This is a genomic window from Priestia sp. JNUCC 25, assembly GCF_053667915.1.
The window spans coordinates 3351910-3799717 of record NZ_CM132211.1 but is presented as its reverse complement, the minus strand read 5'-3'; the positions used below and the strand labels follow the sequence as shown (position 1 = coordinate 3799717).

Genomic DNA, 447808 nt, shown 5'->3' with positions numbered 1-447808 from the left:
TTACTCGTTTTTAAACGAGCTAAGGAACTTGATTGGACATATTTAACTTGATTTTACTAGCGGTACTGATTGCATTAACTGCTTTTTTCGTTGCTACCGAGTTTGCGATTATTCGCGTGAGGAGTTCCAAAGTGGATCAGCTTATAGCAGAAGGGAGCAGCAATGCAAAAGCTGCGAAGCAAGTTATTTCAAATTTAGATGAATACTTATCTGCGTGTCAGCTTGGTATTACGATTACTGCGCTGGGAATTGGTTGGTTAGGAGAGCCTACACTTTCGCATCTCCTCTCACCATTACTTGATCAACTAGGGATAAGCGGAGCTTTAACAAAAGTACTATCTGTTGCGATTTCTTTTGCGGTTGTTACATTTATAAACGTTGTGGTCGGAGAGCTTGCTCCGAAAACATTTGCAATTCAAAAAGCAGAGAAAGTCACTTTATTATTTGTTCGTCCGCTTATACTCTTTTATAAAGTAACCTATCCTTTCATTTGGCTATTAAACAGTTCTTCTCGTTTAATAACAGGGTTATTTGGTCTAAAGCCTGCTTCAGAAAATGAGCTTGCACACAGTGAAGAAGAGCTTCGCATCTTGTTATCAGAAAGCTATAAAAGCGGTGAAATCAATCAATCGGAGTTTAAATATGTAAGTAAAATTTTTGACTTTGATGATCGCGTTGCCAAGGAGATTATGGTGCCGCGTACGGAAGTCGTTTCGATTGACCAGGAAGATACAGTCGAATACATCCTTGAGATGGTCCAAGAAGAGCGGTTTACCCGCTATCCGGTCATCGATGGAGATAAAGATCATATTATTGGAATGGTCAATATGAAAGAGATTTTAACCGAGATTGTCATGAACAACAGCAAGGAAAAAATAGATTTAAAACAGTATATCCGTCCTGTTATTGAAGTAATTGAATCGATTCCTATTCATGATTTATTGCTTAAGATGCAGCGTGAACGCATCCATATGGCTATTTTAATTGATGAATACGGTGGAACAGCAGGGATTGTAACAGTAGAGGATATTTTAGAGGAAATTGTCGGTGAAATTCGTGATGAATTTGATGCGGATGAACTTCCATTAATTCAGAAAGTCAAACCCGATCATTATATTGTAGATGGAAAGTTATTAGTAAGTGAGCTTAACGAGCTGCTTGGCACAACAATTGATGATACGGATGTTGATACAATTGGAGGCTGGGTCTTGACGGAAAAATATGACGTCAAGCAAGGAGAAAGCCTTAGCTTTGATCAGTATGACTTTACCGTTACGAAAATGGAAGGCCATCACATTCAATATATTGATGTGATCAAAAAACGTCAGGTGCATCAAAGCACGGATGAAGCGGTTAATGTGTCGGACATGAACCAGTCACAGGCTTTATCTTCGTAACAAAAAGGCGCATTGCAAAAGAGCAGTGCGCCTTTCTTATGAAAAAAGCGTGCTGAGAAGATGATAAAGTCATATGATGGAACTAAGGGATAATATTACCGCTATGAATCTTGAAATCAATTTGCTTTAATAAAAGTATGAAAACTCTATCAAAACTTTTATTAGTAACACTGTTGTCTGTCACTCTAGCTTTTGGTCTTAATAACACTGCGCAAGCAGCAACCGTACATACCGTTCAATCGGGAGATACGATGTGGAAAATAGCAGTAAAATATCAGGTTGGCGTTTCCGAGCTGATTGAAGCGAATTCTGCTATTAAAAATCCTAATTCGATCTATCCGGGACAGAAAATTACTATTCCAACCGATAAAGCAGGAAGTTCATACGAAGAGCAAGTGGTTCAGCTAGTGAATCAAGAACGTGCTAAAGTAGGACTTAAGCCTTTAAAGTCTAATTGGGAAGTAGCTCGCGTTGCGCGCTATAAATCGCAGGATATGATTGATAAAAATTATTTTAGTCATACATCGCCTACATATGGAAGTCCGTTCGACATGATGAAAAACTTTGGTATTACATACAGTACAGCAGGTGAAAATATCGCTGCTGGACAAGCAACTCCAAAAGAAGTGGTTAACGCATGGATGAATAGCGAAGGTCACCGTAAAAACATACTATCGAGTCAATTTACCGAAATCGGAGTAGGTTACGCTAAAGGTGGAAGCTACGGCCATTACTGGACTCAAATGTTCATTTCAAACTAAAAAAGAAAGGAAAAAAAGCTGACTTAGTAGTCAGCTTTTTTTAGCTTCGAGCACTTTCTAGAAATTCTTTTGGATTGCCAGAAAGCTTTCCGTCCTGCTCAACGATGAGTGTGCGCGTAGGGAAAGCAAATTCTACGCCTTCTTCTTCAAGAATATCCATAATTTCGAAGTTTATATTTTCTTTTACATCTAAATAATCAGCAAAAACGGTTGTATTTGTAAAGAAATACAGATAGATATTTAGACTAGATTCATAGAAGCCGTCAAAATTTACAAGAATCGTTTCATTGTGAATTTCTTCGTGCTCCGTCAGCATCTTTTTAATTCTTGTCACTACGGTTTCTAACTTTTCTTTTGGTGTATTATAATTCAAGTTTAAATGAAAGGCAATTTGACGTTTTCCCATCTTAGCCCAGTTGATAATAGGCTCATTAGAAAGAGTAGCATTTGGAACCGTTACGACTGCTTGAGCGAACGTTCGAACTTTGGTGCTTCGAAACGTAATATCTTCTACAACGCCTTCAACACTCGGTGTTTTAATCCAATCTCCAATAGTAAAAGGCTTTTCGGTAATAATCACAATTCCGCCGAATAAATTACTAACAGTGTCTTTTGCGGCTAGGGCAAAAGCAAGACCACCTAACCCAAGCCCCGCTACAAAGCCGTTTACGTTAAAACCCCATTCTTCTGCGATGATGGATATAGAAAGCATAACAACAACGATGCGGATGAACTTTTCAATAAAAGGAATAATGATTCGATCCACTTGGATATCAAAGCTTTTGGCAAACGTTGCAAAAAATAAATTGGTAGAAGCAGCTAAATTATACAAGCCCCATCCTGCAAGGCCAACAGAAGCTGAACGAACTAAATGTCTTTCCGTGTCGGCTGTTAAAACATCAAAGGGAAGATAGGGAAGAGCAAGCTTGAAACCAATAATCACAAAAATCCAGCGCAGCGGCTTTTCAAAAGCTTCTAAAACGCTCGTAATTAAATTGATTTTTTTATTTTTGACAAAACCAATAATAAACTTAAACAAATAAGTCGTGAACAGCTTGCGAAGAATTAAAAAGATCAGAAAGATCCCAATCGCAATCACGATTTTTTTCCAATCATCTAAAGATGACAGAGACTTCAAAAAATCCATACAATCCTCCTAGTTACCAAAACTGTGCTACAGTTCATTTATATCCGTCAATTAAAGCATTTCTATGTAGAGTGTAATGTACCCTAAATTCATGCTTTTTAAAAGCTTCTTCCCTATTAAAATAGCATAAAAATACCCGTAAATCTATTTAAGTGATAATTATGAATATATCTCTTTTTAGTAAAAGAGACAGACAATAGTCTGAAAATAAGTTGTATAATAAATAGGTGATATTATAAACATTAATTTATCTTATTATTTATTTAAAACGTTCGTTGGAGGGAGAAGCTTTGTTAAGTCAATTAAATAGAATGCTAGAAAAATTGATGCCCTTTATTACGCCGGTCAGCTTACTCATAGGAGTGCTTATCGGTTCGTCACTGAGTCAGTATACCTTTTTAATTCCATGGCTTTTTGCATTAATGACGTTTGCTGGAAGTTTAAACTCAAATTTTCAGCAGTTAAACGCCACCATACACCGTCCATTTCCAATCGTTATGGCCCTGTTTGTTTTACATATTTTTATGCCAGCGTGGGCTTGGAGCGTTGGCCAGGTGATTTTTCCGCATGATGTATTTACAAGCACGGGCCTTTTACTAGCAGCGATTATTCCAACCGGAGTGACTAGTTTTATATGGGTCTCTATTTACAAAGGAAGCATTCCTCTTGCGCTGTCCATTATTTTAATTGATACTCTTTTAGCGCCGCTTATCGTTCCTTATACGCTTTTATTGGTGGTTGGAGACACTGTGCATTTGGAAGCGCTAAAGCTAGTCAAAGATTTATGTTTTATGATTGTCCTTCCATCTCTGTTAGGCATGTGCTTAAATCAATATACAAAAGGAACAATTAAGCAGACATTAGGACCAAAGCTGGCACCTGTTTCAAAAATAGGGTTAAGTGTGATGGTCATGGTAAACGGGGGAGTGATTGCCCCTTATTTAAAACATATCGATAAAAAACTCCTGTTTATCATCGTGATCGTCTTTTTAATGAGTTCAGCTGGTTATTTCTTTAGCTGGATGATTGGTAAATGGCTAAGGTGGGACCGAGCAAAAGTTGTGACGCTTACGTTTTGCGGGGGCATGAGAAATATTAGCGCCGGAGCCGTATTAGCGGTATCTTATTTTCCAGCTCCCGTTGCTGTACCCGTCGTACTAGGGATGTTATTTCAGCAGGTATTAGCCGCTTTATCAGGGCGTTTAGTTCAAAACTATTACCAGAAAAAAGACGCTGAATTTGTTTCATTAAAATAAATGGAAGAAGCAAGGGACGAACCACAGTAATCATAAAGTAAGCACTCTGTTTTAATGATGAGAGATAAGGTGCTTTTACGCTTGCTGCATTCAAGATAAAGAGATGATTAGAAAAAGAAACGGTGTGGCATACTAGAAAGAAAAAGGTCGGATATTCTTGCTTATCAATATAGCGCTGGGGTTTGTTTTACCTTGGATCTTTGGCACACTTTATTTACATCCTAAAAATCGTCGTTTAATGCCTTTAGTAGGAACTGCTTTTTGCATTTTAGCAATCATTGTCAATGAATTAGGAAGTTATTATGGCTTTTGGAAACTCCGCACTTCTTTAGAAAATGAAGCATTAGAGGCGCTGCCTTTTAATTTAGGCGTCTATCCTGTATTGGCCAGCTATATGATTTTTTTAATCCAGCGAATCGGAAAACCTTATTTTTTTATTTTTCTTATTGCACTGTTTACAACATTTTTAGAAGGAGCGTATGTGCATATGGAAAGAGTTATATACGGAAACGGGTGGAATCTCGGCTGGACATTTTTTTCCTACTGGATTCCGTACAGCGTGATTTATTTATACTATAGGTATTTGGTTAGTCTTAGACTGCTTCACTAGAAGAAAGAAAAAGAAGTAAATATGCACAATAAAAAAAGCCGTGAATATTCACGGCTTTTTTTGTTAGATCGCTTTTTTCGAGCTGGATTTATCTTTTGAATGATCCCACGCATTAATATTATCAAGTCCAGAAATGCTGTCTTGATAGAAGACAGGGTCTTTTCCAGCTTTCTTTTGGGCAAGATAATCTTTGAGTGCGGCAAAGGCAACTTTTGACAGCAGGAGAATTGCGATTAAGTTGACTACTACCATAAAGCCCATAAACAGATCTGCTAAATCCCATACAAGCTGAATTTGAGAAATAGAACCGAACACAATCATTGCAAGTACAGCAACACGATAAGTCATCAGCCAAGCTTTATTTGTGTTCAAGAATTCAATATTTGTTTCTCCATAGTAGTAGTTACCAATTAATGTACTAAAAGCAAATAAGAAAATCATAATCGCAAGAGCGCCTGCTGCCCAAGAACCAATGTGAGTGCTTAAAGCAGCCTGTGTTAACTCAATACCGCTTAAATTTTTATTTGTGTAAGCACCTGAAAGTAAAATGATAAAGGCAGTACTACTACAAATAATAAGCGTATCCGTTAATACACCAAAGGCTTGAATCAATCCCTGTTTTACCGGGTGGCTTGTTGTTGCAGCAGCTGCAGCGTTTGGCGCGCTACCCATACCCGCTTCGTTTGAGAATAATCCGCGTTTAATTCCTTGCATAAGAGCTGCTCCAAGAGAACCTCCGGCAATTTGCTCGAAACCAAATGCATTTTTTACGATTAACGCAATAAGAGAAGGCATCTCTTGAATGTTCATAATAATAATAAAGAGTGCTACGCCAATGTAGGCAACAGCCAGTACTACCACAATATATTCTGACATTTTTGCAATACGCTTAACTCCACCAAAAATAATGGCAGCGAAAGCCACTGTCATAATAATTCCTAACACTAAACGATTTGTTCCGAACGCATTTTCAAAAGCAAGAGTAATCGTGTTCGATTGTACAGCATTAAAAATTAAGCCGAATGATAAAGTGATTAAGACAGCAAACAGTCCGCCCATCCAGCGCTTCTTTAAACCTTTTTCCATATAGTAAGCCGGTCCGCCTCGGAAGCCGCCGTCTTTGTCTTTTACTTTGTATATTTGTGCTAATGTACTTTCGATAAATGCTGAAGCTGAACCGATAACGGCAAGCACCCACATCCAAAATACAGCACCAGGTCCCCCTAAAGCGATCGCAATCGCAATACCTGTAATGTTCCCCGTACCAACGCGGGCTGCCATACTGATACAAAATGCTTGGAATGGCGAAATTCCGTCTTTAGAAGAGCTATCCGCACCTTCTTTTAATACACGAATCATTTCTCTTAATAACCGAATTTGTAAAAACTTTGACCTGAATGTAAAAAACAAACCAAATGCAATCAGCATCGCAATCAGTAAGTAGGACCAAAGAAATTCGTTGATTGAACTAACAAAACCTTGAACTACTTCTTGCATAGTTTCACCTCTTCATGAATTATAGTAGAATAATAATAAAAAACGTGAATTTATAGAATTTTCCCTCTATTTAGATAGATCTCCCTATTTCCCCGCTGTTTTTCTTCATTATCCTTGTCGAATCTTGTTGCTAAATCTGAACCTTATATATATATAAAATAATAATTTTGGTCTTTTGTCAACTAACCTCACATGGAAAAATAGGGTGATATGACAAATGAAGCGGGTATGAAAAGGCGATAACAGCAGGGATGAAAGAAATTTCATTTTGTTTTACTTAATTGTTGCTAGAAAATAAAAGTTTTAGGCCAAGTACGCCAAAAACCGTTCCTTTTACATATTTTAATGTGTGCTGAAAGATACGGCTTTTTTTGACTTTTTTCCCAAGGCCAGAAGCAAATAGCGCAATAAGTGAAAAGATGATGAGCGTTTCGGCGATAAAGATGATACCAAACAAAATCATCTGCAAACTTACATGTCCAAGAGACGAATTAACAAACTGCGGTAAGAACGTGATGAAGAAAATAGCTACTTTTGGATTGGTTAAGTTGCTAACAAATCCTTTTCTAAAGTGATGGTGCTGCTGAACGTTTTCTGTTAATTCCAATGGACCGCTTTTTTCGCGAAACGATTGGTATGCTAAAAACAGCAGGTACAGAACGCCTACAACCTTTAGAATCGTAAAGGCTATAATTGATTTTTGAAAGATAATAGATAGCCCCACTGCGGCTAAAAGAGTATGTACAAAGGTTCCCGTAATAGATCCCAATACGGTTTTGATGCCTGCTTTGACGCCTGAAGCAATACTTTGTGTCATTACAAAAATCATGTCTTGTCCTGGTATTAAGACAATGATAAGTGACACGGCTATGTAAGGTATAAGCCAAGAAAATGTCATGATGATTCCCTCCCAACAGAATTTTAACCATTTCGACAAAAAGTTCTCAAGAGTGTGTGCTAATGAATTAATAGATTAATGGAGTAAAGTTAAGAAGGCATAAAAGCATAAAAAGAGGTTATTTCTCCTAATAAAAATCAATAAAAGATGTAGGAAAAAAATAGGTGGTGTTGTATAATAATTCGATACACTTAATTTTTATAGAAAGAGGGTAAAATTTATGAAGTACTGTTTAGCACAGCCAGAGGATGCTGCTATAGTTCACGATCTTATGCTGCAAGCCTTCTCCGTCTATCGCGATTCTGTCCCACCGTCCAGTGCTCTTGATGAAACGATAGAATCTATTATGCAATCGTTAAAGCACGGAAAAGAAGCTGTCATTTTATACGTCGAAAATAAGCCGGTAGCGATGGCGCGTTTTACGCTAGAAGAAACGAGCTTATATTTTTACCGCCTGTCTGTTATTCCTACTTTTCAAGGAAAAGGAATGGCTAAACAGCTTATTCAATGGTTAGAAACATACGCCAAAGAGTGTGGCAAGGAAAGTTTATCATGCAAGGTGCGAATGAGTGTTTCTCGTAATATAGCTTTGTATGAATCAATCGGCTTTTACATAGAGGAAAAAGAAATTGTACATAGAGACGGAGTGGATATTCCCGTAGTAAATATGAAAAAAGAGATTCTAAAAGGAGTAATGGCATGAATAAATCAACTCTTCCTTTACCGCCTCCTGTCTTTCTTTTAATCGGTGTAGTAGCCGTTTCTTTTTCTTCTATTTTAATTAAATGGTCGGAGGCGCCTGCTTCTATTTTAGGAATGTATAGACTGCTATTTACGGTCCTTTTATTTTTACCGTTTTTACCATGGAGGGAAATGAAAATTCTTTTTAAAAACAGCACGTTAAAAGAATGGCTAATGCTAGCTGTATCAGGCGTGTTTTTAGGGCTTCACTTTCTGTTTTGGATGGAGTCTTTTTTACATACAACAGTTGCTAGCGCTATGATTTTGACTGCGCTTGAGCCGGTTTTCGTAGCGATAGGAGCTTATTTTTTATTTAAAGAAAAAACAAGCAAAGTAGGAATCATCAGCATTTTAATTGCTGTTAGCGGCTCAGTGATTATCGCATCGGGAGATATCGGAGTATCCAAAACGGCTCTTTACGGAGACTTACTTTCTGTCTTAGGTACAGTAGCTGTTTCTGTTCATATGCTGGCGGGGCAAGAATTATGCAGGAAAATGCCTTCAATCATCTATAGCTTCGCCGTTTTTTTAATCGGTGGCCTGGTTCTATTTGTCTACAATATTTGTACAAACGTATCGCTGATTCAATATGACATAAAAGATTGGTGGATCTTTTTGCTTTTAGCACTTATTCCTAATATTTTTGGTCATGCCTTATTTAACTGGCTGTTAAAGTACGTAGATGCTACAACGATTTCAATGGCTATTTTGGGCGAGCCAATTGGTGCCATCATTCTCGCTTATTTCTTGCTTGGAGAAATGACAACTGTTTCTCAGTTAGTGGGAGGAATGATTGTGATGATTAGTGTGATGATCTTCTTAAAGTACAAAGCAGCAGAGCTAGAAAAAGTCATGGCTCTTCAAGAAAAGTCCAATATCAGCTAATTGGATAGGCAAGCAGCACCGAGTATGATACAGTTTATTTATCATTATTTACCATTTGGCGAAACGGCTTTTATTAAACTATATAAAGCGGGTGTAAATATGCTGAAAAAACTAACGGATTACGTTTATTACTTTCCTCATTCTGAAGAAACGGATCGGCCGGTGCTCGGGCTTATCTGCGGGGAGAAGTATAGTTTCATCGTAGATGCCGGGAATTCTCCTGCGCATGCATCATCATTTTTAGAAGAAGTGGAAAAAATGGGCGTCCCTCCAATCAAAGGAGTAGCTATTACGCATTGGCACTGGGATCATACATTTGGCATTCATGCAATGAATAAGTATACAATCAGCCATCATTTAACAAAGAAAAAGCTGGCCTATTTAAAGACACTGCGCTGGGACGATGATTCCTTGGATAAACGCGTCCAGGAGGGGGAGGAAATTGAATTTTGCCGGGATATGATCAAGAAAGAAATGCCGAGTCGAGAGGCGTTAATTTTACAGGAGCCAGACGTAACGTTTCATCATCATATGGAAGTTGACCTAGGTGGAATCACTTGTTGTATTCAGCATATTGGAGGAGTACACGCGCAGGACTCGTCTATTGTCTACATACCCCAAGAAAAAGTCCTGTTTTTAGGTGATTGTCTATGTCCAGATTTTTATAGCGGTGACTGGAGTTATGATAAAGAAGACTTTGAGCGGATTCAGAGAGAGCTTAAAAAATATGATGCGCAGTATTATCTCTCATCTCATTTTGACCCTGAAACTCCTGAGGAACTTTGGCGAGATTTAAACCAATTGAGTGCGATTGGAGAAATTGTAGGAAATGAAGTCGATTTAGAAAAAGCATGTTTTCAGTTTGAATGTGAAACATATAAAAAGCCGACAAATGAGCAAAAAGAGAGAATACAGTATTTTGTTAATGGAAATATCAAACGCAAAAGCAGAGAACTGTTTTGATAGTTTATCCATAATGATAAATAAGCCCGACTGTTCATACTATGTTATGAGCAGCCGGGCTTATTCAATTGGTTGTGCAGTGATATAAGCTTTAAGTTATGATAGTAAAATAAATAACTTGACGAAATAAAGTTATAAAAATATAATAAGTTACATAAAGTAAGTCAATTAAAAAATGATATATTCAAAAGGAGAAATAATCATGAATTTTCACCGTGCACCTCATGTATTTGTTGGGAAAGTAAATTTAAAAGTAGAAAATTTAGAGCGCTCACTTGCTTTTTATCAGCAAATAATCGGGTTTAAACTTTTAGGGAGAAAAGAGAACAAAGCTCTGTTAACAGCTGATGGACGCACCGCGCTGTTATCGATTGAACAGCCGGAAAACGTTACAGCAAAACAGCCTCGTACAACAGGCTTATATCATTTTGCTCTATTGTTGCCGACTCGTTCTGATTTAGGAAGTATACTGCAGCATTTGTTAAATAGCGGTTATCCGCTTCAAGGGGCGTCTGATCATCTAGTGAGCGAAGCGCTGTACTTGGCAGATCCAGATGGAAACGGCATAGAGATTTATCGAGATCGTCCGTCAAGTACATGGGAATGGAATGACAGTGAAGTAGTAATGGCTACAAAACCTTTAGATGCAGAAGAGATATTAGCTGAAGGAAACGGTAAACCATGGGCAGGATTACCTTCAGCTACCTTAATGGGACATATTCATCTTCACGTTTCTGAATTAGGACAAACGGAAAACTTTTATCGAAATGGATTAGGTTTTGAGGTTGTGAGTAATTACCATAATCAAGCATTGTTTATTTCAACTGGGCGCTATCATCATCACATCGGACTAAACGTTTGGAATGGAATTGGAGCGCCTAGTCCTCTTGAAAGCAGCGTTGGTTTAGAGTCATTTACACTTGTTTTTCCAGTTGAAGAAGCAAGGGAGCAGGCAATAAATCAGCTTCGTGAAATTGGAGCAGCTGTGTCTAAAGAAAACCAAGATTTCATCACAAAAGATCCATCAGGCAATATAATTAGATTAGTCCTTTAAAATAAAAGCTGCCGTAATTGGCAGCTTTTATTTATCGCAATGTTCGTCAAAATAGGAAAGAAATGTACACGTTTTTCTCAAATAGTAAGATGATAATGGCGAAAACGGTGTTATTTTCAGGGAAATAAACGAAGAGTCTTACGTTTAAAAAAGTTTGTAAATAAGCGGGCGTGGGAATAAAATACATATCAAGCATCATTTCTTATCGTTATTGAACCTTTATATAAAGTCTTTTCATATAAAACCTTGAAGGAAGGGAGCGGAAACCTGTGAGATATAAAGTGAAACATTGGCTTAGATTAACTTCAGACGAGCGCTATCTTGTATTGTTTGCTACTGCTGCTTTGCAAAAAGAAAAGCGATAAAAGAGTTGTTAATAGTAAGGAAAGTAGCTTTATATGCTAACGAAAAGGTAATAAAAGGCCTGAAAATAATATATTATTTTCAGGCCTTTTATTGTTTTTAAACCTTTTTTAAGTCAACTGTTGAGAGATAGCTTCAGCCGTTTGTTTACCGTTTGTTATACACGCTGCAATGCCTACTCCATAGTAAGAACAGCCGGCTAATGTAATAGCGGGGTGCTTGTCATGCAATTTTTGAGTCAAGCTGCGTACGAGTTCACCGTGTTTAAGGTGATAGGTAGGCATCAATTTATCCCAATTGGTTACGTCGCTTTCAATGGGCTTCTCTTTGATCCCTAAGCTGTTTTCAATGTCCTTTTGTGCCACTGCTAGCAGCTCTGCTTTTGACATCGGCCGCAGGCTGTCAAAGTAGTGACTCGTGCTTTTATAAAATAAGCGAACTAACAAATTCCCTCGCTTAGAGGTGTGAGCCCATTTTTTGCTCGTCCACGTGCAGGCATTGGCGATTAAGTTGCTTGATTGAGAGGCAATAAACCCGGTGCCTTCAGCGGGAAGGTATTCGTCTGGAACGTCATAGCCGATGTACACGCTAATTAGAGAAGAATCTTTTAACTGCTCAAAGTCTTCGTTTAATTCGGGATCGTTCAACAGGTGCTGAGCAGCCGTGTGCGGTGTAGCTAACACCACGTAATCCGCTGAATGGGCTTGCCCCGGCGTACTGATTTGGTAACGTTCACCGTTCCGTTTTATGCTGGTGGTTGGCGTATCTTTTAAGATCGTTACATCAGAAAGCTCTTCTTCTAAGCGGTGAATAATCGTTGATAAACCTTGTTTAAACGAAATGAATTTTTTATTTCCTGCCGTTTTAAATTTTTTTTCATTGGCTCCCATTCCTTTGATGATGCTGCCGTACGTGTTTTTATAGTCGAGCAGATACGGGAGAGTCGAAGAAATCGTGAGTTTGTCTAAATCGCCAGAGTAGACGCCCGATAAAATAGGTGCAATTTGCTTTTCTACTAGCTCTTCTCCTAAAAAATGTTTTAAAAAGAGTCCAATTGAGCTGTCTTTCGTAAACGTTGTATTTTTAGTAATTAAGTCTTTTAAAGCTGTAATTTTAGCTTTTGAAGAAATCAGCTCGCTTTTAAAAAGAGATTCTACGCTTGTTGGAATACCGAACATGGTATCTTCAGGAATTGGAAGCAGCTCATTAGCAGAGTAAATAAACGATTTGCCCGTTTCGTTATAGACTAAATCGTTTGTTAAGTGCAGCTCTTCTAGCAGGGGCATAACATTTTCTTTTCGAGCTACAATAGAATCCGCCCCTTTTTCCATGATAAATTCCCCAGCTTCACGCGTATTGATTTTCCCTCCTAAATGGGAATGTTTCTCTAGTAATAATAATTTAAGCGGGAGATTACGTTCTCGTTTTAGTTTCTGCAAGTAGTACAGAGTGGTTAAGCCCGTAATTCCTCCTCCAATAACAGCGACCGTTTTCAAAATATTCACTCCTACATTTTCAACAATTAGTCTGTAATATACGAAAATCATACCACTATGACTAGGAAAAGTGTAATGAATTGATTGTGAACATAGTGTGTGCAAACACGAAAAGAAATATTGAAACTATACGATTAGATATTTTGAAATTACATAAAATAAAAGCTCATACACGTAGAGAAAATGACTGAGACGCAGCAGTGAAGAAAGGAGGAAGCATCATGCTCGGCGGTTTTATGGAAACGCTGAAAAAAGACTGGCTCGCTTTAGTATTAATAAGTGTTCTTATATGCGGTATTACCTTAAACGTACGAGCCGAAGAGAAGAGCGGACGAAGCGGATACATCGAACCAAAGCTAGTTTTTCCTGTGATCAGTGATGTTCATATTAAGGAAACAGGAACGCTTGATTTGCGTACTTTTCAACATGCATTAACGCAATTAAATGAACAGGCACCGAAACAAGATGCATTTGTAGTAGTAGGAGATTTGGCTGATACCGGCGCGTTAAAAGAATACGACCGCTTTTTTTCTATTTATAATCAAAATAAACAGCCGCAGGCCGTATCTCTTTTTACAATTGGTAATCATGAATACCGGGACAGCGTAACTAATCAGCAAGCGCAGCAGCGTTTTTTATCTAAAACCAAAATGAAAGCTCTTTATTTTCATCAAGTGATAAAAGGGTATCATTTTATCATGCTTGGAACAGAAAGCCGTCTGACCGCCGGTGATTATTCAATCAAACAAATTAACTGGCTTGGAGAACAGCTGAAGATAGCAAAGCGAGACGATCCTAAAAAACCGATTTTTGTCTTTATTCATCAGCCTATTAACAATACACTGTACGGGAAAAACAGATGGGGGATAGAAGTGAATGAACAGCTTCTTTACAATACGTTAAAACCTTATCCGCAAGTCATTACATTTTCTGGTCATACCCACCATCCGTTGGACGATCCTCGTACTATTTTTCAAAGAGATTTTACATCTCTTGCAACGTCTTCTGTTCGGTATATATGGCCTGGTGCTGGATATTTACAAGGTGAACTTCCTCCTGGCTACCGAGATGTGAGTCAAGGTCTTCTTGTAGAGGTTTATAATCGAAAAGTAGTAGTTAAAAGGCGAGATTTTCACGCAAATAAGTGGACAGGAGAAGCGTGGAAAATTGACATACCTGCAGATTTAAAAAAATTTCACTACACAAATGAACGAGATTTAGTAAAACCGATTTTTCTTCCAAGCTCTACTATTTCTGTTATACAAGAAAAAGCTTCATCGAATCAGCTTTATATCCAGTTTACGCAAGCGGTGGATAATCTGATGGTTCATTCTTATTGCATTACCGTCAAAAATAAAGAAACTGGAGAAGCGGTCAAAACATATAATGCATTTTCTCAATATTACAGCGATCCTGTTCCGGATGTTCTAAGTCTCCCGTTATCAGGTTTGCAGCCTCATACTGCGTATCAAATAGAAGTAGCGGCAGTGGATGCGTTTGACAATCAAAGCGACCAAAAATTAATCATTGAAGGCTCTACTAAATAGCTAAAAGAATCCTGATTTTTATTGATTCTTTTAACTTTTTTTCATCTGTTTTTAATGTTATTTTCATTAGATTTTTAAGTGGAGTTGCTACACTGAAACTGTATTTAAAGTAATAATATGTAATTTTCATGAAAGTATCAAAATCAAAAGGAGTTTGTATGAAAGGATCTTTTGTACGTTTTTTAGTAGTAGGGCTGGTCAATACAGGAGTAGGTCTCTCCATTATGTATGTGCTGCTTCATATCTTTCATCATTACTGGGCAGCAACGTTTGTGGGCAACGCAGCGGGGGCAGTCGTTAGCTACGTATTAAATCGAATATTTACGTTTAAAAGCGGAGTTCATTTATCTAAAAGCATACTGCGTTTTATTTTGGTTATTGGCGTTTGCTACGGTTTATCTTACTATATTGGACTGCAGTTCTCCAGCTGGTTATTGCACCAACTTCCTGCTGCTGTGCGTCCGTTCAAAAAAGACGTCGGTATATTGATTGGAACAGGTCTGTATACGCTTTTAAATTATACGGGTCAAAAATACTTTGTATTTAATGCAAAAAAAGAAGCAGCCGTCATACACGAGTAGCTTCTAGTAATTATGAAATAGAAATAGGTGTTAACAGATGAAGAAAGAAACAGCTATGAATAAAGAAAAAACATTGCTTATTATCGCTTTCCTTTTGCTGCTTGCGTATGTATCCCCTATGTTTTTGCTTGGGGAAAATTCACATATACGCGTGCACGATAATTTAGACTCAAATATTACGTGGTATAAAGTTCTGCATCGAAGCGGAGAGCTGTTTGGCTCCAGTCATGCCGTATTACCTCAAATTATTAACGGATTGCCGAGGAATACGTTTGGAACAGAATTTAGCGGTATTCAGTGGCTGTATGGTTTATTCCCGACCATGCTTGCATACAGCCTGAGTCAAACGATCACGCGCGTATTTGCTTTAATTGGAATGTACTTATTATTAAAAAAGCATTTTATCAAAAGCAAGGATGCTTATGCGATTCGAGTGCTTGTATCACTTGCTTTTGCACTTACTCCTTTTTGGCCTTCGGGGATGCTGAGTACATTAGGACAGCCGCTGGCGCTGTGGGCGTTTTTAACCATTCGAAACCGCGAAGGAACGTGGAAGGAATGGCTTACTCTTTTATTGCTTCCGTTTTACGCGAGCTTTGTGCTAGGGTTTTTCTTCTTTTTAGCAGCGATGGGGCTGCTATGGCTAAGAGATGCAGTAAAAAAACGAGCGTGGAATATGCCTTTTTTAAGCAGTATTGCAGCGATGACCGCTGTCTTTCTGCTCATTGAATACCGGCTTGTTGCTTCTCTTTTGTTTCCGGAGGCCCCGACGAGTCGAAATGAATTTTTAAGCTCTACTCTAAGTTTCGGACATTCCATTCGCCTTACTTTGAAGAACTATACGCTTGGGCATACACATGTAATGACGCTTCATACCTTTATCATTTTACCGCTTTCTTTTATTGTACTGTGGATTGTCGCTCGCAATCAGAAAGGAAAGCTTGAAAAAACGTTTTTGCAGTTATTTGTTCTTAATCTACTACTGTCGATTTGGTATGCGTTTTGGTTTTATAAAGGATGGGAGCCGCTAAAAGAAAAATTTCAGCTTTTAAATACGTTTAACTTTGCTAGATTTCATTTTTTACGCCCGCTCATTATTTATTTGATGTTTGCCGTTGGCGGCTATGTTTTATGGAAGCGGGGCAAAGCGTGGAAAAAGTTTGTGTGGGTGTGTTTGGTTTTACAGCTGCTTGTGTTATTTATAGCGAACCCTGAGCTTTATTATCGCTACAATCACGAGCCGTCAGTCAAAGAATTTTATGCTGTCCATCAATTCGATGAAATCAGCAGATATATAGGGAAACCTAAATCATCTTATCGGGTAGCAAGCATTGGGCTTCATCCATCAATTGCTCAGTATAACGGTTTTTATACGCTAGATACGTATAACAACTTCTATCCGTTAACGTATAAACATGAGTTTCGCAAAATCATTGCCAAAGAGCTTGATAAAAATAAAAAGTTAGAAAGCTACTATGATCACTGGGGCAACCGCTGCTATGTGTTTGTTAGCGAGCTAGGGAAAAAATATGATTACCGAAAAGACTCAACGAAAAAAATCCGTCATTTGCAGCTTAATATCAGCCAATTTAAGAAAATGGGCGGTCGCTATATCTTTTCAGCTGTTCCAATCGAAAATGCTGAAAGTGACGGTTTGCACTTTTTAAAAGCATTTAACGATAAACAGTCCGCTTGGAAAGTGTATGTATATGAAGCAAAGTAAGGGGGCAATAACATGAACAGACCTATTTTAACGATTGTTGTTCCATGTTACAACGAAGAAGAAGTATTCACAGAGACATCTTTTCAATTAACTACTGTAATAAAAGAACTGATAAATGAACGTCTTGTATCGAGTGAAAGCACCATTTTATTTGTCGACGATGGAAGCAAAGACAGCACGTGGTCGCTTATTGAAAAAGAAAGCTGCAGCAATTTATTTGTAAAAGGGTTAAAGCTAGCGCGAAATGTAGGACATCAAAATGCTTTGCTCGCAGGACTAGAAGTAGCCCATAAGCAATCTGATTGCGTCATTTCCATTGACGCAGATTTGCAAGATGATATCAGCGTCATTCGTACCTTTGTGGAGAAATATTGGCTCGGGTATGAAGTCGTATATGGTGTTCGAGACAGCAGAGAAACCGATACATTTTTTAAACGAACCACGGCAGTAGGGTTTTACCGTTTTATGAATAAGCTAGGAATTCAGCTCGTTCAAAATCACGCTGATTTTCGTCTCATGAGCAAACGTGCTCTTGGCGAACTCATGAAATATAAAGAAGGAAACGTCTTTTTACGAGGCCTTGTACCATTAGTAGGATTTCGCTCCACGGAAGTCACATATGACCGAAAAGAACGGACGGCGGGCGAATCAAAATATCCGTTAAAGAAAATGCTTGCTTTTGCATTCGATGGGATTACATCTTTTAGCGTAGCGCCGATACGCTTATTGACGCTGCTTGGAGGGGCTTCTTTTCTCTTTAGTATTGCATTTGGTATTTATGCGCTGATTCAAAAATATTTAGATCATACGCAAATCGGCTGGACGTCTCTTATTTTATCCATTTGGCTTGTAGGCGGCCTGCAGCTAATGGGAATGGGTCTTGTCGGAGAATACATTGGCAAGATTTTTAACGAAGTGAAACAGCGTCCTAAATATGCGATTGAAAGAGATTTATATACAAAACACTCATTAGACAAACAAAAAGATTTGCTTATGCATTAATTTAAGAAGCTTCTCCTAAATGGAGAGGCTTTTTTTTGTTAAAGCGTTTATCATAATTTTTAAGTGAACAGGAAATGCTACTACTAAAATTTCTAAGGAGATCAAAATCTATGAAAAGACTATTTTATACAGTCAGCACTTTTTGTTTTGTCTGGCTTGCTTTTGCAGCCATTCATGTCAGCGCTCTTTCGATTGAGAAGCTTCCAATGAAGAAATCATCTGAACAATGGTCGGTTGAACTGACAAAAGCGAGCATGACGGGAGATAATCAGCTAAAGTGGAAAAATAACGTCTATCATACATATGGATTAACCGTTGAAAACATTGGAAAAGACGTAGAGCGCGTGCAGGTCCAAGCTTTTCGGCACGAAGGAAAAAATAAGGCGAAATACAGCTTGTTTTCTCCTATTGAAAGGTCTAACTTAAGCAAAAGCGGTCAGCGTTTTCGCTATGCGAATTTTGCTGTTCCTGGAAAAGCGGCAAGCTTAGACATCATGATCAACTGGACGGACGAACAAGGTAATCATCAAGAGCATTTTGAATTTAAATAAAAGTCTTCGCCTAGGCGAAGACTTTTATTTTGCAGGAATTTATCCTCGCATGTAGAAAACGAACACGAAAGGAGAGATCGATAATGATTGCAAAAGCTACTGAAGAAGAATTACAGGAAATTCGGACGAAATCTGCTGATGCGCTGTTTGAAGGAACAATGAAGCAGTTTCATCCGTCAGCTGAACGCGTAAATGAACTAGTTGGTAGTGCCTTTGAAAAAGGCTGTTATTATTTAGTTTCAAGACAAGAAAATAAACTCGCAGGCTGGGTTCTTATCGGCCCATCTACCGACTTCTTTTCAAAAGAAGAAATTGGCTTTATCTACGAATTATATGTTGTACCGGAATACCGCGGGCAAGGTTTAGCCAAGCCGTTAATACAAAAAGCAATTGATGAATTGTCTATCAAAGGATACCCTGAAATCAGACTCAGCGTTCATGCTGGGAATTTTGCACAGCATGTGTATCGTGACCTTGGATTTGTAGATAAACAAATATCAATGACCTTACAGATGGTAAAACGTCCGTAACGTTGGTGAATATCAGCGAGTCCATAAAACATAAGATGTTATACACGCGATGAGGTTTGGCAGTGAAAGTAAAAGTAAATAAGTAGCCCAAACGGCTCCTTTATCTAGTACTTCAACGGCTCCTTCACCTGTATTATCTGAGGAAGGGGGATCTTCAAGCGCGTTCATAACTAAAGCTGCCGCAGCTAAAATAATTCCTCCGATGCTTCCCGTTGTTTTGACAATTGCAATATGGAAAGTAGATGAAAAAGCAATAGTAAGAAGCAGCAGCAAGCTTCCCAAAAAAGCAGATAACATATATCGTTTCATGTGCTCACCATCCTTTATGAAATCATACCATATTTTACTTCTTTTTTCTTTTTATTGAAAAGCTATTGACGTAACCTATAAAACATATTAGAATAGTCAGAAATAATTTAAAAACGAAATATTCTTATCTAGAGAGGTGGAGGGACTGGCCCTTTGAAGCCTCAGCAACCACAATTATTGAATGGTGCTAATTCCAGCATAGCCTAGCTCTGACAGATAAGAAGAGGAATCTTTTTCTATGATGAAATCCTCTTCTTAGGAAGAAACATTTCGTATAGAAAAGGTGAGGACATTGAACAGTAGACAAACAGCGTTAAGCACTGATGATTATTTAGATCTATACTTATTAGCCAAAGAAATAAAAGACGAAACGTGGCAGCAGGAAACTTTAGCGGCGCTAAAAACGCAGCAAAATCGTTCATTTGAAGAAAAACAATCCGCCCTAGTTCAAGAGATATGGGAAGATTTTAAACAGTTAAATGAAGATATTTCTTTTACGTATCGCTTGATTCAAAAAGAGCCAACTAACGAACAATTTCAGACTAAATTAAGGCACTTGAGAGAACGGCGGATCACGCTGAGCCGTGAGTTATATTTAGCTAAAAAACAGTATGTTGAACACACGCAATAAAAAGATCCGCTTGATAAACAAGCGGTTTTTTTGCGTGAAAATGTTAGAATCGTTATATTTCGGGTAGTAAATAGATAAGACAAGCAAAGGAGGGATAACAGTGGCCCAAGGTGTATTATGTGAAGTGAATGAGTGCATGTATTGGAAATCCGGAAATAAATGCAGTGCAGAGTCCATTTACGTTGTGAGTCCTGAAAGTAGTCACCATGTTTCTGAAACGGAAGAACCTGGCTGTAAAACTTTTGAACCCGCGAGATAAATGCTAGTTTTTATAAAAAAGCATAAAATGAACGATGCGCTGACGGAGTTGAGTCGGCGTTTTTCTATTTTTTTAAAATACTATTGCTTAAGTGCAATAATAAATACATATTAAAATAGCAGGGTCTATGTCTAATTGTGCGTTTAAACAAAATGATAAGATAATTTTTTTGTTTTTCGACAAAAGAAAAATGAGAGAAAGGTGATAGAATACAAATATACAGCCTAGCTGTCTTTTAGCACAAACTTATATGAAAGCGCTAACAAAAAAGGCTGTGTTCATCTCGTTTTGACAGATTGGAAAAAGGGGAGACGTTTATGCAGGGGAAAACTCAGGGGAAAGAATTGAAACGCGGGTTAGAAGAAAGACATGTGACGCTGATGTCCTTAGGAGCAGCCATAGGGGTAGGACTGTTTCTTGGATCTGCATCTGCTATTAAATTAGCAGGACCGGGAATATTATTGGCGTACGGATTTAGCGGAATGATTATGTTTTTTATTATGAGAGCACTTGGAGAAATGGCGATTCAAAAACCTGTTGCAGGTTCATTCAGTAAGTACGCACGCGACTACTTAGGGCCGCTTGCCGGTTATTTAACAGGTTGGAACTACTGGTTTTTATGGGTTGTAACATGTATGGCTGAAATTACAGCCGTTGGTATTTATATGGGGTATTGGTATCCGGATGTACCAAACTGGATTTGGGCGTTATCGGCGCTTGTTATCATGACAACGGTTAACTTCTTAGCTGTTAAGGCATATGGTGAACTGGAATTTTGGTTTGCACTTATTAAAATTTTAGCGATTGTATTAATGATTGCCGTTGGATTATTAATGATTGTGTTTGGAATCGGCAACGGCGGCGTTGCGACTGGTATCAAAAACTTGTGGGACAACGGCGGACTGTTCCCGAACGGATTTAAAGGCATTTTGCTGTCGCTGCAAATGGTCATGTTTGCATATTTAGGAATTGAAATGATCGGCGTTACCGCGGGAGAAGTGAAAAATCCGGAAAAATCTCTAGCAAGAGCGATTGATTCTGTCTTTTGGCGTATTCTTATTTTCTACGTTGGTGCATTATTTGTCATTATGTCGATTTATCCGTGGCAAGAAATCGGTTCACAGGGAAGCCCTTTTGTATTAACATTTGAAAAAATCGGCATTCCAGCGGCGGCTGGTATTATTAACTTTGTCGTGCTAACAGCAGCTCTTTCTTCTTGTAACAGCGGTATTTTTAGTACAGGCCGTATGCTGTTTAACTTAGCAGAGCACGGAGAAGCACCAAAAGGATACGGCCAGCTTACAAAAGGCGGCGTACCGGGAAAAGCTGTTTTAGCATCAGCGGGTGCTTTATTAGTGGGAGTAGCGTTAAACTACATTGTGCCTGCCAAAGTATTTACGTGGGTAACAAGCATTGCAACATTCGGTGCGATTTGGACATGGGGAATTATTTTGCTTTCTCAAATTAAGTATCGCAAAACGTTAAAAACAGGTGAAGAGGCAAAGCTGAAATATAAAATGCCTTTATTTCCGTTAACATCTTATGTGTCACTTGCGTTCCTAGCGCTGGTGGTGGTTCTCATGGCATATAATCCAGATACTAGAATTGCAGTTGTCATCGGACCATTATGGTTTATCGGTCTTATTATCGCGTACTATGCAAAAGGATTCCACAAACGAAGTCAAGGTTCAGCTGCAGCTGAGCAAAAGCTAGTGAAATAAAAGAAAAGACCTCTTTCTTGGAAAGAGGTCTTTTTTCATTAGTTTATGTGCGAATGATTAGTTTGTTTTAAGGGATCATTGGTACGTATGAATAATGTAGAAAATATTCTATTTATTCTGTACTATTTAGTTAGAGAATTCGTTAATGATTAAGTGGTAATTGAAAGTGGATAAGTATGTTAGTTTTACGCTTTTTAACGCCGTACAGTGCATCGAAAAGTTGGGAGGAAATAGGCAGAAATGATAGAAAGATTTAGTGAAAAAGACATAAAGGATTTGCTAGTGCTATCTAAGTTGGAAAAATGGGATTATAGCGAAGCGGATTTACATACGATTTTTTCATCTGGAGACGTATTTGGTCATAGAAATGAGAAAGGTAACATTGTATCAAGCGTAGCAGTAATTTTGTATAAAAATCAGTCAGCTTTTATAGGAATGGTAATTGTGAGAAAAGATTACCGAAAACAAGGGTTAGCCGGGCAGCTCATGAAGCACTGTTTGCAAACTCTTTCCCCTGAGGTGAATGCCTACTTAATTGCGACAAAAGAAGGTGAGCACTTATATAAAAAAGCAGGGTTTAAAACCGTGGACTATGTAAGTAAATATATAAGCAGTGAATACATACCAAGAGCATTTAAAGCTTCAGGGGTTTATACACGATCCTTAACGAGAAGGGACTTCAAAGAGGTTGTAAAGCTTGATGAAGCAGCATTTGGAGATAATAGAAAGCTATTTTTAAAAAGTAGAATTCAGCAAGCTGAAAAAGCAGTTGTCTTACAAAACGAACAAAATAAAATGACGGGTTATGGTTTAGCGGTTCGTACCCCAAGCAATATCGTGATTGGTCCTGTAGTTGCTCCAAACGCTGAAGCAGCAATGCTAGTCATTGATGAACTAGCGAAGAATTACAAAGAAAAGCTGAGAATTGACCTGTCTTCTCATGAGGAAACGTTAAAGAAACTTATGGAAAATCACGGATTTCAGCTTCAAAATGAGCCTCCTGTTATGGCGTATGGTGTCAATCCCCTACCTGCTAGACAGGGCAATCTTTTTGCTATAGCAGCTCAGGCGTTTGGATAAAAAGAAAGGAGAAGCTCCTTTCTTCGCGTCTACCGAATTCTATCAATTTTAAATCCGTTATCAATTTGATGAAAGCCGACTTTTGGATAGTAGTTCATAGCAGAAGGAGCGGAAAGTAAAATCAGCGCGATTTCTTCGCCGATTTCTGATTGAACGTGTTTGATTAGCTGTGTACCGATTCCTTGATTTTGATAATCTTTTACAACAGCTAAATCCGATAAATAGCAGCAATAGCTAAAATCTGTTAACGCTCTGGCTATGCCAATGAGTTCGCTGTCGTTCCAAGCGGTGATAGTAAGAGAAGCATGATCAAGCATTCTTTGAATTCGATCAAGGTCTTGTGCAGGACGTTTAATACCGGAATGTACAAATACTTCAGCAGCTTGTTCCGCGCGGATTGAGACGTTGGTTTTATAAGTGATAGTCATTGCGTCATCTCCTTGATTTATAAGATATAGTCCAGTATATGAAGAACCTGAACTGAGAGTAAGTGTCAGAAACAGCGAATTTAATAGTATCAGTTAGAAAGGAAAGAACACTATGTTAGAGTTAATGCCTTTGCTTGATAAAAGAAAAGCAGATCCCTTATACATGCAGCTTTATATCTACATAAAGAAACAAATTCAAAAAGGTACCATTCCGCCTCTTGAAAAACTGCCTTCTAAACGAAAGCTAGCTCTTCATTTAAGCATTAGCCAAAATACGGTTGAAGCAGCTTATGTACAGTTAGAAGCAGAGGGCTATATCGAGATACTAGCCAGGAAAGGGGCATTTGTAAAAGAGATAAAAAATGAAGTTGTGCTTCAAGAACTGCCTCCCGCCTATGTCTCTTTACCGCAAGAAGAACGGAAATCAACTGTCATTGACTTTAGCCATGGAAAGGTAGACGTAGAAAAATTTCCGTATAACACGTGGAAAAAGCTAACGGTTCAAACTATTTATCATGATGAAAGCCAGCTTTTTTACAGCGGACATCCACAGGGCGAACTGCTTCTTCGCCAAGAAATTGCAGCGTATCTTTATCATTCAAGAGGAGTGCGCTGCACGGCGGAGCAAATTGTGATAGGTGCAGGTACGCAGTATCTTATGTGGCTGCTTTCTGTCACGTTGGGGAAAGAAAAAATAATTGGGTTTGAAAATCCGGGTTTTCACCGAACGAGGCACGTTTTTCAAGAACAAGGCATGTCAGTTATCCCTATTTCTCTCGATAATTCTGGCTTGAAAGTGAAGGAACTGAAAGAAAGCGGAGCGGATGCGGTGTACATTACGCCGTCTCATCAATTTCCTATTGGGATGGTCATGCCGATAGCAAGAAGACTTGAACTACTAGAGTGGGCGGCAGAAACGAACAGCTATATTATAGAAGATGACTATGACGGAGAATTTCGCTATAAAGGAAAACCGATTCCGGCCCTTCAAGGATTAGATCAAGACGATCGCGTTATTTATACGGGTACGTTTTCAAAATCGTTGATGCCTTCTCTTCGAATAAGTTATGCCGTGCTGCCACACCGGCTTCGTACAAGCTATGTGAAGCACTGTGGACTTTTTAAACAGCCTGTTTCAAGGCTTCATCAGCATACGCTTTTGCTGTTTATGAAAGAAGGGCACTGGGAACGTCACTTGAATAAAATGAGAACAACGTACCGTAAAAAACAAGCGCTGCTGCTAGATTGCTTGACTACTATTATGGGAGATCATGTAGATGTTATTGGAGAACATTCAGGCTTGCATATTCTTCTTGAGGTGAAAAATGGAATGAGTGAGCAGAAACTAATAGAAGCAGCTGCCAAGCAAGGGGTAACGATTTATCCAACGTCTATTTATTATCATAGTGCCGGTGATAACAACACGCCCTATGTATTGCTTGGATTTGCTGGACTGTCTGACGAAGAGATAAAAACGGGCATAGATTCGCTGTTTAAAGCTTGGTTCGTCCAATAAGAAGTGAAATTAAAGAGTTCTTTAAACAAAAAGACTTTAAACGGTCTATTTTAGCGAGAGAAATAGATAAGAACCAGCGCGTTTGATTACACAGACTGCGCCGGTTTTTTGTCTGAAAATCGAGAGTTTGTGAAAATTAGTGAATCTGTAGGTAAAGGAAAGTTTGATAGGAAGAAGATGCTTCTTGTAAGGAAGATACAAATGCATGAAAAAGCGGCGTTACATTCATGCGGTTATTTCTCGACCAGTCGTGGTTTACGAAAAATGATTTTCTTAGTTCGGCTGTGAGTTCAAGCTGTACTCCGGCTTTTAGCAGATTATCGTTTACAATATTTTGCTCGCTTGTTCCGGCTATATCAGAAGGGGCGTCACGGACTGTAAAGCCGTGTTTGCGCAGCGATTGCTTTACCAGCTCTTTATAAAGCTGATTTTTTCCGCCTACATATACGATAGGCTGACTGCCGCTGTAGCCGTGAATCGTCAAAACGGACATGCTTTGCTGAGCCATTCCTCTAGCAGTGGGTTCGTCAAAGTTTTCTGAGGTTATGTGCAGAACTCCGTTGTTAGTTGATTTGATGCCTTCGAATAAATAGTAAGAAGCGGAAAAATGATCGGCGAGTTCTTTGGCGACTTCTGATGTACCCGGTTCAATTCCTCCGCCATGAATGGCCATAATGGATAGGTAGCTAAAGCGCTGCTCGTAGCGAATATCGTAGTCTTGGTGAAGAATTTCGTGCTGCTGCAGTTCGGCATAAGAGGAGTAATAGTCACCGCTTGCATAAGAGGGAGGGAGAATCAAAAAGCAGCACATGAAAGGCAACAAAATGCTTGTACTCCATTTGAATAAACGATTCATCAATAATCACCTCTATTTATCCTATGATAAATAGAGGTGATTATTAGTATTTCCGTCCGATATAGAGTAAATGAGAAGAAAGTCCAAGGTGATAAGAACTTGATGCTTGTTGAATAAGCAGTTGAACGATGCTGTCCATTTCTTCAGGGGACTTTTCTTTCCAATAAGTCCATTCCTCAGAATTAACGGACGAAGCAACGTTAGAGGCAATCAGCTCGATGTATTGAAATCCATGCTTCTTTAAAAAAGGAATAATATCCTCAATATTAGCGTAATAAGCATGAGTAAACCGGCCTTCTTCGGCATGATCAAAGCAGCCTGATTCATAAAAATCATGCAGCGCTTTTGCCGTGTTGTTTGGTTTTAAACGCTCCGGGGATGTTAAAGAAGAAATGACGTGCTGGACGCGCGGCATAAACGAAATAAAGACAGTTCCGCCTGGTTTTGTGACTCGATACAGCTCTCGAACTGCTTGAATACGATCTTGTTTCTTCTGCAAATGATACATTGGTCCAAGCATTAATGCCGCATGAAATTGTTCATCGAAACAACATTGAAGATTCCTGGCATCCGCCACCTGAAAATCATGAAATGCATCATATACCTGCCGTTCTAAAGCTTTTTCTTTGGCTTTCTCAACTAATTGCGGCGTCAAGTCAGTTAAAGTTAATTCGTAGCCGCTTTCCGCTAGTTTCAAAGCATATCTTCCCGGTCCGGCACCGTTATCTAAAATATGTCCGCTGGGAGGAAGGTGCTTTTTGATAAAATGCCAGTTTACTTGAAACTCAATAGGCTCGCGTTCTAATCTTCCCCACTCATCAAATCTGCTGTAATAATTGATGATTTTATCCAATTTGATTAGCCTCCACTTCAAAAATTAGTTATAGTAAATTATAACAAAAATAGAAATAGTTAATAGGTGCGTTTGTGAAAAAATGAAGATGAAGAGAAAGGAGGGGGAAAAATGACCGCAGCTTTTATTAGTCGTCTAGCTCTATCGGGTCTGTTAGGAGCTTTGGTTGGATTAGAAAGAGAATTTAGAGCAAAAGAAGCGGGCTTTCGCACTCATTTTTTAGTTGCTGTCGGTAGCACGCTAATTATGCTAATTTCGAAATACGGCTTTTCGGATGTGCTTCATCAAGATCATATGGCTCTTGATCCGAGCCGGGTTGCCGCACAAGTAGTAAGCGGTATTGGTTTTTTAGGAGCAGGTATGATTATTATTCAAAAGCAGCATATTAGAGGGCTCACAACAGCCGCAGGCGTATGGGCAACGTCGGGAATTGGTTTAACCATTGGGGCGGGTATGTATACAGTCGGCATTAGTGCAACTATACTGGTGCTGATTGGCTTAGAAATATTGAACGTAATGTTTACATCTCTTTCTACGCATTCCATTTTAATTAAGTTTCGTGCAGCGAATCAAGAGGATATTTATGAGCTTCTTGATAAGATTGAAAGGGAAAATATTATGATTTCATCCTATGAAATTCACCGAGATCATCATCAAGGTGAACTGCTCTATTTTGTTGAAATAAAAGGAAAAGCAAAAAAGAAAGGGAATAAAGTAGAATTGATTAAATCAATTCATTCTATGGCTCATGTGTTATTTATTGAAATTGAATAAGTACTTATTTATTTTTTGTCAAAGAGATTAAGACATAACTAAATTAATCTAAAGTCGAACAAATGGATAAAGGGGCCAGTATGGATCGTTTAGTACACCGCAGTTGATTTCCATGCAAGGCTTAGCTTTCCGCGGGCGGCCGGTGAGCCTCCTCGCCGCTTGCGCTCCTGCGGGGTCTCACCTGTTCCGCTTTTCCCGCAGGAGTCTTTGCCTTGCCCTCCAATCAACCGCTAGAAGTACCTACATATATAAAACCTACGTTCGGATCTTCCTTCAACTAGAATACTTTTGCTCCAGTCTCTTTATTTGTTCTCTATCTTGCTTAAACTGTTTCGCCGTGTTTTAGCAAAGCAAAAAAAGGCTATTACCTAAATATAGAGAATTTTACTGGAGGTTATAAAATGAAAATTGGAGTGGTAGGCGCTACAGGAAAAGCAGGAAGTTTTATCGTGAAAGAGGCTTTAAATCGCGGGCATGACGTAACAGCAATTGTACGTGATGCGGGCAAAGTAGAAGAAAAGGATGTTCGTACATTGGAAAAAGATATCTTTGATATTACGGCAAACGATATTGAAGGTTTCGACGCAGTAGTGAATGCGTTTGGAGCTCCTGAAGGAAAAGAACATCTGCATGTAGAAGCGGGGCAGTCGTTAATTCATGTATTTAAACAAGCTCCGGACGTTCGTCTTCTTGTTGTAGGAGGAGCAGGCAGTTTGTTTGTCGATGAAGAGAAGACGACGCGTTTAGCAGATACGCCTGATTTTCCAAAAGAATATAAAGCGACAGCTGACAACCAAGCTCAAAATTTAAAAGACTTAGAAAGTACAAGCGATATTAATTGGACGTTTATTAGCCCAGCAGCATTTTTTAATCCTTCAGGAAAACGAACGGATGCTTATAAAACAGGAAAAGATCATGTTATTTTAAACTCAGAAGGAAACAGCCATGTCAGCTATGCTGATTATGCTATTGCTGTCATTGATGAAATTGAGCGAGGAGAGCATGTAAACGAACGCTTTACCGTTGTATCCGACGCTAGATAAAGGAAAAGCCGCTTTATGCGGCTTTTTTTTGTGAGTGATATACTATGAAAAAAGAAAAGGAGTACAGCAGAAAATGAATAATACAAAAAACGTAACGCTAGCGTGTTATAGTGAAGCGTACGACTCGTCTATACATAGCTATACGCTGCCTGAAGAGCAGCTTATTTATACGGCACTTCCCGCTGAAGCCTTAGCTAATTGTGAGCAGGAAAAGGACAGAACGCCCGTTTTGATTTTGGCAGAAAACAAAGTAGCCGGCTTTTTCGTGCTCGACGCAGGGGAAGCCGTTAAAGAATATACCGAGAGCTCCGGCGCGCTTTTAATACGGTCGTATTCCATTCATCCTGATTATCAAGGAAAGGGAGTTGGCAAAAAGTCATTGAAACTTCTTCCTTCTTTTATCAACCATCACTTTCCGACTAAAAATGAAGTGGTGCTAGGCGTGAACTATAAAAACACGGCCGCGCAGCATCTGTACAAAAGAAGCGGCTTTGTCGATACAGGCCGGCATATTTTTGGAAGCCAAGGAAAGCAGTTTATTTATCAGATGGACATAAAAAAAGCTTGAACAAGAGTTCAAGCTTTTTTCTTATATAACAAGGAGGAAGCTAGAGAAAATAGGCAGCGCTACAAGGGACGTTTTTAATACGGGAGCAGGTACGCGATTTGTAAACTTTGCTCCAATATATGAACCGACCATTGTGCCGACTACTACTTGGATCAACAGCGGAATATCTAAAAAGCCCTGCTGATAATAGCCCATTCCTCCGCCGATGGCAATCGGAATAATAACGAGCATAGTCGTTCCGGCCGACTGACGAATAGACAAGCCTAACACCATCATAAGGCCAAGCTGGATAAATGGAGTTGATCCAATTCCAAACATTCCTGACAGAGCGCCTGTGATTAAGCCGATCAGTAAAGAGTAGACGACAAATTTAGCTCCTGTTGGAATCGTACGTTCTTTTTGCTGACGGGAAAATAAAAACATTCGCAGCCAAAGTAAAACGCCAGATAATAAAAGCATACCGGCTGTTAGCCACTTTAGCTCGCCTTCTGGGATAAAGGATGAAAGGTTAGACCCACTCCAAGCGCCTAATGCACCGAGGATACCAACAGAGATACCGGATTTTAAAGATACGTTACCTTCGCGGTAATGACTGACTGCGCCAGATAAAGAAGAGAAAATCATTGCGGTAAGAGCCGTTGCAAGTGCAACGTGAACAGATACGCCGTACAGCAGCGTTAAAATTGAAATAATAAAACCTGATCCGCCTGCTCCGACAAATCCTAAGATCAGTCCGACGGCTAACATTGTTAAAACAATTGAAACATCCATAAACTAATTCCTTCTTTCAACACTTATTCTATGCAGACACATAACATTTTTAGCAAGTGCTACGTTCTTCATTTAAACATGATTTTTTTATGACGTCCAATGTATAATTTATATGAAATTGATAGTATTATGTAATAAGTAAAGGATGTGAAAAAATGGAATGGCAGCAGCTCGAATATTTTAATGTTGTAGCTCAAACGGAACATTTCACAAAGGCCGCAGAAAAATTATCAATCGCGCAGCCTACGCTCAGCCGCTCAATTTCTAAATTAGAATCAGAGCTTGGCGTGCCGCTATTTGAACGAAAAGGAAGACAAGTCATTTTAAATCGATATGGCCGGCTTTTTTATGAACGAACGGCTAAAGTATTAAACGAAATGGAAGAAGCTAAACGTGAGCTTTCAGATTTAATCCACCCTCACCGCGGCAGTATTTCGTTTGCTTTTTTAAAATCATTAGGCGCTTCGTCGGTCCCAAAACTAGTTCATGCTTTTTTACAAGAGTATCCGAACGTTCAATTTCAAATTTTTGAGAACGCCACGAACATCATGCTCGATCAGCTTCAAACGGGGGAAATTGATTTTTGTATGTCTTCCGTAACGGAATCTAGGGCAGGAATTCAGTGGGAATATTTATGGAAAGACGAGCTGTACGCGTATGTCCCTGATACGCATTCTTTTGCCTCAAAACAAGTGCTTTCGATTTCAGAGTTGGCTCATGAATCGTTTATCGCGTTAAAAAAAGGATACGGAAGCCGAACAATTTTTGATCAGCTGTTTGACGAAGCCGAGATTGTCCCAAATATTACGTTTGAAGGAGAAGAATTTTTGACGGTAATTGGTTTTGTAGCGGCTCATTTAGGGATTGCCTTGCTTCCTGAAATAAAGGGAGTGGACTTACGAGGCATTAAAAAAATAAAGCTCAAAGAAGACACAGCTTCAAGGGTAATTGGGATTGCGTGGAACAAGGATAAATATTTAACTCCTGTTGCGAAAAAGTTCCAGGAATTTTTAATTCAGTATTTCAAAGACCATCATACAGGAGGAAAACGATGAAGAAAATTGCTTGCCTGCACGCTCATCATTCGAACATCTCTTATATAGAAAAAGCGCTGCCGTTTGCGAACTGTATGCATTTCGTAGACCCTGGACTTGTACATCGGGTAACAACCGACCCTAAGTTTGCAGCGGAGTCAGCAGCTGCAAAAGTAGAAAAGCAGTTAAAGTGGATGGAAGAATGTTCAGCGGATGCTATTTTACTTACGTGTACGAATTACATTGCTCTTTTACCAGAAGCATTTACAAGCGATATTCCAATTATTAAAATTGATGAGCCTTATTTTCACCGAATATGTGAAATAGAAGAACCGCAGCTTATCGTGTTTACAAATCCGGAGACCGTAGAAGGAACAATGAAGCGTCTAGACGAATTTGCATTTTATCAAAATGTAAAGATAAAGGTTCGCCCTGTTGTGATAGAAGGTGCTTTTGAACTAGTAATGACTGGAAACCTAAAGAAGTATAAACAGAAGGTAAAACATGTCTTACATGAGCTAATAAAAGAGCATAACACTGTTGTTTCAGTGGCACAGCTCTCAATGGTAGAAGCAGCGGAGGAGGTAAGCGACCGTATTATTACGCCTCTTCAACCGTTAGCGGAAGAAGTAAGAAAAACAATTATTAGGTCATAAGAAATGAAAGGAAGAAAAAATAAATGGTAAAATATTCACTTTATTTTGACAAAAATTTCATTTCTTTATATGATAAGTAGTGTTATAGAAACCACTTATTATAATAGGGGAGGCATCGTTTTGTGAAGAAAGCAAATGCACGCGATAAGATTTTAGAAACAGCATCGCGGCTTTTTCAGCTGCAAGGCTATCATGCAACAGGATTAAATCAAATTATTAAAGAGAGTGGGTCGCCAAAAGGGTCTCTTTATTATTATTTTCCAAAAGGGAAAGAAGAACTGGCGATTCACGCTGTTCAATATACGAATAAATACGTACAAGTTCAAATTAAAGAAAGTCTAAATAAATCTTCTGATGCAGCGCAGGCTATTCAGTATTTTATTGAAGAATTGTCCAAGCAGTTTGAACACGAAGAAAGTATTGCTGGTATGCCTGTTGGACTGCTGGCTGGAGAAACGGCTCTTATTAATGAACCGCTGCGCGAAGTCTGCTACGCAGCGTTTCAAGATTGGGAAAAACTTTTTAGAGAAAAAATGATAGAGAGCGGATTTCAAGAGAAGCAGGCAGGAGAGCTTGCAATTGTGATTAACTGTATGATCGAAGGAGGAATCTTGCGTTCGTTAACAGAGAAAACAAGCGCTCCTTTGCAGCAGATTCAGCAGCAGATTCCAGTGCTTGTTCGTAAATAAAAAGTGAGGCTGGGACATCACAAAATGAATCTAATCTAAAGACTAACAATCGGGATACATGAGCTGAACTGCTTGTGACATCGCTGTTGATTTCCGTGCAAGGCTTCGCTTTCCCCGCAGGAGTCTTCGCCTTGTCCTATAATCAACAGCTAGAAGTAGCTACCTACATGAAACCTACGTTCACTATAATCATAAAAAAACACGAACTATTCATCCTTTTTGATAGATAGTTCGTGTTTCACTTTAACTAAACTATTATGTCCTCGATTCTTTTTTATAGATTGACGGAATTTGGCATATATTGATAAAATTTAAAGGTATATTTTCTGAAAATTCTATTTCTTGAAAAGGGAAAGAAAGGAGTAGCTTGTGATTTTTACTATTATTCAAGCTGATGATACGTGGGCACTATGGGGAATTTTAGCAATTTGGGCTTCTGTTAGTATTTTTCTCGAACAAAAGTATAAGTGGGCTTCTTTTCTGTCAGGAGCTATTATTGCGCTAGCAGGAGCGCTTATCCTATCAAATTTAAAAATCATTCCAACAGAGTCGCCGGTTTATGATGCGGTTTGGGCGTATCTAGTACCGCTTGCCATTCCATTATTGTTATTTCAAGTCAATATGAAAGAATTATTTCAAGAAAGCCGGAAACTGCTTTTTATTTTCTTAATCTGTGCAGTAGGAACGGTCATAGGGAGCACGGTAGGCTTCTTGTTATTAAAAGATTATATTCCTGAACTAGCAAAAATTGCAGCTGCTATCGGCGCTTCTTATGTAGGTGGAGGGGTTAACTTTGCTACCGTTACGGCCAAATTTGAACCATCAAGTCAAATGGTTTCGGCGACGGTGGTTGCTGATAATATGGTCATGGCTTTGCTGTTTGCCGTGTATATGTTTGTTCCTTCTATGAAGTTTTTTAGGAAACATTTTAAGACACCTCATATTCAAGAAGTAGAGGCTGGGCAATATGGAGAAAATGATCGTCATACGCTTGCAGAAAAATATTGGGCGAAAAAAGAAATTTCGTTAAAAGACGTGGCGGCTTCAATTGGTACATCATTTTTTCTAGTGGTTGCATCGTTTAAATTAGCCGAATGGTTTGGAACAATCATTCCAACTGGTCCAAATGTTTCGGTAGTTCAAACGTTATTACATACTATTTTGAGCGAAAAATATTTATTGCTTTCCACACTTACGTTTCTTGTCATTTATCTGTTTCCTTCTTATTTTAAAAACATTAGCGGAAGCCAAGAAATCGGCACGTACTTCATTTATATTTTCTTTGTTGTCATTGGAGTGCCGGCGTCCATTCCATTAATTGTTGAAAAAGCATCGCTTTTGATTCTATTTGTGCTCATTGTGGGAATGAGTAATTTAATTGTGGGGCTGCTTTTAGGAAAAGTATTTAAAATTGATTTAGAACATATTTTACTGGCGAGCAATGCAACGGTAGGGGGACCTACGACAGCAAGTGCAATGGCGATTGCTAAAGGATGGGGAAGTTTGGTTGGTCCTATCTTGGTAGTAGGAACGCTTGGCTATATTATTGGTAACTATATCGGCTTTGCACTTGGCTATTGGTACTTAACATTTTAAATAAAAAAACGCCGCCTCTGATGACTCAAAGGAGGCGTTTTTTTATTTAGCGTGCTTGACTGCTGATGATCGATAAAAGCGGCCTTTAAAGATATACGTAGCTGTAATAAATAAATAGATAGCCAGTGTAATAGTCGTAATAACAACGGAGGTTGTGCAGATAACACCAATTAAAATAGCGCTTAGTGCAATTAGGGCAGCCCACGTCGTATAAGGAAACCATTTAACAGAGTAGCTGCTTGATGCTTCTGGCTGAACTTTGCGGGACTTTAAGTGTGCGATCGCAATAATCAACCAAATAAACAACACGGTATATCCTAAGGATCCCATCAAATAATCAAATGTTTTACTTCCTGCAAATAAGGAAATCAACACGCCCACATAAAGGGATGATGTACACATTAAGATTGCATAGACAGGAACTTTATTAACAGAAAGTTTCGAAAATATCTTCGGCACTCGACCGTCTACTGCTTGCGTATATAAAATACGTGATGAACCGTAAAGTCCTGAGTTCATTGAAGAAATAACGGCTAACAAGATCACGGCATTCATAATATGATCTGCTCCGGGAATTCCAATCATGTTAAATACCATCACAAAAGGACTTTGAGAAACGCCGTTCACTTCATTCCAAGGAATCAAGCTCACGATGATAAAAAACGGGAACAGATAAAAAGCAATGATGCGCGTTAATGTACTGCGCACGGCTTTTGGTACTACTTTTTCAGGGTTTTTTGTTTCAGCTAGCGTCACCCCGATGATTTCAGTTCCACCGTAAGAGTAGATGACAACTAGCATCGCTGTAATTAACCCAGTTGGTCCTTTAGGGAAGAAACCGCCGTGATCACTTAAATTCGAAAAACCCGCTGCGGTATGGTGACCAAATGATACAAATAGTAATAGAAGTCCAGCGATGATAAAGATCACAATGACCGTGATTTTAATTAAGGCTAACCAGTATTCCGTTTCAGCAAATGCTTTAACCGAAAGCAAGTTAATAACTGTGACAATAACGGATACGCCTAAAGCAAGCATCCAAATTGGATAATCAGGAAGCCAGTACTGAATAAAAATAGCTGCTACAACGGCTTCAGCTGCAATGTTTAACACCCACATTTTCCAGTAAATCCAGTCTAAAAAATAAGCGGGGTAGCTTCCTAAAATCGACTGAACTAAATCACGAAACGTTCGTGCGTCACTGTTTCGAACCGCCATTTCAGCAAGACCTTGCATAATGAATAGTAAAATAATTCCGCCAATTAAATAAGCAATGATAACTGATGGTCCTGCCATATCAATAGCTGAGCTGCTTCCTTTAAATAAACCAGCGCCAATTGCTCCACCTAGCGCCATCATCATAATGTGACGTGAAGTCATTGTTCGCTGTAAACCTTGGTTGTCCTTCTTCATGACTTTTCCCTCCACTTTTTTATAAAATAAAAAAAGCTTATCGTCTCCTACCTCATTATCAAATGAGAGAAGAGACGATAAGCTTTAGCTGACCGCGGTACCACTCTTGTTGGCTCTTAAAGAACCCTGCTTAAAACCTGATAACGAAGGTTAGACGTTAAAACTTAGAGAATACTTCTGCATTCTTTCTGAATTACCACTCCTGGGCGAGTTCAAAGTATTATTGGACTACGTTGCACCAACCCGTAGCTCTCTTGACCGAATAATAAGCTTCTACTACTCCCAATCGCTGTGTTTTTGATTAAAATCTGAAAGTTCTTGATGAATAACCATTACTATACGTGCTTCTTTTTTCTTTGTCAACAGCTATTTTTTTAAAAATAAAATGATGGAACTTTGGTTTTTTTAGAACTCAGGACTGGTTATTTTGGTAAAAAAATCAGTCGTTTCACCTAATTTTCACCAACTCTGCTTACATTAAGAAATATGAAAAAGAGGTTGTTTTGACAAATACATAGGTGAGGAGAATGAATAGAGTGAAAAAGATGATGTATGTCCGGTTTGGACTGGATCTTTTAATGGCCGTTACGTTTGTTTTATTTTTTAACAAACAAGTATTGGGAGGGTTAACGTTTCATGAAATTGCGGGGCTAGCGATTGCCGTCGCGTTTTTTACCCACGTGCTGCTAAACTGGCAGTGGGTAAAGAGAGTTACGGTTAAATTATTTGACCGCAAGCTTCCGCGCAGAACAAAGTTCGGTTATTTTTTAAATATCATGCTGTTGATTACGATGTCATTTATTATGATTAGCGGTATTTTTATTTCAAGAGTAGTATTTCCGAATATTAATATTGGTAATGAACAGTGGTTTAAGGTTTCGCATATTTCAGTATCATTTTTAGTGTTAATTTTAGTAGCCGCTCACATAGGTCTTCATTGGCAATGGGTTATAAATGTATGTAAAAATATGACGAAATTCCAAAAGTCAAAGAAAAGCTTGAACATAGCAGCTAAGCTCGCAACCGTTGCACTGTTAGTCGTTGGCATATACGAAATAAATGAGACGGGTTTTCTTGGAAAGCTTGGAGGAGTAACGAGAGTGCTGAATTTAAGTTCCTCAGATATGCCGCAAAAAGGCGGTGGGAAGCCGGATCTTGATCGCCATTCATTTAGCGAGAACAAATCTTCTGCGATGGCATCTGCTGGTCACGAACGTCCGAACTTTGATCACGATGGCGGAGGTTTGGAAAGAGGGATGAAAGGAAAAGAAGGCGGTTTTGAAAGTCCGAATCCTTTTGTTGTAATCGGTACTTATTTTGCTATTATGTCGGTTTTTATTATTGTTATTTATTATATTGAAAAAATATTAGCAGGAGTAAAAAGACGCAAAAAAATGGCGGGTCCGGCTGTGGAAATTTAAAATAAAAAAGCTTTCTATTTCACTGTTTTTTCATCGTACAGAAGTAAAATTATTTATGTAAAAGCGAATGCTTTGCAAAATTAATATGAGATAAACTTAGGTGGTGGAAATGGTGAAACAACACACACAGCCTGAAACGGAACATAAGAAAAATTGGTTTATTAATGCGCTATTGAATTTTGGTATTTATAAAAAAGGAAATCGGCATCTATACGAACTGACACTTCAAGAGTTAGAAGCTCAATATGTAAAAGTAAAAGCATTTATGTATAATCAAGAACCTCTTTCGCAATGATAAAAAGGCACTCAGTGTATGAGTGCTTTTTTATATGAGAAAGTCTTATTCTTTGACAGGCAAAACTGTACAGCTTAAAATAACAGTATATTTTAAAGTTACAGTTTTAAATGACACATATTAGTGGGAAAGAAAACAGTTTCTACCTATAATATGCCAATATTTTTGACCGTATCATTTTTGGAGGGAAATAAAATGACAAATAAAAAGTATGAGCCGCTTTTACAGCCATTTACTTTTTCAAATGGCATCAAATTAGATAACCGCGTTATTCTTGCACCTATGACAAATTTTTCATCAAATGAAGATGGAACAGTATCAAATGCAGAAGTAGACTATTATGTACGACGTTCAAACGGTGTTAGTATGGTCATTACAGCATGTACATACGGAACGCCGAACGGCAAAGGATTTCACGGAGAGTTTGCTGCAGACAGCGATGAAATGATTCCTAGCCTGCGCCGTTTAGCAACAGCAATTAAAGATCAAGGAGCAAAAGCAGTTCTTCAAATTTTCCACGGAGGCCGCATGTGTCCGCCTGAGCTTGTTCCAAATGGAGAGGTTGTTAGCGCAAGTGCTGTTGCTGCAGAACAAGAAGGAGCACCGGTGCCTCGAGAGTTAACAAATGCAGAAATTGAAGGCATTATTCATGATTTTGGTGAGATGACGCGCCGTGCTATTGAAGCAGGATTTGACGGAGTTGAAATCCACGGAGCAAATAACTATTTAATTCAGCAGTTCTTTTCTCCGCATTCTAATCGCCGCGAAGATAAATGGGGTGGCAGCGTGGAAAAACGCTTAACATTCCCGCTAGCAATCGTAGACGAAGTAAAGCAAGCCGTTTCTAAACATGCAAAAGAGCCATTTTTAGTAGGCTATCGCTTCTCGCCAGAAGAGCCTGAAACGCCCGGAATCACAATGGCTGATACGTTGAAGTTAGTTGATGCACTAGCAGAAAAAGACCTTGATTACCTTCACGTATCCCTAATGGAATTCTGGTCAAAACCGCGCCGAGGCGTGGAAGATACTCGTTCACGTATTGAAATTATTCAAGAGCGAGTAGGAAGTCGCGTGCCTGTGATGGGCGTAGGTTCTATTCATACAGCAGACGAAGCAGCAGCAGCTCTTGAAACGGGTATTCCACTGCTTGCGATTGGCCGTGAATTAATTATAGATCCAGACTGGGTTCAAAAAGTCAAAGAAGGCCGCGAAAATGAAATTGTGACAACATTAAGCAAAAAAGATCAGGAAAAGCTTGTCATTCCTGATCCACTGTGGCAAGCCGTTATCAACACGCCAGGCTGGTTCCCGGTTGAAGATTAAAAGAAAGACAGAAAAGCGCAAAGACGATGGGGCTGCCCCCGTGTCTTTGCGCTTTTTGCTTCTTCGTGGAATAGCGCTTTTGAACCATTAATTTACAAATGGGCTTCTTTATGTTTGAATAATAATAGTTTTCTGAAAGTGAGGTAGAAAAATGAAAGCAGGCCCAATGGTAAAAATGATGGTTTCAATGAGTATTTTTGGTTCAATTGGCTTTTTCTCCACACAAACTGGACTGCCTTCGTTTGATTTAGTATTTGTTCGCTGTATTTGTGCAACGCTTTTTCTCGGAATGTGCTGGTTTGTAACGGGTGAATATAAAAGGGAGAAATGGAATGCCAAAGAAATAAAGCAGATTTTACTGTGCGGAATATTTCTTGTGTTTAACTGGGTATTTCTATTTAAAGCATTTGAAATGATGTCCGTTACGGTAGCTATTTCTGTTTATCATCTTGCGCCCGTCTTAGTATTGCTTCTGGGAAGCTTTATCTTTAAGGAGAAATTAACGGTTCTTGGCGTTATGTCTATTTTTATTTGTTTTGTGGGAACAATTCTGATTATTGGGGTGAAGGAACTTACGATTGATGGCTTCATGTCGTCCGGAATACTGTGGGCGCTTTTAGCCGCTTTGTTTTATGCATGCACGACGCTGCTTGGCAAAGGAATTATTCATACGAGTGCTTACGCTGTTACATTTCTTCAGACTTTTTTAGGAATTTTTTTATTATTGCCGTTTGTTCACTTTAATGATTTTCATCTCCTCACAACGGCCAATTGGACAGCGATTTTAGTAACAGGCTTTGTACATACTGGTTTAGTGTATTATTTGTTTTTCGACAGCCTGCGCTACTTAAAAACTCAGGTAATTTCAGTTCTGGTATTTTTAGATCCAGCCGTTGCTATTTTATTAGATACAGCATTCACGGGATTTCGCCCGACGCTTTTTCAGCTTGCAGGCATTGTTTTGATCTTTTTAGGAATGCTTTTTACTTTGAAGCCAAAACCTTCATCTCAAAAAAGTATTTCCAATAGCAAGATTAAAAAGATCACATAGAATTTCTATTTAATCTGCAGGTGCTCATTTATTAGAAAAAGGGGAGCTAGTCATGAAAGTCAGTAAGCAAAACGCAGAACACTATGTGTGGGGAGGAAAATGCGATGGGTGGCACCTAGTGAAAAATAAAGACGTAAGTATTATTCATGAGCGCATGCCCCCTCATACGAAAGAGGTAAGGCATTATCACACGAGAGCACAGCAATTTTTCTTTGTATTAAAAGGAACAGCTGCTCTAGAAGTAGACGGAATCATTTATGATGTAAAAGCACATGAAGGAGTAGAAGTACTTCCATTCATTCTTCATCAAATGATGAATCGTTCGAGCGAGGAGATTGAGTTTCTTGTTATTTCACAGCCTTTTGCACAAGGAGACCGCGTAGCTGTTTATAAAGAGGAAGACTAAGCATAGATAAGTCTATTTTTACTAGTCCTAACAGTAAGCGAAGAATACCGTCCAGTACAATAGTACCTTTTCATTAAGTAAGTGAAATATTATGCGTAATAAATATAAAAATACTTTTATTGCAGAGCAGAAATGTGGTAAATTAATATGTATGCAATATAGGGAGAACAAAATTTACAAATTAACAATTGTGTAATATTAACATCACGATAAAAAATAAGAGATTACAAGTTAATTTGTGAATTTTGTAGATGACTAAAAAAAGAGATGAAGATGATATTGTTTGACAAATTGAATCATTTTCGGGTAATCTTTTGCAGGACGTAACCGTTACGATTTGATGTAGGGGACTTTCCTGAGATTAGCTGAACATGAAATCTCTACTTTTTAGTGAAAGGAATTTGAAAATGAAAAAACTATTTTCAAAGCCGTTGTTTTACTTTTTTATAGCGGTTTTATTCATGTGGATCAAGTCTTACATGTCTTACAAAGTGGAGTTCAACTTAGATATAAGTGACTCAATGCAAAAAACGTTATTGTTTATTAATCCAATTAGTTCAACCCTGATCTTCTTAGGGTTAGCATTGTTTGCAAAAGGAAAAAGATCCATCGTTTGGACGCTTATTCTTAGTACAATCATGACGGTCATTTTGTACAGCAATATTTTATATTATCGATTCTTCAATGACTTTGTGACATTGCCTACTTTAACGCAAACAAGCAATGTGGGTCATATGGGAGGCAGTATCGCTGATTTAGTAAAAGCTCACGATATTTTTTACTTTGTAGATATCATTTTACTGATTGCGCTATTGTTCGTTAGAAAAATCGAATGGCCAAAAGCACGTCTTAAATTCCGCTATACGTTCATGGTACTAGCGGCAGGAGCTATCGCTTTTGCAATTAACTTGCACTATGCTGAAAAAGATCGCCCTGAATTATTAACAAGAACATTTGATCGCAACTACCTAGTGAAATATTTAGGAGCATACAACTACACGGTGTATGATGCAGTTCAAACGTTTAAAAACTCAAAGCAGCGAGCATTCGCAAGCAGTGATGACTTAACAACAGTGAAAAACTTCAGTACAAGTCACTATGCAGCTCCAAATATTGAGTATGCCGGTAAAGCAAAAGGGAAAAATATTATTAAAATTCATCTAGAATCATTTCAGTCATTCCTGATTAACTATAAGTTAAACGGGCAAGAAGTAACGCCGTTTTTAAATTCATTAGCAAATGGAAATGAATTTATGTATTTTGATAACTTCTTCCATCAAACAGGACAAGGTAAAACAGCTGATGCAGAGCTTATGATGGATACGTCATTATACGGCTTGCCTCAAGGATCAGCATTTAGCTTAAAAGGCCGCAACACGTACCAAGCAGCACCAGCGATCTTAGATCAAGAGGGCGGCTATACAAGTGCCGTTTTACACGGAGACTATAAAACGTTCTGGAACCGTAATGAAATTTATAAGCAGTTCGGTGTGGATAAATTCTTTGACGCAAGTTATTACAATATGACTGGTGATAACAAAGTAAACTATGGATTAAAAGATAAGCCATTCTTCAAAGAATCTATGCCAATGCTACAGTCATTGAAGCAGCCGTTCTATGCGCATATGATTACATTAACAAACCATTTCCCATTCGTCCTTGATAAAGGCGATGCTAGCATTGAGCCGGCAAACACAGGAGATGGAACGGTAGACCGTTATTTCCAAACGGCTCGTTATTTGGATGAATCACTGCAAGAATTCTTTACAGAGCTAAAAGCTTCAGGCTTATATGACAACTCGGTTATTATGATTTACGGCGACCACTACGGTATTTCTGAAAATCATAACAAAGCAATGGAAAAAGTTCTTGGCGAGAAAATTACGCCATATAAAAACGCTCAGCTTCAACGCGTACCGTTCTTCCTTCACGTACCAGGTGTAAAAGGTGGAGTGAACCACACGTACGGCGGTGAAATTGACGTAGTGCCTACGCTTCTTCACTTAGTGGGAATTGATAGTAAAGAGTATGTTCAATTCGGTACAGATTTATTATCAAAAGACCACGATCAGGTAGTAGCATTTAGAAACGGTGATTATGTTTCTCCGAAATACACGTCAATTGACGGCAAGTATTACGATACAAACACAGGAGAAAGAATCACAGCAACAGACGAAGCGAAAGCTTATAAAAAGAAAGTTGGAAGAGAGCTAGAACTTTCTGATAAAGTGTTATACGGTGATTTATTACGATTTAATAAATTAGATGACTTTAAAGCGGTCGATCCATCAAAATATATGTATGGAAAAGACCAAGAAACAGAAAAGTAATGTAAGCTTTCACACCATACAATCCAAACAAGCAAGTAGAGGAGCTTTTTAAAAGCTTAGCTACTTGCTTGTTTTATGAGAACTTCATTGAAAAAGAAAGCTGGTGACAGAAACGTGGAGCGAACAAGACGCAAAAGAAGAAGAAGAGTTCGATGGGGCAGAGTGTTCTTTGCTTTGTTGTTTCTTTTTATTATCGTTGGAGGCATATACAGCTATTTCCAATATAAGCAAGGGCTATCGATGGCAAGCGATGGTAAATTTGCGGATGACGGCACGACATTTGAACAGTTTCAAGGCAGTCTCCCAAATAACGGAGAAGTAAATATGCTGCTGTTAGGAAGTGACTCGCGCGGGGAAAAGCATTCTCGTACAGACTCTATTTTAATTGCTCACTACGATTCTAAAAGCAAACACCCGAAAATTGTTTCCCTTATGAGGGATATGTACGTGGATATTCCAGGACACGGCAAGCAAAAGCTGAATGCTGCTTACGCGTTCGGAGGTCCTGAGCTGCTGCGTCAAACGATCAAACAAAATTTTGATATCGATATTAACTATTATGCAGTTGTGGACTTCGAAGGGTTTTCAAAAATTGTAGATACGATTGCACCTGATGGCATTGAAGTAACCGTGCCTCACGATATGTCTTCGGGAATTGGTATGACGCTTCACAAAGGTACCCAAGTTTTACACGGTGAACAACTGCTTGGCTACGTACGTTTTCGCCATGATAACATGAGTGATTTTGGACGCGTTCAGCGCCAGCAAGAAGTCGTTTTAAAGCTTAAAGATGAAGCAGCAAGCCTAAACAGCGTGTTTAAAATACCGAAGCTTCTCGGCGTAATGGATCCTTACATCGATACAAATTTAGATACAAAAAGCATGATGCTTCTAGCTAAAGATGTGGTAACAGGAAACATGAAAGATGTTCAAAGCCTGCGACTGCCGTTAGACGGATCATTTGAAAACAAAACGTATAGCGGTGTTGGTATGGTGCTTGATATTGATTTAGATAAAAATAAAGAAGCGCTGCAAGAATTCTTAAATGACAAATAAAGAAAAGCCTCGAGACGCATGTCTCGAGGCTTTTTCCTTATACATAGACGATGATGCGTTTGAATGACGTAATTAAACTGGTCACTATACCAGAGCATACAACAATGAATAATGAATAAATAGCTGTATCGTTTTGAAGCAGTAAAATACCTGAAATAATAATAGATGCGTCAATCACTAAAATGATGATGCCGGGGTTTAAAGATAACCATTTCGCAAGTATCAGAGAAAATAAGTCGACCCCGCCTTGACTTGCGTGCTGCCGGAGCATGATGCCGGTTCCGATTCCGTTAAAAACACCTCCAAGGCAAGCGCTTAAGATAATGGGAAGGTGAAACATCCCGTGAAGCGGAAACAGCAAATCAATCATAACGGCTGAGAGAACCATGCCATAGATAGCATTTAAAAAATAAGAGCGGTTAAAACCCAAGGCGAGAAGGTAAATCGGCAAGTTTAAGCAAAAAATCATCACACCTACTTTATAGCCAAGTAAATAATTAATGATTAAGCTAATTCCCGTAATGCCTCCTGTTACAAGCTGAAGCGGAAGAATAAAAACGTTAATTCCGATACTAACAAACACACTGCCAATTCCAATTGCAATCAATTTTTTATACATGCTGTCTCATCCTTGTCTATGAATCTCTTTATATGTATATGAAGACAAGCAGAGTTTCAGCACAAAGACCGCTTTAGAAACCATAATGAACGGATTAAATATATGCAAAGGAAGCTGTTTTAAGATGCAAATGTGTTGCATAAACATGGTTCACCATAGACAATAAGAATTAACGAAGAAGGTAAATGGAGGAGAAAAAATTGATCGTTCGAAAAGCTAGAGAAGAAGAAACATCATCTATTGAAACAGTGACGCTTGCTGCTTATGAGCAATATGCAGCTGTAAAATCAGAAGCACACTGGAAAAGATATCGAAAGGGAATTTTACATACCCTGAGTGAAGAAAAGAAATTTGAGTGCATTGTAGCTGAAATCGATGGAGAAATGGCAGGAAGCGTTTTGTTTTATCCCCCAAATACGGATGTATATGGAGGATTGTTAAAACCATTTCCATGGGCTGAAATTCGTCTGCTGGCAGTTGCTCCGTCTCATCGCCGAAAAGGAGTCGCCAATGCGCTTCTTGAAGCGTGTGAAAAAAAATCTCGGGAGCTAGGGTGTTCTTATTTAGGTTTACATACAGATCATTCAATGGAACATGCCATTAAGCTGTACACTAAAAGAGGTTACGTTCGCTTTCCTGATAACGACTTTTATCCGGTAAAAGATTTGCACGTTATGGCATTTAGAAAATCAGTTTAATAAAAAAAGCCTTTGAAATCAATGATTTCAAAGGCTTTTTTGAGATTCTGAATTTAAAATGACAAAAGCGAGAAAAAGAATAGCAGAAGCTAGCCAAACTGCTTTTGTCCCTAGGGTGAAAGTAGAAATAGAACCTAACAATGCGCCGCTCAAAAAAGAGAGGATAATGGCGGTAAAACGAAGGCACTGATAAGCAGCGTTTTCATCGCGTTTGAATATAGCATAGTATGCTGCTTGAGAAGCAGTACGAAGGTTTCCGGTTGTCATGGTTGTATTATATGACCATTTTATCAAAGTTCTAAATGAAGAAACTTGAAGAGCAGCAACAAATGAAATTGTTACTGTAACCAACATATTAGGAACACTAGACGGTAAAAAACCAACGATAATGAGTACGACAATTTCTAAAAGCAATACGATACGAGAAGTATCAGGGAGTACAGATACAAATCGCGGTTGCTTAAATGTTTCGGTTACAGCAACGCCTAGGATAAAGGCTACAATAGGGGGAATATGAAGAAAAGCTTCTGTCCATTGACCTTGCGCTGCCTTTACACCTAATAAGACGATATTTCCACTTTGTGCATTTGCGAATACTCCGTTTCTGCTTATATACGTATAAGCATCAAGAAAACCTCCCACAATAGCTAACAAAATTCCAAGAATAACTGAATTTGCCGTTGCAGCTTTTTTGAATCGTTTCGTTAATTGTAAAAAGTAAGATGATTTGTTTGTGAGCATGTCTTCCTTCTGCCTCCTGAAAATCTAAGATGCATTATCTAGTATAAGCAAAAGAGAAGCTTTTCTTCAATTACTGCGATTTCATATAAAAAAGATAGGGTAGGTCCCTATCTTTTTTGTAATTTATATAACGTGACGATTCCAGTGGCGGTGAGCTGAAATAGCTTCAATAAATTCATCTGTAAAGAGTGTAGTTTCTCCAGTTACGACGCCGGGACTACTATCTAATCCAGCAGCTTGCAGCCACTTAACACCTTCATCCGTCGCCCCAATTGGTTTAAAATGCTTGAATGCTTCTTGAGCAAACGTCAGTGCTTCTTTACGAAACTTCTCATCAGCTGACGAACTTCCGACAACATAAACCGCATCGAATAAGACAGAGTCACTTGTTAAGAAGGTGTGCTGTACTTCAAGCTCTGACCCGTCTGTTCCTTTTACGTTTTGGAGGGTTGTGCTTACAATTTCAGGCTGAATGCCCTGTTGTTTTAAACTGTTTAACACCTGTGGTAGGTCACTGCTAAAGTCATTAGCTACAATGACAGCTACTTTACGCGTATTCGGCTTTTTAATCGTTTGCTCCTGACTAAGAGCCGGAGATGACTTGGTCACTGGCGCGTCTTCTCCAGATGGAGGCGTTGCACCAATCGCTTGTGCTACTTGTTTAGCTAGCGCTGTACTGACGTTGGCAAACATATCAACGACCTGCTGCTGAACAGACTTGCTTTTTACTTTTCCAAGTTCAAAGCTAAAAGCACTGATAATATGCTCTTTTTCAGGGGCGCTCATGCTATTCCAAAATAGCGTTGCCTGTGAAAAGTGGTCTTTAAAACTTTCGCTGCGGCTTCGAACTTTTCTTCCTTCCACTTTTTCTTGATAGTGAGCATAACCGCCTTCTGATTCAGGTACAGGAGCCGGCGTGTTGGCTGCAAGAGAGTTTCTGTGATAGCTGACAGGTCCTTTGTTAATCGTTTGACGTCCGTAACCGTCTCGTTGGTTGTTATGAAACGGGCATACTGGACGGTTGATTGGAAGTTCGTGAAAATTCGGACCGCCAAGACGAATAAGCTGGGTATCTGTGTATGAAAACAATCTTCCTTGTAAGAGAGGATCGTTAGAAAAATCAATTCCCGGTACCACATGCCCCGGATGGAATGCGACTTGTTCCGTTTCGGCAAATACGTTGTCCACATTTCGATTTAAGGTCATTTTTCCAACTAGTTTGACGGGAATGTCTTCTTCAGGCCAAAGCTTAGTTGGATCGAGAATGTCAAAGTCAAATTTAAATTCATCTTCCTCATCTATGATTTGAATGCCTAGCTCATATTCAGGATAGTCTCCGTTTTCAATCGATTCCCATAAATCGCGACGATGAAAATCCGGATCTTTCCCAGAAATTGTTTGAGCCTCGTCCCAAACAAGGGAATGCGTTCCAAGCACGGGCTTCCAGTGAAATTTGACAAAATGAGCTTTTCCTTCTGCATTAACTAAGCGAAAAGTATGTACGCCGAAGCCCTCCATCATACGCAAACTGCGTGGAATTGCACGGTCTGACATTGACCACATGACCATGTGAGCAGACTCTTGGTTATTGGCGACAAAATCCCAAAACGTATCATGTGCTGAAGCCGCCTGCGGCATTTCGTTGTGTGGCTCAGGCTTAACAGCGTGAATTAAATCCGGAAATTTAATCGCATCTTGGATAAAGAACACGGGAATGTTATTTCCAACTAAGTCATAGTTTCCTTCTTCTGTATAAAATTTTGTTGCAAAACCACGGGCGTCGCGCACCGTTTCAGCTGAACCTTTAGAACCTGCTACAGTAGAAAAACGGACAAATACAGGTGTTTTTACAGACGGATTCTGTAAAAATTTAGCTTTTGTATATTCACTGAGAGAGTCATACAGTTCAAATTCTCCGTGAGCAGCGAAGCCTCGTGCATGAACGATGCGTTCAGGAATGCGCTCGTGGTCAAAATGCGTCATTTTTTCACGGAAATGAAAGTCTTCCATAAGGGTTGGACCACGTTCACCCGCTTTTAAAGAAAATTCATCTTCGGAAAGCTTTAACCCTTGATTGGTTGTGAGCGCTTGGTTTCGATCATCTGTTTTAAACTGCTCGAGCTGTTCTTGCTTGCTTTTTTCATTTACAGGGTGCTTTTTTGTCATACCTGTCTTCCTCCTTGATCTTCAGTTAATAATCATTACAAAATGTGTACCCTATCAAAAGTTGAAGCAAACAGAAATGTTGGAATTTTTTCGTAGGAAATCCGTTATTTTCTTGTTATGATTATGAATAAGTATTCATAAATACAAAAATAAAAGGAGAGGGGATACATAGATGAAAACACGGGTAACAGATTTATTAGGGATTCAATATCCAATTGTACAAGGAGGTCTTGCGTATTTAGCGTACGCAGAACTTGCCGCTGCTGTCTCAAATGCAGGCGGGCTTGGACAAATCACAGCTATGACGCTCCGAAAACCTGAGAAACTACGAGCTGAAATTAAGAAAGTACGTTCTTTAACTGAGCGTCCTTTTGGCGTTAATTTTGCTGTGGGAGGTCAAACAGAAGGTTCTTATAAAGAACTTCTCGACGTAGCAGTAGAAGAAGGCGTGCCGGTTGTTTCCATAACAGGAGCAAATCCCGCACCTATTTTTGAGAGATTAAAAGGAACGGGAATTAAAACGCTCGTACTGGTAGCCAACGTGCGTCAAGCTCAAAAAGCCGAGAAGCTAGGAGCAGATGCTGTCATGGCAGTTGGGCAAGAAGCAGGAGGACATATCGGACGTGAGGATCTGGGTACAATGGTATTAATTCCTCGAGTAGCTGCGGCTGTGTCAATTCCGGTTTTGGCAAGCGGAGGGATTGGAAACGGACAAGGATTATTAGCAGCGTTATCATTAGGCGCTGAAGGGATAGAAATGGGAACACGTTTTATCGCGACAAAAGAATGTGTAGATGCCCATGATGCATATAAACAAGCTATTGTAGAAGCCAAAGAAACCGATACTGTGGTTATTAAACGTTCGTTCGGGGCACCTGGACGCGTATTGAAGTCCCACTACACTCTTGACATTATCGAGCGTGAGCAGCAAGGAGAGAGGTACGAAGAGTTAAAAGACGTCATTAGCGGAGGGGCAAACTGCCGGTATATTTATGAAAATAAAATCGATGAAGGCTATGGATGGGCAGGCCAAGTCGTTGGACTGATTGATAATATTCCAACGGTGCAAGAGCTTTTTGCCAGTATGATAGAAGAAGTAGAAGTTGGTTCTAAACGACTGCTGAGTATATTGGAAAAGAAGTAGAGATACAAGCCGTCATACCGCAGCAATTATTCGCATATTTATAATCTATATCTCTAAATGAGGTGAGAGAATGAAAAGGATGCGAGCATTTGCTATTATGACGTTTTTAGTAGTAGGTTCAGGGTATGCAGTTTTTACTAAAAAAGAAGAAGTTTTCAAGACTCAGCAAGCACAAGTGTACGAAGAAGCAAAGCCTGTTATTAAACAAATGGACAAACTGGATATTTGGCATAAAATCAGCAGCGGTTTAACTGAAGCGGGCTATGAATCAAGGGGCGTGAATTCTTCCCTTTACTCAAAAGACAGAGTAGAGCTGGATGTGTATATGGAGCCTTCCGTTTCAGCTGATGCCAAAACGCAAGAAACGATTAAACAAATGGTATATAAAATACTCGAAGAAAATAAGTTTCAGCAAAAGGCCTTTCATGTAACAATTAAATTCCTGCCCGAAAAACAAGCAAAATAGACTTGTCTCGGCCAGGAAATTTTTTTGTTAAAATGCTTTTTCATTGGCTGCTGGAATACTCTCTGGGAGAGAAATTTCAGCATTTTTGGGCTGATACGCAATTTTTCCGTCCAGCACATCATTTGCTTTTTGTAGATCTAATAAATTTTCCCATCGTGCGATAATAAAAGCAGCTACCGCATAACCAATAATATTAACTGTAGTCCGGTAATTACCCATAAAGCGATCAGGAGCGAGCATCAGAGCAACGGCTGCTACCGGAATGGATCCGGTTGCTGCTGCGGTAGCAGAGAGAGCAACAAAAGCTGATCCTGGAATACCAGCCATTCCTTTAGACGTAAGAAGAAGAACACCAAGCATTAAAAGCTGATCAGTGAGGCTCAAATCCACGCCCGTTGCTTGTGCTAAAAAGACGAGGGCAAGAGACAAGTAAATGGAAGCACCGTCTAGATTAAACGAATAGCCCGTAGGTACAACAAGGCCGACGACTGCTTTGTTGCATCCTGCTTGTTCGAATTTATCCATGAGCTGCGGCATAACGGCTTCAGTGGAACCCGTAGCAAATGCCAGCATAATTTCTTCTCGTATATATAGAATGACTTTCCACAAACTTAATTTTAAATAGATTCGTAAAATAACAGCTAAAACAAGAACAAATGCTAGACAAGCAATTGTCATAGCGATAAACAGCTTTCCGAATGCAGCAAGTGTTCCAAGACCGTACTGACTAACTGCAAATGCCATGGCACTAAACGTGGCAAGAGCCGTTAATTTCATAATGTATCCCATAATTTTAAACAATACATCATTTACTTTCTCCAATACATTTAAAAGTGTCTCTGCTGTTTTTCCACTTATATGGACAAGCGCGATGCCAAACAAACAAGAAATTAAAAGCACTTGAAGCATGGAGTTGCTTGAAAAAGCACCAACTGCACTGTCTGGAATCATATTAAGAAAAAAATCACCTTCACTCGGAAGTTCGGAGCCGTTAGTTTTCGCGTCCACTTCGCTTGTGCTGAAGCTTGAAGGATCAACATTCATACCGGTGCCGGGATTCATTACGTTTGCTACTAATAGACCAATTAATAGAGCGAATGTTGTGACAATTTCGAAGTAAAGAATGGTTTTTCCGCCGATACGCCCAACTGTTTTAATGTTTCCAACCTTGGCAATTCCAACAACGACTACTCCAAAAATAAGAGGAGCAATCAGCATTTTGATAAGCTTAATAAAACCGTCTCCAATCGGTTTCACAGCATTCCCGAAGCTTGGCCACAGATATCCTACGGCTATGCCAAGTACAATCGCCATCATAATTTGAAAGAAAAGACCTTTATAAAAAGGTTTTTGCTTACTTTTTGCCGCTGTTTGTGTCATGTGTTCTCCCTTCGTCGTACAATTTTTTAGATATCACAATAGATGTTATGTTTTTTTACATTTTAACGTAAGGTTGTTTGAGGTGTCATTGGTCTCTTTGACTAAAATTCAATAAAAATATTAGTTGAAGTGTATAAGAAGGGAAGGGAGTGGTTTAAAACATTATTATTTTTAATATAGATCTTTAAAAAAACTAATAAAAAGCACATGCAAAGGCATGTGCTTTTATTTGTTAAATTAATTTAATTCCGCTAATTAGAATGATGGTTGCCATAATGGCTTGAAGCGGTCTTGAAGGCACTTTCGTTGATAAACGGCTTCCGATTAACACACCTGGAATAGATCCAGTTAATAGGTTAGCAGTCAACATGTAATCCACGCTTCCGAAGCTTGCATTTAAAATACCAGCCACCGTAACGAGAAGAAACGCATGTGCAATATCAGTTCCAACTAGCTCAGATGTTTTTAGCTTAAATAAGTACAGCATCGCAATCGCAAATAATGAGCCCGAACCAATCGATGTTAGTCCGACAATGAATCCAAAGACTACACCAATTCCGATTGTTAATCCTTTTTTCTGATTTAAGTCCATTTCTTGAAAACGATTTGGGCGAATGAATTTATCAAAAAAGACGCGAAAGATAATTGAAATGGCAACCAGTGTCATGACATATCCAAGAGCGTGCTTAATAATCGTTTCTTGATGCTCGTGAAAAGATGGAAATGCATGAAGTGTGACAATGGCAAGAACAGCGCTCGGAATACTTCCGAAGGCTAAATATTTTGCTAATTTAAAGTTAATGGTTCGCTGTTTATAGTGCTGAGCGACTCCAAATAATTTTGTGATAGAATTGTAGACAAGATCTGTTCCTACGGCAATGGAAGGGTTAATGCCGAGTACAATCAGTAAAGGTGTTAATAAAGCGGCGCCTCCAACTCCCGTTAAGCCTACTAGGGTTCCGACGAATAATCCCATTAAGGTAATTGATAGTTCCATGTTTCTTCCTCCTACTCTCAAAACCAAGTACATTGATCTGATTATAGAGCATTGTAGCTCATATGTAAATAAAATTCTGAATATTTTTAGTGGAGTTGAAAAGGTTTTCTTTGCCTTCACTATTTTGGGGAACGGACGATAAAGTCATAGGAAGTTATAAAAAAGTAAATAGAATACGTTTATTTGTCTATGATTACGCTCTAATTTGTGTTACAAATGTAAATGCAATAAAAGAGTTTATTTTTATCTCATTTGAAAGACCGGTGAATACATGAGTTTTGTCACGAAAGATTTGTTAATTAATTTTTTATTTATTTTATTGGCGCTGTTTTTAGTGCAGATGTTTTATTTAATCAAGTATGCTAAAAAAATTCATTGGTGGAAAGATCGTTATATCGCGGTATTTCCGATTTTAGCTATTATCTTTTGCCTTTTGTTTCCGGTTAACGGAGCTTATGTCCCCGATGATTATCGAATGGATTTACGAAGAATTCCTTATATTTTAGGAACGCTATATGGAGGCTGGCCGCTAGGAAGCTTGCTTTTTGTTTTTATTTTACTGCTGCGCTTGCTAATTGGCGGGTACGATGTAGGGTTTTTATCAACACTAATTGCTCTTCCGATTTTATCCATTCCTTTATTTTTCATAACAAAATACTTTTTACATTTCTCATTAAAAAATAGAATTATCGTGAGCACCTGTCTTAGTGTAATCGGTTCTTTATTAGCTATGCTTGTATCTATTTTTGTCTTGCACGTAACAAGCATTCCTATTAGCGTGTGGGTTCAATTCGCGATTTTAGATGTAGCAGGCATGTTTGTCATTACCATACTGTGGGAAGCGATACGGGCAAATTTACTAGTGCTGCAGCGCCTGATGAAAGCAGAGAAACTAGAAATTGTCAGTCATTTAGCTGCCAGCATCTCTCATGAGGTGCGAAATCCTCTAACGGCAAGCAGAGGATTTATGCAAATGCTGCAAGAAGATGAAAAAGAACCTGCTAAAAAACGCTACATTTCCATTGCGATTAATGAACTAGATCGTGCAAAAGAAATCATTGATGATTACTTGCTGTTTGCCAATTCTGCTCCGGAACGAAATGAAAAAATGAATATTTCAGAAGAGATTCATCATGTTACCCATATTATGACGCCTCTTGCCAATATGAATGGAGTCGCTATTGATTTTACATTTGATGAAGAAGTGAAGTTCTTCGTAATGGGAGAAAGAAGAAAGCTTCAGCAGTGCCTAATCAATTTATTTAAAAATAGTATTGAAGCCATGCAAAATGGAGGCACGTTAACCGTTAAAGTAACAAAAGAAGGCGGAGCTGTTATTGTGGATATTATCGATACAGGCTGCGGCATGACGCAAGAACAAATCAACCGGCTAGGCGAACCGTATTTTACAACAAAAGAAAAAGGTACGGGGCTTGGAACGATGGTATCTTTCAGCATTATTCATTATATGAAGGGAAAAGTGAGTGTGTCTAGCGTAAAAGGAAAAGAAACGTGTTTTTCACTTGAATTTCCACTTTGTGAATAAAGAGCAGCCTTAGGGCTGCTTTTTTTATACGCAAAAGTTTTAGAGAAAAAGTAAACTGATTATTAAAAAAGTATTGAATTTAATAAATGAAAGCGTTACAATCTATTTAAAGCTATCCGAAACGTTTTGGAGGAATTTTGAGTGACAACGATTAAAGATATAGCGCGAGTTGCTGGCGTATCTGTAACAACGGTGTCTCGGGCTTTAAATGGTTATTCAGATGTAAATGAAAAAACAAGGCAAAAGATTGCAGACGTAGCAAGAGAGCTGAACTACAGCCCTAATACGTTAGCTCGAGGACTGGTTATGCAAAAGTCAAAGACTATTGGACTACTAGTTTCAGGCATCAGCAGAGAGAGCGTAAAAGATAATTTTACATTTGAAGTGCTGTGCGGTGTAAATGAGCGAGCATCTACTTTAGGGTATGATTTGATTTTATTTAATACAAACACGATGATGCAACGAGAAAAAACGTATACCCAGCTTTGTCGAGAGCGAAGGGTGGATGGGGCAATTATTCAAGGTATTAAAAAAGAAGATCCCTATTTAAAAGAAGTAGTAGAAAGTGATATTCCCTGTGTTTTAGTTGATATTCCAGTTCATTCTAATTCAGTGGGCTATGTCACCACTGATAATGCCTTGGGAGCTAAAAAAGCAGTTGAACACTTAGCGAGTCTTGGCCATAAGCATATTGGGATGATTAACGGACATGAAGACGCATTTGTCAGCCAGGAACGTCTCAACGGATACAGAGAAGCGCTCAAAGAATGCGGTTTGTCGTTTCGTTCTGAGTGGGTTGTAAGCGGGAATTTTGAAGAAAAGAAAGCAGAGAAAGCTGTTCGGGAGCTTATAAATCGACATAAAGAGGTCACGGCTATTTTTTGTGCAAGTGATTTAATGGCACTTGGAGCACTAAAAGCATGCAAAGAACTTGGCCTTCATGTACCTAAAGAGATGTCGATTGTCGGATACGATAACATTGTCCTTGCCTCTTATTCGTCTCCAAATTTGACGACAGTAGGACAGGAAGTATATCAGATTGGCTATGAAGCTGCAGATTTATTAATTGAAATGTTAGAAGGAAAAGAAACAAATATGAAGCGATATCTTGATACAAAGCTAATTATTCGAGAATCAACAGATAAAAACCACAATTAGTGGTTTTTATATAATGCAAAACCGAAACGTTTCGGATATTGTGCGCTTTTTCCAAAACGTTTCGGTAAAACTTAGGGGGATGGAAATGGATTACCGTGTTATTAAAGAAAATGACCTATTTTTACTGACTGATCCAGCAGGAAATATCAATGAAAACCATCAGTATGGTTTAGGGCTATATATGAAAGATACGCGTTTTTTGAGCAAATTTCGTTTGAAGATTAATGATACAGATCCTGTGTTATTGTCCTCAAGTGCAGAGGAGAACCTATTAGCTACAATTCTTCTTACTAATCCGCATATGGAAAAAGAAGGAGAGCTTGTACTATGGCGAGAGTCTATAGAAATAGAGAGAAAGCGCTTTATATATGGAGGAGTTTTCTATGAAAAAATAAAGTTAAAAAGCTATTTTCCTAAAAAAATTGCTTTTACATTAAGTATCCAAGCAGATGTCGATTTTAACGATATGTTCATCGTAAGAGGTTTTCAAACTGGAAATGTCGGAAAACGAACGGGGGAAATAAAAGGAGAAAGCAGCCTAACATATACATACAAAGGAGCAGATGATATCAAGCGGGCGACACGGATTCTCTGGGATAAAGAAGCTTCATATATGGATGAGCAAGGAGAGGTTACATTTTCTTTTGAACTCAATCATCAAGAAGAAGAAGAAATTACATTAATGGTTCAGCCGCAAATGGGTGAAAACATTAATGAAAATATTTTATCAGCTGATGAAGCGCTTAGTTTACTAACGCAGTCATATAAAAAGTGGGAAAAATCTTCTACAAAAGTGACAACTGATCATCCGACAATGCAGCGTCTTATTACAAGAGGGCTTAACGACCTGCGCGTACTGTTAACGGATGTAGGATTCGGTACTTTTCCTGTAGCAGGATTGCCTTGGTTTGGTGTGCCATTTGGAAGGGATAGTCTAATTGCAGCGCTTCAAATGCTTGCTTTTAATCCGGAAGTGGCAAAAGGAACGCTGCGTACGATGGCGGCGTATCAAGGAACAGCAAATGATCCATGGCGTGATGAGCAGCCGGGTAAAATTATGCACGAAATACGTTACGGAGAACTTGCCAACACAAATCAAATTCCTTTTACGCCGTACTATGGAACGGTTGACGCGACGCCATTGTTTTTAATTTTATTAACGGAATATGTAAAATGGACGGGAGACTTGGAGTTTGTACAAGAAATGCACATGACTATTGATAGAGCTTTGACATGGATCAACGATTATGGGGATCGAGACGGCGATTCATTTCTTGAATATCATCAAGAGTCAAGTAAAGGAATTGCTAACCAAGGCTGGAAAGACTCAGGAGATTCTGTTGTCCATCGCACCGGTGAATATGCAAAAACTCCCATTGCTTTAGTGGAAGTACAAGGATATGTATATCAAGCAAAAATGGGTATTGCTTCTTTATATGATCAGTTAAACAAAACAGATGAAGCAAATAATTTACGTAAAGAAGCAAGGCAGCTGCGTAAAAAGTTTAATGAAGCCTTTTGGATGGATGACGTATCATTCTACGCAATTGCACTGGATGAACATAAGAGCCAAGTAGGAACGATTACGTCAAATCCAGGTCATGCGCTTTTAGCAGAGATAATGGATGAGGAGAAATTGCACAAAGTAAGCGAAAGGCTAATATCGGACTCTATGTTTTCGGGATACGGTATCCGCACAATGGCAGAAGGAGAAGCAGGCTATAATCCAATGAGTTACCATGACGGGAGCATTTGGCCGCACGATAATAGTTTAATTGTTCTCGGTTTGAGTAAAGCGAACAAGCAAACAGAAGCCAATAAAGTTATAAAAGGGCTTGTTGATGCAGCAGAACATTTTGAGTACGACCGTCTTCCTGAATTATTCTGCGGCTATTCAAGTAAACTTGACAAACCTGTTAAATATCCTGTTGCCTGCTCACCTCAAGCTTGGGCAGCCGGTACGCCTTTAGCTTTCGTACAGGCGATGCTGAGACTGTTTCCTGATAGCACAGCAGGGACGATACAGATAAATCCTGTGCTCATAGACGATATGAATGAACTCTCTGTAGAAAACCTTGTGATTGGCAGTGGAAAACTGTCATTAACGGTTAAAAAAGAAGAAAGCGAAACTATCATTTACGTGAAAGAAAATACGACAAAATACGAGCTTCTATCTCAATGTAAAGTAAGAAATTATGTAGGTTAATGTTAATTCGACTGGGGCTTATTAAGCGTCTATTAATAAGCTGCAGGTCAATGAAATGAAAGGAGACAGCTAATGAAGAAGTGGGTACTCGCTTTAAGTTTGCTTCTGGCAGTAGCCGGAGCAGCTTTAACTGGATGTTCAAATGTACAAGAAGTTTCCCGGAAAGATGGTCAAGTCGAAATTGTATTAGCCGGCTGGGGAGGCAACCCAACAGAGACGAAGCTGCTTAATCAAACTATTCAAGATTTTGAAAAGCTCCATCCATCGATTCATGTGAAGCATGAAGTAATCACTGATCAATACATGGATATTCTAAAAACGCGTTTAATAGGTGGAAACGGTCCAGATGTTTTTTATCTTGATGCACTTGAAGCGCCTGGTCTTATTAATACAGGAGTTTTAGAACCTTTGAATTCTTATGTAAAGTCTGATTTTGATGTTCAAGATTTTGAGAAACCATTATTGAAAGCGTTTCAAAAAAATGGAGAGACATATGGTTTTCCAAAAGATTACTCCACGTTAGGCTTATTTTACAACAAAAAGCTATTTAAAGAAGCGGGAGTAGAAGTACCAAAAACATGGGGTGAGTTTGAAGAAGTTTCAAAAGTATTTAAAAAGAAAGGGATTCAAGCGTTTGGTGTCACGCCGGAATTAGCACGTATCTTTTATATGGCGCAGGCAAACGGAGGAGACGTGGTAAAGAACAATAAGGCAAATTTTGCTACGAAAGAAGTCGTTGACGCTCTTCAGCCGCTCATCGATCAGCATTTAAAAGATAAAACGTCTGTACAACCCTCTGATGTAGGCGCAAACTCAGGTACGGACATGTTTGCACAACAAAAAGTGGCTATGGTAATTGAAGGGAATTGGATGATTCCGTTTCTACAAGAGTCCTTTCCAAAACTTGATTACGGTACAGCGGAGGTTCCGACAATAAACGGTCATAAAAATACGATGGCATTTACGGTCGCGTATGTAATGAATGCTGACTCGAAAAAGAAAAAAGCGTCTTGGGAGCTCATTCAGTACTTAACTGGTAAAGAAGGAATGGAAACTTGGACAAGTAAGGGGTACGCATTGCCAACAAGAAAATCCGTAGCGGATAAGCTTGGTTTTGCTGAAGATGAAAAACGCGGTCCGTTGGTAAAAGGAGCTGCTTATGCTACTGTCTGGCAAGATGGTCCGTATTTGCCTATTATTATGAATAACTTTAATAACCAGTTTTTAAGCGCCTTTTTAGGACAAAGTGATTTAGAAACAGCTTTGAAAAAAGCACAAAAGCAGGCAAATCAAGAGATTAGTATTTATGAATAAGGCTTGGCGGGGGAGTGGAGGAAATGAAAAACGGAAAAATACGAACGTACAAACCTCGTGATGTAGGGCAAGGGTATGCTTTTATGACACCTACACTGTTTGTACTGTTGCTGTTTGTGATTGCACCTATTTTTTATGCCATCTTTTTATCTTTACATAAAGTTCAATTGTTGGGAGGGACTGAGTTCCATTTTCGAGGGCTTGAGAACTATATGAAGGTTCTTGAAGATGACAAAGCTAAAATTGCTCTTTGGAATACGGTGAAGTATGTAGTAATTGTTGTACCGGTACAAACCGCATTGGCACTTATACTGGCTGCCACATTAAATGCAGGGCTGAAAGCAGAAAAAGTTTTTCGTATTATTTATTTTTTACCTACGCTTACATCATCGGCTGTATTAACGCTTATTTTTATGTGGATGTACAATCAAAATGGAATTGTGAACGAGTTTTTAAAGTTTGTTGGCCTTCCGACTTATAATTGGCTTGGAGATCCGCAGGTCGCTTTGATTGCCATTATGATTATGAACATCTGGGCAACAGCTCCATTTTTTATGGTTATTTATTTGGCAGCTTTGCAGGATGTACCAGATTCGCTGTATGAAGCAGCTCAGTTGGATGGTGCTAATGTGTTTCAACGATTTTGGCATATTACAGTTCCGAATCTGCGTCCGGTTACATCGTTCGTGGTAATCATGGGACTAATTGGTACGTTTCAGCTGTTTGATCAATCGTTTATTTTTTCAGGAGGTTCAGGGGGACCTAATAACTCGACTCTGACTGTTGTTCTTCTTATTTATCAATATGCATTTAAAAATTTAGGAACCATGGGATATGCTGCAGCACTAGCCTTTATGCTGGCGCTCGTGATTTTGGTGGCAACGGTTCTTCAGCGAAAGTTTTCAAAAGAAGAAAGTATGTACTAAGGGGGGAAGAAAAAGATGAAGAAAAAAACGGGAGTCCTCATTTTATATGCTATCTTAAGCATATACGCACTGATTACGCTAATTCCATTTATTTGGGCGCTGTCAGCTTCTTTTAAAACGCTTGAAGAAATTGTGTCAGGTACGGTGAACTTTATTCCGAAACACTTTACGCTAGACAACTATAAACAAATTTTTGTGGAACAAAAGCTGTTCCCTCGCTGGATGTTTAATAGCTTATTTATTGCTGTAGTAGGAACAGCTCTGAATTTGCTATTTAACTCAATGGCTGGTTATGCCCTTGCACGCCTCAGTTTCCCGGGAAAGAAAAGTTTGTTTATTATTATTTTAGCTGTGCTTATGATTCCTGGACAAGTAACCATGATCCCTAATTTTTTAATTTTGAAAGAGTTAGGCTGGTTAAATACCTATCAGGGAATGATTGTACCCGGAATGGTGAATGCGACATTTATATTTATGATGCGTCAATTTTTTATTAATTTCCCAAAAGAGCTTGAAGAAGCAGCGGAGTTGGATGGGTTATCAAAGTTTGGAACATTCTTTAAAATAGTCCTTCCACTTGCAAAACCTGCCCTAGCAGCACAAACGATTTTTGTATTTATGGGATTTTGGAATGATTTTATGAAGCCTTTAATTGTGATGTCTGATGAAAATATGTTTACATTAACTTTAGGGCTTAACACATTTAAAGGTCAGTATATCAGTTATTGGAACTATATTATGGCAGCTTCCATGGTTTTTACACTTCCCATTTTACTCATTTATGCGTTTTTTAATAAATATTTTATTAAAGGAATCTCGTTTACTGGAGGAAAATAAAAAAGAGGCTGGGATAAAAATATTTTAGTTAGAATTATAAACGAACGATTAATTAAAAAATATTAATCGTTCGTTTTTTTGTTATATTGAAGGGCAAGGCGAAGGCTACTGCGGGAAAAGAGGCTCACCGGCCGCCCGCGTAAAGCGAAGCCTTGCACGGAAATCAACAGCGGTGTAACAAGTAACTTATACTAACTCCTTTATTCAATTTGTTCGACTTTAAATTGAAATGATTTAGTTACGTCTTAAACGCTTTTTAATGAAGTTCACTCACATACTGATCAATCATCGTTTGCAGTTCCTCTAGGGGCGTTTTACTGTTGTTAACAGACAGCTGCTTTAACGATTGAAGGGCACTATCCACAACAAACTTGCGGGGATTTGATTGTTTAAACAGCTCTTCTTCAATAAAACTAATAAGCTCTGTGCATTTTTGACGCTCAAATTCATCAGTAAATTGTTTGTGAACTTGTTTTTTTAAATCGATAAGTGCTGCAGAAATGTCCTGTTCTATTTGATTTTTAGTATTCGGGCAAGATGGAAGCCATTCTTTAATCGTTTGCGGATCGAGCAAAATGTCTCCTGCATTTGCTACTTCGTCTACAAGAGGAAGCAGGCGCTTGACACTGTAGCTTATGATCTCATGCGGGTCAGTATTTGTGCCGTTAACCATAAAATTATAGTGAAAGTTGCGATGAAGCATGCCAAGAAACATAATTGCACAATCTAGCAGGTACGGTTTCTTTTCTTGTCCAAATAAATCAATGAACCGCTTGTAAACCCAGTTTACTTCAATAAACTGGGTTTTTTTTATGTATGCTTTTAAATCAGGATCATTGGAAACAAATACTTCTTCAAGTAATGTAAAAAATTTATGTTTATGATGGTTTTTCATCTGTGCATCAATCTGTTTAACAAATACATCTACATCGGTCAGGCTTTTACCAACCAGCAGCTGGTTTCGCTCTTGTTCAATTGTTGTATGAAGCCAGGTAAAAACAGCGATTAATAATTCATTTTTTGAAGAAAAATAGTTGTAGAATGTTCCTTTTGAAATGCCGCTATAATCAATGATGTCTTGAATAGACGTAGCTTGAAATCCTTTTTCAACGAAGAGATGGTGTGCATTTTTTACAACTTGCTGTTTTCGGTTATTCATTATTATCACCTAAATATAAAATTAGACTCATGGTCCAACTTTATGATACATGATTTAAAGCGTTTACACAAATGTTCTTTTTTAAAAAAATGGACGATATCACGACAATATATTGATATAAAAGGGTTATAGGAGTAAAAAAGTCGGTAAAATAAAGGACATGAACACAAGATTTTTCGCTTGCATAAATTGAACTCACAGTATAATATACTCTATGTAGAACATGTGTCTAAAAAAATGAACTTGAAGTATAAGGAGGTACAATAATGAGTCAATCGATAAATCAAATGGAAAAGCCGCCTTATGGCATAATTGCTATTTTGTTAATAGGCGCTTTTATCTCATTGTTGAATGAAACGTTATTAAACGTGGCGCTGCCATCTATTATGAAAGACTTAGATGTGACAACGTCAACTGTCCAGTGGCTTTCTACTGGTTATATGTTAGTGAATGGTATTATGATTCCAACTACCGCTTTTTTAATTCAGCGCTATTCTGTCAGAGGCTTATTTTTAACGGCTATGACTTTATTTACAGCAGGAACAATACTTGCCGGCGCTTCGCCCGTATTTTCAATCTTGTTAACCGCTCGTATTATTCAAGCATCAGGCGCAGCCATTATGATGCCGCTTTTAATGAACGTATTGCTCACAAGTTTTCCATTAGAAAAACGAGGAGCTGCTATGGGGATTTTCGGTTTAGTTATGATTTTTGCTCCGGCAATTGGTCCTACATTATCAGGGTGGCTAATTGAACACTATGAGTGGAGAATGCTGTTCCACCTTGTTACGCCAATCGCGGCAATTGTATTAATAGGCTCTTTCTTCCTATTAAAAGACAAAAAAGAAAAAGTGGAAATCAATTTGGATTTCCTATCACTTGTGTTATCTACGATTGGATTTGGAGGACTTCTATACGGGTTTAGCTCAGCAGGGGATAAAGGCTGGGATTCTGTGGAAGTATACGGCACCATTATCGTAGGAGCTGTGGCGCTGATTTTATTTATTACGCGTCAGTTCAAGCTGAAAACACCTATGCTTGAATTCCGCATTTTTAAATATCCAATGTTTGCTTTATCATCAACGATTTCAATGGTGATCACAATGGCATTATTCTCAGCCATGCTGCTAATGCCAATTTATGTTCAAACGGTACGAGGCATTTCTCCGCTTCATTCAGGATTACTAATGCTTCCGGGTGCGCTGCTAATGGGTGTGATGTCACCGATTACCGGAAAATTATTTGATAAATTCGGAGCGCGTGCACTGGCTGTAACGGGTCTAACGATTACAGCCGTTACGACGTATTTCTTCAGTAACTTAGAGCTTGATACGACGTATACAACGCTCATTACGCTTTACACGCTTCGCATGTTCGGAATGTCTATGGTGATGATGCCGGTTATGACAAACGGGTTAAATCAGCTGCCGCAACGCTTTAATCCGCATGGTACTGCGATGAATAACACGCTTCAACAAGTATCGGGAGCTATTGGTTCGGCTCTTTTAGTAACGGTGATGTCAAACCGTACAGCTACGCATGCAAAAGAGCTCGCTCAAGATGCAATGAGCGGAGCAGGAGCAGCGAATGCAACGGCAGCCGGGGCAGCTCAAATGAAAGAACAGATTGGGATGCAGGCAATGGTACAAGGAATTAACGATGCGTTTGCCGTCTCAGTAGTACTAGTGGTGGTTGCCTTAATTCTTTCATTGTTTATGAAACGCGCCACGCCGGCAAGTGAAGATGAAGTGATAAAGGAAAAAGCAGGACGCGAGCAGTTTGCTAAATAAAAAAGAAATCCCCGCTGAGACAGCGGGGATTTCTTTTAGCTTGTATATCTAAAGCTTAAGCCCATTTTCTTTAATAATTTCCGGTAGCCGATGGACGTTTGATCAGCCATAATATGCGCTTCCATCTGCAGGTCTAAAGGCAAGTCTTCAGGTTTTTGGTTTTCAACCATTTCACGGTCTTCGTCAAAGACGCGAAGGTTAAAGTCATACACACCTTCAACGGGAGAATCTTTGTCAAAGTTTCGAGCGATTGGTGCGAATAAACGTGTTTCGCGGGCTGAAATAGGAGAGACTGCATTCATAATCCACAGCTCTGCGCCTTCTGGGAAGTATACTTTTAGCGTAGCTGTAAACGGCGGATAAACATCAAAGACGCGAAGCCATTTAAAATCAGGTGGATTTAAATGCTGCTGTTCTTTGGAATAATTGCTCACCGTGCTGGTATATTCTACATGAAGCCCATAGTCTGTATCGCTTACTTTATATTTAGGCACAAAGGCGTTGTTTCGATCACCAAATGTGTCCGTGTGCACCCAAGCAAAATGAGCTACGTCTAAAAAGCCTTCCATTTGACGACCGGCCGAACCCATGATATCAAAGCTCGGACAAACAATTTGCTGAAAATCAGGGTCCTCCCAAGCATCGAAGTAAGGCAGGTTATCTTGTTCTCCTGTCAGGGAAGTCCATACTAATCCAAATCGTTCAATAACTGGATAGACGGCCATACACAGGCGGGGAGAAATGTTGGCATCAGGGTGAGCTGGAATCGACGTGCATGCGCCGTCCGTTGCATAGCGGAAGCCGTGGTAAGGACAGACAATTTCATCATCTTCCACCCAGCCCATGCTAAGCGGGGTGCCTCGGTGAACGCATAAATCACGAGCCGCTACTAATTTGTTTGTCGTGCGGTATAGAACTAGATTTACATCTAGTAGTTTTACGGACGTTGGTTTCTCTGTTACATCACTGCAGCGTGCGACCGGGTACCAATACTTGGCGAGCGTCGTCCAATCTTCCAGGCTGAACGTGCAGTCTCTTGGGTAGGGAGTTGCCGTTTTTGATTTGGTCATGGTTGGTTGTTGTTCCATCTATTTTCTTCCCTTCTTTTGTAAGCTCTTTTACTAAGGGTAATATAAAAAAAGAAAATTCACACAATTTATGTAAGGAGTTCTAACATAAAATATGGAACTTTGTAGAAAGTGCGAATTTCAGAAGACGCAAATTAGAGAATATACCAATAAAAAAATTTAAAAAAGCGCTTCCTAAATAAATTTAAACGTGATATAATTTTCCAAGACGCTGGTGTAGCTCAGTAGGTAGAGCACTTGCATGGTAAGCAAGAGGTCGCAGGTTCGATCCCTGTCGCTAGCATAATAAAAAAACCTTCTTTCTTGTTGAAAGAAGGTTTTTTTATTTGTGTTGACTTTAAAATTCTTCTCCGAATTATTCTTCCCCGCCTTGTGAAAACTTTAACAGTTTGATAGCCTTATTAGGAGGCTGTGAGAAAACATGTGTATCTTTTCCACTATGTCTTATGAATCATATTTAGAAATATTCTTAAAAGAATGTTTATTGCCTCTAAGTATTGGGTACACGAAACTAGGGGTTAAATTTCAACAGGGAGTGTGAACGATAATTTGATTACGTTTAAGAATGTGTCAAAGCAATATCCAGACGGTACGACCGCCGTGAAAAATATTAATCTAGAAATTAAAGAAGGGGAGTTTTTCGTTTTAATTGGTCCGAGTGGGTGTGGGAAGACAACCACCTTAAAAATGATTAACCGTCTTCATGATATTACCGAAGGAGAACTATACATAAAAGATAAGCTCGTATCGGCCCACAACATACATAAGTTACGCTGGAACATTGGCTATGTCCTGCAGCAGATTGCTCTTTTTCCTCATATGACCATTGCTGAAAATATAGCCATTGTACCCGAGATGAAGCATTGGAAGAAAAACAAAATCAAAACGCGCATTGATGAACTGCTTACCTTGGTAGGACTAGACCCAAAGCAATATAGAAACCGAAAGCCGTCTGAGCTCTCAGGTGGCCAGCAGCAACGTGTAGGTGTAGCACGTGCCCTCGCAGCCGATCCCCCCGTTATTTTAATGGACGAACCCTTTAGTGCCCTCGATCCGTTAAGCCGCGAACAGCTTCAGCAAGATATTATTAGCTTAAAAGAAAAAATCAAAAAAACATTTGTGTTTGTTACGCATGATATGAGCGAAGCGATGACGCTTGGAGATCGTATCTGCCTGATGAAAGATGGGGAAATTGTTCAAGTTGGAACCCCGGAGGAATTCATTCAAAAGCCTAAAAATGAATTTGTAAAAACATTTATTGGAAATCAAGGCAATGCTTTATTTGAGACATTGGATATGTTTGTCAAAGAAAGTGAACAGCCAGACGTAGAGCCTACTGAAGAGCTAGCTTCAACCGCCACTGTTCAGCAGGCAATGGACGCCCTTTACGACCATGAAGCAATAGCCGTGAAAAAAGGGAGCAAACGCATTGGCGTTGTAACGCGCAAAAACCTATTAGCGTTTCTTTCTGATAAAACGAAAGAAGGAGGAACGCTGTAATGAATGCACTAAGCACATTATTAGATCAACGAGGAGATGCACTGTTTCAAGCTCTTCTTGAACACATTCAAATTTCCGTACTGGCTCTTGTTATCGCCGTATTAATTTCAGTGCCGCTCGGACTGTACTTAACGAGGCATGACCGCATTGCTGAACCGATCATTGGCGTAACAGCCGTACTGCAAACCATTCCTTCACTCGCTTTATTAGGATTACTGATTCCTCTTGTCGGAATTGGAACCTTTCCCGCGGTTATTGCACTGTTTTTATATTCGCTTCTTCCTATTGTACGAAATACATATACCGGAATTAAAGAAGTGGACCCATCTTTAATTGAAGCATCCAAAGCCATGGGGATGAACTCGTGGAGACGATTAATCAAAGTAGAACTTCCTCTAGCACTTCCTGTCATTATGGCCGGAATTCGCACAGCGATGGTACTCATTATTGGTACAGCGACAATCGTGGCTCTTATCGGAGCGGGCGGACTCGGAAGCTTAATTTTGCTTGGTATTGACCGAAGCGATAATAGTTTGATTTTATTAGGAGCCATTCCAGCCGCATTATTAGCGCTTATTTTTGATGGAATTCTGCGAACGATTGAACACTCAGCTAAAAAAGGGTCCAAAAAACGCTCGTTTATTATGATCATCGTATTAATACTCATTCTTGTTTCTCCGTTTGCAGCGATGAGCGCAACAAAACCAGACCTTGTTATCGGAGGGAAGATTGGTGCAGAACAAGATATTTTAATTAATATGTACAAAGAATTAATTGAAGATCAAACCGATATGAAAGTAAATCTACGTTCGTCGCTTGGGAAAACGGTATTTGTATTTGAGGCTCTGCGTAACAAGGAAATTGATTTGTACCCTGAATATACGGGTACAGCCATTGTGACGCATCTAAAGGAACAGCCGGACAGCAAAGATGAAACAGAGGTGTACAAGCAGGCAAAAGAAGGATTTCAAAAGAAATTCGGCCTTGTCTATTTAGATCCAATGAAGTTTAATAATACGTACACATTGACCGTAACAAAAGAATTCGCTAAAGAAAATAATCTAACAACTATTTCAGATTTGGCAAATGCAACAGATAAAGTAAAAGCAGGGTTTACGCTTGAGTTTAAAGATCGCGAAGACGGCTATGTAGGCATTCAAAAAGAATATGGCCTTACCTTCCCGAATATTAAAACGGTGGAGCCGAAGCTTCGCTATCGCGCTGTAGAAAAAGGCGATATTAACGTGCTTGATGCTTACGCAACGGACCCTGAAATCAAACAGTTTGGTTTGAAAGTCTTAAAAGACGATCAGCAGTTCTTCCCTCCGTATCAAGGAGCGCCTGTGCTTCGTGAAGATACGCTAAAAGAGCACCCTGAACTGAAAAAAATCTTAAATCAACTGGGCGGTAAAATCAGTGATGACGAAATGCGTGAAATGAACTATCAAGTAAATGCGAAAGGAAAAACGGCTGAAGAAGTTGCTCATCAATTCTTAGTGAAAAAAGGATTAATTAAGGAGTAAAAACGAAGAAAAAAGCTAGGACAACAGTATGTTAGTTGAAAGAAGATCCGAACGATGAATCGTTCGGATCTTTTTATTTTAGTTGTTTCTAGCAGTTGATTGGAGGGCAACGCGAAGACTCCCGCGGAAAGCGAAGCCTTGCATGGAAATCAACTGCGGTGCAAGAAGTGATCCATACTTGATTATTTACTCCATTCGTCCGTCTTTAGATTGGCGTGATTTCGTTATGTCTCAATCTCTTTTTAATGTGGGAGAAGCATTAATGAAAATGAGGCCTTATGAACAAGCTAAAGGTACCGAATTTGTTTTCTGATGGAAGGGAGGCGCTTTTATGAATTCATTTTTTACGTGTCATCCTGTACAACATTCCTTTCAGCTTTTTTCAGTTGAACATCTTGTAACTTTAGCTATTATCGTGATCATAGGAGCATTTATTTTTTTGTGTCGAAAGCAGCTGCGAAAAAAGATGTTTGTGTTCATTTTGCTTTCACTGATTCTAATTGCTTCAGAAACAGCCTACCAGGCTTGGGAAATCAGCTGCCATCAGTGGTCCGCTGAAACTTCCTTGCCTCTTCAGCTCAGCGATATAGTCGTGCTGCTGGCTGCTGTTATGCTGATAACCAAAAGCAGGCTTCTTTTTTATTTTGTGTACTTCGCAGGAATCAGCAGCTCTGTTCAAGCGATGATTACCCCGGACCTTGGCGGCTATGCGTATGCCCAGTTTCGCTATGTGCAGTTTTATGTATCGCATGGCGGTGTGGTACTTGCTTGCTGTATGCTAATTGCTGTCTGCAGATATGAGCCGACGTTTCGTTCTTTATGGGTAAGCGTAGTATCTGTTAATCTGTACGGAGGTTTTATCTATGCTATGAATCGTTTACTCGGGGCGAATTATTTATATATGATGAAAAAGCCAGAGCACGCTTCCTTACTGGATGTTCTTGGACCTCATCCTTGGTATTTAGTATGGATTGAAGGAATCATGATTCTTAGCTTTCTTGTCCTTTATCTGCCGTTTTGGGTACATAAAAAAATTAAAGGTGATAAAAACAAAGTCAATTTTATTGAAGCAGAATGATAATACTGGTAGTTTATAAGTGTAAACTAACTCAGATTTTCTGAAGGAAAAGGAAAGAATGACTGAACAAGCCGTTAGAGGCAAGCATAAAAATAGAAAAGAATAAAGCAAGCACAAATATCAGAAGGAGAGTATCAAAATGAAAACACTGGTTATTTTAGCGCATCCAAGCTTAGCATCTTCTCGTATTAATAAAGCGTGGGCAGAGCGAGTGAAAAAAGAAGAGAATGTGTACGTTCATGATTTATACGCAAACTATCCCGATTTCAAAATTGATGTAGAAAAAGAGCAGGAGTTAGCTGTTCAATTCGATCGTATTGTTTTTCAATTTCCATTTTACTGGTACAGCTCACCAGCACTCTTAAAAGAGTGGCAAGATGTTGTCTTAACATACGGCTGGGCTTATGGAAGCAAAGGTACTAAACTTCAGGGAAAAGAGTTTGTCGTAGCTACTTCGACAGGGGGCCCTGCAGAAGCTTATCAAGAAGGGGGATACAACCGTTACCCAATGAATCATCTGCTTCTTCCTTTTCAAGCTATGGCAAATTTAACAGGTATGAAGTTTCAAACGCCATTTTTATTTCAAGGAGCAGGCGGTGATCTGAGTGACAAAGTTATTCAAGATAGTGCAGAAAGCTACGCTCGATTACTAAGATAATAAAAAAAGCCGCGTCACAGCGGCTTTTTAATTTGCGTTTGTTCGTGAGAAAGAAGTAAGCAGCTTTTGAGGAGCGATATCTAATCCTTCAATTAGTAGTCCTGTCATAGCCGTTAGACTCCCGACTTCAAAAGATTCCCCGGCTCTCCAAAATGCTGATTCACCTTGTTTGATATAAATTTTCAGTCCGTTATCGCCAGCTACCCAGCCTTCCCCGTGAACGACTAAAAGAAGCTGTGGAATCGTAGCTTCTTGACGAGGGGTATAATCATTTTCTTGAAAAGATAAAAAGCTGATTTTGACATCTCCAGTATGAGAAAGTAATGGGTTTACTTTATAGGTAGAATGAAGAAAGGAACGCTCTTCTTCAGCTTGAAAACCATATAATTTCATCATTTCATCTCCTTAGCTAAAAAATATAAAAAGAAGTCCTTCTCCTTTCATATACGCATGTAACAGCAAAAATAGAACTCCAAAGAAACGGCTGTTTCTAGGAAAATGGCTTCATTTTTTGTCGAAGCTGAAAATTTTTTGAAGGATAGGGAGGAAAAACAGAAGTTTTTTTGAATAGTATAAAAAAGGTGTCCGCTAATGGACACCTTTTCCTAATTTAAAAATGATTGTAACGCTTGTTTGTTTTCTTCAAGGTCGATGCTTAAAACAGCACCAATACCGGATATTCGTTCGTTTGAATAGGAACCTTCAACCGGTAAACGAAGAGATTTTAAATCTGGCTGATTTCCAACTAAAAAATCTTTTCCTATCACAATAAATGTTTTTGGCGGAATATTTGTATCCACATATGGATCAATGACTCCCCATAGCTTAGGAGCTTTCGCCAGCGTCTTTACTTGAAGAGCTTCATCCATTAATTTACCGATCACTTCTTGTTGACGCTTCACGCGCCCGAAATCACTTTGGCTATCATGTCGGAATCGCACGTATCCTAGTAATTTATCTCCGTGAAGAGTTTGTTTTCCAGGTTTTAGCGTCATGCCAATTCCTGATGACATTTCGTGCGGCACGGTAACCGTAATTCCCTCAGGGGCAATCGTATCGGCAACTTTAGAAAAACCTTTAAAATCAACAACGGCATAATAGTTTACATCTATGCCGAAATTTTCTTTAATTGTCTTACGCATTAATTCGGGACCGCCAAATGCATAGGCTGAATTTAATTTGTTTTTGCCATGTCCGGGAATATCCACATATGAATCACGCATCAAAGAAACAATTTTAGGCTGATTGCTGTCTTTGTCATAATGAGCAATCATGATTGTATCGGCACGCGAATGTTCTTCACCTCGAGAGTCAATTCCAAGAAGCAGCACATTCATGCTATCTAAATTGGCACTTGCACCATTAAAATCAAATTGTCCATCTTTCCCAAAAGCTCCGTCTGCTTCTGCTAACCCTTGTTGGTATTGATAATACACATACGCACCAGCGGCGATTACAAGAATGAGAAAGAAAAGAAGTAGCTTTCTAAAGCGTTTCTTTTTTCTTTGCTTTTTTCTTTTATGTTGTTTACGTTCTGTACGTTCTTCCAAATGTCTCACCATCGCATTCAAAAATATTAATACTTTTTTGTTTGAAACCAATTATGCAAAAAATTATAAAACGACATAATAAAATTAACACTAAGGAATTAGATTAGCAAGTACGTTCACTAGTAAATCTGTGAAGACAGCTAAAATAAGAGAAGTGTACAAATAGAAGAAAGAGGAAATAAAGGTTATTTTTTTCGAGGAGATTTGTTATAATCTATCATAGTTAGGGAAAAAGTTCTGTCTTTTAAGAATGGAATAAGAGGAAAGTCTCTGTTTGTGGAGAATCAAATATAGGTCTAAATGTAGAAAAAAGGAGTGAAGCGAATGAGTATATATGTGTCATCTTCGAACCTTGTGCTGATTCCAGAAGCGGCGTTAAGTCATTGGAAACCTTATGGCGCGGGGGAATTGACCGGAGCTATTATTTCAGGTAAAGATAGTGCTGAAATAATTAAAGAGCTTAATCAATCGTCTATTCTGCCTTTTACAAGTTTTTTCTATCGAAAGCATTTTGTTATTCTGTTTGATAAAGAACAAGTAAAAAATCATTTTGAACAGCTGCTTTTATTATATAAATCTCAGGGCTATATTTTTTATTCTTCTACTTTATACGATGATCACTGGTCCCAGGTCCTTGAAGGAACGAAGCAGCTGTTAACGGTAAATGGACAAGTGGTGCCGGTGCTTGAGCTTGAACAAAACGGTGAATTTGATGTTGTTCGTGATGAAGGCGGTCTGCACATTGTGATAGATGATGACGAAGACGAAGAGAAGCAGCTAGAAAAAAAAGTTCATGAGCTTCCGCTTGAAGAAGGTATCTATTTTATTGGCGATCCCGGATTTGTTGAAAACCGAGACATGCTGGTAAAAGAATATTTTCCTAAAGGTACGTACGAATTTATTTATAGATACGGAGAAAATGGCTGGCTGATGAAAGTAAGTATTCAGCGAAAAGCGATTAAAGAGCAGCTTACTACTCTTCACGCGGCTTTGTCTTAACCTCTATTCATTGTACAATATTGCTAAATAACTATGTTATAATAGTAATATTGCACAATGAAAGGGGTTTTTTTAATGGAAGCACGTTTACAAAAAGTCGTATCGTGGCTAGAAGAAAAGAATGTAGAAACGGCCTTTATTTCGTCAACCGAAAACGTATTTTATTTAACTGGATTTCACACGGATCCGCATGAGCGTTTGCTTGGCTTATTTGTGTTTACCGAAGCGGAGCCGATGCTTGTTTGTCCATCAATGGAAGTGGGACAAGCAAAAGAAGCCGGCTGGAAGTTTGATGTGATTGGATATGAAGACCATCAAAATCCTTGGGAACTTATTAAAGAAGCTTTACATAAACGAAACGTAATAGATGTGAAAAAGGTTGCTGTAGAGAAAGAGCAGCTGCTGTATGCGAGAGCCGAAGAACTGCTTAGCCTATATCCAAACGCTGAGCTAGTCGGAGCAGAAGAGAAGTTAAATCAGCTGCGTTTAATTAAAGATGAGCGTGAAGTTGAGATTCTGCAAAAGGCAGCTGCCTTAGCTGATTTTGGTGTAGAAGTAGGCGTAGCTGCTTTAAAAGAAGGCGTTACGGAAATGGATGTTCTGGCTAAAATTGAATACGAGCTAAAGCGAAAAGGAATTCGTGAGATGTCGTTTTCAACGATGGTTTTATTTGGTGAAAAAACGGGAGAAGCGCACGGGAACCCAGGTCTTCGCACGTTAAAGCCAGGAGATATGGTTCTGTTCGATTTAGGTGTAGTGCTAGACGGATACTGTTCAGATATTACGCGTACAGTCGCTTACAAGTCCATTAATGATAAGCAAAAAGAAATCTATGAAACGGTACAGCGCGCCGAGCAGGCAGCTCTTGAAGCTTCCAAGCCCGGCACTCGCATTGGCGACTTGGACATGGTAGCACGCAATATTATTACAGAAGCAGGGTATGGAGAGTATTTCTTGCATCGTCTTGGTCATGGTCTTGGCATCAGCGTGCATGAGTTTCCTTCAATGAGCCGCAACAATGATGATGTGCTTCAAGAAGGCATGGTATATACAATTGAACCGGGTATCTATATTCCAGGACTCGGAGGCGTGCGTATCGAAGATGATGTAATCATTACAAAAGATGGATACGAAACGTTAACGAAGTACCCAAAAGAATTACAAATTATTTCATAATAATGTCATAAAAAATAGAGGCTGCCATGGTGCAGGCTCTATTTTTTATGGGAAAAGAAAAAATTGGTTAAGGTTTCTTATTTGCTTCTTGGTACAATTTCATAGTATGTTACGAAACGATAACATTTCTATCACATTTTCTAAAAACTATATCGTAAGCGAGTGCAGTAGTATATGCTGTACAGTAGGGAGCTTTTTAAGGTCGCAAGCAAGGAGGTTTTTTATGAGTAATTTTACAAAAGATGAAGAATTAATTATACATAAAGCAATAGATGTATTTGGTCAAAAGGATCGAATTGAAGATTATTCAGATGAAAGAAAAAAGCATGGTATTCACGTTGTGGCGTGTGAAAACCATCCGCGTCAAGACGTAACCGCGTATGCAACGCTCGGTGGACATCAATGTCCGACAGGCTATACAGTTGGAGGGATCCCGCTTCGAATTGAAATCGTTGGGGCTTGTCATGAGGAATTCGGTATTTATTCTGCTATTTTAGCAAACTGTATTTTCCATATGATGAAATCTCATGTGTCCATCTTCCCAGGAGCTATTTATAAAGACGTTATTGCAGTCCTTGATGACAGCTTTCATATGCAGCACATTTTGCTGATTCCGCCGTTTTTATGGGATAATTTTTCAACGATTGAACTATCTGATAAAAAAGTAGCGTTCCTGCAGGCCGTTCCGATTTCAGAAAATGAACGTGCTTTTGCACTTGAGTACGGGGTAGATTCGTTGCTAAGCCGCTTTGATGCTGAGCAGGTGAATGTCTTCAATTTAGAAAGAAGATCTGTTGTATAAACAAAAAGAGCGCCGACTGAGACGCTCTTTTTTGTTATTGATTAGTAGGTCAATTCTTTTTGCGGTATAGCTTTTTTATGACTCGTTTGGTAGCTGTGAAGCACCATGCCTGCTATGATAACTCCCATTCCAACCCAAGAAAGAATCGATGGCAAAGGACTTGATAGAAGGAAGACCTCTCCTAGCAGTGCAAATAAAACTTCCATCGATTGTGTAGCTTCAACTGCACCTAACTTTTGAGAATCTTTTTTAACAAGGTCGGTTGCTGCAAAAAATAAAACTGTTGCACATACTCCTGAAAGTAAAGCAACTAAACTGCTTTGATAAATCTGAGTTGTTTTTGGTAGTCCATCGGTCACGTAGGCATAGACAGAAAGAATAATCCAAAACGGCAGGCTTGAAAGCGTCATTCCAAGCACGCGCTGAAACGTATTAAGTGACGACACCTCCATCATTTTACGGTTGCCAAGCGGGTACGCAAAAGAGGCAATCAAAATGGGAATGGTACAAAGCAAGGCAGTAGCGGCCGACAGTTCAGTCGCATGCTCAAGCTGCATGAGCACAACTCCTATTAAAATAATAAACGAAAAACCTAGCTGCTTGAAAGGAATGCCTCCTCGCTTCTTTCCTTCTTTGTAAAACAAAGGAGCTAGGAGAGACCCCGATAAAATTGTGATTTGCCAAGTTCCTGCAATAAGCCAGCCGGGACCGTAGGCTGAAGCAAAACAAAGAGGAGCGTAAAATAAGCCAAATCCAACCGTGCTCCAAAGCAGCCATTTTTGCGGCTGGGCTTTTATTTCTGCCACCACAGGTTTAATACCACCCCAAAAATAAACGAGCACAAGCAAAAGAGGTACCATAAAAAAATAGCGCAGCGACGCGCTCCACGCCCAGCTGCCTCCGGATAAATCCATCGCTCGATTTAAAACGAATGTAAAAGCAAAAAAGAATGATGCAGCAATGCCTAATAAAAGAGGCTTCACTTGGATTCCTCCTCACTTGTCAGCGCTTCACCTAGCGTCAGCCAGTTCGTTTCGACAAGCTGCGTTGTCAGTGCGGCATCTTTTTGACGACAAGCGTTTATGATTTCTTTGTGCTGATCAACGGAAGCAAGACTAGAAAGAGAAGAAAAGCGAGCTATTTCTAAACGCTGGATTTTGGCGCTTGTTTGTTTTACAACACGCTCTAGCTCTATATTGTTCGCCCGTCTTAAAAAGACGGAATGAAATGCTTCATCCGCTTCAATCGCTTTAAGGACATTTCTTGTTTTGATTGCATGTTCTAGAGATTGATTGTGTTTGATTAGTTCGCCCATATCTTCTTCTTGTAACGAAGTACAAGCCAGCTTAGCAGCAAGTGCATGAAGAGCTGCGACGACAATAAAAGATTGTTTTGCCTCCTCAAGGTTTAATGGAGCCACTTTTGTAGAAGAGCCAGGTGCCGTTTGGACAAGGCCTTCATCTTCAAGTCTTTTTAATGCTTCTCGAACAGGAGTGCGGCTAACTCCAAATTGCTCAGCCAGTTCTTTATCCTGAAGCTTTTGTTCCGGCTGAAATTCAAGCATGACAATATTATGTTTAAGTGTTTGATAGACTTCTTCTCTTAAAGAAAGTCGTTTGAGAGGTTGAATGTTATTTTTCATAAAACCAATATATCGCATATTACATTAAATAACAATGTGAAAACTAAAAAAACTTCGTCTAAAAAGCAGACAGCTGCTTTTTAGATGAAGAGCTTAATTACTGCTGCGCAAAGATTTAGATAAAATGCTCGCAATCGCTTTGCTGTGCTCAACCTGCGTTCTTTTGGACTCTTTTCGTTCAAGAGCTACTTTTTGAAGACTTTTTTCTTCTTCAGTTTGAGCAATAACTTGAGGAACGGGGGCAGGTTTCCCGTTTTCTAATGCAACAAAGGTAAGAAAAGAAGTAGCTGCAATACGCTTAATGCCCGTTAACAAATTTTCGGCAATCACTTTAACAAAAATAATCATAGAGCTTTTTCCTGTAACAACAACGAATGCTTCATATGAAATAAAATCTTCTTCGGTGACGGGTTCGATAAAGTCAACGTGATCAATGGAAGCCGTAACACACGACTTTCGGGAATGTTTAGCTGCTGAAAGAGAAGCCGTCATGTCCATGTCAGCGACAATTTTCCCCCCAAAAAGGGTGTGGTGATTATTTAGGTCATTTGGAAAAATGTGCTGTGATTTGACTACTCGTGAGACGCTGCAAAGTACTGCTTTTTCACTCATTGAAAACACTCCTTCAAACTGTTTATATGGTTTAATGTATGTTGACTACTTGTTCTTATGTATACAAGTTATAGAAAGCCTTTTCGTAAAAAGCTCTTCAAAAGCTTCTATATGGTAAAATAGAACAAATATGAAAGAGAGGATGAGAGCATGAACTTAACTCAATTTTCTAGAAGAAAATATACGGATTCCCCTACACCTTTAGAAAAGCTATCGGTTTTATCTCAGCAGTTAAATGGACCTTCAATTTATATGAAGCGCGATGATATGCTTGGACTGACAGAGGGCGGAAATAAGACGCGCAAGCTTGAATATTTAGTAGCTGATGCAAAGGCGCAAGGAGCAGACGTGCTTGTAACGTGCGGTGCGATACAATCCAATCACTGTCGTTTGACGCTCGCTGCGGCTGTAAAAGAGCAAATGAAATGCGTGCTCGTACTGGAAGAAGGGGAAAATAAAGCAAGCGATCAGCCAACAGGAAACTATTTTCTTTATCATTTATTAGGCGCTCATGACATGCGGTTTGTCGCTGAAGGTTCTGATTTGACAGCGGAAATGAAAAAAGTAGAGCGAGAGCTAATTGAAAAAGGTCATAAGCCTTATTTAATTCCAGTAGGAGGTTCGAATGTTATCGGTGCAACCGGATACGCTGCCTGTGCACAAGAGCTGCTTATGCAAAGCTATGAGCAGCAAATAAAGCTTAGCCACGTGGTTTGCACAAGCGGCAGCGGAGGCATGCACGCAGGATTAGTGGCAGGCTTTCAAGGTCTTCAAAGTGACGTATCTGTTATTGGAATGAATGTCAGTCGTGCTAAAGAAGAGCAAGAAGTAAAAGTTGCTAAGCTGACGAGTGAACTTTATGATCATTTGCATAGTAAAACGCCTTTTAAAAAAGAAGAGATTGTGTGTATGGATGAATACGTAGGTCCAGGGTATGCTGTTCCGACAGAAGAGATGGTGGAAGCAGTCAAACTTGTGGCCAGTACGGAAGGGATTTTATTGGATCCTGTGTATACAGGAAAAGCGATGGCTGGTCTAATTGATTTAATTCGAAAAGGTTATTTTAATAAGGATGAAAATGTAGTGTTCGTCCACTCAGGCGGTTCACCGGCTCTTTATGCCTATACATCATTTTTTTCATAAAAAAAGCAAGGGATTCGACTCCCTTGCTTTTTTAGTTTATATAGGAATAGTAAGTGAAAACGTTACTCCGGTGTCTGTATTTTCAGCCGTAATTGCTCCATCGTGCATCGTAACAATACGCTTTACAATGCTTAAGCCAATACCGAATTCACCGTTTGCTCCTTTTTTAAACGGTTCAAACAAGTGTTGAAGCACGCTTTGATCAATCGGCGGACCATCGTTGCTGATTGTACATTGAACGTTCGTTTGGTGTTTAGCAAGTGAAAGTGAAACCTTCGTCTCGGCATAGCGCAGCTGATTGTCGAGTACATTTTCAAGAACTTTTGTCCATAGCTCTTTGTCTCCTTTAATTGTTGCGTTTGCGTCGTCAAATTCCCACTGTATTTCAGGGCGCCTCCACCGCAAGCGATCCACTACTTCATGAAGAAGTGCAGTAAAATCAAAGTCATCTTGTGCAAGCTGATGAGTGGACATATAGTCAAGCTTGGTTAAGTAAAGCAAATCGCGGATTTTTTTCTCAAGATTTTTAGATTCATCCTCAATAACTTTTACCGTTTGAGATAAATCACCTTTTGGATAAATGCCGTCTTGAATCGACTGAGCGTAGCTTTGAATAACCATAACCGGTGTTTTTAAATCATGTGAAATATTTTGAAGCAGCGTTTGCTGTGCTTCATCTTTAGATACGAGCCTTTTGCGCATTTGCTCGATCGAGGCGCCTAGCTTGCCAATTTCATCGGAACGGTTGACTGTAACGGGCTCATGCCAATTTTGTTCGGCAATTTTTTTTACATCTTTTTCAAGCGATACAAGCGGCTTGCTTAAATATCTTGATAGCCAAATAGATGGAAGCCAGCTGAATAGAAATACAATTGAAATTACAAAAAGCAGCTGTTTAAACAGAGTAGAAGTGAGCGCGTTGCGATACGTATCCCACGAAAATGAAAGCAAAAAAGCAGGCTGTCCGTTTACGCTTACTTTTCGAATTACATAAAAAAGCGTCCGGTTGCCGAGATCTTTTTCATAGCGAGCGACGATTTTCCGCTGACTGATTGCATCTTCCTGTGCTTTTCTCAAAAAGTCTTGAGGCAACACCCGTGATGAAAAATAAGAGATATCCGCATGTTCAGGCAATAAAATATGATCCACGGTTCGATTGCCAAGTGTTGGTTCACTGTCTTCATTGCTAAAGTAGTATTCACCTGAGCGGCTTGGCAAGCCGTATTCTTTTAAAATATGCTGTTCATTTTCAATAGTGGTATAAATTTCATTTGTGAAGAACTGCCTGAGCGTCGTTGGGAATAAAATAGCGAGCAAAATTGAAATAAGCAGTAAAATACCGGAGATGACGAGCCAAATTTGAAATGCAAGCGACTTGTTTTTCATGCTTTCATCATCCGGTATCCGTATCCGTAAATCGTTTCAATTCGTGCTTGCGGCATTTTTTTACGCACGCGCCTTACTAAATCATCCACCACTCGGTCTGTGCCGAAATAATCTTCTCCCCAAATGAGATTCAGCAGCTGCTCCCGTGAAAAAGCCTGTCCAAGGTCTTTTGAGATAGTGACAAGAAAATCAAATTCTTTAGACGTTAAATCAATCGGCTTTCCATTTTCACTGACCGTACGGGTATGTAAATCGATTTCATAAGGAGTCAGCGTAATGGTATCGGTTTTCTTTTGATTGGAACCATATACGCGGTTTAGCAGTTTGTTTGCTCGAATAACTAGTTCACGAGGCAAAAAAGGCTTTGATAAATAGTCGTCGCTGCCCATTTCAAGCCCAAGAACCCGGTCAATATCGGCATCGCGGGCTGAGATGAAAATAACAGGCACATGTGGCGTTTGCTGCTTGATTTCGCGAATGAGCTGATACCCGTCAATGTCAGGCAGCATAATATCTAAAATCCACAGATGCGGAGGAGTTGCAATCATTTCTTTGGCGTCCGTGCCGTTAAAAAATGTGTGAACGTCCCAGCCTTCTTTTTGAAGGTAAAGGGTTAAAACTTCGTTTAAATTTTGTTCATCCTCTACTAAATATAGTGTAAAGCTCAAATTTGACACCTTCCTCTGAATATATGAAAATTAAGGTAAATAAAGCATATTACGCCATATATGCGCGTTTCTTTAAAGGTCTATGTACCCGCTATTATACTACGTGTTTGCTGTTATAAAGAAATTTTTCACAATTTCACACATTGTTTTGATACTTATCCCAAACTTTTATTTTATAGTATAGATAACATAAAATTTGCTACGTTAAAAGGAGTGTTTTTCATGGATCCACGTGATTATGAAAGAGAGCAAGAACGAAAAGAAGAATATGAAAACCGCCAGCAGCGCTATGATCAGTATCAGCCTGCGTCATCATCACAGCCTCCAAGAAGACGCTTATTTCCAGTGATTGCATCTTCTATCGCCGGAGCAGTGCTAGGGGGAGGAATTGTGCTATACGGTGCTCCGCAGCTGGGATTAATAGATTCAGCTGATACGCAAACAGCGAATCAAACAACGCAGACTCAAACCGCAACAACAACGAGCACCACGCCTCGAACAGTAAGCACAACCGTGAATCAGTCAGATCTTGTTTCAGTTGTAAATAAAGTATCAGCTGCTGTTGTAGGCGTGAACAATATTCAACAGCAAACAAATCCATTTTCTGGAGATACCCAAACGCAAGAAGCAGGAACGGGTTCCGGTGTTATTTTCAAAAAAGAAAATGGAAAAGCATACGTTGTGACCAATAACCATGTTATTGACGGCGCCAGCGAAGTAGAAGTGTCACTTTCAAACGGACAAAAAGAAAAAGCTAAGATTGTCGGAGCTGATGCGCTAACGGATTTAGCGGTGCTTGAGATGTCTGACAAAAATGTTGAACAAGTGGCGAAGTTCGGGAAATCATCGGATTTAGTAGCGGGTGAAACGGTGCTTGCAATCGGAAATCCTCTTGGTGAACAATTTTCTCGTACGGTCACACAAGGTATCGTGAGCGCAGCAAAACGCTCTGTCCCTATTTCAGAAAATTGGAACGTAGATGCAATTCAAACGGATGCGGCGATTAATCCAGGAAACAGCGGCGGTGCCTTGATCAATTCTTCCGGTGAAGTAGTCGGTATCAACAGTATGAAAATTTCAGAAGACAATGTAGAAGGCATCGGCTTTGCTCTTCCAAGTGATGAAGTGCAGCCGACGATTGAACAGCTGATGAAAAACGGAAAAATAACGCGTCCATATATGGGGGTAGGTCTTCAAGATGTAGGTCAGCTTTCAGCTGCAACAAAACAAAACCAGCTAGGCCTAACCAGCGATACGTCTGAAGGAGTTGTCGTAACGACGGTTGAACCATTCTCTTCTGCTTCTGATGCAGGTTTACAATCAAAAGACGTGATTGTTGCCATCGATGGAAATGAAGTCAAAACATCCAGTGATTTACGTCAATATCTATACACAAAACGTAAAGTAGGAGACACGGTAAAATTAGACGTGTATCGAAATGGAAAAAAACAAACTATTTCTCTGAAGCTTTCAGAGCAGCAGGATAACAATGGATGAGTTCAACACCGTTAAAGCTGCTGCTAGCAGTATTAACAGCGTTAGGATTTTTAACCGGCTGCGAAGGGAAGCATTCAAACACGATGTTTCCTTCTGTAGAAATTAGTCAGCTATCTTCTACCAAAGAACTGGCAGCGTATGAGGGAGGCAAGGTGACAGGAGCTGAATTCAACCGTTTTTTAGCCGTTGAAGGGTTCTTAAATCCAGATGCTCCGCTAAATGATACGAGCTACCGCAAAGAGTTATTGCGGCAGCTTGTTATGCAAAAAATCTTAATTTCGCATCTAAAGACAAGCGATAAAGTACAAAAACAAGTCGAGGATATGTGGAAGCAAATTAAACGCTCATATGACGAGGATACAAGAAAACAAGGTTATGAAGTGTTAAATATTCGTTCCAGTGATGTAACCAACCAGCTAACGAATCAGTTTAAATTAGAAGAATATTTTCGTAAACAAATTACGTCTGATGAACTAACTGCTTACTATAAACGTATTGAAAACGATCTAACGCGCGTATCTTTTACGCAGCTGGCTTTTTCCACTTTACATGATGCCGCTGCCGCTGCGGCTGAACTGCAAAAGGGAACATCGCTTCAGGACGTTCAAAAAAAATATGCTGATGTCCAGACAGTGAGCAAAATAGAGAATGCTGATAATCTAAAGCTTTCAAGTTTATCTCCCTCTTTTATAGATGTTTTAAAAAAACAGCACATCGGAGAGAGTAGTGAGCCCATTAAAATGGGTAAAGTCTATTATATTCTTATTTTAAAACAAAAAGATAAAAAAACGGAATCAGAAGTCAAAGAAGAAATGATGAAAGAACTTGTTTTGAATCATATCAACCGGTATATCCAGGATCAACTGCCAAGGTTTCACGTGACTTTCAACCTTAGGTAGTTCCCTTTTATATAGATTGATTGTTTTCAAAAAACAAGCAGGTAAAAGAGCTTTCTATTAATAGAGAGCTCTTTTACATTTTTAAGTAGACAGAAATGTCGGCACCTGATAAAATGAAGTTGTAAAACTTTCATTATTCGGAAAATTTATACCCTCCAGCTTTGGAGGGTTATTTTTTATGCTGTTGGACGAATAAAAGAGGCTGGGACAAAAGTAGTTTAATGGAAAGAAGATCCGAACGATGAATCGTTCGGATTTTTTCGTTAGTATGGTGAACGTATGTTTAATCTATTTATTTGGTTCTAGCTGTTGATTGGAGGGCAAGGCGAAGACTCCTGCGGAAAGCGAAGCCTGGCACAGAAATCAACAGCGGTGTCAAAAGTGATTCATACGAGCTTATTGATCCCATTGTTCGCTTTTAGATTGGACCGCTTTCGTTAGGTTTCAATCACTTTTCATCTTTTAAATGACTCAATAATGCAGGAGCCATCTCCACGTGAGAAAGGGCGATGTGTGAAATCGTTTTGGCATAAGGTGTAATTTCGTTAATAAATTGTTCGAGTACGTGCAGGTGAGGAAGCTGAAGCTTTGTAATAAAGCAGGCTTGCCCGGCGATTCGTTCACAGAATAAAGCGTAGGGATACTGAGAAATAAATCGTTTAAAACGCTCATGCTCTCCGTTTTTCATGGTTACTTCAATAAAACACGACACAGGCAAATGCAGCTTTTCATAATCAATATCGATCGTATATCCTTTTATAACGCCAAAGCTCTCTAGCTGCCTTACTCGCTCTGCCACCGAAGGAGGAGACAGGTTAATTTGTTTTCCTAGCTCTCGTAAGGAAAGGCGGCTGTTTTGCTGCAGCGCCTGCAAAATCGATAAATCAATTTCATCAATTTTCAATTGAAAACCTTCTTTCTCATTAACGTTTCATTTGATTAGTAATAGTAGATAAGATGTTTTATATGTAATCTGAAATTTCCATTTTTCTTACTATAATAATTAAAAAGGAGTGAGTAAAAAATGGCAAGAGTTTTGTTAGCAAACGAAGAGGGAACAAATTTTGAAAAAGCATTGAATTTAATTCCGCATGTAAAAAGATTGTATGATGAGCTTTACGACACGCTTTGGAACAGCGATATAGTAGAAAAAGAGACTAAGGAAAAAATTAGGCTTTATCTAGCAGGTGTTAACGGCTGTGAGACGTGTATGAGCATGTCATATGTAGGCGATGAGACGCTTAATCAAAAAGTGTTAAGAGAAAAAGAGCTGGAAGAAAAAGATCGATTACTGTTTCGATTTATTGATGTATACCGGGTGCGTCCAAGGGAGTTGACGGATGCTGATATGAATCAATTAAAGAAATTTTACAGTGATACGCAGCTGTTAGAGCTTTTGGCTGTTATTAATTTATTTGATCAATTTCACAAAATGATTGTCAGTTTAGATTTATATGATTTTTGCAGCTTGCAGGGCAAGTGAGATCTTCCCTAAAAATATCTTGACAGACAAAATCCACAGGAGTAAGATAGCTTTCGTGAAGTGAAACGCATCATGAATCGAATCGATTATTCTAAAAAATAGATCATAGACATTTGAATAAAAATCGCTTAATCCATTACGGAGCGGAGGACCCATTATTTACGCACATATTGTGCTCCGGGGTGAATCCTTAAAAAGGTAGGGTTACTCTTAAAACCCGAACCCGACAGCTAACTTCGCAAGCGTTTTGAGGGGGAAGAGTGTGGAAAAACACAGGAGCCTTCCTGTGTTTTTTTGCGCTTTTTTTAAGAAAAGGATGTAATTTTTTAGAAAAAGTATAAGCTAAGAGAACACACAGCAGTTGAAGAAAGGAATAAATACATTATGAAAAAACAGTTTGCTGTATTGGGATTAGGTCGTTTTGGAGGCAGTTTGGTTGAAGAGTTTGCTAATCTGGATGTGGATGTGCTCGCTATTGACCGCAATCAAGAGGTAGTAAATAAATTTAGCAACTCAGCTACATATGTTGTGCAAGCAAACGCGATTGATGAAGCTAGCTTAAAGGGGCTAGGTATCCGCAATGTTGATCATGCGCTTATTTCGTTTGGAGATGATATCGAAGCAAGCGTACTCGCAACCATGCTTTTAAAAGATATGGGCGTTAAGCAAGTATGGGTAAAGGCAGTGAATATGTATCATCAAAAAGTGCTCGAAAAAATAGGAGCGGACAAAGTTATTCATCCAGAGCGCGATATCGCTAAGCGTATTGCTCATCACGTGGTGTCAGAAAAAATCATTGATTACATTGAACTGTCAAAGGATTATAGTATTGTCGAAATTGTCGCCTCTAAGAAACTTCATAATAAAACGCTGTTTGATTTAAACATTCGTGCCAAGTACGGCTGCAATATTATCGGCTTTCAGCGAAAAGACGGGGAAATGGTTATTTCGCCTACCGCACATGAAATAATTGAACAAGGAGATATGCTGATTGTTATCGGACATAATCGCGATTTGAACCGTTTTGAAGAAGAAGGAGTTTAACTCATGAAAAAACAAATCATTAAACTTACCCCTCCGCAGCTGCTTGTCTCTATTTTTGGAGGAGGAATTATTATTGGTGCTTTTCTATTGATGATGCCTTTTTCTACTACTGAGCCAATCCGGTGGGTAGACGCCCTTTTTACATCTACTTCCGCTATGACAGTGACCGGCTTAGCCGTCGTAGATACAGGTACACGTTTTACCGTTATCGGTCAAACGATCATTATGCTGTTAATTCAAATAGGCGGTCTTGGCATTATGTCATTTGCCGTGTTGATTTTTATGATGCTAGGTAAAAAAATTGGATTTAAAGAGCGTATGCTCGTTCAGCAGGCCTTAAATCAGACGAGCGTCGGCGGAGTTGTGCTGCTAGTTAAAAGGCTGTTTATCTTTTCATTTTTAATTGAGTTTGTTGCACTTATCTTCTTAGCAATACGCTGGGTTCCGGAATTCGGATGGTCTAAGGGATTGTTCTTTAGCTTGTTTCATTCGATTTCTGCTTTTAATAACGCAGGGTTTGGACTGCTGTCTGATAACTTAGTTCAGTATGTAGGAGACCCTATTATTAACATAACAATTTCTTTTCTGTTCATTATTGGCGGGTTAGGGTTTACCGTCCTTGCTGATATGTGGGTGAAAAAATCGTACAAAAAACTAACGCTGCATTCAAAAATTATGATTATCAGCACGTTTGCGATTAACGTGACTGCAATGCTTTTTATTTTTTTCTTAGAGTACGGCAATTCACATACGCTTGGAAATTTATCATTAGGGGACAAAGCATGGGCGTCTTATTTTCAAGCAGTAACGACAAGAACCGCTGGATTTAATACGATTGATTTAGCTCACCTGCATGACGCAACGGTGTTTTTAATGGTTTTATTAATGTTTATTGGTGCAGGAAGTGCGTCAACGGGAGGCGGTATCAAACTAACAACGTTTGTGGTAATTATTTTTTCAGTATGGGCATTTTTACGAAGCAGGGAAGATATTGTGCTCCTAAAGAGAAGGCTCCTTCCCCTTCACGTGTTTAAGGCGCTAGCCATCACGATGATTTCAATTATGTTTGTGTTTGGGGCCATTTTCCTGTTAAATATTTCGGAAAACCTGCCGTTTGTAAAAATTATGTTTGAAGTTGTTTCTGCGTTTGGAACAGTAGGTTTATCGATGGGAGCCACTCCTGAACTTTCGTACTTTGGGCGCGTGATTATTATCTTTATCATGTTTTTAGGAAAAGTGGGGCCATTAACGCTTGCATTTTCATTATCAAAACAGAAGAGAGAAGCTGTACGATACCCAAACGAAGATATTATGCTAGGGTAAGAAAAATCGCCTCCAAGGAGGCGGTTTTTTATGTTATTTATATATTCAAGACATATAAGAGGTTACGCACAAAACAGTTGCGATGAATAAAAAGAAGGCAAAGACAAGAACAATGGGCAATTTGGAATGTCGGCGCATTAAAGGTCCCCCTTTTTTATAGTAAAAAATCTCTTACTATATATAACGAAAGAAACAAAAATATGATTCACTTTTTTAGCGAAATTTGAAGGTTTTTCTCATGAAAATCCACACCCCTGTCCTAAACATTTTGCCAAGCTGTTGCATACACTAAAAGCAGATAACAGGAAGTGAGGGATGATACGTGGAAAAACAAAGTTTTGCGTTAATCGTTGTGTTATTTGTTTTACTTGTTATTGTAGGTGCGTCTGGCTTTCACTTTTAAATGTTAGTTCTTTATTTGCGCATAGCCCCTGTTAAGAAGGGCATACTAGGCGGAAGTGAAAACCAAAAATTTCTTCAATATTGCCGAACAATGAGTTCCTCTACTCATTTATCTAATCGGTATGTAGCCATGCGAAAGCATGGTTTTTTTGTCGCAAGAGGATGAATGATGTTCATCCTCTTTAGAAATTAATAGTAGCAAGAACACCCTACGATTACTAATAAAATAAATAAAACAACGATAAATGAAAAACCAAAACCGCCTTTTGCACCCATATGTGTAACCTCCTTTAATAAAATTCTCTATATCCTATGTACTAATTGGGTTAAGTGATTAAGAAATTTGCCTATTTTTTAACGGTAACGATCTTTTGAGAAAAATGAAGAACACTTACTTTTTTCATTTGTGCAGAAATCCTTTATGATAAAGAGGAAAAGGAGGGCAAAGTGGTGGGAATACATGTAGAATACGTCATGAATCAGCTAGAAGAGGGTAAGTGGAAAGAGATCAAACGCGAAATTCAACAAGAAATGAAGAAAAAACCTCAAGCATCTGATTTGTACTGTTACTTAGCAGTTTGTTTAGCAAAGCAAATCGAAGAATCAATTATTTTTGAAAAAATGGTATTGAATTTAGAAATGGACCGAGCTCTTCATCAGGCATTAACATTAGATCCATCTTCAAGCTTGGCGCACTTCGTTCGAGGAATAAAATACCGGGAAACTCCGCTTATGTTTGGAGGGAATTACGAAAAATCGCTGTCTTATTTGCAGCGGGCGCAAGATCTTGGTTTTGGAGGGATTATGCTGCCGCTCGAACTCGCCAAAACCTATATTCAATTAAAAGAAATGGAAAAAGCGAAAGAACAAATCGCCTATGCCAGGGAAATCAATCCTACTCACGCGGATATTAAAAAAGTCGAAGACATGCTGCAAACAGGACGGTGAATCAAAAGTCCTGTTTTATTTTTGGTTTTCAGGAAACATATGCTGATTTTCATAAAGAATTGCTTTTTATATAACAATAAGAATATTTATAGAAATTTTAAGAAGTGCATGTAAGTCCAACGACTTCTTAACTGCTAGATTTTCTACATTATTAGAGCGTTCAGTCTACATAATTCCAAAAATAGTAAGAAACTATCAGCCTATGGATAAATTGTTAGAAAATATAGATAATTGTAGATGGATAGAGAGAAAAGTTAAACATGCGACTAACTAAAAAAGCAAAGGTCTGATTTACTTTGCTTTTTATTTATACACATATGTAAAAAATATCATAATAAACCAATTTATTCTTTGTGAAATCCATCGTTTCAGACGATGTAAAATAATGTATTTGAAGGAGGAGACCCAGATGAAGGTTATGAAGATGTTGGTTATTGCATTATTTAGTTTAAGTTTAGTTGTCACACCAGCTGCTGCTGAAGTTCCGGGTGTCGACCATTCAATGAAACGAGGTGCTACACAAGGAATTGTAGCGGCATCTCACCCGCTGGCTGCTGAAGCGGGAAGGAAAGTTTTAGCTGAAGGCGGAAACGCTGTGGATGCGGCAGCTGCCATTCAATTATCTCTAAACGTTGTGGAACCGATGATGTCAGGTATCGGTGGCGGCGGCTTTATGATGATTTATGAAAAAAAGAAAGATAAAATTACGATGCTAGACAGCCGTGAAATGGCACCAGCTGATGTCACGCCTAAGCTGTTTTTAGATTCAAAAGCAAAAGTCATCCCTTTCAGTAAGCGTCACATAACAGGAAAAGCAGTTGGAGTTCCTGGTACGCTAAAAGGAGTAGAAACAGCCCTTAAAGATTATGGAACAATGGACTTATCAGATATTATTAAACCAGCTATTACTCAAGCAGAACAAGGAATCAAAGTAAATTGGTCGATGGCTCAGTACATTGATGAAAATGTGGACAAGCTTGAAAGATACCAAACGGCCGGTAGTGTATTCGTGCCGAATGGCAAGCCATTAAAAGAAGGAGATAAGCTTGTTCAGCCGGATCTTGCTAAAACATTAAAGCTTATTCAAAAAGAAGGATCAGACGCTCTTTATAAAGGAGAAATTGGAAAAGCGCTTGTTAAAGAAGTTCAAAAACGCGATGGAAGCATGACTATGGATGATTTGAAAAATTACGTTGTAAAAGAACGTGAGCCGGTCAAAACAACTTACCGAGGCTACGATGTGGTTAGTGCGGCTCCTCCTAGCTCCGGCGGATTAACCGTGCAGCAGATTTTAAAGCTAATGGAAGGTTATGATGTAGAAAAAATGGGTTCCAATACGCCTCAGTATTTGCAGCATTTAACGGAAGCGATGCACTTAGCTTTCGCGGACCGCGCGGCGTATATGGCAGATGAAGACTTTTACGAAGTGCCGAAAAAAGGACTGTTAGATGAAGATTATATTAAAGAACGTCGTAAATTAATTAATCCAAACAAAGCAACGCCTAATGTCAAAGAAGGAGACCCTTGGAAATATGAAGGAAAAGAAAACCCAAATAAAGCAACAGTAAAGGAAGAAAATCCAATCGGCCAAACGACTCATTTCTCTGTTGTAGACAAATGGGGAAACATGGTTTCTTACACGACTACCATTGAACAAGTTTTTGGTTCAGGAATTATGGTTCCTGACTACGGATTTATGCTCAACAATGAAATGACGGATTTTGATGCCACTCCGGGAGGCGTGAATCAGGTTGAGCCTAAAAAACGTCCTCGAAGCAGTATGTCTCCAACGATGCTGTTAAAAGACGGAAAGCCGTTCATGGCAATTGGTTCACCGGGAGGCCCAACCATTATTGCGTCTGTAGCAGAAACGATTATGAATGTTATTGACCATAAGATGCCGATTCAAAAAGCGATCTTAACACCTCGTATTTATTCAGGCGGCTATCCAACCGTAAGATGGGAACCTGGCTTTAGCCAAGATACAATTCTTGAAATGATGGCTAAAGGACATGCGTTTGAAGAAAAGCCTGAGCATATTGGAAACGTTCAAGCGGTTATCTATGACTATGAAACAGGGAAAATGTACGGAGGCGCTGATAATACGCGCCAAGGCACGGTATTAGGAGTAGACGCAATTAAATATGTATCCAAACAGCCAAAACCAATTAAAGAAGAGAAAAAAGGAGAGTTTACAGTTGAAGTCAACCGTGCCGTTTATCCATTTACTGATAAGCAAGTGAAGCTGATTGATGGAAAGCCTTACGTTCAGTCCGATCGCCTACTGTTAGGCTTAGGCGTCATTGATTCGAGTGATTTAAAGCTATATAAACCAAATCATCACTCTTATTTATCAGTTATCAAAGTAGCAAAATCCCTTGGCTACAAAGTGAAATGGGACGAAGAAAAGAAAGTGGTCTCATTAGAAAAAGATCCTGGTGAAGACGATGCCGGCGATGATGAAGACGGAGACGTTATTACAAATTAAAAAAGAGACTGGGACAAAAGTATTTTAGGTGAAAGAAAATCCGAACGATGAATTGAGATTCTTGATGGAGAATCCAACTCGTTCGGATTTTTTTTATTGCTATGGTGACCATAGTTTTCGTCTATGTAGTTGCTTCTAGCTGTTGATTAGAGAGCAAGGCTCACCTAGTCCGCGGAAAGCGAAGCCTTGCACTGAAATCAACAGTTGTTCATCTTTAGATTGAATGGATTTTGTTATGTCGCAATCTCTTTTTTATGAAAGCAAATATAATTGGCGATTTTAAACGAAACGACAAAAAAGTTTGCACGTTTTGCCAAAAAGTTGTAGAAATCGACAGTTTTTTTGGCGTATGTAAGAAAACTCGTGATAAAAAGACTGATAGAATGCTACAAACAAAGTTGGCATCATTTTTGCATAAGAAATAGATGAGGGGCTGTATCAATGAAAAAAATACATAGTTAAATAAACACCTATGTTTACTTCACACAAAATAAAATGCAACGGAGGTATAGAAAATGAAAAAAGACATTTCAATTATCGGTGTACCCATGGATTACGGACAAACAAGAAGGGGTGTAGACATGGGGCCGAGCGCGATTCGCTATGCAGGCATGAATACACGCTTAGAAGCTCTTGGCTATACCGTACACGATGAAGGGGATATTAAAGTAGAAATTAAAGAGCGGGCAGACGTAGATAAAAATACGAATTTGAAAAACTTAGCGGCTGTAGCCAGCGGAAATGAACAGCTTGCTGCAAGAGTTGAAGAAGTAAGAGAGCAAGACCGCTTTCCGTTAATATTAGGCGGAGACCACAGCATTGCGATTGGAACGCTTGCAGGAGTCGCGAAAGGTTCAGAAAATTTAGGCGTTATTTGGTATGATGCTCATGGTGATTTAAACACAGCTGAAACATCTCCATCAGGCAACATTCACGGCATGCCGTTAGCGGTGAGCTTGGGTATTGGACATCCTGTACTTTTAAATATTGGAGGGTATACCCCAAAAATTAAACCTGAAAATCTAGTTATTATCGGTGCACGCTCATTGGATGATGGTGAAAAAGAGTTAATTAAAGAAAAAGGAATTAAAGTGTATACCATGCATGAAATTGATCGTTTAGGTATGACGCAAGTGATGAAAGAAACGATTGATTATTTAAGCGGTACAGACGGCGTGCACCTGTCGCTGGACTTAGACGGCTTAGATCCGGATGATGCACCAGGCGTAGGTACACCTGTAAAAGGCGGCATCAGCTACCGAGAAAGTCATTTAGCAATGGAAATGCTAGCGGAAGCAGACATGGTGACATCTGCTGAATTTGTAGAAGTGAACCCCATTTTAGATCAGCATAACAAAACTGCAGAAGTAGCGGTTGCGTTAATGAGTTCATTGTTTGGCGATAAGCTTTTATAAGAAAGAGCTACTTACAGGTATCGTGTAGAAGAAAATCTATTATGATCCAATAAACGGTCATGCAGGGTTAATCGGCTGCCATCCTCGCTACGGGGCTGGCGCCATTTGAAAAACATCCGGCACTAATGGACTTCAGCCATGAAGAGCTACCCAGTAAGCGGCTATAAAAACAAAATAAACCTAAAAAAATGAAAGCGATTTCATTTTTATGCAGCAAAGGGAGGAAATGGGATGAATATTCCACAGGGACAGCCAGGAGAATTAAAAAGAACGATGAAAACAAGGCATCTTTTTATGATATCACTAGGAGGATGTATTGGTACCGGTTTTTTCCTTGGTTCAGGTTATACCATCAATGAAGCAGGTCCGATGGGAGCAATGATTTCCTACTTAGTAGGAGGGATCATTATGTATCTAACGATGCTGTGTCTTGGAGAATTATCCGTTGCTATGCCAGTTGCAGGATCGTTTCAAACATACTCCACTAAATTTATCGGCCCTGCAACCGGTTTTGCGATTGGATGGCTGTACTGGCTAGGATGGGCAGTAACGGTGGCACTTGAGTTCTTAGCTGCCGGACAATTAATGCAAAGATGGTTCCCAGACTCGCCCGTTTGGTTATGGTGCGCCATTTTTGGAGCGTTAATTTTTTCACTAAATGCACTTTCAGCTAAAGCATTTGGTGAAACAGAATTTTGGTTTTCAAGCATTAAAATTTTCGCCATCATTATGTTTATTGTTGTAGGTGGAGCGGCAATGTTTGGACTCATTGATATGAAAAGCGGACAGGAAGCACCCCTTCTATCAAACTTCTTTGCCGAAGGGCTGTTTCCAAATGGCGTAACGGCTTTGCTGATCACAATGATTACGGTGAACTTTTCGTTTCAAGGAACAGAATTGATTGGAATTGCGGCAGGAGAAAGTGAAAATCCGGAAAAAACAATTCCAAAAGCGATCAAGCAAACGGTTTGGCGTACGCTTTTCTTTTTTGTCTTATCCGTGTTTGTCCTAGCAAGCATGATTCCTCGTGAAAAAGCAGGTGTCGTAGAAAGCCCGTTTGTTGTTGTGTTAGACAGTGTAGGTGTACCTTACGCGGCGGATATTATGAACTTTATCATTTTAACAGCTCTTCTTTCAGTCGCAAACTCTGGATTTTACGCGGCTACACGTATGCTTTATTCTCTTTCAAGAGAAGGAATGGCAAGTCCTGCGCTTGGAAAAGTTAACAAAAGAGGAGTTCCATTTAATGCACTATTAATTACGCTTGTGATTTCATGTTTTTCTCTGCTTTCAAGCGTAGTGGCAGCTAAAACCGTTTTTGTGTGGCTGATTTCACTCGCTGGACTCGGCGCTCAAATTGGCTGGATTGCGATTACAGCTTCACTGCTTGCGTTTCGTCGTGCTTACGTGGCTAAAGGTGGAAAAGTGGAAGATCTCAAATTTAGAACACCTCTTTATCCGGTTCTTCCTATCGTAGCGCTTATTACGAACTGTATCGTTATGATCAGTCTTGCGTTTGATCCCGAGCAGCGAATGGCGTTATACTGCGGAGGTATTTTCTTTATAGGCTGCTATGTTTATTATTATTTGAAAATTCGAAAACAAAATCAGTCAAAACAAGAGCAAGAAGTTCAGCTTGCGGAAAATAAACGAATGATTATTTAACATAAAAACCCGGAAAATCACGATTTTCCGGGTTTTTTATATACTCGTTTTTAGCTATCCAGTGTTGTCTCTTCATTTTTACGGCGGCGAAGTCTCCATAGCGTGATAAGGACAGCCAGTGTAAGAACAATACCGCTGCCGAGCAGGATATGACTCACTGTTTTATCCTGCTTTTTTTGGCCTTGTTCAAAATATTTCTTGTACATTGCCACCGCAGCTTTATTTTGCTTGTGTTTTTTCGGAACGCTCATTTCTTTTCCGAGCTTCCAGCCGTCTTTATAAGCTTTTTGCTGCAAAGGTTTCACGTCTTTATTCGAATAAAAGCCTGCTTTGTACCATTTTTCTAGTTCGGGCTTGTCCTGAAGATTTTTAGGCGCTCTATAGGTCTGATAAGTGAAAGCTGAGTCGTACCCGTCTGCTTTTACGTCTTTTTGCTTTTGTTTCTGTCCTTTTTCATATCCTTGCTCAAAGGCTGTTTGCAATTCGCCTTCTGCTTCTGCAGGTACTTCTAATGAAAGGTCGTGATAGCCTTGTACGTAGCCCTGCTTTTCAAACTGCTTTTTTTGCTGCTTCAGCACTTCGGCTTGAGCGGTTTCAAAGCCTTCTGTAAAAGCCTGACGTGTGACATCCTCATCATCATACATGCTCGGAACACTCATTGAATCATTTTCAAGACCTTGGTCATAGCCTTCTTTTTTTGCTTTAACAGATAAGTCCATTAAAGAAATAGCTTTTTTGTAGCCTTGAACATACCCTTTATTCCAGTCGGATGACTTAGAAGGGAAAGGGTCGATTTCTGATTGAATAGTAGCATGTTTGTAATCAAGGACGCCTTGCTGATAGCCTTCCTCTTCGCCGGCAGCCATTTCATTTTCTTGTTCAGTCTTAAGTTCTTCCTCTTTTTGCTGCTGTCCTTTTTTATATCCTACCGTATACCCCATCATAAACCACGTGAATTCTTCAGAAGATTTGTCCAGTCCTGTTGTTTGATCAAACTGTTCAAATTTTTTCTCTGCGTATCCATCTTCTTCTCCAAGCGAATAGCCTTCTTGATAGAGAGAGTCAAAAATAGCTTTTACATCTTCAGCTGTATCCACGTCTGTTGACTGGTCCAAAACGTCGGAAGAGGAATCCGGGGAATCAGGAGTAGCATTAGAAGGGATGGGATCACTTGCAAGAATAAGTAAGCAAGCTGTACTAATAACGGCTAATTTTTTTTTCATCATTTCTTCACCTTTTAGTTCAAAGTCAATGTTTATTTTGTAGTTTAAGCGTACAGCTTTCTATGTAGAAAGGCGTGTAAAAGTTTTTCCAATTATGAAAATTATAACATTTAAATGAGAAGGAGAATAGGTGGTAAAAAGGAGAAATATGTGTTTTTTACGGAGTTTTATTTTTGTCGCTGTTTTGCTTTTTTCACTTTAAATGAACGATAAAACACTTCAGCTACAAAACAGAACAAAAGGAAAAAAAGGACAAATAGTTCAGCGAACTCCATAACACGAAACGGACTGTAGGCATTTTGCAAGGCCATGGAAAAACTAAATCCTTGCATCATATCCACTCCGAGAGAAAATCCCATTAAGCATCCTAACAGCAAAGCTGATATCCAAACGATTTTCATACGTCTCACTCTCCGTTTTTGTTTTTTTCTTAAAAACATTCTACCGATAGTTTTTGTTATTTTTTTTGTCTTACGCTTTGATTGCTCTATTAAAAATTGCATACAAAGCATTTATTTGGAAAAAGCTAAAAAATGAAAAGAAAGGTGTTTTTAATCGTGCCTTCTTTATTTAAAAATAAAAAAAGCAAAGACAATAAAAAGGAAACGGAAGCTTTGTCATCAGAGGAACAAGCGACAGTCCTTTATTTGTAATGAATGTGATGCTGCTGCTGTTAATTATTTATGCGGTGCACAAAGGACTTGAAGTAATAGCTAGAACGGCTAGACGTGTTTTTTATGATTGCATTAGTAATCGTAGGATTTGTTAAAATCAGCGTCTTTTTTTACGCTGTGATTGTTGGACTTTCCCACTGTTTAAGGTGAAACGACCTTCTGCGCTGACATATCCTGTGGGCACGGTGATTTTATTTTTTTCTTGGACAATTGCAAGTAATGTTCAAGAGCATTTAAAAGAAGGGCTAACGATTATGCCGGTGTTGCTTTTTATCCCTTTTCACGTAGTGATTCCGTTTACGCTGCTCTGTATAGCATTTATTAAACATCGCATAAAAAAACAAACGCGCTGCAGCCATCCTAATGGCTGCAGCGCGTTCGTCCGCTATCCGCTACTGCAAATGCAGCTGCTCTCGCTCTTTTTTTACTTGTTCTAGCTGTGAAATCGTAACAAGCTGATACCCTTGTGCATGAAGCTGCTTCATAATTTCAACCGCTGCTTCGGCACTTGTTTGGTAAATATCATGCATTAAAATAACTTTTCCGTCTCCGACTTGGCTCATAACTGCTTGAACGGAGTGAGGAACGTTTTTATATTTCCAGTCTTCGGGATCGATATCCCATAGAGTCACGCCAACATTTCCGATATAACGTCTTACATTTGCGTTGACGGCTCCATAAGGAGGGCGTACATGCAGTGGTTCATAGCCGCTCACTTGTTTAATGAGAGCTTGGGTATCGCCTATTTGGTGTTTGACCTGCGCTTCGTTCAAACGTGTGAGCTGAGGATGATCCCAAGAGTGATTTCCCACTTCGTTTCCTTCCTTGACCATACGTTCGATTGTTTCAGGATAATATTGAACGCGGCTTCCTAACACAAAAAAGGTAGCGTGCCCGTTCACTTCTTTTAATCCATCTAAAATCACATTGGTAGATGAAGGGTTAGGTCCATCATCAAAGGTCATCGCAACGACTTTTTTAGTTGGATCAATAGGCGCTCCTTGCTGCGGCATTTCGTTAACGATATGTTTTGGAGGCGTTTCTTTGACTTTATTTTTATTTGCTGCTTCGTCTTTGTAAGCATCGCTCAGCATGTCTTTAAATAAATCTTTTTGGATAGCGATTGTTTTGGTTTTCGTTTGTTCAGCACCTAGCTGATAAGGCTTAAAATAGATCACAATACTGTTTTCAAGCAGCGCAAACTGACTGAAATTTTGATTAGCTGCCCGAGTTCCTTTTTGAAGGTCCGGGTCAAAATCAGCTGTTTTCATTTGTTTTTTTAATTCAGCATATGAAATAGCCGAAAGGCGATCTAAATAGTTTGCATTTTCTTTAAATAAATTCTTTAACGTCATTTGTTTTTGAGCAGGCAGGTCAAAGGTAAAGGTTTTGAGAGAAGACGTTCCTTTCTCTCCATTTACAGATTCATATTCATCAAAGACAACGCTTAGCGTTTGCTTGCTGTAATGGACGGTTTTATATGTAATCGTTAATTCAGATTTTTTCTTTTTTGACTGCTTCTTCAGCTTTTTTTCATAGTGTGCCACTTGATCTGTTACGTAAGCTTGAATGGACTGATCGATTTCTTTTTTACCAAAGGAAGGGTAGCTAATGGCATAGCCTCCGTCGGTAAGGTCCTTAACTAGCGTTTGAATTTCAACGTTTGGATAGGTTTGATCTGTTTGAATACTTGCCGTTTTTTTCTCTGTACTGTTTGCTTTGACGATATACCCTGCTGTACCAAGAAACAAAATACAGCATCCAAGCAGTGTCAAAATACGTTTGTAGCCCATGGTTTTCATGTAGTAATATTCCCCTTTTTGTATATATCTACCTAATAGACGCATGAGACCATTATTTAGTTTTACTTTTTTTAAAAAAAACCAAACTATTTTTCTACTCATTCCGTCTACCTTATAGATGTACTTCAGCAAGAGAAAATAGAAGGGTATGAAAGACGATGAAAAAACATGATGCACATCAGGTGCTCGTAGCGTGCGTAACCGAGCATAAAGCGGATTTTTACCGGCTTGCTTTTAGCTATGTAAAAAATCAAGAAGATGCGCTTGATATTGTGCAAGAATCGATTAAAAAAGCACTCATTTCAATGGACAGTATCAAGGATATTCAATCGATTAAAAGCTGGCTTTATAAAATTGTTGTACGAACAGCAATCGATTTCCTGCGTAAGCATAAACGTCTAACGCTTATGGATGATGAAGCGCTTGAGTACTTGAGCAGCGGACGTGAAGATCAGTATAAAGATATCGATTTAAAGCAAGCAATGGATCAGCTGCCGGTTAAATATAAAACCATTATTATTCTGAGGTTTTTCGAAGATTTAAAAATGGACGAAATTGCGGAAATCATTGAGGAAAATGTAAACACGGTAAAGACAAGGCTATACAGAGGGTTGAACCTGTTGCGGATTACGATGACGGAGGAGGACTTAGAACAATGAACGAAAAAATAGAAAAGTTAAAGAAGCAGTATCATGACATTCCTATTCCAGACGAATTAGATGATGTTGTTGCACAGGCACTTTCTTCACATTCCCGTAAAAAGAAATCCTATATTTGGCCGAGCGCGATTGCGGCAGCAGCGGTGATTTTTATCACAACGGTGAATGTGAGTCCAGATACGGCAAATGCAATGGCAAAAATTCCTGTGCTTGGAAAAATAGTAGAAGCGATCACATTTGATGAACTAAAGCAAGAAGAAAAGCATTCTCGTATTGACGTGAAAACACCATCGATTTCAGGCTTGGAAAACAAAGGTCTTCAAACAAGCTTGAATGAAAAGTATATAAAAGAAAATGAGCAGCTGTATGAACAGTTTAAAAAAGAGATGAAAACATTACAAAAAGGAGAGAAAGGAAACGTGGCTGTCAGCAGCGGCTATGATATTATGACGGATACCGATGATTTGCTTGTGGTTCATCGATATGTGGAAGAATCGAGAGCTTCAACGTCGAGCGTCAATCAGTACGACACGATTGATAAAAAACACGAAGTGCTCGTTACGCTTCCAAGTTTGTTCAAAGATAAAAGCTATATAAAGGTCATTAGTGAAAATATTAAACAGCAAATGAAAGATCAAATGAAGCATGAAGAGGGCAAAATCTACTGGCTGACTGAAGAAGATATGGATCCTTTTAAAGAGATTGCTGAGAATCAAAGCTTCTATATTACAAAAGATCACAAGCTTAGAATTGTATTTGATAAATATAAAGTCGCCCCAGGATATATGGGAAACATTGAGTTTGAAATTCCGACAGACGTTATTTCAAACCTTCTGGTTGGTAAACGGTATATTCATTAAAAAAACAGGCATGAACGCTGAACGTTCACGCCTGTTTTTTTTACATAAAGAAACGTTAAAATTTATTTTTATGCAAAATAAGTTGAAATATATAAGCAATCATGTATAATATTTTGTATATATTTTCATTCTTTTTGTTTATAAAGTCTTAGGGGAAAATGATGTGAACGGTTGCATTTCTAGAGAGGAAGTGAAGAGGTGAAACGCACGTTAAATCAAGATACGATTAAAGATGCTATGCTGTTTAATCAGCTTGTGATGCAGGTAAGCAAAGCTCTTTGGAAGTCTACTGAAAAGGATTGGGAGCAGTGGGTTAAGCCGTACGATTTGAGCATTAATGAGCATCACATTTTGGGAATTGCATATCAGCTGGAAATTGCGTCGATGACCGACATTTCAAAACTAGGCGTCATGCATTTATCCACAGCTTTTAACTTTGCAAAAAAATTGCACCTGCGGGGCTATCTTACCCTTTCTAAAAATGAGAAAGATAAGCGGAATACATACGTACAGCTCACAGAAGAAGGAAAAAAGATGTTTTTAAAAACGCTCGAGGATTATAATCCTCTTGAAAATCCTTTGTTTCAAGGAGCGATGCCGCTACGAGATGTTTACGGAGAGCTGCCTGACTTTGTTGAGCTGACGGCTCTGATTCGAAGCATATACGGAGAGGATTTTGTCCAGTTTATCGAACGTTCTTCTCAAGAGCCCGCTAGCTTGAAAAAATAAAAAAGCCTTCTTGTGCAAGCTGAGAAGGCTTTTTTGCATATCAACTTTTTTCAGTTAACCGTTCAAGTTCTTCTGAGGAATGGGCCATCTTCTCAATTCGGAGAGACAGCTGCTTCATTACGCCGGCTATTTTTTCAAGCTCTTTTTTTGTTAGAACGGTTTGCTGTTTGTTCTCGGTTGTTATGCTAAGAACGTTTGTGAAAAAAGAAGTAATGTTGTTCATATTGTCAGCCGTATCTTTTGTTAATGTAGCGACTTCTCCACCTAACGCCGAGACGCTTTCGATTTGTTTTTGAATGTCTCCGATAAAAGTTGAAATATTGGAAATAGATTTCTTCGTTTCTTCTGCAAGCTTCCGTACTTCCTGTGCCACCACTGCAAACCCTTTTCCATGCTCGCCTGCTCGAGCAGACTCAATCGAAGCGTTTAATGCTAATAAATTTGTTTGCTCAGCAATAGAAGTAACAATCGAAACAATTTGATGAATTTGCTGTGATGTATGTTCGAGCGTTTTCATTTTGTTTTGAATGAGCGACGTATTTTTTTGTATGCTTCCAAGCATGTTTTGTTCTTCTTTTAATTTTGCTTGACTCGTAACGGATTCCTTCTCAATGACTTCTGCTAGTTCAGAGCTTTTGTTTGCATAAGAAACGACGTCAGAGGATTGACTGTGCATTTGATTCATAAACGTCTTCGTTTCTTCAGATAACGAAGAAAGGATAGATGATGTACGAGAGATTTCTAGCTGAATCTTCTCTTTTTGAGTCTGAAGTCCAGCGCGCTGCTCGTCATATTCAAGCTCATAGGCTTTTAACACAATTTGCTGCTCTAGACTAATAAGCTTTGTCATACTTGCAATAAAAGCCAGACATTCTTCTTTTGATTCCATCGTACGTTCACATACTGAAAGAAGCGACGTAAATAAATTTTGAAATGCGCACAAATACCAGTTTGGCTCAAGTCCAATTTTAACGTGCATCTTGGAAATTTTTTGACGTTTTACCACGAAAGCATCATCTATTTGTCCATCAAACATTTCTAAGATATGCTGTTTTAACGTTTGTTTTAATGCATGGACGCTGCTATGCTTTTCGATAATCTCAACCAAATGGGCCTGTTCTCCAATAGCTTTGTAAAAATCATTCACGATCTCTTCGATGGCGTTCAGCGCGTGAACTTGAAATCTGGCAATCCTTTCGAGATCCTCTGCTGTTAAGGAAATCATGTTAATCTGCTTTTTTATCATCGGGTCCGATACATGAAGCTTTACAGTGATGGATTCGACAGCCGCGGCTTCGGCATGCGCTTTGTTTCGTTTAAACCAATTCATGTTTATCACCTTTATTTGCTAGAATAGTTGTTTTTCTCTTCTTCTTATATTTCGGCGTTTTACATCCAAGAGTTGAGGCTGTTTAAGAAGATTGTTATCAAATTGTTATCTTCTATTAATTGAATTGTTATCCGCAGATGGTATGGTTGTACGGTGCTTAAAACATGATTCGGGGAGGAAACGAAATGAAAAAAATGCTATCGGCGCTTCTTGTAGGAGGAGCTTTATTTGCAAGTCCGGCAATGGGACACGCTGCGTTTGGCGACACGGTTTTAAAACAAGGGATGACAAATGATGATGTTGAACAAGTTAAAACGGTGTTAAAAGATAAAGGATTTTTAAAAGGCGAAGTATCGCGTTATTTTAATTATGAAACAAAAAAAGCGGTTATGGCTTTTCAAGAGAAACATAACCTAGAAGCAGATGGAGTTGTTGGAGAGAATACATACAATGCATTAGGTAAAGGCGGCGTTGTAGAAGGCGAATCAGAAGTGAATACGGATAAAGTAATCAGCAAAGCAAAATCTTTAATGGGCACGCCGTACAAATGGGGCGGCACTACACCTTCAGGATTTGACTGCAGCGGATATCTTCAGTATGTATATAAAGAAAGTGTAGGCGTTGATATTCCCAGAACGGTTGAAGATATCTATAAAGCAGGTGAAAATGTAAGTGAACCGCAGGTAGGAGATCTTGTGTTCTTTGAAACGTACAAAGAAGGCCCTTCTCATGCAGGCATTTATCTTGGAGACGGAAAATTTATTAACGCATCGTCTTCTAAAGGCGTTACGATTAGCGATAAAAATTCAAGCTATTGGAAAGATCGCTATATAGGAGCAAAGCGTATTGCAGCTAACTGATTTATCATTTAATAGATACAAAAAGGCAAAGCCTAAGGGCTTTGTCTTTTTTGTATTGGTTTCAGTAGGTAGGAGGTAGGTAGGGGATTACCCTATACAAAATGGACTAGTCAAGTGCGTATTTGTATGGAAATATGACAAAAGTTCTGTCACCTTTATGATACAGCTTGTATATATTGATAAAGTAATCTCTCAGGTTACGTCAATTGTTGTAGGTAATTTGAAGGGATAACAGTATAAAAAGGAGGAACAAAATTTATGTTTTTTTGTTGTTACCGTCGCTATGTAGAAAAGATAAAACACCTTTTGTTTTCAAATCGATTTGCTGAATTTATTCAGGAAAACACAAAAAAAGCAGTAGAAGACGTTGTTTATTCTGACACGTTTAGAGAATATGTGATCAGTATTATTAAAGAATCTCAAGAATCACCTTTTAAAGAAATTGCCGAGCAGTATATCGGACAGGAAGTTGTGATTGAAACAACCGCTGGTCCACTAGAAGGTGTTGTGACATTTGTAGGAGATGATTATTTGGAATTAGTAGAGTCTCCAACGTCAACGGTATTGCTGCCATTTACAAGCATTGTGACTATTCAAAGCGCTTAAACGAAAGGAGGAAAAAATATGTTTCAAGATGCATTACGAGAAAATGTAGGTTCATTTGTGCAAATCATCACAGCTATTGACGTTATTAATGGAACACTGCTTGCTGTTACGGACGCAGCGGCTGTTGTACGTACATCAAGCTCATATGGCGAGCCCGCGGATGTAACCATTCCACTAGTATCCATTACGTATGTTCGAATTTTCAGCGGAGTTGAGTGAGTTTGAAAGTATCAGTGATTATTCCAGCCTGTAACGAAGCTGATTCTTTGTTACCTGTCATTAAAGAAGTTCAAAAAATGAAGCCGTTTGAGATTATTGTCGTCGTAAATGGATCCAGTGATACAACAAAGGAAATTGCCGAGGATGCAGGCTGCCGCGTCATTTATTATGAGGAAGCTCTTGGTATTAATATTGGAAGAGCCATTGGGGCTAAAAAAGCAAAAGGAGATATTTTGCTTTTTTTGGACGGAGATATAGCGGTTCCTCATGAGGAGCTGATGAAATATACGAAGGCTATAGAAACCGGTCATGATATAGCGTTGAACAACCTTTCATGGATTATGAAGCGGAAGGTGCGTCCGCATCCGGTTTCCGTTGCGAAATACATGCTGAACTTATGCTTGCAGCGTGAAGATTTATCCATTCAAGCATTAACAGCTATTCCCCATGCTATCAAGAAAACATCAGCAGCTAAAATTGGATACGAGAACTTAGCTCACCCGCCTCTTGCTCATACGATTGCTCTTTTAAAAGGAATGTCAATCGTTGCACCGTGTTCTTCAGACGTTATTTATACCAATAAGATTAGAACCACCCACAAAACCATTCCTACCAATTCTCCTTTCCCTATTTCCACTAACTATATTATTGGAGATCATATTAAAGCGTTAGCTCATCTTATCGAAGAAAAAGGAATAAGAGGCGGGCTCACAGATGGTGATCGAAACCGAGAAGTTGTTTCCGCTTATACACCGAATGTAAAACGGAAAACAGGAGTTAAGTACAGTGCTGTTATTCCGGCAGGTGAAGAAAAAGAGACGATTGCAAACGTGATTAAAGAAGTAAAAAAAGCCGGAGTGGAAGAGATCATCGTGGTTGCCAACGGAGCCGATGAAGTAACGGTCAAACGAGCGATCGAAGCCGGAGCTACTGTTCTTCATTACAAGCAGCGCCTTGGACACAATGTACCTCGAGCAATTGGTGCGATGTACAGCAGCGGTGAAGTTTGCTTGTTCGTAGATGGAGATATTGTTATTTCCGCGGAACATTTACGTCCATATTTAGAAGCGGCTGACCAAGGAGTTGATGTAGCGCTTAATAATTTAGAGTGTCTGCTTGACGAAGTGCATCCCATCCACTCTGTAAGTGCGGCGAAATATTTTCTTAATATTGTTTGCAAACGTCCGGATTTAACCATTAATACAACGACGGCGATTCCGCATGCAATTAAACGGGATGTAATGGAGAAAGTAGGCTACGAATCTCTTATTATTCCACCTTTATTTCAATTAAAAAGTATCATGTACGGCTTTATGGTTCAGCCTGTTCATTTTGTGGATGTGGCGCGAACGAACCGGATTCGAAAAGAGCATATGAAAGTCAAAGGTCTAGCAGCATCCACTCAGAGAATTCTAGGAGATTATGTAGAGGCCATGGCGTACTATATTAGCCAAACTAGTGAAAGAGGCGAATTTCTTCCGGACATACGAAGACATGATCTTTTGTTTGAGGTGTTAAACAATGAATAAAAAAGTTGCCGTTATTGGTCTAGGGTATGTGGGACTCCCGCTTGCTCTTTTGTTTGCTAAAAAAAACTACACCGTGATTGGACTTGATATTGACGTTCGGAAAATTGAAGCGCTAAAACAAGGGAAAAGCTATATTCCAGATGTACGTAATGATGTGATTCAAAGTGAGAAAAACTTTCAAGCATATGAATTAAAAAAAGGTATTTCCGCATTTCAAGCATGCGATTATGTAGTGGTGACCGTGCCAACACCTATTACAGAGAATCATAATCCGGACTTAGGACCCGTTATTAGCGCATCTACGTTTTTGAAGGAACATATGGTAAAAGGACAAACAATTATTTATGAAAGCTCTACCTATCCAGGCACGCTTGAAGAAGTCGTTTTACCTATTTTAAAGGAGTCTGATTTGCAAGCAGGAGTTGATTTTTATTTAGCATATTCTCCAGAGCGAGTCGATCCAGCAAACAAGTCGTACGACATTGAGTATATTCCAAAAGTGATTAGCGGCTACAGCAAAGAATGCCTTCATCATATACAGATATTTTACGAAAGCATTTTCCAGCAGGTTGTACCTGTTTCTTCTCCGAAAGTAGCGGAAATGTGCAAGCTGTTTGAAAACATTCAGCGCCTGGTCAATATTTCGTTGGTGAATGAAACAAACGAACTGTGTGGGGAATTAGGGATAGATTTTTATGAGGTCTTACAAGCGGCATCTACCAAGCCGTTTGGGTTTACTCCTTATTATCCAGGTCCCGGAATAGGGGGGCACTGCATACCTGTTGATCCGCTTTATTTCTTATGGAAACTAAAGCAAAATGGGCTAACGAGCGAACTTATTGAAGCGGCTCATCATATTAATGAAGAAATGCCAAATAAAGTGATTAGGCGAGTTGAAAAGCAGCTTGACGCAAATGAAAAGCGCGTGTTCGTGGTAGGCGTTGCGTATAAAAAAGACGTAAATGACATACGTGAATCGCCGGCGCTGACCGTGTGTGAAGGTCTTTTAGAAAAAGGGTATGAATTAACGTATCATGACCCGTATATTGACTCTGCCGTGTTTAATAAGCAAACGTACTTTTCTGTCCCGCTTACAAAAGAGGAAATCGAAAAAAGCGACGTTGTACTGGTATTAACTGACCATAGTCAGGTGGATTGGTCAATCGTAAAAAATGCAAAAAAAGTTGTAGATACAAGAGGTATTTTAAATGAATGAAGCCGCTGAGTTATTCAGTGGTTCTTTTTTTAGGGGTGATATTAATGAAAACTCTTTCTGTCGTGCTGCCTGTTTACAATGAAGAAGACACGCTAAAGACCGTGCTTAAACAAATTAAGAAAGTGAATGTGCTTGAGATTATTGTAATCGCAAATGGCTGTACCGATGCTTCAGTAAAAATAGCAAAAGAAGAAGGGTGCATGGTAAAAGTAGTGGAAAAACGCCTTTCTCCCCATGAAGCAAGAATGGAAGGAGCCAAAGCCGCCAAAGGAGATGCCGTCTTATTTGTAGACGGAGATATTATTCTTTCTGCTTCTGAGATTGAACGTTTTGTGCAGCCGTTGTTATTTGGACATAGCGATGTGGTGCTAAACAAGTGGGAAAAAACAAAGATAAATGCTTTTAACCGCAGCGAAATGACGTGGAGTGCGGTCTTGCATCATGCGCTTGGAAAGCCTCATCGTGCCAACGCTTATTTAAAAGCGCCTTACGGGGTGCTGTTAAGTGTATTGAAGAACTACTGGGAGATGCCGCCTCTTTCTTTATTTGTGACATTGTTAACGCAGTATCGTGTAAGCTCGCACATTACGATTGAAACCCAGGGAAAGGGAAGCTTTCGTCCTTTCGATCGCCCGCTGCGCAGCAGAGAACGAATTCAATCCTACCAGCAGCTTCTTCAAACATACTATACGCTTGCGTCAAATCGTAAAAGGAGAGTGGATATGCTTGCGCAGCCCATTCCAGTTGTTGAGCACGGCTGGGGGAAACTATCATCTTTTTATGGAGGCAAACAGCTGTCTGTTATTGTTCCGGTTTGCAACGAAGAACAAACAATCAAACAAGTGATTGCAGAAGCAAGAAAACTTGAGCCGTTAGAAATCATTGTCGTGATTAACGGTTCCACTGATCAGTCGGAGGCGTATGCCAAAGAACAGGGTGTCAAAACCCTCGTCTACGATGAGCGGTTAGGGCATGATTGCGGAAGAGCTGCGGGGGCCCTTGCAGCAATGGGAGATATACTTCTCTTTATAGACGGGGATTTTGTTCTTTCAGCTCAAGAGTTGTATCCGTTTGCTTCAGCGGTAGCGAGCGGCGTTGATGTAGCTTTAAACGTATGTGAAGATGAAGAAAAGCTCACGCATGTGGTGCAGGGGTGGAAGTACGTATTGAACGAGACAATAGGAAGAAAAGATTTATTAATGAGCTCCATGACGGCTGTTCCTCATGCCATAAGCAGAGAGTGTCTGGAGAAAATTAAGCCCGAATCTCTTGCTGTACCGCCTTTTGCCCAAATAAAAGCCATCATAGAAGGTTTTCATGTGCAGGCCGTTCACCATGTTGATGTAAATAAATTTAACCGATTTCGATATTCTGAACACCTATCATTAAAGAGCCATTCTCCTACGGCAGAACTCATTATTCAGGATCATATTTTTGCATTTCTATCGTATCTTCAGCGCGACTGAGCAGGGAGTATTGCCTTACTTCCAAAAGAAACGTTTAAAATGAGATAAAGAAATTTGCTGATATCTTGTTTTTCTGTTCTAACCCCTTGAATTTGTTCACAGTTGTAACTAAAATTGTTACATGTGCAGACAAAAGTAAAAAAGGAGGAAAAGAAATGAAAAGCTATCAGCTTGGAACGTTTTTACTTCGTCTTATGTTAGGGCTAACGTTTTTTATTCATGGCCTTGGCAAATTCCAAAGCGGTATTGATAATACGGTCGGTTTTTTCCACAGCATGGGCATTCCTGCGTTTTTCGCTTATGCGGTTGCGGTTATTGAATTCGTAGGGGGAGCCGCTATGATTCTTGGATTTCAAACGCGTTTAATCGGTGTCTTGTTTGCGATTGTGATGATTGGCGCTATTTTTACAGCGAAAAGCGGTGCTGGTTTTACAGGCGGCTATGAGCTTGAGGTTGCCCTTTTTGTCGTTTCGCTTCATATGATTCTAGCAGGAAGCGGCGCGTACGCGTTAGACAACCGATTACAAAAACCAGAAGAACATTATTCTTAAAAAGGTAGGCGCTATGCGCCTACCCTTTTTTGTAAAAAATATCCTTCTATCGATTCATTTTTACTAAAATATACAGCTATCATTTTTAAGAAAATTCTTATATATGGTACTATTTGGTCATAGATGACTACACAGTCATTCTATTTGAACGATACGGGGAGGTTTTAACATGAAAACCGAAAGAGAAAACGGAATTGTCCGTCAAGTGAATACGATTCAAACAAAAGAAGAGCGCTTTAATCCTTTTTCATGGTATGAAGAGATGAGAAACAGCGCGCCTGTGCAATGGGATGAAGAAAGGCAGGTATGGGATGTTTTTCACTATGACGGAGTCAAAGAAGTGCTAGAACAAAAGAATATTTTTTCTTCTGATCGAAGACCTCCACAAAACCAAAGACAAACTGCACTAGGAACGAGCCTAATTAATATTGATCCGCCTAAGCATGCTGAAATGAGATCGCTTGTTAATAAAGCTTTTACGCCTAAAGCAATGAAAGCATGGGAGCCTAAAATTGCGCGTATTACAAATGAATTATTACAAGAAGTGGAGCATCTTGAAGATATTGATATAGTCGAGCATCTGTCCTATCCGCTTCCGGTTATGGTAATTGCCGATATTTTAGGCGTGCCGATAGAAGATCAGCGTCAGTTTAAAGATTGGTCGGATATTATCGTAGCCGGTCCTTCTAATAACGAACGTGAAACGCTCGAAAAATTGCAGCAAGAGAAAATGAAAGCAAATGATGAGCTAGAAACTTACTTTTATCGAATCATTGAAGAAAAACGCACGCGTCCAGGAGATGATATTATCTCCGTGCTTCTTCAGGCAAAAGAAGAAGGGAAACAGCTAACGGATGAAGAGATCGTCGGTTTTTCTATTTTGCTGCTGATTGCAGGAAACGAAACAACCACAAATTTAATTTCAAATACGATTTATTGTTTAATGGAAGATAAAGCTTCTTTTGAACGACTCAAACGTGAGAAAGAACTTTTGCCTTCTGCGATTGAAGAAGTTCTTCGCTATCGTTCACCCGTTCAGGCTCTTCACCGAATCGTAAAAGAAGATGTGATTCTTGCAGGTCAGAAACTAAAAGCAGGGGAACACGTCGTTCCATGGATGGGATCTGCGCACCGAGACGCGGAGTATTTTGAAGACCCGGATGTATTTAAAATCGATCGAAAGCCAAATGTGCATATGGCATTTGGAAGAGGCATTCATTTTTGCTTAGGAGCACCGCTTGCTCGAATAGAAGCAAAAATTATGCTGGCCGAGCTGATTGACCGCTATCCGCAGATGGACTGGAGCCCGGCATTTGAGTTAAAGCCGATTGAAAGTACATTTGTATACGGATTAAAAGAATTATTAATTTGGAAAAACGTATAAAAAAAGACTTCCCACAAGTCAATTTCACTGACCTGTGGGAAGTCTTTTTTTATGTAGATTCACTCTAGAGACTATTCTTATAAACTTTTAAATTCTTATCAGCAAATTTCTTATATCCAGTAGGTAGGATACGACCTGTTACTTCGTACGTTATTTATAAGAAGGGCAACGATTACAATTACAATCGATCCTATTAAAACGGGATTGATAATATAATTCCAAGAAGAAGCGCCTAAGATCACAACAATGGGGTCTGCTCCTGCGGGTGGGTGAGTTGTTTTTGTAAGCATCATAAAGAAAATGGCTAGGCCGACTCCTGTTCCTAAAGTGTAAGGGTTATTACCGAATAAATGATAGATGGTTAACCCCACCAAAGTCGCTACTAAATGCCCTCCAATAATATTTCTGGGCTGCGATAGAGGAGCGTTCCAAAGGCCAAATGCTAATACACAGCTGGCTCCAAAAGGGGCCATAAGCCAAGGGCTTGATGTAAGCTGAGTCAGTATAGCTAGAAGTAAAATACTAACCGTTCCACCGACTAAGCCTGTAACTGCATCTTTTACGTCAATTTTTAAAGGGCTTCTCGCGGTTGTTATCATTTTAGAAAAATATGATTGCGTGTATGAAATGTCTTCCTTTGCCGACGCTTTAGGTGAACTATTCATCTTTATATAAAACCTCCTTTATTTTTCAATCATTTTACCTCTTTGTAAATTAACCTGTCAATAATGATTTTAATGGTTAGTTTTTGTGAGGTAAAAAAAGCTTGAATTCATGATTAGAATTCAAGCTTTATTTCACCCCTATCCTTTTTATCTTGAAAACGCGCCGCTTTTTGCCTGTTCCCGCAGATTTTCATCGAGCACCATTTACGTCTTCCAGTTGTATCAATAAATAACAATACACAGTCAGGGTTGCTACATCTTCTTATTTTGTTTAGTTGGCCTTCACTGATTAACTGCAAAGCATCTAATGATAGTAAGGAAAAGAGTTTATTTACGATGCTCCCGATTGGGATTTGTACTAATTGCTGTGCATGAACTTTAAAAACATAAGGAGCTTTTTCAATATTTCTTTCTAAAGATAATATCCACTTATTATCAATGGCATTTCCATCTGCTATTGATTCAAAGTTGTTTCTTAAACACAATCGAAAATCATATATAAGATGTAACACTTCCGTTAATTCACTTTGGGACATACTCAATATTGTTTTATCAAGAGAAGGGATCTCTTCACACATTATATGAAGCCAGTCTAACAAATCTTGGTCTTCACTTAGTAACTCGTGACGACGGCCATGACTGACGACTTCAGTATTTACTAAATTGAGCGAAAGAAAAGGGGAGATTAAAGGGAATTTTTTTCTTTTATTCATATCGTTTCTCATTCCTTACTCTTTTTCTGCTTGAATTCTCGCTTCAGCAATTTTATCGGTATGATCATATCCCCATTTAAACATCAGCTCGATAATAGGGATGAGCGTTTCTCCAAAGGATGTCAAATAATATTCTACTTTAGGCGGAACTTGTTTATAGACTTCGCGGTGGATAATTCCGTCGCGCTCGAGTTCGCGAAGCTGCAGTGTGAGCATTCGCTGCGTCACACCAGGAATGAGTCTGCGCAGTTCATTAAAGCGGCGGCGTTCCTTCGATAATTGATACAAAATGACGCTTTTCCATTTGCCGCCGACTACATCAACGGCTGCTTCCACAGGGCAAGAATAGCCGTGAGGCTCCCATTTTGTTAAGTCGTATTTCATAGTGATTACTCCTTTTATCAGTGAGTTCAGCTGCATTTGTGCTGTTTATACTATAGCACGTCTTATTTGATAAAAACATGGAAATGATTCATGGAATTATTAACGGAAAATTAAAAAATTAATGGAAATAATTATGAGTTTGTTGTATGATGAAACTATGAAAATAACTTTTCTATTAAAAAGCGAAATATTTTGAAAGCGCTTTATTTATAAAGAACGACAGGGGAAAGGGCGGAGGAATGATGAAAAGATTTATCAAAGTAGAAAAAAGAAATCATGTGGCGGTTGTACGAATGAATCAGTCAATGCTTAATCGTTTGAACAGTGAAGTCATGTATGAGCTGCAAGAAACGATGAATGAGCTGCAGCACGATGCGTCGGTTGGATCTATTGTATTTATGGGAGAGTACTATAAGATGAACGGAGATCATAGAACAGCTTCTTTCCTACGTGAAGAAACAGGAAGGCTTTATCAGCCGATTCATGCAGTAGCAGCTCGAGCGATTTTTCAGCGTATTTCATGCAGCTCCAAACAAACGATTGCGCTTCTTACAAACTTTACGTTTGGCGGAGGATATGAGTTAGCTTTAGCATGCGATGTACGAATTGCGGAAGAACCTGTGCAACTAAAGTTAACAAACGGCATGACTGTTAGTGCGCAAGAAGCGTGCAACATGGGCAAAGTGCAGCACGTTGTGCAAAAAGGAAAAGGATTAGAATATTCACTTGCGCTGAACGCATTAGAAAAGGAAGCTTAAAAAACGCTTTCACTTTATTTTTATAAAGTGAAAGCGTTTTTATTTTGCTTTGTTGATAAAAAGGTATTGAAAATTCTGAAAAAAGGAGTAGAATGATAACAAATCTACTTATTTTAAATAAGCAAAGGAGCTGGTATCAATGCCATTCATTTTTAAAGAAGCGGTAGTCGGATTGTTTACAGCGGCAGCAGCAGGTTTACTGGCGTTTCAAGGGGTAGAAGTGGTGTCAGCCATCATTCATCTGCTAACTTTTTGGAAACAGTAATAGCTAATAAGTAGAGGAACGACTTATAAAGATAAGGGGCTTGAGATTTTCTCAGCCCTTTTTGTTGTGGAGTTCATTATTTTTCAGTATACTAACGGTGGAAATTAAGACATAATATGGTTACATAGCAGGGATTTACGAATTCAGTAGGGAAGTATGTAGACTCTGAAAAAAATAAACAACGATCGCTTTTACCCGGTAACAAGTTCTGTTATCGGGTAACGTGTGTAAGGGGTGTGGATAAGTGAAAGACAAAAATTTAACAGAAGAACAGCAGCGAGTTGATTGGGTAGTAGAAGAAATCAGCCAAAAAGCTGAAAAAATAGGCAAAAGCGTAGGAAACGTAAAAGGCGAAATTGTCGATTTGCGAAGCACGTTTTGGGACGATGTCACGGTTAATATGGATGAGCCGGATGATGTGATTGAGACATTTACGAGTATTAAGCAGCAGGCAGAACTTTTAGCTGAACGTGAAATTACCCATAGACAAGCGTATGATCAATTAAAAACATTAAAAAAACTAACGCAATCCCCTTATTTTGGACGTTTTGATTTTATAGAAAATGGCGAAAAAGAAGCGGAAGCTATTTATGTGGGCGTGGGCTCTTTAATGGATCAAAAAGATGAAGAGTTTTTAATTTATGATTGGCGTGCGCCTATTTCGAGTCTTTATTATGATTATTCACCGGGAAAAGCGCAGTACGAAACGCCAGGTGAAGCGATTAAAGGCGAGATGAAGCTAAAGCGTCAGTTTATTATCGAAAATAGCGTAATTAAAAGCATGTTTGATACAGGAATTACCATTCGAGACGAACTGCTTCAAGAAGTGCTCGGACACAATGCAAGCAGTCAAATGAAAAGTATTGTAGCGACTATTCAAAAAGAACAAAACCAAATTATTCGAAATGAAAAAAATAAAGTGCTGATCGTTCAAGGGGTAGCAGGGAGCGGTAAAACGTCTGCAGCTCTTCAGCGCGTGGCTTATCTTCTCTATCATCACCGAAAGCAGCTGACTGCAGAAAACATGATGCTGTTTTCACCAAATCCGCTTTTTAACAGCTACGTCTCAACCGTTCTTCCGGAGCTTGGAGAAGACAATATGAAACAAACAACGTTTCAGCAATATGCCGATGGCCGGTTAGGAAACGAGTTTGAAGTGGAGGACTTGTTCGTGCAAATCGAATATTTGCTAACGGAAAAAGATGCTGCGGCAAAAAAGCAAAAAATGCAGGAAATTCGCTACAAGGCAAGCTGTGAATTTAAAAAGCAGGTAGATGCGTATATTGAAGAACTGTCTACTAAAGACATCATTTTTAAAAACATTAAGTTTCGCGGCGAAATCGTGTTATCTGCTCGGCGTCTGCTGTCTTATTTCTATTCGCTTGATAAGGGAATTTCCATACCTAACAGGATGCAGCTCGTTGCGGAATGGGCGCTTAAACTCATTAATCAGCTTGAAAAACTTGAGCGCAAAAAAGATTGGGTTCAAGAAGAAATTCAGCTTTTAGAAAAAGAAGATTATGTAGAGGCCTATCAGCACTTGCAGAAAAAGGAAGGCTACACGGAAAGTTCATTTGACGACTTTGACCGGGAACAAGCGTATTTAGCCAAAGCGGTTGTAGCTAAAAAAATGAAATTTATTAAGCAAGCCATCAAACAGCTTAAATTTATCGACATTCGCCGTATCTATATGCAGCTGTTTGAAAGAAATCACCTTTTTTCCCACGTAGAGGGATGGGAAGACACTGCTAAAAACACGGTGAAAAGAGTCATGAACATGAAGCTGTCTTATGAAGACGTAACGCCTTACTTATATATAAAAGATCAAATTGAAGGGCGTAAAACCAACCCTGTCATTCGCTATTTGTTTATTGATGAAGCACAGGACTATTCACCGTTTCAGCTGGCGTTTTTAAAAGAGCTGTTTCCGCATGCCAGAATGACGCTGCTTGGAGACTTGAATCAAGCGATCTATGCGCACGCCTTGAACGCACCGACCATTCTTTCAAGCGAACTGTACGAAGAGAAAGAAGCAGAAACGCTGACTCTTACGAGAAGCTACCGATCAACACGTCAAATTGTCGAATTTTCAAGGGATATGGTAGCAAACGGTCATTTAATCGAGCCGTTTAATCGAGACGGAGCGAAACCGACCGTAACGGCTACAGGCGACGTGCAAAAGCTGCATGAGGCAATTATACACAAAATTAATGAATTGAAGCAGCAAAACTATAAAACGATTGCTGTTATTGCCAAAACAGCTGAGGAAAGTCGTCAGGCATTCCAAGCACTGCCTGAAGCGATGTCTGCAAGGCTGCTGACAAAAGAAACAAGTTCATTTGAAAAAGGCATGCTTGTTCTGCCAGCTTACTTAGCAAAAGGAATTGAATTTGATGCCGTCATCATTTACAATGCATCGAGTGAATGTTACCAAGATGAATACGAGCGAAATTTATTTTATACAGCATGTACAAGAGCGATGCATGAGCTGCACTTGTTCTCGCTTGGTGAAATCAGCCCGTTTATATCAAATAAAGAAACTTATGAATACCAAAGTCAATAAAAGAAGGCAGCCAGTAGGCTGCCTTCTTTTATTGACTTTCAAAATGCAGCAAATACTTCACCAAATAAAGGCCTGAGTTTGTTTTTTCTTGAAGAGGAATGGTCAGGCATGTGACGTAATAATACCCGTTTGGAATATCATAGCTTAAGGTTTCAGATAGGACGCTTTTGATTTCAATCCCATCGCTTTCGACGTGAAAAGGAAGGCGAGTGGTCTTTTCAGCCTGTGATACGTCTGGAGTTTCGTTTACCCACACTTCAATAATGGCTTTTGTGTTCGATACGGCTTCAAATGAAATAGCTTTATCGTCTGCGACATATCCTTTTTGAATATCTTCTTCACTCCAGTCGTGATGGGGCTTTGGCTGTCCTTTTTGAAACAGTGTAAACTGATGATAAGACATGGTTAGCTCTTGTTCTTTCCATTTTGTTTTCATGATTTCACCTCTTCAAAGTAAAGCTTGTTCTGCTATTATTGAACGATAAATTGTACGCGTGTACCATCTGGATACTGTTCTAACTGATTTCCAACCCATGAGCCGGCTCCGCGGTTATCAGAAGGTGAAATATAGCGAATGTCAGCTCCTGCTCCGCCTTCTTCGCACATAGCCATTGGCCATTCATCACGGTCATAGCCTGTTTTTGTCGGATATCCTTTCAGCGATTCTTCCCGGTTCGCTTCAGCACCGTCGCGATCAATTGTGCAAACGGAAGAGTGCCCAGCGGCAATCGCGTCACGAATATGATCACCCGTTTCAGGATATCGGTCTAACGGAAAATAAAGCGTCGCATCGTAGTTTACTTCAGCTTCCGTTTTTTCAGGAGCTAAAAACGCCGCATGTCCCATAAACCCTAAAACACATGCCATGATAATGAATAGACTTGCCATTAATTTTTTCCCGTATGTAGCCATTTCAAACCTCCAGTATAAGTCGTTTTTACAGCTTAACTATACTCTCAGATTGCTAAGTTTAGATTACAGGACAATAAATACGGTGTAAACAAGTATTAACATTTATATTAAACTTCCTTTACTTGACATCATACCCTAATAGGTATAAAGTTGTGTATACATTTATTTCTTGCGTACAGCTTAAAAGAAAGAAACGCAATCATGCACGATCGGAGGTAGTAGTATGATGGAATATGATAAGCAAGTTAAAAATCGTTTAAAACGAATTGAAGGTCAGTTAAAAGGCGTCTTAAATATGATGGAACAAGGAAAAGACTGCCGTGACATTGTGACACAGCTCTCAGCAGCTAGAAGCGCAATTGATCGCACAATGGGTGTTATTGTCAGCACCAATCTTGAACAATGCGTAAGAGAAAGTATTGAAAAAGGCGAGAATACCGAAAACTTAGTAAAAGAAGCAGTAGAGCTGTTAGTAAAAAGCAGATGAGACATTCGTTTCATCTGCTTTTTGTTTTAGTATAGGCTGCTTATAAGGATAAAAACGGCTGTTCCTAAACACAATACGGATAGGAACAACCGTTTTTTAGGTTTATCACGTTTTAAGAACAGGAAAGATATATGGAGAGAAAGGAGGAGGTCAAGGTGAGTGATGACAAAAAGTCACCAACATATAATCATACGGAAATTCATCATAAAATTGAGGCTTCTCCAAAAGCGCCGGGAATCAAAGCTGCTTTTCGCTTTAACCACGCTTCTTCTCCGTGGGTAAGAGGAATCAGCTCAGGCTTGTCTTCAAGCCTGCCGATTTTGATAGGAATTTTGTTTGATCATTTGCAGTACGGACTCATTGCAAGCATTGGCGGCTTTACATATCTATATACAAAAGATGAGCCTTACGCGCAGCGTGCCGTTAAGTTATTTTTAGCTTTGCTTGGCGTTACGCTCTGTTTTACACTCGGCTCATTATTTGCTGACGTAGCTTGGATGAAAACTATTTTATTTGGTGTTATTGGAGCTGTATCGGTTTATGTTTTCGGAGCCTTAAAAATTCCAGGACCTTCTGCCATGTTTTTTGTCCTTTCATTTGCTGTGAGTACGAGCATTCCAGCGCCGAATTTGCAGGCTGTTTTTTTGCACGCAGGACTCGTTTTTTTAGGAGGGACACTATCTTGGTGTATTAGCATGAGCGGCTGGCTTATTAACCCGCGCGGACCTGAAACTGCCGCTGTGGCGAAAGCGTACAGGCAGCTAGCTTCGTTTGTCGGGTCTCTTGGTACGGAATCGTTTCACGCCGAGCAGCATAAAACGGTTGTCGAGCTTCGGGCAGCGGAAACAGCGATGAAACAAGCGAAAATTAATCGAAAAAAATCATCGTTTGCGCATCGTCTGTTTTTATTAAATCAAAAAGCCGAAGGGCTGTTTATCTTTGTGATGGCCGCTGCGAACGATTTTAATCCAGCTGTTTCTAAAAAAGCACAGGCAGTGATTGAAACGTTCGCATCCGAAATGGCCACGTTAAAAAAACATAAAAAAATTCGAGACGTTCGAGAAGAAATTGAAGAGCTGTCCATCAAAGAAGAGCTGCGTACATTGCTATTGGATGTAAATGACGTTCTTCAAATGAAAGAATTAAAAGAAACGGAGTATATTCAATTTTCACAAGGCAGCGTAAAAACACGGTTAAAAGCTGCTTTTCACAAACGTTCTTATGTGCTTAAAAACGCTTTGCGCTACGGAATTATTATGATTGTTGCCGCAGCGGTTGCCTACACGACAAATATTCCAAGGTCTTACTGGATTCCGCTTACGTGCGCAGGAGTGATGCTTGGAGCAACCGTTCGTGCAACGGTTCAGCGAGGTATTCAGCGCTCTGTCGGAACCATTTTAGGTATTTTAATTGGAACCGGGATTCTAATGCTTGAACCAACGGGAATCGTCATTGCGCTCATTGTCTTTGTGCTTCAGTCGACGATTGAAATTGTAATTGTCAAAAACTACGCGCTCGGCACGCTCTTTATCACACCGAATGCTCTTTTAATTGCTGAAAGCGGTCATCCTGATAAAGCGATTAGCTACTTTACGTCTGCTCGAGTGATTGATATTGTCATTGGTTCTATTATTGGAGTGGTCGGCACGGTATTAATTTTCAAACGAGCTTCTTCACTTCGTTTGCCATATTTGCTTGGAGATGTGATACGAAAAGAAGGACAGTTTTTAGAAATGCTAAGCACCGAACAAGATGAAGAAAGAATTAAACGAGAAAGAAATAAGCTTCAAGGAGAACTCGTTAATCTTCGGGCGCTGTACGATAATGTGATTGGAGAATATTCTAAAACGGCCGTCAAGCTAGAAGGGTTGTGGCCTGCAGTTGTCGCTACACAGCAGTTAGGTTATATGCTTCTTGCGTCGTTTGAAGGATATGAGCTTTCAGAAACGGAAAAACGAGAGCTTCAAGAAACATTTGCTCAGCTAGCTGCAGCAGCTGAGCAAAAACGAGCGCCAAAGCTTTCAAGTGTTCCGACCCTGAAACACTACCCTATTATTCAAGGAGAACTCGTCGCTTTATATGAAAGTCTTCAGGTAGAAATATAAAAAGCACGGAACCCAGGGGCTCCGTGTTTTTTGTTTTTACATATCCACAACTTCATTTACCGTTTTATTTACATCGTCACGCGTCATTTTTTCTTTTCCTTTCATCAAGGCGTTTAATGTTCCATCAGCAAGCGCTAACGGAATTTTACAGAAATGAAGGATCGGAAGCGATTTGACATCTTCTAAATATTTCTTTCCTAGTGAAAGATTGCGGCGAGCGTAGGCAAACATATCTTCTCTGCTCCAATTGTTAGGAAAGAAGCTGACTCCGCGCTCTGAATCTTCCGAGGTATTACGCAGGATATTAACAGACTGCAAGCCGCGTCCAAACGCAATGGCTAATTCTTTGTCTGTTTCCGTGCCGTCATACCATTTCCAAATGTCATTAAGCATCACACCTACTAGACCAGCTACGTAGAACGTATAGTCATCTAAATCCGCTTCATTTTGAATATGCCAGTCTTTTTCTACCCAATCGGCCATTCCTTTGGCCATAATAGAAGTTGCATCTAATACTTGATCTGCAACCCCAGTCGGACAAAGCGCAATCCAGTTGCCGAGCTGAAGCGTTACGTCAGGTAAATCAGCTTGATAAGGACCTACTAATGCCATGTACTCGTCTTCGTTAAAAGACTTTTTTAACAGGTCACTAATGGCGTAAAGCAAGCGGCTTTTTACACCGGCTTCTAGCTCAGGGTGATCTTCAATTTCATCAATTGCCCTCATACATAAGTAAGCAGATCCTACTGCATCCTGCAATTCTGCCGGCAAGTGGCTAATTGGAATAAAAAATGTTCGGCTTGTCTCTTTTAACATCACCATTGCGTTGTCGCGTAATTTGTTGGGTACACTCATTGATAACTAGCTCCTTTTTACATATCCACATGTCAAATTAGTTTAAGTTTTCATCTTATATACTATAGTAACAAAAAATGAGCATTTAATGGAGTTTAAAGATTACTTATTAACGATATTGTCATTATTTTGTAGTATTTGAACAGAGAAACTTGTAACATATACAAGTTTACACTACGATAATACTCGTTCACTCTTCGTTTTACAGAAATAAATGGTTTATTTTTAAGAAAATTGCTGTCATGCTAATGAATTAGGTGAGCTTTTAAGAGAGTATTCAACAGTGGGTTATACATAATATATAGGACAATACAGAGGTGAATGTATGAAAATTTTAATTGTAGAAGACGATGATAAAATATATGAATTAGTAAAAGAGAAATTTGAACAGTGGTCATTTGAAGTGGCTGGAGTAGAAGACTTTCAAAAGGTAATGGAAGTATTTATTGCAGAAAGCCCAGAGCTTGTTATTTTAGACGTGAATTTGCCTGTATATGACGGGTTTTACTGGTGTCAGCAAATACGTACAGTTTCAAAAACTCCTATCGTCTTTCTTTCCTCTCGTGAACATCCAATGGATATTGTTATGGCAATGAATGTTGGGGCAGATGACTATATTCAAAAGCCGTTTAACTTGGATGTTCTTGTTGCTAAAGTGCAGGCGCTTCTGCGCAGAACGTATTCATATGGAGACACGATTTCAGACGTTATCGATTGGAACGGCGCGGTGCTAGACTTAAAAAAAGGAAGTTTGCATTACAACGATCAAGAAATTCATTTAACGAAAAATGAATTTTTTATTTTACGGCTTCTTTTGGAAGAACGAGGCAAGATTGTATCGCGAGAAGAGCTTATGCGAAGGTTATGGGAAGATGAGAAATTTGTAAGTGACAATACGCTTTCTGTCAACATCACACGCATTCGCACCAAGCTGGAAGACATCGGGCTGAATGATAAAATTGTGACCAAAAAAGGCCAAGGATATTTGGTGAATTAAGATGTGGAAAAGTTTTTTAAGAGAAAGGCTAAGCTGGATTTTATTTGTTCTTATATGGCTGAGTGTAATCGATGCTCTGCTGCTGCTTGAGTATGATATTAAGGTATCGTCCACTTCGTTTTGGTATTTGAATCTTTTAACGCTGTGTCTACTGATTCTGTTTCTTTTATGGAGAGGAATAAAAGAAAGAAGATTTCTAAAAAAGTTAAGCTTAATGCTGCGGCATGATGCGTACGATTTACAAGAAATGCATTCATACGTTAGAACGAAAGCAGATGAAGATATGCTGAGTCTGCTACAGCATATAGATCGTGTGTATCGCAGACAAACTCATGCTCTTCACGTACAGCAGCGAGAGCAGCAGGAATATGTAACGACTTGGATTCATGAGATCAAGACGCCGCTTACTGCGATGAAGCTGCTTATTAATGCTCATCGTACAGAGCTTTATAAATGGCCTTGGCTAAAGGATATTGAAGATGAGTGGATGAAAATTGACGGATTAGTAGATCAGAATTTATATTCTGCACGCCTGCAGTACTTAGAAAAAGATTATCAGGTGCAGGCAGTGTCGCTAAGTGAACTTGTTTTTCCAAACGTTGCGTACTTCTCAAAATGGTGTATTGAAAAGAAACTGCATATTGATGAAAAAAATCTAGACATACTGGTGCACACTGACCCAAAGTGGATGCAGTTTGTTGTGAGGCAAGTGCTGTCTAACTCCATTAAATATAGCCCTCTAGAAGGAAAGCTTTCTTTTTTTAGTGAAGAAACGCCAAAGTACGTAAAGTTATTTATCGCTGATCAAGGGAAAGGGATTCCAACTCAAGATCTTCCCCGGGTTTTTGAAAAAGGATTCACAGGAAATGCGGGAAGAAAAACGAAGGGAGCTACAGGGCTAGGACTGTATTTTTCAAAAAAAATTACAGATGCTCTTGGCCATCAAATAGAGGTGAATTCACTTTTACACGAAGGAACCACGGTGATTCTGACCTTCTACAAACCGAATTCTTTTGATAACCTTTCAAAAATGTAAGATTGCACGCTGAGATTGTCATCTGCTTCAAACGAATCTTTCCTTGTTTCAAAGTAAGATAGAGCTATACACAAGGAGGGAACGTACATGAAGAGAAAGTGGATTAGCCTCTTAGCTCTGCTTTTTGTTGTAGGAGCAGGTATAGGAGGAATAAAGATTTATCAAAAAGCCGCAACGGAGCATCAATACGGGATTATCCCAAAAGAAGCAAAAAAAGTGGATGAGTATGGACGAGTTCAATATACAATTTCAGTGATAAACGAAAAAGGACAAACAACGTTTCAAACATTTACAACGATTAAACAGTTAAAAGAAGGAACGGTTATTGACCTTTTCGTTCGAGGTAATGAAGTTCGGAAATATGACATTATAACAAAAAATGAGCTGCCGCAGCGAGTGAAAAGCGTGTGGCCTACAAAAGAACGAAAGGAGGAGGAAAAGTGAGCATTGTTCTTGAAGGAAAAAATGTAACCAAAACGTTTGGATCAAGAGGAAATGTATACGAAGCGCTAAAAGGAATTGATTTTACAATCGAAGAAGGAGAGTTTGTCGGTATTATGGGACCATCTGGAGCGGGAAAAACGACGCTGATGAACATTCTTTCAACGATTGACCGTCCAACCGATGGCGAGGTATGGATTCAAGGGGAAAACGTGGCGCTCATGAAAGATAAGAAGCTGTCTGCTTTCAGACGCAATCATTTAGGGTTTATTTTTCAAGATTATAATTTATTGGATACGTTAACGGTAAAAGAAAATATTCTTCTGCCGCTTACGGTTACAAAAATGTCTAAGAAAGAGATGGAAGCGAAGCTTAAAGACACCGCAATGCGACTAGGCATCTATGAGCTGGCGGATAAGTACCCGTATGAGATTTCTGGCGGACAAAAACAGCGCGTTGCAGCAGCGAGAGCAATGATTACGAATCCAGCCGTTATTTTCGCCGATGAACCTACCGGAGCTCTTGATTCCAAAGCTGCTTCAAGCCTGCTTGAAAAGCTGTCGCAACTAAATCAAGAAGACCGTGCCACGATTATTATGGTGACGCATGATCCGCTGGCTTCAAGCTACTGCAGCCGCGTGCTGTTTATTAAAGACGGACAAATTTATACGGAGCTGTTTAAAGGCGAACAAACGAGACAAGCATTTTTTAAACGAATTATGAACATTCAAGGCGCATTAGGCGGTGAAGGCTATGACCGTATTTGATCTTGTTAAAAAGAATATGCGCAAAAATATTAGCCGGTACAGCCTTTATTTCTTTTCAATGATTTTTAGCATTATTGTGTACTATGTGTTTGCTACACTTCAGTACGACCAATCGATTTCAAAGGTTATTGGAGAAGAGCTGAGGCTGCAGGGCATTTTTAATGCTTCAAACTACGTTCTGCTTACCTTTATTGTTGTCTTTATTTGGTACACAAACTCATTTTTTATCAGGCAGCGTAAGAGAGAGCTCGGGCTGTATCATTTAGTCGGCATTGAAAAACGTACGATTGGAAAAATGATTTTCTATGAGAATATGCTGCTGGGGATTTCTTCTCTGGTGGTCGGTATTTTACTAGGTACCGTGTTTTCAAGGCTGTTTGTGCTGTTTTTACTAAAGCTTATGGGACTGTCGCTTTCTATTACGCTCACATTTTCTCTTCAAGCGGTTTTAAAAACAGCCGTAGTGTTTTTAATTGTTACCATTTTTATATCGTTTCAAGGCTATTTTATTATGTACCGCTATACGCTATTAGATCTGTTTCAAGCAGAAAGCAAAAGTGAACGCGTAAATAAAATGAATTCAAAGCGATCAATTGTAGTGGGAGGACTTGGTATCTTACTCGTTGGCTACGGGTACTACCTTTCATCAGGAAACATTGTGACGCCTAAGTTTTTTCTAATTGTAGCCGTTGTACTGTTCTCGGTCATTTTCGGTACATTTTTACTTTTTAAAGCCACAATTGAGTGGCTGATGGGACTTTACCGAGAGCATGCAAGCGGATATTATTCGTTTGCAAATATGCTAAGCGTTTCTACTATGATGTATCGAATTAAAGCAAATGCACGAGTGTTAACCCTAATTACGATCTTGTCGGCTACTACACTTGTAGCAGTTGGTGTGACGTATTCCTCGTACTATAACACAAAAGCCGACGCCAGAAGCATGCAGCCTTATGACTATACGCTGCACAGCAAAAAAGCAGCGCAAGAATTTATGGATGTACTGGATGCGCTAGATATCCAATCAAATCAGTATGTGTATCATATCGTGAAGCACTCTGCTGATTTATCGGACTTTCGATTTATTACATCTGGTTATTACGGAGATGGTGAGCGAATCAGTTTTTTAGATGAAGAAGAAGTGCGGAAAAACGGCGTTTCGGTTCCTTCGTTAAGTGCAAACGAAACCGTTGTTTTTGATTCGATGGCAAAAGGAAAAGTGTTTAAGCCTAGTACAGGTAAAACGGCAGTTGTGCAGCTGAACAAATCAGAACAGCTTGCTTTAAAAGTCGTTAAATCAGAACCTTCACTTATTCTTGACCCTGAAAGTGCCGGCTATCAGTTTGTAGTCAATCACGACACGTTTATCAAACTTTCAAAGGCTGGACAAAAGCAAGCGGTGTACGTGTTTAATACGGATGATGAAAACAAACAAAATGAACTTACTAAGAACTATCATCAAATCGCAAAAGTGGCTGGAGAAAGCCGTACTTCATACTATGATGTGTTTCAGGCAGGCTTAATGAGTAAAGGATTGTTTATTTTTATTGGAGGATTTTTAGGGCTCGTCTTTTTGATGGCAACGGGCAGTATTATTTATTTTAAGCAAATCTCAGAAGCTGAACAAGAGCGCAAAAGATTTGAAGTACTGCGTAAGCTTGGGTTTTCAGTGTCTCAAATGATGAGCGCCGTGCGAAAGCAGCAGCTGTTTACGTTTGGTTTGCCTTTAGTAATTGCCATCTTGCACAGTCTATTTGCGCTGAAGGTCATTACAAACTTAATCGGTGAAAGTCTGATAGTTCCTGTTTTAATAGCGGATGCAGTATACGGGATTATTTATTTTCTTTTCTACTGGCTGACAATGAATTACTATCGAATGGTAATAAAGCGACTGTAAAGAAAAGACTGTTTCGATAAATGAAACAGTCTTTTTTTGTTGGGAAAATAAAAGGTATGGAGTAGCGAAAACCTGAATATAAAAAAGGGTATATAAAAACTAGAAAGTTGCAGGGGAGGGGAAAGATGTGAAAGCAGATGCTGTATTTGAAGGGGGAGGCGTTCGAGGAATTGCATTCACGGGTGCGATTGAAGCGATGGAAGAAAGCAACGTAGAATGGCAGCGTCTAGCAGGTACGTCAGCAGGCTCGTTAATTGCGGCTCTTTTGGCGAGCGGCTATAAAAGTGGTGAAATTCGCAAGGAGCTTCAAAACATGGACTATGCCAAGTTTCGCGGGAAAACGATCATTAACCGAATTCCTCTGATTGGGAACTTAATTGAATTAATGATTCATTTAGGTTTTTATAAAAATGATTATTTGGAAAAATGGGTGTACGGTTTGCTGCGTGAAAAAGGAATTGAAACGTTTGCGGATTTGCCGGCAGATAAGCTGAAAATTATTGCCTCAGACATTTCGAACGGACAGATGCTTGTGCTGCCTGACGACTTGCCTCGCTACGGAATGCAGCCAAGCGATATGAAGATTTCACAAGCCGTGATGATGAGTGCGTCCATTCCTTTTTTCTTTCGTCCCGTCATCTGGAAATCCAAAGGGTTCAAGAGGTCATACATTGTCGATGGAGCGCTTTTAAGCAATTTTCCGATTTGGCTGTTTGATACGGAGCATCCGCGTTTCCCGACGTTTGGTTTTCGATTTGTAAAAGAAGAAATTGATACAGCCGCTGTTATTCCAACGCCGGTCCATTTATTTAAAAGTATGTTTACAACGATGCTGCAAGCTCACGATTTGCGGTATTTGAACGCGGAGACAAAAGAACGAACGGTGCAAATTCCAACCGGTGTGATTACGGCAACGGATTTTGCCTTAAAGGAAGAAGAAATCGAATTTTTATATGAATCTGGTTATATATCAGCAAAGCGCTTTTTAGAAAAATGGGATTTTGAACAGCATAAAATGAATCGGACCGGACGTCAGCTGACACGAAGAAAGCTCCCGTAACAGGAGCTTTTCTACGGCTGTTTTAAAATGTGGACTTCAACAGCTTCGCCTTTTGCCGGAACGGAATACTGAACGCTTTTGTCTTTTTTAAGCCAAGCTTTAACGAGCTGTCCTTTTTTGTATGTTTGATTATCCGGAATTTTTACATAAATAGGCTGTACATCGCTAGAACCAAGTATTTCTTTTGTTGTATAGTCAAGCGCGGTATCTCGCGGAATGACGTTTGCAATAAGAATTTCATCCTGTTTCACTTCTAAAATGCGCCCTTGCACTAAATAGCCGGCCGGCTTTTTTGACTGCTCGGCATTATCAGAACAGCCGCTTAAACAAATAAAAAAGAGAAGAAAAAGTGCAGTTGATTGAACGGTAAACTTCATAAAATCTCCTTTCCGTTTCAACATGACTACCATTATAACGCGTTTGACCATTTCTTTTCCAGTTTTCGGAGAAAGCAAGAGGTAATCGTTGACGTTATTTCAGCACGCGTGATATGTTTTAACTCATAAATGCTATTTTTACTAGAAGTCACGCCTAGTACGGGAGGTCCTTATATGGATGTTACCTTTTTAACCAATGTTATTCGACATATATTGGAACGAGATAATTTTGTCATTGACTTTGAAGAATCAGACGAACAAAATATTCACTTTTGGCATCGAGACGAGCCGTTTCGCCTTTTTATTTCAGAACAAACGGAAAGCTATTTAGTATGGACCGTTTTTGAAAATGAAAAAGAACAGTGGAGCGGAAAAACATTTCTTCAAGAAGTGACGAATACGTGTAAAGACTGCAGTGAGCCAATCGCGCACTGGATTTATAAAGACGGAGGCAAAGCAGGTTATTGCGATCATTGTCTGAACACGTTTGGAAATGCGTATTTTACAAATGCTGATGATATCAAGCAAAACCTTCATTTAATTGACGGTTCTATTTGTTTTATTACCGATGAAACCGGAAGCGATTGGTGGATTGCATATGAAGGGTTCAAACGAGTAATTGCAAGATTAGAAGAAAATCCCGATCAGAAAGTAGAAATGTACAAGCCCGAATATCCGGTCTTTAAATGGGAAATACATTTTCTAACGGAAAACAATTCTGCTAGCTTTAAGTTCAAAGATGACTTTGCATCTGGAATTGTACCGAAGGGAAGAATACTCTAACATCCTTGTTATAAGGGTGTTTTTTCTTATAATGGGAAGTTTTTTTGAAAAAAATAATTAATTTAGGTTAAAAAGAAGGAATTAAAGGGTAAAGAGTAGAAGATATATCACTATAGGAAGAATGGGGGAAATAATTATGACAACTACAACAAATTTAACACTGGGGTACAAAATGTACACGATTGATTTTAGCCGTCCAACGCAGTCTAACGAGGCACTGCTTGATTTCTTTAAAGATGTGCAGCACAGACAGGGAAATAACGCAGAAAGCTTTTCTAAAACATTAATGGAAATCGAAGAAATCAAAACAAAATATGTAGATCACGAAATCGTACAGCTGGCTAAATCGCTTGAACAGCAAATAAGCCGCTCAAATGCAGAAAAACTTGAGGTCTGATAATCACCAGAAATGGTCGATTTATCAGACCTTTTTTATATTTTTATCGATGTAGCACTTTATACTTGGCTAAAGGGCAGCCAAGTATAAAGTGCTAGACCTATGCGGAAGTTGCCCTCCCTTGCGGGCTGCCAACTTCCGCATAGGTGAACCTTTTGGGGTGAAGTCAAGGGGACAGGATATCTGGTAGTATAGGTTTTTGGTCGAGGATAAAATTCTGTACATTTCAAAGGATGTTTGATTTCATCAAAAGTTGTAGATGAATAGACTATCAAGTCGTTGGAGGCGTTGTATGGTTGGAATTTGCAGCTGGAAGTGTGCAGTGAGTGGAATAAGTATTGCGAGTGTCTACAGTAAGCAGCCGTCGTGGCAGCGGGAGTGTTATTTGGTGACACCTGGTAAAGTTTATTATGAGTCGTGCTATCAAGGGTACGGAGAGTTTGCGGGAATGGATATTTTTTGTTTGATGAGAGAAAGCGGAGCGGAAAAAGAAGACAGTGAAGGGGTAGCAGCTTTTAAGCCTAAGATTGTGCTGGCGAAGTATTACAGCGGACAGCGTTATGAAGAACTGACGGAATCAGAGCCGTGTCCGTACGGAGGCTATTTTTTTGAAGGGTGGAAGGAAGGATAGCGAATATACATAAAAGCTGTAGAGATATCTCTACAGCTTGTTATTAACGTCTTGTTTCATCGACAGATTGTTCTAAGTCACTTACTTCTTGCGTAATTGTATTTAATTCTTCTTGCACCGCTTCAGCTTCAAGAACAGGATCTTGAACGATTTCTGTCGTTTCAAGCTCTTCTCCTGCAGCCGTTTCTGCAAGCGGCTGTTCTTTAGCAGTGCGCAGAGATTTCACTTTGTTGACAACTTGCGAAGATTGTTCGGAGACTTTTTGTGAAAGACGAGCCGTGCGCTGTTTGAGGTCTTGGCCTTTTGCATATACCGTTTCTTTCACTTGACCTGTTTTAGCAAGTGCTTGATTCGCTCCGTCTTGAATAGAAGCACGCAGCTCTTTTCCTGACTTTGGCGCTACTAGTAAAGCTGTTGTTACACCCACTACGCTGCCTACTAACGTGCCGACTAATAACTCTTTGCTTCCACCTTTTGTTTCTTTACCTACTGTTTCTTTTACGTTTTCTTTTGTCATGACATTTCCTCCTTTTATAATATGTAATATGAAGGGTTTACCATTTTGTTGAATACTTCCTGCAAAACGCAAATGATTCGCTAAAAAAATCTGCAAGTGCCGTCGGACGCTCGTACAGGCTGGTGAAATTTGATTGTATATAGTATTCAACCACCTGACAGAAAAACCTTCTTTTCTGCTATAAAAACCGAAAAAAACTTATCTATAAAATCCGACACAAGAAAACGACAACATTCGTTCTTTGGTAGCATTTTCACTTGAAATTTTATATCATAGAGGGCAAGGAGAATACGTTCTCTTTTTTTAGATGCTGGAGGGATTGAAGAAATGGCTGAATCGAAGTACAAAACGATTTTAGAAGCAAAATCTGGTGAGTTAGAAGAATTAAAAGACAAAGCAATCAAAGACAGCTGGCAGCCGATTTATCATATTCATCCACAGTACGGGCTGATGAATGATCCAAACGGATTGATTCAATTAAATGGTGAATATCACGTGTTTTATCAGTGGTATCCGTACGGTGCGATGCATGGAATGAAGCACTGGGCTCATGTGAAATCTACGGATTTAGTAACGTGGGAACGCCTTCCGGTTGCGTTAACGCCAACGGAAGAATATGAATCGCACGGCGCATACTCAGGCGGCGCGATTGAAAAAGATGGTCAAGGGCTGCTGTTTTATACGGGGAATGTAAAATACGAAGACGGCTCACGTTCAGCTAATCAATGTATCGCGATGCTAAACAGGGATGGAAGTGTGGAAAAATACACGCATAATCCAGCGGTACGAGGCGTTCCTGATGGGTATACAGGACATGTGCGTGATCCGAAAGTATGGAAAGAAAATGATACATATTATATGCTGCTAGGCGCTCAGCGTGAAAACGAAACGGGCGCGTTAATTGTGTATGAATCAAGCGATGCGCTTCAGTGGTCATTTAAAGGCGAAGTTAAAACATCGCTTCCTGACTTTGGCTATATGTGGGAGTGCCCGGATTACTTTAAACTGGACGGAAAAGATGTGTTTGTCTTTTCACCGCAAGGAATCAAAGCGGATGGCCACGATTTTCATAATATTTATAATGTGATTTACGCGGTGGGAACATTCGATGTGGAAAGTTTAACGTTTGAAATGGAGTATTACCGTGAAATTGATAAAGGGTTTGACTTTTATGCACCGCAAACGTTCCAAGATGAAAGCGGACGTCGCTTGCTGTTTGCATGGATTGGAAACCCGGACGTTGACTACCCGTCAGACGAATACGGATGGGCCCATGCCTTAACGCTTCCTCGTGAGCTTTCGCTTGAAGGAAATGAACTTGTTCAAAAGCCTGTAGAAGAGTTAAATAAGCTTCGAGATCAAGCGGTTCATTTTAGAGGAACGCTAAAAAATGAAGAAGTGATCATTGATGAAGCAACAAACAATGCATATGAAATCAATATGAAGTTCCGCGAGATAGCGGCCAAACAGTTTGGTTTAGAGCTGTTTAATAGTAAAGAAGAAGAGCTTCGCCTCGTGTTTGATACAGAAAAGCAAGAAGTGCGACTCGACCGCTCTTCATTCCACCATCAATATGCAACGGAATACGGTGTGGTTCGCTCTGAAAAATGGACAGCGTCAAACGAAGTCGATGTTCGCGTATTTGTCGACAAAAGCATCGTCGAAATTTATATAAACGGCGGCAAGATTGTCTTCACTTCCCGCGTATTTCCGAAAAAAGATTCCAAATCAGCCGTAAATGTATTTGCAGAGGGATCTGTGGATTATCGTATTGATTATTACGGTATGTCGCGCGGTATTTAATATAATAAATAAGAAAAGCCAATGAAGATCATTCATTGGCTTTTTGATTTCTATAAAAATAAGATACAAATACATGAAGCAACTAAATGAGGAACAGCTGCAATGATAAAACGTTTCATCCATTCTGTATCCTCTCGCTGCCGGACCGGGGTAAAGTAAGGTCCTCTCGTTTCAAAACGAAATGCGTCCAGTAAGGTTACGAGTGCAATTGCCGTAAGTAATATGCCAAGAGGGCCTGAAATATAGTAAATATACTGCCAGTTGCCTGCTGTAATAGAAATGATAATCACAATAATTAAAGATATAATGCCAGATATTAATCCTGTTTTCAAACTCAAAATCTCCTTACATCCAGTTTTTGCTTATCTATTTTACCATAACCGAATGAAGGTTTGTATATACGGCTCGGGGCGGATATTTACTTCTTAATTGACCTTCTATGTAAGTATCTTCTCGTATAAAATGAGTTTCCTAGCAAAAGCAGTGTCCCTAGAATCCAGCCAGCTGCAGGGGAATAAGGAAAGATATTTTTTAAAGCCATCCCAAAAGAAATAGAGGCTGCTCCGAGTATAAATAAAAGCAGCGTGATTCCTTGACGTTTTTTCATATGTACCACCTCTCTTACTAATTTTACCATAAAGTGTGAGTGTAGTAGAATGAAATGTAAGGTGTTATACAAAAAAAGAAGTATATGGTAAAAATTAAGAAGTAGGAAGGGGAGAGGGATGCAATGATTAAGAAAGGATTTATAGCAGGTATCGTGATGGTCGGGATTGTTCTTGCTCTTGCTGCTTTTACAGGGAAGTGGAGCTATCTCTATTTTGTGTCAGGCACAATGGGAGCAGTATCACTGGTTTTAGCTTTGGCATACCTTATTGACAGTATTGTGCTAGGAAATACAGGCACATTCTTTTCAGCCAAAAAGACGCGCAAGGTGAGCCGAGTTGAAGATGCAAAACGATTTGGAGCTATTGCAGTACCGAACGTATTAGCTACTTTGATTTATGTAGCCGCTGGTTGATGAACAGGAGTCTATAAAAAACAGCTTGAGGTATAACCTCAAGCTGTTTTTATGCGTCAATCTGAACGTTCCTTTCCCGTTTATCACGCAGCGGCATCAGCATACTCACAAATCCAACGCTTACGATGATGATTGCCGCCGTTAAAAAAGTCGTCTGAGCACCTGCAAGCTTTACGACCATGCCTCCAAGAAGAGGAGCAGTAAGTAAAACGGCACTCGTTAAGGTGTTAATGAATCCGTACACTTTTCCGAAGTGTTTCTTGTCGCTGTACGTTTGAACGATATAGTTAAACAGCAGTAAATTAAGCCCGACTCCGGCCCCTCCAATAGGTGCAGCAATCAAAATGAAAAAGCGTGACATAACGGCTGGATTAAAGCAGCTAATGAAAAATAAAGCCCCTCCAAATAGAAGCAGTCCCAGTGATAAAAGTCTAAATGGATGGTGAACCTGTTTTTTTCTATTAAGATACACTCCAGTTGCTAGCGCTCCCAGCCCGATTCCAGAAAGCAGCCAGCCGAGCATTTCCGGATGGTGAGGCAGCACATCTCGAAGGAAGATGCTAATTTGAGCGTCAACAAGCATGACTACAAAATACGAAAGGTGAAACAAAATAACGACGCGTAAAAGGATTGAGTGCTGAAAAACGATTTTCCAGCCTTTTGAAAGCGATTCTTTTGACTGATGAGCACGAGCAGCTTGCCTTTGTGTTTTGTTACCTGACTTTTTAAGTGAAAACAGCACCCCAATAGAAATTACACAAGCTGCGGCGTTAGCTAAAATACATGCTTTTGGCGTTGTGAACGTCAGTGCGGCGGCTCCGAGAAACGGCCCTACAACTTTGGCAATTTGAAACATAATGTTTTGTAAGGTAGAGGCCTGCAGCAACTGGTCTTCTTTGACCACTTCTCGAACGTAAGCCAGCTGTGCGGGCACTTTCATAACAGAACTCATAGAGCGCAGGGTCAGTACCCCTAGTGCCAAAAGCGGTTCATCTGTGAAAAATAACAGACATGTGAACAGAAGACGGACTAGTTCAGACAGAAACATCAGCTGTACTTTATCGTAGCGGTCCGCTAAATTTCCTGCTGCTTGACTTAGCAGGATGCTAGGCAAAGCGTACGCGACAGGAATAAGCGTAATCCATAAGGAATTTGCGTGCCACACGTATGTAAAAAGCGTCATCACCGCAAACATATCAAATAAATCTCCGAAGCTTGCCGCAGTGCTTGAAATAAATAATTTTTTATAAGAAGAATTAGCAAACAGCTTTTCTTTTTTCAATACCTTCATTCCTTTATATGTTGTTCGTAAAAAATAATCGCATCTTCAATAAATTGAAGGACTTCGCTGTCAATAGGGTAGAGATTAAGTGAACTTGATGCCTCAGGAGATTTGCGAACATCCCAAAAGGCTTTTTCTAAAGCCGTATGATGACCAAACAGTTCACTGGATAAAAGCAGTATATCAGCTGCAACCAGCTGTCCATCTTCAGATTGAGGTGCACGCTGGTGCTTTAAGCAAAGCTGAACTCGTTTTATGATGTTAATCCATTTATCGGCACTCGCATTCTCCATTTTAGGCAAATTATGCTGCAGAATCTCACTTTCTTCTATTGAAAGCGAAAGCAGATCAGTCCAGCTGCTTTTAGTAGTAGACTGATTGTGAACTAAAGGAAGGAGCTGCTTCCAGTTTAATGCACCTTCTATTTTTATACTGTTGCGAAGAGTGTGAGTATGTTCTAAAGCTCGTTGAATTTCTGAAGCTTTTTGCTGAAGTTTTTGTTGGTGAATCGCTAGAAGTTCATCAATACTCACTTGATGAAGAATAAGTTCAATATCTCGCAAAGGAACGGCTAAGTTTTTTAAAAGGGTAATTTTTTCTAATGTGATTAAGTCTGTTTCTGAGTAGGATCGCTTTCCGTTTTCGGCTTTTGACGATGGATGAAGCAAGCCGATTTGATCGTAGTAACGAAGCGTACGCACCGTGAGGCCTAATTTTTTAGCGGCTTGCCCAGTAGAAAAATAAATCATTTTTAACTCCTCCAAAAAAATGCTTGCAGGTAACGTTACGTCACCTTTTACACTGAATATATGTAAAAGGGAGGCGAAGTAAATTGAAACAAAAAAATCAAGGATTATGGACAATAAAATCATTCGTAATAATGCTGGTGGTCACGTTTATTGCTGTGCCTGTTTTCATTGAAGGAGCATTACAGCAAGCTTTACAGTCGCTATTTAAAAGTGAGCTCTATGCTGGAACAGCTACTGGATTTGTCATGGCAGCTGTGTTTTTATCAGCTCTGTATTGGCTGATGGTTCAGGCTGATGATAGAAAAATTGGTTTTCAATCGTTTTCAAAGCGTTACTGGCCGCTCATTCTTTTTTGGCTTTTGGTGCTGATCTTAGGAAGTGTAGCAATTGTTGTGCTCATGGAATGGTTTGGTATGACATATGAAAATAAAAAAACAAACAGTTTACAGCAGGACCTGTCGCTGTTTTCATTTATACTTGCTTTTGTTTCAGCCGCTGTAATCTCACCTTTTTATGAAGAGATAATCTACCGAGGATTTTTTTATACATGGCTGAAACGTAAAGGAGGAATTATGTTTGGATTAATGGGAAGTTCGTTTATCTTTATGCTGGTGCATATTCCAACGTACAATACCTTGCCCGTTAACTTTTTATCAGGTCTCGTGTTTGCCTGGGTGTACGAAAAAACAAAGTCGTTGCTTCCAAGTATGATCATTCATGCTTGTTTTAATGGAATCGCCGTTATTTTAACAGCGGCAGCTTAATGTAGTTTCGATAACGAGTAAGCTATGATTTATCTTACCATATTATGTCTACTGAAGAAGCGAATTGCAAAAAAGTAAGCGAAAAATGAACCGGAAAACTGCTAGAAGCACTGCTGTTTCTAGCAGTTTTTTATATATGCACGCACGCTTAAGGCTTGTCTTAAAGTGGACGTTAAGGTGTATGATAAGAGAGATTAAAGACAGCAATAAAAAGGAGAGGGTATCGATGCAATATCGAAAGCTTGGAGAAACAGGTCTGGAAGTGTCAAATTTATGTCTAGGTACCATGGCGTTCGGACGATGGATTGACGAAAAAGCGTCGGCAGCTATTCTACATAGCGCCATTGAAAATGGCATTAACTTCATTGATACAGCCAATTATTACGGAAAAGGGCAGGATGAAGAGTTTAGATACGGCACAGGGGAATCTGAAGAAATAATTGGACGTGCATTAAAAGGAAAAAGAGATGATGTGGTGCTTGCGACAAAAGTCGGAATTGCCGTAGGAAAAGGCAAAAATGATAAAGGCCTTTCACGCACACATATTATGAGAGAAGTGGACAACCAGCTGCGACGACTGCAGACGGACTACATTGATCTTTATCAAGTTCATCTTTTTGATTCGAATACACCTATGGAAGAAACGCTTCGCGCGCTAGATGATTTAGTTCGCCAAGGCAAAGTTCGTTATATTGGCTGTTCCAATTACGCGGCGTGGCAAATCGCAAAGTCTCATCATATTAGTGACAAAATGAATCTTGAAAAATTCATTTCAGTTCAGCCTCAGTACAATCTTCTCTCTCGTGAAATTGAACAAGAGCTGCTGCCGTTTAGTCAATCTGAAGGTGTAGGCGTCATGGTATACAGTCCGTTAGCGCGCGGCATGCTTTCAGGGAAATATAAAACATCAAATGACGTGCCGCCAGAAAGCCGTGCTGCGCATGGTGAAAAGCTGCTGCGAAACTACTTTACAGACCGAAACTTTCAGCTGGTGGAGCAGTATCGCAAGTTAGCAGAAAAAAATAAAGTCAGTTTGTCTCAGTTTGCTCTTGCGTGGGTGCTAAATCAGCCCGCTGTAACATCAAGCATTATCGGAGCTAGCAAATTGCATCACGTAACAGATGCAGTTGAAATCAGCGATTGGATATGGTCAGAAGAGCTATTAAATACTGTGAATTCACTATATTGATAAAAAGTCCGCAGGTGCTCCTGCGGACTTTTGCGTTTAAATTTTAATTTCTTTTTGCATTATTTTTGCTTCTAGCGAGTCGTACAAAGCGAGCTTATAGTTAATTTGTTCAAGGTATTTAAACGTTTTGGCCATTTCTTCTTCTACCGCTTCTTTATGATGAAGCATCATGTTTTTTCGTTCTTTAATTGTGCTTTCGCCTTGTTTATAGAGCTCTACATAGCGCTTGATTTCTGCAAGCGGCATGCCCGTTGAGCGAAGAGCTAAGATAAAACGGATCCATTCAACATTTGTATCATTATAGAGGCGCTTTCCGTTTTCATCACGTTCTATAAAAGGAAGGATTCCTTCTTTTTCATAGTAGCGTAAAGTTGGTGCGGAAAGCCCGGTTTTTTTATTCATTTCTTTCATGCTATAAGACAAGATTGTTCACTCCCACTTGTGAATCGTAAAGCTTACTTTAAGGTATATGATAATCGATAGTTGAGTGTTTTATCAAATTCTTTTTCGGTTGTTAAAAAAATATGGAACTTTTATACAGTTTGTCCGTAATAACAAGTAGACAATAATAAACTTACTGTAAAAGGTTAAGTAAAGGAGATAGAGTAATGAAAAAAATAAAATGGATTAGTTTTATACTGCTGCTGATTTCAAGCGGAGTCTTTTTTATCAATCATCAGTACGCCATTTTACTAGCGGCTTGGACTGCTTACGGAATGGCTTTATCAATCCTGGTTTATTTCTTTTCATACGGTATTAAGGATTCAAATCAAGAGTAAAAAGCGTATACGCTTTTCTTATTGTTTTCAAAATAAAAACAGAAAATGAAAGGGTGGAAGAAATGGGAGAACTTTTTTGGATGACTTTGTTCGGAGCCTGTATTTGGGTGCCAATAATTTGGAATAAAATTGCGATTGGCAAGCGCATCGCACATGAAGAAAAGAAAGCAGGACGTGATTTAACAGGGGAAATCAATCCGTTTACCGGAGGAAGAATGTAAATAGAGATTAAGACATATCTAAATTAATTCCATTGAAAGACGGACAAATAGGATAAATGAGCTCGTATGAATTACTTGTGACACCGCTGTTGATTTCCGTGCAAGACTTCGCTTTCCGCGGGCGGCCGGTGAGCCTCCTCGTCGCTTACGCTTCTGCGGGGTCTCACCTGTTCCACTTTTCTCGCAGGAGTCTTCGCTTTGCCCTCCAATCAACAGCTAGAAGCAGCTACATACATGAAACTTACATTCAGCCTATCCATAACAAATCCGAACGAATTTAATTCTCTACCAAGAATCTCAATGCATCGTTCAGATTTTCCTACCCTAAAATACTTTTGTCTCAGCCTCTTTATTAGTAAAGAAAACAATAGTTTAATTTTGTTAGTAATAGTATAATTAACCATATTTATTTTGAATAGAAAGGCTGATGAAAAGGTGTTAATATTCTTTTTAGCCGGCACGGTACTTGTGCTGGTGATGATTATTTTTTCGCGTACGCTGTGGGTGCCCAGGGGAATGGCAGAACGTCTCAGCAAGAAAAAGTGGTTTCAAAACCATTGGCTGAGTGGAGGCTATTTGTTTGGCATTAATGCTTTATATTTTGGTACTACGATATTTTTACTCTATCTTCTTATGTTTACAGATATCCCTTATTTACATCTTGTTCTTATGTTTTTAGCGACGATTGTAAGTATTCTCACGTGGCGCGCTCTTAGTACAGCATGGACAGGGTCATTTAAAAACCGTCTTAAAATGTCTTTAACAGGAAGCAGCTTTTATTTAATATTGGCATTGATTATGGTGATCCAGTGGCTAAGCGTTAAGCCTCTGTATCCCAATGAAGATACGTTTATGCGAGCTTTAGGATGGATGCTTGGCTTTTTCGTTTCAGCCGTCGCTTTTAGTATATGTTTTATCTTCACTGCGTTTCTTGGAAAACGTTCAGCACGTGTGTAAGGATATCATCCGTTTATTAACGTTCTTTTCTAGTTAACTACTATTTACGAAAGCAGGGGTAAACGTGATTCGAGAAATTTTAGCTTCCGATGCAGCCGCTTTTTTAGCGTTAAATAAAGCGCTTGATCGAGAAACAGCATATATGCTGTACGAGGAAAATGAGCGTGCGACTACGCTTGAACAGCAGAAAAAAATGATTACAACTTTTTTAAAGATGCCGAACTCGACCATTTTAGTGGCGGAACAAGACGGACAGCTTGTCGGACATTTATCTGTGATTGGCGGAAGCGTTAACCGAAAAAAACACAGCGTATACTTAGCTGTTGGCGTGCTTCAATCTTATGGAAACCGAGGCATCGGCACTGCGTTGTTTGAAGAAATGGAGAAATGGGCAGCGCAGAGCGGCATCAAACGAGTGGAGCTAACGGTTATGACACACAATGAACCGGCCATTTCGCTGTATAAAAAGATGGGTTTTAAAACAGAAGGGAAAAAAATATGTTCGCTCGTTGTAGATGGAAAATCAGTCGATGAATATTATATGGGGAAGGTTTTTGAAAAAACGTGCTTAAAGGAGAAATGAACATGGAAACGACGATTGTTCAGTTAAATGAATGGGTGGTAAAGCTTCCTAAAAAGCTTGAAGTACTCTCTGAAGCAGCGGCGTCAAACCGTCCTGCTCCTAAGAATTGGTCACCAAAAGAAATTGCGGGTCACTTATGCGATTCAGCTATTCACAATTTGCAGCGGTTTATCAACGTGCAGCATGAAAAAACACCTTTAGCCCTGACGCCTTACAAACAAGATGAATGGGTAGAATTGCAGCACTATCAAGCTACGTCCATGGAAGAAATAGTTGCCCTATGGCGCAGTTTAAATAAGCAAATTGCTTCCGTTCTTTCCCATATACCGACAGAAAAGTATATGTATCAATTTGAATTAGAAGGTGGAAAGTTCGTTTCGCTTGAGTGGTTGGCTAAAGATTATATTGCTCATTTAGAGCATCATATTAAGCAAATTGACGCTCAACTGCCGCTAGGAGGCAAAGTGAATGAAAAAAGAACATAAAAAAGAAGAATCTCAGGTGAAAGTCGATTTTAGAGCAGGCCGCGCCTATGGTGATCATGAATACATAGAAAGTTCAAAAAAAGGCGTGCTTCTTGCTTTGTTACCAGTTCTGATCATTGCCGGAGGTATACTGTTTCTGATGGTAAAATGACAAAAGCCGCATTATAGCGGCTTTTTTTCATAGAGGTGCTGGGTTTTGTTTTCTTTGGGATTGTTGCGGCTTTCTAGAGTGGAAAAGCCTGCGTGTTCTGCGACTATTTTAGCTGCGGAAGGAAGCGTTTCGACTCTTTCCCATGATTCTGGATTCCACAGCTTTGATCGCTTGAATGCTTTGCTGCAGTGGAGAAAGCATTCTTGTACTTCGACGCCAATAGCGAGCAGCGGAGCTTTATTGTGAACCGCCATTGTTTCAAGCAGCGCTTTTTCTTTTACAATGCAAGCTTTGCCGTTAATCCGCAGCGTTTCTTCTATGCCTGTAATCAAAAAAAGCAGCCCTATTTGAGGATTAGATAAAATATTTTCCAATGAATCTACTTTTTGATTGCCGCGCCTCTCTGGAATCAACAGCTTTTTCTCATCGACGACTTGTACAAAACCAGGGTGATCACCCCGCGGAGAACTGGCGCAAATTCCTTTATAATCAGCTGTAGCGATGATGACAAAAGGGGAATGTTTAATAAATTCCCGGCAGTGTCGATCTAAATAAGGAATTATTTTTTGATGCGCCAATTTGTTAGGCGCGCCGACTATACGGCGAAGCTCTTCTTTCGTTTTTACTCGTTCTTTAAAGTGACTGTTTTTCATTCCTCTTTTCACTCCTACTGTATGCGTATACTGAAAATACCATTTTTATATATGAAATACTATATTTTTATATTTGAAAAACAGAAAAATCAGTATATTTAAATGAAGTAGAAGTGTTATAACGCTAGCTTCAGTCTTTTTTTAAATTTTTGATTGCGTTATCAAATATGTCATTAACCGTTTTCATATGTTCGCTGACAAGATGATTCGAGTCTTTTTCTCGCTGGCGCATGTCTTTTAACAAATCATCCATATCATCTAGCAAACTTTGAAAATACTCATCTTTTTGTTCTTCTTTCATTGTGGAATCGTCCATTTCATCAAGCTTATCGAGCTTATCTTCAATTTTTTTTAAGTATTCATCTCTCAAGAGTCTCACCTCATTTATAAAGTAGCCTTCTGCTTATTGTATGCAAAATGTTTGTTTGCATGAGTAAGAAGTAGAAAGTACATAAATAAAAAGAGAGTCTGAAGAGCTCATTTACTCCTTAGTAGGTTACTTTTTAGTTCCCATATTACTTTGAAGTGCGTACTTTTTTTTATTGTGTATATGCTTCATAATAAATTTTGTCAGGAGATAATATGACATTTAATGAATAGATCAGTCGTTGAGTTTACCTTCATACTGATCAATTTCTAAAATAGAGGTATAAAAATTTCAGGAGGTTTTATGAATATGAGAGAGATACTGCAAGGAAAACTAGGTTTTGGAACGGCACCACTGGGCAATATGTATCGTAATATTCCAGAAGAAGAGGCCATCGCGACGGTCGATGCTGCTTGGGAAAGCGGCATCCGTTACTTTGACGCAGCTCCTCTTTACGGAGCTGGCTTAGCCGAGATGCGCCTTGGTGAAGCCCTGTCAAAAAGAAATCGCGATGAGTATGTGCTAAGTACGAAAGTAGGTCGCGTTATTTCAGATGAACTAGAAGACACATCTTTACGTGATATGGGAGAAAAAGGCGGGCTTTTTGAATTTGGCCGTAAAAATAAAATTATCAATGACTACAGCGCAGATGCAACTCTTCGTTCGATCGAGCAAAGTTTAAACCGATTGAAAACAGATCGCTTGGACTTTGTGTATATTCATGATGTCGCGCAAGATTTTTATGGAGATGAGTGGGTAGGACAATTTGAGTCTGCTCGAACGGGCGCATTTCGTGTGCTTACACGCTTGCGTGAAGAAGGAGTTATTAAAGGATGGGGACTTGGAGTAAACCGAGTAGAACCAATTGAAATCATGCTGGAGCTGGAAGAAGCAAAGCCGGAGGTCTCGTTGCTAGCTGGCCGTTACACGTTATTAGATCATGAACGTGCGCTGCAGCGAGTGATGCCCGAAGCCGTAAAGCATAATATGGACATTGTTGTCGGCGGACCATACAGCTCAGGCGTTCTTGCTGGAGGTACGCACTTTGAATATCAAAAAGCATCTTCAGACATTATGGCAAAAGTAGAAAAAATCAAAGCTATTGCAGATCGTCATCAGATCAGCATTAAGGCTGCTGCTGTCCAATTTTCACTCGCTAATCCAGCAGTTGCTGCTGTTATCCCCGGCGCTAGTCGTCCAGAGCGTATTGCTGAAGACAAAGCAGCATTAAACACAGTAATTCCGGCAGCCTTCTGGGAAGAAATGCGTGAACAAAAGCTTGTAGCTCCTCATGCACCGCTGCCAATTAACGTTAAGTGAAGTTAGAGGATAAATGTTTAGTAAGTAGAAAAAGTGTCTCAAAGTTCCGATTTTGAGACGCTTTTTTTGTTTTGAGACAGAGGTTTATAAAAGATTTAGTGATGTCCGGCTATAAAAACGAACGTTTTAACGATTTTTCGGATGGAATATTCGTTTTAATGTTGAATAACCATTTTGTATTTGATACATTTAGAAGGTGAAAAATATTACTCGTATATACTTGGAAATATGGTCTGAGTGTCTCTACCTGATTCCCATTCAAAGAACTGGACTACGAGTTAAAGTATAAAAATGTTCGGTTTATCAATACATAAGCGTTACGCCGTGCTTAATTTCTTATACTTTGACTCTAAAACCCTTAGACTATCAAAAATGTTCTAGGTTTTTTTCTTTTGTCCAATCATCGAGTGTATGAAACAGCAAAACGAAATGGAGTGAAAGTAACGATTTATGAAAAACAAGATGTTAAAAACAGGGACTTTACTTACTATTGGTATGGTTTTACTGCTATCTGTACTTGCCGGGTGTAACTCAGCTTCAAAAAAAGAAGCCGGAAATAAACAAAACCAGAAGCCTATCATTGTTCAAGGGCCGATGCCGATAGAAGCGCAGAAATTCGCTAAAAAATTAGAAAATGTAAAAGAAGAAAAGTCAGGGAATTTTGTTTTTTACAAAGGAACTGTCGATAATTATCCGGTCATTGTTGTTAAAACGGGAAAAGGAATGGAAAACACGGCAGCTGCTACAGCGATAGCTATAGAAAAATACCATCCTAAAGCGATTATCAACCAAGGAACATCGGGCGGACATGATGAAAACCTGAACGTATTTGATATTGTATTAGGGAAGAGAACAACAAACATAGGCTCTTTAAAAACAGAAGATAAAAAAGAAGGCGAAGGAATGGATCCTACTGCTTGGAAGCCGATGGATTTAATGGCTTCTGAAGGAAGCGCTGGAGAAGATCCTGATGCTGAAAAAGCTCGCTATTATGAAGGAGATAAGAAGTTACTTGCGGCTGCAAATGCAGTAAAAGATACATACAAAAAAGGTAAAGTAGTTGAAGGAACAATAGGATCAGCGGACACGTGGAATAACGAAGTGGATCGAATTAAGTGGTTCCACACTAAGTATGGGACGTCTGTAGAAGAAATGGAAGGCGCAGCGGCAGCACAAATTGCAGGAAGCTATGACGTTCCATTCTTAGGTATCAGAGTGCTATCTAATAACAAAGTAAACAATGGAAAATATAATCCAAACACAGCAGCCGCTTGTCAAGATTACGTTTATGAAGTAATTAAACGCTATATCAGCGCAAACGCCAAGTAAATCTTTGTTTGAAGTTTTGATGTGTTGCGTTATAATTAAGTGAAAAGAAGCTTATTGATAGAAATTCATTACATATGTTTTTTTATCTTTGGTGACTTGATGATATATAAATATATGGCGGGCTGGATAACAAGTATTGAAAAATGCTGAGTCGTTAACCCATCATAAGGAAATTTGTACAACTATGCACAAATTTCTTTATGATGGGTTTTTTTGTGGAGGAGTGGAGGTACTGGAGACAACTAAAAAAGCAGCAGATTCTCAGACAGGCTACCAAGTTTTGGACGCTTTACGAACATAAATAGAATCAATGTAAGGAAGTTAGATAAAAGGAAGGGATACAAAGATGTTCAAACTATTTTTATGTAAAAAAAGGAAGTATCTAATTACGACATATCAAATTATTTTAAATATATCGCTGATTGTCCTTGGGTTTATACTTGTTTATTTTTTATTAAGAGAGCTTTTTTATATTATGAATGATGCCTTAACGGGAAATAATAACGTTCATAAAATTCTTGGAAAAGTACTGGTTTTCTTTCTATACTTTGCTTTTGTTTCAATGATTATGACTTACTTTAAGGAAAGCTGCCATTTCCCGTTAAGCTATCTTTTATATATTGGAATTACCGCCACAATACGATTTATCATTGTGAATAACAATTATCAAATTGGAAGTTTATTTTTATCGTTAGGAATTATCGCTTTAACAATTAGTTATTTAATGTTAACAAAAAAAGATAAGAAGATAATGAAAGGAGAATTTGAGCATGAGTAGAAATAGAGAGCATGAATTTAGTAATTTGGTGCGCGAAATCCGTAAAGAGCAGGTTGGGAACGGACCTAGAGAAATCACTACTCGTTTTATAGATACATGGGCTGTTAGTGAAATGAAAGGCAATCTTACGAATGTAGAAAAATTTATGATAACTTCTCCTGAAGGCAAAAGGATGGTTCATGAGGCACGTACAGAACTAGTGAAAAAAATTTATGATTGCTCCGAGATACGAGATAAGTTTGAAAAACTTGTTCATGCAAAAATTGTAAGAGTTTTTTCAGACATTAATATTGAAGAAGATGTTGCGATGACTACTTTTGTTTTTGATAGAAAGTTAGATAATTAACTAAGATAAACTCCTTGGCGTACGAAGCAATCGAACTGCAAAAACACCAAAAACATAGCAGATATTTGCTGTTGTGGTTTGGATGGAAAGATTAGTATGACCTTAAAAGGAATACGGTTTATTAACCATAAAAGAAGCTGTCGCTAAGTCAAGCTTTTGGCTTAGCAGCGATAGCTTCTTTTAAACATTTATCTAGAAAGAGTTAAAGTTTATATAACCCTTCATACTTTTTTTTCAAATAATTAATTAACGGCTGAGCATCAATTCTACCTATAGAAAGGTTAGTTAAGATCTCTCTTGGCGTTTTTAGTTTTCCATACTGGTGGATATGCTGTTTTTGCCAGTCTGCTATAAGTGATAGGTTTTGACTCGAAATGATTTCATCAAAGTCAGGATTGTCTTTGATTACGGCTTCTCTTAGCTGAGCTGCATAAATGAAGCCTAGATTGTAGGAAGGGAAGTAGCCAAACGCTCCTCCGTACCAGTGGCCGTCCTGTAACACCCCGTCACGGTCTGTTTCCGGTTTGATTCCTAAGTACGCTTTATATTTTGCATTCCATGCGGAAGGAAGATCCGAAACGCGAAGCTTGTCAGCGAATAAATCTCTTTCTAGCTCGTAGCGAATGATAATATGCAGCAGATAGGTAAGGTCATCTGCTTGCAAACGAATGAGAGAAGGTGTGACTTCATTTAAGGCAAAGTAAAGAGTTTCAAATGAAATATCACCGTAGATCGCAGGTTCTAACTCTTTGAATAAGTGAGCGTGATTTCTCCAGAAGCCTTCGTGTTTTCCAATGATACGTTCCCAAAAAAGAGATTGAGATTCATGCAGTCCCATAGAAGTGTATGCGCCTAACCCTGTGTCAAGCAAGTCGGAGCTAATTTGCTGGTTATAGATAGAATGTCCGCCTTCATGTAAAAACATAAAAGCTGCCAGTTTTACATTGTGTTCGTCGTATCTTACTGCAAGCCGTGCGTCTTGAGGGTGAATGCCTGCACTGAACGGGTGGGCCGTGGTGCCGATTTGGCCAGACTTAAAGTTATAGCCAATAGCAGTGAGAAGGTGTTTTCCGAGCTTCTGCTGATTTTCTATTGAAAACGGCTTGTTGAGAAATGATGTATCATGTGTAACCGAAGAGCGTTTAATTTTTGTCAGCAAAGGAAGAATAGCATCTTTAATTTGTTGAAAAAGCGAATCGATGGTTTCACTAGAAACGTCGGGCTCATATTCTTCTAAAAGCTGTTCGTAAGGAGCGAGGTGAGGATTACGGTACTCCGCAAATCTTTTATGCATATGAATCAGCTGCTGCAGGTTGTCTTCGACGAGCTTAAATTCATTTTGCTCTCTAGCCTGTGACCAAAGAGCATGAGTAGAAGCTTTTAAAACGGAAAATTGATAATAATCCTCTAGCGGTACAGCGGAAAGTTTTTGATAGATGTTCCAATAGTGCTGTACTTGTTTTTGCTGTAGTTGATTTAGATTTTGTTCTTGAAGCTGCTGCAACTCTTTTGCGAAGGCTGGATCTGTTTGGAGCAGGTAAAGCTCTTTGGAAAGCGTGCCTTGAATGGTTGCGTGCTGCTTTTGACTGTTAGGGGGAGCAGATGTTTTTGCGTCCCAGGATAGGAGAGATAAAGCTTGTTTGTAGTGTTCGATCGTTGCAATATGTTCTTTAGTATGAAGACGGATGGCAGAGTTCATAATATCCTCCTTTAGATAAAATACTTTACTTATAAACATACTAAGAATTAAGAATTGAAACAAGACAAATTGAATCAGTAATCGTAAAGAAATAGTTTAATTTTGCTAATTTCACAAACAAATGGAAAGGTGGTAGGATGGTTAATATTCATACTAACCTTACAAAAATAGTGGGTTTTAAAAAGCGATTTTAAACATTGGGGGAATGACGTTGAAACAGGTTAAGGTAAAATGGTTATTATTTATTGTGATTGCTTTATTTGTCGCAGGTTGCAGCAATAATCAAGCGAGCTCAGGGAATAAAAGCACCAGTGCCGCTCAAAAAGACGGAGGTACGCTAAACATTGCGTTTCAAAGCGAGCCAACGACTTTAGATCCTCAAATTACAGGGAATTCTTCGGTTAAAGATGCGGCGCGAAATATTTACGAAGGACTCGTTATTTTTGATAGCAAAGGTAATGTAGAGCCTGATTTAGCAGAAAAGATTGACATAAGCGAAGATAAAAAAGTCTACACGTTTCAGCTGCGAAAAGGGGTAAAGTTTCATAACGGCAAAGAAATGACGGCGGACGATGTAGAAGCTTCGATTAACCGTTGGATCAAGCTATCTTCACTTGGTAAAACAAACTTTGTTGGTGCCCAGGTTAAGAAAACAGGAGACTATACGGTTGAGCTTCATTTGAAAACACCAAATGTGAATACACTGGCACTACTAGCAGATCCAATTCCAGCAGCCGCTATTTTTCCAAAAGAAATCATCGAAAAAGCACCTGCTGAAGGAGCTACTGAGTTCGTTGGTACAGGACCATTTAAAGTGAAGGAATGGAAAAAGAATCAATATATCACGCTAGAGAGGTTTAAAGATTATTCTTCAAAAGGACGAAAAATTAAAAAGACACCTCACGTAGATGAAATTAAAATTAGCTTTTTAAGCGATGAATCTACTAGAATTTCAGGCATTACAGCTGGACAGTTTGACATTGCCTTAGGTGTTTCAAGCGACAATGCGGCTCAAATTGAAAGTACGCAAAACGTTAAGAACAAGCTGGCTCCAGGCGGATTCATTGGTTTATTTTATAATACACAAGAAGGGTTCTTTAGCGATTTAAATGCTAGAAAAGCCGTAAATGCCGCGATTAATGCAAAAGATATTTTATCAAGTTCATACGGCGATTCCGATTATTATGAACTGACTTCATCGATTGTCAATAAAAAGTTTCCGAACTATTACAGTGAAGCAGGAAAAGAAGAGTACAATCAGCATGATGAAAAGAAAGCAAGAAGCTATTTAAAAAAAGCTGGATACAGCGGGCAGGAACTGCGTCTTTTAACTTCACGCGATTATCAAGATCAGTACAATACGGCTGTTATCGTGCAGCAAGAGCTTGAAAAAATCGGTGTGAAAGTAAAGCTAGAAGTGTATGACTGGGCAACGTTTACAGATAAAGTAAATGACCCTAAAGCATGGGATATTTACCCCGTAGACTGGGCGGCGCGTTCAACCATTTTTCAAGGATTTTGGACGTCAGGAGGAGCACCGGTTGAAAAATCAACAAAATACTTAGATAAAATCAAAGCGGCTGCTTCTGTAAAAGATGCACGACCAGCTATTGATGCTACGCAGAAATACGTATGGGAGGAGCTTCCGTTTACGTTAATTGGTCATAAAGTCAACATTAACGCGGTATCTACAAATGTAAAAGGCTATGACTTTAACTTAGGACCTGTATTTTATAACGTGAGCGTGAATAAATAACATAATGTAAGAACGAGTAAAAGTGGTTTTATACAAAAAAAGTTACGAAAGCGGCTGGGACAAAGAGTATTTTAGTTAAAGGAAAATCCGAACGATGAAGATTCTTGGTGGAGAATCTTCATCGTTCGGATTTTTTTGTAATGGGTAGGTTTCATGTATGTAGCAGCATCTAGCTGTTGGTTTCGTCATGTCTCAATTTCTTTCGATTATCTGTTTTTCACGCCGCTCATTAGTAAAAACAAAGGAATACGCATTCGCCGCTCGTAAGTTTCAACATTGTCAAAGTGTTCTTGTTGAGGGCACGCTTCCTTTAAGTTTGTGACCGTAAAGCCGCTTTGCTGCATCAAAGAAAAGTACTCTTCAAGCGTGCGATGATACTTTTGAACGTATCCGCCCATCCAGTGCTGCTGACGGAATCCCATTGAGAAGTAGTTATCCACCGTCCAGTTTGTGCGCAGAGCGGAAGGCTGCAAAGTGGAAGTAATGACTGGGTGTTCAACGGAAAAAATAAATCTTCCTTCAGGTTTGAGTGCTTGATTCACTTTAGTGAAAATGGAGGCTAAGTCTTCCATGTAGTGGAGAGACAGTCTTGCAGTAACCAAATCGTATTCGGTGCGTGGTGGAGTATAATGCTCCATCGATTCATGGAGCACTCTTGCATTTGGATAGTTTAAAAGCTGTTGCTGAGCCGCATTTATCATATTGATCGAGCCGTCTACTCCGGTATAGGAGAAACATCCTTGTTCCAGAAGCTCCGCGCCAAATCCAGCGTTTCCGCACCCTAAATCTAAAACGTTTGCATCTGTAACATCACCTAGAAGCTGTAAAATAGCGGGTTTTTCAATCGTATCGTTGGCATTTTCTTTTTGCTGCCGGTGTTTTGTATAGGCCAAAAACGCCTCGTCATTATCGTAAAATTCAGCTCCTGTTGAGATTTTCAACTAAATCAGCCTCCTCTATGCAAAGTACCTCATTATAATCATATATTCAAATTATTTACAATGATTTTGATAGATGTGGAAATGATGTTTTATTTTGGAGATAGTGCTATCATGTGGAGTAACCGGCTTGTACACGTTTATGGAAGATAAGTCTAAAAGCTAAGAGTTGGGTATAGAAAGGGTCACTCTATGCGTAACTCTTAGCTTTTGCTTTGAAGTCGTAGGGAACCATTTGTTTTGGCGTCGTTCTTATTTCGATAATTTTTCAACAATTGCTGCGTCTATTTGCTGAGATAATACGCTGTTAATCTCTTTTTCGTTCTCCACTTTTTCTAAAATTAGCTGCTTATTACCTGTCTTTATTTTTAACATCGTACCTGAGTGGATGGAGAAATCATCTCGCAGCTTTTTAGGAATAGTAAGTCGAAAACGGTCATCAATTTTTCGAGATTGAGCCGTAAATGTTAAAGTCGTTTTCTTACCAAAACTCATTTCATATTTTTGAATCACAATGTTATTTTCTTTGTTAATAAAAAATTGGACCTCCATGTTTGCATCCAATTCGACTGACGCTAAAAGTTCAGAGGTGAGCTGAATCTGCCGTCCAGTTAATGTTGCATAATAAGGAGGAGACGCCGCAGGTTTTCGTGAAAGCGCTATCGATTTTTCGTCTCTTTTTTTCATAACAATTTGCTGTTCTACCACGTATAGTTCTACATAATCAAAGGGCTTAAGTTCATAGTCATCTCGCAGGGATCTTGGAATGACTATTCTACCTATATGGTCAATTGTTCGAATGAAGATATGAGAAGGAACGGGGACATTTTCATCATGATGATCGATAATAATCCAATCATCACAGCTCCGTAAAAAAACTTTGTCGTTCGTCTCGAGTTCTGTTAGTTGCATAAACAAAGAAGGAAGGGATACTCTTCCCATTTCGTCAATTATACACTCTTCTTTTTTTGTACGCATCTTGCTACTTAATCCTTTCTAAAAACATTTTAGATGGGGTATGTTACTTAAATTACACAGCATTTATTTCTTTGTCAAATGAAGCAAATGAGTATTTATTCATCCTACAGATTGAGAAATACAGGAAGTTTGACCTCATTCAGTAGATGCACAGCTGTCCCGTGTAAATCATCATCATCTGAAGAAAACAGTTAATCTGTTAATTAGAAAAGCATAGAATAAAAGCGTTTTTCTTTCTTTTGATTTTATTGTCGGAAACAAAGGTTTAAAAAGAAGCTTCCTCCCTTTTCTAAAGAGTAGGTTTTTTATTAACAAAATGCAGCCGGATTTATGCTGAATGATGAATAGATTTATGCATATTAAGTCTAGAAAAAAATTTCAAGCGGTGCTTTTTTCACTTTTTTGGGAGAGCAGTTATAGTTGAACAATAAAGAAAAAAGCTCAAAGCAATGAGCTTTGAACCAATTTTTATCGTTTTTCAACCAGCAGTAAGATGAAGGTAGCCAGCGGTCCTAAAGCAAGAGATAATAAGAACCAGTTCAGACCCGTTCGATTTTTACCTTGCGCTAATCCGGCATTAGTTAAAGCCAGCGTTCCCCATTCTGCAGCGTATTGATTATCCATATGACACCCCGCTAATAATTGTTTCTTTATTTGATTAAAAAAATCTATATTAGCATAAATATCCATATTTTTGATTGGAATTCCTTAATTAGGGTGGAGAAACGGTGAATTTCTTCAAGAAGCAAAATTCCTATTCTCCTTAACTTAGTGAAGGTAGTAATGAATAAGAGAAGGGTGTACGTAGTAGACGTGAACGTATTGAGGACGATGATAGTGAAACTGATGCATATATTGATTCATAAGTCTTTGAATGGCGTTATACACATTGGGCGGATAGCCATAATAGCCGTGATGAATACCAACTCGAAACAAGGAAACGGGCGTCGTGTTATTGGTTCTGCACATTGTTCTACACTCTTTTGCGCTTTTAACCTTGCGCAGCTGCTCCACCCGCTGGTGCTCCGCCCGCCGGTGCTCCGCCCGCCGGCGCAGCTTTTCGCTGTCCTAGTTCTTGATCGAGTATAAAAATAGCTGCAGGGTTATTTTGGGCGATTTTTAAGCGGTCTACAATCGTTTGGGCTTGAGCTTCTTCGTCGACTTGTTCTCGTAAAAAGTCCTGCACGATGACTAAAGTTTGAGGGTCGTTCGCTTGGCTGATAAACTGAAACGCTTGACGATAAGAATTCGTGACGAATTTCTCATGCTCCAGTACTTTTTGAAACGTTTCTAACGGTGTCCCAAACTCACTTGGCTGAGCAGGCAAAGAGTTTAATTCCACCGTTCCGCCGCGGTCAACTAAGTAGTCGATGAGTTTTAGCATATGGGTGCGTTCTTCTTCAGACTGCAGACGCAGCCAGCTGCCCATTCCTTTATAGTTTAATCGATTCATATAGTTAGACATAGCTAGGTATAAAGTCGAAGAGACGAGTTCAAGTTGAATTAAGTTATTGAGCAGTTTTTGAATTTGTTCGTTCATATTTGTTATTCCTCCTCAGGGAAAGGATTTCTTTACTATACTTGCTGCAACCATCACACTTTTTCGTGATGAAAGAAATCTACAGTGATACTATATGTCACTTCTTTAAGTAGGTAACTTGCCCATCCTTTATTGATGCTTCTTACTTACATATAAGGGTTGTATAATATAGGAATAAAAGTAGTTTAAAAGTCTCTTTTTTAGATGGTTAAAATTACTATGTTCTATTTAACCAATTTAGTGATAAAATTGTCACTCTATGCAATTTTAATTGGTGTGAAGGAGTCAGAAAAATGAATATGCAACACGTATTAATACCTGGATTTGAAAAGCTTGCGAGCTTTGTTTTCTGGTATCCATTTATTATGTCTTTATTTTGGATTGCAGGCACGCTTATTTACATACGCTATCGTGACCGAGATCCTAAAGTTGATTTTTCAGCAGTTGATTGGCCGTTAGTGAGCTTTTTAGTGCCTTGCTATAATGAAGAAGAGACGATTGAAGAAACGCTTAAGCACCTTTTGGCGTTAGATTATCCGTCTAAAGAAATCATCCTTATTAACGATGGAAGCACGGATGGAACAGCTGATATTTTAAAGGAAATCAGCAGAAATCACCCTGAAGTTCGTGTGATTCAGCTTTATGAAAATAAAGGAAAAGCCAACGCGTTACATTTAGGTGCACACGCATCTAAAGCTGAGTTTTTAATCTGCTTAGATTCCGACGCTATTTTAGATCAAGACGCTCCGTATTATCTAATCCATCATTTTCTTCATAAAGGGGAACGGCTGGGAGCCGTTACCGGAAATCCGCGCATTCGAAACCGTAATACACTGCTGAGTCGCATTCAGCTAGTTGAGTATTCTTCTATTATCGGTTCTATTAAACGAACACAGCGAATTTTAGGAAAAGTAATGACGGTCTCAGGCGTAGTGGTGGCTTTTCGAAAGAAAGCACTTGTGGACGTCGGGCTGTGGGATCGCGACATGATTACGGAAGATATCGCCGTGAGCTGGAAGCTGCAGCAGCGCTTTTGGGATATCCGCTATGAACCCCGGGCATTGTGCTGGATGCTTGTGCCCGAAACCTTAAAAGGAATTTGGAAGCAGCGAGTACGCTGGGCTCAAGGCGGACAAGAGGTAATGCTTCGTCACTGGAAAGTGTTATTAAAATGGAAGCAGCGCAGAATTTGGATTGTATACCTAGAGCAGTGGATCAGTACTTTTTGGTCATTCGCATGGCTGTTTGTGACTCTAATGCTGCTTGTTACCGCGAGCAGTCCTCAAGATATGCTGTTTTGGTTTACGTTTACGTCATTTTCCCTTGTGTTTATGAGCTTAATTCAGCTGTTTATTGCGCTGAAAATTGATTCGAAATACGACAACGTGAAGCGTTATTACGTATGGGCTGCATGGTACCCAGCGCTTTACTGGATTGTGAATACGGTTGTGGTAATAAGTGCATTTCCTCGCGCTATCAGATCTAGAGTGAAAGGAGGCTATGCTACATGGAGCAGTCCAGACCGCGGCTTAACGAAGAGCAAATCATGATTCAAGCCAAACAGCCTCTTGCTCGATTAGTGATAAGTATCATTATTTCATCTGTTTTTTGGCTGTATTGTGCCATTGTTCTTTGGTTTTTCCTTTCAGCTGTTATCGGCGTAAATGACCGTTACAGCGGGGTATTAAAAATTGCGTTCAAAACGACGAACGGCGAAATTCGAACGTTTTTAGTGATTGGACTCGCTATTTTTTGCTTCTTTTTCCTGGCTCTGTTTTTATGGAGATTCTACAACAAAAAGAGATTTGGAAGCTTAAACCGACGGAAAGAGCCGGCGTATACGAGTATAAAAGATTTAGAGCGTCTTGAGCTTTTATCCAAGAAGCAAATTCAAGAACTTCAGCGTGCCCGTTACATCGAGTTTGATGTTAATCCGTTAAAGCATACTGAGGAGAGGAAACACGCATGAAGAAATATGTATTCTTTCTTTTGATAGCGGCAGCGGTAGTTGGCTTTGTTTTCTTTAAAGTAGTGAACTGGGAAGACAAGGCGAAAGCCACAACGACCGTGGAGCCAGCGCTTGAGACGAACGGATGCTTAGGCTTAAATTATCATCGCGTGCGCAAGCATAATTGGTTTAACCGAATTGTCAGCTCAGTTACAAAATCTGATGAACTGACAGAGTACAGCGTTTACAGCAATGATTTCGAACATCAGTTGAAAAAGCTGAAGGAACTTGACGCTACGTTTATTACGCCAAAAGATATTGAAACGTATCAGCAAAAAGGCACGTTTCCAAAACGCTGCGTATGGATTTCATTTGATGATATTGACCTTACTGTTTATCAAAACGCGTTTCCCATTTTAAAAAAGGAAAACATTCCGTTTACGCTATATGTAATCGCAGGACAAGTGGGGGCAACGGATTTTCAAAATTTAAACATGGCTTCGTGGAGTCAGCTAAAAGAAATGAAAGACAGCGGCCTTGCGACAATCGGTTCTCATACATATGACATGCACCGCTTGGAAGAAGACAAGCCTTTATTTCTGACGCCTGCTAAATACAGCGCGTTTGCCCGTGATTTACGACAAAGCAAAGAAACGATTAAGAACCATTTAGGAATAGACCCGGTTTACTTTGCGTATCCATACGGCAACACAAATGATGACGTAGCTAAGATTGTGAAAGATGCTGGATTTCACCAAGCAGCTATCCTAGCGCCGCATCTTATTACAAAAGACAACGATCCTTATTATCTTAACCGAATTGTTGTATACAACAAAACCTTTCAACATCTTATTCTTCCGTGGCTGACACGTACGAGCTCATGAGAAGAAAGTGGAAAAAGAAGCTGAGACAAAAGTATTTAAATCGAAGGAAGATCCGAACGATGAATCGTTCGGATTTTTTTATTGTTAGGGTGAACGTAGGTTTACTGTATGTAATTGCTTCTAGCTGTTGATTGGAGGAAAAGGCAAAGACTCCTGCGGGAAAAGCGGAACAGGTGAGACCCCGCAGGAGCGGAAGCGACGAGGAGGCTCACCGGCCGCCCGCGGAAAGCGAAGTCTTGCACGGAAATCAACAGCGGTGTCTCAAGTAATCCATACTAACTCATTTATCCAATCTATTCACGAAAAGGTATGTCAATTAAGTGAAGAAAGTACACTTTCATTTCTATAAAAATCATTTTAATGTTACCATATAAAAGTTGTGATAACAGACATGGATAAACGAAACGAGCTACCAATTCTTTTACAAACTACGCGTAAGAAGTTTGTGAAGGTGAAAAGAGGAAAAACAGCGATCCTACGCTTGCTATTTTAATAATGTAAGGCAATCGGACAGATTAATTCGTTGTCCGTTGCTGATTAAATTGTATTCATTATTCACGATTCCTCTCTATCATTTCGTCATGGGTTTTGTTTTATCGTTAAAATTTTGATAAAGGTGTATAGGCTATGGAAAACAGGCATTTTGAATATAAATTTAAAGAAGCGCTGAAAAAACTAAATGATATTGAACTTGCGTTAAATGAATCATCGATTGTAGCGATTACGGATAGTCGCGGATTCATCAATCACGTGAACGATAAATTCTGTGAAATTTCTAAGTACGAAAGACATGAGCTTCTCGGTCAGGATCATCGTATTATTAATTCGAAACATCATTCAAGCTTGTTTTTTAAAGAGTTATGGAGCACGATTAGATCCGGTAAGGTATGGCACGGAGAAATAAAAAATAAGGCAAAAGACGGTTCGTACTACTGGGTGGATACAACCATTGTTCCTTTTTTAGATGAACGAGGCAAACCGTATCAGTACGTATCGATTCGCAATGATATTACAAAACGAAAAGCATATGAAGAAAAAATTAAGCAAATGGCTTATTATGATCCTTTAACCAATTTGCCTAATCGCTACTGGTTAAACAAGCAGCTGAAAAAATTACTTTTAGATCGAGAATCTCCTGAACTGCTGGCCATTTTATTTTTGGATTTAGACCGCTTTAAATCAATAAATGATACGCTTGGCCATCATCACGGCGATGTGCTGCTGAGACGCGTAGCAGAAAGATTAAGAAAATGTATTCCTTCCTCTGATTTTATCTCGCGGCACGGGGGAGATGAGTTCATTTTAGTGCTGCATTCACTAAAAAATGTTGAGGAAATTGAAGAAATGACCGAGCAGATTGTAAAAGAAATGTCGCTTCCTTTTTATATAGACGGAGATAAAGTGCTAACCTCTACAAGCGTTGGCATCAGCCTATTTTCAAAGGAATGTCAGCAGCATATTATTCCAAAAGACGCAGATGAACTAATCGACCGGCTGATCAAGCAAGCAGATATTGCGATGTATGTAGCAAAACGGAATGGACGAAACACATATGAAATGAGTTCGTCTTCATCTAATGAACGAATAATTAAAACAATCAGCATGGAGAATGAGTTAAAGTATGCGCTAGAAAGACATGAGTTTCAGCTCGTTTATCAGCCGTTAATCGATTTAAAGACGTCTGGTGTGATAGGGGCGGAAGCGCTTATCCGCTGGGATAGTGCAAAATTTGGTACCGTCTATCCAAATGAATTTTTGCCTATTTTAGAAGAAGTGGGTCTAATTGTGCCAGTTGGCAAGTGGGTGTTAGAAGAAGCGTGTAAGCAGATGAAAGCATGGACGGAGCTGAATTCAAAAGCGAGTAAAATAGGAGTGAACGTATCACCTATTCAGCTGAAGTCCTCACGATTCGTAGCGGAGATGGAACAAATTTTGAAAAAAACGGGCCTTGAGCCGCACTTTCTGGAACTTGAAATCACTGAAAGCGTTATTCAAAACAGTCAAGAATCAAAAAAAGTGTTAAACCGTCTGCGGAGTCTAGGGGTAAAAGTGGCGATGGATGATTTCGGAACGTGCTATTCTTCTCTTAGCTATCTGAAACACTTGCCGATTAATACGTTAAAAATTGATAAATCATTTATTGACGAATTAGACGAAGTCGGAAAAGTGCTGGTGGAAACGATTATTCAAATGGGAAAGAAACTTAACTTTGATCTAACTGCAGAAGGAATCGAAAACGAAGAACAGCTGCAGTTTGTGACGGAACAAGGCTGTCATATCGGTCAAGGGTATCTATTCGATAAGCCGCTTTCTCCTGAGAAAATGAGCCGTTTGTTGAATTGAAGGAAAATCATATGTACGGAAAGAAGCTCTTTAATAGAGCTTTTTTTTTATGGTTTTTAATCGTATGGAAGGAGTGAGAAATTCGTGAAAGAGTACGTTGGAATCTGCACAGTATGTCAAAAAAATGTGTACTGTTTAGAGGGCTTTTTAAACGGTGTGGTTGTTGAAGGGAAGCTTGTGTGCTTGGCGTGTGAAGAAGAGGAGAAGCGTGACTCTCATAAAAACAAAAACTAGCTACCTGGGGTAGCTAGTTTTTGTTTACTGCGCATTCACTTTTTCAGCTTGCCAGTAATACTCGCTGAACACATCTGAAAAGGCTTTGACAGTGTTTGTAAGTTCTTCCATATTGTTATCGACGCCGCCTACTTCAATTAAAATGGAGCGGTCGGATAAGTCTTGATTATATAACCCGTTATTGCCGCTTGTTTTCTTTTTGCTTAATACTCCTCGGCTAAGGCCTGGATATTTTTCCTCTAGCTTTTCATGAATCGCTTTGGCCATTTTAACGTTTTCATCAAATTTCGGGTTTGCTTCACCTAATACAATCATCATTTTAGCGTACGATTTGCCGTTGATAGCGGCCGTTGTTTTTTCTTGGCGCAGTGAATCCCGATGAATATCAATTAAATAATCGACGTCTTTGTTTTGCTGAAGAGCCGTTTCCACCACGCTGCGAGACATCGCATAGGCTCGTCCTGTACCCCAGCCTTTTTCATTCAGCTTTTGCGTCATATTAGTTGTATCTACTTCCGAACCGATTCCGTCTGCTTTTAATTCCATTCCTAGCATTTGACCAACGAGCGTGATGTTGGTTTTGTTATCAACGGCTTTATTTTCGTTCGCTTCACCTTGCATACCAAGTAAAGGGAAATAAGATTCCCAGCTGTGCGTGTGGTAGATGTACACAACTTTTTTGTCTCCCGTACTTTGCTTGGCCTGTGTTTGAGACTGTTTTTTGCTTTCTTCGTACGTTTTGCTTTCAGCAGGATCCAAATCACGCTCGCCTGAAATGCTTTCGAGCGGAGGAGCCGATTCATGAGGAATCGTGGTATAATCCGTTCCTTCACCGGCTAATAGAATATGAGAATCAAAAATAGAAAATCCGGGCAGTTCTGATCCAAATAGACTTCTTGTATCTGCCACGCGAATATTCGTCGCAAGCTGCAGGGCGACAGAAGAGAGAGGAGGCGGGGAGAAGTCTTCTTCAAAGGCATGAGAGAAATGATGGTTTTCCGTATGCATGAAGTAGAACAAGCTTTGGGCTTTATAATTTGATAGTGCTTGATAGACAACGTTTGAGCGCAGCGTATGCTGAAGAGTTGAATACGTGACGGTAAAAATAGCGGCAGATGTTAAGAGAACAAATAGTATAGCGATAATTAATGATTTATAAGAAAGGATCCAAAAAAGCTTTTTAGGCTTTTCAGTGAACTTGTTTTTCATAGAGTAAACCTCCTCTAATAAAATTTTGAAATCAGCGGATGAGAACTCTAAGAGGAGAATGTTATGTATCTACTATTTACTCTATTAAAAAGAAATAGAAATATGATAGAAACCATGATATTTAACACCACATAAAAAAGTTTATATTAGGGCATACTGTAAAAAAACGGTGCGTGTTGGAGCTGGTTAGATGAACGACTCATGGGTTTATCATCATTTTATTAATACATTTTTATTTCCTTTAACAATGTTTGGCGTGGCATTTTGTGTGCTAGGGGTGTTGCTGTACATGCTGTGGAAAGAAAAGCAAAAAGAAGGACCAAAAGAAAACAAGAGCTCTTAAGTAAGAGCTCTTGTTTTGTCGAACATTCAGTTGGAAAAAGGGAGATTCACTTTCTCTAAGAACTCCATTCGGTTGCCAAAAGGATCAGTCACATAAATTCTTTCGACACCGGTAATGTTTTTGTCTTCTATAAAAGAAATACCGAAGCTAGTCAGATGATCTTTGAACGCAGGTAGATTTTTAACGTGAAAGCCTGGATGCGCTTTTTTTGCGGGTGAAAAGGTAGGTTCAACACCAATATGCAGCTGATAAGAACCAAATTCAAACCACACGCCGCCGCGCTTTTTTAGACTTTCCGGCTTTTTGACTTCTGTTAAGCCAAGAACGGTTCCGAAAAAGTGTCGTGCTTCGCTTTCTGAATTCGGGGGTGCAGCTAGCTGAATATGATCAATATGCGTCAGTGTAAAAGTCATAAACATTCCTCCTTAAATAGTAGAGTACTAGTTAAGTTTACGTGATGTATACGTGTAAATAAATGACAAAAAGATGATGCTTTTTATAAGAAAAACTTATTGTTTTATATACATATAACACCAAATGAGGTATATTTTATTTTGTTGTTATTTAGGAGAATTGGAGATTAATATGGAATATCATTATACGTTAACAAAAGATGATTACGTAGCTTTTAACATGCATCACGCTCAACATTCGGAAAGAGTACAAAAAGTGCTGAGAGTTCAGCGATGGATGTCGTTTATTTTTCTTCTTATTCCTTTGCTTGTTTCGTGGGTTGAAGGAGAATTTTTACTTGGCATGTTCGTAGCGTTTGCGCTGCTTGCGGTGCTGTGGTTTTTATTTTATCCGAAGTATTTTTACGGAAGTATTAAAAAGAACATTGTAAAGGTAATAAATGAAGGAGATAACAGCAGTCTGACGGGTGAGTATACTATGATGGTTACGGAAGATGGCTTGGTAGAGAAAAGCTCGAAAGGAGAAGTGAAGACTCCTTGGTCAAGCATCACTCAAATTAAAGAAACAGATGAACATATCTTTATCCTTGTTAGTGCAATGAGCGGATACGTTATTCCTATAAGCGCATTTGCAGATGTAAAAGCGCTACAGCAGTTTAAAGAAACGCTGAATGCTGCAAGAGCCGGAAAAACAGGCTGAGTAGTAATAATAATGTGAAAAAACGCCCTCCTAGATCCTTTTCTAAGAGGGCGTTTTTTTTAACAGCAGTCCCAGTTGTACAAAACATCTCTAAAGTTACGGTTGCGAAGGTCTTCTTCTTTAATGAAAAAATTGGCCACTCCCGCATCACCAAACATAATATCCGCTTCGTCGTCCATGGCGAATTGAAGAAGCAGAATGTTGTATGCCCGCAGCGCTTCATCGTAGTCTCGAGGATCGCTTTGAGTGAAAAAAGCGTATCCGCCCATTTTATGATACTCGCCCGTAAGCTCATCCCAGTAGATTTCTTCCGTTTCTTCATCGTCAAATAAACCGGATTCTATATCATTATATCGATAGTCAGTAGGAGACACAGGTTCGCTTTTTATTTCAAACTGTAAGCCTACTTCTTGAGGAATAGGAAACATACCTCGGTCAATGTCCTCTAGGTATGTGAAATCGGTTGTTAACTTGTTTTCGTCGGTTGTTACATTTTCGTAGAAAACGACGCGAAAGTCTTTTTGAGACGTAGGATGATCAAAGTCAAGTCCGTACATATCGCCGGCGTTTTCATTATCACCTCCGCAAATGAAAAATTGAAGCATGCCTTGAATGGGCATATTTTCATAGGAAGGTACTTCAGAAAAATTGATTTGTGCCATCAGGAGCATCGGCTTGCCCTGAGAATCAAGAGGATGATTTGCTTCTAGAGGAAGGTAGGGGTTGCCGCCAAACTTGCTTTCATATAATTTTGGACCATTCATAACCGTATGGATGTGAATGTAAGGCTTACATGTTTTTTCGATTTCTTTTCGGTAAGGTTCTAGCTTAGGAGGCAGTGCTAATTTTGATAGAGGACTCATATGTACTCTCCTTTTTGTTTGGAATAAAAAGAACGTTTGTTCGTATTTATATTTTATCGCAATACATACTGAAAGGGAAGAGAAATAGGATAAAAAAATCCCTTTGCAGAAGCATCTACAAAGGGTACAAAGAAATGATAGCGTTTTCATTATGATACTTACTGAATAGATTGCTTATTTAGAAAAGAATCCTTTTAAAGCAAATGCGACGTTTTGCGGTCTTTCGGCTAAGCGGCGCATAAAGTAGCCAAACCAGTCGTTGCCAAACGGAACGTATACGCGCATTGTATAGCCTTCTTTTGCAAGGCTAAGCTGCATGTCTGTGCGGAATCCGTACAGCATTTGAAATTCAAACTGCGTGCGCGGGATGTTGTTTTTGTGAGCGAACTCTTTTACTTTTGCAATAATATGGTGGTCGTGAGATGCAATAGCCGTGTATGTTCCGCTCAGCAAGTGCTCTTCAATAATTCGCATATAGTTCTCGTCAATTTGGGCTTTATCTTGAAACGCCACGGTTGGTGATTCTTGATACGCGCCTTTTACCAATCGAAGAGGAATGCCTTTTAGCTCTTTTACGTCTTGTTCAGCGCGGAACAGGTAAGCTTGAATAACCGTTCCAACATTATCAAACGTCTCGCGAAGCTCTCGTAAAATATCTAGCGTCATTTGACAGTGGGCGTAGTCTTCCATGTCGATTCGGACGAAGTTATCGTATTTTTTCGCCGTTTCAAGAATGCGGCGCATGTTCTCAACGCAAAAACTGCGGTCAATATCCAAACCAAGCTGCGTCATTTTGACAGATAAGTTGCACGTTACACCGGCTTGCCCCATAGCTTCCAGCGTTCTGACATTATATTGAGTTGCTTCGATAGCTTCTTCTCTGCTTGAAACAAATTCCCCTAAATGATCAAGCGTACAAACAAGTCCTTTTTCATTCAATTCCCGTACTTTTTTAATCGCATGTTCAATTGTGTCGCCAGCTACCACTTGAGCTGCACCAAAGCGAAGACCCCATTTTTTCGCCGCTTTGTTTAGCGCTTTATTTTGGGAAGCGTGAAGAAACACATTTTTAGATACCTCTGCTAACATAAATATCTCCCCCTATAGAAAAAATCCCTTGTTGTTTTAAGATAGAGCAGCCTAGGGCTGCTCTACTGAGTATTAAAGTGTTGTGCTTGTTGTTTTTGCTTGCAAGTGCAGAATCAAGTAATCAGGACCGCCAGCTTTTGAATCTGTTCCTGACATATTAAATCCGCCAAACGGCTGGTACCCAACGATGGCACCTGTACAACCGCGGTTGAAGTAAAGGTTTCCGACGTGGAACTCTTCTTTTGCACGTTCGATGTGCTCAGGCGTATTTGAAAGAAGGGCACCTGTTAAGCCGTAGTCTGTGTTATTCGCAATTTCCATCATATGATCGAAGTCGCGCGCTTTGCAGAATGCTACGACTGGGCCGAAGATTTCTTCTTGCATTAAACGTGCTTTTTCATCTACATCTGCAATGATCGTAGGCTGAATGAAGTAGCCTTTTGAATCATCTGCTTCTCCGCCCGTCATTAAACGGCCTTCTTCTTTACCGATTTCAATGTACTTTGTAATTTTGTTGAAAGAAGCCTGATCAATAACAGGTCCCATATACGTGTTCACATCTTCAGGACTGCCCATTGTTAATGTTTTTGTCAGCGCAACTGCTTTTTCAAGAACGATATCGTATACGTCTTGGTGAACAACTGCACGAGAGCCTGCTGAACACTTTTGTCCAGAGAAGCCAAATGCTGAATACACAATAGAAGAAGCAGCTAAATCTAAATCAGCATCTTTATCTACAACGACCGTGTCTTTACCGCCCATTTCAGCAATAACGCGTTTTAGCCAGATTTGACCAGGCTGTACTTTTGCTGCGCGTTCATAGATGCGGCAGCCTACTTCACGCGAACCTGTAAATGAAACGAAGCGTGTTTTTGGATGATCTACTAAATAGTCGCCAATTTCGCTTCCGCTTCCCGGCACGTAGTTCAGTACGCCGTCTGGAAGGCCAGCTTCTTTCATTACTTCTACAAATTTTGCTGCGATAACCGGTGTGTTGTTAGCCGGTTTTAATAGAACTGTATTTCCTGCTACGATTGCTGCTGCAGCTGTTCCTGCCATGATCGCTAACGGGAAGTTAAACGGTGAAATAATAACCCCGACACCAAGCGGAATGTAGTTAAATTTATTTTCTTCACCTTCGCGGCTCTCAACAGGCGCACCGTCTTTTAGCTGCACCATTTGGCGAGCGTAGTATTCAAGGAAGTCAATTGCTTCTGCTGTATCAGCATCTGCTTCTTTCCACGGTTTTCCTGCTTCTTTCACAAGGTAAGCTGAAAATTCATGCTTGCGGCGGCGAATGATGTCCGCTGCGCGGAAAAGAATATCTGCTCGTGCTTCCGGCGCTTCTTTTTTCCACGTATTAAAGGTAGAAAGTGCTGCTTGCATTGCTTTTTCAGCCAAGTCTTGATCTGCTTTTGACACGCGGCCGATAATTTCTGCTTTATTTGCCGGGTTAATGGACTGAATTTGATCTTCTGTTGTAATTAATTCTCCGCCAATTACAAGAGGATAGTCCTTGCCAAGCTCTGATTGTACAAGTTCTAATGCAGATTCAAATGCATCTTTGTTTTCTGCAATCGTAAAGTCTGTGAAAGGCTCGTGTTTGTATTGTTTGATTTCGTTGATATTCATTGTGTTCATTTTTATTACCCCTTTTTTAGAAAATTTGCAACATAATTAATATTCCAACACCCTATACCTGTATTATAATCATCTTATTCTCGTTTTGTACATAGTTTTTTAACAAAAATGTTCAAAAAATTTAAAAATAAACACTTTTGTTTAAAGAACCAATGAATCTATGGCTTTTATAGTGATTTTGAACAAAACGAAAAGAAAGGAGTGTTGGTAAAATATAAGAAAAGATGTTTTGAAGTAAAGAATTACGATAGGGGAAAGAGTTTATCGTTAGTAAATTAAAATGATCTTCCTTTCAAAAAAACAATAGACAAAGTTGTTCAATATAAATTATCATATAATTCGAAAAGTAATTTTTGTCGAATGAAGCTATCTTTTTCGTTAAGTGAAGGCTTCATTTGAATGTACAGATAAAAGGAGGGTAGGAAAACGGCAGTTATTTGTCCACATTATTGTAAGGGCTTACATATTTAACGCGCGATGCGAAGAACGTGTAATTCTTTAAATGACGGTTCCTATAAGGAGGATTTTAACATGAGTCATCAACCGCCTGAGTTAAAAAAAGAATTAAAAATTCGACACATAACCATGATTTCTTTAGGGGGAATCATTGGTGCCGGTTTGTTCATTGGAAGCGGATCGCTCATTAACGCAGCGGGTCCTGGTTCCATTTTTTCGTACGCGTTTGCCGGTTTGCTGGTGATTTTAGTTATGCGAATGCTGGGGGAAATGTCTACGGCTAATCCTTCAAGCGGCTCGTTCGCCACATATGCTAGAGAAGCGCTTGGACCGTGGGCTGGCTACACAATCGGCTGGCTGTACTGGTTTTTCTGGGTAATTGTTATTGCAGTTGAAGCGATTGCGGGTTCAACGATTATTCAATATTGGTTTCCGTCTTTACCGTCTTGGGGCGTGAGTCTGATCCTGACGTTTTTACTAACTTTAACGAACTTATACTCTGTTAAATCATTTGGTGAATTTGAATACTGGTTTTCGCTTATTAAAGTAGTTAGTTTAGTACTGTTTTTACTTTTAGGAGGAGCGATCATCCTCGGTTTAATACCGGGAGTAGAGTCTCCGGGAGCGTCGAACCTTCTTCATAGAGGAGGATTTCTTCCAAATGGAATCAGCTCCGTCTTTTTAGGAGTGGCGATTGTCATGTTTTCTTTTATGGGGACAGAAATTGTTGCAACAGCCGCTGGAGAATCGGCTCAGCCTGAGCGAGCGATCACCATCGCAACAAATACCGTTATTTATCGTATTTTAATTTTTTATCTTGGGTCGATTTTAATTTTAGTGACCATTCTTCCGTGGGATTCTTCAAGCTTGATGAAAAGTCCGTTCGTTTCGATATTAGAGCTGGTAAACGTTCCGGCAGCGGCTCAAATTATGAACTTTATCGTACTGACTGCCGTTCTTTCTTGCTTAAATTCAGGTCTATACACGAGTTCTCGTATGCTGTACTCAATGGCGCAAAAAGGAGACGCGCCGCGCATGTTTTTAAAAGTGAATAAAAAAGGCATTCCGTTTAATGCCATTGTAGGATGTACCGTGATTTCTTACATCAGCGTTGGTTTTAACTATCTTTCACCTGATAAAATCTTTTTATTTTTAGTAAACGCATCGGGAGGCGTAGCGCTTCTTGTGTACCTTGTTATTGCTTTTTCACAGCTTCGCATGAGAAAGAAATACGAAAAAGAAAAGCCGGAAGCATTAAAAATCAGAATGTGGCTGTTTCCTTATTTAACGTATGGAACGATTGCGGCGATCACAAGCATCTTTATTGCGATGGCATTTATTGATTCACTTCGCACTCAGTTTTATCTCACGCTGCTGATTGCTGTATTTGTGGTATGTTCGTACTTCTTTATGAAAAAGAAAAAAGATGATAGTTCCCTATCAGGACAGGGAAATAAAAGAATTTCTTAATAGAAGAGAAAATCATCACGAGGGCTAGGAGGAAGTAAATTGGCAAACAAAGAGTTAAAAAGAGGGCTTGAATCTCGTCATATCCAAATGATTGCTCTTGGAGGAACCATTGGGGTAGGGTTATTCATGGGTTCAGCAAGCACCATTAAATGGACGGGGCCATCCGTCCTGCTTGCGTATGCTATTTGCGGCGTTTTTATTTTCTTTATTATGCGTGCAATGGGTGAGATGCTCTATTTAGAGCCAAGTACGGGTTCGTTTGCGACATTTGGTCATAAATATATTCACCCGTTAGCTGGCTATATCACAGCTTGGAGCAACTGGTTTCAATGGGTGATTGTCGGCATGGCAGAAATTATTGCAGTCGGAGCTTATATGCAGTACTGGTTCCCTCATTTACCGGCGTGGGTTCCCGGAATTGTCGCCATGGTCATTCTCGGTGGGGCCAATTTAATTTCAGTGAAATCTTTTGGAGAGTTTGAGTTTTGGTTTGCAATGATTAAAATTGTTACGATTGTTCTCATGATTATTGCTGGTCTTGGCCTTATTTTCTTCGGTCTTGGAAACGGCGGCGAAGCGCTTGGGCTGTCGAATTTGTGGGCAAACGGCGGTTTCTTTACAGGCGGATGGTCAGGCTTTTTCTTTGCCCTGTCGCTTGTTATTGCTGCCTATCAAGGAGTAGAGCTTATTGGAATTACAGCAGGAGAAGCAAAAGATCCTAAAAAAACGTTAACAAGTGCAATTCAAAGCTTAATTTGGCGTATTTTAATTTTTTATATCGGCGCCATCTTTGTGATTGTAACGGTGTATCCGTGGAACGAGCTGGATTCACTCGGCAGTCCGTTTGTTTCTACGTTTGCTAAAGTAGGAATTACAGCAGCGGCGGGCATTATTAACTTTGTTGTCATCACAGCAGCAATGTCTGGATGCAACAGCGGAATTTTCAGTGCAGGACGTATGCTTTACACGCTAGGTATAAACGGTCAGGCTCCAGCCTTTTTTACAAAGGTTTCTCGAAACGGTGTGCCTATTTATAGTACCGTTGCGGTGATGATTGGCTTAGCGGCGGGCGTTGTCTTAAATTATATTGCACCGCCAAACGTTTTTGTGTACGTGTACAGTGCGAGCGTGCTTCCAGGTATGATTCCGTGGTTTGTGATTCTCATCAGTCAAATTCGTTTTCGAAAAGCAAAAGGAGCGGCGATGGATCAACATCCATTTAAAATGCCTTTTGCTCCTGTGACGAACTACGTAACCATTGCGTTTTTACTTATGGTGCTTGTAGGCATGTGGTTTAATGATGAAACGCGCATATCGCTGATTGTCGGCATTATCTTTTTAGCTATTGTCGTACTGAGCTACTATGTACTAGGTATCGGAAAGCGTGCGGAAGTACGGTCTTCTGAAAGACGTAAGCTAGTGAAATAAATGATTTTGTAAGAGAGGCTATAAAGCATTTTAGTTTAAGGAGAAGATCCGAACGATGAATGTAACGCGTTCGGATTTTTTTATTGGTATGGTGAACGTAAGTTTCAGCTCATGTATCTCATTTGTTCGTCTTTAGATTGGATTGATTTCGTTATGCCTTAATCTCTTTTGGACAGAGGGGAAGAACCGAAGTCAGCGCTTTTCTTAGGCTGTTTTCTTCTTTTAATAATGAGGTGCATGGCAAGAAGGAAAAAGAAAAAAGAAAAAAGCAGAGTCAAAACGGCGTGTTCAGGCATAAGATAATCCAACTCAAGCGAAATGCAAACGGCGTTTTTCTTGAGGAAAGAGTAACTAAAGAAAAGGAAGTGTTCGTATGTCTGGAAACGCTGGATATGGTCATGGATCTGGTTTTGCTTTATTAGTTGTATTATTTATTTTATTAGTGATCATCGGCTGCAGCTGCTACGGCGGAGGCTTTGGCTGGTAATTCACTCATTTCAAAAGCCCTATAAGGGCTTTTTCTATGCTTATAAATAACGCTTTTTCCCGTTTTGATAAATGTTTACATGAAAACCGTTTACTTCACTCATAGAGATTTTAGAAGGAAAGTCTGCTGCTTTGACAGAGGAAGTGATTTCGACAGTTTGATACGTCTTTGGTTCCAACGTAACAGTATGAAGCCTAGGCTTATTCATCATAAGTAAAAAAGGGGTATCTTCTTTAAAATAGGAGCGCTCATCCAGTGCTACTTCAAACGTAACGGGTTTTGAGCTGTGATTTTCAAATGAAAGGTCACAGGTGCCCGTTAATACGGTTTCTTCTTTATTTCTCTCAAATGTACAAATGCTGTTTTCTGCATCGTAAGAAACGACATACATACCTGGTAATACGGTTTTTTGCATCGCTTCAACCATATGACCAGGACCCGATATGACAATAAACGCAGCTAAAATCGTTAGTTTTAAACGATGACGATTTAAACTTTTGTAAAGGGCAAAAAGACCAAGTAAAAGTATAATTCCCCATGCATTGCTAGCGTATTGAATTCCCGTCATTGTTTCTTCATCTCCATAGATGGGAAGACCTAAAAAAGAAAAGACAGAATGACTGAGCGGCGTTGAGTTAGGAAAAGGGATGTTTAAAATAAAAACAGCTAGTAAAAAGGTGAGTCCTTTTATCAAAAGTGATCGTTCACGAATTATGTTGTTCCTCCTTAGTTATAAATCACGTATCATTATATACTATTATTATCTTTTTTTGTAATTAATGGTTATTTTATTGCGTGGGTGGAAAGAGAGTAGAAAGTAAATTGATAAAAAATGTGCATGTCCATTTATAAGTGGCATAGTTCTTAGAAAGCAGGATATAAAATATTTATTTTTGTGGAGATGATACATATTGCTGAATGAAAAAACCTTATGCCGCATCACAATCCAGATATGTTGGTATCCTCAAAGCTGCCCGTAGGCTTTTAGCAGATACGTAATTAGTATAAAGTCTGTCTTAGAACAGAAACTTGCTATTTCTAAATTGATATGTTACACTAAGGTTAATTATTTTTGTTCGGTATGAAATTGAAAGAAGAGAAATATTCTTCAATAGAAATTTTTATCTGGAAATAGTACGATTGAGCAAGGGTAGTAATATATGCGTGGAGTAATTCCACCACTGGAGGAAATAGTATGACTGAAGGTACAGTAAAATGGTTTAATGCAGAAAAAGGTTTCGGTTTCATCGAAATTGAAGGCGGAGAAGATGTATTCGTACATTTCAGCGCAATTCAAGGCGACGGATTCAAATCTTTAGATGAAGGTCAAAAAGTGACTTTCGACATCGAGCAAGGTCAACGCGGTGCACAAGCTGCTAACGTTGTAAAAGCATAATTTTATGCAATCCAAAAAAGACTCCGACTTTGGACGGGGTCTTTTTTTATTGTAGCAAACACGCAGGTAACGGAGGAATACGTATGAGTAAAGCAAAAGGTAAAGGCGGCACGGGGCGAGGCACCGGCAAAAAAGGGTGGAACCGCTGGCAGGCGAGTGCAAAAAAGAAGAAAAATGCAAAGCCTTATAAAAGCAAGGGAACAAAAAATGCTGATAAGCCGGAAGGCAACTAATCCTATATGCGCAGTATCATCTGCAACTTCGACTTACTCTGCTTGAGTAAGTTTATTTCATATGGAAGTATTTTTTTATTGCTTTTTTTACAGATTGCCGTCACTATATGAAATAATAAAGTGATTTGCGTGAATTTTCTATAAAAATTGATTTTTTTTGCAAACACTTTCATATTTCGACAACCTTTTTGATTTTTATCGGTTATACTTCTTTATAATAGATTATAGAAAGATGCAGGGGAGCATAAAGTGAGAGAGGAAAGCGACAGTTTACTCTGTACGCTTTTTACGTTTCTGGACCGTATTGCAGTAGCGTCGTAACAAGTAGATCATGCATCAGTTTAGAACACATCAAAACTCAACTAAGTGTAACGGGGGGATATGAGTGAGCGTAGGCATCGTAATTGAAAAAGTTCAAAATTATGCTATGTTAGAAGATCATGTTTTGGTTGAAATGGTTCATAGTGGAGACGAAAAATCATTAGAGTATTTAATCAACAAGTATCAAAATCTTGTGAGGGGTAAAGCAAGAAAATACTTTTTGATTGGTGCTGAAAAAGAAGATATCGTCCAAGAAGGAATGATTGGACTGTACAAAGCAATTCGCGACTTTAACGAAGACAAGCTAACATCTTTTAAAGGGTTTGCGGAGTTATGTATCACAAGACAAATCATTACGGCAATTAAAACGGCTACTCGTCAAAAACACGGTCCGTTAAATTCGTACATTTCATTGGACAAGCCTCTGTATGATGAAGAATCAAACTATACGCTGATGGATATGATTCCTGGCGATCAAATTGCTAACCCGGAAGCGGTGCTGATTCATCAAGAAAAAGTGGAAGACCGCGAGTTAAAAATTGCGGAAACACTTAGTGAATTGGAAAGAAAAGCATTGACGCTGTACATGGACGGCCATTCATACGCTGAAATTTCGAAAGAATTAAATACGCACGTCAAGTCAATTGACAACGCGCTGCAGCGCATCAAAAGAAAGTTAGGTCGAGACGTAGAAAGCAGACAAGCTATTTCATAATAGGTAAAAAACAGCCGGACCTTAAAGGGGGTTCGGCTCTTTTTCACGGTCTTTTAAAATGTCTTGAATAATTTCAATATGAACAGAAGCCCACGATTGTTCACGGAAATGAAGGAACACGCTTGGAATGAGAATAAAAACATACAGCACCACAAAAATAATCCAAAACCAGCTGCCGTCTTTAAATAAAAATTGCTGCAGCCGCTGGGAAAATAAAAAAAAGAGCCAAGGCAAGGCAGAAACAAGGATAGGGATGACGCCGGAGCCATTTTTTTCTTTGATCATTCGGTAATACACTTTTCGCAAAGTAGCGCTGCCGAGCGTAAGGTAAAGCTGCCGAATTTCTTCCATTTCCGCTAATTCATCAATTTCTTCTGCGTTTTGGTTTTGATGAGCCGCTTTTTTCAGTTTAAGGTAGACTTTATGAGCATCGCCGCGCAGTGAAAACATATACCAGCCTCCCGCATATTGTTTCGTCTTCTTTAACAGAGTTTGCAGGTGCATGTAAATATATACAAAAAGTTTCGTGATACGAAAGAATAAGAAAACAGAAGTGAAAGCGTAAATCATTAGTAGAAAATGAGAGAAAAAAGCTGGTTTTCGCTCTGTTTAGACGCCTTTACACATCAAGTAGCAGCACATATACTAATAAAAGAACAATTAGTTACCTAGGTAAATAAAATAGAAAGGTGAGGTGGGAAAAGTGAATAACTTGGTGTTTCATGAACTTCATCAAAAGTCGAGATTGTCTATTAAAGAAGTAAATGAAGTGTTAAAGGCGTACGGGCTATACAGCTCACAGTATTCAATTTTATTTTGTTTAAAGCGATTCGGCTCAATGACGCAAACAGAGATTTGGCAGTATTTAAATGTCGAAGCGCCAACGGTTACCCGCACGTTAACAAGGCTTGAAAAAAGCGGATGGATCGTTCGAAAAGCAGGCAGTGATAAACGAGAGCGCATCGTTTATTTATCTCCTCAAGCGAAGAAAAAGCTTCCGGAAATTCAGCAAGAAATTGAACGTTTAGAAGAAAATTTGCTGATTGCTTTATCCGACAGCGAACAAGATCAGCTTATCTCGTTATTAAAGAAAATTTGTAAATCTACAGAAAAGGGTGAAATGAATGACGAACCAGCAGGAGCCAATCTGGACTAAAAGCTTTATCAGCATTGCGATTACCAACTTTTTTATTTTTGTCGTGTTTTATGCATTGCTGACGCTGCTGCCGATTTATGTATTAGACGCCTTAGACGGCACGAGTACGCAGGCAGGGCTTGTTATTACCATCTTTTTATTATCTGCGATTATTGTTAGACCGTTTTCAGGGAAAGTCATTGAAAACATTGGAAAGAAAAAAACGCTTGTATTTAGTACCCTCATTTTTGCGCTTTCTTCCTTCTTGTATATGCTTATCCACCATTTTAACGTGCTTTTATTACTGCGTTTCTTCCAAGGAATTTCATTCAGCTTAGCGACAACCGTCACCGGAGCGATTGCAGCGGATTTAGTTCCCGCTAAGCGACGAGGAGAAGGACTTGGCTACTTCGGAATGTCAATGAACTTAGCCGTTGTTGCAGGGCCGTTTTTAGCACTAACGCTTCATCAGTACATGGCATACAACATTATTTTCCTTGTATTTGGCGTGATTATGCTCGTTGGCTGGCTGTGCGGAATGATGGTCAAAAATCTTCAAGAAAACGCTGCTCCGTCAGTAAAGAAATCATTTTCACTGAGCGATTTGTTTGAAAAGAAATCCATGCCGATTTCATCTGTAGGTATACTCGTTTCTTTTTCGTATGCAAGTATTATTTCTTTTATTTCTGTGTACGCACAGTCGCTTGGATTGATTAAAACAGCAAGCTTTTTCTTTGTCGTGTTCGCAGCTGCGATGCTGATTTCACGACCGTTTACAGGAAGATTATTTGATAAATCTGGCCCAAACATTGTGATTATTCCATCATGTATTGTCTTTGCGATTGGTCTATTTAGCTTAAGCTTTACACATTCTTCTTGGATGCTGCTGTTTTCAGGTGCGTTAGTAGGACTAGGCTACGGAACGCTGCTTCCTAGCTTCCAAACTCTTGCGATTCAAGCGGCGCCTGCTCACCGAAGCGCATATGCAACTGCTACATTCTTTACGTTTTATGATAGCGGTATTGCGGTTGGTTCATTTGTATTAGGAATTGCAGCAGGTGCTTTAGGGTATTCAAAACTGTACTTTGCGCTTGGGATTTTTGTTCTTTTGATTACACTTTATTACAAGTGGATTGCAAATTTACGTCAAAAACAAAAAGCAGCAAATATCCAGGTGGGCATGAAATAAAAAAACTCGGCGTAATATGCGCCGAGTTTTTTTCTGGATTTTTTACAGGACTTTGGAAGGGAAGCATATTTAAGTCAAAAGGTACTAGCCAATTCCTATCCATCTGCACCATACTTTAACAGGGGAACCATTTACATATAAAACTTCTTGGATGAAATAAAAAACAAAGGAGAACAAATATGAAAGTAATGAAACCTCTTATGGTCACAGCGTTAGGGCTTAGTCTTGCCACTTTTTATGAAGGCGCTTTTCCTGGAGAAAAAGCTGTGCAAGTACAGGCTGCAACAGATGAAAACGTGATTGCTGACAAAGCAAAAACGTATGAAGGAGCGGATTATACGTCTGGAGGAGAGACGCTAAGCGAAGGGTTTGACAGCTCTGGCTTCGTTCAATATGTGTTTAAGCAAGCGCTTGATACAACGCTTCCTCGTTCCGTGAAAGAACAGTCAGAGCTTGGAACAGATATCGATAAAAACGAGCTGCAGGCAGGCGATGTATTGTTTTTTGACACGGATGAAAACGGTGAAGTGAACGTAGCCGCTATTTATATCGGAGACGATGAAATGATTTATGCATCTTCTTCAGATGGAAAAGTTGTGGTGAAAAACATTTCAAGTAGCGCGTATTGGTCATCACATTTCGCCAAAGCAAAGCGCATTACAGGAGCACCGGAAATTGCAAAAGATAATGAAGTCATTGCAGAAGCATTAAAACATCTCGGTACACCATATGTATTCGGAGGCGAGTCGCCAACGGACGGCTTTGACTGTTCTGCATTTGTTGCATATGTATTTCAACACGCATCGGACGTGTACCTTCCGAGATCAACCGATCAGCAGTGGCAAGTTGGAGAAGAAGTTGCTCGCACAGATTTAAAGCCAGGAGACGTTATCTTTTTTAAAGATACGTATCGTGAAGGGATTTCACACGTCGGCATCTACGCAGGCGGCAATCAGTTTATTCATGCCAAGCGCAGCGAAAATGTGACGGTGGATTACCTGACAAGCAGCTACTGGACGTCTAAGTACGCAGGAGCAAGACGCTACGATGACTTATCGCTGTCAAAAGACAATCCATTTGTGACGGAATCTCTTAAATATGTAGGAGAAGTACCTTACGCACAAGGTGGGACAAGTCCTTCTACAGGCTTTGATACGGCTGGTTTTGTTCAATACATTTACAAAGAAGCAGCTGGAAAAGACATTCCGCGCTATGCGAGTCAGCAGTGGGAAACAGGAGAAACCATTTCAAAATCTGACTTGAAGCCAGGAGATCTCGTCTTTTTTGAAGGAAGTTCGCTTATTCCATCTATCTATATTGGAAATGATTACGTCGTTCACGTATCTACATCTGAGGGCGTGAAAATTACAAACTATAAAGTAGACAGCTACTGGGCGCCTAAATACTACGGAGCAAAGCGCATGCCATAAAGGTAAAAAACCAAGACAGTCTGGGGCTGTCTTGGTTTTTTAATACGAAGTCAATTGTTTTTGTATGTCTTTGATTCGCTCTAGCGTTATCCCTTCCCGCTGCTCGACGGCTAAAGGGTGATCGGTCGGCTCTAATTCAATGAGCGGCCGTGTTCCAACAGATCTTGTATGCACTTTTGTTTTTAAATTTAACGTTTCCGGATAGCCTGGAATTGAAACTGAAAACCAGCCGAAATAAGGCGGTTCATTTTCTCTTTTGTCACTTTCCCATAAATCTATCATTCGGCGGAAATTTTCTTCGCTTAAAGAAACCCAAATGTTCCAAATGAAAGGGTCGTCTTCATTAAGAACGGGAATTTCAACGCAGCCTCTGACGAAAAAATGTTCTTGATTCATGATGCAAATCTCTGAATATAGTTCAAAGTCGTTTTGTTTTTCGTCTTCTGACGCCTCATAATAGTAAAAAGGAGCTTCACTTGTATAACTCATAGGCAAAGCGGGCGGAGGGTGTTCACAGGTTAAGTCTTTATAGTGAAGTTTGTTCGTTTTCTTTTTGCCGTATAATCGTCTTCTTCGCATATCATTTTAGACTCCTCAGATAAAAGTATCTTCATTATAATACAAAAAAATGGCTGCTTAAGCGTATAATGTATAAAAAAGTTTGATTCCCCGTATCTTTTGAACTTCCTTTAATCGTTTAGTAAATAGAGAGTGCAAAAGGAGTGAAAACCATGTCACATTCAAAAAAAATTGAAAAACAAACAGAAAGCTTTGATGAGGCTTGCTGGAACGAGCATTACCCAAAACTGCAGCAGTACTGCCGCTTTTTAGCACAAAATGTGTGGGACGGAGATGATATCGCGCAAGAAACGTTTTTAAAAGCTCAGCGATATAAAGGCGAAGAGCACAATTTGTCTTCTGCGCTGTTAAATAAAATTGCGTACCACCACTGGATTGACCTGCTGCGAAAACGAAAGCGTGAAGGAATAGTCGAAGAAAAAGCTTTGGAACAACAAGCCGACAAGCATGCGTTTGATAGTAAGGGACACTCGGTCGAACTGCTGCTTAGTCAATTTACGCCGAAGCAAGCGGTTATCTTTTTCTTAAAAGAAGGCTTTCGCTATCAGCTGAAAGAGATCGCTTCGATTTTACAAACGTCAGAAACAGCGGTGAAAAGCAATTTACATCGTGCTAAGCAGCGGTTAGAAAAAGACAGTGAGCCGTTTTCTACAGACTCTTTTTGGAATGAAAGAGAGCGTAAAAAGCTGTCAGAACTGTTTTATAAAACGTTAGAAGCGCAGGACCCAGCACTTTTGATTCGGGAGTTGCCTTCCTTAAAAAGCGTCATTCAAAAACCAACGTATACTCCGACATGCACTCTCTGCATGGCTGCATAGCCATATTACGTGTGATAGGGAGGATATATATGAGTACCATTCCATATGTAATTGAACAAAGCAACCGCGGTGAACGTTCGTATGATATTTATTCAAGGCTGTTAAAAGACCGAATTATTTTAATTGGTGATGAAATCAATGATCATATTGCCAACAGCGTGGTCGCGCAGCTCTTATTTCTTGCGGCAGATGATCCTAAAAAAGATATTTCACTGTATATTAACAGCCCCGGAGGTTCGACTTCCGCAGGGTTTGCGATTTATGATACGATGCAGTACATCGAGCCGGACGTTCAAACAATTTGCACGGGCATGGCCGCTTCTTTTGGCGCACTGCTTCTCCTAGCAGGAGCAAAAGGAAAGCGCTATGCGCTTCCGAATAGTGAAGTGATGATTCATCAGCCGCTAGGAGGAGCTAGAGGGCAGGCGACTGAAATTGAAATTAGCGCTCGGCGGATTTTAAAATTAAAGCAACATATTAATGAAATCATATCAACACGAACGGGACAGCCGGTTGAAAAAGTGGCAAACGATACGGAACGAGATTATTTTATGAGCGCTGAAGAAGCAATGACTTACGGAATTATTGATGGTATTCTGTTGCCGAAATAAATAGGTGATAAGGAAGCATAGACGGCAGCGTCTATGCTTGCTTGTCTATAGAAATAAGAAAAAAGACCTTAGTATTATCTTTATTTTTCTTTAAAAGGTAGGTATTATATAAAATATAACAGATTTTAGAAAGAAGGTTTTACACATGCAAGAAGTGATTGGAGTAGAGCAGCGGTCTCTGTTTCAAAAAGTATTAGTCACATTTATTTTTTCGTTATTTATTTCAACAGTTGGCTTATACGCAGGTCAATATGTGCCGCCGGCTTATTTCCTTCCATTAGCGATTGCTGAACTTGTGATGCTGGTTGCCGCATTTATGTTACGAAAGAAAAAAAGCGTAGGATATGGCTTTACATATGCTTTTTCATTTATATCAGGCATCACGCTGTTTCCGATTGTCAGCTACTATGCATCAGTAGCGGGGGCGCAAGTCGTTCTTTATGCGTTTGGAAGCACGTTCGTTATTTTTACGGTGATGGGTGTAATTGGCGCAAAAACAAAAAAAGATCTAGGGTTTTTAGGCAGCTTTTTATTAGTGGCGCTGTTAGCATTAGTGTGCATCAGCATTTTCTCGCTGTTTAGTCCATTAACAACGCCTGGACTGATGGCATTTTCAGTGATTGGTACCATCGTTTTCTCACTATATGTGCTGTATGATTTTAATAAAATGAAGCACAGTGAAATCACTGAAGAGCTTGTTCCGATTTTGGCATTGTCTTTGTATTTAGATTTTATTAATCTATTCATCAACTTGCTTCGCTTTTTTGGTATTTTAGGAAGCGACGATTAATAAGAAAGAGGCTGGGACAAAAGTGTTTTAGCTGAAGGAAGATCCGAACGTTGAAGATTCTTGATGGAGAATCTTCAACGTTCGGATTTTTTTATTGGTAGGATGAGCGTAGATTTAATCTACTTAGTTGCTTCTAGCTGTTGATTGGAGGACAAGACGGAGACTCCTGGGGGAGAAGCGGAACAGGTGAGACCCCGCAGGAGCCTATGCGACGAGGAGGCTCAGCGGCCGCCCGCGGAAAGCGAAAGTCTTGCACGGAAATAAACAGCGGTCTAATAAGCAAGCCATAATAGATCATTTGCCCAATTTGTTCGTCTTTAAATTAAAGTGATGTAGTCATGTCTCAACCTTTTTTTGTTTTAGTTATTCTCCGCCATCTCCATCCTCGCTAACGTCATCCTCTGTTTTTTCATAGTTTGGTCCGGTAGCGTAAGGTTCTTTAAAAAACTTGTCAAACCACGTGGAGCTTGTAGCGACCGCGCCGTTTTTAGCGTGAATAAATTCACTGATTGTATATATTTCAACGACTTGCTTTCGATATTTCCGAAATAAAAATGCGCTGGCAACAACGCCAATGCTGATGATTATATACGTATTCATGAAATCCTCCTTATAAAAGGGTTAGTGTTATGTATGCCGGATAAAGAAAGGATATGCGAATCTAAAACAAGTTCGTTTAGTGGTGCGAGTCTTTGAAAAAATGGTAGTATAGAGCGTGCTTAGTACACAGAGAACGTAAACTTTTTTGGAAGGATGCATGCTAGTGGTGAATTTTAAAGAGTTTTTTACTATTTCTTCATATGAAGTAGTTGAATATTGGAGTCGAACAGAAAACGGAAAGAATATAGATGAATACGAAGTGATGTTATATAACGAAAACGTCAGTCAAACAGAAAATGTGATGATTAAGTTTAAAAAGGTGAGCGATGAAATAGTAGTTGAAAAGGTCCAAACTCTCTCTTATTTTGATCAACAGCGTCCTAAACACCCCTGTAAGATTTGCGGCAGCGAAATGATGGTAAAAGAGAACAGTAGCGAAGAAACAGAAGTTTACGTGCATGATTGTTCATTTAACGGTGAGGAAATAGAGGATTGTTTAAGGGAACTAGTACAAAATGAACTTTTGCAGGATGGATTTACTCAAGAAGAATTTGAACGGAACTATGGAGTTAATTATCGTGATGAAAGTAATAAAGAATATGGCTTTTACGATGCTCAGCAACGAAATACTTTTTATACCATCTTTAACGATAGTGTTTATCACACCTCTTACGCAGGACCACAAGAGCTGCGCTGTAAGTTTTGCGGGATGGATGAAGAGCTGCTTGTTGTAGACGGAGCCTTCTATCAGAAATGCGCAGTGTTAACTCCACATACCAATCGAATTATTGATATGATTGAAGCAAGAAAACAAAACGAGCCGAACGTAACAAAACGTCCATGAGAGGAAAGGGGGTTGGCAGCTGCTTTATAACCTTCTTGGTAGGAGTTTGCAAAAAACATAAAAAAAGAAGCTTCCTTTTGAGCGAAAGGAAGCTTATCAAGTTTGTACCTATAGGGCTGAGTGCTGCGTAATTAAATAGCTATCGGAATAACCGACGAATCATTAAAGTAAACAACTTCTGAAAGAATACTGCAGCCTTTCAGCTTTTTTAGCTGAGAGAGCGCTTCTTCTTTACTGTCAAACTCGTACATTCTCATTTCACCTTTTCCTACATAACACGTAATTACATACATTTTAGAAGTACCTCCACCTATCATTTATCAATTTATTAATAAAAAGCCATGACAGCTTTTATTCCCTATTAAAATAGTGTAAGTGCGCCTGTGATGATAGCAAGGACAATCAGAACAAGAGACGTTAAAACGGCCCATTTAAATGCAAAGCGCTGATGTTCACCAAGATCAACACCTACCATACCTACAAGTAAGAAAGTAGACGCAACGAGCGGACTTAACAGATGAACAGGTTGTCCGAGTACTGAAGCTCGCGCAATTTCCATTGGATCAATTCCGTAAGAAGCTGCAGTTTCAGCGAAGATAGGTAAAACACCAAAATAATAGGCATCGTTACTCATCACAAATGTAAACGGCATGCTTGTTAAAGCGACGATTGTCGGTAAAAACGTACCGAGTGAATCAGGGACTAAATGAATTAACAGGCTGGCCATTTCGTCAACCATTTTAGTGCCGGATAGTATTCCTGTAAAAATACCAGCTGCAAAAACAAGCGCTGCAACGGTTAACGCGTTGCCTGCATGAGCCATTAAACGTTCTTTTTGATCCTCGAGTTTTGGATAGTTAATCATAAGAGCAAGCGCAAAACCAATCATAAATAAAACGGAAACAGACCAAATGCCAGAAACTAACACGACCATGAGTGCAATGGTTAAAGCTAAGTTAATCCAGATTTTTTTAGGCTGTGTAATATCTTCTTGAGAAGTTAAGGACGCGTCTTCAGCAAAAGCAAGCGTGCTTTTTAATTCAAACTGCTCGATGTCAATAGCACCAAGTCGTCTTCGCTCTTTTTTCCCAAGGATATAGCCTGTAAAGATTACCCACAAAGCTCCGCCAATTAACGTTGGAAGAAGTGGAATAAAGAACTCTGATGCATCGAGGTGAAGGGAGACAATCGCACGAGTAGCCGGGCCTCCCCAAGGCGTCATACTGCTCATGATACTAAGAGAAAGCATCGCAACTGTCGTTAACACTAACGGACTCATATTCAGGCGTTTATAAAGGGGAAGAAGAGCAGAAACCGTAATCATATAAGTGGTTGTACCGTCTCCGTCTAGTGCAACTAAAAGCGATAAAAGAGCCGTTCCGATGACGATTTTAAGCGGATCGCCTTTTACGATTTTTAACAGCTGCTTAATTAGTGGATCAAACAGTCCGGCATCAATCATAACCCCGAAATATAAGATGGCGAACAGCAGCATCGCAGCTGACGGAGCTACTTGTTTTAACCCTTCTAGCATCATGTCTCCGACGCCTTTACCAAACCCTCCAATCACCGCAAAAAGAAGTGGAATGACCATTAAAGCTACGATAGGAGACATCCTTTTTGACATAATGAGATACGTAAAGACAATAATCATTGTAAAACCTAGTAGTGCTAGCATTCAAACAACCTCCTTTATTTTCCCTCTTTTCTCTGAAAGCGTTTTCTTTTAGAGTAAAAAAACGTGACTAACATCTCTCATCCCCATGTATGAGTAGTAGTTTGATTATTAAGAATTTTTAAAGCCGCTCTTTACTCCCGCTGATGTTTCTTGTTTTCATGTTAGTACATTTTTAAAAATAAAGGAAATATAGGTTTTTTTAGAAAGTTCATAAAAAATTTTTATAATGGTAGTCTAGAAAAAAGCTTGGTCTAAAAGAGAGATTCTTCCAAGACGCAAACTTTTTAGCTTTTGCTTTATTTTTCACTTAGCTTTAAAAAGTCAATAAATGCTTTCACGACCGATAAATTCAAGTAAGAAGGATCATACATGAGCCACGTGTTTCGAAGCAAAGGTGATTCATCTCGGTACGAAAGTCCGTATGTATATAAGTTGTCGCTGGAGTGAAGGCAAATTTCAGGTAAAATTGCAAAGCCTAAATCATTTTTGACCATTTCTTTGGCCGTTTCTTGCCGGTCAACTTCCATTGCCACAAACGGAGGCTCTGAAAACTTGTCATGCCACCAGTCTTGAATGAGATCTTTTAGCGACGTATCGGTTTTATAATTAATATAAGGCAGGTTCGGCAAGTCATCGATCGCAATCTCTTTTTTCGAAATTAAGCAGAGCCGTTCTTTCGTCAGCAGTGATTTTTCTCCGTTCCACGGATAATTGCCTCGTAAAATACCAACGTGCACACGCGAAGAGTCTAATAGATTCATAACTTGCGTACTCCAGCCCGTATTGACGCTGAACTGTACATTTGGGTAGTGAAGAGAGAACTGTTTTAAAATTTTAGGAAGCTTATGCTGTGCAAAGTTACTCGATACCCCTAAGCGAAGCGTTCCCGTAACGGTTTCGCTCATATTACGCATGCTGTCTTTTGTTTCCTGCAGCTGCTTCCACATATTTTCCGCATAGCGAACAAGATGCTCACCTTCAGATGTAAACTCAATTCCTTTTTTCGTTTTGAAGAAAAGCGACACGCCAAATTCTTCTTCAAGATTTTTAAGGCGGTAGCTTAAAGAAGGCTGCGATACGTAGAGCCTTTCAGCCGTTCGCGTAATGTTCTTTTCTTCGTGAAGCGTTTTAATTAATATCCAATCTTTTTGATCCATCCCAATTCCCCCTTGTATTTAGATTATAAAAAAATTTTTAAAAAGACAATAAATTTTATGTATTTTACTTATGACCACCTCTATTATACGATAAATGGCAAATGAACCGGTTCTAAATAGTAAAAAAATAAAATGGTTTGATGAACGCCTCGGCGTTTGTTAGTAGGGGAGAAAGGTGATTAATATGACGCGCATTCCTGTAACGGTTATGAGAGGTGGAACGAGTAAAGGGGTTTTTATCAATCATGAAGAAATGCCTGTGAACAAATCTGATTGGGAACCGTTTTTGCTAGATATAATGGGAAGTCCGGATCAACGTCAAATTGACGGGTTAGGTGGAGCCAATTCGCTGACGAGTAAAATTGCGATTATAAAAAAATCAGATTTAGAGAAAGCTGACGTAGATTACACGTTTGCACAGGTCAGCATCAGCGAATCCCTCGTTGATTTTAAGGGAAACTGCGGCAATATCTCTTCAGCGGTCGGACCTTATGCCATCGAACAAGGAATTGTACAACCTGTGGAACCGGTGACCAAAGTGCGGATTTATAATACGAATACGAAAAAAGTAATCGTAGCGGAAGTAGAAGTAGAAAACGGAAAAGTGAAAACAGAAGGATCGTGTATGATTCCTGGAGTGCCAGGTACGGGTTCACCCATTTATCTTTCGTTTGAAAACGGAGAAGGAGCTGTTACTGGAAAACTGCTTCCGACCGGGAACGCTATTGATCTTCTGCAAACATCCATTGGGACAATAAAAGCATCAATTGTTGATGTAGGAAATCCGCTTGTATTTGTTAAAGCAGGGGATATTGGCCTAAAGGGAACAGAACTTCCGCATGAATACACGGACAAACAGCTGAAGCTATTTGAAGAAATTCGTTCCATTGCAGCGGAAAAAGCGGGGCTTGCACCTCAAAACAAAGCAACTAAACTATCACCAGCGGTTCCAAAAATGACGATTATTGCTCCTCCTATGGACCATCGCGACGGGACTGGCAGAGAAAAAGCTGCTTCTCAAATGGACGTATTAATTCGCATGATGTCGATGCAAAAACCGCATCAAACGCTTGCGATTACAGGAGCAATTTGTACAACGGCGGCTATTTATACAAAAGGCACGCTTCTGTCAGAAATGGTTCAACTAAAAGGCGATACCGTTCGGCTTGCTCATCCAATGGGAATTATGGAAACCAGTGTGGATCTAAAAGATGGACAGGTTAATGGAATCAAAGTAGTGCGTACAGCCCGTCTTATTTTTGAAGGATTTGTTTATACAAAGCACACGTACGATGTATGTTTATCAAGTTAATAATGTTCTCTAAAAAAAGCTCTTTCTAGGAAACTAGGAAGAGCTTTTTTATGTTAGAATATTTTTACTGAATATTGAAAAAGCGGGTGGGAGTATGAAAAAAAGAACGTATATTGATTTAAGCCACATCATTGAAGACGGAGTTATCACACATAAAGGCTTGCCGGCACCAATCATTTGCGACTATTTGAGCCGAGAAGCGTCTAAGAAGCTTTATGAACCAGGGACTGAATTTCAAATCGGTAAAATTGAAATGGTCACGAATACCGGTACGTATATTGACGTGCCGTTTCACAGATACAAAGACGGAGCGGATTTGGCTCAAACGGCTATTGATAAAACAGCCGGACTGGAAGGAATAGTCGTTTCGGTTGACCCGACTTTAACGGCTATTGATGAATCTCATTTTCAACATATAGACGTAAAAGGCAAAGCGGTATTAATTCATACGGGATGGGATCGCTACTGGAATACAGACGATTATTTAGAAAACCATCCATACTTAACGGAAAGCGCGGCAGCTTATTTAGTGTCTCAACAGCCCGCTCTTGTCGGAATTGATTCGATGAATATTGACGACACAAAAGGAAAAGCAAGACCAGCTCATACGCTGCTGTTAGGGGCGGATATTGTGATTGCTGAACACTTATGTCACTTAGATCAACTAACCGAGTCCTTTTTATTTTACGCTGTGCCTCCTAAAATAAAAGGAGCCGGAACGTTTCCGGTAAGAGCATTTGCGGAGGTAGAAAGAAAATGATCCAGTTACATAGATATAGAGAAGTACAGGAATTTAAAAACCAAGTAGAGCTGCTTTTATCAAAAAATGAAGTTCTGCATAACTTAGCGCTTGGCATTTTACACGGCTTAAATGAAAGCAGCAAACCAAATTTTATGGGCGTTATTTTTAAAGATAGCCGTGTTGTGCTTGTGTTACTGCAAACGCATCCTAAGCAAATCATACTTTCTCAAATACAGAAGCTAACGGAGGGTGAACTAAGCGAAGCGGCAGAGCTATTACAAGAAATCGACATACCGGGCTTAGTTGGAGAAAGACAAACGGTTTTATATCTTTCTCAAAAACTAGCAGATTTAAAAAATCAAGAAGCTTCTTTGAAAATGGATCAGCGCATTTACCGGTTAGACAAAGTAAAAAAAGCTGCGGATGCTGAAGGAATGCTGGTAAAAGCAAGGTTGGAGCACCTTTCGCTCGTAACGGAGTGGGTTCGAGAGTTTATGTATATCATTGGGGAGCCTATATCGAAAGAACAAGCTGTCAAAACAGGAGAAGCTTTTATTAAAGCAGGACGGTTATTTTTATGGGAAGTGAATGGCAAGTGTGTGTCGATTGCCAATGCTACGCGTCCAACGGCCCATAACGTTACAATTAACTTTGTGTACACACCTCAAAAAGAACGTAAAAAAGGCTATGCCTCAAGCTGTGTATCCGCGCTTTCTCAGCTTATGCTAGATGAAGGGTTTCAAACAACAAGCCTATACACAGATATGACAAACCCTACGTCTAACAAGATTTATATGGAGATTGGGTATGAACACGTAGCCGATTCAGCACTGGTTTTATTTCATGAAAAAAAGTAGCAGGCTGTCTGCTACTTTTTCTATTACTTAAGGCTTTTCAACTAAGTTTACGTGATTTAACGTTTTGCTATCATCAAAAATAAATTCAAGATCATAGGCGCCGGCATGATACGTGTACTTCGTTTGAGTCGTACCATCACCTTTTACTTTGCTTGTAAAGTTCGGCTGACCTAATTCTTTCTTTAAGTTAGCTTGCGTGATGGACCCTAGATTTGTTTGACGCTCTACATTTGTACCAAAATAGCGGATTTCGTTAATGACATTATTTTGGTCATAGCCAAATGCATATCCAGGGTGACCCATTTCCGCATGATAGTAGTCAAAGTTATTTGATGAACCTTCAGGCGGAGGACCGAACTGATCTCGAACATCTTGACGCAGGCTTTTGCCAATTTTTAAGTCTGCTGTTAAGCGCGGCACTTCGCCTTGCACCGCCGCATTATAAATTTCGTTAATGTTTTTTACAGCTGTTTGATTTTGACTGCTTGTTTCTTGAGATGTAGCTGCGTGTGCTGGGGTATCAAGCTGAGCCACAGGAGCAAATCCAAACGCAGCAATTCCTGTAATCGTTGCAGCGGCAGCTACTTTTGAAAAACGTTGTTTCATTTTCACAATCGTTTCCTCCTTTATTTATATCGATTTAGCAACTCCGACCTACCTAAAGAGCAGGTAGGTCGGAGTTGCTAGACCTAAGCGTCTGCCGCCCCCCTTGCGGGGTAGGCAGCATCCGCCTAGGTGAACCTTTGTGGGAGTAGTCAAGGAGTCTTGGTTGAGTTGGTAACTGATATATATAATGTAACACGCCTTTCAGAATATAAACGTCAGGTAAGGTGAAAAGCAAAAAACGATTCATTTATCATAGGTGAAAAGATTGGTTTCTATTCCTTTATTAGGTAAAAAACGTAGTATAGGGACAATCCTAATTCATTATAAAACATTAGATATTAACCGAGATTACTATATACTAAAGCAGCCAAAAGAAAACACCACTTTACTAATAAACTTTACTAATAAAAGATGGTGCTTTATCTTATCTTAATTTCGCTCTTGCTATACCTGTTACTACCATACTACTAATAAAAATAACTACGATTCCAATATTGGTCGGGGTATCAAAAAAGATTTTTGAAACCGCCAAAGCGATAATGAGTCCAATAGCTACTCCAGATAATTCTTTCATCAATTTCAACGTTAACACCTCTTAAAAAATATCGCTCAGGAAAAGTCTAACATTCTTGGTAAAGTTATTTCAATTGATAGTGGATTAACAAAAGACATGTAATAAAAGTGCTCTGATCCAAATGACTCTTCTAGAAGACTAGCAGACTTACCGTAAGCGCTTTGCTAGGAAGCATACAATAATTAATTTAGAAGAGGAATTGACCTGTATTTTAGTAGACTAAAACCGTATAATCCTATCTGTTTTTAAAGTTTTTTTATGAAAAAGAAAAATAATATTGACAATTATTAAAAAACTATTAATATTGACTATATTACATAAAACAAATAGCTATTGTTTTCCTTATCAAGAGAGGTGGAGGGACTGGCCCTGTGAAACCCGGCAACCGCTGTCTATGACAGAATGGTGCCAAATCCTTAAGAACAGTATGTTCTTGAAGATGAGGAAGAGACGTTTGGTTAACGAGCTCTTCCTTTATATAAAGGAAGAGCTTTTTTATATTATGGGGGGAGTAAGTCAAATGAAGAGATTTCTTGTTTTAGCAGTTGCGCTTGTACTACTCGTAACTGGCTGTCAGTCAAAAAGCACAAAAAGCAGTGGAAGCGAAGAGAAAGGAAAGAAGCGAATAGCTCTTGTTTTACCTGAAAAGATTGGAGTTAACCCGTTTTTTCAACAAATGGATGATGGAGCAAAACGCGCTGGGAAGAAGTATAACATTGATGTAAAAACAATTGAGTCTACGGATCAAGCAGCCATTGAAAGTAACTTGCGTGCTGCCGTAGCAGAAAACTATGACTTGATTATTACATCTTCTTTTGAATCCGAAGATGCGTTGAAAAAAGTAGCTCAAGAAAACCCGCAGCGTCAATTTGCGATTATTGATACAGTGGTCGATTTACCAAATGTAAGAAGCGTTGTATTCCGTGAACAAGAAGCTTCATATTTATTAGGAGCAGCGGCAGGATTGGTTACAAAAACGAATAAAGTAGGAATGGTTGCAGCTGATGATATTCCATTATTAAAAAAATGGACCGTAAGTTTTAAAGAAGGATTACAATCAACAAATCCAAAAGCAGACTTTCTAGTAAACTATGTTGGAAGTTTCTCCGATCCAGCTAAAGCAAAAGAACTTGCTATTTTACAGGCTTCAAAAGGAGCTGACTTTATCGCCGGAGCTTCAGCGGTAGGCGACTTGGGTGTATTTGAAGCAGCAAAAGAAAAGGGTTTTTATACGGCAGGCCAAGATATTGACCGTACGGAAGTAGATCCTGAGCATATCGTTTTATCGCAGTTGAAAGGATCTGATGCGGCTGCTTATGAAACGGTAGAAGCACTCGCAAATGACAAATTTAAATCCGGTGTAGTGACATACGGCTTAAAAGAAAAAGGTGTTGGGTTAACGTATGTGACTCAAGACAGCAAGACGCCTCTTAATGACTTTGTAGGGCAAGATGTAATTGATCAATTAAAAGAAATTAAAGATTCGATTATTGATGGAAAAACAGTGGTAAAAGATCCGTTAGCAAAGTGAGTTGAAAAGAGAAGTCGAGTAAGGCTGGCTTCTCTTTCTTATTTTTGAAAAAATCCTAATGGGGAAAGGAGCAATGAATAGAATGAGTGAGCTGCTGCAGTTAACGAATTTGACGAAGAAATACGGTTCATTTTTAGCAAATAATAACGTGTCCTTTAAACTGAAAAAAGGCGAGGTCCACGCGCTGGTTGGAGAAAATGGCGCTGGAAAAACAACGTTGATGAGGATGCTTTACGGAATGGAAAAGCCGAGTTCAGGAAATATTCAGCTACATGGGAAAACCGTCTCGTTTTCATCTCCTGCAGATGCGATCAAAAATGGAATAGGCATGGTGCATCAGCATTTTATGGTTTTTCCTCATTTTACAGTGGCTGAAAACATTGTCTTGGGGCATGAGCCAAAGAAGGGCCTCTTTTTTAATAGAAGGCAGGCGAAAGCAGATGTACAGCAATTAACCCAAACCTATCAAATTTCAGTAGATGTTCATAAGAAAGTAAAACATTGCTCAATTGGAGAACAGCAAAAAATTGAAATTTTAAAAGTGCTGTATCAAGGAGCAGAAATCATTATTTTAGACGAGCCTACCGCCGTTCTTACTCCTCATGAAGTGAAGGAACTATTAAAAACAATCCGTTTTTTAGCTTCTCAAGGTAAAAGTATCATTATTATTACACATAAGCTGCAAGAAGTGATGGAGGTAGCGGACCGCATTACGGTTCTTCGAAATGGTAAAGTAGCCGGCGTCACAAGTAAAGAAGATACCAATGCTCATCACCTAGCCAGGCTGATGGTAGGGCGAGAATTAAAAGAGCGTCCTGCAAGAATACCATCACAAGGTACCTCTCATTTAAACGTACAAAATCTCTTTTTAAAAGGAAAAGGACAAAAAAACGTATTGCAAAATGTGTCTCTTCACGTTTCTGCAGGCGAAATTGTCGGTATTGCAGGCGTTTCGGGAAATGGACAATCGGAGCTGCTTCAAACAATTTCTGGATTAGTAGAAACAGACAGCGGAAGTATTAAACTTGGAGATGAAGATCTTACAGGGCGATCTGTGCGTGAAAGAAGAGAGGCAGGAATCGCTCATATTCCAGAAGACCGCTATATGTGGGGAGCCTCTAAGGACGATACGATCGAAGAAAATGCACTAATGGGCTATCAGTATAAAGCTTCTTACTCGAAGATGGGCTGGCTGAAAAGAAAGATATTCAAGTCGAGCGTGGAGGAATGGATAAATGAATTTTCGATTAAAGCCATTTCATCTAAGCAAAAAGCTGGAGAACTGTCAGGGGGAAATCTGCAAAAATTGATTGTTGCCAGAGAGCTTGGGCAAAACACTTCTTTTCTACTTGCTGCTGAACCAACGCGAGGAGTGGATATTGGGGCAATGGAACGTATTCATGATGCTTTGATTCAAAAACGGAATAATGGCTCCGCTATTTTACTTGTGTCTTCGGAACTGTCGGAGATTATCTCACTATCAGATCGAATTTTAGTTATGTACGAAGGCAGTATTGTTGGAGAGCTTACAAGGGAAGAAGCAACAGAAGAGAAACTAAGCATATTAATGGCAGGAGGAACGGTAGAAGGTGATACAGTTGCAGAAACTTCTTAAATCATTAATCCAGCCGGTTATTGCAGTCATTTTTGGCTTAGCAATAGGAGGCATTATTATTTCCTTAACTGGTGGTTCGGTTCTTCAAACATATACAGAGCTCTGGAATGGAGCGTTTGGTAATTTTTATTTCTTCAGCACTACGCTGGCTCGCGCTACGCCTATTCTTTTAATTGCGTTAGGTGTCGGGTTTGCTTTTAGAGCAGGTGTGTTTAATTTAGGGGGAGAAGGACAGATGGTCGTTGGAGCGATTAGTGCAGCAATTGTCGCTTATTACCTGCCAGCTCCAGGGATAGTCAAGCTGATAGCGGCTATTGCAGCTGCTGTTGTGGCAGGAGGTTTGCTTTCTGTTTTAGCAGGCTGGATGGAAGCCGCGTTTAAAATTCAGCTCGTCATTTCTACGCTTTTATTAAATTATATCGCTGTTTTATTTGCAAGCTATTTAGCAGGCCATCCGTTTCAAGATAAAACAGGCTCAGCTGCTCTCGCTCAAACGCCTATGATTGAGCAAGGGGCGTGGCTTGGAAAAGTGTTTCAAGGAATGCCTCTTCATATTGGGTTTATCATTGCTCTAGTAGGTGCACTTCTGCTGTGGACGGTGCTTCGCTACTCTGTGTTTGGCTATGAAGTAAACGCATCCGGGAAAAATCCGTTGTTCGGAGCGTACGGAGGTATTCATCAAGTAAAAGTCATGCTGTTTAGCATGTTTATTAGCGGAAGCTTGGCTGGATTAGCCGGAGGGTTTGAAGTTCTTGGTTCACAGTACCGTTTTGTAGACGATGCGCTCACCGTTCCTGGATATGCGTGGACTGGGGTAATGGCTGCTCTGTTAGCAAATTCAAATCCAATCGGTATTATTTTTACGTCTCTTTTACTTGCCGCTTTGCAAACAGGAGCGATGGGGCTAGAGCGTAATACAGACATTCCGTTAGAAATTGCGAGTATTATGCAAGCTGTACTCATTCTATTTATCTCAGCAAAGTTCACAAAGCAGTGGTGGAGAGCAAAAAAGAAAGGAGCTGATATTCGTGGAGCTGCTTGATTGGTCACTGTTAAATGCAACGCTGCGAATGGTTGCGCCTATATTATTAGCGGCCCTTGGCGGAATGCTTTGCGCGCGCGTAGGCATATTTAATGTAGGGCTAGAAGGTCTGATTTTGATTGGAGCTTTTAGCGGGATTGCCGGCAACTATTATACTCACAATGTCTTTTTTGCGATCGTGATTGCTGCTGGAGCAAGCTTACTTTTTGCGTTGCTGTTTGGAGTGATGGTCGTGGTGTTTAAAGCGAATGAAATTGTTGTTGGGGTGTCTATTAATTTTTTAGCACTGGGCTTAACGACATTTTTACTCCGGACTATTTTTCATACAAAAGGTGCCTATTACGATAAAAATATGCAGGGAATAGGCACATGGGATATTCCTTTGATCAAAGACATACCTGTAATCGGCGACATTATTTCAGGACAGTCGCCGCTTGTCTATTTTGCTTTTTTAGCAGCAATTGCTTTTTATATCTTCTTTTATCGAACGATTTTTGGTTTCCGTCTTCTAGCGGTAGGCTACAATAAAGTAGCAGCAAGTACGCTTGGTTTAAAAGCGATCAGATATCAGCTGTTTGCGATTGCAACATGCGGAATCCTGTGTGGGATTGCCGGAGCACAGCTTTCATTAGGACAAGTCACGATGTTCTCAGAAGGCATGACTTCAGGACGTGGATTTATCGCACTTGTGGCGATGATGCTTGGTCAGTCTCATCCGCTTGGTATTTTAGCATCAAGTATACTTTTCGGCTTAATGGATGCTGTGAGTACACGGCTGCAAGGTTTTTCAATACCGACCGAGTTTACGATGATGGTCCCTTACGTGCTGACATTAGCAGCGATGTTTTTCCTGCGAGATAAAGGAGTCGAAACGAATCAAACAAGTCAGCAAAGTGCACGCTGATAAAAAAATAAAGAGGTGGTACCTATGAACAAAGCAGACCGTATTAAACGAATGAAAACACCAGAAATTGATCCAAAGTACAAAGGACGAGTGCCTCCGGGGCAAGTAGTGACGGAGCGCTTTCCGATTTTACATGAAGGAGACGTGCCGGAGTATAACCTAGAGGAGTGGACGCTTCGCGTATTTGGATTAGTAGACAAGGAAGTAACCCTTTCGTATCAAGATATATTAGACATGCCGCAAACAACGGTGAAATGCGATATTCACTGCGTAACGAGATGGACAAGACTTGATAATGAATTTACGGGCGTGCTGTTTACAGACTTTTTAAAAGCAATTGGCGTGAAGTTAAAAAGTGAATATATCATGCTGCACGGAGACAATGACTATACGTCAAACATTGAGGTAGAAGATTTACTGAGAGACGATATTCTTCTTGCTCATTCCTTTAACGGAGAGCCGCTTACAGCTAAGCATGGATATCCGCTACGATTGGTTGTTCCGCATTTGTACTTTTGGAAAAGTGTTAAATGGCTTCGAGGCTTTGAAGTCATTGATGAAAATCATCCTGGCTTTTGGGAGCAAAACGGCTTTCATCTTAGAGGAGATCCGTTTAAAGAAGAGCGTTTTTCTGGAGAAGATTTAGGCATTCCAGAAGATGAGTGGGTACATAAAGACTATGATTAATGAAAATGCCTATGCGTGCGCATAGGCATTTTGTTAGCGCTGGCGTTTTAATTCCCACACAACGTGGCGAAGCTCAGGCAAAATCAGCTTGGTCATGGCTAGACGAACAGCACCGCTTGATCCCGGTGTAGAGAAAACGGCTTTTTCGTTAATCGTCCCGGCAATTGCCCGGCTCATAATTGCTGCGCTGCCAATGTCTTCGATGTAGCTCAGCATGCGAAACAGCTCACCAAATCCAACGATTTCTTTATGAATCAGCGCTTGAACGGCTTCAATTGTGACGTCTCGTTTTGTGATGCCTGTCCCTCCATTTGTCAGAACAACGTCGATGCCATCATCACTGCATCCGGCAAGTATCGCTTGTTGAATCGACGTTTGATCGTCTTTTACAATTTCATAGGAGGCGACTTGCATGTCATGTTCTTTTAGAAGTTCCATCATCAGCGCGCCGCTTTTATCGCTTTCTTTTGTACGCGTGTCTGATACTGTAATAACTTTGCAGCGAACGGGCTGCGTTGCTTTGGATTTATGTTCGTGTACGCTCATTATGTACCTCCTTTACGCTTCTGTGCGTTTGTAGTCACCGTTTTTGCCGCCTGATTTTTCAAACAAATATGTTTCGCCGATAATCATTCCTTTATCAATGGCTTTGCACATATCATAAACGGTTAGTGCACAGGCAGAAGCAGCGGTTAAAGCTTCCATTTCAACACCCGTTGAGCCTTCGGTTTTAACCGTTGCTTCTATTAATAAACGGTACTGATCATTGCTTGTGTCCCAGTCGAATGAAAGGTTTACGCCTTTTAATAGAAGAGGGTGACACATCGGAATAATGTCAGACGTACGTTTTGCTGCCATGATTCCCGCTACTTGCGCGACAGCAAGTACGTCGCCTTTTCCGATTTTATGTTCTACAATGGCTTCGTGAATTTCTTTGTTAACAAGTATACTTGAACGAGCTGTTGCAACGCGGCGAGTAATAGATTTTTCGCTAATATCGACCATATTGGCACGGCCTTGGTCATTAAAATGTGTAAAAGAAGACATCGGTGTTTTCATCCTTTTTCAGTAAATTTTGTTGTATGATAGAAATAGTGAGATATGCTATGATTTTACACCATAGCGTAAAAAGTGAACAGACATAAAGGAAGTGAAGAATGTATGTTAGAAAGCAGAACACCTATTTCAATTCCTGAAGCAATTGAAAAAGTTATGACATATAAAAGAAAAGGCAGCATTGAACGCGTATCAATCACCGAAAGCTACGGACGCTATTTAGGAGAAGATATTATCGCCGACCAAAACGTTCCTCATTTTAATAAATCGCTTTATGACGGCTTTGCAATTCGAGCGCAAGACTGTGTAGAAGTCTCAAGTGAACATCCTGTCGAGTTCGAAGTAGTAGGTGAAATCGGCGCCGGCTCTGTTTTTGAAGGAGAAGTAAAGCCGTTTCAAGCGGTGCGCATTATGACAGGAGCGCAAGTGCCTCATTCATGTGATGCGGTTGTAATGCTTGAAGTAACGAAGTCTTATGAAAAAGAAGGAAAGACGTATATGGCGTTAAGCCGGCGGGCTTCAAAGTGGGAGCACATTGCATTAAAAGGAGAAGAAACGAAAAAAGGAGACGTGCTTGTTTCAAAAGGGACGCGAATCAATCCGGGCGTCACGGCTTTTTTAGCTACGTTTGGCTATGCCGATGTCGCTGTCGTGAAGCAGCCGGTTGTTGGGGTTTTAACAACGGGCAGCGAACTGCTTGATGTGAACGAGCCGTTAGAACCAGGAAAAATCCGCAACAGCAACTCCTATATGGCACTCGCGCAAATTATAAGAAGCGGCGGGGTTCCGAAATACTTAGGAAAGCTTGAAGACGACTTTGACCGCTGCTATGAAGCGGTAGAAAAAGCGCTCGAAGAAGTGGATATTTTACTGACAACCGGTGGGGTATCCGTTGGGGACTATGATTATTTGCCGGCTATTTATGAAAAGCTTGGTGCGAATGTGCTGTTTAACAAAATTGCGATGCGGCCGGGAAGCGTCACAACAGTCGCAGAACGAAACGGGCAGCTGCTGTTTGGACTATCAGGAAACCCATCTGCTTGCTATGTCGGGTTTGAACTGTTTGTACGTCCGATTGTTCGCAGCTTTTTACATTCACCACTGCCCCATTTACATAAAACAAAAGCGGTGTTAAACGGACGTTTTAAAGAGCCTAATGCATTTACGAGAATGGTGCGAGGAGAAATTACAGACGAAGGCGGAAGGCTTGTTGTAACTCCAGTTGGAATGGACAAGTCAGGCGCTATTTCGTCATTAGCTGCAGCAAATGCGCTGGTTGTTCTTCCAGGTGGAGAGCATGGGTATGATAAAGGAACAGAAGTGAACGTGCTGCATCTTGAAAACGAAGGCACGAGTTCGCTTTGGGTATAAATAGCAGTCTGCTTATTGCTTGTCCTTTTTTTCAATAAGAACTTGAAGCAGCTCTGTAATTCGATCTAATTTGCTTTCAATGCGAACAAGTAAGTAAAAAGATAGGGCAATTGGAAAGCCTAAATCTTTAATATAGCTAACTAAGTTTTCCATAATAGCATACCTCCTTCACTTAGAAGATATATTATAATATGTGATTTCTAAGTATTTGTTCGCAGGGCAGACGTCCATTTTTAAGACAAAAGTCCTTAAAAAATAAGAAAAAGCAGCCTCGGCATTGGCAAGCGAGGCTGCTTTTTTGTAAGGGTTCATTTATACGTATTCAAGTATGAACGATTATTGGAATTAAACTATAACATATTTTTAAATATAAATAATACTTTTGATGTGTTCTAACATATGAATAAGAGGTGCACTTTTGATTCATCGATTTAATTGGTCCTCCTAATGAAAAACCAACTAAATTAAGGATGTATAAAAAGCTGCATATTCTATAAAAGTGACTTTTTCAGAACTCTTACTTCCCTAAGGGTTCTCTTTTTTGCTGTGTGTCTAAGAGAGTGGTTGTGTACACAGTTTATATTTTAATCCTGAGATAAATAAATCCAGTTCATTTCATCAAATTCTTCAATACTATAATTTGAACCTATATTCTTTAACATTTTATTGAAGAATTTTAGATTAACCTCATGATCATACAAATCTTCTTGAATGTATTCCTTAATAATAAAGTTTGTTAAATTTGTATTATTAACAAAGTCTGAAAAGAACGACGTTATAAGGTCTGAATCTTCTTCGTTTAATTTTTCATCATTAATGATCGAAATCCTAAAAACGTTTAAAATCGCGTCAATATCTTCTGCATCCATATAACATAATGGATCTAGTTTTTTATCTTCTTCTGTAAATGGATTTCGAGTGTCTTCAATAACTACATAAGATATAATTCTTCCATTCCTTGATACATGGAAGATTTCTAAATCACGCAATTTTAAAATTCTATGAAGCGATATCATAAGTTCCTCCTATTAAAGTGTTGATTTACGATATTTTAATAAATTAGATAATGTTAAATCTAAAGAGTATAGTATTCAGTTTACAGTAAAATAATCTTGTGTGGTATTAATTAACAAATATATAAACGTAAAAAGAGAAGAGGATACGTATATGAGAGAGTATTTCTTGAAAACGGAAAGGTTAGGATTTTCCATTTGGCATAGTGATGATGTTAAATATGCAAACTCTCTTTGGGGAGATGAAAACGTAACGAAATTTATTGTGGCAAATGGAAAAATGTCTGTGGAGGAAGTGCAAAATAGACTTGATAGAGAAATAGATATGTATCGTCAACATAACATTCAGTACTGGCCTGTTTTTTTACTCCAAACGAACATGTAGGTTGCTGTGGTGTGCGACCTTACAATATTCAAGGTAAAACTCTGGAGTTTGGCATACACTTAAAACGTCCTTATTGGGGAAAGGGAATAGCTCAAGAAGCAAGTCAAGCAGTCATAGATTACTCTTTTACTAACCTTGAGGTAAGCAGTTTATTTGCGGGGCATAACCCTAAAAATAGAGACTCTGCAAAATCACTTAATAAATTAGGGTTTAAATACACACATGATGAGTTTTATAAACCTACGGGGTTGCAACATCCTTCTTATTTGCGTACTAAAGAAGGATAGCGGCAGTTAATTTTTTAAATAGCCTATGACATGTTTTGTGTTAACTAGAAAGAAATAGATAAACAAATACTTTATTAAGGAGGGAGATCAAATGCATTGTTTAGAACCAAAAGATTATCATAAGATACACAACATTTTAAAAGCATCATTTAAGACTCCTACATTTGCTTTTTCTGTTGTTAATCGTGTGATTCAAGGGTCTGTGTACGTAAATGATAGTATGAAGCCAACGTCAGGATTTCTTAGAATACGTGCAGGGGACTATTATGTATTTGGTCAAGGAAATGACTTAGTGTTTAATAATTCTCTCTATCGTTACTTCGTTGAGAAGGTTTATGGCATGGAAAAACGTTTTACTGTTTTTACTCCATCGACCGATTGGGAGGCTCTTTTTGACGAGACTTTCAAACCGTACGTAAAGAAAATGATACGTTCTAAGTATAGATTTGTTCCTCCAAAAGTTCCTTCTAAGTATAACCTTCCCGATCTTTATGAGTTAAAAGATTTTAACTCTGATTTTTTAAGGGGAAGTGAGAATTTCAATGAATCATATATAGTCGATTACTGGGGATCAGAAAGTCATTTTTTTAAAAACGGATTAGGAGTTTGTGTTATCCATAAAGAAAATATTGTCGCTGAATGTGTGTCTATCTTTCATAGTGGAACAATAGCTGAAATCGATATTGTGACTAATCCTAGCTATAGAGGACAAGGATTGGGAAAAATAGTGGGTCAAGAGTTTATAAATAAGTGTTTAGAAAAGAATGTTATGCCTGCTTGGGATTGCGATAATAATAATGAAGCGTCAAAAGCATTAGCTAGTAAACTTGGATTTTCTAATGAAGAGAGGTACGCTTTATATGTATTAAAATGAAAAGCCCTAAAAGTAGGGCTTTTTTGTACCGGTTATACTTTTAGAGCAACAAAGTCTAGATAGAATAAGCATGTGTAAGCACTGTTCTAAAAGTATGTTACAATGTAATTATAAGGAATAAGAGGGGGATATAGGGATGTTAACGGCAGCAGTTGTAACTGTTTCAATTTTATCTTTAGCTTGGATTGTTGGGCAAAAAGAGCAGACAGAAAAACAATAATTTAGAAGAAAAAGCAGGTGAGGGGGGCATATATGCAAAGACAGCAAAGCATTACTGTCCTTTTATTAATGCTAGGAGTAGCAGCCATTTCTTTAGGGCTGGCTTTGAAAGATGTATTCGAGCACTCTCCTACGGTGGGCTGGCTTCTAGGAACCGCAATATTAATAGGTAATTCTATTTATACAGGTGTACAGGTAAGAAAGAAAAATCATACATAATGAATTTTCAGAGTGCTTGGATAATGCCTATCCAGGCATTTTTTATATGGAGAAATGGGATTTTATTAGCATTGATAGTGTATCTACTAAATATTTCAGCTCAGGTGGGTACTCATGCAAGTAAGATAGGAGGATCTAAATACTAATGAAGTACGATGAATATGAAATGCTTGAGTTATTTGAAGACGAGCCTGTAGTAATGATTGATAAACAGACTGGTATGTTTATGTACAGCAAGGATGACGATCAGGGATTTCATTTACTATTGACGATGTCGGTACATGAAAGTAAGTGCAGTGTAAGCTTAAGTTATAAACACTTTAAAGGATTAATCTTTAACTTTGATTTAGAAGATATTAGCCAAATTAAAGGAGAAAATGATCGGTTAAATATCTTGGGGAACGATGACAATACGGAAGTGGAAATTAGTTTCAAACCACATTTTTCGTTAAAGAAGGTAAGGCTATAACGTTAACTAAATCTTCAAATAGGATGAAACAAATCGATAAGGTTAATAAAATATTTGAAGGAAGAGGGTAAATGATGAAGAGGGTAGCAAAGGGGTTAGTGCTGATTATTAGCCTAGTAATAATTGTTGTTGTAGGAGCCATTTTTATATTTAATCAGTCGTTAAAGCCAGACGAAGATAAAGAAGAAAAAGTAAAAGTAGAAGCTAAAAAGTATTTGAAGACACATTTTACAGATTCAACTGTTATTTATGATACCTTATACGACAATATGGGGAATTTTCCTTTTGAATATGCAGCAAAGGTAACTAATGAAAAGGATCAGACAAATTTTCTTGTTTACTACAACGATGAAGTAAATGAAATGGAAGATAGCTATATTTCTTCTAAGTGGGAAAGTCAATTAAATAAAAAAGTTCGCCCTTACATTATACAGAAGTTTGAACCGTTAGATGAGCTCATTGTATTTTACGATGCGCAAGTAGGAAAGACATATAATATTAATCCTAATATCGCCACTAGTTATAAGGATTATAATGCTTCGCCTTCAATTACTATCTCCATTGCTCGAAAACCGAAAAAAGAAGATGCAGAGACTTTCAGTGAAATGGTATCTTTCTTAAAAAAAGAAGCTGAACTAAAGCATGGTACAGTTACTTTAAACTATGTAAAGAAAGGTGTACCACAATCAGGTAAGGAGATACGCAAAGAATTTTAAAATTTATATTTTTTAAGAAGAGCGTTTTTATAGCATATTAGGAAAATATAAAAGACCTTTAAAACTATTTGTTTTAAAGGCTTTTGCTGCTTTATAACGGTGGTTATGACAAATAGGCGATATAAGAAATACACTAATTTATCTTCAAATTTATCTTCAAATTTCTTCTTTTTCCATTGCTCTCGCATTAATAATTCTGTTCTTATGCGTTTCTCCCCAGTCTTTCATAAGCAAAATGATTGGTTCGAGAGATCTTCCGAATTCGGTTAGGGAGTACTCTACTTTTGGGGGGATTTCTTTATAGATTTCACGGTGAACAATCCCGTCTTTTTCTAACTCTCTTAATTGTAAAGTCAGCATGCGCTGTGTAATGGCAGGATATAGTTTTCGGAACTCATTAAAACGCTTCTTTCCATCAATGAGATGATAAAGTATAATTCCTTTCCATTTTCCACCTATTACGTCTAATGTGGTTTCGACCGGGCACCCGACTTTACTGGGTGAATAATCGAAGCCTACTTTTTGGTTTCTCATCCATTTTCACTCCCTGTAGTATACGGTTTTATACTATGTTTAATTAATGTGCGTACTTCCTCTAATTTATTACAAAATATACAATATAATCATACCAAAAATAAAAAGGAGGTCTATATTATGAAAACATTAGTACTCATTGCACATCCACATATTGAATCTTCTCGAGTAAATAAAAAATGGAAGGAATCAGCTTTGAATCAAACGGATTTAACGGTTCATGATCTTTATGAAACATATTGTGATCAACCCATTGATGTGAAAGTTGAACAGCAGCTGCTTCTTGCTCATGATCGTATTGTTTTTCAGTTTCCATTATACTGGTACAGCAGCCCGCCACTTTTAAAACAGTGGTTTGATGAAGTGTTTACCTTTGGGTGGGCTCATGGCCCTGGCGGAACGAAGCTTACGGGAAAGGAGTGGGTGTTGGCTATTTCCATCGGTTCGCCTGAACATTCTTATCAAGCGGGTGAGTATAATTTATTTTCAGTAAGCGAAATAACAAAGCCATTCCAGGCATCTGCTAGTTTAGTTGGCATGATTTATCTTCCTCCTTTTATTGAATATCGTTCAAATAAAATCAGTGACTATGATATCACTCAAAGTTCAATTGGCTATGTAAAGCATATTACAAATACAGAATTAAATCCGAAAATTCGTTTTCATAATTATTTAAAACAGCTAGACGAAAGTACCTTGTCTGTTAATGAATAAACAAAGGGAAAAAGAAAGAGCATCTAATGTGGTGATTAGATGCTCTTTTTAATACTTAGAAGCAGCATATGGCATACATTCTATTTTCTGAATAATTGAAGGTTTTGAGAGGACATAATCGTATAAATATCGAACTTAGTAGTAAGTCACTGCCTGTTATATGATTAAAGATTCTTGGTTTACAGTGCAAACGATTGATGATAAAACTTATGCCATTAGCGAATGTGGGCATTGGGAAAAAGTCCATTCTTTTTTGCTTATCGGAGAAAATAAAGCTGTGCTTATAGATACAGGGCTTGGGATTGATAGCATAATGTATTTAGTAGCAATAGAAGGTACTGTAAATAGGTAACTTTCTTTAAGGTTTACGAAAGAATTTACTAAAAAAATCTGTATTTTACACACTAAATATAAGGTGGAATTAACTTTATTTTCCTTTTGGTCGCTATTAACATGAGAGGAATGGTTGTTTTGTCTAATAAATTAGAAATAAATAATGATATTCGAGATAATTTACGTTCCGACTGTTCAAGTTGTTTTGGTTTGTGCTGCGTAGCTTTACCTTATGCACAATCTGCTGATTTCGCATTTAATAAAGATGGCGGGACTCCTTGTCGTCATTTACAGCCAAACTATTCATGTTCCATTCATAAAAACCTTATCACTACGGGATTCAAAGGCTGTGTGGGGTATGAGTGTTTTGGTGCAGGTCAAAGAGTTTCTCAAGTTATATATATAGGAAATGATTGGAGAGCTAACAAAACAAGGGCTAAAGAAATGTTTGAGGTATTTCCTATTGTTCAGCAGCTGCATGAAATGCTGTGGTATTTAAGTGAGGCACTCCAATTTCAAGCTACAAAACCAATTCACAATGATTTAAAAATTTCTTTTGAAGAAACTGAAAGCCTGATCAAACAAAGCCCAGAGGATATTTTAAAAATTGATGTACATGAGCATCGAATGAAAGTGAAGGACTTGCTTGTACGTACAAGTGAATTGGTACGTCCTAAAACATCTAATAAAAAGTTGGGAAAGAAATTCAAGCGTAGTAGTGACTATATCGGTGCTAACCTAAGAAGAGCTAATCTTAGAGGAGCTAATTTAAAGGGAGCGTTATTTATAGCTGCTGATCTTAGAGATGCGGATCTCCGGTTAACTGATCTTATTGGTGCAGACTTTAGGGATGCTGATTTGAGCGGTGCCGACCTGACAGGAAGTATTTTTCTTACTCAGGCACAGGTGAATGCGGCAAAGGGAAATGTACATACAAAGTTGCCGTCTGCTTTAGCAATCCCAGAACATTGGGTAAAAGGAGGAGCTCAAGGACTAGTTCAATAGTTCTTGAGCTCCTTTTTTATGCTTAGAACTGCGCTTATATAAACTGTATTTGTATAAATGGTAAATTTTTAAAAATTTAAGTGATTATCTTTTTAAATAGTGATAACTTTTTCATTGCAGTAAATATTGATGAAAAAGGGGCAGAGTGAGATGAATATGAAGATTGATACTTTACCAAATTACCGAATTGCATATGTGAGGCAAGTTGGGCCATATGGTCCTCATAATGTTAAAGTGATGGAGAAGTTAAAACGTTTGGCTAAAAAGAAGGGATTGTTTACTAAAGATTCAATAATTCTGAGCATCGCATGGGACAATCCTGAAGAAACAGCTCCTGAGAATTGTCGCTATGATGCTGGTATCGTCATTTCTAGTGAATATTACGTTGACGATGATTTTAGTGAAGATCAATTAGTAGGGGACAGTATGCAATATACAAAGTTAAGCATACTGCAGAAGAAATTCAAAAAGCGTGGGCTACCATTTTTTCTGGCTTGTTAGAAGCGGGTTATGAAGTTGATCCAAGGCCAATCTTTGAACGATATTATGGTGACAATAATGAGATTGATTATTGTAATATTTGTGTACCTATAACATTAAAAAAATAAGAGCTTTTTATTTGAAGATCCTGAACTTCCCTAGAATTTTAAGATCTTTTTTCTACTTGTAACGCGTGTTATGATAGCTATTTTGTAGGCTATACAAACTAAAAAATAGATGGGTGATGCTTCTATCCATGCTACGCGAAGATTTATTTGAAAGAATAAGTAAACTTAATTCTGTCATTATTTCTTGTTAGGCTTTAATCGTATTTGAAAAGGGGTATAGTATTCTTTAGTCAAGGCGCCAGAATAATTGCCGCAAACGTTATACCGTTTGCAATCAATATAGCTACACTGCTCTAAAAACAGCTGTACACCCCAAAACAAATGGGAGAACATCCAGTTTTGACAGACAAGAATGCAAAGCGTAGAATTGTTCTAACGAATAGACAATTTACTAGTTTAAGATTCTTGAAATTTAGGTTGATTTTATATAAGGGAGCGTACACACTTGAAAAATCAGTTTGCTCAATTAATACAGAATAATGAAAGCGTTCATATTTACTATAATATTGACGACATGAGAAGTTACTTAGATAATCTTGTGTCTTATATTGTGTCGGGAATTGAACAGGAGAGGCATACGTTAGTTATAGAAAGTGAAAGATTAATTCCATTAATTTTTGAAAAGTTAGAGGGAATTCTAACTGAAGACCAATTAACATATATACATACTATTAATAATTTTGATTATTACTGTTCAAGTGGAAGTTTTCAGCCTGCTATAATCTTTGAACATCTCTCTCGACACTTAGATCCCTTCTATAAAAACAATAGATCTTTTCAAATATGGGCTCATGTAGAATGGGGACAGCAAGAAGGAATTGTACCTATTTTAGAAGAGTTTGAAAATAAAGCAGACAAATTAGTAAATAAAGGCGGATTACATTTAGTATGCGCTTATGATGAAGAGAGAGTACCAGAAGTTCTTAAACTTGCTTTAATGAAGTGCCATCCATACTTAATTTTAGAAAACAAAATTATCCCATCCAATTTATATATAATGACAGATGCAGTGTAATTGATATTTTAGTTGGGATTTACTCATAAAAACCAAGGCAAGTCCACAGGTAAATAGAGAACAAATAAAGAGGCTTATAATTTAAGGCTCTTTATTTGTTGTTTTCTAAAGTTATTATGCTAGCTGAAATTGCATTTTGAATAGCTTGTTTAAGTTTGTAGGAACTTATGAACAGAAGGAAAAAGCCTGCATAACTGTGCATGAAATGTCGGATAGCCTTATTCAAATCCTGCTATTCTGATAATAAGGGAGGTCATACAAATGGATTTGCTTAGAAATATGAATAGAGCTTTACACTATATTGAGGAGAATTTAACCAATGATATCGATTTTAGAGAAGTAGCAAGGCTGGCTCTTTGCTCTGAGTATCACTTTAAAAGGATGTTTTCTTTTCTTGCAGGCATTACTTTATCAGAATATATTCGCCGAAGACGTCTTACACTTGCAGCATTTGAACTTAAAGATAGTAACATCAAAGTCATTGATGTTGCGATCAAGTACAATTACAGCTCACCGGATTCGTTTACAAGGGCTTTTCAAAATCTACACGGTATAACTCCTTCGGAAGCTAAAAAAAATGGGAGTTCACTTAAAGCATTTCCAAAAATGACCTTTCAGTTATCAATTAAAGGAGGAAATGAAATGAATTATCGAATTGAGGAAAAAGAGGCCTTTCATATCGTTGGTATTAAAGAAAGAGTTCCGATAATTTTTCATGGAGTTAACCCAAAGATTGCTGCTATGTGGGAAAGCTTGAACGATGAAACAATACGTAAATTAAAAGAACTTTCTAATGTTACACCATTAGGTTTGCTTAGTGCATCTGTGAACTTTTCTGAAGGGAGAATGGAGGAAAAAGGGCAGCTGGACCATTATATCGGTGTAGCCACAACTAAGGATTGTCCCGATCATTTAGTACAACTTGAAGTGCCCGCTGGAACATGGGCTGTATTCGAAGCAGTCGGGCCATTTCCTGACACATTACAAGATGTATGGGGACGAATTTATTCAGAATGGTTTCCATCCTCAAATTATGAACAAGTAGAAGGACCGGAAATCTTATGGAATGAACATAAAAATGTAACGTCGCCAACCTTTAAAAGTGAAATATGGATACCGGTGTTAAAAAAGTAATGATGACTCCGTAATGGAGAGAAAAGGCAGGTCGCAAATGTGATCTACCTTTTCTCTTTTATAGCTTTCTATAAAATACATTGCGTTGACTAAATCTGTACAAGCCTTACATAAAAAGCAGAAAAAGCTCCCTATTTCCGTAGGGAGCTTTTCTGCTAGGAGAATTATTTCTCACATAGTCGATACGTTGCGGTATCTTGAGTAGTTTAAGTAAAAAGTGGAATATTATTCGCTTTTTAACTTACAGCTTTTAATTTTAATCTTGCTTTAGAGTTCAAGCTCCATAAACTAAATAATACGGTCATTAACCCAAGTACGACGCTAGACCAAAGCACCCCGTCTGTTAATGAATAAATAAAGGGAAAAAGAATAAACCATAATCCGGTAATGAGCGAAATCCAATTTTGCCATAAATTCCATCCGGGTTTAGTAACTCCCCAAAAAGACATAATCACTTGAAGGCTTCCAAATACAATACTTGCTGAAGTAGCCCCTGCATCGTATGAAAACCCAAGCATCCAAGGGGCAATAACAAACCAAATACCGATTACAGCGTTAATAATACCTCTTGTTTTCACCATTATCCCTCCTCGATGTATGACACTCTGTATGATGTCATACTTAAACTACATGTTTGTAAGTAACGTGTGTTGAGTATTCTTCAACGTTTGTTGAGATTTTTTCAACTTTCCATGTAGGAACAAGCACTTCTGTTGATGAGTTCTCATAAGATGTTTCAAAATCAAGTATAAGAAAGAGAGTGAAAAACAAATGTACTATTGTGTTAATTGCTGCAGATTGCAAAATGAAAATTTTATTAAAAGTAAGTTATTTGAAAATGGAGTCTATATAGATCCATTTGTAGGAGAGAAAATTCCTTTAGGTATGTGTGCGCATAGATGTAACCATGAGTCATGCAAATCATGTGAAAAAGAAAAAATCATCAAAAAGATTGTGCCAAAGAAATTATCTAAATTAAAGAAAGCAATAGAGTATTTACCTGCTCATCGTCCAGAAAAAGTTCCGTTTTCACAATAAATAGCGGTATGCCGCGTTCAGTTCCCTTAATAAAACGCAGTCTTTATTCCGTAAGTTGATTCATCACTAGTTGTACAGCTATTGCATCGTCTAGATATCCAATTGGAAAGACGTAGTCTGGGATAATATCGGTAGGCAAAATAAAATACAATAGCGCACTTCCCAAAATAGAGCGCTTGGCAGCCGAGGTTTCTTCGCTGCAATATTCAAGATACATTTGCTTTAATTGATCAATAAAGGTACCAACGCTGCCTACTTGCTCTATTTTGGATTGAAAGTTATCTAGAATCATGCTGTGTCCTTCGTCGGTCTGTGCATATTGCTTGTATTTTGTTAGTTCTTGTTTTACACGTTCAATCGTAAAGTTTGTATCCACTATATCAAAAGATTTAAGTATTTCTTGAATTTTATCAATGGAGTAATGAATGCCTGTTTCTACTTCATTTTCTGTATTGTTTGAAGCAGCTCCAGCAGGGTCAATTAATGCTTCAAGAGGCGTATTTAAATAATGCGCAAACTGCTTTAAATGATGTAGATTTGCTTGCTGCTTTCCATTTATAATCCGTGAAACAGTTGCCGTATCAATCCCCGTAAGTGAGCTGAGCTTCCGCATAGATAAAGCATTTTCCTTTAATAAAGACCTCAATAACAGACCAAGGCTTTGTTCATTTTTGGTGTTAGACATTGTGATTCACCTCTTTATATTTTTCAACGCGCAGTATTTATTTTATTGAAGGTTTATCAACAATATATGCAACAAGTAAGCAAATTTCCTCAATATTATCATCAAAAGGAGGATACAAAATGGAATGGTTATTCATTTTAGGTTTTGCCCTATCATCAAGTATAGATAACTTTGGCGTAGGAATATCTTATGGAGTACGAAAAATCAGGATAAGATGGCTTTCTCATTTACTAATAGCAGCTATTTGTTGATTTCTATGGTAACTACTTTTGAATATCGTGTTCATCCACAAAGTTATGATAAAATGGAAATATAATCAAGGTATTTCTATATATTAGGGGGGTGTAAAGTGGAATATATTGATCAAATAACAAATGCGGCGGTGAATGGAGAAAGTGAAGAGATAAAAGCGTTATTAAATAAAGAGCCATCTTTACTTAGCGCTTTTAATTCAGATGGGTGGACACCTTTACATTTAGCTTGTTATTTTGGGCAAGTGGATAGCGCTAAGTTATTGTTGTCGCTAGGGGCGGATATTCATATTAAGGCTAAAAATTCGAATGAAAACATGCCTCTTCATGCAGCAGTAGCAAATAAGCAAATTCAAGCTGTAGACTTGTTGCTTACAAAAGGCGCAGATGTAAATGCAAAACAAAGCGGTGGATGGACTAGCCTTCATGAGGCCTCGTTGCTAGGAGATGAAAATATGATTAAACTTCTCATCGAAAAAGGTGCAGATATCGAGATACAAAAAGATGATGGGAAAACACCTTTAGAGGTTGCAATAGAGAAAAAACAAGACAGCGCAGTTCATTTACTTACTCAGTATTTAAATAATAAAGCTTAATATATAATAGGAGATTTTATGTTAACTAGAAACATATATAGTATGTATTTTCTATTTCCAATCTTTAATTAATTACTTATCTTTTTTTCATTTTCCATAATAAGTTTGCAATGAATGCACTAAAAAAGCCAATAGCAATTAAACAAAAACCAATTTGATATAAAATGAAATTCCAGCTGTCTCCCAAAGAAAAAAGTGTAATTCTTCCTGATTCTACGATATCAACGATAATAAATAATGAAAGTGTAATAAAATATACTAAAAAGAACTTACTGTAGAAATAGCTTTTATAATTATTGCTCATTTTAATCACCTCACCTTAATTTTACGGAATGTTTATCTATACGGTTATTATTTTAGTTGAAAGTGGCCTTAATTTAGAGGAATATTTATCATGAACCATAGTAAAGGGAGACTACATTATTTTTTATTGGGGATAAACGGCAATATGCTAACTGAAAGTGTACACTGTATTCACAATTTGGAATACTTTATCGGGAAGTATGGATTCTGAATATTTAAACTCATATGCACCTAAAGTTGCTATAATAGATATTGAGAGCAATAGAAAGGGATGAGGGTGTATGTTTAATCAATATCCGATTGGGAAATTTACGGTGAAAGAAGATATTCAAAAAGAGGATATTCAAGGTTGGATTCATGACATTGGAGATGCACCAAAGCAATTAGCTTATGCTGTAGAAGGGCTGACAAACGAGCAGTTAGCTACGCCTTATCGAGAAGGCGGTTGGACATTAAGTCAAGTTGTCCATCATTTAGCTGACTCCCATATGAATGCTTATACCCGTTTTAAATTAGGGTTAACAGAGCAAGAGCCTACTATTAAGGCATATGATGAAGTGGCTTGGTCGAATCTTCCTGATAATGAGTTACCGATAGAAATTTCTCTCCAGCTTTTTTCAGCTTTACATAAGCGTCTTCATAAAGTGTTAAACTCACTTGATGAAATAGATTTAAAGAAAACGATCCACCACCCTGAAAACGGGGAAGTGACGATTGAGCAATTAATAGCCACTTACGCTTGGCATGGAAAGCATCATATTGCTCATATTACCACATTAAGAAATCAAAAAGGATGGTAGAATAACATTTAATATATGTGACTTCTGAAAAGAGGCTGGGACAAAAGTATTTTAGTTGAAGAAAAATCAGAACAGTTAATCAATAGTATCGATTAATTGTTCTGATTTTTTATTGATAGGGTGAACGTAGGTTTCATTTATCCCATTTGTTCGTCTGTAGATTCGATTGATTTAGCTATGTCTCAATCTCTTTTTTTATTAGTACCAATAGCGGTGAGTATGCTAACTAAGAATGTATGAAGTATACAATACAGAAATTTTGTTTTTATGCGTAGAATTGTTACTCAACCTTAATTTTGGAAAATGGTGATTATAAATGAAATACGGTGAGAGAGAATTTACATTACAGCTAAGAAACAGAATCAATAAAATCGAACAAGAATTAAGAGATGTCACGATGAAACTCGAACAAATATATACGCCTTTATTTCAGAAACAAAACTTAGACCTTTTTGTGAAGTTTGAGGTTACGAACGGTGATCATTTTGATGAAGGGTATGAATCTGTAGTCATTATATTTATCAATGATGATATAGAAGGAGATATGCTTGATTTTTATAACGTAGTAGTTTGGAAATGTAGCCGTACGTTTTTAGGTATACCACTCTCGAAAAAAATCTTTGGAAGCAAAGTAATAGGAGAACTAGTTGGTGAGTCACTTAGCGATATAAAAGTTGAGCTTGAAACACACTTAGATGATTTTTTAGAACTTCCCGATTAACAGTGTTTTTTCTTGAAATATTTCAATAGGTTGTCTAAAAGTAGTTTTATAATTTGTTTTTAATCTTTTGATTTTAATTAGAAGGTTGTGAGAAGCAAATGTTATAGAACATGATTAGTTTATTTTTAGACAGAATAAGTCCTCTTTTAGAATTAATTAATACTGTTGCTTTGATATCGATTGTTATTTTATTAAGAAATAAAAGGAAATTGTAATGACATTTAATAAATTCAAATGATATGGGAAAATATGCAGAAGTTAGAGAGTCGCAATCAATAAAATTTTAAACAGAAGACTGCCTGAATAAGATTCTTCATACAGCTTTTTTGGTTCTAATAAATGACATTATGCTAACTAAAGAGTATACAGCTTAAAAACAGAAAAACTTCCTCAATGTGTTAAGGAAGTTATCTCTAATCCTGAATAGTAATTCATTCATCCTGTATCTGGCCATTATATTGTACGGTGATGACTTATTTTTATAAGCCATCAGGTCTAACTTTTGAAACACCTAAGGCAAGATTTTTCCACAAAGTTTGTTCAACCGCTTCGGCGTCCGCAGCATGACAATCAACAATGAGTATGACTTCGGAATGTTTGCCACGTAGAAGCCGTTGATTTTTTCTGATTACTTTAAACATAAATATTTTAATTCCTAATCCTAAGATAAATCCGCTAAAAGCACTAATAATCCCCCAATAAATAGGTCCCCAGCTTAGTTTAAAACCAATACTTGCACCAATGACTGAAAAGGCTGTGGCTAGAGCCATTCCTAAATCAATAAGAGAAACACCATCTGCTCGATGAAGGCTATCAAAAATCCGGCGGTCTTCCGTTCTATTATTAAGAGGAACGATAAATATGTCCTCTTTCTTTATTCCTTTTTTTTCTAGATCGGAAATAGCTAATTCTATGTAACTGGAGTATTCAAATGTAGAAAAGATTTGCATATTTTCACTCCACCTTTTTTCCTTTCACAATACAAAAGCTTGGGTGTTGATACATTTTCTCGAAGAAGTTTTTCTGCACTCTTTCAACAAGTTTATTATTCTCAACGGTATTCATATAGGAATCAAAGGTAGCAAAACCATATAGAGAAGGAAAAAATAACAGCCATTCTTTATTTAAAACGGAAGTAGCCTGTTTTATTTCTCCTAAAAATAGAAGAGAAATACCCTCAAGTAGATGAGAATAATAAAAGAAAACGACTGCCCAAATGATAACAAAGAAAGCACCAATGATCCGATGAATATAGAGTTGTCCTAGACCTGGCATCAACAAGGACCAGATAACGGATAAGATGGGATTCCGTTTATCTAAATAGTTTATTTCCATGGATCCTATACTAAAGGAGTTGAACTGATGATTTTCTCTTTCAGCTAACACGTATATTTTATTTAAATCAACGGTTGTTCGGTAACTATCCCATATAGCAAAAATATAAACGGGAATATAAATAAGAAGCCATTTTGTATCAAGCACGTCTTTGGCCATATCAATGTTTCCTTGAAAAGAATAAATCATGGCTAAATTCACATGAGATTTAAGGTTTATAATGACCTCCCATATAAATAATACAAAGCCGCGAAGGTATTTAGACAGTAGTAAGTGCCCAAACCCTGGAAAAGCTGCTGACCACCAAGCAACAATATAGGGGTTTCTTAAATGAATTTGAGTCGTTCCAAATATACTGACATGAGCAATATAGCGTCTTGCAGTATTGTCATTTTTATAATTATCCATATACAATCTCCCATAATTTGGAATGGATTATACTTTTTATACCTATCATTCATATTTAATTTTATACCTAGTATTCATATTTAATATGGTCTTGTTTACTTATTTTATGCAATCCATTGATATACACTTAATCTTTATCAAAATGGAGGATTCGTTGACGAGAAAAAGCTCTTTATTTTTCCATAGAGAGCTTCTTTACATGTTATTTTTGAAAATTGGTATTATGTTAATAAAGAAGTAGTTAGATGCTTCATAGCGTCTTGACTCGTTTGTTCATGATCTAGCATTATGTTCACTATGTTTTTATATTCTATACAACATAAAAACGGAAAAAACTACTGCTCCTGTGCAGTAGTTTTCCTAGTCGTTGAAATATAGATGTTGTGTTGATAATTCTCTATTGCATCTTGAGTAGTTTGCTCAAGTTATCAATAACTCATGTACTAAAAAGAAAAATACACCTTAAATGAGGATTTCCAAGCAATGTTTCGTAGCATGTGGTATGGTTCACTTAAAGTGAAATCTTCACGTTTTATAGTAATTTCATTATCAACAATCCGTGTTTTTTGACTTGTGAAGAGGTGGTGGAACTAACCAGCCTTTTTCTTTGTTAAGTCGCAAAAACTTTCCACCAAGAGCTACTTTTTGCATGTGAATTTGACCAAACATTGCTGCGATATCTTCACGAATAGATTGGCCAATCAGTTGACTACAAGCAACTAGACCAGCAGCTATATCCAGTGAAATAGCCGCAGCAACTTCGGGATCTTGAACACGTGCACCTACTGGAATATCATCTAAACAAGCTTCTGGACGTTCAGGCGGAGTTGGAGGTAAAGCCACTCCATTTTCTTTTAATAGCTTTTCTACACCTTTCATTTCCTGCTGACATTGTTCAATCGTTTCTTGTACCAACTTATGTAGATCCTTGTCTCCTACATGATTTAGAAACGTTTGATAACCAGCTACTAATCCTTTTGAAGCAGAAAGAAACGACCATGTTCCAAATACTTCACCATAATGCATCGGTTCATCTGTAGGATTTCCACTTAAAATACCCATTGTTATCCTCCTTAACATATTCATAATAATGTGCCACCTTTCTTACTATGCACACACTTAACGTCTCCATATCATGTTTCATTATTCTTCTAGATATAAAAAAAGAATTTTATCAGTGAATACAATCTACTATTTTACGTATACTATTCAAGCTGCCTATAAGGGCATAGTCACAATACCCTTGTTATACAGAGAGCTGCCTTCTTTGGCAGTTTTTTGTTTTGTCATGCTTTATGTGGCTTTCTGCTTATGACGATAAATAGAAAATGTCCATAATAAAAGGAAGAGTGGATACCCACTCTTCCTTCAGCCATCAATTATAAAGTTGTCTTAGAAGCGTCCGCCGCCAAGTTGTTGCTCAGCTAATTGCACAAGACGCTTTGTGATTTCGCCACCTACTGATCCGTTTGCACGTGCAGTTGTATCAGCACCAAGGTTTACACCAAATTCGCTAGCGATTTCATATTTCATTTGATCGATTGCTTGTTCAGCACCGTATACTAATAATTCATTGTTGTTGCTGCTTTTGTTGTTTGCCATGTTGTGTCACCTCCTTGTTTTTCTTAAGTTTCCTAGGGGCCAAGAAGTATATACACGGTAAATTATGGATGTTTATTTCTTGATCAGGGTGACATACTAATTTTTAGAAACAACCGACACTGTAAAAAGTGGGATTAGATGTTTCATTTCCTTGTTATCTAAAAGTTGCCATGTGAGAAGAGGATTGCAATTGCTATTGCAATCCTCTTTAGGTACCGTATCAATGGTTATTTTTATACGAAGCATAAAATTAAAAATGCAAGAGAGGAAGGGGTTATATTGTCAAAGACACGTCAGAAAAAAGAATACTGTAAAAAGTGCAGAAAAGAAACTATACATACCCTCACAGAAGATGCTTTAGAAATTAATTGGTACTGCCATGAATGTCATTCACAACACGATATTGTAAAAACATTTTTTTAATCATTTCTTAAAGTTTCATTCTCCAATAGACGGATAAATAACTATTTTTTAGATATATCCATAACTAAACTCCCTATTCGCCTTCGCTATTGAATTTCATTTTGTACGATTATAGAAGCAGAGAAGAACGGGTAAAGTAACCGGGAAGATTTTTAGTGGAGGTGAACGAAAAGTGAGCAGTAGGGAAAGAGATCTTATAACCATTGAAGATGAAAAAGGTATTGAAAAACAATACGCAGTTGAGGCTTTATTTGATATGAGAAATCAGACTTATGCTTTGCTGCAATCGAACGGGGAAGCGCTGTTGATGCGCGTTGAAGATGAAAAGGGTGAACAATATCTTGTTGGATTGACCGATCCTGAGGAACGTGACTCCATTTTAGATGCTTATCAAATCGCTGTAGAGGCTACGCCTGCTGACGAAGAATTTCGTTAATGTGATGAGGAGTGCGTTATGAAGAAGAAAATTGTAGATGCAGCTCATTTGGAGCAAAAAACGCAGATTGAAAAAGTGATCAACGGAATGACCTTTACGAAAAATTTCCGGTCTGCTACAGCAGAAGAATGGTACGTATTTCTTCCAGGTTATGAAGATCCAAGAACAGGTGGAGCTGCAGGAAAAGCAATGATTCATTATAACCTTTATGGAAATAGAGATGTGTTTATTAACACTACAGTCATCTTAGATGATCCAGCACTATTTAGAACAGAAATCCACCCTCTTGTTTATGCAATTGCAGATGAGCTGGTCAACAGGCTAGTTGGCTATGCTGATACCTTGCTGTCTGTTCATGCCGGTGAAAACTCTTTTGATGCAGAATATAAACAAAAAAATAATTAATCTTGATTTATTCAATATCTTTCCTTAAGTATGTGTTTTTAAAAAGTTGCTCATTTGAGCAGCTTTTTCTTTTTTAGAGGAAATATTAGTATGAAAGCTAACTTGTATGAAAGCTTAAAAGGAGGGGAAGCTAAGAAAAAATGGCTTTGATACGGAGGAACAGAAAATTGCAAAAAAAGAATCGATTAACATCTCCTGAAATGGCAAATTTATGGACACACTATATCCGTGAAACATTATCTATATGTGTAAATAAATATATGCTTCACACGATCCAAGATCCTGAGATACATAGCCTTTTTCAAACAGCTCTTCACTATTCACTTAAACACATAGATACTTTAAAAGCATTATTTAAGAAAGAGAAGTTTCCTATTCCTAAAGGATTTACAGAAGAAGACGTAAACTTAGAAGCTCCTCCTCTATTTACGGACGTTTTGTGTCTTAAATCCCTTTATATGATGAGCACACACGGACATAATGAAATGAGTTTATCTTTTACGACTTCCTTACGTCCAGACATTGTTGATTTTTATTATCAGTGCAACCTTAATGCGATGGAGATTTATAAAAAAACTAAGGATCTTCTTATTTCAAAACAACTTTATCAGCAACCACCTACTTACATAACACCGAACAAGGTGGAAATGATTAAACACTACCACTATGTAACAGATGTGTTCGGTAAACAGAGACCGATAAATACAATAGAAAGTGGACATGCTTATTTTAATTTACACAAAACATTTATTGCGAAAGCGATGATCCTTGGCTTTTCACAAGTTTCAAAAAATCAAAACGTACGAGCATTATTAGAAAAAAGCCTGCAAGTAAAAAACAAACACATTGATGTGTTTTCATCCTTATTAACCAAAGACAACCTTCATCTACCTCAATCATGCGAAACAGAGGTTACAAATTCCAATATTTCTCCTTTTTCAGATCGGCTTATGCTTCTTCAAACAGGTTTCCTTTTTGGTGTAGCAGTTACTTATTATAACGCAGCTCTCATTGCAAGTATGAGAGCTGATATTTCAGCACACTATGAAAAGGCGGCCTTGGATAGCTTGTGGATTTATAGCCGTATTGGGAAAGATATGATTGATAATCACTGGATGGAACAGCCTCCTCAAGCAGATGACCGTAAAAGGTTAGATGATTAGAAAAACGTTCTTAGTAAATAATGTTTCATCCTCTGAGCATGCTACTGAAGGTGTTTTAAAATATTACGTATAAAGAGAAAGAGCTACTGTTCAGGAGCAGTAGTTCTTTTGTGTTTAGGTTGTATGTAGTATTTTAGTTAACATAAAACGGACAGTAATCAAGAAAAGAAAACAAACTATAAGCCTATTTTTCGTACGGTCTATCAAAATTATTTCCGGGGGGATTTTTTTAATTATAAAAAGGATCTAACGTAATAGAAGTAGGTGATGCTCATTATCATATAAGCTACTATAAAAAAATACCACAGATAACAAATGAATATACCTTTAAATAACTTATAAGTATAAGTTTACCATATTAGGATTTTTATATATAATCTATGGAGGTTGTTACTTACACATTTTGAGGAGGAGAAAAGAAATGAAGAAAACGTTTGTCGCATTAATTTTTGCTTTATCCCTGGTTGTATCTGCATTAGGAATTCAGCCTTCGAATGCTAAGGCCGAAGCAAACCACAATCCGGTTGTTCTTGCTCATGGAATCAGCGGTGCGTCCTATAACTTTATTGCTATCAAAAACTATCTAATCGCTCAAGGGTGGGATCGCAATGATCTTTATGCTATTGATTTTATAGATAAGACAGGCAACAATTTGAATAATGGACCTCAGCTTGCTCGATACATTGATCAAGTGTTGAAAGAGACGGGAGCTAAGAAGGTAGATATTGTTGCTCATAGTATGGGGGGAGCAAACACGCTGTACTGTATTAAATATCTAGGGGGAGGGAATAAGATTGAAAATGTCGTGACGTTAGGAGGGGCGAATGGTTTAGTTTCTTCGACAGCACTCCCAGGTACAGATCTTAATCAAAAAATTCTTTATACGTCGATCTACAGCATAAATGATCAAATTGTTGTTAATAGTCTCTCTAGGCTGCAAGGAGCAAGAAATATTCAACTTTATGGCATTGGACATATTGGATTGCTTTCAAATAGTCAGGTTAACGCGTACATAAAAGAAGGGCTGAATGGCGGGGGACAAAATACAAACTAATTATTTTTCAGTTGGACAAGACAGGCTCGACTTTTATATATTGGGGATTACACTGTTTGCCTTTGTTTTTCAACAGCATGTACCCGATAAAACACAACCGAAGTCAAAGCAGCTCCCACGTCGAAATAGAGCAAACTTAAAAAAGTACCTTAGTTAATCGAGGTACTTTTTAAGTTTTTGTACAAAGAATCGAGGATTAAAAACCGCTCAAATTGATTTTCAATCGCGCATTGCGCCTGCTTCTCGAGAAGTCATTGCACCTTGTCCTTCACTTACGTCTCTTTGGATTTCTTGTTTTACTTTTTGTGCATTTGTTGCAGAAGCTGCTGGTTTCTCAGTAAAACCCGCCTTTTCTTTAGCTAATTGATGTTGCTGCATATACTCTCTCCTTCCTTTTTTATTCGTACAAAAAGGAAGAATGGGTCCCCATTCTTCCTTCAGCCATCAATTATAAAGTTGTCTTAGAAACGCCCGCCGCCAAGTTGTTGCTCAGCTAATTGCACAAGACGCTTAGTGATTTCGCCACCTACTGATCCGTTTGCACGTGCAGTTGTATCAGCACCAAGGTTTACACCAAATTCGCTAGCGATTTCATATTTCATTTGATCGATTGCTTGTTCAGCACCGTATACTAATAATTCATTGTTGTTGCTGCTTTTGTTGTTTGCCATGTTGTGTCACCTCCTTGTTTTTCTTAAGTTTCCTATTGTGGAAGAAATGTATTCGTGGTAAATAATGGATGTATATTTCCTTGTTAGGATGACATACTAATTTTTAGAAACAACCGACACTGTAAAAAGTGGGATTAGATGTTTCATTTCCTTGTGACTAAAAACTAAACGCTTGCCATGTGTAGGAGAGAGAATGACAGCTCGTTTGTCATTCTTTTTTCACGTTCATGGGTATACTATTTGAATGACAAAGGACTAACTCTGTAAAGAGTTAGTCTTTGGCTTAATAAAAATGATTGCTATAGCTATTTTAAGAATTGTGTTTAGTTATTCTATCCATTGCTTCTTGAACTGCATTTACAACAAAAGGGTCTTTTTCTTTCAAATCATTCACGCTGATTTCACCTGATTGTAAACCTCTGCAAATTTCATGGATATCTTCTTCAATTGTAATCGGCAGCTTACTTTCTGTAAGCATGTTACTTAATTCATTTGCTAACATTTTTTATTGATCCATGAGACGCCCTCCTCGTCATGTAAAAGTATAAAATGCCCAAACTTATTTATTTTCTCTTCCTTCTTGCTGATTCTGTACTTTTTCAATTCCAGTGTTTGATTCAAATCCGACTCGATAAGTTCCTGATTTTTGTTGCTTTACTGACTCTGGCAGTTGATACTGCTCAAAATCATCCTGAAACTGTCTTGTGCTTGGATTTCTTTCCACTTATATTCCTCCTCAGTAAATTAAATTTTGACGTTTTAGTTTCCCCATTTCGTAAAATAATTAAGCATGTTGTACATGTCTCTTAGCAACAAGTATCTATTTAATTCTCGGGAAATAAAAATATAACTTAACCTTCCACTTATTTTATCTTCAAATTTTCAAACAATATGGCTAGGAGGTGTTTTTATGCCAAAGAAAGACTTTGAAGGCGTTGATAATTCAGGAATTGCAGAAAGAGTTGATTATAACAACTATAAAAATAAAGATAGCAATAATGATCCTACGCTTAACCGTATTGTCGAAGAAGATGGGCGTGCCCTTGACCCGAGGGAAACCTTAGAAAATTTCTTTACTGACCTTGAAGGTGAAGAGCCACAAGAAATTACAACTTAATAAAAAAAGTAGAAAACGGCGGATCTTTTTTAGCGAAAAGACCTACGAAACGTAGATATTTTCATTAGAGAACCTGCTGTAAACGAGTTAACATGGTTTAAAAAATGAGGACTATTAATAGAGGTGAAGTTAATGTCGCATACAGAAACTGAACGAACAACGTATATGTATGATCCTTTCACTATACAAGGTCTTGAAATGAATATACCTAAAGAAGACGAAGGCAGCCAACCGCTAATAAATCGTTCAGGACTGAGTACCTCTACGTTCAAAACAAATATGAATAGAGAACATTTTGAACGTTATATTTATTAGCAGGAGTATCCTGCTGCTTTTTATCTTATAAAAAGATCCTTCTATTTTATATGCTAGAAGGATCTTTCCACTAAATATTCTCATTTCAGTATAGTAAATCAACTGCTTATTCCTAACGTATTGGAGATTTCATCTTGGTTTTAGGTGTGGATAGGTAATAAAAGTGGTTAGTGTTTTTTCATATATACTGTCTGTACATCGATTGTAGAAAGGATTTAACGAAATGCAGAAGCAAACCTTAATTTTTAATTTAGACGATACGCTTGTTCACTGTAATAAATATTTTAGAGACACCATAAATGATTTTGTGGCTCAATTGCAGGAATGGTTTGAGAATCTGACTAAGGAAGAAATAAAACAAAAGCAGTTAGAGATAGATTTAAAAAGTATAGAAAAGTATGGCCTTCACTCTTCTCGTTTTCCAGAATCATTAGTAGCTACTTATTTATTTTTTAGTGAACAAAATCATCAAGATATCCATGAAGATAGAGTCGAAAGAGTCAAGAAAATTGGTCAAAGTGTATTTGAAGTACCGATAGAGCCTTTGCCAAATATGTATGAAGTATTAGATAAGCTTAAAGAACAAGGACATAATCTCTATTTACACACAGGTGGAGACGAGGAAAATCAAGGTAGAAAAATTGTTCAGCTAGAGCTAGCTAAATACTTTGAAAAAAGAGTGTTCATTTCTGAACAAAAAGATACACCTGCATTAAAAGAAATACTAACCCAAATTAAGTACGATCCAAAAAAGACTTGGATGATTGGCAATTCATTAAAAACCGATATAAAACCGGCAGTAGAAGTTGGAATACATGCGATTCACGTACCTTCTGAACTGGAATGGAGCTACAACCAAGTTAAAATTGATATTGCGCCAAAAGGTAAATTGATAACCGTTAATTCATTGCTGGAAGTTCCAGAAATCATCCAAAAGCATGCTCAAGAAACGGTTGTGTCCACCTAATACTAGGTCATATGTAAACACAATGCACAGAAGCAGCTAACCGTTGATATAAATCTAAACCTTACTCAACAATAAGCAGATAAAGTTCTTATGTTTTTCTTAATCAACTCACATAATATACAAAGGAGGTGACTGATATGGCAGATCAATCCAAAGAATCAGAAAAAATGATATGTGAAGATCATAATTCTCCAGTTGATGAAAGAAGTTACGATTTATACGAAGCGACGCGTAATTCACTTTTACGCAATGAATTAGACGATAAAAACAAAACCATTTTAAATAATATTGATAACGCAGCGATGGATGTGAATCTTGAGGAATAATGGACATAAAAAAACCTTCTATTTCTTAATATCATAGCTAACTAAGGATACACATTTCTTTTTCTCTTAGTAAAGAAGACCTTAAATAATTAGGGTCTTTTTTAGGTATTTCCCAAAACATTCTATGGTTGTTTCAGATACAGTAATAGGAGTCTACTAACAGCAAGGAGAAGATTTTTAATATGAGAAACAACTATCCTTATCAGCACTCTAATTACGGTGATTATCAAGGGGCTATGTATCCTCAGCAAGGTAACTGCGGTTATCCTCAATCTAAACCTTGTGGTCAATTGCCTCCTCAAACCATGCCTGCTCAGTATGACCCAGTTAAGCAAAACACATCTTTTACTGGTCAAGATGTGTTTGTTCCAGTGGTGCATCCTAGCCATACCACAAATGTTTATCAAAAAAATTATAAATATATGCACTCATTCCCGCATACAGAATCCGTTGTATATCAGGAAACGCATCAACATTTTTGTGCTCCAAGCTGTCCTCCTAGAACTCGGCCTTGGTGCTAATAGCCAAAAAAGCCCCTTCATTTTAACAATGAAGGGTTTTTACTATGTGAAATTTATGATGTTATTTAGCTGTCGCTAAACAAAGTAGCCTATTTTAGACAAAAATCCAATCGATATGAGCTATGTCTACATATAATACCTTAACCCATGTATATTTAAAGTTTTTTCCTTTAGTTAAATACCACGAAAAGAGGTGTTTGTATGTCTAGTTATGGTGGAGCTGGTTCTGGTTTTGCTTTATTAGTTGTCCTGTTTATTCTTCTTGTCATTATTGGATGCAGCTGTTACGGCCGCGGATTTGGCTATTAATAACAATAAAAAAGTCTTTCTCTAATTTGAGAAAGACTTTTTTATTCTAGGTTGTGCGGGGTTGCTTTTATACGCAATAGAACTGATTGGGCGGAATTCAAACAATCTATTGCAGAGGGAGTAAAACTCATATATGGGATCTGGGGATGCTTCATTGTATGTAAAAGAAACTAAAAGGTTATTATTTTTTATTTATAGTGATATAAAACGTAGTCTATCCACTTCGTGGAGCAAATTTCGTTTTTCATCATATGCTAAATGTATGAACGAGAAGGAGGTGAAGTTTATGTTCTTTGGCGGTTATGGCGGAGGTTGTGGCTATGGTTATGGCGGCGGCTGCGGTTACGGCGGTGGCAGTGGTTTTGCTTTAATTATCGTGCTGTTTATCTTATTAATCATTATTGGCTGTGCTTGTTGGGGAGGATTTGGCGGTTGCTAATTATTAGCCTGCCTTTATCTCTAACTTAAAAAAGTTAGCTTTATGCTAGCTTTTTTTATTTGTTAAATGGGGACATGTATAGTGATTAGTACTCACATCTGCTGCGTTAACCAATGGTTTACAGCTTGTTACTAAGCGTTTATGGAGTTTTTTACATAAAAGAATTGAACATACGATTCCTAAAGTATGAAAGTTATTATACTCAGCATAAGAACCATGAATATTTGAAATAAGTTTAGTTGAAAATTCACCTCTTTGTTTTGGAGAAATCATGTAAAATAATGATAAGAGGAGGGATGGAAATGAATGGAACAGACACAATAGTATTAAATATAAAAGAGATTAGAAGAAGAAGTATAAAGGTTTGGCAAGCAATTCCTGATGATAAACTCGATTGGAAGCCAGATAAAGAAGCTATGACATGCGTAGAAATGGTTCGTCATGTCTTGGAGTCAGAATACTATTATCATCTAGCTATCAAAAATTTGGGCAGCTTAAAGGAATTTGATTCTCCTTTTGAAAAAAGACCATTACAATCTATAAAGGATGAATTGGAGTTTGCAGCATCATACCACCAACAATTTTTAGACATGATTACTACTTTTTCTGAAGAAGATTTAACTAACATTCAAATAGACCGTTCAGGTGTTGGTTATATTCGTTCTTTAGGGGATATGTTGATGCGGATAGGCTATCATGAATCCGTACACGCTGGACAACTCTTACAGTATTTGAGAATCATGGAGGTTGATCGACCTAGAATATGGGATTAAATCAATTAAATAATATGTATATCATAGATAAAGTTAGTTATCGTAATGTCCCTATTTGCTAAGAAATATTTTTTGTATTTATAGAAAGCTCATTGTTTGTAATCTGTGCTTTTTGCATGTCAATTTTACCAAACATCGCTGCAATATCTTTCCGAATAGACGAGCCAATTAATTAGCTATAAAACTATACCAGCAGCTATCTCCATGGAGATAGCCGCTGCGACTTCTGGATCTTGAAAACGTGCTCTGCATAGAATATCATCCAAACCTGCTTCTAAACGTTCAGGCGGAGCTGGGGGGAAAGCTACCTCATTTCCGTTTAATAGCTTTTCTGCGTCTTTCATTCATTAGATGAATCAAAATATGTTTCGGCGCTTATTCTCCGTGCTTTAGTACTATTTATAAATAACCTGGATCCTCTGTAGAGTCCAGGTTATTTAATTGCTTTTAAAAACGCAATAAATTATTCTAAATTCCGATCTAACAATATGCCAGTTTGCTCAGCTATGACATCGGTTGGAACGTGCATGCCATTTTTAAACCACCATTCTACTGTCCCTACAACAGCTGAGGCAAAGAATTGAACAACAACTTCTTTACTTAACCCTTCGTTTTCACCTTTAGTTATATCAACTTCAGGACTATACTCTTGGATGACTAACTCGAGAAAACGGCTGCGGAAATAATGTGCGCCTTTACTTTCTAACATGGTGGAAAAGAACAGGTGGTGGCGCTCAAAGTATTCAAACCAAATATAATTTCCTTCTTGAAACGTCATATCAGCAGCCGAATGGCATAGTTCCTCGAGATTGTTCATATGCTCTTCAATCATCTTATCTAGTAAATCGTATTTATCCATGTAGTGAAGATAAATTGTGCCTCGGTTAACGTTTGCTTTGTCAGCAATGTCCTGAATGGTAATGTCATCAAATCGTTTTTGGGTCATTAACTCAGTAACTGCTTTTTTTATAGCCTCTTGGCTTTTGAGTATTCTTCTATCGACTTTAGCCACTTTAAAACCTCACTTTTTTTAAAGATATTCAACAATATCTCTTCATTTGTTGAGTAATCAACGAATCGCCTTTAATTAGCGATTGAAAGGATCTTATTTGCTTTTATAATTATAGACAGATGTTGATTAATCAATCAATATTGATTTTCAGCAGACAGGTAGATACTTTTAAAACTATAGAAAAATGAACTTCAATAGGAGGAATGTTTGTGAACCGCATTGACAGGAGTATAGAAAAATACAAGCAGCTGTTTGGCGATGGTGTTCCAGCTACACATGTTACCGATCCGGATTTTCAGGACATTCTGAGCCATTTTATTTTTGGAGAAATTTTTTATCAAGGTGAGCTAAATGACAAGGAGCGCGAGCTAATTACATTGGTAGTTCTGGCTACTAACCAGACGTTGCCTCAACTAACAGCACATGTTAGCGCAGCGCTGAGTGTTGGTCTAACACCTGTAGAAATTAAAGAAGCTGTTTACCAGTGTGCACCATACATTGGATTTCCAAAAACGTTAAATGCCATCGATAAAGTTAACGAGGTTTTCAAAGCAAAGGAAATTGTTTTACCGATAGAGAGTCAAAAGACGGTAAATGAACAGAATCGCTCTCAAAAAGGGCTGGCTACTCAAGTAGAGATTTTCGGGGATGTTATTAAAAAAATGCAGAAGAATGCTCCATCGAATCAAACGCATATACAGGAATATCTTTCGGCTTTTTGTTTCGGAGATTTTTACACCCGCAGCGGACTTGATTTGCAAACAAGAGAGCTATTAACTCTCTGTATTGTAAGTGCGTTAGGTGGTGCTGAAGGTCAAGTGAAGGCACATGTACAAGGGAATCTGAATGTGGGAAATGCCAAGGAACAATTGATTGATGCAATCACTCACTGTCTTCCATATATGGGCTTTCCAAGAACACTAAATACATTAGCTTGTATTAATGAAATTAGCCCTGAAAACTAAGAGAAGAAAGTAAAGAATCTCTGTTTTATGTGAAGATTTCCCTGATAAGAAATGGGAAACCAAAGTATATAGGACAAGTTACTACAAAAAATAGAACAATTCAAAGGAGATAAAAAACATGTTTAACGAAACGTATAAATTATCAAACAGTGTAGAAATGCCGCTATTAGGCCTTGGTACTTGGCTGCTTGATGATGAACAGGCAGCGCAGGCAGTGCGTGATGCGGTCTCTAATGGGTACCGTCACATTGATACGGCTCAAGCTTATATGAATGAAGCTGGTATAGGCGAAGGAATCCGTTCTAGCGGTGTTGAAAGAGAAGAACTTTTCATTACAACAAAGGTTGCAGCAGAAGCAAAGACTTATGAGGAAGTTACGGAGTCCATTGATGAGTCTTTAACAAAGATGGGGCTGGATTACATTGATCTTCTCATTATCCACAGTCCACAGCCTTGGACGGAGTTTAGAGAAGAAAATCGCTATTTCGAAGAAAACAAAGAGGCATGGAAAGCAATGGAGGACGCTTATAAAGCAGGAAAGGTAAAGGCAATCGGTCTTTCTAATTTCCTTCAGGATGATATAGAGAATATTCTTTCAAGCTGTGAAATCAAGCCTATGGTCAATCAGGTATTAGTACATGTGAGCAACACGCCTTTAGATTTAATTGAGTTTTGTCAGAAGAATGACATCTTGGTAGAAGCATATTCGCCAATTGCACACGGTGCAGTTCTTGATAATAAAGAAGTTAAGGTAATAGCTGATAAATATGGGGTATCTGTCGCGCAGCTTTGCCTACGCTATGATATTCAGCTTGGTCTTGCAGTAATTCCTAAGACCGCAAACCCAGATCATATGAGAATCAATGCAGAGCTTGATTTTGTGATTAGTGATGCAGATATGGAAATTTTGAAAAATGTCGAACCTATTCAGGATTATGGTGAGCATAGCTACTTCCCGGTATTTGGTGGGAAGTTGAAGTAAACATGTAATAGCAATGAATGAGCCAAGACATACAACTATGAATGATATTATTGGAGGAATCAAAATGGCAAAACATGAAGAAGTAAAAAATGGCGTTATTTTCCCAGTAGGAGAAAAAAACGAAGCGTATGCACAATTTTTTGTTGGACAAAGCTATCTTCAAACATTAATCGCCGATCCCAAAGTGAATGTCGGAGTTGGAAATGTGACCTTTGAACCTGGATGCCGCAATAACTGGCATATTCATCGTGATGGATTTCAGCTTTTATTAGTAACAGGTGGCGAAGGCTGGTACCAAGAAGAAGGAAAACCTGCACAATTCTTAAAAGCTGGAGATGTTGTTGTTACACATGATGGTGTAAAACATTGGCATGGTGCTGCAAAAGACAGCTGGTTTGAACACATTGCCATCACTGCCGGTACGCCGGAATGGTTAGAACCAGTAACGGATGAGGAATATAACAACATAAAATAATAGATTGCATATATGCTAGAAACAAAAAAACCTACGGATTATTGGTAATAATCCGTAGGTTTTTTATTATAAATTCAAAATATCATAGGGGAGGTACTTAAAGCTCTAAACATTCACCAATCGATTTGTTTTTCATCTTTAAAAAAGCCTCCGGAAGGTTCTTCAGTTCCAATCGTTGCTAACCAAAGGATAGAACGAGCAGCTTGCTCTGGAGTTCTTGGAGCTGATGGTCCACCCATATCTGAGCTTACCCATCCTGGATCGACCGCGTTAATTTTGATATCATTGGTGCTTTCTGCAGCTATTAATTGCGTTAAGCCATTTAGAATAAGCTTAGATAACTTATAAGCGCCAACTCCTGGAGATGACATTTCACTCATGGCTCCATATTCTGAGGAAACATTAATAATTCTTCCGTAGGATTGCTGTTCCATGAGGGGTATAAAGGAACGGATTACATGGTAGGCACCGAAGAAGTTCGTTGCCAGCGTTTTCTCTAGAATAGAAGGATCCATATTGACTAATTTTTGGTTTTTATCCAAATATATGCCCGCATTATTAATCAATACATCTAATCGTCCATATTGTTCACTTACTGTAGCTGCAGCTTTGAGGATGCTGGCTTCATTGCTTATATCCATCACCACATATGAAACATCAAGATGAGAGTCTTTAAGTTTTTGCACGGCTTTATGTCCGGTTTCTGAATTACGGCTCGTCAAAATGACCTTAAAACCTTCCATCGCCAATTGTCTCACTAGTTCATATCCAATACCGCGATTTCCGCCGGTGACAAGTGCCACTTTAGTGTATTTTTCCATTTCAAGTCCTCCATTTTTTATATATTAATGCTGTGAGCATTGATTAGAACGGATTGCTGCTTTTCATAGATGTAATAAAAGAAAACAAAGGGAACCTGCTAGGGATCCCGAAAGAAAGTTGCGCTGATGTCTTATTTTGAAAGTTGCCTTACCGGACGCTGCATGTAGCTTCTTGGTAAAATGAATAGTACACTCAATATTAATGACAAGATCCCCACTAGTACAACATATTGTGTACCCATTCCTGATATAAATAGTCCACCCACAGCTGTACCAATTGTTGTTCCTAAGTTAACGGACGCTAAAAATAGTCCGTTTGCGAAATCAGGAGCTTCTGGAGCTGCGGAGGAAATCCAATATTGATTAATATTCGTTCCTATACCAGCGAATATTCCCCAAACTAAAGTCATGATAGCCATAGGCCAAGTAAACTGTCCGATGAAGAATAAAATGATGTAAACGACTCCCAATGCGAAAGGGAAAACGACTACAGTTTTAATGGCATTTTTCGTAAGTAACTTCCCTGCGATAATATTTCCGAGAATATTTGCCCCACCGAATAGAATCAACATGAAACTAATTAATTGTCCAGAGATGTTCGTAACGCTTTTAAGATACTCAGCAAGATAACTGTAAACCCCAAATACTGCTGAATTCAGTAAAAGGACGGCAATAATAGAAAGCCAAGTAATAGGTTTTTTTAATACGCTTAGCTGCGCTCCGTATGAAAGTCTTTCTGTAACAGGCATAGAAGGGAAGAATGCCCACGTAGCAATAAATACAATAGCATTAATAACAGAAAAAAACGTCATTGATAGTTGAAACGAAACTGTGCTTGCAAGAAAACTTGCGATTGGTACACCAAGTACCATGCCTGCAGATACGCCAATAAAGACTTTGGAAACAGCTTTTGGAGCGTCTTCCTTGCTGACTGAGTTCGCTGCCATTGTAAAAGCTGCTGAAAAATAAATTGGATGAAAGATAGCTGGAATCACACGCGCAATTATGGCAATAGCAAAGTTAGTGGTGAATATAGAGATAATGTTACCTAAAACGAAAATACCAAGTACAAGTAACATTGCTTTCTTACGGTTGACTCCTGAAAAGAGTAACGGCATCGTTGGACCAGATATTGATACAGTAAGCGCAAAGAGACTCACCAGCCATCCGGCCTTTGATACACTGATATGAAAGTGATCCGCAATGTAGGGCAGTATCCCTATAACCCCCATTTCGGTATTTATAATCCCGAAAGCTCCTAAGGTTAAGACAAATATAAGTAGCTTATTTTGTTTAGACATAAAATCAATTTCCTTCTTTCTAAAAAGCGTTATGTTCTAGCTGCTTCAAAGCGGGCTGTTTAAAGAGCAATTGTCATGTTTTTACTTAGTCACTTTTTTAATGGTAACTGTAAAATCACCATGAATATTTTCAACGTTTTCTTTTCCAGACTCAATCTGACCTAGTATGATAAGGTCATTTGTGGCATCCTCAAAACCTTTATAAAAAATAGCTACATTGCCCCAAGGAGCGTAATAAGCAAAGTCGCCTTTTTTTGATAGATCTCCAGCTTGTACATCATCTGCTGATAATCTTTTTTGCAAAATACTAATTTTTTCTTTACCTATATAATCTTCAAAAGTTACTGTTAAAGGTAATCGAGCTAGAAAATCCTTACTTATTGGGTTATTGTACATCCTTACTACTACTTCTTTGTTGTCAAATGTTAATTTTATTCTTGCATTTGAAATACTATCTTCTTTTGATTGTTCTGGTTCCCGGTTTAAGTTGTCATTTGCATTATGATTTCTGTCGGTTGCAGATGAATTATTGTTGCCACAAGCGGCAAGGACAACGCTTGTTACTAAGATAGAAGCTAGGCACAACAGCTTTTTCATCTTGTTAGACTCCTTCTATTTTTACCTTTAAATTTTCAAATTCTATTGGCGAAAACGTATGAATTCCGACAATATAGGCCGGAATTCATACAAATTACGATTAAGATGTCATGCTCTTTACGAGCCTTATTGTTTCTTCAAATTTTCTTTGAAGAAGGATTCAAGCTTGTCAAAAGGAATTAAATTCACTCGATCATACAAGTCCACATGCCCGGCGCCTGGAACAATATAGAGTTCTTTTGGTTGAGCTGCTAGCTTGTAGGCGTCTTCGCTGAACTCTCTAGAGTGAGCGTTTTCACCGGTAATGAACAACATTGGACGAGGAGAAATCGTCTCTATGTCTTCAAACGGATAAAAATTCATGAATTTAACGTTGCTGGTAAGCGTTGGGTGAGTCGTCAGCTTTGGCGACGAACCTTTAGGTGTGTATTCACCTCTTGGAGTACGATAAAAATCATAAAACTCACGTTCAACGTCCGTAGAGTTTTCATTTAATTCGTGTACCGTTCCGCCGGTGTACTTAGTTTTACCGCCTTTAAATTCCACATAGCGCTGCTCTGCTGCCTCTTCAAGAATCTTCTTTCTCTGTTCGACAGTCTGAGAGTGTTTAAGCCCGTTGCGGTTAGCAGCCCCCATGTCATACATACTGACTGTCGCAATGGCTTTCATGCGCGGGTCGAGCTTGGCTGCGCTAATGGCAAAGCTCCCGCTGCCACAAATACCAAGAATACCGATTCTGCCTTTATCAACAAATTTTCGAGTGCCTATGAAATCCACTGCAGCACTGAAATCTTCTGCATAGATATCTGGTGAGACAGCGTTGCGAGGCTGGCCTTCACTTTCTCCCCAAAAAGATAAATCTAATGACAGCGTAACGAAACCTTTTTCAGCCATCTTTTGTGCGTATAAATTTGCACTTTGTTCTTTCACAGCACCCATAGGATGCCCGACGATGATTGCTGGGTGCTTCGTTTTTTTATTAAGACCTTTTGGAATGAAAAGATTCCCTGCAACTTTCATATTGTATTGATTTTCAAACGAAACCTTTTTCTTTGTTACCTTCTTGCTTTTGTAAAAATTATCTGCTCCATTGGACATGTCTGGTTTGTATGCAGCGTCGGTCTTCGATGCAGCGCTAACGTCAGTTTTTGATGCAACAATGGTCGTGGATACAAGCAAGCACAGGGCAATCACTTTACATACACGTGTAATCATAGATTTTTTTTTCATTTTAAGCTCCTTTCCACTTTGAATAAGTAAAGGTGTTGTTTTTGTGATATAAACTTCTTTGTTATTTATTCTAACGGCTTCTTTTGAATATAAAAAATACTTATATCTTATATCATGATATGTTTGATAAGCATTTCTGGAGTGTATATACTAAAGCTTATGAAAGGAGGAGGGGGATATGGAAATTCGAGTTTTGCGCTATTTTCTTGCGGTTGCAAGAGAAGGAAACATCACGAGAGCTGCTGATGTTTTGCATGTGACACAGCCAACTTTGTCTAGACAATTAAAAGACCTTGAACAAGAGTTAGGTAAAAAACTATTTATTCGCAGCAGTCACAGTGTCTTTCTGACAGATGAAGGAATGCTTCTGCGAAACAGGGCAGAGGAAATCGTTAATATGGTGGATAAATTAGAGGCAGAATTTAGTTCGATGGAAGAAACAATAGGTGGTGATGTCTATATAGGCGGCGGAGAAACTGAAGCAATGAAACACATTGCACGAGTAGCAAAAGATGTACAGGTACGTTATCCTAATATACGATATCACCTCTACAGCGGAAACGAAGAAGATATAACGGAACGGCTTGACAAGGGATTGCTTGATTTCGGTATTTTAATTCAGCCAGCCGATATTTCAAAATACAATTATCTTAATATGCCTGCCAAAGATGTTTGGGGCGTTGTGATGAGAAAAGACAGTCCTCTTGCCCTCAAAGAAAGCATTCAAGCTGGGGATTTATTAAACGTTCCACTGATTTGTTCACGACAGGCCATGAAACAGACGTTTTCCAAAAATGAATTTGCGGATTGGTTTGGCGAAGACTTTCATAAATTAAACATCGTCACTACATACAATCTTGCATATAATGCGGCCATTATGGTTGAAGAAGGCATCGGATATGCAATAACACTTGATAAAATAGTCAATACGTCTACTGCTAGTAATCTTTGTTTCAGACCCTTACAGCCAAGACTTGAATCAGGCTTAAATATTGTGTGGAAAAAGCATCATGTTCTTTCAGCTGCGGCGAATGCGTTTTTAAAAGAACTGCAGGAAGAATTTGCACACACTCTAAACTGACAGGGTATCGGTCTAGCTCAAACAAATGGAGTAAAGCGGCTGTAATCGCCCAGGATATTTTAAAGAGAGTTAAAGTTGAAAACCGAGGACAGTAAAAAGACTTGTCTATACGGTATGCTAGATAAGTCTTTTTACTGCCGATATAGAGGTGATGTTAAGATCCTTTGAATGTTTTATTAGCATGTATTAACTCCCATTCGCCAGGGTTAGTGTCATCTGGCGATAAACCGTTAATAACATCAAGATAATGATTTGCTTTTTCGTCCATATATTTTACAGTTCTTTTAGCTTCCTCTAATTGAGCTTGAGCGATCTCTTTTTGCTTTAAAATGATTTCATAGCGCTCATGAATAGTACTTCCACCTTCTAAACACAAATCTACGTAGGTTTTAATGTCTTCCACTGTCATCCCACATTGTTTTAAATATTTAACACCTGTCAGCCAATTAATGGATTCTTGATCAAAAAGACGAATATTGTTTTTATCACGCTGTACGCTCGGAACTAATCCTTTATCCGTGTAGAAACGAACGGTATGTTCCGTTATGTCAAGCAGCTTAGCCACATCTTTCACCGTATACATTTTGGCCACTCCCATAAACATTTTTTCTTTATTACTGTTTAAAATCTATCACATTCGTGTAACACGAAGGCAAGAAGATGATTATGGTTCAAGTCAATAAATTTGTTAGTACCATCAAAGTAATCTAAACAAATACCCAGCCGAACATAAAGCTGAAGGTATAGTTTATCCACTTCCTTCACCGTATACGCTTTAATTCATCATTGAAAGATTTAACTTAATTTATGTAAAGTTCTTGACCTCGTGTTACACGAAGGTATTAGGATAATATTTGTGCAAGATTAACGAAACTTACGATGTAAAACAGGAGGAATTTTATATGCAAAAAGTTACTTTAAACAATGGTGTCGAAATGCCAATCTTAGGCTTCGGTGTATTTCAAGTTCCTGATTCAGCTCAATGTGAACAAGCAGTATCCAACGCGCTTGAAGCAGGGTATCGTCTAATTGATACAGCGGCGGCCTATATGAATGAAGAGGCGGTTGGTGCAGCTATCAAAAAAAGTGGTATTCCAAGAGAAGAGCTTTTTATCACAACAAAGCTTTGGGTTCAGGATCAAGGTTATGAAAGTGCTAAAAAAGCCTTTCATGTTTCTTTGGACAAACTAGGGCTTGACTATCTTGATTTGTACTTAATTCACCAGCCGTTTAATGATTATTATGGTTCTTGGCGTGCAATGGAAGAGCTTTATAAAGAAGGGGAAATTCGTGCTATCGGTGTATCCAACTTTTATCCGGATCGTTTAGTTGATTTAATCTTAAATAATGAAGTTGTGCCAGCTGTAAATCAAGTGGAGAATCATCCTTTTTTTCAACAGAAAGCTGCAAAGAAAGTGATGGAAGAATACGGTGTGCAAATACAATCATGGGGACCATTTGCAGAAGGTCAAAATAATATCTTCCAAAATGAATTACTTTCCGGTATTGGAGCGAAATATGGAAAAACAGTGGCACAAGTTATTTTGCGCTGGCATATTCAACGTGGTGTCGTTACCATTCCAAAATCTGTTCGTAAAGAACGTATCGCTGAAAACTTTAACGTCTGGGATTTCACGTTAAGTGATGAAGATATGGCAGCCATTACTGCTATGGACAGCGGGAAAAGTGAAATCATTGATCATTTTACCGCCGATACGGCTAAAGCCTTAAATGGATGGAAAATTCATGAATAATGAAAGGTTTGCACCACCTAGAAAATGAAATTTTTGATAGCACTCTACTTTAAAACAGCCATAAAATTGGCTGTTTTTTATTGTTTGAAAATGTAAAATAACGGTTTCTTTTTTCTTTAATTTATTACAAAAAAATCAAATGTATTTAAGGCATTTCTATCAATTATAGTAACAATTGTTAAATTTTATCTTAAAGGTGATATTCTTATAAATATTCAATCAGTATACTTTCAAAGCTATTTATGGATTTGATTTTACAGTATAAAAAAATATTGAGAGCCACGATTGCTTTATTACTCTTAGACGAAGGATGAGTGATGTATGAACAAACTTATAATACCAGCCATACTAGTGATATTCGCTTTATGGATCTTATTACAATTGGCTTTAGGCGGAGACGTTTTCCAAAACCCGCTAAACTATTTTATCTTAATAACGGTTTTCTTTTTATTTATCAAACAAGCAAAAGAAAAATAGCCTGGCTTGATTGCTGCTATGTAGTCTATAGTTATAGGCTGCTTTTTCTTTTGGCCGCGTTAAAAAAATTCCATATATAAGCTAATTAGAAAAAGAAGGTTGAACCTTGCTTTATAAAAAATACCTTACGATTGTAAAAATAGTTAAAAATTATTAAACAGTACCTTGCAATAAACAATAGCTGGTGATATATTGTAATTATTAGGAAATCATTATGAATCAGTACTATACAATAAACAGTAGTGGACTGTGAAAAGAAAAGGGTGAAGAACAGTGAACGTGCAATTTAAAAAAGGAGTTTTAGAGCTTTGTGTCCTTGTGTTGCTTGATAAGAAAGACCGCTATGGATATGAATTAGTTCAAAAAATCTCCGATCAAATTGAAATATCAGAAGGGTCGGTATATCCTCTTCTGCGCCGATTAACAAAAGAAGAATATTTTACAACGTACTTAAAGGAATCTACAGAAGGTCCCTCAAGGAAGTATTATCAGCTTACAGCTAAAGGCAGGGATTATTTATACGAACTTATCGATGAATGGAACGAGTTTTCAAGAGGTGTTAATCAATTAATTAAAGAAGGTGTGAACAATGTCGAAGAGTAAATTTTTACAGCAATTAAATGAATCCTTAAAACCATTGTCTTCAAAAGAACGTGCAGATATTCTACAAGATTATGAAGAACATTTTTCCATTGGCTTAGAAGAAGGAAAAACAGAAGAAGAAATTGTAACGTCGCTAGGTTCTCCGAATCAAATAGCCAAAGAATTGCTGGCAGATTATCACGTTGAGCAAGCAACAGCTAAGGCAACAACTCAAAATATTTTGAGAGCCACTTGGGCCGTAATTGGTTTAGCTTTTTTTAATGTAGTGATTGTGCTTGGGCCCGCCGTCGCATTAGCCGGCTTCATTTTGTCAGCTTGGGCCATAGGTCTATGTTTCTTGCTATCTCCTATTCTAGTTCTCGGTGAGGCTATTGTACATTCGAGCGGCTTTTTTCTCTTTAATTTATTCATGTCTTTAGCATTTTGCGGAATAGGATATTTTATTATGTTAGGTATGTTCGTTGTAACGAAGCTAGCTATAAAAGGCTTTGTACGTTATCTAAAATACAATGTATCACTGGTGAAAGGCGGTTTAAAACGTGCTGAATAAAAAGAAACTCTCCATTCTTGCAGGTATTCTCATCCTTGTTGGGATTATAGGAAGTCTCCTTACTTATCGTGCGATTGATCCTGAACCTATTTCAAAAGAAAAAACGATCAACAGCAATCAAGTATCCAAGGTAAACATCGATACGGATAATACCCGTGTTCATGTGTACCCTATCAAAGGCGATAATGTCAAAGTAACATTAAAAGGCGAAACATCTCCTAATATAAAAAGAGACTTCACTACTGCCGTTAAAAATTCAACGCTTTTCATCTCCTATAATGAACAGCAGCGCAGCTGGGTCAATTTTGATATTGTTAGTGTATTAAAACCGCTATCCATCAACGTTTATCTGCCTGAAAAACAGTATAATTCATTGGGGATTTCCAGCAACAATGGGTATGTGTCTGTTAAAAAATTACGCGCAGCGGATGTTTCCATTGGCGCAAACAATGGACGTGTAGAATTAGAGGACATTGATTCACAAAACCTGAACACCAGCGTACACAATGGACTTACAAGCATAAAAAATGCTGCAGCAAAAACGGTTCAAGCAAAAGTGAATAATGGAAAAATAACGCTGAGTAACGTGCAAGGTAGTTTAAAAGGGGAAACCCATAACGGAAGTATCGCTTTAGAAACAAAAGAACTTGATCGAGATATTGACTTTAAAACGAACAATGGAAAGATTAAGATTACGACGAAAAAAGAACCAAGTAACGTTCAATTTAATGTTTCCGTGGACAATGGAAAAGTCGATATTTTAAATAAATATGATAGTAGTGCTGTTATTGGAAAAGGAAAGAATATCATTAAACTAGCCACTCATAACGGCAGTATTTCAGTAATAAAGTAACTGTTTGTTATCATAAGCTCCCCTACAAAAAAGCAATGGTACAGCTAGCCTGAGATAATCCAAAAAGGTTTCACTCATTGAACGTTGATGAGTGGAACCTTTTTTAATTTAGTTTATGGCGAAGTAATAGTGGCAGCTAAAAACGAGCCGTATACAAATCTCTCTTGGTTCATGCAATTTGAGCAGGGAAGGCCTATAAAAAATATAACTTCTTTTATTTTTTCTTAAAAAAGGAATATTTCTTAAAGTGGTACGATACTATTTTCTGATACAACCTATCTCCTTAACAGGGATGTTCTTCGCTTTACCTATCAGCCACTATCAGAAAGGAGCAAAAATAAATGAAACGATATGTTGCGTACGGCTTGTTACTCACAGTGTCTTTAGTATTTGCGATTTTTTTAATTGTTGATTGGCGCCAATACGAAACTGGGTCAGAACAGGCTATTAAGCCTGCTGATAAGAACTACGAGAACAGCAAAAACTATGTCTCTGACAAACGTATGATAAATGTCATTGTAAAGCTAACGGAAGAAAGTCCTGCAACATTTGGAACAAGATTAAAAAGTGCGCAAAGAATAGATGAAAGACGTGTCCATGTGAATACCAATAAGCTAGAGGGCATTATCGAGTTAAAGGATATAGAAGGCAAGACTTTAGTGTGGCGTGTACTAGACGGCACCTCAAATCATTTAATTATGGAAAGCAAGAACTGGGGAAATGAATAAGGAACCTGCTGATAGTTTCTTTCATTTTTAAAAGAGGGTGAGGCAAAAGTATGTTAGTGATGTCTCAACCTCTTTATGTTCTTCTTATAAGCTGTCGTTAACGATTGTTTTTAAAAAATTAGTCAAAACAGAGGATGAAAGATATTTTTGATTTAATACTCATTAAAATATTCTTGAATCTTTTGAGGATCCTTCGTTCTCGTTAAGGCAAGCATTAAAAGAATACGGGCTTTTTGTGGATTTAGCGAATCGGATGTAACAAACGTATCTTTAGCATCTGAATCTTCATGTGTCACAACTCCGCTTCCTACCCGGCTAGACCTCACAATAACTACGCCTTTTTTTACCGCATCTCTAGCACCTGCTAGGGCAGCATCCGATAGCAGTCCGTTTCCTGCTCCTGCGACGACTATTCCTTTTGCTCCGGCTTTTACGGCCGTGTCATAAAAGTTCCTAGAGTCGTTTTGGTATCCATATATGATGTCTACTTGAGGAAGCTTATCTAATTTTGATACATCAAATGTTGATTGCGTTGTATGCTTGCGAGTTGGTTTGTTATAAAATAATACCTTATCTCCAGCTATTTCTCCTACATATCCTTGTTCAAGAGATTTAAACGTATCAACTGCCGTTGTATGCGTTTTTGTTATATAGCGAGCTGCGCCAATTCGATCGTTAAGTGCCACTAAAACACCGGTATTTCGTGCGTCCTTTTTAGAAGCAATTTTCACTGCATTATACAAGTTTAGCGGTCCATCTGCACTTATAGCGGTAGCTGGTCTCATTGAACCAACCACAACCACAGGTTTTTTACTTTTTACTACTAAATTTAGAAAATAAGCCGTTTCCTCCATCGTATCAGATCCGTGTGTCACGACAATACCATCAACGTCTTTAGACGCTAATAGCGTATTAATTCGTTTCGCTAACTTTAACAAAATGGTGTTATCTATATTTTGACTTCCGATATTTACGACCTGTTCTCCGCTTACATTCGCTAGTTTTTTCAACTGAGGAACAGCTTTGATAATTGTTTTAATGTTAAGAGCTCCTGATTCATATCCAGTTGTGTCTGTGCTGCTTTCAGAAGAACCTGCAATCGTACCTCCAGTGGCCAAAATTTTTATATTGGGCAGCTCTTCTTTCACTGAATGTTTTACAGTCATTTTAGAATCATTTACCGATGCATTGACCAATGATAAAGGTCCCGAAAATAAGATAACGCTTGATAAAAAGGTGAGGCCTACTATTCTTTTCAGTTCCATCGTTACTTCGCTCCTTTTACGCAAAAGACATGTAACGATATTATGGGTAATTTGAATTTAAAATATCCAAGGTGCTATTTTATTAAGATCTGTATTTGAAACATCTTTCTCCAAACAAATAAATTAGAAGAAAAGGTACACGCTGTATGGTAAAACGAGTCAATAATATCACAAATGAAGAAATTTATGGAACTGAACTATTCTAATAAACTACTCTAACCAGTTTTAATAATTTTTTATAGAGGATGGAAATATCTAAAATACATAAGGGTTAAAAGGGAGCGGTTAAAGTGAAGCCGACCCTTGTAGATGAACTAATAAAGAAGTTTTCCTTATTTGATTCAAAAAAAAGAGTATGTGGAATTAGCAGTTGATTTAAACAACATTTACGAAAGCAGTAATAAAATTGATCGATTAATTAGAGAAACTCTTCGTTCTTCACTAAATCAAGAAAAGCTAATCAAACAATTAATTGAAATAGAGATAGAACTTGATCATATTCATTGGCATTATAAAAGCTTAAAAAAGGAATTAAAACAATTACTTAATACTTAAATTGGAAGAAGGTGAAGTTTTGAAAAAAGAATTTTATCGAGGAGATAGTTTTTGGAGTGACGATAGTGAATATAAGCGTATAGATTATCCGATAAATGATGAAATCATAAAGCAAGCTGAAGCTATTTTAGGTGTTAAGTTACCTAGTTCATTATTGGATTTAATGAAAATAAGAAATGGTGGAGGACTTAACTATCCATACTTTATGTTACCTGATGGAGATACCGAAAGTATTCCTTATGGAGGAAGAGCAAGGATTAGCGATATTGATCCTATACATTTTGAAAAGGAAGATATAAGCATCTTGTCTTCTAAAGAACTATTAAAAGAAGTAAGCCTCACCGGTGAATTTGTGGTATTATGGACAGATTTTCACTATTGGGTCGTGTTGAATTATCACAATAGATCACAAAATCCTGCTGTTATGTATATCGCAGAAAACTTCTCAACTTCAACGTACGACACTATAGAATGGGAGTATATTAAAATAGCAGATACTTTCGATGATTTTTTAAAGCAGCTATTTCGTGTGCCACCATTAGATCCAAAATAATTAAAAAATGGTTATAGCCGTAAATAATGATTAAGCTAAATCAGTATCAAGGCTGTATATTTGATCATAAAAAGGGTTCCTATCTCTAAATGGATGGAACCTTTTTAAATACAATGAATTATTAATGTTTATTTCTTATAATAAAATGAATCCAGCTATTAATAAAACAGCACCAAGCATAATCCGGAATCCTGAAGATGACACTGGATCGGTTGCTATATCTGATGCTACTGCTAAAAAAACTAAAGCTTTTTTAGTTTTTCCTTTTATATTTTTATCCCTTATAATTATAAAAATTCCTGAAACTAACAGATACAAACCAATTATTAAAGATAATATAGGTATAAAAATCATTTTATTTCCACCTTGTTCTAAAGTGCTATAGCATAGTTGTTTTCTATGCTTTTTTGTTACGGTCTAAACTTCTTGACTAAGGCAGTAGTACTTTACACCACTAACTTGTTCAACCATATTAAACCTACCTTTTTCACCAGCCTCTTTAGTTTACCTTCACTATTATAGAATATAAAACTAAAAATTCAATTAAAATCCAAAATTATACTATAAGATCAGTCCATAATGAGATGAAAAGAGTTAAAAACACTCTTATTTAATATTTAAATATTCCTGCCAGAAAACGTGTGCACTTTTGCATAATGTTTTGATTTATTTAGATGCATTATATTAATCTAGCAATTTTATTTGCGTTACTAAACACTTCATATTGATTATCCTCTTTTTCTTAGTTATAATGTAATTGTTACATTTGTAATAATAATGTAATATATTTGTAACTTATATATGTTTTGCGATGTTAGATAGAATGGTAGCTAATTTTAAAAAATGAAAAGCTGTTTATAGATAAGCCCTTAGCGGTTGTGGTAGCATCCGTGAGGGGAAAACTTTGGATAAAAAGGTGAGGACGATGTTGAAAAAAATATTTATTTTAGTTGTTCTAGGATATATATTCTTGAGTAGCAAGTATTTTCTTCAAAATTATGTGTATGCGGGCACGTATGAGCAAGATATAAAGGTTAACGATGACTTGGTGTCGAGTCTTCTTTTAGAAGAAGCTGTTTTTTAACGGCTTTTAAGGCGCTAAATTTTATATAAAGAGGTAATGGGTAGAGTTGTGATTTCTTCATATTGTCAGTCTCTTTCCTTATCTTTAAAGGTAAAAAGCAGGCGGTAGTTAAAATGATTGCAGGACTTCGGATCCTAATAGATTTTTACATTGCCTAGACAACAACTAAGTAGAGAAGAACTATGTAATTGAGAAGAGAAGGCTGAGGGAGTAAGAAGAAAATGAAAAACTATTTAAATGTGGAAGAAGGAAGAAATAGCTGGAAGCGTTATGTAAGTACAACAATCCTTGCTTCTGTGTTTATGCTGTTAGGATCAATTATTTATATTATTGCTGAAATGATAATGGTTGCAGATGATGAAAGTGGAAAATCATATTTTGATTTTGATAGTGGGGTAGCTGTAGGAATCAATGCTAATCTTGATTTTCTGTTGTCTCATATTATGTACATATGCTGGATTTTTGGTTTATGGATCGGGATTCGTCTTATTCACAAACGAAAAATGAAATCATTAATCACTGCTAACAAACGTGTGAATTGGAAGAAAGTAATATGGTCTTTTGGAGCTTTTAGCCTGTTACTAATCGTTTCACAATTAATTGATGTCGTGTTTAACCATTCGGATTATTCATGGAACCATGTAAGTCTGAAAGAGTATGTACTATTAATACTTATTACATTTTTGTTAGTACCTATTCAAACAACAACAGAGGAGCTGTTTTTTAGAGGGCTTCTTCTTCAATGGGTGAGTAAGAAGGTGAAGCGTCCAATTTTACTTGCTATTATTGTTGGACTAATGTTTTCAATAGGTCATTTTGCTAATCCTGAAATGAATAAATCCATTATATTGGTGGGACTAGATTATATTGTAGCTGGTTTTGCTCTTACATATATCGCGATTAAAACAAAAAGCTTAGAAATTACCATTGGCGCACACGCAGCCAACAACATGTTTCTCGCTCTATTCCTTACAACGGACGATTCTGTTTTCGGATCTATACCGAGTTTGTTTAAGGTAGCTAACACTGAGCCAGGAGCTAATCTTATTTGGTCGATTGTTATGTTTAGTGTTTTCTATATCTTATGTAGAGGGAAGATAAAAAAGGAAGAAGCAGCTGACAAAGATCAGCTTATTGCTTAAATTGGCAGAACCAATAACTAAACAGGATAGGAGATGTAACAGAGTGAGTGGAAATCACGATGAAAATAAACCATTGACTCGTGCAGAAATGAAGCGAGGCCACTTAGCTACTCAACATCGCATTTTGAATGTACTTATCGTTCTTGCATCGATTGCTGCAGTGTATCTAGTAATAAAAACCATACTTTAAAAGAGCAGCCTTTATGGCTGCTCTTTTTATTTTGTCCCAACACCTCGCAACTACCAATTGAAAAAAGCTTTTAACGAAATCATTGTACCGGCGTAGACAAGAGATGAGATTAAAAAGGTTGGCAAGTGCGCGTGTTTTTCAAAAGGGAGTTCTTTACTGATCACGTTAAATAACATTGCACCTGAACTAAAAGCAATCATCGACTCGATAAGCAAGCCGGATGAGGGTCCGAAGACGCCCATGATGCACCCAAGAAAAGTTGCCCCGGCAAGCATATAGCGGCCTCTGCTTTTGTGTAAGCGATTATGTTTTTTTCCTAAATGATAGGACCACCCGATAAAATGAAGGCTGATAGCCAGTCCGTAGAATACTGATTCAACTCGCTTAACATCGGTTGAAAATACGACATAAGAAATGATAAAAGAATAAACCATAAAAAAACTAGCCTGTACCATGTACACGGTCAGTTCCGTTAGATGTGTGGCTGCTTTTGTCTGAGCAAATGAATACACCGAAAAATAGACGAGTAAGCCGAGAAGACCAAGAAAATATAGTTCAGTATCAAGGGCTAGCGATCCTCCAAACTCTTCTTGTTTCTTATGAAGCGTGGGTAAGATATAAATAAATACGTAGGCAATAGCTACACCGCCTGATAATGAGAGCAGCTTTTGCTCTCCGATTGGAGAACGTTCGACAATCGTTAATGCGTATAGTTGAATGAGGATAAAAACAATACCTATTATGATTGATTCAATTGTAACCATGATGGTCTCCTTTTAAGGTTCACTTTTAGGGTTTAATTCCCTTTAATAGAAGAAGAGAAACCATGATTTAGATGGAAACATTGTTCAATTATAGATAGATGTTTTTAAACGTAATAGTTTGATATTGGTTTTATTTTACACTATATATATAAAGTGGTAAATTAAAATAGGTGATTGATCATGTACTTAGTTATATTTCTAATCAAGAATTAGGGGTGGTGTATGTATGAAAAAAGTGATGATCTTTATTACAGATGGTTTTGCTGATTGGGAAGCCAGTTATGTGACAGCTGAGTTAAATAAACAGGGAACAGGATTTCAAGTTCAGACAATGGCAATCGACAAACACCCTAAAACTTCAATGGGAGGATTGACCGTTCTTCCAGATTACAGCCTAAAAGACTTTCCTTTTAAACTGGACTTTGCGATGTTAATTATGCCTGGGGGAACGGGATGGAGAGAAGAGAAAAATCATCAGGTAAAGAAACTGGTGAGCTTTTGTTTTGAACATAACATTCCGGTTGCAGCGATTTGTGATGCAACGACCTTTTTAGGGAACTATGGGTTTCTTGATCAGAATAAACATACAGGTAATTCATTACCTTATTTGAAAGAAGGAGCACCTAATTATCGAGGGGATGAAAATTATATAGAAAAACAATCTGTTAGTGATGGCTGTCTAATTACAGCTAATGGAAGCGGTGCATTAGAATTTTCGAAGGACATTTTAAATAAATTAAATGTTTTAAAGAGTAAAGAACTAGAAGAATGGTACGCTTTATTTAAAAATGGTTTTATTAAGATAACAGGAGAACATATTGAAAAATAACTCACTTTAAATTACTTAAAAAAAGGCCAGATAGTAATAAAAATTTACCCAATAGGATATATGGCTGCTTTTTTACCGTGTAGGAGGATTCAAAATTGAAAAGAAATTTGTTGTTTTTAGGATTCATGTCTATTCTTTTATTAGTATTGAGTAGCTGTGGGAGTAAGGAAGAAAGCGTGCGTTTTGAAGGGGAAGGGGATCAGTGGAAAGCTTTGTATCTTTTAAATAAAGGAGAGAATACTGAAAACGGACAAGGCAGTATTATCTATAAAGGAAAAGACAAAGAGAAATTAGGAAAAGTTTCTTATGTCGTGGAAGGGGAAACAAGCAAATTATCAGGTACGGATGACGAGACAGGAGGAAAAATTAATTTAAATGGGGGCTGCAGCGGATGTGCGACTCAAAGCAGCAGCGCTCCTTTTCATGTAACAATAAAATGGAATGGTAAAGAAGATAAATTTGATTTAAAAGCAAAGTAGAACGATAAACTAATAAGTGTCTAGAATGTTTGTTATGTTAGCTTTGCTTTTCACCATACGATCAACACAACAAACGCACTTTATAATTGCTTTCATCATTTACATAACTTGTCCAAAACATTCTATTTATCGTCACTAAGTGCAAGTGTTGAAGCTTCAATAATAACTAAAATACCTTAGTATTTCCAATAAAAAAAGAATCCTTTGCCTACATAGGAAAGGATTTTTTTATGTCCACATTTCCTAAAATACAAACCCTTATAAAATAACTTCCTTTAATTATAATTAATGGTAAAATAATCAATATAAAAGAAGGTTACAATGTATTCACCACAGGAAGCCTTATTGGCTAGTTCTCTTTATTTCGTATTTATTATTCTATCTTTTATAATTAGTTTCTTTATCGGAAGGATACTCATTATAAAATCCGATAGATCAGTAGGGGAAGTTCAGGCAATTTCTCTTTTTATTTATTTTGTTTTGTTCGGAACGGATTTTAGATATTGGTGGTGGGGACACGCTATGTCTATTCTTAACATCTTTGAGTTTTTAGCAACTACGCTTATAAGTTTTCTTATCTTTGTAATCAGCGAATGTATTCTTTATTTCTGGTTGAAACAGCTATATAAGACGAATGTACAAAAAGGTGCTTAAATTTAAAATAACAGGCGCCAAACTAATAATTATTTCGAACAGAAAGTTTAATGCTGTTACAGGTTATAATACTTACCGCGTTTTAAAAATGTCATTGAAAGAAGGGCAGTATGTTGAAAAAAATCGTGACGGTCACCATTGCTGGAATTCTACTAATGGGAGCAGTAATTTTCTATTTTGTTACATTCTTTGCCTATATCCCATTCGCTAAATTTTCTGGATTTCCTGTCCCTAAAAATGCAAAGTTAGTAAAAGAAAAAGAACGTGTAGATATCTATGATTGGTCTAAAGCTTCTGAAGAAAACGGCATCCCGTCAGGATATAAATTAGTAATTAAATCAAAAGGGTGGAAGGAGAGGAGCCAAGAAGGGGCCTCCACTTACTATGAAAAAGGAAATAAGATAATTGATTTAATATCTCAAACTAATGAATTAACTCTAATTAAGGATAAAGATTGAATATACGTAAAAAGGAGTAGATAAATAAATGAGTACAAAAAAAATACACCTTACGCCATTTGAAACAACTCACATTCAATACTTACATAAATGGTTAAACGATGAACGAGCAATACGAATGATAGGCAGGACACCTTTAACTTATGAAGAGGTAGTACAAGAAGTAGAAAAGAAAAGAATGAACAACGATTTAATTTTAGGAATTAAAAGCGATGAAAAAGAATTAGTTGGATGGGTTTTTCTGAAGGATTTAGATTACGCACATGGAAGAGCTAGTATAGGAATTCTTTTATCTTCAGAATCTAGAGGTCACGGGTACGGCCGAATAGCCATGGAGCAAATGATTGATCTAGGGTTTAAACAGCTCCGCTTAAACAAAATCTATTTAACTACAAGAGGAATAAACGAACAGGCAATTGCATTGTATGAAAAAATCGGCTTTGTTACCGAAGGGAAATTAAGAAATCATGCCTATGTGGATGGGAAGTACGTAGATACATATTTTATGGGTATATTAGCTTCGGAATGGAACAAGTAAGCTTACTTCTTCCCCATAAAAAGCTAAGCTTACCGACTATCATGAAATTAAAAAAGCTAGTGCTTGTATTGTACAAAAATCACGATTTCATATATCATCTATTTGCCGCCCGTAAGTGCAAATGATAAAACTGTAATAATATACGAAGTACTTTAGTATTTACTAAATAAACTATGAATCTCAGGTAAGAGAGAATTAGAGTGATTATAACATTTTTAAACTTTGTATGTATATGAAACTACAAATCTGGCCACACTAATAACGTATTCTCTCTATTCTAATAAAGTTAAAAATCCTTTGCCTACATCAGGGAAGGATTATTTTTTTATAAATCCTGCTTTAATTGGTTGTTAATCTAAATAAAGGGGAATTACATATATTAAGAGCACACAAAGGGGATAAATATTAGTGACAAATTATAGGTACTATACGGGAACCCTGTTTGTCAGGGAATTAGAACGTTTAAAAGAAGAATATATTCAACTTGATCTCGACGATGTGAAAAGAATGGTTGAAGAAGATATTTTACTGTTAGAAAAAGCGGTGAATATGTTGTCTACGAATACAGTTTATTAAACTAAGCAACTTAATAAAGCATTATCTAACGACTACTGTTAATTCAATTTTAAAAAAGCTACCTCTTTTGACTGGGAAGAGGTGGTCTTTTTCAATTTCCAGACTGGATAGGGCATACTAAGTAAAAAAACGTTTGAAAGCATTTTATAATATTTCCTAGTTTCTAAGAAATATTGCCCAAACAAAAAAGGACATCTCTTCTATGTCCTGTTCCCTCGTATCAGCCCCGCCTACGCTAAATACTATGACAGCCACTCATGCCATCCAACCTATACTTAGTATAAACGAAAGCGTTTACAAAGTAAAGATATTGATGAAATATTCTGTCTATTTTTATATTAAACTTATCTATTTCGAATAATATCAAACATGATAGGTGACATTTTTAATGTCTAGAGATTAACTCACTCATTAATCTGTTTAAAGCAATGTGTAATATATCATGTTCTGTATACTCTTGTTCAAAGGCTAGACTTCTTTTTTCTTTTTTCTTCAACAACTTTTTAATTTCATCACATAAATAAATTTGAGAATCCAAAAGTTTTATTTCTTTTCTATCCTTTATTTGTTTAGACATGAAATCAACTCCTTTATGATTCTTTAAGGAACTATTCTATCTTAAAAAGTAAAAATCCTTCTTCTATTACATCGGAATAACGTAATAGGGTTTATCAGAAGGAACCACCTTAGATTAGAGAAAAATGGATCCTGTTTTTTGCTTTTCAGAATTGAATATGTTTTTATAATTTGAGCAACCTACTCAAGCTGCCATAAGATATCACATAAGATATCATTAGATAAAGTCGTGAAACAGAAAAACCTACCTTTTTAACTGAAAAGAGGTAGGTCTTTTCTGTTTTCACTCTGTATATCGCGTTCAACCTTAGTTACTATAATCATTTTTAAAGGAACCAATCAAGTAGAAGAACCCTTGGATCAGTTCTGTTCACTGTCCAGGGTTCTTTTTCCGGAATAAGCAGCTTTGCATCATACATTCTTGATATGCAAACGTTCCTCTGAGAAGCGAGTAGTGAGAGACATTACGCTTACAAGCAGCACGAGTGAAATGATATATTTAGAATAATATTATTATTGGTGAAAATGATTTAGGAGAGAAAACTATGGAACTCAAACAGTTAAAAATTTTTCAAGTTGCTGCTCGAGAACTAAACTTTACTCGAACAGCTGAAATCCTTCACTATGCTCAATCAAGTGTAACGGCTCAGGTTAAATCTCTTGAGGAAGAACTTGCTGTCCAACTTTTTGACCGGTTAGGGAAGCGAGTTATCTTAACTGACGCTGGAAAGCGCTTTAAGCTATATACGGACAAGGTGCTTGATTTAACCGAAGAGGCAAAGGAGACTGTAGGTGGGAATGAAGAGCCTAGTGGGACGTTAACAATATGTGCTTCAGAAACCCAATGCACCTATCGCTTACCAGCTTTGCTGAAACTATTTCAAGCTCGTTTTCCTAAAGTGAAACTGATTTTTCGACCTGGAATTTCTGAAAATGATTTTGAGGATTTACTTGCTCAAGGTCTCATAGATGCTGTTTTAATATCTATGACTCGCATTAACTCGGATAAGCTGATTGCCGAGCAGCTTGTCGCGGAACCTATTGTTATAGTAAGTCCGCCGAATCATCCTTTAGCCGATAAATCTGAAGTAAGACCCGCGGACCTGAATAGTCAGTCGCTGCTTTTTACTGAGAAATGCGATTATCGAAATATATTTGAAGCGTCACTTGTTGATGCAGCCGTTCAACCGTTATATGACCTTGAACTTGGTGATATAGAAGCCATCAAAAAATGTGTAATGGCTGGAATTGGAATAGCAGCATTACCTAAGCTAGCAGTGGAGAAGGAAATAGAGGAAGGGAGTATGAGTGTATTAAGATGGAAAGGTCCAGAGTTTCCAATCGTAACTCAGCTGGTCTGGCATAAAGACAAATGGGTATCTCCAGCTTTGAGTGCTTTTTTAGATGTAACTAGAGAAGTAATACTGGATCATTAAGGGGATTAGTATTTGAATCTATTTTTATTGAACACCAAGATTGGTTTACATAAATAAATTGATTACATATTATAGAGATTACTAATCGGTTTTTTAGATAGTAACAATCTAAATATTCATCTGTAATGATTGGGGCGGGGCTTGTATTATATATGATAAGAAGTTTGTTGGATATACATATAGTTTATTTATGTTCTCTACTACATTACTATTCTGTATGTGTATTGTCTAAACTACCATAAATATAAGTTACCCGCAGCCTAACAGTTGAATCTACTAATTGTAGAGGTAGAGAAGGTTAAAATTTAATTAAGATATGTATTTGATTTTAGATAATGGGAGGGGTATAAATGAAATCCTATAACTATTTGTGTTCTACTCAAATTGAGGTAGGGATGGGAAAAGCTCAAGAATTGCCAGAAATGCTAAAATCCCTAAATATTGGTTCATCCATTTTAATTGTGAGTGATCCAGGTGTGGTCCGTACAGGACTAGTTTCACCAATTATAACGGCCCTGGAGGCTTCTGGATATCGAGTATTGTTATTCGACTCCATTGAACAAAATCCTCGAGATAAGAATTGCTTGGAAGGTGCTAAATTATTTCGTGACTTTGGTGCAGATGCAGTTGTTGCCATTGGTGGTGAAGTGCAATGGATACTGGAAAAGCTATTGCACTGTGCGGTCCAAACGGCGGGGAACCATCTGACTATGCAGACGGCCGACTCCTGTATTCAAACATTGCACCAGTTATTTGTATTCCAACTACTTCAGGTACGGGATCAGAAGTTACTCGTTCTGCTGTTATTACAGAAGCATCTACACACCGAAAGATGACACTCAAACATAGTTTGTTAAGACCTGTCTTGGCGATTCTTGATCCTGAACTAACATTCAGTCTTCCGCCTTCTGTTACTGCCGCTACTGGCATTGATGCACTCGTTCATGCGATTGAAGGTTATACATGTAAAGTAACAAATTCTATTTCACAAGCGCTCGGAGCTCAAGCAATGAGAACCATTGTTTCGGCATTGCCTATCGTTTTCCGCGATGGTAAAAATGAAGCGGCTCGTCAAGATATGCTGGAAGGAAGTCTCTTAGCAGGCCTTTGTTTTGGATCTGCAGATGTTGCCTCAGTACACTGCTTAGCAGAAGCGCTTGGAGGACTTTATGATACCCCGCATGGAGTTGCCAACGCAGTGTTTTTACCATATGTATTAAGGTTCAATTCTATGGAGAATAAGCAATTACATGCTACATTAGCAAGGTATATGAACTTTGCCAAGGATTCAGATTCAGATGAAATAGCTGTTGAAAAATTAATTCAAGGAATTATAGAATTAACAGAATCATTAAACATTCCTAAATTGAAAGATTTAGAGGGTGTAAAGAAAGAAGACTTTCCCAGCATTGTAAGGTTGGCCATGCAAAATAACTCAACATCAAGTAACGTCCGTTTAATTACCGAGGGCGATTACATGCAAATTCTTGAACAAGCTTACTTTAACCGTGTAGATCAAAATTGGGATTCTGAAGTAGAGAACTTAAATTAAAAGATAAAGATTAAATACTGGCCCCCAATCATCAGGCTGTGTCTAACGATTGGGGGCCAGTTTATAAATAGTATCTATTTATTTTTAATCAGAAGATACGTAATACCAGTTTTTGTGTACTTTTTTATTGAAAATAAAAAGCCCTACTTTGACTGAGGACTTTTTTTAGGTTTATACTTTTTACTTATTTTCTAAAACATACTTTTTCCTCGTTTCCCTCATGCTCAAAACTACACCCAAAAGTACAATGATTCCACCAATAAATTGGTTTATGCCTACCACTTCATGAAGGAGTAGAACAGAAAATAACACACCAAAAATAGGAACAAGATTCATCAGCGTCATCGCAGAACTAGAAGATAATTTGCGTAATCCAAAATTATATAATAAAAAAGCGATAACCGAGCAGAAAACGCCTAGGTACAATAAGGTTAGAAATGATCGTATATCTGGTGTTTGCCAGCTTGACTTCTCTATAAAGGCTAATGGAATAAACGTAATAGCTCCCGCCAAAGTTTGATAAAAAGAGATAGTAATCATGGAATATTTTTTGACAACTTTACGAGTTGTGAAGTTATAGAGAGCAAAAATAAAACCTGCTACAATTAATATAATATTACCAATTAATTGCTTATCATCTGTCTGAGTTTCAGGACTATAGGATATTTGATATACACCTATCATCGCTACTCCAATTCCTAGGGCCTTTACCCATGATGTCTTTTTTCTAAAAAAAAGAAATTCCATCAAAACCGTTATAGCAGGATACGACGCTACAATAATAGCGGCATTAGATGCTGTTGTTAGTTCAACTCCTATGTTCTCCAGAGAAAAATAAAGGGTAGTGCCTAGTACACCACTCATAGACATTAACCCCATATCTTTGAATGAAGGCTTTGTTTTATCTTTCCTGATTAAGAGAATAAGTCCTAAAATAACAGCAGCTATAACAAAACGAGCCGCTCCTAATGTAAGGGGTGGAAAAGAGGTATAGGCTATTTTTGTTCCAACAAACGATGTACTCCATAAAAGGACGGCTATTACGGAAGCACTTATGTATAAACCATTTCCACTTCTAACCTTTCTTATTTTTAAGCTTTCTTGTTGTTTCGCTATCATTGTATCCATTATTACACCTCCAAGTAGGATTAAAAACTATATAGTAGCTACTTTTGTAGCAACTAGAATTAAATTATAATTTTTAACCCAAACTGTCAAGGGTACTAATGGTATACTTAGTTTAAAATTATTGACTTTATCCGGGTATTATCAAGGAGGACCAATCATGACACTAGATATAATAAAAATTTTGAAAGATGTAAATTTTACTGAATATGAGGCAAAAGCATATTTAGCTTTACTAGAAAAATCTCCTCTTTCAGGGTATGCTATTTCGTTAAATTCCGGAGTGCCAAGATCTAAAATTTATGAAGTATTAGGAGGACTAGTGGATCGAGGAGAAGTCATGATCAGTCATGAAAATCCCGCTCTATATACACCGTTACCTCCTAATGAATTAATCAACTTGAAAAAACGTAAAGCTGAATCCTCGTTTGAAGTAGCTGAAGAAGCTCTCGAAAATTATTCTTATGTATCTTTAAACAGAGAAAACATCTGGAACATTACAGGTTATGAGCCTATACTAAATCGTACAAAGGAAGCTATAAAAGAAGCTACAGGGCGTATTCTATTGGAAATATGGGCAGAAGATGCCCAGGAACTAAAAGAAGAATTACAAGCAGCAGCCAAAAGAGGCGTAGAAATTTTAATTGTATCCTATGGAGATTTAGTATTTGACTTTGCGCAGGTTCATCAGCATGATGCAAGCGAAGAAATAACCAATGAATATGGCGGACGATGGATTGTTCTAAGTGCTGATGATCGAGAAGTAGTTGCAGGTATATTATCACTTGGTAAGGATAGCCGTGCTGCCTGGACGATGCATCCGGGATTAGTTATGCCAATTACAGAAGTTATCATTCACGACTTGTATATCTATGAAATGATGAAAAAACATCGAGAGATCCTAGAGTCAAGCTTTGGACCGAACCTTATTGAACTTCGTAATCGATTTAAATTTAATTCATCAGGCTATAGCGTAGCAGCAAAATTAGGATTGATTAAATAGCCAGTATTAATGCATATATACCAATAATAAAGTTACTTATTATAGTCACTGTTATTGCTAGCTGTAACATGTTTTACGCAAACTAACTTCGTATAGGGGATGTCTTCATGGTTAATAAGGGCATTTATTTCCTGAGATCTTGAATATGACCATAATAACTTATGTTAGACGGTGAAATGAACTCTGTCTTGATATTATCAAATCAGAAACATAATTCTTAATAAAGTGGAAAATGATAGTAGTAATCTTATAAGGAGAATAGATGATGAGAGATCATGATGATCAAACGAACGAGGGATTAAATCAAATATTTGAAATCATCAATGCAAAAGGGGACATACGGGAATTAAATCAAATAGTAAAGAAATCCAAAAAGGAGCTCAATCAGGACAAAGACGATACTAAACCATAAAATTAAATAAGCTTAAGAAATCATTCTTAAAAGAACCGATTAAGTAAAAGAATTCTTGGAGCAGTAAGCTTTTTCCAAGGATTCTTTTTTAGATTATGAGGTTTTTATAGATCGTTGATATGACTAAATTCTTTGGATAGTTAAAAGAAAAGAGCATGTATAAAAAAGCCCGCATTCTATATTAAAAATCCACCTGTCCTGCAAACAATGGGTGGCATTTTAATAATTACTTTAACATCTTATAACTGATTTAAATAGATTGTCCGTAAACGTATAAGAAAGGGCAGCATTCTATTGAGGAAAGTGTCCTTAATGCAACATAACGTGTGTGAAAATTAATTGTATCATGATGTTTCTTTGAAAAAGTTGAAACGATAAATACAAAAAGACTTGCTCAAGGTAAAAAGCAAGTTAAAAGAAAGATAATCACGTGGTAATTCCATTATAATCCACAAATAGTGAGCGTATATTAAAATATAGTTACAATCAAATTAATTCATAAAAAAGATCAATTGATCTTTTTTAATTGGTGGCAATTACATAACGTAAACACTAGCAACCTGAAAGGAGTTAGCTAAAAAATTCTATTACTTCTTTCATAAGAATTATACCTTAAAATAAAAAGCACCCGTGGAGGCGAGCGTTTTTATAAACTTAACGTGTAAAGGAGAAGCAATTCGTCAGCAAAGGGAGGAGGCTTAGTAGTTACAGGACATGCTCGTTTTGTTGTAGTTATACGTATTTAAAGTAATTCAACAAACATCCATTATCAAAGTACTATTTCGTTAATTGATTATACATTTCCTCTAGCTCTGAAAAAGAGATATCTTTAGATGCATAACCTACAGCAGCATCCACAATTCTATCAAAACCTTCAGGTGAGATACTTTCTGCTTTGAGGTATCGCTCATACTGCTCTAGTTGCTCTTGCTGGTTTTCTAAATCCCTCTCTTTCCCTTCGTAATCAGGAGCTTTCATAGTTTCGATATTTTTCTTAACAACATCAACATACCGTCTTAATTCTTCCACGCTTATCATTCTCCTTACATTTTTGAAGTAATACATAGGTCAAAAATATGAAACGCTGGGAAGGTAAAGGGACACTTTCCCTTTATAAATATTGTGTTAACCTTTCAAAATTATACATCCGAAAACTAAAACACCCATAAAAGGGTGCTTTTTGAAAACCTTCTTTATTGAAAGGAGAGACCATTCACCCGCAACGGGAAGGACGGACTGCTTATAGTATGTGTTATTTTCTTAAATTTATATGTCAAATAGAAGAGGCGATTGAGCAAAAAACTATTAAACAAACTAACAGTATGAAGAAGCGTGCTCTTTCACATAGAAATTGATATGAGATGATGCGAGGTTTTATATGAAATACTTTCTTGTATTGAGCTTTTTAATTTAGCTGCAATCCATCACTTCTAGAGAGTAACCAGGGCAGGATTAGCTATTGGTTCTTTTTTGTAACATTAAATATTAAACAATGATAGGTTACTTTTATTCCGTTCTCATTACGATAATCATTTTCATATAGGTTGATTAATTCACGAAAAAAAGAAGGGCGTTGACAGTAGCTTTCCTCGTTACTGTTACTTGCTCCAATCTTTTTTATTGATGTAAAAAATGCCTGAACCGTTGGAAAATATTGAACCTCTAGTTTCTCCATTTTTGATAGTTTAAATGGATGCTCTCTCAATGGAACTAATGCTTGTTCACAAATTTGAGACAACCCTTCGAGAGAAAAAAACGATTGGCCAGGTGAACTGTTACTGAAAAGACCAAGCTTTTGTTTCGCATGACTGTAGCATAAATGAAGCTCTTCAAATGTACGATTACCAAAGGTTGAAAATAGCAGGCTGCCTGTAGGCTTAAGTTGTTTATACAATTTTTTTATTGTCGTATGAAGACTATTAAACCACTGAAATGTTGCATTCGAAATAATAAGGTCATAACGTCTTTCTATACTTATCTCCTCGATATCTCCGCATATGAATGAAACTCGATCTTCCATTACTTTTTTCTTTGCTAACTCAATCATTCCTGATGACAAATCAACTGCTGTAATAGTAGCCTTAGGGAATTTTTTGCACAATAATTGTGTTAAATAACCCGTACCGCAGCCAATTTCAAGAATAGTTATTTCCTGGTTGAAGAAATTGGTAGAAAGCTGGTCTATTAACTGGTTTGCCATACTTTTTTGTACATCGGCATAAGCATCATAAGTTTTAGCATGATTATTGAACCTTTTCTTTAAGAGTTGCTTATTAATCATAAATGAGCTCCTTTTCGAGAAATTTTTCTATAAGTTGCGTACATTGCTGAGGCTTCGTAAAAAAAGGAATATGGCCAGTTTTTTCTAGGATACACAGCTGCACTTTTCCACCAATCCTTTCAGCTATGAAAGAAGAAGACTCAGGTAAACATATTTGATCATCTCTTCCATGGATTAACAAACAAGGAGTTTGAATTTGATTGAGTTGCATTCTAACATCTTTTTGAAGTAAATAATCTAGCCCTTTAAGGAGGGAGTACGTACTGTCTCCTTGATAATCACGCTGAACAACTTCAATAAATTGATGATGAAATTCTTCTTCTTTTTCAGATTTAGTGAACATAGCGTTATAAAATGCAGTAAGGGTTTTTTCTTTATTACGCTGTAGTTGTTTTTTCATACGTTCAACGATACGTTGCTCCCATCCAACTGTATTTGTATTATGCACGTCGTTTGTAAAGCGACTAGTTCCGCCAATTAATATGAGTCCTTCTATCTTGTTAGGGTATAAACTTGCAAGTTCAAGCGTTACAAGGGAACCTAATGACCAACCCATTAAATAAACAGTACCTTGAGTAGAAGTAAGCAATTGAATTGCTCGTTCTCTAAAGTCACTTAGTTCTTTTACACCTCTCCAGTCTGTACACAAAACGTTACATATAGTAGACAATGATTTTATGATTGGGTGAAACGCTGCTTTTTCCATTCCCCATCCGGGAAATATTATAATAGTGGATGGTTTCATTGAATCACACTCATTTCTTTTCCAATTAGAGAAATTCTCTTTATGGCCCAATCTAAATCTTCTTGAGTATGATCGGCTGTTACAGTAAAACGAATTCTTGCTTTATTCTCAGGAACAGTAGGAGGCCTAACTGCAATAGCAGCAATTCCTTCTTTCTGTAAACGCTCTGCAAACTGCATTGTTCTTTTGTTTTCTCCCGTCAAAATTGGAATGATTTGAGATTGACTTTTGCATGTGTTAAATCCTTCGTATGTAAGTGCTTTTCTAAAAAATAGTGCATGTTGTTGAAGAAGTGCGCGACGCTCTGTGTCTTGTTGCACCTTTTCAATCGCAGCCGTTATTGCACCGAGTATAGCAGGGGGAAGAGCAGTTGAATAAATGAATCCTCGCATTCTATTTTTAAAATAATCTATCAGCCACTGTTTTCCGGTAACATAAGCTCCAAATGACCCTAGCGCTTTACTAAACGTTCCCATTTGAATATCAATTTTATCTTGCAGATCAAGAAAATGTGCATATCCTTCACCATTTTTTCCGTATACACCGCTTGCATGAGCTTCATCAACCATTAACAGTGCGTTATACTGCTCTTTTAATTTAACAAGATCCTCGAGCTTGGCAAAATCACCATCCATGCTGAAAACAGTATCTGTTACAATTAACTTCCGTGACTCCAAGGGAACTTTTTTTAATAAATTTTCTAGGTGGTTCATATCGTTATGGCGATAGCGCTGCAGTTTTGCACGGCTCAGTAGGGCGCCATCAATGATACTTGCATGATTTAACTTATCGCTGAAGATGAAACCATTACGCGGAACCAAGGCTGAAATGATTCCTAGGTTTGCATTATAACCACTATTGATAATAAGTCCTGCCTCAGCTTTTTTCCAATTAACAAGTGCTTTTTCTGCTTTCTCATAAAGAGAGTGATTTCCTACTATTAAGCGTGAAGCTGCTGCTCCTATTCCATATGTCATCACAGCATCACTCATTGCTTTCTTCAGCCCCTTATCTCCTGCGTAGCCTAAATAGTTATTAGAGGCAAGGTTTAACATCTTATGTCCATTGAATGTAAGCCATGGTTGTTCAGCAAATTCTGTAGTAACAAGGTGCCGTTTTTGAAAAATTTCATCTAAATAGGCAAGTTCTCTTTTTATATCTTCTTCCCAATACAATGCACTTTCACCACCGAAAACAATATGTGTTAACTTTATTTTATTTAAAGTTAACACATATATCTAATCACGCCTTTAGAACAGTGTCAAGATAAAATAATTTAAAGAAGAGATACTAGATAATTGTCTCCACATAGCCTACTACAGTTCATTTTTTGAATCTCATGAGTACACATGCAGCCTTACTTCGGTACCTAAATAAAACGTAAAGAATCAATGCTTTTTTCAATAATCATTTGAAGGTGTTTTGAAAACAATGAGGAATACCTAATATTGGTCGTGGATTTTAGAATAAGGAGGAATCTCAAGTGAAGGGTCAAGAATTACAGTTTTATAACTACCATGTATGGGCAAATCAAAAGATTTTTAGTCACTTAAAAGGCTTGCCTCAGGATATTTACCACAAGGAGGTTAAGAATGTTTTTTCTTCTGTATCGGAGGTGTTAGGACATATTTATGCTACTGATACTATATGGTTAAGTGTCATGTCAGGTTATAGTTTTGATGAAATTATCAAATCAGGAAAACAACTAAGAGAGAATATAAAAGGCAAAAGCATCGAGGAAATGGAGATGATGTTTCTTAACTTATCTGAGCAATTTAAAACATTTTTTGACCACCAAGATAACCTTAATCAACTCGTTTTCTGCGCACATCCTAATTTTGGCCAGTTAGAAACTAATCTATTTGAATTAATCCAACATGTAGTTAATCATGGAACATATCATCGTGGAAATATAACAGCTATGTTGCGCCAAATGGGATATCCTGGAGTTATGACTGACTATGTTGCTTATTTATATGCAACGAAGGTAAGTAACAGTTAGATATCTTAAAGCGTTCTAAGTTAAAAACTCTCTAAAAATTAATCTTAATAATAAGTTAAGAGGACGATTTGATAACTGCAATTCATCTTACTTCAAAAGTTCTGTAAAGGGTCGCGTATTCTTATAGGAATGTTGAGAATGCGGGCTGAAGAAGAGTATTTGAGTAGAAATGAGAGAGGATTTTACATCATCTAAGTCCCAACATTTGTACTAAAAATCGTATAAAAAACGTAAAAGTCTGAGCATATTCGTACTTATTAATTAAGTTCTTTTCTTAAGAAGAAGCTGCCAAACAGGCAGCTAATAATACAACTCTAATTTTCTTTTAAGGTTTTGCGTTGCCAGGAGGCTTATTAGTTGGAAAAATTGCTTTTCCCACGTCTTCTGCTGCAATTACTGGATCTACCGTATTGCTATTTGGTTTGCCTTTCTGACTATTGCCTTTATCGCGTTTCTGACTCATTTTTAAATCTCCCTTCAAATGTAGTTACATTGTTAAGATGAGTTAATAGAGCGTAGCTTATTCAACCCATTGTCTTTTTTAATTATATTTATTTTAGTGGTGTAAACAGGTGTCTAAGGTTCTAAAGAATCTCCTTTACCACAGTATTATTCCTTTTTTAATACCAATCTAGAACTTAAAAGTCCTTTTACCGGGACTTATCAGACAATAAGCTTCATTAGATAGTTGTTGGATAGGGCATTTGTTTTCTTAAACCGAATATATATTAGATGATTAAAACAAGTTAAGGTGGATTAGACATGGATAAAAGAGTCATTTTTGACTTTGAAGTCGATTTTACTAATGGCGGTGGAATACAAGGACAGGAATTTCGTCTTGATATTGATAGTGATGATATCTCTGATGAAGAATTGGCTAAATATATTGTAAAAGATATGAGACTACTAATGGTGGGTGAGGTAAGGATACTGAACAAGAGAATTATTAGTGAGAAACATAAACGAAAACCTAGCGATGAAGATATTGAAAAATAAAAAACTTATATATTTTTGTTTTAATCACATATGCATAGGAGAAAAAAAGAAGTTACCAAAAGGTGACTTCTTTTTTATTTAACCTTCTATCCTATCACTAACAGTAAGGAGCCGGTTCCTTTTAGCTTAGTCAAATTAAGGGATTTATGGCTGGAAGATCAGCTTGGACATGCTGTTTTGTTTAAAAACCTGCTTGATCCGATTGAGATGATGGTATCTAAACAAGCAGATTCATATATTGGAAAGTTTCAAACATTCATTGTGCAAAATCATTATTTGTTTAATTAGTCTGCTATGTAAAAGCTATCTCAATAGTCCAATCTCCAGCATATAAAAACCAGCACTTCTTACATCGCCAGTTATATCTTTCAGTTCTTTTTCTTTCATTACCAAAGATTTTGCTCTTACGTTCGCGCCATCCATATCTAACAACCAAATGATTCGTTCTTAATCAGTTTTTGATATTGACAGATTGATTATATTTTGTGAGACTTAATATACATAATGTTCATTAGTTTACATCATGTACAGAATGTATGTTGTTGATACAGGGTAGTTTAATTTAAATAGTTAATCATCAGAAAAGGCCTAAATGGCTGCACCTATACAAGTCATAATCATATGCCTGAGACTCAATAAAAGTTATACAAGGAGACGAACAATGTCTAAAAAAGCAAAAGTAGATCCTAGGATAAAAAGAACAAATAAATACTTAAGAGACGCTTTAGTTGAACTTCTTAAAGAGAAAGACGTTACATCCATTACGATTCAAGAAATTACGGAAAAAGCAGAATTAACGCGGGGAACCTTTTATTTGCATTATCAAGATAAGCAAGACTTTCTCATGCAGAGTATGAATGAAGTTCTAGAAGAGCTAATAGAGAAAGTGAAACCAAAACAAAATAATGAGGATTCCTCGAAAGTAGAAGAAAACGATGAATCCGTTTCTTTCTTAAAGCTTTTCGAATTCATCTATGACCATGCCGATTATTTTAAAGTCATGCTAAGTGATCGAGGATTACCTCAATTTAGAAGTCATATGACGGAAATTGTAAAGAAAAGAGTGTATGGAGAGCTAATCTCTTCGATTGGAGAAGCAGAGGATGGACTTGATATCCCTAAAGATATCCTGATTAGCTATATCACATCAGCTCATATAGGTGTCATTTGTTCTTGGTTAGAAAGTGATATGAAATTTAGCCCTGCATTTATGGCTGAAAAATTAACCAGTCTAACACTTTTAGGGCCAATTCGAGTGGCAGGTTTAGAAAATAAAATAAAGCTTCCTTACTGAAGCTTTATTTTTTAGTTTGTTCAAATGCGGATAAATATCTTTCTTCTTTACCATAGCTACTGTGATGGTTTGAAGAAACATGAATGCCGCATTTTTAGTTTTTTACAATCATGAAAGGCAGAAAGGAATTGTAGTATGAAAATAGAAAAACACTGGGGGATTTCCTTACTGGCAGTTTTAGCTATTGGTCCTGGTTTAATGTTAAACACTTCATTAAATTCTATACGTGAAATTCTCCAACAAACGTTTAACGATCAATCTTATATTTCGATAACACCGGTTTTAATAGGGGTTATAAGCTTTGCATTTTGTATTCCGTTTGGACCTATCCTTCGACATAAGATAGGGGAGAGAAGGACTTATGTTCTTTCGATGTGTTTGTTTCTTATAGGAGCTATCGTAAGTATAGCTTCTAACAGCTTCTTAGGAATGGGTATTGGTCGTTTTTTTCAAGGAACAGGAACAGGTTTAGCACTTATGATGATGATTCCAATGCTGGTTCTTTCTTTTCCGATTCAGAAACGGAACTTGGCATTACTGATTCTTATCGGCGGATTTTATGGATCTAGCGTTGTCGGTATTTTTCTGGGAATGTTAGTGAACAGCTACGGCCATTGGAGAGGGTTATTTTATATAGCGGCCGTACTTTCCTTACTGGGAATATGCTTCAGCTACAAATTTTTAACAAATGATCACGCCAATCAACAGCACAAACATCATGAACCATTTGACATCATCGGTGTAGCGTTAATGTTTATGGTTACCGCATTTATTACGTTTACATTACTTAATCTCCAAAAATCAGGATGGACATCTACTTATGTATGGATAGGCATAGTAGGAAGCATCATTTTTTTATGCTTTTTATTCGTAGCAGAATGGCATATTAAAAATCCGTTAATTCCCTTTAGATTAGTGGCTTCTCGAAAACCAGCTCTCGCTATCTTAATTGCTGTTATAGGTAATATTAGTATGAGTTTAACTCTTTTATCTCTACAAGGATTGCTTAAAAGCGGATCTAGTTTTGATAAAGGAGACATTTCACTGATCTATATCGGGCTTTTTGCGGGAATAGTGATTGCGGCCATATTAAGTGCCGTATTATATGATAAAGTTGGACCGGGCGTATTAGGTATTATAGGAGCAGTCATTATTATGGGAGTGAACATACAGTGGATGTATTTAGACGGTCATGCTTCTGCATTCCTCTTTGTTAGCAGCTTTGCCGCTTTAATCGCAGGAGTAGGGTTCACAGTTGCTGCAGGTCTTATGGGTGCTGCTTTAGGCGGACCACTACCAAGTTTAGTCCCTCGGATGGTCACGGTTCAATTTATAAGAGTTACAGTATCTGCAGTCATCCCTGTAATCAGTGGTATCGTCTTTGCAAAGGTGTATAAAGATAACCTTATGACGATAAGTGCAGAGGGCCAGGTTGCTAGTAAAGAAAATTTCACGCAATCTCTACATGTAAAATCTGAAATCATTACTTATCATACCTTTTCTACGTTTTCGTGTGTATTGAGCATTGTGGTATTAATTCTTTCATTTTTGATGTTCCTAACAGGTAAAGGCCACAAGCTGGCTCATAAGCCTCATGACAAAGAAAAAAATAAAGAAAAGCTGAGTATCGAAGAAGTTCACCTTAAAAAAGATACTCCCGTTTTTGAGCGTTCGCCTAAAGAGGCTGTTTCGAATCAAGTCATTGGTGACAGCGAGTATAGAGAAGCTTTAAAAAAATTTGGTCAGCCTAAACCTTCTCCTGATAAAATGCTGCATATGAGAGATCAAGAATATAGAAAAGCTCTTAAAAGGATGAAGGATATAGGACAATAAGTTAAACTGAAGAAATTTGAATAAAGAACAGAAAGAGCAAACTCACGTGCAAGGGAGTTTGCTCTTTTAATTTCTACACGTACTCTTTACACATATGTTTTATGTAAATTAATAACTAATACAAAAATACAGAGGCGAACCTAGATGAATTCCTTCATTTATTAAAATGAAGAGACTGAATTTTAATAATTCTGTTCAGAACTACCAATTATCCACATAAATTTTTAACTATAATATTCTTCTGTTTAGAAGAATATCTTTTTAGTTAGATAAATTTAGTATGTGAATTCGAGCTGGAGAAAAATTTTAGTGACCAGAATGGGGAAAAAGAGACTACCCTATAAGATAGTGTATGGATATAAAAGGACATTACTTTTGTAAATAACGTCCTTTTACATAGCTAATTATTCTTTTTCAACTACCGTAAAGTATTGGACGTTCCTTTTAACAATGACCAAATTATTTGCTAGATCCAATATTTTACTTTTATCTTCAAATCTATACTGGATGTAGTTCTTTGCACGAATAAGTGATTTAGCTTCAACTAAATGACTTATTTCACCATTAATTAGATGAAACGTTACTTCATACTTTTTCATAAGAAAACACCTCCATAGTATCAATTTTTACTATTACTTAATTTCTGATACTATTTCTTTTGACTGATGATTAAAAAGTTAGTTGTGTTCTATTAGGGCAAACAGAACAAAAAGCATATAGCAGAAACAAATTTTAATTGTCACAGGGCACTAAGTTAGGTATATAGCTGTTGTTATTTAGTATATTTTAGATAGAAACAGTACTTATAGCTGTGTTACAATATTCCTGTTATGTAGAGTAAAATTCATTTTATAGTTCTATTTCCTTTTAACTTACTTATTAAAAAGTCCATATTAGGAATGGAAATGAGTTTACATAGGAAGGTTTCTAAAACTGATTTAGAAATGAAATGGAGAGGGATCTGTGGAAAGAAACGAATTTAGAAGACAAAAAGCACTTCGATCAAAAGAGAAGAGAAAGAAAAAGCTTAGTCAACATAATGCCTTAAACCTATCACTAATCTTTATATCAATATGCATTGTTTGTCTGCTAATCAACTTATCATTGAGATAGAAAAACGTTCACTAAAAAGAGTATGTAAAAGAGAGGAAGACAATTTAATATGAGTAATCAACAAACAGTGGCCGAAAGCTCTAACATCAAAGTGCTGCCGATTATTACGTCGTTTCTTATTGCTGGATTTATTGGTTTATTTAGTGAAACAGCTTTAAATATGGCGTTAAAGGAGCTAATTTCTGGCTTTGGTATTCACGAAACAACCGCACAGTGGCTGACAACAGGGTATCTGTTAACATTAGGAATTCTGGTACCTATTTCAGGTTTTATTCTTCAGCGTTTTACGACCAGACAGCTTTTTATAGCATCTCTAATTTGCTCCATCATTGGAACATTTATTGCCGCTATTGCACCAACATTTGGGGTACTAATGATTGCCCGTGTCGTGCAAGCCGTTGGAACTGCTTTACTTTTACCGCTTATGTTTAACACGATTCTTGTTATTATCCCGCCGCATAAACGTGGAAAGTCAATGGGGATTATCGGCCTTGTTATTATGTTTGCGCCAGCTGTTGGACCAACCGTATCAGGCTTAATCTTAAAAACATTAACGTGGCACTGGATTTTCTGGATTTCACTTCCGCTGTTATTTGTTGCCTTAGTGTTTGGAGCTTTCTTTATGCAGAACGTTACCACACCAACGAAGCCAAAAATCGATATAATTTCTGTTGTTCTTTCAACAGTAGGTTTTGGAGGAATTGTGTTTGGATTTAGCAGCGCTGGAGAAGGCGGAGGCTGGGGAAGTCTACAGGTTGTTCTAACTCTTGTGATTGGAACCATTGCATTAGTGGCATTCTCTATTCGTCAAACGAAGATGAAAGAGCCAATGTTAGACCTTAAAGCCTTTAAGTATCCCATGTTTACAATCGGTCTTCTGTTAATTCTAGTCTGCATGATGGTACTGCTGTCTGCGATGATGATTTTACCTTTATACTTACAAACATCATTAGCTTTATCAACCTTTGCCGCTGGCCTAATGCTTCTTCCTGGAGGAGTGATTAACGGAATTCTTTCACCGGTTATGGGCGGATTATTTGACCGTTTTGGTCCCAAATGGTTAGTTATTCCAGGACTTGTGATTGTAGCCGGCACCATGTATGGTTTTTCAACCGTAACGCTGGAAACGTCAACAGGGTTTATCGTTGCTCTGCACATTGCGCTTATGATAGCCATTTCGATGATTATGATGCCGGCTCAAACAAACGGATTAAACCAGCTCCCACCTGAACTGTACCCGCATGGAACAGCGATTATGAACACTTTACAGCAGGTTTCAGGCGCAATTGGAACAGCTGTTGGAATTTCCATTCTTTCATCAGGTTCAAGAAGCTTCCTTGAGACGGTATCAGATAAAATGGATCCATTAAATCAAGTTCTTGCCTTTACCAACGGTGTTCAGCATGCGTTCATCTTTGCGATTATTGTTTCAATTGTTGGATTGGTTATCTCGTTCTTTATCAAGAGAGTTAATGTTGAACAAAAAGCACATTAATAAAAAACACAGACCATTGGATGGTCTGTGTTTTTTTGTAATAGGCGGACACTATAAGAAGAACTAGATAAAGTACATTGAGGTGAGTTCACTTATGATATCAAAAAAAACACTTAGGATTTAACCTATCTATAATAGCGATTCCGTGGTTATCGTTGTTTTTTATAGGAAAACACAGCATAAGACGTTATTCGTTAGCAGGGATTTTTATTATTATCTTTGAGATTATTAATCATTTGTATGGGCATCAGAGGAAGTGGTGGAGATTTTATGATAAAAAAGATTCGTTTATAAAAGATGAACTTCCTTTTAGTATTGGGCCTTATATGCCTCTTTCAATGTGGCTGCTTAAATTTTCGTATGGAAACTTTAAGAAGTTTTTACTGCTGAATATTGTAGTTGATGGAATCTTTGCTTTTTTCTTCATTGATGTTCTTAAAAGGTTGAAAATTGTAAGTCTAAACCGGTTAAATCATTTTCAATTTTTTATCTACCTTCACTACAAAGCATATTTGTTATATGGAGTGCAGTATTTATTTGAAAAGGCAAAAAAATGGAGTTGATTTAAAAACTTAAGTGGGTAGGCACCTTTTTTAAATTTTGCGGATATAGACATCCCCCTTATTATTCAAGCAATTGAACATGAATTTGATGTCCAAATTGTTGAGATCAAATTGTCAAACGGAGATACTGTATCAGTCATGATTGATTAGTGATTTGCTTATGTTATATTTCAATCTTTAATGTAATTTAAAGTTAAATATATAGAAGAGAGCTGTTTTGAAGAATCAGCTCTCTCTTTTTTATGTTCCCATAAATCATTCATATAGATAGTATTCCAAATAATACAGCCACAATCGTCATAACTAACGCTGTTCCAATGGCATACTTGGCAGCAAAGCGAATATGGTCACCTATATCAATGCCAAGGAGTCCTACTAAGACATAAATAGAACCTTGAAGCGGACTTAATAGATGCAAGGGTTGCCCTAGTAAAGAAGCTTGACCAATTTCTAGTGGAGGGATACCAAAGTGAGCAGCCGTTTCAGACATAATAGGAATAATCCCGAAATAGAAGGGAGCATTTGCCATAAAAAATGTGAATGGCATACTTATAAGGGCAACAATTACTGTTAATTTTGGGCCAAGAGCATCAGGAATAACTGCTATTAAAGTATCCGCCATAGCTTTAACAATACCTGTTCCATCTATAATTCCAGTAAATATACCTGCAGCAAATATCATGGAAACCACCGTTAATATATTTCCTGCATGAGCATGCAAGCGTTCCTTTTGATCTTGTAAATTTGGATAATTAACAATCATCACGATAGCAAAACCAATCATAAACAAGGCTGGTAACGGCAAGAACCCTAGAACTAGAGCAGTTAGAAGTAAAAGTGTTAGGATTAAGTTGAACCAAAATAATTTTGGTCGCTTTATTGATGCATCCATTCCTACATCAAGAGCTGCAGCAATTTCATCGTTAAATTCTGTATCTATATTGATAACTCCCAGTCTTTTACGTTCACGTCGTCCAAGAAAATAAGAAACCCCTAAAACCCAAATCGTGCCTGCAATCATAGAAGGAATAAGTGGTAACAGTAAGTCCGTTACATCTGCTTTTACCGCCGCCGTAGCTTGTACAGCAGGACCACCCCACGGAGTCAAATTCATGATACCCATTGCTAGGGCAGGAATACAGGCTAAAATAAGTTTATTCATACCTAATCGATTGTATAGTGGGAGAAATGCAGTTACTACAATTAGATATGTAATGGTACCGTCACCATCTAGAGCAACTATCAGAGAAAGTACTGCAGTACCCATCACGATTTTTAAAGGATCGCCGCCAACCATCTTTATAATCTTCGCTACTAAAGGATCAAATAATCCTGTATCAATTAACACCCCGAAATAGAGAATGGCAAAGATAATCATAATTGCTGTCGGAGCAATGGTTTCAAGACCCTTCATCATCATTGGTCCTAAATCAGTGAAGCCGCCCAATAAAGCAAAAACAATAGGAACTACCGTTAATGCACTAAAGGCAGACAAACGCTTACTCATGATTAAATACATAAATACTACAATCATCGAAAAACCTAAAAATGTTAACATATTATACCCCCTCTAGAACTTTCTTTCATTTTCCCTCTTGTTTATCTTTAATGTCATACTTTTTAAATTCTCATGAAACTATCTAACTATCATTCTTTATTATAAAGCTGCTTTGCACAATCATTCATTAGTAGAAAAAATTGTATTTTTTTTACATATTATTGGTTTAAAACCTGTTATCAGAACTAATGTAAGGGTTTACAAAAAATCTAGCGTGAAATCCCCCCTTAAGCCCACTGTATATATAGAATCATTAATAGATTATTTTCTATTCTCGTGTTTCTTTAACTAATCACTCCTTTACTAAAATCTTTTGTTGATGATTGCTTAGAACCAAAGGTAGTGCTCTCATCATTTGCGTGTTAACAAGCAAAATACAAGTGTTAGGATTAATAAACTTATAGTCACTTTGTAATATCTTAGTAGGGGAGCAGTCAGATATCTCCGGATGATATCTAAAAATGATTTTACAGAACTAACTATATTCATTATTACAACCCATTGTTTGAAGTAATAATTATTACTTTTTATTTAATTGTTGTAATAATTGTGACTATTTAAAAGTATACTATCATGGCTTCTAATGAAAAGTAAATGTTTTTTTATAGAAATGAAAAGTGAAAGGGAAGTATTAGACTTAATTAAAAAAATAAAAAAGTGGTAAAAACATAAAATATCGAATTATTTTATACATTCGATATTTCATGCTTTTACCACATTCGTAAATTTAATCAGTGTAATGATAATTAATTTTTGTAAGGACTGAAGTGATTTTATCGAGACGATCCTTTGTCTTTTCTGGATAATTTATAGCTATCGCACTTACAAGATAATCGGCCACAAGTAGCGACGCTATAGGTGAATTATGAAAAGCGATACTACTCGAGCTACAAGTCAGTACTAAATCTGAGTACTTAACTAAAGGAGAAGAATAACTGTCGGTAATTGAAATGACCTTGGCATCGTTACTTTTGGCAGCTGTTACAAACTCAACAGTTCTTCTAGCGTACCTTGGAAAGGAGGTTGCAATAACTAAATCTTTAGAAGTTAAAGTAATTCCTTTATCCACCCAATCACTTAAGTCAGAGACAATTAGCTCACAGTTTCCGAGTAGTCGATTAAGCCCAAAAGATAGATGCTGTGCCACGGGTAAACCACTTCTAACGCTTGTACAAAATATTCGGTCTGCAGAGACAATCATTTCTAACGCTTTATTTAGACTCTCTGTAGAAATCATTTCTACTGTTGATTGAATGTTATTGAATTGACTTTCTGCACAGCGCATCCACAAATCACTCTCATCTAAGCCCTTCAAATTTGTTTCTAATCTGATTTGAGGAGCAGCATTGTTACGTAAAAGCTCCTGAAGTCCTTTTTGAAACTCTGCATATCCAGAATAACCTAGACTAAAAGTTAATCTCATTATCGTGGTCGTACTAGTTTTTACTGTCAAGGCCAATTGATCAACCGTTAAAAAAGCTACATCGACAGGATTTTTAAGGATGTAGTCTGCTACTCTCCGTTGAGTTTCTGTTAGTTGTGAGATATTATCTTTTAATTTTAATATTGGATTTTCCATACCTTCGCTCCAATTAAACAGATTATATTGTAAATTTTATTTTTTTAAGTATATAAAAAGTATTTATCACAATACTTACTTGAATTTTAGCATGTTTACTTTTTTATGTAAAAATGTTTCTTCTAAGTAATAAGGCTTACGATATGCTTTTCCTGTGTTTTATTTACAAAAATAGATTTACTTTATTAGGCACCGGTGATAAGATACATTTAAGGTTGTTGTAATAAATATTACTAAAATATTAAATGTAGTAATATTTATTACTGTATTTATTTTTTACGATGTTTTTCTATCTTTTTCAAAAATGCAGCAAATAAACTGTAGATATTCTGCGAATAGGGGGGCAATATCTAATTTTACTAAATTAATTTTTGTAAGCGTTATCCTGAGTAGAGCATTGATTAGAATATATTAAAAGAGAAAATATATTAAAAGAGAAGAGGAGTGTATATCAGTGAGTAATTTAGCACCAGTATTATCTGAAGACATTATTAAGAGAGCAAACCTTCTTAATACAACTCTTATATCCGATGCAATGGGGTGTACAGGCTCAATGGATTATAAAATTAAGCCTGTATCTACAGGAATGAAGGTAGTTGGAACTGCTCTAACTGTAAGTTTAAGACCTGGAGATAACTTATTTCTTCATCAGGCAATCTATGATGGTACAGAAGGATATGTACTAGTTGCTGATGGAAAGGGGCATACGGCAAATGCTTACCTTGGAGAATTAATGGCAGCTGCAGCTAAAGCTATTGGACTTGAGGGGATTATTATAGATGGGGCAGTTCGGGACAAAGAGACCCTTAGTCAATCAGGATTTCCTATTTTCTCAAAAGGATTTATTCCAAATGGCCCCTTAAAAGACGGGCCAGGTGAGTTGCATAAGCCTATTTCTTGTGGAGGAGTATCCGTCATTCCAGGAGATCTAATTATAGGTGATGACGATGGAGTTGTTGTAGTTCCAAAAGAAAAGATCGAAGAGGTTCTTTTTAAAGCTGAAAAAAAACTAGAGTATGAGAAAACGCGTTTAGAAACGATCGAAGCATTTGAAAAAGCGCGTCTGCAAGGTGAATCTGGAGGTAACATTCAACCTTCATGGTTAAGAGAACAGATGAAAGCATATGGATTATAAACAGAAGGGGGAGCTTTAAAGTGAAATTAGGTTTTATTGGATTTGGAGAGGCGGCCTTTGAGTTATCAGTTGGCTTAAAAGGCGAAGGTTTAGAAACCATTTTTGCTCATGATGTTATGATAGACCATCCTACATATGGTCCACAAATTAAAGAACGAGCTGCTCAAGCTCAAGTAGAACTTCTTTATAGACCCGAAGAAGTTTTAAAACAAGCAGATATAGTAATAGTAGCAGTACCCGCAGATAAAGCACTTGAAGTTAGTGAGATGCTAAAAGCATTTATAAAGAAAGAATGTATCTATGTAGATGTATCAGCTTCCACTCCTATCGTGAAGCAAAAAATTAACATAAATATACAAGAGAAGAATGCATTCTTTGTAGATGCCGCAATGCTAGGTCCCCTGCCAGTTTATAAACATAAGGTTCCTATTTCAGCAAGTGGTAATGGTGTAGATCGACTGATTTCCTTAATGACTCCGTACAGTATGGACATAACTAAAGTAAGTGAAAAACCTGGTGATGCCTCTGCTGTAAAGCTAATTCGCAGCATTTATATGAAAGGTGTAGTTGCTCTTTATCTAGAGTTATTAGAAGCTTCTCATGAATTTAATGTAGAGCAATTAGTCTTAGATTCTATTAGTGAAACTTTAGATAGTAAGAGCTTTAGAGAAACAATGAACCGATTGGTAACTGGAACCTCTATACATGCATTAAGAAGATCAATTGAGTTAGACGGCTCTATTCAAATGCTAGAGGCTTCTAATTTAAATTCTGTTATGTCTAAAGCAGCAAAAAGTAAGTTAGAAACATTAGCTTCATTTAATTTAAAAGAAAAGTTTAAAGGGCAAAAGCCAGATTATTGGTTGGATGTTATCAAAGCATGTAAAGAAGATGCTACTGTAAACAATTAAATAAACTAATTTATTGTATCAATAGTAAGATACGGGGGGATTTACTTGGGAACATGGAATTTTCAAAGCGGTTCTATTTGGTTAGAAAAGGGGTTCATTCCAAATAAGTCTACAGGTATAACAGTTACTCATAAGAATGCCAGAGATATTCATTTATCAGAATCAAATTTAATTGTAACAACCCTAGGGGGTTTTTAATGTGGGTGGTTACTGTAATCAATGCTTATTCAAGAGAAAATAATATTATCATGTTTGAATTTAAAACAGAAAGGGAGGCAAGAGAAACTTTCGTGAAATTACAAAATCATAAAATTTTTTCTGAAATTATCTGTTGTTATAATCCAGCTTCTCCCCTAGCTGTTAACTGAGTTCTTTTAGGTTTAGGAAATCTACTTAAAAAAGATAGTGAAGAAGACCAAACAAAATGAATGAACAAGCAAATATGGTAATTCTCCAGAGCTTGATAATAAAAGAGATATAAACGTTATGTTTAAAAATAAGATAGTGTTGGTAACCAATGGCAGCACAGGAATTGGAAAGGCTGCTTCCCATGATCAAACTTGTAGAAATTAAAAAATACCTCATATGACACTTATATAAAAGATAATTGCAGGTAAGGAATTGTAAAAGAGGTTACAGGAAGAACTGTAACCTCGATGTTAAACTTCCATTCCTTTAAAAGTGTCGCTAAGGGAGTTATTTAACTCAATAAACTGTTTTTCTATAGGGGTAAATTCATAATTTAGGCGAGAGATGAGATAAAAGTCAGTGTATCTATAGGGTGATGGAACTTCTAAATAATTGTTGATGTTATAACGATTTGCGATACGCTTAGATACTAAGGAAATACCCATACCCATTAATGCAAATTGTACTAATGTTTCTGGATCACCCACTTCAATAATGTCACCTTGTTCAATATTTAAGCTCACATAAATATTATGTAGTATCGTCATGTACAAGCACTTATCAGATAGTACAAGTATATTTTTTTGTCTTACATAATCATCAAATGTTGTGTGTTGATCAATCCCTCGACCAATTACAACCATTTCTTCTACTCCTACTTCTTTATACCTTATCTTTTTGTTGTTTAATGATCCAATTGTATAAGCTACATCAATTTGTCCAAGTAGAACTTGATTTTCAATATATTCGGTTGAACCGGTTTTTAACGTTACTGCTAAATCGGGATATGTGTTATAAAGTTTGTTTAAAGCGCTTGAGAATTCAGTTCCCCCAACTGATATCATGGTACCAATACGGAGTTTTTCGTCTTGTTTTTTCATTTTATTTTCAGTTTCTTCCCAAAGATGCAATATTTTTTTAAATTGATGGTACAATTTTTCTCCTTGTTTTGTTAATTTAACTCCTTTTGAATTTCTGATAAACAGTTCTTGGTTATAATACATTTCAATTTTCTTTATTTTTGCGGTCATATTAGATTGCAGATGGTTCAATTTCATCGCAGCAGCAGATATACTTCTTAATTCCGCCACTGAAACGAAAGCTTTCATGTTTTCAATATCCATTCATTTTCACCATCCATCAAAAAAAGTGATATATCCATCATATTTTAACATTTAAAATGATGATTCATTTTAATTATACTTGATTAAAAGGTAAGATTTTCTACAAAATTTTGGAGGAATGTCTAATGACGGATCAATTAATAAAAGTAGGAATTATAGGAGGATCTTTGAATAATCAATGGGCGAGTAAAACACATATTCCAGTACTTAAAGACAACCCTTTTTATCAAATAACCGCGATTGGAACATCAAAAGCAGAAACCGCAAAGGAAAGTGCGAGGGTACTTCATGCTTCCCATAGTTTCACAGATTATAAGAAATTAGCTAAATCTAAAGATGTTGATTTAGTAGTAGTTAGTGTAAAAGTTCCATTCCATTACAAAGCTTCAATTGCAGCCATAGAGGAAAATAAACATATTTATTGCGAGTGGCCGTTAGGCATAGATACTATGCAGGCTGTTAAACTAGCAAGGTTAGCGGGTCAGGCGAACATTCACCATGCTATTGGATTACAAGCAAGACAATCTCCCGAAGTGAATTATATAAAGGAGGCTATTAAACAAGGAGAAATTGGGAGAATCATTTCCTGCACCATGCAGGTAGCCACACAAGGGAAAGGGGGAGTAACAGATGAAGCAAACAGTTATATTTTGAAAAAAGAAAACGGAGCGAACCTTCTTACCATTAACGGTGGGCACTCGCTTGATGTTCTTTGCTACATCTTAGGTGATTTTAGAGAGTTATCGGCTGTAATGAATACGCATTATACAGAAACTCTCATACAAGGAACAGGAGTTACGATACCAAAAGATACAGCGGACCAAATCTTAATACAAGGGACACTCATCGATGACATTTCGGCTTCTGTCCATATTCAAGGCGGAGTTTATCCAGCTTTTCAATTAGAGATTAGAGGGGAAAAGGGGGTTTTTCGTTTAACACAAAATCATTCCTCAGGCCACGTGCAATTTGGTGATCTCAAAGTCGAAAAAGTTAAATATCCTACTTATTTATTAAGTGCTAAAGGTGTTTATTTTGAAGAAATAAACGTATCTTCAGTAAAAGATAATAATCCAAAAGGCTATGTTGAAAAGGCTTATAATATGTTGGCAAAAGATATATTCGAAAATAGAGGTCAAATTCCCAACTTCAATGATGCCGTTAAGCTTCATCAGCTATTGGATGCGGTTCGGACATCTGCAGAGACTGGTGAAAAAGTAGTACTTGATAGGTAAGGCATATTCATAACAACATGTATATTATGTAAAATAATTTAGGTTTATCACTTCTTGGAACGTATACAATTAAAGGTAAAAGGCAGCTAAAGGTGTTATGTGGCTGCGGTTCGTACAAGGCATCGGAGTAGGTGGTGAAGTTCCTGTTGCTGCAGCTTATATAAATGAACTTTCAGTTGCACAAGGACGGGGACGTTTTTTTATGCTGTATGAGATGATTTTTCCGCTAGGGTTAATGATATCCGCGCAGATTGGTGCTTTAGTTGTACCTAGCTTTGGGTGGAAGTGGATGTTTTTGATCGGTGGTATCGGCGGATTAATTGTCTTTTTATTTTTCTTTAAGCTGCGTGAATCGCCTCGTTGGTTAATTTCAAAGGGCAGGTTTGACGAAGCAGAACGAGTAATTGAAGAAATTGAATCGAGTACGGATAAACGTATAGAAGCAAAAATTAGTGCACCTCAAGCTGTAGTAAAAGGCAATTGGAAAGAATTATTTTCCCCTTTTTACCGCAGTAGAACGCTAATTGTCTGGACACTTTGGTTTTCTTCCTACTTTGTTGCGAATGGACTTAACAACTGGCTCCCAAGTTTATATAAAACAGTTTATAATCTTCCATTAGAGGATTCTCTACACGCAGCGTCACTAACGAATGTGATTCAAACAGTGGCTGTGTTTGCTTGCGCCTTACTTATTGATAGAGTTGGCCGTAAAAGGTGGGCAACTATTGCTTTTCTTGTTGTAGGATTACTTTTAACGACACTTTGGTTTAATGGTGCCAAATCTGCCGAAAGTGTTATGTATTTAGGTTCAGCAGCTTACGGCGTTATGGGAACAATTACGGTTCTACTCTATCTCTACACGCCAGAAATTTATCCAACACGTATGAGAGTACTTGGAATCGCGTTTGCGACAGCATGGCTGCGACTAGCTTCGGCTATTGCTCCTACGATACTTGGCTTTGTGTTAGGCGCTAAGGGAATTACCTCTGTTTTTGTTCTGTTTGCTTGTGTAGCTGCAGTAGGTGCATTTATGGCATTTAAGATGATTGAAACACGTGAAAAGGTTTTAGAAGATATTGCACCATAAAAGAGCAAGTTCCAAGAGGTAAGATTAAGCCAATCTTACCTCTTTTATTAGTGAATGCTGCTATTCATTAATTCTTACAATTTTTAAAACGTTCATTATAAGGAAAGGTTGCTTTTTTGATTGCCGTTATCTTTTATAAGTAATTTTATAAAGAATAGAGGGTAAATCATCAAGTACAAATTAAAAGCCCACCATGTGAAATCGAAATCTTTAATAAATGCCCAATACGCAATAGCTTGTAGCCCTGAGCAAAATGTTAACACTAGAGAAATTAAAGCGTAACCTTTCCATGATTCTCTATGCAGCTTGTATAAATATAGGCTAAACAATCCAGTGAATGAAACAAGAATATCTAGAGGGAAGAACGACCAGTTCCAAGCTATGACTATGGGGTTATCATAATCTTTGAAGGCTGCACTTTTGGGTATCCATTCAAAGTAAGTAACAATCCAATAGATAATAAATCCGATATCTGTGACAAGAAAAAAAGGTTTCAAATATTTCATCTTTTTACCTCGTGTGTTCTTCCAAAGTTGATTTACTAGTATTAGCTTCTTTTTCCCCGGTCATATTTAATGTCACTACGCCGATAATGATTAGAGCTATAGCAACAATTTTTAGCAGGCTTACACTTTCATTAAAGTACATAAATCCAATTAGCGTAATAATTATAATCCCCATCCCTGACCAAATAGCGTAAGCGATTGAAACCTCTAAACTTTTTAAAGTTAACGTTAAAAAGCACAAACTACAAATATAAAAAAGTATAAGTAGCACACTTGGTATAACTTTAGTAAAACCGTCTGATAATTTCATGGACGTTGTACCAGCTACTTCAAAAAGAATAGCTAAACATAGATAAATCCAATGCAAATCTTTTCGCCACCTTATTTTTTTATAGAAATGCCATTCAAAAGAATATCCATAACAGATTTTAATATTTCACTTATTGTTAAGTTAGATTTTAGAGAGAAGCTTGGCTGATAAATTTGATTGATTGCGCCCAGGTATAGCTCTATAAATAGTTGTGAATCAATTTCACGTAGAACTCCTGTTTCTATTCCTTCTTCCATCAGTTTTACCACTAGATCCCACTCTTGCTTTAAAAAGTCATCTATCTTAACCCATTGATTATAGTGAAGCCGTTTTAAATCTGCTAATAGGCGAAAGTCCATTGTACTAAACTCTTCAGGAACACATATAAGGACTTGGGTAATCTTTTCAAGTAAATTGAGACTTTCATCATGAAAGATTTCTTCTTCTTTGTTCTTAATCTGTAGGATGAGATTTTCAATTATTGAGTCAATGATGTCGTCTTTGGAGCTGAAATGTTGGTACATGGTTCGTTTGCTCGTTCCTAAATTCTTAGCCAAATCGCTAATAGTAAAAGACACCCCTTTTTGCTGAATTAAAAAAATGGCTTCTTGTGTAATTCTTTCTTTCATAAAAAACCTCCATTTGGTACCAGGAATAATTTTATAGTACCAAATGTATTTTACAACATATTTTTCTAAAAAATAAACATTTTTATCTTGTGTTTACTTTTTTAGATGTGAAGGATCTGGGCTCTTATTGTTTTGGTTTTAGAGCAATTTATCAATATTTTTAAAATTAAAGTTAATATATTTAATTTTTAATATGAAATTATTTAATTTTGTTGTTTTTAATATTAAATATTTGTTATATAATCAAATTAACTAAAAGAAGGAGATTTGATTATGGCTTATAAAGTAATTACAAATTGTCCTGTTTGCAGTGAAACATTAAAAATTACAAAGCTGCAGTGCACCCATTGTCACACGACGATTGAAAATGAGTTTGAATTATCTAAGCTGGCATCCTTATCAAGTGATCAGCTTCATTTTGTAGAAGTATTTTTAACATGCAGAGGAAATATCAAAGAAGTGGAAAAGGAACTGGGCGTTTCCTATCCAACCGTTCGAGGCAAGCTCACAGACATCATTTCGTCCCTTGGATATGTAGAGAAGAAGAAAAACGAAGTAGATGAGAAAAAAGTTGTGTCCATGTTAGAAAATGGTGAAATTACAGCAGAAGAAGCCATTAAGCTTTTAAAAGGAGAATAGGGAGGGATTTTTTATGAAAGAGGAAATTACAAAAGTGTTAACAATGGTTCAAGAAGGCAAAATTGATGCGGAAAAGGGATCAGAACTGATTCAAGTATTAAAAGAGAAAGAAGAAACAGGAAATACACTTTTGAAGAAACCAAATGTGTATTTAGATAAAACGTTAAAAATTCGAGTTGTGTCAACTGAAAACGATAATGTGAAGGTTAATTTGCCTATCAAACTTGTCAAGCTGGTATTAATGGCTGGACACAGCATCGCAGCGAGTATTCCTCAATCAGAAAAATATGTGAAAGATATAGACATAAACCTTATTGTTGAGGCAATCGAAAACGAGTTAGATGGCCAAATTGTTGATATTAAATCGGCAAACGGAGATACCGTTTCAGTCATCATTGAGTAATGGTTCGCTTATGATTCATGTAAAAGTGAAAACCAAAGAAGCTCGGTTTAACATCCCTATTCCATATGCTCTTTTAAACGTTGTTATCAGCGTTGTTTTTTCGAAATTTATCCAGAAGCATGCAGATAAATGGACAAAAGAACATTTTAAAAGAAAAGAGCTGAATTTTACTTTTCCGATAATAGATAAAAGCATGCTAAAGCCTATTGTTAAGGAACTGAAGAAACATAAGGGAATGGTACTAGTAGATGTCAAAGCTGCTGACGGTACGGAAGTAAGAGTTAAACTATGATGTAGCTTTGCAAAGTGCCTACCCGCGTGTAAAAATAAAACCTTATTCGTCCATATAGATGTAAAAAAGGCTAAAAAAAGAGATCATACAGTTTGCTATCGTGCTGTATGATCTCTTTTTTTCTCTGCTTCTTTCCTTTTCTTATTTAACCTATATCCGGAATATGTGCCCTAAAATATGGCAACAAACATAGCAATCCATATTCCTATCCACACTGACATCGTATTAAAACGCCCCTTTGCTACTTGATTTTATTAAGTATTTCTTTTTATTAAGCAGCTCTGTAGTTGATTTTATCTTTTTAAAAAATCCAAAACTCACTATCATAAGCTATTACTAACAAAATAACAGAATACTAATTTTTATGTAAAAAGCTTTAAAGCCCAGGGACTATATCTATGCGAATTAAACTGGAGTGTATACCAACATCTTCCACTTTCACCTTTAGAAAAAGAAGTGATAAGTCATAGAAGAAATAAGGTTTCCTTCATAAAGTAAATATTTTCGCGTCAAAATGGGTCATTGACAAAGAAAGTTCAGAAAAATATAATACTTATTATATTCTAATATTTTAATGCTTAAATGTTTAAAAGCAGCTAGGAGTTTACATATGACTCATACATTATCCTTAAATTCTTTATGCAGACTTCATACAAATCTAGCAGAAGTCGATATTCAAAAGATTGATGAAGTTGCTAAAAATTTGCCGCTTATTGCTGATTTAAACGGAGCAAATGTGTTTATCGATTGTTTAACAAAAGAAGGACAGCATGCAGTTGTAGTGGCAGAAGCTGCACCAGAAACTGCACCGTCAGTTTATGAACGTCCAGTCGCAGGGAAATTTGTGTACGAAGCGTTTGAACCAGCAGTATTTTACACGCTGCAAAATGGAAAACCGATGTCTTTAAATCGTGCCTTAACACAAGAAGGAAAAACGGTAGAACAAAGTGTGGTTCCTATTAAAGGATTTAATAATCGTGTAATTGCTACATTGATTATGGAGAAAGATATCAGTGAAGTAGTTGAACGTCAAGAAAAAATGAAAACGTTATCAAATACAAATGATACGTTAAGCGAAATTTTAATGGAGATGACAGAAAATGCTTCGCTTATTCCAGAGTTTATTGGAGAGGCACTTTTCTTTATTGATCCTAATTTACACATTCTATATTTTAATTCTGCTGCTTTTAATTTGGTTTCTGAAGTCTGTTCCTCAGAATGTAAGACAGGCAATCAAATCATCGAATATTTTCCTTGTTTAGAAGAGTTATTTTATCATCCAGAAAAGTTGTTTATGCACGAAGTGACCATTTTAAATAAGGTGTTTCAAGTCAAAAAAGTTAGTTTAAAACAAGAAAATCCAACGAATGGCGCTTTTATTACATTTCGAGATATGACTGAACTTAGAGAGAGAGAAAGAGAACTTGTTGTCAAATCAGTCATGATTCAAGAAATTCATCATCGCGTCAAAAATAATTTACAGACTATTGCGAGTTTATTAAGGCTCCAGATGAGAAGGGGCCTTCCTGAAGAAAGCAAGGCTCATTTTGTCGAGAGTCTTAACCGGATTTTAAGTATCGCTTCTGTGTACGAGATTATTCTTTCCAACTCTAGTGTAGACAATGTAGATATTCTTAGTTTGATTGAGAAAATTGGTAATATGCTAGTGTATAGCTCTACGGATGAAAATAAAAATATTTCAATTGAATATTCGGGCACTCAGCTTTTTACAAAGTCGGATAAAGCTGTCTCCATAGCATTAATTATTAATGAGCTCATTCAAAACTGTATGAAACATGCGTTTAAGGGGCGAGAAGAAGGTAAGGTTCACGTTTCTTTTCAACAGAATAACTGTGAGATAGAGGTTACAATTAAAGATAATGGTGTTGGATACTCAAAAGAAGCCAAACCATCTTTAGGATTAGATATAGTTACCATGATGGTCACTCACGATTTATCTGGTCAATTTTCGATTGAGAGAACTGCAAATGGCACCATGGCATCAGCTAGGTTCCCATTAGAAAGAGGCGGACACCGTGACTAAACGAATTATGATTGTTGAAGATGAGTCAATTGTACGGCTAGATTTATCAATGATGCTCTCTGATAATGGTTATGAAATAGTAGGAGAAGCTGGAGATGGAGAAAAAGCGGTTGAATTAGCTTTTGCACTAAAGCCAGATCTGATTATTATGGATATAAAAATGCCTAAGTTAAATGGACTAAAAGCAAGTGAAATTATTTCAAATAAATATAATATTCCTATTCTGCTGTTGACAGCATACAGCCAGAGGGAGTTTATTGATAAAGCAAAAAAAGCGAATATAGTAGGCTATTTAGTAAAACCGATAGCTGAATCAAATTTAATTCCAGCAGTTGAAATCGCTCTACAGCAAGCAGAAAATGCAAAAATGTATGAGCAAAAAGTTCAGGAAATGAATAATGAACTGAAGAAACGAAAAATTGTTGAAAAAGCAAAAGGAATTTTAATGGATAAATATAATTTAACAGAAGATCGTGCTTTCAAAAAAATGCGGACTATTAGCATGAAAAAGCAGGTTACACTAGAGAAGTTAGCAAAACACATCATTGAGAAATATGGAACTTAACCTCACTGTACAAGTAAATAGTTTGAGCAAAGGTGCTTAGTGGTTTTAAGTGATAAAAAACCACCTGGCACCTTTTTGTCTTTTTTAAGGGAACAATTTTAATCTTTCTCTAGTAGCAAAGCTCTTGACAGGTTACTTCATACGCTTTAAATAGATAGAAATAGTTAAACTATTATCTATTTAAATAAAAATCATCATATAGGGGGAATTGGGTGTGGTTATCATTGGGAAAATCGTGATTTATATTATCATGACTTGTGCAGTGTGTGGGGCTATTGCTGCGATTAGAAATAGTGATGAAGGATTAGGAAAGCAATTCATGGAAGGGTTACATTCTATCGGGTATATTTTTATACCAGCGGCTGGTATCATGGCTGCAACTCCATATCTTTCGTGGTTTATTAGTACGGTATGCGGTCCTTTTTTCTCAGCTATTGGGGCAGATCCTGCTATCGCTGCAACCTCTATCTTAGCAACGGATATGGGAGGATATCAATTAGCACACGTATTAAAAGAGTCGTATGAAGGATGGGTCATGGCTATGATAGTAGGATTTATGGCCGGAGCAACCATTGTATTCTCGATTCCAGTAGGACTTGCCATGCTTGATAAACGCGACCATAAATATATGGCGCTCGGCGTTATGTCAGGTGTGTTAACGATTCCAATTGGGGCTTTTATTTCAAGTGTTTTAATTATGGTAACCAATTCTGATGTGCGTAAAATTATTTCCACTACAAGTGATTCAACATATGAATTTACGATAAGTTATTTGAAAATTATTTTGAATTTATCTCCACTTTTATTATTTGTTGTGCTGTTAGCGGTAGGACTATATTTCTTGCCTGATTTAATGATTAAAGGGTTTATGTGGTTTGGGCGTATCATGGATGCTGGAATTAAGCTAGTTCTTGTTTTTTCCATTGTTGAAATTTTTACAGGCTTATTCTCTCATCTATTTGGAAGCTGGGGATTTCATCCGATCATGGCAGATAAAGCGGATCAATTCCGTGCGCTAGAAACAGCAGGTTATATTGGCATTATGCTTGCTGGTGCATTTCCAATGGTTTATTTGCTTCAAAAATATGCAGGAAAGCCGCTTGAAGCTGTAGGGAAAAAACTTGGATTAAGTAAAGAAGGCAGTGCAGGTATTTTAGCTACAATTGCTAATATTTTGGCGATGTTTAAGCTCATTCGAAGCATGCCTCCAAAAGACAAAGTTATTAATATTTCGTTTGCAGTTTGCTCGGCATTTTTATTAGGAGATCATTTATCCTTTACAGCCAATTTCCAGCCGACATTAATTCTCCCAGTTATTATCGGGAAGTTCTCTGCGGGTGTAATAGGCATCGGTTTAGCATATTGGCTATCTGTTCCAAAAGCCTTAGAGCTAGAAAGGAAGGATCGTGAAGCAGGCATTATTGGAAAAGACGAGTACTTAAGTTCAGCAGCTGAAGAAAATGAAAAGGTAGAAGAAAAAAGCAGTAAGACACAAGTGATGTAAGCATTGTATAGAATTTGTACGATAAGGGAGAGGTAATTTTTTATGAGTGAAGAAAAAAAGCGTTTTATTCAAGAGTTTGTGCCGGGAAAACAAATTACATTGAGCCATTTAATTGCAAATCCAGATCCGGATATGTTCGAAAAATTAGGTATACAACAAGAAGGAGCTTTAGGTATTTTAACATTAACTCCAAGCGAAACGGTTATTATTGCAGGGGATTTGGCTACAAAAGCTGCACATGTTCAGTTAGGTTTTTTAGATCGTTTTACAGGAAGTCTTGTTATTGTAGGAAGCGTTTCGGAAGTGGATATGGCCATGAGAGAAATCAATCGTTTTCTCTCAGAAACATTAGGGTACACGCCTTCAATTATTACAAAATCCTAATTGTATAGTAGGGAGGGAAGACGTATGCATAAAAAAAATAGAGCCATGCTCATTGGCTCAATTGGTGCCGGCAAATCGACATTAACAAATGCTCTGCTTGGAAAGCCGGTCGAGGCAGTTAAAACACAAGCTTTAATCTATTATGATTGGATTGTTGATACACCTGGAGAATATGTTGAAAATCCTTTTTTTTATAAAAATATTATGGCAACCGCTCTTGAAGTTACACATGTGTTATATTTGCAGGACGCCACAAAGAAAAAGACAGTCTTTCCACCTAATTTTAGTACAGGCATTAATAAGTTAGCTATTGGGGTCATTACAAAAAGTGATGCAAAAGATGCTGATGTGAGCTTAGCTATTAAAAAAGCAAGGCAAGTAGTTGTAAATGGTCCTATTGTTGTCACTTCTTCTCGCAATAAAGAAGGGCTTGAAGAGGTTCGAGCTTTGGTACAGTGTCAGTCTTTACAAGAGATGAAACAGTATACTGATAACTGGAAATCGAAATATATTATTTTTTAATGAAAACCTTTACATTTTGTGAAAAATCAGTTATATTCTAAATATACAAAAAAATCACGGGCAAAGGCGCCTTATACAGCTATCTTTTAGGGGATAGTTCGTATGAGGTGCCTTTTTTATTTGACTAAAACACGACTAATTAGCAATCAGTAATGAATAAAACCTTTTGCTGATTGAAGGTTGATGAGGTGGAGGGATATGAAACAATACGAACCGCTAAAAGAGGAGATTATCAGCGCAGGAATTGATATAGGAACAAGCACAACCAAAATTGTGTTAAGTCAATTTTCTCTGATGAATATGGCAGGAGGAACACACTTGCCGCGTATTGAGATTATTGATAAAAAAATTATTCATCGTAGCCCGATTTATCGGACACCACTTCTCACATCAACAACAATCGATATTGAAGCAATAGAGAAGCTTGTTAAAAATGAGTATGATAAAGCAAACGTTGGTTCTGGAGATATTAAAACAGGTGCCGTGATTATTACAGGTGAAACAGCAACTAAGCAAAATGCGGAAGAAATGATTCACCATCTTTCAAATCATGCCGGTGAGTTTTTAGTTGCAACTGCGGGTCCTGATTTAGAGGGAATTATTGCAGCAAAAGGATCAGGAGCTTATCAATATTCTAAAAAAATGAGCAAAACTATTGCCAATGTAGATATTGGCGGGGGAACAGCTAATGTAGCAGTTTATCGAATGGGAAGGCTGTGTGGAACCTGCACACTGCACATAGGAGGCAGGCTGATAGAGTTTTCGGAAGATAAAATCAGCAATATTTCGCCACCCGTTAGAAACCTATTAAGAGAGTGGAATAGTACTCTTGCAACAGGTGACGTAATGGTGGAAAAAGAGATAAAGAATATAACAAATTATATGGCCGATGTGATTAGTAGAATGCTAACACGTACCATGACAGCAGAAGACAAGGTACTGCTTTTAGGTCATGAACCGAATTGGAAAGAAGAAATTGATGTCATTATGTTTTCTGGTGGAATCAGTGAGTGCCTCTATCAATATGAATCTAAAGGTTTTGAACAAGCCCCTTACCAAGACATAGGAATGATGCTTGCGGACTCTTTAAGGGGTAGTCAGAGTTTGAAAGGATGGTCATGGATTCAGCCTGATGAAACCGTTCGCGCAACTGTTCTTGGTGCTGGTACACAAACGACTGAAATCAGTGGAGCCACGATTCAAGTAGAAACCAAAGATTTACCTGTACGAAATGTACCCGTTTATCAAATTTCTTTTAAGGATGGGTTTCAAAAAAGTGTTCATCACTTAAAGGATGCTGTAAAAGATGCAATTGAGATACATGACCCACAACAGGAGGGACAAAATTTTGCCTTGTACTTATCTGGGCTTCCATACGTAGGATTTCGAGATATTCAACAATTGGCAAAAGGTCTGCTAGAAGCGGTGAAACAAAAAAACAAAAGAGATCAGCCGCTCATTATTGTTCTTGAGAGCGACCATGCCAAGGTATTGGGCCAAACGCTTGTTGCTCAAGATTCGTCGCAAAGCATTATTTGTATTGATCAAATTAAGGTGGAACACGGTGATTACTTAGATATTGGTCAGCTGCTACAAACAAGCGTAGTACCGGTAGTAGTCAAAACCCTTACGTTCCATTCATAAGAAAGGGGGCTTCACTGGTGAAGTTACATACACATTATTTAGGTGCTGTTTATCAATTTTCTGATTTAAAAGATCTGTTCGCTAAGGCAAATGAAGAAAAGTCTGGTGACCGGCTGGCAGGTTTAGCTGCAGAAACCGTTCAAGAAAGAATTGCTGCAAAAGAGGTGCTTAGCGAATTAACACTTGCTGATATTCGCGAAAATCCAATGATTTCACCTGAAGAAGACGAAGTATCTCAAATTATTGAAAATCAAGTCAATGAGCCCATCTATCAATCAATGAAAAATTGGTCCGTAGCAGAGCTTAGAGAGTATATCTTAAGCGATGAAACAACGGGTGAGGATTTAAAGAGGATTAGTCGAGGGTTAAATAGTGAAATTATTGCTGCAGTAGCAAAGCTAATGTCAAATCTTGATTTGGTTCACGCAGCGAATAAGATTGAAATTTTAACAAAATGCAATATTGCGATTGGCCAAAAAGGAGTCTTAGCTTCTAGACTGCAGCCTAACCATCCTACAGACAATGTAGAAGGCATGATTGCTTCGTTAAAAGAAGGGCTGTCTTACGGAATTGGAGACGCCGTTATTGGTATTAACCCTGTAGATGATTCGGTTGAAAGTGTAAAACGGCTGCTCCACGCCACAAAAAACTTTATGAATGATTGGGAGATTCCAACTCAAAACTGTGTTTTAGCTCATGTTACGACTCAGATGAAAGCCATTGAACAAGGAGCACCAGCGGATATGATTTTCCAAAGTATCGCTGGAACAGAAGCCGCTAACCGTTCATTTGGAATCAGCGCTGCCTTACTAGAAGAGGCAAATCAATTAGCTAAGAGTCACGGAACAGGAACAGGGCCTCAGTGCTTATATTTTGAAACAGGACAAGGTTCCGAGCTATCAGCTGAAGCGCACTTTGGAATGGATCAGCTAACGTTAGAGTCGCGTAACTATGGGTTTGCACGTCATTACGACCCTTACATTGTAAATACCGTGGTTGGCTTTATTGGACCTGAGTACTTATACAACAACAAGCAAGTTATTCGCGCAGGCTTAGAAGATCATTTTATGGCAAAGATGCATGGAATTCCAATGGGTGTAGATATTTGTTACACCAATCATATTAAAGCAGATCAAAATGATATTGAAGATCTAGGTGTATTGCTAACAGCTGCAGGCGTTAATTTTATTATCGCAACACCAATGGGTGATGATTGTATGCTTAACTACCAATCAATGAGCTACCATGATGTAGCGACTTTAAGGCAAACGATGGGGAAACAGCCTTCTCCTTTGTTTGCAGAGTGGCTCGAGAAAATGGGGATTTTTGAACAAGGGAAATTAAGTAAATATGCAGGAGATCCAAGTATTTTTACAAGGTAGGTGATAAAGAAGATGAATCCTGAATTGATTGAAAAAATTACACGATCCATTGTCGAAAAACTAGAAAAACAATCTAGTTTCGAACAAAGCTTTCCTACTGACGATCGTCAAAGCAGCGTAACTTTTTGGGCTCATACATCCAGTGCAAATAAGAAAGTAATTAATGGTCCTCTAGCTGAAGTAGTAGAAGATGATTCGGTAAAGGAATTAATTAAATTTCCGAATATTCAAGAAAATAATTTAACATCTCTGCCTGAAAGTAAAATGGCTATTCGACAGGAAGAAGATATTGAACCAAAACAGCAGGTGTCTGGTATTAAAAATCCAGTGAATCAAGAAGAATTAGACACATTGATTCAGAAAACACCTGCTCGAATCGGGATTGGCAGAGCAGGCTTACGTCCACGAACAGAGACATGGCTGAAATTCCGCTATGACCATGCAGCAGCCGTTGACGCTGTGTATGGCAATGTGAACGACGACCTTTTAAAACGGCTGAATTTATTTAAAGTAAATACTCAGGTAACGGATAAAGAAGTATACATTCGCCGACCCGATTATGGACGAAAGCTATCAGACGAAGCAAAAAAGTACATTCAAGAAAGATGTACCAAATCACCAACTGTTCAAATTATTGTTTCTGACGGTTTAAGCTCCAAGGCCATTGAGGAGAATGTCGAAGATGTTTACTTATCTCTTCAACAGTCCTTAAAAAGCGCAGATTTAGATGTAGGCGTTCCCTTTTACATAGAAAAAGGTCGAGTCGCTGTAATGGACGACATTGGTGAACTTCTGACGCCAAAAGTGGTGGTGCTTTTGATTGGAGAACGCCCAGGACTTATAAGTGCAGAATCTTTAAGTGCCTATTTATGCTATGAACCGAGAAAAGGAATGATTGAAGCTGAGAGAATGGTGGTTTCCAATATTCATAAAGGCGGCATTCCTCCAGTTGAAGCGGGTGCTTATCTCGGTACATTGGTTCAAAAAATTTTAAAATATGAAGCTAGCGGAGTATCGCTTGTTCAAAAAGAACAATAGAGGTGAATAGGAGTGGCTTTAACACGTATCCACGCTGACATTTTAGCTGTTCGTGTGATTCCAAATGTGGATGACGCCTTAGTTCAACAGTTTAATTTGCAGCCTTACCATAGAAGTTTAGCCATGTTTACATCAAGTATTGATGACGTGGGCTATACAGCTTTAGACGAAGCCACCAAAAGAGCAGATGTTGAAGTAGCTTATGCCCGTTCCTTTTATGCTGGTGCTGCTCATGCGTCAGGTCCGCTATCAGGTGAAATGATTGGTGTATTAGCTGGTCCAAGTCCAGATGAAGTTAAAGCTGGCATTGATGCCATTTTACAAGTGACGAAATCAGATGCCTATTTTGAAGCATTAGATGAAGAAAAAAATCATGCGCTGTATGCACATGTGGTGGCAAGGACAGGTTCTTACCTTTCTAAAGAAGCAGGAATCGATATTGGCGAACCACTCGCTTATTTAATTGCCCCTCCACTAGAGGCTATGTATGGACTTGATGTAGCGCTTAAAGCAGCTGATGTAGAACTTGTGAAATTTTTTGGCCCTCCTTCTGAAACAAATTTTGGCGGTGGGTTTTTAACAGGATCTCAATCAGCCTGTCAAGCAGCTGCTGATGCGTTTCGCCAGGCTATTTTAGACATTGCAAGAAATCCAGTTCATTATTAAAAAGCTTATAGACAGTAGAAAGGAGTTGTTGGATGTGCAGTTTGATAAAGATCTTCAATCTTTACAAGAGATGCGAGATGCAGTGGAAAAGGCAAAAGCCGCACAGCAGGTATACTTAGATTTTTCACAAGAACAAGTAGATCGTATCGTTGAACGAGTTGCCGAAGCAGCTTATTCTAAAGCATTGGAATTAGCGAAAATGGCTGTTGAAGAGACGCGAATGGGTGTTGTAGAACATAAGAAAATTAAAAATGAGGTAGGATCTAGAGCTGTTTATGAATCAATTAAAAACGAAAAAACAGTAGGTATTGTTCACGAAGATAGAGCGAACAAAGTTGTAGAAGTTGCCTCTCCTTTTGGAGTCGTTGCTGGAATTATTCCGACAACTAACCCAACTTCAACGGCTATCTTCAAGACATTAATTAGTTTAAAAACTAGAAATGCTCTAGTAGTCAGCCCTCATCCCCGGGCAATGAACTGTACAGTAGAAGCGCTTAAAATTTGCTCCCGTGCAGCAGTTGAAGCAGGAGCTCCTGAAGGGCTTATTGGTTGGATTTCTAATCCTTCTATGGAAGCAACTAACGAATTAATGAAGCATAAAGATGTGAATTTAATTTTAGCAACAGGTGGAAGTGGTCTCGTTCGCGCAGCGTATAGTTCTGGGAAACCAGCTTATGGTGTAGGTCCAGGAAACGTACCTGTATATATTGAGAAGACAGCGAAGGTTGACCAAGCAGTAAAAATGATTGTCGATAGCAAAACGTTCGACAACGGTACGATTTGTGCAACCGAACAAGCGATTGTTGTTGATCTTAATATTCAACAAATGGCTATTAGAGAATTAAAGAATAACGGGGCCTACTTCTTAAATTCAGAAGAGAAAGCCAAAATGGAAAAAGTGATTTCACCGATTCCAAAGAAGCTTAACCCAAATATTGTTGGTCAAAATGCTGTGAAAATTGCTGAAATGGCAGGTATTACAGTACCTTCTGCTACACGAATCTTAGTTGCCGAAGAAACAAAGGTGGCAAAGGATGTACCGTTTTCGATTGAAAAGCTAGCACCTATCTTCCCATTGTATACAGCTAAGAACGAAGAGCAAGCAAGGGAATTATGTTTAAGCTTATTAAATCTTGGAGGAAGAGGTCACAGCTTATCACTTCATACAAACGATGATGCGGTAGCTAAAACGTTTGCTCTTGAAATGCCGGTCTCAAGATTGATGGTCAACACACTCTCGTCAGTGGGAGCTGTGGGTGGTACGACTGGACTTAAACCATCCTTTACACTAGGATGCGGTTCATTCGGAGGCAACATTACGTCAGACAATGTAACCGCTCGCCATTTATTAAATATTAAGCGAATGGCTTATGGTACAAAAGAGGTGACAATTCCAAAACCATCCGTATCTTTTACCTCTGCTTCATCAGATATAAAAGATCATCAGGAGGTACAGGAAATTGTCAACGAAGTTATGAATCAATTAAAGCCACAGGGACCAATTGATTCGGCAGCAATTTCTGAAATGGTTAATCAAGCACTTCAAAAATATCAAACAAACTAATTAGGGGGAATTAAAAATGGCAAGAGAACTAACAGCATTAGGAATGATTGAAACAAAAGGATTAGTAGCATCAGTAGAGGCAGCAGACGCAATGGTAAAAGCAGCAAACGTACATTTAGTTGGTAAAGTTCACGTAGGTGGAGGAATTGTAACGGTTTTAGTACGCGGTGACGTAGGCGCGGTAAAAGCAGCGACAGATTCTGGTGCGGCAGCTGCACAGCGCGTTGGAGAACTTATTTCCGTTCATGTTATCCCACGTCCACACAATGAATTAGAAAGTATTTTACCGAAAATCGATAGTGAACTATAAGCTTAAAAAGTTAGGAGCATAGCGCATGAATAAGCAGGCCATTCAATCGATTGTAGCAGAGGTTGTTCAGCAGTTAAGTCAAACAACCAAGCAAAGCAATACAGTCCCAATGGCTGTATCTGCTAGACACTGTCACTTAAGTATAGAAGATGTAGAAACTCTTTTTGGAGAAGAGTACCAACTAACAAAAAAATCAGACCTGTCTCAGCCTGGTCAATTTGCAGCGAATGAAACGGTTACTATTGTGGGGCCTAAAGGAAGCATCGAAAAGGTGCGAGTCCTTGGCCCAGCAAGGAGTATAACTCAAGTGGAGGTCAGTAAAACTGATGCAATTAAACTTGGTGCGGCTCCTCCACTACGTGAGTCTGGAGATATAAAGAATTCAGAAGCGATTACATTAGTTGGACCAAAGGGGAGCATTTACAAGAAAGAAGGATTAATCGTTGCACGAGCTCATATTCATATGACGCCGGATGATGCTGAAGCTTATGGTGTAAAAAATGGTCAGTGTGTTCGCATTACCTCTCAAGGAGAAAGACCTACTACGCTAGAACGTGTATTAATTCGAGTTTCACCAAAGTTCAAGCTTGAAATGCATATTGATACAGATGAAGCGAATGCCGGACTAATTTCTACCGGAGCTACAGGGATTCTTTCTCAATACGAGGAAGCTTTATGAACCATCATGCTCTGATTGAACAAATTGTAGTAGAAGTTTTGAAACGGTTAGATAAATCAGACAAGCAGCACCTAAATGTAAAGCCAAAGCTGCTGATCGTGAAAGAGGCAGCAGCAATTGATCCAATTCAAATCAAAAAGCTAGAAACAAGCTGGACACTGGTTTACAGCGATGACCAAAAAGAAAACCTTCCAAAAGATATACAAGGTATTTTATTTGCAGAAGCAAAGCAAGACCTGCTAGTAAAAGGAGCGCTTGGCATGACAGATACACTAGAAAGTTCTCTTTTAGCTGAGGCTTTGCTAGAAGGAATTTCTGTTTCACTCATTCCTTCTGTAACTTTAGGAAACGTCTTGCTATCTACTAATCAAAAAAAGCCAGTAAACAACAAATATGCAGCCCATTTAATCGCTTATAAAAATACATTAGAAGGCTTTGGGGTGAAAATCCAATCGTTTGAGAGATTTTTGCAATCAGGCTTAAACAGACATTCTTTATCATTTACAGAACGAGTGTTAACCCAAAGACATGTGAAATTAGTAGAAGAAGAAAAAATTACTGTTTCACCTAAAACGATTATCACTCCTTTAGCACGCGATACAGCAAGAGAATTAGGAAAAGAAATTTGCGTGATAGACATAGAGGGAGCGGATGTTTTATGAAAATAGGGACGGTAATTGGCAACGTCTGGGCAACAAGAAAAGAAGATAATTTACGCGGTTTAAAATTTTTAGTTGTTCAACCGGAACTTTTAAATAAATCGAATAACGACTCTTCTTTTATTGCAGTTGATCGTATTGGAGCGGGGATTGGTGATAAGGTAATGGTTACGCAAGGAAGTGCCGCAGCACATATGGCATCCGACACCCCATTACCCATTGATGCAATTATTATCGGGATTATAGACTCTGTTGATATAGAAAGAGGTGGAGAGAATGGCTAAAGCGCTTGGCATGATTGAAACAAGAGGCTTAATAGGTTCGATCGTCGCAGCGGATGCGATGCTAAAATCAGCTGATGTTCGCTTAGTGAAGCAAGAAAAAGTGGATGCAGCTCTTGTGACAGTGTTAGTTGAAGGTGATGTTAGTGCAGTACAGGCAGCTGTAGATATGGGAAAAGAAGAAGCGGCTCGCGTTGGAGAATTAGTTTCAGCACATGTAATTCCCCATCCTGATGAAGAGGTTGGAAATAGCCTATTAAAAGATGAAAATAAAGAATTGCAGTCAAAGGAGACACCTAAAGACAATAAAGCGACTAAAAAATCATCTGCTGCTAAAACAAAATCCAGTATTCAATATAAAGCAAAAGCAGATTCTGCTGCTGTAGAAGAAGATCAAAAAGTAGAATAACATACATATAAACGACGAGGAACGGGGGATAAATCATGGCATTTAAGCGTAAAAAAATAGCTGTAATTGGAGCGGGATTTACAGGAGCCACAGCAGCATTAATGATGGCACAAAAAGAACTTGGAGACGTAGTGTTAGTTGATATTCCTTCCCAGACTAACCCGACTAAAGGAAAAGCACTTGATATGTTAGAGGCAAGCCCAGTCCAAGGATTTGACGCTAATATTAAGGGAACATCTAGCTATGAGGACATTCAGGATGCAGATTTAGTATTAATTACTGCAGGACTTCCAAGAAAACCGGGAATGAGCCGTGATGACCTAGTCTCAACAAACGCAAAAATTATGAAAGAAGTATCGGAAAATGTAAAAAAGCATGCACCAAACAGTTATATTATTGTATTGAGTAATCCAGTTGATGCAATGACATACGTTTGTTATAAAACTACGGGGTTCCCTAAGAATAGAGTAATAGGCCAATCTGGTGTATTAGATACAGCCCGCTTTAATACATTTGTGGCTCAAGAATTAAATATCTCTGTTGAAGATGTATCAGGATTTGTTTTAGGCGGCCACGGAGATGATATGGTACCATTAGTTCGTTATGCGTATGCCGGAGGAATTCCACTTGATAAAATCATTTCACCTGAACGTATAGAAGCTATTGTAGAGCGAACACGCAAAGGTGGAGGAGAAATCGTTAACCTGCTTGGAAATGGAAGTGCCTATTATGCTCCTGCTGCTTCTATGGTTCAAATGGCAGAAGCGATCCTAAAGGATAAGAAGCGAATTCTCCCTTCTGTAGCTTATCTAGAAGGGGAATATGGCTGTAATAATCTTTACCTAGGTGTACCCACAATCCTAGGAGGAGATGGAATTGAACATATCATTGAACTTCCTTTAACGGAAAAGGAAAATGAAGGGTTAAAACGTTCAATCGAATCCGTACAAAGCGTTATGGCTATTTTAGAGTCATCAGAAGTATTCAGCTAAACCAACTTATTATTATTTCAGCTGCCTATTATTAAAATTTAGAGGTATTTTCAAGTTATGTACTTGAAGGAATTGGACCAATAGAAACTGCTGAATATTTTCTAATCATTTGAGTGTGTTAAGGAACTTTTCAGCAGAAAAAATAATAAAGATACAGAAAACTGAGTGAAATGCATCCTGCTACATTTGTAGGGTGCATTTTTGTATGAATAAGTGATATTACTTTTATATTTCACAGAAAAGTAAATAAACCTTGCTTAATTCTTTTTAGAACTTGGGTCATACGCGATACGCTTTGCAATGCTCCCGCTACTCATCCTGATGACTTTATATCCTTATTTCCTCTTTTAATATGATTAATAACCTTTAGCTTATATATTTCTTCTCCCATGCTCATATCCGCTCAAAATCATGAATATGTTTTTAATACGTCGCTAAGCGTTTCAACTAGCTACGAAAAAATATAAAAATTTATATTGACAGTGGAATCATAAGGTTTTATAATTATCCTTAATTCAAGATATTTTAATTCGAGATTTTAAAGTGATGAAAAAATAGGAGGAATAAAAAATGGTGAGCATTGGTTTATTGTTAATACGTTTAGTCATTGGATTATCTTTTATGGCACATGGAACTCAGAAATTATTTGGATGGTTTGGCGGCCACGGGCTAAAAGGAACAGGAGGCTGGTTTGAATCCATCGGAATGAAGCCGGGTGTTAGAATGGCGTTAATGGCTGGATTATCAGAGCTAGTAGGCGGGGCTTTATTTGCTGCAGGACTTCTTACGCCGCTTGGAGCACTTTTGATTGCAGGAACAATGGTCATGGCGATTGTGAAAGTACACGGTCCAAATGGATACTGGGCAACACAAAACGGATATGAATATAATCTTACGCTGCTAGTTGTAGCAATCGGTGTAGCAATTGCAGGACCAGGTTATTATGCACTAGATACTTTTATTTTCTAAAAGAGAAAATGGGTTGGAATAAGAAAGATGCTTTTATTTTTTGACTAATATCTCGAATTCGAGATATTTACGATAAATAGTTGTAATTTTAAGAGGGATAACGAAACATATGGCGAAAAATGTATCGAAGGAGATGGTAGTAATGAGTAAAAAAACAGCGGGTATTCATCATATCACGGCGATTGTAGGTCATCCTCAAGAAAATGTTGACTTTTATGCAGGTGTGTTAGGATTACGTTTGGTCAAACAAACGGTGAACTTTGATGATCCAGGAACGTATCATCTTTACTTTGGAAATGAAGGCGGAAAACCTGGAACGATTATCACATTCTTCCCGTGGGCAAATGCACGACAAGGAAAAATAGGCGACGGGCAAGTTGGGGTAACTTCCTATGTGGTTCCAAAGGGTGCGATGGACTTTTGGGAACAACGATTAGCTAAGTTTGGGATTCCAGCTACAAAGATGGAGCGATTTGGAGAGCAGTATTTAGAGTTTGATGATCCTCATGGTTTACATCTAGAGATTGTTGAAAGAGAAGAAGGAGAAAAAAATACGTGGCAAGCTGGTGAAATTAAACCTGATGTTGCTATTAAAGGATTCGGAGGCGCTACGTTATTATCCGTTCGACCTGATGAAACAGCTCAATTATTAGAAAACGTAATGGGTCTACAAAAAGTAGGGCAAGAAGGAGATTTTATACGTTTTCAATCATCAGCTGACATTGGAAATGTCATCGATTTAAAATTAACAACCATTGGACGCGGGCAAATGGGCGTTGGAACGGTTCACCATATTGCATGGCGAGCAAAAGATGATGAAGATCAGTTGGAATGGCAGAAATACGTAGCCGATAGCGGATACGGAGTGACGGCTGTTCGAGATCGGAATTACTTTAATGCGATTTACTTTAAAGAACACGGAGAAATTCTATTTGAAATTGCAACAGACCCTCCAGGCTTTGCGCATGATGAATCACATGAAACAATGGGAGAAAAGCTCATGCTGCCTGAACAGTACGAAACCCATCGAGATCAAATTGAAAGAGCTTTGATTCCTTTTGAAGTGAGAGAATTAGACTGAATTTCACTGAAAAAATTCTTTTAGTAATAGTAAAACGCTAGTTCAACCCTACATTAGGTACAAAGAAGGAATTAATTTATCTATATATAAAACTAATATCTATATTTGAAACACCGTGGTAATATGAAATTAATTCCAAGTAAGGAGGTGAATAGATGACAAAAACTATTGGTCTTATTTGTGGAAGTTTACGAAAGAATTCGTATAACCGAATGATCGCTGAGTCATTGACTACATTAGATGACTCAGCTCAATATCGCTGGATTGAAATAAGCAGCCTGCCTTTTTTTAATGAAGACTTAGAAGCTGACGGATCACCAGAATCTGTCGCATCTTTTAGAGCTGCGATTCAAGATGTTGACGGTGTTATCATTGTAAGTCCAGAGTACAACTCGGGAATTCCAGGAGTGTTAAAAAATGCCTTAGACTGGGCATCAAGACCTCGGACTTCTTCTGTTTTAAACAGAAAACCGGTTGGTCTCATTGGAGCAACTCCAGGAGGCTTCGGTACGGCTTTTGCTCAAATGCAAACGAGAGAAGTACTGGAAGCTATGCAAGTCAACGTTTTACCATTTCAAAAAATGCTGATTTCGCAAGTTCATGAAAAAATTGATGCTCAACAAAAAGTACTAACCGATGAATCAACAAAACGTTATCTTCAGCGCTACCTACAGCAGTTCATTCATTGGATTGATCAAGCACCTGTTCCTGTTCTAGATTAAGAGAGAGAACACACCTCACGAACCTTCACCTCAGAAATAACTTTTCTTTCTATACATGTTTTACCTAACAGATCATAAATGAAATCCAAAAAACCGTTCAAATTATAGACCGCTTGTAAGGAATGGAAAGGGTACGTGTATCCTTACTTGCCTTAATTTAAGGAGGATTATAAAATGTCTGATCTTTACTCTCGCCTTTCAAAAGATGATGCTGCCGTGCTTTTAGTTGACCACCAAACGGGGCTTATTTCCGGCCTTGTACGTGACTATGGTGTTGATGAATTTAAAAACAACGTATTAGCTCTTGGTGATACGGCTAAATTCTTTGATTTACCGGTTATTTTAACAACAAGCTTTGAAAATGGACCCAACGGCCCGCTCATGCAAGAACTCGTTGATTTGTTTCCTGATGCGCCAAAGATAGCTCGTCCTGGACAAATCAACGCATGGGATAACGAAGACTTTGTTAAAGCCATTGAAGCAACGGGCAAAAAACAGCTGATCATCGCGGGTGTAGTTACAGACGTCTGCGTTGCTTTTCCTGCGCTTTCGGCCATTAAAGCAGGCTACGAAGTGTTTGTTGTGACAGATGCTTCAGGGACGTTCAATAAGCAAGTAGCGGATGCAGCATTAACGCGTATGGCTCACGGGGGCGCACAGCTTATGAACTGGTTTAGCGTAGCGTGCGAGCTTCAGCGCGACTGGCGCAACGACGTTGAAGGTTTTGGTAATTTAATTTCTAGTCATCTTCCTGGTTATCAAAACTTAATGGGCAGCTATAGAGGAGCTCAGCGCGATTTCAGCAAGCAGAGTGTCTAATGTAGCAGAGACTACATTTTGCTAAAGGTCGTTCTCTTTACATATAAGACATGAAAGTAGAATGGCATCTGTGGATCATTTATGTGACGGAGAAAACGTAACGACATAAGAGAAATTGTTAGATAGGTGAGCCGACTGATGAACAGCTGGCTCACCTATCTTTTACTACGCTACCTGTCATGAAGTATGCATCTCTTGTATATAAAACAAAGTACATTAACGACAGCCTGATAAATGATAGGAAGGGATGCGGAGTAGTGGAAGAAAAAAAAGTTACGTGGCTGGAGCTTTTTTATGATTTGTTATTTGTGGCAGCCGTTGCGACTGCTACGCATGTTTTGCTTCACGTTGAACAAGGGTATATTCATGGAGAGTACTTGTTAAAGTTTGTACTGATCTTTATTCCGATATGGTGGGCGTGGACGGGACAAACAATGTTTATCAATCGGTTTGGACAGGATTTTTTGCATCAGCGCATCTTTATGATTCTTCAAATGCTGTTTGTTCTTATCATGATCTCAAGCTTGTCCGTAGATTTTGATCAATATTACGTCTCTTTTCTGATTGGCTATATTGGACTAAGAGCGTTAACCTCGATTCAATATCTTATTGTTCAAAAATTTGAACAGAGTGAGAGAAAAAAAGTTGCTGCGTTTTTAGGCGTATGCTTTGGAATTGGCATTTTCATCTCACTTCTTTCGCTCTTTTTTGATTCATGGGTCCGCTACGCCGTGTTATATACAGGAATTGCAGTGGATATGATTTTACCTATTTTAGGACATAAACGGTTAGCGAAATTACCGACCAACACTGCTCATTTGTTAGAACGCTTTGCGTTACTAACATTAATCCTGTTTGGAGAATCCGTTGTCAGCATTCTTGCTGTGATACAGCCACAAAAAGGGGATTGGAATACCATTTTATTTTCGGTTATTTCATTTGTCCTGATCATCGCCATGTGGTGGCAGTACTTTGAGAACGTAGAAAAGAAAGTAAACAAGTCCATTCAAAGAGCGGGACAAACGATTATTTACGGACACTTACTTATCCTCATGTCTCTAAGCATGATTGCAGCATCGATTAAGCTCATGTTTTTACACGAAGTTCAGTACACATTCAGCTTATATTTTGTATTCGGCTCCGTGCTGCTCTACTTCATGGCAACCACTCTTGTTTTTCACCAGTATAGATTTGAAGAACATCGTTTGAAAGTGTATCATTTAGGCTTGTTTTTAGGAATTTTAGCTGTATTTTTTATTATTAACTTACTTTTAGTCGTCCCGAGCACCCTCATCATAGGAGAGTTAGCCATCTTTTTTATTATCTACGCTAGGTTTACGACCACTTAACCAAATAAAGAACGACTATATAATGGAGGTAGCAAAATGGCAAAAATTAATGTAGGAACAGAAAATGAAGCACCTATTGAACTATACTATGAGGACCATGGGACAGGAAAGCCGGTTGTCTTAATTCACGGCTGGCCACTAAGCGGACGGTCTTGGGAATATCAAGTTCCAGCTCTTGTTGAGGCTGGATACAGAGTCATAACGTATGACCGCCGAGGATTCGGAAAGTCTTCTCAGCCATGGGACGGCTACGATTATGAAACATTCGCTGCTGATTTACATCAGTTGCTAGAACATTTGGATTTAACAAATGTGACACTAGTCGGGTTTTCAATGGGCGGCGGAGAAGTAGCTCGCTATGTAGGAACTTACGGAACAGATAGAGTAGAAAAAGCCGTATTTGCAGGAGCTGTACCACCATTTCTTTATAAGTCAGAGGATCATCCTGAAGGAGCATTAGATGATGCAGGAATCCAAGAATTTGAAAACGGCGTAAAAAATGATCGTTTAGCTTTTCTTGATAATTTTACAAAAACATTTTTTGGGATGGAAGACGGAAATGACTTAGTCAGCGAACCATTTCGACTTTACAACCGGGATATTGCAGCAGCTGCATCACCTAAAGGGACACTAGACTGTATAGCTGCTTTCAGCAAAACGGACTTCAGAGACGATTTAGCCAAATTTACAATACCTGCTCTTATTATTCATGGTGATTCAGATGAGATTGTTCCATTTGAATATAGCGGAAAGCGAACGCATGAAGCCATTCCTGGTTCTAAGTTAGCCTTAATAAAAGGCGGTCCGCACGGCTTAAATGCAACGCATGCACACGAATTTAACGAAGCGCTGCTGTCATTTTTAAGAGACTGAATGTAAGTGATTATTTTGTAGGTGAAAATCTGACGTATGAATAGGAAAAAAAGAAGTTACCAATATGGTTACTTCTTTTTTGTTTTTACGTGGTTAGGTATAGTAAGTGAAATTACTTAACATCACTTTTTTTATTGATATAAGATTTAAAAATGCTTTTAGTAGCTTTAGAAGTCTCAAAAATATATAGAATACTAATAGTTAAAAAGAACGTAATAAAAAGTCCAATATAGTGTTTTGCAGGTCCTCATGAAACTCTTTGCGATTAAAGCCTTCCGGATCCTGAGAAGGGAGGAAGGTAGGAGATTTCATAAAGTCAGGAAATGGGCTGAGAAATGAAAAGTGCCCTCCATTTTTTACAACTATATGCTGAACTTTTTCCGCATCAGAAACCCCATTTAATACAAATTCCCCGTGAAAAGAAGGAGTAATCGTATCCTTTTCGCCTGTAATCATTAAAATAGGTATATTCACGTCTTCAAGAGCTCCTCTTTCTCTGAACCATCCGGTGGCTGGCGCTAAAAGAATAAGTGATTGAACCCGCTTATCATGATCAACAGATAAACAATAAGGCTTTTGATCAGGAGATTCAGAAGGAAAAGAAGTGGGAACTCCACCTGCTACAGCAAGAGCCGTATATCCTCCCATTGAATGGCCAATAAGAGAAATATTATTTGATTTAATGTAGGAAGAAAAGGAATGCTCTTTTAAAAACCAATCAATTACAGTACGTATATGGGTAGGCCGATTTTTTAGATTACCTATTGTTCCAGATAGCGTATTATTCTCTCGATTATTAAACGGATGCTGAGGTATTCCTACAATAAAACCATGACGTGCTAAAAACTGAGCAATTGTTCGATAAGCAAAAGGTGTGCTTCCATCTCCATGAGAAATAATGACCAAAGGAAATAATCCATCTGAAAGCGGAGCATCTTGCGCAACGCTTATCGTGTAAGGTCCAATCTTTTCAACTGTTTCTTCTTTATATGTAGGATACATAATAAGCAGAGGAAAGACGTGTTCATTTTCTTGATCTTCTATATCTACGAATTGACATCCGGCATAAAATGACTGTCTTTCATCTTTTTTTATTTGCACGTATATCCTCCTCCTTGCTTTTAAAAATCCCTATTACAGCAGGCTCATATATGAAATTTGATTCAGTTATATCTCTTGAAAAATCAATTTGGATACTGTTAACTGCTAAATATATGAACATTTTAAGCTCTAGAAATTACTGTTTAAAAATTATCCACTGCTAGTATCTTGAGATAATTTAAGTTCCATATTCGTATGTGATGATAAAACGATGTTTGTTGAGGGTGTACCAAACTCCATAGCTTTATCAATAAATTCTTCTAAAGTATGTACGGACTCTGTACATACTTTTGCTATGTAACTTATTTTTCCTGCCACACGATAACATTCCATTACATCGGGATGAACGCTACAAAACGCGGCAAGATCCTTACATTTTGTCGTTTCAAATAAAACAAACGCAGTTATGTTTCTATTCAATTTTTCTGCATCAACAATTGTTTTATAGCCTTTTATAATCCCGTTTTCCTCTAACCTTCTCACTCGTTCAATGGTAGAAGGAGAAGATAAGTAAACTTTTTGAGCTAATTCCTTCATTGAAATCTTAGCATTTGCCTGCAGTTCATGAAGTATTTTTCTATCTATTACGTCCATTTTATCGTCAACCTTTTTTTATTAATTATTATCAAGTAATTACCTAATTTAGTAAAGCTATCTTTAGAAATAACCTAATTATTTGTATATAACATTGCATAAATATTTCATAAAATTTACTGAAAGGAGATGATTCTATGAAGAAAATATTATTACTTTTAGCAAATGGATTTGAAGCTGTAGAAGCAAGCGTTTTTACAGATGTGTTTGGGTGGAATAAATTTGAGGGAGACGGCACGACTGAACTAATAACAGCGGGCTTACATCCAAAGCTAACATGTACATGGAACTTTACTGTAATCCCGGAAATGCTAGTATCAGATATTAATGTAAAAGAATTTGATGCGCTTGCTATACCCGGTGGTTTTGAAGAAGCAAATTTTTATGAAGATGCTTACGATGAGAGATTCTTACAGGTTATTCGAGAATTTCACTCAGCAGGAAAACCTATCGCTAGTGTCTGTGTTGCCGCTCTTTCACTTGGAAAAAGTGGAATTCTGGAAGGTAAAAAAGCTACTACCTATAATCACTCTACAAGTATAAGAAGGGCACAGTTAAGAGAATTTGGTGTACTTGTTCAAGATGATTATATTGTTGTAGACCACAATATAATTACTTCATCAAACCCTAGCACCGGGTTTGATGTGGCTTTTTTACTATTAGAGAAATTAACTTCTTTAGAAAATGTTCAACAGGTGAAAAATTTAATAGGATTTAACTAATCAACAAATATTGTTTTGATAGAGAATGAGTACTATATTAATCTGTAAAAGGGACAAAGATCTCTATAATTACAAAAAAATCCTTTGCCCTGGAAGCAAAGGGTTTTTGTATAAATGAATTCATTACGTTAAATAAGTTTCCGTCTACGATAATGAAGATTTAATTACCTCTATAACATTCTTTTTTGTCTGGCTTAAATAAGTTCTTTTTTCAGTAGAAATTAATAAGCCTATAGGCATTTGAGGGTCAAAGCCCTTTACTTCAAACGAGATATTACTTGGTTTCAAACTAGTTCCTCTAGGGATAATTCCTACTGCATGTCCAAACATCATTTCTGGAATGAGATGCAGGGCACTGCAGCTGTAAACGGTTTTAAAGGCTAAATCATTCTCTGCCAAAAAATGATTGACGGATTGATAGTAATAACAGCTATTTTCTCCGATTAAAATGGGATAGTGGATAATATCGGCTATTTCAACTGTTTCCTGTTGCAGTAGTGGATGGTTAGACGTATTAACAATAAATTGAATTTGTTCTTTACCAAGCGGAGTAAAAGTCACGCCGGAAAGGTTCGTATTCTGTCCGCAAACAGCAAAGTCCAGTTTATCTTGACGTAATAGTTCTGATAAAAGTGCCGTGTTTCCAATAGTAAAATCGCAGTGTATGTAAGGTTTTTCCTCATTTAAATAGCTTAATATAGCTGGCATCAACCTTTGAGCAATCGATTCTGATAACCCTATTTTGATGGTTCCTTTTTCCTCTTTGCTTATACGCTGCGCTTGAGATATGGAATACTCCCAGTGCTTCAACAAGCTATCTACTTCTTCTACAAATAACGTACCTTCCTTTGTTAAGGTTGCTTCCCAGCCTCGTTCAAATAAGAGAAATCCAAGATATTTTTCTAACTTTTTTATATGAGTGGTGACGGTAGACTGGGCATAGTTTAGTTTTTTTGCTGCAAGTGAAAACGTTCCTTCTGCCACAATTGTTTTAAACGTCGTTAATTCTTTAATTTCCACTTTCTAACCTCATCTCTATCGGTTTTTTCGATAATTACTAGACTTATTTTCAATTATACAAATGAAGAGTATGGAAGTACACTAAATATAGAAAGGAAGATGATCGATGCCATTTGTGAACGTGTATTACCCAGAACATCAGTTAAACCATAAGGAACTAAAAGAAGTAAGCAGTCATATTCATCAGTCTTTAATCCAACATTTTCACATCCCAGAAGACGATTATTTTCAACTGTTTTTACCGTATCCATCTCAGCATTTTTTCTATGATTCACAGTATCTCTTAGAAAGGGAAGAAAAAAGAACAGATAACATGATTTATGTCTCCATTACGTGCGGGCAAGGAAGAACGGTCGAGCAGAAAAAGAAGCTATACCAATCCATCGTAGAGGGACTTTCCACTCACTTGAATATTTCTACAAACAATATCTTTATTACATTAAACGAGACACCCCTTGAAAACTGGTCATTTGGGCAAGGAATCGCACAAATGATGAATCAAAAGGAGGAAAAATAGAATGAATAATCGCATTGAGTCTAAGCTGCTAGAAGAAATGAGAAATCTTGCTCCTGACTTTGTGAAATATGGAGAACATATCTTATTTGGGGAAGTGTGGAGAGATCCGACTTTAACACCAAAAGAAAGAAGTTTAAGTACACTTTCTGCTTTAATTAGTATTGGCAACACAGAACAAATGCCTTTTCATCTGCAGCTGGCAAAAAAGAATGGAGTGACTGAAAAAGAAATCATCGCATTAATAACTCATATGGCTTTTTACGTGGGATGGCCAAAAGCAGCTGCAACACTGAATATTGTAGCGAAGCAATGACAAAAAAAGTGCAAGAATCATGTTTGAAAATAAGGTAGGGCGGTTAATTAGTGGCGGCACAGAAAGTGGAAAGACTACTTCCTATGATTCTTAGGTTTTTGTATTATTTAGGTTTTTATGTTAAGTTATGGACATCCTTCTGTTAGTTTAGAAAGGAGTGAATTCATATCTTAAAAATAGCAATCGCTTCAATCATTGCAGGTGTTTTATTTAGCTTTTGTGCAAAATTAGCAATGTATACAAGATGGTCAAAACGGCTTGCAAAGGCTAATGAAGATACTCATAGGCCCATTAACTTTGTTCTTCAGGGGGCTTTATTTACCATTATTATGTTCATCATGTTTTTAATTGTAAAACCTTTTACATAGGAATAATGCTATAGCTGGAGTGATCGATTATTAATCTTTCATATTTAGGAATAGGTTTTGTAGCTATTGTTCTATCTACATTTTATAGTGAAAATAGATAAAATTTATTTTGTTTTTTAGCAATCTACAGTGGCTCGATTACAAAATGCAAACAAAGAGGGAATAGAATTATTTAATGAGAATTTGCTGAAACGATTGGATGAATAAGGAAGATAGGTGGATCAAGCACTTACTACTTACTTCTTCTAGAAAAATTCATAGAAGGCCATATCAACAAAAATGGTGGGGATTCTCAAAATAAGAACATAAAAAAAGCTATTTCAATCGTATTGGCATCGGAGTGAAATAGCTTTTTCTACTTTACATTCAAGAGTTTGTTAGTTCATATGAACATCCTTACATGTGAAGTATATCACAAACTATTTTTGTTGTGAAGATGAAAATTAAAATTTGTATGACAAATTTTATTGCGTTGAGAGATTTTGAATGGGTTATTTAGCTTGACCCTTACGCAGAGGCTATTTTAGAACAGCTGAGCATCTCAATAAAAATCAATGTTACCTCTTAATACCTCAGAGAAACCTGCTTCTTTCAAAGGAGCCTTTTCAATTTCTATAGATAAAAAAATATTTTATCAGGTATATTGTTAGGAAAAGTTTTAAGTGGTAAGTTTGTGTTCACTGTATTTGATATAATAAGCATTTTTGGATGGCTACTCATGTACAGGACAGGAAATATAGATAACAGTAGCTCTGCCGATAAACAACCTTTTTAAAGAAAGACATCTTACCGATAAAAATTATAAAAAGGAGAGACGTAAATGAAATTTGATGTATCTAAATTAGTTGAAGCAAAACGTCAAATTGATTCAACTTTACACAAACTCAGACAGACAGTAAAAACGTTTGAAGCTAAAGAAAATGCTGATAGATATAAATCTCAAATTACCTTAGCTAAAAGAAGAATACAAGCATTCGAAATTTCGGTAGCTCTTATTGAAAGAGAAATAAAGGACTTTAATAACAAAAGCTAGGTATCAGCTTTTACAAAGTGCGTATTTGACGCTGCCATTTATTTTATGAATCACAAAACGTCGGAAAATGCTATATAGTAGTAAAAAACATGTTTTAATTCACCTTCAATATTCGCTCAGAGCGGGATACATATGAATAAACCTTATACAATAAGAAAAGAAACCTTGCCAATACTAAGGTTTCTTTTTAGTAAATATAAAATATGTTCTAGGAACTGTATGAACAAAGAATTTTTAGTGAATTACGATAAAATATGTAATGAGAAGGAGGCGATGAAGAATGGAACTAGCTTTTTCACTGACTAATTTAGCTATGAGAGGACTGTTAAGTGTTATTTTTTACGTTCCAGAAGCTTTTTCTTTTGCAGCAAGAAAAATCTCGGGAAATTCAAAGAAGGTGCCATCTTAAACAATCGAAAAAAGCCATCTCTTTTATCACAAGAGATGGCTTTTTTTATCTATATTTATCTTATTTTACCTACATAAACTAAACCATTAGAACGATTGCCGTTCATAGTAACATATTCTACTTTTTTATATTCTACTTCTTCAAATTGATTCGTCCACTCTTTTATGCGCTTTTCACTATGATGACGCAAGATGGCTCCATCAGCTAATTCAAACACTCCATAGGTATGATATTTAGCCAAACCTTTTTCGTAACGGTCTTTGTTTCTCTTATCATGATTGAGCAAAAAATCATTAATATATATGATGCCTCCTGGTTTCAGCACGCGTTTAATCTCGTTTAAAATAGCGTTCTGTTCCTCATCTTTATGCACACATGTTAAAACTGCAAAAAGTAAAACAGCATCTAAAGAATGATTAGGAAAAGGGAGCTTCCCACTTTGAATAACTTGAAAATCAATTTCCGAGTCGTTTGACTTAGCTCTCTTAACCATCTCTTCCGAAAAATCTACACCATGTAAATTTTTATAACCGTAACCTCTTAGTTCAGATAAGGTTCTTCCATAACCACAACCATAATCCAATATGACAGCATCACGGTCAACATGTGTGAGAAATAATTCAGGTTGAAAAGGCGTAGTAAATTCCTTTTTATTAGCTACTTCATTCCAATATTCGTCTTGTTTAATCATGTGTATGAGACAACTCCTTATTGATATATCAACTTTTATTGCATCATAGCATGTAAATAGATAAAATAATGTGAGATATCTCATATTTTTATAACAATAGGAGAAAAAATGAAATTTTTAAACGAGCCTATGCACAGTTACTATATCGAAAAGTATTCGATTCAATCACTTTTTTCCTTTCCGATTACTCCATTTATTCAAGTCTGCCAATTTGAACGTGGTGAGTTTATTTACAAGGAAGGTTCCTACCCTCAATATATTTATTATCTTGTTGAAGGTAAGGCAAAACTCTATGTTACACACGAAAACGGAAAAGTGTCTTTAATTAATTTTTTACAGGCTCCAACATTCATGGGGGAAGTAGAGCTATTAAATTCGCAACAATATTCTAAAGCTATACAAACTGTCACAAAAACCATTTGTTTGGCTATTCCGATTAATGCCTGTAAAAATAAGCTCTTAACAGATGTTACATTTCTCAGGCATTTATGCAGTTTTTTAAGTGAGAAAGCAACTAGAACTTCAGCAAAGTATACCCAAAATCAGGCATATCCGCTTGAGAACCGCCTCGCTGCTTTTATAATGTTGTCGGCTGATGGTAACTTTTATAAAGAGAAACATACTGAAGTATGCGAGTACTTGGGCGTATCATATCGTCATCTGCTCCATGTACTAGCACAACTATGTAAAACAGATATTATTGAAAAGCAGTCACCAGGCTACATCATTAGAGACAGAGAACGTCTTGAAAAACTAGCGAAATTAAATTAAAGATACTCATAATAACCTTACATTTTTAGTTGCTATAATGGATGTTCTAGGAACCTAAAGAGCTAAATATTACAATTTTTAAAGCCCATTAAATAAAAGAGTGCCATCAAAAAATACTGCCTAATTAGGCAGTATTTTTATCTTTTTATGAGAAATGACGATTAAAGGTATCTTCAACTTTATTTAACATACCTTTATATCCTTCTTCATCAAGGTATCCAATACTTCCAAACAGTAAGTGTTCTACAGTCTCAATTCCAGTGAAATCAAATATTCCAATGTCAGATGTTATTTTAAGACCAGCTGTCATTCCAATCTCATCGTAAACTTCATTAGGAGTACCATGAGTATTAATGATCAAGCCTTTTTTACCTTTCAAAAGCTTAATGATTCCTTCTTCACCAGGAGCATAAGCAAACCCGTATGCAAATACTCGATCTACATATCCTTTAAGAATGGCTGGAAGACCTGTCCACCAAATAGGATAAATAAATGTTATAGCGTCTGCATCAGAGATAAATTCTTGTTCTGTTTTAATATCATTAGGAGTTTGTCCTGCTTTCATAGCTTCAGTATCTTCTGGTTTCAATACAGGTTGAAAATCCAATGCATATAAATCACGTACAACAACTTCGTGACCGTTTTTCTTTAATGTATTAACTGTTGTATCCAAGATTGCATGGTTTAAGCTTTCTGGATTTGGATGTGCATAAACAATAAGGTGTTTCATTTCAAATAACCTCCAAGTATTTATTTACTTTCATTTGATTATTAGGGGTAATCTAATATTATAGTCTTAGACGTTTTTTTAAAAGTAGTCATTTTTTTATAACATAGTCACAAAAATAGAACCATAAAGAAGGAGAGGTATTGATTATGGCACGAAGTTGGTTCACCCAACCTCCAGAAGAGCATAAAGAAGTTTGTCCAGTTACACAAACTCAAGACATAATTGCAGGAAAATGGAAAATCATCATTTTATGGCATTTAAGCACAAAAACCAGGAGATTTAATGAACTTCAAAGGCTGCTACCTAATATTTCAAAAGGAATCCTAACACGTCAGCTAAGAGAATTAGAAGAAGACCAAATGGTACACAGAGAAGTATATAAAGAAGTTCCTCCAAAAGTAGAATACTCTTTAACACCCTTAGGTAAAAGTTTCCTTCCTATCCTGCATAGTATGGGTGAATGGAGCAAAAAATATTTAAAGAGTAAATAAAATAATAATTACTTTAAAACATTGTCATAGATTTAAATATTTTATCCGTAAAAGTATACTTTTACGGACGATGTATTTGATTCTGTTTCAAAACGTTAAAGGAATAAAGTCAAGGGTTTCCTTTTAATTCTTCTTGTCTTAATTTTTCTCTTCTTCTTTCAGGTTCTTATACAACTAAAGGGGCAGTTTGATTGAGTAAGGGATCAGATGTTTTTTCTACTTGCTATTTCTTGTTTATTTGGTATGAGTGCATCTGTAGAAGAGTTTGATCCATTAATTGAAACAGTGGGAGAAGACAATCCTGAAGAAACTAAACGAATAGAAGAAATGTTTGGCGGTACCCCTAAGTGAAAGTTAATGGATAATATTGTGATATGTAGCAGATTTTTTAGAAATTATTGGTTAGTTATAATTCTTTACTAATCGTTCTAAATAAGGTATTATTTAATCATGGTTTGAAATTCATATGTTTATTTTAGAACGTTCATTCTATAATAGATTGTGACGTTTGTATTTGTTAGTATCAATTCATGGATTCTTTTAAGGAGAAATAAAATGGCTAGAAGTAAAGAGTTTGATGAAAAAGCAGTATTAAGAAAAGCAATGGAGCTTTTCTGGGAACAGGGTTATGAAAAAACATCCATGCAAGACTTGGTGGATCATATGGGAATACACCGCAGAAGTATATACGACACATTTGGTGACAAACGTTCATTGTTTTTAGCTTCCCTTAATCTCTATGAAGAGCTCATCGTCAATGAGATGGAAAGCATAATTATGAACACTTCATCTATTAAACAGACGATACGTGAGGTTTTTATTTTCATACTTAATGCCATTGAACAATACCCAAAAGGTTGCCTATCAGTAAATGCAGCCGTTGAATTATCTTTGTTGGACAAAGAAGTTGGATGCATAGTTACAAAAATGTTTAACCGTACTGAAGATATGTTTAATAACCTTATAAAACAGGGCCAAACTAGTGGAGAGCTATCAAAAGAAATCGATTCCCATAATACATCTCGTTTCTTACACAACAATTTGGTAGGGATAAGAGTACTAATAAAAACTAATTACAATAAAAAAGAATTAGAAGGCATCATTAATCTAGCACTTTCAGTGCTGGACTAGCTTTCTTTTTTTACCATTTTTAGAACGGTCATTCTAAAATTATTATGAAACAAACCATCATAATGCATACTGATAAAATTTCTTTTTAATTTCTAAGGAGGAACACAAAAATGACAAACTTTAAAATACCAACAGAATCAGAATTTATTGAAGCAGATGGAATTCGTTACGCATATAGAAAATTTGGTACACAAGATGGTATACCAGTAGTATTTCTTGTTCATTTTAGAGGAACGATGGAAAACTGGGATCCAAACATGCTTGAACCTATTGCAAATACACGCCCGGTAATCTTATTTGACAATAAAGGGGTTGGTGAGACCGATGGGCAAACACCTACTACGATAGCTGAAATGGCACAGGATGCAGGAACATTTATTAAAGCACTAGGATTAACTCAAGTCGATATTCTTGGTTTTTCAATTGGCGGAATGGTTGCACAAGAATTAGCGTTACAAGAAGGCAATTTGGTTAGACGAATCATCATGGCAGGTACTTCACCTGAATCTGGCATTAATCCAAATCCAGAGATTTTTGAAAGAATGAATCGTCACGGCGTCACAGAAGAAGATGGAATAAATGATTTTATGTTCTTTTTCTACGAGCAAACCGAAACAAGTAAATCTGCAGGAATGGCTTCACTACAAAGAATTTTTAATCAGAAAAAAGTAAACAGTTCAGAACAAGTAAAAGAGGCACAATTACAAGCCATTGCAAAATGGGCTAAACAAAAATCTAATCATGATTATGAATGGTTACAAAATATCAAACACCCTGTACTTGTTACTAATGGGGTTAATGATGTGATGGTTCCGACTAAAAACAGTTATATCTTAGCAGAGAAATTACCCAAAGCACAGCTGATTATATATCCTGATTCTGGTCACGGCCATCTATTCCAATTTCCAGAACTATTTGCAGAAAACGTAAATTCATTTCTTGATTCTAACTCTTACTAAAAAGGAGTATTCAGATGAGCAGATTATTTGAAAAATCGTATACGAAAATTAGTTGGAATGGTTATTTATCCAAATGAGAAACAGCCAAAAGGATGTTTAATAGTAAACAAAGCAGTTGAATTATCGTTACTCAATCAAGAAGTAGATGAAAAAGTTACGGAGACTTTTATAAAGACCGAAACCTTATTATTTGATCTACTGAAACGTGGTCAAGAACCAGGAGAAATTCCTAAACACTATGATATCAAAGAACTTTCTAAATTTATTCATAATTCCCTAGTCGGAATACGAGTATTAGCAAAAACAACAGATGATAAGAAAGAATTAGAAACCATTATTGATTTGACTTTGTCAACATTGGACTAAGACATACCTTGTTATTTAAATAAACCAATTAACACCAATTTGAATATATTTTTAAGGAGAGAATGAATATGAAGTACACAGTTATTACAGGAGCAAGCTCAGGTATAGGATATGAAACTGCCCTGGAATTTGCTGCTCGTGGCAAAAACTTAATTATTGTAGCTAGAAGATTAGATAAATTAGAAGGGCTTAAATCAGCCATTCAGAATATAAATCCTGATTTGGATGTTATTATTCGTACAAGTGATTTATCTGTCAGAGATCAGGTATATACACTGTACAACAGTTTAAAGGAGTATCAAATTGAGACGTGGATTAATAATGCTGGGATTGGTGAATCCTCTTCTGTAACAGACCAGAATTTAGATAAGGTAGAAACCATGTTACATCTTAATATAGAGTCATTGACAATCCTTTCTACACTATTTGCGCGAGACTATTATCATATAGAGGGAACTCAATTAATTAACGTATCTTCAGCACTCGGATATGCAATTTATGTTGGTAGTATTACTTATTCTGCATCTAAATATTTTGTTAGTGCATTCACAGAAGGGCTTGCAAAAGAACTCGAACAGAAGGGTGCGAAAATGAAGGTGAAGATTTTAGCACCAGCAATGACAGAAACAGAATTCGCGAAATCTGCAAGCGATATGAAAGAATTTGATTATGAAGCAAATGTCCCTATGTATCACACAGCTAAGCAAATGGCTGGTTTTATGATGGAACTTTATAACAACGATAAAGTCGTAGGTATCGTAGATGAAAGCTACAATTTCAATTTAAGAGATCAAATCTATCCAATACTAGGCGTTTAATGCATCAACAAAGTTTAGATCTATATATAACTAAAAAACGAAAATAACCCGTTAAGGTTATAAACAGTTTCTTTACAGTATCGATTCAAAAAATTTAACCATTTAAGAATGAACGTTCTAAAAAACACAGTGCCAAATGGATAAAAAAGATAATGTTGTAAGTATTTAAGGTTTAGGTGGTGGGTTGATCCTAAAATAAGATTTCCTCCACCTAAACGATTGGAATAATATAAGATCTTTATAAAAAGAATTGTATTGAGGGCAAAAAAATGAAGTGGACAGTGAAAATAATAAAAATAAGGTAAAGAAACTTAATAAATGCAACTCAACGGAAGGGTGCTGATAAAAAGATGAAAACACTCATGAAAGCAGCTCAGATAACTAAGTACTCAAAAAATATCCATGCCCAAGTCAATGACATTCCAATCCCAGCAATCAATGACAATGAAGTCTTGGTAAAAGTCAAAGCTGCAGCGGTCAATCCGCTTGAAATGTTGATTATCACAGGTAGCGTAAAACTGATTCAGGATTATAAATTCCCATTCACGCTTGGTAATGAATTGACAGGAGTTATTGAAAAGGTTGGAAAAAACGTGACAGAATTTCAGGTAGGAGATGACATCTATACACGTCTCCCACTAGAAAAAATTGGTGCTTTTGCGGAATACGCCGCAATTGATGCTACCGCAATTGCACCAATGCCAAAAAACTTGTCCTATGTGGAAGCAGCAGCTGTACCATTGGCTGGACTCACAGCATATCAAGGTCTACATGAAGAACTTGAGGCACAGTTTGGTCAATCTGTTTTTATTCCAGGTGGATCGGGCAGCTTTGGTCAAATAGCTGTCCCAATAGCAAAGACAACAGGTCTAAATGTCATTGTTAGTGGAAACTCAGAAGCACGCAAACGCACGTTGGAAATGGGTGCAGACCAATATTTGGTTTATGCAACAGAAAACTATGTTGACTTGTTGTCGAATGTAGATTATGTAATTGATACACTGGGTCCTAAAGAATTTGACAATGAATTGAGTATCATCAAACCTGGCGGAAGATTGCTCTCTCTTCGTACAGGACCAAATAAACGTTTCGGAAAAGACAGAGATTTTCCATTTTGGAAACAAAAGCTGTTTTCCATTGCAGGCGCAAAGTATGACCACAAAGCCAAGAAACACGGCGTGGAATACCATTTTATCTTCGTTCGTTCTGACGGCGCACAGCTCAAAGAGATTACCAAAATCATTGAAGAGAACAACATTGTTCCACCAATTCATCCAACACTATTTACCATAGACAATGTAAATGAAGCGCTAGAACTCGTCGCAAATGGACGGCCAAAAGGGAAAGTAATTATTAATTTTTAGGACTATACAGGAGGGGAAAACAACAATATGAAATTGGCAAATCGAACTATTTTAGTGACGGGCGGAACATCGGGTATAGGCTTGGCATTCGCGAAAAAGTTTCTTGAAATGGGGAACACGGTAATTGTCACTAGTCGATCCAAGCAAAACATTGACCAAGCAATCAAAGAAAACCCTAATTTAATCGGCATTGCTGCGGATGTCAGTCAAGTGAAGTCGGTTGACCAGTTGGTGCATCAAATCAAACAACAGTATTCAAAACTAGACGTTCTGTTTAACTCAGCTGGTATTATGCGCTACTATGATTTATTTGCTGAAGAAGTCACAGGGGGACAACTAACCGCAGAAATTGAGACGAACTTAAACGGCACAATCTATGTGACAAAAGCATTCCTTCCTCTTCTTGCTAAACAAGAAGAAGCCATGATTGTGAATGTCAGCTCCGTACTAGCAAATATTTCGGTTGCAAGTAGTCCAATTTATTCTGCAACAAAAGCTGGAATACACATGTACACAGATGCGCTACGTGAACAAATTCGAGCCAAAAATGAGAGGATTCATGTCATGGAACTCTGCCCCCCACTCATTTCTGAAACGAATTTAGAGGATAAAATGTCACATGACAAGTCAACCAAATTCATTGATTTGCCATTGGGCAGGCTTGTTGATGCTGGTATCAAAGGCATGGAAAAAAATAAAATTCGCTTGAATCCAGGTTTCAGTAAAATCATGCGTTTTATGAGCAAGATTGCACCAGATTTTGTGACTCATCAATGGGGCAAAACAATGATGAAAAGAATGAATAACGAGAATTAGTGTGGATAACAATTGCAAATAATACCGCTGTGTTTATTTTATCCTATATCTTCTTCAATAGTAGACAAATCGTAATATCATCTGTTGAGGTATTTAGAACATAAAGGTTTATGATATGTGAAACGAAATTAAAAATTATTATGCGCTATTTGTTATTATAGCCAACCTATACGCTTTTTTTATTGGACATTATACTGAACTTGTAAGACCACTTAAAAACGAGCTTTTAAATATCCCTATATTCCCCTCTTTTATTATTTGTTGCTCATCAATTTAATAAATGGTTTCAAAAGGAGATGAAAGAAGTAAATATCTAATTATATTTCTGTACCCACAGTGTATAAACTCAGTCAACATATTTGTTTGATAGGTAATTGCCCTTAAAAAATAATACATATTATTTTGCTCTTTAAACAAACTACTCTATCACACATCAGGGTAGTTTGTTCTGTTTTTAAGCTGTATATGTGATATACATATCTAGTTAACATAACCATTCTTTCCGGCACGCAACTCAAAAAGAATCCTTATCCCTCAAGAGACAGCTATAGAATTTTTATTATTATTATTCAGCATTTTTAAAATAAAATAAAAAAACACTTGATAATTTGTATGCGTTTTCATATTATAAGTAAAAAGGTAGTAACTTTTTTAAGAAACATTGTGATGTTATGGGAAGGGAGGTGATTTTAGTATCAACTTAGAGGAGATTATAAGTTTGGAAGTGTATCAAAATTGTAATCTCCTATGTGATGCATCTTTAATGTGAAGTCTTAAAAAGTGTTAATCAAAGGGGGAGAACTTATGGAACAGCCATTGGTTCAAAATGTAGAACATTCAATTAATACACCTAAGAAGCTAAGACTTAAAGAGAAGGTTGCTTATGGATTAGGAGATGTAGGAAATAATTTTATGTTAGACTTGGGTCAAATTTATTTGCTGAAGTTTTATACGGACGCGTTAGGCTTGCCTTCTGCAACAGCAGGTTTAGTATTTTTAATTACAAAAATATGGGATGCGTTCGCAGATATTACAGTAGGTACTTGGATTGATAACCGTAAGAAGATAGGCCCTAAAGGCAAATTTAGACCATTCTTTCTCTATGCTGCAATACCACTTGCTTTGATAACGATAGTCAGCTTTACTAATCCCGATTTTTCACTAACCGGAAAAATTATATGGGCATATGTAACGTATATGGCATTTGGAACGATTTATAGCATTTCAAATATTCCTTATGGATCAATGGTACCTGCGATGACAAAAGATCCTGTTGAACGAGCAGAAATGGCATCATTTAGACAAGCAGGCTCAAATTTAGGCCTTCTTATTACAACTGTAGGGTTTATGCCAATTGTCTTAATGTTTAACAATCAATCTACTGGTTATTTAGTGGCTGTATCTATTTTTGCATTTTTGGGCGTTTTATTACAAGTCTATTGTTATGCCAATGTAAAAGAAAGATATGTGTATGAAAAGCCCCAAAATACAAATGTAAAGCTGACTGACAGCTATAAAGGGCTTTTTAAGAATACGCCTTTACTCATTCTTTGTTTAGTTAATTTGTTTACCTTTTCAGCTTTTAACGTCAAGCTTGCTGTCCAAGTCTATTTTTGTCAGTATGTTTTAAAAAATGTAGCAATCGTTCCTTATATGGGCTTTTTTAGTATTGGTTGTGTATTTATTGGCGTAGCAATGGTTCCTTTCATGGTTAAAAAGATTGGAAAGAAGTCTACGTACATATTAGGCTGCGCGATTTGGGCTGTAGGAGACATCTTAGCTTATATTTTTGCAGATAACGCAGTGATCTTTATTACATTAGCCTGCTTTGCTTTCTTTGGCAGCTCGTTTGTAAACAGTTTGAACTGGGCATTAGTTTCTGATGCAGTAGAGTATGGCGAATGGAAAACGGGCAATCGATCTGAAGGTGTCGTGTATTCTTTCTTTACGTTCTTCCGTAAACTTTCTCAAGCGCTTGCAGGATTTATTCCTGGCGTTGTGTTAGGAATAGTGGGGTACGTTCCAAATGCGGTGCAAAGTGCAAATGTGCTAGAGGGAATTAGAGGGTTGATGTTTATTTATCCAAGTACACTAGCTATTGCAACGATTGTTGTCATGTTTTTCTTTTATAAACTTTCAGATGAAAAATACAATAAAATCGTATTGGATCTTGCTAAGGGCAAAAATAAAATACCGATGTAAAATGATAGGTAAAATGAACGAAATACAAAATTAATTTAACAATCTAGCAAAAAGTACTTGAAATATTGGTGACGTTTTCATATTATGAATACAAAGGTTATTACAAATTATATAAAGGTTATTATCTTTTTAGGATGATAGTCAATTAACTGGAGGTATAAAGATGAAGTATTTTTTAGATAGTGCCATTTTAGAGGAAATTCGTTACGCATATGAAAATTGGGCAATTGACGGAGTTACAACAAATCCTCGTCACATTATGAATAGCGGTAAACCATTCTTAACGGTTTTAGATGAATTTGCAAGTGAGTTTAAAGGAGTCGAAAATTTCCCAATTTCAGTTGAAATTAATCCTCATTTGGATAATGCCAAGGATATGGTAGAAGAGGGGACAAAGATCGCTAAGCTGTCGTCAAACTTTGTTATTAAAATTCCATGCACAGAACCTGGGTTAATTGCAGCAAAGGAATTTGAAAAACAAGGTATTTCTACTAACGTCACTCTTGTCTTCTCGCCATCACAAGCACTTCAGCCTGCAAGAATTGGTGCAAAATTTGTATCTCCATTTGTCGGCTGGAAAGAAAATAGCGGAGACGATACAACTCAATATATTCAGGATATTGTGAATATCTATAAAAACTACAATTACAACACAGAAATCATTGTTGCTGCTTTACGTAATGGTAAACAAATTGTAGATGCGGCAAAAGCTGGTGCGCATATTGTGACTTGCGGATTTGATGTATATAAAGAAAGCTTCCAGCATGCGTTCACAGACTATGGATTAAACAAATTCCGCAACGCTTGGGATAATACAGTCACAGAAGCTCCTGTCTTAAAATAAACATATGTATTTTATAAAAGGCGCCTCTTAGAATCTTATTATCTTCTTTGAGGGGCTTTTTATATAGAAAAAGGAGAGAAGAAAACGGTGGGCAGCTTTCAATACATGAAAGACTTAAATAAACATATACCTTTTTATCATATAGAGGACAGCAAATTTAAACATTATGGAAAGGTAATAAACGAGTATGATTTCAATGAACTAGAAACATATATGGATAGTTTAACTATTCCTCAAGATCAGAATGTATATGTAGCATCCGTAACGGAGATGGAAAACACCATTATTAAGAATCAGCTTCAAGAAGCTTTTTATGGTGAGATGTCTATTCAAATTGGATATTGTAATGGTCCTAATTCAACCTTAAATGGTCTTGAGTATCATAAAAGCAGTGAAATCAATATCGCTATAACGGATATGGTTCTTTTATTAGGTAAGGTGCAAGAAGTTGAAAATAATGTTTTTCATTCAAATGATGTAATCGCTTTCTTTGTACCTAAGGGAACAGCAGTTGAGTTATATAGTACGACCTTACATTTTGCTCCTTGCAAAGTAAACAATGAGGGATTTAAAACAATCGTCATTTTACCTAAAGGAACAAATGATCCGTTATCAACTAATATTCAAAAAAGAACAAAAGAAGATGAGTTATTGTTTATGAAAAATAAATGGTTAATTGCTCATCCTGAAAGAGAGCAATTAATTAATAAAGGCGCACATCCCGGTATAAAAGGAGAAAATATTAAAGTTTATCAATAGAGCGCATGACTATTAGCCAAAAGACTAAGCTCTATTAATTGATGGGAGAGAGAAAAATGTCAGGTACCTTAAACGTAACTAAAGGGGTAAATGTGGAAATCTTACAAGATGGATTTGAAGTTGCTCTTAACGGTGTAGTTCTACTTCAGCACACAACACAAAAACCAATGCTATTTGTTGGTCATGGAGAAGAAACGATTGAAATGTATAGAGGTAACTTTGATATTAAAGATTATGTGACTGAACGTACAGCTCTTCGGTACGCAAATGTTGAAGAAATGGAAGGGGCATATAAAATAGATCTCTCCAACTTAAAAAATGGAGATACTATGCTGTCTCTTATAGTTAAGGAAGAAGAGAATCGGCTAAAAGTAGAATATCAAAAAAATGATGCGAACATTAATCGTTTTTGGCTACGAGTAGCTGCAGATAAACAGGAGAAAGTCTATGGATGCGGAGAACAACTTTCTCATTTTAATATGAGAGGAAAAAACTTTCCTTTATGGACATCTGAGCCGGGTGTAGGAAGAAATAAACAAACGTACGTAACATGGCAAGCTGATGTAGTTGATAAGGCTGGAGGAGATTACTATAATACCAACTTTCCTCAGCCTACATATGTATCTAGTAAAAAGTACTATTGTCATGTAGAAACAACGGCATACGCGGACTTTGATTTTCGCAATGAGGCGTTCCATGAACTGCAAGTTTGGGAAGTACCTAAATATATGCTGTTTGAAACGGCGGATACGTATCTTGAATTAGTTGAAAAAATTACAGGTTTATTTGGAAGACAGCCTGAATTACCAGAATGGGTATACAACGGTGTGGTTTTAGGCATTCAAGGTGGTACAGATGTTGTTGAACAAAAATTAGAAAAAGTTTTAGCAAAAGGTATGAAGGTATCTGGAGTATGGTGCCAAGATTGGCAGGGCAAACGTATTACTTCTTTCGGCAAACGTTTAATGTGGAATTGGAAATGGAACGAGAGTGAATACCCAGAGTTAGATAAAAAAATTGCAGAGTGGAAAGAAAATGATATTCGTTTTCTAGGTTACATTAATCCATATGTAGCCATTGAAGGTGATTTATATAAGGAAGCTGAAGATAAAGGATACTTAGCATTAAATACGGAAGGAAATACATATTTAGTGGATTTTGGTGAATTTTATTGCGGAGTTGTTGATTTTACCAACGAAGAGGCTACTGAATGGTATAAACAAGTTATTAAAGAGAACATGATTGATTTTGGATTAGACGGATGGATGGCTGACTTTGGCGAATACTTGCCAACTGACGTTGTGCTCAAAAATGGAGTCGACGCTAAGATTATGCACAATGCTTGGCCGACGATGTGGGCAAAAGTAAACTATGAAGCGGTATCAGAAGCAGGCAAACTTGGTGAAATTGTATACTTTATGCGTGCCGGATATACGGGCGTACAAAAATACTGTACACTTCTTTGGGGCGGAGATCAAAGTGTAGATTGGTCGCTGGATGATGGTTTAGCTTCCGTTATTCCTGCAGCTTTATCATCAGGAATGATTGGCTGCGGCTTACACCATAGTGATATTGGAGGCTATACGAGCTTACATGGCAATAAACGTTCAAAAGAGCTGCTGATGAGGTGGGCAGAAATGGGAGCCTTCACGCCTATGATGAGAACACATGAAGGAAATCGTCCTGATGATTGTTTTCAGTTTGACGGTGATGAGGAAACATTAGAACACTTAGCAAGAATGTCTAATGTTTATGTAACGATGGCACCTTATATTAGATCACTTGTAGAAGAAAATGCGCGACGTGGAATTCCTGTTCAGCGACCTTTGTTTATGCACTATGAAGAAGATGAAAAAACATATGATATTCAATACCAATACTTATTTGGTGAAGATGTACTTGTTGCGCCGGTTCATCAAGAAAACCAAACAGAGTGGGAAGTATATTTACCAGAAGATCAGTGGGTCCATGTATGGAGTGGTGAAGAGTACACAGGAGGATCGGTTACTGTTCAGGCGCCATTAGGTTATCCACCTGTATTTTACCGTAAAAAATCTATATGGAGTGAGTTGTTTTCTAAACTCAGTCACATCTAATTTAAAGGATTTACAATTTATATAGTTTTTTAGATAGCTGTCTTTTTACAAATTTATATAAAAGATGTAGTCAAACGGAAAATTAATGTTGATAAAGGTAATGATGTATTTTAAAATGGTTATAACAAATAGTTTTACGACAAGGGGAACTCTATATGCAAAATACGACAGTTTTATATGTGCCTATAGGTAGAAAAACATTTGATATTGAAGTAGCTGAGATTTATCGTCAAAAAAGTATGGAGTGGCTGAAAGGTAACTGCAGTACTGTGATTGCGCCGGAGCAAATTGTAACTTCAGTTGAAGAACTACAGGGATTTCTTGATTCAATTAAAGGGAATAAGATTGATACCGTTTTATATCAAAGCGTTACGTTTGCTGACGGTGAATTTATGGTTAAGATATTGGAGTATTTTAAACAGCCTGTAATTGTTTGGTCAGTACGTGAACCAAGTGTAGGTGGGCGTTTACGTTTAAACTCGCTAACAGGTGGAAATAGCACCAGTAATGTGCTGCGCAACCACCAGCATCCGTTTGCATTTGTATTTGGAAATCCAGATGAGAAAGCTTTACAGGAGCGTCTATTAAGACAAATTAATGTTATGCGCGTGTTAAAAGCATTGAACGAATTGAAAATTGGGGTAGTGGGAGATTATCCACCAGGATTCTTTTTTTCAGCAGCTAATGAGGAAGAATTAAAAAGCGCACTTGGAGTAACTCTTCATAAGATGGATTTACAAGAAGCGTTTAAAGAGTGTGTAAAGCTTCCAGAACAAGAATGGATAGGTGAAGTTGAGCGGGCAGAAAAGCAAGTGATTGGTCTAAATCGAAATGATGAAACCGTTACTAAATTTGCTCAATTTTCCACATATATTAAAAAGCACATTCAAAGTGAAGAATTAGATGCACTAGCTATGCGATGCTGGCCCGATTTCTTTAATGATTTAGGAGCTGCTCCGTGCTCAACTCTATCTCAGTTTACTGAGGATGGAATGGTAACATCCTGTGAGTCGGATATTCATGGATCAATCTCAATGTTTATCCTGCGTGAGTTAGCAGGCGGAAATGCACCTTACCTGGGAGATTTAGTTCACATAGACGAAGAAAAAAACTCAGTTGTTTTTTGGCACTGCGGTGCAGGAGCATATTCACTTGCCAATCCTTCTACTGGAGCAACAGCGGGGGTACATCCTAACAGAAAAATCGGTTTTGCGATGGATTTTGGATTAAAAGCAGGAGAAGTAACGATCTTCAGGGTAAGTCATACACCTGACGGGTATCGTCTTCTAGTGATGAAAGGAAATGCATTAGATGTAGAGCAGCCTTTTACAGGTACTTCTGTAGAAGTTGAGTTAGCGACAAATGCATCAGACACACTTTATGAACTTATGCATGCGGGGTATGAACCTCATTTTGCACTAGTTTATGGTGATGTGACAGAACATCTAATTGAACTAGGACGTATGCTTAATTTAGAAACAAAGGTCTATGTATAAGAAGATTGTACTTCTCTGCTACAGTAAAAGTTAGCCAATACTATATAATAATACCAAACGCTAACTTAAAAGGAGTTTGAGAACATGAAAGATACAATAGGTTCTAATAAAAATATCGCGCTTTATCTTCAAGTAAAAGATGTCTTAATTAAACGTATACAAGAGAAAATTTGGAAACCTAATACGTTAATTCCAACAGAACAAGAATTAATGCAAGAATTTGATGTAAGCCGTACTACATTAAGACAAGCTATTTCTATGTTAGTACAGGATGGACTGTTAGAAAAAAAACAGGGCAGGGGAACAATTGTAAAGCCTCAGCCTCTTATTGGCGGCAGCTTAGGCAAGCTCAAAGGACTAGCAGAAGAAGTAGCAGAAAAAGGACTAACGCCGAATTCAAAACTCATTCGGACTGATTTTAAAAAAGATTTGTATTATGAAACTTCCATGCTGGAGTTAGATGCTGGAGAAGAGGTTCTAGTCATTGAACGAATTCGTTTTGCGGATGAAGTACCTATTGCGATTGAACGTTCTTGCTGGCCTATGCATATTGGGAAAATACTAGTTGAACAAGATTTAAATCGTGCAAAATTTTATGAAGTGCTAGAAGAGAATGAAATCTTCTTAAAACGAGCTAAAGAGAAGGTATCTGCTATTAATGCAACCATTTATGAAGCAGATCTGTTAGGCATACGGGGCGGAGAAGCTTTACTTGAAATGACAAGAGTAAGTTACGGTTTTGATGATAAGCCACTTGAATTTACGGTAACAAAATATCGCAGTGACAAATATCATTATAATATTGAACTTACAAGATAAAATGCTAATACAATTGGGGATGTGGAGATAATGACGAGTTTAACTCAAGTCAAACAATATGGTTTATATGTAAATGGGGAATGGGAAACAACAGCAGAAAAAATGGAAGTCTTAAATAAATATACACAGCAGCCTGCAGCTGAAATCTCAGTAGCCACAAAAGACGATGTAAATAAAGCTGTGGCCAGCGCGAAAGATGCATTAAAAAACACTTTTTCACCATATGAACGCTACGAGGTATTAATGAAGGCAGCGGATTTACTATTAAGCCGTCAAGAAGAATTTGCTGAAATTTTGGCTACTGAAGTTGGAAAGTCTATTCGTGAATCTCGTGGAGAAGTCGAGCGTGCGGCTACAACTTTACAAATTTCAGCGGAAGAGGCAAAGCGTATTCATGGAGAAGGTGTACCTGTTGAATCGGCTCCAGGCTCGGAGAATCGCATGGCTTTTACAGTAAAAGTCCCGGTTGGAGTTGTTGCAGCTATCACACCGTTTAATGTACCTATCAATCTAGTTTGTCATAAACTCGGACCGGCACTTGCAGCTGGGAATAGTGTAGTATTAAAACCTGCTGAAGTCACTCCAATTTGTGCTCTCAAGCTAGCAGAATTAATGGAAGAAGCAGGTCTGCCAAAAGGGCGCCTTCAAGTATTGACTGGGGATGGAGCAGAAATTGGTGAATGGTTATTAGAAAACCAAGATGTTAATATGTTTACTTTTACAGGAAGCCCAAGAGTAGGAGAGCTCATTCGATCTAAGGCAGGTTTGCGTAAAGTTTCACTTGAACTAGGAAATAATTCGGCTACTATCGTACATAAAGATGCTGATTTAGAAAAAGCTGCATCTTTAATTTCTCAAAAAAGCTTTAATAATGCGGGACAAGTTTGTATTTCAGTTCAGCGAATTTATGTTCATACGAATATTTATACTGCATTTGTTAATAAGCTAAAAGAAAAAACAGAAAAGTTAGTAGTCGGTAATCCAATGGATGAGCAAACGGATATTGGACCTATGATTCGTCTCAAAGAAGCAGAGCGAGTGGAAGAATGGGTAAAAGAAGCGGTGGAAGAAGGGGCAAAAATTGAACTAGGAGGAAAGCGTGATGGTGCTTTCTATCTTCCTACAATTTTGACCAATGTAAATGACGATATGAAAGTTTGTCGTCAAGAAGTGTTCGGGCCAGTAGTAGCTATTGCTCAATATGATGAGATTGATGAAGTGATTTCAAAGGTAAATGATTCTGACTATGGGTTACAAGCAGGCCTTTTTACGAACGACTTACAGTTTGCTATGAAGGCAGCTCGCGAAATCGAGGTAGGCGGATTAATTGTAAATGATGCTTCAGCGTATCGTGTTGACCATATGCCATATGGCGGTGTGAAAAAGAGCGGTAACGGAAAAGAAGGGCCGAAGTATGCAATTGAAGAAATGACTGAAGAACGTATCATTGTTCTAAATTTATAATTTATCAGTTTAAATGAAAGACCTAGATTTTTAATTTTCTAGGTCCTTCATTTGGAAAATAACAAAGAAAAAATGACGAAGGTGAACAAACATGGAGTTCTTAACAATCCTTCTTCCTATTTTCGGGATTTTTGCACTTGGATTTATTGGACAAAAGAAAATAGGATTTGATACAAAAACAATTTCAACAATGGCACTTTATTTGATGTCTCCAGTTCTAGTGTTCAAAACATTTTACACAACCAAATTTAATATTGACTACTTATATCTTACGTTGTATACATTTGCACTTTGCTTTGCATTAATTGCTGTCGTCTATATTATTGCTTATTTCCAGAGATATTCTACTTCAGAAACCTGTGGAATGATATTAGCGTCCTCATTTATGAATAATGGAAACTACGGTACACCTGTCGTTTTATTGCTCTTTGGCGTTACAGGCTTAGACTCTGCCATTATTCTCATGGTCATACAGCAGCTGGTCATGTGTACAGTGGGAGTTTATTATGCCGCTAAAGGGAGTCCACAAGGAAACGGTATAAAATCAGCCGTTGACGCAGTGCGACGGATACCAATTGTATATGGGGGACTTTTGGGAGCTATATTTCAGTTTCTTCATATTCCATTAAGCAACTCTGTAAAAGAAGCGGTTGATTTAGTGGCCGGTGCAGCTATTCCTACCATCATGATCGTACTTGGAATGCAGCTGGCTAAAATATCAATTAGAAATTTAGCCAAAGCAAAAGTTTCATGGTCATTAGCTATCAAGCTTGTGATCTCACCATTTATCGCTTATATACTAACACTTCTATTACCTGTTGATGAGATGGTTAAACAAATTATGATTATTATGGCTGCTATGCCCACAGCTGCCAATACAACTATGTACGCGCTCCAATTTAATACAGAGCCGGAGTTTGTATCAAGTGCAACGTTAATTAGCACCTCCCTAAGCCTTGCTACATTACCTATCATTTTTCTAATTGTTTTATAAAATGAAACAGAAAACGTTCTAATATATGTTGAAAAATAATTTTATTATATGACTTTAAAAGGAGTAGTCAATGTGAATTCTCCTCATAACTCAGTTTTAAAAAGATATTTAAAATTTATTTTCTATTTTAGTTTTGTGTTCTTCTTATACTTCTACTTCACATACAGTTTTCAACACTACCTGACTAAATATTTGTTTCTTAACTGTTTACTGACAGGGATCTCTTTTTTAATTCGAAATTCAAGGGGTTATACGGAAAAACTGTAAAAGCATCTGTAAAGGAAAAAACTTATTAAAAGGACTTATGGATTCTTTTAATAAGTTTTTTTGGGTCTTAGTATTATCCCTGAATATATCTATACATTTGAAAATATTTTAAAAAATAGTTGAAATGCCCGGTACTAAGTATTACAATCTACATATACTAAGTATTACTTAATAGCTTAATTTTTAAAAGTATTAAGTAAAAATTGGCTTGGTACTAAGTAATACAGAATATAAGTCAAACGATATAGAGGAGGTTCTGAAGATCGAAAATTTAACTGAAATGCTGAAAGGTTCGCTAGAAGGCTGTGTGTTAGAAATTATCAGCCGTCATGAAACCTATGGCTATGAAATTACACGCCGTCTGAACGAGCTTGGATTTATCGAGGTCGTGGAAGGAACGGTCTACACTATTCTCGTACGATTAGAAAAGAAAAAACTTGTGAATATAGAAAAAAAACCATCAGATATGGGCCCACCCCGCAAATTTTATTCGCTTAATGAGGCGGGCTACAAGGAGCTTGAGCTGTTTTGGAAGAGGTGGGATTTTGTATCATCAAAAATCAACGTCTTGAAGTCAAACTAGCTTCATAAGATAGACCGTCGGATAGTTTTAAAGCATCTTATGAAGTTTTATAAAAAGGAGGAAAAATGACATGCTGGAAATATTCAAAAAAATGATTGGTGATAAAAAAGAGTATAAAATGATGATGGCACGGGTTGAAGCCTTGCCAGAGGACTATCAGTTTGTATTTAAAAAAATTCAAAACTACATGTGGAATTTCTCATCGGGCAACGGAATGGATATGCTACACATGCAGTATGAATTAATTGATTTATTCGAAGCAGGTGCTGCAGAAGGTAGACAGGTGCTCGAAATTACTGGAGACGATGTGGCTTCCTTTGCTGACGAATTAGTGGCAAATGCTAAAACTTATATGGTTAAGTATCGTGAAGATTTGAATCAGAGTATTAAGGAACGATTAGGAAAAAATAAATTTAATCAATAACATCGACTGAATAGCTAGTTGCAAGTATAGATTTTTGCTTTTGCTATTCAGTCATTTTTTAAACTCAGTACTAAGTAATACAGAATATAAGTCAGACTGAATAGTAAGGTATTAAAAATTTAGCTCTACGAGACGCTCAGCTTAGTTAAATCATGACAGTTCTAGCAAGCCAGCTTGTGGAGCTTTTAAAAGGAGGAAAAACGTATGAGAAATACAGTGATTTTTGTAAAAGAGTTAAAAAAGGCCTTTAAAGACAAAGAAGTATTAAAAGGGGTGAACGTTGAGGTGCAGCGCGGTGAAATTTTTGCACTGCTGGGCTCAAATGGAGCAGGGAAGACGACGACAGTTAACATTCTTTCAACACTGATGAAGGCTGATAGCGGCGAAGTAAGTATTTGCGGATTTGACGTCCAACGTCAACCGGCTGATGTCCGCCAGAACATCAGCCTAACGGGGCAGTTCGCAGCTTTAGACGGCATGCTCACTGGGAAGGAAAACCTGATAATGATTGCCAAATTGCGAGGGGTATCTAATCCTAATGAAGTAGCTGACAATCTCCTTGCAAGATTCAGCTTGACCGATGCAGCCAATCGCCGGGCGGATCAATATTCCGGTGGAATGAAGCGCCGTCTTGATATAGCTATGAGTCTGATTGGCGCCCCAGCCGTTATTTTTCTCGACGAACCGACGACCGGACTTGATCCGGAAGCCCGGATTGAAGTCTGGAACACCGTCAAAGAGCTTGCTGGCGGTGGTACGACCATCTTGCTCACGACTCAGTATCTGGAGGAAGCTGAACAACTGGCAGATCGGATAGCCATCCTACATGGCGGAAAAATCATCAAAACCGGTACCCTTACCGAACTTAAAGAGATGTTCCCCCCAGCAAAAGTGGAATACATTGAAAAACAGCCAACATTGGAGGAAATCTTCCTCGCGATCATCGGCAAAAAGGAGGAAATGTAAATGAAAAACAAAACAGGTGTATTACTAGGACGTTTGATGCGCACTATTATGCGCAGCCCGGATACAATTATTACGGTGGCGATTACGCCGATTATGATGATGCTACTGTTTGTCTACGTATTTGGGGGTGCCATAAATACAGGAACAGCCAACTACGTCAATTATTTATTACCAGGAATCTTGCTGATGGCTATCGCATCCGGCGTCGCTTACACTTCCGTGCGGCTATTTAATGATGTAAAAAGTGGACTGATGGCCCGTTTTATTACTATGCCTATTAAACGGTCTTCGGTATTATGGGCTCACGTGTTGACATCTTTTGTTTCCAATGCGCTTACTGTCGTAATAGTTATCCTCATCGCGCTCTTGATGGGTTTCCGCTCCAGCGCTGATATCCTAGATTGGTTCGCGGTAGCCGGGATACTCGGGCTGTTTACGCTAGCCCTGACATGGTTGGCCATTATTCCAGGACTGACAGCGAAATCTATGGAAGGAGCCACAGGCTACTCGTACCCACTAATCTTCCTACCTTTTATTAGTTCCGCCTTTGTTCCCACTGAAACGATGCCTAAAGCTGTTCGTGCATTCGCTGAAAACCAGCCCGTGACTTCAATCGTGAATACAATTCGTGCACTCTTGTACGAAGGATCAGTTGGCAACGATATCTGGAGTGCCCTTGCCTGGTGCCTAGGTATCATGGTCATCGCTTACTTTTTCGCTAGTAAAGAATTCAAACGCAAATTAGGGTGAATTTTATAAACTGAGCAAGCTATCCAAGGTATATGGAATCATCGAAATTTTAATGTAAAGTATTGATAGCATTGTTCCCATCGAGGAGAAATCAATTAGCAATGAAAAGACCTCTCTTATATGAGTGGTCTTTTTTATGTGTATTTTAAAACGCTGAAATTTGCAAGTTATACGCAAAATAAAAGTTAATTTCGTCAGGGAGCGTTTCTCTGCATGTTAAAATCGTCGATTTATTAGGTTTTTATTTATAAATGATTTTGACGAAAATGCATCTTTCTGGGAGGTGCTTTTTTCGTTTCCTATAAAAATATAAAAAAGAGGAGAGTTTTTATGAAGAACATTTTTATGAAATTAATGACCGTTCTTACATTATTAATGGTCGCATTATGTGGAGTAAATCAGGGGAAAACAGAAGCAGCAAGTAAACCAGCAAATCAAGATTTAATCATCATTAACAAGTACTATAACAAGCTTGCGTATTTTCATAATGGTTATATTGAAATCGTTGATCCAGTAGAAACGGGGAAAACATGGGTCAAAACACCTGTTGGCTTTTTTAAAGTGGTGAACAAGATTAAAAACCGCCCTTACTATACAGGGCATATTCCTGCGGGCAATCCTCGCAATCCATTAGGAAAACGTTGGTTAGGGATAAATGCAAACGGTACGTATGGTGATACGTATGGCATTCACGGCAATAACAATGAAAGCAGCATTGGAAAATACGTGAGTCAAGGTTGCGTGAGAATGCATAATGCAGACATCGAAAAGCTTTATGATAAAGTTCAAGTTGGAACACCGGTTGCGATTACGTATTCCTATAAGAGCTTCGTTGATCTTACAAGCGTATATGGATATAAATTCAAAGGCTACAAGATGAAAAACAATTAATATCTGAGCAGCATTCCCGAGTTCTTCTCATGCTCATGTGAGTGAAGTATCTATTTGGGGTAACTTAACAGGATGGGAAAATGAAGGTCTGTTCGGTGCATTAACTGGTTGGGAAACATCCGGTAATCCATTCGAGACTGAACAATTAGATTTGTTCATCTTTGAAGAAGCAGAACCAGTTGAGTTTCCACCTATAAAACAAGAGGGAGACACAAGATGATTTTTTTAGTAGGAGCATAGGTTAACCCTCTTGTTTCTTTTGTATAATGTTAATAATTGCAATTACTAAACGACTAAATAAAGCTCTTACATTAAGGCTAATAAGGCTGTAATACCATTTCCAGCCTTTTTGCCACTTAATTAGTTTCGTATATTTTTCTGCCCATAACTCAACTAAAAATAGTGAACTGATGGTAAGTACAATTTTATATACAATTTTAAAAGGATTATCATTTTTTGTTAAATGATAAAGCCATAAAGAAACAGTTGGTAAACATAAGAAATCAAATAAAACATTCGATTTAAACTCTTTAGGTATAAAGCGTATAGGGTATTGAAGTATTCGACGGTTAACTAGAAACCTGTCAACGATAGCATTTGTATATCCATTCATAAACAAGACCAACAGTGAGTCTTTGACAGGGGTTTTCTTTAAAACGAAGGGTAAGCTACCTAAAAATATGACGGTTATACACTTTAGAAATCGTCTTTCTAATTTTTTACTTTTCATATAGTTTCATCTCCTTTCTTAGTCGTAAAATTAGTATTAGCTGTTCTATGATTTACGATGCAACAGTTTTTCCTTTGTCATGCAAATGTAACAAAATAAACCATGACAATTTTTATCAAATGGTTACATTCGTTCGGTATCAAAAAACTGAATAGGAGTGTTGTCCATTGAAGAAAAAGCTAGTACCTATCATAATGGCTTTGGGAGTTTTTATCCCGAATCAGGCATTTGCTGCAACGGGAGACAGCATTATCAAGACAGGCTAATTCCTTCCTTTATGTATTTATTGTATGTATTTATTGTTTCATACCTTATCTTTTCGTAAATATTTAGAATATGCAATAACATTTATACTAACTTAAAAATTCTTTAATTTATTTAAGTAAATGGTTAATTATTTTTGTTATAGATACTTTAGTATTTATATCTGTTGTCGAAAAAGTTCATATTTTTCTACAAAACATATAAATGAAAAAATGAAATTTAGAGTTAGTTTATTATGTTATCGATATGTTGAAAAGTGAAACTAAACGCAATGCCCATTGCAGGAACGCAAAAGAAAGCACCTTTACTTAAGGTGCTTTCTTTTTGGTTTATTTAATGCATTTTGCAGTATATTTAATGCATTTTCCATCTTTATCATATAGTTCTTATCGTTACTAGAACATTGAAACGAAATATCATTAGTTCCATTGGTACTTAGTAAACTTTTTTCTTCTAGGAGACTAGACAGTCTTTCTACAGTACCTTTACTGCCATCAATAAGTTGAATATGAGAGGGAAGAAAATCTTTTAATACAGGCTTGTAATAAGGGAAATGAGTGCAACCTAGTACAACCGTACCATATTGATTTAAATCAAATCCTTCTAGCTTTGTTCTAAAATACGTACTTAATTTGTCCCAATTAAAGTTTAGATCTTCACAGAATTCAACTAATTCTGGAAGAGGTAATGGGTCAACGATTGAATCCTTATCAATTCTAGTAATTAGCTTTTTATATTTCAATTCTTTTAATGTTAAGTCCGTAGCAAAAACAAGCACTCTTTTATCCATTGAACTACTTAATTCAATAGCAGGCTTTGCAGCAGGCTCCATTCCGATTATTGGGATATCGTACGTAGACCTTAATTCGTTAATAGAGATGCTAGTAGCTGTATTACAAGCGATAACAAGTGCTTTAACCTCTTGTTTAAGAATATCTTCCACTGCAGTTTGGACATGTTTATTTACTTCTTCTTTTGTCTTGGTTCCATACGGAACATTGCGTGTATCAGCATAATATAAAAAATCTTCTTTCGGAAAATGTTTTATTGCTTCATTTAATACCGATATTCCTCCAATGCCAGAGTCAAAAAAACCAATTCTCATGTTTTTCACCTTACAATTCAAATATTTTTTCACATCATTTATTATACCTTTAGAGTAAATGATTAAATAGGAAAAGCCCAATTCTATAGATTCAAACGATAATTACTATAGAAAGAGGCTCATTTATTAATTTAACTATAGTTGAGTGTTTTTAGAATATTTTCTGCTTGTTGCATAGTAGCTTTCACTAGATCAGCTGCTGTTCTATCTCTTTCTAATAGCCTCGTACTTTGGCCACACCATAAAGACATATACTCTTTATCACCTAGCTTAGCTGCAGCTTTTCGAATATCTCCCGTAATGGTATTTTGTGTAGGAAAACATAACGGTTGAATCTTAGAAGTTTCGAACTCCTTAATAAAAGTATTGGCTATTCCTCGTGCGGGACGACCTGAAAAATGTCTAGTGAGAACCGTGCTTTCTTCATTACTTTCGTGAAGAGCCTCTTTATAACAAGGATGTGCTCCAGATTCTTGTGTCGCTAAAAAAGCAGTTCCCATTTGTACACCACTCGCGCCAAAAGCTAAAGCTGCGATTAATCCTCTTCCATCCATAATTCCACCGGTGGCAATGACGGGAACATCCACTTGATCCACTATTTGAGGTACAAGTGAGAACAGCCCAATATTAGCTCCGTAAGGATGCTCATTTACATCAAATGTTCCTCGATGACCACCTGCTTCACTTCCTTGAGCTATAATCACATCCGTCCCCTGTTCTTGTGCAGTTAGGGCTTCTTTGACTGTTGTAACCATTGTCATAACTTTTATGTCATTTTCTTTTGCTATTTTCATCGCATAAGGTGGAAGAACACCAAAAGCTGTGCTTACGATAGGTACTTGTTCTTCTACCAATACTTTAAACTGCTCTTTAAATAAATTTTTAGTTTTGACTTCTTGTTCAACACGCTTAATAGATAAAACGCCTCGCATCGTATCTAATAATTGCTGAACCTCTTCTAACCCACCCGTATTATCTGCCATTTCAGTAGCAAAAAGATTAACAGCAAAGGGCCTTTTAGTATACTTTCGAATCTCTCTCACAGCTTGTCGAATATCCTCTGGATGCATATAAGCAGCACCTAATGTTCCAAGCCCACCTGCCTCACATACGTTTACAATGAGATCTACTGTTGTAATTTTATCTCCCGCCATACCAGCCTGTATAATGGGTACCTTAATATCTAACATTTCACAAACACGATTATCTAAATTCATTTTTCTCCCCCAGGTTATGAAGTAGACTACACGAGTTGTATTAAGAATTAAATAAATGATGTGGTCTGGTAGTTAATTCATTTTTATTAAGAGCACATGTGAGACTCATAAAAATATAATGGCACTTTATAGTCCTCATAAAAGATGCTCCATATTTATCATATATGTTTTTATCCATATGGTATAATTCAAAATAAAGATATTTGCCATCTCTTTAACAGATGGCAAAGAGAAATTAGGTGTGAAGAAACATGGATATTCAATCTTTGCGTATTTTTAAGGCAGTTGCCGAGTATGGGAGTATCTCAAAAGCTGCAAAAGAGCTAAATTATGCACAGTCTAATATTACGACTCGGATGCAACAGTTAGAAAACAGCCTGCAAACGGTCTTATTTTATCGACATAACAAAGGGGTTACACTAACAGCAAAAGGAGAAGTATTAATAACTTATGCTGATAAAATTTTTCGTCTTTTAGATGAAACAAAAGAAGTAATGAGGGACCAAGAAGAGCCTCAAGGTCCCTTAGGTATCGGTTCAATGGAGACAACGGCTGCCGTTCATTTGCCTAGGTTTCTCTCTAGGTATCACTCTGCCTATCCTCAAGTAGATTTAAACTTAAAAACGGGGCCTACAAGTCAGCATATTGAAGCAGTGTTAAATTATAAATTAGACGGTGCATTTGTCTCTGGACCTCTATCTCATCCTGACCTTATTACAAAGAAAGTATTCAGTGAAGAATTAGTATTGGTAGGAAATTCGTTACTTTCTCAATCTTTAAAATCTCATAAAGTTGATGATTTGACACTGTTAGTTTTACACAAAGGTTGTTTTTATCGTGAGAAGTTAAAGCATTGGTTACATGAAGAAGGAGTGATACCTTCTAAAGTTATGGAGTTTGGTTCCTTGGATGCGCTTATGGGATGTATAGCAGCTGGCCTGGGAGTTACTTTACTACCTCTATCTATTGTACAAAGATACAGCTATCTAGAAGAGGTTACTCATTATTCTATTCCAGAAAAATTTTCGCTAGTCGACACGCTTTTTATTTATCGTACTGATGTCACTTTCTCTACGCCTCTTATTAAATTTGCAGAAATGTTTCAAGAGGAGAGGATTAGTCCTCTATAATATCCTAGAGGAGGAGAAGGGACTTTCATCCTCGTTATATGGATAAAGGTTTCCACACAACTATAGCGTGGATTCATAATTAAAAAATGTGTACGTATATGGAATAAACCCCGCCATAGTAATTGAATTTATCACATTTTATTTAATAAAAAGCCCTTTGCTTAATAAGAGCAAAGGGCTTTTACACATGTGTAAATATAGTAGTGCAGAGAGCTCTATAGACTTAAAAAATTATGAACGTGCTAGCAGACTCATTGAGAAGCCAGAGATACAAACTTCGATGGATTTTGATATCTGTTTTAAAGATACCTGTTATCTATTTTATGTATTTTATTATATATCAAAATAGAGATATGCTGAAGTAGTAACATTTTTTAAGGAGATGAGATCTTGATTAAAATTTTAGTTGGTGGAATATTATCGTTAGTTATTGCAATGGGAATTGCAAGGTTTTCCTATACGCCTATTCTACCTCTTATGCAAAGTGACATGTCATTTTCAAATAAAGTTGCCGGGTATCTTGCTACAAGCAACTATGCAGGATATCTAATTGGAGCTGTTTTAGTAGGAATCCTACCTTTAAAAAAACGTAGAAAAGCAGTCTTAAGATTAAGTCTAATTTTCAGTGTAATTACGACTGCAGGCATGGGATTATTTCAAATGTATTCAGCATGGTATACTTGTCGTTTTATATCCGGCTTTTCTAGTGCATTTGTACTTGTTTTATCTTCAAGTATTGTATTAGACAAACTTGCTGAAAAGGAAAAAACAAATTGGTCTGGGCTTTTCTATGGAGGAGTTGGAGTAGGGATTTTTCTTACTGGAATCACTATCCCTATTTTAAATCATTATTTTAAATGGGAAGGAGCATGGATTGGGCTCTCTATTCTAAGTATTATACTAACTTTCCTAGTATGGATTTGGTTGAAAGATGAGACCTCTAGTTCTACTCAGAATAAGAAGAAGGAGATACCTGCTCATGGCCCTCCAACGAAATGGATTCCTTGGTTGATTATAGCCTATGGCCTAGAGGGTCTAGGGTATATTGTAACTGGTACCTTTATTATATCTATTGCAGGACAAATACCAAATTTTAATGGCGATGCAACCTTTATATGGATGATTGTCGGTTTAGCTGCGATTCCATCTTGTATTATCTGGTCTTCACTTGCCAAAAAAATGGGGTTTGTGAAATGCTTAGTTGTTACCATGCTATTACAAGCCTTTGGCATTGTAGTTCCGGTATTATTAATGACTAAAATAGGTTTAATTGTAAGTGCACTATTGTTTGGAGCAACATTTATGGGAATTACAACACTTGCTACAACATTAGCAAGCCGAATTACTCCAAAGAATAGTAGCCGTATCATCGGTTACCTTACAGCTATTTATGCTGCTGGTCAAATGATAGGGCCCTTGCTTGCTGGCCACTTTGCATCTGCTAGTCATAATTACAACTCTGCTTTAATTGGGGCTGCAATTGTTGTATTAATTGGTGCTCTCTTTTTATTATCCGGGATTCGATTTGATAATAAGCCTGTTAAGATTGTAATTACAGAAAATATACAGAATGAAGAAATTTAACTTTTATGTGTCTAATAAGTATTGAAAGCATATAGTTGAGAAGGAAGTAGTAGAAAGAGAAAGAACAATATAAAACATTACTTTATTCATATATCTTTGTTTGCGTCATTTTGATAACTAAAGGTTTGATAAATAAAAGCTATCGTATCATTTTTTAAGGAAAAACTTGATATGATAGCTTCTTCAACCAAAAGACGTGAAGCAATTGAATATTCATATTGCCTCCTAACTTAAGTGGATATCTCTTTTAGAGATACCCCATATCTCAGTATTGAATTATACATGTAAGCAAATCTATTATAAAGTATAGGTATTGATTAAGAAATATTTGGAGAAAACAGTCGATAACTTTAGCTGAAAATAAAGTCTTTATTGATGATAGTTGTTTAGAAGAGGGTTTAGTCACTTTAACGTTTGGTAATTAGGAGAGGAGAGTTTGTATGGTAACATATCATACTTTAGAAGTGAAAGGTCTGAATATATTTTATAGGAAGGCTGGGTATCCAGATAAACCAACCATCTTATTGCTACATGGATTTCCATCTGCAAGCCACATGTTCCGAGATCTTATTCCGGTTCTAGAAAAAGATTATTATGTAATTGCCCCTGATTATCCTGGCTTTGGAAATACAACTTCGCCTGATCGAAAAGAATTCGACTATACATTTGATCATATTACTGAGGTAATTGAAGCTTTCGTTAATAAATTAGAACTTGATAAGTATGCTCTATACGTTTTTGATTATGGTGCTCCTATTGGTTTTCGTTTAGCTATGCATAACCCAGAGCGTGTAACAGCAATTATTAGCCAAAACGGAAACATTTATCGAGAAGGTTTGGGATCAAAATGGGCGACCAGAGAAGAATACTGGGAAAATCCCACGCCGGAAAAAAGACAAAGTTATCGAACGGCTTTTGCATCAGAAACCATTAAGCATCAGTATATCGATGGGACGCGGGAAAATACAGTTTCCCCAGATGGTTATACGCTTGACATTACCTATATGAAACGACCAGGAAATGATGAAAAACAGTTAGATTTAATATTTGATTATCAAACCAATGTAAAGATGTATCCTGAATTTCAACAATATCTCCGTAAGTATCAGCCGCCCTTATTAGCAGTATGGGGTAAAAATGATGTTTCCTTTATTCCAGAAGGGGCTAAAGCTTTCAAAAAAGATTTACCTGATGCAGAGGTCCACTTAGTAGACAGTGGCCACTTTGCTCTAGAAACACACGCAAATGAAATTGGAGAATTAATGTTAGATTTTTTAAAACGTAATCATATTTAAATAGAAAAAAACGATGAATCTCTCTAAACGCTACATCGTAATTTATAAAAATACGGAACATAGAGGTTTATAATTTATTTATAAATCCCTATATTACAATAAGGTAAATATCTAAAGGAGGTATTTTATATGACAAGAAAATGTATTAATGCTGATGGCGCTGTTGCTGTTGGGCCGTACTCTCATGCAGTTGAAGCAGGGGAGTTCCTATTTTTATCCGGGCAAACTCCTATCGATCCACAGACTCAAAAGCTCTCGGAGGGTAATATTGTAGAACAAACAAAACAATGTTTTGAAAATCTTTTTAAAGTATTGGAAGCATCAGGTCTAACCTCTGAAAATGTGGAAAAGGTAAATGTTTTTTTAACCAATATGAATGATTTTGCAGCAATGAACGAAGTTTATGCAACACAGTTTTCTGCTCCTTATCCTGCTCGTACAACTATAGGTGTAGCCTCTCTCCCTCTAGGCGCACAAATTGAAATAGAAATGATAGCTAGAAGGTAATACCTAACGGTGAATATTATGTAACTAAATATCTCTCATCAACAGATAAGCTACAGGCTAGTGTACAAGTAAACACTGAAGGTGAGGTCATTACAAATTGATGCCTAGAATTATTAATTTAGCTATTGGAACGCCAAAGGAATATAACTGGAACCACGAAGCTAAGCTATCTGGAATAGGAAAGACTTCTACCAAGGTTGCTGAGTTAAAAAAGGTAGGGTTCGTGGGAGACGACGTTGGAAATAAAGAAAAGCATGGAGGCGTTGATAGGGCGGTATGTTTATATCCATTTGAACACTATTCTTATTGGGAAAAAATCTTACGAAAGAAAATGGTTTTACCAGCCTTTGGAGAAAATATTACAGCAATGGGCATGACTGAAAAACAAGTTTGTATAGGCGATGTATATCAAATAGGAGATGCAATTGTGCAAGTGACGCAAGGAAGGGTACCTTGTGATACAATATCGAAATATAATGAGGAAAAACACCTTTTAAAGAAAGTCGTTGAAACCTCTCTAACAGGTTACTTTTTTCGAGTATTGGAAGAAGGAGCTATTAAAAACAATTCAGAAATAAACGTTATTGATAGGCATCCTAGAAGAATATCAGTGGCTTTTGCTACAAAAATTCTTTTTCATCAACACCAAGATAAAGAATCAATCGAAAAGATACTGAGAGTTGATGATTTATCAGAGGAATGGAGAAATAGATTTTTAAAACTCTAATGATGTTTTTTTATTATATATCTAAGAGGTGTGATTGTTATGGAAAAGTTAGAGTATGAATGGGTAAAACAAACAAGACAGATTTTACTAGATCAGTGTAAAGAATTAAATGAAGATGACTTTACGAAAGAGTTTGAATTTGGGTTTCAAAGTATTAGAGACTCTTTAGTTCATGTGGCAGGTTGCTATCATGCTTGGCTAGGTTCTTTTGTTCTTTCAGAAACTTCATCACCACTACTTACAAAAGAAGTCCTTAACACTATGCAGGTAGACGATATTAAACGTTATTTTGAACAAGCTGATAGATACGTAGAAAAAGTATTCGAGCAATTCACAGATAAATTTGATGAATTTATCGAAAAAGAGCTTGCTTGGAGAGCAAACAGTGGTCTTATAAGAAAAACACCCCGTCAATTGCTTGTCCATTCAATTACTCACGAATCACATCATAAAGGACAAATTGTAGCTATGTTACGTCTACTTGGGCATACGCCTAAAAATACGGACATATTAGGGCTATCTGCAAAAGAACTTACCAAATAATAAATTAAAAAATCTTGCCTAAAAGAGCACATTTTTATAACAATGTATGTGCTCTTTGTTATGTATATCATATGCATCGCTAGTTTACATAAAGTCTCTTTCTGGTAGACATCACAAAAAATAACCCTTGCGGCAGTAGGGTTCAGCTAAGGATTCTCTTTCTGGAGTAGGCAGCTTTTTATACCATCCTCCATATAATAACGATTTGTCTTGAGGGGATTAGGGGACAAGTGCATAAAAAGAGGAACTTTTATACAATTGCTAAATGGTTCAAGTATTTGAATAATATTTTATGTAAACTAGCAATGTATATGGTATACAGTCCAAAAACAGAAAAAACTCCCCCAGAGCGTTAAGGGAGTTTTCCTGCTACATTTATTTATCCAAAGGGTTGAAACCTTATCAGTTTCTTGAGTAGTTTGCTCAAGACGAAAGCATAGTATGTATTTTTTATTATAAAGATGCCTAGAATTTATCTTATGTCAACTCAAAAATAAAAAGCCTATGTACTCATCAGCAGTACGTAGGCTTCTAGTAATTAACACTATGAATATATACAGTAATACTATTACCTCAGTAACTGTTCCATCTTTTCTTCTGTTTCGTTTTCCTGGCGAGGCTGATAAATGGTTACTTTTAATTCAGGTGCATCATACACTTGGAGCGTAATATGGTCCATAATCATTTTTCCTGCCACAGGGTGAATAATGGTCTTTTTTCCACACGGCGTACCTAAAACTTCATGTATAAATTCAGCGTTTTTGTTTGACGTTGTGTTGTATGGGATAACTAGCAGTGAATTTTAAAATTATTTTCTGCCTTGAAATAAAAAAGGCAGCCAAATAGAGGGCTGCCTTTTAAACAAAATTGAACAACTAGAAGTACGTTTTATTGTTACATATGATGAATTTCATTTGAAATATATCATATTTTGTAGTCCTTCAGTTTCTTAATTCCTTTCTCGTAGATAACTTTAAAGACTCACATTATAAAATCTACTTACTTAATTTTGTTTATTGCTAACAAGAGTGACATGCGGAGTTTTACCTTTTGATTTCCTAGATGAAAGATAAACGCCAGTAAAGATAATAAGTAGTCCAATGACTACGTTTGGAGTAATTGTCTCTCCCAGTAGTAAATAACCCCATACCATGGCCGAGGCAGGGATCAGGTAAGTAACCGTTGCTGCTAATTCAGGGCCACCATTTTTATTGATATAAAAGTAGATTAACTGACCCAATCCTGAGCCAAAACAGCCGAGACCCACAATTGCAAGAATCGGAAGTGGATGAATCAACAAATCTAATTTGAATGGTTCGGTAATCAGCATCCCAATTAAACCAATGATAGCACCTGTTAGTAAGGTGAAAGTTGTTATAGTTAGTACGCTCACCTCAGACAGAAACCGTTTTGTTAACTGCCCAGCAAGCCCATAGCAGATACAAGCAACAAGCATTGTTCCAATCCCAACAAACCCTTTCCCGAAAATCTGACCAAATTGAAAATTCATAAGGACGAGTATCCCGAAAAAACCGATAAGAATACCGATCCACTGACGTCCGGTAAGTCGATAAGAAAAAAGAATAAATCCGATAAGACCTGTCCAGATCGGAGTGGTCGCATTCAGAATAGAGGCAGTTGTACTGTTTATCTCAGTTTCGCTTAAGGAAATTAATCCCCACGCCAAACCACAGTTAAATATACCAACAACAATCAATGCCTTCCAGGGTAGTTTCTCTTTAACTTTTCTACGCTTCCACCATAGAAACGGGAGCAAGATGATAGCACCTGCTAGACAACGAAAAAATACAATTCCCCATATTCCAGCTGAGGGAAGCAGCCACTTCATAAATACAAAAGATAAACCCCAAATTAAACTAAGCCCAATTAAGGCTCCATACAATCGAAACATAATACACCTCCTTACTTCACTTATTATGGCAAATTTTGTTGATTATTTCATTCCGAAATTTTGCTTTGGAGAACATTTTCTCATAGTTTTTTATTTTCATTATTTCAATATCTTTCTTTAGGTATATAAAGTATTTCTTTTTTAATAATAAATTCGACGCTATTCATAGGAATAATTCGGAAAGCTTTAGAGTTTTTATTGAAAAAAGAACGTTTGTTCTTGTATAATATAGAGAACGAATGTTCTTTTTTGAAAGATTCTTTCGATCGATTATGAGTAGCTACCAAATAGATTCATTATATGTATCGACATGCAGGCAGTCCTTGCTTTGTTTTTTTCTATATTAAATGCAAACGTTGAAGAAGGGCATTTCCTACATTTGAAGAATAGTAACACCATTAAATGAATTGAAGGTTGACTGTATCATTGCTAGAGCGACAGATTAAAAAATTGAATAGGAGTGTTCCTTGATGACAAATAGTAAAATGAATCCTAAGGTTGATGAATTTTTAACTAAAGCTAAAAAGTGGAAAGAAGAATATGAGACGTTGAGAAAGATTGTTCTTGACTGTGAGTTGACCGAAGATTTTAAATGGGTGAACCCTTGTTACACGTTTGAGAAAAAAAACGTTGTTTTAATGCATGGATTTAAAGAATATTGTGCACTGCTGTTTCCTAAAGGTTCTCTGTTACAAGATTCTCATGGTATTCTAATCCAACAAACGGAGAATGTACAAGGGGCGCGACAAATTCGGTTTGCCAATGTGCAAGAAATAGTTGAAAAGGAAGCCATCTTAAAAGCTTATATTTATGAGGCCATTGAGGTGGAAAAAGCCGGATTGAAAGTCAAAGCTAAAAAGCCTGAAGAACTCATTATTCCTGAAGAGCTACAACACAAATTTGATGAAATACCTGCTTTAAAAACGGCTTTTACTACATTGACTCCAGGACGGCAAAGAGCATATATTCTTCATTTTTCTGCGGCCAAACAATCTAAGACTCGAGAATCAAGGGTTGAAAAATGCATTCCGAACATTCTTAATGGAAAAGGATTAAATGATTAGTACATTTTATTTAAAACATGGCTAAGATAAATTGTTAATGTATTTGAGTTAAAAATGAAATAAGGCTAAGTGAACTGACTGATGTTCTATTTGTATAAAAGTAGAGTAGATTAAAAAAATTTTTATTTGAGGAGAAAATGCTATGGAAGTTTTTGCAGAATATTTAGCGCGTATAGATAGCCCTGACCACCGTGACCGAACAGAGGAGGTTTTGGCTTGGATTGCTAATACTTTCCCAAATTTGGAACCACAAATTAAATGGAATACGCCAATGTTTACCGATCATGGAACATTCATCGTCGGCTTTGCCTCAGCGAAACATCATTTGAGCGTTTCACCTGAAGAAACAGGCATTGCGCACTTTAATCATGACATTGCTCAGGCTGGATACAGCGCTACCAAAGGCCTGTTTCGAATTTTATGGACTGAGCCAGTAAACTATGAATTACTTAAAAACATAATCGAGTTTAATATTTTAGATAAGAAAGACTGTGCAACTTTTTGGCGGAAATAAAAAGCAGATTATGAACGGAGAAGAAGGAGGATACAGAACGGTGGACTTTGAAATGGTTATGAAAGAACTTGAAGCGCTTGGTACGGAACGAATTAAAAAGACTTACATAAACAATGGTGCACGCGATCCGCTTTTTGGAGTGGCAACAGGAAAAATGAAGCCGATTGCAAAGAAAATCAAGAAAAATCAGGCTTTGGCTGAGCAGCTTTACGCTTCTGGCAATTACGATGCTATGTATTTTGCTGGTATCATTGCAGACCCAACAGAGATGACTGCGGAGGATTTTGAGCGTTGGATTAATAAAGCGTATTTTTACATGCTATCCGATTATGTAGTTTCAGTAACTTTGTCAGAAACCGATTTTGCGCAAGTTGTTGCTGATAGATGGGTGGCAAGCGATGAAGAACTTAAAATGTCGGCAGGTTGGAGTTGTTACTGCTGGCTTTTGGGTAATCGTCCTGACGATGAATTTAGCACAAGCAAGATTGCAGATATGCTTAATCAAGTGGAAAACACGATTCACGATTCTCCAGATCGAACGAAATCGGCTATGAATAATTTTATCTATACAGTCGGTATTTCATATTTGCCACTTCATGAGAAGGCGCTTGAAACTGCAAAGGCAGTAGGTCCAGTCGAAGTTAAGAAGGATAAGAAAAAAAGTAGTATTCTTCTTGCTTCCGAAAACATTCAAAAGGATATAGATAGAGGACGGCTTGGTTTCAAACGCAAACATGTAAGGTGTTAGCATGATGTGTAATGGAGCTACACTATCTGAAACGAGACTAACAAGCATTTAATAATAATTAGTTTACTATACGTAGGATGTTTTGTTCCTTCATAAACCATCCGTTGAAGAAGTGGCAGGGGATAAAAGCTAAAAAAATCTTGGGAAAAGGAGAGATTAAAGATGAACATCCAAAAGGAAAATCTAAGAATCTGTCATAAAGGACACAAATATTATAAAAGCAGCAACTGTCCGACCTGCCCAACCTGTGAGCAAGAAAGCAAACCTGACAATGGATTTCTCTCCATGCTATCAGCACCAGCAAGACGAGCATTGGAAAGCAACGGGATAACTTCTTTGCAGCAGTTATCAAAATTTAGTGAAAAAGAGATATTACAATTTCACGGTATGGGGCCGGCTTCTTTACCTAAACTTAGAACAGCTTTGCAGGCCAATGGGTTAGCCTTTAAAAATTAAACATTAAGGATAGTTAAAGCAAGAATTAGATCTGGATAAAGTGTACGAATACGCTGAATTTCCGGATATGGAAGGATGTTAAGAGATAAATAGTGGGAAAAAGAAGGATTGGAGATTTAAGTAATGAATAAAAAACTAGGTAAAGCGTTAGCGTTACGAAAGAATGGAAATCACAAAGAATCTAACGAATTGCTAAGTGAATTAGTTAAGGAATTTCCAGACGATGCTTTATATAACTATCAATGTGCTTGGAGCTTTGACATATTAGGAGAAGAAGAAAAGGCGGTGCCCTTTTACGAAAATGCCATAAAGATAGGATTACCTTCTAAGGATATGGAAGGTGCAGTATTGGGATTGGGCAGCACATATAGAGCCTTGGGGGAATATGAAAAGTCAAAAGAGACATTTTTGAAAGGCATGGAATTATTCCCAGATAATCATGTAATTAAAGTGTTTTATTCCATGACCTTATACAATTTAAAAGAACATAGTCAAGCGATGGAACTGTTACTGAAATGCTTAATAAATACGACAAATGACAATGAAATACTAAGTTATAAAAGAGCCTTAAATTTCTATTCAGATAAACTGGATCAGACTTGGAAGTAGCTTATAAAATTCACTGAAGATAAGTTCTTTTCCTGAAACGAGGAGAGGACTTTTTTTGTAACAATACTGGCAGGCTTCCTGCGATAAAATGACTTTTTAAAATTATAGATTGTGAAGAAATACATTTAAACTATAGGGGACGTTTGTTGAATAAGAGAGTCCTTACATATTATATATGTCTAATATGTAAGGAGCCCTATATGAATTACATTTGAAATAGGAGATCTTTGCTTTGGATCTTGTGCTTCTTTCTTTGTTGAAGCACTTATGTTTGAACCACTCTATCCTTACTAAACTCTTCTTCAATTAGCTTATCCATTAGAAAATGATAAAAAACGTGGTAATTCGTTTTAGTTAGTTTGTCCAGTTCCTGGTGAGTGATGATATTATGTTGGATTAGTAAACCTATAGCAGCTGATATACAATTTACTTTTAAATCTTCTTCCCCTAACATATAAATCACCTTCCCTTATTTACTAAGTAACCCATTCTATATAATAGGCATACTTAAGACACGGACTTATATAAGCTCTTTTCTCAAATTATTGCTCTCGTGCTTATAGAAAATGATAATAAAATGTTCTCAACGCTTTTTGATGCATACTGTTATCTTTATATACTTCGCTTTCTTTTCCTGCAAAAAAACAAAATGATTTAAATTTTCCCTTATTTTGGAATGTTGCATTTGTTTTTAACAGTTAGAGAAGCTTTTGAGCGCTCAGTATGTATCTGAATGTCAACATCAAGAGCTTATGAAAGCCATCCAAGGAAAGTGAATAATGGAATTTATTTTAATTAGTTTCTATTATTTAGCTTATGTAAATGCGAAATAAATGTGGTTTTCCTGTAAGTGAAAAAGGAAATTTCAACTATATCATAAACTTCCCTGTAGGTAATTATTAGATTATATAGGGAAATTTACATCTCAATAAAATACTGTTATTACAAGTTAGTGAGGTAGAAGTATGAAAGAAACCAATAGTAAGAATTTAAAATCTGAAATTATAAAAAAGCACGAGATATTATTTGCAAAGAGATTGGAACTTGAGAGTGAAGCAAGCCGTTTGATGTTAGAAATTAATTTATTAGACGCACGGAATACTCTTGATAAAGTAAGTCAGTTAAACCAAAAGATAGATGATATAACCTCTGAAATGGATTATTTGAAACAAGCCCTTGAAGCCATCGATTAAGCTATATATCAAAGTGTAACTAATTCTATAAGTATAACCACGAGCAAATTAGAAAAAAGTGATCCACATGGAAGAGAAAGAACAGTAAGAAATAAATCTTACTAAAGTGTATGAATACGCTGAATCTCCAGATAAAATCTTATCAAGACCTAAATCATAAATAGTCTAATTAAACTATAGTGATAAACCTACTTAGTCTAATTAGACTATTGTAAACAAAGAAAGAAGGCGTTTCTATGAAATCTGTATTGTTAATTGGACAATCAAATATGGCAGGCAGAGGATTTATTGAGGATGTACCGCCGATTTATAATGAGCATATACATATGTTGAGAAACGGTAGATGGCAAACGATGGCAGAACCACTTAATTTTGATCGTCACATATCTGGTGTTGGGCCGGCAGCCTCTTTTGCTCAAGCTTGGACAGAGGATCATCGGGGCGAGTCCATTGGGGTCATACCATGTGCCGAGGGAGGAAGCTCAATTGATGAGTGGACAATTGACGGACTATTAACCAGACACGCGATTTCTGAAGCAAAATTCGCAATGGAAACAAGTGAGTTAGTGGGAATTCTGTGGCATCAAGGAGAAAGCGACAGTTACGGAGAACGTTATAAGACGTATGAAGATAAATTGCTTTCATTATTTAAACATTTGAGAGAAGAATTGAATGCACCAGATATCCCGATTATTATCGGTGAGTTGGGACATTACCTTGGAGACGTCGGATTTGGAAAAAGCGCTGTAGAATATAAACAAATAAACCAGATATTATCTAAAGTTGCCCATACTGAAAAAAATTGTTATTTTGTAACATCAAAAGGCTTAACATCAAATCCGGATGGCATTCATATTGATGCCGTTTCCCAAAGAAAGTTTGGATTAAGATACTATGAGGCTTTTTCAAAACAAAAGCATGTGTTAGATGTTTTAGACGTTGAGCATGAATGGGTTGAAAAGGAAGCAAAGCGTGAACTAACTAAAAATGAACGTATATTTGTTGAAAGTATGAAGTTTGCTTTGGGACAATTAAGTTTTGAGGAGTTTTCTATTAATATCTCTACTATTAATGAAAGTAAGTAAAACAGAATTAATCCCATTTTATGAGGAGAGATCAATTGATTCCACTTTTAATCTTAGGTTTGTTAAAAGGAAAACCCGGTTCATATGGATATGAACTTTTGGCAATTATGAATGAGTGGAGTTAGTATAGATTTGTTAATTATTAAAACTAAAAAAGGAGAATCCTTTAAACAGGAACTCCAAAAAGCCGGTATTCAAGACACGCAAATTTTTCAAATGCAACTAGTGGAGAAGTTGCAGACAGAGTGTTAGGTGGGAATATTTCAAATCTGCTACATATATAAATTCAGCGTTTTTTGTTTAATGTTATATTAGGTGCTATAAGAAAGACCTTGAAAGGTGTGTTTCAAGGTCTTTTTTATAGTTATTAAGATTGTTGGTTTTCCACTGTCTCTAATTTTTTATAGTGCGCAATTTTTTCTTCAATTCTATGCGCATTTAACTCTAGTTCCTCTATCTTGCCTAAGACATCATTATAATGTTCCTCTAACAGTTCCTTTCTTGCCGTAATAGTAGACTCTCCTTTCTGTCGCAAATCAGAAAACTGCTTCATTTTAAGCATAGGCATTCCTGTAACACGTAAACGAATTAAAAACTGAATCCAAGCTAGATCAAGATCTGTATATTGCCGATATCCGGTTTGGGCTCTTTGCACATTTTTTATTAATCCAATTTTTTCGTAATAACGCAAAGTATGTGTAGAAAGACCGGTCATACTTGCTACTTGTTGAATACTGAATAAATTTTCCATATTAATTATTATAACATGAGAAATAAAATGCTTGCTTTAGAGCGCGCTCTAAAGCGTAATATCTAACTTGTAAATAAAATAACTCAGTTGTAAGGAGAGATTCAGTTGATGAATGAACGTTACGAAAATGGTTGGAAAACGTTAATGGAGGTAGATGGAGAGGGTGGAAAACGAGTAATTGAATCATTAAAAGACATTGCTCCAGACCTTGGGAAATATGTCATTGAATTTGCCTTTGGAGATATTTATACAAGAGAAGGACTTAACCTGCAGCAAAAACAACTGGTTACGATAAGCTCACTCACGACACAAGGAGGGTGTGAACCACAATTAAATGTTCATATTAATGCTGCGCTTAATGTAGGTCTCACACCGCATGAAATAGTAGAAGCCATTACTCACTGTATTCCATACACTGGCTTTCCTAGAGTGTTAAATGCTATTTTTATTGCTAAACAAGTTTTTACAGAAAGAGAATTAACCGTAACTTTGAAATAAAGGTATATGTATATATGGCAAGGCGATTTTAATTGAACTTTTAAACAGAGGTACGTCTTGATTAGGATAAACCACAATAAATCGTAGTAGTACTCCGAAAAACACGATTTGTGATATAAGGTTAACCTTAGAATAAATAGACTCCTTTTTTAGTGAAAGAAGCTACCTAAAGGTAACTTCTTTTTTATTAAATTATATTTTCACATTCCCTGTATTTTCCTCCATACCTTCTATGTGCGAAGCAGTATCACAAGTGTATTTATAATCACATTAATGGCAGCATTAGCATATCTAAATCTCCTATATTTTTGCTGTTTTGATCTCTTATTTCTTTAAGTTTACTGATGTTTTTAATATAGATATTTTGATTAGACAGCTCAATCCATTTTTCTTTACTCCATTTTTGAATAATTTTATTCACGGTAATGCGGGAAGTCCCAACGTAGCGGGCAAAGGATGTTTGATTAAAGGGAAATTCCTCATTTTCTTTTACGAGCTTTAATAAATAATGAGCCATCTGTTGTTCAACGGGGAGATTAAGAAACGTAATAATTTCTGCTAGCAGTCTAAACTTATAGAGAAGAGAATTTGTAAAGAGAATGACTGCTTTCGGTTCCTCCTCGTATATTTTTAACATTGCTTCATTAGTAAAATAATATAAAACGGATGGAGTTGTGGTTACAGCAGTTGTTAAATAAGGCTCTTTATTAATACCGTTTTCCCCTAATAACATGCCTTCAGGTACATAGTTAACCGTACGTTCTGCTCCTTTCTCAGTTAAGAGAGTAATCTTTACACTGCCTTTATCTAAATAATAAAATCCTTTACCAACTTCTCCTTGATAATAGATCGTGGTGTTTTCTTCTAATTTTATCATCTGTCCATACTTTAAAAAGGGACGCCATATGTATCGAAGGTTTACCATTCAATCACCTTTCTATAAAAGTGTATTTTAAACGTATAGAAACATTTCATACATGAAGCATTATTCTTTACTTTAATAACGTGACCAAAGCGTTTATGAATGAAAGAGATAATTTTTTAACAGATCCGGGTTCTTAATTAAAAATCTTTTATTTTTACTATCTATTAGTTTTTTTTCTTTCCATTTTTTTAACGTTTTATAAACCGTAATCCTTGTTAAACCGGTACACGTTGCTAAGTCCTTTTGTGTTAAAGGAATTTCATAGTTTTTAAAGTCATGATAGATGTTTAAGAGCACAGCGGCGATTTGCTGTTCGGTAGTTAATGTATGTAAATTAATTTGTTCAGCTAGGATATGCATTTTTTGAATAATACTCTTTGTAATAAGGTTTAGTATGGGCGGGTGGAGAGTTATAAGTGTTTTGAAATCGTCATAACTAAAATAATATAGTACGGAATCTTTTACTGTAGTAGCAGTAGTAAAATGAGCTTGTTGGTCCATTGCTTGAACTCCCAATAATTGACCTGGCAATACAATGTTTAACACGCGTTCTTTCCCTAATGGGGTAGAGGTATGGACTTTAATTAATCCACTGTCCAGGTAATAAAATCCTTCTCCTATGTCTCCTTGTTCATATACCACATTTTTTTGTTTCATATATTGCCTTTTTCCGTACATTAAGTAGTTTTTGAAATTATTTTCGTGATTGAAGAGAATAGCCATCATACTCACTCCTTAACCAAAATATAAGATACGCCTAAAAAATTGAAAAGACAATTGTAAGATCAAGTAACACACTATAGGGTAGGGCATTTTATTTACTTTGCTATAAAAACAAAAATAAGTAAGCGCTTACAACAATGTGCGCTTTATTTCTTCTCTTTTTTAATAAGCCAATATTTTTATAAAAACGTTACGCTTTCTACAATATCTTAAAGCGAAAAATGCGTAAATGCAATAATATAAATTTCTTATTTGAGCTACTCCGTCTATTCCAAAAATAAAAAACTCCAAAAAAATGTTAACGAGACTACACCCCTGAAAAAAATCAAATAATATAATTCAATTAATTACTATTAAACCTTAAGGGGATGAACAAATATGGGGATTCGTACAGGTGCTCAATATATTGATGCATTAAAATCACGCCAGCCAGAAATTTGGTTAGGGGGCAGAAAAATTACAAATGTATTTGAAGAAAAGGTGTTTCAACAGCCTATTTTAGAAATTGCGAAGTTGTACGATATGCAGCATGACCCGGCTTACCAAGAGAAAATCACTCATATTTGCGAAGAAACAGGAGAGAGAATATCAAATGCCTTCTTAATTCCTAAAAGTTACGAAGATTTAGTAGCTCGCCGAGAAGTGTTTGAAGCATTTGCAAAAGCTACCTTTGGACTGATGGGAAGAACACCGGATTTCTTAAATGTTGTAGTCACTTCTTTATTTCATAATGCTAGTTTTCTAGATTATTACAATGAACAGTGGGGCAAAAATATAAGAGATTATTACCGTTATATTCGTGATAATGACTTGTTTTTAACTCATGCTATTATCAACCCGCAGAACGACCGAAGCAAAGCCTCACATGAACAACAAGATCTCTTCACTCATTTAGGTGCTGTAAAAGAAACACCAGATGGACTTGTTGTAAAAGGAGCTAAAATGCTAGCTACACTTTCACCTATTACCGATGAAGTTATTGTTTATTCGTTCCCAGGATTTAAACCTGGAGATGAACGTTATGCACTTGCTTTTGCGCTGCCAATCGATACACCGGGACTTCGAATTCTTTGCCGAGAAGCTATGCAAGACGGAACAAGATCAGTGTTTGATCATCCACTAGCCTCTCGATTTGAAGAGATGGATGCGGTATTGATTTTTAATGATGTGCTGATTCCTTGGAACCGAGTGTTTTTATATAACAATATTGAAGCTGCAAATCTTCTTTATCCTAAAACAGGAATCGCCCAGCAACCGGCACATCAATCTGGCGTAAGAGGATTAGTTAAACTCCAATTTGCAACGGAAGTAGCTTGTAAAGTAGCGGATGCAATCGGTGTAGATGGATATCTAAACGTTCAAGAGAGCTTAGGAGAATTGGTACAGTCAGTAGAATCTATTAGAGCTTTGCTTCGAACATCAGAGTATGAGTATACGATTAATGAAAAAGGAGAAGCTCTTCCAAATGAAACGGCTTTAGAAACAATTCGTGGATTGCTTCCTAAAATGTACCCTCGTGCTATTGAAGTTATGCAAACAATTGGTGCAGGCGGTTTGCTTATGTCTCCTACAGGAGCGGATTTTGAAAATCTTGAATTAAGAGAGGATTTAAATCGTTATTATGGAGGCCGAGAAGGAGTACCTGCTATAGACCGTGTTCAATTATTTAAATTAGCGTGGGATCTATGTGGAGAAGCATTTGGCCAAAGGTTACTTCAATACGAGCGATACTATACAGGAGATCCAATCCGTAAAAGAGCTATTTTCTACAATAGTTATAAGCGCAGCCATTCATTTGCCATGGTGGATGCTGCTTTAAATACAGAAGCCAAAAAGAAAGAAGTAACAAATAGCTGATACCCATAATCCTTTTATATAAAAATAAACTTTGTTAATAGATACAGAGCCTAGGTTGATTACGTTCTTAATAAGGGAGGTGTAAAGATGCAAAGGTATGAGGATGGAATACTAACTTTACCAGCATCAGTAATAGCTATAGGTGCATTTGATGGCGTGCATCAAGGACATCAAGCAGTAATTAAGCGAGCTGTAAATCGAAGCAAAGCGTTAAAGGTACCTAGCGTTGTTTATACATTTGATCCTCCTCCTCGCTTTCATTTTCAAAGTGATCAAGTGTTAACGCCTATTGACCAAAAGGTACATCTGATAGCTGAGTTAGGAGTAGACTACGCAGTTATTATCCATTTTGATGAGTTATACGCTAAGCGCCCATCAATTGATTTTATCAGCAACTTAAAAAAGCTTAATCCATCGGAGATCATAGTAGGCAACGATTTTCGTTTCGGCCGAAATAGAGAAGGAGATATCAAGCTGCTGGCAAAGCACTTCCTAGTAGATATCATCCCGCCTGTCTGTTGTTCAGAAGGAACAAGAATCTCTTCTACTAGAATTCGTCAGTTACTCCAGCAAGGTGCAATTGACCAATCAAATGATTTATTAGGCTGGTCTTTACAAAAGGAATATGTATAAAAAAATGAGTGTTTGAAGATAAGTATGAGACTTCTTTAGAAGGAGGAAAGTGAAAATGAAATTACTAGGCATATCAGGCACGATTATAGGTTCTAAAACAGGTGCTGTTGTTCAACAAGTGCTTGAAGAAGCTAAATTGCAGCATCCAGACATCGAAATTGAATTTTTAGATTTACGAGATTACACTATCCAATTTTGTGATGGCCGCGATCCCTCTGCTTATTCAGAAGATACTAAAAAAGTCATTGAAATTATTTCTAGCGCTGATTTTTATATAATTGGTTCACCTATCTTCCAAGGGTCAATCACCGGTGCTCTTAAGAATGTATTTGATTTAATACATCCCCAGGTTTTTCGAAATAAAGTAATGGGGTTCATCGCCACAGGCGGGACTTATCAGCATTATTTAGTGATTGAAAATCAGTTAAAGCCTATTGCGGGTTACTTTCGTGCTTTTGTGGCACCGAGTTATGTATACGCTCATACGACTCACTTTAATCAAAAGAATGAGGTAGCAGATCCGGAAGTATTAGATCGCATTAAGAATTTAGCAAATGAAGTGGTCTACATGCAGAAAAAATTAAAAGTAAGCGAGCTGGAAATCCTGAATTAATCACATTTTAAGATTTTAGTATTTTCAAGTGCAATCAAAATAACTTTTATTTTTTGAAAATTAAAATTTATTAAAAGGAGATTATCTCAATGACAAATACTATTCAATCATCTAAACCATTAAATCTTTGGAAGTTTATCGAAGAGCATAAAGACCAGTTAAAACCACCTGTAAACAATAAAGTGGTATGGAAAGACTCAGAATTGATGTTTATGGTTTTGGGGGGACCCAATAAACGCCGTGACTTCCACGTAGATCCTTCTGAAGAGATCTTTTATCAATTAAAAGGTGATTGCTATGTTGAAATCATTAATGAAGAAGGCAAGCGCGAAGTTGTAACGGTGAAAGAAGGAGAAGTGTATTTACTTCCTCCAAACGTTCCGCATTCTCCACATCGTGTAGCAGACACAATCGGTATCGTTATCGAGCGAAACAGAAGTGAAGGGGAGTTAGAAGACTTTGTATGGTTCTGTGATGAATGTGATGCGGAGATGCATCGTGTGAAAGTTCAGCTAACCAATATTGAAGTTCAAGTAAAAGAAGCCATTCAGGAGTTCAACAGCAGCTTAGAATTACGCACATGTAAAAAGTGTAATCATGTCATGGCACCGGAAGCGAGTGAATGGAAATGCGAATAGATTTTCATACACATATCATTCCGGAAAGTTTCCCTGATTTTGCTCAAAAATATGGCGGTGAGCGCTGGCCTGTGCTAGAACGCACATGCACATGCGGCGCATCAATTATGGTTGGAGGGAAAAATTTCAGAGACGTAACGGACCAAGTATGGAGCCCTGAAAAACGTATAGCTGACATGGATAAAGAAGGAGTAGATATTCAAGTGTTATCTCCTATCCCTGTTACGTTCTCTTATTGGGCTCAGCCCGAACATGCATTAGAAATGGCTAAAATCCAAAATGATTTTATTGCAGAAACAGTTGCTAAATACCCTGACCGCTTTGTTGGGTTAGGGACGGTTCCTATGCAAGACGGACCTACGGCTGTTAAAGAAATGGAACGGTGCATGAATGAATTAAAACTGCATGGAATTGAAATTGGGACAAACGTCAATGGTCAAAATTTAGACCATCCGTCTTTCATTGAGTTTTTTCAAATGGCTGAAAGGTGGGAAGTGCCCATTTTTATTCACCCGTGGGAAACGTTAGGCCGCGATCGAATGCCAAACCATAACTTTATGTATACCGTAGGAATGCCAAGTGAAACAGCACTAGCGGCTGCAACACTTCTATGGAGCGGCATTATGGAGAAATTCCCTAAATTAAAAGTCTGTTTTGCACATGGAGGAGGATCTTTCCCTTATATTCTTCCTAGATTAGATAAAGGGTGGGAAGTGTGGCCGCACCTCAGGCTGACAACACATCCTCCTAGTTACTATGCAAAGCAATTTTATTTTGATTCGTTAAACTACGATCCACTGAACATAAAGTATATGATTGAACGTTTTGGACATGAAAAAATCTTTATGGGATCGGATTATCCATTTTTACTGCGTGAAGTTGTTCCGGGAAAAGTTCTGGATGAAACGCTGGATATAACGGAACAACAAAGATTAGATATGTTAGGTGGAAATGCCGCGAAGTTTTTAAACATTGGGCAAGAGAAAAGGAGTGACATTTATGCCAACAGTACAAACACCAGAGAATAGATTACAAGAACTTGGCTTAACGCTGTCAAAGGTTCGTCCTTCAGTAGGAAACTACGTCAGCTGTGTACGAACAGGTAATTTATTGTTTACGGCTGGCCAAGGTGTAGATCAATATCACGGCAAGTTAGGCAAGGATTTAACAATTGAAGAGGGATATAAGGCCGCTCAGCAATCCATGCTGAATGTATTGAGTGCGGTAAGTTATGAGTTAGACGGGTTAAGCAAAGTGAAGCGTGTCGTTAAAATTCTTGGTTTTGTAAATAGTACAGAGGACTTTACGGACCAGCCTAAAGTAATGGATGGCGCTTCAGACTTACTCGTAAAAGTATTTGGGGATAAAGGGAAACACGGCCGTTCAGCTGTAGGGATGGCCCAGCTCCCCAATAACACAGCTGTAGAAATTGAAATGATTTTAGAGATTGAGGATGAGGAGGATATCCGATGAGTAAAGAGGCAGTTATTGAAAAAATGACGGTAAAAGACGCAAAGCTTTTTATTAATGGAGAATACGTAGATGCCCTATCCGGTCAAACCTTTGATACCTTTAATCCAGCAACGAATGAGAAATTAGCTTCTGTAGCTAATGGCGGCACAGAAGATGCAAAGCGCGCTATCGACGCAGCTCAACTTGCATTTGAAAGCGGTATTTGGAGCAAGATGCCTGTTGAAGAGCGCTCTGCCATCCTTTGTAAAATGGCTGACTTAATTATGGAGAAAGTAGATGAACTAGCTTATTTAGAAACGCTAGATGTAGGCAAACCTATTAAAGAAAGTCGAGAGTTTGATATTCCACGAGCAGCTCAAAACTTCCGCTTTTTTGCTGAGATGGCTAAATATATGGTGCATGAGCATTACGAAAAGCATAATGTAATGTCCTATGCCAAGTATTCACCAGCGGGAGTTACAAGCCTCATTATCCCTTGGAATCTACCTTTTATGCAGATGACATGGAAAGCTTCCGCTGCTTTGGCATCCGGTAATACAGTGGTTATTAAGCCTGCTTCTTATACACCGTTAAGTGCAGTGATGCTTGGAGAAATCGCTAACGAGGCTGGATTGCCTCCTGGTGTGTTGAATATTATTACGGGTCCGGGGAATACGGTAGGAACTACTATGTCTACTCACCCGTCCGTTCGGCGTATTTCATTTGTAGGGGAAAGTAATACAGGAAAAGCGGTCATGCGAAATGCAGCGGAAAACCTGATTCCTGTTTCGCTGGAGCTTGGAGGCAAATCAGCCAATATTGTATTTGAAGATGCGGATTTGGATGAAGCAGTAAAAGGATCTATCGAAGCAATCTATCGAAATCAAGGAGAGATATGCTTAGCAGGTTCTCGTTTACTTGTACAAGAAAGCATTTATAAGCAGTTTCTTGAAAAGTTCACAGCGGAGGTAAGAAAGATTAAAGTAGGCGATCCTCTGAGTGAAGAGACAAACATGGGAGCACTTGTATCACAAAGTCACTTAGAAACGGTCGATGAATATGTTCGAATTGGTTTGGCGGAAGGAGCTAAGCTGGCATGCGGAGGAAAAAGAGTAGAAGGTTTAGAAACAGGAAATTTTTATGAGCCGACTGTTCTTTACGACGTAGATAACAAAATGCGTGTAGCTCAAGAAGAAATTTTTGGTCCTGTACTTGTTGTCATTCCGTTTAAAACAGAAGAGGAAGCAATTCAAATTGCCAATGATTCTATTTATGGATTAGCAGGGGTTGTCTGGACAAATGATTTACGAAGAGCACAACGCGTTGCTTCTCAAGTTACTGCTGGATTACTTTGGGTCAACTGCTGGTATATTCGTGATTTAAGAACGCCATTTGGTGGAGCAAAAGCAAGTGGAATTGGTCGTGAAGGCGGCCGGCACAGCTTTGAATTTTATACCGAAGCCAAAACAATTACGATGAAACTTTAACTCTATAAAAGAGGTGATTAACGGATGCGTACACTTATTAGTGAGCTTGCAGAAGAACTTTTAGAAGCAGAAAAGACGAATCAGCCAATTTCTCCTATTACAGAACGACATGCTGCTTTATCAGTAGCTGATTCTTACCATATTCAATTAGAGATTGTAAAAAGAAAGCTGGAAGAAGGAAAAAAAATTATTGGTAAAAAAGTTGGTCTAACCAGTAAAGCAATGCAAGATATGTTAGGAGTTAGTGAGCCTGATTATGGACACTTATTTGATGATATGAAAGTAACGGATAATGAAATAATCAACATTCATTCAATGGTGGCTCCAAAAATTGAAGCGGAAATTGGATTTATTCTAGAAGAAGATTTAAAAGGGCCAAACGTTAGCTATTTAGATGTCTTAATGGCAACAAAATACGTGGTGCCGACCATCGAAGTCATTGATAGTCGTATTGCCGATTGGAAAATCAAATTAGTGGATACGGTTGCAGACAATGGCTCTTCTGCCAAAGTAGTGGTAGGGAATAAATATTCCCCAATTGAACAAGCCGATTTACGTACGACTAGTATGCTTCTCTATAAAAACAAAGAGCTCGTCGCAACAGGAGCTGGAGCAGCTGCCCTTGGACATCCGGCACATGCGGTTGCATGGCTGGCAAATAAGCTATCTGATTTCGATATTTGTTTAAAAGCCGGCGAATTAATCTTACCAGGGGCTCTATCTGCAGCAGTACCAGTTGCGAGCGGGGATGTAGTAAAAGCAGAATTCGGTTCTCTTGGTTCAGTATCCGTACGTTTTGAATAATACCGGAAAGAAGGTGAAGAGTAGTGGAAAAAGTAAAAGCCGCAATTATTGGCTCAGGAAATATTGGAACAGATTTGATGTATAAGCTTCAGCGCAGTGAATTTATCGAGTTAACAGCTGTACTTGGAATTGATCCGGATTCAGATGGTCTAAAAAGAGCGAGAGAAGCAGGATATCAAACATACAGCAATGGAATAAAAGCCCTTGCTGAAAATCAAGACCTAGCAGAAATTGTGTTTGATGCTACATCGGCTAAGGCTCACGTTAGACATGCAAAGATTTTAAAAGACTTAGGAAAAATGGTTATCGACTTAACTCCTGCTGCTAAAGGACCTTTTGTGTGTCCTCCTGTTAATCTTGGAGAAAATCTTGAATCGGAAAACGTAAACATGATTACATGCGGCGGTCAAGCAACGATTCCTATCATTTATGCAATCAACCAAGTTGCAGATGTAACATATGGAGAAATTGTGGCTACTATTTCTAGCCTAAGCGCTGGACCAGGAACACGAGCAAATATTGATGAGTTTACTGTTACCACAAGAAAAGCTATTGAAAAGGTAGGCGGTGCAGACTGCGGAAAAGCTATTATTCTCTTAAATCCGGCTGATCCACCTATCTTAATGCGCGATACAATTTATTGTAAAGTGAAAAATGTGAATAAAGAAGCTATTCAAAAGGCTATCAAGGATATGGTCAAAAAAGTACAAGAATATGTACCAGGCTATAATTTAAAGCAAGAACCATTATTTGATAGTGATCAAGTAACAGTCTTTTTAGAGGTAACTGGAGCTGGAGATTATTTTCCTTCTTATGCCGGTAACTTAGATATTATGACGGCTGCTGCAGCGAAGGTTGCGGAAGATTATGCGCGCTATAAACTCGAAGAGAGCTTATATGGAGGAATAAAGAAAGAGAGGGCTATAACGAATGAAACGTAACAGTGATCAGCCTATTAAGATTACAGAGGTCAGCCTCCGAGATGGAAGTCACGTAGTCAAACATCAGTTTACAGAAGCCCAAGTAAAAAGTGTCACGAAAGCGCTGGACGATGCAGGAATGCACTATATCGAGGTTAGTCATGGAGACGGGTTAGGAGGCTCGACTCTGCAATACGGAAAGTCTCTCGTTGACGAAATGAAATTAATTGAGGCTGCGGTAGAAGAAGCGAAACAAGCCACCGTTGCTGTTCTTTTAATTCCGGGAATTGGAACGGTACATGAGCTGAAGCAAGCAAATAGCCTTGGGGCAGGCTTAGTCCGAGTAGCTACACATGTGACGGAAGCAGATGTTTCTGCACAGCACATTGAATATGCTCGGAAACTAGGGATGGAAACTTTCGGTTTTCTGATGATGGCCCATTCAGCACCCGTAGAAAAGCTTGTGGAGCAAGCAAAGCTAATGGAAAGCTATGGGGCACAAGGAGTTTACATAACTGATTCAGCAGGAGCTCTTTTGCCTCATGAAGTTCGTGAACGTGTTAGAGCACTGCGTAACTCTCTTCAAGTTGAAGTAGGTTTTCACGCTCATAACAACCTTTCGTTAGCTGTTGCAAATACGCTTGCTGCTATTGAAGAAGGCGCCACGAGAATAGACGGAAGTGTTCGTTGTTTAGGAGCCGGAGCAGGTAACACTCAAACTGAAGCATTGATAGCCGTGTTAAACCGTTTAGGAATAGATGTAGGTATTGATTTATATAAAATAATGGATCTGGCTGAAGAAGTAGTAGGACCTATCCTGCCAGGCTCTCAAGAGATTCGAAAAGGCAGCCTCGCAATGGGTTATGCAGGCGTGTATTCTAGTTTCTTACTTCATGCAGAGCGTGCTGCAAAGCGTTTTAATTTGGATTCACGTGATATTTTACTTGAACTTGGTAAAAGAAAAGCAGTCGGCGGTCAAGAAGATATGATTCTAGACGTGGCTGCTGAGTTAGCTCAAAGAAAGGTGGAAATGTGAAAATGCCTTTAACGAAAAGCGCAAATTTAGAAATCGTTGACTATCTTTTATCTGCAGAAAGAGAAGGGTATGAAGTAACAAAAGTGACGGAACGCTACCCTGATTTGACAATTGATGACGCTTACAGCTTGCAAAAACAATTGATTGAACGAAAAGTACAAGACGGTGTAAAACGAGTAGGTGTAAAGCTTGGTTTAACAAGTAAGGCTAAGCAGGAAATGATGGGGGTACATGAAGCGATTTATGGATACTTAACAAGCGACATGTTGGGACTTGAATGGGAACCTATAGTATTTAATCAGCTGATTCACCCAAAAGCTGAGCCTGAAATTGCTTTTTTAATGGGGGAAGACCTCTGTGGAACCAACTTAACTGAAGAAGATGTTTTAAAAGCAGTAAAATATGTTGCACCAGCTCTTGAAATTATCGACAGCCGTTACTTGGATTTTAAATTTACTCTTCCTGATGTAGTAGCTGATAACTGTTCGTCTTCACGTTTTATTGTAGGGAGCAATTGGATAAAGCCTGACCAAGTGAATCTAGCTAATATCGGAATGGTGATGTCTAAAAACGGAGAGGTTGCTACGGTAGGCGCGGGTGCTGCCGTGCTAGGACACCCTGCTAAAGCTGTCGCCTGGGCGGTTAATAAACTAGGTGAACATAAAGAAGGGTTGAAAAAAGGGGATATCGTATTAACTGGAGCGGTATCTGAAGCAATTTCTTTTAGATCAGGTGATAGTATCCATGCACAGTTCGCTGATTTAGGCAGCGTATCATTCAGCTGCAGCTAACTAGAATTTTTTAATAATTATTTCATCTGAACATAAAGGCCCTTTGTTGTATAGAAAACTTTAAGGGAAGTCGATAGTATGCCGATTGTACAAGTTCACCTTTTGGAAGGAAGAGAAGAAAAAGACATTAAAAACATGTTAGTAGAAGTAACCGAAGCAATTTCTAACAGCCTTCACGTTGAAAAGGAGAGAGTAAGGATCATTGTCAACGAGGTTCCATCTTCGCACTGGGGAATTGCAGAAGTATCAAGGAAAGAAATAGATATGAATAAGAAGAAATAAGTTGATTAGCTATAATAAAAGAGCGGTATATTTATATACCGCTCTTTTTTGTATACATCGGAAACTATCTAAGGAAAAAGAATCGTTCTTTTAATAGTCGCTTTAAGTTAGTTGATTTTTTTCAACAGCGCGCGCACAGGACTTCCATCAGCTTCAACTAAAGGGAGAGGAGCTGCGATTAGTTCATAGTCTCCTGAAGGGATTTTATCTAGTAAAACACCTTCTAAAATATGAATTTTATGGTATGCAAGTTCATGGTGAGCCGCTAGTTCTTTACTATCGAGTGGATCTACTGAAGGCAGATCAATGCCTAGCAGGCGAATGCCAAGCTTAGCAAGGTAGGGAGCTAAGCTTGGTTCAATGTAAGGAATGGTTTCCGGGAAAACACTTCGGTCTTGCCACGCGTCTGTTCGAATCAATAAGCGTGTAATACCTTTTAAAGTAACATCTGACAATTCATTTATTCCAATGCTTTTATTAGCTGGGATATGGACAACTTTTGTACGTCCAATATATAAATCTAAGTCCAAATCTATAACCTTTTTTCCGTTATCATCGAAATGAAAAGGTGCATCGATATGAGTGCCGGTATGGATACTCATTGTTATTTTTCCAACATTTACAGAACCGGTCTCTTCTTTACTCCAATTCACTTCATAAGAAAAGGGAGTATCACCAGGCCATCCTGCTGTTTTTTCGTCTAGAGGCTGTGAAATATCAATCCATTTGCTCATTCTTACTACCTCTCTATCTTTTTATAGAATATTTATAGCTTCGTTCGCAGGCTCCATAGTTCTGGGAAGAAGTGCTGATCCAGAGCTCTCTTTAAGTAATTCACTCCAGAAGATCCGCCTGTACCTTGTTTGTTTCCAATAATTCTTTCTACTGTACTCATATGACTAAATCGCCACATTTGCTGTTGATTTCCGATATCAACTAATTTTTCTGCTAATTCGTATAAGTCCCAATACTGATCAACGTTACGGTATACGGTAAGCCATGCATCCTCTACGCTGGCATTCGGTTCGTAAGGCTGTGAACAATCTCTTTGTAAAACTTCTTGATCTACCGGCAACCCGCGTTTCATAAGAGCATGAATAGCAGCATCATAGATACTAGGCTCATGAAGAGCCGTTTGCATTTTTTGATATAAATCCGCGTCATGCTGGTAAACAGATAGTGTATGGACATTTTTATTTCCTAAAGCAAATTCTATCAGGCGATTTTGATAAGATTGAAAGCCAGAAGATTGACCTAATTTATCTCTAAATTCCATGTACTCTGCCGGTGTTAAGGTAGAGAGAACACTCCAAGATTGAATTAGCTGCTGCTGAATTCTTGAAACGCGTGATAACATTTTAAATGAAGGTTCCAGGTTATTAGCACGGATGCACTGAATAGCAGCTGTTACCTCATGTAGAATTAGTTTCATCCATAGTTCACTAGCTTGATGGATGACAATAAACAGCATTTCATCATGGTGATTAGAAAGTCTATGCTGACTAGATAATATTTTATCAAGGTGCAGGTAATCTCCATATGACATAGCTTTCTGAAAGTCCGTTTGAAGTTCTTTCTCTAGTTCAACTGCATTTGGTGCCTTGTTATTTGTCGTTTTCATTTTGTATCCCCCTTGTTTTTATGTAAAATAACTTGAACGTTAACGTAATTCCTCTAATTCCTCTTTCAAGCTGCTATTAGCCATATCTTCTGCAAAATGATGGTTAACTTTTCTTTTCTTAGAGATAAAATAAGCAATGGATAAGAATGCTAACCAAGGAATTCCAAACTGAAGCATAATTTTAAAATCTGTAAACCAAGTGGTAATCATTAAACCGAGTAATAAGATGGCTCCTAAAATCGTAAAATAGGGAAAGCCAAGCATTCTTACCGGTAATTTTCTTCCACCAGATTTCTCCCATTTTTTTCGGAAGTAGAGGTGAGAAACAAATATCATAAGCCATGTGAACATAGCTCCGAACATTGAAATACCCATCATAAAGGCATATGAAGAGCTTGGGAGCAGTCCATTAACTGCTGCCGCAAGAAAAATGCCCAGGGTTGATACAGCAAGGGCCCATAGCGGTACACCTTTTTTACTTAGTCTCCCTAAAAAAGCTGGTGCATGTTTACTTTGAGAGAGAGAGAACATCATACGTGTAGAAGCATATAACTGACTGTTCATAGCTGATAGGGCAGCCGTTAAAATAATGAAATTCATAATTCCAGAGGCAGCCGGGATATTCAGAATTTCCATTACTTTCACAAATGGACTTTTATCAACTTGAGCTGACTTCCATGGAACAATCATTAACATGATGCCTATAGTCAAAACGTAAAAAGTAGTTAAACGAAACACAGTTGCTTTTAAAGCCTTCGGAACGGCTACATCAGGCTCTTTTGCTTCTCCAGCTGTAACTGCAATCATTTCGGTTCCTAAGAAACTAAAGAGGGAAATAAAGACAGCTACCCACATTCCCCACCACCCGAAAGGAAGGAATCCACCATCATTTACAAAATTATCTGTACCCATATTAGGGCGTGCATCTGTTCCAAACAGAACATAGGATCCTAAAAGAATAAAGCCCACAATTGCACTGATTTTTATCATAGAAAACCAATACTCAAAAGTAGCAAACGTATTAACACTAGTTGCGTTTACATAGATTAGTATAGCAGCAAACACTAAAATCCAGACAATACCCGGAACGCTTGGAAACCAGTACTTCATATACACGGCTATTGCACTTACTTCTACTCCAACGGCGAGAACGTTGGCTATCCAATATGAATAGCGAACCAAAAACCCTGCCAGGGGATGTACATATTTTTCAGAAATTGTTCCAAACGATCCAGAGGTAGGGTGGGCCACTGTCATTTCTGCCAAACACCCCATTAAGAGTAATACAACAAAAGCTCCTAAGGCATAACTAACCAATACACTAGGTCCAGCTGTTTGAATCGCAAGTCCACTGCCTAAGAATAGTCCAGTTCCAATTGCACAGCCCATCGAAATCATTGTCAATTGACTTGTTTTTAGATTTCGTTTTAATCCCTTTTCTGCGTCATCTTTGTTTGGCAATTGAGTATTGTGGTTTTTCATATTTCATCTCCCTCATAGTTTCAAAATAATGGTTTGGCTGCATATCTACGTAAAATAGCTTCCTTAAGAATTAGAAAGCGCTTACTTTTCTCGTTAAAAAAACAAGTAGTTTAGCTTTTACGCCACTACTTCACGTTCGTTTTTAAATTTTTCATATTCTTTATCGTTCATAATTTTCTTCAAAGTTTGTACTACTTCCCAGACTTCTGTATAAGAAGTATAAAGAGCAACAGGAGCAAGACGAATAATATTCGGAGCGCGAAAATCTGGAATGATACCATTCTCTTTTAATGCTTTACAAATGCGCGCTGCTTCCTTATGTTCAAGACTTACGTGCCCTCCGCGCTTTTTATCTTCTCTAGGGCTTCCGAGGGTAAAATTGAAGTCACTCAGTTCTTTTTCTAATAAATACATTAAATAATGATTGATTTTAAGAGATTTAGCTCGAATATTATCTATACCAGCCTCAGTGAAAATTTCTAGCGATCCAATTAAAGGAGCAAGACTTAAAACGTGGGGTGTTCCAATTTGATAAGCACCGGCTGAATCAGCAGGTGTTAATGTGTGCTCCATATCAAACTGCTTTTCTTTTTTTGAACTAAACCAGCCTGCTAAACCAGGTGCTGTTCCAAAATGTTTTTTATTTACATATAAACCGCCTACACAGCCAGGTCCACCGTTTAAGTGCTTATAATTACACCAATATGCAAAGTCCACATCCCATTTACTAAATGAGTGAGGAATTGCACCAATAGAGTGGCAGCCATCAAATCCAATCAAAATTCCACGTTTGTGTGCTTCAGTCGTCAATCGTTCCATATCTAATATTTGGCCGCTGCGATAGAGTACAGTTGGTAGGATAATTAAAGCAATCTCATCGGTCATAGCCTCAATAATGTCAGCTTCTTCTAAAAAACGGCCATCGCGGCTTTTTACACGTATAAGGTGAGTGTCTGGACTGTATCCGTGGGTTCGCAGCTGACTTTGAAGCGCATAAATATCAGATGGGAAGGTCAATTCATCAGCTAAAATCTTTGTGCGCGTTCCTTTTGGGTTGTAGAAAGTAGCTACAAGCTGATGAAGGTTAACTGTTGTCGAACCAGTTACAATGACTTCTTCGCTAGAAGCCCCAACTAACGGCGCACTCATTTCACCTAATTTTTCGGACAAGGAGAACCATGGATGTTTCCCCTGAGTCCATCCATCAATTCCTTGTTCTTTCCAATCATTTAATACTTCTATAAGTCTGCGTTCAGCTCTTTTAGAAAGGAGCCCCAATGAGTTTCCATCCATATATATGGAATCAGGCTTTAAATAAAATTCGTTACGAAAACTTGAAAGGGAGTCTTCTTGATCCAACTGTTTGGCATACTCTAATGTGGGTTTAAAGGTATTTAATTGCATAATTTTCCTCCTCTGCATTACTTAATATGTATCCTAGAAGAATCGTAACAAAGAATATGACACAGTGTCAATAATATAATTTTGAAAATTAAAAAAATAATTTTTGTAATAAATTCTCTTTATTACTTTTCGTTTTGTGAAAACTTCTATATCCTAGAGAGTAAAACGGATAGGGAGGAAGGAGCCTTAATGAATGAAAATAATATTGAAGATAAACGGCATTTACGTTCAATAAAGACTCGACAAAAATTATTAGAAGCTGCAAGAGAAGTATTTATACAAGAAGGTTTTCACAAAGCAACTATCACTCAAATAATAAAAAAGGCAAGGGTTGGGTATGGGACTGCATACGTTCATTTTGAAGGAAAAGAAGACTTTTTAGTTGTATTAATGGAGAATGTTATGGAGAAATTTTATGAAATTGCCGAGGCTGCATTTTTACCCGCATCTGTAAATGAAGCAGAAGAAATGATTCATAAACAAACGAACGAGTTTTTAAAAATGGCTGAGGATGAACAAAAAATGCTGCAAGTGTTTGAGCAGGCTATTGGTATTTCTCCTCTCGTTTCAGAGAAATGGAAGAACATTCGGGAAAAGTTTATTCAACGAATTTCAGAAGACATTGCCTATGCGCAGCGCAATGGATTAGCACGTAAAGATGTACATAACGAGTTAGTAGCAAGAGGGTGGTTTTTCACTAATGAAATGTACCTTTGGGAAATTGTTCGTAATGAATATGAGCACCCTGTCGAACAAATTGCTAAGAATATCGCATCTATTTATATTAAAGGACTCTATTTATAATTTCCGTGCGTAAATTGCACTTGTTTGAAACAAGTATATAGTATCCCGTTACTATTCAACATTCTCTGCAGAAAAAGGGGCCGTTTCCCCATATACTCTCTCACGGGTATAGATAATAGTATAAATATAATAAAGCTCACTAAACGTTGAACGTTTAGTGAGCTTTTTACTCTATGGAAAAGTATTATTTAATTTGAACTTTACTTCCGTTTATTTCAATATACCATTTACCTTTTGCATAGCTATCTTTTGAAACCTCAAATACGTCAACATCCGTAACTTTGATACCTGGATTTAAATCACTTGCAATCTTAGAGTCATCAATGTTAGTTTCAACTGCATAATTTGATGTTGCATCAATATCAGCGTCATATTTTGTTCCTTTTTCATCAATGAGGTTAATTGTTGGGGTTGAAAAAGCACCTAATGGTTTGTCAGAGATGTTTTTAACAGTCCATTGAATAGCAACAAGTGTACCGCCTTCAGAAGCTTTTTTATTTGCATATTGGTTTCCAACTTGTTCTCTTTCTTCTACTGTTGTTACAGAAACTTCTGCTTTATCATCTACTGTAAAAGTGTCTCCCACTTTATGAGCTTTTTGTTCTTCTGATTTTGAAGAGTTAGAACTAGATCCAGAACCAGAACCACTATCGTCTCCACCTGATGCTACGACAGCAATTACTACAATAAGTGCAATAAGAATAATAAATCCTAAGCAGCCAATCTTAAAAAATTTTTTCATTTCAGTACATTTCCTCCTGTAAACATTAAACATGCATTTATTATGTATTTAAAATACATGTTTAATGTTTACATATATATAGTTATATTACAATATTAAATTTCCTTATTTTGATAATAGGTTAGATCAAACTGCTTAATATACACTAATATGGACTTGTTATCCTTAAATTAAGTCTTGATATGTTTGTTTTGGTTGATTTTAGTATATATAAATTATTTTGCCAATATATATACTAAAATAGGATGTGAGTATGTATATCAAAATAACTAGCAGAAACTTCTAGCAATAAGAAGAGGGAATCGTAAATGCAAGGTCCAGTAGACAGTTTATTAAAAGAGTTGCACTCCCCTCATCGTTCGGATATGGTTATTTAGGAATTCATTTTCATAATGCTATAGAAGAGGAAAAAGAGAGGATCTAGAAAAGTAATGAGCAAGTATGACTATATCAAAAGACAATTAGCAAAAACGAATAAAAAAAATGATGAGAATTATATCATTACAAGGATCTGGCATTTGCTTGATAATTACGATATGAAAATAAATACTCAACAGTATGTAGTACGATCAAATAAAAACCAAAGGGTCGAATACGGCTTAATTGATTTGTATTTTCCACAGTTTAATTTGGCCATTGAAATTGATGAAGCCCATCATATGAATGATATAAATCAAACACTGGATGAAATTAGAAAAAACGATATTGTGAACGCCTTAGATTGTGATTTTATAAGAATAGATGCTACTCAATCTCTTGAAAAGATTCATGAAAAGATCGACCAGGTAGTAGAAAAAATTAATCTGCTAATAAAAGAGCAATGGTTTATTCCATGGGATTTGGAGAAGGAATATGATCCAAATACTTATATTGAACAAGGATATATAGATGCTGATGACAATATTTCTTTACGGTTAGTTGCAGACTGTTGCAATGTGTTTGGAGCTGGCTATGCTCACGGAATTCAAAAAAGCGGAGCCCCGCACAAATTTGAAGAAGATACAGATATTAAAAGATTAAAATTTTTCCCTAATGAAACTTGGAACAATCAACTTCTTGAAAATGAGGAAATATTTATTGAATATAATACAATTCCAGAAGAGAACGAAGCCTACTTTCAAAAAAGAATGTATCAGCTGAATCAGAAGATCGCGCTATTTGCATACGCTAAAACTTCTTCTGGACGATTTGAAGCGATATTTAAAGGACTTTATGTACTAAATCGTGAAAAAAGCAAAGATACAGGCGTTCTAACTTATAATCGTATATCGACCATAATGCCGACTTACTATCCAAAAGATGTTAAACAACCTCTTAGAATCGCAGAAGCCTATAATAACGAAGGATATAAAGTAGCACACTTTTATACAGAGAATCAGGTTAGAAAATTTGAAGGTAAATATAAAAAGAGATATAAGATAATATCGTATTCATAAAAAAATGTTTTTATTATAAGTTTCGGAAAGAATGGTTATGTTAAGCTACACTTTTTTATTTTGTTATAATACTTAACGATTATCTAATGTGAGATACTTTCTTTTTATTTGAATTCTGTTTTCATAATAGAATTCAAATTCTCTTTAGCTTGGTGCCTCTTTTGCACATAAGTCTTCTTCACTCTATAAAAGAAACCTCAGTTCAAGTCATACATTTGAACTGAGGTTTCTTATTATCCTCGAAAGGTTAAATTTATTTTTTATTTACTTGGCGTCCACTTTTTTTCTGGCTCTGGGAACTTGTGTTGCCAGTTTGAAATTCATTGCCTAATTCAACATCATTTCTTTTATCTTGCTTCTCTACTTGCTCTCTTGTCTGATTCTTTTTCTGTATCCCTTGTTTTGACATTACTTATCTCATCTCGCTTTCATCTAGTATTGTTTTTAATATGTGCAACTATAAGAAAAAACATATAAATTAAATAAATAATTTGTTAGTTGCTTCTGAATCAAAGCCCTATTTGCCACTAGGCTGACCCCGGCATATAAACAACCGAGCACATCTTACATTACTACCTACGTCTTACCTAATGCAGTAATTATTCTTTTTTAGTTTTAGGGTGGACGGACAAGCTTTATGGGATTAATTTGATTTTGGAATAGGTGAGAATAGTATCGTAAAAAGGACACATAATTAGTAAAACAATTACTGTTGTTTAATATGTCAGGAAATGAAGATTTTACTCATTTTTGGAAGAAGTTGTAATGGAGAAAGATCAAACTTTGAAAAATGCGATGAATGAATGGGCACGTGTAACTGAAGACCCAGAAATGTTAATGACTTATGAAGTAAACCAGGAATTCCAAGTAGATGAAACATTAACATTAAAAAAAGCTGAAAAACAAGGGAAAAAAAGAGCTATTAAGAGAGTAGCGTTAAGAATGCTACAAAAAGGTATGGATAATCAAACAATATCTGAATTAACTGAGCTTACAGAAGAAGAGATTGAACAGATTCGTAAATAACGAATGTAAACCGAGGGTAGGAAGGAATATATCCAAAACAAAATTTTATTTTATCACGATAAAAAAAAGGGCTACCCCAAAATAGGAAAGAGGTAGCTTGCTCTACTCAAGCAAAAAATTGAATACATTGGTTGAGTTAAAACAACTACATTATTTTAACATGTATAAAATTTTTAGTAAAACGCTATCATTTCCAGTTTTATTACCTAATTTCCTCTGCTAAAATGGAATCATAGGGATGAAAAGAGAAGGGTAGATGAGGCATATGAGTACGAGTCTATTGCTAACTTTAGGAGTTATATTTTTGGCAACAATAGCTATAGCCATTTTAATTAAGATTCCAGAAGAAGATTAAACTGAATAATAAAATAAAAAGCTATCTCAAATAATAAAGGAGATAGTTTTTTTACTGCTTTATGTCTCATTTGAAAAATTAAAATTGATTTTATATAGAGGAATTAAATGCATAAAAATTAATTAAAAACAAATACTTTCACTGTCATAAATAAAAAGGAGGCTAGATAAAGATGGATGCACAAAGAGCACAAGAAATTGCCGATTCAGTGGACATGGCCAATGTAATATATAACGGGAAAAGCATTTACATTGAGCATGTAGACCAACAAAATGGGGTAGCTACAATTCATAACCTGGATGAACCAAATAATAAGCAAAGTGTTTCTATATCTGAACTAACAGAACAATAATTTACTCTTAGAATAAAAAAGCCATTTTATTTAGGCTTTTTTTATTTTTCTCTTATTTTTATGGAGAGAGGATAAGAAGAAAAAATAACCACATTAGAAAAGTAGTGTTAGATCAAGGATGTATAAAAATCTAACCGTAATGAACTTCATTTTTAAATGGAGGACTCAATATAATGAAACACGACTCCTTATAACTTCCATCTTTCAAAGAAATCCCTTCCCAACAACAGTAAATCAAGCAAATAAGAAAACGTTGAGGGTTAGAAGTCATTTTTTCGTTTATGTTGACTTCTACGAAATTTTATTGTAGGATAATCTATATCATCAATAAACACATTAAATACTTATCCTACGATGCACGTTATGCCCTATTTGTTTTGAACCGTACTGTTTATTTGGGATTCCTACATTTGTTGACTGATGCCATGCCTGTCTTTGACACAGGATCGCTGGAACGTTAATATGCGGAAACCCACCTGCGAGATCGCGGGTTCACAAAACAGATTGGGAGGACGACATAGGTGGGAATCCCTTAACTGTACATACCGTGCTAGACGGGGAGATGGCGGTGCCCTGTAACCTGCAATCCGCCTTAGCAGGGTTTAATTCCTAACAGAGGTATGAGTCAGGTAAGGTCTGACTTGGACAAGTGGTGTTGACAACTGGGTCCTGCACAACAGAAACCTATGAACATGGTCAGGTCCGGAAGGAAGCAGCCATAAGTAGATTCTTCTGTGTGTTGCAGCACAACCCGGTCGAGCTAACTGTACAAGTAACGCTTATTTGATCATGTCAATGACGGGTGCACGGTGTTTTTACTTAGCAATTTTTATTTAGTGTTAAGAAAACTATCTTTAATAGGTCTGGTGGCGATAGCAGAGAGGTCACACCCGTTCCCATATCGAACACGGAAGTTAAGTTCTCTAGCGCCAATGGTAGTGGGGACTTTGTCCTTGTGAGAGTAGGACGTTGTCAGGCAAAAAAACAGCTCATTATATCAATGATGGGCTGTTTTTTTGTATATTAATTTCGTTTAAATTGATTTCTACGAAATTAAATGTTATGTTTTATGTAATTTATTAGTACATGTAGGAGGATTTAGAGTGAAAAAAAATAGCCTAGAAGTTATTCCGGTGATTGATGACTTTAGCCAATGGTTAATAGAATCAGGCAAATCTGATAATACGATTAAAACCTATCGAGCAGTGCTAAACCAATTTCATGAATGGCTTCTAAGTGAAGGTAGAAACTTAGATCAAGTAACAAAAAATAATGTCCAAACTTATATGATTAACCTTGAATCTAATAATAAAAGTGCGTCGACTATAGAAAAAGCTTTTGTCACAATTAGCGTTTTTGCACGCTTTCTTGAAAAACCAGAAATTGTTCAAAATATTGAACGTAAACGAAAAGAGAAAAACAACGAGGTTGTACCACAGTCATTAGAAGCAAGTGAGCTTGACCGTCTTTTATCTGAAGTAAAGCAACAAGGAAACCTTCGTGATATTGCTATTGTATACACTTTATTACATACAGGGGTTCGAGTATCAGAAATTTGTGCTTTGAATCATAAAGACGTAGAGATTAACAAATCTGACGGTTTTTTAATTATCCGTAATGCTAAAGGGTGTAAAAAGCGATTTGTTCCTCTTTCTACAGAAGCAAGGAATAGTTTAAAGAAATATATTGATTCACTTGATTCTAATCATGAAGCTTTATTTGTCTCTAATTTTGATAGAAGAATGTCTCCACGTACGGTTCAGTACATGTTAAAAAAATATAATGTAAATCCTCATAAATTACGCCATACTTTCTGTCATGAGTTAGTTAAGAAAGGGATAGATATTGCAACAGTTGCCGAATTAGCAGGCCATTCTGATGTGAATGTTACAAAACGATACCTAAAATCTTCTACAAGAGATTTAGAAAATGCGATTACGCAAACCTTTTTATAAAAATAAGCTCTGTAACAAGAATCATGATTCTTGTTACAGAGTTTTTTTATTTAGGTGTATGTTCCTACTTAATAATTGCAAAATTAAGTATTAAAACAAAACTTACATAGATGTTGACTTCTACGAAATTATAAGATAAAATAATTTTTGTTGGTAGCGAAACAGATATTAATTATTAAATTACTAGTCCATGTTTCATATGAAGGGGTAGCATACGGATAAATGTGACTGACTATAAATAATGTCCAAACTTATTGGTGGCATAGTCAAGGTCTGCAATACCTTTATCACCGGTTCAAATCCGATTGCCGGCTCCACATTCTAATAGAGAGCTTAGAAAGGACCTTTAGCTCAGCTGGTTAGAGCAGACGGCTCATAACCGTCCGGTCGTAGGTTCGAGTCCTACAAGGTCCACCATTGAACCTGAAATATGGAGGAATACCCAAGTCTGGCTGAAGGGATCGGTCTTGAAAACCGACAGGGGTGTCAAAGCCCGCGGGGGTTCGAATCCCTCTTCCTCTTCCATTATATCTTTGTTATTATCGCGGGGTGGAGCAGTTCGGTAGCTCGTCGGGCTCATAACCCGAAGGTCGCAGGTTCAAATCCTGTCTCCGCAACCATTTTTCACATGCGGATGTGGCGGAATTGGCAGACGCGCTAGACTTAGGATCTAGTGTCTTATGACGTGGGGGTTCAAGTCCCTTCATCCGCACCATTTTAGGAAGCGCCCGTAGCTCAATTGGATAGAGCGTTTGACTACGGATCAAAAGGTTAGGGGTTCGACTCCTCTCGGGCGCGCCATAAACGGGAAGTAGCTCATTTTGGTAGAGCCCAAGTCTGATAAGCGTGAGGTCGGTGGTTCAAGTCCACTTAGGCCTACTATTATTCCACAGTATTTCAATGGAAGATCCATACAGAGAAGTACCCAAGTGGCTCAAGGGGCTCCCCTGCTAAGGGAGTAGATCGTTAACGCGGTGCGAGGGTTCGAATCCCTTCTTCTCTGCCATTTTATAATTTTATCTGGTCCGTTGGCCAAGTGGTCAAGAAATTATCCTTTTAAAAAGGTAACACGGGTTCGAATCCCGGACGGGTCATTACAAAAAAGGCAGTTTGCTGATAAAGCAAGCTGTCTTTTTATTGGATAAGAGATATTGCTTTAATCCATTATGTAAAACTAATTTAAATGTTATTAGAATGAAGATAAAAAGCATTTGATAATAGTGCCGATAACTCGGAGTATGTCAACAGAGATATTTAATAAATTTCAACATTGTAGAAACGCTCCAGCTATAACCCAAAAAGAACAACCAAACAAAAAAGCACTCACCACAAGTGAGTGCTTTTCCATTAAATAAATAATCCAACCATAATACCTGTTAAAATCGATCCCATTGTAGCGACTAACAGCATCTTTAAGCCGAACTTGGCAACCCTTGAAGCTTGTTCGCCGTTGATTGCTTGGATCGTACCAAGAACGATACCAATTGAGCTAAAGTTTGCAAATGAGATTAAGTAAGCTGATACGATCCCGACCGTTTTTTCAGAAAGGTGAGGCATCATTTTTTGGAAGTCAAGCATGGCAACGAATTCGTTTGCTACTACTTTTGTTCCCATTACGCCGCCGGCTCTCATTAGTTCATCTGCCGGAATACCCATGATAAAGGCAATTGGGTAGAAGATATAGCCTAAAATGTCTTGAACAGTTAATCCAATTACGCCGTTTAATACGTAGTTCACTAATGCTAAAAGACCAACGTACGTTACAAGCATCGCTGCTACGATTAACGCAACGCGTCCGCCGTCTAGTGCTCCGTCACCGATTGCTTCAAACAGCGTGCCTTGCTTAGCAGGCGCTTTAATATCGACTTCGTTTTCATCTTCTACTTTTACAGGTGCAACGATAGAAGAAACGATTAAGCCAGAGAATACGTTTAGCGGAAGGGCAATTAATACGTATTCCGCCGGAATCATCTGCATGTATGCGCCTAGAATCGAACAAGAAACGGATACTAAAGACGTTGTTGTGACGATAAATAAACGGTTTGGTGTTAAACCTCCGATGTGGTTTTTCACCGCAATTAGCGCCGTTGTATCACCAAAAATCATTGCGTTCACGGCTGTGAAGCTTTCAATTTGGGGAAGTCCGGTAATTTTTGAAACAAGTCCTCCGATATATTTGATCCCAAAGGGTAAAATACGAGAGTAGTTTAAAATACTTAATAATGCTGAAACGAATACAATCATAACTAACGTTTGGATAAAGAAAATGCCTTTTCCTGCAAGATCTCCAAACACGAACGAAATTCCGTCGTTACCAAATGATAAGATCTTTGTAAATACACTCGTAATAAAGTCAAGCACCTTGCGACCAATCGATGTATTCATCATAAAAGCAGAGATAGCGAGCTGAATAACCAGCATAACTGCGATGCCTTTGTAGTTGATAAGTTTCTTGTCGTTTGACATGAGGAACGCAACTGCTAAGACAATTACAATTCCGATAATTCCCATTAAAATTGACATTTACTTTTCTCCTTACATGTACTCTATATTTATAAAAGAGGGACGTGCATAGAAATGACTATGTAAATCGGCCTCTATTTTATATAAAAATCAGGACTTTCACGCTAGTTTTAGTAAAAATGGGCAAAATTTTTTAGGCCATTGTAAAAAATGACGTAATGGTAAAATAATATTTACTATGTGCTAATATGTAAAAAAACATGCAGAACTGACATAATAACTTATATTTCGACAACCTCTACTATCTTAAATCATTTCGAACAAAAGAAAAAGAGGAAATGAAGATATTTTTAATATAATTGTGAAATATTTTTTAAACTTTCATGATATTGCCAAGATTTTAGTGGAATACACAAAAAATAAGAGCGCCATCTTTAAAATGTGGTAAAATATGACGTAATTAGTAAGGGAAAACGGGGAAGGGAGAGGCACGAATGAATCAACGTAAAATAATTCATTTAGCAACCGGCATGCCTGAACAAATGGCATACAGTCCTGACAAAGAAATGCGCACAGGCATATGCAAGAAGCAAGTAGACGAAACGTTTTTAGCAAAAGAAGGGTTTCAAGGCGACGGCGTAGCGAACTTAAAGTATCACGGCGGTCCGGATCGTGCGGTGTGCGTATATCCGTATGAGCACTACAAAAAATGGAACGAAGAGTTTGATACGGAGCTGCCAATGTCTGCGTTTGGAGAAAATCTTGTTGTTGCAGGCATGCTTGAAAAAGAAGTATGCATTGGAGACATTTATCAAGTAGGAGACGCCGTTATTCAAGTGACGCAAGGGCGAAATCCATGCGACACAATTACAAAGCGAACGGGCGTTAAAGGGATTTTAAAACGAATGATTGAGACAAGCTATACCGGATACCTTTGCCGCGTGCTGAAAGAAGGTACGATTACGCAAGGTGCAGAAGTGAAATTGATTGAAGCTCATCCAAACCAAGTATCCGTTTGGTTTACGCTTGATTTATATTTCCATCGTTCAAAAGATGTAGAAGGGATGAAGCGGGCTTTAGAAGTGGCTGAACTAGCTGAAGACTGGAAGCATAAATTTCAAACGCGTATTGAAAAGGCGCTTTCCGTCGCGCAGCGATAAAAAGTAAATGCCCTCTAATCGTTAGAACGTATCTAACGATTAGAGGGCATTTTTTTCTTAGAAGCGTCCGTATCCTAAGAAATGATCTTGATAATAAGAAACATCTAGGTCAGCTACAGCTACACCGTGTGAACCAGCATGAATCATTTGGCCGTTTCCGATGTAGATTCCCATGTGAGATGGGCCGCTTGTGTATGTGTTTTGGAAGAATACTAGATCGCCTGGTTGTGGAGACGAAATTTTTGTCGCCATGTTCCAGTAGTTTGCTACGCTTGTACGTGAAATGCTGTGACCGCTATGGTTGAACACGTATGCGATAAAGCCTGAGCAGTCAAATCCGCTTGGTGTGTTTCCTGCCCATTGGTAAGGTGATCCTACTAAACTACGTGCAACATTTACTGTGCTTCCAGAAGCCGTGCTTGTTGTTGGAGCAGGTGCTGGTGTGCTTGTTTCTTGTGCTGCAGATGTAGATGCTGTAGAAGTAGAAGGAGTTGATGTGCTTGCACCTTTTACTTGGCTTGCGCTTGGTTTACCTGATGCAATTGTTACATAGCTTGAGCTTTTTGAAATCCATTTATTTGGTGCAATTTCAACTAAGCCGTTTGCTTCTTTTAAAATAGCAAACTCTTGACCTTGTGTTGCAGTTCCAACAACTGGAGATGAAAAGCTAGCTCCTTGACGAATATTTAACGCACTCACGTTTACGATGACTTTTTGATTAGTAGTAGTAGTTGCTTGTTGTTGAGGTACGCTTGGCGTTACCTTTTCTTGTACGGGTGCTGGTGCAGCGCCTCCGTCATTTGCACTTGCTGAAGTTGTGCTAAATGTTAGGGCAGCGGGAACAAGTAATGCTGCTAACCCCATATTCATAACTGTACGATTTGCTTTCTTTAGCATGTTCTTTCTCCCTTTCCATAACTTGTTTTATTCACAACTGTGAGTCTATCAATCCTGACAGGAAAAGTAAACATCTAATTCCAAATTACGACATTTTGTAACATAGTTTTAATATTAAAGGGCGATATAAGTAGAATTGTCACCTTCTCTGTAATAATTCTGATAATTTATCTAGGTAGAAATGTTTAGGAGATTCATAGATTTATTAGAAAATATGTAAGCTAAATGAAAAAGGGGAGCAGAAACCCAGCAGCTGAATGGCTTCAAGGCTTTTAGGATGTATAAAAGCTATAGGTAAAAATGATATCGTCACTAGCGATGCACTTTATTTTTTCCTAAATGAGCACATAGAGAAGAAAGATACGCTGTCATAAAAGAAACTCAGTTATTATAGCTGCTATGCATGAAGTACATTAAAAGCGTGCAATTGAAGTGAGCAAAAAAGAAGCGTAGTATACAAGGAGGAATGAACGCGTGAATCATTTACATTCATATATGTAGGAGTGGTTGTTGTATGAAACAGTCATCATCTTTTATTAATGGAATTCTTTTAGCTGCTCTTGTACTGATTTGGGGATTAACGTGGCCGATGTCGAAGCTGGCGCTTGGCTATTCATCGCCTATTTTGTTATCTGGACTGCGGTCATTAAGTGCTGGAATCATCTTATTAGCAGTCGCACTGCCAAGATATAAACAGCTTCACTGGAAGCAGAACTGGCGTAAATATATGGTGTCAGGTCTATTTAATTCAATCTTATTCTACGGTCTGCAAACGATTGGACTTATGTTTATGCCCGCAGGAGTCTTCAGCGTTATTGTCTACTTACAGCCGGTGCTCATCGGCATTATTGCATGGCTGTGGATTGGAGAAAGCATGAACGCTGTGAAGATAGGGGGCTTGCTTCTTGGTTTTGTAGGTGTAGCTACCATCAGCATGGGAGAATTATCTGCTAATGCTTCAGCCATTGGAATTCTTTTAGCTGTCCTTACGGCACTGAGCTGGGCGATTGGAACCGTTTATATCAAGCGTATTAGCGACAGTGTAGATGGCATTTGGCTTATTACTGTTCAAAGTCTTGTCGGCGGAGTAGTTATGACAGCAGCTGGCAGCAAAGTGGAAGGATGGTCTCATATGATGTGGAATTCATCATCTATGCTGCTGCTTTTATTTTTAGCACTGTTTTCTGTTGCCGTTGCGTGGCTCATTTATTTTTATTTAATTAGTAAAGGAGAGGCCAGCAAAGTGGCGTCCTTTAATTTTCTTGTTCCGATTATTTCAATTGTCATTGGCACGCTCTTTTTAGACGAACCGTTTACGTCGTCACTTCTTGTAGGGCTGGTGCTTATTATTATCAGTATTTATTTAGTGAATAAAAAAGCGAAGAATCAAAAGTTAAAGCCCTCTGATGGAGGAGACCAGGCAGCGTGAAGCTATTCATAAAAAAACCGTATTCGCAACTCGAATACGGTTTTTCGTTTATTCAGCAACTTCAGTTTCATTTGCTTTTAGCTTTTCATAAAATACGCCAAGCGAAGTCGTTACATACGGAACAAGCCATAATAACCCAATGCCAAGCGTGATGATACTTAAAATTCCCCAGCCGATAAAGCTTAAAACAAGTAAAAAGTAGGTCCACTTGTAGCCGTTCATTAACCGTCTGCTTTCAGTAATAGACTGATTGACTGAATAATCTGGGTTATCGCGGAATACGTAGTAAGCCTGTGAATAGGCAAGGCTTTTGATGATGCCAGGAATGATTAATAAAATGCTCCATAGCACGGTATAAATAATCGTTAGCAAGTAAAGTCCGAGGGTTCTAAAATATAATCCCGCAGATGAAAACGAATCAAACACGTTTCCTACACGTACACTTTCTCCTCGCACCAGACGCAATAGTACCCAGTAGTAAGAGAAAAAGAGCGGTACGAGCAGCAGGGATACAATATTAGCTAAGGTAGACTGAGAGTATTCGGTTTCAGACCCGCTTGGAAATCCGTTGATTAAAAAGTCAATAAGTCCTGGAATACCGGCAGCAATTAGATACGTAACGAACGTAAGCAGTACGGCAAATCCCCAGCGGTTTTTCAGCGCTGCGAGTGCACCTTGCTTCACTTCTTTTATTCTCATAACTTGATGTCCCCCTCTAGGTGAGTTTATACAGAGAATTTAACCTGTACATTAGTCAATATATTAGCGATTTTTGAATATATGAATGCTTGCACTAATAAGTTGTGTAAAGATTTTTTAGATGCTTGAAATTTGTGGAAAGTCCTTTAAAATGGAAGTATAAGGATATTTCCGGTGGGAAGGAGGAATGAAAATGACGCTTGTGTATTTGCTGATTCTGGCAGTCGTCTATGTCTTTCTAGATTATTGCCTGCGAAAAAAGCTGCATACAAAGATGACAAAAAGTTATTGGAGAAGCTTTAAAGGAAGGCGTCCGCTGTTTATTACAATTGAAATGGTGATGCTTGCTTCGTTTTTAGTGCTGATCTTTGTTATACCTCCAGCCTACACCTCCGTTTTTATGTTTCTTTTCTTGTTTCTCCTGTACGTGCTTCGAGGTTTCGAAGAATGGAAGTTTGAAAGAAAGCAAAAAGAGCACTACCACTCGTGGTTTGGTGCAACTTTTTTCTTATTTGGGACGTTTATATTACTGATGACAGATATGTAAAACAGGATTGAGACATAACGAAATGAACCGCTGTTGATTTCCGTGCAAGACTTCGCTTTCCGCGGGCGGCCGGTGAGCCTCCTCGTCGCGTGTGCTCCTGCGGGGTCTCACCTGTTCCGCTTTTCCCGCAGGAGTCTTCGTCTTGCTCTCCAATCAATCACTAGAAGCACCTACATATATGAAACAAGCCTACGTTCACCATACCCATGAAAAAATTCGAACGAATTGGATTCTCCATCAAGAATCAAGTTCGTTCGGATCTTCCTTCAATCAAACTACTTTTATACAAGCTTCTTTTTTACGTAAAGTATTGAACGACTGTGCCTTTGTTCTTCTCTAAGTTAACACTCGCATACGCGCCGTTAATAAGCGTGAGCTGAGGAGGGAGGTGGCCGCAGTCGATGTCATAGATAACTGGAATATGTAAGTCAGAGGCAAGGTCGCGATACACATCTTCAGCGGTGTAGGAATCAACGGGTTTATTAGCGCTGCTTCTGCCAAATAAAATACCCGAGCAGTTGTCAAACCAGCCCGCTAGCTTAAGCTGAAGAAGTGAACGGCGAAGGTCAGCGGTCGTGAGTTCACAGTTGTCAAAGTACCAAATGACCGGCTCAGCAGGAATGTGTTTTTCTCGAAAAGCTTTTACGTCTCCAAAAGGAGTGCCCGCTAAGTGTCTGATTACGTCAATACATCCTCCGAGCAGTCGCCCTTCGATGTGCACGTCGCTTAACTCTGTATGCTTCCAAGCGGTTTGTTTCGTTAAATGAAACACGCATGGTGACGGATTGTCATGCTGCCATTCTTTTTGATAGCGATCAGAAGAAACTTGAACCACACTTTCTCCTTTTTTGGTCGTCAGTACCTGCTGCCACATCGCAGTTGTTGGGTCCCAGTATTCTCCTCGCAAGTCCACAAAGTTGGTTCCATGAGCCGTTGCAATCCCAGTATTAAGTGTAATAGTCAGCAAAAGAACGCTGGTGTCAGAATAGCCAAGCACCCATTTTGCTGTCCATTTTGTAAAGTCGAGATGTTCAAGAATTTCAATCAGCAGCTCGCCTCCCCAAGGAGGAATAATGATATCAATGTTTTCATTAGCAATCATGGCTTGAAGCTCATTTGCACGTTTTTTAGGAGAAGCGGATTTTGCTTTGTGCTGCGTCCAAACCGTTTCTCCCGGTATAACAGAAAAGCCTTTTTCTTTCATTCGTTCACACGATAAAGAAAACATGGAATGAAGAGCTTGAGGTACACCAGAAGAAGGTGCGGTTATGCCGATGGTTGGGTTAGATGTAAGAAAAGGATAAGTAATCATAGCGGCCTCCTTCAAAGGTTTTAGCTTATTTTACCAGTGAGGGAAATACTGAACAAGCTTATTTTTCATTTAATTTAGGAAGATTGATAGGTTTTGTAAAAAGAATCCGTATTAATAGATGTAAAAGCAAGCGGAAAGGAGCAATGTCATGGAAGATGACTGGATTGTTGCGTGTATAACGCGAAAAAAAGAAAAAGGATTAGAGCTGTTAATCGATCAGTACGGAGGGTTAATTACGGCCATTGTACGCAAGCATCTAGGCACGCTGAAAAGTTATGAAGAAGAGTGTGTAAACGACGTGTTATTAGCGGTGTGGCATCATATTGATCGCTTTGATTCGGAGAAAAACACGTTTAAAAATTGGGTTGCGGCTATTGCGAAGTATAAAGCCATTGACTATCAGCGCAAATACATAAAAACGCAGCACGAATCGCTTAGCGAAGCGGGAGTGGGTGAAACATCAGAAGTTTATAACATTCAAACAGACGACGTGGAAGAACTTTTAGGCCACTTAAGTGAAGGAGACCGCGAGCTGTTTAAAGCGTATTACTTACAGGAAGTCGAGCTGAAGCAAATTGCTGAAAAACAGCAGACCACCATCAGCAATTTATATAACCGGCTGTCGCGCGGACGAAAAAAATTAAAAGCGATTTTTAAATGAGAAATAAGGAGGGACAAAGATGAAAAATCAATATGACTTATTAAACGGATCTTCTGTAGATTTTGATGAATATGAAGAAATTGAGCTAACGGCAAGCGAGAAAAAGCGAATGAAAAAACGCTTAAAACGTGAAATAAAGCCGGCACGAAAAAAAGCGCGTCCGCTGATTGCCGCTGCGGTGCTGCTGCTTGCCGTGACGCCTGTAATGATGCAAAACGAAACGGTATGGGCATCGGCTGTGCGAATCAGTCAGCAAATTGGCCAGCAAATCGAGCTGCTTATGAACAAGCCTGAAGGCAGCTTGAGCAGCTATAAAAAAACGGTAAATGAAACGGCAACGGACCAAGGCATTCAAGTAAAAGTAAATGAGCTGATGCTTGATGACGGACAGGTGCTGCTTGGGTTAACGATTAGCGCAGATGAATTTAGAAAAACGGCACTAGGTCTTAACAGAAACACGCCAATTCGACCAGGAGAGCTGCGCGTGAAAATTGGCAATATGTCGTTTTTTGATTCGGCTTCGAGTATTAGAGAGGAACCAATCAAAAACAAAGACGGAAGCTGGAGCTATCTGTACGCTTTAAAACTAACGCAAGCGGACACGGACGGAGACGGGAAAATCGATGTGGAAGGCTACAATGTGCTAGATCATATTGATCCGAATAAAAACTATCAAATCAGCGCTCAGTTCACGAGCCTTGATTTTGAAAAGAATCCTAGCCAGACGAAAAGCGGGAACTACCGGGATTCCTACGGGGAAATTAAAGGAAATTGGACGGTTCATACAAGCGTAAATGGCTCAAAAATCATCGCTGATACAAAAGTGTATCCGTTGAATAAAGAAATTCCGATTAACGAAAAAGGAATAAAAGGCGTATTGTCCATCAAAGAAGTTCGCGTATCGCCTGTTTCGATTAAGCTACACTATACGTTTACATCGTCAACAGGAAGCATTCGAAACGGAACGAACGTGGGCGTAAAAATAAAAGATCAAAATGGAAGAGATCTTTCTGAAAGCGGCAGTGGAGGAGGAACAGACAGAGTGCTAGAAATGGACGAAGAGTACCGAAACGACAAAGGAGTGGTTATGCTTCGATTTGTTCCGTATGTAAGTGATTACGAAAACGACAGTTCAAAAGATTTAACTTCGGACGCCTTTAATTTGAAGGTAAATAACAAATAACAAACTAAAAACCAGATGCCTGCTTAGCGAGCATCTGGTTTTTTATTAGATATCCATTTTATTTAACAAGCGAAGAAACGTCTGTAATTCTTCATCCGTAAAATGTCCAAGCTTTTCACCATATTCTTTGGTGAGCACTTTTTCCATTTCTTCTGCAAACTCTTTTCCTTTATCCGTAATCGATAAGTAGACAACACGACGGTCTTTTTGACTGCGTACGCGCGTAACAAATTCTCTTTCCATTAATCGGTCGCTGATGCACGTCATGCTACTGTTTGAGATGTGCATATGCTCGGCAATCTCAGAAACGATATGATTCCCTTCTTTATACAGCATGTGAAGCGCTAAAAATTCATTTAAAGGAATATATGATTTTAAAGTAGGGATAACCGATAACTGCATTTTTTTCGTTTGGTTTCGCATCGTTGAAACAACATTTTGGATAAGTTCATCTCGTGTATTCATTGAGGTTGTGTGCTCCTTTTTCCGTTCAAACAATTTCTTTTCTTTTCTATTGTACCATATTGTTTATAAAGATAATGGGCAGGTTTTTTAAAGAGAAAAAGAGAAGTAGTATCTATCTGTTGCGATAGAAAGGGGCTTGAGTGATGGACAAGATAATTGAATTTAAAACGACGCTGCTTCCTTTTGATGGAGCAAAAAAGCTTGTGAATGCAAATAATTCGGAAAGTGACTTGTTATACAAGGAATATTATGATCTCGGAGACGGCAAGCAGATCTGTACGCTTGTGTTTGAACGCTATTTTTTCCGCACCGGCGGCAGGGGATCACTAACGATTATTTTAGAAAATGTGTCCGGTCCAAACAAAGTAAAGTGTATTCCTTCAGGAAGCGCAGAAGGGATATTAAATATTGATTGGGGAGCAAGCAAGGATTTTGTACGATGGGTAGAAAACGCACTGTCATCGTACACGTTAGAAGAACCGCAGAGATAAAGGCAAAGCTGGAGAAGGCAATGAGCTTCTTCAGCTTTTTTTGTGAAGCGAAGGGCGAGTAGAGAAATGAAAAGATGCAAAAGCTACTGTAGAAATAAGAACTTTATGTGGACAATAAGCATTTTTTCTCTTTTTACCGGATAAATGAGTATAATATTAAATTGCAGGAAGACTTCACATTTACATAACAAAGGAGAACATAATGAAAAAACTCAGCATTGTATTATTTGTTTTAATGATAGCTATAGTAGGCTGTTCAAAAGGAAATGATTCAAGTTCAAAAGAAGTAAAAGGAACGATTGAAGTACCGGAATCAATTCAAGCAAATGAACAAGTCAAGCTTAAAGTCCTTGTGACGCAAGGAGATAAAAAAGTGGAAAACGCCGATGACGTGCAGTTCCAAGTTGAAAAAGAAGGCTACATCAATCAAGAAATGACAAAAGCACCGCACGAAGGAAAAGGCGTATACAGCACGGACTATACGTTTAAAGAAGACGGCGAATATATGATTACCGCTCACGTTACGGTAGACGGTGACATGAAAATGTTTACGAAAAAAGTAGAGGTAGGCAAGTCTAAAGAGTAGTACCTATAATTGAAGAAGCGGCTTATATAGCCATTTAAAAGAGAATGCCTCGTGCATTCTCTTTTTTTAATAAGGTTGTTTTAATCTAAGTAATTCGATAGCTCAATCAAATTGTGATCAGGATCTCGAATATAGACAGAAACAATAGGCCCTACAGCACCTGTACGTTTGACCGGTCCTTCTTCAATTTCTACATTATGTTTTTGTAAATGATTGATTACGCTCTCAATTTTTTCCTCCGTAATAAAACATAAATCAGCGGAGCCTGGAAGAGGATGCTTTGCTTTTGGCTCAAATTCATGGCCTGCTTGATGTAAGTTTATTTTTTGTTCACCAAAACGAAGCGCTATTCTTCCTTCTCCGAACGTTTCTTTCTGCATGCCTAAAATAACCGTATAAAAGTGAGTCGTTTTTTCCATGTTTTTTATCGTTAGCACAAAATGGTCCAACTTTTTAATCATTTCGTTTCCTCCTAACAATGTGAACTTTCTTCCTCTGAAAATAGAGTAAGTATTGGATGAGATCTGAGAGGTTTTTCTATAAATAAGTATATCATTTGTAAGGAGGAGGATGGCCAAAGACAGCTGTATGTCTATTTTTAGTTCAAAAGAGCGTTTTATAAATAGCCTGTTTTTTAAAATGTTGTGGTTTTACACAATGCATTAAAGGTTTATGGAATTTTATGTTAATATTGGATGAGGAGTAGCATTTATTTTAGTAACTCGGTCGGGAAAGTTTGTTGAGTAGATGTGTTAAAAATTTAAATACATATAAGAATGGAGATGCTCATATGTCTATGGGGATACTTTCTTTAATTACTTTTGTTATCTGGTTTGTAGCAATTCAAGAGTTTTTAAAACCTGAAAAGAATCAGAGTAACCGAAAAATAATGATGTTAACATCCGCAGGCTCCTTGCTGACGTTAGTTCTGACCATTTCACTTTTTCAAACACTATAAAAATACCTCGAAAAGCAGTTTTTCCTCGGCTATCGGAAGCGTAATTTAAGCAGCCCTGAGTTCTTCCATGGCTGTATAATTTGATTTTCTGCAATATCTCAAAAAATGATGGTAAAAGGGAAGGGGATTAGGAATAACCTTTCTTTTTTGCTCCGCTTATTCTGCAGAAAAAAAGAAAAAGAAGCTTATGAACTGATGGTTCGTAAGCTTCTTTTTTCTTGTACTAGTTTAGTTTTATACGACCATATTACTTATAAACGCTAGACGGAATTTTAAACGTATGAATGCCGTTAGAATACGGGCCGTACTCATATTCACCAAATATAATGGCAATGCCGCTACTTGTATAGTAAAACTGATCTTCTTTTAAATTTACAGACTTAAATTCATTAACCCAGAACTGAGCACCCTTTTTATTACGAGCAATCATTTCATTACGAATATAGTTATTAACTTTATTTAACTTAGTGTTGTTGTTAATAATATCTTTTAAGCTAATTTGTCGAGCTTTCAACAAATCGTAATTGTACGTATCAATCCAAGCGTTGCCGTGAGCGCCGCCAGCGTACGCATCATTCGTAATAGCAACACTTAAAATATTATCTTGGTTGTAAGGTACAGAGTATGTCATATTACGATAATAAGGACCTGGTGCCCAGCCGTTTTTGCGGTCTTCCTTCTCTTGTTCTTTTAGCTTGTTGTGTTCTTTTTGTGCTTCCTTAGCAATGTTTAAAAACTTTCGATTATAGCTAGCCTCAAATGGTTTATTGATAAGGCCAGATACCTGCGGATAGCTAATGTTGCTTGCTAAAGATTTCTTCGTAACCGTTACTCCTAGTGCTTGAATTTTGTCACTAGGTGCTTTTTCATACTTAATACTTGATGACTTTTGAGCATAGGTACCCTTTGATACCCCATACAGACCACCAAATTTACTTGACTCAGAATACACGCGAAATACTTGCCCTTTTGTCACTTTTCTAGCTGCTACTAACTTGTTGTTTTTAATGTTGTAAAGATTAGTATTCTTTAAAACGGTAACGCGTCCTATTTGCCCTTTAACCAGTTCTTGATTCCCCCACACGACTTTTGCTTCTGCAACTGTTTGCGAAGCAAGCGGTGAGAATAACAAAGCCAAACCTAAAACAACTGCGCTAACCCTTTTGAACCTTTTCATAAAAGCCTCCTAAAGTGATTTTTGTAGGTTTTAAAACTAATCAATACTTTATTTTCAAAAAAACCCATTTATTAGTATAGCACAGGATTTACAGGTTTTTACTGTTTTTTTGTTTCTTTTTTACTGATTTATTTTCAGTATGATTTTTCATAAATATTTACGAACACAGGCTGTAAGTAAGAAAAAAACACAGTATTTTACCCTAGACTAAAAAAGTTTCCTATGGTAAACTTTCGATATCATGACAAGTGAAAACTGAAAATTTTAAATAAATCATGCTGACATGTTCATTTTTCTGCATTAGCAGAATACCCTATTAAAAATCAACGAGCATATTTTTTTACCTTAAAAGTTGGTCTAACGAAAAAAATATAACCTTAGATAAAAAATGAGAAGGGACGAAAAATAGATGGCTAGTGTAAATAATTATCCATTGTCTACATTTACGACAGGTGAAACGGTGCAGCTAGAGCGAATCGAAATCGAAGGTGCCTTAAAGCGACGCTTGTTAGATTTAGGATTTATTCCAGGAGCAATTATCAAAGTGCTTCAAAAAAGCCCGTTAGGAGATCCTGTTGCCTATCAAGTAAGTCATACAACGATTGGTCTCAGAAAAGAAGAGAGCTCAAAAATTTATGTGAAAAAAGTAGGTGACGACGGTGAGTAAGTATTGTATTGCATTAGCAGGAAATCCGAACACAGGAAAAAGTACGTTATTTAATAGCTTAACCGGTCTTAAGCAGCACACGGGAAACTGGACGGGAAAAACCGTAGCCAAAGCAGAAGGGACGTTTGAACATCACCAGCAGCTCTACACAATCGTCGATTTACCTGGAACGTATTCACTGTATTCAAACTCGGCGGACGAAGAAGTAGCGCGTGACTATATTTTATTTGAAAGACCTGACGTTACGGTAGTGGTGGTTGATGCAACGGCGATGGAGCGAAATCTTAATTTAGCGCTGCAAGTGATGGAAATGACTGAAAACGTCGTGATTTGCGTGAACTTAATGGATGAAGCAAAGAAAAAAGGAATTGTGATTAACGAAAAAAAGCTGGCTGAATCGTTAGGCGTACCGGTTGTGCCTATATCAGCACGTAATAAAAAAGGGATTACGAATTTGCTAGATGCAATTGAACAAGTCGTACGCGGGCAGGTAAAACTTAACCCTTACCAGGTGCAGTACACAAAAGAAATAGAAGCGTCATTAAAGGAGCTAGAACCTCAAGTCGCTTCTATTGTTGGAAATCAATTTCCTCTGCGCTGGATTGCTTTACGGGTTCTTGATGGAGACACGTCATTTTTAGAAACCATTCAGCAGCGTCAGCAGCAAGGTATCAGTCACACAGAAAGGAGGAACAGCGCATATGGGAAATCCGTTAACTCCTGAAAACTCATTAGCGATGGAACAATTAACTCGCTATGCGCAGCAGGCAAAAGAAAAAGATCATCGTTCCAATATGGTCGCAAGTATTTATCAGTCGTCACAGCAAATATGTAAAAAATCAGTTGTGTACGAAGACCGCTCAAAGCTTCAGCGTACAGAAAAGTTAGATAAAGTCTTTACCTCGCCAATTTGGGGCTTTCCGATTATGCTTGGTATTTTATCGGTCATCTTTTATATCACAATAGCCGGCGCAAATGTTCCTTCTGGATTAATCGCACAAGGATTTGGCTGGGCCGAAGGGTATTTAACAGCTTTCTTTCAAGCTATGCATGCGCCAGAATGGCTGCACGGAATTCTTGTATTAGGGCTGTTTCGCGGTACCGGATGGGTCATTAGCGTGATGCTGCCTCCGATGGCCATCTTTTTCCCGGTTTTTGCTCTTTTAGAAAACTACGGATATTTGCCTCGCGTAGCGTTTAATATGGATCGTTTGTTCAAACGAGCAGGCGCACACGGCAAGCAGTCGCTGACGATGGCGATGGGGTTTGGATGTAACGCCGCAGCGATTATGTCAACGCGTATTATTGAATCGCCTCGTGAACGTATGATGGCGATTTTAACAAATAATTTTGTTCCATGTAACGGCAGGTGGCCTACGCTGATTTTGTTAGCTTCTTTATTTATGGCAACAGGCTTTACAGGGAGTGCTAAAACTTTCGTAACGGCGCTTGTTGTGGTTGGAACGGTGTTATTTGGAATCGTGGTGACGCTGTTTGTATCGTGGGCACTGTCTAAAACAGCGCTGCGCGGAGTTCCGACACACTATACGCTAGAGCTCCCGCCTTACCGCAAGCCAAAATTTGTAGATACAATTGTACGCGCGACGCTGGATAAATCGCTGTTCGTGTTAAAACGCGCGATTATTGTTGCAGCACCCGCAGCGGTGTTAACGTGGGTATTGGCCAACATTTATATCGGTGACACAAGTATTTTAATGCACTTTGTTCAGTTTCTTGACCCATTTGCTAAGTCGCTAGGACTAGACGGGTATATACTAGCTGCTTTTATCATTGGCTTGCCGGCTAATGAAATTGTTGTACCGGTTCTACTGATGGCGTATTTATCAACGGGCTCATTAATTGAAATTGAAGATGCGACTCGACTGAAACAAATTTTCCTTGATCACCACTGGACGTGGCTAACGGCTCTTAACATGATGTTGTTTTCACTCCTGCATTTTCCGTGCGGAACGACGCTTGTGAATATTTATAAAGAAACCAAAAATGCAAAGTGGACGTTTCTTGCTTTTGCAATACCAACAGTGATTGCGATTGGCGTTACGTTTACGGTTGCGCAAGTGGTAAAAGGGTTTAACCTTATTTAAATAGGAAATAAAAGTGCAGGGCTTTGAAAAGAGCCCTGCTTTTTTTATGAGTTGTTAATTAACTAGATTTTTAGTTTTATAATGTAAGATTAATTGATATTTTTTAGGGGAAATGGTAATTTGTATGATATGTGCTTCGTTCATGATGCACATACATGTAACTTCTGGGGAAGAACAACTATGGTGAAAAACAAGGTCATAGAAACCATCTGCTGGCTGGCAATCCTTGCTCTCCTTATTCTCAGTTCAGTATTGTAAATGTCGTTTATAAAGGTACAAAACAAATGCTTCTATTTACAAGAGATGAGCTGAAGTCTGGAGAAGTAAGCAAAAGCTGGGAATCATTTCGAAAAGAACAGCAGCTGTCACAGCACAAAGCAAAAATAGAAGATTTTCGTTTGACGCTAGATAGGGATCAAAACATATCTTCTATGCGGTTTACAGTGATAGATCCTTCTGATGATAACTCATATACAATGCTAGATTACAGCTCTTGTTTTTTATGTGAAGACAAAGGAGAGGATCGGTTGACAGTTACAAGTGACAAAGTTGATCGAAAGCCTGCTCAATACGACCGATTAATGACCGCAGATGAGTTCTTTTTGAAGGTAGAAACCCTTAACAACCAGCATTTCTTTACAACTAGTCGCTATGCGTACACGCACCTTCATTCTTCCGGTGAGTACGAGAATACGAGTTATGACGGCCCTTACTTTATTTTAGAGGGAACGGAGTTAAAACAACTACAAACCTCTCATTCTTTGGACAAAGATTATCGTAATTACGGCAGCATACAAGTGATTGGCAGCAACAGTTCAGGAAGCTATCAGACAAGCGAGGGTACAACCGAAAGCATCATCATTAGGTAAAAAAAGCTGCTGTTTGCACCACGAGAGATTAATAGAAAAAAGCGCCAATGAAATGCTAAAAGGAGGCTGACGGTGGGGATATTTTTTAATAAAATAGATTCAAAAAAAGCTAATAAGTATCAAACAAGGCTATACTCTTGTTTCACCATTCTGATAATAGTGAATGTGATTAACAGCTGGTTTCTCGATTGGCTTTGGCTTTATATCACCACAAGTAGCATTCTTGTTATACTAGTGATATTCCTGCTCAAAACACCTAAACGCGATTTAGATGAAGAGTGGAAGCAGCTAGAAATAGAGAAAGACGAGGCTTTTGAAAACAGAGTCAATTTGATGGTTATGAATGGCCGAAGTGATGTGCAGGCTATTAAATACATACGAAAAGAAAAAAATCTTGGTCTGCTTCATGCGAAGCAGTATCTTGACCGTATTAAAGAATCAAAGAAATAATAAAAGCGACCTTTGACAAGCAGAGGTCGCTTTTTGATAGGCTATTTATTTTTTCTCGCCAACCGTCACTTTTTTCGTAAACATTTTCATGTCGCCTTTTATCGTCACATGAGCGGTAATCGTATATTCGCCGTCGTCTTTGAACGTATAGTCCGTGCTGTATGCGCCGTTATCCTGATGTTTGGCATCGATCATTTCCTGGTTAATATAGCCTTCTTTTTCAACTTGAATCTGTACGGCGTCTGCATTTTCGATTTTTTTATCTCCTTGTGTAACGAGTACGTTAATAGATGTTTTTTCGTTTGCTTTAATAGTTTGCGGCACTTCAATTGTTTCTTTTACTTCCTGTGACTGTTGCTCATTTCCTTTTGAACAGCCGACCACGGCAATGACTAAAACGAGCAGCAGCATGCTAAGCTTTTTCATAAATATCTCCTTTTTTATCTTACCTTCTATTAGTAAATAAATTTCTCCATAAAACTTTATCACTGAAGTCATAAAATAAAATCATCCCAATGAGTGATTTTTTACGATTGTGACGCCAAGGAAATTGAACATTTTATTGCAAAAAATAGTTTGCTATTACAACGCGACTTTACAGTATTGTGTCTTGAGCTTAGGATTAAACATAATAAGCTAGGAAAAGGAGAGAGAAATATGCTCATACTTTATGATGAGCTGTACGGGAAATTTGAAATAGACGGCGTTCTTTTAGAACTCATTCAAAGTGATCCCGTACAGCGTTTAAAAGGAATTTACCAAGGCGGAGCGAGCCGGTTTGTAAATGAAAACTGGAATACTACTCGATATGATCATTCCGTTGGTGCGATGATGCTTGTCAACAGATTAGGAGGCTCTTTGGAAGAGCAAATAGCAGCTTTATTACATGACGTTTCACATACGGCATTTTCTCATGTGATTGACTATGTTTTGGAACAAAAAGAAGAAAATTATCATGAAACGATTTACGAACAAATTGTGGCCCAGTCGTCTATTCCTCCTATTTTAAAGAGCGCCGCTTTAAACTGGCAAGATATCTTACTTGATGAAAGCCAATGGACGCTGCTCGAACAGAACGCTCCGCACTTATGCGCTGACCGCGTGGATTATACGCTGCGGGATTTGTACGTATGCGGGGAGATTACTTTACAAGAAGTGCATACATTTTTGGATCAGCTTGTCGTATTTAATGGACAAATGGCATGCAGTAATTTATCAGCGGCAGAATGGTTTGTGGATGCTTATTATAGAGAAGTAATTGGCTTTTTTATGAATCCGCTTAATATGTTTGGCAACTATCAGCTGACGAAAATTATCAAGCTCGCTTTGCAAAAAGATATTTTATCTATAGAAGATTTTTTAAAGCAGGATGACGATGTGGTTCGGTTGCTGAAAAATGCTGGAGATAGCAGTATTGAAGGGGTGTTATCTGCTCTTTTTAACAGCAAAGTACAAAAAGGAACAGCGTCTTGTCATGATGTTCACCAAACGACAAAAATGCGCTGGGTTGATCCTCTTGTTATTGGTTCAGATGGGGCGGTTCCTGTATCTCAGTTATCACTTACCGCTAAAAGAGTAATAGAAGAAGCAAAACAAAAGATAGAAAAAGGAGTATATCTCAGCATTCAGGCTCCGTTATAAAGGGAATCATTACATAAAGAAAGGGATGCATAATAATGTGCATCCCTTTCTCTCATAAGAAGTTTTATAGACCTCTAAGGAAGCCTTCTCTTAACGAACTTCATCACGCTTCGCATTTAACTCTTTAATCGTTTCACCTTCAACTAATACAGGCTGATAGTAGGTTTCGGTTGGTAACTCTTTTTTGCCCTGCAGCTTTTTAATAATCCAATCCGCCGCGTCGTGTCCCATTTGTTCCTGCGGATGGGTTAAAGTTGTTAAATTAATCGTCGCATTTTTAGCGATGTACGAATTGTCTTGACCAATAATTGACAACTTGTCCGGAATAGAAATGCCAAGCTGTCTGCATACATTTACAACTTCTAATCCGACTTCATCGTTATAGCAGACAAGAGCCGTCATTTCGTCTTGATTTTCAGTAAGAAACGTCTTTAAATTAGCGTACAAATCAAGCTTTGTTTCGGTGTTAAAAGACAAAATATGCTCAGGCTGAAAGCGGAGCTTTGCTTCACCAAGCGCTTTTATGTAGCCTTTCATTCGGTACTTTCCTTGCAGGTCATCCATTTTTGCGATGAGCCCGATTTGTGTATGACCTTTTGAAATTAATTCATTTGTGGCAAGATAGCTTGACTGAACGTCATCTAGACAAAAAAACGGAACGTCCAATTCTTCGTAGTAGGCGTTAATCATTGTAAACGGAACGTCTTGTTCTTTGAATGATAAATAATACGAGATGTTTGGATTGTACAAATTACTTTTTGTAGGCTCAACAATTAGACCGTCTACTCCGTAGGAAAGCATCATTTCCAATGCTTTTTTTTCTTGTTCTACATCATTATTCGTGCTCGCCAGCAGCAGCGAATAATTATCTTTATTTAATCTGCTTTCAATTCCGCGAATAATAGAAGGGAAAATATAGTCGGAAATATACGTGGTAATTACGCCGATTGTTTTGTTGGCAGAAGCCCCGCTAGATTTGGATTGATACTGATTGCTCACATAGGTGCCAGAGCCTTTTTCACTTCTTAAAAAACCTTCATTCGACAGCTCTAAAATGGCTTTTCGAACCGTATGTCTGCTGACACCATACGTTTCTTGCATAACCGATTCAGTAGGGATTTGTTCGCCCATGCTGTAATCGCCTGAAAGAATTTTGCTTTTTATATCCTCAATAATCACCTGATATTTTGGCTTCATGTTTTCACTTCTTTCGTAGTTGTATACATTCAACTTTTTTTATGTATAAAATTTGTATGGACATATTTTATCATGAACGTGAATAAATGAAAAGATTTCCTTGATTTTTAATCGAAAGGAGAATGATTTAAGGGTTGGATACCGATTTTTTAAAAGTTTGAGAAGGGAATAGTATGGTGTTTTGAATATTTGTGTGCATATATAATTTTTATATTGACAAATGTACGTACAAATAAATATACTTAAGTTGTTAACAAATTCAAACAGCGTTACATAAAACGGAAAGCGCTTCCTTACTGCTATAGGTATCTTTATAGCTATCAGAAAGGAGATTAAACGTGAAAACAACTCAAGAAAGCATAAAACAAGCAATTGCTAAAGGGAAAACGTCCCTTGGAATTGAACTTGGATCTACTCGTATTAAAGCGGTGCTGATTGATGAAAACTTTGAAACGATCGCATCAGGCAGTTATGAATGGGAAAATCTCTTAGAAGACGGTTTTTGGACGTACAACTTACTCGATATTATTACAGGTCTGCAAAGTGCTTACCGTGAAATGAAGCAAGAAGTGGAACGAAGCTACGGGATCACGATTCGAACAGTTGGCTCGATCGGCGTTTCAGCTATGATGCACGGATATATGGCGTTTGATAAAACGGGTGAGCTGCTAGTTCCGTTTCGAACGTGGCGTAATGCAACAACAAGCGCAGCAGCAAAAGAATTAACTGAACATTTCCAATTTAATATTCCTGAACGATGGAGCATTGCGCATCTTTATCAGGCAATTATCAATCAAGAAAAGCATCTGCCGCGCATTGATTACATGACAACGCTAGCCGGCTATATTCACTGGCTGCTGACAGGCAGTAAGGCGCTTGGCATTGGAGATGCTTCGGGGATGTTTCCAATTGATGAACGCACGCAAAATTACAGTGAAAATATGATGAAGCAGTTTGATGATCTCATTTCTCATAAAGGGTATCCGTGGCAACTATCAGATATTCTGCCTGCAGTCCATACTTCAGGCGAGCAAGCAGGTACATTAACAGCCATTGGGGCTAGTATTTTAGATCAATCAAAAAATTTGCAGCCGGGAATTCCATTTTGTCCTCCAGAAGGAGATGCGGGAACGGGAATGGTGGCGACAAACAGCGTAAGAAAACGCACGGGAAATGTTTCAGTAGGAACGTCCGTTTTTGCGATGATTGTACTAGATAAAAAGCTTTCAAACGTTTATCCGGAAATTGATTTGGTTACTACGCCAAACGGCAGTCCAGTTGGAATGGTTCATGCGAATAACTGCTCAAGCGACTTAAACGCCTGGCTCGGATTGTTTCGCGAATTTTCGGAGGCTATGGGACAAAAAGTAGAGTCGGATAAATTATTCGAAGTGATGTTAAATAAAGCGCTAGAAGCTGATCCTGATGGAGGAGGCTTGCTTAGCTACGGCTATTTCTCAGGTGAAAATATTACCGGAGTAGAAAGTGGACGTCCGCTATTTGTTCGTTCAGCAAAAAGTAATTTTAATCTAGCAAACTTTATGCGAACGCATCTTTTTACAGCTTTTGGCGCTTTAAAAATAGGTATGGATCTTTTAGTCAAAGAAGAAAACGTAAAGATTCACAGTATTTTAGCGCACGGAGGATTATTTAAAACGCCGGTAGTTGGTCAAAAAATGATGGCAGCGGCAATTAATACCCCGGTTTCCGTCATGGACACAGCTGGAGAAGGCGGCGCGTGGGGAATGGCTATTCTTTCTTCTTATATGCTTAATAAAAATGAGAATGAAAGTTTAGAAGATTTCTTGGATGATAAAGTCTTTAAAGAAGTAACCGCACAAGAAATTTATCCTGACGAACTTGATGTAAAAGGGTTTGAAGCATTTATTAAAAGATATAAAAAAGGGCTAGTGATTGAAAAAGCAGCTGCAGAGCACCACAGCGAAGAACGGGAGGAGTTAGTGTGCTAGATAAATTAAAAGAAGAAGTATTTCAAGCAAACGTCGATTTGCCAAAACACGGACTGGTTAAGTACACGTGGGGAAATGTAAGTGCCATTGATCGAGACAGCGGTTTGTTTGTGATTAAACCAAGCGGTGTGACGTACGAGAAAATGACGGCGCAAGACATGGTAGTCGTTGATTTAGATGGCCGCGTGGTAGAAGGGGAGCTTAATCCGTCATCGGATACGCTGACGCATGCCGTACTCTATAAACATTACCCGCAAATCGGCGGTATTGCCCATACGCATTCAACGTGGGCGACCATTTGGGCTCAAGCAGGACTTGATGTGCAGGCAATGGGAACGACTCATGCCGATACCTTCTATGGTTCCGTACCGTGCGCGCGCTTTTTGACAGAAAAAGAAGTGAATGACGGATATGAAGTGGAAACGGGCAAAGTGATTATCGAAACGTTTGAAGAGCGCGGCTTAGATGTGCTAGCGGTTCCTGGCATTTTACTTCAAGGACACGGGCCGTTTACGTGGGGAAAAGATGCCAAATCGGCGGTAATGAACAGCGTCGTACTAGACGAAGTATCCAAAATGAATTTCTTTACACAAAAATTAAACGGACTGGCTGAAGAGCTGCCGCAGCGTATATTAGACAAACATTATTTACGAAAACACGGCCAAAACGCGTATTACGGGCAAGGACAATAAAAGACTTACATACAGAAAAGGGGATTATCATGTTAAAAACAGCTCAAAAAGAATTTTGGTTTATTGTTGGTTCACAGCATCTTTACGGAAAAGAAGCACTAGCAGAAGTAAAAGCACACGCGCAAACTATGACTGATGCTTTAAATGAAAGCGGTGTCTTGCCTTATCCGATTGTTCTGCAAGATTTAGCTGTGAGTGCTGATACAATTACAAGCATGATGAAAGAAGTGAATTACCGAGATGAAGTTGCCGGTGTAATCACGTGGATGCATACGTTCTCGCCTGCAAAAATGTGGATTCGCGGTACCAAGTTACTGCAAAAACCGCTGCTTCATTTGGCGACACAATTTAACGAAAGCATTCCTTGGGAAACGATTGATATGGATTTTATGAACTTGAATCAATCCGCTCACGGTGATCGAGAATACGGTTTTATCAACGCGCGTTTGAACAAGCAAAATAAAATTGTAGTAGGCTACTGGGAGCGCCCCCAAGTACAGCAGCAAATTGCACAATGGATGGACGTAGCCGCTGCTTATAACGAAAGCTTCAACATTAAAGTCGCGCGTTTCGGCGACAATATGCGCAACGTCGGAGTAACGGAAGGAGACAAAATTGAAGCGCAAATTCAATTTGGCTGGACGGTTGACTACTTTGGAATCGGTGACCTTGTTCAATATGTAAATGCCGTTACGGAAGAAGAAATCAATGATTTGTTTGCTGAATATGCCGACGCGTACGAATTTGTCTACGGTGATTATTCTGCAGAAGAATGGGAGTCTAGCGTAAAAGTACAGGCAAGCTATGAAATTGCGATTAAACGTTTTCTAGACGAAGGCGGCTACAGCGCTTTTACCACTAACTTTGAAGATCTATACGGTATGAAACAGCTTCCTGGTCTAGCCGTACAACGCTTGATGGCACAGGGCTACGGCTTTGCTGGTGAAGGAGACTGGAAAACAGCGGCGCTTGACCGCTTGCTCAAAGTGATGAGCCATAATCAGTCAACGGGCTTTATGGAAGACTACACGTATGAATTGGCTCCCGGACGTGAGTCTGTGCTTCAATCACACATGCTTGAAGTAGACCCGACGCTAGCGGTAAATAAGCCAAAACTAATCGTTTCTCCGCTAGGCATCGGCAACCGTGAAGATCCGGCCCGCTTAGTGTTTGACGGTAAGCAAGGAGAAGGCGTAGTGGTTTCCATGGCTGACTTCGGTACGCATTACAAGCTGTTAATTAACGAAGTATCCGCATTTGAGCCGGAAGTTCCAGCTCCAAATCTTCCGGTAGCGCGCGTGCTTTGGAACATTAAGCCGAACTTCCAAGACGGCGTTAAAGCGTGGATTGAAAACGGAGGCGGCCATCATACGGTACTTTCATTAAATTTAACGACCGATCAAATCGTGAGCTATGCAAAGCTTGTTGATCTAGAGTACGTCATTATTAAGTAAGCACCACTACTTCCGAGGGAGCACTGCTTCCTTGGAAGTGAAAATATAGCGTCAGTAAAAGAACGCCGTTTTTAGAAACAAATGAAAGCGTTTTAAATAAGTGTGGTAGGAAGCAAAACTAAGACAATACAAAGGGGATATATAATCATGAGTAAAGTATCAAGTAAGTTTATCTTCTTCTTCGGCTCATTTGCCGGTATTTTATTCGGTTATGATATTGGGATTATTGCTGGTGCAGAAAGTCATATCCGTGAAGCGTTTCATTTAAGTCCGCTCTGGCTGGGGATTGTGGTTTCGTCGCTAATGGGAGGAGCAATTATCGGTTCCATTTTAAGCGGATTATTAGGAGATAAGTTTGGACGAAGAAAGTTAATTTTAATTTCATCTATCATCTTTCTTTTAGGCTCCATCGGTTCAGCGATTGCACCAGAGGAAATTACGTTAACGATTGCGCGCGTCTTTTTAGGTACAGCAGTAGGAACGGCTTCTTCGTTAGTTCCTGCCTATATGTCAGAAATCGCACCTGCTCATATTCGCGGGAAGCTTTCAGGTTTAAATCAGCTAATGATTGTAATTGGATTATTATTAAGCTATATCGTAGCCTTTATTTTTGAGCCGGTTCCAAACAGCTGGCGATTAATGCTTGGCAGCGCCGGTATTTTTGCGATCGTCTTATGCATCGGTATGATCAAGCTTCCAGAGTCGCCTCGCTACTTAATTAAAAACGGAATGGCAGATAAAGCGCGTGAAGTGCTGCGTACGCTTCGCCGGTCAACAGCTGAAGTAGAAGCTGAAGTGTCTGAAATTGAAAGCATAGCTGTTCATGAACAATCAGGCATCAAACAGCTGTTTCATAAAAAGTTTCGTTTAGCATTAATTATCGGTGTCGGAATGGCAACTTTTCAGCAGATTCAAGGCTCAAACTCAATTGTTTATTATGCAACAAGCATTGCTCGTCAAGTTGGTTTAGCGCCGCAGGTAGCTGCTGGTTTTACGGTCATCGTTGGGGTAATCTTCGTTGTGACAACACTTATTTTTCTGCAGTTTGTTGATAGATTCAACCGCCGTACCATTCTTACGATTGGCGGCGCGGGTATGGCTCTTTCATTTTTCACACCGGCTATTCTAGGAGCATTAGGCGTTAATGAAGTCGTCGTAAACTGGGTTACGTTAATTGCTCTTTGCTGCTTTATCCTTTGCTATGCGTTTTCTTGGGCGCCGCTTACGTGGATCATTGTAGGAGAAATTTTCCCCCTTTCTGTACGCGGAATCGGTGCTGGGATTTCATCTGCTTTTAACTGGACGGGATCGCTTGCAGTAGGGCTTGTGTTCCCAATTTTAGCCGACCAGTTTAGTTTAGGCGTGATCTTTTCAACGTTCGGGATCATTTGTATTCTCGGATTATTCTTCATACGCTTTGTAGTTGTTGAAACAAAAGGACGCAGCCTAGAGCAAATTGAAACGGACATGGCAGCTCGTTCTGCAAGGAAGTCTTTAAGTCCGGTTGAGCGTAATAAATATGTTTGATTGTCGTAATGTTTTAAATGTAAGGTGCTGAGATAAAAGTATTTTAGCTGAAGTGAAAAACGAACCACTAATCAAAGTGTTTGATTAGTGGTTCGTTTTTTTATGGTGAACGCAGGTTTCATCTGTTTCGTTTCTTCTAGCAGTTGATTGGAGAGCAAGGCGAAGACTCCTGCGGGAAAAGCGGAACAGATGAGACCCCGCAGGAGCACAAGCGACGAGGAGGCTCATCGGACGCCCGCGGAAAGTGAAGCCTTGCACGGAAATCAACTGCGGGGTAACAAGCGGTTCAGCACATGTCGGCCTTTGTTCGTCCCCAGCCTCTTTCTTATTAGTAGATATAGAGATTTCAGCTTTTACACTGTCATATTAGTGCCTAATAAAATGGAAAGATAGGTTAGCTTATCATAGAGTGGACTTTAATAGATATTCATAACTAGCAATTTCTAAAACGAAAGCTAAATGTGCGTTCTGCTTACAAGAAGGTAGTGACCTTCGTCAACAAATTCTCATATAAACAAGTAAGCTTGTTTACTTTTAACTAAATTTATTTATTAATAGGGGGATTAACTAGTTGATGAATTTGACGCTTCATGAACGTTCTGAAAAGTTATTAAAGCAAAGAATTAAACAATTAAATCCGGTCCATTTAACTTTGTTTTTAGGGGCGACAGCAGAGGTGACGGACCAAACGATAATTGTTTCACGATGAGCGGTGAATTTGAGCTTGTATTAAAAAAGGCGGTGGAATTGAACCCGCTGTTTATTATTCATAGGGGAGACACCGTCTATACAGGGAAAAAAGAGTATTTGGAGCACTTTGTTAAGGTTGTCGAAAAAATCGCATCAAACATTCCTATGTTTGTATGCGTAGGGAATCATGATGAACTGTACCTTGATGAAAGCAATCTCGAAAACTTCAGAGCCACTATCGGAAAAGTACACTGGGTCATTGATATTCCTGTCTTCAACTTTCGGTGCATCGCATTAAATAATGTCATCAGTCCCAAGAATAAAATATACGGATTTACAGATAGAGAGCTGAATTATTTAGAGCAGCAGCTAGAGGATGCTCCTCGTAATACCGTTGTAGCCATGCATGCGCAGCCAAATATTGGCCGGTGGTCAAATCTTGAAGGGTTTCCTGTAACGACTCCTCAAAGTCAAGAATTTTTTGATTTAATTCAAGAACACCGCGTGAAAAAAGTTCTCGTTAGCCACGTGCATGCATATGACGAACAGTTTATTAGAAAAAATAGAAACGGGACATTTACGTTTGGAAGAGGCACTGATTTTGTATTGTCAGGAGGCGCCGGTGCTCCTCTTGATTTTGATCCGCCTTTAATTTTAAATAATTATAATTTTATGGAGTTTTTTGTAAGCAGGTACAACATATTAGGACCTCTTCTTTGGAAGGATTTTGGACGACCTCGAAGAAATTGTTTGTAAAAACAAGAGAATGGAAAGCTATGTTTAGCCGAAAGCCTGCCCGTAATTCACAGGCAGATTTTTGGAATATTATGCATAATGTTTACAGAAACCTTGTAGCAGAAGGCTCAGTCAAACGTTATAATAGATAATGAATGATGATATATTCTCTATATTTGTCATATATTTGTATTACATATGTAATTGAAGAAAAACATTCACTTGATATACTGTTTAATGACTTAACTTTATCTTAAAATTTACAGTGAAATGCCTGTTTATAGAGGCTTAGAACATACACAGCAAATGGAGGAGCAATCATGGCAAACGAAAAGATGCAAGAAGGACTTGATCGTTTTATCAAGGAAGATTTAAATGACCTTTTAGGTAGACTGTTCCCCTTAATGGACCGGGAGTGTGCCGAAGAAAAAAGAAAGCTTATCGAAACAGCGGTAGAGTATATTTATTCGTCAGGATATCACCAGGGAGCCAAAGATTTAATTGAAACGCACCGAAAAGACGATTACAAATTGTTAAGGCAAAAATTAGCGTCAGCGCCTCCTAAAAACTAATTTTTTTGAAATTTCTTTTGACAACATAAATCTAAGGTGTTAAGATGACTCTACATTCAAAATATTATAAACAATTAAAACTCTTATTGAGAGAGGCGGAGGGACTGGCCCTGTGAAGCCCGGCAACCATTTAACATTCTTGTTGAAAAGGTGCTACATCCTGCAAAGCGTACTGCTTTGAAAAATAAGAGAGGATTTCATAGATACTATGCCTCTCTATTCGTGATAGAGAGGCTTTTTATTTTATGTGAATATGTTTTGAATGGACAATTTTATAAAAATGCATCAGGTGCTGTGTAACGAATGTACGCAGCTTAAAAGGGAAGACCGGTGAAAAGCCGGCGCGGTCCCGCCACTGTAATGGGGAGCAACTTATTAACCACTGTTTCATGTTGAAATGGGAAGGGATAGGAAGCTATGAACCTAAGTCAGGAGACCTGCCTGTTGTATGCACTTAAGCTCTACGGGATATAGAGAGGAGTGAGGAATACGTGTTGAGAAAAACAGGCTGTCTCAACTCTAGTTAAGTATGCGTATTATCTCTCTTTTCATTTCGAAAAGAGAGATTTTTTAGTTTACCGATAAAAAAATATACAGGGAGTGGAAAAAATGAGCAGTGTAAAAAGTTCGAACTTAGGTTATCCAAGAATTGGTGAAAAACGAGAATGGAAAAAAGCGCTTGAGCAGTTTTGGGCAGGAAAGCTAGAGAAAGGTATCTTTCTTCAAGAAATTGAAGCTCTTCGTCTAGCGCATCTAAAAAAACAGCGTGACGCAGGAATTGAATTGATTCCAGTCGGCGATTTTAGCTTATACGATCACGTGTTAGATACAGCTGTTATGTTTGGTTTAGTGCCTAAACGCTTTGAGTATGACGGAGGACTAGTATCGCTTGAAACGTATTTTGATATCGCGAGAGGAACAAAAGGTGCGGTAGCTTCTACGATGACGAAATGGTTTAACACAAATTATCACTACATCGTACCCGAGCTTGAGGAATGTACGCCGTCTCTTGTAGAAAATCGCCCGCTTCAGTTTTACAAAGAAGCAAAAGAAAAGCTGAATATTGAAGGAAAGCCCGTTATTCTAGGTCCAGTAACATTTGTGAAGCTGTCAAAAGGATATAAAAAAAGTGAGTTTAAAGAAGTAGTTGAGCAGTTTGTTCCACTTTATGCAACTATCTTAGCGGAGCTGCAGGCAGAAGGAGTAGAGTGGGTGCAGATAGATGAGCCAATTTTATCTACAACGCTATCAAAAGAAGACCTGGCGCTTTACACAGAAGTCTATCAAACTTTGAAGGAAGCGGCACCGAATGTAAAAGTCATTTTGCAAACGTATTTTGACAGCGTTGATCACTACAAAGAAGTTGTGTCTCTTCCTGTTGAAGGAATCGGTTTAGACTTTGTGCATGACCGAGGCGAAAATCTCACTGCGCTTAATAAATATGGTTTTCCAACTGATAAAGTGCTTGCTGCGGGAGTGATTGACGGACGAAACATTTGGCGTGAAAATTTGGACGAACAGCTTTTAACGCTTAGTGAAATTGAAGAAGCCGTATCAAAAGACCGTTTGATTCTGCAGCCTTCATCAAGTTTATTACATGTTCCTGTCACGGTGAAAAATGAAGAAACCATTGATCCAGTATTGAAAAATGCGCTCTCTTTTGCAGATGAAAAGCTAAAGGAAATCACGCTTTTAACAAAAGCAGTGCAGCAAGGAAAAGAGTCGATAGAAGAAGAAATAAACGTAAGCAAACAGGCGATTCAAGCATTAAATGGTTCATCTTTTCGAAATCATCAAGACGTGCAAAAAGAGCTGAAGCAGCTGCACAGCTATAAAGCAGCGCGTCAAGCGCCGTTTGACGTACGTCAACGCGTTCAGCAAGAAGCGTTTCAACTGCCGCTTCTTCCAACGACAACGATTGGAAGCTTTCCGCAAACAAAAGAAGTGCGAAAAGAGCGTTTAAAATGGCGTAAAGGCGAGTTAAGCGATGAAGCATATGAAGCGTACATTAACGAGGAAATAAAAAAATGGATTGAAATTCAAGAAGACATCGGCTTAGATGTCCTTGTGCACGGAGAGTTTGAGCGTACGGACATGGTCGAATACTTCGGTGAGAAATTAGGAGGCTTTCAGTTTACGAAGTTTGGCTGGGTGCAATCTTACGGTTCTCGCTGCGTGAAGCCGCCGCTTATTTACGGAGATGTATCGTATGAGCAGGCGATGACGATCAAAGAAACGGTCTACGCACAGTCTCTAACAAATAAGCCGGTTAAAGGAATGCTGACGGGTCCGATTACGATTTTAAATTGGTCGTTTGTGCGTGATGATATCCCGCGCTACGACGTGGCAAATCAAATTGCGCTTGCTCTTAGAAAAGAAGTAGAAGCACTTGAAAGTCAGGGCATTTCAATGATTCAAGTAGATGAACCGGCACTGCGTGAAGGATTGCCGTTAAAACGAGAAAACTGGGACAGCTACTTGAACGCTGCGGTGTATGCGTTCAAGCTAGCCACGGTATCGGTGCAAAATGAGACGCAAATTCACACGCATATGTGCTATTCAGAATTCGAAGAGATTATTGATGCCATCAAAGCGCTTGAAGCCGACGTGATTTCCATTGAAACGTCTAAAAGCCACGGTGAATTAATTTATGCGTTTGAAAAACATACGTACAATCAAGGAATCGGACTTGGCGTGTATGATATCCACAGTCCGCGCGTACCGAAGCTTGAAGAGCTTCAGCGAAACATTGACCGCGCTCTGCAGGTACTTGATCCTGCATTATTTTGGATTAATCCCGACTGCGGCCTTAAAACAAGAGGAATCAGCGAGACGGTTGAAGCTTTAAAAGTCATGGTTGAGTCCGCAAAACAAACCAGACAAAATTTATTACAAAACGTTTAATGATAAGAAATTAAAGAACAAGCAGTGTAACCGCTACACTGCTTGTTCTTATGGGATTTTAAAAGGCCAAAAATATCCATTGACACTTCCCCTACATTTTTGTATCTTTTTAAAGGTGTTTTTAAAATCAGGGAGGTACAACATGAGTAACAACAGCACGCAGCACGTTAAAATTGTAACAGCGGATCCATCAGCGCTAGGTCTATTCGGACTTGCCATGGTGACACTTGTTGCATCGTTTCAAAAGCTTGGGGTAACCGATGGTGTTTCATTGGTATTGCCATGGGCGATTTTTTTAGGCGGGATAGGGCAGTTAATCGCGTCTATGCAAGATTTCAAACATAATAATACCTTCGGCGCAACTGCTTTTGGTGCCTTCGGGTTATTTTGGCTAGGTGTAGCTATGACATGGCTTATTCAGCTTGGAGCATTTGGGGAAGCGCTCGCAAAAGAAGCGGATCCGAAGCAGCTCGCATTTGCTTTTGTCGGCTACTTGATTTTCAGCGTTTTTATGACAGTTGGAGCAATGGGCACTCATAAAGTATTATTTATTATTTTTGTGTTAATCGATTTCTTATTTATTGGATTATCGCTAAGTACATTTGGTGTGGCATATGAGTACACGCACTTACTAGCAGCAGTGTCAGAGCTATTGATTGCTCTGTTTTCATTCTATGGATCTGCAGCGGCTGTATTAAATACTCACTACGGTCGAGTTGTGCTTCCGGTGGGCAAGCCGTTTGGTGCATTTATTAAATAATCAAGACGTTAATTAAAAAGCGAAGTAGGATTGAATTCTGTATGATGCAGAGGTCAATCCTTTTTTGTTTGGGCATTTTTATATATAGTAGAAAGAGATAGTTATATGTAATAGAAGCTTTTAGAGAAAAAAGAGAAATACATAATGAAAGGAAACGTTTCAATGATTATAAGACAAGTGGATGAAAAAGATTTAAACCAATTAATTACGTTAGAAAACAAAGGCTTTACACCTGAAGAAGCTGCCTCAAAAGACGCATTCATCACGCGGATCAACACCATTCCTGATACGTTTATCATCGCCCAAGAAAATGAAGAAATAATCGGATATGTGAACGGTCCCGTCATTTCAGCTCCGTTTATTACGGATGATTTGTTTGAAAAAACGATTTCGAACCCTGAGACAGGCGGTCATCAAAGTATTTTGGGTATCGTTATAAATCCCAAGCATCATCACAAAGGAATTGCGAGTATGCTGTTAAGAGAATTTGAAAAACAAGCGCGGAACAAACAGCGCTTAACGGTTACCTTAACATGTAAAGAAGAATTGATTCCGTTTTACGAAAAAAACGGATATGTGAATCAAGGAGTAGCGGAGTCTCAGCATGCAGGCGTGCAGTGGTTTAATATGAGTAAGGAGCTTTAACAAACAGACAATGAAATAAAAAAGCACAAGCTTCTTTTAAGGAGTTTGTGCTTTTTTATATTAATTTCTGTGTAGTTATTGTAAATATGTAAAAGTAAAGATGGTATTTACATGAATAAGTACGGCTTTTTTTATTGAGAGGGTGAACATGTGTTTAATCTATTTCGTCTTTAGATTGGATTAATCTTGTTATATTTCAATCTCTTTTTAGGTAGGTAAGAGACATTGATTTGTCAAATATATTTGACAGTAACAAGGAAGATAATATAAGATATGGATGTAAAAAGTTTTTTACATTTTAGAGATGAGTGATGAATGGTGGAAAATCGAATTAAAGAACTGCGTAAAAGCAAACGAATGTCTCAAGATGAATTGGCAAAAGTATGCGGCGTATCGAGACAAACGATTAATGCAATTGAAAACAATAAGTATGATCCAAGCTTGACCCTTGCTTTTCAACTGGCTGCAGAGCTGGGAGCAACAGTAGATGAGCTGTTTTTATTTCATAAATCATGATGAGTTAGTTAAAAAGAGAAGGTAATGTGAAGTAGCGATCTTACTAGTAGAAGTTTTGACATTTCTGTACTATAAGCTAAAAGCACATAAGTAAATAGTAGATCAATATTACTTCTATCACTTTATAAAAAGAGATTTACAGAGCAACGGTGGTGAAATGAATGAAAAATCGAGCTGCCGGAGTAGCTCTTACAAGTACGGGCATGTTACTGTTGATGGTAACGTTAGTACTTCCTGTTCCGGGATTAACGTATAGTTTACTTGTAGGAAGCAGCATTGTACTAAAGGGCTGCGGAACAGGAGGAATAAAAAGGTGTATCACGTGAATGCAGCGTGATGTAGAAAAGGAGGTTCCTTTTGAAAAAAAGAACGATTATTATAGCTGCACTTTTATTTATTGTCGTATTTTATTTTACATATACCGGGAAAGCCTATCAGTTAAAAGACGTCATAAAAGTAGATGAAGCAAACGTTACGCGTATTGAAATAGATACGGACGAAGGAAAACGTGTAGTAGATGATAAAAAAGAGATAAAGCAAATCGTACATTCTTTGGCAAAAGTAGAAGTAAAAAAAAGCAAGGAGCTCGACCCAAAGTTTGACCAAGCTTACTGGGTAAAAATCGTCGAAAACAGAAAAGATGCGTACGGCTTAACGATTTACGATAATGACTACATAAAAGCGTTTAGCTTTGAAGATAAAAAACAGGCGACATATACGATTGTTAAAGATCAAAAAGTAGATGTTAAAAAGCTGCTTTCAACTAAATAAGCCTGAAAAGTACCATAAGCTTTTTCAAACCTACCAAAAAAGACAGCCTGCGCTGTCTTTTTTTATTAAAATAATAGATTGAAAATTATGACTATTTAAAGCGGGATTAATCCTTGCCTATATAATTAATAAATGATTGAATTAGGTCAATATCAGGGTTAACCAATAGTGCTGGAAGAAGGCCGAATGTTAATAATACAAGAACGTTTGATCCAATAAAGATGCGAAGTGCTTTTTTGATTTTCATGATATTTCCTCCCTTTTTTATATTTTCGTATAAAAAGAGAAAAAAATCAATAGAAATGTGACGAAATTGTGAACTTTTTGTCTGATAGTCCCTGATAGATTATAAAAATCCCCTCTCTATACTAGATAAAGAGGGGATATAGCAAGTCATAAAATATGTAGAAACATTAAAAGTACATGCGCAGATTCCCAATGAAACGATAAAGAAAATAGCATGAAAAACCAATTAAGACACATCCTGCCGCAATAGAAACCCATTTAATATAAAGCTGATTCAGCACTTTTCTAGTTCCAGAGACAATCGTCATTAAGCCTAGGTCATGAATTAAAATCCCTGTTAATATTCCGGCAGCAATCAGCAGGAAATGAAAAGAATGAGAGGATTGAAGCGAATTAGTCAGCACCGTTCCAAACACGCTGAGCCAAAAAATGAGATTGCTAGGAGAAATCGCAACAAAGATCCCGTTCATATAGGAAGATGCAAACGACTTTTTTACATGCTCTCCAGGAGACGTTATATCATGGTCGGCATGTCTAATGCTGTCATAGCCAATATAAAGTAAAAAAAGCGCTCCTATAAGCCACATCATAAGCTGTATAAAAGGAGCCGATAAAAAAGAAGCCAGTCCAGAGTAAAGAAGCACAATTAATAATAAATCAACCGTCATTCCTCCGAGTCCAACAACCCATCCGTGAAGAAACCCGTTTTTTAAACCTTGTTTTGTCATTTCAATCGTCACCGTGCCAACGGGAAGGGCAATCGAAAGGCCTAGGAGTACATTTGTTAAAAATAACGTCACCAAAAACAAAACCTCTTTCAATCTTGTATCTACTATTATTTTCCGTTTAAGTGGTCTTTCATTATATAAAAATATGTAATGAAATTTGATGTTATGTATAAAAAACAGTAAGCACAAAGGCTACTTCGTTATATTTACACTTTTTACTTACCGAGCTATAAAAAGAGGAGCAGTAGCGGCTCCTCTTCACCATTTTAAACGCTTTCCTGCACGGTGGCTGACGGTCTTTTAAACGCAGCAACAAACCACACAATATTCGTAATCAGCAAACCTAAACAAGAAATCATTATTCCTATAATTGAAGATAAGTTTCCTGAGAAATCTTCTAATCCGAATAAAAACAGAGCCGGCATCAGTAATAGAGTACTAGCAGCGATTAAAAGTCCGATGCTGCAAAAAGCAGCCATGACAAATTTTAAAAAATGCATTCCTATCAGATAAAAAGCTAAAGGCAACAAATATAAAAACAGAGCCATGCCAAGAGATAACCACAGCCCTGTTGAGCCGAACGTATTAACGTTGGGGCCTGAATCTGCTAGAGGAGAAAGCGAACCAAGAACCAAAATGAAGCAGAAAAATAGGGCGGAAAGCAAAGTGGTGACTATCACACTATTTTTTGCTGTAGAATTACGCACTGTTTTTTAACCTCCTTTCCAATAAATAAGCATATGGATTAATTTTACAATAAAAGACTCGATTAAAAAACCACTTTTTTACAAAAGCCTTTGATAGGTTGGATAATAATGAAGAGAAGCCGGGTTAAGATAATACACGTGTACATATTTTTTGTGTGGACCTGGATAGTGGGTTTCGTGCCAGTATTGCGCCAGTATTGTTTGAATAGGATGCGAATGAGGGGCTTCGCCGTAATGTCCGTAGTAGAGGCCGCTGCCTGAATAAGGAGAATACATAAAATCACCTGCCTGCTTAAATGAATGTGTTACACGGTATGTTTTTATATGGATTAACGTTCTTCTACAGTGTAAAAAGGGCACAAATAGGTCATTGGCTATATGAATGCTCCATTACAGTAAAAAAGACCTCTAAAAGCAAGAGGTCATAAGCTAAGCATCTGTATGTTCTTCACTTGGATTCCTTTGAAAATCCAAAAAACGAGTTCCTTGAAACGTCAGCATTCCTTCATCGCCTTCTGCTAGCATGCCGTATTCGCGGCCTGAAACAGTAAATTCAGAGCGGTCGGTGCTTTCAAACTGAAAGGTTACGTAGTAGGTTGTAGACGTGTGAGAGTGATGATGTTCGTGAGCGTGACCGCCATGGCGGTGGACGTTTGTCCGTTTGCCCGTAACTTTTGCTTTTACGGAGAGACGGGGAGACTGCTCATTTTTGCTCCACGTGCCGATTCCTTTAAAAATAGAAAATAGAAAAATACCAATAACTATAACAAAAAATAGCATCACAAACGTAGGCATTCCGTTAAATAACGCGTCATCTGGAAAAAAAGCGCCTCCGCTTACGTCATCGGGCACATCACCTTCAAAAACAATGTCATCTCCGGACGGGTCATCTTCAAATATCATTTCATCTTCAAACATTCGTATTCCCCCTTACTATAAATACGATTACTGAATGGAAAAAGTTTCATCTTTATAGTAGTCTTATGATAGGATAGCTAGTTACTATTCATACATATGAGTGAACAAGGAAAAGGAGAGATACACATGGGGAAATACAAAGTTGTTATGTCTGGAAAAACGTGGCCAAATGCTTACGAGAAGCTAGCGGAGCACTGCGATATTCAAATGTGGGAAGGAGAAGGAAAGATTCCACAAGAAACGCTGCGCGACTGGCTTCGTGACGCTGACGGCTTTTTTAATATCGGCCACATCACAGTGGACGAAGAGCTGTTAGAAGCAGCACCGAACCTGCGCGTTATTTCTCAATCAGGCGTAGGGTATGACAGTGTAGATGTCGAAGCATGCACCAAAAAAGGCGTGCCGTTTAGTAATACGCCAGGCGTGTTAGTAGAAGCAACGGCTGACTTAACGTTTGGTCTCTTGCTGTCAGCAGCTCGCCGCATTCATGAAGGCTATGAAAAAGTGAAACAAGGAAACTGGGAAACGGTATTTGGCGTCGATTTATTTGGAAAAACGCTTGGTATTGTTGGAATGGGCGATATCGGAAGCGCCGTTGCCAGACGAGCAAAGGCATCGGGAATGAACATCGTTTACCACAACCGAAGCCGCAAGCATGAAGCAGAAAAAGAGCTTGATGCCGTATACCTTTCGTTTGAAGAACTGCTTCACACAGCTGACTGTATCGTATGCCTAGTGCCGCTTTCAAATGAAAGCAAAGGCATGTTCGGAGAAGAGGAATTTAAAGCAATGAAAAGCAGCGCGTATTTTGTAAACGCAGCGCGCGGAGGATTAGTGAACACTGAAGCACTTTACGAAGCGCTGAAAAATGAAGAAATTGCATATGCTGCACTAGACGTAACAGACCCAGAGCCGCTTCCGGCAGATCATAAGCTGCTGCAGCTTTCAAACGTGCTGGTAACACCGCATATTGGAAGTGCTACGTACGAAACGCGCAATCGCATGGCAGATTTAGCCGTCCAGAACCTGCTTTTAGGTCTTGAAAAAAAGCCTTTAGTGACGTGTGTGAATGAAGAAGTGAATTACAAGTAAGGAGAGATTTTTTGTTAAAAGCATTACAGCTTATTCTTTCAATTATTACTGTTGGGCTGGCTCTTTATATCATGCTCACTCACAGTTACCAGTTTCTTTCGTTTTTAAATATACTGCTCGGGTTTACCATGCTAGTTTTAGGAGCAATCGAGTGGCAAAAAAGAAAGAAAACCAGCGCATGGCTGTTGCTTTTAGTTGCGCTGTTTAGCTGGTTTGTCGGTATTTACCGCATGACCATTTAAAAACGCTTGGCAAATGCCAAGCGTTTTTTTAATGTGCTTTTAGCTGCGTTTCTAACACTTTTTCAATAACGGAAGCTACTCCGTTTTCATCGTTTGTTAATGTAACGTCATCTGCTAGTGCTTTAATTTCCGCGTGCGCATTTGCCATAGCAATTCCTTTTCCAGCCGTTTGCAGCATCGATACGTCGTTAAAGCTGTCTCCAATGGCAATGGTATCATGAAGAGAGCCGCCAAGCTCTTTTACCACGTATGTTAATGCGTTTCCTTTTGAGGCGTCTTTGTGTTCGAGTTCAAAGTTGTGATCAGCGGAAGAGACAAGGGTCATGTCATGCTGCTTGCTAAAGTGATCCCAGCCTTTTTTTCGCTTTTCATCATCAAATGAAAAAGCTAACACGTTATAAAGCTCAGCGTTTGTATTTAAAATATCTTCATAGGATGCAACAAAGGCAAATCCCGTTTGGCTGTACTGCTTAGCAGCAGCGTGATGAAGTCTTTCTTCGTCCACGTTTTTATTGGCGCTTTTTACCCGGTCAATTTCAATGGCCAGCAGCTCACGACCCGAGTTTGGTGTATAAATCGCATGTTCGGCAAACACTTCATAATAAAATTCGTTTGCATCCAGCCACTGAAGCGCTTCTTTTACGTGATGGGCATCAATTGGAACAGAATGTCTAAGCTGTCCGTTCGGGTCATGAATAGTCGCTCCGTTTGCGGCAATCACCCAAAGGTTTGAAAGCTCAGCTTTTTTTAAAATTTCCTGCACGTCGAAATAAGCGCGCCCTGTAGCAACCACGACTTCAACTCCGTGTGTTTGCGCTTTTTTAATTGCTTCTGCATTAATTGTGCTAATTTCACTGCTGCTATTTAAAAGAGTTCCATCTAAATCTGTAAAAATCATCTTCATAAACTATCTCTCCCTTTGACTATTATTACTTGTTTTTGCATGTTTTATCTTGTTTATCCTACAATAAACGAAAAAACACCGATAATCAAGCGTTTTTACATTGTTTTTACAAAAGAAACAAGTATAATAAAGTAAAAAGCAGAAAGAAAACAGGTGAACAAGCAATGTTAAAACAAGAAAGACGCAAACAAATTATGAATTTGCTTGAAAAAGAAGGGCGCATTGTAGCTACGACGCTTAGCCAAACGCTGAATGTTTCAGAAGATACAATCCGCAGAGATCTGCGGGAAATGGACGCGCTTGGTCTGCTGCAGCGCGTACACGGAGGAGCGCTTCCGCGTTCCACGTCTGCGGTTGATTACAAAGAGCGAAAACGTGAATTGATGGATGTTAAGCATTCACTTGCCGTTGCGGCGCTTCCGTTAATTAAAGACGGGCAGGTGCTCTTGATGGACGGAAGTACAACAAATATTCAGCTCGTCAAAGCTTTTCCAAAAAATTTAAACGTTACGGTTATTACAAACAGTCCGTTAATTACCGTTGCACTAGCGGAACATGACTTTGTAGAAGTTGTTTCTCTTGGAGGAACGTTTCGAAAAGAATCGATGGTCACGGTAGGACAAAGCGTGGTTGATACGCTTAAACAAATTCGAGCGGATCTTTGTTTTTTAGGCGTATACGCAATCGATCCTAAAATCGGGATGAGCATTCCTTTGCTTGAAGAAATGCACATTAAAAGCCAAATGATTAAAAGTGCGAGTGAAGTAGCGGCTATTGTAACAGCTAAAAAACTCAATACATCGTCAACGTACACGTTCAGCTCAGCCAACTCGCTAGATTGGCTCATTACAGAAGAGCATGTGAACGAAACCGTGTTAAATGCTTACCGCGAAATCGGCATTGAAGTAATCACAAATAAATAGTAGTTTTAGTAAGGAAGTATATGGTAATGTAGAGTAAAAAGGAGCTTGAGCGATGAGCGAACAAATTGGATAAATGATCTAGTATGTTCGCTTGTTACAGCGCTGTTGATTTCGGTGCAAGACTTCGCTTTCCGCAGGAGTCTTCGTCTTGCCCTTCAATCAACAGCTAGAAGCCGCACATATATGAACGTTCACTATACTAATAAAAATCCGAACAAATTTGATTCTCAATCAAGAATCAAACTCGTTCGGATTTTCCTTTGACTAAAATACTTTTGTCCCAGCCTTGTTTTATTATTATTTTTCTGAATCAGAACGAAACTTCGTGCTGACAAAAATAATGATGGCTAACAAAATAACAATGGGCAGCCAAATAATTTCAAATTTATAAGCAGGCTCTGCAAGTGCAGCGATAACAGCGCCAAAGCAGTAAAGTACAAGAGACAGCGCGCGAAGAATGGCATCGATTGTAAACGTTTTGCGGTAGCGAGGGCTGCGCAAACGTGCCGTTACGTCTTCAAAGAAATTAGCAAGCGTTCCCGTTAATACGGTTGTTGAAATTCCGGCTACGCCAAGCTTTCGAGCAGCCGTTGTTTGAAGTCCCATTGCTGAGCTTAGTAAGAAAATAAACAAGTAAGTTAAGTGTAAAGAAGGAGAAAACGAAGATAAAAGTGCAAAAACAAGTAAAATTAATCCTTCTATTCCAAGCGCGATCGTTACGGCTTTAGGCCAAAACGTTTTTTCTTTGTTTCCAACAAGGATTGCAGCGCCTACAACTCCTGCAATAAAACCTCCTAAAGCTGTCAGGGAGTGAAAAACAGTTGTTTCAAGAGAGTTTCCGATTGCTAGCCCAAGCAGCACGATGTTTCCGGTCATGTTTGCCGTAAAGATATGGCCAAGGCTTAAGTAGCCAATCACATCGACGATACCCGCTGTGACACAAAGAACCAGCAAAATAATGTTTCGATAAGTAGAATTCGTCACGGTAAGTCATCCTTTCTTTTTATACCAACTAAACAGTTTACCGTGAAGAAAAAAATCTGTCCAGATAGTTGTCTTACAAATTTTTAAGCGTGTCCCACCCAAAAGCCACTTCAGATAGAGATGTACCCTCAATAATAACCTCAGCACGATCGATTCTTTTTCCGCCAAGCGCTTCGTAAAATTGACAGGCGCCGTTTTGTTCAAAAGCCCATGTGAGCATCGTATGTATATGTTGGTTTACCAGCTCTTGCGCTATTTTATGCATAAGCGCTTTTCCAATCCCTTTTCGCTGATGCTCTGCGAGTAAATACATTGCATATAGTTCTCCGGTATAGGAAGGGTGCTTATTGGTTCTTTCTTTGCCATAAGAAGCGAAGCCGACGATTTGACCGTTTTCTTCTGCAACAAAAACAGAATTTGACTCCAGCTGCTTTTTCCAAAGAGGTTTTCGCTTTTCAGCGCTCAAAGAATCTAAAAAAGAATCGGGAACAAGTCCTTTATAAGTTGATTTCCAGCTTTCTACGTGTACATTTGCGATGCCCGCTTCATCGCCAATTCTGCCTTGACGTATCATATGCTCACCTCATTTTTTCTATATTTTAACATAATTTTAAAGCGGGCATCCCCGTTTTTCCGTTTTCCTTGTATATATATAGTAGCTATTTTACATAACAAAGGAGATGATATAATGAGTAAATTATTATTAAAAGATCAGCCGTTAATTGTACTGCCGGCGCTTGCAGTTAAAGTAGGAGTGAACGGAGCGCTGTTTCTTCAGCAGCTTCACTACTGGCTTGAAAAAAGCGTAAATGTACAGGACGGATATACGTGGGTATATAATACAAATCAGCAGTGGCTGCAGCAGTTTCCGTTTTGGTCGCTTTCAACGATTCAACGCATCATTTCAAAGCTTGAAAAAGAAGGACTGATTATAAAAGGAAAGTACAACCGCTCTAAATTTAACAACACGGTCTGGTACCGGATTGATTATAAGAAACTAGAAGAGCTTATGCCAAGCGATGAATTTGAAGAGCTCGAAGATGTCAATTTGACAGAAGGGGAAAGTCAAATTGAAGCAGCGGAGCCGGTCACAGTGAAGGCGTCATTAACAGAGACTACAGCAGAAAATACAAATCAAATAAAAAGAGAAGAAGACGCGCATGACGCTTACGTACAAACGTTAGAAGCCGCTTTTATTGCTAGAAGAAACCGAGGAGTGTATTCTTCAGCCAGCGATTTAAAGCATATGTACGAAGTCGCAAAAAGCGAAATACCCGTAGAAGAGGCGCTATCTGGACTGCAGGAAGCATTTGATCACTACGTGCCTAAATACAGCGGCGATACCATTCGAGCATTTGCCTATATTAAACAGCATCTTTTTCATAAGCATTATGTAACGTCACAGCGTACGCTAGCAAGTCAACAGACTGAAAAGCCGCTTTCCTACGCTAATAAAAAGCGCGTCATTCGCAAGGAAATGACGCCGGATTGGCTAAAAGAAAATGAAGAGCTAGAACCTCCAGCTCCTGCTTTTAAAGACGATGCTCACTTTGAAGAAGAAAAGAAAAAGCTTGCTGAAAGTCTTCGTGAGCTGGAGCAGGAATTAAAAAATAATTGAAAATACCACTGGACTTTTATAAGATAAAAGATAGTAAACCTTTTGAATACGAAAGGTTTACTAGGTAAAAGAAAAGCGGCTCTTAAAGAAGGTGCGCCATAAACGTGATAAAATTTTTGTTTTTGCTGTTCATGCCTACAATCTTTGTTTTTTTCGGTTTGTGGCTTATCCAAAATGTGTTGGTAACATTTGTGTGCTTTTACGGCTGGATGTTTATGATTTTATATGCGAATAATAAAATTAACTTGAAGGTAGCGCTTACAAAAAAATCTCTGTATGTGGGAACTCTGAGCGGATTTCTATGTGCCGCTGTGATAATTGGAAGCAGCCTGCTTTTTTCTGGTAAAATCTTTCATGTAGAAGATATGCAAGCGGTTTTGCAAATATGGGGATTTAGCGGATGGAAAGTTATCATTTTAGCCGTCGTTTTGATTTTTATTAACCCTTATTTAGAAGAAATGTATTGGCGAGTCTATATACAGAATAAAGTGGAGAAGCATCTGTCCTTACCTGCTTCAACCATTGTTACATCAAGCTTTTATACGCTTTATCACCTGTTTATTATTCTGCCCGTTTTTGCGTTTCCTCTTAATTGGATCTCGGCTGCAGGCATTTTTTTAGCAGGTATAATGTGGGCGTGTATAAGGGAGCGATATGGTGCCGAAGCGGCAATTATTAGTCATGCGTTAGCGGACGCGGCGATCATGATCGTATACGGATTATATGTAAGATAGTGGTATTATGTCAAAAAACCATGAATCGTTATTCATTTATAACTTGTTTTCATGGTATAATAACAATAATAGTAAAATTTTATCAACACATTTGAATTGAAATAATGTATACTTGTAATACAAAGATTGAAGCGTTTACATAAATCGGAATACACATAGTTAATCTGGGTCCGATGAAAACTAAAAAAAAGAGAGAGATAATTACTTGGAGGAGGAATAGAAGTATGTTTGTACCTATTGAGCGTAAAAAAGTATCTAGTCAAGTGCTTGATCAATTAAAAAAGATGATTAAAGAGAAAACGTTCCCGCCAGAGTCTCGTTTGCCGTCGGAACATGAGTTATCCAAAATGTTTGGAGTGAGCCGTGCACCAATTCGTGAAGCGCTAAGCGTTCTTTCTGCCAGCGGCTTGATTGAATCAAGACAAGGCGGAGGAAGCTACGTAAAGCGTGTAAACTTAGTGGGCATGCTTGATCCAATGACGTTTGAAATGGTTGAAGCAGATCAAGTTCTTGAATTAATTGAAATGCGTATTATCATCGAGTCGCAAGCAGCAAGCTTAGCCGCGCTGCGCCGTACGGATGAAGAACTGATTGAAATTAAAGAATCGTTAGAAGCGTTTAAAAAGACGGTTCATAACAGTGAAGAAATTGGACATGAAGCGGACTATCGTTTCCATCATGATATTGTAAAAGCTGCTCATAACTCATTCCTTCTTCATGCTGTAGAAGATTTAGGTCATTTGTATCGAAAAGCGCTTGCTTATTCGTTAAATAAAAGCCAAAAAGAAAATCGTAAGCAAACGGATGCCGACCATGAGCGTATTTTTGAAGCAATTAAAAATGGAGAGCCAGAAGAAGCAGCAGAAGCGGTTCGTGATCACTTAGAGCACGTTCGCCAAAAAGTAATGGTATCTCAATGATAAAAAAACGACAACCCAAGGGGTTGTCGTTTTTTTATTAGTAAGACCATTCATTCATGTGAGGAAATAACACACGTTGAAAACGAAAATTCATGCTTAGACCGGTGCGGATGTGCCGGCTTTTTTTGTTTGCATAAGGGGAAAGTATCTAATTATACTCTTTAATAATCAGAAAATACAGTATTGTTAATAATTTCACGGCGTGGTATTTTATTAACAAATGTTACTTTTATTTACATATTAATGTCAGTAAATCTAACATTAAGAGGAAGAGGAGGGATAAGATGCTTTCATCAAGCGTCGGGTATTTGATTTTACTGATTTTTGGAGGAGGCTTTACGGCCGTTACAATTATGATGCAGCGCCGTCAAGGAAAGGAAATGACGGCTGAGCAGTTTAGTACAGCCGGAAGAAATGTAGGCGTTGGGCTGGCGAGTGCATCCATTATTGCTGCATGGACATGGGCCGCTACGTTAATGATGTCTTCTTCCACAGGCTATCAGTACGGCATTAGCGGACCGTATTGGTACGCAGCGGGAGCAAGCATTCAAATTTTGCTTTTTGCCATTGTCGCGATTAACCTGAAGAAAAAAGCGCCGAACGCTCATACGTTTTTAGAATTTATTGCACAGCGTTTCGACGTGAAAAATCATCGTTTAATGCTTGGCTTTGCTCTTATGACAAATATTATTGTGACCGCCATGGTTATTTTAGGAGGAGCCATTGCTTTAAACTCTCTTACCGGGATGAATATTTTTGTTGCCGCTTTTTTAATTCCTCTTACGTTTACCATCTACACCATGATTGGCGGTTTAAAAGCCTCATTTGTTGCTGATTATTTTAACACCGTTTTTATTTTCATTATTTTATTTATTTTTGCTGCTGCCGTCTATTATAAGTTCGGCGTGACAAGCGTGTACGAAGGGCTGAAAAATCTGCCTTCGTCACAGCATATGCTTACGATGGCATCGGTGCCGGGCCTTTTGTTTGGGATGATTAATATTATCGGGAACTTCGGTACGGTCTTTGTAGATCAAGCTTACTGGCAGCGTGCCATTGCAAGTAAAAACAGCGCTGCTTCAAAAGCGTATATTTACGGCGGAATTGCCTGGTTTTCGATTCCGTTTGCCGTTGCCACTTTCCTAGGTGTAAGTGCGGCTGGGCTTGGAATTGCTGTAGATTCACCGGATTCTATCGCGCCCGTTATGGCGTCACACGTGCTTGGGAATCTAGGTTCTATTTTGTTTTTAACGATGCTGTTTATGGCGGTAATGTCGACAGGAGCGGCTGAATTAACGGCGATCACAAATATTATCGTAACGGACATTTACTTGCGATCTATCAATCCAAAAGCAAGCAGTAAAAAAATCTTAAGCACGTCGCGAAAAGTGACGCTTGGCTTTGGGCTGGCGATGGGTGTGTTTTCCATTTTACTGTTTTACTTAGGAATTAGTCTTGGGTTTATGTATATGGCCATGGGTATTTTCGTCAGCGGAGCCGTTATTCCCGTTACGCTTGGACTGATGTGGAAAAAAGCGACGAATACAGGTGCATTTTACGGCGCGCTTTTAGGGATGATTGGCGGCGTTGTCGCATGGAACACATCTGCTTACTTAATTAACGGTCACATTGATGTAGAAGCCCTTGGCGGACTGTATCCAATGCTTATTGGAAATTCTACCGTTTTTATTATCAGCGGAGTTATATCAATCGGACACGGTCTGCTTGCCAAAAAAGAATTTGACTTTGATGAACTAAAAGACAAATTCAAAAGCTTTGATGAACATGGAGATGAACCATTAAGGGAGGAAGTGGCGTATGGATCCACAACAACAGTTAAATAAAGATGCAAAGCTTTGTACGCGCTGGGCGCTGGGACTTACATTTTTGTTTGTCCTCTTGTTTCCAGGCGTGATGTTTTTAACGGGCTATCAATACACGCTGTCCTTTTTTAAAGGCTGGACGTATCTTGCGTTTGGCTGGCTGATTATCGCAGGGATTTGTATTATTGTGGGGCCTGTGGTTGAGTTTGTGAGGGAGAAGAAGGAGAGAGATACAGTTTAATTTGTCAAAACAATATGAATTTCAAATGTGTTAGTTATAAAAAAAATCACAAATCATATTCTAGTGAATATGGTTTGTGATTTTTTTGTGAAGATATTTAAAATTATGTTAATTTTTGGTAAAATAGACTCAGTTCCATAAAACTACATTATGGTTTTAAATGGATTTTACTATTTTATCTGATTGTCTTTTGACATAAATGAAAGGAGGTGAAGTGATTGCACATCGTCTCTTTAGAAAAAGCATGTTATGCAGAACTTCAAGCAGTAGGTTCAAAAGCTTACAATCTCTCAAAAATGATTCAGCACGTTTCTCATATCCCTACAGGATTTGTTTTAACATCTCACGCGTTACATTCCTTTTTAACGTTTAACCAAATAGAAATAAAAGCAGAAGATAGCAGCGTCATAGAAAAGAAGATTCAAAGCGGCACGTTTCCTTTAGGTCTGCAAAAAGAAATTGTTTCTTCGTATGCCAATATTCAAGGTGCTGGTGTGAAAGCCGTAGCCGTAAGATCTTCTTCCGCACTTGAAGATTTGGAGAATGCGTCTTTTGCCGGACAGTATGAAACGATATTAAACGTAAGAAACAGAGAAGAACTTTTGACAAGTATAAAAAAATGCTGGGCTTCTTATTTTTCATCCGTGGTTCAAGCGTACGCCGAAGATAAAGAAATTTCGCTTTCTAATCCCCAGATGGGTGTCCTTGTACAAGGAATGGTTGAAGCCGATGTATCCGGAGTGATTTTTAGCGTAAATCCTATTACAGAAAGTGAAGATGAAGTAGTCATTAACGTGGCGTACGGCTTAGGAGAGGGAATCGTATCAGGTGGTGTTACGCCGGATTTATTTATTATTCATAAACAGACAAAAAGTATAATGAAAGAACTAGGATTAAAAGAGTATAAGCTAGTGTCAGGTTTTACAGGAATAACAAAAGCTGTGACAACGGATAAAGAAAAAAATGAATTTTCTATATCAGATGAAACAGCACTACAGCTGCTTCGTTTAACGAATCAAGTAGAGCAGTATTGTCAGTACGCTGTAGACATTGAATTTGCCATAAAAAATAAACATATTTATTTGCTTCAAGTGAGACCTGTTACTACATAATGAAAAGGAAAGGGGAAATCAAATGAACGTATTATCTGCATTTCAAAACGACCTATTTTTAAGTGAGGAAGAAAAACAAACGGGATTTTGGGTACAAGACAACCTACATATCGCACATGCGCTAAGTCCTTTATACGCTTCCTTTCAGCTTCCGGCAATGACTTATGGGACAAAGCAAGGTTTTGAAACGTTAAAACTGCCTATCTATCAATTTGTAGTGAAATTAGCTGATGGAAAAATGTATCAGCAAAATATCCCGTTTCCAGGTGACGTAAATGATCGCTTAAAGGAGCACCAAGAAGCAGTGAAGCCGCTGTTACCTCGACTTAAACCTAGATTATACGAGTACGTTAATGAGGTGTTTTTACCTTTTTATACGGAAGTTAAAAGAAATGCAGAACGTCCTTTATCTTTAAAAGAAGCAGAAGAAAAAGTAAAAGAACTGCATGATTTTTATAAAAAAGCTTGGCAGCTTCACTTTGAAATTGTCATGCCAAGAAGTGATTTAGGAATGATGTTAGAAGAGCTATATGGAGCCTTGACCGGAGATGAGAATACCGCTTACGTATATGATCTGCTGGAAGGCGTAATGAACAAGTCACTTGAAACGGATCAAGCACTGTGGGAACTAACTGACAAAGTCAAAGATTCTAATCAATTAAAACAAGCTTTTACGGAGCAGAAGTCAGAAGACATAGAAGCAAATCTATTAGGCACAGCTGAAGGCAGAGAATTTTTAAAGAATCTGCAAAGCTTTTTGAATGAGTATGGCTATCGTTCTGCAAATTCGCATGAGTTTATTGATGAGACGTGGGTAGAGAATCCTTTACATGCGCTATCGATTATTGCTGGCTATGTGCGTAAAGATTACGACTTCAAGAAAAATTATGAAGATGTCGTAAAAAAGAGAGAAGAAAGCTATCGTGATGTACTCGCAAAAATGCCGGAGTGCGAAGAAAAAGAGCAGTTTAAGCTGTTTTATGGCTGGGCTTTGGACGCATGGGGGTTGGATGAAGACCATCATTTTTATATCGATGCGATGCTGCCTGCTACGGCAAGACTGTTTTTGCTGAATGTAGGAACTCTTTTAGCTGATCACCAAGTGATTCATCAGCCTCAAGATATCTTTTATTTCTATTACGATGAATTGCTGGAAGTATTAAAAACGCCCGTGGCATCTCATGAACTTATCGTCAATAGAAAGCAGGAGTTTGAAGAGAATCGTCATAAAAAAACGCCGCCTGCTTATGGCACGCCTCCTCAAACAGAAGAAGATCCTTTATTAGAGCGGGTATTCGGAAAAATGGGGCCTCCAGAAGTAGATGAAACGCAAAAAATCTTTAAAGGAAGTGCCGCTTCAAGAGGGGTTTATACGGGAGTGGTAAAAATCATTTCAGATCCAAGTCAATTTTCTAAACTTGAACAAGGAGATATTCTTGTGTGTGAAACAACAGCACCCGCTTGGACCACGTTATTTTCGCTTGCTGGAGCAATTGTAACCAATGCAGGAGGAATTTTATCTCATGCAGGAACAGTGGCTCGTGAATATAAACTTCCAGCGGTTCTTGGCACAAAAGTAGCCGTGGATCTACTAAAAGACGGAGATGTTATTACCGTAGACGGAACTAACGGAGTGGTGACGATTGAACAGCAGTAAGCCGTCTTTGATTATCTTTTCTATTTTAACGGGAACTTTTTTAATTCCCGTTAATTCCACTATGATTGCGGTAGGCTTACCGTCTATTGCCAAAGCGCTTCATCTTTCCATCGTACATGTATCAGTAGTGGTAACGATCTATTTAATTGTGATGGCAGTTGCTCAGCCCATCGCGGGGAAACTGGGTGACTTATATGGAAATAAGACCATGTTTGTAGCTGGAATGATTATTTTTTTAGTGGGGTCTGCCGCCTGTGTGTTTTCATATAACTTACTTTCGCTCACGGTCTTTCGAACGCTGCAAGCATTAGGAGGCGCACTAGCTACGCCTAATGCAACAGCGATTATGAGGCACAGTTTGCCAAAAGAAAAGCTTGGAAGAACGCTTGGGTTATTTGGATTATCAATGGGGCTAGGAGCAGCTGTAGGGCCTGTATTAGGTGCCTTTTTAATTAAGTATCTTGGGTGGACGTCGATTTTTTGGTTTAACGTTCCTTTTGCTGTTCTGTCGTTGATTTGTTCATTTATATACGTGCCGTCTACCGTAAAACAAAAAGCAAAAATGCTGGATATAGGGGGCGCTTTTTTACTTGGAGTAAGCTTGACGAGCTTTACGCTAATGCTGACGCACCGTGATTTGTTTAATGCTTGGACTATTTTTATATGCATAGCGTCTATCGTTCTTTTCATTGTGCAAGAACGCAAGGTCCAAGAGCCGCTGATTGATTTTAAGCTTTTTAAGGTTCGGCCCTTTTTTTCTTCAAATCTTTCCATTCTATGCAGTAATTTTATGATGTATAGTACCATTTTGTTTGTTCCGCTTTTGCTAGAGAAGCAGTATGATATTCGTTTAATTGGTTTGCTTCTTTTCTTTTTTTCATTAGCCATGTCTATTTCTTCTTGGCTAGGAGGATTGTTAGCAGAAAAGGTAGGGAAAGAACATCCGATACGATTATCGTTTCTTATTTCACTGCTTGCGGCGATGCTTTATTTTCACTTAGCGAATGCCTCCATTTCTTATACCATTGTATCTTTATTAGTAGGAGGAGTGGGAGCAGGGATCGGTGTTTCATCTATGCAGGCTATGAATATTCAATCTGTCAAAAAGGAGCAATCAGGCACCGCATCGGGCATTTATTCCACTTTTCGTTATGTTGGAGGAATGTTAGCTTCAGCTGCGGTGAGCTTGTTAGTAGGTACTACTGGTCTATTGGTGGTTCTATGTATAGCTGGAATAGCAGGATTCCTTGTGTCGTTAGTTGGAAAAGAAAAAGAAAAGCAAGTTTCCTTGTCCAAAGACGTTTTTAAATAAAAAAAGAATAGCCAGCGGAGAAGCAGACATTTGTTTTATTGCACGTGCTGAAAATGATGATGTGCTGATCCAAAGGCTATTCTATTTTTTAGTTATCGCTCTTTTTTCAATTTTACACACCCACCGGTAATACTGCACCACCATCCAAAACAACAGCGGGTTTAAGAAAAGCGAATACCACCACGTCCACCATCCATAGTGAAAATAACCCCATGGAGCAGGGAGAAGGGCCACTACTTCATAAAGTAAAACAGCAACCGACCAAAGTAAAATATAAGCGGCTTTTTTTGTGAGCTTCCCGGCAAAAGGATAGTAAGTAAGAAAAAGCATGTTTACAGGCGGAATGAGAACGGTATAGGCAAAAATACCTTGCCAGTCTGTCTCTTGTGTAAAATACCAGTAGCCGTGAAATTTGAAATTAATGAAGACGTCAAAGATATGCTGAGCAGCAATGGTGAACATCCAAATGTGAACAATTTGATTTGCCGTTAAGCGCTTATTTGTTTTGAAGGCAAGAATGTTAAATATTAAAACAGAAAGAATTAATCCAATCATAGTACTTCTCCTTTTGGCTTCTTGACTACATTGTATAATTTTAGGAGATTAAAACCAATAGAGAAATGAAAATATTATGAATTTTATGCAGTATTTTCCGCATTGATAGATTGTACATTTTTTCAATTTCTTAAAAAGGCAATCACAAGCAAAAGAGCAGGTATGACGATTTGAAACGAAAGATGTAAAGTAAATGGACCGATTTTTAATCCTTGATGGACATGTTTAAAATAGTTTTGAGCAAGAGACAATGAATAAAACAAAACGACTAAGCCGATTGGAGATACAAGCGGTGACGGGTTTTTAAGCTTAAACACATGAGAAAGGCCCAGCACAGTAGCATAGAACAATAGACCGATTTTAAAGAACGTTCCAGTGATTAAAGTGAAAGCGTTTGTAAATAAACAGAGATATTTTGTTAAAAATTAAGTATGTTAGCCGAAGATATAAAAGAGAAGGGCATAAAAGGAGAGAGCGTCTTGGATTTATTTGAAGTTATATTAAGCATACATATTGGGCTCGGCATGATTTGTTTACTTTCAGGAGCAGTGTCTATGCTAGTGCCTAAGACAAAAGGAGGGCATACAAAGTGGGGGGAAGTGTATCATGGTGCTTATGCAGCCCTAGCCGCTACCGCTATCATTTTAGCGATTTGGAAATGGAATGAAATTGCTTATTTATTTTATATTGCCGTGTTTTCATACGGATTAGCGATCTACGGCTATGCATCACGCAAGCAAAAATGGAAGAGCTGGCTTCAACACCATATTCGCGGTATGCTGGGGTCTTATATCGGCGCCGTTACCGCGCTGCTTGTGAATATTGGAGATAGTATTCCGCTGTTAAACAAGCTTCCCGACCTTTCATATTGGTTTTTGCCGACGATTATTGGCAGTCCGCTTATTTACATAGTCGCAAGACGCTATAGAAAAACTTCTTCCGTTTTTAAAAAAATACCATACTAACCAAAAAAGCCTTTTAACGCAAAAGGCTTTTTTTTGTTACGAACATTTGTGCTATGATAGAGAAGCAAGGAGGCTGCAGCATGAAAGAAAATCATCAGTTTACCATACATACGGATAAAGAAAAGCTTGATATAGATGTCATCTACTCGTACCTTCATCATGAATCATACTGGGCAAAAGGAATTCCGCTTCACCTTGTTCAAACGTCTATTGAACATTCCATTTGTTTTGGCGTGTATGATGAGTGCGATAAACAAGTAGGGTTTGGACGGATTATTTCAGATTTTGCGACGTTTGCTTATTTGGCGGATGTGTTTATTCTGCCGCACGCCCGAGGCAACGGGCTTGGAAAAGCGCTGGTACAAGAAATGATTCGCTATCAGCCGATTCAACACGTACGAAAAATTTTATTGGCAACAAAAGATGCTCACGGTTTGTACAGTCAGTACGGATTTAAAGAAGTTAAAAATAAGCAGCTGTTTATGCAAATTTTTAAAAAAGGCATGTACGAGCGGGCGCTTTATTCAAAAGAAAATAAAATACTGCCTGGAAAAGAGGGATAAGTATGGCTGAAGAGTTACGTAAAAGCGTATTTAATGAAGAATTGATTACGCACTTAAGCGACGCTTTTTCACATGAAATGAGTTCATTTGATAAAAAAGGATTTCATGAACTGGTTTTTCAACAGGACTGGGAAGACTTAGCACTGAAAGAGCGCATGAGAAGAATTACGCTTTCCGTGCATGAAGTGCTGCCAGCGGATTATGAAGAAGCGCTTCATATTCTATATAAAGTAGCTCCAACGGTAGGAGGACTTCAAGGCACGATTTTTCCAGATTATGTTGAACTTTACGGATTGAACGCTTGGGAAGCTTCAATAAAAGCACTCGCTTTTTTTACACCGTTTTCCACATCAGAATTTGCGGTGCGTCCGTTTTTAATTCAAGATCAAAAACGGATGCTTGAGCAAATGATTGAATGGGCAGGAGATGAAAACCATCATATTCGCAGATTAGCAAGCGAAGGGAGCCGGCCTAGACTTCCATGGGGACAGTCAGTACCTGCGTTAAAGCAAGATCCAAAACAAACGCTGCCGATTTTAGAGCAGTTAAAATGCGATGAATCGCTATATGTCCGCAAAAGCGTAGCCAATCATTTAAATGATATTTCTTACATAGAAAAAGATTGGATGCTTGATGTGATGAAAAGCTGGTACGGAAAAGACTCTAAAACCGACTGGATCGTTAAACATGCGTGCCGTTCACTGCTGAAAAAAGGAGACCCTGAAGCTCTGTCTCTTTTTGGCTATGGAGATGACCCAGGAGTAAATGTCACAGGGCTTAGCTTACAGCCGCATGTCATTACGATTGGTGATAGCATTAACTTTTCCTTTGAGCTATCGGTAGAAAAAAACATGCCGCTTCGCATAGAGTACGGAATTCATTACGTAAAAGCAAAAGGAAACCGCACTCAAAAAGTGTTTATGCTAAAAAATGTTCAAGCAAAAGCAGGCCAAACGCTGACAGTCATAAAAAAGCATGCGTTTAAAGATTTAAGTACACGAAAACATTACAGCGGTACGCATACGCTTTCTGTTATTGTAAACGGAGTGGTGAAAGCAGAAGCGGATTTTGTGATAGAGTAGAGACTGAAAAAATTAGTTTAGGTGAATTTAAACACGAACTATCTATCGAAAATTGATTAATAGTTCGTGTTTTTTTATTAAGATGGTGAACGTAGGTCTCATGTATGTAGCTGCTTCTAGCTGTTGATTGGAGGGTAAGGCGAAGACTCCCGCGGAAAGCGAAGTCTTGCATGGAAATCAACTGCGGTGGGAAAAGCGGTTTAGATCATTTATCCTGATTGGTCGTCTTCATATGGAGTTGGGTTTGTTATGTCCCAATCTCTTTGTTATAAAATCATACTCCTCTCTTACAATAAAATAGTCAAAAAGGTTCAGCTCTCTTATCTTGAAGTTATTTCCTTAAACGGTATAATTATTTATGTAACATTTTAAATATTTTAAAAATTTAAAATGTCTAATCAAGGGGATTGGGAGGAGTAAATGAATGAAAAAAACTGTAAAACGAACGGCCGTGCCGGCTCTTTTGTCGATTGGATTATTGCTGTCGCCGCTTGCGGTACAAGCTGAGATGCCTTATTACGGAAAAGACTATAGTCAGCCGGAAAAAATTAAAGCGCTTTATCCAGAAATAAAGGTGAATGAAGCAACGCCTGCATTTACAAAAGGACAAGACGCATTTACGACTCAAGAAGAAATGATGAGCTATGTTCAAAAGCTTGCTCATAAAAGTCCGTACGTAAAGCTGAAGATTATCGGTAAATCACAGCAAGGACGAGACATTCCGGCTCTGTATTTTTCAAAGGAAAAGAAATTTGCGGATGGAAAGACATCCAAAAAGCCAACGATTTGGCTTCAAAGTCAAATTCACGGTAATGAACCGGCAAGCGGTGAATCCGTACTCGCCGTTGCAACGCGTTTGACAGAAGACTTTGGGAAAGATGTGCTAAATAAAGTGAACATTGTCATTGTGCCGCGCATTAATCCAGACGGATCTTATGCATTTAAACGTCAGCTAGCAAATAATTTAGATGGAAACCGCGACTACATAAAGCTTGAAAGCCCGGAAGTGCAGAGCGTACGAGCTGAATTTAACCGTTTTTCACCGGAAGTCGTCATTGATGCTCATGAATATACGCCTTACAGCAGCGGATTTAAAAATATCGGTAAAGAAGGCGTGTGGAAGTATCACGATATTTTACTGCAGTCCGGTCGAAACTTAAATATTCCGCAGAACATTCGCGACGTATCTGATGAGCTGTTTGTGAACAGCACGCTTACAGCCATTGAAAAGCAAGGATATTCAGGAGAAGTATACTATACGTCTCAAGTGAATAAACAAGGGCAGCTTGAAGTGGAAGAAGGCTCAGTTGAACCGCGGATCGGTCGAAACTCACTAGGCTTGTATCCATCGTTTTCGTTTTTAGTCGAAAGCAGAGGGATCGGTATTGGACGAGAAGATTTTCCGCGGCGAGTGAGTGCCCAAATTGCTACGCAAGAAAAGCTGATTACCCAAACAGCTAATCACGCCAAACAAATTAAAGCGCTGATTGCAAAAGAAAAAGCGGCGCTTGTCCAAAAAGGAAAAAATGCAAATGATCATGACCCGATTATTGTGAACAGCGAAAATAAAGAAATACCAAACTCGACGTTAGAAATGGTTGATGTGGAAAGCGCGTCTGTTAAAGACATTCCTGTGACGTACTACAGTGCAAAGAAAGCTACGCCGACGCTTGTCCGGGAACGTCCGACTGCTTATATTTTAAAGCCAGGACATGAAGAGTTAGCAGCGAAATTGCAGGGACAAGGAGTAAAAGGCTTCAAATTAACGAAAGAAACGGCTCTTTCAGTAGAAGCGTATAGTGTCAGCAGCCGCATTGAAAATGAAGTCTACGAAAACAAGCCAAATGTAGATGTGCAAACAATCGTGAAGCCAAAAACAGTAACGTTTCCAAAAGGAAGCTACGTCTTTTTAACATCTCAGCCGCAAAACAATTTATTGTCTCTATCACTTGAGCCGGAATCTGTGGACAGCTTCACAACGTTTGGGTATTTGCCTTCAGAGGTAGGACAGGAGCTTGATGTTTACCGGTTTACGCGTTCTATTGAAAAATCGCCTTTGCAAAAAGAATCCCGTAAATAATGAAAAAGCGTGGAGCCTGGCTTCACGCTTTTTTTTATTGGGATGTCTAAGAAGAAACCCACTCTCCGCCGTTTACATGCAGCGTTTGCCCCGTGACAAACCGTGAGTCGTCGCTTGCGAGATACACGTAGGTTGGAGCAAGTTCAAACGGCTGCCCTTGGCGCTCCATCGGATTGTCCACTTGCGTTACTTGATCAGCTGAAAAGCTTGCTGGAATGAGCGGCGTCCAAATGCGCCCCGGCGCTACGGCGTTTACGCGAATGCCGTCTTTAATCAGGCTATTGGAAAGTGCACGAGTGAAACCGACAATGGCTCCTTTAGTTGCCGTATAGTCAATTAACTGTTCATAGCCTTTATACGTCACAATTGAAGCAGTATTAATAATCGAGCTGCCGGCTTTTAAATGAGGCAGAGCGGCACGCGTCGTGTAAAAGTGCGAGTAGATATTCACTTTAAATGTATGATCAAACTGCTCATCGGTGATGTCTAAAAGACTCATCTGCTGAAACTGAACGCCTACGTTATTGCACAAAATATCAAGCTGACCGAACGTTTCTACCGTTTTTTCGACGATGTCTTTACAGTGCTGTTTGTCCCGCACGTCGCCGGGAAGCAGCACACATTTTTGACTCAGTTCTTCAATCCTTGCTTTCGTTCGATTTGCATCTTCATGTTCATCTAAATAAGCAATCGCAACGTTTGCTCCTTCTTTAGCGAAGGCAATGGCAGCGGCTGCTCCGATTCCGCTGTCACCGCCTGTAATGAGAGCAATTTTTCCTTTTAGCTTGCCGCTTCCTTTGTAATGCGGATTTTCGATAATGGGACGCGGAACCATCAAACTTTCTAACCCGGGCTGGCGAAGCTGCCGCTGTTCAGGAACCGTAATCGGAACGTCTTCATAGCGCGTAATTTTTCCGTAATTCGGCTGCATCGGATACCCTTGCTTGTCCTGATAAAATTCATTGTTTGGACACATAAAACAACCTCCTCAAAAAGCATCACTCTTTCACTCTATGACATAGATCGATCTCTCATGCATACGTATAAAGAGTGTAGAATGCGAGAAAGAAGGGGAGTTCATGCGATATTACTACAGTGAAGAAGTGAAGCTATTGCTAATGGACGGGTCAAATCAGACGGTGGAAGTAATCTATAACTCTGATTCTCGGCCTTTTCTGCTGCCGCTTTTAGGACCTCGTCCGCCTTTTTATGTAAACCCGCGCTATGAGAAGTATCTGCCTGTTTTATAGTACAAAGAGCCCTTCTGCATGAAGGGCTTTTAAATTGACCTTCTCTTTTATTTTCCTCGTGAGTGCTCACGTGATTCCTGGCGGTTTTTTCTTCTTCTAGATAGGAAATAAATAAAAAAGCCGATTAATACAAGAAACGTGATAAGCAAAATACTAGTAGGAAAGTAAAGAGAGCCTATCTGAATTCCCAAATAGTTTAACATTGTTAATAACTTCCTTTCTTGATAGAAATGGTTTATTTTACTAAATACCCTTATATGCTATTAAAAAACGTTTCCGCTGTTTTAGTAGGGAATCGACTGACTCTGTGCGCCAATCACCACGATATGTCCTTGTTTCATCTCTTCTTTATACCGGTTTGCTTCTTGATTAGATAAGCCGAGCGAAGCCATCTTTGAAAGAAGCTCATCTTCTCTTGAAAGAAGCTTATTTACCGCCGTTTCAAAAATACCTTGCTCTGCCATTCTGTATTTTTTTGTATGTGTTGCCTCCGTTAAATTCTGAGCCCATTCTTTATCGTAGGCCAGCAGGTAAATATCTTTGCTTGTAAATCCTTTTTTTAAAAAAGAATGGATGATGCAGGTTGCCTCCTCTTGGTTTTCTGCTATTTCAATGTGTTTCATATACCAACCAAACCTCCTAATAAAAGATATTTCTGAAATACATCTTCTACTCATTCTGTAGCCTTTGTTTCCAACTTTAAACTTGTTTTCTATGAATTTTCTAAGATAGTAAAAGAGAATAGAAATATCATAAATTTTTAAAAAAAGATGTTTGAACTTCAAAACAGAAGGCTAAACGTAGACTATACTAAAAAGTTCCATCAAAAATAGGAGGAGATTAAAATGAATTTACAAGATCAACAAACACAAGGTCAGCCCCAGCAAACGCAAGACCGCCAGCCGGGTATCGAAAGCGAGATGAATCCTCTCCCTATTTATGAGGATGACAATTACATTGGTACAGGAAAATTAAAAGGAAAAGTAGCGCTAGTTACCGGAGGAGACAGCGGAATTGGACGAGCTGTATCCATTGCTTATGCGAAAGAAGGAGCGGACGTAGCCATCGTTTACTTAAACGAACATAGCGACGCCGAGGAAACAAAAGCCCGCATTGAAGAAGAAGGTGTAAGATGTCTGCTGATTGCAGGAGACGTAGGAGACGAATCGTTCTGTAACGAAGCGGTAGAAAAAACAGTAAGTGAGCTTGGAAAGTTTGATATTCTTGTGAACAATGCAGGAGAGCAGCATCCAAAAGAAAGCATTAAAGAAATTACAAGTGAACAGCTTGAACGAACGTTCAAAACGAACTTTTATTCATACTTTTATTTTACGAAAAAAGCGCTTGATTACTTAGGAAAAGGCAGTGCGATCATTAATACAACGTCAATTAATCCTTACCGCGGAAATCCTCAGCTGATCGATTATACGGCGACAAAAGGTGCAATCAACGGCTTTACGCGCAGCATGGCGCAAGCGCTTGTCAAAGATGGCATTCGCGTTAATGCTGTAGCGCCGGGACCAATCTGGACACCGCTTATTCCGTCTACTTTCTCAGGTGATAAAGTAGGAGAATTCGGTACCGATACGCCGATGGGCAGACCTGGGCATCCTGTGGAGCACGTAGGCTGCTATGTACTGCTAGCTTCAAATGATTCATCTTATATGACCGGTCAAACGCTTCATGTCAACGGCGGAGATTTCATGAACACATAATTGCACCACCTATAGTAAAGGAGGAGAAAAGATGGGAGAACGCAAGAAAAGATCTATATCAAATGCACCTAAAAAAAGAGATGAAACGGAACAGCGTGTAACAGATCAAGACGAAACGTTATTTGAACGTTTCAAAGAAGAAGAAACGGTGGATCCTATGCCAATGGAAGACATAAGACTTGAACAAAAAGAAGAGAAAAATAAAACGAAAACGAAAGATGAATCAGGTTCTGAAAACATTCATCATAGAAAATAAAAAACAGCCTTCTCGGGCTGTTTTTTTGTTTGTATCCCTATATTAATGAGTGCTAGAAGCAATTACAATTTTTGAATCATCTTCTAATGCCTGAGCAAGATTCGATTTAATTCGTATATGATCAAATTTCAGTCCAAGCTGCATCGCAGTAGTAGCTAATTCAGGGCGAATGCCCGATAAAATTGATTTAACGCCGATTAAATCAAGCGCATTTATCAGCTGAAACAGCTCGTGTGCGACCATTGTATCAATCATCACAACTCCTGACAAATCAATATACAAATGAGCGATTTGCTTCTCTGCACACTGTTTTAACGTGCTTTCTAGGATCATTTTGGCTCTTGCCGTATCAATATCGCCGACTAACGGTAAAAGAGCAACGTCTTTTTTAATCACAATAACAGGTGAACTTAATTCATGAATCATTTCCTGCTGCGAGCGGAGGCGGTTTGATGCGTACTCCTGCGCTTCTGTGATGAATTTCAAAATAATAATATCAAATACCCTTACTACTTTTTCATTCCACACATCAATATGCTGCTGAGTGATGTCATCGTTAAGTTCTGCAAACCGTCGAATATACTCACAGTATTGTTTGCGGACGTTCATAAATTCTTTAATAATACTTTGAATGGGTGTTCTGATATGTTCTTGGTCTTTGGCAACTTTATTTAGCCACGTGTTAAAAGATTCAAAAAAGCTTTTTTCATCTTCTGTAAAGACGTTGCTGATATATAAATGAAATTCATAGTTTTGCGCTTTTAAGCGCTGAATGACGTCAGGATCATTAGAGGTATATACGCCTTCAGATGATTTTTTGTCCAAAGATTCATACCATTCTTCCGTCATAGTTGGTGCACTTTCTAGTAGATAAGAACGTAAAGCGATATCTTTCTTCACTGTTATTCTCCTCTCAAACTGATAAAGCATCGCGCACGTGCGCAATGGATTTATTATAGCACTTTTTTTGTAAAGATGGATATGAAATGTATCTTTAATTTATGTATGAGGTTTCAATTGACTGTATATAGGGAAAAATTCTAATAAAAGGGGAAAGAGGGAAAGTATGAATACCGTGACGAACGATCAATGGAAATGGTATCAGTTTGATTTAGAAGAAGCAGATGGAATAGCTGATATAATCAAAGACTATCAGTATCCAAGAGATGAATGGTTTTGCCAGCAGCTGCAAAAGGAAAATTCTAATCATATTCAAGTAGATGTCGTAGGGGGAAGTGAGCTCATTTATGGTTCACTAATTTATCATAAGAAGTCGTTTGATCAAAAAAATTACGATTCGTTTCATTTTTATATCACCGAGGAGTTTATTATAACGGCAGGAATTGATTTGGAAATCCTACAAGACACCCATCATGAACGAATGATTGAACGCATGAAGCAGTCTGCTAACACGGCAGAAAGCTTTTTTATTCTTTTAGGCGAAATTATGAAAAAGCACTTAAACGGGTTTGATCAGTTTGAAAGTCATTTCAGAGAGCTTCTGTGGGAAGTGCGCCATAATAATAACATTGACGTGTTAGATGACATTCATAAAGCCCGGTATGACTTGCTTATATGGACAAATTTAATTAGCTCTGTTCGAGAAGTCACAATGGGAATAGAAGAAGCATTTCATAAAAAAATTAACCAAACGGTCGAATATCAGCGGATGTGTAAAAAAATCGAAATCGGCTTAACGCTAATTGAACAATATCAAAAAGAATTTGACGCGTTAATTAAATTAGAAGAAGTTGTGTCTACTCATCGAGGAAATGAGATTATGAAAGCTTTAACGCTGCTGACAGCAATCAGTACGCCTTTAACGGCTTTTGGAGCTCTTTGGGGAATGAACTTTAAAGGGATGCCGGAGCTTGACTGGAAGTTTGGCTATGTCTACGCACTCATTTTAATTGTTCTTTCAACCGTGGCCATTTATCTCTATTTACGAATGAAAGGGTGGACGGGCGATCTGTTAAAAGGAAGAAAAAAGAATTCATTTTTTAAATAAGCTTCAAGAAAAAGCAGCCGCTTAATAAGCGGCTGCTTTGTTGCCTGTTATCCTCGCCTCCACGTCGTAGGCTCACCTGAACGAAGGCATCTTGGAAATAAATCGTTTTCTTTTAGCTTTACTTGATTGCCGTTTTCGTCGGTATAGCGACCGGTTTGCGGAACCAATTCTCCGGTTGAAAAGGCGTCATCTACAGGCTTCCACGTCGTTGATTCACGTGTATGTGGGCAAGGTGTAAAAAGATCATCTTTTTGAAAGAGTTTAATTTCACCTTCCGCACAAACGTAAGCGCCCGATTCTGGTACAGCTTCACTCGTTCGATAAATGTTCTGTACGGTCTTCACACGCATCCAACCTTTCTTTTTGGTTAGTTGTATTTTAGTGTTCCGGTCGTGGCGTCCATGTACGTACGGTCTTCTATAATATCCGAGTCGTCTAGCTTTCTAAAAGGAGCGCAGTAGCATACAACACCCGTCTCGATTTCAATTTCTTGAAATCCGTACGCACGGCAAAGGTATTCACCGACAGCGCTTGGAGCTGGATGCGTATCCAACTCATCTAATGCTTCATTAAACATCTCTAAAAATTCTTTTTTCGAAAATTTCTTCTCATGATGCAGTGTTACTGGATCTCCAGAATCTGTTCCTTGTGCTAACGCGTAAAAATACATCGTCCTCACTCCTTGCATATATATAGTCGAGCTTTTTCTGAATTGTAGAAACATTGATTGTTAGTAAGTAAATTCCCTTAAATAAAAGAAATAAACGCATTTGCTAGAAAACGGTTTCTTCATGAGCATTATCTCAAAGAGAATTCAGTGCTATCAGCGTTTGATAGCAAGCTGCCACAGGGTGATAATCGGCTTTAGGAGCGGGGCTTTTTTTCGAGCTGTAGCGTTCGTTTTGCTGATTTAACAGCTGATACCATCCTCCATATGTGTGATCGATAAAGTGTTTCTGACAGTAGGAGAACAGGGCGTCGTATGCTTTCCAATATCCGCTGTCTCCGGTTTTTACCCCAAGCAGTGAAGCCGCAGAAATGGCTTCGGCCATCACCCAGTAGTTTTTATCCCAATCAATGACCTCTTCTTGAGGAGACAGCGCAAAGTAAAGACCTCCGTACCTAGCATCCCAGCCTCGGTTCCAGCCCTTATCAAATAAATCTTTTGCACGTTCTGTCATCCAGTTTTCCGAACGGTGCCGATCAAGCCATAAAAGCAGCTTGCTCCATTCAAACTGATGTCCTGGTATAAAGCCGTACGGACGAAATTCATCCTTTGTATTGTTTTTATTGTATTCCCAATCTGGCTGCCAGTCTGTATCATAATGCTCCCAGATCATGCCGCCAGATCGTTCAGCAAGCTGCTGAGTAACGCCTTTTGCAAGCGTGTACGCTCGGTCTAAGTATTTTTTATGTCTTGTTGCTTCAAAGGCAGAAAGCATCGCTTCACATATATGCATATTTGCATTTTGGCCGCGATATAAAGAAGAGGCTGACCACGATGCGTCCCATTCATCTCGGTAAAAGCGGTGCGTTTCTTCCCAAAAGTACTTTTCCATCACGTCATATACCTGTTCAATTGTTTCTTTTGCTTCTTGAATGCCGGCTTGATACGCGATGGAAGAAGCTAAAAGAGCAAAAGCGTGGCCATATGCTTGTTTAGAATCATCTTTTACTTCTCCGTCATCGGCTATTTCAAAAAAATACCCGTCGTGCTCTCTATCATAATGGTTGTTTTGTAGAAAACGAATGCCGTGCTGAGCTGCTTCTTTGCACCAATCCGGTCCGTTTAAAAGAGCCCCTACACTGAAGATATAAATAAAGCGCGCCGTACTTACCAAGTGTTTTGAATGCGTGTTGTTGACGGTGCCGTCGTCATAGTATTCATGGATATACCCGCCGTTTTTCTTGTCAATACAAGCGGGGTAGTAGAAACGAAGCGTATCAAAAATATGCTGTTTTAATGTGGGGGGTTCTCGAAACGAAGTTGAGGAAAAATCCGTTGCCGTGTTCATTTTATCACCATCTCAATCTTTGTTTTTAGTTATTTTTTACCCTAAGAATTTGGGAGTAAACGTAAGGGTTTTTTTGCTGTTTCTGCTCTATTATTCTATTTTTGTTGAAAATGTATCAGTTTGGAAACAAGTTTGAAATATTTTGATATACTTTTGACACGATTATCCGGTATTCTAAAAGTACGTGCTAGCTGGAACGAAGTAATGGTAAGCCTCTAGACGTCGAATAATTTTACTTAATGTTGTTTAGTTAAGGTTGAGCTTAAACATCGGATCCTGTTTTCACTTAACCTATTAAACTAGCAGCATGTATTTCTATTATATTTTGCAAATGAGGTATAAAAAATGACAGAAGTGAACAAACAAAGATTTTACAAAAAATTAGCGGTAACAGGTCTTGCTTTTACACTTGTAGGGGCAGGAACTCTAGGTCTTCATTCTTTAAATTTTACGGGTGAGCCAACTGTCGCAAGCGCAGCGGCGGAAACATATACAACAACGGCGAATTTAAATATTCGAAGCGGTCCATCGACGTCCAACGCGATTATTGCAACGGTCAAACAAGGCACGCAGCTAACGGTAGTTGGACAAGCAGCAAGCGGCTGGCTGAAAGTAAGCTATCAAGGCAAAACGGGCTACGTAAGCAGTGAGTATGTTAAAAAGTCTGCGAGTTCAACGACCAAAACCTATGTAACAGCGGCAAATTTAAATATTCGAAGCGGTCCATCGACTTCAAGCGCAATTGTTGTAACGGTCAAACAAGGCACGCAGCTAACGTCGACAGAACAAGCAGCGAACGGCTGGCTAAAAGTAAGCTATCAAGGCAAAACGGGCTATGTGAGCACGCAATACGTAAAGGAATCAACGGGTTCTTCTGAACCGGCTCCAGCTCCAGCTCCGGCGGCTTCTGTCTATGTGGCAACGGCGAATTTAAATGTTCGAACAACTGCTTCAACTTCTGGTGCTGTCATGGCAACACTTAAAGCCGGCACACAGCTAGACGTAACGGCTAAAGCAGCAAACGGCTGGCTGAAAATTACGTATCAAGGTAAGGCTGGTTATGTAAGCGGTCAATACGTACGAGCATTAGCTGGTATGAAAGTGGTTTCGAACCCTGAAAGCATACAAGTTGTTGTGAATAAACAAAACAAGCTTCCGGAAAACTACGTTCCGAAAGATTTAGTATATACAACGATTCCATTTACATTCAAAGAACAAACGGAAAAGAAAAAAATGCGCAGTGAAGCAGCCGCTGCTATTGCACAGTTATTTGCGGGTGCGAAAAAACAAGGCGTTACGCTTCTTGGCGTATCAGCTTACCGTTCACATGCAACGCAAAGCGCGCTTTTTAGTTCGTATGTTCAAAGAGATGGTTATGATAAAGCGGCAACTTATAGCGCACTGCCAGGCACGAGTGAACATGAAACGGGTCTTGGAATTGATGTAACAAAAGGAGACGGTACATGTGCTGCTCAAGACTGCTTTGGCGGAACAAAAGAAGCAACTTGGCTCGACGCCCACGCAGCAGAATATGGATTTATTATTCGTTATCCAAAAGGAAAAGAAGCGGTAACCGGCTATAAATATGAACCGTGGCATTTGCGATATGTAGGCAAACCAGTGGCGCAGGCGATTAAAAGTAAAGGCATTACGCTTGAAGAATATTACGGAATTAAGTAGTTTAAAAAAGAGGCTAGAATAAAAGCAGCTTAGTTGAAGGAAGATCCGAACGCGTTCGGATTTTTTTATTGGCAGGGTGAAGGTAGGTTTCATATATGCAAAGGCTTCTAAGTGCTGACTGGAGGGCAAGGCTCATCGGCCTCCCCGCAGAAAGCGAAGTCTTGCAGAGAAATTAACAGCGTTGGAACAAGTGATTCATACTAGCTGCTTTATCCCATTTGTTCGTGTTTAGATTGGATGGATTTAGTTATGCCTCAATTTGAATGTAGAATTATTTGCATCATATAAAAAACACCTCTTTCGAATAAAAGTCGAAGAGGTGTTTTTGGATTCGAATAGTATTTGATTCGACAGTCTACCCATAACCTGTATGTAAATATCACTCTATCAGTCAACTGGGTGTACTTTTATAGCGCTGGGTCCTTTAGCTCCTTCTTGAATTTCAAACTCTACTTTTTGACCTTCTGACAGGTTTTTATATTCCTCATGGTCGATCGCATTGGAGTGAACGAACACTTCTTTTGATCCGTCTTCGGGTGTGATAAATCCAGATCCTTTTGATTCGTTGAATGATTTAACGGTCCCTTTATGTTTGCTCATTGAAAAATCCTCCTTATAAGTATAGAAATAAATTCATAGTAGTTTTTTACCCAAACGCTGAAATTTCAATCATTTTATGGCAGGTATACCGATTAGAAGAGTAGGGATAAAAGTAAATAGGGAGGGCTTAACAATTTTTTCATTTCGGTTATATTTTTATATTGTATGTGATATAACTATTGTTATAAAATGTAATCGTTAATTCTGCTACCTAAAGGAGATAAAGAAAAAAATGAGGGATGAGTTGTTATATATAGGGAAGAAAATTATCGATAATAAACAGGAATTAGCGATACAATTTTCTGATCTGATGGACTCTGAATATAAGCGGAAGCTTGTTTACCACGAAGAAAGCGAAGTTTTAAAATGGAGAGCAGAACTCATTGAGTATTTAGGCGAGTCGTTATTCGAAGAGCGCTCGGTCGTTTTAAAGAAAATCGTTCAGTGGGGTACAGATATAGGAAAAGTGGCTGTGGAAAACGGACTTTCTTTGAGTCAAACGTTAAAATCACTCGCGCTGTTTCGAACAGTGATATGGGGCGTTTTTACAGAAGAACTGCAGCAGAAGCAGTTTGCTCCTATTACGATGCTTGATGTAAGTAAAAAAATTGATCCGATGCTTGATCAGCTTAATCATATATTTGTCGAAATCTATGAAGAACATAATACGGAAACCATAAAACGCGCTTATGCAGCGCTAGAAGAATTATCAGTTCCCATCGTTCCTCTTTCTGAAGGAATCGCTGTGATGCCAATCGTTGGACAAATTGATACGCATCGTTCGCAGCTTATTATGGAAACGGCTTTAGAAAAAAGCGCTCAGCTGCAGCTGAGTTATTTAATATTTGATATTTCAGGTGTTCTTATCGTCGATACGATGGTAGCGGACAATATTTTTCAAATTGTAAAAGCCTTACAGCTTATCGGCACTAAAACGATGATTACCGGAATACGTCCGGAAATCGCGCAAACCGTTGTGGATTTAGGCGTCGATTTTGGAACAATTAAAACAAGAGCGACGTTAGAAAAAGGTCTTGAAGAAATAGGCTTTAGTAAACTGCCAGAAAACCCGCAAAGAAAAAAAGACAAATGGCGTTATTAATAAATTAAAAAACCCAGAGGCTGGGACAAAAATATTTTAGTTGAAGTTAAATCTGAACTATTAATCTGATTGATGGTTCGGGTTTTTTTGTTGTTATGGTGAACGTAGGTTTCATGTATGTGGCTGCTTCTAGCTGGTGATTGAAGGGCTTATATTGCAAAAAAATTAAGAGGAACTCACAGCGTGACATGTTACATTCTTTGTAAAAATGGGTACTGGTAAAAAGAAGCATTTCAAGTGCTTTTCAATTACATTAGCCGTCTAAAATTAATTAATTTTCAATTTCGAATAACATAAATTATTTAAATACTTAGACAAACAAATGAGGAAAATATATACTTATTAGTGTTGTCACGAAAAGATAAAGGGGAGAAACAAGGATGGATATCAAACGTCAAAACGTTGATTTTGGTAACTCAATTTTTCAAACGCTAGTGGATGGTTATTACTATGAAATTCCTACAAACGTAGTAGAAATCACAAAAGATCAGGCAGAGGGTCATTTTCCTTCAAGTGTAAATGAACCGGAATTACTTCTTCAAAATTTACTGATTTCTACAACAATTGAAGGAGTAGAAAAGTATTATTTAGTAGGAGACGCAGCAGAGAAACACGTGCTAGGCAATATCCATATTAATAAGTTACATAATAAAACTGAATCTGATATTCCTTATGTGACGTTTTTAGCTTCAGTTGCTTATTACAACATACTTAAAGGAAAAGACAAAGAGGATAATCATGTGACGATTAATTATTTCTCGACTATGCTTCCGATTTGGCTGCTTAAGAAAACAAATAAATTCAGTGAAATGCAGCAGAAGATGGCCGAACGTTTTCAAGGAGAGCACACGGTTACGGTATTGACTCCTGGATTAGAAAAAACGGTCACTGTGAACATTGAAACGAGCAAATGCCGTATTGAAAGCGAAGTTGCTCGCTGGGCGATCAAAAAAGATTTTGAATTACAAGATAGAGAAGAAGCAAATGCATTCAAACATTTTGAAACACTAATTGTAGATTTGGGCGGAGGCACGGTTGACCTTGCGCTGCTTCCTGCAGGGCTTCAAGCTCCTAAAAGCAGAAATTCGCTGAAGTGTCTTACGGATATTTCATATTTGAAGCATATTGAAAAGCTAAGAAATGAAAAACTGCTTGAGTATTTTGACGATGTTCGTTCATTAGAAGAATTTATTATTGCCAATATCCATAAAGCAAAAATGGAGCAAAGAGACGGCAATAGCGGGAAAAAAGTAGATCTCACGGAGCCTATTCACGCTTCGCTTAGAGAATACACGCAAATTTTATTAACGAAAGTTGAAAATCTATTTCCATCGCCAAAAGATAAAGTCTATAAATATATTTATATTGGAGGACTGGCTCCTATCCTTCAACAGTTTATTGCAGAGCAGATTGATAACATGTACGGGGAAGAAATCAGAGAAGAAAATCATCTTTTCTTGCCGGAGACGCGCAAATTAAATTTATACGGTCTTGAAATTTTAAGCAGACATGAAACAAACGCAGTTCACGTTTAAAAAGGGGGGAGCATATATGAGTCATCAAAACACTCGCCTTAAGGAAGCACTAGATGATTGGTACGGTCAGCTAAGCTCCCAAATGGCTGCACCATTTTATTTACTATCAAATGCGTTTCTGACAGCTGGCAATCTATCAGCAGATATGATGGGAGCAAGGGAAAAGACCGTAAGTAATGGAGATGAACGTGGAAATTTCACAATCGAAACTGCTGACATTCCGTTAGATGTGTCTTCATTTCTGAAAGAAAAACAGCAGGCAAACGAGCTGCAGGACTATGTAGTAAGACTCATACAGCAAGACTTGCAAAAAATGAGCAAAGAAAATGAAGTGGAGACGTTAGTTCATTCACTTCGAAAAGAGCTGTTGGGCGAAATTGACTTACTAAAAAAAGAAATGAATTCACGTCTTGCTGCAAATCGTGAGAAGTATGAGGCCTCGCAGGCAAAGGAACTTCAGGATTATGTAGCGAAGCTTGTGGAACAAAACGGGCAGAAAGACAGCCGGGAAGAAGATTTTCAATCGTTAGTTCATTCATTAAGAGCCGAGCTGTTAGGCGAAATTCATTTGCTTAAAAAAGAGCTGGGCTCTGCGTCAGCTCCTTCTTATAAGCAGCTGAAACCCGTTAAAAATGAGGAAGAAGAAACATTTAAAGAAGGTCAATTAATTAAAAGTGAAAAAGTGACCGGAACCATTCAAGAAGATATCGATGTAGATTTCTAAACAGAAAGTAGAGGCGTAATATGCCTCTACTTTTATTATTTTTCTATTAAAAATGAGGCCGAGACAAAAGTATTTTAGGTGAAGGAAGGTCCGAACGATGAATCTAGATTCTTGATGGGAAAACCAATGGACCAATGTAAAAGCTTTAGCTTATGAATTATAAAACTCTTTTGTTTCTTTTTAGCTTTTTTCGAAAGTATAAGCAAAGATCAAATGTAACGATGGTACAAATACTGCACTTTATCATAAACCAAAATAATGATTCGTTTATGCCAAATCCGCCAATCGAAGCTTTCAGTTCATTTAGCTGCCTGAGAATTAAATTTGTGTCGTTTTCATAGGCCACAGTAAAAGATTTAATTACAAGCATGGTCATAATGACTGCTTCTACAGATATATATAGAACTTTTCTTGCTAGTTTAAGAGAAGGATTTACGTTTGATTTGGGAATTTTATAAAATATTTTCATCGCCTGTTTGCCTTTCAGTTATTTTGAGCTGTTTAAAAAGAGTAGTTTATTCTATAATTCTTTCCTTGGCTATAAAATCCTGTATGTATAGCAAGTTTAAAAAAAGCCCGCTAGAAAAGGTCATACACCGATTTTCTAGCGAGCTTCTTTAGTCAACATCCGTCTATTCACTTAGTATTGATCCTGAAAAAGCTTTCCAATCCTGCATAACGCTCTGCTTATCTTTAATGTTCTTCAGCCAGGGCGTTTGCTTTTGTCACATGAACTGTGCCAAACGGATGGTTTGGAGGAGCGTATATGGAGTAAAGCTTTAGCGGAGTGGTACCCGTATTGGTGACATCATGCCACGTTCCGGCAGGGATAAATATCGCATCATCATCGTAGACTTTTCGTTTAAAGGTTAGATTGTTTTTACTTTTGCCCATTTGAACAACGCCTTGCCCTTGTTCAATGCGCAGGAATTGATCAACGTTAGGGTGGATTTCTAAGCCGATATCTTCACCGGGTTTAAGACTCATTAACGTCACTTGTAAATGTGTTCCCGTCCATAAAGCAGTGCGGTACGTATTATTTTGCTTTGACGCTTCATTAATGTTAATAACAAATGGCCTTGGTCCGTAGTCCTTTAATTTACCGTTTCTTTGCTGAAACTGTTCGCTGGTGTGATAGTGATTCGGCACATAATAACTATATGGGTGCCAGCTGTAGTACACTGGGGTCTGCCACTGATGATAATAAGGTGTATAGTGCATACTCATTCTCCTTTTCTCGTTTAATTTTTCTTTTCATCCTATGCTTTTGTCAAAACGGTTGATACCATTTGCCTTTTTGTCCGCGGTCTTTATCCACTTCTTTTTTGCTGAAATCATGTGATTAATGATTTATCTGAGCCTTTCGACTGTTTTGCGGTAGTTAAAAAATACTTTCATCACTTTCATACGATAATTCATTAAAAAAATATCGTATGAAAACGTTTTATTTGATATAATTTTAGGAGATGAAAATTATTTTAAAGGGTGATGTTCATTGAAAGAAAAAAAACTTCAAGAATTAACTGAACATCTTAATAATTTATTCAACAATTTAATTCATGGATCTATCACAGAAGGTGAATTTAATGAGCTGTCCGAAGAGCTTTACAGAAAGCAAACGAGGCTGCGCTATGAGATAGAGTGTGAGAAAGGTTCGTATTATAGAGAATATTTTAGAGGCTAAGGCTTTGTATTAGACTGCTTTATAAGAAATAAGAAAAGGCCTCCTAAATGGAGGCCTTTTCTTAACTTCTAACAGAAAGTGGAGTGATACTTTCTATTTCAATAAGTATATTAGTATATTGACTTTATAAAAAATAAAACTGTTGAAGCTATAAAACTCGCTATTCACCCCCAAAAACCTGTATGATAGGTTTAAGATTACCGCATATGAGATATATGTATAGTAAAAAGGGGTGATGAGCTGTGAAGTGGTATAAAGGAGTTGTCATGCAAGTCTTAATGACAGAAATCGAAACAGAAAGAGAGCATATGGTTATGTTAGGACTTACAGAAGGTTTTACAAGCCGTAATACAGTTCGAATCAGTCAAACCCTTGATTATTTATTAAATGAACTAAGGAAAGTGATGGCCGCAGATTAATCGTATTTTATATAAAAATGAAAAGAGCTGCTGACTTCACGGCAGCTCTTTATAAGTTGCCTTAACGTTTACTTTAATGTTTATGATACTATTTATACAGTTACCTTATAGCAAAGAAAATAGCGGAATCTATTATATATATCGTATAGTAGAAATCTAAAAGATGAGTTGAAAGCACCCGTGAAAAGGGAAGCTTAGATACATAAAGCAAACGCCGTACTAAGAATGGCGATGGAGGGTATAGTGAAATGGAATATCATATTAAAGAGGCCGCTGCAAAGGTAGGGCTGCCTACGCATACGCTTCGATACTACGAACAGCAGGGGCTTTTACCTTTTATAAAAAGAGATGAAAACGGAAATCGTATTTTTAGCGAGTCCGATATCGAGTGGCTAGAATTTATTATTTGCTTACGAAAAACGGATATTGCTCTTTTAGAATTACGTAAAATTGTTGAATTAACACAAGAAGGCGATGATACAATCGGTTTGCGCAAGCAGATATTTGAAAAGCATAGAGAGAAAATGATGGAAAAACAAAGAGAGCTGGACGCAGCTTTTAGAAAAGTTGAAACGAAAATTGATTATTATGATAAATTAGAGCAAAAGTATCAGGAAGAGCTTTCATTTAAAGCCTAATTTACCGTTTGTTTTTCTTATTTTATAAAGAATAAAAAGCGGGCAGCTAATTCAATTAGCTGCCCGCTTTTCTTCTAAACTTACAGTGTAGAGATATCAATAACAAATCGATAGCGAACATCGCTGCGAAGAACGCGTTCGTACGCTTCATCTACTTGATTCGCATCGATAACTTCAATCATAGGGGCAACGCCGTGTTCAGCCGCAAAATCAAGCATTTCTTGTGTTTCACGAATGCCGCCTACAAGTGAACCAGCAATGCTGCGACGTCCCATGATAAGTGAGAATACGCTGTATTGATCTGGGTTAGCCGGTGCGCCAACATTAACAAGCGTTCCATCTACGCGAAGTAAAGATAAGTATTGATCCACGTTCAGGTTAGCCGATACCGTGTTTAAGATAAGGTCAAAGCGACCTGCTAATTCAGTGAATGTCGTCTCATCACTTGTCGCAAAATAATGGTCTGCGCCAAAGCTTAGAGCTTCTTCTTTTTTATTGTTAGAACGGCTCAGTACGGTTACTTCAGCACCCATTGCATGTGCAAATTGAATCGCTACATGTCCAAGACCGCCCATTCCCACGATCGCAACTTTCTTGCCAGGACCGGCATTCCAGTGCTTTAACGGAGAAAATGTTGTAATCCCTGCACATAGAAGCGGACTTGCTGCATCCATACTTAAATTATCAGGAATACGAACAACGAATCCTTCTTTTACGACGATTTTTTGGCTGTAGCCCCCGTATGTACGGTTTCCGTCATAATCCAATGAATTATACGTTTGAACAACGCCTTTTGTACAGTATTGCTCATCACCGTTTACACAGTACTCGCACTCTCCGCAAGAGTCAACGAAACATCCAACGCCAACGCGATCGCCAACCTTGTATTTTGTTACGTTTTCTCCAACCGCTTCAACTACTCCTGCGATTTCATGACCAGGAACCATCGGGAACATTCCGCCGCCCCACTCATCAAATGCACTATGAATATCAGAGTGACAGATACCGCTAAACTTAATATCAATTAAAACGTCGTCTGCTCGCAGTTCTCTGCGTTCAATTGTCGTGTTCTCGAATTTTGCCTTTGCATGCCGCGCACTTAGAACACGTGATGTTGTTGTATGTTGATGATTATTACACATAAGTAAAAACACAATCCTTTCGTATTAAACATAACCAGTTGCTAGCACAATGGCATTCACTGACTACGCTTGATGTATTTAAAAGCTACAACACTAGCTTAAACGTTAAAGTCGACTTTAAAGCAAGAGTTTTTTTAAAAAATTTTGCTTTCTATGATTTTATGAAAAAAAGGAGAGTAAGGAATAGTGTAGCAGCTTTTTATCTATGTTTAGTTAAAAGAAATTCTTCAAGGGTGCGAACGGCGGCGTGTTCATCGATTCCACCTGTCAGTAAGGTAATTTCATCTCCTTCTTTAACAGCTAGCTCCATAACCTTCATTATGCATTTGGCATTCGCAGATTTTCCGTCTTTCGCAAGAAGAATGTTACTTTTAAAAGAGAAAGCTTTATGTACAAATAAAGCTGTATGTCTAGCCTGAAGTCCGCCGGGGAGTTGCACCATAATCCTTTTAATCAGCATAGTATTTCTCCTTTTTTGTTTTTTAAAGCTATAAAACTAGCTTAAACGTTAAAGTCTACTTTAAGGCAAGAGGTAATTTGGATAAAAAGAGGAAAGGGAAGAAAAGGTAAGCCTAATGTTAATGCACATAGTGATCCTGCTGTTAGTATGAGGGAATGCGAGCGAAGCGCACTGCCGCTTTTAAAGGAAAGTTCTCATAAATCCTTTTGTTGGATAAGCAAAAAACGTAAGAAGAGACCCTAAAAAAGAAAGAAAAATGATGAAATACTAAGCAAATGAGAAGATTTGCTTCTTTTAACAGGTATGTGTACGTTTTCATGTGGAATGTTTCCGTTTCCGCTGACTTTGTCAAACAGCAGACAATTGTTGATAATAGAGCTATATAAGAGGCAAAGGGGACGATGAAATGAAAAAATCTATTTCAAAAATAGAACAGTTCATAACTGAATTTAAAACGTCAATGACAAGCTATGGAGAAGCTATTATAAAAGTAAAAGGAAACTGATTATAAAAAGGATGCAGGTCATTTTTTTATAAATCTATTCCATAAATTCATACTAAATAATCATACTATTAAAATAAGAAATATAACTTTGCTCATAAAAGCTTTATCTATTGTTGAAATAACAGTAGATAAAGCTTTTTTTGTGGTTATATAAGTGGATACGATATCTTTTATAAGTAGCATTTTTAGAAGGAATAAGCTTTTAGGCAGATGCAGTGTATAAAAAATTCTGAAATTTTTTCATTGACTGAAAGCGTTTTTAATATTAATATTAATTCAAACTTAACCAATATTTAACCAACACATAACAAAAGAGTTTTTTTATCTACAAATGAAATCGATTTCATTTGTAGAGTTATAGGATTGTTAAGTTTTATCACTATCTATTGCTAGTGAGGCAGCATTACACAATAAGGGGAAAAGAGGAATCAAAATGGAAAACGAAAATATTCTGTGGGGAATTGCTCCAATCGGCTGGAGAAATGATGATATTCCTGAAATTGGTGCAGAAAACACATTGCAGCATCTGTTAAGCGATATCGTCGTAGCGGGCTTTCAAGGAACAGAAGTGGGAGGTTTTTTTCCTGAACCAAGCATATTAAACAAAGAGCTTGAGCTTCGAAATTTAAGAATTGCGGGTCAATGGTTTAGCAGTTTTATCATTCGTGATGGGATAGAGGAGACGTTAAGTTTATTTCACAAACATTGTCAGTATCTACAGGAAGTGCATGCTGACGTGGCGGTCGTATCTGAGCAAACTTACAGTGTTCAAGGGATTGAAAGAAATGTTTTTGCTGAAAAACCTTATTTCAGTGATCAAGAATGGGAAGCTTTATGTGCAGGATTAAATGAGCTGGGAAAAATCGCAGCAGAATACGGTTTACGTCTTGTCTATCATCACCATATGGGAACAGGTGTACAGACATTAGCTGAAATTGATCGGTTAATGGAAGGAACGGACGCAAATCATGTTCATCTTTTATATGATACGGGACATATTTATGTTTCTGACGGAGACTATATGGAGCTATTACATAAACATATAGATCGTATTAAACACGTTCATTTTAAAGATGCAAGAAGAAACGTACTGGAGCAGTGCAAGCGAGAAGGAAAGTCATTTTTGCAGTCGTTTCTAGCCGGTATGTTTACCGTGCCGGGTGATGGATGTGTAGATTTTACAAACGTGTATAAAGCGTTAGTTGACTATAATTACAAAGGATGGATTGTGGTTGAGGCGGAACAGGACCCTTCCATTGCGCATCCATTGGAATATGCTTTAATGGCCCGAAAGTACATTAACGAAAAGTTAGTTATTCATTCTTAAAATAAGACGGGGGAATTAGCATGGGTAAACAGGGAAATCAACATTCATTTTTACGTACGATCATTTTAGTTTCTACGTTTGGTGGACTGCTTTTTGGATATGACACGGGAGTTATTAACGGGGCACTGCCTTATATGTCTGAATCTGATCAATTGAATCTCAACTCTTTTACTCAAGGTCTTGTAACGAGCGCTCTGTTATTTGGTGCTGCATTTGGTGCAGTGATAGGCGGCAGGCTAGCAGATTATAACGGGCGGCGTAAAACGATTCTGTATCTCGCCATTCTATTTTTTGTTTCCACAATTGGATGTACAATTTCGCCAAACGCAGCCGTTATGATTCTTTGCCGTTTCCTATTAGGACTTGCTGTAGGGGGCGCATCTGTTACCGTACCGACATATTTAGCTGAAATGTCACCAGCTGAAAGCAGAGGGAAAATGGTAACTCAAAATGAACTTATGATTGTTACTGGTCAACTTCTTGCCTTTACGTTTAACGCGATTATCGGAAATATGCTAGGAGAAAACCCTCACGTTTGGCGATATATGCTGCCAATCGCTGCCATTCCAGCTGTCTTTTTATTCTTTGGCATGCTTAGAGTACCAGAAAGTCCGCGCTGGCTTGTGTCAAAAGGGAAAAATAACGAAGCGCTAACGGTTCTTCAAAAGATACGAGAAAGTAAACGAGCCAAATCAGAGCTGAAGGAGATTGAGAGCGCTTACGAGAAAGAAGCAAAAATGGAAAAAGCAACGTTTAAAGACTTAACAACTCCGTGGGTTCGAAGAGTCGTTTTCCTTGGTATTGGAATTGCTGTCGTACAGCAAATTACCGGCGTAAATTCCATCATGTATTACGGCACTGAAATTTTAAAAGACGCAGGTTTTCAAACAGAAGCTGCTCTTATTGGAAATATCGGAAATGGAGTCATATCTGTTTTAGCCACGTTTGTAGGGATTTGGCTGCTAGGTAAAGTTGGACGCAGACCAATGCTTATAACGGGATTGGTGGGAACGACTACTGCCCTGCTGCTGATTGGTATATTTTCTCTTGTATTTGAAGGATCTGCGGCACTTCCATATATCGTATTAGCACTAACGATTACGTTCCTCGCGTTTCAGCAGGGAGCTATATCCCCGGTAACGTGGCTAATGCTTTCGGAAATTTTCCCTTTACGATTAAGAGGCTTAGGGATGGGTGTTACCGTATTTTGTCTGTGGGGAATTAACTTCCTTGTAGGGTTAACGTTTCCTGTTTTACTGGCCAGCATTGGCTTATCCACTACGTTTTTTGTTTTTGTTGTACTCGGAATCGGAGCGATTTTATTTGTTAAAAAGTTTTTACCAGAAACGAAAGGGCTTACACTTGAAGAACTGGAGCAAAGGTTCCGCAGCTATGATAATGAAGACGCTGACGTCATGAATGACAATAAAATTATTTAAGTAAAGAATGGAGAGAATGATTATGAAACTATGTTTTAACGAAGCAACAACATTAGAAAATTCAAATCTTGTAAAGGACCTTGAGTATTGCAACAAGCACGGATATGATTATATCGAAATTCGTACAATGGATAAGCTGCCTGAGTATTTAGAAAGCCACTCAATGGATGATTTAGCACAGTTTTTTAATGAAAATCATATTAAACCGCTAGCGCTGAATGCTTTAGTCTTCTTTAATAACCGCAGTGAAAAAGAGTACAAGGAAGTGATAGAAGAGTTTAAAAGTATGCTAGAAACCGCTCAAAAGATAGGTGCTCCCTATATTGTAGCCGTTCCTTTAGTAACGGAACAAAAAATAGTAAAAGCAGAGATTAAGAATAGCTGCGTACAAGTGCTGAATGAATTATCGGAATTGGCTGAACCTTACGGAGTTAAAATCGCCGTTGAGTTTGTAGGACACCCTCAGTGCACGGTTAATACATTTGATCAAGCTTATGATATTGTTCAAGCTGTAAACCGCGATAACGTAGGCTTAGTACTTGACTGCTTCCACTTTCATGCAATGGGATCAAAACTAGAAGACTTAAAACAAGCGGATATTTCTAAAATATTTATCGTTCATATTGATGACACGGAAGATTTTCCTATTGGCTTCTTAACAGATGAAGACCGAGTATGGCCAGGTCTAGGAGCAATTGATTTAGCTGCTATTTTCTCAACATTAAAGGAAAAAGGCTATAATGATGCGGTATCTGTAGAGCTATTTCGACCTGAATATTATCAATTAAGCGCAGAAGAAGCAATTAAGACGGCTAAAGAGACAACCATTAAGGCTATCTCGGAATACTACAGCTTTCAAACAACAAAATCATATTCATGATAAGGAGTGTCAGTCGGTGACGTTAGTATCTTCAAAACTAGTATCAATGAAAGATATGCTTCATGCCGCTAAAAAAGGAAACTATGCGGTTGGTCAGTATAATATTAACAGCCTGCAGTGGGCACAGGCCATTTTACAAGCTGCCGAAGAGGAAAAAGCGCCTGTCATTGCAGCCGTTTCAGACAGGCTTGTAGACTATTTAGGCGGATTTAAAACGATTGTAGGCATGATTGAAGGCTTGTTAGACGAAATGAACATTACAGTTCCTGTCGCGCTTCACTTAGATCACGGTATGAGTGTAGAAAGATGTAAAAAAGCTATCGACGCTGGGTTTAGCTCGGTCATGTTTGACGGTTCTCACTATCCAATTGATGAAAATATTGCCATAACTAAGCAAGTAGTAGACTATGCTGCTGCTCAGTATGTCTCCGTTGAAGCCGAAGTCGGAACAGTCGGAGGCATGGAAGACGGGCTTGTTGGCAACATCGTGTACGCTGACCCTGCCGAATGTCTGCGTCTTGTAAAAGAAACGGGAGTCGATGCTTTGGCGGCTGCTTTAGGTTCAGTTCACGGACAGTACCAAGGCGAACCGCAGCTAGGCTTTTATGAAATGAAAGAAATAGCTGACTTAACAGATGTACCGCTGGTTTTACACGGCGGTTCGGGTATACCAAACTATCAAATTCAAAAAGCAATAGCTCTTGGACATGCGAAAATCAATGTGAACACAGAGTGCCTTCAGGCCTGGACGCGCGCTGTCCGTCAAACATTGGAAAGCGACAGTGCAGTGTATGATCCGCGAACCATTCTTACACCGGGAAAAGAAGCGGTTATGGCGACTGTAAAAGAGAAAATGAGAGAGTTTCATACAAGTCATAAGGCTTAATAAAAAAGAGGCTGGGACAAAAGCATTATAGTTGAAGCAAGATCCGAACGATGAATGGAGATTCTTGATGGAGAATCAAACTCGTTCGGATTTTTTCATGGTGATGATGAGCGTAGGTTTCAGGTATGTAGTTGCTTCTAGCTGTTGATTGGAGGGGAAGGCGAAGGCTCCTGCGGGAAAAGCGGAAGAGGTGAGACCCCGCAGGAAGCGAAGCCTTGCACGAAAATCACCAGCGGTGCAACAAACGATTTATACTAGCTTATGTATCTAACTTGTTTGTCTTTAGCTGGAATTGATGTAGTTATGTCTCAAACTCTCTTTGTTTTAGCAGTTACTCTTCTAGAAAATGCCTTTTGTAAAGGTTATAATAGTAAGTAACAAAAAAGCGAAAAGAAAGATAAATGGGAGAGGTAGAAATGTTAAAAACGAAGCGAATTCAACAAATTCAAGAGTATGTTTTTGAACATGAATCTGTCTCATTAGATGATTTGGTTTCGGTGTTTGAAGTCTCTAAAAACACGATTCGACGCGACGTTCAAAAGTTAGTGGATGAAGGGCATATTAAAAAAGTATATGGCGGAGTAGCCGTTAACCATGTGAAGCTTGAATCATTTAATGAAAGACAAACAAGAAATCAGTTTCAAAAGCGTTTAATTGCCAAAACGGCAGCTCAGTACGTAGAAGACGGAGACGTCATCTTTATTGATTCAGGAACCACCACGTTAGAAATGATTGAATTTCTAAAAGACAAATCAATAACGATTGTTACCAATAGTTTAGATGTTATAGTAAAAGCCTTGCCTTTTGATGCGTTAAAAGTAATTTCTACGGGCGGCTATCTTGAGCGTGAAACTCAATCATTTTCAAGCTTTAACCATGCCAATCCTGTAAAGAACTACAACTTTGATAAAGTATTTATGGCTTCTACGGGTATTTCCATATCAAATGGCGTTACCAATTCATCGCCCGTTGAAAGTGAAATCAAAGAAACGGTCATAAAAAGAAGTACAAAAGTGTTTTTATTAGCAGATCATACAAAATTTGATAAGTATGCAATGATTACGTATTGTCAGCTGCATGAAGTGGATTATTTAATTACAGATAAAGTGGACGTCAGCTATCAGCACTATGCAAAAGAAAATGAGATTACACTTATCCTTGCGGAAGAATAAGTGTTTTTGAGTTATTATACATATGCTTAGATCTAGAGCCAGTAGGCATACATAGAAGTATGCCTTTTCTTTTTTCTTCATATCGTGCTCCTCTATAAAGCGGTTACAGTGAATGAAAAGATAAACTAACAAAATTTTTAAAAAAGTGTTTACAAAGTAAACTGAATATTATAAACTAGGTTCATAGATAAGAAAGCGCTTTTAAAATTAGATGAAATCGATTTCATTGAACGAAGCTAAATGTATAATAAGATTGGTTTTACAAGTAAGACAGAACATGAAAAATTGATGGGGAAGTTAAGGATGGAGTTTGAAAAATATTTTTTTAACACCAAATGAAATCGATTTCATTAGAAAGTGGAATTTATGATGAATTTTCGAGCTTTTCTCCATCTTCAAGTATTAAAAAGTACAGGGATTGAAAGTATTTGTCTCATCGCTAAATAGGAGCTAAAACAAAGGAAAGAGCTAGGAAGTAAGAGGATAGAACCTCATTTATCGCATAGAATGAAATCGATTTCATTTAAAAAAAGAAAAAAGGGTAGAAAAATCAATCTGATGGTGATTAATTTCAGAAGATAAGGTAGGAAGGTATATGAAAACGATAAGGTTAACAACTAGTCAAGCTTTAGTAAAATTTCTAAATCAGCAATATGTAGAGTTTGATGGAAAAAAAGAGCGTTTCATCAAAGGAGTATTCACCATTTTTGGACATGGAAATGTGGTGGGGATCGGGCAAGCGCTGCAGGAAAACCCAGGGGAGCTTGAAGTGTATCAAGGCAGAAACGAGCAGGGAATGGCTCATGCTGCAGTAGCTTTTGCAAAACAAAAACATCGAAAGCAAATCATGGCCTGCTCTTCTTCCGTTGGTCCAGGCTCAGCGAATATGGTTACATCGGCTGCGACGGCTACTGCAAACAATATTCCGGTGCTGCTTTTGCCAAGCGATGTGTTTGCAACTCGCCAGCCGGATCCGGTTCTTCAACAAATTGAACAAACGCATGATTTATCTCTTTCTACAAATGATGCCTTCCGGTCCGTCAGCAAGTACTGGGATCGAGTCAGCCGTCCAGAACAGCTGATGTCGGCTATGATCAATGCGATGCGTGTATTAACAGATCCGGCAGATACAGGAGCCGTTACAATCGCGCTGCCGCAGGATGTACAAGGGGAAGCGTGGGATTTTCCAGAAAGTTTCTTCCGTGAGCGTACCCACCTGATTGAACGCCGCGAGCCTTCGCAAGAAAGTATTAGAAATGCGGTGGAGCTGATTAAATCAAAGAAAAAGCCTCTTCTTATTTTAGGAGGCGGCGTTCGTTATTCAGAGGCTGCGGATACATTTGCTGCATTTGCTGAAAAGTTTCATATTCCGTTTAGCGAAACGCAAGCTGGAAAAAGCGGTCTTGAAAGCAATCACCCTTTAAATCTAGGAGGAGTTGGCGTAACGGGTAACAGCGCTGCTAATAAAATAGCACAATCCGCGGATTTAATTATTGGTGTTGGGACACGTTTCACAGATTTTACGACTTCTTCAAAGCTGTTTTACGCTGAGACGGATGTGTTAACCATTAATATTTCTGAATTTCACGCGTCAAAACTGGAGGCTACCAAAATTGTCGCGGATGCCAAAGTGGGTCTTGAAGCTCTTTCGTCTGCGTTAGAAGGCTACAAATCAGGCTATGAAACTGAAATTGAAGAAGCTAAATCAGAGTGGAATGAAGAGCTGACTCGTCTAAAAAACATTGCATACACAGGCGAAGAATTTGTTCCGGAAATCAAAGGGCATTTTGATCAAAGCCTGTCGGAATATAAAGATAGCCTGAGCACAGAACTTGTCCAAACGACTGTGCTTGGTAAAGTAAACGAACTAATTGCACCTGATTCTATTATTACATGTGCAGCGGGAAGCCTCCCGGGTGACCTTCAGCGCATGTGGATCTCAAATGAACGTAATACGTATCACCTTGAATACGGATATTCATGTATGGGCTATGAAATTGCTTCTGCCTTGGGCGCTAAGATGGCTGAGCCGGATAAAGAAGTGTATGCGATGGTAGGAGACGGAAGCTACTTAATGCTTCATAGTGAGCTGGTAACGAGCATTCAAGAAGGAATTAAAATAAATATTGTTCTTTTTGATAATTCAGGCTTTGGCTGCATCAACAACCTGCAAATGGATAATGGAATTGAAAGCTTCGGCACAGAATTCCGCGTTCGTAATCCACGGACGGGGCAGCTTGATGGAGATATTATGCGCATCAACTTTGCTCAATCTGGAGCTGCGTACGGAGCAAAAACATATGAAGTGTATACGATGGAAGAGCTTGAATGTGCCATTGAAGATTCAAAAAAGCAAAGTGTTAGTACACTGATTGACATTAAAGTTCTTCCAAAAACAATGACGGACGGCTACGATTCTTGGTGGCATGTAGGAGTAGCAGCCGTATCTGAAAGCTCAGACGTTCAAACGGCGTTTGAAGGCAAAGAAAGCCAGTTGCAAAAAGCAAGAAAATATTAAGCTCTTAAAAAACTAGAAGCTTTAGCAAAGAGTGTCCCTAGCATAAACACGTTAAAAAATAAGAAATAGAAAGGTGTGGAAAGTAATGGCTGATTTAATCGTACCAACAAAAACAGCTGACAGTGATGGAAACGTGCTAAGCATCACCCCACAATCTGCAGGATGGGAGTACATTGGCTTTGACGTTTACTCATTAAAAAAAGGTCAAAAGCTTAAAAAGAACACGGAAAATCAAGAGATTTGTATTGTGATTTTAACCGGTAAGTCCAACGTTTCTACAAAAGAAGAGAAATGGGAAAATATCGGACGGCGAATGGAGATCTTTGAAAAAATCCCTCCGTACTCCGTATATGTATCGAATGATGATCACTATGAAGTAGAAGCTGTAACCGACTTGGAAATTGCGGTGTGCGCAGCACCTGGAAAAGGTACATACCCTGCTCGTTTAATTACGCCGCAGGATGTGGGCATAGAGCATCGCGGAGCAGGAAATATCGCGAGACAAGTCCATAACATTCTTCCAGAACAAAAGCCGGCTGATAGTTTGCTAGTAGTCGAAGTGTTTACGCCGGAAGGAAACTGGTCAAGCTATCCTCCTCATAAGCATGATCAAGATAACTTGCCGCATGAATCGTATTTAGAGGAGACGTACTATCATAAAGTTAACCCAGGACATGGATTTGCGATTCAACGGGTATATACGGACGATCAATCTCTAGATGAAACAATGATCATTAAAGATGGAGATGCAGTCTTGGTTCCTAAAGGGTATCACCCGGTATCTGCTCCTCCGGGTTATGAAGTTTATTATTTAAACGTCATGGCTGGTCCTGTTCGAACATGGAAATTTAATAATAGCAAAGATCATGAATGGATTATGGAAGAAAAATTAGCATTAAAGTAAGGAGAAGACGTGACTATGAGTTATTTAACATTCGATTCGCAAAAGCGATTTGACCTTCTTGCAGTAGGAAGGCTTTGCATCGACTTAAATGCAAATGAATTTAATCGCCCGATGGAAGACACGATGACGTTTACAAAATATGTAGGAGGATCTCCTGCTAATATCGCCATTGGTCTTTCTAGACTTGGAATGAAGACAGGCTTTATTGGAAAAGTGTCAGATGACCAAATGGGCCGCTTCAGCACCAGATATTTAAATCAACATAACATCAACACAGAAGGCATTGTAGTTGATCAAACAGGAGCCGTAACGGGACTGGCCTTTACTGAAATTAAAAGTCCTGAAGAATGCAGCATCCTTATGTACCGTGATAACGTGGCAGATTTAAAGCTTGATCCGACGGAAGTTTCTGAAGAGTACATCAAGCAATCAAAAGCGCTGCTCATCTCTGGAACGGCTCTTGCTAAAAGTCCTTCAAGAGAAGCAGTGTTTCTTGCTCTTGAATACGCCAGAAAACATAGCGTGGTTGTATTCTTTGACGTTGACTACCGCCCATACACGTGGGAGTCAGAAGCTGAAACGGCAGTCTATTATAATTTAGCAGCAGAGAAATCAGACGTGATTATCGGTACGCGAGAAGAATTCGATATGATGGAAAAGCTTTTAAATTATGAAGAATCAAATGATCAAGTTACAGCTGAACGATGGTTTTCTCATCATGCTAAGATTGTCGTCATCAAGCACGGGGGAGAAGGGTCGATTGCTTATACGAAAGACGGCCAGTCTCATCGAGGCGGCATCTTTAAAACAAAAGTGCTCAAAACATTTGGAGCTGGCGACTCCTACGCATCTGCTTTTATTTACGGGTTAATGCAAGGGTTTACAATTCCTGAAGCTATGAGATTTGGCGGTGCTTCTGCTTCCATCGTTATTTCAAAACACAGCTCTTCCGATGCAATGCCAACTGTAGAAGAAATTAAGCAGTTTATGGAAACAGCTGAAGAAGTACTGCAACAAGCGTAATCAAAAATTGAGAGGAGAATGAACATGACACAAACAACAGTAAAAACAGTAAAAAACTATATTGGCGGCGAATGGGTGAATTCATCTACAAGTCTTACAGAACCAGTTTATAACCCTGCAACGGGTGAAGTTATTGCAGAGGTGCCTCTTTCAACAAAAGCAGATGTAGATCAAGCGGTGCAAGCTGCGAATGAAGCCTTCAAAGGATGGTCAAAAACTGCGGTGCCAAAACGTGCGCGTATCTTATTTAAATATCAGCAGCTATTAGTAGATAACTGGGACGAATTAGCAAAACTTGTGACGCTTGAAAACGGAAAAAGCTTTAATGAAGCGCGCGGAGAAGTACAGCGCGGAATTGAATGCGTAGAATTTGCAGCAGGTGCTCCTACGTTAATGATGGGAAAACAGCTTCCTGACATTGCAACTGGCATTGAGTCTGGCATGTATCGTTATCCAATCGGCGTTATTGGCGGGATCACGCCGTTCAACTTCCCAATGATGGTTCCTTGCTGGATGTTCCCTCTTGCGATTGCTTGCGGTAATACATTTGTATTAAAGCCGTCTGAGCGCACGCCGCTTTTAGCAGCAAGATTAGTAGAATTATTTGAAGAAGCTGGATTGCCAAAAGGCGTATTAAACATTGTAAACGGCGCGCATGATGTGGTAAATGGCCTTCTTGAACATAAATTAGTGAAAGCTATTTCGTTTGTAGGTTCGCAGCCAGTAGCTGAATATGTGTATAAAAAAGGTACAGAAAACTTAAAGCGTGTTCAAGCATTAGCGGGTGCTAAAAACCACTCAATCGTATTAAACGATGCTGACTTAAACGTAGCAACAAAACAAATTATCGGAGCTGCTTTCGGATCAGCAGGTGAACGCTGCATGGCAGCATCTGTCGTAACGGTGCAAGAAGACGTGGCAGATGAATTAATTTCACGACTTGTTCAAGAGTCAAACAACATCGTAATTGGAAACGGATTAGAAAAAGATGTTTTCTTAGGACCGGTTATTCGTGAAAACCATAAAGAACGTACGCTTAGCTATATTGAATCTGGCGTAGAAGAAGGAGCTCGCTTAGTTCGTGACGGCCGCGAAGATCATGCAGTAAAAGAGAACGGCTATTTTGTTGGACCAACTATTTTTGATAACGTTACACAAGAAATGAAAATCTGGCAAGATGAAATCTTTGCACCGGTGCTTTCTATCGTGCGTGTAAAAACGTTAGAAGAAGCAATTGACGTTGCCAATAACTCTCGATTCGCAAACGGAGCTTGTATCTACACAGACAGCGGCGCAAGCGTACGCGAGTTCCGTGAAAATATTGAGTCGGGCATGCTAGGAGTGAATGTAGGGGTGCCGGCACCTATGGCGTTCTTCCCATTCTCAGGCTGGAAAGACTCTTTCTACGGCGATCTTCATGCCAACGGTACGGACGGCGTAGAGTTCTATACAAGAAAGAAAATGGTTACGGCACGCTACTAAGAATTTACTTATCGTACTATGGGATACTAGCGACATTTGCTGGTACCCTGTAGTACAATCTAATAAAAAATAAAAGTCGGTTTTTTCGCAGTAACAAAATGGAAGTGATTAGTTGAGTGCTATAAGTACCGTCAAAGATAAGTATCTTTTTGCAGCTGTTTCGTTTATCTTTTGGTTCTCGCAGTTTATTTACGTACCTATTTTGTCTCCTTATATGGAAGAGCTGGGAGGCAAGTATGCCTTTATTGGTTTAGTGTTAAGCAGCTATGGACTCATGCAGCTGTTATGTCGCCTTCCGCTCGGGATCTTTTCAGACTTTGTGAAAATGAGAAAACCGTTTGTTATCTTCGGCATGGTAGCCAGCATGTCCAGCTGCCTGCTATTTTCGTTGACCGATAGCTTAATAGGCGTGTTTATATCACGGTGTTTAGCTGGATTGGCAGCGGCAACGTGGGTTGCCTTTACGATTTTATATTCATGCTACTTTGAACGTGAAAAAACTACTCGTGCTATGAATATCATCTCATTTATAGTGGTTTTGGCTCAGCTTTTGGGTATGAGTTTAAGCGGTTACATCGTGAGTAAGTGGGGATGGCACGCTCCGTTTTGGATAGGGACGATCTTGAGTGTAATAGGCGCCGTTCTTTCTCTTTTCATTCACGAGCCTAAACAGAACATAAAGAGATCACCTATAAAGCTTAAGGAATTAATAGGCGTAATAAAAGAGCCTTCGCTATTAAAAATTTCGCTGCTGTCTATTTTAGCACACAGCATTATTTTCACGACTATGTTTGGTTTTACTCCTGCGTACGCATTAAGCGCAGGATTTAGAGAGAGAGAGCTGAGTTTGATTGTCTTTTCCTTTATGATCCCTCATGCAGCTGCTCCTCTTATTATGGAAAAGCTATTTGTTTGGCGCTTTGGAAAATGGAGCATCTTGAAGGCCGCATTTTTTCTGGCCGCATTCTTTACCTGTATGATTCCTATGACGGAAAATAAACTTTTGCTTTGTATCATTCAAAGTGTGAACGGTTTTTCATTAGGATTAGTGTTTCCTCTTATGTTAGGAATGTCTATTGAAAGAATAGCTGTAGAAAAAAGAGCTACGGCGATGGGAGTCTACCAAGCGCTGTATGCGTTAGGAATATTCGGAGGTCCTTTTGCTGCAGGAATATTAAATTCTTGGATGGGACTTAAAGCAGGCTTCTTTTTTGCAGCAGCCTTAGGGTTAACTGCTACTGTTTTTGCAGCGGCATGGGATAAGAAAGAAGCGTCATATAAAGTTTTTAAAGCAAAATAAAAAGTATGGCAGCAAGCATCTATTTCTATTTTTAAGCACTATTATTTAAGTTCACATATTAAAGGAGGCCATTGATTGTGGTATTAAAAATTGGCGTTATTGGAACAGGAGCAATTGGACAAGATCATATTAGAAGAATTACCAATACATTATCAGGCGGCAAAATTGTTGCGGTTACGGATGTAAATCAAGAACAAGCAAAAGCTGTTGTAAAAAATCAAAATTTGGATGCCGTTATTTATGATGACGGACATGAGCTGATTAAGTCAGAAGATGTAGATGCAGTTGTTGTTACGTCTTGGGGACCGACGCACGAGGAGTTTGTGCTGGCAGCGATTCAAGCTGGAAAACCTGTATTTTGCGAAAAGCCGCTTGCTACAACAGCAGAGGGCTGCAAAAGAATCGTTGACGCTGAAATTACACACGGCAAGCCATTGGTGCAAGTCGGCTATATGCGCCGCTATGATACAGGGTATCGCGCTTTAAAGAAAGTGATTGAAAGCGGGCAAATTGGTGAAGCATTAATGGTTCACTGCGCACACAGAAATCCTACGGTACCTGATACATACACGGGCGATATGTCAATTGTTGATACATTCATCCACGAAATTGACGTGTTGCGCTGGTTATTAAATGACGATTATGTATCTGTTCAAATCGTGGCACCGCGAAAAACGAGCAAGGCACTTGAACATCTGCAAGATCCAATCATGGTGCTGCTTGAAACAAAGCAAGGCGTCCGAATTGATGCTGAGGTTTTTGTAAACTGCCAGTACGGCTATGATATTCAATGTCAAGTAGTAGGAGAAACAGGAATTGCCAACTTACCTGAACCTTCAAGCGTCGTGTTACGCAGTGAAGCAAAAAAATCTACTGAAATTTTAGTAGATTGGAAAGATCGATTCATTGACTCTTATGATACAGAGCTGCAAGACTGGATTAATTCAACGCTTAAAGGCGAAGTGAATGGACCAACTGCTTGGGATGGTTATGTTGCGGCCGTTACTTCAGATGCTTGCTTAGAAGCAAAAAAATCAGGAAACATTGTTCCTATTTCGTTAGGTGAACGTCCGGATTTTTATTATAAAACGTTAACCGCAGCCGGCAAACTGTAAGCGTAAAAACGTTTTGCTTACGAAACAGCTTAATTAAAACTTAGGGGATGGACACGTCTAGTGTGCATAAAAGAAAGGGGAGTTTTACATTGCGTTTAGCATATGATCCGTCACATTACCGTGATAATACAAGTTTAAAAGATACGATTGATACAGTTGCAAGATTAGGTTATGAATACGTAGAGTTATCTCCGCGTAAAGATTTTATTTGGTTTTATGAATACCCAAAAGTTGATAAACAGCGTATAAAAGACTTAAAAAGATACTGTGCCGATGCTGGTGTGAAAATTTCTTCTGTGCTTCCGGTGCAGCAGTGGTCTTCACCAAATGAGCAGGAACGCGAAGCGGCAGTAAGGAACTGGAAGCGTACAATTGAAATTACTTCTGAGCTGGAAGTAGATTTAATGAACAGTGAATTCAGCGGCGACAAGAGCCGGCCTGTTGAAAGCGAAGCGGCTTTTGTTAAATCGATGGAAGAGCTGATGCCGATTTTTGAAAAAGAAGGAATTAAGCTTAACCTCCAATCGCATCCAAATGATTTTATTGAGTTAAATACAGAAGCTATTGCAATGATTCGTGCGCTGGATAAAGACTGGATTAAATTAGTTTATTCTGTTCCTCATGCTTTCTTTTATGACGATGGCATTGGCGATGTAGCAAAGCATATTGATGAAGCAGGTGATTTGCTTGCACACGTTCTGATTGCTGATACGCTTAACCATAAAGCAGCGTTTGGACTGCGCTATATTGTAAATCCGCCTGATGCGAAGGTAACGATTCACCAGCATTTAAATCCTGGTGAAGGAGAAATTGATTTTGACGCACTGTATCGCAAATTGAGAGAAATTAATTTTGACGGCATCGTAACAAACTCTGTATTTGCCTACCCTGATCGACCAGAATGGTCAAACGAAGTAACGTTAAAGTCAATTAGAGAAGGATTAAATATTAAAGAAGGCCTAAACATTTAACGTGATTGACTGAAGTGATGCGAAGCATAAAAAGATATGTTTTGCATCACTTTTCATGGTTTATGCTTGAAAGAAGATCAGAACTTGTGGGCATAGCTAGTTTAAAATAGTCTTAATTGTTCTATTCGGCCCCCATCATGATGATAAAGAGAGGCTTTATTATGCTAGTAATGTATAATAAAGATAGATGCAAAGCGGATAGAACTTTTTATTATAAAATGTTAATTACTACAGATAAAGGTGAGTGAACGTATGTCAGTTAAAATGAGTGATGTGGCCAAACTAGCTAATGTAGCTCCAGCTACTGTCTCGCGAGTTCTTAGTCAGCCCCACCTAGTAAGCAAAGAAACGCAGGAAAAAGTTTTAAAAGCCATTGAAGAATTAAATTATCAGCCCCATATCATCGCAAGACAGTTCAGAAAAAAAGAAACAAAAACCATTTTAGTAGTTGTTCCTGATATTACCCACCCGTTTTTTTCTGAAGTTCTTAAAGGAATTCAGCATACGGCCATTAAAAGCGGCTACCGAGTGATTTTAGGAGACACAGAAAATGACATTGAGCGAGAAGGAGAGTTTGTTGATTTATTATTCCAAAAGCAAGCGGACGGCATGATCCTTCTAACAGCCCGCATGGATAAAGACAGAATTGAACAAGTCTCCAGACAGTTCCCTACGGTTCTTGCGTGCGAGTATATAGATGGCTTAGATATCTCTACCGTATCTATTGATAATATTAGCGGCGCGCGAAAAATAACGGAGCATTTAATAAGCCTTGGGCATACGAAAATCGCGCACATCACGGGCCCTATGAATGTTATCTTAAGCCGTGACCGATTAAAAGGGTACCGCCAGGCGATGATTAGTCACGATTTACCCGTGGATTCCGCTTTTATTCAAGAAGGAGATTTTAGCTTAGAGTCCGGTTATCATCAAATGATCAGGCTATTATCGTTAGAGCAACGACCAACTTCTGTATTTGTTTTTAACGATGAAATGGCGATAGGAGCGATAAAAGCGGCAAAAGACAGCGGTTTAAAAGTGCCTGAAGATATAGCTGTAGTAGGGTTTGATAACTCAAAAATGTCGGATATCATTGAACCTCATATTACAACGATTGAACAGCCTAAATATGAAATTGGAAAAAAAGCGATGGAATTATTGCTTGGGTTAATGAGCGGAAAAGCGTTAGAACAAAAAAAGTTTGTATTAAAAGATGAACTAATCGTACGCGAGTCTTGCGGAAGTAAATCTACAGTGAAAAATTTTATCCAGCTTGAAGGCTCAGCTAAGAAAATTAACTAGTGCTGTTTAAACGCTATGCTATGATGTTTTTTGCTGAGAAGTAAACAAGAGAGACCATCATTTTTTTCTTCTCTTGTTTACAGCAAAGCGGAAGGAATAATCTGATAAAAAAGAGAAGGTGGCTTGAGTGAGAATTAAGGGAACAGTATTTAAAAAAAGAACATATCCAAAGCATCACTATAAAAAAATGGATCGCCTTTCTTTTTTAGAGGTGAAATTTAGAGGTGAAAGATAACATCTCCTTTGATGGCGATGTGCTGAAAATCCTTCCTGTTCTTAGTCAAAAATCAATGGAATGCTGGAATATCGGAGATGAAATTGATGTGGAAGGTGAAATGAAGTACATTCGCATCATTACTTCATTAGGAAAACTCAGCCTTCTGCCTGTCCCTGTGTTTATCGTCAAAACAATTAAAGAAATAAAACCTTCTCCGATAACTAGTTAAGTTGTCAGCCATAAAACTGCTGTTCATTATCATACACCATGTTTGCATTTTAATAAAGATTAAATTCTGAAATTTCTTATAAATCACATATTTATTCAAATCTATTTTTAAAAGGAATTTCCGCGTTCTAACCAGAAAAATAATATATATCATTTTCTGGAGGAATACGATGAAAGAGCTAAAAAGGTTAGAACCGCTGCAAGCAGCTACACAATTCATTTTTAAACATTACCCTCATTGCCAAGGTGCATTACTCTCCGGAAGCGTAGTGAGAGGCGAAGCTACACATACGTCCGACCTTGATATTGTTATTTTTGATGAGAATTTCACCTCTTCTTTTAGGGAGTCACT

Annotated in this window: 504 protein-coding genes, 7 tRNA genes, 1 rRNA gene, 2 other RNA genes, 3 pseudogenes, 6 riboswitches and 1 other annotated feature (1 of these 524 cut by a window edge); of the genes and pseudogenes, 361 read left to right on the top strand and 156 right to left on the bottom strand. The window is 38.1% G+C overall.

The window, feature by feature from the left end:
• Nucleotides 1–32: 32 nt before the first annotated feature.
• The gene (locus JNUCC25_RS20010; protein WP_028415084.1) at nucleotides 33–1397 is read left to right on the top strand and encodes a hemolysin family protein; all 1365 of its coding nucleotides are present in this window, start codon (nucleotides 33–35) and stop codon (nucleotides 1395–1397) included.
• Between the two features lie 137 nt (nucleotides 1398–1534).
• Entirely contained in the window at nucleotides 1535–2158 is a 624-nt protein-coding gene (safA, locus tag JNUCC25_RS20005) for a SafA/ExsA family spore coat assembly protein (RefSeq protein ID WP_078082276.1), read from the top strand.
• Nucleotides 2159–2198: 40 nt separating this feature from the next.
• Here safA and JNUCC25_RS20000 read toward each other — a convergent pair whose 3' ends face one another.
• Nucleotides 2199–3305: a mechanosensitive ion channel family protein gene (locus JNUCC25_RS20000; protein WP_013058671.1), complete on the bottom strand. Its 1107-nt coding sequence runs from the start codon at nucleotides 3303–3305 to the stop codon at nucleotides 2199–2201.
• Between the two features lie 290 nt (nucleotides 3306–3595).
• Between JNUCC25_RS20000 and JNUCC25_RS19995 the strand changes: the two genes are divergently transcribed.
• Together JNUCC25_RS19995 and JNUCC25_RS19990 are read left to right on the top strand one after the other, a co-directional pair.
• Nucleotides 3596–4561, top strand: a complete 966-nt coding sequence (locus JNUCC25_RS19995; protein WP_013058670.1) for a bile acid:sodium symporter family protein — start codon at nucleotides 3596–3598, stop codon at nucleotides 4559–4561.
• A gap of 157 nt (nucleotides 4562–4718) precedes the next feature.
• Nucleotides 4719–5171 (top strand): CBO0543 family protein, encoded by a 453-nt coding sequence (locus tag JNUCC25_RS19990; RefSeq protein WP_454222382.1) that lies wholly within the window; start codon nucleotides 4719–4721, stop codon nucleotides 5169–5171.
• A 63-nt stretch (nucleotides 5172–5234) separates the two neighbouring features.
• On the opposite strand, the gene JNUCC25_RS19985 is transcribed toward JNUCC25_RS19990, so the two are convergent.
• Complete coding sequence (locus JNUCC25_RS19985) at nucleotides 5235–6668, bottom strand: alanine/glycine:cation symporter family protein (protein WP_454222380.1); 1434 nt, start codon at nucleotides 6666–6668, stop codon at nucleotides 5235–5237.
• A 277-nt stretch (nucleotides 6669–6945) separates the two neighbouring features.
• Complete coding sequence (locus tag JNUCC25_RS19980; RefSeq protein WP_013058667.1) at nucleotides 6946–7566, bottom strand: LysE family translocator; 621 nt, start codon at nucleotides 7564–7566, stop codon at nucleotides 6946–6948.
• A 220-nt stretch (nucleotides 7567–7786) separates the two neighbouring features.
• Here JNUCC25_RS19980 and JNUCC25_RS19975 point away from each other — a divergent pair, with 220 nt between their 5' ends.
• The 4 genes from JNUCC25_RS19975 (at nucleotide 7787) to JNUCC25_RS19960 (ending at nucleotide 11209) form a co-directional block, all read left to right on the top strand.
• Nucleotides 7787–8269 carry a GNAT family N-acetyltransferase gene (locus tag JNUCC25_RS19975; protein WP_029323892.1) on the top strand — a complete coding sequence of 161 codons (483 nt, stop codon included), beginning with the start codon at nucleotides 7787–7789 and terminating at the stop codon, nucleotides 8267–8269.
• Nucleotides 8266–9192 carry a DMT family transporter gene (locus tag JNUCC25_RS19970; protein ID WP_263032830.1) on the top strand — a complete coding sequence of 309 codons (927 nt, stop codon included), beginning with the start codon at nucleotides 8266–8268 and terminating at the stop codon, nucleotides 9190–9192. Before JNUCC25_RS19975 ends, JNUCC25_RS19970 begins: the two co-directional genes overlap by 4 nt.
• A gap of 24 nt (nucleotides 9193–9216) precedes the next feature.
• Nucleotides 9217–10155 carry an MBL fold metallo-hydrolase gene (locus tag JNUCC25_RS19965; protein ID WP_064472055.1) on the top strand — a complete coding sequence of 313 codons (939 nt, stop codon included), beginning with the start codon at nucleotides 9217–9219 and terminating at the stop codon, nucleotides 10153–10155.
• A gap of 202 nt (nucleotides 10156–10357) precedes the next feature.
• Entirely contained in the window at nucleotides 10358–11209 is an 852-nt protein-coding gene (locus tag JNUCC25_RS19960) for a VOC family protein (RefSeq protein ID WP_064472054.1), read from the top strand.
• Nucleotides 11210–11682: 473 nt separating this feature from the next.
• Here the strand turns inward: JNUCC25_RS19960 and JNUCC25_RS19955 are convergent, their stop codons facing one another.
• Complete coding sequence (locus JNUCC25_RS19955) at nucleotides 11683–13068, bottom strand: protoporphyrinogen oxidase (protein ID WP_029323884.1); 1386 nt, start codon at nucleotides 13066–13068, stop codon at nucleotides 11683–11685.
• A gap of 221 nt (nucleotides 13069–13289) precedes the next feature.
• On the opposite strand from JNUCC25_RS19955, the gene JNUCC25_RS19950 reads away from it, so the two are divergent.
• From JNUCC25_RS19950 to JNUCC25_RS19925, 6 genes are all read left to right on the top strand, one after another.
• Nucleotides 13290–14615 (top strand): metallophosphoesterase, encoded by a 1326-nt coding sequence (locus tag JNUCC25_RS19950; protein WP_454222376.1) that lies wholly within the window; start codon nucleotides 13290–13292, stop codon nucleotides 14613–14615.
• A gap of 158 nt (nucleotides 14616–14773) precedes the next feature.
• Nucleotides 14774–15196 carry a GtrA family protein gene (locus JNUCC25_RS19945; RefSeq protein ID WP_029323880.1) on the top strand — a complete coding sequence of 141 codons (423 nt, stop codon included), beginning with the start codon at nucleotides 14774–14776 and terminating at the stop codon, nucleotides 15194–15196.
• A gap of 37 nt (nucleotides 15197–15233) precedes the next feature.
• The gene (locus JNUCC25_RS19940) at nucleotides 15234–16919 is read left to right on the top strand and encodes a DUF6044 family protein (RefSeq protein ID WP_029323878.1); all 1686 of its coding nucleotides are present in this window, start codon (nucleotides 15234–15236) and stop codon (nucleotides 16917–16919) included.
• 12 nt (nucleotides 16920–16931) lie between these two features.
• On the top strand, nucleotides 16932–17921 hold the full coding sequence (locus JNUCC25_RS19935) for a glycosyltransferase family 2 protein (protein ID WP_064472052.1): 990 nt from the start codon (nucleotides 16932–16934) through the stop codon (nucleotides 17919–17921).
• A gap of 110 nt (nucleotides 17922–18031) precedes the next feature.
• Nucleotides 18032–18472: a hypothetical protein gene (locus JNUCC25_RS19930; protein ID WP_013058656.1), complete on the top strand. Its 441-nt coding sequence runs from the start codon at nucleotides 18032–18034 to the stop codon at nucleotides 18470–18472.
• A gap of 83 nt (nucleotides 18473–18555) precedes the next feature.
• Nucleotides 18556–19002 carry a GNAT family N-acetyltransferase gene (locus JNUCC25_RS19925; protein WP_029323874.1) on the top strand — a complete coding sequence of 149 codons (447 nt, stop codon included), beginning with the start codon at nucleotides 18556–18558 and terminating at the stop codon, nucleotides 19000–19002.
• A 12-nt stretch (nucleotides 19003–19014) separates the two neighbouring features.
• Here the strand turns inward: JNUCC25_RS19925 and JNUCC25_RS19920 are convergent, their stop codons facing one another.
• Nucleotides 19015–19311 carry a hypothetical protein gene (locus JNUCC25_RS19920; RefSeq protein ID WP_029323872.1) on the bottom strand — a complete coding sequence of 99 codons (297 nt, stop codon included), beginning with the start codon at nucleotides 19309–19311 and terminating at the stop codon, nucleotides 19015–19017.
• A 121-nt stretch (nucleotides 19312–19432) separates the two neighbouring features.
• Nucleotides 19433–19534: riboswitch (SAM riboswitch) on the top strand.
• Nucleotides 19535–19603: 69 nt separating this feature from the next.
• Between JNUCC25_RS19920 and JNUCC25_RS19915 the strand changes: the two genes are divergently transcribed.
• The 4 genes from JNUCC25_RS19915 to JNUCC25_RS19900 all read left to right on the top strand — a co-directional run bounded on the left by JNUCC25_RS19915 (nucleotide 19604) and on the right by JNUCC25_RS19900 (nucleotide 23002).
• On the top strand, nucleotides 19604–19942 hold the full coding sequence (locus JNUCC25_RS19915) for a hypothetical protein (RefSeq protein ID WP_013058653.1): 339 nt from the start codon (nucleotides 19604–19606) through the stop codon (nucleotides 19940–19942).
• A gap of 100 nt (nucleotides 19943–20042) precedes the next feature.
• Nucleotides 20043–20201: a DUF1540 domain-containing protein gene (locus JNUCC25_RS19910; RefSeq protein ID WP_016765258.1), complete on the top strand. Its 159-nt coding sequence runs from the start codon at nucleotides 20043–20045 to the stop codon at nucleotides 20199–20201.
• Nucleotides 20202–20518: 317 nt separating this feature from the next.
• Nucleotides 20519–21922 carry an alanine permease AlaP gene (gene alaP / locus JNUCC25_RS19905; protein ID WP_013058652.1) on the top strand — a complete coding sequence of 468 codons (1404 nt, stop codon included), beginning with the start codon at nucleotides 20519–20521 and terminating at the stop codon, nucleotides 21920–21922.
• Nucleotides 21923–22162: 240 nt separating this feature from the next.
• Nucleotides 22163–23002, top strand: coding sequence for a GNAT family N-acetyltransferase (locus JNUCC25_RS19900; RefSeq protein WP_029323869.1), 840 nt, complete (start codon nucleotides 22163–22165; stop codon nucleotides 23000–23002).
• Between the two features lie 29 nt (nucleotides 23003–23031).
• Here JNUCC25_RS19900 and JNUCC25_RS19895 read toward each other — a convergent pair whose 3' ends face one another.
• Nucleotides 23032–23430 (bottom strand): GNAT family N-acetyltransferase, encoded by a 399-nt coding sequence (locus JNUCC25_RS19895; protein WP_013058650.1) that lies wholly within the window; start codon nucleotides 23428–23430, stop codon nucleotides 23032–23034.
• 112 nt (nucleotides 23431–23542) lie between these two features.
• On the opposite strand from JNUCC25_RS19895, the gene pdxR reads away from it, so the two are divergent.
• Nucleotides 23543–24946, top strand: a complete 1404-nt coding sequence (gene pdxR, locus JNUCC25_RS19890; RefSeq protein WP_029323867.1) for a MocR-like pyridoxine biosynthesis transcription factor PdxR — start codon at nucleotides 23543–23545, stop codon at nucleotides 24944–24946.
• A gap of 136 nt (nucleotides 24947–25082) precedes the next feature.
• Here the strand turns inward: pdxR and JNUCC25_RS19885 are convergent, their stop codons facing one another.
• Together JNUCC25_RS19885 and JNUCC25_RS19880 are read right to left on the bottom strand one after the other, a co-directional pair.
• Nucleotides 25083–25802 carry a poly-gamma-glutamate hydrolase family protein gene (locus JNUCC25_RS19885; protein ID WP_029323865.1) on the bottom strand — a complete coding sequence of 240 codons (720 nt, stop codon included), beginning with the start codon at nucleotides 25800–25802 and terminating at the stop codon, nucleotides 25083–25085.
• A 43-nt stretch (nucleotides 25803–25845) separates the two neighbouring features.
• Entirely contained in the window at nucleotides 25846–26655 is an 810-nt protein-coding gene (locus JNUCC25_RS19880) for a class I SAM-dependent methyltransferase (protein WP_029323863.1), read from the bottom strand.
• 111 nt (nucleotides 26656–26766) lie between these two features.
• Here JNUCC25_RS19880 and JNUCC25_RS19875 point away from each other — a divergent pair, with 111 nt between their 5' ends.
• Nucleotides 26767–27429 carry an MgtC/SapB family protein gene (locus JNUCC25_RS19875; protein ID WP_013058646.1) on the top strand — a complete coding sequence of 221 codons (663 nt, stop codon included), beginning with the start codon at nucleotides 26767–26769 and terminating at the stop codon, nucleotides 27427–27429.
• An 89-nt stretch (nucleotides 27430–27518) separates the two neighbouring features.
• Here the strand turns inward: JNUCC25_RS19875 and JNUCC25_RS19870 are convergent, their stop codons facing one another.
• Nucleotides 27519–27656, bottom strand: a complete 138-nt coding sequence (locus JNUCC25_RS19870; RefSeq protein ID WP_170960223.1) for a hypothetical protein — start codon at nucleotides 27654–27656, stop codon at nucleotides 27519–27521.
• Nucleotides 27657–27830: 174 nt separating this feature from the next.
• On the opposite strand from JNUCC25_RS19870, the gene JNUCC25_RS19865 reads away from it, so the two are divergent.
• A complete protein-coding gene (locus tag JNUCC25_RS19865; protein WP_028415060.1) occupies nucleotides 27831–28472 on the top strand; it encodes an NAD(P)-dependent oxidoreductase in 642 nt (213 codons plus the stop codon).
• A gap of 73 nt (nucleotides 28473–28545) precedes the next feature.
• Complete coding sequence (locus JNUCC25_RS19860) at nucleotides 28546–29040, top strand: GNAT family N-acetyltransferase (RefSeq protein ID WP_029323858.1); 495 nt, start codon at nucleotides 28546–28548, stop codon at nucleotides 29038–29040.
• 21 nt (nucleotides 29041–29061) lie between these two features.
• Here the strand turns inward: JNUCC25_RS19860 and JNUCC25_RS19855 are convergent, their stop codons facing one another.
• Nucleotides 29062–29811 carry a sulfite exporter TauE/SafE family protein gene (locus tag JNUCC25_RS19855; protein WP_454222371.1) on the bottom strand — a complete coding sequence of 250 codons (750 nt, stop codon included), beginning with the start codon at nucleotides 29809–29811 and terminating at the stop codon, nucleotides 29062–29064.
• 155 nt (nucleotides 29812–29966) lie between these two features.
• Here JNUCC25_RS19855 and JNUCC25_RS19850 point away from each other — a divergent pair, with 155 nt between their 5' ends.
• The 4 genes from JNUCC25_RS19850 (at nucleotide 29967) to JNUCC25_RS19835 (ending at nucleotide 33786) form a co-directional block, all read left to right on the top strand.
• Nucleotides 29967–30866 (top strand): LysR family transcriptional regulator, encoded by a 900-nt coding sequence (locus JNUCC25_RS19850; RefSeq protein WP_013058642.1) that lies wholly within the window; start codon nucleotides 29967–29969, stop codon nucleotides 30864–30866.
• Nucleotides 30863–31501 carry a hypothetical protein gene (locus tag JNUCC25_RS19845; protein WP_064472049.1) on the top strand — a complete coding sequence of 213 codons (639 nt, stop codon included), beginning with the start codon at nucleotides 30863–30865 and terminating at the stop codon, nucleotides 31499–31501. Before JNUCC25_RS19850 ends, JNUCC25_RS19845 begins: the two co-directional genes overlap by 4 nt.
• Before the next feature lie 122 nt (nucleotides 31502–31623).
• Nucleotides 31624–32190, top strand: a complete 567-nt coding sequence (locus JNUCC25_RS19840; protein ID WP_013058640.1) for a TetR/AcrR family transcriptional regulator — start codon at nucleotides 31624–31626, stop codon at nucleotides 32188–32190.
• A gap of 369 nt (nucleotides 32191–32559) precedes the next feature.
• Nucleotides 32560–33786, top strand: coding sequence for a DUF819 family protein (locus JNUCC25_RS19835; protein WP_029323853.1), 1227 nt, complete (start codon nucleotides 32560–32562; stop codon nucleotides 33784–33786).
• Between the two features lie 42 nt (nucleotides 33787–33828).
• Here the strand turns inward: JNUCC25_RS19835 and JNUCC25_RS19830 are convergent, their stop codons facing one another.
• Complete coding sequence (locus JNUCC25_RS19830; protein ID WP_029323851.1) at nucleotides 33829–35199, bottom strand: amino acid permease; 1371 nt, start codon at nucleotides 35197–35199, stop codon at nucleotides 33829–33831.
• A gap of 67 nt (nucleotides 35200–35266) precedes the next feature.
• Nucleotides 35267–35498 (bottom strand) — a binding site (T-box leader).
• Between the two features lie 237 nt (nucleotides 35499–35735).
• Here JNUCC25_RS19830 and JNUCC25_RS19825 point away from each other — a divergent pair.
• The 7 genes from JNUCC25_RS19825 to JNUCC25_RS19795 all read left to right on the top strand — a co-directional run bounded on the left by JNUCC25_RS19825 (nucleotide 35736) and on the right by JNUCC25_RS19795 (nucleotide 43081).
• A complete protein-coding gene (locus tag JNUCC25_RS19825) occupies nucleotides 35736–36620 on the top strand; it encodes a DUF4405 domain-containing protein (protein WP_454222368.1) in 885 nt (294 codons plus the stop codon).
• 109 nt (nucleotides 36621–36729) lie between these two features.
• Nucleotides 36730–36915, top strand: coding sequence for a Fur-regulated basic protein FbpA (locus tag JNUCC25_RS19820; protein ID WP_013058636.1), 186 nt, complete (start codon nucleotides 36730–36732; stop codon nucleotides 36913–36915).
• Between the two features lie 195 nt (nucleotides 36916–37110).
• Nucleotides 37111–38238 (top strand): NADH-dependent flavin oxidoreductase, encoded by a 1128-nt coding sequence (locus JNUCC25_RS19815; protein ID WP_064472048.1) that lies wholly within the window; start codon nucleotides 37111–37113, stop codon nucleotides 38236–38238.
• Nucleotides 38239–38389: 151 nt separating this feature from the next.
• Entirely contained in the window at nucleotides 38390–39289 is a 900-nt protein-coding gene (locus JNUCC25_RS19810; protein ID WP_029323844.1) for a DMT family transporter, read from the top strand.
• 52 nt (nucleotides 39290–39341) lie between these two features.
• On the top strand, nucleotides 39342–39695 hold the full coding sequence (locus JNUCC25_RS19805; RefSeq protein ID WP_029323842.1) for a cupin domain-containing protein: 354 nt from the start codon (nucleotides 39342–39344) through the stop codon (nucleotides 39693–39695).
• A gap of 407 nt (nucleotides 39696–40102) precedes the next feature.
• On the top strand, nucleotides 40103–42025 hold the full coding sequence (locus tag JNUCC25_RS19800) for an LTA synthase family protein (protein WP_013058632.1): 1923 nt from the start codon (nucleotides 40103–40105) through the stop codon (nucleotides 42023–42025).
• A gap of 87 nt (nucleotides 42026–42112) precedes the next feature.
• Complete coding sequence (locus JNUCC25_RS19795) at nucleotides 42113–43081, top strand: LCP family protein (protein ID WP_013058631.1); 969 nt, start codon at nucleotides 42113–42115, stop codon at nucleotides 43079–43081.
• 37 nt (nucleotides 43082–43118) lie between these two features.
• Here the strand turns inward: JNUCC25_RS19795 and JNUCC25_RS19790 are convergent, their stop codons facing one another.
• Nucleotides 43119–43700: a YitT family protein gene (locus JNUCC25_RS19790; RefSeq protein ID WP_029323840.1), complete on the bottom strand. Its 582-nt coding sequence runs from the start codon at nucleotides 43698–43700 to the stop codon at nucleotides 43119–43121.
• A gap of 200 nt (nucleotides 43701–43900) precedes the next feature.
• On the opposite strand from JNUCC25_RS19790, the gene JNUCC25_RS19785 reads away from it, so the two are divergent.
• Nucleotides 43901–44398 carry a GNAT family N-acetyltransferase gene (locus JNUCC25_RS19785; RefSeq protein ID WP_013058629.1) on the top strand — a complete coding sequence of 166 codons (498 nt, stop codon included), beginning with the start codon at nucleotides 43901–43903 and terminating at the stop codon, nucleotides 44396–44398.
• A gap of 27 nt (nucleotides 44399–44425) precedes the next feature.
• Here the strand turns inward: JNUCC25_RS19785 and JNUCC25_RS19780 are convergent, their stop codons facing one another.
• Together JNUCC25_RS19780 and JNUCC25_RS19775 are read right to left on the bottom strand one after the other, a co-directional pair.
• On the bottom strand, nucleotides 44426–45139 hold the full coding sequence (locus JNUCC25_RS19780) for a YoaK family protein (RefSeq protein WP_013058628.1): 714 nt from the start codon (nucleotides 45137–45139) through the stop codon (nucleotides 44426–44428).
• 123 nt (nucleotides 45140–45262) lie between these two features.
• The gene (locus tag JNUCC25_RS19775) at nucleotides 45263–47305 is read right to left on the bottom strand and encodes a catalase (RefSeq protein ID WP_454222364.1); all 2043 of its coding nucleotides are present in this window, start codon (nucleotides 47303–47305) and stop codon (nucleotides 45263–45265) included.
• A 172-nt stretch (nucleotides 47306–47477) separates the two neighbouring features.
• Between JNUCC25_RS19775 and JNUCC25_RS19770 the strand changes: the two genes are divergently transcribed.
• Together JNUCC25_RS19770 and JNUCC25_RS19765 are read left to right on the top strand one after the other, a co-directional pair.
• Nucleotides 47478–48449 (top strand): NAD(P)H-dependent flavin oxidoreductase, encoded by a 972-nt coding sequence (locus JNUCC25_RS19770; RefSeq protein WP_029323835.1) that lies wholly within the window; start codon nucleotides 47478–47480, stop codon nucleotides 48447–48449.
• Between the two features lie 70 nt (nucleotides 48450–48519).
• Nucleotides 48520–48915 carry a hypothetical protein gene (locus JNUCC25_RS19765; protein WP_013058625.1) on the top strand — a complete coding sequence of 132 codons (396 nt, stop codon included), beginning with the start codon at nucleotides 48520–48522 and terminating at the stop codon, nucleotides 48913–48915.
• Between the two features lie 27 nt (nucleotides 48916–48942).
• Here the strand turns inward: JNUCC25_RS19765 and JNUCC25_RS19760 are convergent, their stop codons facing one another.
• Nucleotides 48943–50295 carry a cation:dicarboxylate symporter family transporter gene (locus tag JNUCC25_RS19760; RefSeq protein WP_454222362.1) on the bottom strand — a complete coding sequence of 451 codons (1353 nt, stop codon included), beginning with the start codon at nucleotides 50293–50295 and terminating at the stop codon, nucleotides 48943–48945.
• A gap of 232 nt (nucleotides 50296–50527) precedes the next feature.
• Nucleotides 50528–51292, bottom strand: a complete 765-nt coding sequence (locus tag JNUCC25_RS19755; RefSeq protein WP_013058623.1) for a sulfite exporter TauE/SafE family protein — start codon at nucleotides 51290–51292, stop codon at nucleotides 50528–50530.
• A gap of 271 nt (nucleotides 51293–51563) precedes the next feature.
• Here JNUCC25_RS19755 and JNUCC25_RS19750 point away from each other — a divergent pair, with 271 nt between their 5' ends.
• The 6 genes from JNUCC25_RS19750 (at nucleotide 51564) to JNUCC25_RS19725 (ending at nucleotide 59279) form a co-directional block, all read left to right on the top strand.
• Nucleotides 51564–52838 (top strand): ATP-binding protein, encoded by a 1275-nt coding sequence (locus JNUCC25_RS19750; RefSeq protein ID WP_013058622.1) that lies wholly within the window; start codon nucleotides 51564–51566, stop codon nucleotides 52836–52838.
• Between the two features lie 141 nt (nucleotides 52839–52979).
• Nucleotides 52980–53996 carry a LacI family DNA-binding transcriptional regulator gene (locus tag JNUCC25_RS19745; RefSeq protein ID WP_029323830.1) on the top strand — a complete coding sequence of 339 codons (1017 nt, stop codon included), beginning with the start codon at nucleotides 52980–52982 and terminating at the stop codon, nucleotides 53994–53996.
• A gap of 85 nt (nucleotides 53997–54081) precedes the next feature.
• Nucleotides 54082–56202 carry an amylo-alpha-1,6-glucosidase gene (locus tag JNUCC25_RS19740; RefSeq protein WP_029323828.1) on the top strand — a complete coding sequence of 707 codons (2121 nt, stop codon included), beginning with the start codon at nucleotides 54082–54084 and terminating at the stop codon, nucleotides 56200–56202.
• 72 nt (nucleotides 56203–56274) lie between these two features.
• Entirely contained in the window at nucleotides 56275–57516 is a 1242-nt protein-coding gene (locus tag JNUCC25_RS19735; protein WP_263032838.1) for an ABC transporter substrate-binding protein, read from the top strand.
• 23 nt (nucleotides 57517–57539) lie between these two features.
• Nucleotides 57540–58442 carry a carbohydrate ABC transporter permease gene (locus JNUCC25_RS19730; protein ID WP_013058618.1) on the top strand — a complete coding sequence of 301 codons (903 nt, stop codon included), beginning with the start codon at nucleotides 57540–57542 and terminating at the stop codon, nucleotides 58440–58442.
• A 15-nt stretch (nucleotides 58443–58457) separates the two neighbouring features.
• The gene (locus JNUCC25_RS19725) at nucleotides 58458–59279 is read left to right on the top strand and encodes a carbohydrate ABC transporter permease (RefSeq protein WP_013058617.1); all 822 of its coding nucleotides are present in this window, start codon (nucleotides 58458–58460) and stop codon (nucleotides 59277–59279) included.
• Between the two features lie 256 nt (nucleotides 59280–59535).
• Here the strand turns inward: JNUCC25_RS19725 and JNUCC25_RS19720 are convergent, their stop codons facing one another.
• The gene (locus JNUCC25_RS19720) at nucleotides 59536–60438 is read right to left on the bottom strand and encodes a TetR/AcrR family transcriptional regulator (protein ID WP_013058616.1); all 903 of its coding nucleotides are present in this window, start codon (nucleotides 60436–60438) and stop codon (nucleotides 59536–59538) included.
• Nucleotides 60439–60704: 266 nt separating this feature from the next.
• Between JNUCC25_RS19720 and JNUCC25_RS19715 the strand changes: the two genes are divergently transcribed.
• Nucleotides 60705–62228 (top strand): DHA2 family efflux MFS transporter permease subunit, encoded by a 1524-nt coding sequence (locus JNUCC25_RS19715; protein ID WP_029323822.1) that lies wholly within the window; start codon nucleotides 60705–60707, stop codon nucleotides 62226–62228.
• A 35-nt stretch (nucleotides 62229–62263) separates the two neighbouring features.
• Here JNUCC25_RS19715 and JNUCC25_RS19710 read toward each other — a convergent pair whose 3' ends face one another.
• Nucleotides 62264–63316 (bottom strand): aromatic ring-hydroxylating oxygenase subunit alpha, encoded by a 1053-nt coding sequence (locus tag JNUCC25_RS19710; RefSeq protein ID WP_029323819.1) that lies wholly within the window; start codon nucleotides 63314–63316, stop codon nucleotides 62264–62266.
• 210 nt (nucleotides 63317–63526) lie between these two features.
• Here JNUCC25_RS19710 and JNUCC25_RS19705 point away from each other — a divergent pair.
• From JNUCC25_RS19705 to JNUCC25_RS19680, 6 genes are all read left to right on the top strand, one after another.
• Nucleotides 63527–63599, top strand: a tRNA-Thr gene (locus tag JNUCC25_RS19705).
• 266 nt (nucleotides 63600–63865) lie between these two features.
• The gene (locus tag JNUCC25_RS19700; protein WP_013058613.1) at nucleotides 63866–64816 is read left to right on the top strand and encodes an ABC transporter ATP-binding protein; all 951 of its coding nucleotides are present in this window, start codon (nucleotides 63866–63868) and stop codon (nucleotides 64814–64816) included.
• Nucleotides 64816–66339, top strand: a complete 1524-nt coding sequence (locus JNUCC25_RS19695; RefSeq protein WP_055990624.1) for an ABC transporter permease/substrate-binding protein — start codon at nucleotides 64816–64818, stop codon at nucleotides 66337–66339. The genes JNUCC25_RS19700 and JNUCC25_RS19695 overlap by 1 nt, the downstream gene beginning before the upstream one ends.
• 142 nt (nucleotides 66340–66481) lie before the next feature.
• Entirely contained in the window at nucleotides 66482–66652 is a 171-nt protein-coding gene (locus JNUCC25_RS19690; protein WP_171843227.1) for a hypothetical protein, read from the top strand.
• 18 nt (nucleotides 66653–66670) lie between these two features.
• Nucleotides 66671–67417, top strand: a complete 747-nt coding sequence (locus tag JNUCC25_RS19685) for a YwaF family protein (RefSeq protein WP_013058610.1) — start codon at nucleotides 66671–66673, stop codon at nucleotides 67415–67417.
• Nucleotides 67418–67556: 139 nt separating this feature from the next.
• The gene (locus tag JNUCC25_RS19680; RefSeq protein ID WP_013058609.1) at nucleotides 67557–68075 is read left to right on the top strand and encodes an NAD(P)H-dependent oxidoreductase; all 519 of its coding nucleotides are present in this window, start codon (nucleotides 67557–67559) and stop codon (nucleotides 68073–68075) included.
• A gap of 27 nt (nucleotides 68076–68102) precedes the next feature.
• On the opposite strand, the gene JNUCC25_RS19675 is transcribed toward JNUCC25_RS19680, so the two are convergent.
• Nucleotides 68103–68471 (bottom strand): cupin, encoded by a 369-nt coding sequence (locus tag JNUCC25_RS19675; RefSeq protein ID WP_228540864.1) that lies wholly within the window; start codon nucleotides 68469–68471, stop codon nucleotides 68103–68105.
• 209 nt (nucleotides 68472–68680) lie between these two features.
• Nucleotides 68681–69412, bottom strand: a complete 732-nt coding sequence (locus JNUCC25_RS19670) for an LCP family protein (RefSeq protein ID WP_371399888.1) — start codon at nucleotides 69410–69412, stop codon at nucleotides 68681–68683.
• A gap of 537 nt (nucleotides 69413–69949) precedes the next feature.
• On the opposite strand from JNUCC25_RS19670, the gene JNUCC25_RS19665 reads away from it, so the two are divergent.
• The 3 genes from JNUCC25_RS19665 to JNUCC25_RS19655 all read left to right on the top strand — a co-directional run bounded on the left by JNUCC25_RS19665 (nucleotide 69950) and on the right by JNUCC25_RS19655 (nucleotide 72602).
• Nucleotides 69950–70624, top strand: a complete 675-nt coding sequence (locus tag JNUCC25_RS19665) for a hypothetical protein (RefSeq protein WP_029323813.1) — start codon at nucleotides 69950–69952, stop codon at nucleotides 70622–70624.
• Nucleotides 70625–70699: 75 nt separating this feature from the next.
• Nucleotides 70700–71800 (top strand): M24 family metallopeptidase, encoded by a 1101-nt coding sequence (locus tag JNUCC25_RS19660; protein WP_013058604.1) that lies wholly within the window; start codon nucleotides 70700–70702, stop codon nucleotides 71798–71800.
• A gap of 223 nt (nucleotides 71801–72023) precedes the next feature.
• On the top strand, nucleotides 72024–72602 hold the full coding sequence (locus JNUCC25_RS19655) for a suppressor of fused domain protein (protein ID WP_013058603.1): 579 nt from the start codon (nucleotides 72024–72026) through the stop codon (nucleotides 72600–72602).
• 41 nt (nucleotides 72603–72643) lie between these two features.
• On the opposite strand, the gene JNUCC25_RS19650 is transcribed toward JNUCC25_RS19655, so the two are convergent.
• From JNUCC25_RS19650 to JNUCC25_RS19640, 3 genes are all read right to left on the bottom strand, one after another.
• On the bottom strand, nucleotides 72644–73585 hold the full coding sequence (locus tag JNUCC25_RS19650; RefSeq protein ID WP_029323811.1) for a DMT family transporter: 942 nt from the start codon (nucleotides 73583–73585) through the stop codon (nucleotides 72644–72646).
• Entirely contained in the window at nucleotides 73582–74262 is a 681-nt protein-coding gene (locus JNUCC25_RS19645) for a GntR family transcriptional regulator (protein WP_029323809.1), read from the bottom strand. Before JNUCC25_RS19645 ends, JNUCC25_RS19650 begins: the two co-directional genes overlap by 4 nt.
• A gap of 75 nt (nucleotides 74263–74337) precedes the next feature.
• Nucleotides 74338–74856: an acyl-CoA thioesterase gene (locus JNUCC25_RS19640; RefSeq protein ID WP_064472044.1), complete on the bottom strand. Its 519-nt coding sequence runs from the start codon at nucleotides 74854–74856 to the stop codon at nucleotides 74338–74340.
• Nucleotides 74857–75006: 150 nt separating this feature from the next.
• On the opposite strand from JNUCC25_RS19640, the gene JNUCC25_RS19635 reads away from it, so the two are divergent.
• Nucleotides 75007–75999: a D-cysteate sulfo-lyase gene (locus JNUCC25_RS19635; protein ID WP_029323805.1), complete on the top strand. Its 993-nt coding sequence runs from the start codon at nucleotides 75007–75009 to the stop codon at nucleotides 75997–75999.
• 36 nt (nucleotides 76000–76035) lie between these two features.
• Here the strand turns inward: JNUCC25_RS19635 and JNUCC25_RS19630 are convergent, their stop codons facing one another.
• Together JNUCC25_RS19630 and JNUCC25_RS19625 are read right to left on the bottom strand one after the other, a co-directional pair.
• Nucleotides 76036–77385, bottom strand: a complete 1350-nt coding sequence (locus tag JNUCC25_RS19630; protein WP_013058598.1) for a sensor histidine kinase — start codon at nucleotides 77383–77385, stop codon at nucleotides 76036–76038.
• Nucleotides 77382–78053 carry a response regulator transcription factor gene (locus JNUCC25_RS19625; RefSeq protein WP_029323803.1) on the bottom strand — a complete coding sequence of 224 codons (672 nt, stop codon included), beginning with the start codon at nucleotides 78051–78053 and terminating at the stop codon, nucleotides 77382–77384. Before JNUCC25_RS19625 ends, JNUCC25_RS19630 begins: the two co-directional genes overlap by 4 nt.
• 222 nt (nucleotides 78054–78275) lie before the next feature.
• Between JNUCC25_RS19625 and JNUCC25_RS19620 the strand changes: the two genes are divergently transcribed.
• Both JNUCC25_RS19620 and JNUCC25_RS19615 read left to right on the top strand, forming a co-directional pair.
• Complete coding sequence (locus tag JNUCC25_RS19620) at nucleotides 78276–79550, top strand: S1C family serine protease (protein WP_013058596.1); 1275 nt, start codon at nucleotides 78276–78278, stop codon at nucleotides 79548–79550.
• Nucleotides 79547–80449, top strand: coding sequence for a peptidyl-prolyl cis-trans isomerase (locus JNUCC25_RS19615; RefSeq protein ID WP_013058595.1), 903 nt, complete (start codon nucleotides 79547–79549; stop codon nucleotides 80447–80449). Before JNUCC25_RS19620 ends, JNUCC25_RS19615 begins: the two co-directional genes overlap by 4 nt.
• A 448-nt stretch (nucleotides 80450–80897) precedes the next feature.
• Here the strand turns inward: JNUCC25_RS19615 and JNUCC25_RS19610 are convergent, their stop codons facing one another.
• Nucleotides 80898–81353, bottom strand: a complete 456-nt coding sequence (locus JNUCC25_RS19610) for an Lrp/AsnC family transcriptional regulator (protein ID WP_013058593.1) — start codon at nucleotides 81351–81353, stop codon at nucleotides 80898–80900.
• 120 nt (nucleotides 81354–81473) lie between these two features.
• On the opposite strand from JNUCC25_RS19610, the gene JNUCC25_RS19605 reads away from it, so the two are divergent.
• From JNUCC25_RS19605 to JNUCC25_RS19590, 4 genes are all read left to right on the top strand, one after another.
• Entirely contained in the window at nucleotides 81474–81932 is a 459-nt protein-coding gene (locus tag JNUCC25_RS19605) for a carboxymuconolactone decarboxylase family protein (RefSeq protein WP_013084575.1), read from the top strand.
• 115 nt (nucleotides 81933–82047) lie between these two features.
• Nucleotides 82048–82192, top strand: a riboswitch (cyclic di-AMP (ydaO/yuaA leader).
• Nucleotides 82193–82316: 124 nt separating this feature from the next.
• Nucleotides 82317–82976, top strand: a complete 660-nt coding sequence (locus JNUCC25_RS19600; RefSeq protein ID WP_013058591.1) for a potassium channel family protein — start codon at nucleotides 82317–82319, stop codon at nucleotides 82974–82976.
• Nucleotides 82977–82979: 3 nt separating this feature from the next.
• Nucleotides 82980–84299, top strand: a complete 1320-nt coding sequence (locus JNUCC25_RS19595; RefSeq protein WP_029323798.1) for a TrkH family potassium uptake protein — start codon at nucleotides 82980–82982, stop codon at nucleotides 84297–84299.
• 322 nt (nucleotides 84300–84621) lie between these two features.
• Nucleotides 84622–84702, top strand: a complete 81-nt coding sequence (locus tag JNUCC25_RS19590) for a YjcZ family sporulation protein (protein ID WP_078082107.1) — start codon at nucleotides 84622–84624, stop codon at nucleotides 84700–84702.
• A gap of 188 nt (nucleotides 84703–84890) precedes the next feature.
• Here JNUCC25_RS19590 and JNUCC25_RS19585 read toward each other — a convergent pair whose 3' ends face one another.
• Nucleotides 84891–84977 (bottom strand): YjcZ family sporulation protein, encoded by an 87-nt coding sequence (locus tag JNUCC25_RS19585; protein WP_016765201.1) that lies wholly within the window; start codon nucleotides 84975–84977, stop codon nucleotides 84891–84893.
• Between the two features lie 174 nt (nucleotides 84978–85151).
• Here JNUCC25_RS19585 and JNUCC25_RS19580 point away from each other — a divergent pair, with 174 nt between their 5' ends.
• The 4 genes from JNUCC25_RS19580 (at nucleotide 85152) to JNUCC25_RS19565 (ending at nucleotide 91217) form a co-directional block, all read left to right on the top strand.
• Nucleotides 85152–85649: a tetratricopeptide repeat protein gene (locus JNUCC25_RS19580; protein WP_223268976.1), complete on the top strand. Its 498-nt coding sequence runs from the start codon at nucleotides 85152–85154 to the stop codon at nucleotides 85647–85649.
• 409 nt (nucleotides 85650–86058) lie between these two features.
• The gene (gene ggt / locus JNUCC25_RS19575; RefSeq protein WP_454222351.1) at nucleotides 86059–88137 is read left to right on the top strand and encodes a gamma-glutamyltransferase; all 2079 of its coding nucleotides are present in this window, start codon (nucleotides 86059–86061) and stop codon (nucleotides 88135–88137) included.
• Between the two features lie 515 nt (nucleotides 88138–88652).
• Nucleotides 88653–89552, top strand: coding sequence for an arginase (rocF, locus tag JNUCC25_RS19570; RefSeq protein ID WP_013058586.1), 900 nt, complete (start codon nucleotides 88653–88655; stop codon nucleotides 89550–89552).
• Nucleotides 89553–89783: 231 nt separating this feature from the next.
• Entirely contained in the window at nucleotides 89784–91217 is a 1434-nt protein-coding gene (locus JNUCC25_RS19565; protein ID WP_029323791.1) for an amino acid permease, read from the top strand.
• 50 nt (nucleotides 91218–91267) lie between these two features.
• Here JNUCC25_RS19565 and JNUCC25_RS19560 read toward each other — a convergent pair whose 3' ends face one another.
• Together JNUCC25_RS19560 and JNUCC25_RS19555 are read right to left on the bottom strand one after the other, a co-directional pair.
• On the bottom strand, nucleotides 91268–92440 hold the full coding sequence (locus tag JNUCC25_RS19560; protein ID WP_253880626.1) for a hypothetical protein: 1173 nt from the start codon (nucleotides 92438–92440) through the stop codon (nucleotides 91268–91270).
• A 167-nt stretch (nucleotides 92441–92607) separates the two neighbouring features.
• Nucleotides 92608–92841 (bottom strand): hypothetical protein, encoded by a 234-nt coding sequence (locus JNUCC25_RS19555; protein WP_029323788.1) that lies wholly within the window; start codon nucleotides 92839–92841, stop codon nucleotides 92608–92610.
• Nucleotides 92842–93177: 336 nt separating this feature from the next.
• On the opposite strand from JNUCC25_RS19555, the gene JNUCC25_RS19550 reads away from it, so the two are divergent.
• Nucleotides 93178–93264, top strand: a complete 87-nt coding sequence (locus JNUCC25_RS19550) for a hypothetical protein (RefSeq protein ID WP_454223286.1) — start codon at nucleotides 93178–93180, stop codon at nucleotides 93262–93264.
• 242 nt (nucleotides 93265–93506) lie between these two features.
• On the opposite strand, the gene JNUCC25_RS19545 is transcribed toward JNUCC25_RS19550, so the two are convergent.
• Complete coding sequence (locus tag JNUCC25_RS19545) at nucleotides 93507–94916, bottom strand: polysaccharide deacetylase family protein (RefSeq protein ID WP_454222349.1); 1410 nt, start codon at nucleotides 94914–94916, stop codon at nucleotides 93507–93509.
• 158 nt (nucleotides 94917–95074) lie between these two features.
• Between JNUCC25_RS19545 and JNUCC25_RS19540 the strand changes: the two genes are divergently transcribed.
• From JNUCC25_RS19540 to JNUCC25_RS19530, 3 genes are all read left to right on the top strand, one after another.
• A complete protein-coding gene (locus JNUCC25_RS19540; protein WP_013058580.1) occupies nucleotides 95075–95575 on the top strand; it encodes an RNA polymerase sigma factor in 501 nt (166 codons plus the stop codon).
• Nucleotides 95572–96435 (top strand): RsiV family protein, encoded by an 864-nt coding sequence (locus JNUCC25_RS19535; RefSeq protein WP_064472039.1) that lies wholly within the window; start codon nucleotides 95572–95574, stop codon nucleotides 96433–96435. Before JNUCC25_RS19540 ends, JNUCC25_RS19535 begins: the two co-directional genes overlap by 4 nt.
• Before the next feature lie 198 nt (nucleotides 96436–96633).
• A complete protein-coding gene (locus JNUCC25_RS19530; RefSeq protein ID WP_013058578.1) occupies nucleotides 96634–97164 on the top strand; it encodes an HTH-type transcriptional regulator Hpr in 531 nt (176 codons plus the stop codon).
• Between the two features lie 40 nt (nucleotides 97165–97204).
• On the opposite strand, the gene JNUCC25_RS19525 is transcribed toward JNUCC25_RS19530, so the two are convergent.
• On the bottom strand, nucleotides 97205–98494 hold the full coding sequence (locus JNUCC25_RS19525; protein ID WP_055990598.1) for a globin-coupled sensor protein: 1290 nt from the start codon (nucleotides 98492–98494) through the stop codon (nucleotides 97205–97207).
• Nucleotides 98495–98679: 185 nt separating this feature from the next.
• Here JNUCC25_RS19525 and JNUCC25_RS19520 point away from each other — a divergent pair, with 185 nt between their 5' ends.
• The 8 genes from JNUCC25_RS19520 (at nucleotide 98680) to JNUCC25_RS19485 (ending at nucleotide 106325) form a co-directional block, all read left to right on the top strand.
• Nucleotides 98680–99354 (top strand): C40 family peptidase, encoded by a 675-nt coding sequence (locus tag JNUCC25_RS19520; protein ID WP_013058576.1) that lies wholly within the window; start codon nucleotides 98680–98682, stop codon nucleotides 99352–99354.
• A gap of 258 nt (nucleotides 99355–99612) precedes the next feature.
• Nucleotides 99613–99960 carry a DUF2642 domain-containing protein gene (locus JNUCC25_RS19515; RefSeq protein WP_029323778.1) on the top strand — a complete coding sequence of 116 codons (348 nt, stop codon included), beginning with the start codon at nucleotides 99613–99615 and terminating at the stop codon, nucleotides 99958–99960.
• An 18-nt stretch (nucleotides 99961–99978) separates the two neighbouring features.
• Nucleotides 99979–100179, top strand: a complete 201-nt coding sequence (locus tag JNUCC25_RS19510; protein WP_029323776.1) for a hypothetical protein — start codon at nucleotides 99979–99981, stop codon at nucleotides 100177–100179.
• A gap of 2 nt (nucleotides 100180–100181) precedes the next feature.
• Complete coding sequence (locus tag JNUCC25_RS19505; protein ID WP_029323774.1) at nucleotides 100182–101708, top strand: glycosyltransferase family 2 protein; 1527 nt, start codon at nucleotides 100182–100184, stop codon at nucleotides 101706–101708.
• Entirely contained in the window at nucleotides 101701–102924 is a 1224-nt protein-coding gene (locus JNUCC25_RS19500; RefSeq protein WP_029323773.1) for a nucleotide sugar dehydrogenase, read from the top strand. The genes JNUCC25_RS19505 and JNUCC25_RS19500 overlap by 8 nt, the downstream gene beginning before the upstream one ends.
• A gap of 44 nt (nucleotides 102925–102968) precedes the next feature.
• On the top strand, nucleotides 102969–104390 hold the full coding sequence (locus tag JNUCC25_RS19495; protein ID WP_064472252.1) for a glycosyltransferase family 2 protein: 1422 nt from the start codon (nucleotides 102969–102971) through the stop codon (nucleotides 104388–104390).
• A 155-nt stretch (nucleotides 104391–104545) separates the two neighbouring features.
• Nucleotides 104546–104941 (top strand): DoxX family protein, encoded by a 396-nt coding sequence (locus JNUCC25_RS19490; RefSeq protein WP_013058570.1) that lies wholly within the window; start codon nucleotides 104546–104548, stop codon nucleotides 104939–104941.
• 169 nt (nucleotides 104942–105110) lie between these two features.
• Nucleotides 105111–106325 (top strand): cytochrome P450, encoded by a 1215-nt coding sequence (locus JNUCC25_RS19485; protein ID WP_029323763.1) that lies wholly within the window; start codon nucleotides 105111–105113, stop codon nucleotides 106323–106325.
• A 110-nt stretch (nucleotides 106326–106435) separates the two neighbouring features.
• Here the strand turns inward: JNUCC25_RS19485 and JNUCC25_RS19480 are convergent, their stop codons facing one another.
• The 3 genes from JNUCC25_RS19480 to JNUCC25_RS19470 form a co-directional block, all read right to left on the bottom strand.
• The gene (locus JNUCC25_RS19480) at nucleotides 106436–106990 is read right to left on the bottom strand and encodes an HPP family protein (protein ID WP_013058568.1); all 555 of its coding nucleotides are present in this window, start codon (nucleotides 106988–106990) and stop codon (nucleotides 106436–106438) included.
• A gap of 113 nt (nucleotides 106991–107103) precedes the next feature.
• Nucleotides 107104–107703, bottom strand: coding sequence for a CGNR zinc finger domain-containing protein (locus tag JNUCC25_RS19475; protein ID WP_029323761.1), 600 nt, complete (start codon nucleotides 107701–107703; stop codon nucleotides 107104–107106).
• Nucleotides 107704–107718: 15 nt separating this feature from the next.
• Nucleotides 107719–108087, bottom strand: a complete 369-nt coding sequence (locus JNUCC25_RS19470) for a winged helix-turn-helix transcriptional regulator (protein ID WP_029323759.1) — start codon at nucleotides 108085–108087, stop codon at nucleotides 107719–107721.
• 239 nt (nucleotides 108088–108326) lie between these two features.
• On the opposite strand from JNUCC25_RS19470, the gene JNUCC25_RS19465 reads away from it, so the two are divergent.
• The 3 genes from JNUCC25_RS19465 to helD all read left to right on the top strand — a co-directional run bounded on the left by JNUCC25_RS19465 (nucleotide 108327) and on the right by helD (nucleotide 111673).
• Entirely contained in the window at nucleotides 108327–108845 is a 519-nt protein-coding gene (locus JNUCC25_RS19465) for an enoyl-CoA hydratase/isomerase family protein (protein ID WP_223268980.1), read from the top strand.
• A 139-nt stretch (nucleotides 108846–108984) separates the two neighbouring features.
• On the top strand, nucleotides 108985–109110 hold the full coding sequence (locus JNUCC25_RS19460) for a hypothetical protein (protein ID WP_016765178.1): 126 nt from the start codon (nucleotides 108985–108987) through the stop codon (nucleotides 109108–109110).
• Between the two features lie 244 nt (nucleotides 109111–109354).
• Nucleotides 109355–111673 (top strand): RNA polymerase recycling motor HelD, encoded by a 2319-nt coding sequence (helD, locus tag JNUCC25_RS19455; RefSeq protein ID WP_454222343.1) that lies wholly within the window; start codon nucleotides 109355–109357, stop codon nucleotides 111671–111673.
• A gap of 28 nt (nucleotides 111674–111701) precedes the next feature.
• Here helD and comJ read toward each other — a convergent pair whose 3' ends face one another.
• Together comJ and JNUCC25_RS19445 are read right to left on the bottom strand one after the other, a co-directional pair.
• Nucleotides 111702–112109 (bottom strand): competence protein ComJ, encoded by a 408-nt coding sequence (comJ, locus tag JNUCC25_RS19450; protein ID WP_064472036.1) that lies wholly within the window; start codon nucleotides 112107–112109, stop codon nucleotides 111702–111704.
• Between the two features lie 35 nt (nucleotides 112110–112144).
• Nucleotides 112145–112519 (bottom strand): NucA/NucB deoxyribonuclease domain-containing protein, encoded by a 375-nt coding sequence (locus tag JNUCC25_RS19445; RefSeq protein ID WP_223269005.1) that lies wholly within the window; start codon nucleotides 112517–112519, stop codon nucleotides 112145–112147.
• Nucleotides 112520–112811: 292 nt separating this feature from the next.
• Between JNUCC25_RS19445 and JNUCC25_RS19440 the strand changes: the two genes are divergently transcribed.
• Together JNUCC25_RS19440 and JNUCC25_RS19435 are read left to right on the top strand one after the other, a co-directional pair.
• A complete protein-coding gene (locus JNUCC25_RS19440) occupies nucleotides 112812–113072 on the top strand; it encodes a metal-sensitive transcriptional regulator (RefSeq protein WP_013058561.1) in 261 nt (86 codons plus the stop codon).
• 155 nt (nucleotides 113073–113227) lie between these two features.
• The gene (locus JNUCC25_RS19435) at nucleotides 113228–115177 is read left to right on the top strand and encodes an FUSC family protein (protein ID WP_064472035.1); all 1950 of its coding nucleotides are present in this window, start codon (nucleotides 113228–113230) and stop codon (nucleotides 115175–115177) included.
• A 36-nt stretch (nucleotides 115178–115213) separates the two neighbouring features.
• On the opposite strand, the gene JNUCC25_RS19430 is transcribed toward JNUCC25_RS19435, so the two are convergent.
• Nucleotides 115214–116032: a squalene/phytoene synthase family protein gene (locus tag JNUCC25_RS19430; protein WP_013058559.1), complete on the bottom strand. Its 819-nt coding sequence runs from the start codon at nucleotides 116030–116032 to the stop codon at nucleotides 115214–115216.
• Between the two features lie 325 nt (nucleotides 116033–116357).
• On the opposite strand from JNUCC25_RS19430, the gene JNUCC25_RS19425 reads away from it, so the two are divergent.
• The 6 genes from JNUCC25_RS19425 to JNUCC25_RS19400 all read left to right on the top strand — a co-directional run bounded on the left by JNUCC25_RS19425 (nucleotide 116358) and on the right by JNUCC25_RS19400 (nucleotide 122230).
• Nucleotides 116358–117029 (top strand): response regulator transcription factor, encoded by a 672-nt coding sequence (locus JNUCC25_RS19425; protein WP_013058558.1) that lies wholly within the window; start codon nucleotides 116358–116360, stop codon nucleotides 117027–117029.
• Nucleotide 117030: 1 nt separating this feature from the next.
• Nucleotides 117031–118065, top strand: coding sequence for a sensor histidine kinase (locus JNUCC25_RS19420; RefSeq protein WP_064472034.1), 1035 nt, complete (start codon nucleotides 117031–117033; stop codon nucleotides 118063–118065).
• 87 nt (nucleotides 118066–118152) lie between these two features.
• Nucleotides 118153–118509, top strand: a complete 357-nt coding sequence (locus JNUCC25_RS19415) for a DUF1093 domain-containing protein (protein WP_013058556.1) — start codon at nucleotides 118153–118155, stop codon at nucleotides 118507–118509.
• The gene (locus tag JNUCC25_RS19410; RefSeq protein WP_013058555.1) at nucleotides 118506–119273 is read left to right on the top strand and encodes an ABC transporter ATP-binding protein; all 768 of its coding nucleotides are present in this window, start codon (nucleotides 118506–118508) and stop codon (nucleotides 119271–119273) included. The genes JNUCC25_RS19415 and JNUCC25_RS19410 overlap by 4 nt, the downstream gene beginning before the upstream one ends.
• A complete protein-coding gene (locus JNUCC25_RS19405) occupies nucleotides 119260–121170 on the top strand; it encodes an ABC transporter permease (protein WP_140457013.1) in 1911 nt (636 codons plus the stop codon). Before JNUCC25_RS19410 ends, JNUCC25_RS19405 begins: the two co-directional genes overlap by 14 nt.
• Nucleotides 121171–121297: 127 nt before the next feature.
• Nucleotides 121298–122230, top strand: a complete 933-nt coding sequence (locus JNUCC25_RS19400; protein ID WP_013058553.1) for a patatin-like phospholipase family protein — start codon at nucleotides 121298–121300, stop codon at nucleotides 122228–122230.
• 11 nt (nucleotides 122231–122241) lie between these two features.
• On the opposite strand, the gene JNUCC25_RS19395 is transcribed toward JNUCC25_RS19400, so the two are convergent.
• Nucleotides 122242–122607 (bottom strand): DUF3221 domain-containing protein, encoded by a 366-nt coding sequence (locus tag JNUCC25_RS19395; RefSeq protein ID WP_013058552.1) that lies wholly within the window; start codon nucleotides 122605–122607, stop codon nucleotides 122242–122244.
• 174 nt (nucleotides 122608–122781) lie between these two features.
• On the opposite strand from JNUCC25_RS19395, the gene JNUCC25_RS19390 reads away from it, so the two are divergent.
• The 3 genes from JNUCC25_RS19390 to JNUCC25_RS19380 all read left to right on the top strand — a co-directional run bounded on the left by JNUCC25_RS19390 (nucleotide 122782) and on the right by JNUCC25_RS19380 (nucleotide 124418).
• Nucleotides 122782–123390 carry a hypothetical protein gene (locus JNUCC25_RS19390; RefSeq protein ID WP_055990595.1) on the top strand — a complete coding sequence of 203 codons (609 nt, stop codon included), beginning with the start codon at nucleotides 122782–122784 and terminating at the stop codon, nucleotides 123388–123390.
• 136 nt (nucleotides 123391–123526) lie between these two features.
• Complete coding sequence (locus JNUCC25_RS19385) at nucleotides 123527–123787, top strand: hypothetical protein (protein ID WP_013058550.1); 261 nt, start codon at nucleotides 123527–123529, stop codon at nucleotides 123785–123787.
• A gap of 292 nt (nucleotides 123788–124079) precedes the next feature.
• A complete protein-coding gene (locus JNUCC25_RS19380; RefSeq protein ID WP_140457012.1) occupies nucleotides 124080–124418 on the top strand; it encodes a hypothetical protein in 339 nt (112 codons plus the stop codon).
• A gap of 43 nt (nucleotides 124419–124461) precedes the next feature.
• Here the strand turns inward: JNUCC25_RS19380 and JNUCC25_RS19375 are convergent, their stop codons facing one another.
• The gene (locus tag JNUCC25_RS19375) at nucleotides 124462–124935 is read right to left on the bottom strand and encodes a YtxH domain-containing protein (protein ID WP_140457011.1); all 474 of its coding nucleotides are present in this window, start codon (nucleotides 124933–124935) and stop codon (nucleotides 124462–124464) included.
• Nucleotides 124936–125262: 327 nt separating this feature from the next.
• Between JNUCC25_RS19375 and JNUCC25_RS19370 the strand changes: the two genes are divergently transcribed.
• On the top strand, nucleotides 125263–126738 hold the full coding sequence (locus JNUCC25_RS19370; protein WP_098449422.1) for a glycoside hydrolase family 32 protein: 1476 nt from the start codon (nucleotides 125263–125265) through the stop codon (nucleotides 126736–126738).
• A 50-nt stretch (nucleotides 126739–126788) separates the two neighbouring features.
• On the opposite strand, the gene JNUCC25_RS19365 is transcribed toward JNUCC25_RS19370, so the two are convergent.
• Nucleotides 126789–127070 (bottom strand): hypothetical protein, encoded by a 282-nt coding sequence (locus JNUCC25_RS19365; RefSeq protein WP_013058546.1) that lies wholly within the window; start codon nucleotides 127068–127070, stop codon nucleotides 126789–126791.
• Nucleotides 127071–127156: 86 nt separating this feature from the next.
• Complete coding sequence (locus JNUCC25_RS19360) at nucleotides 127157–127345, bottom strand: hypothetical protein (RefSeq protein ID WP_013058545.1); 189 nt, start codon at nucleotides 127343–127345, stop codon at nucleotides 127157–127159.
• A 123-nt stretch (nucleotides 127346–127468) separates the two neighbouring features.
• Here JNUCC25_RS19360 and JNUCC25_RS19355 point away from each other — a divergent pair, with 123 nt between their 5' ends.
• Nucleotides 127469–127759, top strand: a complete 291-nt coding sequence (locus JNUCC25_RS19355; protein WP_029323734.1) for a hypothetical protein — start codon at nucleotides 127469–127471, stop codon at nucleotides 127757–127759.
• Between the two features lie 49 nt (nucleotides 127760–127808).
• Here the strand turns inward: JNUCC25_RS19355 and JNUCC25_RS19350 are convergent, their stop codons facing one another.
• Both JNUCC25_RS19350 and JNUCC25_RS19345 read right to left on the bottom strand, forming a co-directional pair.
• Complete coding sequence (locus JNUCC25_RS19350; protein ID WP_454222337.1) at nucleotides 127809–129050, bottom strand: MFS transporter; 1242 nt, start codon at nucleotides 129048–129050, stop codon at nucleotides 127809–127811.
• Nucleotides 129047–129790 carry a MerR family transcriptional regulator gene (locus JNUCC25_RS19345; protein ID WP_078082104.1) on the bottom strand — a complete coding sequence of 248 codons (744 nt, stop codon included), beginning with the start codon at nucleotides 129788–129790 and terminating at the stop codon, nucleotides 129047–129049. Before JNUCC25_RS19345 ends, JNUCC25_RS19350 begins: the two co-directional genes overlap by 4 nt.
• 83 nt (nucleotides 129791–129873) lie before the next feature.
• On the opposite strand from JNUCC25_RS19345, the gene JNUCC25_RS19340 reads away from it, so the two are divergent.
• Together JNUCC25_RS19340 and JNUCC25_RS19335 are read left to right on the top strand one after the other, a co-directional pair.
• Entirely contained in the window at nucleotides 129874–130554 is a 681-nt protein-coding gene (locus JNUCC25_RS19340) for a CPBP family intramembrane glutamic endopeptidase (protein WP_029323728.1), read from the top strand.
• A gap of 226 nt (nucleotides 130555–130780) precedes the next feature.
• Nucleotides 130781–131743, top strand: a complete 963-nt coding sequence (locus JNUCC25_RS19335; protein ID WP_014458714.1) for an aldo/keto reductase — start codon at nucleotides 130781–130783, stop codon at nucleotides 131741–131743.
• Between the two features lie 36 nt (nucleotides 131744–131779).
• On the opposite strand, the gene JNUCC25_RS19330 is transcribed toward JNUCC25_RS19335, so the two are convergent.
• Nucleotides 131780–132166: a MerR family transcriptional regulator gene (locus JNUCC25_RS19330; protein WP_013058539.1), complete on the bottom strand. Its 387-nt coding sequence runs from the start codon at nucleotides 132164–132166 to the stop codon at nucleotides 131780–131782.
• Nucleotides 132167–132351: 185 nt separating this feature from the next.
• On the opposite strand from JNUCC25_RS19330, the gene JNUCC25_RS19325 reads away from it, so the two are divergent.
• Nucleotides 132352–132522, top strand: coding sequence for a hypothetical protein (locus JNUCC25_RS19325; protein WP_013058538.1), 171 nt, complete (start codon nucleotides 132352–132354; stop codon nucleotides 132520–132522).
• A 62-nt stretch (nucleotides 132523–132584) separates the two neighbouring features.
• The gene (locus JNUCC25_RS19320) at nucleotides 132585–132743 is read left to right on the top strand and encodes a hypothetical protein (RefSeq protein ID WP_013058537.1); all 159 of its coding nucleotides are present in this window, start codon (nucleotides 132585–132587) and stop codon (nucleotides 132741–132743) included.
• Between the two features lie 18 nt (nucleotides 132744–132761).
• Here the strand turns inward: JNUCC25_RS19320 and JNUCC25_RS19315 are convergent, their stop codons facing one another.
• Entirely contained in the window at nucleotides 132762–132956 is a 195-nt protein-coding gene (locus tag JNUCC25_RS19315) for a hypothetical protein (RefSeq protein WP_223268982.1), read from the bottom strand.
• Between the two features lie 222 nt (nucleotides 132957–133178).
• On the opposite strand from JNUCC25_RS19315, the gene JNUCC25_RS19310 reads away from it, so the two are divergent.
• The 4 genes from JNUCC25_RS19310 (at nucleotide 133179) to JNUCC25_RS19295 (ending at nucleotide 134919) form a co-directional block, all read left to right on the top strand.
• Entirely contained in the window at nucleotides 133179–133700 is a 522-nt protein-coding gene (locus tag JNUCC25_RS19310) for a hypothetical protein (protein ID WP_064472026.1), read from the top strand.
• Nucleotides 133701–133764: 64 nt separating this feature from the next.
• Nucleotides 133765–134283: a GNAT family N-acetyltransferase gene (locus JNUCC25_RS19305; RefSeq protein WP_064472025.1), complete on the top strand. Its 519-nt coding sequence runs from the start codon at nucleotides 133765–133767 to the stop codon at nucleotides 134281–134283.
• 2 nt (nucleotides 134284–134285) lie between these two features.
• Nucleotides 134286–134768, top strand: a complete 483-nt coding sequence (locus JNUCC25_RS19300) for a DinB family protein (RefSeq protein WP_029323722.1) — start codon at nucleotides 134286–134288, stop codon at nucleotides 134766–134768.
• A complete protein-coding gene (locus JNUCC25_RS19295; protein WP_013058533.1) occupies nucleotides 134752–134919 on the top strand; it encodes a hypothetical protein in 168 nt (55 codons plus the stop codon). Before JNUCC25_RS19300 ends, JNUCC25_RS19295 begins: the two co-directional genes overlap by 17 nt.
• 11 nt (nucleotides 134920–134930) lie before the next feature.
• On the opposite strand, the gene JNUCC25_RS19290 is transcribed toward JNUCC25_RS19295, so the two are convergent.
• A complete protein-coding gene (locus JNUCC25_RS19290) occupies nucleotides 134931–135572 on the bottom strand; it encodes an MSMEG_1061 family FMN-dependent PPOX-type flavoprotein (protein ID WP_029323720.1) in 642 nt (213 codons plus the stop codon).
• Nucleotides 135573–135702: 130 nt separating this feature from the next.
• On the bottom strand, nucleotides 135703–135942 hold the full coding sequence (locus JNUCC25_RS19285) for a hypothetical protein (protein ID WP_064472024.1): 240 nt from the start codon (nucleotides 135940–135942) through the stop codon (nucleotides 135703–135705).
• A gap of 306 nt (nucleotides 135943–136248) precedes the next feature.
• On the opposite strand from JNUCC25_RS19285, the gene JNUCC25_RS19280 reads away from it, so the two are divergent.
• From JNUCC25_RS19280 to JNUCC25_RS19265, 4 genes are all read left to right on the top strand, one after another.
• Nucleotides 136249–137259, top strand: a complete 1011-nt coding sequence (locus JNUCC25_RS19280; protein ID WP_063672497.1) for an aldo/keto reductase — start codon at nucleotides 136249–136251, stop codon at nucleotides 137257–137259.
• 190 nt (nucleotides 137260–137449) lie between these two features.
• A riboswitch (purine riboswitch) is annotated at nucleotides 137450–137553 on the top strand.
• 156 nt (nucleotides 137554–137709) lie between these two features.
• Entirely contained in the window at nucleotides 137710–138588 is an 879-nt protein-coding gene (locus JNUCC25_RS19275) for a 5'-methylthioadenosine/S-adenosylhomocysteine nucleosidase (RefSeq protein WP_013058529.1), read from the top strand.
• Nucleotides 138589–138934: 346 nt separating this feature from the next.
• The gene (locus JNUCC25_RS19270) at nucleotides 138935–139366 is read left to right on the top strand and encodes a phosphate-starvation-inducible protein PsiE (RefSeq protein ID WP_029323713.1); all 432 of its coding nucleotides are present in this window, start codon (nucleotides 138935–138937) and stop codon (nucleotides 139364–139366) included.
• Nucleotides 139359–139712 carry a DUF2294 domain-containing protein gene (locus JNUCC25_RS19265; RefSeq protein WP_013058527.1) on the top strand — a complete coding sequence of 118 codons (354 nt, stop codon included), beginning with the start codon at nucleotides 139359–139361 and terminating at the stop codon, nucleotides 139710–139712. The genes JNUCC25_RS19270 and JNUCC25_RS19265 overlap by 8 nt, the downstream gene beginning before the upstream one ends.
• Nucleotides 139713–139914: 202 nt before the next feature.
• Here JNUCC25_RS19265 and JNUCC25_RS19260 read toward each other — a convergent pair whose 3' ends face one another.
• Complete coding sequence (locus tag JNUCC25_RS19260) at nucleotides 139915–141411, bottom strand: gluzincin family metallopeptidase (RefSeq protein ID WP_078082103.1); 1497 nt, start codon at nucleotides 141409–141411, stop codon at nucleotides 139915–139917.
• 205 nt (nucleotides 141412–141616) lie between these two features.
• Between JNUCC25_RS19260 and JNUCC25_RS19255 the strand changes: the two genes are divergently transcribed.
• Complete coding sequence (locus tag JNUCC25_RS19255; RefSeq protein WP_078082102.1) at nucleotides 141617–143167, top strand: ABC transporter substrate-binding protein; 1551 nt, start codon at nucleotides 141617–141619, stop codon at nucleotides 143165–143167.
• A gap of 206 nt (nucleotides 143168–143373) precedes the next feature.
• Here the strand turns inward: JNUCC25_RS19255 and JNUCC25_RS19250 are convergent, their stop codons facing one another.
• The 5 genes from JNUCC25_RS19250 to JNUCC25_RS19230 form a co-directional block, all read right to left on the bottom strand.
• Nucleotides 143374–144108 (bottom strand): class I SAM-dependent DNA methyltransferase, encoded by a 735-nt coding sequence (locus JNUCC25_RS19250; RefSeq protein WP_029323706.1) that lies wholly within the window; start codon nucleotides 144106–144108, stop codon nucleotides 143374–143376.
• 249 nt (nucleotides 144109–144357) lie between these two features.
• Entirely contained in the window at nucleotides 144358–145083 is a 726-nt protein-coding gene (locus JNUCC25_RS19245) for an AbrB/MazE/SpoVT family DNA-binding domain-containing protein (RefSeq protein ID WP_078082101.1), read from the bottom strand.
• Between the two features lie 468 nt (nucleotides 145084–145551).
• Nucleotides 145552–145707, bottom strand: a complete 156-nt coding sequence (locus JNUCC25_RS19240; protein ID WP_172802884.1) for a hypothetical protein — start codon at nucleotides 145705–145707, stop codon at nucleotides 145552–145554.
• A 144-nt stretch (nucleotides 145708–145851) separates the two neighbouring features.
• Complete coding sequence (locus tag JNUCC25_RS19235) at nucleotides 145852–146052, bottom strand: hypothetical protein (protein WP_137738906.1); 201 nt, start codon at nucleotides 146050–146052, stop codon at nucleotides 145852–145854.
• Nucleotides 146053–146074: 22 nt separating this feature from the next.
• A complete protein-coding gene (locus JNUCC25_RS19230; RefSeq protein WP_029323701.1) occupies nucleotides 146075–146623 on the bottom strand; it encodes a ferritin in 549 nt (182 codons plus the stop codon).
• A 293-nt stretch (nucleotides 146624–146916) separates the two neighbouring features.
• Between JNUCC25_RS19230 and pgaC the strand changes: the two genes are divergently transcribed.
• The 6 genes from pgaC (at nucleotide 146917) to JNUCC25_RS19200 (ending at nucleotide 152032) form a co-directional block, all read left to right on the top strand.
• Nucleotides 146917–148173: a poly-beta-1,6-N-acetyl-D-glucosamine synthase gene (gene pgaC, locus JNUCC25_RS19225; protein ID WP_029323698.1), complete on the top strand. Its 1257-nt coding sequence runs from the start codon at nucleotides 146917–146919 to the stop codon at nucleotides 148171–148173.
• The gene (gene pgaD, locus JNUCC25_RS19220; protein WP_029323689.1) at nucleotides 148131–148592 is read left to right on the top strand and encodes a poly-beta-1,6-N-acetyl-D-glucosamine biosynthesis protein PgaD; all 462 of its coding nucleotides are present in this window, start codon (nucleotides 148131–148133) and stop codon (nucleotides 148590–148592) included. The genes pgaC and pgaD overlap by 43 nt, the downstream gene beginning before the upstream one ends.
• A complete protein-coding gene (locus tag JNUCC25_RS19215; RefSeq protein WP_064472020.1) occupies nucleotides 148589–149455 on the top strand; it encodes a polysaccharide deacetylase family protein in 867 nt (288 codons plus the stop codon). The genes pgaD and JNUCC25_RS19215 overlap by 4 nt, the downstream gene beginning before the upstream one ends.
• Before the next feature lie 127 nt (nucleotides 149456–149582).
• The gene (locus JNUCC25_RS19210) at nucleotides 149583–149804 is read left to right on the top strand and encodes a hypothetical protein (RefSeq protein ID WP_078082099.1); all 222 of its coding nucleotides are present in this window, start codon (nucleotides 149583–149585) and stop codon (nucleotides 149802–149804) included.
• A gap of 278 nt (nucleotides 149805–150082) precedes the next feature.
• A complete protein-coding gene (locus JNUCC25_RS19205) occupies nucleotides 150083–151798 on the top strand; it encodes a putative bifunctional diguanylate cyclase/phosphodiesterase (protein WP_029323683.1) in 1716 nt (571 codons plus the stop codon).
• A gap of 84 nt (nucleotides 151799–151882) precedes the next feature.
• The gene (locus tag JNUCC25_RS19200) at nucleotides 151883–152032 is read left to right on the top strand and encodes a hypothetical protein (RefSeq protein ID WP_013058515.1); all 150 of its coding nucleotides are present in this window, start codon (nucleotides 151883–151885) and stop codon (nucleotides 152030–152032) included.
• A gap of 24 nt (nucleotides 152033–152056) precedes the next feature.
• Here JNUCC25_RS19200 and spoIIP read toward each other — a convergent pair whose 3' ends face one another.
• Nucleotides 152057–153241, bottom strand: coding sequence for a stage II sporulation protein P (gene spoIIP / locus JNUCC25_RS19195; protein WP_013058514.1), 1185 nt, complete (start codon nucleotides 153239–153241; stop codon nucleotides 152057–152059).
• 190 nt (nucleotides 153242–153431) lie between these two features.
• Here spoIIP and JNUCC25_RS19190 point away from each other — a divergent pair, with 190 nt between their 5' ends.
• The gene (locus JNUCC25_RS19190) at nucleotides 153432–153584 is read left to right on the top strand and encodes a hypothetical protein (protein ID WP_013058513.1); all 153 of its coding nucleotides are present in this window, start codon (nucleotides 153432–153434) and stop codon (nucleotides 153582–153584) included.
• A 26-nt stretch (nucleotides 153585–153610) separates the two neighbouring features.
• Here the strand turns inward: JNUCC25_RS19190 and JNUCC25_RS19185 are convergent, their stop codons facing one another.
• Complete coding sequence (locus JNUCC25_RS19185) at nucleotides 153611–153997, bottom strand: VOC family protein (RefSeq protein WP_013058512.1); 387 nt, start codon at nucleotides 153995–153997, stop codon at nucleotides 153611–153613.
• Between the two features lie 172 nt (nucleotides 153998–154169).
• Here JNUCC25_RS19185 and JNUCC25_RS19180 point away from each other — a divergent pair, with 172 nt between their 5' ends.
• Nucleotides 154170–154697: a YcxB family protein gene (locus JNUCC25_RS19180; protein ID WP_029323679.1), complete on the top strand. Its 528-nt coding sequence runs from the start codon at nucleotides 154170–154172 to the stop codon at nucleotides 154695–154697.
• A gap of 59 nt (nucleotides 154698–154756) precedes the next feature.
• Here the strand turns inward: JNUCC25_RS19180 and JNUCC25_RS19175 are convergent, their stop codons facing one another.
• The 3 genes from JNUCC25_RS19175 to pruA all read right to left on the bottom strand — a co-directional run bounded on the left by JNUCC25_RS19175 (nucleotide 154757) and on the right by pruA (nucleotide 158290).
• Nucleotides 154757–155560 carry a YwqG family protein gene (locus JNUCC25_RS19175; RefSeq protein WP_078082097.1) on the bottom strand — a complete coding sequence of 268 codons (804 nt, stop codon included), beginning with the start codon at nucleotides 155558–155560 and terminating at the stop codon, nucleotides 154757–154759.
• A 174-nt stretch (nucleotides 155561–155734) separates the two neighbouring features.
• Nucleotides 155735–156649: a proline dehydrogenase family protein gene (locus JNUCC25_RS19170; RefSeq protein ID WP_013058509.1), complete on the bottom strand. Its 915-nt coding sequence runs from the start codon at nucleotides 156647–156649 to the stop codon at nucleotides 155735–155737.
• Between the two features lie 72 nt (nucleotides 156650–156721).
• A complete protein-coding gene (gene pruA, locus JNUCC25_RS19165; protein WP_013058508.1) occupies nucleotides 156722–158290 on the bottom strand; it encodes an L-glutamate gamma-semialdehyde dehydrogenase in 1569 nt (522 codons plus the stop codon).
• Nucleotides 158291–158821: 531 nt separating this feature from the next.
• On the opposite strand from pruA, the gene JNUCC25_RS19160 reads away from it, so the two are divergent.
• The 3 genes from JNUCC25_RS19160 (at nucleotide 158822) to JNUCC25_RS19150 (ending at nucleotide 162131) form a co-directional block, all read left to right on the top strand.
• Nucleotides 158822–160216, top strand: a complete 1395-nt coding sequence (locus JNUCC25_RS19160; protein ID WP_013058507.1) for an amino acid permease — start codon at nucleotides 158822–158824, stop codon at nucleotides 160214–160216.
• Nucleotides 160217–160255: 39 nt separating this feature from the next.
• Nucleotides 160256–161644, top strand: a complete 1389-nt coding sequence (locus JNUCC25_RS19155; RefSeq protein ID WP_013058506.1) for an amino acid permease — start codon at nucleotides 160256–160258, stop codon at nucleotides 161642–161644.
• A 373-nt stretch (nucleotides 161645–162017) separates the two neighbouring features.
• The gene (locus tag JNUCC25_RS19150; protein WP_013058504.1) at nucleotides 162018–162131 is read left to right on the top strand and encodes a YjcZ family sporulation protein; all 114 of its coding nucleotides are present in this window, start codon (nucleotides 162018–162020) and stop codon (nucleotides 162129–162131) included.
• Nucleotides 162132–162171: 40 nt separating this feature from the next.
• On the opposite strand, the gene JNUCC25_RS19145 is transcribed toward JNUCC25_RS19150, so the two are convergent.
• Nucleotides 162172–162825 carry a hypothetical protein gene (locus JNUCC25_RS19145; RefSeq protein ID WP_454222324.1) on the bottom strand — a complete coding sequence of 218 codons (654 nt, stop codon included), beginning with the start codon at nucleotides 162823–162825 and terminating at the stop codon, nucleotides 162172–162174.
• Between the two features lie 501 nt (nucleotides 162826–163326).
• Between JNUCC25_RS19145 and JNUCC25_RS19140 the strand changes: the two genes are divergently transcribed.
• The 3 genes from JNUCC25_RS19140 (at nucleotide 163327) to sigH (ending at nucleotide 164796) form a co-directional block, all read left to right on the top strand.
• Nucleotides 163327–163527: a cold-shock protein gene (locus JNUCC25_RS19140; RefSeq protein WP_013058502.1), complete on the top strand. Its 201-nt coding sequence runs from the start codon at nucleotides 163327–163329 to the stop codon at nucleotides 163525–163527.
• A 77-nt stretch (nucleotides 163528–163604) separates the two neighbouring features.
• Complete coding sequence (locus tag JNUCC25_RS19135; RefSeq protein WP_162837669.1) at nucleotides 163605–163760, top strand: DUF3934 family protein; 156 nt, start codon at nucleotides 163605–163607, stop codon at nucleotides 163758–163760.
• A gap of 385 nt (nucleotides 163761–164145) precedes the next feature.
• The gene (gene sigH / locus JNUCC25_RS19130; protein WP_013058500.1) at nucleotides 164146–164796 is read left to right on the top strand and encodes an RNA polymerase sporulation sigma factor SigH; all 651 of its coding nucleotides are present in this window, start codon (nucleotides 164146–164148) and stop codon (nucleotides 164794–164796) included.
• 21 nt (nucleotides 164797–164817) lie between these two features.
• On the opposite strand, the gene JNUCC25_RS19125 is transcribed toward sigH, so the two are convergent.
• Entirely contained in the window at nucleotides 164818–165246 is a 429-nt protein-coding gene (locus tag JNUCC25_RS19125) for a hypothetical protein (protein WP_029323664.1), read from the bottom strand.
• A gap of 253 nt (nucleotides 165247–165499) precedes the next feature.
• On the opposite strand from JNUCC25_RS19125, the gene JNUCC25_RS19120 reads away from it, so the two are divergent.
• The 3 genes from JNUCC25_RS19120 to JNUCC25_RS19110 all read left to right on the top strand — a co-directional run bounded on the left by JNUCC25_RS19120 (nucleotide 165500) and on the right by JNUCC25_RS19110 (nucleotide 168550).
• Nucleotides 165500–165952 carry a MarR family winged helix-turn-helix transcriptional regulator gene (locus JNUCC25_RS19120; RefSeq protein ID WP_013058498.1) on the top strand — a complete coding sequence of 151 codons (453 nt, stop codon included), beginning with the start codon at nucleotides 165500–165502 and terminating at the stop codon, nucleotides 165950–165952.
• Nucleotides 165921–167120, top strand: a complete 1200-nt coding sequence (locus JNUCC25_RS19115) for an MFS transporter (RefSeq protein ID WP_029323662.1) — start codon at nucleotides 165921–165923, stop codon at nucleotides 167118–167120. Before JNUCC25_RS19120 ends, JNUCC25_RS19115 begins: the two co-directional genes overlap by 32 nt.
• Before the next feature lie 179 nt (nucleotides 167121–167299).
• A complete protein-coding gene (locus JNUCC25_RS19110) occupies nucleotides 167300–168550 on the top strand; it encodes a C40 family peptidase (RefSeq protein ID WP_078082095.1) in 1251 nt (416 codons plus the stop codon).
• Between the two features lie 39 nt (nucleotides 168551–168589).
• Here JNUCC25_RS19110 and JNUCC25_RS19105 read toward each other — a convergent pair whose 3' ends face one another.
• Nucleotides 168590–169129: a DUF2199 domain-containing protein gene (locus JNUCC25_RS19105; RefSeq protein WP_064472017.1), complete on the bottom strand. Its 540-nt coding sequence runs from the start codon at nucleotides 169127–169129 to the stop codon at nucleotides 168590–168592.
• Between the two features lie 152 nt (nucleotides 169130–169281).
• Between JNUCC25_RS19105 and JNUCC25_RS19100 the strand changes: the two genes are divergently transcribed.
• From JNUCC25_RS19100 to JNUCC25_RS19085, 4 genes are all read left to right on the top strand, one after another.
• Nucleotides 169282–169947, top strand: coding sequence for a sigma-70 family RNA polymerase sigma factor (locus tag JNUCC25_RS19100; protein ID WP_047750040.1), 666 nt, complete (start codon nucleotides 169282–169284; stop codon nucleotides 169945–169947).
• A 29-nt stretch (nucleotides 169948–169976) separates the two neighbouring features.
• The gene (gene clpP, locus JNUCC25_RS19095) at nucleotides 169977–170558 is read left to right on the top strand and encodes an ATP-dependent Clp endopeptidase proteolytic subunit ClpP (protein ID WP_034271305.1); all 582 of its coding nucleotides are present in this window, start codon (nucleotides 169977–169979) and stop codon (nucleotides 170556–170558) included.
• 145 nt (nucleotides 170559–170703) lie between these two features.
• Complete coding sequence (locus JNUCC25_RS19090) at nucleotides 170704–171348, top strand: Bax inhibitor-1/YccA family protein (protein WP_064472016.1); 645 nt, start codon at nucleotides 170704–170706, stop codon at nucleotides 171346–171348.
• A 140-nt stretch (nucleotides 171349–171488) separates the two neighbouring features.
• The gene (locus tag JNUCC25_RS19085) at nucleotides 171489–171638 is read left to right on the top strand and encodes a hypothetical protein (protein WP_013058491.1); all 150 of its coding nucleotides are present in this window, start codon (nucleotides 171489–171491) and stop codon (nucleotides 171636–171638) included.
• Between the two features lie 73 nt (nucleotides 171639–171711).
• Here the strand turns inward: JNUCC25_RS19085 and JNUCC25_RS19080 are convergent, their stop codons facing one another.
• Nucleotides 171712–171948, bottom strand: coding sequence for a hypothetical protein (locus JNUCC25_RS19080; RefSeq protein ID WP_013058490.1), 237 nt, complete (start codon nucleotides 171946–171948; stop codon nucleotides 171712–171714).
• Between the two features lie 163 nt (nucleotides 171949–172111).
• On the opposite strand from JNUCC25_RS19080, the gene JNUCC25_RS19075 reads away from it, so the two are divergent.
• The gene (locus tag JNUCC25_RS19075; RefSeq protein WP_029323649.1) at nucleotides 172112–172792 is read left to right on the top strand and encodes a hypothetical protein; all 681 of its coding nucleotides are present in this window, start codon (nucleotides 172112–172114) and stop codon (nucleotides 172790–172792) included.
• Between the two features lie 131 nt (nucleotides 172793–172923).
• Here JNUCC25_RS19075 and JNUCC25_RS19070 read toward each other — a convergent pair whose 3' ends face one another.
• The 3 genes from JNUCC25_RS19070 to JNUCC25_RS19060 form a co-directional block, all read right to left on the bottom strand.
• Entirely contained in the window at nucleotides 172924–173085 is a 162-nt protein-coding gene (locus JNUCC25_RS19070; protein ID WP_013058488.1) for a hypothetical protein, read from the bottom strand.
• 68 nt (nucleotides 173086–173153) lie between these two features.
• The gene (locus tag JNUCC25_RS19065) at nucleotides 173154–174470 is read right to left on the bottom strand and encodes a CitMHS family transporter (protein WP_029323647.1); all 1317 of its coding nucleotides are present in this window, start codon (nucleotides 174468–174470) and stop codon (nucleotides 173154–173156) included.
• A 296-nt stretch (nucleotides 174471–174766) separates the two neighbouring features.
• Complete coding sequence (locus JNUCC25_RS19060) at nucleotides 174767–175627, bottom strand: LysR family transcriptional regulator (protein WP_025750019.1); 861 nt, start codon at nucleotides 175625–175627, stop codon at nucleotides 174767–174769.
• 184 nt (nucleotides 175628–175811) lie between these two features.
• Between JNUCC25_RS19060 and JNUCC25_RS19055 the strand changes: the two genes are divergently transcribed.
• The 3 genes from JNUCC25_RS19055 (at nucleotide 175812) to JNUCC25_RS19045 (ending at nucleotide 178538) form a co-directional block, all read left to right on the top strand.
• The gene (locus JNUCC25_RS19055) at nucleotides 175812–176939 is read left to right on the top strand and encodes a 2-methylaconitate cis-trans isomerase PrpF family protein (RefSeq protein ID WP_029323643.1); all 1128 of its coding nucleotides are present in this window, start codon (nucleotides 175812–175814) and stop codon (nucleotides 176937–176939) included.
• 94 nt (nucleotides 176940–177033) lie between these two features.
• Nucleotides 177034–177699 carry a cyclase family protein gene (locus JNUCC25_RS19050; RefSeq protein ID WP_029323640.1) on the top strand — a complete coding sequence of 222 codons (666 nt, stop codon included), beginning with the start codon at nucleotides 177034–177036 and terminating at the stop codon, nucleotides 177697–177699.
• On the top strand, nucleotides 177696–178538 hold the full coding sequence (locus tag JNUCC25_RS19045) for a GNAT family N-acetyltransferase (RefSeq protein WP_029323637.1): 843 nt from the start codon (nucleotides 177696–177698) through the stop codon (nucleotides 178536–178538). Before JNUCC25_RS19050 ends, JNUCC25_RS19045 begins: the two co-directional genes overlap by 4 nt.
• Before the next feature lie 27 nt (nucleotides 178539–178565).
• On the opposite strand, the gene JNUCC25_RS19040 is transcribed toward JNUCC25_RS19045, so the two are convergent.
• Together JNUCC25_RS19040 and JNUCC25_RS19035 are read right to left on the bottom strand one after the other, a co-directional pair.
• Nucleotides 178566–179144 (bottom strand): YjgB family protein, encoded by a 579-nt coding sequence (locus tag JNUCC25_RS19040; RefSeq protein ID WP_194719226.1) that lies wholly within the window; start codon nucleotides 179142–179144, stop codon nucleotides 178566–178568.
• A gap of 424 nt (nucleotides 179145–179568) precedes the next feature.
• Nucleotides 179569–179727, bottom strand: coding sequence for a hypothetical protein (locus JNUCC25_RS19035; protein ID WP_155660636.1), 159 nt, complete (start codon nucleotides 179725–179727; stop codon nucleotides 179569–179571).
• A 330-nt stretch (nucleotides 179728–180057) separates the two neighbouring features.
• Nucleotides 180058–180164: riboswitch (SAM riboswitch) on the top strand.
• A gap of 74 nt (nucleotides 180165–180238) precedes the next feature.
• On the opposite strand from JNUCC25_RS19035, the gene JNUCC25_RS19030 reads away from it, so the two are divergent.
• The 5 genes from JNUCC25_RS19030 to JNUCC25_RS19010 all read left to right on the top strand — a co-directional run bounded on the left by JNUCC25_RS19030 (nucleotide 180239) and on the right by JNUCC25_RS19010 (nucleotide 185497).
• Nucleotides 180239–181249 carry a BMP family lipoprotein gene (locus JNUCC25_RS19030; RefSeq protein WP_078082274.1) on the top strand — a complete coding sequence of 337 codons (1011 nt, stop codon included), beginning with the start codon at nucleotides 180239–180241 and terminating at the stop codon, nucleotides 181247–181249.
• 82 nt (nucleotides 181250–181331) lie between these two features.
• Entirely contained in the window at nucleotides 181332–182864 is a 1533-nt protein-coding gene (locus JNUCC25_RS19025) for an ABC transporter ATP-binding protein (RefSeq protein WP_078082093.1), read from the top strand.
• Complete coding sequence (locus JNUCC25_RS19020) at nucleotides 182839–183906, top strand: ABC transporter permease (protein WP_029323621.1); 1068 nt, start codon at nucleotides 182839–182841, stop codon at nucleotides 183904–183906. Before JNUCC25_RS19025 ends, JNUCC25_RS19020 begins: the two co-directional genes overlap by 26 nt.
• Nucleotides 183893–184810 (top strand): ABC transporter permease, encoded by a 918-nt coding sequence (locus JNUCC25_RS19015; protein WP_064472011.1) that lies wholly within the window; start codon nucleotides 183893–183895, stop codon nucleotides 184808–184810. Before JNUCC25_RS19020 ends, JNUCC25_RS19015 begins: the two co-directional genes overlap by 14 nt.
• Before the next feature lie 24 nt (nucleotides 184811–184834).
• Nucleotides 184835–185497, top strand: coding sequence for a sulfite oxidase-like oxidoreductase (locus JNUCC25_RS19010; RefSeq protein WP_078082092.1), 663 nt, complete (start codon nucleotides 184835–184837; stop codon nucleotides 185495–185497).
• Nucleotides 185498–185530: 33 nt separating this feature from the next.
• Here JNUCC25_RS19010 and JNUCC25_RS19005 read toward each other — a convergent pair whose 3' ends face one another.
• Together JNUCC25_RS19005 and moaC are read right to left on the bottom strand one after the other, a co-directional pair.
• Entirely contained in the window at nucleotides 185531–186043 is a 513-nt protein-coding gene (locus tag JNUCC25_RS19005) for a MogA/MoaB family molybdenum cofactor biosynthesis protein (protein WP_029323614.1), read from the bottom strand.
• Between the two features lie 12 nt (nucleotides 186044–186055).
• On the bottom strand, nucleotides 186056–186544 hold the full coding sequence (moaC, locus tag JNUCC25_RS19000; protein ID WP_029323612.1) for a cyclic pyranopterin monophosphate synthase MoaC: 489 nt from the start codon (nucleotides 186542–186544) through the stop codon (nucleotides 186056–186058).
• Nucleotides 186545–186658: 114 nt separating this feature from the next.
• Between moaC and JNUCC25_RS18995 the strand changes: the two genes are divergently transcribed.
• Complete coding sequence (locus JNUCC25_RS18995) at nucleotides 186659–187924, top strand: molybdopterin molybdotransferase MoeA (RefSeq protein ID WP_029323610.1); 1266 nt, start codon at nucleotides 186659–186661, stop codon at nucleotides 187922–187924.
• A gap of 12 nt (nucleotides 187925–187936) precedes the next feature.
• Here JNUCC25_RS18995 and JNUCC25_RS18990 read toward each other — a convergent pair whose 3' ends face one another.
• Together JNUCC25_RS18990 and JNUCC25_RS18985 are read right to left on the bottom strand one after the other, a co-directional pair.
• Nucleotides 187937–188077 (bottom strand): YvrJ family protein, encoded by a 141-nt coding sequence (locus tag JNUCC25_RS18990; RefSeq protein ID WP_013058473.1) that lies wholly within the window; start codon nucleotides 188075–188077, stop codon nucleotides 187937–187939.
• Between the two features lie 431 nt (nucleotides 188078–188508).
• The gene (locus tag JNUCC25_RS18985; RefSeq protein WP_013058472.1) at nucleotides 188509–188940 is read right to left on the bottom strand and encodes a hypothetical protein; all 432 of its coding nucleotides are present in this window, start codon (nucleotides 188938–188940) and stop codon (nucleotides 188509–188511) included.
• Between the two features lie 151 nt (nucleotides 188941–189091).
• Between JNUCC25_RS18985 and JNUCC25_RS18980 the strand changes: the two genes are divergently transcribed.
• The 6 genes from JNUCC25_RS18980 to JNUCC25_RS18955 all read left to right on the top strand — a co-directional run bounded on the left by JNUCC25_RS18980 (nucleotide 189092) and on the right by JNUCC25_RS18955 (nucleotide 192106).
• Complete coding sequence (locus tag JNUCC25_RS18980; RefSeq protein WP_228540856.1) at nucleotides 189092–189322, top strand: hypothetical protein; 231 nt, start codon at nucleotides 189092–189094, stop codon at nucleotides 189320–189322.
• A gap of 11 nt (nucleotides 189323–189333) precedes the next feature.
• Nucleotides 189334–189609: a GNAT family N-acetyltransferase gene (locus tag JNUCC25_RS18975; RefSeq protein WP_253880615.1), complete on the top strand. Its 276-nt coding sequence runs from the start codon at nucleotides 189334–189336 to the stop codon at nucleotides 189607–189609.
• 91 nt (nucleotides 189610–189700) lie between these two features.
• A complete protein-coding gene (locus JNUCC25_RS18970) occupies nucleotides 189701–190483 on the top strand; it encodes a GNAT family N-acetyltransferase (protein WP_064472009.1) in 783 nt (260 codons plus the stop codon).
• 252 nt (nucleotides 190484–190735) lie between these two features.
• Entirely contained in the window at nucleotides 190736–190921 is a 186-nt protein-coding gene (locus tag JNUCC25_RS18965; protein WP_064472008.1) for a hypothetical protein, read from the top strand.
• Between the two features lie 145 nt (nucleotides 190922–191066).
• Nucleotides 191067–191390, top strand: coding sequence for a hypothetical protein (locus JNUCC25_RS18960; RefSeq protein WP_064472007.1), 324 nt, complete (start codon nucleotides 191067–191069; stop codon nucleotides 191388–191390).
• Between the two features lie 71 nt (nucleotides 191391–191461).
• Nucleotides 191462–192106 carry a hypothetical protein gene (locus JNUCC25_RS18955; protein ID WP_223268983.1) on the top strand — a complete coding sequence of 215 codons (645 nt, stop codon included), beginning with the start codon at nucleotides 191462–191464 and terminating at the stop codon, nucleotides 192104–192106.
• Nucleotides 192107–192262: 156 nt separating this feature from the next.
• Here JNUCC25_RS18955 and JNUCC25_RS18950 read toward each other — a convergent pair whose 3' ends face one another.
• A complete protein-coding gene (locus JNUCC25_RS18950; protein WP_029323601.1) occupies nucleotides 192263–192640 on the bottom strand; it encodes a winged helix-turn-helix transcriptional regulator in 378 nt (125 codons plus the stop codon).
• Between the two features lie 120 nt (nucleotides 192641–192760).
• Here JNUCC25_RS18950 and JNUCC25_RS18945 point away from each other — a divergent pair, with 120 nt between their 5' ends.
• The 6 genes and pseudogenes from JNUCC25_RS18945 to JNUCC25_RS18920 all read left to right on the top strand — a co-directional run bounded on the left by JNUCC25_RS18945 (nucleotide 192761) and on the right by JNUCC25_RS18920 (nucleotide 197449).
• The gene (locus tag JNUCC25_RS18945; protein WP_078082090.1) at nucleotides 192761–193354 is read left to right on the top strand and encodes an NAD(P)H-dependent oxidoreductase; all 594 of its coding nucleotides are present in this window, start codon (nucleotides 192761–192763) and stop codon (nucleotides 193352–193354) included.
• 160 nt (nucleotides 193355–193514) lie between these two features.
• Entirely contained in the window at nucleotides 193515–193706 is a 192-nt protein-coding gene (locus JNUCC25_RS18940; RefSeq protein WP_013058466.1) for a hypothetical protein, read from the top strand.
• A gap of 119 nt (nucleotides 193707–193825) precedes the next feature.
• The gene (locus tag JNUCC25_RS18935) at nucleotides 193826–194692 is read left to right on the top strand and encodes a pentapeptide repeat-containing protein (protein WP_223268984.1); all 867 of its coding nucleotides are present in this window, start codon (nucleotides 193826–193828) and stop codon (nucleotides 194690–194692) included.
• A 150-nt stretch (nucleotides 194693–194842) separates the two neighbouring features.
• Nucleotides 194843–195300: pseudogene (locus JNUCC25_RS18930) on the top strand (AraC family transcriptional regulator).
• A 445-nt stretch (nucleotides 195301–195745) separates the two neighbouring features.
• Nucleotides 195746–196315 (top strand): MEDS domain-containing protein, encoded by a 570-nt coding sequence (locus tag JNUCC25_RS18925; RefSeq protein ID WP_078082089.1) that lies wholly within the window; start codon nucleotides 195746–195748, stop codon nucleotides 196313–196315.
• Between the two features lie 261 nt (nucleotides 196316–196576).
• Nucleotides 196577–197449, top strand: a complete 873-nt coding sequence (locus JNUCC25_RS18920) for an AraC family transcriptional regulator (RefSeq protein ID WP_013058462.1) — start codon at nucleotides 196577–196579, stop codon at nucleotides 197447–197449.
• Between the two features lie 236 nt (nucleotides 197450–197685).
• Here the strand turns inward: JNUCC25_RS18920 and JNUCC25_RS18915 are convergent, their stop codons facing one another.
• On the bottom strand, nucleotides 197686–198030 hold the full coding sequence (locus tag JNUCC25_RS18915; RefSeq protein WP_035439096.1) for an SPW repeat domain-containing protein: 345 nt from the start codon (nucleotides 198028–198030) through the stop codon (nucleotides 197686–197688).
• 190 nt (nucleotides 198031–198220) lie between these two features.
• Here JNUCC25_RS18915 and JNUCC25_RS18910 point away from each other — a divergent pair, with 190 nt between their 5' ends.
• On the top strand, nucleotides 198221–198487 hold the full coding sequence (locus JNUCC25_RS18910; protein WP_078082088.1) for a DUF3973 domain-containing protein: 267 nt from the start codon (nucleotides 198221–198223) through the stop codon (nucleotides 198485–198487).
• Nucleotides 198488–198530: 43 nt separating this feature from the next.
• On the opposite strand, the gene JNUCC25_RS18905 is transcribed toward JNUCC25_RS18910, so the two are convergent.
• Nucleotides 198531–199172 (bottom strand): DUF1232 domain-containing protein, encoded by a 642-nt coding sequence (locus tag JNUCC25_RS18905; RefSeq protein WP_029323585.1) that lies wholly within the window; start codon nucleotides 199170–199172, stop codon nucleotides 198531–198533.
• Nucleotides 199173–199291: 119 nt separating this feature from the next.
• Here JNUCC25_RS18905 and JNUCC25_RS18900 point away from each other — a divergent pair.
• Nucleotides 199292–199420 (top strand): annotated as a pseudogene (locus JNUCC25_RS18900) (sporulation membrane protein YtaF); the annotation flags it as partial.
• Nucleotides 199421–199521: 101 nt separating this feature from the next.
• Entirely contained in the window at nucleotides 199522–200019 is a 498-nt protein-coding gene (locus JNUCC25_RS18895) for an ankyrin repeat domain-containing protein (RefSeq protein WP_057273796.1), read from the top strand.
• Nucleotides 200020–200095: 76 nt separating this feature from the next.
• Here JNUCC25_RS18895 and JNUCC25_RS18890 read toward each other — a convergent pair whose 3' ends face one another.
• A complete protein-coding gene (locus JNUCC25_RS18890; RefSeq protein ID WP_013058458.1) occupies nucleotides 200096–200323 on the bottom strand; it encodes a hypothetical protein in 228 nt (75 codons plus the stop codon).
• A gap of 280 nt (nucleotides 200324–200603) precedes the next feature.
• Between JNUCC25_RS18890 and JNUCC25_RS18885 the strand changes: the two genes are divergently transcribed.
• Nucleotides 200604–201122, top strand: a complete 519-nt coding sequence (locus tag JNUCC25_RS18885) for a YfiT family bacillithiol transferase (RefSeq protein ID WP_013058457.1) — start codon at nucleotides 200604–200606, stop codon at nucleotides 201120–201122.
• Nucleotides 201123–201438: 316 nt separating this feature from the next.
• On the top strand, nucleotides 201439–201843 hold the full coding sequence (locus JNUCC25_RS18880; protein WP_013058456.1) for a hypothetical protein: 405 nt from the start codon (nucleotides 201439–201441) through the stop codon (nucleotides 201841–201843).
• Nucleotides 201844–202322: 479 nt separating this feature from the next.
• Here the strand turns inward: JNUCC25_RS18880 and JNUCC25_RS18875 are convergent, their stop codons facing one another.
• From JNUCC25_RS18875 to JNUCC25_RS18860, 4 genes are all read right to left on the bottom strand, one after another.
• On the bottom strand, nucleotides 202323–202793 hold the full coding sequence (locus JNUCC25_RS18875; RefSeq protein WP_013058455.1) for a hypothetical protein: 471 nt from the start codon (nucleotides 202791–202793) through the stop codon (nucleotides 202323–202325).
• 4 nt (nucleotides 202794–202797) lie between these two features.
• Nucleotides 202798–203586 carry a hypothetical protein gene (locus JNUCC25_RS18870; RefSeq protein WP_029323577.1) on the bottom strand — a complete coding sequence of 263 codons (789 nt, stop codon included), beginning with the start codon at nucleotides 203584–203586 and terminating at the stop codon, nucleotides 202798–202800.
• A 549-nt stretch (nucleotides 203587–204135) separates the two neighbouring features.
• On the bottom strand, nucleotides 204136–204648 hold the full coding sequence (locus tag JNUCC25_RS18865; RefSeq protein ID WP_013058453.1) for a DUF3231 family protein: 513 nt from the start codon (nucleotides 204646–204648) through the stop codon (nucleotides 204136–204138).
• A 330-nt stretch (nucleotides 204649–204978) separates the two neighbouring features.
• Entirely contained in the window at nucleotides 204979–205188 is a 210-nt protein-coding gene (locus tag JNUCC25_RS18860; protein ID WP_013058452.1) for an alpha/beta-type small acid-soluble spore protein, read from the bottom strand.
• Between the two features lie 595 nt (nucleotides 205189–205783).
• On the opposite strand from JNUCC25_RS18860, the gene JNUCC25_RS18855 reads away from it, so the two are divergent.
• The 4 genes from JNUCC25_RS18855 to JNUCC25_RS18840 all read left to right on the top strand — a co-directional run bounded on the left by JNUCC25_RS18855 (nucleotide 205784) and on the right by JNUCC25_RS18840 (nucleotide 208669).
• Nucleotides 205784–206047 carry a DUF1292 domain-containing protein gene (locus tag JNUCC25_RS18855; protein ID WP_013058451.1) on the top strand — a complete coding sequence of 88 codons (264 nt, stop codon included), beginning with the start codon at nucleotides 205784–205786 and terminating at the stop codon, nucleotides 206045–206047.
• Between the two features lie 18 nt (nucleotides 206048–206065).
• Nucleotides 206066–206452, top strand: coding sequence for a hypothetical protein (locus JNUCC25_RS18850; RefSeq protein WP_013058450.1), 387 nt, complete (start codon nucleotides 206066–206068; stop codon nucleotides 206450–206452).
• Nucleotides 206453–206619: 167 nt separating this feature from the next.
• Nucleotides 206620–207615 carry a DUF3231 family protein gene (locus tag JNUCC25_RS18845; protein WP_029323573.1) on the top strand — a complete coding sequence of 332 codons (996 nt, stop codon included), beginning with the start codon at nucleotides 206620–206622 and terminating at the stop codon, nucleotides 207613–207615.
• A 421-nt stretch (nucleotides 207616–208036) separates the two neighbouring features.
• Nucleotides 208037–208669 carry an esterase/lipase family protein gene (locus JNUCC25_RS18840; protein WP_029323571.1) on the top strand — a complete coding sequence of 211 codons (633 nt, stop codon included), beginning with the start codon at nucleotides 208037–208039 and terminating at the stop codon, nucleotides 208667–208669.
• A 219-nt stretch (nucleotides 208670–208888) separates the two neighbouring features.
• Here JNUCC25_RS18840 and JNUCC25_RS18835 read toward each other — a convergent pair whose 3' ends face one another.
• The 4 genes from JNUCC25_RS18835 to JNUCC25_RS18820 all read right to left on the bottom strand — a co-directional run bounded on the left by JNUCC25_RS18835 (nucleotide 208889) and on the right by JNUCC25_RS18820 (nucleotide 210064).
• Nucleotides 208889–209047 carry a hypothetical protein gene (locus JNUCC25_RS18835; RefSeq protein ID WP_013058447.1) on the bottom strand — a complete coding sequence of 53 codons (159 nt, stop codon included), beginning with the start codon at nucleotides 209045–209047 and terminating at the stop codon, nucleotides 208889–208891.
• Nucleotides 209048–209130: 83 nt separating this feature from the next.
• Nucleotides 209131–209340 carry an alpha/beta-type small acid-soluble spore protein gene (locus JNUCC25_RS18830; RefSeq protein WP_013058452.1) on the bottom strand — a complete coding sequence of 70 codons (210 nt, stop codon included), beginning with the start codon at nucleotides 209338–209340 and terminating at the stop codon, nucleotides 209131–209133.
• A gap of 310 nt (nucleotides 209341–209650) precedes the next feature.
• Nucleotides 209651–209842: a hypothetical protein gene (locus tag JNUCC25_RS18825; protein WP_035439093.1), complete on the bottom strand. Its 192-nt coding sequence runs from the start codon at nucleotides 209840–209842 to the stop codon at nucleotides 209651–209653.
• 57 nt (nucleotides 209843–209899) lie between these two features.
• A complete protein-coding gene (locus JNUCC25_RS18820) occupies nucleotides 209900–210064 on the bottom strand; it encodes a hypothetical protein (RefSeq protein WP_171843226.1) in 165 nt (54 codons plus the stop codon).
• A 186-nt stretch (nucleotides 210065–210250) separates the two neighbouring features.
• Here JNUCC25_RS18820 and JNUCC25_RS18815 point away from each other — a divergent pair, with 186 nt between their 5' ends.
• The 8 genes from JNUCC25_RS18815 (at nucleotide 210251) to JNUCC25_RS18780 (ending at nucleotide 214107) form a co-directional block, all read left to right on the top strand.
• Nucleotides 210251–210457, top strand: a complete 207-nt coding sequence (locus JNUCC25_RS18815) for a hypothetical protein (protein WP_029323568.1) — start codon at nucleotides 210251–210253, stop codon at nucleotides 210455–210457.
• Nucleotides 210458–210589: 132 nt separating this feature from the next.
• Nucleotides 210590–210772, top strand: coding sequence for a hypothetical protein (locus JNUCC25_RS18810; protein ID WP_013058442.1), 183 nt, complete (start codon nucleotides 210590–210592; stop codon nucleotides 210770–210772).
• Between the two features lie 223 nt (nucleotides 210773–210995).
• A complete protein-coding gene (locus JNUCC25_RS18805) occupies nucleotides 210996–211739 on the top strand; it encodes an HAD family hydrolase (RefSeq protein ID WP_078082085.1) in 744 nt (247 codons plus the stop codon).
• Between the two features lie 137 nt (nucleotides 211740–211876).
• On the top strand, nucleotides 211877–212065 hold the full coding sequence (locus JNUCC25_RS18800; protein ID WP_013058440.1) for a hypothetical protein: 189 nt from the start codon (nucleotides 211877–211879) through the stop codon (nucleotides 212063–212065).
• Between the two features lie 182 nt (nucleotides 212066–212247).
• Nucleotides 212248–212586: a CotD family spore coat protein gene (locus JNUCC25_RS18795; protein ID WP_041816604.1), complete on the top strand. Its 339-nt coding sequence runs from the start codon at nucleotides 212248–212250 to the stop codon at nucleotides 212584–212586.
• Nucleotides 212587–212787: 201 nt separating this feature from the next.
• Nucleotides 212788–212895 carry a YjcZ family sporulation protein gene (locus JNUCC25_RS18790; RefSeq protein WP_016766356.1) on the top strand — a complete coding sequence of 36 codons (108 nt, stop codon included), beginning with the start codon at nucleotides 212788–212790 and terminating at the stop codon, nucleotides 212893–212895.
• A 286-nt stretch (nucleotides 212896–213181) separates the two neighbouring features.
• On the top strand, nucleotides 213182–213334 hold the full coding sequence (locus JNUCC25_RS18785; protein WP_013058439.1) for a YjcZ family sporulation protein: 153 nt from the start codon (nucleotides 213182–213184) through the stop codon (nucleotides 213332–213334).
• Between the two features lie 302 nt (nucleotides 213335–213636).
• Nucleotides 213637–214107 (top strand): DinB family protein, encoded by a 471-nt coding sequence (locus JNUCC25_RS18780; protein ID WP_140457006.1) that lies wholly within the window; start codon nucleotides 213637–213639, stop codon nucleotides 214105–214107.
• A 176-nt stretch (nucleotides 214108–214283) separates the two neighbouring features.
• On the opposite strand, the gene JNUCC25_RS18775 is transcribed toward JNUCC25_RS18780, so the two are convergent.
• Complete coding sequence (locus JNUCC25_RS18775; protein ID WP_170960220.1) at nucleotides 214284–214451, bottom strand: hypothetical protein; 168 nt, start codon at nucleotides 214449–214451, stop codon at nucleotides 214284–214286.
• 119 nt (nucleotides 214452–214570) lie between these two features.
• Nucleotides 214571–215119 carry a TetR/AcrR family transcriptional regulator gene (locus tag JNUCC25_RS18770; RefSeq protein ID WP_029323560.1) on the bottom strand — a complete coding sequence of 183 codons (549 nt, stop codon included), beginning with the start codon at nucleotides 215117–215119 and terminating at the stop codon, nucleotides 214571–214573.
• Between the two features lie 209 nt (nucleotides 215120–215328).
• On the opposite strand from JNUCC25_RS18770, the gene JNUCC25_RS18765 reads away from it, so the two are divergent.
• From JNUCC25_RS18765 to JNUCC25_RS18755, 3 genes are all read left to right on the top strand, one after another.
• Entirely contained in the window at nucleotides 215329–216084 is a 756-nt protein-coding gene (locus JNUCC25_RS18765) for a carboxymuconolactone decarboxylase family protein (protein ID WP_029323558.1), read from the top strand.
• 118 nt (nucleotides 216085–216202) lie between these two features.
• Complete coding sequence (locus JNUCC25_RS18760) at nucleotides 216203–217066, top strand: aldo/keto reductase (RefSeq protein WP_057273785.1); 864 nt, start codon at nucleotides 216203–216205, stop codon at nucleotides 217064–217066.
• A gap of 64 nt (nucleotides 217067–217130) precedes the next feature.
• Complete coding sequence (locus JNUCC25_RS18755; protein ID WP_029323553.1) at nucleotides 217131–217541, top strand: cupin domain-containing protein; 411 nt, start codon at nucleotides 217131–217133, stop codon at nucleotides 217539–217541.
• A 113-nt stretch (nucleotides 217542–217654) separates the two neighbouring features.
• Here the strand turns inward: JNUCC25_RS18755 and JNUCC25_RS18750 are convergent, their stop codons facing one another.
• The 4 genes from JNUCC25_RS18750 to JNUCC25_RS18735 form a co-directional block, all read right to left on the bottom strand.
• Entirely contained in the window at nucleotides 217655–218362 is a 708-nt protein-coding gene (locus JNUCC25_RS18750) for an SDR family oxidoreductase (protein ID WP_029323551.1), read from the bottom strand.
• Nucleotides 218363–218493: 131 nt separating this feature from the next.
• A complete protein-coding gene (locus JNUCC25_RS18745) occupies nucleotides 218494–219663 on the bottom strand; it encodes an MFS transporter (protein WP_029323549.1) in 1170 nt (389 codons plus the stop codon).
• Nucleotides 219664–219744: 81 nt separating this feature from the next.
• Nucleotides 219745–220260, bottom strand: coding sequence for a cyclophilin-like fold protein (locus JNUCC25_RS18740; RefSeq protein ID WP_140457004.1), 516 nt, complete (start codon nucleotides 220258–220260; stop codon nucleotides 219745–219747).
• A 126-nt stretch (nucleotides 220261–220386) separates the two neighbouring features.
• Nucleotides 220387–221490 (bottom strand): alpha/beta hydrolase, encoded by a 1104-nt coding sequence (locus JNUCC25_RS18735; RefSeq protein WP_098277796.1) that lies wholly within the window; start codon nucleotides 221488–221490, stop codon nucleotides 220387–220389.
• A gap of 178 nt (nucleotides 221491–221668) precedes the next feature.
• Here JNUCC25_RS18735 and JNUCC25_RS18730 point away from each other — a divergent pair, with 178 nt between their 5' ends.
• Nucleotides 221669–222571 carry a LysR family transcriptional regulator gene (locus JNUCC25_RS18730; protein ID WP_013058430.1) on the top strand — a complete coding sequence of 301 codons (903 nt, stop codon included), beginning with the start codon at nucleotides 221669–221671 and terminating at the stop codon, nucleotides 222569–222571.
• 154 nt (nucleotides 222572–222725) lie between these two features.
• Here JNUCC25_RS18730 and JNUCC25_RS18725 read toward each other — a convergent pair whose 3' ends face one another.
• Nucleotides 222726–223154: a MerR family transcriptional regulator gene (locus JNUCC25_RS18725; RefSeq protein ID WP_454222309.1), complete on the bottom strand. Its 429-nt coding sequence runs from the start codon at nucleotides 223152–223154 to the stop codon at nucleotides 222726–222728.
• A gap of 319 nt (nucleotides 223155–223473) precedes the next feature.
• Here JNUCC25_RS18725 and JNUCC25_RS18720 point away from each other — a divergent pair, with 319 nt between their 5' ends.
• From JNUCC25_RS18720 to JNUCC25_RS18695, 6 genes are all read left to right on the top strand, one after another.
• The gene (locus tag JNUCC25_RS18720) at nucleotides 223474–224325 is read left to right on the top strand and encodes an aldo/keto reductase (protein ID WP_078082081.1); all 852 of its coding nucleotides are present in this window, start codon (nucleotides 223474–223476) and stop codon (nucleotides 224323–224325) included.
• 321 nt (nucleotides 224326–224646) lie between these two features.
• Nucleotides 224647–224802, top strand: coding sequence for a hypothetical protein (locus JNUCC25_RS18715; RefSeq protein ID WP_029323541.1), 156 nt, complete (start codon nucleotides 224647–224649; stop codon nucleotides 224800–224802).
• A gap of 273 nt (nucleotides 224803–225075) precedes the next feature.
• A complete protein-coding gene (locus tag JNUCC25_RS18710; protein WP_013058428.1) occupies nucleotides 225076–225405 on the top strand; it encodes a PadR family transcriptional regulator in 330 nt (109 codons plus the stop codon).
• On the top strand, nucleotides 225392–225955 hold the full coding sequence (locus JNUCC25_RS18705) for an HAAS signaling domain-containing protein (protein ID WP_029323539.1): 564 nt from the start codon (nucleotides 225392–225394) through the stop codon (nucleotides 225953–225955). Before JNUCC25_RS18710 ends, JNUCC25_RS18705 begins: the two co-directional genes overlap by 14 nt.
• Nucleotides 225945–226808, top strand: a complete 864-nt coding sequence (locus JNUCC25_RS18700; RefSeq protein ID WP_098602535.1) for a DUF4097 family beta strand repeat-containing protein — start codon at nucleotides 225945–225947, stop codon at nucleotides 226806–226808. Before JNUCC25_RS18705 ends, JNUCC25_RS18700 begins: the two co-directional genes overlap by 11 nt.
• 341 nt (nucleotides 226809–227149) lie before the next feature.
• Nucleotides 227150–227536, top strand: coding sequence for a hypothetical protein (locus tag JNUCC25_RS18695; protein ID WP_029323535.1), 387 nt, complete (start codon nucleotides 227150–227152; stop codon nucleotides 227534–227536).
• 152 nt (nucleotides 227537–227688) lie between these two features.
• Here the strand turns inward: JNUCC25_RS18695 and JNUCC25_RS18690 are convergent, their stop codons facing one another.
• Complete coding sequence (locus tag JNUCC25_RS18690; RefSeq protein WP_454222306.1) at nucleotides 227689–228801, bottom strand: type II asparaginase; 1113 nt, start codon at nucleotides 228799–228801, stop codon at nucleotides 227689–227691.
• Between the two features lie 336 nt (nucleotides 228802–229137).
• Between JNUCC25_RS18690 and JNUCC25_RS18685 the strand changes: the two genes are divergently transcribed.
• Nucleotides 229138–229356, top strand: coding sequence for a hypothetical protein (locus tag JNUCC25_RS18685; RefSeq protein WP_225518845.1), 219 nt, complete (start codon nucleotides 229138–229140; stop codon nucleotides 229354–229356).
• Between the two features lie 19 nt (nucleotides 229357–229375).
• Nucleotides 229376–229909 (top strand): SMI1/KNR4 family protein, encoded by a 534-nt coding sequence (locus JNUCC25_RS18680; RefSeq protein ID WP_029323530.1) that lies wholly within the window; start codon nucleotides 229376–229378, stop codon nucleotides 229907–229909.
• A 135-nt stretch (nucleotides 229910–230044) separates the two neighbouring features.
• Here the strand turns inward: JNUCC25_RS18680 and JNUCC25_RS18675 are convergent, their stop codons facing one another.
• Nucleotides 230045–230263, bottom strand: a complete 219-nt coding sequence (locus JNUCC25_RS18675) for a hypothetical protein (protein ID WP_013058420.1) — start codon at nucleotides 230261–230263, stop codon at nucleotides 230045–230047.
• A 571-nt stretch (nucleotides 230264–230834) separates the two neighbouring features.
• Between JNUCC25_RS18675 and JNUCC25_RS18670 the strand changes: the two genes are divergently transcribed.
• From JNUCC25_RS18670 to JNUCC25_RS18660, 3 genes are all read left to right on the top strand, one after another.
• On the top strand, nucleotides 230835–230993 hold the full coding sequence (locus JNUCC25_RS18670) for a hypothetical protein (protein ID WP_013058419.1): 159 nt from the start codon (nucleotides 230835–230837) through the stop codon (nucleotides 230991–230993).
• Nucleotides 230994–231214: 221 nt separating this feature from the next.
• Complete coding sequence (locus JNUCC25_RS18665; protein ID WP_454222303.1) at nucleotides 231215–232135, top strand: CPBP family intramembrane glutamic endopeptidase; 921 nt, start codon at nucleotides 231215–231217, stop codon at nucleotides 232133–232135.
• 43 nt (nucleotides 232136–232178) lie between these two features.
• A complete protein-coding gene (locus JNUCC25_RS18660) occupies nucleotides 232179–232325 on the top strand; it encodes a hypothetical protein (RefSeq protein ID WP_014458831.1) in 147 nt (48 codons plus the stop codon).
• A 50-nt stretch (nucleotides 232326–232375) separates the two neighbouring features.
• Here the strand turns inward: JNUCC25_RS18660 and JNUCC25_RS18655 are convergent, their stop codons facing one another.
• Nucleotides 232376–233089: a hypothetical protein gene (locus JNUCC25_RS18655; RefSeq protein WP_013058417.1), complete on the bottom strand. Its 714-nt coding sequence runs from the start codon at nucleotides 233087–233089 to the stop codon at nucleotides 232376–232378.
• 226 nt (nucleotides 233090–233315) lie between these two features.
• Between JNUCC25_RS18655 and JNUCC25_RS18650 the strand changes: the two genes are divergently transcribed.
• The 5 genes from JNUCC25_RS18650 (at nucleotide 233316) to JNUCC25_RS18630 (ending at nucleotide 236623) form a co-directional block, all read left to right on the top strand.
• The gene (locus JNUCC25_RS18650) at nucleotides 233316–233918 is read left to right on the top strand and encodes a type 1 glutamine amidotransferase family protein (RefSeq protein WP_064471994.1); all 603 of its coding nucleotides are present in this window, start codon (nucleotides 233316–233318) and stop codon (nucleotides 233916–233918) included.
• A 95-nt stretch (nucleotides 233919–234013) separates the two neighbouring features.
• Nucleotides 234014–234397, top strand: coding sequence for a hypothetical protein (locus JNUCC25_RS18645; RefSeq protein WP_029323524.1), 384 nt, complete (start codon nucleotides 234014–234016; stop codon nucleotides 234395–234397).
• 764 nt (nucleotides 234398–235161) lie between these two features.
• Nucleotides 235162–235509, top strand: a complete 348-nt coding sequence (locus JNUCC25_RS18640) for a hypothetical protein (protein WP_013058414.1) — start codon at nucleotides 235162–235164, stop codon at nucleotides 235507–235509.
• Between the two features lie 28 nt (nucleotides 235510–235537).
• A complete protein-coding gene (locus tag JNUCC25_RS18635; protein ID WP_029323517.1) occupies nucleotides 235538–236047 on the top strand; it encodes a GNAT family N-acetyltransferase in 510 nt (169 codons plus the stop codon).
• Nucleotides 236048–236455: 408 nt separating this feature from the next.
• On the top strand, nucleotides 236456–236623 hold the full coding sequence (locus JNUCC25_RS18630) for a hypothetical protein (RefSeq protein ID WP_013058412.1): 168 nt from the start codon (nucleotides 236456–236458) through the stop codon (nucleotides 236621–236623).
• A gap of 385 nt (nucleotides 236624–237008) precedes the next feature.
• Here JNUCC25_RS18630 and JNUCC25_RS18625 read toward each other — a convergent pair whose 3' ends face one another.
• Nucleotides 237009–237200 (bottom strand): hypothetical protein, encoded by a 192-nt coding sequence (locus JNUCC25_RS18625; RefSeq protein ID WP_013058411.1) that lies wholly within the window; start codon nucleotides 237198–237200, stop codon nucleotides 237009–237011.
• A gap of 544 nt (nucleotides 237201–237744) precedes the next feature.
• Between JNUCC25_RS18625 and JNUCC25_RS18620 the strand changes: the two genes are divergently transcribed.
• On the top strand, nucleotides 237745–238635 hold the full coding sequence (locus tag JNUCC25_RS18620) for a LysR family transcriptional regulator (protein WP_064471991.1): 891 nt from the start codon (nucleotides 237745–237747) through the stop codon (nucleotides 238633–238635).
• Nucleotides 238636–238985: 350 nt separating this feature from the next.
• Nucleotides 238986–240187 (top strand): annotated as a pseudogene (locus tag JNUCC25_RS18615) (iron-containing alcohol dehydrogenase).
• Nucleotides 240188–240367: 180 nt separating this feature from the next.
• On the opposite strand, the gene JNUCC25_RS18610 reads toward JNUCC25_RS18615, so the two are convergent.
• A complete protein-coding gene (locus tag JNUCC25_RS18610) occupies nucleotides 240368–241315 on the bottom strand; it encodes a DMT family transporter (RefSeq protein ID WP_013058408.1) in 948 nt (315 codons plus the stop codon).
• 157 nt (nucleotides 241316–241472) lie between these two features.
• Between JNUCC25_RS18610 and JNUCC25_RS18605 the strand changes: the two genes are divergently transcribed.
• Both JNUCC25_RS18605 and JNUCC25_RS18600 read left to right on the top strand, forming a co-directional pair.
• A complete protein-coding gene (locus JNUCC25_RS18605; protein WP_013084386.1) occupies nucleotides 241473–242315 on the top strand; it encodes a TrmB family transcriptional regulator in 843 nt (280 codons plus the stop codon).
• 262 nt (nucleotides 242316–242577) lie between these two features.
• A complete protein-coding gene (locus JNUCC25_RS18600) occupies nucleotides 242578–242727 on the top strand; it encodes a hypothetical protein (protein WP_170960209.1) in 150 nt (49 codons plus the stop codon).
• Between the two features lie 777 nt (nucleotides 242728–243504).
• On the opposite strand, the gene JNUCC25_RS18595 is transcribed toward JNUCC25_RS18600, so the two are convergent.
• The 4 genes from JNUCC25_RS18595 to bioF form a co-directional block, all read right to left on the bottom strand.
• Nucleotides 243505–243765 carry a YnfE family protein gene (locus JNUCC25_RS18595; RefSeq protein ID WP_155660631.1) on the bottom strand — a complete coding sequence of 87 codons (261 nt, stop codon included), beginning with the start codon at nucleotides 243763–243765 and terminating at the stop codon, nucleotides 243505–243507.
• 418 nt (nucleotides 243766–244183) lie between these two features.
• Nucleotides 244184–245008, bottom strand: a complete 825-nt coding sequence (gene bioC / locus JNUCC25_RS18590; protein ID WP_078082078.1) for a malonyl-ACP O-methyltransferase BioC — start codon at nucleotides 245006–245008, stop codon at nucleotides 244184–244186.
• On the bottom strand, nucleotides 245001–245753 hold the full coding sequence (locus tag JNUCC25_RS18585; RefSeq protein WP_078082077.1) for an alpha/beta fold hydrolase: 753 nt from the start codon (nucleotides 245751–245753) through the stop codon (nucleotides 245001–245003). The genes bioC and JNUCC25_RS18585 overlap by 8 nt, the downstream gene beginning before the upstream one ends.
• Nucleotides 245750–246928, bottom strand: a complete 1179-nt coding sequence (gene bioF, locus JNUCC25_RS18580) for an 8-amino-7-oxononanoate synthase (RefSeq protein ID WP_078082271.1) — start codon at nucleotides 246926–246928, stop codon at nucleotides 245750–245752. The genes JNUCC25_RS18585 and bioF overlap by 4 nt, the downstream gene beginning before the upstream one ends.
• A 308-nt stretch (nucleotides 246929–247236) precedes the next feature.
• Between bioF and JNUCC25_RS18575 the strand changes: the two genes are divergently transcribed.
• Nucleotides 247237–247755 carry a DinB family protein gene (locus JNUCC25_RS18575; protein ID WP_029323501.1) on the top strand — a complete coding sequence of 173 codons (519 nt, stop codon included), beginning with the start codon at nucleotides 247237–247239 and terminating at the stop codon, nucleotides 247753–247755.
• Between the two features lie 325 nt (nucleotides 247756–248080).
• Here JNUCC25_RS18575 and JNUCC25_RS18570 read toward each other — a convergent pair whose 3' ends face one another.
• The gene (locus JNUCC25_RS18570) at nucleotides 248081–248218 is read right to left on the bottom strand and encodes a hypothetical protein (RefSeq protein ID WP_013058400.1); all 138 of its coding nucleotides are present in this window, start codon (nucleotides 248216–248218) and stop codon (nucleotides 248081–248083) included.
• Nucleotides 248219–248517: 299 nt separating this feature from the next.
• Here JNUCC25_RS18570 and JNUCC25_RS18565 point away from each other — a divergent pair, with 299 nt between their 5' ends.
• The 4 genes from JNUCC25_RS18565 to JNUCC25_RS18550 all read left to right on the top strand — a co-directional run bounded on the left by JNUCC25_RS18565 (nucleotide 248518) and on the right by JNUCC25_RS18550 (nucleotide 251878).
• Entirely contained in the window at nucleotides 248518–248751 is a 234-nt protein-coding gene (locus tag JNUCC25_RS18565) for a hypothetical protein (protein ID WP_013058399.1), read from the top strand.
• A gap of 93 nt (nucleotides 248752–248844) precedes the next feature.
• On the top strand, nucleotides 248845–249039 hold the full coding sequence (locus JNUCC25_RS18560) for a DUF2935 domain-containing protein (protein WP_328117316.1): 195 nt from the start codon (nucleotides 248845–248847) through the stop codon (nucleotides 249037–249039).
• Nucleotides 249040–249412: 373 nt separating this feature from the next.
• Entirely contained in the window at nucleotides 249413–250045 is a 633-nt protein-coding gene (locus tag JNUCC25_RS18555; RefSeq protein WP_029323499.1) for a TetR/AcrR family transcriptional regulator, read from the top strand.
• 135 nt (nucleotides 250046–250180) lie between these two features.
• Nucleotides 250181–251878 (top strand): MFS transporter, encoded by a 1698-nt coding sequence (locus JNUCC25_RS18550; protein ID WP_064471988.1) that lies wholly within the window; start codon nucleotides 250181–250183, stop codon nucleotides 251876–251878.
• A gap of 404 nt (nucleotides 251879–252282) precedes the next feature.
• Here JNUCC25_RS18550 and JNUCC25_RS18545 read toward each other — a convergent pair whose 3' ends face one another.
• Nucleotides 252283–252477 (bottom strand): hypothetical protein, encoded by a 195-nt coding sequence (locus JNUCC25_RS18545; protein ID WP_029323495.1) that lies wholly within the window; start codon nucleotides 252475–252477, stop codon nucleotides 252283–252285.
• A gap of 563 nt (nucleotides 252478–253040) precedes the next feature.
• Here JNUCC25_RS18545 and JNUCC25_RS18540 point away from each other — a divergent pair.
• Nucleotides 253041–254486 (top strand): DHA2 family efflux MFS transporter permease subunit, encoded by a 1446-nt coding sequence (locus tag JNUCC25_RS18540; protein ID WP_029323493.1) that lies wholly within the window; start codon nucleotides 253041–253043, stop codon nucleotides 254484–254486.
• Nucleotides 254487–254641: 155 nt separating this feature from the next.
• The gene (locus JNUCC25_RS18535; RefSeq protein WP_029323491.1) at nucleotides 254642–255049 is read left to right on the top strand and encodes a hypothetical protein; all 408 of its coding nucleotides are present in this window, start codon (nucleotides 254642–254644) and stop codon (nucleotides 255047–255049) included.
• Nucleotides 255050–255308: 259 nt separating this feature from the next.
• Here JNUCC25_RS18535 and JNUCC25_RS18530 read toward each other — a convergent pair whose 3' ends face one another.
• Together JNUCC25_RS18530 and JNUCC25_RS18525 are read right to left on the bottom strand one after the other, a co-directional pair.
• A complete protein-coding gene (locus tag JNUCC25_RS18530; RefSeq protein WP_013058391.1) occupies nucleotides 255309–256607 on the bottom strand; it encodes a CitMHS family transporter in 1299 nt (432 codons plus the stop codon).
• A 727-nt stretch (nucleotides 256608–257334) separates the two neighbouring features.
• Nucleotides 257335–258186, bottom strand: a complete 852-nt coding sequence (locus JNUCC25_RS18525; RefSeq protein WP_029323489.1) for a MurR/RpiR family transcriptional regulator — start codon at nucleotides 258184–258186, stop codon at nucleotides 257335–257337.
• A gap of 454 nt (nucleotides 258187–258640) precedes the next feature.
• On the opposite strand from JNUCC25_RS18525, the gene JNUCC25_RS18520 reads away from it, so the two are divergent.
• From JNUCC25_RS18520 to JNUCC25_RS18505, 4 genes are read left to right on the top strand one after another with little or no spacing between them, the layout of a single operon-like run.
• Nucleotides 258641–259321, top strand: coding sequence for an S-adenosylmethionine--2-demethylmenaquinone methyltransferase (locus tag JNUCC25_RS18520; protein WP_029323486.1), 681 nt, complete (start codon nucleotides 258641–258643; stop codon nucleotides 259319–259321).
• 20 nt (nucleotides 259322–259341) lie between these two features.
• A complete protein-coding gene (locus JNUCC25_RS18515; RefSeq protein ID WP_064471987.1) occupies nucleotides 259342–260232 on the top strand; it encodes a prephenate dehydrogenase/arogenate dehydrogenase family protein in 891 nt (296 codons plus the stop codon).
• Nucleotides 260233–260277: 45 nt separating this feature from the next.
• Entirely contained in the window at nucleotides 260278–260430 is a 153-nt protein-coding gene (locus JNUCC25_RS18510) for a hypothetical protein (protein ID WP_157835277.1), read from the top strand.
• Nucleotides 260430–260600 (top strand): hypothetical protein, encoded by a 171-nt coding sequence (locus JNUCC25_RS18505; protein ID WP_168761135.1) that lies wholly within the window; start codon nucleotides 260430–260432, stop codon nucleotides 260598–260600. Before JNUCC25_RS18510 ends, JNUCC25_RS18505 begins: the two co-directional genes overlap by 1 nt.
• 291 nt (nucleotides 260601–260891) lie before the next feature.
• Here the strand turns inward: JNUCC25_RS18505 and JNUCC25_RS18500 are convergent, their stop codons facing one another.
• Nucleotides 260892–261764, bottom strand: coding sequence for a LysR family transcriptional regulator (locus JNUCC25_RS18500; protein WP_013058387.1), 873 nt, complete (start codon nucleotides 261762–261764; stop codon nucleotides 260892–260894).
• A 125-nt stretch (nucleotides 261765–261889) separates the two neighbouring features.
• Here JNUCC25_RS18500 and JNUCC25_RS18495 point away from each other — a divergent pair, with 125 nt between their 5' ends.
• Complete coding sequence (locus JNUCC25_RS18495) at nucleotides 261890–262999, top strand: Gfo/Idh/MocA family protein (protein WP_064471986.1); 1110 nt, start codon at nucleotides 261890–261892, stop codon at nucleotides 262997–262999.
• A 97-nt stretch (nucleotides 263000–263096) separates the two neighbouring features.
• Nucleotides 263097–264086: an MFS transporter gene (locus JNUCC25_RS18490; RefSeq protein ID WP_237656811.1), complete on the top strand. Its 990-nt coding sequence runs from the start codon at nucleotides 263097–263099 to the stop codon at nucleotides 264084–264086.
• A 95-nt stretch (nucleotides 264087–264181) separates the two neighbouring features.
• Here JNUCC25_RS18490 and JNUCC25_RS18485 read toward each other — a convergent pair whose 3' ends face one another.
• From JNUCC25_RS18485 to JNUCC25_RS18475, 3 genes are read right to left on the bottom strand one after another with little or no spacing between them, the layout of a single operon-like run.
• Nucleotides 264182–264592 carry a YvaD family protein gene (locus JNUCC25_RS18485; protein WP_064471985.1) on the bottom strand — a complete coding sequence of 137 codons (411 nt, stop codon included), beginning with the start codon at nucleotides 264590–264592 and terminating at the stop codon, nucleotides 264182–264184.
• Nucleotides 264593–264596: 4 nt separating this feature from the next.
• A complete protein-coding gene (locus tag JNUCC25_RS18480) occupies nucleotides 264597–264959 on the bottom strand; it encodes a DMT family transporter (RefSeq protein ID WP_013058381.1) in 363 nt (120 codons plus the stop codon).
• Nucleotides 264960–264973: 14 nt separating this feature from the next.
• Nucleotides 264974–265531, bottom strand: coding sequence for a TetR/AcrR family transcriptional regulator (locus JNUCC25_RS18475; RefSeq protein ID WP_064471984.1), 558 nt, complete (start codon nucleotides 265529–265531; stop codon nucleotides 264974–264976).
• Nucleotides 265532–265804: 273 nt separating this feature from the next.
• On the opposite strand from JNUCC25_RS18475, the gene JNUCC25_RS18470 reads away from it, so the two are divergent.
• From JNUCC25_RS18470 to JNUCC25_RS18350, 25 genes are all read left to right on the top strand, one after another.
• Complete coding sequence (locus JNUCC25_RS18470; protein ID WP_013058379.1) at nucleotides 265805–266170, top strand: DUF2089 domain-containing protein; 366 nt, start codon at nucleotides 265805–265807, stop codon at nucleotides 266168–266170.
• Nucleotides 266171–266183: 13 nt separating this feature from the next.
• Nucleotides 266184–266573 (top strand): SHOCT-like domain-containing protein, encoded by a 390-nt coding sequence (locus JNUCC25_RS18465; RefSeq protein WP_013058378.1) that lies wholly within the window; start codon nucleotides 266184–266186, stop codon nucleotides 266571–266573.
• Between the two features lie 10 nt (nucleotides 266574–266583).
• A complete protein-coding gene (locus tag JNUCC25_RS18460) occupies nucleotides 266584–266865 on the top strand; it encodes a hypothetical protein (RefSeq protein ID WP_078082270.1) in 282 nt (93 codons plus the stop codon).
• A 610-nt stretch (nucleotides 266866–267475) separates the two neighbouring features.
• Nucleotides 267476–268909, top strand: coding sequence for a sensor histidine kinase (locus JNUCC25_RS18455; RefSeq protein WP_061859403.1), 1434 nt, complete (start codon nucleotides 267476–267478; stop codon nucleotides 268907–268909).
• Nucleotides 268902–269474 (top strand): ANTAR domain-containing response regulator, encoded by a 573-nt coding sequence (locus JNUCC25_RS18450; protein WP_013058374.1) that lies wholly within the window; start codon nucleotides 268902–268904, stop codon nucleotides 269472–269474. The genes JNUCC25_RS18455 and JNUCC25_RS18450 overlap by 8 nt, the downstream gene beginning before the upstream one ends.
• 214 nt (nucleotides 269475–269688) lie before the next feature.
• Nucleotides 269689–270978, top strand: a complete 1290-nt coding sequence (eutH, locus tag JNUCC25_RS18445) for an ethanolamine utilization protein EutH (RefSeq protein WP_078082073.1) — start codon at nucleotides 269689–269691, stop codon at nucleotides 270976–270978.
• 42 nt (nucleotides 270979–271020) lie between these two features.
• Nucleotides 271021–271362 carry an ethanolamine utilization microcompartment protein EutS gene (gene eutS / locus JNUCC25_RS18440; RefSeq protein ID WP_013058372.1) on the top strand — a complete coding sequence of 114 codons (342 nt, stop codon included), beginning with the start codon at nucleotides 271021–271023 and terminating at the stop codon, nucleotides 271360–271362.
• A 24-nt stretch (nucleotides 271363–271386) separates the two neighbouring features.
• Nucleotides 271387–271884 (top strand): EutP/PduV family microcompartment system protein, encoded by a 498-nt coding sequence (locus JNUCC25_RS18435; protein WP_053487604.1) that lies wholly within the window; start codon nucleotides 271387–271389, stop codon nucleotides 271882–271884.
• 198 nt (nucleotides 271885–272082) lie between these two features.
• Entirely contained in the window at nucleotides 272083–273528 is a 1446-nt protein-coding gene (locus JNUCC25_RS18430; RefSeq protein WP_013058370.1) for an ethanolamine ammonia-lyase reactivating factor EutA, read from the top strand.
• 17 nt (nucleotides 273529–273545) lie between these two features.
• Nucleotides 273546–274910 carry an ethanolamine ammonia-lyase subunit EutB gene (locus JNUCC25_RS18425; protein ID WP_078082072.1) on the top strand — a complete coding sequence of 455 codons (1365 nt, stop codon included), beginning with the start codon at nucleotides 273546–273548 and terminating at the stop codon, nucleotides 274908–274910.
• Nucleotides 274911–274922: 12 nt separating this feature from the next.
• Nucleotides 274923–275948 carry an ethanolamine ammonia-lyase subunit EutC gene (gene eutC, locus JNUCC25_RS18420; RefSeq protein WP_078082071.1) on the top strand — a complete coding sequence of 342 codons (1026 nt, stop codon included), beginning with the start codon at nucleotides 274923–274925 and terminating at the stop codon, nucleotides 275946–275948.
• Between the two features lie 12 nt (nucleotides 275949–275960).
• Nucleotides 275961–276614 (top strand): ethanolamine utilization microcompartment protein EutL, encoded by a 654-nt coding sequence (gene eutL / locus JNUCC25_RS18415; RefSeq protein WP_013058367.1) that lies wholly within the window; start codon nucleotides 275961–275963, stop codon nucleotides 276612–276614.
• Between the two features lie 34 nt (nucleotides 276615–276648).
• Nucleotides 276649–278178, top strand: coding sequence for an acetaldehyde dehydrogenase (acetylating) (locus JNUCC25_RS18410; protein ID WP_454222291.1), 1530 nt, complete (start codon nucleotides 276649–276651; stop codon nucleotides 278176–278178).
• Between the two features lie 16 nt (nucleotides 278179–278194).
• On the top strand, nucleotides 278195–278488 hold the full coding sequence (gene eutM, locus JNUCC25_RS18405; protein WP_013058365.1) for an ethanolamine utilization microcompartment protein EutM: 294 nt from the start codon (nucleotides 278195–278197) through the stop codon (nucleotides 278486–278488).
• A gap of 25 nt (nucleotides 278489–278513) precedes the next feature.
• Nucleotides 278514–279167, top strand: a complete 654-nt coding sequence (locus JNUCC25_RS18400) for a phosphate propanoyltransferase (RefSeq protein WP_013058364.1) — start codon at nucleotides 278514–278516, stop codon at nucleotides 279165–279167.
• Entirely contained in the window at nucleotides 279164–279829 is a 666-nt protein-coding gene (locus JNUCC25_RS18395; protein ID WP_055992748.1) for a hypothetical protein, read from the top strand. Before JNUCC25_RS18400 ends, JNUCC25_RS18395 begins: the two co-directional genes overlap by 4 nt.
• On the top strand, nucleotides 279826–280110 hold the full coding sequence (locus JNUCC25_RS18390) for a EutN/CcmL family microcompartment protein (protein ID WP_013058362.1): 285 nt from the start codon (nucleotides 279826–279828) through the stop codon (nucleotides 280108–280110). The genes JNUCC25_RS18395 and JNUCC25_RS18390 overlap by 4 nt, the downstream gene beginning before the upstream one ends.
• The gene (locus tag JNUCC25_RS18385; RefSeq protein WP_013058361.1) at nucleotides 280103–280516 is read left to right on the top strand and encodes a BMC domain-containing protein; all 414 of its coding nucleotides are present in this window, start codon (nucleotides 280103–280105) and stop codon (nucleotides 280514–280516) included. The genes JNUCC25_RS18390 and JNUCC25_RS18385 overlap by 8 nt, the downstream gene beginning before the upstream one ends.
• A 35-nt stretch (nucleotides 280517–280551) precedes the next feature.
• Nucleotides 280552–281508: a malate dehydrogenase gene (gene mdh / locus JNUCC25_RS18380; protein WP_454222288.1), complete on the top strand. Its 957-nt coding sequence runs from the start codon at nucleotides 280552–280554 to the stop codon at nucleotides 281506–281508.
• A 570-nt stretch (nucleotides 281509–282078) separates the two neighbouring features.
• A complete protein-coding gene (locus tag JNUCC25_RS18375; RefSeq protein WP_013084346.1) occupies nucleotides 282079–282477 on the top strand; it encodes a DoxX family protein in 399 nt (132 codons plus the stop codon).
• Between the two features lie 142 nt (nucleotides 282478–282619).
• Nucleotides 282620–283558, top strand: a complete 939-nt coding sequence (locus tag JNUCC25_RS18370; protein ID WP_098399927.1) for a ring-cleaving dioxygenase — start codon at nucleotides 282620–282622, stop codon at nucleotides 283556–283558.
• A gap of 155 nt (nucleotides 283559–283713) precedes the next feature.
• Entirely contained in the window at nucleotides 283714–284280 is a 567-nt protein-coding gene (locus JNUCC25_RS18365) for an NADPH-dependent FMN reductase (RefSeq protein WP_029323469.1), read from the top strand.
• Between the two features lie 174 nt (nucleotides 284281–284454).
• Nucleotides 284455–285099: an isochorismate family cysteine hydrolase YcaC gene (gene ycaC, locus JNUCC25_RS18360; RefSeq protein ID WP_013058356.1), complete on the top strand. Its 645-nt coding sequence runs from the start codon at nucleotides 284455–284457 to the stop codon at nucleotides 285097–285099.
• A gap of 257 nt (nucleotides 285100–285356) precedes the next feature.
• Entirely contained in the window at nucleotides 285357–286448 is a 1092-nt protein-coding gene (locus JNUCC25_RS18355) for a low temperature requirement protein A (RefSeq protein ID WP_387567909.1), read from the top strand.
• A 36-nt stretch (nucleotides 286449–286484) separates the two neighbouring features.
• The gene (locus JNUCC25_RS18350) at nucleotides 286485–287321 is read left to right on the top strand and encodes an alpha/beta fold hydrolase (protein ID WP_013058354.1); all 837 of its coding nucleotides are present in this window, start codon (nucleotides 286485–286487) and stop codon (nucleotides 287319–287321) included.
• Nucleotides 287322–287522: 201 nt separating this feature from the next.
• On the opposite strand, the gene JNUCC25_RS18345 is transcribed toward JNUCC25_RS18350, so the two are convergent.
• Nucleotides 287523–288422 (bottom strand): alpha/beta hydrolase family protein, encoded by a 900-nt coding sequence (locus tag JNUCC25_RS18345; protein WP_177563783.1) that lies wholly within the window; start codon nucleotides 288420–288422, stop codon nucleotides 287523–287525.
• Between the two features lie 150 nt (nucleotides 288423–288572).
• The gene (locus JNUCC25_RS18340; protein ID WP_029323463.1) at nucleotides 288573–289016 is read right to left on the bottom strand and encodes an Lrp/AsnC family transcriptional regulator; all 444 of its coding nucleotides are present in this window, start codon (nucleotides 289014–289016) and stop codon (nucleotides 288573–288575) included.
• 137 nt (nucleotides 289017–289153) lie between these two features.
• On the opposite strand from JNUCC25_RS18340, the gene JNUCC25_RS18335 reads away from it, so the two are divergent.
• Complete coding sequence (locus JNUCC25_RS18335) at nucleotides 289154–289738, top strand: DJ-1/PfpI family protein (protein ID WP_029323461.1); 585 nt, start codon at nucleotides 289154–289156, stop codon at nucleotides 289736–289738.
• A gap of 144 nt (nucleotides 289739–289882) precedes the next feature.
• Here JNUCC25_RS18335 and JNUCC25_RS18330 read toward each other — a convergent pair whose 3' ends face one another.
• Nucleotides 289883–290758 carry a LysR family transcriptional regulator gene (locus tag JNUCC25_RS18330; protein ID WP_029323458.1) on the bottom strand — a complete coding sequence of 292 codons (876 nt, stop codon included), beginning with the start codon at nucleotides 290756–290758 and terminating at the stop codon, nucleotides 289883–289885.
• 106 nt (nucleotides 290759–290864) lie between these two features.
• Here JNUCC25_RS18330 and JNUCC25_RS18325 point away from each other — a divergent pair, with 106 nt between their 5' ends.
• From JNUCC25_RS18325 to JNUCC25_RS18310, 4 genes are all read left to right on the top strand, one after another.
• Nucleotides 290865–291275, top strand: a complete 411-nt coding sequence (locus tag JNUCC25_RS18325; RefSeq protein ID WP_064471977.1) for a tautomerase family protein — start codon at nucleotides 290865–290867, stop codon at nucleotides 291273–291275.
• Nucleotide 291276: 1 nt separating this feature from the next.
• Complete coding sequence (locus JNUCC25_RS18320) at nucleotides 291277–291588, top strand: carboxymuconolactone decarboxylase family protein (protein ID WP_098277772.1); 312 nt, start codon at nucleotides 291277–291279, stop codon at nucleotides 291586–291588.
• Between the two features lie 1188 nt (nucleotides 291589–292776).
• A complete protein-coding gene (locus JNUCC25_RS18315) occupies nucleotides 292777–292989 on the top strand; it encodes a hypothetical protein (RefSeq protein ID WP_078082068.1) in 213 nt (70 codons plus the stop codon).
• A gap of 280 nt (nucleotides 292990–293269) precedes the next feature.
• Nucleotides 293270–293398 (top strand): hypothetical protein, encoded by a 129-nt coding sequence (locus JNUCC25_RS18310; protein ID WP_255260842.1) that lies wholly within the window; start codon nucleotides 293270–293272, stop codon nucleotides 293396–293398.
• A gap of 55 nt (nucleotides 293399–293453) precedes the next feature.
• Here the strand turns inward: JNUCC25_RS18310 and JNUCC25_RS18305 are convergent, their stop codons facing one another.
• Nucleotides 293454–294089, bottom strand: coding sequence for a class I SAM-dependent methyltransferase (locus JNUCC25_RS18305; RefSeq protein ID WP_029323453.1), 636 nt, complete (start codon nucleotides 294087–294089; stop codon nucleotides 293454–293456).
• Between the two features lie 108 nt (nucleotides 294090–294197).
• Here JNUCC25_RS18305 and yeiL point away from each other — a divergent pair, with 108 nt between their 5' ends.
• Nucleotides 294198–294860: a transcriptional regulator YeiL gene (yeiL, locus tag JNUCC25_RS18300; RefSeq protein WP_454222282.1), complete on the top strand. Its 663-nt coding sequence runs from the start codon at nucleotides 294198–294200 to the stop codon at nucleotides 294858–294860.
• Between the two features lie 145 nt (nucleotides 294861–295005).
• Here yeiL and JNUCC25_RS18295 read toward each other — a convergent pair whose 3' ends face one another.
• Nucleotides 295006–295590 carry an NAD(P)H-dependent oxidoreductase gene (locus JNUCC25_RS18295; RefSeq protein WP_078082067.1) on the bottom strand — a complete coding sequence of 195 codons (585 nt, stop codon included), beginning with the start codon at nucleotides 295588–295590 and terminating at the stop codon, nucleotides 295006–295008.
• A gap of 146 nt (nucleotides 295591–295736) precedes the next feature.
• On the opposite strand from JNUCC25_RS18295, the gene JNUCC25_RS18290 reads away from it, so the two are divergent.
• The 21 genes from JNUCC25_RS18290 (at nucleotide 295737) to JNUCC25_RS18190 (ending at nucleotide 316090) form a co-directional block, all read left to right on the top strand.
• Nucleotides 295737–296081: a winged helix-turn-helix transcriptional regulator gene (locus tag JNUCC25_RS18290; RefSeq protein WP_013058343.1), complete on the top strand. Its 345-nt coding sequence runs from the start codon at nucleotides 295737–295739 to the stop codon at nucleotides 296079–296081.
• Between the two features lie 207 nt (nucleotides 296082–296288).
• Nucleotides 296289–296432 (top strand): hypothetical protein, encoded by a 144-nt coding sequence (locus JNUCC25_RS18285; protein WP_155660623.1) that lies wholly within the window; start codon nucleotides 296289–296291, stop codon nucleotides 296430–296432.
• A gap of 204 nt (nucleotides 296433–296636) precedes the next feature.
• Nucleotides 296637–297212 (top strand): TetR/AcrR family transcriptional regulator, encoded by a 576-nt coding sequence (locus JNUCC25_RS18280; RefSeq protein ID WP_013058342.1) that lies wholly within the window; start codon nucleotides 296637–296639, stop codon nucleotides 297210–297212.
• 110 nt (nucleotides 297213–297322) lie between these two features.
• The gene (locus JNUCC25_RS18275) at nucleotides 297323–298171 is read left to right on the top strand and encodes an alpha/beta fold hydrolase (RefSeq protein ID WP_013058341.1); all 849 of its coding nucleotides are present in this window, start codon (nucleotides 297323–297325) and stop codon (nucleotides 298169–298171) included.
• 27 nt (nucleotides 298172–298198) lie between these two features.
• Nucleotides 298199–298537: a TetR family transcriptional regulator C-terminal domain-containing protein gene (locus JNUCC25_RS18270; protein WP_223268986.1), complete on the top strand. Its 339-nt coding sequence runs from the start codon at nucleotides 298199–298201 to the stop codon at nucleotides 298535–298537.
• 68 nt (nucleotides 298538–298605) lie between these two features.
• A complete protein-coding gene (locus tag JNUCC25_RS18265; RefSeq protein WP_013058339.1) occupies nucleotides 298606–299355 on the top strand; it encodes an SDR family NAD(P)-dependent oxidoreductase in 750 nt (249 codons plus the stop codon).
• Between the two features lie 350 nt (nucleotides 299356–299705).
• On the top strand, nucleotides 299706–300719 hold the full coding sequence (locus JNUCC25_RS18260; RefSeq protein WP_078082065.1) for an NADP-dependent oxidoreductase: 1014 nt from the start codon (nucleotides 299706–299708) through the stop codon (nucleotides 300717–300719).
• A 27-nt stretch (nucleotides 300720–300746) separates the two neighbouring features.
• Nucleotides 300747–301535, top strand: coding sequence for an SDR family oxidoreductase (locus tag JNUCC25_RS18255; protein WP_013058337.1), 789 nt, complete (start codon nucleotides 300747–300749; stop codon nucleotides 301533–301535).
• An 804-nt stretch (nucleotides 301536–302339) separates the two neighbouring features.
• Nucleotides 302340–303737, top strand: coding sequence for an MFS transporter (locus tag JNUCC25_RS18250; protein ID WP_064471972.1), 1398 nt, complete (start codon nucleotides 302340–302342; stop codon nucleotides 303735–303737).
• Nucleotides 303738–303900: 163 nt separating this feature from the next.
• Nucleotides 303901–304581: a transaldolase family protein gene (locus JNUCC25_RS18245; protein ID WP_013058335.1), complete on the top strand. Its 681-nt coding sequence runs from the start codon at nucleotides 303901–303903 to the stop codon at nucleotides 304579–304581.
• An 87-nt stretch (nucleotides 304582–304668) separates the two neighbouring features.
• Nucleotides 304669–305340 carry a DUF4867 family protein gene (locus JNUCC25_RS18240; RefSeq protein WP_013058334.1) on the top strand — a complete coding sequence of 224 codons (672 nt, stop codon included), beginning with the start codon at nucleotides 304669–304671 and terminating at the stop codon, nucleotides 305338–305340.
• 56 nt (nucleotides 305341–305396) lie between these two features.
• Entirely contained in the window at nucleotides 305397–307436 is a 2040-nt protein-coding gene (locus tag JNUCC25_RS18235; RefSeq protein WP_078082064.1) for an alpha-glucosidase, read from the top strand.
• Nucleotides 307437–307591: 155 nt separating this feature from the next.
• Nucleotides 307592–308932 (top strand): sulfoquinovose isomerase, encoded by a 1341-nt coding sequence (gene sftI / locus JNUCC25_RS18230; protein WP_013058332.1) that lies wholly within the window; start codon nucleotides 307592–307594, stop codon nucleotides 308930–308932.
• A gap of 84 nt (nucleotides 308933–309016) precedes the next feature.
• On the top strand, nucleotides 309017–309751 hold the full coding sequence (locus JNUCC25_RS18225) for a GntR family transcriptional regulator (RefSeq protein ID WP_013058331.1): 735 nt from the start codon (nucleotides 309017–309019) through the stop codon (nucleotides 309749–309751).
• 30 nt (nucleotides 309752–309781) lie between these two features.
• Entirely contained in the window at nucleotides 309782–311215 is a 1434-nt protein-coding gene (locus tag JNUCC25_RS18220) for an aldehyde dehydrogenase family protein (protein ID WP_053487596.1), read from the top strand.
• A gap of 91 nt (nucleotides 311216–311306) precedes the next feature.
• The gene (locus JNUCC25_RS18215) at nucleotides 311307–312209 is read left to right on the top strand and encodes an AEC family transporter (protein ID WP_013058329.1); all 903 of its coding nucleotides are present in this window, start codon (nucleotides 311307–311309) and stop codon (nucleotides 312207–312209) included.
• Nucleotides 312210–312738: 529 nt separating this feature from the next.
• Nucleotides 312739–313059 (top strand): PadR family transcriptional regulator, encoded by a 321-nt coding sequence (locus JNUCC25_RS18210; protein ID WP_028414817.1) that lies wholly within the window; start codon nucleotides 312739–312741, stop codon nucleotides 313057–313059.
• Nucleotides 313060–313129: 70 nt separating this feature from the next.
• Nucleotides 313130–313483, top strand: coding sequence for a DUF1048 domain-containing protein (locus tag JNUCC25_RS18205; RefSeq protein ID WP_013058327.1), 354 nt, complete (start codon nucleotides 313130–313132; stop codon nucleotides 313481–313483).
• A 204-nt stretch (nucleotides 313484–313687) separates the two neighbouring features.
• On the top strand, nucleotides 313688–314449 hold the full coding sequence (locus JNUCC25_RS18200; RefSeq protein WP_029323440.1) for an ABC transporter ATP-binding protein: 762 nt from the start codon (nucleotides 313688–313690) through the stop codon (nucleotides 314447–314449).
• The gene (locus JNUCC25_RS18195; protein WP_064471970.1) at nucleotides 314450–315199 is read left to right on the top strand and encodes an ABC transporter permease; all 750 of its coding nucleotides are present in this window, start codon (nucleotides 314450–314452) and stop codon (nucleotides 315197–315199) included.
• Between the two features lie 330 nt (nucleotides 315200–315529).
• On the top strand, nucleotides 315530–316090 hold the full coding sequence (locus tag JNUCC25_RS18190; protein WP_064471969.1) for a L,D-transpeptidase: 561 nt from the start codon (nucleotides 315530–315532) through the stop codon (nucleotides 316088–316090).
• A gap of 241 nt (nucleotides 316091–316331) precedes the next feature.
• Here JNUCC25_RS18190 and JNUCC25_RS18185 read toward each other — a convergent pair whose 3' ends face one another.
• The 3 genes from JNUCC25_RS18185 to JNUCC25_RS18175 form a co-directional block, all read right to left on the bottom strand.
• Nucleotides 316332–316820, bottom strand: a complete 489-nt coding sequence (locus tag JNUCC25_RS18185; RefSeq protein ID WP_013058315.1) for a CBO0543 family protein — start codon at nucleotides 316818–316820, stop codon at nucleotides 316332–316334.
• Between the two features lie 568 nt (nucleotides 316821–317388).
• Nucleotides 317389–318189, bottom strand: coding sequence for a glutamate racemase (murI, locus tag JNUCC25_RS18180; protein ID WP_029323422.1), 801 nt, complete (start codon nucleotides 318187–318189; stop codon nucleotides 317389–317391).
• 131 nt (nucleotides 318190–318320) lie between these two features.
• Nucleotides 318321–319406, bottom strand: a complete 1086-nt coding sequence (locus JNUCC25_RS18175; RefSeq protein ID WP_098526407.1) for an NAD(P)H-dependent flavin oxidoreductase — start codon at nucleotides 319404–319406, stop codon at nucleotides 318321–318323.
• 251 nt (nucleotides 319407–319657) lie between these two features.
• Here JNUCC25_RS18175 and JNUCC25_RS18170 point away from each other — a divergent pair, with 251 nt between their 5' ends.
• The 6 genes from JNUCC25_RS18170 (at nucleotide 319658) to JNUCC25_RS18145 (ending at nucleotide 325192) form a co-directional block, all read left to right on the top strand.
• Complete coding sequence (locus JNUCC25_RS18170; RefSeq protein WP_063672366.1) at nucleotides 319658–320536, top strand: LysR family transcriptional regulator; 879 nt, start codon at nucleotides 319658–319660, stop codon at nucleotides 320534–320536.
• Between the two features lie 390 nt (nucleotides 320537–320926).
• Nucleotides 320927–322120, top strand: a complete 1194-nt coding sequence (locus JNUCC25_RS18165) for a YbfB/YjiJ family MFS transporter (RefSeq protein WP_029323416.1) — start codon at nucleotides 320927–320929, stop codon at nucleotides 322118–322120.
• Between the two features lie 440 nt (nucleotides 322121–322560).
• Complete coding sequence (locus JNUCC25_RS18160) at nucleotides 322561–323415, top strand: alpha/beta fold hydrolase (protein ID WP_225518853.1); 855 nt, start codon at nucleotides 322561–322563, stop codon at nucleotides 323413–323415.
• A 129-nt stretch (nucleotides 323416–323544) separates the two neighbouring features.
• The gene (locus JNUCC25_RS18155; RefSeq protein ID WP_029323412.1) at nucleotides 323545–323922 is read left to right on the top strand and encodes a RidA family protein; all 378 of its coding nucleotides are present in this window, start codon (nucleotides 323545–323547) and stop codon (nucleotides 323920–323922) included.
• A gap of 100 nt (nucleotides 323923–324022) precedes the next feature.
• The gene (locus JNUCC25_RS18150; RefSeq protein ID WP_029323410.1) at nucleotides 324023–324649 is read left to right on the top strand and encodes an MOSC domain-containing protein; all 627 of its coding nucleotides are present in this window, start codon (nucleotides 324023–324025) and stop codon (nucleotides 324647–324649) included.
• A 39-nt stretch (nucleotides 324650–324688) separates the two neighbouring features.
• On the top strand, nucleotides 324689–325192 hold the full coding sequence (locus JNUCC25_RS18145) for a DinB family protein (RefSeq protein ID WP_029323407.1): 504 nt from the start codon (nucleotides 324689–324691) through the stop codon (nucleotides 325190–325192).
• A 568-nt stretch (nucleotides 325193–325760) separates the two neighbouring features.
• Here the strand turns inward: JNUCC25_RS18145 and JNUCC25_RS18140 are convergent.
• Complete coding sequence (locus JNUCC25_RS18140) at nucleotides 325761–325940, bottom strand: MmyB family transcriptional regulator (RefSeq protein ID WP_323744530.1); 180 nt, start codon at nucleotides 325938–325940, stop codon at nucleotides 325761–325763.
• Between the two features lie 255 nt (nucleotides 325941–326195).
• Nucleotides 326196–327104: a DMT family transporter gene (locus JNUCC25_RS18135; protein WP_013058299.1), complete on the bottom strand. Its 909-nt coding sequence runs from the start codon at nucleotides 327102–327104 to the stop codon at nucleotides 326196–326198.
• Between the two features lie 470 nt (nucleotides 327105–327574).
• Between JNUCC25_RS18135 and JNUCC25_RS18130 the strand changes: the two genes are divergently transcribed.
• The 5 genes from JNUCC25_RS18130 (at nucleotide 327575) to JNUCC25_RS18110 (ending at nucleotide 330495) form a co-directional block, all read left to right on the top strand.
• A complete protein-coding gene (locus JNUCC25_RS18130) occupies nucleotides 327575–328168 on the top strand; it encodes a YdeI/OmpD-associated family protein (RefSeq protein ID WP_029323402.1) in 594 nt (197 codons plus the stop codon).
• Between the two features lie 142 nt (nucleotides 328169–328310).
• Nucleotides 328311–328682 carry an iron chaperone gene (locus JNUCC25_RS18125; protein ID WP_029323400.1) on the top strand — a complete coding sequence of 124 codons (372 nt, stop codon included), beginning with the start codon at nucleotides 328311–328313 and terminating at the stop codon, nucleotides 328680–328682.
• Nucleotides 328683–328722: 40 nt separating this feature from the next.
• A complete protein-coding gene (locus tag JNUCC25_RS18120; RefSeq protein WP_454222274.1) occupies nucleotides 328723–329430 on the top strand; it encodes a DNA alkylation repair protein in 708 nt (235 codons plus the stop codon).
• 162 nt (nucleotides 329431–329592) lie between these two features.
• Entirely contained in the window at nucleotides 329593–329886 is a 294-nt protein-coding gene (locus tag JNUCC25_RS18115; RefSeq protein WP_064471962.1) for an RNA polymerase alpha subunit C-terminal domain-containing protein, read from the top strand.
• Between the two features lie 123 nt (nucleotides 329887–330009).
• On the top strand, nucleotides 330010–330495 hold the full coding sequence (locus JNUCC25_RS18110) for a tetratricopeptide repeat protein (protein ID WP_263032868.1): 486 nt from the start codon (nucleotides 330010–330012) through the stop codon (nucleotides 330493–330495).
• 265 nt (nucleotides 330496–330760) lie between these two features.
• Here the strand turns inward: JNUCC25_RS18110 and JNUCC25_RS18105 are convergent, their stop codons facing one another.
• Nucleotides 330761–330949 carry a hypothetical protein gene (locus tag JNUCC25_RS18105; RefSeq protein WP_014458940.1) on the bottom strand — a complete coding sequence of 63 codons (189 nt, stop codon included), beginning with the start codon at nucleotides 330947–330949 and terminating at the stop codon, nucleotides 330761–330763.
• 511 nt (nucleotides 330950–331460) lie between these two features.
• Between JNUCC25_RS18105 and JNUCC25_RS18100 the strand changes: the two genes are divergently transcribed.
• Both JNUCC25_RS18100 and JNUCC25_RS18095 read left to right on the top strand, forming a co-directional pair.
• The gene (locus JNUCC25_RS18100; protein WP_098239078.1) at nucleotides 331461–331688 is read left to right on the top strand and encodes a hypothetical protein; all 228 of its coding nucleotides are present in this window, start codon (nucleotides 331461–331463) and stop codon (nucleotides 331686–331688) included.
• A 236-nt stretch (nucleotides 331689–331924) separates the two neighbouring features.
• Nucleotides 331925–332773, top strand: coding sequence for a sialate O-acetylesterase (locus JNUCC25_RS18095; protein ID WP_140456992.1), 849 nt, complete (start codon nucleotides 331925–331927; stop codon nucleotides 332771–332773).
• Nucleotides 332774–333140: 367 nt separating this feature from the next.
• Here the strand turns inward: JNUCC25_RS18095 and JNUCC25_RS18090 are convergent, their stop codons facing one another.
• Nucleotides 333141–333524 (bottom strand): MerR family transcriptional regulator, encoded by a 384-nt coding sequence (locus tag JNUCC25_RS18090; RefSeq protein WP_194757913.1) that lies wholly within the window; start codon nucleotides 333522–333524, stop codon nucleotides 333141–333143.
• Between the two features lie 108 nt (nucleotides 333525–333632).
• Here JNUCC25_RS18090 and JNUCC25_RS18085 point away from each other — a divergent pair, with 108 nt between their 5' ends.
• Nucleotides 333633–334022 (top strand): carboxymuconolactone decarboxylase family protein, encoded by a 390-nt coding sequence (locus JNUCC25_RS18085; protein ID WP_061859386.1) that lies wholly within the window; start codon nucleotides 333633–333635, stop codon nucleotides 334020–334022.
• Between the two features lie 265 nt (nucleotides 334023–334287).
• On the opposite strand, the gene JNUCC25_RS18080 is transcribed toward JNUCC25_RS18085, so the two are convergent.
• Entirely contained in the window at nucleotides 334288–334947 is a 660-nt protein-coding gene (locus tag JNUCC25_RS18080; protein ID WP_098547387.1) for a Crp/Fnr family transcriptional regulator, read from the bottom strand.
• Between the two features lie 93 nt (nucleotides 334948–335040).
• Complete coding sequence (locus JNUCC25_RS18075) at nucleotides 335041–335673, bottom strand: Crp/Fnr family transcriptional regulator (protein ID WP_013058284.1); 633 nt, start codon at nucleotides 335671–335673, stop codon at nucleotides 335041–335043.
• Nucleotides 335674–336048: 375 nt separating this feature from the next.
• Between JNUCC25_RS18075 and JNUCC25_RS18070 the strand changes: the two genes are divergently transcribed.
• The 12 genes from JNUCC25_RS18070 to JNUCC25_RS18015 all read left to right on the top strand — a co-directional run bounded on the left by JNUCC25_RS18070 (nucleotide 336049) and on the right by JNUCC25_RS18015 (nucleotide 346183).
• Nucleotides 336049–337527, top strand: coding sequence for a 4-hydroxyphenylacetate 3-hydroxylase family protein (locus JNUCC25_RS18070; protein ID WP_029323385.1), 1479 nt, complete (start codon nucleotides 336049–336051; stop codon nucleotides 337525–337527).
• 87 nt (nucleotides 337528–337614) lie between these two features.
• Nucleotides 337615–338160: an FAD synthetase family protein gene (locus JNUCC25_RS18065; protein WP_013058282.1), complete on the top strand. Its 546-nt coding sequence runs from the start codon at nucleotides 337615–337617 to the stop codon at nucleotides 338158–338160.
• A 55-nt stretch (nucleotides 338161–338215) separates the two neighbouring features.
• Nucleotides 338216–338773: an NADPH-dependent FMN reductase gene (locus JNUCC25_RS18060; RefSeq protein ID WP_013058281.1), complete on the top strand. Its 558-nt coding sequence runs from the start codon at nucleotides 338216–338218 to the stop codon at nucleotides 338771–338773.
• 89 nt (nucleotides 338774–338862) lie between these two features.
• Nucleotides 338863–339411 (top strand): 3-hydroxyanthranilate 3,4-dioxygenase, encoded by a 549-nt coding sequence (locus JNUCC25_RS18055; protein WP_013058280.1) that lies wholly within the window; start codon nucleotides 338863–338865, stop codon nucleotides 339409–339411.
• A complete protein-coding gene (locus tag JNUCC25_RS18050) occupies nucleotides 339396–340439 on the top strand; it encodes an amidohydrolase family protein (RefSeq protein WP_035439084.1) in 1044 nt (347 codons plus the stop codon). Before JNUCC25_RS18055 ends, JNUCC25_RS18050 begins: the two co-directional genes overlap by 16 nt.
• A complete protein-coding gene (locus tag JNUCC25_RS18045) occupies nucleotides 340411–340884 on the top strand; it encodes a RidA family protein (protein ID WP_028414762.1) in 474 nt (157 codons plus the stop codon). Before JNUCC25_RS18050 ends, JNUCC25_RS18045 begins: the two co-directional genes overlap by 29 nt.
• A complete protein-coding gene (locus JNUCC25_RS18040) occupies nucleotides 340881–342350 on the top strand; it encodes an aldehyde dehydrogenase (protein WP_454222268.1) in 1470 nt (489 codons plus the stop codon). Before JNUCC25_RS18045 ends, JNUCC25_RS18040 begins: the two co-directional genes overlap by 4 nt.
• A gap of 24 nt (nucleotides 342351–342374) precedes the next feature.
• Complete coding sequence (locus JNUCC25_RS18035; protein WP_140456988.1) at nucleotides 342375–343154, top strand: 2-keto-4-pentenoate hydratase; 780 nt, start codon at nucleotides 342375–342377, stop codon at nucleotides 343152–343154.
• A gap of 23 nt (nucleotides 343155–343177) precedes the next feature.
• Complete coding sequence (locus JNUCC25_RS18030; protein ID WP_029323373.1) at nucleotides 343178–344095, top strand: acetaldehyde dehydrogenase (acetylating); 918 nt, start codon at nucleotides 343178–343180, stop codon at nucleotides 344093–344095.
• Nucleotides 344085–345110, top strand: a complete 1026-nt coding sequence (dmpG, locus tag JNUCC25_RS18025; RefSeq protein WP_013058274.1) for a 4-hydroxy-2-oxovalerate aldolase — start codon at nucleotides 344085–344087, stop codon at nucleotides 345108–345110. The genes JNUCC25_RS18030 and dmpG overlap by 11 nt, the downstream gene beginning before the upstream one ends.
• 2 nt (nucleotides 345111–345112) lie before the next feature.
• Nucleotides 345113–345901 (top strand): 2-keto-4-pentenoate hydratase, encoded by a 789-nt coding sequence (locus tag JNUCC25_RS18020; RefSeq protein WP_013058273.1) that lies wholly within the window; start codon nucleotides 345113–345115, stop codon nucleotides 345899–345901.
• 78 nt (nucleotides 345902–345979) lie between these two features.
• Nucleotides 345980–346183: a 4-oxalocrotonate tautomerase gene (locus JNUCC25_RS18015; RefSeq protein ID WP_454222265.1), complete on the top strand. Its 204-nt coding sequence runs from the start codon at nucleotides 345980–345982 to the stop codon at nucleotides 346181–346183.
• 107 nt (nucleotides 346184–346290) lie between these two features.
• On the opposite strand, the gene kynB is transcribed toward JNUCC25_RS18015, so the two are convergent.
• The 4 genes from kynB to kynU all read right to left on the bottom strand — a co-directional run bounded on the left by kynB (nucleotide 346291) and on the right by kynU (nucleotide 350690).
• Complete coding sequence (gene kynB / locus JNUCC25_RS18010; protein WP_013058271.1) at nucleotides 346291–346917, bottom strand: arylformamidase; 627 nt, start codon at nucleotides 346915–346917, stop codon at nucleotides 346291–346293.
• Nucleotides 346918–346949: 32 nt separating this feature from the next.
• Nucleotides 346950–347804 carry a tryptophan 2,3-dioxygenase gene (gene kynA, locus JNUCC25_RS18005; protein WP_013058270.1) on the bottom strand — a complete coding sequence of 285 codons (855 nt, stop codon included), beginning with the start codon at nucleotides 347802–347804 and terminating at the stop codon, nucleotides 346950–346952.
• A gap of 39 nt (nucleotides 347805–347843) precedes the next feature.
• Nucleotides 347844–349286: an amino acid permease gene (locus JNUCC25_RS18000; protein ID WP_055992711.1), complete on the bottom strand. Its 1443-nt coding sequence runs from the start codon at nucleotides 349284–349286 to the stop codon at nucleotides 347844–347846.
• A gap of 117 nt (nucleotides 349287–349403) precedes the next feature.
• A complete protein-coding gene (gene kynU / locus JNUCC25_RS17995) occupies nucleotides 349404–350690 on the bottom strand; it encodes a kynureninase (RefSeq protein WP_078082056.1) in 1287 nt (428 codons plus the stop codon).
• Between the two features lie 189 nt (nucleotides 350691–350879).
• On the opposite strand from kynU, the gene JNUCC25_RS17990 reads away from it, so the two are divergent.
• The gene (locus tag JNUCC25_RS17990; protein WP_013058267.1) at nucleotides 350880–351494 is read left to right on the top strand and encodes a TetR/AcrR family transcriptional regulator; all 615 of its coding nucleotides are present in this window, start codon (nucleotides 350880–350882) and stop codon (nucleotides 351492–351494) included.
• Between the two features lie 184 nt (nucleotides 351495–351678).
• Here the strand turns inward: JNUCC25_RS17990 and JNUCC25_RS17985 are convergent, their stop codons facing one another.
• Nucleotides 351679–352236: a DUF4352 domain-containing protein gene (locus tag JNUCC25_RS17985; protein ID WP_078082055.1), complete on the bottom strand. Its 558-nt coding sequence runs from the start codon at nucleotides 352234–352236 to the stop codon at nucleotides 351679–351681.
• Between the two features lie 431 nt (nucleotides 352237–352667).
• Here JNUCC25_RS17985 and JNUCC25_RS17980 point away from each other — a divergent pair, with 431 nt between their 5' ends.
• Nucleotides 352668–353672, top strand: a complete 1005-nt coding sequence (locus tag JNUCC25_RS17980) for an AbaSI family restriction endonuclease (protein WP_454222262.1) — start codon at nucleotides 352668–352670, stop codon at nucleotides 353670–353672.
• Between the two features lie 253 nt (nucleotides 353673–353925).
• On the opposite strand, the gene JNUCC25_RS17975 is transcribed toward JNUCC25_RS17980, so the two are convergent.
• Entirely contained in the window at nucleotides 353926–354081 is a 156-nt protein-coding gene (locus tag JNUCC25_RS17975) for a hypothetical protein (RefSeq protein ID WP_013058266.1), read from the bottom strand.
• A 356-nt stretch (nucleotides 354082–354437) separates the two neighbouring features.
• Between JNUCC25_RS17975 and JNUCC25_RS17970 the strand changes: the two genes are divergently transcribed.
• The 12 genes from JNUCC25_RS17970 to JNUCC25_RS17915 all read left to right on the top strand — a co-directional run bounded on the left by JNUCC25_RS17970 (nucleotide 354438) and on the right by JNUCC25_RS17915 (nucleotide 358366).
• Entirely contained in the window at nucleotides 354438–354698 is a 261-nt protein-coding gene (locus JNUCC25_RS17970; protein ID WP_013058265.1) for a hypothetical protein, read from the top strand.
• A 527-nt stretch (nucleotides 354699–355225) separates the two neighbouring features.
• Complete coding sequence (locus tag JNUCC25_RS17965; protein WP_013058264.1) at nucleotides 355226–355405, top strand: small acid-soluble spore protein H; 180 nt, start codon at nucleotides 355226–355228, stop codon at nucleotides 355403–355405.
• A gap of 343 nt (nucleotides 355406–355748) precedes the next feature.
• Nucleotides 355749–355937: non-coding RNA, 6S RNA (gene ssrS, locus JNUCC25_RS17960), on the top strand.
• 13 nt (nucleotides 355938–355950) lie between these two features.
• Nucleotides 355951–356215, top strand: an RNA gene (gene ffs / locus JNUCC25_RS17955) — signal recognition particle sRNA large type.
• A gap of 52 nt (nucleotides 356216–356267) precedes the next feature.
• Nucleotides 356268–356383 (top strand): 5S ribosomal RNA (rrf, locus tag JNUCC25_RS17950).
• A gap of 125 nt (nucleotides 356384–356508) precedes the next feature.
• Nucleotides 356509–357360, top strand: coding sequence for a tyrosine-type recombinase/integrase (locus JNUCC25_RS17945; RefSeq protein ID WP_078082053.1), 852 nt, complete (start codon nucleotides 356509–356511; stop codon nucleotides 357358–357360).
• Nucleotides 357361–357700: 340 nt separating this feature from the next.
• A tRNA-Ile gene (locus JNUCC25_RS17940) sits at nucleotides 357701–357777 on the top strand.
• Nucleotides 357778–357792: 15 nt separating this feature from the next.
• Nucleotides 357793–357885, top strand: a tRNA-Ser gene (locus tag JNUCC25_RS17935).
• Between the two features lie 18 nt (nucleotides 357886–357903).
• Nucleotides 357904–357980, top strand: a tRNA-Met gene (locus JNUCC25_RS17930).
• Between the two features lie 10 nt (nucleotides 357981–357990).
• Nucleotides 357991–358075 (top strand) — tRNA-Leu (locus JNUCC25_RS17925).
• Nucleotides 358076–358084: 9 nt separating this feature from the next.
• Nucleotides 358085–358161, top strand: a tRNA-Arg gene (locus tag JNUCC25_RS17920).
• Nucleotides 358162–358275: 114 nt separating this feature from the next.
• Nucleotides 358276–358366, top strand: a tRNA-Ser gene (locus JNUCC25_RS17915).
• A gap of 341 nt (nucleotides 358367–358707) precedes the next feature.
• Here the strand turns inward: JNUCC25_RS17915 and JNUCC25_RS17910 are convergent.
• Nucleotides 358708–359883 carry a NupC/NupG family nucleoside CNT transporter gene (locus JNUCC25_RS17910; RefSeq protein WP_013058262.1) on the bottom strand — a complete coding sequence of 392 codons (1176 nt, stop codon included), beginning with the start codon at nucleotides 359881–359883 and terminating at the stop codon, nucleotides 358708–358710.
• A 434-nt stretch (nucleotides 359884–360317) separates the two neighbouring features.
• On the opposite strand from JNUCC25_RS17910, the gene JNUCC25_RS17905 reads away from it, so the two are divergent.
• Nucleotides 360318–360983, top strand: a complete 666-nt coding sequence (locus tag JNUCC25_RS17905; protein WP_013058261.1) for an MOSC domain-containing protein — start codon at nucleotides 360318–360320, stop codon at nucleotides 360981–360983.
• Nucleotides 360984–361040: 57 nt separating this feature from the next.
• On the opposite strand, the gene JNUCC25_RS17900 is transcribed toward JNUCC25_RS17905, so the two are convergent.
• A complete protein-coding gene (locus JNUCC25_RS17900) occupies nucleotides 361041–361880 on the bottom strand; it encodes a C40 family peptidase (RefSeq protein WP_064471950.1) in 840 nt (279 codons plus the stop codon).
• Between the two features lie 514 nt (nucleotides 361881–362394).
• Here JNUCC25_RS17900 and JNUCC25_RS17895 point away from each other — a divergent pair.
• Nucleotides 362395–363309 carry a DMT family transporter gene (locus JNUCC25_RS17895; protein ID WP_063672313.1) on the top strand — a complete coding sequence of 305 codons (915 nt, stop codon included), beginning with the start codon at nucleotides 362395–362397 and terminating at the stop codon, nucleotides 363307–363309.
• A 48-nt stretch (nucleotides 363310–363357) separates the two neighbouring features.
• On the opposite strand, the gene JNUCC25_RS17890 is transcribed toward JNUCC25_RS17895, so the two are convergent.
• Nucleotides 363358–364008 carry a DUF975 family protein gene (locus tag JNUCC25_RS17890; RefSeq protein ID WP_013058258.1) on the bottom strand — a complete coding sequence of 217 codons (651 nt, stop codon included), beginning with the start codon at nucleotides 364006–364008 and terminating at the stop codon, nucleotides 363358–363360.
• Nucleotides 364009–364201: 193 nt separating this feature from the next.
• On the opposite strand from JNUCC25_RS17890, the gene JNUCC25_RS17885 reads away from it, so the two are divergent.
• A complete protein-coding gene (locus JNUCC25_RS17885) occupies nucleotides 364202–364555 on the top strand; it encodes a DUF4181 domain-containing protein (RefSeq protein ID WP_064471948.1) in 354 nt (117 codons plus the stop codon).
• Here JNUCC25_RS17885 and JNUCC25_RS17880 read toward each other — a convergent pair.
• On the bottom strand, nucleotides 364530–364712 hold the full coding sequence (locus JNUCC25_RS17880; RefSeq protein WP_013058256.1) for a hypothetical protein: 183 nt from the start codon (nucleotides 364710–364712) through the stop codon (nucleotides 364530–364532). The two genes, JNUCC25_RS17885 and JNUCC25_RS17880, sit on opposite strands and share 26 nt — an antisense overlap.
• Before the next feature lie 141 nt (nucleotides 364713–364853).
• Nucleotides 364854–365867, bottom strand: a complete 1014-nt coding sequence (locus JNUCC25_RS17875) for a S66 family peptidase (RefSeq protein ID WP_061859379.1) — start codon at nucleotides 365865–365867, stop codon at nucleotides 364854–364856.
• A gap of 148 nt (nucleotides 365868–366015) precedes the next feature.
• On the opposite strand from JNUCC25_RS17875, the gene JNUCC25_RS17870 reads away from it, so the two are divergent.
• Together JNUCC25_RS17870 and JNUCC25_RS17865 are read left to right on the top strand one after the other, a co-directional pair.
• Entirely contained in the window at nucleotides 366016–366528 is a 513-nt protein-coding gene (locus JNUCC25_RS17870) for a sigma-70 family RNA polymerase sigma factor (RefSeq protein ID WP_029323351.1), read from the top strand.
• A gap of 19 nt (nucleotides 366529–366547) precedes the next feature.
• Nucleotides 366548–367711: a DUF4179 domain-containing protein gene (locus JNUCC25_RS17865; protein ID WP_061859377.1), complete on the top strand. Its 1164-nt coding sequence runs from the start codon at nucleotides 366548–366550 to the stop codon at nucleotides 367709–367711.
• Nucleotides 367712–367756: 45 nt separating this feature from the next.
• Here the strand turns inward: JNUCC25_RS17865 and JNUCC25_RS17860 are convergent, their stop codons facing one another.
• A complete protein-coding gene (locus JNUCC25_RS17860; protein WP_013058252.1) occupies nucleotides 367757–368176 on the bottom strand; it encodes a MarR family winged helix-turn-helix transcriptional regulator in 420 nt (139 codons plus the stop codon).
• Nucleotides 368177–368319: 143 nt separating this feature from the next.
• On the opposite strand from JNUCC25_RS17860, the gene JNUCC25_RS17855 reads away from it, so the two are divergent.
• Both JNUCC25_RS17855 and JNUCC25_RS17850 read left to right on the top strand, forming a co-directional pair.
• Nucleotides 368320–368667 carry a DUF6054 family protein gene (locus JNUCC25_RS17855; protein WP_013058251.1) on the top strand — a complete coding sequence of 116 codons (348 nt, stop codon included), beginning with the start codon at nucleotides 368320–368322 and terminating at the stop codon, nucleotides 368665–368667.
• Nucleotides 368668–368869: 202 nt separating this feature from the next.
• Nucleotides 368870–369253: a FixH family protein gene (locus JNUCC25_RS17850; RefSeq protein WP_013058250.1), complete on the top strand. Its 384-nt coding sequence runs from the start codon at nucleotides 368870–368872 to the stop codon at nucleotides 369251–369253.
• 80 nt (nucleotides 369254–369333) lie between these two features.
• Here the strand turns inward: JNUCC25_RS17850 and JNUCC25_RS17845 are convergent, their stop codons facing one another.
• Nucleotides 369334–369714 carry a VOC family protein gene (locus JNUCC25_RS17845; protein WP_029323343.1) on the bottom strand — a complete coding sequence of 127 codons (381 nt, stop codon included), beginning with the start codon at nucleotides 369712–369714 and terminating at the stop codon, nucleotides 369334–369336.
• Nucleotides 369715–370043: 329 nt separating this feature from the next.
• On the opposite strand from JNUCC25_RS17845, the gene JNUCC25_RS17840 reads away from it, so the two are divergent.
• Nucleotides 370044–370211, top strand: a complete 168-nt coding sequence (locus JNUCC25_RS17840; protein ID WP_013058248.1) for a hypothetical protein — start codon at nucleotides 370044–370046, stop codon at nucleotides 370209–370211.
• Nucleotides 370212–370458: 247 nt separating this feature from the next.
• On the opposite strand, the gene JNUCC25_RS17835 is transcribed toward JNUCC25_RS17840, so the two are convergent.
• Nucleotides 370459–371388, bottom strand: a complete 930-nt coding sequence (locus JNUCC25_RS17835) for a DUF3298 and DUF4163 domain-containing protein (protein ID WP_078082050.1) — start codon at nucleotides 371386–371388, stop codon at nucleotides 370459–370461.
• Between the two features lie 409 nt (nucleotides 371389–371797).
• On the opposite strand from JNUCC25_RS17835, the gene JNUCC25_RS17830 reads away from it, so the two are divergent.
• The 5 genes from JNUCC25_RS17830 to JNUCC25_RS17810 all read left to right on the top strand — a co-directional run bounded on the left by JNUCC25_RS17830 (nucleotide 371798) and on the right by JNUCC25_RS17810 (nucleotide 375479).
• On the top strand, nucleotides 371798–372055 hold the full coding sequence (locus JNUCC25_RS17830) for a FeoA family protein (RefSeq protein ID WP_013058246.1): 258 nt from the start codon (nucleotides 371798–371800) through the stop codon (nucleotides 372053–372055).
• Nucleotides 372048–372779 (top strand): FeoB small GTPase domain-containing protein, encoded by a 732-nt coding sequence (locus JNUCC25_RS17825; protein WP_013058245.1) that lies wholly within the window; start codon nucleotides 372048–372050, stop codon nucleotides 372777–372779. The genes JNUCC25_RS17830 and JNUCC25_RS17825 overlap by 8 nt, the downstream gene beginning before the upstream one ends.
• Before the next feature lie 13 nt (nucleotides 372780–372792).
• Entirely contained in the window at nucleotides 372793–374160 is a 1368-nt protein-coding gene (locus JNUCC25_RS17820) for a nucleoside recognition domain-containing protein (RefSeq protein ID WP_371400017.1), read from the top strand.
• Between the two features lie 284 nt (nucleotides 374161–374444).
• Nucleotides 374445–375029, top strand: coding sequence for a hypothetical protein (locus JNUCC25_RS17815; protein ID WP_029323338.1), 585 nt, complete (start codon nucleotides 374445–374447; stop codon nucleotides 375027–375029).
• 72 nt (nucleotides 375030–375101) lie between these two features.
• A complete protein-coding gene (locus tag JNUCC25_RS17810) occupies nucleotides 375102–375479 on the top strand; it encodes a hypothetical protein (RefSeq protein WP_078082048.1) in 378 nt (125 codons plus the stop codon).
• Nucleotides 375480–375524: 45 nt separating this feature from the next.
• Here JNUCC25_RS17810 and JNUCC25_RS17805 read toward each other — a convergent pair whose 3' ends face one another.
• A complete protein-coding gene (locus JNUCC25_RS17805) occupies nucleotides 375525–375905 on the bottom strand; it encodes a FixH family protein (protein WP_029323334.1) in 381 nt (126 codons plus the stop codon).
• 231 nt (nucleotides 375906–376136) lie between these two features.
• Between JNUCC25_RS17805 and JNUCC25_RS17800 the strand changes: the two genes are divergently transcribed.
• On the top strand, nucleotides 376137–377120 hold the full coding sequence (locus tag JNUCC25_RS17800; RefSeq protein WP_029323332.1) for an HD domain-containing protein: 984 nt from the start codon (nucleotides 376137–376139) through the stop codon (nucleotides 377118–377120).
• 90 nt (nucleotides 377121–377210) lie between these two features.
• Here JNUCC25_RS17800 and JNUCC25_RS17795 read toward each other — a convergent pair whose 3' ends face one another.
• Nucleotides 377211–378317: a GntR family transcriptional regulator gene (locus JNUCC25_RS17795; RefSeq protein ID WP_013058239.1), complete on the bottom strand. Its 1107-nt coding sequence runs from the start codon at nucleotides 378315–378317 to the stop codon at nucleotides 377211–377213.
• Between the two features lie 338 nt (nucleotides 378318–378655).
• Here JNUCC25_RS17795 and JNUCC25_RS17790 point away from each other — a divergent pair, with 338 nt between their 5' ends.
• The 13 genes from JNUCC25_RS17790 to JNUCC25_RS17730 all read left to right on the top strand — a co-directional run bounded on the left by JNUCC25_RS17790 (nucleotide 378656) and on the right by JNUCC25_RS17730 (nucleotide 391553).
• Nucleotides 378656–380287, top strand: coding sequence for a xylulokinase (locus JNUCC25_RS17790; RefSeq protein ID WP_013058238.1), 1632 nt, complete (start codon nucleotides 378656–378658; stop codon nucleotides 380285–380287).
• Nucleotides 380281–380979, top strand: coding sequence for an L-ribulose-5-phosphate 4-epimerase (locus JNUCC25_RS17785; protein WP_013058237.1), 699 nt, complete (start codon nucleotides 380281–380283; stop codon nucleotides 380977–380979). The genes JNUCC25_RS17790 and JNUCC25_RS17785 overlap by 7 nt, the downstream gene beginning before the upstream one ends.
• A gap of 29 nt (nucleotides 380980–381008) precedes the next feature.
• Nucleotides 381009–382433: an L-arabinose isomerase gene (gene araA / locus JNUCC25_RS17780; protein WP_013058236.1), complete on the top strand. Its 1425-nt coding sequence runs from the start codon at nucleotides 381009–381011 to the stop codon at nucleotides 382431–382433.
• Between the two features lie 147 nt (nucleotides 382434–382580).
• Entirely contained in the window at nucleotides 382581–383960 is a 1380-nt protein-coding gene (locus JNUCC25_RS17775) for a sugar porter family MFS transporter (protein ID WP_013058235.1), read from the top strand.
• 571 nt (nucleotides 383961–384531) lie between these two features.
• Nucleotides 384532–384669, top strand: a complete 138-nt coding sequence (locus JNUCC25_RS17770) for a hypothetical protein (protein WP_172802881.1) — start codon at nucleotides 384532–384534, stop codon at nucleotides 384667–384669.
• Nucleotides 384666–385406, top strand: a complete 741-nt coding sequence (locus tag JNUCC25_RS17765) for a metallophosphoesterase family protein (RefSeq protein WP_078082046.1) — start codon at nucleotides 384666–384668, stop codon at nucleotides 385404–385406. The genes JNUCC25_RS17770 and JNUCC25_RS17765 overlap by 4 nt, the downstream gene beginning before the upstream one ends.
• A 299-nt stretch (nucleotides 385407–385705) precedes the next feature.
• Complete coding sequence (locus tag JNUCC25_RS17760) at nucleotides 385706–385957, top strand: hypothetical protein (protein ID WP_013058233.1); 252 nt, start codon at nucleotides 385706–385708, stop codon at nucleotides 385955–385957.
• 80 nt (nucleotides 385958–386037) lie between these two features.
• Nucleotides 386038–386148, top strand: a riboswitch (SAM riboswitch).
• Between the two features lie 79 nt (nucleotides 386149–386227).
• Nucleotides 386228–386416, top strand: a riboswitch (cobalamin riboswitch).
• A gap of 150 nt (nucleotides 386417–386566) precedes the next feature.
• Nucleotides 386567–388861 carry a 5-methyltetrahydropteroyltriglutamate--homocysteine S-methyltransferase gene (gene metE / locus JNUCC25_RS17755; protein ID WP_078082045.1) on the top strand — a complete coding sequence of 765 codons (2295 nt, stop codon included), beginning with the start codon at nucleotides 386567–386569 and terminating at the stop codon, nucleotides 388859–388861.
• A 142-nt stretch (nucleotides 388862–389003) separates the two neighbouring features.
• Nucleotides 389004–389621: an acetate uptake transporter gene (locus JNUCC25_RS17750; RefSeq protein ID WP_013058231.1), complete on the top strand. Its 618-nt coding sequence runs from the start codon at nucleotides 389004–389006 to the stop codon at nucleotides 389619–389621.
• Between the two features lie 144 nt (nucleotides 389622–389765).
• On the top strand, nucleotides 389766–390266 hold the full coding sequence (locus tag JNUCC25_RS17745) for a GNAT family N-acetyltransferase (RefSeq protein ID WP_035439078.1): 501 nt from the start codon (nucleotides 389766–389768) through the stop codon (nucleotides 390264–390266).
• 315 nt (nucleotides 390267–390581) lie between these two features.
• Complete coding sequence (locus JNUCC25_RS17740; RefSeq protein WP_013058229.1) at nucleotides 390582–390782, top strand: helix-turn-helix transcriptional regulator; 201 nt, start codon at nucleotides 390582–390584, stop codon at nucleotides 390780–390782.
• A gap of 161 nt (nucleotides 390783–390943) precedes the next feature.
• Nucleotides 390944–391108 carry a hypothetical protein gene (locus JNUCC25_RS17735; RefSeq protein ID WP_013058228.1) on the top strand — a complete coding sequence of 55 codons (165 nt, stop codon included), beginning with the start codon at nucleotides 390944–390946 and terminating at the stop codon, nucleotides 391106–391108.
• Between the two features lie 31 nt (nucleotides 391109–391139).
• A complete protein-coding gene (locus tag JNUCC25_RS17730; protein WP_029323314.1) occupies nucleotides 391140–391553 on the top strand; it encodes a DUF5301 domain-containing protein in 414 nt (137 codons plus the stop codon).
• Between the two features lie 106 nt (nucleotides 391554–391659).
• Here the strand turns inward: JNUCC25_RS17730 and JNUCC25_RS17725 are convergent, their stop codons facing one another.
• The 4 genes from JNUCC25_RS17725 to JNUCC25_RS17710 form a co-directional block, all read right to left on the bottom strand.
• Nucleotides 391660–391800: a hypothetical protein gene (locus JNUCC25_RS17725; RefSeq protein WP_013058226.1), complete on the bottom strand. Its 141-nt coding sequence runs from the start codon at nucleotides 391798–391800 to the stop codon at nucleotides 391660–391662.
• A gap of 166 nt (nucleotides 391801–391966) precedes the next feature.
• Nucleotides 391967–392599 carry a LysE family translocator gene (locus tag JNUCC25_RS17720; protein ID WP_029323312.1) on the bottom strand — a complete coding sequence of 211 codons (633 nt, stop codon included), beginning with the start codon at nucleotides 392597–392599 and terminating at the stop codon, nucleotides 391967–391969.
• Nucleotides 392600–392793: 194 nt separating this feature from the next.
• Entirely contained in the window at nucleotides 392794–393234 is a 441-nt protein-coding gene (locus JNUCC25_RS17715) for a DUF5391 family protein (RefSeq protein WP_029323310.1), read from the bottom strand.
• Between the two features lie 429 nt (nucleotides 393235–393663).
• Nucleotides 393664–394152 (bottom strand): DUF2500 domain-containing protein, encoded by a 489-nt coding sequence (locus JNUCC25_RS17710; RefSeq protein ID WP_029323308.1) that lies wholly within the window; start codon nucleotides 394150–394152, stop codon nucleotides 393664–393666.
• A gap of 126 nt (nucleotides 394153–394278) precedes the next feature.
• Here JNUCC25_RS17710 and JNUCC25_RS17705 point away from each other — a divergent pair, with 126 nt between their 5' ends.
• Both JNUCC25_RS17705 and JNUCC25_RS17700 read left to right on the top strand, forming a co-directional pair.
• Nucleotides 394279–395244 (top strand): 2-hydroxyacid dehydrogenase, encoded by a 966-nt coding sequence (locus JNUCC25_RS17705; protein WP_013058220.1) that lies wholly within the window; start codon nucleotides 394279–394281, stop codon nucleotides 395242–395244.
• Nucleotides 395245–395255: 11 nt separating this feature from the next.
• Nucleotides 395256–395486, top strand: coding sequence for a YczI family protein (locus JNUCC25_RS17700; protein ID WP_029323305.1), 231 nt, complete (start codon nucleotides 395256–395258; stop codon nucleotides 395484–395486).
• A gap of 28 nt (nucleotides 395487–395514) precedes the next feature.
• Here JNUCC25_RS17700 and JNUCC25_RS17695 read toward each other — a convergent pair whose 3' ends face one another.
• A complete protein-coding gene (locus JNUCC25_RS17695) occupies nucleotides 395515–396390 on the bottom strand; it encodes a Cof-type HAD-IIB family hydrolase (protein WP_029323304.1) in 876 nt (291 codons plus the stop codon).
• A 164-nt stretch (nucleotides 396391–396554) separates the two neighbouring features.
• On the opposite strand from JNUCC25_RS17695, the gene JNUCC25_RS17690 reads away from it, so the two are divergent.
• Complete coding sequence (locus JNUCC25_RS17690) at nucleotides 396555–397313, top strand: DeoR/GlpR family DNA-binding transcription regulator (protein WP_014458988.1); 759 nt, start codon at nucleotides 396555–396557, stop codon at nucleotides 397311–397313.
• A gap of 297 nt (nucleotides 397314–397610) precedes the next feature.
• Here the strand turns inward: JNUCC25_RS17690 and JNUCC25_RS17685 are convergent, their stop codons facing one another.
• Nucleotides 397611–398297, bottom strand: coding sequence for a YoaK family protein (locus tag JNUCC25_RS17685; protein ID WP_029323301.1), 687 nt, complete (start codon nucleotides 398295–398297; stop codon nucleotides 397611–397613).
• A gap of 73 nt (nucleotides 398298–398370) precedes the next feature.
• Nucleotides 398371–398871 (bottom strand): GNAT family N-acetyltransferase, encoded by a 501-nt coding sequence (locus tag JNUCC25_RS17680; protein WP_029323300.1) that lies wholly within the window; start codon nucleotides 398869–398871, stop codon nucleotides 398371–398373.
• Nucleotides 398872–398985: 114 nt separating this feature from the next.
• Here JNUCC25_RS17680 and JNUCC25_RS17675 point away from each other — a divergent pair, with 114 nt between their 5' ends.
• The 8 genes from JNUCC25_RS17675 to JNUCC25_RS17640 all read left to right on the top strand — a co-directional run bounded on the left by JNUCC25_RS17675 (nucleotide 398986) and on the right by JNUCC25_RS17640 (nucleotide 407714).
• A complete protein-coding gene (locus JNUCC25_RS17675; protein ID WP_029323298.1) occupies nucleotides 398986–399915 on the top strand; it encodes a hypothetical protein in 930 nt (309 codons plus the stop codon).
• Nucleotides 399916–400019: 104 nt separating this feature from the next.
• The gene (locus JNUCC25_RS17670) at nucleotides 400020–400649 is read left to right on the top strand and encodes a CPBP family intramembrane glutamic endopeptidase (RefSeq protein WP_029323296.1); all 630 of its coding nucleotides are present in this window, start codon (nucleotides 400020–400022) and stop codon (nucleotides 400647–400649) included.
• 224 nt (nucleotides 400650–400873) lie between these two features.
• Entirely contained in the window at nucleotides 400874–401569 is a 696-nt protein-coding gene (locus JNUCC25_RS17665; protein WP_013058211.1) for a FadR/GntR family transcriptional regulator, read from the top strand.
• Between the two features lie 284 nt (nucleotides 401570–401853).
• The gene (locus JNUCC25_RS17660) at nucleotides 401854–403413 is read left to right on the top strand and encodes a sodium:solute symporter family protein (RefSeq protein ID WP_098449089.1); all 1560 of its coding nucleotides are present in this window, start codon (nucleotides 401854–401856) and stop codon (nucleotides 403411–403413) included.
• Entirely contained in the window at nucleotides 403388–403633 is a 246-nt protein-coding gene (locus JNUCC25_RS17655; RefSeq protein ID WP_029323294.1) for a hypothetical protein, read from the top strand. The genes JNUCC25_RS17660 and JNUCC25_RS17655 overlap by 26 nt, the downstream gene beginning before the upstream one ends.
• 218 nt (nucleotides 403634–403851) lie before the next feature.
• A complete protein-coding gene (locus JNUCC25_RS17650) occupies nucleotides 403852–404745 on the top strand; it encodes a PEP/pyruvate-binding domain-containing protein (RefSeq protein ID WP_097812285.1) in 894 nt (297 codons plus the stop codon).
• Nucleotides 404746–404767: 22 nt separating this feature from the next.
• A complete protein-coding gene (locus JNUCC25_RS17645; RefSeq protein WP_029323290.1) occupies nucleotides 404768–406402 on the top strand; it encodes a PEP-utilizing enzyme in 1635 nt (544 codons plus the stop codon).
• Complete coding sequence (locus tag JNUCC25_RS17640; RefSeq protein WP_454222248.1) at nucleotides 406389–407714, top strand: MFS transporter; 1326 nt, start codon at nucleotides 406389–406391, stop codon at nucleotides 407712–407714. Before JNUCC25_RS17645 ends, JNUCC25_RS17640 begins: the two co-directional genes overlap by 14 nt.
• Nucleotides 407715–407795: 81 nt before the next feature.
• Here the strand turns inward: JNUCC25_RS17640 and JNUCC25_RS17635 are convergent, their stop codons facing one another.
• Nucleotides 407796–408269: a hypothetical protein gene (locus tag JNUCC25_RS17635; protein ID WP_013058206.1), complete on the bottom strand. Its 474-nt coding sequence runs from the start codon at nucleotides 408267–408269 to the stop codon at nucleotides 407796–407798.
• A 122-nt stretch (nucleotides 408270–408391) separates the two neighbouring features.
• Nucleotides 408392–408649, bottom strand: coding sequence for a GerAB/ArcD/ProY family transporter (locus JNUCC25_RS17630; protein WP_223269008.1), 258 nt, complete (start codon nucleotides 408647–408649; stop codon nucleotides 408392–408394).
• Nucleotides 408650–408748: 99 nt separating this feature from the next.
• On the opposite strand from JNUCC25_RS17630, the gene JNUCC25_RS17625 reads away from it, so the two are divergent.
• The 4 genes from JNUCC25_RS17625 (at nucleotide 408749) to JNUCC25_RS17610 (ending at nucleotide 412959) form a co-directional block, all read left to right on the top strand.
• Complete coding sequence (locus JNUCC25_RS17625) at nucleotides 408749–409234, top strand: hypothetical protein (RefSeq protein ID WP_029323285.1); 486 nt, start codon at nucleotides 408749–408751, stop codon at nucleotides 409232–409234.
• Between the two features lie 80 nt (nucleotides 409235–409314).
• Nucleotides 409315–409797 carry a GNAT family N-acetyltransferase gene (locus JNUCC25_RS17620; RefSeq protein ID WP_025750834.1) on the top strand — a complete coding sequence of 161 codons (483 nt, stop codon included), beginning with the start codon at nucleotides 409315–409317 and terminating at the stop codon, nucleotides 409795–409797.
• A gap of 2 nt (nucleotides 409798–409799) precedes the next feature.
• Nucleotides 409800–410879, top strand: coding sequence for a DNA alkylation repair protein (locus tag JNUCC25_RS17615; protein ID WP_064471934.1), 1080 nt, complete (start codon nucleotides 409800–409802; stop codon nucleotides 410877–410879).
• Nucleotides 410880–411303: 424 nt separating this feature from the next.
• The gene (locus JNUCC25_RS17610; protein ID WP_454222245.1) at nucleotides 411304–412959 is read left to right on the top strand and encodes a M14 family metallopeptidase; all 1656 of its coding nucleotides are present in this window, start codon (nucleotides 411304–411306) and stop codon (nucleotides 412957–412959) included.
• A 46-nt stretch (nucleotides 412960–413005) separates the two neighbouring features.
• Here JNUCC25_RS17610 and JNUCC25_RS17605 read toward each other — a convergent pair whose 3' ends face one another.
• Nucleotides 413006–413935, bottom strand: coding sequence for an SDR family oxidoreductase (locus tag JNUCC25_RS17605; RefSeq protein ID WP_013058198.1), 930 nt, complete (start codon nucleotides 413933–413935; stop codon nucleotides 413006–413008).
• A 103-nt stretch (nucleotides 413936–414038) separates the two neighbouring features.
• Here JNUCC25_RS17605 and JNUCC25_RS17600 point away from each other — a divergent pair, with 103 nt between their 5' ends.
• Nucleotides 414039–414209: a hypothetical protein gene (locus JNUCC25_RS17600; protein WP_171843225.1), complete on the top strand. Its 171-nt coding sequence runs from the start codon at nucleotides 414039–414041 to the stop codon at nucleotides 414207–414209.
• A 284-nt stretch (nucleotides 414210–414493) separates the two neighbouring features.
• On the opposite strand, the gene JNUCC25_RS17595 is transcribed toward JNUCC25_RS17600, so the two are convergent.
• On the bottom strand, nucleotides 414494–414832 hold the full coding sequence (locus JNUCC25_RS17595) for a general stress protein (protein WP_454222242.1): 339 nt from the start codon (nucleotides 414830–414832) through the stop codon (nucleotides 414494–414496).
• A gap of 222 nt (nucleotides 414833–415054) precedes the next feature.
• On the opposite strand from JNUCC25_RS17595, the gene JNUCC25_RS17590 reads away from it, so the two are divergent.
• Both JNUCC25_RS17590 and JNUCC25_RS17585 read left to right on the top strand, forming a co-directional pair.
• On the top strand, nucleotides 415055–415924 hold the full coding sequence (locus JNUCC25_RS17590) for an SDR family oxidoreductase (RefSeq protein WP_454222240.1): 870 nt from the start codon (nucleotides 415055–415057) through the stop codon (nucleotides 415922–415924).
• A 31-nt stretch (nucleotides 415925–415955) separates the two neighbouring features.
• Nucleotides 415956–416180, top strand: a complete 225-nt coding sequence (locus JNUCC25_RS17585; RefSeq protein ID WP_013058193.1) for a hypothetical protein — start codon at nucleotides 415956–415958, stop codon at nucleotides 416178–416180.
• A gap of 42 nt (nucleotides 416181–416222) precedes the next feature.
• Here JNUCC25_RS17585 and JNUCC25_RS17580 read toward each other — a convergent pair whose 3' ends face one another.
• Nucleotides 416223–417080: an STAS domain-containing protein gene (locus JNUCC25_RS17580; protein ID WP_454222238.1), complete on the bottom strand. Its 858-nt coding sequence runs from the start codon at nucleotides 417078–417080 to the stop codon at nucleotides 416223–416225.
• 166 nt (nucleotides 417081–417246) lie between these two features.
• Between JNUCC25_RS17580 and JNUCC25_RS17575 the strand changes: the two genes are divergently transcribed.
• A complete protein-coding gene (locus JNUCC25_RS17575) occupies nucleotides 417247–418188 on the top strand; it encodes a magnesium transporter CorA family protein (protein WP_064471930.1) in 942 nt (313 codons plus the stop codon).
• A 47-nt stretch (nucleotides 418189–418235) separates the two neighbouring features.
• Here the strand turns inward: JNUCC25_RS17575 and JNUCC25_RS17570 are convergent, their stop codons facing one another.
• From JNUCC25_RS17570 to JNUCC25_RS17560, 3 genes are all read right to left on the bottom strand, one after another.
• Nucleotides 418236–418538: a hypothetical protein gene (locus tag JNUCC25_RS17570; RefSeq protein WP_155660409.1), complete on the bottom strand. Its 303-nt coding sequence runs from the start codon at nucleotides 418536–418538 to the stop codon at nucleotides 418236–418238.
• 17 nt (nucleotides 418539–418555) lie between these two features.
• The gene (locus JNUCC25_RS17565; protein WP_013058189.1) at nucleotides 418556–418858 is read right to left on the bottom strand and encodes a hypothetical protein; all 303 of its coding nucleotides are present in this window, start codon (nucleotides 418856–418858) and stop codon (nucleotides 418556–418558) included.
• A gap of 133 nt (nucleotides 418859–418991) precedes the next feature.
• A complete protein-coding gene (locus JNUCC25_RS17560) occupies nucleotides 418992–420203 on the bottom strand; it encodes an AGE family epimerase/isomerase (RefSeq protein ID WP_064471929.1) in 1212 nt (403 codons plus the stop codon).
• 345 nt (nucleotides 420204–420548) lie between these two features.
• Here JNUCC25_RS17560 and JNUCC25_RS17555 point away from each other — a divergent pair, with 345 nt between their 5' ends.
• Entirely contained in the window at nucleotides 420549–421883 is a 1335-nt protein-coding gene (locus tag JNUCC25_RS17555) for an SH3 domain-containing protein (RefSeq protein WP_078082041.1), read from the top strand.
• Between the two features lie 387 nt (nucleotides 421884–422270).
• Here JNUCC25_RS17555 and JNUCC25_RS17550 read toward each other — a convergent pair whose 3' ends face one another.
• Nucleotides 422271–422483, bottom strand: a complete 213-nt coding sequence (locus JNUCC25_RS17550) for a cold-shock protein (protein WP_013058184.1) — start codon at nucleotides 422481–422483, stop codon at nucleotides 422271–422273.
• A 232-nt stretch (nucleotides 422484–422715) separates the two neighbouring features.
• Between JNUCC25_RS17550 and JNUCC25_RS17545 the strand changes: the two genes are divergently transcribed.
• The 3 genes from JNUCC25_RS17545 to JNUCC25_RS17535 all read left to right on the top strand — a co-directional run bounded on the left by JNUCC25_RS17545 (nucleotide 422716) and on the right by JNUCC25_RS17535 (nucleotide 425844).
• Nucleotides 422716–423585 carry an STAS domain-containing protein gene (locus JNUCC25_RS17545; RefSeq protein WP_013058183.1) on the top strand — a complete coding sequence of 290 codons (870 nt, stop codon included), beginning with the start codon at nucleotides 422716–422718 and terminating at the stop codon, nucleotides 423583–423585.
• Between the two features lie 380 nt (nucleotides 423586–423965).
• Nucleotides 423966–425120: a ParM/StbA family protein gene (locus JNUCC25_RS17540; RefSeq protein ID WP_013058182.1), complete on the top strand. Its 1155-nt coding sequence runs from the start codon at nucleotides 423966–423968 to the stop codon at nucleotides 425118–425120.
• 16 nt (nucleotides 425121–425136) lie between these two features.
• Nucleotides 425137–425844: a hypothetical protein gene (locus JNUCC25_RS17535; RefSeq protein WP_454222235.1), complete on the top strand. Its 708-nt coding sequence runs from the start codon at nucleotides 425137–425139 to the stop codon at nucleotides 425842–425844.
• A 693-nt stretch (nucleotides 425845–426537) separates the two neighbouring features.
• Here the strand turns inward: JNUCC25_RS17535 and JNUCC25_RS17530 are convergent.
• Complete coding sequence (locus tag JNUCC25_RS17530) at nucleotides 426538–427065, bottom strand: cupin domain-containing protein (RefSeq protein WP_454222233.1); 528 nt, start codon at nucleotides 427063–427065, stop codon at nucleotides 426538–426540.
• A 274-nt stretch (nucleotides 427066–427339) separates the two neighbouring features.
• Here JNUCC25_RS17530 and JNUCC25_RS17525 point away from each other — a divergent pair, with 274 nt between their 5' ends.
• From JNUCC25_RS17525 to JNUCC25_RS17515, 3 genes are all read left to right on the top strand, one after another.
• Entirely contained in the window at nucleotides 427340–427528 is a 189-nt protein-coding gene (locus tag JNUCC25_RS17525) for a hypothetical protein (protein ID WP_013058178.1), read from the top strand.
• A gap of 242 nt (nucleotides 427529–427770) precedes the next feature.
• A complete protein-coding gene (locus tag JNUCC25_RS17520) occupies nucleotides 427771–427947 on the top strand; it encodes an aspartyl-phosphate phosphatase Spo0E family protein (protein WP_231101766.1) in 177 nt (58 codons plus the stop codon).
• Nucleotides 427948–428195: 248 nt separating this feature from the next.
• Entirely contained in the window at nucleotides 428196–428585 is a 390-nt protein-coding gene (locus JNUCC25_RS17515) for a MerR family transcriptional regulator (protein WP_013058176.1), read from the top strand.
• 80 nt (nucleotides 428586–428665) lie between these two features.
• Here JNUCC25_RS17515 and JNUCC25_RS17510 read toward each other — a convergent pair whose 3' ends face one another.
• The gene (locus JNUCC25_RS17510) at nucleotides 428666–429727 is read right to left on the bottom strand and encodes an NAD(P)-dependent alcohol dehydrogenase (protein WP_098288155.1); all 1062 of its coding nucleotides are present in this window, start codon (nucleotides 429725–429727) and stop codon (nucleotides 428666–428668) included.
• A 199-nt stretch (nucleotides 429728–429926) separates the two neighbouring features.
• Nucleotides 429927–430187, bottom strand: coding sequence for an HPr family phosphocarrier protein (locus JNUCC25_RS17505; RefSeq protein WP_029323251.1), 261 nt, complete (start codon nucleotides 430185–430187; stop codon nucleotides 429927–429929).
• Nucleotides 430188–431125: 938 nt separating this feature from the next.
• Between JNUCC25_RS17505 and iolE the strand changes: the two genes are divergently transcribed.
• From iolE to JNUCC25_RS17430, 15 genes are all read left to right on the top strand, one after another.
• Nucleotides 431126–432019: a myo-inosose-2 dehydratase gene (iolE, locus tag JNUCC25_RS17500; RefSeq protein WP_454222230.1), complete on the top strand. Its 894-nt coding sequence runs from the start codon at nucleotides 431126–431128 to the stop codon at nucleotides 432017–432019.
• 20 nt (nucleotides 432020–432039) lie between these two features.
• Nucleotides 432040–433458: a sugar porter family MFS transporter gene (locus JNUCC25_RS17495; RefSeq protein WP_064471924.1), complete on the top strand. Its 1419-nt coding sequence runs from the start codon at nucleotides 432040–432042 to the stop codon at nucleotides 433456–433458.
• A gap of 22 nt (nucleotides 433459–433480) precedes the next feature.
• Complete coding sequence (gene iolI / locus JNUCC25_RS17490; protein ID WP_057273666.1) at nucleotides 433481–434338, top strand: 2-keto-myo-inositol isomerase; 858 nt, start codon at nucleotides 433481–433483, stop codon at nucleotides 434336–434338.
• Nucleotides 434339–434384: 46 nt separating this feature from the next.
• Entirely contained in the window at nucleotides 434385–435224 is an 840-nt protein-coding gene (gene fba, locus JNUCC25_RS17485; RefSeq protein ID WP_064472243.1) for a class II fructose-1,6-bisphosphate aldolase, read from the top strand.
• A 416-nt stretch (nucleotides 435225–435640) separates the two neighbouring features.
• Nucleotides 435641–436396, top strand: coding sequence for a DeoR/GlpR family DNA-binding transcription regulator (locus tag JNUCC25_RS17480; protein ID WP_013058168.1), 756 nt, complete (start codon nucleotides 435641–435643; stop codon nucleotides 436394–436396).
• Between the two features lie 595 nt (nucleotides 436397–436991).
• The gene (iolD, locus tag JNUCC25_RS17475; protein ID WP_053487549.1) at nucleotides 436992–438914 is read left to right on the top strand and encodes a 3D-(3,5/4)-trihydroxycyclohexane-1,2-dione acylhydrolase (decyclizing); all 1923 of its coding nucleotides are present in this window, start codon (nucleotides 436992–436994) and stop codon (nucleotides 438912–438914) included.
• A gap of 85 nt (nucleotides 438915–438999) precedes the next feature.
• Nucleotides 439000–439818 carry a 5-deoxy-glucuronate isomerase gene (gene iolB, locus JNUCC25_RS17470; protein WP_064471921.1) on the top strand — a complete coding sequence of 273 codons (819 nt, stop codon included), beginning with the start codon at nucleotides 439000–439002 and terminating at the stop codon, nucleotides 439816–439818.
• Between the two features lie 15 nt (nucleotides 439819–439833).
• A complete protein-coding gene (gene iolC, locus JNUCC25_RS17465; protein ID WP_064471920.1) occupies nucleotides 439834–440841 on the top strand; it encodes a 5-dehydro-2-deoxygluconokinase in 1008 nt (335 codons plus the stop codon).
• A gap of 24 nt (nucleotides 440842–440865) precedes the next feature.
• Complete coding sequence (locus JNUCC25_RS17460) at nucleotides 440866–442323, top strand: CoA-acylating methylmalonate-semialdehyde dehydrogenase (RefSeq protein WP_078082037.1); 1458 nt, start codon at nucleotides 440866–440868, stop codon at nucleotides 442321–442323.
• A gap of 112 nt (nucleotides 442324–442435) precedes the next feature.
• The gene (locus tag JNUCC25_RS17455) at nucleotides 442436–443623 is read left to right on the top strand and encodes an MFS transporter (RefSeq protein WP_098399634.1); all 1188 of its coding nucleotides are present in this window, start codon (nucleotides 442436–442438) and stop codon (nucleotides 443621–443623) included.
• A 77-nt stretch (nucleotides 443624–443700) separates the two neighbouring features.
• A complete protein-coding gene (locus JNUCC25_RS17450) occupies nucleotides 443701–444738 on the top strand; it encodes a Gfo/Idh/MocA family protein (protein ID WP_013058162.1) in 1038 nt (345 codons plus the stop codon).
• Nucleotides 444739–444827: 89 nt separating this feature from the next.
• Nucleotides 444828–445709, top strand: a complete 882-nt coding sequence (locus JNUCC25_RS17445) for a sugar phosphate isomerase/epimerase family protein (protein ID WP_013058161.1) — start codon at nucleotides 444828–444830, stop codon at nucleotides 445707–445709.
• A 252-nt stretch (nucleotides 445710–445961) separates the two neighbouring features.
• Entirely contained in the window at nucleotides 445962–447011 is a 1050-nt protein-coding gene (locus JNUCC25_RS17440) for a LacI family DNA-binding transcriptional regulator (RefSeq protein WP_013058160.1), read from the top strand.
• Between the two features lie 224 nt (nucleotides 447012–447235).
• Nucleotides 447236–447457, top strand: coding sequence for a hypothetical protein (locus tag JNUCC25_RS17435; protein WP_454222225.1), 222 nt, complete (start codon nucleotides 447236–447238; stop codon nucleotides 447455–447457).
• A gap of 169 nt (nucleotides 447458–447626) precedes the next feature.
• Nucleotides 447627–447808, top strand: the start of a protein-coding gene (locus JNUCC25_RS17430) for a nucleotidyltransferase domain-containing protein (RefSeq protein WP_454222223.1). 538 nt of this gene lie beyond the right edge of the window; 182 of the gene's 720 nt are visible here — the first part of the coding sequence; it begins with the start codon at nucleotides 447627–447629; the stop codon falls past the right edge of the window.

Bases quoted from the DNA above. Each gene is read 5' to 3' on its own strand.
- JNUCC25_RS18340 (WP_029323463.1), bottom strand. From the start codon at position 289,016: ATGGACGTAATAGATAGAAAAATACTTCATGAACTGCAGGCAAATGCT.
- JNUCC25_RS17655 (WP_029323294.1), top strand. From the start codon at position 403,388: ATGGATCCACAACAACAGTTAAATAAAGATGCAAAGCTTTGTACGCGC.
- JNUCC25_RS19545 (WP_454222349.1), bottom strand. From the start codon at position 94,916: ATGAAAACCATGGGCTACAAACGTATTTTGACACTGCTTGGATGCTGT.
- JNUCC25_RS19735 (WP_263032838.1), top strand. From the start codon at position 56,275: ATGAAGAAGTGGGTACTCGCTTTAAGTTTGCTTCTGGCAGTAGCCGGA.
- JNUCC25_RS18135 (WP_013058299.1), bottom strand. From the start codon at position 327,104: ATGTTTCGATTGTATGGAGCCTTAATTGGGCTTAGTTTAATTTGGGGT.
- JNUCC25_RS18910 (WP_078082088.1), top strand. From the start codon at position 198,221: ATGTACTATTGTGTTAATTGCTGCAGATTGCAAAATGAAAATTTTATT.
- JNUCC25_RS20000 (WP_013058671.1), bottom strand. From the start codon at position 3,305: ATGGATTTTTTGAAGTCTCTGTCATCTTTAGATGATTGGAAAAAAATC.
- JNUCC25_RS18365 (WP_029323469.1), top strand. From the start codon at position 283,714: ATGACAAAAACTATTGGTCTTATTTGTGGAAGTTTACGAAAGAATTCG.
- JNUCC25_RS17975 (WP_013058266.1), bottom strand. From the start codon at position 354,081: ATGTCAAAACAAGGGATACAGAAAAAGAATCAGACAAGAGAGCAAGTA.
- JNUCC25_RS19265 (WP_013058527.1), top strand. From the start codon at position 139,359: ATGAGTAGAAATAGAGAGCATGAATTTAGTAATTTGGTGCGCGAAATC.
- JNUCC25_RS18960 (WP_064472007.1), top strand. From the start codon at position 191,067: ATGAAGTACGATGAATATGAAATGCTTGAGTTATTTGAAGACGAGCCT.
- JNUCC25_RS17905 (WP_013058261.1), top strand. From the start codon at position 360,318: ATGAATCAACGTAAAATAATTCATTTAGCAACCGGCATGCCTGAACAA.
- JNUCC25_RS19805 (WP_029323842.1), top strand. From the start codon at position 39,342: ATGAAAGTCAGTAAGCAAAACGCAGAACACTATGTGTGGGGAGGAAAA.
- JNUCC25_RS19185 (WP_013058512.1), bottom strand. From the start codon at position 153,997: ATGACTTTTACACTGACGCATATTGATCATATTCAGCTAGCTGCACCC.
- JNUCC25_RS19485 (WP_029323763.1), top strand. From the start codon at position 105,111: ATGAAAACCGAAAGAGAAAACGGAATTGTCCGTCAAGTGAATACGATT.
- murI (WP_029323422.1), bottom strand. From the start codon at position 318,189: ATGAGAATTGGTTTTTTTGACTCTGGCATTGGAGGAATATCGGTATTA.
- safA (WP_078082276.1), top strand. From the start codon at position 1,535: ATGAAAACTCTATCAAAACTTTTATTAGTAACACTGTTGTCTGTCACT.
- JNUCC25_RS18045 (WP_028414762.1), top strand. From the start codon at position 340,411: ATGCCAACAGTACAAACACCAGAGAATAGATTACAAGAACTTGGCTTA.
- JNUCC25_RS18200 (WP_029323440.1), top strand. From the start codon at position 313,688: ATGAGAAATACAGTGATTTTTGTAAAAGAGTTAAAAAAGGCCTTTAAA.
- JNUCC25_RS18945 (WP_078082090.1), top strand. From the start codon at position 192,761: ATGAAAACATTAGTACTCATTGCACATCCACATATTGAATCTTCTCGA.
- JNUCC25_RS19780 (WP_013058628.1), bottom strand. From the start codon at position 45,139: ATGCTCACAAACAAATCATCTTACTTTTTACAATTAACGAAACGATTC.
- JNUCC25_RS18730 (WP_013058430.1), top strand. From the start codon at position 221,669: ATGGAAATTCGAGTTTTGCGCTATTTTCTTGCGGTTGCAAGAGAAGGA.
- JNUCC25_RS19175 (WP_078082097.1), bottom strand. From the start codon at position 155,560: ATGAGTCCTCTATCAAAATTAGCACTGCCTCCTAAGCTAGAACCTTAC.
- JNUCC25_RS19665 (WP_029323813.1), top strand. From the start codon at position 69,950: ATGAGTATATATGTGTCATCTTCGAACCTTGTGCTGATTCCAGAAGCG.
- JNUCC25_RS18295 (WP_078082067.1), bottom strand. From the start codon at position 295,590: ATGAAACACCTTATTGTTTATGCACATCCAAATCCAGAAAGCTTAAAC.
- JNUCC25_RS18125 (WP_029323400.1), top strand. From the start codon at position 328,311: ATGGAAGTTTTTGCAGAATATTTAGCGCGTATAGATAGCCCTGACCAC.
- JNUCC25_RS17645 (WP_029323290.1), top strand. From the start codon at position 404,768: ATGAACGTATTATCTGCATTTCAAAACGACCTATTTTTAAGTGAGGAA.
- JNUCC25_RS18020 (WP_013058273.1), top strand. From the start codon at position 345,113: ATGCCTTTAACGAAAAGCGCAAATTTAGAAATCGTTGACTATCTTTTA.
- JNUCC25_RS19755 (WP_013058623.1), bottom strand. From the start codon at position 51,292: ATGGAACTATCAATTACCTTAATGGGATTATTCGTCGGAACCCTAGTA.
- JNUCC25_RS18085 (WP_061859386.1), top strand. From the start codon at position 333,633: ATGAATGAACGTTACGAAAATGGTTGGAAAACGTTAATGGAGGTAGAT.
- JNUCC25_RS19395 (WP_013058552.1), bottom strand. From the start codon at position 122,607: ATGAAGTTTACCGTTCAATCAACTGCACTTTTTCTTCTCTTTTTTATT.
- JNUCC25_RS17675 (WP_029323298.1), top strand. From the start codon at position 398,986: ATGAGTAAATTATTATTAAAAGATCAGCCGTTAATTGTACTGCCGGCG.
- JNUCC25_RS19510 (WP_029323776.1), top strand. From the start codon at position 99,979: ATGTTTCAAGATGCATTACGAGAAAATGTAGGTTCATTTGTGCAAATC.
- JNUCC25_RS19500 (WP_029323773.1), top strand. From the start codon at position 101,701: ATGAATAAAAAAGTTGCCGTTATTGGTCTAGGGTATGTGGGACTCCCG.
- JNUCC25_RS18260 (WP_078082065.1), top strand. From the start codon at position 299,706: ATGAAAACACTCATGAAAGCAGCTCAGATAACTAAGTACTCAAAAAAT.
- JNUCC25_RS18720 (WP_078082081.1), top strand. From the start codon at position 223,474: ATGCAAAAAGTTACTTTAAACAATGGTGTCGAAATGCCAATCTTAGGC.
- clpP (WP_034271305.1), top strand. From the start codon at position 169,977: ATGAGTACCATTCCATATGTAATTGAACAAAGCAACCGCGGTGAACGT.
- JNUCC25_RS17965 (WP_013058264.1), top strand. From the start codon at position 355,226: ATGGATGCACAAAGAGCACAAGAAATTGCCGATTCAGTGGACATGGCC.
- JNUCC25_RS19110 (WP_078082095.1), top strand. From the start codon at position 167,300: ATGAAAGTAATGAAACCTCTTATGGTCACAGCGTTAGGGCTTAGTCTT.
- JNUCC25_RS18490 (WP_237656811.1), top strand. From the start codon at position 263,097: ATGTGGCTGCGGTTCGTACAAGGCATCGGAGTAGGTGGTGAAGTTCCT.
- JNUCC25_RS19405 (WP_140457013.1), top strand. From the start codon at position 119,260: ATGACCGTATTTGATCTTGTTAAAAAGAATATGCGCAAAAATATTAGC.
- JNUCC25_RS17805 (WP_029323334.1), bottom strand. From the start codon at position 375,905: ATGAAAAAGCTTAGCATGCTGCTGCTCGTTTTAGTCATTGCCGTGGTC.
- JNUCC25_RS19470 (WP_029323759.1), bottom strand. From the start codon at position 108,087: ATGAAATACGACTTAACAAAATGGGAGCCTCACGGCTATTCTTGCCCT.
- JNUCC25_RS19065 (WP_029323647.1), bottom strand. From the start codon at position 174,470: ATGCTAGCACTACTAGGTTTTACAATGATTATTGTCTTTACGTATCTC.
- JNUCC25_RS17815 (WP_029323338.1), top strand. From the start codon at position 374,445: ATGCTTCTATTTACAAGAGATGAGCTGAAGTCTGGAGAAGTAAGCAAA.
- JNUCC25_RS19430 (WP_013058559.1), bottom strand. From the start codon at position 116,032: ATGAGTGTACCCAACAAATTACGCGACAACGCAATGGTGATGTTAAAA.
- JNUCC25_RS17845 (WP_029323343.1), bottom strand. From the start codon at position 369,714: ATGATTAAAAAGTTGGACCATTTTGTGCTAACGATAAAAAACATGGAA.
- JNUCC25_RS19550 (WP_454223286.1), top strand. From the start codon at position 93,178: ATGATTGCATTAGTAATCGTAGGATTTGTTAAAATCAGCGTCTTTTTT.
- JNUCC25_RS18080 (WP_098547387.1), bottom strand. From the start codon at position 334,947: ATGGTAAACCTTCGATACATATGGCGTCCCTTTTTAAAGTATGGACAG.
- ggt (WP_454222351.1), top strand. From the start codon at position 86,059: ATGAAGGTTATGAAGATGTTGGTTATTGCATTATTTAGTTTAAGTTTA.
- iolB (WP_064471921.1), top strand. From the start codon at position 439,000: ATGGCTGATTTAATCGTACCAACAAAAACAGCTGACAGTGATGGAAAC.
- JNUCC25_RS19660 (WP_013058604.1), top strand. From the start codon at position 70,700: ATGGAAGCACGTTTACAAAAAGTCGTATCGTGGCTAGAAGAAAAGAAT.
- JNUCC25_RS18830 (WP_013058452.1), bottom strand. From the start codon at position 209,340: ATGGCAAACAACAAAAGCAGCAACAACAATGAATTATTAGTATACGGT.
- iolI (WP_057273666.1), top strand. From the start codon at position 433,481: ATGAAACTATGTTTTAACGAAGCAACAACATTAGAAAATTCAAATCTT.
- JNUCC25_RS17690 (WP_014458988.1), top strand. From the start codon at position 396,555: ATGTTAAAACAAGAAAGACGCAAACAAATTATGAATTTGCTTGAAAAA.
- JNUCC25_RS19040 (WP_194719226.1), bottom strand. From the start codon at position 179,144: ATGAAACAACGTTTTTCAAAAGTAGCTGCCGCTGCAACGATTACAGGA.
- JNUCC25_RS18160 (WP_225518853.1), top strand. From the start codon at position 322,561: ATGGTAACATATCATACTTTAGAAGTGAAAGGTCTGAATATATTTTAT.
- JNUCC25_RS18540 (WP_029323493.1), top strand. From the start codon at position 253,041: ATGAGTAATCAACAAACAGTGGCCGAAAGCTCTAACATCAAAGTGCTG.
- ycaC (WP_013058356.1), top strand. From the start codon at position 284,455: ATGTCTGATCTTTACTCTCGCCTTTCAAAAGATGATGCTGCCGTGCTT.
- JNUCC25_RS19420 (WP_064472034.1), top strand. From the start codon at position 117,031: ATGTGGAAAAGTTTTTTAAGAGAAAGGCTAAGCTGGATTTTATTTGTT.
- JNUCC25_RS18600 (WP_170960209.1), top strand. From the start codon at position 242,578: ATGATGAGAGATCATGATGATCAAACGAACGAGGGATTAAATCAAATA.
- JNUCC25_RS18920 (WP_013058462.1), top strand. From the start codon at position 196,577: ATGGATTTGCTTAGAAATATGAATAGAGCTTTACACTATATTGAGGAG.
- JNUCC25_RS18385 (WP_013058361.1), top strand. From the start codon at position 280,103: ATGGCTAAAGCGCTTGGCATGATTGAAACAAGAGGCTTAATAGGTTCG.
- JNUCC25_RS19475 (WP_029323761.1), bottom strand. From the start codon at position 107,703: ATGAATAAAAGAAAAAAATTCCCTTTAATCTCCCCTTTTCTTTCGCTC.
- JNUCC25_RS19495 (WP_064472252.1), top strand. From the start codon at position 102,969: ATGAAAACTCTTTCTGTCGTGCTGCCTGTTTACAATGAAGAAGACACG.
- JNUCC25_RS17635 (WP_013058206.1), bottom strand. From the start codon at position 408,269: ATGATTGGATTAATTCTTTCTGTTTTAATATTTAACATTCTTGCCTTC.
- JNUCC25_RS18755 (WP_029323553.1), top strand. From the start codon at position 217,131: ATGGCAAAACATGAAGAAGTAAAAAATGGCGTTATTTTCCCAGTAGGA.
- JNUCC25_RS18955 (WP_223268983.1), top strand. From the start codon at position 191,462: ATGATGAAGAGGGTAGCAAAGGGGTTAGTGCTGATTATTAGCCTAGTA.
- JNUCC25_RS18500 (WP_013058387.1), bottom strand. From the start codon at position 261,764: ATGGATATTGAAAACATGAAAGCTTTCGTTTCAGTGGCGGAATTAAGA.
- JNUCC25_RS18320 (WP_098277772.1), top strand. From the start codon at position 291,277: ATGAATAATCGCATTGAGTCTAAGCTGCTAGAAGAAATGAGAAATCTT.
- JNUCC25_RS18995 (WP_029323610.1), top strand. From the start codon at position 186,659: ATGTTAGAAAGCAGAACACCTATTTCAATTCCTGAAGCAATTGAAAAA.
- JNUCC25_RS18905 (WP_029323585.1), bottom strand. From the start codon at position 199,172: ATGTCTAACACCAAAAATGAACAAAGCCTTGGTCTGTTATTGAGGTCT.
- JNUCC25_RS19970 (WP_263032830.1), top strand. From the start codon at position 8,266: ATGAATAAATCAACTCTTCCTTTACCGCCTCCTGTCTTTCTTTTAATC.
- JNUCC25_RS19985 (WP_454222380.1), bottom strand. From the start codon at position 6,668: ATGCAAGAAGTAGTTCAAGGTTTTGTTAGTTCAATCAACGAATTTCTT.
- JNUCC25_RS18555 (WP_029323499.1), top strand. From the start codon at position 249,413: ATGTCTAAAAAAGCAAAAGTAGATCCTAGGATAAAAAGAACAAATAAA.
- JNUCC25_RS18315 (WP_078082068.1), top strand. From the start codon at position 292,777: ATGAAATTTGATGTATCTAAATTAGTTGAAGCAAAACGTCAAATTGAT.
- JNUCC25_RS19875 (WP_013058646.1), top strand. From the start codon at position 26,767: ATGACCGCAGCTTTTATTAGTCGTCTAGCTCTATCGGGTCTGTTAGGA.
- JNUCC25_RS19655 (WP_013058603.1), top strand. From the start codon at position 72,024: ATGAGTAATTTTACAAAAGATGAAGAATTAATTATACATAAAGCAATA.
- JNUCC25_RS19345 (WP_078082104.1), bottom strand. From the start codon at position 129,790: ATGATTTATTTTTCTACTGGGCAAGCCGCTAAAAAATTAGGCCTCACG.
- JNUCC25_RS19440 (WP_013058561.1), top strand. From the start codon at position 112,812: ATGGAATATGATAAGCAAGTTAAAAATCGTTTAAAACGAATTGAAGGT.
- JNUCC25_RS18735 (WP_098277796.1), bottom strand. From the start codon at position 221,490: ATGAAAAAAAAATCTATGATTACACGTGTATGTAAAGTGATTGCCCTG.
- JNUCC25_RS19960 (WP_064472054.1), top strand. From the start codon at position 10,358: ATGAATTTTCACCGTGCACCTCATGTATTTGTTGGGAAAGTAAATTTA.
- JNUCC25_RS18400 (WP_013058364.1), top strand. From the start codon at position 278,514: ATGAATAAGCAGGCCATTCAATCGATTGTAGCAGAGGTTGTTCAGCAG.
- JNUCC25_RS18675 (WP_013058420.1), bottom strand. From the start codon at position 230,263: ATGATTTTTATACCTATATTATCTTTAATAATTGGTTTGTATCTGTTA.
- JNUCC25_RS19140 (WP_013058502.1), top strand. From the start codon at position 163,327: ATGACTGAAGGTACAGTAAAATGGTTTAATGCAGAAAAAGGTTTCGGT.
- kynA (WP_013058270.1), bottom strand. From the start codon at position 347,804: ATGAAAACGACAAATAACAAGGCACCAAATGCAGTTGAACTAGAGAAA.
- JNUCC25_RS18530 (WP_013058391.1), bottom strand. From the start codon at position 256,607: ATGTTAACATTTTTAGGTTTTTCGATGATTGTAGTATTTATGTATTTA.
- JNUCC25_RS19630 (WP_013058598.1), bottom strand. From the start codon at position 77,385: ATGAAAAACAAGTCGCTTGCATTTCAAATTTGGCTCGTCATCTCCGGT.
- JNUCC25_RS19280 (WP_063672497.1), top strand. From the start codon at position 136,249: ATGAGAGAGATACTGCAAGGAAAACTAGGTTTTGGAACGGCACCACTG.
- JNUCC25_RS18865 (WP_013058453.1), bottom strand. From the start codon at position 204,648: ATGGGTATTTTAAGTGGAAATCCTACAGATGAACCGATGCATTATGGT.
- JNUCC25_RS17575 (WP_064471930.1), top strand. From the start codon at position 417,247: ATGAATACCGTGACGAACGATCAATGGAAATGGTATCAGTTTGATTTA.
- JNUCC25_RS18915 (WP_035439096.1), bottom strand. From the start codon at position 198,030: ATGGTGAAAACAAGAGGTATTATTAACGCTGTAATCGGTATTTGGTTT.
- JNUCC25_RS19920 (WP_029323872.1), bottom strand. From the start codon at position 19,311: ATGAAACGATATATGTTATCTGCTTTTTTGGGAAGCTTGCTGCTGCTT.
- JNUCC25_RS19300 (WP_029323722.1), top strand. From the start codon at position 134,286: ATGGAAACGACGATTGTTCAGTTAAATGAATGGGTGGTAAAGCTTCCT.
- JNUCC25_RS18815 (WP_029323568.1), top strand. From the start codon at position 210,251: ATGCCAAAGAAAGACTTTGAAGGCGTTGATAATTCAGGAATTGCAGAA.
- JNUCC25_RS19415 (WP_013058556.1), top strand. From the start codon at position 118,153: ATGAAGAGAAAGTGGATTAGCCTCTTAGCTCTGCTTTTTGTTGTAGGA.
- JNUCC25_RS18635 (WP_029323517.1), top strand. From the start codon at position 235,538: ATGAGTACAAAAAAAATACACCTTACGCCATTTGAAACAACTCACATT.
- JNUCC25_RS19790 (WP_029323840.1), bottom strand. From the start codon at position 43,700: ATGTATAAAAAATTGATTGCAATTGGAATTGGCAGTGTGTTTGTTAGT.
- JNUCC25_RS18970 (WP_064472009.1), top strand. From the start codon at position 189,701: ATGCATTGTTTAGAACCAAAAGATTATCATAAGATACACAACATTTTA.
- JNUCC25_RS18570 (WP_013058400.1), bottom strand. From the start codon at position 248,218: ATGAGTCAGAAACGCGATAAAGGCAATAGTCAGAAAGGCAAACCAAAT.
- JNUCC25_RS19800 (WP_013058632.1), top strand. From the start codon at position 40,103: ATGAAAAAACTATTTTCAAAGCCGTTGTTTTACTTTTTTATAGCGGTT.
- JNUCC25_RS19815 (WP_064472048.1), top strand. From the start codon at position 37,111: ATGACAAATAAAAAGTATGAGCCGCTTTTACAGCCATTTACTTTTTCA.
- JNUCC25_RS18335 (WP_029323461.1), top strand. From the start codon at position 289,154: ATGAAGAAAATATTATTACTTTTAGCAAATGGATTTGAAGCTGTAGAA.
- JNUCC25_RS18690 (WP_454222306.1), bottom strand. From the start codon at position 228,801: ATGGAACTGAAAAGAATAGTAGGCCTCACCTTTTTATCAAGCGTTATC.
- JNUCC25_RS18620 (WP_064471991.1), top strand. From the start codon at position 237,745: ATGGAACTCAAACAGTTAAAAATTTTTCAAGTTGCTGCTCGAGAACTA.
- JNUCC25_RS19945 (WP_029323880.1), top strand. From the start codon at position 14,774: ATGAAAGGATCTTTTGTACGTTTTTTAGTAGTAGGGCTGGTCAATACA.
- JNUCC25_RS19230 (WP_029323701.1), bottom strand. From the start codon at position 146,623: ATGAACGAACAAATTCAAAAACTGCTCAATAACTTAATTCAACTTGAA.
- JNUCC25_RS18665 (WP_454222303.1), top strand. From the start codon at position 231,215: ATGAAAAACTATTTAAATGTGGAAGAAGGAAGAAATAGCTGGAAGCGT.
- JNUCC25_RS18800 (WP_013058440.1), top strand. From the start codon at position 211,877: ATGGCAGATCAATCCAAAGAATCAGAAAAAATGATATGTGAAGATCAT.
- JNUCC25_RS17860 (WP_013058252.1), bottom strand. From the start codon at position 368,176: ATGAATACACGAGATGAACTTATCCAAAATGTTGTTTCAACGATGCGA.
- JNUCC25_RS19390 (WP_055990595.1), top strand. From the start codon at position 122,782: ATGGATGTTACCTTTTTAACCAATGTTATTCGACATATATTGGAACGA.
- JNUCC25_RS19115 (WP_029323662.1), top strand. From the start codon at position 165,921: ATGACGAACCAGCAGGAGCCAATCTGGACTAAAAGCTTTATCAGCATT.
- JNUCC25_RS19425 (WP_013058558.1), top strand. From the start codon at position 116,358: ATGAAAATTTTAATTGTAGAAGACGATGATAAAATATATGAATTAGTA.
- JNUCC25_RS19635 (WP_029323805.1), top strand. From the start codon at position 75,007: ATGAACTTAACTCAATTTTCTAGAAGAAAATATACGGATTCCCCTACA.
- JNUCC25_RS17990 (WP_013058267.1), top strand. From the start codon at position 350,880: ATGAATGAAAATAATATTGAAGATAAACGGCATTTACGTTCAATAAAG.
- JNUCC25_RS19295 (WP_013058533.1), top strand. From the start codon at position 134,752: ATGAAAAAAGAACATAAAAAAGAAGAATCTCAGGTGAAAGTCGATTTT.
- JNUCC25_RS18545 (WP_029323495.1), bottom strand. From the start codon at position 252,477: ATGAAAAAGTATGAAGTAACGTTTCATCTAATTAATGGTGAAATAAGT.
- JNUCC25_RS18640 (WP_013058414.1), top strand. From the start codon at position 235,162: ATGTTGAAAAAAATCGTGACGGTCACCATTGCTGGAATTCTACTAATG.
- JNUCC25_RS17835 (WP_078082050.1), bottom strand. From the start codon at position 371,388: ATGAAAAGGTTCAAAAGGGTTAGCGCAGTTGTTTTAGGTTTGGCTTTG.
- JNUCC25_RS18000 (WP_055992711.1), bottom strand. From the start codon at position 349,286: ATGAAAAACCACAATACTCAATTGCCAAACAAAGATGACGCAGAAAAG.
- JNUCC25_RS19215 (WP_064472020.1), top strand. From the start codon at position 148,589: ATGAAGAAATATGTATTCTTTCTTTTGATAGCGGCAGCGGTAGTTGGC.
- JNUCC25_RS18055 (WP_013058280.1), top strand. From the start codon at position 338,863: ATGACAAATACTATTCAATCATCTAAACCATTAAATCTTTGGAAGTTT.
- JNUCC25_RS19855 (WP_454222371.1), bottom strand. From the start codon at position 29,811: ATGGATGTTTCAATTGTTTTAACAATGTTAGCCGTCGGACTGATCTTA.
- JNUCC25_RS18965 (WP_064472008.1), top strand. From the start codon at position 190,736: ATGCAAAGACAGCAAAGCATTACTGTCCTTTTATTAATGCTAGGAGTA.
- JNUCC25_RS17820 (WP_371400017.1), top strand. From the start codon at position 372,793: ATGGAACAATTAACTCGCTATGCGCAGCAGGCAAAAGAAAAAGATCAT.
- JNUCC25_RS18990 (WP_013058473.1), bottom strand. From the start codon at position 188,077: ATGGAAAACTTAGTTAGCTATATTAAAGATTTAGGCTTTCCAATTGCC.
- JNUCC25_RS18040 (WP_454222268.1), top strand. From the start codon at position 340,881: ATGAGTAAAGAGGCAGTTATTGAAAAAATGACGGTAAAAGACGCAAAG.
- JNUCC25_RS19900 (WP_029323869.1), top strand. From the start codon at position 22,163: ATGATAGAAAGATTTAGTGAAAAAGACATAAAGGATTTGCTAGTGCTA.
- JNUCC25_RS19820 (WP_013058636.1), top strand. From the start codon at position 36,730: ATGGTGAAACAACACACACAGCCTGAAACGGAACATAAGAAAAATTGG.
- JNUCC25_RS19125 (WP_029323664.1), bottom strand. From the start codon at position 165,246: ATGTTTTCACTGCGCGGCGATGCTCATAAAGTCTACCTTAAACTGAAA.
- JNUCC25_RS18825 (WP_035439093.1), bottom strand. From the start codon at position 209,842: ATGTTAGCAAATGAATTAAGTAACATGCTTACAGAAAGTAAGCTGCCG.
- JNUCC25_RS17875 (WP_061859379.1), bottom strand. From the start codon at position 365,867: ATGATTACTTATCCTTTTCTTACATCTAACCCAACCATCGGCATAACC.
- JNUCC25_RS18370 (WP_098399927.1), top strand. From the start codon at position 282,620: ATGAGTAAAAAAACAGCGGGTATTCATCATATCACGGCGATTGTAGGT.
- JNUCC25_RS18810 (WP_013058442.1), top strand. From the start codon at position 210,590: ATGTCGCATACAGAAACTGAACGAACAACGTATATGTATGATCCTTTC.
- JNUCC25_RS19060 (WP_025750019.1), bottom strand. From the start codon at position 175,627: ATGGATCAAAAAGATTGGATATTAATTAAAACGCTTCACGAAGAAAAG.
- JNUCC25_RS18495 (WP_064471986.1), top strand. From the start codon at position 261,890: ATGACGGATCAATTAATAAAAGTAGGAATTATAGGAGGATCTTTGAAT.
- JNUCC25_RS19375 (WP_140457011.1), bottom strand. From the start codon at position 124,935: ATGACAAAAGAAAACGTAAAAGAAACAGTAGGTAAAGAAACAAAAGGT.
- JNUCC25_RS19860 (WP_029323858.1), top strand. From the start codon at position 28,546: ATGAATAATACAAAAAACGTAACGCTAGCGTGTTATAGTGAAGCGTAC.
- JNUCC25_RS17735 (WP_013058228.1), top strand. From the start codon at position 390,944: ATGAAAAATCGAGCTGCCGGAGTAGCTCTTACAAGTACGGGCATGTTA.
- JNUCC25_RS19190 (WP_013058513.1), top strand. From the start codon at position 153,432: ATGAACGACTCATGGGTTTATCATCATTTTATTAATACATTTTTATTT.
- JNUCC25_RS19460 (WP_016765178.1), top strand. From the start codon at position 108,985: ATGCCATTCATTTTTAAAGAAGCGGTAGTCGGATTGTTTACAGCGGCA.
- JNUCC25_RS17865 (WP_061859377.1), top strand. From the start codon at position 366,548: ATGAAAAATCAATATGACTTATTAAACGGATCTTCTGTAGATTTTGAT.
- JNUCC25_RS19615 (WP_013058595.1), top strand. From the start codon at position 79,547: ATGAGTTCAACACCGTTAAAGCTGCTGCTAGCAGTATTAACAGCGTTA.
- JNUCC25_RS17830 (WP_013058246.1), top strand. From the start codon at position 371,798: ATGGCTAGTGTAAATAATTATCCATTGTCTACATTTACGACAGGTGAA.
- JNUCC25_RS19680 (WP_013058609.1), top strand. From the start codon at position 67,557: ATGAAAACACTGGTTATTTTAGCGCATCCAAGCTTAGCATCTTCTCGT.
- JNUCC25_RS17600 (WP_171843225.1), top strand. From the start codon at position 414,039: ATGCGATATTACTACAGTGAAGAAGTGAAGCTATTGCTAATGGACGGG.
- JNUCC25_RS19850 (WP_013058642.1), top strand. From the start codon at position 29,967: ATGGAATGGCAGCAGCTCGAATATTTTAATGTTGTAGCTCAAACGGAA.
- JNUCC25_RS18835 (WP_013058447.1), bottom strand. From the start codon at position 209,047: ATGCAGCAACATCAATTAGCTAAAGAAAAGGCGGGTTTTACTGAGAAA.
- JNUCC25_RS17895 (WP_063672313.1), top strand. From the start codon at position 362,395: ATGAAACAGTCATCATCTTTTATTAATGGAATTCTTTTAGCTGCTCTT.
- JNUCC25_RS18115 (WP_064471962.1), top strand. From the start codon at position 329,593: ATGAACATCCAAAAGGAAAATCTAAGAATCTGTCATAAAGGACACAAA.
- JNUCC25_RS19685 (WP_013058610.1), top strand. From the start codon at position 66,671: ATGAATTCATTTTTTACGTGTCATCCTGTACAACATTCCTTTCAGCTT.
- JNUCC25_RS19845 (WP_064472049.1), top strand. From the start codon at position 30,863: ATGAAGAAAATTGCTTGCCTGCACGCTCATCATTCGAACATCTCTTAT.
- JNUCC25_RS19690 (WP_171843227.1), top strand. From the start codon at position 66,482: ATGGAAATCAACTGCGGTGCAAGAAGTGATCCATACTTGATTATTTAC.
- JNUCC25_RS19940 (WP_029323878.1), top strand. From the start codon at position 15,234: ATGAAGAAAGAAACAGCTATGAATAAAGAAAAAACATTGCTTATTATC.
- JNUCC25_RS19090 (WP_064472016.1), top strand. From the start codon at position 170,704: ATGCAAGAAGTGATTGGAGTAGAGCAGCGGTCTCTGTTTCAAAAAGTA.
- JNUCC25_RS17705 (WP_013058220.1), top strand. From the start codon at position 394,279: ATGGGGAAATACAAAGTTGTTATGTCTGGAAAAACGTGGCCAAATGCT.
- JNUCC25_RS19355 (WP_029323734.1), top strand. From the start codon at position 127,469: ATGATTAAGAAAGGATTTATAGCAGGTATCGTGATGGTCGGGATTGTT.
- JNUCC25_RS19245 (WP_078082101.1), bottom strand. From the start codon at position 145,083: ATGCGTACAAAAAAAGAAGAGTGTATAATTGACGAAATGGGAAGAGTA.
- JNUCC25_RS17910 (WP_013058262.1), bottom strand. From the start codon at position 359,883: ATGTCAATTTTAATGGGAATTATCGGAATTGTAATTGTCTTAGCAGTT.
- iolD (WP_053487549.1), top strand. From the start codon at position 436,992: ATGAAAACGATAAGGTTAACAACTAGTCAAGCTTTAGTAAAATTTCTA.
- JNUCC25_RS19980 (WP_013058667.1), bottom strand. From the start codon at position 7,566: ATGACATTTTCTTGGCTTATACCTTACATAGCCGTGTCACTTATCATT.
- JNUCC25_RS18850 (WP_013058450.1), top strand. From the start codon at position 206,066: ATGAAGAAGAAAATTGTAGATGCAGCTCATTTGGAGCAAAAAACGCAG.
- rocF (WP_013058586.1), top strand. From the start codon at position 88,653: ATGAAAAAAGACATTTCAATTATCGGTGTACCCATGGATTACGGACAA.
- JNUCC25_RS17660 (WP_098449089.1), top strand. From the start codon at position 401,854: ATGCTTTCATCAAGCGTCGGGTATTTGATTTTACTGATTTTTGGAGGA.
- JNUCC25_RS18220 (WP_053487596.1), top strand. From the start codon at position 309,782: ATGACGAGTTTAACTCAAGTCAAACAATATGGTTTATATGTAAATGGG.
- JNUCC25_RS19005 (WP_029323614.1), bottom strand. From the start codon at position 186,043: ATGAGCGTACACGAACATAAATCCAAAGCAACGCAGCCCGTTCGCTGC.
- JNUCC25_RS17980 (WP_454222262.1), top strand. From the start codon at position 352,668: ATGAGCAAGTATGACTATATCAAAAGACAATTAGCAAAAACGAATAAA.
- JNUCC25_RS19565 (WP_029323791.1), top strand. From the start codon at position 89,784: ATGAATATTCCACAGGGACAGCCAGGAGAATTAAAAAGAACGATGAAA.
- yeiL (WP_454222282.1), top strand. From the start codon at position 294,198: ATGAAATTTTTAAACGAGCCTATGCACAGTTACTATATCGAAAAGTAT.
- JNUCC25_RS18150 (WP_029323410.1), top strand. From the start codon at position 324,023: ATGCCTAGAATTATTAATTTAGCTATTGGAACGCCAAAGGAATATAAC.
- JNUCC25_RS18785 (WP_013058439.1), top strand. From the start codon at position 213,182: ATGTTCTTTGGCGGTTATGGCGGAGGTTGTGGCTATGGTTATGGCGGC.
- eutM (WP_013058365.1), top strand. From the start codon at position 278,195: ATGGCAAGAGAACTAACAGCATTAGGAATGATTGAAACAAAAGGATTA.
- JNUCC25_RS18550 (WP_064471988.1), top strand. From the start codon at position 250,181: ATGAAAATAGAAAAACACTGGGGGATTTCCTTACTGGCAGTTTTAGCT.
- JNUCC25_RS18035 (WP_140456988.1), top strand. From the start codon at position 342,375: ATGCGTACACTTATTAGTGAGCTTGCAGAAGAACTTTTAGAAGCAGAA.
- JNUCC25_RS19675 (WP_228540864.1), bottom strand. From the start codon at position 68,471: ATGATGAAATTATATGGTTTTCAAGCTGAAGAAGAGCGTTCCTTTCTT.
- JNUCC25_RS18070 (WP_029323385.1), top strand. From the start codon at position 336,049: ATGGGGATTCGTACAGGTGCTCAATATATTGATGCATTAAAATCACGC.
- JNUCC25_RS19670 (WP_371399888.1), bottom strand. From the start codon at position 69,412: ATGAATGTGCTGCTTCTTGGAATTGACTCTCGAGGTGAAGAACATTCG.
- JNUCC25_RS18805 (WP_078082085.1), top strand. From the start codon at position 210,996: ATGCAGAAGCAAACCTTAATTTTTAATTTAGACGATACGCTTGTTCAC.
- sftI (WP_013058332.1), top strand. From the start codon at position 307,592: ATGCAAAATACGACAGTTTTATATGTGCCTATAGGTAGAAAAACATTT.
- JNUCC25_RS18100 (WP_098239078.1), top strand. From the start codon at position 331,461: ATGAAAGAAACCAATAGTAAGAATTTAAAATCTGAAATTATAAAAAAG.
- JNUCC25_RS19235 (WP_137738906.1), bottom strand. From the start codon at position 146,052: ATGTGCAGAACCAATAACACGACGCCCGTTTCCTTGTTTCGAGTTGGT.
- JNUCC25_RS18875 (WP_013058455.1), bottom strand. From the start codon at position 202,793: ATGCAAATCTTTTCTACATTTGAATACTCCAGTTACATAGAATTAGCT.
- JNUCC25_RS19320 (WP_013058537.1), top strand. From the start codon at position 132,585: ATGGGAGAACTTTTTTGGATGACTTTGTTCGGAGCCTGTATTTGGGTG.
- JNUCC25_RS19975 (WP_029323892.1), top strand. From the start codon at position 7,787: ATGAAGTACTGTTTAGCACAGCCAGAGGATGCTGCTATAGTTCACGAT.
- JNUCC25_RS17535 (WP_454222235.1), top strand. From the start codon at position 425,137: ATGAGTCATCAAAACACTCGCCTTAAGGAAGCACTAGATGATTGGTAC.
- JNUCC25_RS19255 (WP_078082102.1), top strand. From the start codon at position 141,617: ATGACGTTGAAACAGGTTAAGGTAAAATGGTTATTATTTATTGTGATT.
- JNUCC25_RS19640 (WP_064472044.1), bottom strand. From the start codon at position 74,856: ATGAGTGAAAAAGCAGTACTTTGCAGCGTCTCACGAGTAGTCAAATCA.
- JNUCC25_RS17665 (WP_013058211.1), top strand. From the start codon at position 400,874: ATGTTTGTACCTATTGAGCGTAAAAAAGTATCTAGTCAAGTGCTTGAT.
- JNUCC25_RS19710 (WP_029323819.1), bottom strand. From the start codon at position 63,316: ATGGAACAACAACCAACCATGACCAAATCAAAAACGGCAACTCCCTAC.
- JNUCC25_RS18870 (WP_029323577.1), bottom strand. From the start codon at position 203,586: ATGGATAATTATAAAAATGACAATACTGCAAGACGCTATATTGCTCAT.
- JNUCC25_RS18745 (WP_029323549.1), bottom strand. From the start codon at position 219,663: ATGTCTAAACAAAATAAGCTACTTATATTTGTCTTAACCTTAGGAGCT.
- JNUCC25_RS18750 (WP_029323551.1), bottom strand. From the start codon at position 218,362: ATGGAAAAATACACTAAAGTGGCACTTGTCACCGGCGGAAATCGCGGT.
- JNUCC25_RS18250 (WP_064471972.1), top strand. From the start codon at position 302,340: ATGGAACAGCCATTGGTTCAAAATGTAGAACATTCAATTAATACACCT.
- JNUCC25_RS18285 (WP_155660623.1), top strand. From the start codon at position 296,289: ATGTTTTTTCTACTTGCTATTTCTTGTTTATTTGGTATGAGTGCATCT.
- fba (WP_064472243.1), top strand. From the start codon at position 434,385: ATGAAAGATATGCTTCATGCCGCTAAAAAAGGAAACTATGCGGTTGGT.
- JNUCC25_RS19830 (WP_029323851.1), bottom strand. From the start codon at position 35,199: ATGAAGAAGGACAACCAAGGTTTACAGCGAACAATGACTTCACGTCAC.
- JNUCC25_RS19885 (WP_029323865.1), bottom strand. From the start codon at position 25,802: ATGAATCGTTTATTCAAATGGAGTACAAGCATTTTGTTGCCTTTCATG.
- JNUCC25_RS18485 (WP_064471985.1), bottom strand. From the start codon at position 264,592: ATGAAATATTTGAAACCTTTTTTTCTTGTCACAGATATCGGATTTATT.
- JNUCC25_RS18470 (WP_013058379.1), top strand. From the start codon at position 265,805: ATGGCTTATAAAGTAATTACAAATTGTCCTGTTTGCAGTGAAACATTA.
- JNUCC25_RS19350 (WP_454222337.1), bottom strand. From the start codon at position 129,050: ATGAAGGTATTGAAAAAAGAAAAGCTGTTTGCTAATTCTTCTTATAAA.
- JNUCC25_RS19205 (WP_029323683.1), top strand. From the start codon at position 150,083: ATGGAAAACAGGCATTTTGAATATAAATTTAAAGAAGCGCTGAAAAAA.
- JNUCC25_RS18245 (WP_013058335.1), top strand. From the start codon at position 303,901: ATGAAGTATTTTTTAGATAGTGCCATTTTAGAGGAAATTCGTTACGCA.
- eutC (WP_078082071.1), top strand. From the start codon at position 274,923: ATGAATCCTGAATTGATTGAAAAAATTACACGATCCATTGTCGAAAAA.
- JNUCC25_RS18585 (WP_078082077.1), bottom strand. From the start codon at position 245,753: ATGAAACCATCCACTATTATAATATTTCCCGGATGGGGAATGGAAAAA.
- JNUCC25_RS19725 (WP_013058617.1), top strand. From the start codon at position 58,458: ATGAAGAAAAAAACGGGAGTCCTCATTTTATATGCTATCTTAAGCATA.
- JNUCC25_RS19520 (WP_013058576.1), top strand. From the start codon at position 98,680: ATGAAAAAAATGCTATCGGCGCTTCTTGTAGGAGGAGCTTTATTTGCA.
- JNUCC25_RS18105 (WP_014458940.1), bottom strand. From the start codon at position 330,949: ATGTTAGGGGAAGAAGATTTAAAAGTAAATTGTATATCAGCTGCTATA.
- JNUCC25_RS19540 (WP_013058580.1), top strand. From the start codon at position 95,075: ATGAAAAAACATGATGCACATCAGGTGCTCGTAGCGTGCGTAACCGAG.
- JNUCC25_RS18595 (WP_155660631.1), bottom strand. From the start codon at position 243,765: ATGATAAGCGTGGAAGAATTAAGACGGTATGTTGATGTTGTTAAGAAA.
- JNUCC25_RS18435 (WP_053487604.1), top strand. From the start codon at position 271,387: ATGCATAAAAAAAATAGAGCCATGCTCATTGGCTCAATTGGTGCCGGC.
- JNUCC25_RS19325 (WP_013058538.1), top strand. From the start codon at position 132,352: ATGAAAAAAATAAAATGGATTAGTTTTATACTGCTGCTGATTTCAAGC.
- JNUCC25_RS17775 (WP_013058235.1), top strand. From the start codon at position 382,581: ATGAGTAAAGTATCAAGTAAGTTTATCTTCTTCTTCGGCTCATTTGCC.
- JNUCC25_RS18255 (WP_013058337.1), top strand. From the start codon at position 300,747: ATGAAATTGGCAAATCGAACTATTTTAGTGACGGGCGGAACATCGGGT.
- JNUCC25_RS17840 (WP_013058248.1), top strand. From the start codon at position 370,044: ATGTCTATGGGGATACTTTCTTTAATTACTTTTGTTATCTGGTTTGTA.
- kynU (WP_078082056.1), bottom strand. From the start codon at position 350,690: ATGCAATTAAATACCTTTAAACCCACATTAGAGTATGCCAAACAGTTG.
- JNUCC25_RS17680 (WP_029323300.1), bottom strand. From the start codon at position 398,871: ATGATACGTCAAGGCAGAATTGGCGATGAAGCGGGCATCGCAAATGTA.
- JNUCC25_RS17855 (WP_013058251.1), top strand. From the start codon at position 368,320: ATGGACAAGATAATTGAATTTAAAACGACGCTGCTTCCTTTTGATGGA.
- JNUCC25_RS18375 (WP_013084346.1), top strand. From the start codon at position 282,079: ATGGTGAGCATTGGTTTATTGTTAATACGTTTAGTCATTGGATTATCT.
- JNUCC25_RS19480 (WP_013058568.1), bottom strand. From the start codon at position 106,990: ATGAATAGTTCACCTAAAGCGTCGGCAAAGGAAGACATTTCATACACG.
- JNUCC25_RS18740 (WP_140457004.1), bottom strand. From the start codon at position 220,260: ATGAAAAAGCTGTTGTGCCTAGCTTCTATCTTAGTAACAAGCGTTGTC.
- JNUCC25_RS19105 (WP_064472017.1), bottom strand. From the start codon at position 169,129: ATGCGAAGAAGACGATTATACGGCAAAAAGAAAACGAACAAACTTCAC.
- JNUCC25_RS19810 (WP_029323844.1), top strand. From the start codon at position 38,390: ATGAAAGCAGGCCCAATGGTAAAAATGATGGTTTCAATGAGTATTTTT.
- JNUCC25_RS18780 (WP_140457006.1), top strand. From the start codon at position 213,637: ATGAATGGAACAGACACAATAGTATTAAATATAAAAGAGATTAGAAGA.
- dmpG (WP_013058274.1), top strand. From the start codon at position 344,085: ATGAAACGTAACAGTGATCAGCCTATTAAGATTACAGAGGTCAGCCTC.
- JNUCC25_RS19965 (WP_064472055.1), top strand. From the start codon at position 9,217: ATGATACAGTTTATTTATCATTATTTACCATTTGGCGAAACGGCTTTT.
- JNUCC25_RS19765 (WP_013058625.1), top strand. From the start codon at position 48,520: ATGAAAAGGATGCGAGCATTTGCTATTATGACGTTTTTAGTAGTAGGT.
- JNUCC25_RS19695 (WP_055990624.1), top strand. From the start codon at position 64,816: ATGAATGCACTAAGCACATTATTAGATCAACGAGGAGATGCACTGTTT.
- JNUCC25_RS19770 (WP_029323835.1), top strand. From the start codon at position 47,478: ATGAAAACACGGGTAACAGATTTATTAGGGATTCAATATCCAATTGTA.
- JNUCC25_RS18460 (WP_078082270.1), top strand. From the start codon at position 266,584: ATGATTCATGTAAAAGTGAAAACCAAAGAAGCTCGGTTTAACATCCCT.
- JNUCC25_RS17900 (WP_064471950.1), bottom strand. From the start codon at position 361,880: ATGCTAAAGAAAGCAAATCGTACAGTTATGAATATGGGGTTAGCAGCA.
- JNUCC25_RS19465 (WP_223268980.1), top strand. From the start codon at position 108,327: ATGATGAAAAGATTTATCAAAGTAGAAAAAAGAAATCATGTGGCGGTT.
- JNUCC25_RS19290 (WP_029323720.1), bottom strand. From the start codon at position 135,572: ATGAAAAACAGTCACTTTAAAGAACGAGTAAAAACGAAAGAAGAGCTT.
- JNUCC25_RS18305 (WP_029323453.1), bottom strand. From the start codon at position 294,089: ATGATTAAACAAGACGAATATTGGAATGAAGTAGCTAATAAAAAGGAA.
- JNUCC25_RS18650 (WP_064471994.1), top strand. From the start codon at position 233,316: ATGAAAAAAGTGATGATCTTTATTACAGATGGTTTTGCTGATTGGGAA.
- JNUCC25_RS17495 (WP_064471924.1), top strand. From the start codon at position 432,040: ATGGGTAAACAGGGAAATCAACATTCATTTTTACGTACGATCATTTTA.
- JNUCC25_RS19055 (WP_029323643.1), top strand. From the start codon at position 175,812: ATGACGCGCATTCCTGTAACGGTTATGAGAGGTGGAACGAGTAAAGGG.
- JNUCC25_RS18280 (WP_013058342.1), top strand. From the start codon at position 296,637: ATGGCTAGAAGTAAAGAGTTTGATGAAAAAGCAGTATTAAGAAAAGCA.
- JNUCC25_RS18275 (WP_013058341.1), top strand. From the start codon at position 297,323: ATGACAAACTTTAAAATACCAACAGAATCAGAATTTATTGAAGCAGAT.
- JNUCC25_RS18860 (WP_013058452.1), bottom strand. From the start codon at position 205,188: ATGGCAAACAACAAAAGCAGCAACAACAATGAATTATTAGTATACGGT.
- pgaD (WP_029323689.1), top strand. From the start codon at position 148,131: ATGGAGCAGTCCAGACCGCGGCTTAACGAAGAGCAAATCATGATTCAA.
- JNUCC25_RS17560 (WP_064471929.1), bottom strand. From the start codon at position 420,203: ATGAACACGGCAACGGATTTTTCCTCAACTTCGTTTCGAGAACCCCCC.
- JNUCC25_RS18455 (WP_061859403.1), top strand. From the start codon at position 267,476: ATGACTCATACATTATCCTTAAATTCTTTATGCAGACTTCATACAAAT.
- JNUCC25_RS18395 (WP_055992748.1), top strand. From the start codon at position 279,164: ATGAACCATCATGCTCTGATTGAACAAATTGTAGTAGAAGTTTTGAAA.
- JNUCC25_RS19025 (WP_078082093.1), top strand. From the start codon at position 181,332: ATGAGTGAGCTGCTGCAGTTAACGAATTTGACGAAGAAATACGGTTCA.
- JNUCC25_RS18095 (WP_140456992.1), top strand. From the start codon at position 331,925: ATGAAATCTGTATTGTTAATTGGACAATCAAATATGGCAGGCAGAGGA.
- JNUCC25_RS19930 (WP_013058656.1), top strand. From the start codon at position 18,032: ATGAAAAGACTATTTTATACAGTCAGCACTTTTTGTTTTGTCTGGCTT.
- JNUCC25_RS19515 (WP_029323778.1), top strand. From the start codon at position 99,613: ATGTTTTTTTGTTGTTACCGTCGCTATGTAGAAAAGATAAAACACCTT.
- JNUCC25_RS17540 (WP_013058182.1), top strand. From the start codon at position 423,966: ATGGATATCAAACGTCAAAACGTTGATTTTGGTAACTCAATTTTTCAA.
- JNUCC25_RS17850 (WP_013058250.1), top strand. From the start codon at position 368,870: ATGAAAAAACTCAGCATTGTATTATTTGTTTTAATGATAGCTATAGTA.
- JNUCC25_RS17610 (WP_454222245.1), top strand. From the start codon at position 411,304: ATGAAAAAAACTGTAAAACGAACGGCCGTGCCGGCTCTTTTGTCGATT.
- JNUCC25_RS18885 (WP_013058457.1), top strand. From the start codon at position 200,604: ATGTTTAATCAATATCCGATTGGGAAATTTACGGTGAAAGAAGATATT.
- kynB (WP_013058271.1), bottom strand. From the start codon at position 346,917: ATGAGCAAATGGATTGATATTTCACAGCCTCTAGACGAAAAAACAGCA.
- JNUCC25_RS18145 (WP_029323407.1), top strand. From the start codon at position 324,689: ATGGAAAAGTTAGAGTATGAATGGGTAAAACAAACAAGACAGATTTTA.
- JNUCC25_RS18985 (WP_013058472.1), bottom strand. From the start codon at position 188,940: ATGATATCGCTTCATAGAATTTTAAAATTGCGTGATTTAGAAATCTTC.
- metE (WP_078082045.1), top strand. From the start codon at position 386,567: ATGAGCAGTGTAAAAAGTTCGAACTTAGGTTATCCAAGAATTGGTGAA.
- JNUCC25_RS17740 (WP_013058229.1), top strand. From the start codon at position 390,582: ATGGTGGAAAATCGAATTAAAGAACTGCGTAAAAGCAAACGAATGTCT.
- JNUCC25_RS17615 (WP_064471934.1), top strand. From the start codon at position 409,800: ATGGCTGAAGAGTTACGTAAAAGCGTATTTAATGAAGAATTGATTACG.
- JNUCC25_RS19585 (WP_016765201.1), bottom strand. From the start codon at position 84,977: ATGGGTGCAAAAGGCGGTTTTGGTTTTTCATTTATCGTTGTTTTATTT.
- JNUCC25_RS17550 (WP_013058184.1), bottom strand. From the start codon at position 422,483: ATGAGCAAACATAAAGGGACCGTTAAATCATTCAACGAATCAAAAGGA.
- JNUCC25_RS19555 (WP_029323788.1), bottom strand. From the start codon at position 92,841: ATGAAAATCGTTTGGATATCAGCTTTGCTGTTAGGATGCTTAATGGGA.
- JNUCC25_RS19935 (WP_064472052.1), top strand. From the start codon at position 16,932: ATGAACAGACCTATTTTAACGATTGTTGTTCCATGTTACAACGAAGAA.
- JNUCC25_RS19335 (WP_014458714.1), top strand. From the start codon at position 130,781: ATGCAATATCGAAAGCTTGGAGAAACAGGTCTGGAAGTGTCAAATTTA.
- JNUCC25_RS19160 (WP_013058507.1), top strand. From the start codon at position 158,822: ATGAGTCATCAACCGCCTGAGTTAAAAAAAGAATTAAAAATTCGACAC.
- JNUCC25_RS17750 (WP_013058231.1), top strand. From the start codon at position 389,004: ATGAGTAACAACAGCACGCAGCACGTTAAAATTGTAACAGCGGATCCA.
- JNUCC25_RS18235 (WP_078082064.1), top strand. From the start codon at position 305,397: ATGTCAGGTACCTTAAACGTAACTAAAGGGGTAAATGTGGAAATCTTA.
- JNUCC25_RS18775 (WP_170960220.1), bottom strand. From the start codon at position 214,451: ATGAAAGACGCAGAAAAGCTATTAAACGGAAATGAGGTAGCTTTCCCC.
- JNUCC25_RS18065 (WP_013058282.1), top strand. From the start codon at position 337,615: ATGCAAAGGTATGAGGATGGAATACTAACTTTACCAGCATCAGTAATA.
- JNUCC25_RS19170 (WP_013058509.1), bottom strand. From the start codon at position 156,649: ATGTTAGCAGAGGTATCTAAAAATGTGTTTCTTCACGCTTCCCAAAAT.
- JNUCC25_RS19380 (WP_140457012.1), top strand. From the start codon at position 124,080: ATGGTTGGAATTTGCAGCTGGAAGTGTGCAGTGAGTGGAATAAGTATT.
- JNUCC25_RS18795 (WP_041816604.1), top strand. From the start codon at position 212,248: ATGAGAAACAACTATCCTTATCAGCACTCTAATTACGGTGATTATCAA.
- JNUCC25_RS17870 (WP_029323351.1), top strand. From the start codon at position 366,016: ATGGAAGATGACTGGATTGTTGCGTGTATAACGCGAAAAAAAGAAAAA.
- JNUCC25_RS18290 (WP_013058343.1), top strand. From the start codon at position 295,737: ATGGCACGAAGTTGGTTCACCCAACCTCCAGAAGAGCATAAAGAAGTT.
- moaC (WP_029323612.1), bottom strand. From the start codon at position 186,544: ATGTCTTCTTTTACACATTTTAATGACCAAGGCCGTGCCAATATGGTC.
- JNUCC25_RS18880 (WP_013058456.1), top strand. From the start codon at position 201,439: ATGAAATACGGTGAGAGAGAATTTACATTACAGCTAAGAAACAGAATC.
- JNUCC25_RS17800 (WP_029323332.1), top strand. From the start codon at position 376,137: ATGCTCATACTTTATGATGAGCTGTACGGGAAATTTGAAATAGACGGC.
- JNUCC25_RS18790 (WP_016766356.1), top strand. From the start codon at position 212,788: ATGTCTAGTTATGGTGGAGCTGGTTCTGGTTTTGCTTTATTAGTTGTC.
- JNUCC25_RS17760 (WP_013058233.1), top strand. From the start codon at position 385,706: ATGGCAAACGAAAAGATGCAAGAAGGACTTGATCGTTTTATCAAGGAA.
- JNUCC25_RS18890 (WP_013058458.1), bottom strand. From the start codon at position 200,323: ATGAGCAATAATTATAAAAGCTATTTCTACAGTAAGTTCTTTTTAGTA.
- JNUCC25_RS19865 (WP_028415060.1), top strand. From the start codon at position 27,831: ATGAAAATTGGAGTGGTAGGCGCTACAGGAAAAGCAGGAAGTTTTATC.
- JNUCC25_RS19950 (WP_454222376.1), top strand. From the start codon at position 13,290: ATGCTCGGCGGTTTTATGGAAACGCTGAAAAAAGACTGGCTCGCTTTA.
- JNUCC25_RS18605 (WP_013084386.1), top strand. From the start codon at position 241,473: ATGACACTAGATATAATAAAAATTTTGAAAGATGTAAATTTTACTGAA.
- JNUCC25_RS19775 (WP_454222364.1), bottom strand. From the start codon at position 47,305: ATGACAAAAAAGCACCCTGTAAATGAAAAAAGCAAGCAAGAACAGCTC.
- JNUCC25_RS19445 (WP_223269005.1), bottom strand. From the start codon at position 112,519: ATGGGACATGCGGCGTTTTTAGCTCCTGAAAAAACGGAAGCTGAAGTA.
- comJ (WP_064472036.1), bottom strand. From the start codon at position 112,109: ATGAAAACAAAATGGAAAGAACAAGAGCTAACCATGTCTTATCATCAG.
- JNUCC25_RS19490 (WP_013058570.1), top strand. From the start codon at position 104,546: ATGAAAAGCTATCAGCTTGGAACGTTTTTACTTCGTCTTATGTTAGGG.
- JNUCC25_RS18760 (WP_057273785.1), top strand. From the start codon at position 216,203: ATGTTTAACGAAACGTATAAATTATCAAACAGTGTAGAAATGCCGCTA.
- JNUCC25_RS17745 (WP_035439078.1), top strand. From the start codon at position 389,766: ATGAAAGGAAACGTTTCAATGATTATAAGACAAGTGGATGAAAAAGAT.
- JNUCC25_RS17725 (WP_013058226.1), bottom strand. From the start codon at position 391,800: ATGAAAATCAAAAAAGCACTTCGCATCTTTATTGGATCAAACGTTCTT.
- JNUCC25_RS19240 (WP_172802884.1), bottom strand. From the start codon at position 145,707: ATGGATAATCAATACGCTGCAGAATGGGGAACGCTGGCTTTAACTAAT.
- JNUCC25_RS17605 (WP_013058198.1), bottom strand. From the start codon at position 413,935: ATGTGTCCAAACAATGAATTTTATCAGGACAAGCAAGGGTATCCGATG.
- JNUCC25_RS17985 (WP_078082055.1), bottom strand. From the start codon at position 352,236: ATGAAAAAATTTTTTAAGATTGGCTGCTTAGGATTTATTATTCTTATT.
- JNUCC25_RS18715 (WP_029323541.1), top strand. From the start codon at position 224,647: ATGAACAAACTTATAATACCAGCCATACTAGTGATATTCGCTTTATGG.
- JNUCC25_RS19750 (WP_013058622.1), top strand. From the start codon at position 51,564: ATGAGTTTTGTCACGAAAGATTTGTTAATTAATTTTTTATTTATTTTA.
- JNUCC25_RS17590 (WP_454222240.1), top strand. From the start codon at position 415,055: ATGAATTTACAAGATCAACAAACACAAGGTCAGCCCCAGCAAACGCAA.
- JNUCC25_RS18110 (WP_263032868.1), top strand. From the start codon at position 330,010: ATGAATAAAAAACTAGGTAAAGCGTTAGCGTTACGAAAGAATGGAAAT.
- JNUCC25_RS18170 (WP_063672366.1), top strand. From the start codon at position 319,658: ATGGATATTCAATCTTTGCGTATTTTTAAGGCAGTTGCCGAGTATGGG.
- JNUCC25_RS19760 (WP_454222362.1), bottom strand. From the start codon at position 50,295: ATGACACAAACAGCGGCAAAAAGTAAGCAAAAACCTTTTTATAAAGGT.
- JNUCC25_RS17585 (WP_013058193.1), top strand. From the start codon at position 415,956: ATGGGAGAACGCAAGAAAAGATCTATATCAAATGCACCTAAAAAAAGA.
- JNUCC25_RS19180 (WP_029323679.1), top strand. From the start codon at position 154,170: ATGGAATATCATTATACGTTAACAAAAGATGATTACGTAGCTTTTAAC.
- JNUCC25_RS17545 (WP_013058183.1), top strand. From the start codon at position 422,716: ATGAGGGATGAGTTGTTATATATAGGGAAGAAAATTATCGATAATAAA.
- JNUCC25_RS18980 (WP_228540856.1), top strand. From the start codon at position 189,092: ATGAGAGAGTATTTCTTGAAAACGGAAAGGTTAGGATTTTCCATTTGG.
- JNUCC25_RS18430 (WP_013058370.1), top strand. From the start codon at position 272,083: ATGAAACAATACGAACCGCTAAAAGAGGAGATTATCAGCGCAGGAATT.
- araA (WP_013058236.1), top strand. From the start codon at position 381,009: ATGTTAAAAACAGCTCAAAAAGAATTTTGGTTTATTGTTGGTTCACAG.
- JNUCC25_RS19620 (WP_013058596.1), top strand. From the start codon at position 78,276: ATGGATCCACGTGATTATGAAAGAGAGCAAGAACGAAAAGAAGAATAT.
- JNUCC25_RS18950 (WP_029323601.1), bottom strand. From the start codon at position 192,640: ATGAGAAACCAAAAAGTAGGCTTCGATTATTCACCCAGTAAAGTCGGG.
- JNUCC25_RS17565 (WP_013058189.1), bottom strand. From the start codon at position 418,858: ATGTATTTTTACGCGTTAGCACAAGGAACAGATTCTGGAGATCCAGTA.
- JNUCC25_RS18725 (WP_454222309.1), bottom strand. From the start codon at position 223,154: ATGTATACGGTGAAAGATGTGGCTAAGCTGCTTGACATAACGGAACAT.
- JNUCC25_RS18475 (WP_064471984.1), bottom strand. From the start codon at position 265,531: ATGAAAGAAAGAATTACACAAGAAGCCATTTTTTTAATTCAGCAAAAA.
- JNUCC25_RS18215 (WP_013058329.1), top strand. From the start codon at position 311,307: ATGGAGTTCTTAACAATCCTTCTTCCTATTTTCGGGATTTTTGCACTT.
- JNUCC25_RS18155 (WP_029323412.1), top strand. From the start codon at position 323,545: ATGACAAGAAAATGTATTAATGCTGATGGCGCTGTTGCTGTTGGGCCG.
- JNUCC25_RS17440 (WP_013058160.1), top strand. From the start codon at position 445,962: ATGTCAGTTAAAATGAGTGATGTGGCCAAACTAGCTAATGTAGCTCCA.
- JNUCC25_RS18205 (WP_013058327.1), top strand. From the start codon at position 313,130: ATGCTGGAAATATTCAAAAAAATGATTGGTGATAAAAAAGAGTATAAA.
- JNUCC25_RS18090 (WP_194757913.1), bottom strand. From the start codon at position 333,524: ATGGAAAATTTATTCAGTATTCAACAAGTAGCAAGTATGACCGGTCTT.
- JNUCC25_RS17555 (WP_078082041.1), top strand. From the start codon at position 420,549: ATGACAGAAGTGAACAAACAAAGATTTTACAAAAAATTAGCGGTAACA.
- JNUCC25_RS17515 (WP_013058176.1), top strand. From the start codon at position 428,196: ATGGAATATCATATTAAAGAGGCCGCTGCAAAGGTAGGGCTGCCTACG.
- JNUCC25_RS19720 (WP_013058616.1), bottom strand. From the start codon at position 60,438: ATGAATAACCGAAAACAGCAAGTTGTAAAAAATGCACACCATCTCTTC.
- JNUCC25_RS17480 (WP_013058168.1), top strand. From the start codon at position 435,641: ATGTTAAAAACGAAGCGAATTCAACAAATTCAAGAGTATGTTTTTGAA.
- JNUCC25_RS18705 (WP_029323539.1), top strand. From the start codon at position 225,392: ATGTCGAAGAGTAAATTTTTACAGCAATTAAATGAATCCTTAAAACCA.
- JNUCC25_RS18015 (WP_454222265.1), top strand. From the start codon at position 345,980: ATGCCGATTGTACAAGTTCACCTTTTGGAAGGAAGAGAAGAAAAAGAC.
- JNUCC25_RS17970 (WP_013058265.1), top strand. From the start codon at position 354,438: ATGGAGAAAGATCAAACTTTGAAAAATGCGATGAATGAATGGGCACGT.
- JNUCC25_RS18225 (WP_013058331.1), top strand. From the start codon at position 309,017: ATGAAAGATACAATAGGTTCTAATAAAAATATCGCGCTTTATCTTCAA.
- spoIIP (WP_013058514.1), bottom strand. From the start codon at position 153,241: ATGAAAAACAAGTTCACTGAAAAGCCTAAAAAGCTTTTTTGGATCCTT.
- JNUCC25_RS18390 (WP_013058362.1), top strand. From the start codon at position 279,826: ATGAAAATAGGGACGGTAATTGGCAACGTCTGGGCAACAAGAAAAGAA.
- JNUCC25_RS18465 (WP_013058378.1), top strand. From the start codon at position 266,184: ATGAAAGAGGAAATTACAAAAGTGTTAACAATGGTTCAAGAAGGCAAA.
- JNUCC25_RS18310 (WP_255260842.1), top strand. From the start codon at position 293,270: ATGGAACTAGCTTTTTCACTGACTAATTTAGCTATGAGAGGACTGTTA.
- JNUCC25_RS18195 (WP_064471970.1), top strand. From the start codon at position 314,450: ATGAAAAACAAAACAGGTGTATTACTAGGACGTTTGATGCGCACTATT.
- JNUCC25_RS18350 (WP_013058354.1), top strand. From the start codon at position 286,485: ATGGCAAAAATTAATGTAGGAACAGAAAATGAAGCACCTATTGAACTA.
- JNUCC25_RS19525 (WP_055990598.1), bottom strand. From the start codon at position 98,494: ATGAATTGGTTTAAACGAAACAAAGCGCATGCCGAAGCCGCGGCTGTC.
- JNUCC25_RS19535 (WP_064472039.1), top strand. From the start codon at position 95,572: ATGAACGAAAAAATAGAAAAGTTAAAGAAGCAGTATCATGACATTCCT.
- JNUCC25_RS17695 (WP_029323304.1), bottom strand. From the start codon at position 396,390: ATGAAGATGATTTTTACAGATTTAGATGGAACTCTTTTAAATAGCAGC.
- JNUCC25_RS17505 (WP_029323251.1), bottom strand. From the start codon at position 430,187: ATGCTGATTAAAAGGATTATGGTGCAACTCCCCGGCGGACTTCAGGCT.
- JNUCC25_RS19605 (WP_013084575.1), top strand. From the start codon at position 81,474: ATGGCAAGAGTTTTGTTAGCAAACGAAGAGGGAACAAATTTTGAAAAA.
- JNUCC25_RS17765 (WP_078082046.1), top strand. From the start codon at position 384,666: ATGAGCGGTGAATTTGAGCTTGTATTAAAAAAGGCGGTGGAATTGAAC.
- JNUCC25_RS19645 (WP_029323809.1), bottom strand. From the start codon at position 74,262: ATGCGATATATTGGTTTTATGAAAAATAACATTCAACCTCTCAAACGA.
- JNUCC25_RS19080 (WP_013058490.1), bottom strand. From the start codon at position 171,948: ATGAATACGTATATAATCATCAGCATTGGCGTTGTTGCCAGCGCATTT.
- JNUCC25_RS18060 (WP_013058281.1), top strand. From the start codon at position 338,216: ATGAAATTACTAGGCATATCAGGCACGATTATAGGTTCTAAAACAGGT.
- JNUCC25_RS18265 (WP_013058339.1), top strand. From the start codon at position 298,606: ATGAAGTACACAGTTATTACAGGAGCAAGCTCAGGTATAGGATATGAA.
- bioC (WP_078082078.1), bottom strand. From the start codon at position 245,008: ATGATTAATAAGCAACTCTTAAAGAAAAGGTTCAATAATCATGCTAAA.
- JNUCC25_RS17710 (WP_029323308.1), bottom strand. From the start codon at position 394,152: ATGTTTGAAGATGAAATGATATTTGAAGATGACCCGTCCGGAGATGAC.
- JNUCC25_RS19030 (WP_078082274.1), top strand. From the start codon at position 180,239: ATGAAGAGATTTCTTGTTTTAGCAGTTGCGCTTGTACTACTCGTAACT.
- JNUCC25_RS18840 (WP_029323571.1), top strand. From the start codon at position 208,037: ATGAAGAAAACGTTTGTCGCATTAATTTTTGCTTTATCCCTGGTTGTA.
- JNUCC25_RS19275 (WP_013058529.1), top strand. From the start codon at position 137,710: ATGAAAAACAAGATGTTAAAAACAGGGACTTTACTTACTATTGGTATG.
- alaP (WP_013058652.1), top strand. From the start codon at position 20,519: ATGCAGGGGAAAACTCAGGGGAAAGAATTGAAACGCGGGTTAGAAGAA.
- JNUCC25_RS18565 (WP_013058399.1), top strand. From the start codon at position 248,518: ATGGATAAAAGAGTCATTTTTGACTTTGAAGTCGATTTTACTAATGGC.
- JNUCC25_RS17510 (WP_098288155.1), bottom strand. From the start codon at position 429,727: ATGTGTAATAATCATCAACATACAACAACATCACGTGTTCTAAGTGCG.
- JNUCC25_RS18175 (WP_098526407.1), bottom strand. From the start codon at position 319,406: ATGAATTTAGATAATCGTGTTTGTGAAATGTTAGATATTAAGGTACCC.
- JNUCC25_RS19370 (WP_098449422.1), top strand. From the start codon at position 125,263: ATGGCTGAATCGAAGTACAAAACGATTTTAGAAGCAAAATCTGGTGAG.
- pgaC (WP_029323698.1), top strand. From the start codon at position 146,917: ATGAATATGCAACACGTATTAATACCTGGATTTGAAAAGCTTGCGAGC.
- JNUCC25_RS19150 (WP_013058504.1), top strand. From the start codon at position 162,018: ATGTCTGGAAACGCTGGATATGGTCATGGATCTGGTTTTGCTTTATTA.
- JNUCC25_RS19560 (WP_253880626.1), bottom strand. From the start codon at position 92,440: ATGAAAAAAAAATTAGCCGTTATTAGTACAGCTTGCTTACTTATTCTT.
- JNUCC25_RS17885 (WP_064471948.1), top strand. From the start codon at position 364,202: ATGACGCTTGTGTATTTGCTGATTCTGGCAGTCGTCTATGTCTTTCTA.
- JNUCC25_RS18185 (WP_013058315.1), bottom strand. From the start codon at position 316,820: ATGAAAAGTAAAAAATTAGAAAGACGATTTCTAAAGTGTATAACCGTC.
- JNUCC25_RS18190 (WP_064471969.1), top strand. From the start codon at position 315,530: ATGAAGAACATTTTTATGAAATTAATGACCGTTCTTACATTATTAATG.
- JNUCC25_RS18075 (WP_013058284.1), bottom strand. From the start codon at position 335,673: ATGATGGCTATTCTCTTCAATCACGAAAATAATTTCAAAAACTACTTA.
- pruA (WP_013058508.1), bottom strand. From the start codon at position 158,290: ATGAACACAATGAATATCAACGAAATCAAACAATACAAACACGAGCCT.
- JNUCC25_RS19715 (WP_029323822.1), top strand. From the start codon at position 60,705: ATGAGTCAATCGATAAATCAAATGGAAAAGCCGCCTTATGGCATAATT.
- JNUCC25_RS19740 (WP_029323828.1), top strand. From the start codon at position 54,082: ATGGATTACCGTGTTATTAAAGAAAATGACCTATTTTTACTGACTGAT.
- JNUCC25_RS18940 (WP_013058466.1), top strand. From the start codon at position 193,515: ATGATTAAAGATTCTTGGTTTACAGTGCAAACGATTGATGATAAAACT.
- JNUCC25_RS19895 (WP_013058650.1), bottom strand. From the start codon at position 23,430: ATGACTATCACTTATAAAACCAACGTCTCAATCCGCGCGGAACAAGCT.
- JNUCC25_RS19730 (WP_013058618.1), top strand. From the start codon at position 57,540: ATGAAAAACGGAAAAATACGAACGTACAAACCTCGTGATGTAGGGCAA.
- pdxR (WP_029323867.1), top strand. From the start codon at position 23,543: ATGTTAGAGTTAATGCCTTTGCTTGATAAAAGAAAAGCAGATCCCTTA.
- JNUCC25_RS18695 (WP_029323535.1), top strand. From the start codon at position 227,150: ATGAAACGATATGTTGCGTACGGCTTGTTACTCACAGTGTCTTTAGTA.
- JNUCC25_RS17595 (WP_454222242.1), bottom strand. From the start codon at position 414,832: ATGAAACACATTGAAATAGCAGAAAACCAAGAGGAGGCAACCTGCATC.
- JNUCC25_RS19385 (WP_013058550.1), top strand. From the start codon at position 123,527: ATGACAACTACAACAAATTTAACACTGGGGTACAAAATGTACACGATT.
- JNUCC25_RS19270 (WP_029323713.1), top strand. From the start codon at position 138,935: ATGTTCAAACTATTTTTATGTAAAAAAAGGAAGTATCTAATTACGACA.
- JNUCC25_RS19100 (WP_047750040.1), top strand. From the start codon at position 169,282: ATGTCACATTCAAAAAAAATTGAAAAACAAACAGAAAGCTTTGATGAG.
- JNUCC25_RS18670 (WP_013058419.1), top strand. From the start codon at position 230,835: ATGTTGAAAAAAATATTTATTTTAGTTGTTCTAGGATATATATTCTTG.
- JNUCC25_RS18625 (WP_013058411.1), bottom strand. From the start codon at position 237,200: ATGTCTAAACAAATAAAGGATAGAAAAGAAATAAAACTTTTGGATTCT.
- JNUCC25_RS19070 (WP_013058488.1), bottom strand. From the start codon at position 173,085: ATGTATGTAATTACGTGTTATGTAGGAAAAGGTGAAATGAGAATGTAC.
- JNUCC25_RS19925 (WP_029323874.1), top strand. From the start codon at position 18,556: ATGATTGCAAAAGCTACTGAAGAAGAATTACAGGAAATTCGGACGAAA.
- JNUCC25_RS19045 (WP_029323637.1), top strand. From the start codon at position 177,696: ATGATCCAGTTACATAGATATAGAGAAGTACAGGAATTTAAAAACCAA.
- JNUCC25_RS18050 (WP_035439084.1), top strand. From the start codon at position 339,396: ATGGAAATGCGAATAGATTTTCATACACATATCATTCCGGAAAGTTTC.
- JNUCC25_RS18130 (WP_029323402.1), top strand. From the start codon at position 327,575: ATGACAAATAGTAAAATGAATCCTAAGGTTGATGAATTTTTAACTAAA.
- JNUCC25_RS19260 (WP_078082103.1), bottom strand. From the start codon at position 141,411: ATGAACTCTGCCATCCGTCTTCATACTAAAGAACATATTGCAACGATC.
- JNUCC25_RS19360 (WP_013058545.1), bottom strand. From the start codon at position 127,345: ATGAAAAAACGTCAAGGAATCACGCTGCTTTTATTTATACTCGGAGCA.
- JNUCC25_RS17460 (WP_078082037.1), top strand. From the start codon at position 440,866: ATGACACAAACAACAGTAAAAACAGTAAAAAACTATATTGGCGGCGAA.
- JNUCC25_RS18505 (WP_168761135.1), top strand. From the start codon at position 260,430: ATGTGGGTGGTTACTGTAATCAATGCTTATTCAAGAGAAAATAATATT.
- JNUCC25_RS18525 (WP_029323489.1), bottom strand. From the start codon at position 258,186: ATGGAAAATCCAATATTAAAATTAAAAGATAATATCTCACAACTAACA.
- iolE (WP_454222230.1), top strand. From the start codon at position 431,126: ATGGAAAACGAAAATATTCTGTGGGGAATTGCTCCAATCGGCTGGAGA.
- JNUCC25_RS18655 (WP_013058417.1), bottom strand. From the start codon at position 233,089: ATGGTTACAATTGAATCAATCATAATAGGTATTGTTTTTATCCTCATT.
- JNUCC25_RS17890 (WP_013058258.1), bottom strand. From the start codon at position 364,008: ATGAGAATAAAAGAAGTGAAGCAAGGTGCACTCGCAGCGCTGAAAAAC.
- JNUCC25_RS19010 (WP_078082092.1), top strand. From the start codon at position 184,835: ATGAACAAAGCAGACCGTATTAAACGAATGAAAACACCAGAAATTGAT.
- JNUCC25_RS17620 (WP_025750834.1), top strand. From the start codon at position 409,315: ATGAAAGAAAATCATCAGTTTACCATACATACGGATAAAGAAAAGCTT.
- eutS (WP_013058372.1), top strand. From the start codon at position 271,021: ATGAGTGAAGAAAAAAAGCGTTTTATTCAAGAGTTTGTGCCGGGAAAA.
- JNUCC25_RS19600 (WP_013058591.1), top strand. From the start codon at position 82,317: ATGAAAAAACAGTTTGCTGTATTGGGATTAGGTCGTTTTGGAGGCAGT.
- JNUCC25_RS17570 (WP_155660409.1), bottom strand. From the start codon at position 418,538: ATGCGTGTGAAGACCGTACAGAACATTTATCGAACGAGTGAAGCTGTA.
- JNUCC25_RS19050 (WP_029323640.1), top strand. From the start codon at position 177,034: ATGAAAAAAAGAACGTATATTGATTTAAGCCACATCATTGAAGACGGA.
- JNUCC25_RS19595 (WP_029323798.1), top strand. From the start codon at position 82,980: ATGAAAAAACAAATCATTAAACTTACCCCTCCGCAGCTGCTTGTCTCT.
- mdh (WP_454222288.1), top strand. From the start codon at position 280,552: ATGGCATTTAAGCGTAAAAAAATAGCTGTAATTGGAGCGGGATTTACA.
- iolC (WP_064471920.1), top strand. From the start codon at position 439,834: ATGAGTTATTTAACATTCGATTCGCAAAAGCGATTTGACCTTCTTGCA.
- JNUCC25_RS17530 (WP_454222233.1), bottom strand. From the start codon at position 427,065: ATGCACTATACACCTTATTATCATCAGTGGCAGACCCCAGTGTACTAC.
- JNUCC25_RS18610 (WP_013058408.1), bottom strand. From the start codon at position 241,315: ATGGATACAATGATAGCGAAACAACAAGAAAGCTTAAAAATAAGAAAG.
- JNUCC25_RS18325 (WP_064471977.1), top strand. From the start codon at position 290,865: ATGCCATTTGTGAACGTGTATTACCCAGAACATCAGTTAAACCATAAG.
- JNUCC25_RS17795 (WP_013058239.1), bottom strand. From the start codon at position 378,317: ATGAAGCCAAAATATCAGGTGATTATTGAGGATATAAAAAGCAAAATT.